The organism is Streptomyces sp. WMMB303 (assembly GCF_029351045.1).
Classification (GTDB): Bacteria; Actinomycetota; Actinomycetes; order Streptomycetales; family Streptomycetaceae; genus Streptomyces.
Window position 1 is genome coordinate 4,012,127 of record NZ_JARKIN010000001.1, and the last position, 456,809, is coordinate 4,468,935.

Annotated in this window: 396 protein-coding genes and 6 pseudogenes (1 of these 402 cut by a window edge); 193 read left to right on the top strand and 209 right to left on the bottom strand. The window is 72.9% G+C overall.

Annotated features, from left to right (window positions below):
• The first annotated feature begins 131 nt into the window (after positions 1-131).
• Both P2424_RS17860 and P2424_RS17865 read left to right on the top strand, forming a co-directional pair.
• Positions 132-725 (top strand): hypothetical protein, encoded by a 594-nt coding sequence (locus P2424_RS17860; RefSeq protein WP_276476741.1) that lies wholly within the window; start codon positions 132-134, stop codon positions 723-725.
• A gap of 415 nt (positions 726-1,140) precedes the next feature.
• Positions 1,141-1,626, top strand: a complete 486-nt coding sequence (locus P2424_RS17865) for a hypothetical protein (RefSeq protein ID WP_276476742.1) — start codon at positions 1,141-1,143, stop codon at positions 1,624-1,626.
• Positions 1,627-1,922: 296 nt separating this feature from the next.
• On the opposite strand, the gene P2424_RS17870 is transcribed toward P2424_RS17865, so the two are convergent.
• Positions 1,923-2,507, bottom strand: coding sequence for a transglycosylase SLT domain-containing protein (locus tag P2424_RS17870; protein WP_276476010.1), 585 nt, complete (start codon positions 2,505-2,507; stop codon positions 1,923-1,925).
• A 340-nt stretch (positions 2,508-2,847) separates the two neighbouring features.
• A complete protein-coding gene (locus P2424_RS17875; RefSeq protein ID WP_276476743.1) occupies positions 2,848-4,002 on the bottom strand; it encodes a galactosyldiacylglycerol synthase in 1,155 nt (384 codons plus the stop codon).
• Positions 4,003-4,554: 552 nt separating this feature from the next.
• On the opposite strand from P2424_RS17875, the gene P2424_RS17880 reads away from it, so the two are divergent.
• Genes P2424_RS17880 through P2424_RS17890 form a run of 3 tightly spaced genes read left to right on the top strand, consistent with a single transcriptional unit; the run spans position 4,555 to position 6,943 of the window.
• A complete protein-coding gene (locus P2424_RS17880; protein ID WP_276479012.1) occupies positions 4,555-5,286 on the top strand; it encodes an SDR family NAD(P)-dependent oxidoreductase in 732 nt (243 codons plus the stop codon).
• 8 nt (positions 5,287-5,294) lie between these two features.
• The gene (locus P2424_RS17885; protein ID WP_276476744.1) at positions 5,295-6,173 is read left to right on the top strand and encodes a DMT family transporter; all 879 of its coding nucleotides are present in this window, start codon (positions 5,295-5,297) and stop codon (positions 6,171-6,173) included.
• Positions 6,170-6,943, top strand: a complete 774-nt coding sequence (locus tag P2424_RS17890; RefSeq protein ID WP_276476745.1) for a polysaccharide deacetylase family protein — start codon at positions 6,170-6,172, stop codon at positions 6,941-6,943. The genes P2424_RS17885 and P2424_RS17890 overlap by 4 nt, the downstream gene beginning before the upstream one ends.
• Before the next feature lie 121 nt (positions 6,944-7,064).
• Here the strand turns inward: P2424_RS17890 and P2424_RS17895 are convergent, their stop codons facing one another.
• Positions 7,065-8,543: an FGGY-family carbohydrate kinase gene (locus P2424_RS17895; RefSeq protein WP_276476746.1), complete on the bottom strand. Its 1,479-nt coding sequence runs from the start codon at positions 8,541-8,543 to the stop codon at positions 7,065-7,067.
• Positions 8,544-8,825: 282 nt separating this feature from the next.
• Here P2424_RS17895 and P2424_RS17900 point away from each other — a divergent pair, with 282 nt between their 5' ends.
• Complete coding sequence (locus P2424_RS17900; RefSeq protein ID WP_276476747.1) at positions 8,826-9,182, top strand: hypothetical protein; 357 nt, start codon at positions 8,826-8,828, stop codon at positions 9,180-9,182.
• Between the two features lie 9 nt (positions 9,183-9,191).
• On the opposite strand, the gene P2424_RS17905 is transcribed toward P2424_RS17900, so the two are convergent.
• The 5 genes from P2424_RS17905 to P2424_RS17925 all read right to left on the bottom strand — a co-directional run bounded on the left by P2424_RS17905 (position 9,192) and on the right by P2424_RS17925 (position 12,839).
• The gene (locus tag P2424_RS17905) at positions 9,192-9,917 is read right to left on the bottom strand and encodes a type 1 glutamine amidotransferase (RefSeq protein WP_276476748.1); all 726 of its coding nucleotides are present in this window, start codon (positions 9,915-9,917) and stop codon (positions 9,192-9,194) included.
• 289 nt (positions 9,918-10,206) lie between these two features.
• Complete coding sequence (locus P2424_RS17910) at positions 10,207-10,563, bottom strand: hypothetical protein (RefSeq protein WP_276476749.1); 357 nt, start codon at positions 10,561-10,563, stop codon at positions 10,207-10,209.
• 62 nt (positions 10,564-10,625) lie between these two features.
• Complete coding sequence (locus P2424_RS17915) at positions 10,626-10,928, bottom strand: hypothetical protein (protein WP_276476750.1); 303 nt, start codon at positions 10,926-10,928, stop codon at positions 10,626-10,628.
• Positions 10,929-10,987: 59 nt separating this feature from the next.
• Positions 10,988-11,485, bottom strand: coding sequence for a MarR family transcriptional regulator (locus tag P2424_RS17920; RefSeq protein WP_276476751.1), 498 nt, complete (start codon positions 11,483-11,485; stop codon positions 10,988-10,990).
• Between the two features lie 688 nt (positions 11,486-12,173).
• On the bottom strand, positions 12,174-12,839 hold the full coding sequence (locus P2424_RS17925) for a hypothetical protein (protein WP_276476752.1): 666 nt from the start codon (positions 12,837-12,839) through the stop codon (positions 12,174-12,176).
• Positions 12,840-13,155: 316 nt separating this feature from the next.
• On the opposite strand from P2424_RS17925, the gene P2424_RS17930 reads away from it, so the two are divergent.
• Complete coding sequence (locus P2424_RS17930) at positions 13,156-13,611, top strand: cold shock domain-containing protein (protein ID WP_276476753.1); 456 nt, start codon at positions 13,156-13,158, stop codon at positions 13,609-13,611.
• Positions 13,612-13,722: 111 nt separating this feature from the next.
• Here the strand turns inward: P2424_RS17930 and P2424_RS17935 are convergent, their stop codons facing one another.
• The 3 genes from P2424_RS17935 to P2424_RS17945 form a co-directional block, all read right to left on the bottom strand.
• Positions 13,723-14,259 carry an N-acetyltransferase gene (locus tag P2424_RS17935; protein WP_276476754.1) on the bottom strand — a complete coding sequence of 179 codons (537 nt, stop codon included), beginning with the start codon at positions 14,257-14,259 and terminating at the stop codon, positions 13,723-13,725.
• A gap of 326 nt (positions 14,260-14,585) precedes the next feature.
• Positions 14,586-15,272, bottom strand: coding sequence for a LysM peptidoglycan-binding domain-containing protein (locus tag P2424_RS17940; protein ID WP_276476755.1), 687 nt, complete (start codon positions 15,270-15,272; stop codon positions 14,586-14,588).
• 167 nt (positions 15,273-15,439) lie between these two features.
• A complete protein-coding gene (locus tag P2424_RS17945; protein ID WP_276476756.1) occupies positions 15,440-16,003 on the bottom strand; it encodes a peroxiredoxin in 564 nt (187 codons plus the stop codon).
• 335 nt (positions 16,004-16,338) lie between these two features.
• Here P2424_RS17945 and P2424_RS17950 point away from each other — a divergent pair, with 335 nt between their 5' ends.
• The 6 genes from P2424_RS17950 (at position 16,339) to P2424_RS17975 (ending at position 21,968) form a co-directional block, all read left to right on the top strand.
• Positions 16,339-17,097 carry a DeoR/GlpR family DNA-binding transcription regulator gene (locus tag P2424_RS17950; RefSeq protein ID WP_276476757.1) on the top strand — a complete coding sequence of 253 codons (759 nt, stop codon included), beginning with the start codon at positions 16,339-16,341 and terminating at the stop codon, positions 17,095-17,097.
• A gap of 85 nt (positions 17,098-17,182) precedes the next feature.
• Positions 17,183-18,586 carry a sugar ABC transporter substrate-binding protein gene (locus P2424_RS17955; protein WP_276476758.1) on the top strand — a complete coding sequence of 468 codons (1,404 nt, stop codon included), beginning with the start codon at positions 17,183-17,185 and terminating at the stop codon, positions 18,584-18,586.
• A complete protein-coding gene (locus P2424_RS17960) occupies positions 18,583-19,554 on the top strand; it encodes a sugar ABC transporter permease (RefSeq protein ID WP_276476759.1) in 972 nt (323 codons plus the stop codon). The genes P2424_RS17955 and P2424_RS17960 overlap by 4 nt, the downstream gene beginning before the upstream one ends.
• On the top strand, positions 19,551-20,453 hold the full coding sequence (locus tag P2424_RS17965; protein ID WP_276476760.1) for a carbohydrate ABC transporter permease: 903 nt from the start codon (positions 19,551-19,553) through the stop codon (positions 20,451-20,453). Before P2424_RS17960 ends, P2424_RS17965 begins: the two co-directional genes overlap by 4 nt.
• Positions 20,450-21,439, top strand: coding sequence for a zinc-dependent alcohol dehydrogenase family protein (locus P2424_RS17970; RefSeq protein ID WP_276476761.1), 990 nt, complete (start codon positions 20,450-20,452; stop codon positions 21,437-21,439). The genes P2424_RS17965 and P2424_RS17970 overlap by 4 nt, the downstream gene beginning before the upstream one ends.
• 295 nt (positions 21,440-21,734) lie before the next feature.
• Positions 21,735-21,968, top strand: coding sequence for a hypothetical protein (locus tag P2424_RS17975; RefSeq protein WP_276476762.1), 234 nt, complete (start codon positions 21,735-21,737; stop codon positions 21,966-21,968).
• A gap of 520 nt (positions 21,969-22,488) precedes the next feature.
• Here P2424_RS17975 and P2424_RS17980 read toward each other — a convergent pair.
• Positions 22,489-22,941, bottom strand: a complete 453-nt coding sequence (locus P2424_RS17980) for an ANTAR domain-containing protein (RefSeq protein WP_276476763.1) — start codon at positions 22,939-22,941, stop codon at positions 22,489-22,491.
• 308 nt (positions 22,942-23,249) lie between these two features.
• Here P2424_RS17980 and P2424_RS17985 point away from each other — a divergent pair, with 308 nt between their 5' ends.
• The 5 genes from P2424_RS17985 to P2424_RS18005 all read left to right on the top strand — a co-directional run bounded on the left by P2424_RS17985 (position 23,250) and on the right by P2424_RS18005 (position 31,106).
• On the top strand, positions 23,250-24,305 hold the full coding sequence (locus P2424_RS17985) for an enoyl-CoA hydratase/isomerase family protein (protein ID WP_276476764.1): 1,056 nt from the start codon (positions 23,250-23,252) through the stop codon (positions 24,303-24,305).
• Positions 24,306-24,441: 136 nt separating this feature from the next.
• Entirely contained in the window at positions 24,442-27,201 is a 2,760-nt protein-coding gene (gene lanKC / locus P2424_RS17990; RefSeq protein ID WP_276476765.1) for a class III lanthionine synthetase LanKC, read from the top strand.
• A 36-nt stretch (positions 27,202-27,237) separates the two neighbouring features.
• On the top strand, positions 27,238-27,360 hold the full coding sequence (locus tag P2424_RS17995; protein WP_019359195.1) for a SapB/AmfS family lanthipeptide: 123 nt from the start codon (positions 27,238-27,240) through the stop codon (positions 27,358-27,360).
• 4 nt (positions 27,361-27,364) lie between these two features.
• Positions 27,365-29,194 carry an ABC transporter ATP-binding protein gene (locus P2424_RS18000; RefSeq protein ID WP_276476766.1) on the top strand — a complete coding sequence of 610 codons (1,830 nt, stop codon included), beginning with the start codon at positions 27,365-27,367 and terminating at the stop codon, positions 29,192-29,194.
• A complete protein-coding gene (locus P2424_RS18005) occupies positions 29,187-31,106 on the top strand; it encodes an ABC transporter ATP-binding protein (RefSeq protein WP_346660101.1) in 1,920 nt (639 codons plus the stop codon). The genes P2424_RS18000 and P2424_RS18005 overlap by 8 nt, the downstream gene beginning before the upstream one ends.
• Before the next feature lie 80 nt (positions 31,107-31,186).
• Here the strand turns inward: P2424_RS18005 and P2424_RS18010 are convergent, their stop codons facing one another.
• From P2424_RS18010 to P2424_RS18025, 4 genes are all read right to left on the bottom strand, one after another.
• Complete coding sequence (locus tag P2424_RS18010) at positions 31,187-31,804, bottom strand: response regulator transcription factor (protein WP_276476767.1); 618 nt, start codon at positions 31,802-31,804, stop codon at positions 31,187-31,189.
• A 263-nt stretch (positions 31,805-32,067) separates the two neighbouring features.
• Positions 32,068-32,682, bottom strand: a complete 615-nt coding sequence (locus P2424_RS18015) for a DUF5709 domain-containing protein (RefSeq protein WP_276476768.1) — start codon at positions 32,680-32,682, stop codon at positions 32,068-32,070.
• Between the two features lie 141 nt (positions 32,683-32,823).
• A complete protein-coding gene (locus P2424_RS18020; RefSeq protein WP_276476769.1) occupies positions 32,824-33,441 on the bottom strand; it encodes a DNA polymerase ligase N-terminal domain-containing protein in 618 nt (205 codons plus the stop codon).
• A 118-nt stretch (positions 33,442-33,559) separates the two neighbouring features.
• On the bottom strand, positions 33,560-34,090 hold the full coding sequence (locus P2424_RS18025) for a hypothetical protein (RefSeq protein ID WP_276476770.1): 531 nt from the start codon (positions 34,088-34,090) through the stop codon (positions 33,560-33,562).
• Between the two features lie 243 nt (positions 34,091-34,333).
• On the opposite strand from P2424_RS18025, the gene P2424_RS18030 reads away from it, so the two are divergent.
• The 6 genes from P2424_RS18030 (at position 34,334) to P2424_RS18055 (ending at position 40,863) form a co-directional block, all read left to right on the top strand.
• Positions 34,334-35,374, top strand: coding sequence for an NUDIX hydrolase (locus P2424_RS18030; protein ID WP_276476771.1), 1,041 nt, complete (start codon positions 34,334-34,336; stop codon positions 35,372-35,374).
• 194 nt (positions 35,375-35,568) lie between these two features.
• The gene (locus tag P2424_RS18035; protein ID WP_276476772.1) at positions 35,569-36,330 is read left to right on the top strand and encodes a class I SAM-dependent methyltransferase; all 762 of its coding nucleotides are present in this window, start codon (positions 35,569-35,571) and stop codon (positions 36,328-36,330) included.
• A 266-nt stretch (positions 36,331-36,596) separates the two neighbouring features.
• Positions 36,597-37,346 (top strand): MIP/aquaporin family protein, encoded by a 750-nt coding sequence (locus tag P2424_RS18040; protein ID WP_276476773.1) that lies wholly within the window; start codon positions 36,597-36,599, stop codon positions 37,344-37,346.
• 413 nt (positions 37,347-37,759) lie between these two features.
• Positions 37,760-38,656, top strand: coding sequence for a ferredoxin (locus P2424_RS18045; RefSeq protein ID WP_276476774.1), 897 nt, complete (start codon positions 37,760-37,762; stop codon positions 38,654-38,656).
• An 86-nt stretch (positions 38,657-38,742) separates the two neighbouring features.
• Positions 38,743-39,303, top strand: coding sequence for a hypothetical protein (locus tag P2424_RS18050; protein WP_276476775.1), 561 nt, complete (start codon positions 38,743-38,745; stop codon positions 39,301-39,303).
• A 177-nt stretch (positions 39,304-39,480) separates the two neighbouring features.
• Positions 39,481-40,863 carry a glutamate-cysteine ligase family protein gene (locus P2424_RS18055; protein ID WP_276476776.1) on the top strand — a complete coding sequence of 461 codons (1,383 nt, stop codon included), beginning with the start codon at positions 39,481-39,483 and terminating at the stop codon, positions 40,861-40,863.
• A 117-nt stretch (positions 40,864-40,980) separates the two neighbouring features.
• Here P2424_RS18055 and gdhA read toward each other — a convergent pair whose 3' ends face one another.
• Positions 40,981-42,333, bottom strand: coding sequence for an NADP-specific glutamate dehydrogenase (gdhA, locus tag P2424_RS18060; RefSeq protein ID WP_276479013.1), 1,353 nt, complete (start codon positions 42,331-42,333; stop codon positions 40,981-40,983).
• A gap of 691 nt (positions 42,334-43,024) precedes the next feature.
• On the opposite strand from gdhA, the gene P2424_RS18065 reads away from it, so the two are divergent.
• Both P2424_RS18065 and P2424_RS18070 read left to right on the top strand, forming a co-directional pair.
• Entirely contained in the window at positions 43,025-43,219 is a 195-nt protein-coding gene (locus P2424_RS18065) for a hypothetical protein (protein ID WP_276476777.1), read from the top strand.
• A gap of 47 nt (positions 43,220-43,266) precedes the next feature.
• Positions 43,267-44,658 (top strand): NADP-dependent succinic semialdehyde dehydrogenase, encoded by a 1,392-nt coding sequence (locus tag P2424_RS18070; RefSeq protein ID WP_276476778.1) that lies wholly within the window; start codon positions 43,267-43,269, stop codon positions 44,656-44,658.
• Between the two features lie 41 nt (positions 44,659-44,699).
• Here the strand turns inward: P2424_RS18070 and P2424_RS18075 are convergent, their stop codons facing one another.
• Positions 44,700-46,166 carry a membrane-associated oxidoreductase gene (locus P2424_RS18075; protein WP_276476779.1) on the bottom strand — a complete coding sequence of 489 codons (1,467 nt, stop codon included), beginning with the start codon at positions 46,164-46,166 and terminating at the stop codon, positions 44,700-44,702.
• A 228-nt stretch (positions 46,167-46,394) separates the two neighbouring features.
• Here P2424_RS18075 and P2424_RS18080 point away from each other — a divergent pair, with 228 nt between their 5' ends.
• Together P2424_RS18080 and P2424_RS18085 are read left to right on the top strand one after the other, a co-directional pair.
• The gene (locus P2424_RS18080; protein ID WP_276476780.1) at positions 46,395-46,763 is read left to right on the top strand and encodes a nuclear transport factor 2 family protein; all 369 of its coding nucleotides are present in this window, start codon (positions 46,395-46,397) and stop codon (positions 46,761-46,763) included.
• A gap of 29 nt (positions 46,764-46,792) precedes the next feature.
• Complete coding sequence (locus tag P2424_RS18085) at positions 46,793-47,350, top strand: 2'-5' RNA ligase family protein (RefSeq protein ID WP_276476782.1); 558 nt, start codon at positions 46,793-46,795, stop codon at positions 47,348-47,350.
• A 38-nt stretch (positions 47,351-47,388) separates the two neighbouring features.
• On the opposite strand, the gene P2424_RS18090 is transcribed toward P2424_RS18085, so the two are convergent.
• The 5 genes from P2424_RS18090 to P2424_RS18110 form a co-directional block, all read right to left on the bottom strand.
• A complete protein-coding gene (locus P2424_RS18090; protein WP_276476783.1) occupies positions 47,389-48,420 on the bottom strand; it encodes a glutathione S-transferase C-terminal domain-containing protein in 1,032 nt (343 codons plus the stop codon).
• Positions 48,421-48,646: 226 nt separating this feature from the next.
• Positions 48,647-48,913, bottom strand: a complete 267-nt coding sequence (locus P2424_RS18095; RefSeq protein ID WP_276476784.1) for a hypothetical protein — start codon at positions 48,911-48,913, stop codon at positions 48,647-48,649.
• A 162-nt stretch (positions 48,914-49,075) separates the two neighbouring features.
• A complete protein-coding gene (locus tag P2424_RS18100) occupies positions 49,076-49,870 on the bottom strand; it encodes an alpha/beta hydrolase (RefSeq protein WP_276476785.1) in 795 nt (264 codons plus the stop codon).
• A gap of 87 nt (positions 49,871-49,957) precedes the next feature.
• The gene (locus P2424_RS18105; protein WP_276476786.1) at positions 49,958-51,583 is read right to left on the bottom strand and encodes a PTS ascorbate transporter subunit IIC; all 1,626 of its coding nucleotides are present in this window, start codon (positions 51,581-51,583) and stop codon (positions 49,958-49,960) included.
• Positions 51,584-51,680: 97 nt separating this feature from the next.
• Entirely contained in the window at positions 51,681-52,451 is a 771-nt protein-coding gene (locus tag P2424_RS18110) for a PTS sugar transporter subunit IIA (protein WP_276476787.1), read from the bottom strand.
• A gap of 178 nt (positions 52,452-52,629) precedes the next feature.
• On the opposite strand from P2424_RS18110, the gene P2424_RS18115 reads away from it, so the two are divergent.
• Positions 52,630-53,790, top strand: a complete 1,161-nt coding sequence (locus tag P2424_RS18115) for a Vms1/Ankzf1 family peptidyl-tRNA hydrolase (protein WP_276476788.1) — start codon at positions 52,630-52,632, stop codon at positions 53,788-53,790.
• Between the two features lie 346 nt (positions 53,791-54,136).
• On the opposite strand, the pseudogene P2424_RS18120 reads toward P2424_RS18115, so the two are convergent.
• Both P2424_RS18120 and P2424_RS18125 read right to left on the bottom strand, forming a co-directional pair.
• Positions 54,137-55,039, bottom strand: a pseudogene (locus P2424_RS18120) (MFS transporter); the annotation flags it as partial.
• 562 nt (positions 55,040-55,601) lie between these two features.
• Positions 55,602-56,452: pseudogene (locus P2424_RS18125) on the bottom strand (DUF5937 family protein).
• A 99-nt stretch (positions 56,453-56,551) separates the two neighbouring features.
• Between P2424_RS18125 and P2424_RS18130 the strand changes: the two are divergent.
• Positions 56,552-57,874 (top strand): MFS transporter, encoded by a 1,323-nt coding sequence (locus P2424_RS18130; RefSeq protein WP_276476789.1) that lies wholly within the window; start codon positions 56,552-56,554, stop codon positions 57,872-57,874.
• Here the strand turns inward: P2424_RS18130 and P2424_RS18135 are convergent.
• Both P2424_RS18135 and P2424_RS18140 read right to left on the bottom strand, forming a co-directional pair.
• Positions 57,858-58,388: a lytic polysaccharide monooxygenase auxiliary activity family 9 protein gene (locus P2424_RS18135; RefSeq protein ID WP_276476790.1), complete on the bottom strand. Its 531-nt coding sequence runs from the start codon at positions 58,386-58,388 to the stop codon at positions 57,858-57,860. The two genes, P2424_RS18130 and P2424_RS18135, sit on opposite strands and share 17 nt — an antisense overlap.
• Before the next feature lie 71 nt (positions 58,389-58,459).
• Complete coding sequence (locus P2424_RS18140; protein ID WP_276476791.1) at positions 58,460-59,299, bottom strand: polysaccharide deacetylase family protein; 840 nt, start codon at positions 59,297-59,299, stop codon at positions 58,460-58,462.
• A gap of 180 nt (positions 59,300-59,479) precedes the next feature.
• Between P2424_RS18140 and P2424_RS18145 the strand changes: the two genes are divergently transcribed.
• Positions 59,480-60,355 carry an aminoglycoside phosphotransferase family protein gene (locus P2424_RS18145; protein WP_276476792.1) on the top strand — a complete coding sequence of 292 codons (876 nt, stop codon included), beginning with the start codon at positions 59,480-59,482 and terminating at the stop codon, positions 60,353-60,355.
• A 63-nt stretch (positions 60,356-60,418) separates the two neighbouring features.
• Here the strand turns inward: P2424_RS18145 and P2424_RS18150 are convergent, their stop codons facing one another.
• Genes P2424_RS18150 through P2424_RS18160 form a run of 3 tightly spaced genes read right to left on the bottom strand, consistent with a single transcriptional unit; the run spans position 60,419 to position 63,437 of the window.
• On the bottom strand, positions 60,419-61,903 hold the full coding sequence (locus P2424_RS18150; RefSeq protein WP_276476793.1) for an FGGY family carbohydrate kinase: 1,485 nt from the start codon (positions 61,901-61,903) through the stop codon (positions 60,419-60,421).
• A gap of 47 nt (positions 61,904-61,950) precedes the next feature.
• Positions 61,951-62,757, bottom strand: a complete 807-nt coding sequence (locus P2424_RS18155; protein ID WP_276476794.1) for a DeoR/GlpR family DNA-binding transcription regulator — start codon at positions 62,755-62,757, stop codon at positions 61,951-61,953.
• Positions 62,754-63,437, bottom strand: a complete 684-nt coding sequence (locus P2424_RS18160) for a histidine phosphatase family protein (RefSeq protein ID WP_276476795.1) — start codon at positions 63,435-63,437, stop codon at positions 62,754-62,756. The genes P2424_RS18155 and P2424_RS18160 overlap by 4 nt, the downstream gene beginning before the upstream one ends.
• Before the next feature lie 165 nt (positions 63,438-63,602).
• Here P2424_RS18160 and P2424_RS18165 point away from each other — a divergent pair, with 165 nt between their 5' ends.
• From P2424_RS18165 to P2424_RS18175, 3 genes are all read left to right on the top strand, one after another.
• Positions 63,603-65,069, top strand: coding sequence for an FGGY-family carbohydrate kinase (locus P2424_RS18165; protein WP_276476796.1), 1,467 nt, complete (start codon positions 63,603-63,605; stop codon positions 65,067-65,069).
• An 89-nt stretch (positions 65,070-65,158) separates the two neighbouring features.
• Positions 65,159-65,674 carry a methylated-DNA--[protein]-cysteine S-methyltransferase gene (locus P2424_RS18170; RefSeq protein WP_276476797.1) on the top strand — a complete coding sequence of 172 codons (516 nt, stop codon included), beginning with the start codon at positions 65,159-65,161 and terminating at the stop codon, positions 65,672-65,674.
• 72 nt (positions 65,675-65,746) lie between these two features.
• Entirely contained in the window at positions 65,747-65,866 is a 120-nt protein-coding gene (locus P2424_RS18175; RefSeq protein ID WP_019357684.1) for an LPFR motif small protein, read from the top strand.
• Here P2424_RS18175 and P2424_RS18180 read toward each other — a convergent pair.
• From P2424_RS18180 to P2424_RS18225, 10 genes are all read right to left on the bottom strand, one after another.
• Positions 65,855-66,931, bottom strand: coding sequence for an alcohol dehydrogenase catalytic domain-containing protein (locus P2424_RS18180; protein ID WP_276476798.1), 1,077 nt, complete (start codon positions 66,929-66,931; stop codon positions 65,855-65,857). The genes P2424_RS18175 and P2424_RS18180 overlap by 12 nt on opposite strands.
• Before the next feature lie 277 nt (positions 66,932-67,208).
• Entirely contained in the window at positions 67,209-67,913 is a 705-nt protein-coding gene (locus P2424_RS18185) for a methyltransferase domain-containing protein (protein WP_276476799.1), read from the bottom strand.
• Complete coding sequence (locus P2424_RS18190) at positions 67,910-68,620, bottom strand: DUF2064 domain-containing protein (RefSeq protein ID WP_276476800.1); 711 nt, start codon at positions 68,618-68,620, stop codon at positions 67,910-67,912. Before P2424_RS18190 ends, P2424_RS18185 begins: the two co-directional genes overlap by 4 nt.
• Before the next feature lie 37 nt (positions 68,621-68,657).
• On the bottom strand, positions 68,658-69,860 hold the full coding sequence (locus P2424_RS18195; protein WP_276476801.1) for a GNAT family N-acetyltransferase: 1,203 nt from the start codon (positions 69,858-69,860) through the stop codon (positions 68,658-68,660).
• 33 nt (positions 69,861-69,893) lie between these two features.
• Positions 69,894-71,066 (bottom strand): DegT/DnrJ/EryC1/StrS family aminotransferase, encoded by a 1,173-nt coding sequence (locus P2424_RS18200; RefSeq protein WP_276476802.1) that lies wholly within the window; start codon positions 71,064-71,066, stop codon positions 69,894-69,896.
• The gene (locus P2424_RS18205; protein WP_276476803.1) at positions 71,066-71,581 is read right to left on the bottom strand and encodes a cupin domain-containing protein; all 516 of its coding nucleotides are present in this window, start codon (positions 71,579-71,581) and stop codon (positions 71,066-71,068) included. The genes P2424_RS18200 and P2424_RS18205 overlap by 1 nt, the downstream gene beginning before the upstream one ends.
• Before the next feature lie 73 nt (positions 71,582-71,654).
• On the bottom strand, positions 71,655-72,578 hold the full coding sequence (locus P2424_RS18210; RefSeq protein ID WP_276476804.1) for a hypothetical protein: 924 nt from the start codon (positions 72,576-72,578) through the stop codon (positions 71,655-71,657).
• Complete coding sequence (locus P2424_RS18215; protein WP_276476805.1) at positions 72,575-73,729, bottom strand: class II D-tagatose-bisphosphate aldolase, non-catalytic subunit; 1,155 nt, start codon at positions 73,727-73,729, stop codon at positions 72,575-72,577. Before P2424_RS18215 ends, P2424_RS18210 begins: the two co-directional genes overlap by 4 nt.
• A 34-nt stretch (positions 73,730-73,763) precedes the next feature.
• Complete coding sequence (locus P2424_RS18220; protein ID WP_276476806.1) at positions 73,764-74,981, bottom strand: galactosyltransferase-related protein; 1,218 nt, start codon at positions 74,979-74,981, stop codon at positions 73,764-73,766.
• Positions 74,982-75,253: 272 nt separating this feature from the next.
• Entirely contained in the window at positions 75,254-75,934 is a 681-nt protein-coding gene (locus tag P2424_RS18225; protein ID WP_276476807.1) for a response regulator transcription factor, read from the bottom strand.
• An 872-nt stretch (positions 75,935-76,806) separates the two neighbouring features.
• On the opposite strand from P2424_RS18225, the gene P2424_RS18230 reads away from it, so the two are divergent.
• Positions 76,807-78,444: a hypothetical protein gene (locus tag P2424_RS18230; RefSeq protein ID WP_276476808.1), complete on the top strand. Its 1,638-nt coding sequence runs from the start codon at positions 76,807-76,809 to the stop codon at positions 78,442-78,444.
• A 69-nt stretch (positions 78,445-78,513) separates the two neighbouring features.
• Here P2424_RS18230 and P2424_RS18235 read toward each other — a convergent pair whose 3' ends face one another.
• The gene (locus P2424_RS18235; RefSeq protein ID WP_276476809.1) at positions 78,514-79,023 is read right to left on the bottom strand and encodes an anthrone oxygenase family protein; all 510 of its coding nucleotides are present in this window, start codon (positions 79,021-79,023) and stop codon (positions 78,514-78,516) included.
• 251 nt (positions 79,024-79,274) lie between these two features.
• On the opposite strand from P2424_RS18235, the gene P2424_RS18240 reads away from it, so the two are divergent.
• The 7 genes from P2424_RS18240 to P2424_RS18270 are packed head-to-tail and all read left to right on the top strand — an operon-like array spanning position 79,275 to position 88,063.
• On the top strand, positions 79,275-80,519 hold the full coding sequence (locus tag P2424_RS18240) for a glycosyltransferase family 4 protein (protein ID WP_276476810.1): 1,245 nt from the start codon (positions 79,275-79,277) through the stop codon (positions 80,517-80,519).
• Entirely contained in the window at positions 80,516-82,159 is a 1,644-nt protein-coding gene (locus P2424_RS18245) for an exopolysaccharide biosynthesis polyprenyl glycosylphosphotransferase (RefSeq protein ID WP_276476811.1), read from the top strand. The genes P2424_RS18240 and P2424_RS18245 overlap by 4 nt, the downstream gene beginning before the upstream one ends.
• Positions 82,156-83,592, top strand: a complete 1,437-nt coding sequence (locus P2424_RS18250) for an O-antigen ligase family protein (protein ID WP_276476812.1) — start codon at positions 82,156-82,158, stop codon at positions 83,590-83,592. Before P2424_RS18245 ends, P2424_RS18250 begins: the two co-directional genes overlap by 4 nt.
• Positions 83,593-83,624: 32 nt before the next feature.
• Positions 83,625-85,283, top strand: a complete 1,659-nt coding sequence (locus tag P2424_RS18255; RefSeq protein WP_276479014.1) for a lipid II flippase MurJ — start codon at positions 83,625-83,627, stop codon at positions 85,281-85,283.
• A complete protein-coding gene (locus P2424_RS18260) occupies positions 85,264-86,034 on the top strand; it encodes a polysaccharide deacetylase family protein (protein WP_276476813.1) in 771 nt (256 codons plus the stop codon). The genes P2424_RS18255 and P2424_RS18260 overlap by 20 nt, the downstream gene beginning before the upstream one ends.
• Positions 86,031-87,284 (top strand): glycosyltransferase, encoded by a 1,254-nt coding sequence (locus P2424_RS18265; protein WP_276476814.1) that lies wholly within the window; start codon positions 86,031-86,033, stop codon positions 87,282-87,284. The genes P2424_RS18260 and P2424_RS18265 overlap by 4 nt, the downstream gene beginning before the upstream one ends.
• A 5-nt stretch (positions 87,285-87,289) precedes the next feature.
• Positions 87,290-88,063: a hypothetical protein gene (locus P2424_RS18270; protein ID WP_276476815.1), complete on the top strand. Its 774-nt coding sequence runs from the start codon at positions 87,290-87,292 to the stop codon at positions 88,061-88,063.
• Between the two features lie 2 nt (positions 88,064-88,065).
• Here P2424_RS18270 and P2424_RS18275 read toward each other — a convergent pair whose 3' ends face one another.
• Positions 88,066-89,262, bottom strand: coding sequence for an IS110 family transposase (locus P2424_RS18275; protein ID WP_276474122.1), 1,197 nt, complete (start codon positions 89,260-89,262; stop codon positions 88,066-88,068).
• A gap of 230 nt (positions 89,263-89,492) precedes the next feature.
• On the opposite strand from P2424_RS18275, the gene P2424_RS18280 reads away from it, so the two are divergent.
• Positions 89,493-90,725 (top strand): GNAT family N-acetyltransferase, encoded by a 1,233-nt coding sequence (locus tag P2424_RS18280; protein ID WP_276476816.1) that lies wholly within the window; start codon positions 89,493-89,495, stop codon positions 90,723-90,725.
• Positions 90,726-90,768: 43 nt separating this feature from the next.
• On the opposite strand, the gene P2424_RS18285 is transcribed toward P2424_RS18280, so the two are convergent.
• Entirely contained in the window at positions 90,769-92,010 is a 1,242-nt protein-coding gene (locus P2424_RS18285; protein ID WP_276476817.1) for a glycosyl hydrolase, read from the bottom strand.
• A 135-nt stretch (positions 92,011-92,145) separates the two neighbouring features.
• On the opposite strand from P2424_RS18285, the gene P2424_RS18290 reads away from it, so the two are divergent.
• The gene (locus P2424_RS18290; protein ID WP_276476818.1) at positions 92,146-93,531 is read left to right on the top strand and encodes an ATP-grasp domain-containing protein; all 1,386 of its coding nucleotides are present in this window, start codon (positions 92,146-92,148) and stop codon (positions 93,529-93,531) included.
• Positions 93,516-94,880: an NAD(P)-binding domain-containing protein gene (locus tag P2424_RS18295; RefSeq protein ID WP_276476819.1), complete on the top strand. Its 1,365-nt coding sequence runs from the start codon at positions 93,516-93,518 to the stop codon at positions 94,878-94,880. Before P2424_RS18290 ends, P2424_RS18295 begins: the two co-directional genes overlap by 16 nt.
• 89 nt (positions 94,881-94,969) lie before the next feature.
• On the opposite strand, the gene P2424_RS18300 is transcribed toward P2424_RS18295, so the two are convergent.
• The 3 genes from P2424_RS18300 to P2424_RS18310 form a co-directional block, all read right to left on the bottom strand.
• On the bottom strand, positions 94,970-95,389 hold the full coding sequence (locus P2424_RS18300; protein ID WP_276476820.1) for a DUF2267 domain-containing protein: 420 nt from the start codon (positions 95,387-95,389) through the stop codon (positions 94,970-94,972).
• 172 nt (positions 95,390-95,561) lie between these two features.
• The gene (locus P2424_RS18305; protein ID WP_276476821.1) at positions 95,562-96,116 is read right to left on the bottom strand and encodes a sugar O-acetyltransferase; all 555 of its coding nucleotides are present in this window, start codon (positions 96,114-96,116) and stop codon (positions 95,562-95,564) included.
• 89 nt (positions 96,117-96,205) lie between these two features.
• Positions 96,206-97,213, bottom strand: coding sequence for a helix-turn-helix domain-containing protein (locus P2424_RS18310; RefSeq protein WP_276476823.1), 1,008 nt, complete (start codon positions 97,211-97,213; stop codon positions 96,206-96,208).
• A 51-nt stretch (positions 97,214-97,264) separates the two neighbouring features.
• On the opposite strand from P2424_RS18310, the gene P2424_RS18315 reads away from it, so the two are divergent.
• The gene (locus P2424_RS18315; RefSeq protein WP_276476824.1) at positions 97,265-97,660 is read left to right on the top strand and encodes a cupin domain-containing protein; all 396 of its coding nucleotides are present in this window, start codon (positions 97,265-97,267) and stop codon (positions 97,658-97,660) included.
• Positions 97,661-97,766: 106 nt separating this feature from the next.
• Here the strand turns inward: P2424_RS18315 and P2424_RS18320 are convergent, their stop codons facing one another.
• The gene (locus tag P2424_RS18320) at positions 97,767-97,952 is read right to left on the bottom strand and encodes a DUF5133 domain-containing protein (protein WP_276476825.1); all 186 of its coding nucleotides are present in this window, start codon (positions 97,950-97,952) and stop codon (positions 97,767-97,769) included.
• 253 nt (positions 97,953-98,205) lie between these two features.
• Between P2424_RS18320 and P2424_RS18325 the strand changes: the two genes are divergently transcribed.
• Positions 98,206-98,967: a VOC family protein gene (locus P2424_RS18325; protein ID WP_276479015.1), complete on the top strand. Its 762-nt coding sequence runs from the start codon at positions 98,206-98,208 to the stop codon at positions 98,965-98,967.
• A 16-nt stretch (positions 98,968-98,983) separates the two neighbouring features.
• On the opposite strand, the gene P2424_RS18330 is transcribed toward P2424_RS18325, so the two are convergent.
• The 3 genes from P2424_RS18330 to P2424_RS18340 all read right to left on the bottom strand — a co-directional run bounded on the left by P2424_RS18330 (position 98,984) and on the right by P2424_RS18340 (position 100,602).
• Entirely contained in the window at positions 98,984-99,199 is a 216-nt protein-coding gene (locus P2424_RS18330) for a DUF2180 family protein (protein ID WP_276476826.1), read from the bottom strand.
• A gap of 172 nt (positions 99,200-99,371) precedes the next feature.
• On the bottom strand, positions 99,372-100,346 hold the full coding sequence (locus P2424_RS18335) for an NAD(P)-dependent oxidoreductase (RefSeq protein WP_276476827.1): 975 nt from the start codon (positions 100,344-100,346) through the stop codon (positions 99,372-99,374).
• Between the two features lie 64 nt (positions 100,347-100,410).
• On the bottom strand, positions 100,411-100,602 hold the full coding sequence (locus P2424_RS18340) for a hypothetical protein (RefSeq protein ID WP_276476828.1): 192 nt from the start codon (positions 100,600-100,602) through the stop codon (positions 100,411-100,413).
• A 291-nt stretch (positions 100,603-100,893) separates the two neighbouring features.
• Between P2424_RS18340 and P2424_RS18345 the strand changes: the two genes are divergently transcribed.
• Entirely contained in the window at positions 100,894-101,568 is a 675-nt protein-coding gene (locus P2424_RS18345) for an AIM24 family protein (protein ID WP_276476829.1), read from the top strand.
• Between the two features lie 63 nt (positions 101,569-101,631).
• On the opposite strand, the gene P2424_RS18350 is transcribed toward P2424_RS18345, so the two are convergent.
• The gene (locus P2424_RS18350; protein ID WP_276476830.1) at positions 101,632-102,825 is read right to left on the bottom strand and encodes an FAD-dependent oxidoreductase; all 1,194 of its coding nucleotides are present in this window, start codon (positions 102,823-102,825) and stop codon (positions 101,632-101,634) included.
• Positions 102,822-103,184, bottom strand: a complete 363-nt coding sequence (locus tag P2424_RS18355) for a bifunctional 3-phenylpropionate/cinnamic acid dioxygenase ferredoxin subunit (protein WP_276476831.1) — start codon at positions 103,182-103,184, stop codon at positions 102,822-102,824. Before P2424_RS18355 ends, P2424_RS18350 begins: the two co-directional genes overlap by 4 nt.
• Positions 103,185-103,441: 257 nt before the next feature.
• Between P2424_RS18355 and P2424_RS18360 the strand changes: the two genes are divergently transcribed.
• The 7 genes from P2424_RS18360 (at position 103,442) to P2424_RS18390 (ending at position 112,676) form a co-directional block, all read left to right on the top strand.
• The gene (locus P2424_RS18360) at positions 103,442-104,245 is read left to right on the top strand and encodes an IclR family transcriptional regulator (protein ID WP_276476832.1); all 804 of its coding nucleotides are present in this window, start codon (positions 103,442-103,444) and stop codon (positions 104,243-104,245) included.
• A gap of 257 nt (positions 104,246-104,502) precedes the next feature.
• The gene (locus P2424_RS18365) at positions 104,503-105,591 is read left to right on the top strand and encodes an S-(hydroxymethyl)mycothiol dehydrogenase (protein ID WP_276476833.1); all 1,089 of its coding nucleotides are present in this window, start codon (positions 104,503-104,505) and stop codon (positions 105,589-105,591) included.
• A 95-nt stretch (positions 105,592-105,686) separates the two neighbouring features.
• Positions 105,687-108,125, top strand: coding sequence for an FAD-dependent oxidoreductase (locus P2424_RS18370; protein ID WP_276479016.1), 2,439 nt, complete (start codon positions 105,687-105,689; stop codon positions 108,123-108,125).
• A 177-nt stretch (positions 108,126-108,302) separates the two neighbouring features.
• The gene (gene solA / locus P2424_RS18375; RefSeq protein ID WP_276476834.1) at positions 108,303-109,502 is read left to right on the top strand and encodes an N-methyl-L-tryptophan oxidase; all 1,200 of its coding nucleotides are present in this window, start codon (positions 108,303-108,305) and stop codon (positions 109,500-109,502) included.
• Positions 109,499-110,620 carry an aromatic ring-hydroxylating dioxygenase subunit alpha gene (locus tag P2424_RS18380; RefSeq protein ID WP_276476835.1) on the top strand — a complete coding sequence of 374 codons (1,122 nt, stop codon included), beginning with the start codon at positions 109,499-109,501 and terminating at the stop codon, positions 110,618-110,620. Before solA ends, P2424_RS18380 begins: the two co-directional genes overlap by 4 nt.
• A 33-nt stretch (positions 110,621-110,653) precedes the next feature.
• Positions 110,654-111,343 carry an HAD family hydrolase gene (locus tag P2424_RS18385; RefSeq protein ID WP_276476836.1) on the top strand — a complete coding sequence of 230 codons (690 nt, stop codon included), beginning with the start codon at positions 110,654-110,656 and terminating at the stop codon, positions 111,341-111,343.
• Between the two features lie 130 nt (positions 111,344-111,473).
• Positions 111,474-112,676, top strand: a complete 1,203-nt coding sequence (locus tag P2424_RS18390) for an FAD-dependent monooxygenase (RefSeq protein WP_276476837.1) — start codon at positions 111,474-111,476, stop codon at positions 112,674-112,676.
• 172 nt (positions 112,677-112,848) lie between these two features.
• Here P2424_RS18390 and P2424_RS18395 read toward each other — a convergent pair.
• Positions 112,849-112,944: pseudogene (locus tag P2424_RS18395) on the bottom strand (IS982 family transposase); the annotation flags it as partial.
• A gap of 328 nt (positions 112,945-113,272) precedes the next feature.
• Between P2424_RS18395 and P2424_RS18400 the strand changes: the two are divergent.
• Positions 113,273-113,884, top strand: coding sequence for a dihydrofolate reductase family protein (locus tag P2424_RS18400; protein WP_276476838.1), 612 nt, complete (start codon positions 113,273-113,275; stop codon positions 113,882-113,884).
• A gap of 92 nt (positions 113,885-113,976) precedes the next feature.
• On the opposite strand, the gene P2424_RS18405 is transcribed toward P2424_RS18400, so the two are convergent.
• Positions 113,977-115,095, bottom strand: coding sequence for a hypothetical protein (locus P2424_RS18405; protein WP_276476839.1), 1,119 nt, complete (start codon positions 115,093-115,095; stop codon positions 113,977-113,979).
• Between the two features lie 203 nt (positions 115,096-115,298).
• Here P2424_RS18405 and P2424_RS18410 point away from each other — a divergent pair, with 203 nt between their 5' ends.
• Both P2424_RS18410 and P2424_RS18415 read left to right on the top strand, forming a co-directional pair.
• The gene (locus tag P2424_RS18410) at positions 115,299-116,258 is read left to right on the top strand and encodes an NAD-dependent epimerase/dehydratase family protein (RefSeq protein WP_276476840.1); all 960 of its coding nucleotides are present in this window, start codon (positions 115,299-115,301) and stop codon (positions 116,256-116,258) included.
• Positions 116,259-116,404: 146 nt separating this feature from the next.
• Positions 116,405-117,112: a TetR/AcrR family transcriptional regulator gene (locus tag P2424_RS18415; protein ID WP_276476841.1), complete on the top strand. Its 708-nt coding sequence runs from the start codon at positions 116,405-116,407 to the stop codon at positions 117,110-117,112.
• Positions 117,113-117,234: 122 nt separating this feature from the next.
• On the opposite strand, the gene P2424_RS18420 is transcribed toward P2424_RS18415, so the two are convergent.
• Entirely contained in the window at positions 117,235-118,035 is an 801-nt protein-coding gene (locus P2424_RS18420) for a FadR/GntR family transcriptional regulator (RefSeq protein ID WP_276476842.1), read from the bottom strand.
• A 206-nt stretch (positions 118,036-118,241) separates the two neighbouring features.
• On the opposite strand from P2424_RS18420, the gene P2424_RS18425 reads away from it, so the two are divergent.
• Genes P2424_RS18425 through P2424_RS18445 form a run of 5 tightly spaced genes read left to right on the top strand, consistent with a single transcriptional unit; the run spans position 118,242 to position 123,623 of the window.
• Positions 118,242-119,492, top strand: a complete 1,251-nt coding sequence (locus P2424_RS18425) for a M20 family metallopeptidase (protein ID WP_276476843.1) — start codon at positions 118,242-118,244, stop codon at positions 119,490-119,492.
• Entirely contained in the window at positions 119,489-120,940 is a 1,452-nt protein-coding gene (locus tag P2424_RS18430) for an aldehyde dehydrogenase family protein (RefSeq protein WP_276476844.1), read from the top strand. The genes P2424_RS18425 and P2424_RS18430 overlap by 4 nt, the downstream gene beginning before the upstream one ends.
• Positions 120,937-121,743 (top strand): SDR family oxidoreductase, encoded by an 807-nt coding sequence (locus P2424_RS18435; RefSeq protein WP_276476845.1) that lies wholly within the window; start codon positions 120,937-120,939, stop codon positions 121,741-121,743. The genes P2424_RS18430 and P2424_RS18435 overlap by 4 nt, the downstream gene beginning before the upstream one ends.
• Before the next feature lie 42 nt (positions 121,744-121,785).
• Complete coding sequence (locus P2424_RS18440) at positions 121,786-122,088, top strand: DUF3311 domain-containing protein (RefSeq protein WP_276476846.1); 303 nt, start codon at positions 121,786-121,788, stop codon at positions 122,086-122,088.
• Positions 122,085-123,623 (top strand): sodium:solute symporter family protein, encoded by a 1,539-nt coding sequence (locus P2424_RS18445; RefSeq protein WP_276476847.1) that lies wholly within the window; start codon positions 122,085-122,087, stop codon positions 123,621-123,623. The genes P2424_RS18440 and P2424_RS18445 overlap by 4 nt, the downstream gene beginning before the upstream one ends.
• Here P2424_RS18445 and P2424_RS18450 read toward each other — a convergent pair.
• Positions 123,547-124,854, bottom strand: a complete 1,308-nt coding sequence (locus P2424_RS18450) for an RNA-guided endonuclease TnpB family protein (RefSeq protein WP_276476848.1) — start codon at positions 124,852-124,854, stop codon at positions 123,547-123,549. The genes P2424_RS18445 and P2424_RS18450 overlap by 77 nt on opposite strands.
• Positions 124,855-124,877: 23 nt before the next feature.
• On the opposite strand from P2424_RS18450, the gene tnpA reads away from it, so the two are divergent.
• Both tnpA and P2424_RS18460 read left to right on the top strand, forming a co-directional pair.
• Positions 124,878-125,306 (top strand): IS200/IS605 family transposase, encoded by a 429-nt coding sequence (gene tnpA / locus P2424_RS18455; RefSeq protein WP_276476849.1) that lies wholly within the window; start codon positions 124,878-124,880, stop codon positions 125,304-125,306.
• A 119-nt stretch (positions 125,307-125,425) separates the two neighbouring features.
• Positions 125,426-127,141, top strand: coding sequence for a penicillin acylase family protein (locus tag P2424_RS18460; protein ID WP_276479017.1), 1,716 nt, complete (start codon positions 125,426-125,428; stop codon positions 127,139-127,141).
• A gap of 5 nt (positions 127,142-127,146) precedes the next feature.
• Here P2424_RS18460 and P2424_RS18465 read toward each other — a convergent pair whose 3' ends face one another.
• The 5 genes from P2424_RS18465 to P2424_RS18485 form a co-directional block, all read right to left on the bottom strand.
• Entirely contained in the window at positions 127,147-127,308 is a 162-nt protein-coding gene (locus P2424_RS18465) for a hypothetical protein (protein WP_276476850.1), read from the bottom strand.
• A 262-nt stretch (positions 127,309-127,570) separates the two neighbouring features.
• Positions 127,571-128,395: a carbohydrate ABC transporter permease gene (locus P2424_RS18470; RefSeq protein ID WP_276476851.1), complete on the bottom strand. Its 825-nt coding sequence runs from the start codon at positions 128,393-128,395 to the stop codon at positions 127,571-127,573.
• Positions 128,392-129,345, bottom strand: a complete 954-nt coding sequence (locus P2424_RS18475) for a sugar ABC transporter permease (protein ID WP_276476852.1) — start codon at positions 129,343-129,345, stop codon at positions 128,392-128,394. The genes P2424_RS18470 and P2424_RS18475 overlap by 4 nt, the downstream gene beginning before the upstream one ends.
• Positions 129,342-130,766, bottom strand: coding sequence for an extracellular solute-binding protein (locus P2424_RS18480; protein WP_276476853.1), 1,425 nt, complete (start codon positions 130,764-130,766; stop codon positions 129,342-129,344). The genes P2424_RS18475 and P2424_RS18480 overlap by 4 nt, the downstream gene beginning before the upstream one ends.
• Before the next feature lie 62 nt (positions 130,767-130,828).
• Complete coding sequence (locus tag P2424_RS18485) at positions 130,829-131,935, bottom strand: PfkB family carbohydrate kinase (RefSeq protein ID WP_276476854.1); 1,107 nt, start codon at positions 131,933-131,935, stop codon at positions 130,829-130,831.
• A 141-nt stretch (positions 131,936-132,076) separates the two neighbouring features.
• On the opposite strand from P2424_RS18485, the gene P2424_RS18490 reads away from it, so the two are divergent.
• The 3 genes from P2424_RS18490 (at position 132,077) to P2424_RS18500 (ending at position 134,867) form a co-directional block, all read left to right on the top strand.
• A complete protein-coding gene (locus tag P2424_RS18490) occupies positions 132,077-132,829 on the top strand; it encodes a DeoR/GlpR family DNA-binding transcription regulator (protein ID WP_276476855.1) in 753 nt (250 codons plus the stop codon).
• Between the two features lie 5 nt (positions 132,830-132,834).
• Positions 132,835-134,226, top strand: a complete 1,392-nt coding sequence (locus P2424_RS18495; RefSeq protein ID WP_276476856.1) for a 6-phospho-beta-glucosidase — start codon at positions 132,835-132,837, stop codon at positions 134,224-134,226.
• A gap of 200 nt (positions 134,227-134,426) precedes the next feature.
• On the top strand, positions 134,427-134,867 hold the full coding sequence (locus P2424_RS18500; protein WP_276476857.1) for a hypothetical protein: 441 nt from the start codon (positions 134,427-134,429) through the stop codon (positions 134,865-134,867).
• Between the two features lie 50 nt (positions 134,868-134,917).
• Here P2424_RS18500 and P2424_RS18505 read toward each other — a convergent pair whose 3' ends face one another.
• Positions 134,918-135,466 carry a DoxX family protein gene (locus tag P2424_RS18505; RefSeq protein ID WP_276476858.1) on the bottom strand — a complete coding sequence of 183 codons (549 nt, stop codon included), beginning with the start codon at positions 135,464-135,466 and terminating at the stop codon, positions 134,918-134,920.
• 233 nt (positions 135,467-135,699) lie between these two features.
• On the opposite strand from P2424_RS18505, the gene P2424_RS18510 reads away from it, so the two are divergent.
• Positions 135,700-136,452, top strand: a complete 753-nt coding sequence (locus P2424_RS18510) for an SDR family NAD(P)-dependent oxidoreductase (protein ID WP_276479018.1) — start codon at positions 135,700-135,702, stop codon at positions 136,450-136,452.
• An 80-nt stretch (positions 136,453-136,532) separates the two neighbouring features.
• Here P2424_RS18510 and P2424_RS18515 read toward each other — a convergent pair whose 3' ends face one another.
• Together P2424_RS18515 and P2424_RS18520 are read right to left on the bottom strand one after the other, a co-directional pair.
• The gene (locus P2424_RS18515; RefSeq protein ID WP_276476859.1) at positions 136,533-137,816 is read right to left on the bottom strand and encodes an MFS transporter; all 1,284 of its coding nucleotides are present in this window, start codon (positions 137,814-137,816) and stop codon (positions 136,533-136,535) included.
• 7 nt (positions 137,817-137,823) lie between these two features.
• Entirely contained in the window at positions 137,824-138,957 is a 1,134-nt protein-coding gene (locus P2424_RS18520; RefSeq protein WP_276476860.1) for a hypothetical protein, read from the bottom strand.
• Positions 138,958-139,145: 188 nt separating this feature from the next.
• Here P2424_RS18520 and P2424_RS18525 point away from each other — a divergent pair.
• Positions 139,146-139,388: pseudogene (locus P2424_RS18525) on the top strand (type B 50S ribosomal protein L31); the annotation flags it as partial.
• 323 nt (positions 139,389-139,711) lie between these two features.
• Here P2424_RS18525 and P2424_RS18530 read toward each other — a convergent pair.
• Positions 139,712-140,362, bottom strand: a complete 651-nt coding sequence (locus P2424_RS18530; RefSeq protein WP_276476861.1) for an NAD(P)H-binding protein — start codon at positions 140,360-140,362, stop codon at positions 139,712-139,714.
• Positions 140,363-140,514: 152 nt separating this feature from the next.
• Here P2424_RS18530 and P2424_RS18535 point away from each other — a divergent pair, with 152 nt between their 5' ends.
• Positions 140,515-141,420, top strand: a complete 906-nt coding sequence (locus tag P2424_RS18535; protein WP_276476862.1) for a helix-turn-helix transcriptional regulator — start codon at positions 140,515-140,517, stop codon at positions 141,418-141,420.
• Positions 141,421-141,423: 3 nt separating this feature from the next.
• Here P2424_RS18535 and P2424_RS18540 read toward each other — a convergent pair whose 3' ends face one another.
• Positions 141,424-144,024 (bottom strand): glycoside hydrolase family 3 C-terminal domain-containing protein, encoded by a 2,601-nt coding sequence (locus P2424_RS18540; protein WP_276476863.1) that lies wholly within the window; start codon positions 144,022-144,024, stop codon positions 141,424-141,426.
• 358 nt (positions 144,025-144,382) lie between these two features.
• On the opposite strand from P2424_RS18540, the gene P2424_RS18545 reads away from it, so the two are divergent.
• A complete protein-coding gene (locus P2424_RS18545) occupies positions 144,383-145,420 on the top strand; it encodes a cation diffusion facilitator family transporter (RefSeq protein ID WP_276476864.1) in 1,038 nt (345 codons plus the stop codon).
• A 237-nt stretch (positions 145,421-145,657) separates the two neighbouring features.
• On the opposite strand, the gene P2424_RS18550 is transcribed toward P2424_RS18545, so the two are convergent.
• From P2424_RS18550 to P2424_RS18625, 16 genes are all read right to left on the bottom strand, one after another.
• Positions 145,658-146,923, bottom strand: coding sequence for a lytic transglycosylase domain-containing protein (locus tag P2424_RS18550; RefSeq protein ID WP_276476865.1), 1,266 nt, complete (start codon positions 146,921-146,923; stop codon positions 145,658-145,660).
• A 72-nt stretch (positions 146,924-146,995) separates the two neighbouring features.
• Positions 146,996-147,976: a hypothetical protein gene (locus tag P2424_RS18555; protein WP_276476866.1), complete on the bottom strand. Its 981-nt coding sequence runs from the start codon at positions 147,974-147,976 to the stop codon at positions 146,996-146,998.
• A gap of 21 nt (positions 147,977-147,997) precedes the next feature.
• On the bottom strand, positions 147,998-148,582 hold the full coding sequence (locus P2424_RS18560; RefSeq protein WP_276476867.1) for a hypothetical protein: 585 nt from the start codon (positions 148,580-148,582) through the stop codon (positions 147,998-148,000).
• Positions 148,583-148,650: 68 nt separating this feature from the next.
• Positions 148,651-149,241 (bottom strand): hypothetical protein, encoded by a 591-nt coding sequence (locus P2424_RS18565; RefSeq protein WP_276476868.1) that lies wholly within the window; start codon positions 149,239-149,241, stop codon positions 148,651-148,653.
• 1 nt (position 149,242) lies between these two features.
• The gene (locus P2424_RS18570) at positions 149,243-149,851 is read right to left on the bottom strand and encodes a hypothetical protein (protein WP_276476869.1); all 609 of its coding nucleotides are present in this window, start codon (positions 149,849-149,851) and stop codon (positions 149,243-149,245) included.
• Positions 149,848-151,080 (bottom strand): MlaD family protein, encoded by a 1,233-nt coding sequence (locus P2424_RS18575; protein ID WP_276476870.1) that lies wholly within the window; start codon positions 151,078-151,080, stop codon positions 149,848-149,850. Before P2424_RS18575 ends, P2424_RS18570 begins: the two co-directional genes overlap by 4 nt.
• Positions 151,080-152,267 (bottom strand): MCE family protein, encoded by a 1,188-nt coding sequence (locus P2424_RS18580; protein WP_276476871.1) that lies wholly within the window; start codon positions 152,265-152,267, stop codon positions 151,080-151,082. The genes P2424_RS18575 and P2424_RS18580 overlap by 1 nt, the downstream gene beginning before the upstream one ends.
• Positions 152,264-153,427: an MCE family protein gene (locus P2424_RS18585; protein ID WP_276476872.1), complete on the bottom strand. Its 1,164-nt coding sequence runs from the start codon at positions 153,425-153,427 to the stop codon at positions 152,264-152,266. The genes P2424_RS18580 and P2424_RS18585 overlap by 4 nt, the downstream gene beginning before the upstream one ends.
• Positions 153,427-154,473 carry an MCE family protein gene (locus tag P2424_RS18590; RefSeq protein ID WP_276476873.1) on the bottom strand — a complete coding sequence of 349 codons (1,047 nt, stop codon included), beginning with the start codon at positions 154,471-154,473 and terminating at the stop codon, positions 153,427-153,429. Before P2424_RS18590 ends, P2424_RS18585 begins: the two co-directional genes overlap by 1 nt.
• Positions 154,470-155,501 carry an MCE family protein gene (locus P2424_RS18595; protein ID WP_276476874.1) on the bottom strand — a complete coding sequence of 344 codons (1,032 nt, stop codon included), beginning with the start codon at positions 155,499-155,501 and terminating at the stop codon, positions 154,470-154,472. Before P2424_RS18595 ends, P2424_RS18590 begins: the two co-directional genes overlap by 4 nt.
• Positions 155,498-156,763 (bottom strand): MCE family protein, encoded by a 1,266-nt coding sequence (locus P2424_RS18600; protein WP_276476875.1) that lies wholly within the window; start codon positions 156,761-156,763, stop codon positions 155,498-155,500. Before P2424_RS18600 ends, P2424_RS18595 begins: the two co-directional genes overlap by 4 nt.
• Positions 156,760-157,581 carry an ABC transporter permease gene (locus P2424_RS18605; protein ID WP_276476876.1) on the bottom strand — a complete coding sequence of 274 codons (822 nt, stop codon included), beginning with the start codon at positions 157,579-157,581 and terminating at the stop codon, positions 156,760-156,762. Before P2424_RS18605 ends, P2424_RS18600 begins: the two co-directional genes overlap by 4 nt.
• Positions 157,582-157,584: 3 nt before the next feature.
• Positions 157,585-158,439: an ABC transporter permease gene (locus P2424_RS18610; RefSeq protein ID WP_276476877.1), complete on the bottom strand. Its 855-nt coding sequence runs from the start codon at positions 158,437-158,439 to the stop codon at positions 157,585-157,587.
• Complete coding sequence (locus P2424_RS18615; protein WP_276476878.1) at positions 158,436-159,533, bottom strand: ATP-binding cassette domain-containing protein; 1,098 nt, start codon at positions 159,531-159,533, stop codon at positions 158,436-158,438. Before P2424_RS18615 ends, P2424_RS18610 begins: the two co-directional genes overlap by 4 nt.
• A 37-nt stretch (positions 159,534-159,570) precedes the next feature.
• Positions 159,571-161,112, bottom strand: a complete 1,542-nt coding sequence (locus P2424_RS18620) for a DUF6801 domain-containing protein (RefSeq protein WP_276476879.1) — start codon at positions 161,110-161,112, stop codon at positions 159,571-159,573.
• A 63-nt stretch (positions 161,113-161,175) separates the two neighbouring features.
• The gene (locus P2424_RS18625; RefSeq protein ID WP_276476880.1) at positions 161,176-161,793 is read right to left on the bottom strand and encodes a hypothetical protein; all 618 of its coding nucleotides are present in this window, start codon (positions 161,791-161,793) and stop codon (positions 161,176-161,178) included.
• A gap of 585 nt (positions 161,794-162,378) precedes the next feature.
• On the opposite strand from P2424_RS18625, the gene P2424_RS18630 reads away from it, so the two are divergent.
• Entirely contained in the window at positions 162,379-163,734 is a 1,356-nt protein-coding gene (locus P2424_RS18630) for a PucR family transcriptional regulator (protein ID WP_276476881.1), read from the top strand.
• Positions 163,735-163,779: 45 nt separating this feature from the next.
• On the opposite strand, the gene P2424_RS18635 is transcribed toward P2424_RS18630, so the two are convergent.
• The gene (locus P2424_RS18635; RefSeq protein ID WP_276476882.1) at positions 163,780-164,454 is read right to left on the bottom strand and encodes a hypothetical protein; all 675 of its coding nucleotides are present in this window, start codon (positions 164,452-164,454) and stop codon (positions 163,780-163,782) included.
• Positions 164,455-164,912: 458 nt separating this feature from the next.
• On the opposite strand from P2424_RS18635, the gene P2424_RS18640 reads away from it, so the two are divergent.
• Positions 164,913-166,859, top strand: a complete 1,947-nt coding sequence (locus P2424_RS18640) for an AMP-binding protein (protein WP_276476883.1) — start codon at positions 164,913-164,915, stop codon at positions 166,857-166,859.
• 138 nt (positions 166,860-166,997) lie between these two features.
• On the opposite strand, the gene P2424_RS18645 is transcribed toward P2424_RS18640, so the two are convergent.
• Together P2424_RS18645 and P2424_RS18650 are read right to left on the bottom strand one after the other, a co-directional pair.
• Positions 166,998-168,185 carry an acyl-CoA dehydrogenase family protein gene (locus tag P2424_RS18645; RefSeq protein ID WP_276476884.1) on the bottom strand — a complete coding sequence of 396 codons (1,188 nt, stop codon included), beginning with the start codon at positions 168,183-168,185 and terminating at the stop codon, positions 166,998-167,000.
• Positions 168,186-168,282: 97 nt separating this feature from the next.
• Positions 168,283-169,767, bottom strand: a complete 1,485-nt coding sequence (locus tag P2424_RS18650; RefSeq protein ID WP_276476885.1) for a 3-hydroxyacyl-CoA dehydrogenase — start codon at positions 169,765-169,767, stop codon at positions 168,283-168,285.
• Positions 169,768-169,965: 198 nt separating this feature from the next.
• On the opposite strand from P2424_RS18650, the gene P2424_RS18655 reads away from it, so the two are divergent.
• Complete coding sequence (locus P2424_RS18655) at positions 169,966-170,883, top strand: LysR family transcriptional regulator (RefSeq protein ID WP_276476886.1); 918 nt, start codon at positions 169,966-169,968, stop codon at positions 170,881-170,883.
• 68 nt (positions 170,884-170,951) lie between these two features.
• On the top strand, positions 170,952-172,184 hold the full coding sequence (locus tag P2424_RS18660) for an acetyl-CoA C-acetyltransferase (RefSeq protein WP_276476887.1): 1,233 nt from the start codon (positions 170,952-170,954) through the stop codon (positions 172,182-172,184).
• Between the two features lie 87 nt (positions 172,185-172,271).
• On the opposite strand, the gene P2424_RS18665 is transcribed toward P2424_RS18660, so the two are convergent.
• Positions 172,272-173,153 carry a helix-turn-helix transcriptional regulator gene (locus P2424_RS18665; RefSeq protein WP_276476888.1) on the bottom strand — a complete coding sequence of 294 codons (882 nt, stop codon included), beginning with the start codon at positions 173,151-173,153 and terminating at the stop codon, positions 172,272-172,274.
• A gap of 524 nt (positions 173,154-173,677) precedes the next feature.
• On the opposite strand from P2424_RS18665, the gene P2424_RS18670 reads away from it, so the two are divergent.
• On the top strand, positions 173,678-174,991 hold the full coding sequence (locus P2424_RS18670; RefSeq protein WP_276479019.1) for a glutamine synthetase family protein: 1,314 nt from the start codon (positions 173,678-173,680) through the stop codon (positions 174,989-174,991).
• On the top strand, positions 174,992-176,176 hold the full coding sequence (locus P2424_RS18675; protein ID WP_276476889.1) for an amidohydrolase family protein: 1,185 nt from the start codon (positions 174,992-174,994) through the stop codon (positions 176,174-176,176).
• A gap of 148 nt (positions 176,177-176,324) precedes the next feature.
• Here the strand turns inward: P2424_RS18675 and P2424_RS18680 are convergent, their stop codons facing one another.
• Both P2424_RS18680 and P2424_RS18685 read right to left on the bottom strand, forming a co-directional pair.
• Positions 176,325-176,840 carry a lytic polysaccharide monooxygenase auxiliary activity family 9 protein gene (locus P2424_RS18680; protein ID WP_276476890.1) on the bottom strand — a complete coding sequence of 172 codons (516 nt, stop codon included), beginning with the start codon at positions 176,838-176,840 and terminating at the stop codon, positions 176,325-176,327.
• Between the two features lie 192 nt (positions 176,841-177,032).
• Complete coding sequence (locus P2424_RS18685) at positions 177,033-178,112, bottom strand: PP2C family protein-serine/threonine phosphatase (RefSeq protein WP_276476891.1); 1,080 nt, start codon at positions 178,110-178,112, stop codon at positions 177,033-177,035.
• Positions 178,113-178,530: 418 nt separating this feature from the next.
• Between P2424_RS18685 and P2424_RS18690 the strand changes: the two genes are divergently transcribed.
• The 11 genes from P2424_RS18690 to P2424_RS18740 all read left to right on the top strand — a co-directional run bounded on the left by P2424_RS18690 (position 178,531) and on the right by P2424_RS18740 (position 190,727).
• Positions 178,531-180,279: an AMP-binding protein gene (locus P2424_RS18690; protein WP_276476892.1), complete on the top strand. Its 1,749-nt coding sequence runs from the start codon at positions 178,531-178,533 to the stop codon at positions 180,277-180,279.
• 23 nt (positions 180,280-180,302) lie between these two features.
• A complete protein-coding gene (locus P2424_RS18695; protein ID WP_276476893.1) occupies positions 180,303-181,265 on the top strand; it encodes a LuxR C-terminal-related transcriptional regulator in 963 nt (320 codons plus the stop codon).
• A 168-nt stretch (positions 181,266-181,433) separates the two neighbouring features.
• Positions 181,434-182,051 carry a helix-turn-helix transcriptional regulator gene (locus tag P2424_RS18700; protein ID WP_276476894.1) on the top strand — a complete coding sequence of 206 codons (618 nt, stop codon included), beginning with the start codon at positions 181,434-181,436 and terminating at the stop codon, positions 182,049-182,051.
• Positions 182,052-182,139: 88 nt separating this feature from the next.
• Positions 182,140-182,769 (top strand): hydrogenase maturation protease, encoded by a 630-nt coding sequence (locus tag P2424_RS18705; protein WP_276476895.1) that lies wholly within the window; start codon positions 182,140-182,142, stop codon positions 182,767-182,769.
• Positions 182,770-182,834: 65 nt separating this feature from the next.
• A complete protein-coding gene (gene hypA / locus P2424_RS18710; protein ID WP_276476896.1) occupies positions 182,835-183,215 on the top strand; it encodes a hydrogenase maturation nickel metallochaperone HypA in 381 nt (126 codons plus the stop codon).
• A 4-nt stretch (positions 183,216-183,219) separates the two neighbouring features.
• Complete coding sequence (gene hypB / locus P2424_RS18715; RefSeq protein ID WP_276476897.1) at positions 183,220-183,966, top strand: hydrogenase nickel incorporation protein HypB; 747 nt, start codon at positions 183,220-183,222, stop codon at positions 183,964-183,966.
• Positions 183,953-186,361 (top strand): carbamoyltransferase HypF, encoded by a 2,409-nt coding sequence (hypF, locus tag P2424_RS18720; protein ID WP_276476898.1) that lies wholly within the window; start codon positions 183,953-183,955, stop codon positions 186,359-186,361. The genes hypB and hypF overlap by 14 nt, the downstream gene beginning before the upstream one ends.
• Before the next feature lie 23 nt (positions 186,362-186,384).
• Complete coding sequence (locus P2424_RS18725) at positions 186,385-186,708, top strand: HypC/HybG/HupF family hydrogenase formation chaperone (protein WP_276476899.1); 324 nt, start codon at positions 186,385-186,387, stop codon at positions 186,706-186,708.
• Positions 186,705-187,832, top strand: coding sequence for a hydrogenase formation protein HypD (hypD, locus tag P2424_RS18730; RefSeq protein WP_276476900.1), 1,128 nt, complete (start codon positions 186,705-186,707; stop codon positions 187,830-187,832). Before P2424_RS18725 ends, hypD begins: the two co-directional genes overlap by 4 nt.
• Positions 187,833-187,953: 121 nt before the next feature.
• Complete coding sequence (gene hypE / locus P2424_RS18735; protein WP_276479020.1) at positions 187,954-188,943, top strand: hydrogenase expression/formation protein HypE; 990 nt, start codon at positions 187,954-187,956, stop codon at positions 188,941-188,943.
• A 101-nt stretch (positions 188,944-189,044) separates the two neighbouring features.
• Positions 189,045-190,727: an enoyl-CoA hydratase-related protein gene (locus P2424_RS18740; RefSeq protein WP_276476901.1), complete on the top strand. Its 1,683-nt coding sequence runs from the start codon at positions 189,045-189,047 to the stop codon at positions 190,725-190,727.
• A 132-nt stretch (positions 190,728-190,859) separates the two neighbouring features.
• On the opposite strand, the gene P2424_RS18745 is transcribed toward P2424_RS18740, so the two are convergent.
• From P2424_RS18745 to P2424_RS18755, 3 genes are all read right to left on the bottom strand, one after another.
• The gene (locus tag P2424_RS18745; protein ID WP_276476902.1) at positions 190,860-191,096 is read right to left on the bottom strand and encodes a chaplin; all 237 of its coding nucleotides are present in this window, start codon (positions 191,094-191,096) and stop codon (positions 190,860-190,862) included.
• Between the two features lie 199 nt (positions 191,097-191,295).
• A complete protein-coding gene (locus P2424_RS18750; protein WP_276476903.1) occupies positions 191,296-191,955 on the bottom strand; it encodes a hypothetical protein in 660 nt (219 codons plus the stop codon).
• Positions 191,952-192,836 carry an ABC transporter ATP-binding protein gene (locus P2424_RS18755; RefSeq protein WP_276479021.1) on the bottom strand — a complete coding sequence of 295 codons (885 nt, stop codon included), beginning with the start codon at positions 192,834-192,836 and terminating at the stop codon, positions 191,952-191,954. The genes P2424_RS18750 and P2424_RS18755 overlap by 4 nt, the downstream gene beginning before the upstream one ends.
• 498 nt (positions 192,837-193,334) lie before the next feature.
• On the opposite strand from P2424_RS18755, the gene P2424_RS18760 reads away from it, so the two are divergent.
• Positions 193,335-193,550 carry a hypothetical protein gene (locus tag P2424_RS18760; RefSeq protein WP_276476904.1) on the top strand — a complete coding sequence of 72 codons (216 nt, stop codon included), beginning with the start codon at positions 193,335-193,337 and terminating at the stop codon, positions 193,548-193,550.
• A gap of 113 nt (positions 193,551-193,663) precedes the next feature.
• On the opposite strand, the gene egtD is transcribed toward P2424_RS18760, so the two are convergent.
• The 4 genes from egtD to egtA are packed head-to-tail and all read right to left on the bottom strand — an operon-like array spanning position 193,664 to position 198,306.
• Positions 193,664-194,662, bottom strand: a complete 999-nt coding sequence (gene egtD / locus P2424_RS18765) for an L-histidine N(alpha)-methyltransferase (protein ID WP_276476905.1) — start codon at positions 194,660-194,662, stop codon at positions 193,664-193,666.
• Positions 194,659-195,414, bottom strand: coding sequence for an ergothioneine biosynthesis protein EgtC (egtC, locus tag P2424_RS18770; protein ID WP_276476906.1), 756 nt, complete (start codon positions 195,412-195,414; stop codon positions 194,659-194,661). Before egtC ends, egtD begins: the two co-directional genes overlap by 4 nt.
• Positions 195,415-195,454: 40 nt before the next feature.
• Entirely contained in the window at positions 195,455-196,789 is a 1,335-nt protein-coding gene (egtB, locus tag P2424_RS18775; RefSeq protein WP_276476907.1) for an ergothioneine biosynthesis protein EgtB, read from the bottom strand.
• Entirely contained in the window at positions 196,783-198,306 is a 1,524-nt protein-coding gene (egtA, locus tag P2424_RS18780; protein ID WP_276476908.1) for an ergothioneine biosynthesis glutamate--cysteine ligase EgtA, read from the bottom strand. Before egtA ends, egtB begins: the two co-directional genes overlap by 7 nt.
• Positions 198,307-199,014: 708 nt before the next feature.
• Between egtA and trxA the strand changes: the two genes are divergently transcribed.
• Entirely contained in the window at positions 199,015-199,407 is a 393-nt protein-coding gene (gene trxA, locus P2424_RS18785) for a thioredoxin (protein ID WP_276476909.1), read from the top strand.
• Between the two features lie 133 nt (positions 199,408-199,540).
• Here the strand turns inward: trxA and P2424_RS18790 are convergent, their stop codons facing one another.
• Complete coding sequence (locus tag P2424_RS18790) at positions 199,541-200,920, bottom strand: carboxypeptidase regulatory-like domain-containing protein (RefSeq protein ID WP_276476910.1); 1,380 nt, start codon at positions 200,918-200,920, stop codon at positions 199,541-199,543.
• Between the two features lie 157 nt (positions 200,921-201,077).
• On the opposite strand from P2424_RS18790, the gene P2424_RS18795 reads away from it, so the two are divergent.
• Positions 201,078-201,719: a TetR family transcriptional regulator gene (locus P2424_RS18795; protein ID WP_276476911.1), complete on the top strand. Its 642-nt coding sequence runs from the start codon at positions 201,078-201,080 to the stop codon at positions 201,717-201,719.
• Positions 201,720-201,834: 115 nt separating this feature from the next.
• On the opposite strand, the gene P2424_RS18800 is transcribed toward P2424_RS18795, so the two are convergent.
• Positions 201,835-202,902, bottom strand: coding sequence for an ATP-dependent DNA ligase (locus P2424_RS18800; RefSeq protein ID WP_276476912.1), 1,068 nt, complete (start codon positions 202,900-202,902; stop codon positions 201,835-201,837).
• Positions 202,903-203,215: 313 nt separating this feature from the next.
• On the opposite strand from P2424_RS18800, the gene P2424_RS18805 reads away from it, so the two are divergent.
• Positions 203,216-204,751, top strand: coding sequence for an ATP-dependent DNA ligase (locus P2424_RS18805; protein WP_276476913.1), 1,536 nt, complete (start codon positions 203,216-203,218; stop codon positions 204,749-204,751).
• A gap of 66 nt (positions 204,752-204,817) precedes the next feature.
• Here P2424_RS18805 and P2424_RS18810 read toward each other — a convergent pair whose 3' ends face one another.
• From P2424_RS18810 to P2424_RS18825, 4 genes are all read right to left on the bottom strand, one after another.
• The gene (locus P2424_RS18810) at positions 204,818-205,249 is read right to left on the bottom strand and encodes an HIT domain-containing protein (RefSeq protein ID WP_276476914.1); all 432 of its coding nucleotides are present in this window, start codon (positions 205,247-205,249) and stop codon (positions 204,818-204,820) included.
• Positions 205,250-205,252: 3 nt separating this feature from the next.
• Positions 205,253-206,038 (bottom strand): aldo/keto reductase, encoded by a 786-nt coding sequence (locus P2424_RS18815; protein ID WP_276479022.1) that lies wholly within the window; start codon positions 206,036-206,038, stop codon positions 205,253-205,255.
• Between the two features lie 264 nt (positions 206,039-206,302).
• The gene (locus P2424_RS18820) at positions 206,303-207,853 is read right to left on the bottom strand and encodes a cytosine permease (protein ID WP_276476915.1); all 1,551 of its coding nucleotides are present in this window, start codon (positions 207,851-207,853) and stop codon (positions 206,303-206,305) included.
• A gap of 441 nt (positions 207,854-208,294) precedes the next feature.
• Complete coding sequence (locus P2424_RS18825; protein ID WP_276476916.1) at positions 208,295-209,206, bottom strand: universal stress protein; 912 nt, start codon at positions 209,204-209,206, stop codon at positions 208,295-208,297.
• A gap of 409 nt (positions 209,207-209,615) precedes the next feature.
• Here P2424_RS18825 and P2424_RS18830 point away from each other — a divergent pair, with 409 nt between their 5' ends.
• Positions 209,616-210,284: a TetR/AcrR family transcriptional regulator gene (locus tag P2424_RS18830; protein ID WP_276476917.1), complete on the top strand. Its 669-nt coding sequence runs from the start codon at positions 209,616-209,618 to the stop codon at positions 210,282-210,284.
• Between the two features lie 230 nt (positions 210,285-210,514).
• Positions 210,515-212,692, top strand: a complete 2,178-nt coding sequence (locus P2424_RS18835) for an ATP-binding domain-containing protein (protein ID WP_276476918.1) — start codon at positions 210,515-210,517, stop codon at positions 212,690-212,692.
• Here P2424_RS18835 and P2424_RS18840 read toward each other — a convergent pair.
• Positions 212,669-212,839 (bottom strand): hypothetical protein, encoded by a 171-nt coding sequence (locus P2424_RS18840; RefSeq protein WP_276476919.1) that lies wholly within the window; start codon positions 212,837-212,839, stop codon positions 212,669-212,671. The genes P2424_RS18835 and P2424_RS18840 overlap by 24 nt on opposite strands.
• 221 nt (positions 212,840-213,060) lie before the next feature.
• Here P2424_RS18840 and P2424_RS18845 point away from each other — a divergent pair, with 221 nt between their 5' ends.
• The 6 genes and pseudogenes from P2424_RS18845 (at position 213,061) to P2424_RS18870 (ending at position 218,246) form a co-directional block, all read left to right on the top strand.
• Positions 213,061-213,297, top strand: a complete 237-nt coding sequence (locus P2424_RS18845; protein ID WP_075000833.1) for a DUF397 domain-containing protein — start codon at positions 213,061-213,063, stop codon at positions 213,295-213,297.
• A 405-nt stretch (positions 213,298-213,702) separates the two neighbouring features.
• Positions 213,703-214,605 carry a helix-turn-helix transcriptional regulator gene (locus tag P2424_RS18850; RefSeq protein WP_276476920.1) on the top strand — a complete coding sequence of 301 codons (903 nt, stop codon included), beginning with the start codon at positions 213,703-213,705 and terminating at the stop codon, positions 214,603-214,605.
• Positions 214,606-215,122: 517 nt separating this feature from the next.
• Positions 215,123-215,314 carry a hypothetical protein gene (locus P2424_RS18855; protein WP_276476921.1) on the top strand — a complete coding sequence of 64 codons (192 nt, stop codon included), beginning with the start codon at positions 215,123-215,125 and terminating at the stop codon, positions 215,312-215,314.
• A 1-nt stretch (position 215,315) separates the two neighbouring features.
• Positions 215,316-215,786 (top strand): annotated as a pseudogene (locus P2424_RS18860) (alpha/beta fold hydrolase); the annotation flags it as partial.
• Positions 215,787-216,120: 334 nt separating this feature from the next.
• Complete coding sequence (locus P2424_RS18865) at positions 216,121-216,945, top strand: SDR family oxidoreductase (protein ID WP_276479023.1); 825 nt, start codon at positions 216,121-216,123, stop codon at positions 216,943-216,945.
• A gap of 53 nt (positions 216,946-216,998) precedes the next feature.
• Positions 216,999-218,246, top strand: a complete 1,248-nt coding sequence (locus tag P2424_RS18870; RefSeq protein WP_276476922.1) for a hypothetical protein — start codon at positions 216,999-217,001, stop codon at positions 218,244-218,246.
• 130 nt (positions 218,247-218,376) lie between these two features.
• Here the strand turns inward: P2424_RS18870 and P2424_RS18875 are convergent, their stop codons facing one another.
• Positions 218,377-219,198 carry an SAM-dependent methyltransferase gene (locus P2424_RS18875; RefSeq protein ID WP_276476923.1) on the bottom strand — a complete coding sequence of 274 codons (822 nt, stop codon included), beginning with the start codon at positions 219,196-219,198 and terminating at the stop codon, positions 218,377-218,379.
• A gap of 230 nt (positions 219,199-219,428) precedes the next feature.
• Positions 219,429-219,896 carry an ATP-binding protein gene (locus tag P2424_RS18880; RefSeq protein WP_276476925.1) on the bottom strand — a complete coding sequence of 156 codons (468 nt, stop codon included), beginning with the start codon at positions 219,894-219,896 and terminating at the stop codon, positions 219,429-219,431.
• Positions 219,897-220,214: 318 nt separating this feature from the next.
• Here P2424_RS18880 and P2424_RS18885 point away from each other — a divergent pair, with 318 nt between their 5' ends.
• From P2424_RS18885 to P2424_RS18905, 5 genes are all read left to right on the top strand, one after another.
• Positions 220,215-221,072, top strand: coding sequence for a helix-turn-helix transcriptional regulator (locus tag P2424_RS18885; protein ID WP_276476926.1), 858 nt, complete (start codon positions 220,215-220,217; stop codon positions 221,070-221,072).
• Between the two features lie 3 nt (positions 221,073-221,075).
• Complete coding sequence (locus P2424_RS18890; protein ID WP_019356270.1) at positions 221,076-221,336, top strand: DUF397 domain-containing protein; 261 nt, start codon at positions 221,076-221,078, stop codon at positions 221,334-221,336.
• 43 nt (positions 221,337-221,379) lie between these two features.
• Entirely contained in the window at positions 221,380-222,204 is an 825-nt protein-coding gene (locus P2424_RS18895) for an SAM-dependent methyltransferase (RefSeq protein ID WP_276476927.1), read from the top strand.
• Positions 222,205-222,246: 42 nt separating this feature from the next.
• Entirely contained in the window at positions 222,247-223,071 is an 825-nt protein-coding gene (locus P2424_RS18900; RefSeq protein WP_276476928.1) for an SAM-dependent methyltransferase, read from the top strand.
• A gap of 126 nt (positions 223,072-223,197) precedes the next feature.
• Positions 223,198-225,027 carry an acyl-CoA dehydrogenase gene (locus P2424_RS18905; RefSeq protein WP_276476929.1) on the top strand — a complete coding sequence of 610 codons (1,830 nt, stop codon included), beginning with the start codon at positions 223,198-223,200 and terminating at the stop codon, positions 225,025-225,027.
• Between the two features lie 16 nt (positions 225,028-225,043).
• Here the strand turns inward: P2424_RS18905 and P2424_RS18910 are convergent, their stop codons facing one another.
• A complete protein-coding gene (locus tag P2424_RS18910) occupies positions 225,044-226,594 on the bottom strand; it encodes an FAD-dependent oxidoreductase (protein WP_276476930.1) in 1,551 nt (516 codons plus the stop codon).
• Between the two features lie 230 nt (positions 226,595-226,824).
• Between P2424_RS18910 and P2424_RS18915 the strand changes: the two genes are divergently transcribed.
• Positions 226,825-227,589 carry a DUF6227 family protein gene (locus P2424_RS18915; protein WP_276476931.1) on the top strand — a complete coding sequence of 255 codons (765 nt, stop codon included), beginning with the start codon at positions 226,825-226,827 and terminating at the stop codon, positions 227,587-227,589.
• 48 nt (positions 227,590-227,637) lie between these two features.
• Complete coding sequence (locus tag P2424_RS18920) at positions 227,638-228,894, top strand: transglycosylase family protein (protein ID WP_276476932.1); 1,257 nt, start codon at positions 227,638-227,640, stop codon at positions 228,892-228,894.
• 141 nt (positions 228,895-229,035) lie between these two features.
• Here the strand turns inward: P2424_RS18920 and P2424_RS18925 are convergent, their stop codons facing one another.
• Complete coding sequence (locus tag P2424_RS18925) at positions 229,036-229,431, bottom strand: metalloregulator ArsR/SmtB family transcription factor (RefSeq protein ID WP_276476933.1); 396 nt, start codon at positions 229,429-229,431, stop codon at positions 229,036-229,038.
• Between the two features lie 95 nt (positions 229,432-229,526).
• On the opposite strand from P2424_RS18925, the gene P2424_RS18930 reads away from it, so the two are divergent.
• Entirely contained in the window at positions 229,527-231,506 is a 1,980-nt protein-coding gene (locus P2424_RS18930; RefSeq protein ID WP_276476934.1) for a heavy metal translocating P-type ATPase, read from the top strand.
• A 222-nt stretch (positions 231,507-231,728) separates the two neighbouring features.
• Here the strand turns inward: P2424_RS18930 and P2424_RS18935 are convergent, their stop codons facing one another.
• A complete protein-coding gene (locus P2424_RS18935) occupies positions 231,729-233,324 on the bottom strand; it encodes an ABC transporter substrate-binding protein (protein WP_276476935.1) in 1,596 nt (531 codons plus the stop codon).
• Positions 233,325-233,560: 236 nt separating this feature from the next.
• Between P2424_RS18935 and P2424_RS18940 the strand changes: the two genes are divergently transcribed.
• Together P2424_RS18940 and P2424_RS18945 are read left to right on the top strand one after the other, a co-directional pair.
• Positions 233,561-234,382 carry an SAM-dependent methyltransferase gene (locus P2424_RS18940; RefSeq protein ID WP_276476936.1) on the top strand — a complete coding sequence of 274 codons (822 nt, stop codon included), beginning with the start codon at positions 233,561-233,563 and terminating at the stop codon, positions 234,380-234,382.
• A 92-nt stretch (positions 234,383-234,474) separates the two neighbouring features.
• A complete protein-coding gene (locus tag P2424_RS18945; protein ID WP_276479024.1) occupies positions 234,475-236,571 on the top strand; it encodes a GGDEF and EAL domain-containing protein in 2,097 nt (698 codons plus the stop codon).
• A 7-nt stretch (positions 236,572-236,578) separates the two neighbouring features.
• On the opposite strand, the gene P2424_RS18950 is transcribed toward P2424_RS18945, so the two are convergent.
• From P2424_RS18950 to P2424_RS18970, 5 genes are all read right to left on the bottom strand, one after another.
• Positions 236,579-237,529: a LysR family transcriptional regulator gene (locus P2424_RS18950; protein WP_276476937.1), complete on the bottom strand. Its 951-nt coding sequence runs from the start codon at positions 237,527-237,529 to the stop codon at positions 236,579-236,581.
• 93 nt (positions 237,530-237,622) lie between these two features.
• Positions 237,623-238,564: an alpha/beta hydrolase gene (locus P2424_RS18955; protein ID WP_276476938.1), complete on the bottom strand. Its 942-nt coding sequence runs from the start codon at positions 238,562-238,564 to the stop codon at positions 237,623-237,625.
• 58 nt (positions 238,565-238,622) lie between these two features.
• The gene (locus P2424_RS18960; RefSeq protein ID WP_276476939.1) at positions 238,623-241,814 is read right to left on the bottom strand and encodes a glycoside hydrolase family 2 TIM barrel-domain containing protein; all 3,192 of its coding nucleotides are present in this window, start codon (positions 241,812-241,814) and stop codon (positions 238,623-238,625) included.
• A 55-nt stretch (positions 241,815-241,869) separates the two neighbouring features.
• Complete coding sequence (locus P2424_RS18965) at positions 241,870-243,768, bottom strand: ATP-binding protein (protein ID WP_276476940.1); 1,899 nt, start codon at positions 243,766-243,768, stop codon at positions 241,870-241,872.
• A gap of 200 nt (positions 243,769-243,968) precedes the next feature.
• The gene (locus tag P2424_RS18970) at positions 243,969-244,634 is read right to left on the bottom strand and encodes an alpha-ketoglutarate-dependent dioxygenase AlkB (RefSeq protein WP_276476941.1); all 666 of its coding nucleotides are present in this window, start codon (positions 244,632-244,634) and stop codon (positions 243,969-243,971) included.
• A gap of 173 nt (positions 244,635-244,807) precedes the next feature.
• Here P2424_RS18970 and P2424_RS18975 point away from each other — a divergent pair, with 173 nt between their 5' ends.
• Positions 244,808-245,581, top strand: a complete 774-nt coding sequence (locus P2424_RS18975; RefSeq protein ID WP_276479025.1) for a tyrosine-protein phosphatase — start codon at positions 244,808-244,810, stop codon at positions 245,579-245,581.
• 60 nt (positions 245,582-245,641) lie between these two features.
• Here the strand turns inward: P2424_RS18975 and P2424_RS18980 are convergent, their stop codons facing one another.
• The 9 genes from P2424_RS18980 to P2424_RS19020 form a co-directional block, all read right to left on the bottom strand.
• Positions 245,642-247,024, bottom strand: a complete 1,383-nt coding sequence (locus P2424_RS18980; RefSeq protein WP_276476942.1) for an aspartate aminotransferase family protein — start codon at positions 247,022-247,024, stop codon at positions 245,642-245,644.
• A 210-nt stretch (positions 247,025-247,234) separates the two neighbouring features.
• Positions 247,235-248,257 carry an adenosyl-hopene transferase HpnH gene (gene hpnH / locus P2424_RS18985; RefSeq protein ID WP_276476943.1) on the bottom strand — a complete coding sequence of 341 codons (1,023 nt, stop codon included), beginning with the start codon at positions 248,255-248,257 and terminating at the stop codon, positions 247,235-247,237.
• A gap of 7 nt (positions 248,258-248,264) precedes the next feature.
• The gene (locus P2424_RS18990) at positions 248,265-248,930 is read right to left on the bottom strand and encodes a 1-hydroxy-2-methyl-2-butenyl 4-diphosphate reductase (RefSeq protein ID WP_276476944.1); all 666 of its coding nucleotides are present in this window, start codon (positions 248,928-248,930) and stop codon (positions 248,265-248,267) included.
• A complete protein-coding gene (shc, locus tag P2424_RS18995) occupies positions 248,930-250,930 on the bottom strand; it encodes a squalene--hopene cyclase (protein WP_276476945.1) in 2,001 nt (666 codons plus the stop codon). Before shc ends, P2424_RS18990 begins: the two co-directional genes overlap by 1 nt.
• A 51-nt stretch (positions 250,931-250,981) precedes the next feature.
• On the bottom strand, positions 250,982-252,001 hold the full coding sequence (locus tag P2424_RS19000) for a polyprenyl synthetase family protein (RefSeq protein ID WP_276479026.1): 1,020 nt from the start codon (positions 251,999-252,001) through the stop codon (positions 250,982-250,984).
• 148 nt (positions 252,002-252,149) lie between these two features.
• The gene (hpnE, locus tag P2424_RS19005; RefSeq protein WP_276476946.1) at positions 252,150-253,601 is read right to left on the bottom strand and encodes a hydroxysqualene dehydroxylase HpnE; all 1,452 of its coding nucleotides are present in this window, start codon (positions 253,599-253,601) and stop codon (positions 252,150-252,152) included.
• Positions 253,602-253,701: 100 nt separating this feature from the next.
• Positions 253,702-254,631: a presqualene diphosphate synthase HpnD gene (gene hpnD, locus P2424_RS19010; RefSeq protein ID WP_276479027.1), complete on the bottom strand. Its 930-nt coding sequence runs from the start codon at positions 254,629-254,631 to the stop codon at positions 253,702-253,704.
• 59 nt (positions 254,632-254,690) lie between these two features.
• Complete coding sequence (gene hpnC, locus P2424_RS19015) at positions 254,691-255,650, bottom strand: squalene synthase HpnC (RefSeq protein ID WP_276476947.1); 960 nt, start codon at positions 255,648-255,650, stop codon at positions 254,691-254,693.
• A gap of 340 nt (positions 255,651-255,990) precedes the next feature.
• Entirely contained in the window at positions 255,991-256,710 is a 720-nt protein-coding gene (locus P2424_RS19020) for a TetR/AcrR family transcriptional regulator (protein ID WP_276476948.1), read from the bottom strand.
• 115 nt (positions 256,711-256,825) lie between these two features.
• Here P2424_RS19020 and P2424_RS19025 point away from each other — a divergent pair, with 115 nt between their 5' ends.
• A complete protein-coding gene (locus P2424_RS19025; RefSeq protein WP_276476950.1) occupies positions 256,826-259,060 on the top strand; it encodes an MMPL family transporter in 2,235 nt (744 codons plus the stop codon).
• Positions 259,061-259,177: 117 nt separating this feature from the next.
• On the opposite strand, the gene P2424_RS19030 is transcribed toward P2424_RS19025, so the two are convergent.
• From P2424_RS19030 to P2424_RS19060, 7 genes are all read right to left on the bottom strand, one after another.
• The gene (locus P2424_RS19030; protein ID WP_276476951.1) at positions 259,178-260,017 is read right to left on the bottom strand and encodes an ABC transporter ATP-binding protein; all 840 of its coding nucleotides are present in this window, start codon (positions 260,015-260,017) and stop codon (positions 259,178-259,180) included.
• Positions 260,004-260,957, bottom strand: a complete 954-nt coding sequence (locus P2424_RS19035) for an ABC transporter permease (RefSeq protein WP_276476952.1) — start codon at positions 260,955-260,957, stop codon at positions 260,004-260,006. The genes P2424_RS19030 and P2424_RS19035 overlap by 14 nt, the downstream gene beginning before the upstream one ends.
• A gap of 65 nt (positions 260,958-261,022) precedes the next feature.
• Positions 261,023-261,895, bottom strand: coding sequence for a glycosyltransferase (locus tag P2424_RS19040; RefSeq protein WP_276479028.1), 873 nt, complete (start codon positions 261,893-261,895; stop codon positions 261,023-261,025).
• A 17-nt stretch (positions 261,896-261,912) separates the two neighbouring features.
• Positions 261,913-262,692, bottom strand: a complete 780-nt coding sequence (locus P2424_RS19045) for a CDP-alcohol phosphatidyltransferase family protein (RefSeq protein WP_276476953.1) — start codon at positions 262,690-262,692, stop codon at positions 261,913-261,915.
• Entirely contained in the window at positions 262,670-263,734 is a 1,065-nt protein-coding gene (locus P2424_RS19050) for an iron-containing alcohol dehydrogenase family protein (protein WP_019358592.1), read from the bottom strand. The genes P2424_RS19045 and P2424_RS19050 overlap by 23 nt, the downstream gene beginning before the upstream one ends.
• Positions 263,722-264,459, bottom strand: a complete 738-nt coding sequence (locus P2424_RS19055) for a phosphocholine cytidylyltransferase family protein (RefSeq protein ID WP_276476954.1) — start codon at positions 264,457-264,459, stop codon at positions 263,722-263,724. The genes P2424_RS19050 and P2424_RS19055 overlap by 13 nt, the downstream gene beginning before the upstream one ends.
• Positions 264,456-266,231 (bottom strand): DUF5941 domain-containing protein, encoded by a 1,776-nt coding sequence (locus P2424_RS19060; protein WP_276479029.1) that lies wholly within the window; start codon positions 266,229-266,231, stop codon positions 264,456-264,458. The genes P2424_RS19055 and P2424_RS19060 overlap by 4 nt, the downstream gene beginning before the upstream one ends.
• Positions 266,232-266,468: 237 nt before the next feature.
• Between P2424_RS19060 and galE the strand changes: the two genes are divergently transcribed.
• Positions 266,469-267,470 carry a UDP-glucose 4-epimerase GalE gene (galE, locus tag P2424_RS19065; protein ID WP_276476955.1) on the top strand — a complete coding sequence of 334 codons (1,002 nt, stop codon included), beginning with the start codon at positions 266,469-266,471 and terminating at the stop codon, positions 267,468-267,470.
• Positions 267,471-267,606: 136 nt separating this feature from the next.
• Complete coding sequence (idi, locus tag P2424_RS19070; RefSeq protein WP_276476956.1) at positions 267,607-268,167, top strand: isopentenyl-diphosphate Delta-isomerase; 561 nt, start codon at positions 267,607-267,609, stop codon at positions 268,165-268,167.
• Positions 268,168-268,301: 134 nt separating this feature from the next.
• On the opposite strand, the gene P2424_RS19075 is transcribed toward idi, so the two are convergent.
• Complete coding sequence (locus P2424_RS19075; protein WP_276476957.1) at positions 268,302-268,784, bottom strand: ATP-binding protein; 483 nt, start codon at positions 268,782-268,784, stop codon at positions 268,302-268,304.
• A 379-nt stretch (positions 268,785-269,163) separates the two neighbouring features.
• On the opposite strand from P2424_RS19075, the gene P2424_RS19080 reads away from it, so the two are divergent.
• The 3 genes from P2424_RS19080 (at position 269,164) to P2424_RS19090 (ending at position 273,580) form a co-directional block, all read left to right on the top strand.
• On the top strand, positions 269,164-269,973 hold the full coding sequence (locus tag P2424_RS19080; protein WP_276476958.1) for an enoyl-CoA hydratase/isomerase family protein: 810 nt from the start codon (positions 269,164-269,166) through the stop codon (positions 269,971-269,973).
• Positions 269,974-270,179: 206 nt separating this feature from the next.
• Positions 270,180-271,052, top strand: a complete 873-nt coding sequence (locus P2424_RS19085) for a hypothetical protein (protein WP_276476959.1) — start codon at positions 270,180-270,182, stop codon at positions 271,050-271,052.
• A gap of 137 nt (positions 271,053-271,189) precedes the next feature.
• Complete coding sequence (locus P2424_RS19090; protein ID WP_276476960.1) at positions 271,190-273,580, top strand: Tex family protein; 2,391 nt, start codon at positions 271,190-271,192, stop codon at positions 273,578-273,580.
• A gap of 92 nt (positions 273,581-273,672) precedes the next feature.
• On the opposite strand, the gene P2424_RS19095 is transcribed toward P2424_RS19090, so the two are convergent.
• Entirely contained in the window at positions 273,673-274,734 is a 1,062-nt protein-coding gene (locus P2424_RS19095; RefSeq protein WP_276476961.1) for a hypothetical protein, read from the bottom strand.
• 70 nt (positions 274,735-274,804) lie between these two features.
• Positions 274,805-275,494 carry a nitroreductase family protein gene (locus P2424_RS19100; protein WP_276476962.1) on the bottom strand — a complete coding sequence of 230 codons (690 nt, stop codon included), beginning with the start codon at positions 275,492-275,494 and terminating at the stop codon, positions 274,805-274,807.
• Between the two features lie 279 nt (positions 275,495-275,773).
• On the opposite strand from P2424_RS19100, the gene P2424_RS19105 reads away from it, so the two are divergent.
• The gene (locus P2424_RS19105; RefSeq protein ID WP_276476963.1) at positions 275,774-277,414 is read left to right on the top strand and encodes an ABC-F family ATP-binding cassette domain-containing protein; all 1,641 of its coding nucleotides are present in this window, start codon (positions 275,774-275,776) and stop codon (positions 277,412-277,414) included.
• Between the two features lie 9 nt (positions 277,415-277,423).
• Here P2424_RS19105 and P2424_RS19110 read toward each other — a convergent pair whose 3' ends face one another.
• Positions 277,424-278,635, bottom strand: coding sequence for an ROK family protein (locus P2424_RS19110; protein WP_276476964.1), 1,212 nt, complete (start codon positions 278,633-278,635; stop codon positions 277,424-277,426).
• 541 nt (positions 278,636-279,176) lie between these two features.
• Between P2424_RS19110 and P2424_RS19115 the strand changes: the two genes are divergently transcribed.
• The 4 genes from P2424_RS19115 to P2424_RS19130 all read left to right on the top strand — a co-directional run bounded on the left by P2424_RS19115 (position 279,177) and on the right by P2424_RS19130 (position 285,299).
• Positions 279,177-280,616, top strand: a complete 1,440-nt coding sequence (locus tag P2424_RS19115; protein WP_276479030.1) for a hypothetical protein — start codon at positions 279,177-279,179, stop codon at positions 280,614-280,616.
• Between the two features lie 4 nt (positions 280,617-280,620).
• Positions 280,621-282,678, top strand: coding sequence for a glycogen debranching N-terminal domain-containing protein (locus P2424_RS19120; protein ID WP_276476965.1), 2,058 nt, complete (start codon positions 280,621-280,623; stop codon positions 282,676-282,678).
• 32 nt (positions 282,679-282,710) lie between these two features.
• Positions 282,711-283,673: an FAD-dependent oxidoreductase gene (locus P2424_RS19125; protein ID WP_276476966.1), complete on the top strand. Its 963-nt coding sequence runs from the start codon at positions 282,711-282,713 to the stop codon at positions 283,671-283,673.
• A 147-nt stretch (positions 283,674-283,820) separates the two neighbouring features.
• Entirely contained in the window at positions 283,821-285,299 is a 1,479-nt protein-coding gene (locus tag P2424_RS19130; protein WP_276476967.1) for a M1 family metallopeptidase, read from the top strand.
• Positions 285,300-285,438: 139 nt separating this feature from the next.
• Here the strand turns inward: P2424_RS19130 and P2424_RS19135 are convergent, their stop codons facing one another.
• Positions 285,439-286,317, bottom strand: coding sequence for an oxygenase MpaB family protein (locus tag P2424_RS19135; RefSeq protein ID WP_276476968.1), 879 nt, complete (start codon positions 286,315-286,317; stop codon positions 285,439-285,441).
• 335 nt (positions 286,318-286,652) lie between these two features.
• Between P2424_RS19135 and P2424_RS19140 the strand changes: the two genes are divergently transcribed.
• The 6 genes and pseudogenes from P2424_RS19140 (at position 286,653) to P2424_RS19165 (ending at position 292,216) form a co-directional block, all read left to right on the top strand.
• Entirely contained in the window at positions 286,653-288,245 is a 1,593-nt protein-coding gene (locus tag P2424_RS19140; protein ID WP_276479031.1) for an ATP-binding protein, read from the top strand.
• Positions 288,242-288,673, top strand: coding sequence for a roadblock/LC7 domain-containing protein (locus tag P2424_RS19145; protein ID WP_276476969.1), 432 nt, complete (start codon positions 288,242-288,244; stop codon positions 288,671-288,673). The genes P2424_RS19140 and P2424_RS19145 overlap by 4 nt, the downstream gene beginning before the upstream one ends.
• Positions 288,670-289,032 (top strand): DUF742 domain-containing protein, encoded by a 363-nt coding sequence (locus P2424_RS19150; RefSeq protein WP_276476970.1) that lies wholly within the window; start codon positions 288,670-288,672, stop codon positions 289,030-289,032. The genes P2424_RS19145 and P2424_RS19150 overlap by 4 nt, the downstream gene beginning before the upstream one ends.
• Entirely contained in the window at positions 289,013-289,654 is a 642-nt protein-coding gene (locus P2424_RS19155; protein WP_276476971.1) for an ATP/GTP-binding protein, read from the top strand. Before P2424_RS19150 ends, P2424_RS19155 begins: the two co-directional genes overlap by 20 nt.
• 77 nt (positions 289,655-289,731) lie before the next feature.
• Positions 289,732-290,963 (top strand): annotated as a pseudogene (locus tag P2424_RS19160) (cytochrome P450).
• Complete coding sequence (locus P2424_RS19165) at positions 290,960-292,216, top strand: cytochrome P450 (RefSeq protein ID WP_276476972.1); 1,257 nt, start codon at positions 290,960-290,962, stop codon at positions 292,214-292,216. Before P2424_RS19160 ends, P2424_RS19165 begins: the two are co-directional and overlap by 4 nt.
• A gap of 38 nt (positions 292,217-292,254) precedes the next feature.
• On the opposite strand, the gene P2424_RS19170 is transcribed toward P2424_RS19165, so the two are convergent.
• Positions 292,255-294,072, bottom strand: coding sequence for an AMP-dependent synthetase/ligase (locus tag P2424_RS19170; protein ID WP_276476973.1), 1,818 nt, complete (start codon positions 294,070-294,072; stop codon positions 292,255-292,257).
• 256 nt (positions 294,073-294,328) lie between these two features.
• On the opposite strand from P2424_RS19170, the gene P2424_RS19175 reads away from it, so the two are divergent.
• On the top strand, positions 294,329-295,108 hold the full coding sequence (locus tag P2424_RS19175) for a MerR family transcriptional regulator (RefSeq protein ID WP_276476974.1): 780 nt from the start codon (positions 294,329-294,331) through the stop codon (positions 295,106-295,108).
• A gap of 68 nt (positions 295,109-295,176) precedes the next feature.
• Here the strand turns inward: P2424_RS19175 and P2424_RS19180 are convergent, their stop codons facing one another.
• The 4 genes from P2424_RS19180 to P2424_RS19195 form a co-directional block, all read right to left on the bottom strand.
• The gene (locus P2424_RS19180) at positions 295,177-297,372 is read right to left on the bottom strand and encodes a 3-hydroxyacyl-CoA dehydrogenase NAD-binding domain-containing protein (RefSeq protein ID WP_276476975.1); all 2,196 of its coding nucleotides are present in this window, start codon (positions 297,370-297,372) and stop codon (positions 295,177-295,179) included.
• Positions 297,373-297,450: 78 nt separating this feature from the next.
• The gene (locus tag P2424_RS19185) at positions 297,451-298,665 is read right to left on the bottom strand and encodes an acetyl-CoA C-acetyltransferase (RefSeq protein WP_276476976.1); all 1,215 of its coding nucleotides are present in this window, start codon (positions 298,663-298,665) and stop codon (positions 297,451-297,453) included.
• 68 nt (positions 298,666-298,733) lie between these two features.
• On the bottom strand, positions 298,734-299,876 hold the full coding sequence (locus P2424_RS19190) for an acyl-CoA dehydrogenase family protein (protein ID WP_276479032.1): 1,143 nt from the start codon (positions 299,874-299,876) through the stop codon (positions 298,734-298,736).
• 11 nt (positions 299,877-299,887) lie between these two features.
• On the bottom strand, positions 299,888-301,057 hold the full coding sequence (locus P2424_RS19195; RefSeq protein ID WP_276476977.1) for a CaiB/BaiF CoA-transferase family protein: 1,170 nt from the start codon (positions 301,055-301,057) through the stop codon (positions 299,888-299,890).
• 214 nt (positions 301,058-301,271) lie between these two features.
• On the opposite strand from P2424_RS19195, the gene P2424_RS19200 reads away from it, so the two are divergent.
• The 4 genes from P2424_RS19200 to P2424_RS19215 all read left to right on the top strand — a co-directional run bounded on the left by P2424_RS19200 (position 301,272) and on the right by P2424_RS19215 (position 304,798).
• Positions 301,272-301,829, top strand: a complete 558-nt coding sequence (locus P2424_RS19200) for a DUF1203 domain-containing protein (RefSeq protein WP_276476978.1) — start codon at positions 301,272-301,274, stop codon at positions 301,827-301,829.
• Positions 301,830-302,094: 265 nt separating this feature from the next.
• The gene (locus P2424_RS19205) at positions 302,095-302,988 is read left to right on the top strand and encodes a sugar isomerase (protein WP_276476979.1); all 894 of its coding nucleotides are present in this window, start codon (positions 302,095-302,097) and stop codon (positions 302,986-302,988) included.
• 147 nt (positions 302,989-303,135) lie between these two features.
• Positions 303,136-304,008, top strand: a complete 873-nt coding sequence (locus P2424_RS19210; protein WP_276476980.1) for a class II fructose-bisphosphate aldolase — start codon at positions 303,136-303,138, stop codon at positions 304,006-304,008.
• Positions 303,995-304,798: a DeoR/GlpR family DNA-binding transcription regulator gene (locus P2424_RS19215; RefSeq protein ID WP_276476981.1), complete on the top strand. Its 804-nt coding sequence runs from the start codon at positions 303,995-303,997 to the stop codon at positions 304,796-304,798. Before P2424_RS19210 ends, P2424_RS19215 begins: the two co-directional genes overlap by 14 nt.
• Before the next feature lie 106 nt (positions 304,799-304,904).
• Here P2424_RS19215 and P2424_RS19220 read toward each other — a convergent pair whose 3' ends face one another.
• Positions 304,905-305,447 (bottom strand): hypothetical protein, encoded by a 543-nt coding sequence (locus P2424_RS19220; RefSeq protein ID WP_276476982.1) that lies wholly within the window; start codon positions 305,445-305,447, stop codon positions 304,905-304,907.
• 509 nt (positions 305,448-305,956) lie between these two features.
• Here P2424_RS19220 and P2424_RS19225 point away from each other — a divergent pair.
• Positions 305,957-307,714, top strand: coding sequence for a CoA transferase (locus P2424_RS19225; RefSeq protein ID WP_276476983.1), 1,758 nt, complete (start codon positions 305,957-305,959; stop codon positions 307,712-307,714).
• A 163-nt stretch (positions 307,715-307,877) separates the two neighbouring features.
• Here P2424_RS19225 and P2424_RS19230 read toward each other — a convergent pair whose 3' ends face one another.
• Both P2424_RS19230 and P2424_RS19235 read right to left on the bottom strand, forming a co-directional pair.
• Positions 307,878-308,417 (bottom strand): hypothetical protein, encoded by a 540-nt coding sequence (locus P2424_RS19230; RefSeq protein WP_276476984.1) that lies wholly within the window; start codon positions 308,415-308,417, stop codon positions 307,878-307,880.
• Positions 308,418-308,489: 72 nt separating this feature from the next.
• Positions 308,490-309,059 (bottom strand): GH25 family lysozyme, encoded by a 570-nt coding sequence (locus P2424_RS19235; protein ID WP_276476985.1) that lies wholly within the window; start codon positions 309,057-309,059, stop codon positions 308,490-308,492.
• Between the two features lie 289 nt (positions 309,060-309,348).
• Here P2424_RS19235 and P2424_RS19240 point away from each other — a divergent pair, with 289 nt between their 5' ends.
• From P2424_RS19240 to P2424_RS19255, 4 genes are read left to right on the top strand one after another with little or no spacing between them, the layout of a single operon-like run.
• Positions 309,349-309,774, top strand: coding sequence for an OsmC family peroxiredoxin (locus P2424_RS19240; protein WP_276476986.1), 426 nt, complete (start codon positions 309,349-309,351; stop codon positions 309,772-309,774).
• Between the two features lie 51 nt (positions 309,775-309,825).
• On the top strand, positions 309,826-310,728 hold the full coding sequence (locus P2424_RS19245) for a DNA-formamidopyrimidine glycosylase family protein (protein WP_276476987.1): 903 nt from the start codon (positions 309,826-309,828) through the stop codon (positions 310,726-310,728).
• A 55-nt stretch (positions 310,729-310,783) separates the two neighbouring features.
• Positions 310,784-312,043, top strand: a complete 1,260-nt coding sequence (locus tag P2424_RS19250; protein WP_276476988.1) for a saccharopine dehydrogenase NADP-binding domain-containing protein — start codon at positions 310,784-310,786, stop codon at positions 312,041-312,043.
• Between the two features lie 18 nt (positions 312,044-312,061).
• Positions 312,062-312,484, top strand: coding sequence for a VOC family protein (locus P2424_RS19255; RefSeq protein ID WP_276476989.1), 423 nt, complete (start codon positions 312,062-312,064; stop codon positions 312,482-312,484).
• A gap of 83 nt (positions 312,485-312,567) precedes the next feature.
• Here the strand turns inward: P2424_RS19255 and P2424_RS19260 are convergent, their stop codons facing one another.
• Positions 312,568-313,020 carry a YchJ family metal-binding protein gene (locus tag P2424_RS19260; protein WP_276476990.1) on the bottom strand — a complete coding sequence of 151 codons (453 nt, stop codon included), beginning with the start codon at positions 313,018-313,020 and terminating at the stop codon, positions 312,568-312,570.
• A 121-nt stretch (positions 313,021-313,141) separates the two neighbouring features.
• On the opposite strand from P2424_RS19260, the gene P2424_RS19265 reads away from it, so the two are divergent.
• Positions 313,142-314,830 (top strand): L-lactate permease, encoded by a 1,689-nt coding sequence (locus tag P2424_RS19265; protein WP_276476991.1) that lies wholly within the window; start codon positions 313,142-313,144, stop codon positions 314,828-314,830.
• Positions 314,831-314,985: 155 nt separating this feature from the next.
• Here the strand turns inward: P2424_RS19265 and P2424_RS19270 are convergent, their stop codons facing one another.
• Complete coding sequence (locus P2424_RS19270) at positions 314,986-315,189, bottom strand: cold-shock protein (RefSeq protein ID WP_019357886.1); 204 nt, start codon at positions 315,187-315,189, stop codon at positions 314,986-314,988.
• A gap of 181 nt (positions 315,190-315,370) precedes the next feature.
• Positions 315,371-316,363 (bottom strand): multicopper oxidase domain-containing protein, encoded by a 993-nt coding sequence (locus tag P2424_RS19275; protein ID WP_276476992.1) that lies wholly within the window; start codon positions 316,361-316,363, stop codon positions 315,371-315,373.
• A 209-nt stretch (positions 316,364-316,572) separates the two neighbouring features.
• On the opposite strand from P2424_RS19275, the gene P2424_RS19280 reads away from it, so the two are divergent.
• Positions 316,573-319,062 carry a ThuA domain-containing protein gene (locus tag P2424_RS19280; protein WP_276476993.1) on the top strand — a complete coding sequence of 830 codons (2,490 nt, stop codon included), beginning with the start codon at positions 316,573-316,575 and terminating at the stop codon, positions 319,060-319,062.
• Complete coding sequence (locus P2424_RS19285; RefSeq protein ID WP_276476994.1) at positions 319,059-321,035, top strand: family 16 glycoside hydrolase; 1,977 nt, start codon at positions 319,059-319,061, stop codon at positions 321,033-321,035. The genes P2424_RS19280 and P2424_RS19285 overlap by 4 nt, the downstream gene beginning before the upstream one ends.
• Positions 321,036-321,116: 81 nt before the next feature.
• On the opposite strand, the gene P2424_RS19290 is transcribed toward P2424_RS19285, so the two are convergent.
• Positions 321,117-321,656, bottom strand: a complete 540-nt coding sequence (locus P2424_RS19290) for a TerD family protein (protein WP_276476995.1) — start codon at positions 321,654-321,656, stop codon at positions 321,117-321,119.
• Between the two features lie 86 nt (positions 321,657-321,742).
• The gene (locus P2424_RS19295) at positions 321,743-322,393 is read right to left on the bottom strand and encodes a TetR/AcrR family transcriptional regulator (protein ID WP_276476996.1); all 651 of its coding nucleotides are present in this window, start codon (positions 322,391-322,393) and stop codon (positions 321,743-321,745) included.
• Positions 322,394-322,497: 104 nt separating this feature from the next.
• Between P2424_RS19295 and P2424_RS19300 the strand changes: the two genes are divergently transcribed.
• Positions 322,498-323,856 (top strand): FAD-dependent monooxygenase, encoded by a 1,359-nt coding sequence (locus tag P2424_RS19300; protein WP_276476997.1) that lies wholly within the window; start codon positions 322,498-322,500, stop codon positions 323,854-323,856.
• Between the two features lie 158 nt (positions 323,857-324,014).
• Entirely contained in the window at positions 324,015-325,271 is a 1,257-nt protein-coding gene (locus P2424_RS19305) for a DUF1266 domain-containing protein (RefSeq protein ID WP_276476998.1), read from the top strand.
• 18 nt (positions 325,272-325,289) lie between these two features.
• Here the strand turns inward: P2424_RS19305 and P2424_RS19310 are convergent, their stop codons facing one another.
• A complete protein-coding gene (locus P2424_RS19310; RefSeq protein WP_276476999.1) occupies positions 325,290-325,697 on the bottom strand; it encodes a RidA family protein in 408 nt (135 codons plus the stop codon).
• 96 nt (positions 325,698-325,793) lie between these two features.
• The gene (locus P2424_RS19315) at positions 325,794-326,759 is read right to left on the bottom strand and encodes a TIGR03557 family F420-dependent LLM class oxidoreductase (RefSeq protein ID WP_276477000.1); all 966 of its coding nucleotides are present in this window, start codon (positions 326,757-326,759) and stop codon (positions 325,794-325,796) included.
• Between the two features lie 266 nt (positions 326,760-327,025).
• On the opposite strand from P2424_RS19315, the gene P2424_RS19320 reads away from it, so the two are divergent.
• Positions 327,026-328,216, top strand: a complete 1,191-nt coding sequence (locus P2424_RS19320) for an alcohol dehydrogenase catalytic domain-containing protein (RefSeq protein ID WP_276477001.1) — start codon at positions 327,026-327,028, stop codon at positions 328,214-328,216.
• A 123-nt stretch (positions 328,217-328,339) separates the two neighbouring features.
• Here P2424_RS19320 and paaK read toward each other — a convergent pair whose 3' ends face one another.
• The 3 genes from paaK to P2424_RS19335 all read right to left on the bottom strand — a co-directional run bounded on the left by paaK (position 328,340) and on the right by P2424_RS19335 (position 331,237).
• Positions 328,340-329,653, bottom strand: coding sequence for a phenylacetate--CoA ligase PaaK (gene paaK, locus P2424_RS19325; protein ID WP_276477002.1), 1,314 nt, complete (start codon positions 329,651-329,653; stop codon positions 328,340-328,342).
• 13 nt (positions 329,654-329,666) lie between these two features.
• A complete protein-coding gene (gene paaI, locus P2424_RS19330) occupies positions 329,667-330,041 on the bottom strand; it encodes a hydroxyphenylacetyl-CoA thioesterase PaaI (protein ID WP_276479033.1) in 375 nt (124 codons plus the stop codon).
• A 356-nt stretch (positions 330,042-330,397) separates the two neighbouring features.
• Complete coding sequence (locus tag P2424_RS19335) at positions 330,398-331,237, bottom strand: MerR family transcriptional regulator (RefSeq protein ID WP_276477003.1); 840 nt, start codon at positions 331,235-331,237, stop codon at positions 330,398-330,400.
• Positions 331,238-331,532: 295 nt separating this feature from the next.
• On the opposite strand from P2424_RS19335, the gene P2424_RS19340 reads away from it, so the two are divergent.
• The 8 genes from P2424_RS19340 (at position 331,533) to P2424_RS19375 (ending at position 342,361) form a co-directional block, all read left to right on the top strand.
• Positions 331,533-332,090: a hypothetical protein gene (locus tag P2424_RS19340; RefSeq protein WP_276477004.1), complete on the top strand. Its 558-nt coding sequence runs from the start codon at positions 331,533-331,535 to the stop codon at positions 332,088-332,090.
• A 59-nt stretch (positions 332,091-332,149) separates the two neighbouring features.
• The gene (locus tag P2424_RS19345; RefSeq protein WP_276477005.1) at positions 332,150-332,872 is read left to right on the top strand and encodes an endonuclease V; all 723 of its coding nucleotides are present in this window, start codon (positions 332,150-332,152) and stop codon (positions 332,870-332,872) included.
• 122 nt (positions 332,873-332,994) lie between these two features.
• Positions 332,995-334,905, top strand: coding sequence for a methylmalonyl-CoA mutase subunit beta (locus P2424_RS19350; RefSeq protein WP_276477006.1), 1,911 nt, complete (start codon positions 332,995-332,997; stop codon positions 334,903-334,905).
• The gene (gene scpA / locus P2424_RS19355; protein WP_276477007.1) at positions 334,902-337,196 is read left to right on the top strand and encodes a methylmalonyl-CoA mutase; all 2,295 of its coding nucleotides are present in this window, start codon (positions 334,902-334,904) and stop codon (positions 337,194-337,196) included. The genes P2424_RS19350 and scpA overlap by 4 nt, the downstream gene beginning before the upstream one ends.
• Before the next feature lie 4 nt (positions 337,197-337,200).
• Complete coding sequence (gene meaB / locus P2424_RS19360; protein ID WP_276479034.1) at positions 337,201-338,196, top strand: methylmalonyl Co-A mutase-associated GTPase MeaB; 996 nt, start codon at positions 337,201-337,203, stop codon at positions 338,194-338,196.
• Positions 338,197-338,529: 333 nt separating this feature from the next.
• Positions 338,530-339,948 (top strand): APC family permease, encoded by a 1,419-nt coding sequence (locus tag P2424_RS19365; RefSeq protein WP_276477008.1) that lies wholly within the window; start codon positions 338,530-338,532, stop codon positions 339,946-339,948.
• Positions 339,949-340,223: 275 nt separating this feature from the next.
• Complete coding sequence (locus P2424_RS19370) at positions 340,224-341,174, top strand: hypothetical protein (protein WP_276477009.1); 951 nt, start codon at positions 340,224-340,226, stop codon at positions 341,172-341,174.
• On the top strand, positions 341,171-342,361 hold the full coding sequence (locus P2424_RS19375) for a S8 family serine peptidase (RefSeq protein WP_276477010.1): 1,191 nt from the start codon (positions 341,171-341,173) through the stop codon (positions 342,359-342,361). Before P2424_RS19370 ends, P2424_RS19375 begins: the two co-directional genes overlap by 4 nt.
• A 96-nt stretch (positions 342,362-342,457) precedes the next feature.
• Here the strand turns inward: P2424_RS19375 and P2424_RS19380 are convergent, their stop codons facing one another.
• The 3 genes from P2424_RS19380 to P2424_RS19390 all read right to left on the bottom strand — a co-directional run bounded on the left by P2424_RS19380 (position 342,458) and on the right by P2424_RS19390 (position 346,380).
• Positions 342,458-343,765, bottom strand: a complete 1,308-nt coding sequence (locus tag P2424_RS19380) for a CapA family protein (RefSeq protein ID WP_276477011.1) — start codon at positions 343,763-343,765, stop codon at positions 342,458-342,460.
• Positions 343,766-344,087: 322 nt separating this feature from the next.
• Positions 344,088-345,254, bottom strand: coding sequence for a polyprenyl synthetase family protein (locus P2424_RS19385; RefSeq protein WP_276477012.1), 1,167 nt, complete (start codon positions 345,252-345,254; stop codon positions 344,088-344,090).
• A gap of 739 nt (positions 345,255-345,993) precedes the next feature.
• The gene (locus P2424_RS19390) at positions 345,994-346,380 is read right to left on the bottom strand and encodes an ATP-binding protein (RefSeq protein ID WP_276477013.1); all 387 of its coding nucleotides are present in this window, start codon (positions 346,378-346,380) and stop codon (positions 345,994-345,996) included.
• Between the two features lie 550 nt (positions 346,381-346,930).
• On the opposite strand from P2424_RS19390, the gene P2424_RS19395 reads away from it, so the two are divergent.
• The 3 genes from P2424_RS19395 (at position 346,931) to P2424_RS19405 (ending at position 349,773) form a co-directional block, all read left to right on the top strand.
• The gene (locus P2424_RS19395) at positions 346,931-347,431 is read left to right on the top strand and encodes an STAS domain-containing protein (protein ID WP_276477014.1); all 501 of its coding nucleotides are present in this window, start codon (positions 346,931-346,933) and stop codon (positions 347,429-347,431) included.
• A 106-nt stretch (positions 347,432-347,537) separates the two neighbouring features.
• Complete coding sequence (locus tag P2424_RS19400; protein WP_276477015.1) at positions 347,538-348,779, top strand: PP2C family protein-serine/threonine phosphatase; 1,242 nt, start codon at positions 347,538-347,540, stop codon at positions 348,777-348,779.
• A gap of 145 nt (positions 348,780-348,924) precedes the next feature.
• Positions 348,925-349,773 carry a metallophosphoesterase gene (locus P2424_RS19405; protein WP_276477016.1) on the top strand — a complete coding sequence of 283 codons (849 nt, stop codon included), beginning with the start codon at positions 348,925-348,927 and terminating at the stop codon, positions 349,771-349,773.
• A 24-nt stretch (positions 349,774-349,797) separates the two neighbouring features.
• On the opposite strand, the gene P2424_RS19410 is transcribed toward P2424_RS19405, so the two are convergent.
• Genes P2424_RS19410 through P2424_RS19420 form a run of 3 tightly spaced genes read right to left on the bottom strand, consistent with a single transcriptional unit; the run spans position 349,798 to position 352,795 of the window.
• Positions 349,798-351,540 (bottom strand): hypothetical protein, encoded by a 1,743-nt coding sequence (locus tag P2424_RS19410; protein ID WP_276477017.1) that lies wholly within the window; start codon positions 351,538-351,540, stop codon positions 349,798-349,800.
• Positions 351,537-352,250 (bottom strand): ABC transporter ATP-binding protein, encoded by a 714-nt coding sequence (locus P2424_RS19415; protein ID WP_276477018.1) that lies wholly within the window; start codon positions 352,248-352,250, stop codon positions 351,537-351,539. Before P2424_RS19415 ends, P2424_RS19410 begins: the two co-directional genes overlap by 4 nt.
• A 5-nt stretch (positions 352,251-352,255) precedes the next feature.
• Positions 352,256-352,795, bottom strand: coding sequence for a GNAT family N-acetyltransferase (locus tag P2424_RS19420; protein ID WP_346660102.1), 540 nt, complete (start codon positions 352,793-352,795; stop codon positions 352,256-352,258).
• Positions 352,796-353,098: 303 nt separating this feature from the next.
• Between P2424_RS19420 and P2424_RS19425 the strand changes: the two genes are divergently transcribed.
• From P2424_RS19425 to P2424_RS19455, 7 genes are all read left to right on the top strand, one after another.
• Positions 353,099-355,444: a hypothetical protein gene (locus P2424_RS19425; protein WP_276477020.1), complete on the top strand. Its 2,346-nt coding sequence runs from the start codon at positions 353,099-353,101 to the stop codon at positions 355,442-355,444.
• Positions 355,435-356,448, top strand: coding sequence for a MoxR family ATPase (locus P2424_RS19430; protein ID WP_276477021.1), 1,014 nt, complete (start codon positions 355,435-355,437; stop codon positions 356,446-356,448). The genes P2424_RS19425 and P2424_RS19430 overlap by 10 nt, the downstream gene beginning before the upstream one ends.
• Positions 356,448-357,623 (top strand): DUF58 domain-containing protein, encoded by a 1,176-nt coding sequence (locus P2424_RS19435; protein ID WP_276477022.1) that lies wholly within the window; start codon positions 356,448-356,450, stop codon positions 357,621-357,623. Before P2424_RS19430 ends, P2424_RS19435 begins: the two co-directional genes overlap by 1 nt.
• Entirely contained in the window at positions 357,620-360,166 is a 2,547-nt protein-coding gene (locus tag P2424_RS19440) for a transglutaminaseTgpA domain-containing protein (RefSeq protein ID WP_276477023.1), read from the top strand. The genes P2424_RS19435 and P2424_RS19440 overlap by 4 nt, the downstream gene beginning before the upstream one ends.
• Positions 360,163-361,728: a serine/threonine-protein kinase gene (locus P2424_RS19445; protein ID WP_276477024.1), complete on the top strand. Its 1,566-nt coding sequence runs from the start codon at positions 360,163-360,165 to the stop codon at positions 361,726-361,728. Before P2424_RS19440 ends, P2424_RS19445 begins: the two co-directional genes overlap by 4 nt.
• Positions 361,729-361,877: 149 nt before the next feature.
• The gene (locus P2424_RS19450) at positions 361,878-363,893 is read left to right on the top strand and encodes a hypothetical protein (RefSeq protein WP_276477025.1); all 2,016 of its coding nucleotides are present in this window, start codon (positions 361,878-361,880) and stop codon (positions 363,891-363,893) included.
• A 12-nt stretch (positions 363,894-363,905) separates the two neighbouring features.
• Complete coding sequence (locus P2424_RS19455) at positions 363,906-364,154, top strand: hypothetical protein (protein ID WP_276477026.1); 249 nt, start codon at positions 363,906-363,908, stop codon at positions 364,152-364,154.
• 52 nt (positions 364,155-364,206) lie between these two features.
• Here P2424_RS19455 and P2424_RS19460 read toward each other — a convergent pair whose 3' ends face one another.
• Complete coding sequence (locus P2424_RS19460) at positions 364,207-365,928, bottom strand: hypothetical protein (RefSeq protein ID WP_276477027.1); 1,722 nt, start codon at positions 365,926-365,928, stop codon at positions 364,207-364,209.
• On the bottom strand, positions 365,928-366,233 hold the full coding sequence (locus P2424_RS19465) for a hypothetical protein (RefSeq protein WP_276477028.1): 306 nt from the start codon (positions 366,231-366,233) through the stop codon (positions 365,928-365,930). Before P2424_RS19465 ends, P2424_RS19460 begins: the two co-directional genes overlap by 1 nt.
• A 250-nt stretch (positions 366,234-366,483) precedes the next feature.
• Here P2424_RS19465 and P2424_RS19470 point away from each other — a divergent pair, with 250 nt between their 5' ends.
• On the top strand, positions 366,484-370,923 hold the full coding sequence (locus P2424_RS19470; protein ID WP_276477029.1) for an FtsK/SpoIIIE domain-containing protein: 4,440 nt from the start codon (positions 366,484-366,486) through the stop codon (positions 370,921-370,923).
• Between the two features lie 173 nt (positions 370,924-371,096).
• On the opposite strand, the gene P2424_RS19475 is transcribed toward P2424_RS19470, so the two are convergent.
• The 5 genes from P2424_RS19475 to P2424_RS19495 form a co-directional block, all read right to left on the bottom strand.
• A complete protein-coding gene (locus P2424_RS19475; protein WP_019354028.1) occupies positions 371,097-371,363 on the bottom strand; it encodes a WXG100 family type VII secretion target in 267 nt (88 codons plus the stop codon).
• 266 nt (positions 371,364-371,629) lie between these two features.
• Positions 371,630-373,726, bottom strand: coding sequence for a serine/threonine-protein kinase (locus P2424_RS19480; protein WP_276477030.1), 2,097 nt, complete (start codon positions 373,724-373,726; stop codon positions 371,630-371,632).
• Positions 373,727-373,761: 35 nt separating this feature from the next.
• On the bottom strand, positions 373,762-375,930 hold the full coding sequence (locus P2424_RS19485; protein WP_276477031.1) for a PQQ-binding-like beta-propeller repeat protein: 2,169 nt from the start codon (positions 375,928-375,930) through the stop codon (positions 373,762-373,764).
• A complete protein-coding gene (locus P2424_RS19490; protein WP_276477032.1) occupies positions 375,930-378,122 on the bottom strand; it encodes a PQQ-binding-like beta-propeller repeat protein in 2,193 nt (730 codons plus the stop codon). The genes P2424_RS19485 and P2424_RS19490 overlap by 1 nt, the downstream gene beginning before the upstream one ends.
• A gap of 6 nt (positions 378,123-378,128) precedes the next feature.
• Positions 378,129-380,528 carry a PQQ-binding-like beta-propeller repeat protein gene (locus P2424_RS19495; RefSeq protein ID WP_276477033.1) on the bottom strand — a complete coding sequence of 800 codons (2,400 nt, stop codon included), beginning with the start codon at positions 380,526-380,528 and terminating at the stop codon, positions 378,129-378,131.
• A gap of 203 nt (positions 380,529-380,731) precedes the next feature.
• Here P2424_RS19495 and P2424_RS19500 point away from each other — a divergent pair, with 203 nt between their 5' ends.
• Both P2424_RS19500 and P2424_RS19505 read left to right on the top strand, forming a co-directional pair.
• Positions 380,732-381,169, top strand: coding sequence for an SPW repeat protein (locus tag P2424_RS19500; RefSeq protein ID WP_276477034.1), 438 nt, complete (start codon positions 380,732-380,734; stop codon positions 381,167-381,169).
• Between the two features lie 445 nt (positions 381,170-381,614).
• Positions 381,615-382,760 (top strand): YhjD/YihY/BrkB family envelope integrity protein, encoded by a 1,146-nt coding sequence (locus P2424_RS19505; protein WP_276477035.1) that lies wholly within the window; start codon positions 381,615-381,617, stop codon positions 382,758-382,760.
• A gap of 131 nt (positions 382,761-382,891) precedes the next feature.
• Here the strand turns inward: P2424_RS19505 and P2424_RS19510 are convergent, their stop codons facing one another.
• The 14 genes from P2424_RS19510 to P2424_RS19575 all read right to left on the bottom strand — a co-directional run bounded on the left by P2424_RS19510 (position 382,892) and on the right by P2424_RS19575 (position 395,389).
• Entirely contained in the window at positions 382,892-383,302 is a 411-nt protein-coding gene (locus P2424_RS19510) for a DUF3224 domain-containing protein (RefSeq protein WP_276477036.1), read from the bottom strand.
• 190 nt (positions 383,303-383,492) lie between these two features.
• The gene (locus P2424_RS19515; RefSeq protein ID WP_276477037.1) at positions 383,493-384,497 is read right to left on the bottom strand and encodes a MerR family transcriptional regulator; all 1,005 of its coding nucleotides are present in this window, start codon (positions 384,495-384,497) and stop codon (positions 383,493-383,495) included.
• Positions 384,484-385,170, bottom strand: a complete 687-nt coding sequence (locus P2424_RS19520; protein ID WP_276477038.1) for a HEAT repeat domain-containing protein — start codon at positions 385,168-385,170, stop codon at positions 384,484-384,486. Before P2424_RS19520 ends, P2424_RS19515 begins: the two co-directional genes overlap by 14 nt.
• Positions 385,171-385,253: 83 nt before the next feature.
• Complete coding sequence (locus P2424_RS19525) at positions 385,254-385,877, bottom strand: hypothetical protein (protein WP_276477039.1); 624 nt, start codon at positions 385,875-385,877, stop codon at positions 385,254-385,256.
• 76 nt (positions 385,878-385,953) lie between these two features.
• Positions 385,954-386,583, bottom strand: coding sequence for a class I SAM-dependent methyltransferase (locus P2424_RS19530; protein WP_276477040.1), 630 nt, complete (start codon positions 386,581-386,583; stop codon positions 385,954-385,956).
• Between the two features lie 14 nt (positions 386,584-386,597).
• Positions 386,598-387,686 carry a hypothetical protein gene (locus P2424_RS19535; protein ID WP_276477041.1) on the bottom strand — a complete coding sequence of 363 codons (1,089 nt, stop codon included), beginning with the start codon at positions 387,684-387,686 and terminating at the stop codon, positions 386,598-386,600.
• A 229-nt stretch (positions 387,687-387,915) separates the two neighbouring features.
• A complete protein-coding gene (locus P2424_RS19540) occupies positions 387,916-388,137 on the bottom strand; it encodes a hypothetical protein (RefSeq protein ID WP_276477042.1) in 222 nt (73 codons plus the stop codon).
• A gap of 10 nt (positions 388,138-388,147) precedes the next feature.
• A complete protein-coding gene (locus tag P2424_RS19545) occupies positions 388,148-388,354 on the bottom strand; it encodes a hypothetical protein (RefSeq protein WP_276477043.1) in 207 nt (68 codons plus the stop codon).
• 74 nt (positions 388,355-388,428) lie between these two features.
• Positions 388,429-389,037 (bottom strand): DUF5947 family protein, encoded by a 609-nt coding sequence (locus tag P2424_RS19550; RefSeq protein WP_276477044.1) that lies wholly within the window; start codon positions 389,035-389,037, stop codon positions 388,429-388,431.
• On the bottom strand, positions 389,034-389,579 hold the full coding sequence (locus P2424_RS19555) for a NifU family protein (RefSeq protein ID WP_276477045.1): 546 nt from the start codon (positions 389,577-389,579) through the stop codon (positions 389,034-389,036). The genes P2424_RS19550 and P2424_RS19555 overlap by 4 nt, the downstream gene beginning before the upstream one ends.
• Positions 389,572-391,386, bottom strand: coding sequence for a nickel-dependent hydrogenase large subunit (locus P2424_RS19560; protein ID WP_276477046.1), 1,815 nt, complete (start codon positions 391,384-391,386; stop codon positions 389,572-389,574). The genes P2424_RS19555 and P2424_RS19560 overlap by 8 nt, the downstream gene beginning before the upstream one ends.
• A gap of 63 nt (positions 391,387-391,449) precedes the next feature.
• Positions 391,450-392,535 carry a hydrogenase expression protein HypE gene (locus P2424_RS19565; RefSeq protein WP_276477047.1) on the bottom strand — a complete coding sequence of 362 codons (1,086 nt, stop codon included), beginning with the start codon at positions 392,533-392,535 and terminating at the stop codon, positions 391,450-391,452.
• A gap of 148 nt (positions 392,536-392,683) precedes the next feature.
• Entirely contained in the window at positions 392,684-394,297 is a 1,614-nt protein-coding gene (locus tag P2424_RS19570; RefSeq protein WP_276477048.1) for a hypothetical protein, read from the bottom strand.
• A gap of 168 nt (positions 394,298-394,465) precedes the next feature.
• Positions 394,466-395,389, bottom strand: a complete 924-nt coding sequence (locus P2424_RS19575) for a Rieske (2Fe-2S) protein (protein ID WP_276477049.1) — start codon at positions 395,387-395,389, stop codon at positions 394,466-394,468.
• Positions 395,390-395,820: 431 nt separating this feature from the next.
• Between P2424_RS19575 and P2424_RS19580 the strand changes: the two genes are divergently transcribed.
• Entirely contained in the window at positions 395,821-396,177 is a 357-nt protein-coding gene (locus P2424_RS19580) for a hypothetical protein (RefSeq protein ID WP_019353960.1), read from the top strand.
• Between the two features lie 81 nt (positions 396,178-396,258).
• Here P2424_RS19580 and P2424_RS19585 read toward each other — a convergent pair whose 3' ends face one another.
• Positions 396,259-397,092, bottom strand: coding sequence for an SAM-dependent methyltransferase (locus P2424_RS19585; protein ID WP_276477050.1), 834 nt, complete (start codon positions 397,090-397,092; stop codon positions 396,259-396,261).
• Positions 397,093-397,489: 397 nt separating this feature from the next.
• On the opposite strand from P2424_RS19585, the gene efeO reads away from it, so the two are divergent.
• From efeO to P2424_RS19605, 4 genes are all read left to right on the top strand, one after another.
• Positions 397,490-398,653, top strand: coding sequence for an iron uptake system protein EfeO (efeO, locus tag P2424_RS19590; protein ID WP_276477051.1), 1,164 nt, complete (start codon positions 397,490-397,492; stop codon positions 398,651-398,653).
• A gap of 64 nt (positions 398,654-398,717) precedes the next feature.
• Entirely contained in the window at positions 398,718-400,079 is a 1,362-nt protein-coding gene (efeB, locus tag P2424_RS19595) for an iron uptake transporter deferrochelatase/peroxidase subunit (RefSeq protein WP_276477052.1), read from the top strand.
• 64 nt (positions 400,080-400,143) lie between these two features.
• On the top strand, positions 400,144-400,980 hold the full coding sequence (gene efeU, locus P2424_RS19600) for an iron uptake transporter permease EfeU (protein WP_276477053.1): 837 nt from the start codon (positions 400,144-400,146) through the stop codon (positions 400,978-400,980).
• A gap of 50 nt (positions 400,981-401,030) precedes the next feature.
• The gene (locus P2424_RS19605; protein WP_276477054.1) at positions 401,031-401,921 is read left to right on the top strand and encodes a hypothetical protein; all 891 of its coding nucleotides are present in this window, start codon (positions 401,031-401,033) and stop codon (positions 401,919-401,921) included.
• Here P2424_RS19605 and P2424_RS31025 read toward each other — a convergent pair.
• The 4 genes from P2424_RS31025 to P2424_RS19620 all read right to left on the bottom strand — a co-directional run bounded on the left by P2424_RS31025 (position 401,876) and on the right by P2424_RS19620 (position 403,397).
• Positions 401,876-402,151, bottom strand: a complete 276-nt coding sequence (locus P2424_RS31025) for a transposase (RefSeq protein WP_346660103.1) — start codon at positions 402,149-402,151, stop codon at positions 401,876-401,878. The genes P2424_RS19605 and P2424_RS31025 overlap by 46 nt on opposite strands.
• Positions 402,152-402,244: 93 nt before the next feature.
• On the bottom strand, positions 402,245-402,619 hold the full coding sequence (locus P2424_RS19610; protein WP_276477055.1) for a hypothetical protein: 375 nt from the start codon (positions 402,617-402,619) through the stop codon (positions 402,245-402,247).
• A gap of 335 nt (positions 402,620-402,954) precedes the next feature.
• A complete protein-coding gene (locus P2424_RS19615; RefSeq protein ID WP_037785288.1) occupies positions 402,955-403,170 on the bottom strand; it encodes a hypothetical protein in 216 nt (71 codons plus the stop codon).
• Positions 403,167-403,397: a hypothetical protein gene (locus P2424_RS19620; RefSeq protein ID WP_276477056.1), complete on the bottom strand. Its 231-nt coding sequence runs from the start codon at positions 403,395-403,397 to the stop codon at positions 403,167-403,169. The genes P2424_RS19615 and P2424_RS19620 overlap by 4 nt, the downstream gene beginning before the upstream one ends.
• A gap of 118 nt (positions 403,398-403,515) precedes the next feature.
• Here P2424_RS19620 and P2424_RS19625 point away from each other — a divergent pair, with 118 nt between their 5' ends.
• The 3 genes from P2424_RS19625 (at position 403,516) to P2424_RS19635 (ending at position 405,213) form a co-directional block, all read left to right on the top strand.
• Entirely contained in the window at positions 403,516-404,355 is an 840-nt protein-coding gene (locus P2424_RS19625; RefSeq protein WP_276477057.1) for a helix-turn-helix transcriptional regulator, read from the top strand.
• Positions 404,352-404,570, top strand: coding sequence for a DUF397 domain-containing protein (locus tag P2424_RS19630; protein WP_276477058.1), 219 nt, complete (start codon positions 404,352-404,354; stop codon positions 404,568-404,570). Before P2424_RS19625 ends, P2424_RS19630 begins: the two co-directional genes overlap by 4 nt.
• A gap of 103 nt (positions 404,571-404,673) precedes the next feature.
• A complete protein-coding gene (locus P2424_RS19635; RefSeq protein WP_276477059.1) occupies positions 404,674-405,213 on the top strand; it encodes a hypothetical protein in 540 nt (179 codons plus the stop codon).
• A gap of 49 nt (positions 405,214-405,262) precedes the next feature.
• Here P2424_RS19635 and P2424_RS19640 read toward each other — a convergent pair whose 3' ends face one another.
• Both P2424_RS19640 and P2424_RS19645 read right to left on the bottom strand, forming a co-directional pair.
• On the bottom strand, positions 405,263-405,916 hold the full coding sequence (locus P2424_RS19640; RefSeq protein ID WP_346660129.1) for a response regulator transcription factor: 654 nt from the start codon (positions 405,914-405,916) through the stop codon (positions 405,263-405,265).
• Positions 405,917-405,918: 2 nt separating this feature from the next.
• Positions 405,919-407,130 (bottom strand): histidine kinase, encoded by a 1,212-nt coding sequence (locus tag P2424_RS19645; protein WP_276477061.1) that lies wholly within the window; start codon positions 407,128-407,130, stop codon positions 405,919-405,921.
• Between the two features lie 160 nt (positions 407,131-407,290).
• On the opposite strand from P2424_RS19645, the gene P2424_RS19650 reads away from it, so the two are divergent.
• The gene (locus P2424_RS19650; protein ID WP_276477062.1) at positions 407,291-407,806 is read left to right on the top strand and encodes a YceI family protein; all 516 of its coding nucleotides are present in this window, start codon (positions 407,291-407,293) and stop codon (positions 407,804-407,806) included.
• Positions 407,807-407,875: 69 nt separating this feature from the next.
• On the opposite strand, the gene P2424_RS19655 is transcribed toward P2424_RS19650, so the two are convergent.
• From P2424_RS19655 to P2424_RS19690, 8 genes are read right to left on the bottom strand one after another with little or no spacing between them, the layout of a single operon-like run.
• On the bottom strand, positions 407,876-409,288 hold the full coding sequence (locus P2424_RS19655) for an NADH-quinone oxidoreductase subunit N (protein ID WP_276477063.1): 1,413 nt from the start codon (positions 409,286-409,288) through the stop codon (positions 407,876-407,878).
• Positions 409,285-410,796 (bottom strand): NADH-quinone oxidoreductase subunit M, encoded by a 1,512-nt coding sequence (locus P2424_RS19660; protein WP_276477064.1) that lies wholly within the window; start codon positions 410,794-410,796, stop codon positions 409,285-409,287. The genes P2424_RS19655 and P2424_RS19660 overlap by 4 nt, the downstream gene beginning before the upstream one ends.
• Positions 410,797-410,803: 7 nt before the next feature.
• Entirely contained in the window at positions 410,804-412,705 is a 1,902-nt protein-coding gene (locus tag P2424_RS19665; RefSeq protein WP_276477065.1) for a proton-conducting transporter membrane subunit, read from the bottom strand.
• On the bottom strand, positions 412,702-413,007 hold the full coding sequence (locus P2424_RS19670; protein ID WP_276477066.1) for an NADH-quinone oxidoreductase subunit K: 306 nt from the start codon (positions 413,005-413,007) through the stop codon (positions 412,702-412,704). The genes P2424_RS19665 and P2424_RS19670 overlap by 4 nt, the downstream gene beginning before the upstream one ends.
• Positions 413,004-413,564 carry an NADH-quinone oxidoreductase subunit J gene (locus tag P2424_RS19675; RefSeq protein WP_276477067.1) on the bottom strand — a complete coding sequence of 187 codons (561 nt, stop codon included), beginning with the start codon at positions 413,562-413,564 and terminating at the stop codon, positions 413,004-413,006. The genes P2424_RS19670 and P2424_RS19675 overlap by 4 nt, the downstream gene beginning before the upstream one ends.
• Positions 413,565-413,620: 56 nt before the next feature.
• The gene (locus P2424_RS19680; protein ID WP_276477068.1) at positions 413,621-414,550 is read right to left on the bottom strand and encodes a complex I subunit 1 family protein; all 930 of its coding nucleotides are present in this window, start codon (positions 414,548-414,550) and stop codon (positions 413,621-413,623) included.
• Complete coding sequence (locus P2424_RS19685) at positions 414,543-415,805, bottom strand: hypothetical protein (protein ID WP_276477069.1); 1,263 nt, start codon at positions 415,803-415,805, stop codon at positions 414,543-414,545. Before P2424_RS19685 ends, P2424_RS19680 begins: the two co-directional genes overlap by 8 nt.
• Positions 415,796-416,146, bottom strand: a complete 351-nt coding sequence (locus P2424_RS19690) for an NADH-quinone oxidoreductase subunit A (protein WP_276477070.1) — start codon at positions 416,144-416,146, stop codon at positions 415,796-415,798. The genes P2424_RS19685 and P2424_RS19690 overlap by 10 nt, the downstream gene beginning before the upstream one ends.
• 292 nt (positions 416,147-416,438) lie before the next feature.
• Between P2424_RS19690 and P2424_RS19695 the strand changes: the two genes are divergently transcribed.
• Together P2424_RS19695 and P2424_RS19700 are read left to right on the top strand one after the other, a co-directional pair.
• Positions 416,439-419,054, top strand: a complete 2,616-nt coding sequence (locus tag P2424_RS19695; protein ID WP_276477071.1) for a polysaccharide lyase family 8 super-sandwich domain-containing protein — start codon at positions 416,439-416,441, stop codon at positions 419,052-419,054.
• 140 nt (positions 419,055-419,194) lie between these two features.
• Positions 419,195-419,365: a hypothetical protein gene (locus tag P2424_RS19700; RefSeq protein WP_276477072.1), complete on the top strand. Its 171-nt coding sequence runs from the start codon at positions 419,195-419,197 to the stop codon at positions 419,363-419,365.
• 601 nt (positions 419,366-419,966) lie between these two features.
• Here the strand turns inward: P2424_RS19700 and P2424_RS19705 are convergent.
• Complete coding sequence (locus tag P2424_RS19705) at positions 419,967-420,593, bottom strand: TetR/AcrR family transcriptional regulator (protein WP_276477073.1); 627 nt, start codon at positions 420,591-420,593, stop codon at positions 419,967-419,969.
• A 132-nt stretch (positions 420,594-420,725) separates the two neighbouring features.
• Between P2424_RS19705 and P2424_RS19710 the strand changes: the two genes are divergently transcribed.
• Both P2424_RS19710 and P2424_RS19715 read left to right on the top strand, forming a co-directional pair.
• Positions 420,726-422,177, top strand: a complete 1,452-nt coding sequence (locus tag P2424_RS19710) for an amidase (RefSeq protein ID WP_276477074.1) — start codon at positions 420,726-420,728, stop codon at positions 422,175-422,177.
• A 371-nt stretch (positions 422,178-422,548) separates the two neighbouring features.
• Positions 422,549-423,139, top strand: coding sequence for a DUF4232 domain-containing protein (locus P2424_RS19715; RefSeq protein ID WP_276477075.1), 591 nt, complete (start codon positions 422,549-422,551; stop codon positions 423,137-423,139).
• Positions 423,140-423,323: 184 nt separating this feature from the next.
• Here the strand turns inward: P2424_RS19715 and P2424_RS19720 are convergent, their stop codons facing one another.
• The 3 genes from P2424_RS19720 to P2424_RS19730 form a co-directional block, all read right to left on the bottom strand.
• Entirely contained in the window at positions 423,324-423,893 is a 570-nt protein-coding gene (locus P2424_RS19720; RefSeq protein ID WP_276477076.1) for a sigma-70 family RNA polymerase sigma factor, read from the bottom strand.
• 444 nt (positions 423,894-424,337) lie between these two features.
• Positions 424,338-425,321 carry a hypothetical protein gene (locus tag P2424_RS19725; RefSeq protein ID WP_276477077.1) on the bottom strand — a complete coding sequence of 328 codons (984 nt, stop codon included), beginning with the start codon at positions 425,319-425,321 and terminating at the stop codon, positions 424,338-424,340.
• A gap of 5 nt (positions 425,322-425,326) precedes the next feature.
• The gene (locus P2424_RS19730; protein WP_276477078.1) at positions 425,327-426,145 is read right to left on the bottom strand and encodes a lytic transglycosylase domain-containing protein; all 819 of its coding nucleotides are present in this window, start codon (positions 426,143-426,145) and stop codon (positions 425,327-425,329) included.
• Positions 426,146-426,386: 241 nt separating this feature from the next.
• On the opposite strand from P2424_RS19730, the gene P2424_RS19735 reads away from it, so the two are divergent.
• The 8 genes from P2424_RS19735 (at position 426,387) to P2424_RS19770 (ending at position 435,570) form a co-directional block, all read left to right on the top strand.
• Complete coding sequence (locus tag P2424_RS19735; RefSeq protein WP_276477079.1) at positions 426,387-427,343, top strand: DUF6668 family protein; 957 nt, start codon at positions 426,387-426,389, stop codon at positions 427,341-427,343.
• A complete protein-coding gene (locus tag P2424_RS19740) occupies positions 427,340-427,648 on the top strand; it encodes a hypothetical protein (RefSeq protein ID WP_276477080.1) in 309 nt (102 codons plus the stop codon). Before P2424_RS19735 ends, P2424_RS19740 begins: the two co-directional genes overlap by 4 nt.
• A 57-nt stretch (positions 427,649-427,705) precedes the next feature.
• Complete coding sequence (locus tag P2424_RS19745; protein ID WP_276477081.1) at positions 427,706-428,041, top strand: hypothetical protein; 336 nt, start codon at positions 427,706-427,708, stop codon at positions 428,039-428,041.
• Positions 428,042-428,068: 27 nt separating this feature from the next.
• Positions 428,069-428,896 carry a hypothetical protein gene (locus P2424_RS19750; RefSeq protein WP_276477082.1) on the top strand — a complete coding sequence of 276 codons (828 nt, stop codon included), beginning with the start codon at positions 428,069-428,071 and terminating at the stop codon, positions 428,894-428,896.
• A gap of 1 nt (position 428,897) precedes the next feature.
• On the top strand, positions 428,898-430,235 hold the full coding sequence (locus P2424_RS19755; RefSeq protein WP_276477083.1) for a hypothetical protein: 1,338 nt from the start codon (positions 428,898-428,900) through the stop codon (positions 430,233-430,235).
• A gap of 174 nt (positions 430,236-430,409) precedes the next feature.
• Positions 430,410-431,903: an SCO6880 family protein gene (locus tag P2424_RS19760; protein WP_276477084.1), complete on the top strand. Its 1,494-nt coding sequence runs from the start codon at positions 430,410-430,412 to the stop codon at positions 431,901-431,903.
• A 104-nt stretch (positions 431,904-432,007) separates the two neighbouring features.
• Positions 432,008-433,495, top strand: a complete 1,488-nt coding sequence (locus P2424_RS19765) for an ATP/GTP-binding protein (protein ID WP_276479035.1) — start codon at positions 432,008-432,010, stop codon at positions 433,493-433,495.
• The gene (locus P2424_RS19770) at positions 433,492-435,570 is read left to right on the top strand and encodes a TraM recognition domain-containing protein (protein WP_346660104.1); all 2,079 of its coding nucleotides are present in this window, start codon (positions 433,492-433,494) and stop codon (positions 435,568-435,570) included. The genes P2424_RS19765 and P2424_RS19770 overlap by 4 nt, the downstream gene beginning before the upstream one ends.
• A gap of 273 nt (positions 435,571-435,843) precedes the next feature.
• Here P2424_RS19770 and P2424_RS19775 read toward each other — a convergent pair whose 3' ends face one another.
• Entirely contained in the window at positions 435,844-437,343 is a 1,500-nt protein-coding gene (locus P2424_RS19775) for a hypothetical protein (protein WP_276477085.1), read from the bottom strand.
• Between the two features lie 181 nt (positions 437,344-437,524).
• On the opposite strand from P2424_RS19775, the gene P2424_RS19780 reads away from it, so the two are divergent.
• Together P2424_RS19780 and P2424_RS19785 are read left to right on the top strand one after the other, a co-directional pair.
• Positions 437,525-437,989, top strand: coding sequence for a DUF4913 domain-containing protein (locus tag P2424_RS19780; protein WP_346660105.1), 465 nt, complete (start codon positions 437,525-437,527; stop codon positions 437,987-437,989).
• 144 nt (positions 437,990-438,133) lie between these two features.
• Positions 438,134-441,022, top strand: coding sequence for a tetratricopeptide repeat protein (locus P2424_RS19785; protein ID WP_276477086.1), 2,889 nt, complete (start codon positions 438,134-438,136; stop codon positions 441,020-441,022).
• A 26-nt stretch (positions 441,023-441,048) separates the two neighbouring features.
• Here P2424_RS19785 and P2424_RS19790 read toward each other — a convergent pair whose 3' ends face one another.
• The 7 genes from P2424_RS19790 to P2424_RS19820 all read right to left on the bottom strand — a co-directional run bounded on the left by P2424_RS19790 (position 441,049) and on the right by P2424_RS19820 (position 449,041).
• On the bottom strand, positions 441,049-442,587 hold the full coding sequence (locus P2424_RS19790; protein ID WP_276477087.1) for an RICIN domain-containing protein: 1,539 nt from the start codon (positions 442,585-442,587) through the stop codon (positions 441,049-441,051).
• 275 nt (positions 442,588-442,862) lie between these two features.
• A complete protein-coding gene (locus P2424_RS19795) occupies positions 442,863-444,350 on the bottom strand; it encodes an ATP/GTP-binding protein (RefSeq protein WP_276477088.1) in 1,488 nt (495 codons plus the stop codon).
• A gap of 208 nt (positions 444,351-444,558) precedes the next feature.
• Positions 444,559-446,058 carry an SCO6880 family protein gene (locus P2424_RS19800; RefSeq protein WP_276477089.1) on the bottom strand — a complete coding sequence of 500 codons (1,500 nt, stop codon included), beginning with the start codon at positions 446,056-446,058 and terminating at the stop codon, positions 444,559-444,561.
• Entirely contained in the window at positions 446,045-447,406 is a 1,362-nt protein-coding gene (locus P2424_RS19805; protein WP_276477090.1) for a hypothetical protein, read from the bottom strand. The genes P2424_RS19800 and P2424_RS19805 overlap by 14 nt, the downstream gene beginning before the upstream one ends.
• A complete protein-coding gene (locus P2424_RS19810; RefSeq protein ID WP_276477091.1) occupies positions 447,391-448,155 on the bottom strand; it encodes a hypothetical protein in 765 nt (254 codons plus the stop codon). Before P2424_RS19810 ends, P2424_RS19805 begins: the two co-directional genes overlap by 16 nt.
• 51 nt (positions 448,156-448,206) lie before the next feature.
• Entirely contained in the window at positions 448,207-448,524 is a 318-nt protein-coding gene (locus P2424_RS19815) for a hypothetical protein (RefSeq protein WP_276477092.1), read from the bottom strand.
• Between the two features lie 13 nt (positions 448,525-448,537).
• Entirely contained in the window at positions 448,538-449,041 is a 504-nt protein-coding gene (locus P2424_RS19820; protein WP_276477093.1) for a DUF6668 family protein, read from the bottom strand.
• A gap of 246 nt (positions 449,042-449,287) precedes the next feature.
• Between P2424_RS19820 and P2424_RS19825 the strand changes: the two genes are divergently transcribed.
• The 4 genes from P2424_RS19825 to P2424_RS19840 all read left to right on the top strand — a co-directional run bounded on the left by P2424_RS19825 (position 449,288) and on the right by P2424_RS19840 (position 452,320).
• Positions 449,288-450,319 (top strand): NlpC/P60 family protein, encoded by a 1,032-nt coding sequence (locus P2424_RS19825; protein ID WP_276477094.1) that lies wholly within the window; start codon positions 449,288-449,290, stop codon positions 450,317-450,319.
• Positions 450,316-451,020: a hypothetical protein gene (locus tag P2424_RS19830; RefSeq protein WP_276477095.1), complete on the top strand. Its 705-nt coding sequence runs from the start codon at positions 450,316-450,318 to the stop codon at positions 451,018-451,020. Before P2424_RS19825 ends, P2424_RS19830 begins: the two co-directional genes overlap by 4 nt.
• 31 nt (positions 451,021-451,051) lie before the next feature.
• Entirely contained in the window at positions 451,052-451,906 is an 855-nt protein-coding gene (locus P2424_RS19835) for a hypothetical protein (protein WP_276477096.1), read from the top strand.
• Between the two features lie 228 nt (positions 451,907-452,134).
• Positions 452,135-452,320 (top strand): hypothetical protein, encoded by a 186-nt coding sequence (locus P2424_RS19840; protein WP_075000164.1) that lies wholly within the window; start codon positions 452,135-452,137, stop codon positions 452,318-452,320.
• Between the two features lie 168 nt (positions 452,321-452,488).
• On the opposite strand, the gene P2424_RS19845 is transcribed toward P2424_RS19840, so the two are convergent.
• The 4 genes from P2424_RS19845 to P2424_RS19860 all read right to left on the bottom strand — a co-directional run.
• Entirely contained in the window at positions 452,489-452,875 is a 387-nt protein-coding gene (locus P2424_RS19845; protein ID WP_276477097.1) for a VOC family protein, read from the bottom strand.
• Positions 452,876-452,885: 10 nt separating this feature from the next.
• Complete coding sequence (locus tag P2424_RS19850; RefSeq protein WP_276477098.1) at positions 452,886-453,686, bottom strand: helix-turn-helix domain-containing protein; 801 nt, start codon at positions 453,684-453,686, stop codon at positions 452,886-452,888.
• 128 nt (positions 453,687-453,814) lie between these two features.
• Positions 453,815-455,377: a glycosyl hydrolase gene (locus P2424_RS19855; RefSeq protein WP_276477099.1), complete on the bottom strand. Its 1,563-nt coding sequence runs from the start codon at positions 455,375-455,377 to the stop codon at positions 453,815-453,817.
• A gap of 137 nt (positions 455,378-455,514) precedes the next feature.
• Positions 455,515-456,809, bottom strand: partial view of an MFS transporter gene (locus P2424_RS19860; RefSeq protein WP_276477100.1) — the 3' portion only. Its footprint extends 175 nt past the window's final position; only the last 1,295 of its 1,470 coding nucleotides appear in the window; the start codon falls outside the window, past its right edge; the stop codon is at positions 455,515-455,517.

Below are 456,809 nucleotides of genomic sequence, written 5' to 3' on the forward strand. Positions count from 1 at the left end.
GGCGGCAGGGCCCTACGGCCGGCGGGAGTTCGTTCTACGGCCGGACTCCGGGTGGCAGGACACCGGAAGTATCGGCAGGGCCGACCCGGACCCTTCCCGGAACCCGGGCGCCCGGATCCAGGAGGAGCACGATGTCCGCTGAACATCCCCCGGCCGCTGTCCGTACGGCGCGGGTACGGAACACGCTCGGTGGTGGCCCGCCGGCCACGGTGCCGGGTGTCCCGGTGTGGGCACGCCGCACCGCGGCCGCCGTGGTGTGGGTCTCGCTCCCGTCCGGGCTGTGGCGGGTAGCCGCCGTGCTGGGCGTCCCGCTGGGACTCGGCCAGAGCGAGTACGACGCGATGATGGTGCCGGGGTGGGGCCTGCTGGTACTGCCGCTGCTGTCGCTGCTGCAGGAAGGGCTCGCCTGGCTGACACTCGGGCTGGTGCGACCCTGGGGAGAGGTGTGGCCCCGGTGGTTGCCCCTTCTCGGCGGGCGGCCGGTGCCCGTGTGGGCCGCGGTCGGACCCGCGACCTTCGGCGCTTTGGCGTGCGGCGTCTACGGCGTGCTGCTCCTCTGGACGACCGCGCACGCGCAGATGGACATCACCCCGTGGGGCAAGTGGCTGCTCGACCTGTGCTACGTGCCGATGGTCGCCTGGGGGCCGCTGCTGGCTGCGGTGACCGTGCATTACCACCGGCGCCGCACCCGCCCCGGGCGGCACACGAATTCCGCGCACTCCTGACGTAACCGGCCCCGCCGGCGCGAGAGGAGCGGCAGGACAGCGCGCTTCCTCCGCGGAGCTGTACGGACGCGACGCGCGCGGGTGGGGCGCTCGGCGGCGACCACGGCCGGGCCGGCAGCCGCAGGCCTGCTCACCGGCGCACCGCGGCCGAGCGCCGACTGCCGGACCATCTCCTGCGCCACGGTGACAGGACCGGGACGTCGACCGGATTCACCTGCCGCAGCCCTTCCGGCCGGGAACGCACCGGCCGGGCGGCTTCAGCATGGCCGGATCGGGAGCCGCGGGCGGTCTGCAACGGTTCGACGGCGACACGGTGAAACCGTCGCCGGGCGCACGATGGCGGCGCATCCTTGCCTGGACGCCGGGGCCGCACTCGGCCGCCGGCGGGCCCCAGGAGCCAGAAGGGAAAGAGCCGATGCCCATACCCGTGTGCTCGCTGATCATGAACGAGAACCAGAGAGTCGCTTCCGACGGCGCCTACCACGTGGTGCGCTTCCCGTTCGGCGGAGGCGAGTCCTACGACGCCGAGGGCATGCACCAGGTACGGCAACCGGACGGCTACGACGTCTCCGACTGGCGCGCCGACGACCGGTCCGGACTGATCTGGCCCGCCGTCGACGGGTGGGGCGTCGTCACCGCCATGATCCAGTGGGAGCCCGGCGACTACAGCGAGCTGCGCGACCAGGTCGTACGCGACCCGCTCGGCCTCACCGACGACCCGGTGGACACCACGGCGACGGACCATCGGCGCCCCTCCCCCGGAATGCAGTGCTTCACCAAACACCATGAGCTCTTCGTGCACCCGGACGTCCCGCTGGCCATCCGCGTCGCGCACGACGACTCCAGGTCCCGGGATCTGGTGCACGCACAGTTCAAGCTGGCGATCCACACGTCGACTTGACCCGGCCTCGAGGGGCCGGGCTTGGAGAGGGCGTCCAACTGACCGTCCGAGCGGGCTCCTCCGCCCGACACCGCACCCATGGGGTGGCAGGGACCCGTGAACTCACGCCTTGCAGGCGGGGAGTTCTCCAGCCGGGCGCAAGCCCCGCAGCGGAGCCCGACCCGTACGGCCGGACTCCCGCCCCGCCCCGCCCGGCCGGAGAGCCGGGTCGGGCGCTTCAGGATGCGAGGGGACGGGTGGGGGGTGTGTTCTTCCTGTCCGCTCCGTGGCGTGCTGTGTGTTGTCGGGTGGGTGTGTCAGTAGGCGGAGTCGACGTTGTCCATGGTGCCGTAGCGGTCGGCGGCGTAGTTGCAGGCGGCGACGATGTTGGCGACGGGGTCGGTGAGGTCGTCGGGGGTGCCCTTGACGTGGTACTGGTCGAAGGTGGGCTGGATGACCTGGAGGAGTCCCTTGGAGGGGGTGCCCTTCTTGGCGTTGACGTCCCAGTCGTTGACGGCGTGGGGGTCGCCGGCGGATTCGCGGATGATGTTGCGCTTGATGCCGTCGTAGCTGCCGGGGATGTCGTGCTTGGCCATGATGGCGCGGGCCTCGCGGATCCAGCCGTCGAGGTTGTCGGCGTACTCGCCCTTGCCGCCATCCTTGCCGTTCTCGGTGCTCTTGGTGTTCTTGGCGGCGTGGTCGGCCTGGGCGGTCAGGTGCTGGGCGGTGGCGGCGGCCTGGTGGGTGGCGGGGCCGGCCGTCTGGGTCTGGGGCTGGGCGGCGTGGGCGGTGCCGGTCAGGGCGGTGGCGGCGATTCCGGCCGCGCCCAGGGCGGTCAGGCCGCTGACGGCCAGGCGGCGGGTGGGGCGGACGGTACTCAGGGCGGTGAGAGTGGTGCGCATGAGGGGCGGGGGACCTTTCGCGGGGGGACGTGGCGCCGCGTTCCGGCGTGGGGGTGCCGGTGGTCTGGTTGCGGCGTGGGGCCCACCGTGCGGGAGGCACCCCCCACCCGGGCAAACAGGTGACCTACGACCCGTATTCGTCCTCCGTGCCGATCCGGGGCCGTGACCCCCTCACCCACCCCGATACCGGCATTTCGGACATACGAGGGTGGGTCGTAGGTGACGTGGACCCTATGGGCGGCCTCACAACCCCCACCCCCACCAGACCCCCTCACCACCACACCCGGCAACCACCCCCACACCCACCGCCACAACCCGGGAAGCCGCCAGGAGCGGCACATCACCCGGCCCGGGAGCCCGCCGTGTCCGCTCGTCGGGCCAGCCGCAGGAGTTCGTCGACCGGATCGCCGTGGAAGACGGCACGGGCCGCCGCGGCCGGCCGAGCGCGGGCCGGGCCGGGGAATGCCAGCTCATGCGCGCTGCGCGCCGGTTCGTCCGCACCGGCGACGTATCGGGAGAGCCCGGCCTGCGCCATGGCCCGCACCCCCGCCTCGGCGTGACCTGGCAGCGGACGGTGACTGATGACGGGCAGTCCCGCCGCGAGCCCCTGGGCTGCGGTCTGGCCGGCGGCGTTGTCGAGCAGCACATGGGTCGCCGCCATCAGGCCCGGCAGGTCGGTCACCCAGCCGAGCGGCAGCAGGCCGGGGTGGCGGGTCGCGCGGTGCCGCAGCCGGGTGTCGTTCCCGCACAGCAGTACCGGAACACAGCCGTGGTCCGCGAGTTGCCGCGCCGTCTCCATCAGTCTGGCGCCGACACCCCAGGCGCCCGTGGACATCAGTACGGCGGGCCGCTCGGTGGAGAGCGGGCGGGTGTGCTGCGCCGCCGCTGCCACGTGCCGGTCCAGCAGAGCCCGCCAGCGGCCGTCGCCGTCCTGGGGCCGGAAGAACTGTGCGGGCACCACCGGTCCCGTGCTCCGCGCGGGGCCTCCGAGGGCGGAACGCACCTGTGCGGCGGCGGCCTCGGTGACGCACAGGTGGAGATCGTTCCCCGGGTGCAGCCAGCCGCGGTGGACGGCGAAGTCGACCACGACGACCGCGGCGGGCACCTCCAGCGCTCCCCGGGCCCGCAACCGCCCGGTCACCTGTGCGCTCAGATGGAAGGTGGGCACGACGACATCGGGACGCCACTCCGCGACGGCCCTCAGGAGCGGGCGCTCGGCGAGTGCTGCCAGCGGTGCGCTGCTGGGGCGCGGTCCGGGCGCGGCGGCCGTGGCGAGGAAGCTCGCGTACACGGCGCCGTAGAGCTTCGGCGCGTGCCGAACGGTGCCCCGGTAGCCGGTCCGCAGCGCCCGGCCGCTGCCCGCCGGAAGCAAGCCGAGGATGTCATGTACGACAGCCGGGTGACCGCGGGCCCGCAGCCGGTGCGCCAGTTCGTGCGCGACCGCGTCGTGGCCCGCGCCCATGCTGGCACTCAGCAGCAGGAAGCGGTGCGGCATGGGGCTCCAGGGTCGTCGGCGGGCGCGGACCGGCGCGGCCCCGGACGGGTTCGGCCGGGACAGCGCGCCGGGGCTCTGCGGGCGGCTGGACACGTCCGTAGACCCTCGGCACATCCGTAGACCAGTGTGCTGTCCGCTCGACGGCGGCGGCGTAGCGACACTCAGCCGTTCCGGCCGGGCGCCGCCGTGCCCGGGCCTCCGAGCGGCCCGGTCGCCGGCCTGGGGAGCCGAACAGGTGGTTCGGCGGACCCGGGCAGGGCTCCGGGCGGATACCGAGCGCGGTTGCCAGCATGCTGGAGCCGGGGCCGGTTGTGCCCCGGTACATGTTCCCGGCCCCGTCGGGGCCCGTACTGCTCACCGGAGGCGTCCGTGTTCGACAGGCTCGGCAGATCCGACGGCCGTACGACGCTCCCGCCGCTCCGGGCCCCTTCGCTGCGGCACCGCTACCGGCGGCATCCGACCGGTCGGCTGTCGGTGCCCGCCCGCGCCCGGCGGCTCGGGCGCGCGCCGTCGGACGCGGAAGCCGAAAGCCGGGCGCACCGCCCGGTAGCCCTGGTGACCGGCGCCTCCTCGGGGATCGGCGCAGCCGTGGCCGAGGAACTCGCGGCGGACGGCGCCTGGCGACTGCTGCTCAACGGCCGGGACGGTGGACGGCTGGGGCAGGTGGCGACCCGGACCGGCGGGGTACCGCTGGCGGCGGACCTGGCCGACGCGCGGTCCCGCGCGCAGCTGGCCGAGGAGGCCCTGGTGCACAGCGGCAGGGTGGATGCGCTGGTGGCGGGCGCGGGCATCGGCTGGGCGGGGTCGTTCGCCGCGATGCCCCCGGAGGACATCGACGAGGTGCTGGCCCTGAACCTGAACGCGACGCTGCACCTGGTGCGGCTCCTGCTGCCCGGCATGGTGGACCGGCGCTGCGGGCAGGTGGTGCTGATCGGTTCCATGGCGGGCAGCGTCGGGGTGCGCGGCGAGGCGGTGTACTCGGCGACGAAGGCCGGGCTCGCCGCGTTCGCCGACAGCCTGCGCTACGAGTTGGCACCGAGCGGGGTGGGGGTCTCGATGGTGCTGCCCGGAGTGGTCGACACCCCCTTCTTCCAACGTCGCGGTGCGCCCTACCGGCGCGACCGGCCGCGGCCCGTGCCCGCGGCGCGGGTGGCCGAGGCGGTGTGCCGGGCCTTGCACACGGGCCGCCCCAACGCGTATGTGCCGTCCTGGATGGCCATGCCCGCGTGGCTGCACGGGACCGCCCCGGGGGTGTTCCGCAGCCTGGCCCAGCGCTTCGGCTAGGCGCCCGCGTGCTGTGGACAGCTCTCTCGATCCTGCTGGCGGTGCTCGCCGCGATGGGGAACGCGGCCGCTTCGGTGCTGCAGCGGCGGGCGGCTGCGGTGGAGCGGCCGGGCCCGTCCGGGCGACGGTTGTCGTGGCTGCCGGGATTGCTGCGCCGTCCCGTGTGGCTGTGGGGCGCGGGCACACTGGTGCTGTCGGCGGTGTGCCAGGCGGGTGCGTTGGCGACGGGGCCGCTGGCCGTGGTGCAGCCGGTGATGACCACGGAGTTGCTGTTCACCCTGGTGCTGGGCGGCCTGGTGTTCCGGCAGCGGCCCGGTGGGCGGGCATGGGCGGCCTTCGCGGCAATGGTGGTGGGGCTGGCGGCGTTCCTGTGGCTGGTGTGGCCCTCCGGTGGGGCGGCTTCTGTACCCTCAGGCCGCTGGATGGTGATGGCGCCGCTGGTCGTCGCGCTGGTGGCGGTGCTGGTCGTGGTGGCCTTCCGGCTGCCCTCCGCGCCCCGGGCGACCGTGCTGGGCTCGGCCACGGCCGTCCTGTTCGGGGTGACGGCCGCGCTGATGAAGGACGCCATCTCCTACCTGGCGGACGACGGACTGGTGGCTCTGCTGACGGCGTGGCAGACCTACGGGGTGGCTGTCGCGGGCGCCGCGGGGTTTCTGCTGCTGCAGATGACCCTGCACGCCGGGACGCTGGTCGCCTCGCAGCCCGCGCTCACGCTGGGGGACGCGTTCTTCAGTGTGGTGCTGGGCGCCGCCCTGTTCGACGAGCGGCTGTCGCTCGGCTGGCGGGTGCTGCCCGAACTGGCCGCACTGGCGTTGATCAGTGTGGGGAGTGTGCAACTGGCCAGGTCGCCGGCGGTGGCGGGTACCTCCGAGAAGGAGATCTGGTGAACCGGTCCCGCCTACTGTCCACGCTGGTGGCCGCCCCGGCAGCTGTCGCGGCCGCGAACATCGCGCCGGCCGCCACCTGGCTTCCGCCGGTGCGGGCCGCGCTCAGCCCGAAGCTGGACGGGCGCGGCCGGGCCGACCACATCGCGTTGACCTTCGACGACGGACCGGACACCCGGTCCACCCCGGCCTTCCTGCGGGAGCTGGACCGGCTGGAGGTGCGGGCGACATTCTTCCTCCAGGGCGCCGCCGTGCTGCGCCACCCCGCTCTCGTGCGGTCCATGGTCGCCGAGGGCCATGAGCCGGCGGTGCACTGCTGGGAGCACCAGCCGCCCTGGCTTCCCCGCCCGGTCGCCGACCGCCGTGACCTGGAGCGGGCGCTGGCGGCCGTGCGCGAGACCGCCGGGACGGAGCCGCTGTGGTACCGGCCTCCGTACGGGGTGCTCACCGCGACCCGCTGGTGGGCAGCCCGGCGGCTGGGGCTGCGGCCGGTGCTGTGGACCGCCTGGGGCCGCGACTGGCAGGCGGGCGCCGGACCGGACAGTGTGGTCACCGCGCTGCGCGCACGTCTCAGCGGCGGGGCGACCGTCCTCCTGCACGACAGCGACCGCAACAGTGCTCCCGGCTCCTGGCAGGTCACGCTTGCGGCCCTGCCCCGTCTGGTCGCGTTGTGCCGGGCTGCCTCCTGGCGTATCGGTCCGCTGGCGGAGCACGGGCCGACGGCAGGTACCGCGGGGTCGGCCGAGGTGGAGCGGTCGCCGCTCACGGACTGAGGGGACCGCGCGGCCCGCCGGGGACGCGGGCCTCGGCAGCACCGCTCGACGCGTCCGGCCACCCGCCCCCGGAACGCGGCGGACGGTACCGCGCCGAGCGACTCGGGGCCGGTGCCGCGGGTCAGCGCTCCTGAGTCGCCGCGAGAGCGTGTACCACGTCCGCCGACGCCGGATAGAGGGCGCGGTAGAGGCCGTACAACTCCTCGTACCTGCCGGTGGTTCCGGGGTGCGGAGCGACAGTCCCGCGGAGGGGGTTCCATGTGTCGGCGGAGGCGTCGGTCACCAGTTGCGCGGCGAGCAGCGCGCCGCCGTAGCAGGCGCCGATCGAGGTGGTCCGCAACTCCTGGGCTCTGCCGGTGACATCGGAGACGATCCGGGTCCACAGCCCACCCTGGGTACCGCCGCCGACGGCGACGATACGGCGGATGTCCCCGCCCGCCTGCTCGATGGCCTCGATGTTGTGCCGTACGGCGTAGGCGGTCGCCTCGAGCGCGGCGCGGTAGAGGTCGCCGCGGGTGTGGCTCAGGGTCAGGCCGACGAGGACGCCACGGGCGTGTGGGTCCATGACGGGGGTGCGCTCGCCCGCGAAGTAGGGGAGCATCAGCAGCCCGTTCGCGCCGGGAGGCGAGGCTTCGGCGAGCCGGAGCAGCTCCGCGTAGTCCGGGGTGCCGAACAGTTCCCGGAGCCAGCCGGTGACGGCACCGGAAGTGGCCGTGCCTCCGGCGAGACTGCGGGTGCCGGGCAGGGCTCCGACGGTGCTCCACAGCGCCGGGTCGGTGAGCAGGCCGGGCACGGTGTGGATGAGGAACATGGTGGTGCCGTACATCAGCATCAGGTCGCCGGGCCGGTGCGCGCCCACGCTCAGCGCCTCGGCCCAGGCGTCCACGGTGCCGGTGATGACGGGGACGCCCGGGGGCAGTCCGGTGTGGCGGGCGGCCTCGGCGGTGACGGTGCCCGCGGCCTCTCCGGACCAGCGCAGCGGAGGCAGTTCGAGCCCGGGGGCGACCCGGTCGGCCCAGCGCGTGTACCACTGGTGCGCGACGGTGTCGTAGAGCGGGGTCGTCTGGCTCGCCGTGTGGTGGTCGAGCACGTAGCTGCCGGTCAGCCTGCGGACGAGCCAGGAACTGGAGGTGTAGAACCTCCGGGCGCGCGCGTACAGCTCCGGTTCCTCGTCCGCGATCCAGGCGATCTTGGCACCGGCGGCCTGGCTGCTCAGGTCGGAGCCGCAGCGGCGCCGGATCTCCTCGGTGCCCAACTCCGCTTCGAGGCGGGCGATCTGGTCGACGGATCGGGTGTCGACGCCGTAGAGGATCGCGGGGCGGAGCGGCGCGTCGTCGGCGTCGGTGAGCAGGACGCAGGGACCCATGCCGCTGAGCCCGACGGCGATGATCCTGACGTCGGCGGCCCGCGTCAGCTCCTGGGACAGGGACGCCAGTTCATCCCACCAGACACCGGCGTCCATCTCCACCCGCCCCGGAGCGGGCCGGTCGACGGTGTGCTCGCGTACGGCCGAGGCCAGCAGCGTACCGTCCAGCCCCACCAGTGCGCCCTTGCTGCTGGACGTGCCGATGTCCACACCCAGGACTGCGTTGACCGCCATGGCGGCAGGCTTCCAGGGATCACCAGCAGGGTCAACGTATTCCCTGATCAGCGAAGCGTGACCCGGTTGGCGCGCGGTCGGCGGGTCCCCGCGCGGGCGGCCCCGCGCGGGGGCGGCGCCCCGGGGCGAGCGTGGGTCCGGCCGGGCCGGCGCCATGTCCGGGATGACGGCATCAGGCAGGTAGTTGACCAAGTGTCAAGGTATACGCAGTTTTCCGGCCGTACGGCGGGGGAGGCAGCAGGCGAACCACTCGAAGGACCGCCCTCGACCAAGGAGCACCGCATGACACCGGTCACCGTACGGCCCCGCAGGGCCGCGGCCAGGTTCGCCGCCCTCACCCTCGCCGCGCTGACGCTGCTGTCGCTGCCCTCGGCCGCCACCGTGGCTGCCGTCGGCGCCGCCACCCCGCCGGGCCTGAGCTGCCACACCGGCAGGCACCACATCGACGAGTACACCGGCTACGCCCTGTGCAGGAACAACGGCAGGGCGACGCGGACCTTCTGGGTCCATCTGGTCTGTGGCTGGAGCCCTGACATCGACGGCGAACATGTCACGCTGCGGCCGGGGCAGTCGGGCCAGTCCACCGCGCACTGCAGCAAACTGGGCAGCGGAATCGGGCGGATCGAGGTGCGTCCCTGACCCCGGCGGTCAGCCACGTCCCGGCTCTCGGTCCGCTCCCAGAACCGACGCCGCGAACCGGTGGGCCAGCTTGCGCCACACCGGAGTCGAGGTGACGGCGTCCTCGGTCGCCCGGCGGTGCAGCTCCGCGCGGTCGAGGCCGCGTTCGGCGCGGCCCGACAGGTCCCAGGTCAGGACCTGGTCGGGCGAGGCCTCCGGATGGAACTGGACGCCCCAGGCCCGCTCCCCCACCCGGAACGCCTGGTAGGGGCAGCGCTCGCTGCGCGCGAGCCAGGCGGCGCCGGGCGGCAGCGCCGTGATGGCGTCCACGTGCCGCTCGACGGCCGTCACCGGCGAGGGCAGGTCGTGGAAGAGCGGATCGCTCCGCGCCTCGGCCCGCAGGGTGAGCGGAGTGCTGCCGATCTCGGGCTCACCGTGCTCCGCCGCGACCTCTCCCCCGGCGACATGGGCCAGCATCTGCCCTCCGAGGCAGATGCCGAACAGCGGCGCACCCGTGTCGAGCGCCTCGGCCACCAGGGCGCGGGTGGGCGCCAGCCACGGGGCACGTGTGTCGTCGTCGGGCAGGAATCCGCCGCCGAGCACCACCAGGGCTCCGCCCGCGAGCCTCGAGGGGAGCGGCGCCCCCTCGTGGGCCGGGACGGTCCGGACAGCGACGCCCGCTTCGGTGAGCCAGTCGCCGAACCGTCCCGGCCCGCCCTGCGGGGTGTTCTGCACCACCCATGCTGTCGCCGCCACCGCGCCCGCCTTCCGTTCAGAATCCACACCGGCCGCCGCGTTCGGGGGTTGACCCGGGTGCCGACAGGCCCGACTTCCGCGCCATGGTGACACGGCCCGCGGGCCCGGTCACCGGCATCCTGTTCGCCGGCCGCCGGGGCGACCGCCGCGGCGGCGTGCGCGTCCGACTCCGCCGCGCCGCACGTCCGAACGCAGCACAGAGCGAGGGCCGGACAAGGTGCGTACCCTGTCCGGCCCTCGCTCTGTGCGCGGCGCTGCTGCGCGCCGCTCAGGTCGTCACCCGGGCCGTTCAGATTCGGCCACGGGTCCATCGCGTCAGGGGGCCCGCGCTGTTCCGGGCGGTCCTCCGCCCCAGCGCGAACGCTCCCGCAAGCAGGGCGAGGAGGCCGCCGGCCGTGCCGGCGGTGAGGTTCCTGCGCTCCTTGACGACAGTCGCACCGGCGGCGGCAGCCGCGCCGGCCTTGGCCCCCGCGGACACCAGTGTGTCCTTGGCGGCCTCTCCCTTCGTCCTGGGGTTCTCTTCCGCGGAGTGCGCACCCTTGCCCGTGGCGGCGTTCCGGGCGCCGGGGTCGGCTCCGTTCGCCGGCACGGTCTCGACCGCGCTCTTCGCGCTGCGTCCCTTGGAGTTCTTCACCGGGTCAGCCATACCGCTGCGGGTGACCGCGCGACGCGGTCCCAAACCGAGGGATGTGCGTCCGCTTCTGTCGGTCAGCCGCCGTACATCCCGCGGAACACCACGAAGCCGAGCACCATACCGATGACGAGCCCGGCGACGGACACCCCGATCGCGACCGGTGCGAGTCGCTCCTGTTTGGACTTGGCGACGAAGCCGCAGATCATGCCCGCTATCCCGAAGCCGGGCGGGCAGAATATGAAGGCCACGGCACCGAGCACGATCCCGACGATGCTCAGCGTGTTGGAATCGTTCGCAGGCGGCGGGCCTGGCTGGTACGGCTGATTGGGCGGTCCTGAGTACGACACTAATTCCCCCTCCAGGGTCGGTGCCGCCACCCTATGGAGTGAGAGCTGTGCTGGGTAGCCCGTGTGACACCTCTGCAACCCGGGCTTGATCAGGGTGTGGCTGGAGTGACCGGGTGCGGACAATCGGGGGAGCTGTTCGCCGCCGCGTCGGCGAATCCTCGGAGGCCGGTGAGGAGCGCCTCGCGATCCGCGGGCGGCATGGCGGCCAGGATGCCGAGCAGGGCCTCTTCGCGCCGCTCGCGCAGATCGTGCAGATGCGCCCTGCCCTGCGGGGTCAGCCGCAGCTCCAGCTCGCGTCCGCTGGTGGGGCTCGGGGAGCGCGCGACGAATCCGATCGCCTCCAGCCGGTCGCAGAGCCTGCTGACGGACGACGGCGCGGAACCCAGCGCCTCCCCCAGCGCCCGCAGGTTCATTCCCTCGTCGCGGTCGACGCAGTACATGACGCGCAGCTGAGAAGGGGACACCGGCATGCGGGCGGTCGCGTTCCTGCCCTGCTCCCAGAGCACTTCCAGCAATTCGATGAACTCGCCCGCGCGCTGTCCGGCCTGCTGGGTGCAGCCGCCGGGCAGTGAGGGATCCCCGCCCATATCAGTACCACTCCCTAACGGCGGCACGGCCAGATCGGGATCGGCTCCCCGGCCCCGCGTCGGTGCCTGCGGAGCGGTGCCGACACGGGCCAGGGGCCGGACGCGCACGCCTGGACCCGTGCTGCTCCGCTGCGCGGCGGGCAGCCTCCACCGGTCCCCTGGGGCACCCGTCGTCGGCAAGCCTCTCCCTGAGCACCCCGTATGCCCGGTCAGCCGCCATGTCATGCCCGGCACGTCCGCGCCCCGCAGCAGGTTGGGGGCCGTGCCGGCGCCGCAGTGCTGCGCCACAGCGGTCGCTGAGGCCCGAGGCCCCACAGGCCCCGGATCCGGGCTCGCCCGACACCGTTCCACCGATTTGCCCCACAGCAGGACTCGGCCCGCCGGAGAAGACCGGGGAAGAGAGACTCCATGCCAACCGTCGGGGCTCTGTCCGCGGACCGCGCCGTGGCCCTCAACACCTCGGACGCCCCGGCGGATCGGGAGGAGCGCGAGTTCGACGACCCGCCGGGCAGCGTCTGGAGGGCCTGCGTCCTGCCGTACACCGGCATCACGGACATGCCGAACCGTCTTCCGCACGGTCACCGACGCCGACGCGGCACGCCGCGCCGACTGGCTGCGGCAGACCCGGGCGCCGGCCGCCGCGCTCCTGGACCGACTGCGGATGAGCTCCCGCCGCGGGGTCGTGGCGTCAGTGCACGCCCGGCCTGGTGCCGGGCGGCTGCTGACGGTGAGCGGCGGCGAGCCCGCCGGAGATACCGGGGTGGGAGGAGCGGCCCCGTTCGGCGCCCGCGCCCGTGGCGCGGGCGTTGAGGAGCGAGTCGAAGAGGGCCCGCCCCTCCAGCAGTGCGGCGCGCAAGTCCTCGGCCTCCGCCGCGTTCGAGGCCGTCCCGCCGCCGGTCCGTCGCGCGTCGTGGAGCTTCCGGTACCCCTGGACCCGCCGGGCGTGGTGCACCGAGAGCGCGGCGAGGCGTTCCTCCAACGGCAGCCCGGCGGGGTAGCCCCGCTCTTCGGCCAAGCGCTCCAGCAGCGTCTCGGCCGCAGCGAGTGCCCGGACCGGGGAGTCGACGAAGTCCTCCTGGACGGCTCTCCACTGCGCGAGGTAGCGCTCCCGCGCGGCGGAGGAGAGAGGGAGCACCGCGAGGGAGCCGTACCGGTCGAGCCGGCCGGCCAGCTCGCGCCGCGTGGTCCGGGTGTCGCCATGTCGCCGGGCCAGGACCCGCGTGTACTCGGGGCCGAAGCGACGCTCCAGCAGCTGCGCCTCCACGGCCCTCGCCCGCCGCCGGAGGCGGACCGCGACGACGAAGGCTCCGGCCAGGATCACGACCGTACCGGCGACGAGCAGCAGGACGAACATGTGCGCCTTCTCCCCGGCCCCCGGCGGGCAGCACCCGGGAGCCGTACCGAGGGGCGGGCCGCGGAGCACGGACCCGGCACCTGCCCGGCTTCCCGGATGCCTCGCCGGTAAACCACGAACCGCGGCCGCAGGGGCCGAATGCGTTCGGCAGCAACGGAGTTGACGGCCTGCCACCTGAAGGGGACGGTGCATGCGTGGCGCAAGTATGTCCTGTTGCCCGTCGTAGCCGGTCGTCCGGGTCACGCTCGTGCTTTCCGCTCGCTAGGATCCGGGGCAGATGTCCGGGCACGGGGCCCGGGGAGTGCGGTTGGGGTGAATGGTGAATACAGTTGTCGGTCGAGTCGTCCGTTTCGACGGTGCGCGGGGGTACGGGTTCATCGCCCCGGACCACGGGGGCGAGGACGTCTTCCTGCACGCGAACGACCTGATGATGCCGGAATCGTTCGTGCACTCCGGCGTCGCGGTGGAGTTCGAGATCGAGGACGGGGACCGGGGCCTGAAGGCCTCCTCCGTCCGGCTTCTGGACCGTTCGGACGCGCCCGGGCCGGAGACCGCTTCGCCCGCCGGGGGCCGGGTCCCGCACGGTCCGGCAGCCTCCCGCGGTGAGGACGGGGAGGATCCGATGTGCGATGTGCTCGGTGTCGCCGAGTACACCAGGGCGGTGACGGAGCTGCTGCTGGAGACGGCGCCGGAACTGACCGGCGCGCAGATCCTCGACATCCGTCGGCGCCTGGTGCAGTTCGGAAAGAGCCACGGCTGGGCCGAGGACTGACCGAGGCGGGTGCGGCCGCGACGGCCCACGCCGGGTCCGGCGCGATGTTGCGGGCGGCCCCCGGAGGCGTGGCGGCACGCCTGGCACGTGCCGCCACGGGGGCCGGCGGTGTCAGATACCGAAGGCGGCGGGGTAGCCGATGACCCCGGAGGGGACCGGCCCCGCCGCCGCGTCCAGGACGAGCGCCATCATGGCCTCGTCCGGAACCTCGACGGGGGCGCGGATCCCGAACCGGGAGGCCGGAAGGAACCCGAACCGCGGGTAGTACTCCGGATGCCCGAGGACGAGCACCAGGTTCTCACCGCGGTGCCGGGCCGCCTCCAACGCGGCCCGGATCGCTGCCGTACCGGCCCCGGTGCGCTGGTGAGGGGGCAGCACCGCGCACGGGGCCAGCGCGAGCGCGGGATGTCCGTCCACGTGGCAGCGGGTGAGCAGAGCCTGCCCTACCGGGGTGCCGTCGGGCGTCTCCGCCAGCAGGGAGAGCCCCTCGAGCCACGCGGCGGGATCGGCGCGCAGCGCGTCGACTAGCCCGGCCTCCTCGGACGTCGGAAAGGCCGCGAGGAGGATCCGGCGGATCGCCGCGGCGTCGGCGGCCGAGCCGGAGCGCTCGGGTCGGGTGGTGAAAGAGCCTGCGGAAGGCTGGGACAACGGGAACACCTTCTGTACGAGGGGTCCCGGTACTGCCGGCGCAGTCGCAGGGCACCAGGCCTCCGGCCGGAAGGCGCCCCGGTGCTCAGGCCGGAACCGGAACCGGGGAGAGGGGAACTGTCCGGACACCGCGCGAAGCGGTGTTCTGCACGGCAGTCATCAGCTCAGCTCCCTCGTCCTCGTACGGCGACCCCCGGTGATCGCCGCGCGGAACGCTAGCACAACTCCGGTACGAGGCCCCCGCTGCCCGGGGAGCCCGCCCCCGGTCCGCCGTGCCGGCGCGCGGACCGGGGACGGCGGACCGGATGGGCGGTGTCCCGGGCGGGTCAGTACCAGCCGTGCGCGTTGTGGAAGGCGAGTGCCGCCTGCCAGGAGCCGTACCGCTCCTTTACATAGCGCTCGGCGCCGGCGTGCTGTTCGGCGACCGTGCCCTTGCCCCAGGGCTGGTCGGTCTGGAACAGGCCGTGGTACTTGCCGTTCTGCGCGTTGGGGTTGCCGCTGGACTCCCGGCGGATGATCTCCGCCTTGGCCGCGCTCTCCGCCGTCGAAGCGCTCGGCGCGGTGGGAGCGCTGCTCCGCGGCGCCTGCTGCTCAGGACCGGATTCGTGCTGCTCGGGAGCGGATTCGTGCTGCTCGGGGGCGGGTTGCTGGTCCTGCGGCACCGAGTCCTGCCCGGCGCTGGACCCGGTCGCGCTACCCGGAGCCGCGGGGGCCGGCCCGGGTGCGGCCTCTTCGATCGTCAGCCGCTGCCCGGGGTAGATCCGGTCGGGGTCGGGAAGCGCGTTCCGCTCCGCGAGTTCCTGCCATCTGGTGCCGTGGCTCCGGGCCACCTCGGAGAGCGTGTCGCCGGGCCGCACCTGGTAGGTGGTGGTCGTGGGGTCCTGACGCTGCGCGGCCTCCGTGTGCGTGTGCGTGTCGGATGACTGCCCCTCCTGCGCGAAGGCAGGCGCGGCCGGAACGGCGACTGCGGCAGCCGTGAGGACGCCGAAGGTGGCGATCTTGGTCTTACGCATCTGAATCAAGTCCTTACCGTCGAGCCCGGAAGCTCTCTGTTGGGGTCAGAGGAAAGCCCGTCAGGGCCGTAGCAAACTCCGTCAGATGCCGTCCGGGCCGACGATCCGTTCTGCTTTGCCGATCTTTCACCCGTCCAGAGGTACCCGGCGTCCCCGATGGGCGGTACCTAGGCGGGGTTGGCCCGGAGCCAGTCCAGAACCTGCGCGGCGTGCCGGTCAGCGGGGAAGACGGGGTGGAAGACGTGCTCGATCACACCGGCGCGGACGATCAGGGTGAGTCGCCGGTAGAACAGCCGTCCCGCCACTTCGAGAAGCGGCATCCGCAGCACTCCCGCGAGGGCCAGCACCGGGTCGGAGAGCAGCCCGAACGGCAGCCGCAGCCGCTCGGCGAGCTCGCGCTGGCAGGGACTGTCCTGACCGGAGAGGCCGAGCACGCGAGACGCCCCGGTGGTGAGCAGCTCCGCATGCCGGTCCCGGAATCCGCGCGTCTCCTGGAGACAACCCGCCGCGCCGGGGACGGAGTCCCAGCCGTCGGGCAGCTCGCGGGGGTGTGCGGCGCGGGGAAAGGCATAGAGGACGGTACGCCCGGTGCCCAGCCGGTCCAGGGCGACCAGTCGGCCTTCGATGTGCGGGAGTTCCAGGTGGGGCAGCCGCGTTCCGGGAAGGTGATCGGCGGCACCGTCGTCCTCGGGTTCGGGGAGTCCCGCGGGCAGTCGCGTCAGGTCGTCCACGTGGTGTCCTTCCCCGTGCCGGGGTGCGTGCGGTGGGGTCTCCCGGAACGCTAGCCGCGCCCGCGCTCCACGGGCCGCACGGCTCCGGGCCCGTGCGGCCCGTGGAGCGGAACGGGCACCGAACGGGCGAGTGTTCGCCTCCAACGGTCGAAACCCTCTCGAGCACGGATGCGTCGTCGCTGCTCAGCAGCGACTTCGCGGACGGCGTCGACGGGCAGAAACGGGCACGATCTTCTCCGCCGGGAGGCTGGTCGTGCCGTGCGTGGCCCGGTACAACTCTCCACACGGGCAGGAACGGGCATGTCCGTGACCGAACGGAGAGGGGCGACGGGGCCATGAGCGCGGCGGAGCGGCAGCGGCAGATCGTCGGCGCGGCGCGGCGGCTGGGCTCCGTCGAGGTGGCCGCACTGGCGGCGGAACTGGGCGTGGCCAAGGAGACGGTCCGCCGCGACCTGCGGGTGCTGGAGGAGCACGGGCTGCTGCGCCGGACCCACGGCGGGGCCTATCCGGTGGAGAGTGCCGGGTTCGAGACGACTCTGGCCTACCGCACCACTATGCACGTGCCCGAGAAGCGGCGGATCGCCTCGGCCGCTGTCGAGCTGCTCGGGGACGCGGAGACGGTCTTCGTCGACGAGGGGTTCACCCCGCAGCTGATCGCCGAGGCGCTGCCCCGGGACCGGCGGCTGACCGTGGTGACGGCCTCGCTGCCGGTGGCACGGGTGCTGGCCGAGGAGGAGTTCACCGTGCTGCTGCTCGGCGGGCGGGTACGGGGCGGCACTCTGGCCACCGTCGAGCACTGGACGACGAAGATGCTCGCCGGGTTCGTCATCGATCTGGCCTTCGTGGGGGCCAACGGGATCTCCCGCGAGCACGGACTGACCACTCCGGACCCGGCGGTCAGCGAGGTCAAGGCGCAGGCCATGCGGGCCGCGCGGCGGCGGATCTTCGCCGGTCTGCACACCAAGTTCGGCGCGGTGAGCTTCTGCCGCTTCGCGGAGGTCGCCGACTTCGAGGCGCTGGTCACCTCGGTGAACCTGCCCGCTCCGGAAGCACACCGCTACGCGTTGCGGGGGCCGCAGGTCATCAGGGTCTGATCGGGCCCGCTGCTCAGCTCTTGTACGGGCGGCGATACCGCACGCCCACGTTCGACCGGAATATCACGATTCGCCAGGAGTTCATATGCGCTGTCAGAGCAGGCCGCAGGGCCGGATACGCAGCCGACCACATCGGTCCAAGGCCCTCAGGGCAGCCACCGCCGCCGCCACGGCGAGTGCGCTGCTCGCGCTGTCCGGCTGCGCCGGTGCGGGCAGCCTCGGCTCCGGCGGCGACACGATCAACGTGCTGATGGTGAACAACCCGCAGATGCTGGAGCTGCAGAAGCTCACCGCCGAGCACTTCACCGAGGAGACCGGCATCAAGGTCAAGTTCACGGTCCTCCCGGAGAACGACGTACGGGACAAGATCAGCCAGGACTTCGCCAACCAGGCCGGTCAGTACGACGTGGCGACGCTCAGCAACTACGAGACGCCGATCTTCGCCAAGAACGACTGGCTGCGCTCACTGACCCCCTACACCCGCAAGGACAAACGCTTCGACCAACAGGACATCCTCCCTCCGGTGCGCGAGTCGCTCAGCGGCGAGGACGGCCAGGTCTACGCCGAGCCGTTCTACGGCGAATCGTCCTTCCTGATGTACCGCAAGGACGTCTTCGCACGTGAGGGCCTGAAGATGCCCGAGCACCCCACCTGGCCGCAGGTGGCGAAGCTCGCCGCGCAGGTCGACGGCGCCCAGCACGGTATGAAGGGCATCTGCCTGCGCGGGCTGCCGGGCTGGGGCGAACTCGTCGCACCACTGACGACGGTGGTGAACACCTTCGGCGGGACCTGGTTCGACAAGGACTGGAACGCCCGGCTGGACGACCCCGCCTTCCGGAAGGCGACCAAGTTCTACGTGGACCTGGTACGCAAGCACGGCGAGTCCGGAGCCTCCCAGTCCGGGTACGCGGAGTGCCTCAACAACATGACCCAGGGCAAGACCGCCATGTGGTACGACGCCACGGCCGGGGCCGGATCACTGGAGGGCGCGAAGTCCAAGGTCAAGGGCAAGATCGGCTACGTCCCGGCGCCGGTGGTCGAGACCCGCAGCTCGGGCTGGCTCTACAGCTGGGCCTGGGGGATCCAGAAGGCGAGCCGGAACCCGGACAAGGCCTGGAAGTTCATCTCCTGGGCCTCCGGCAAGGAGTACGAGAAGTTGGTCGGTGAGAAGTTCGGCTGGGCCAACGTCCCCGCGGGCAAGCGGGCCTCCACCTACGAGCTGCCGGAGTACAAGAAGGCCGCCGGCGCCTTCCACGAGGTCACCCGGGAGGCCATCACCAAGGCAAGGCCCCGCGACCCGGGTGTGCAGAAGCGGCCCACGATCGGCATCCAGTTCGTGGACATCCCCGAGTTCGCCGACCTCGGGACGAAGGTCTCGCACGAGATCAGCGCTGCCATCGCGGGCCGTCAGTCGGTGGACGAGGCGCTGCGCAAGGCCCAGAAGCTGGCACAGGAGGTCTCCGACGACTACGAGGGGCGAGGGCGATGAGCACTCCGACCACCACTGCCCCGGGCGCGCACGACCGGAAGCGTCCGCCGGCCACCCAGGCAGCCGCCGCGCCGAAGGGTCCGCCCAACCGGCTGCGCGGCTGGGTCACCCGCGCGCCGCTGCTGCCCGCCCTGGTCTTCCTGATCATCGTCACCCAGTTGCCGTTCGCGGCCACCCTGGTGGTCTCGTTCTTCGACTGGAACGCGCTCTACCCCGAGGCCCGGTCCTTCGGCGGCTTCGCGAACTACCAGGAGGTGCTCAGCGATCCCGCGCTGCGCGACTCCGTGGTGACGACCGCGGTGCTGACCGCCGTCGTCGTACTGGTCAGCCTGGTGCTCGGGCTGCTGCTGGCGCTGCTGCTCGACCGCAGCTTCCGCGGGCGCGGCGTGGTGCGCACCCTGCTGATCGCACCGTTCCTGCTGGTGCCGGTGGCCGCGGCGCTGCTGTGGAAGCACGTGCTGTACAACCCCGAGTACGGGCTCTTCAACGGTGTGCTGAGCTGGCTGTTCGGGGACGACGCACCGCAACCGGAGTGGGTGGCCGAGATGCCGCTCGGCGCCGTGGAGATGGCGCTGATCTGGCAGTGGACGCCGTTCATGATGCTGATCCTGCTCGCCGGGCTGCAGAGCCGGCCCGCCGACTCGATCGAGGCCGCCCGGATCGACGGGGCCGGGGCCTGGCAGATCTTCCGCTACCTGACGCTGCCGCACCTGCGCCGGTATCTGGAGCTGGGGGCGCTGCTGGGATCGATCTACATCGTGCAGAACTTCGACGCCGTCTTCACCATCACCTCCGGCGGGCTGGGCACCGCCAACCTGCCGTACACCATCTACCAGACCTTCTACCAGGGCCATGAGTACGGCCTCGCCTCGGCCGCCGGCGTGCTCGTCGTCATCGGCTCCCTGGTCATCGCCACCCTCGCGCTGCGGGTGGTCTCGTCCCTCTTCCGCGAGGAGGTCCGCGCATGAGCGCCCTGACCGCAGACGCACCCGAGGCGGCGTCGTCCACCGCCGGGCCGAAGGCCGGCTCCGCCCCGCCCAGAAGCATCCGCCGCAAGAACACCGCGCTGGGCCTGCTGGCCTGGGTGTGCGGGCTGCTCTTCGTGCTGCCGATCGCCTGGATGGTGCTGACCTCGCTGCACTCGGAGTCGGACGCCGCCACCAACCCGCCGTCGCTGGCCGCCCCGCTGACGCTCGACGGCTACCGCGCCTTCTTCGACGCGGGCGGCGGCGCCGGGCCCTGGCCCGCGCTCGCCAACTCGCTGATGGCCTCGGTCTTCTCCACCCTGTTCGTACTGGTACTGGCGCTGCCCGCCGCGTACGCGCTGTCGATCCGGCCGGTGCGCAAGTGGCGCGACGTGCTGTTCTTCTTCCTGTCGACGAAGATGCTGCCGATCGTCGCCGGACTGCTGCCGATCTACCTGTTCGCGAAGAACACGTCGTTCCTCGACAACATCTGGCTGCTGGTCATCCTCTACACCTCGATGAACCTGCCGATCGCGGTGTGGATGATGCAGTCCTTCCTCGCCGAGGTGCCGCCCGCGCTGATCGAGGCGGCGCAGATCGACGGGGCGCGGCTGCCGACCGTCCTCTCCCGGGTGGTGGCGCCCGTCGCCGCGCCCGGGATCGCCGCCACCGCGCTCATCTGCTTCATCTTCTCCTGGAACGAGATGCTGTTCGCGCGGGTCCTGACGGGGGTCGTGGCGCAGACCGCGCCCGTCTTCCTGACCGGTTTCATCACCAGCCAGGGCCTGTTCCTGGCCAAGGTGTGCGCCGCGTCTCTCGTGATCTCCCTGCCGGTGCTCGCCGCGGGGTTCGCCGCCCAGGACAAGCTGGTCCAGGGCCTGTCGCTAGGAGCTGTCAAATGAAGGCCGCACTCGTCGAGTCGGTGGGCAAGGTGTCCCTGACGGAGGTTCCCGACCCGACCCCGGGCCCCCGCGAGGTGGTGGTGAAGGTCGCCGCATGCGGGCTGTGCGGCACGGATCTGCACATCAAGCAGGGCGAGTTCGCCCCCTCGCTGCCCCTGGTTCCCGGTCACGAGTTCGCCGGGGAAGTGGTGGCGCTGGGCAGCGGCGTCGACGAGCTGGCCGAGGGCGACCAGGTGGCCGTCGACCCCTCCCTGTACTGCCACGAGTGCCGCTACTGCCGCCGCGGCCACAACAACCTGTGCGACCGGTGGGCCGCGATCGGCGTGTCCACGGCGGGCGGCGCCGCCGAATACGCGGTGGCACCCGTGGCCAACTGCGTGCGGCTGCCCGAGCACGTGCGGACCCAGGACGCGGCACTCATCGAGCCGCTCTCCTGCGCGGTGCGCGGCTACGACGTGCTCCAGAGCCAGCTCGGGTCCCATGTGCTGATCTACGGTTCGGGGACGATGGGGCTGATGATGCTGGAGCTGGCCAAACGGACCGGCGCGGCGAGCGTGGAGGTCCTCGACCTGAACCCCGAACGGCTGGCGACGGCCCGTGGTCTGGGCTGCAGCGGCGCGGCGGCGACCGCCGAGGAACTCGACCGGCCCGGCGGCTGGGACCTGGTGGTGGACGCGACGGGCAACGCGGCCGCCATCCAGGACGGCCTGGGCCGGGTCGCGAAGGCGGGCACCTTCCTCCAGTTCGGCGTCTCCGACTATGCGACACGGGCCACCATCGAGCCGTACCGCATCTACAACCAGGAGATCACCATCACCGGTTCGATGGCCGTCCTGCACAGCTACGAGCGGGCCGCCGAGTTGTTCGCCGGCGGAATATTGGATCCGGAGGTGTTCATCTCCGACCGGATGCCGCTGGACTCCTATCCGGAGGCGCTGGACCGGTTCGCCGAGGGCAAGGGCCGCAAGATCGTGGTGGTGCCCTGAGGCGGTGCCGCTCCAGCCCGCCCGGGGGCGTGCGGTGCGGCGTCGCGTGCGCCTCGCCCTGCGGGGCGTGCGGTGCCGACGGCCGGGTGACGGCCGTACGACCGTCGGACCGGATACCGCCGGACTCCTGTCCGGTACCGCAGGTGCGATCACCGCCTCGACGTACCAGAAGGTCGTCAGGGCGGATCGCTCCGCCGAACGCGGGGCCGCTGCCGGCGCTCGTTGCCGATCACGGATGGGCTCGTTGAGGCAGGGCATCCGGGGCATCGGGCTCCGGGGCGAGAGAGGAGGACTCGTGCCACGGAAGAGCATCGCCCTGGCGGCGGCCGCCGCGGTGAGCAGCGTGCTGTTCGCGGCGGTTCCGGCCACCGCCGTGTCCCCCGCGCAGACGCGTGCCGGTGGACCGCCCTACCCGTACGCCGACTGCGTGAAGGAGGCGAAGCGGCAGACGAAGGGCACCGACCAGGCGGCCAGGTCCCTGTGCGACAAGCTCGTGAAGAAGGGGTGGATCAAGCCGCCCCGCGCCTGATCCGGCCCACGGGCCCCGCCGGACGGTTCACACACCGTCCGGCGGGGCTCTCTCCTGTCGTGACCGGCTGCTCCGCCTCCCGCCGCGACGGCCGCAGCACCGCAGATCCACTCGCCCCGCTCCGGCACGATGCGCGCAGGGGTCCCCGCGCCGGCCGCCTGACCGGGGTGCCAGGAGGAGAGTTCCGTGACCGTCTCAGGGCCCCGGCCCGTCCCCGATCCGCGCAGCCGCCCGGGCCTGCCGGAGCAGGAGGCACGCGGTCGAGGCGCTGCGCCGTGCGCGGGAGGAGCATGCCATCAGCGGCGGCGAGCCCAGCTTCAGCCGTGCGGGTCAAACGCCGGGACAAGTCCTTCCCGCTCGCCTCCTCCGAGTTGGCCGCGGCGCTCGGGAGCGGGTCCGCCGGGGGTGAGACCGGGCTGCCGGGCCAAGGCGACGAGAGAAGCGGCCCGCCCCGTACCGCCCCGGGCGTTCCGTCAGGCCCGGCCGGCCGGGCCCGCAGCAGTGGGTCGTCCGGAACGCTTCAGCCTCCGGTCCCGTTCCGCCGGGCCGCGCGGGAGGCGCGGGCACAGGAGGCCGACACCGCGCTGCGCAGCCATTCCGGCAGCGGCTCCTGGTGGGTCGCCCGGGTCAGCAGGCGGGCGACCTCCCGGAGCTTGGTGTTGGTCCGCTGCGAGGTGTCGACGAGTACCTGCCACGCCGTCTCGGGGCCGCAGCGCCCCGAAGCCATGATCACCCCGCGCGCCTGGTCGATCACGGGACGGCTGTCCAGTGCCTGCCGGAGTTGGGCCACCTCCTCCCGGAGCCGGTGGAGCTCGGCGAGCCGGCACGCCTCCTCCGCCCGGTCGCCGGCCCCGGACTCCGCACCGGCAGTCAGGGGTTCGCGGCCGGCGGTCCGGGGCTCTTCACCAGGGGCGACGGCCCTCTCGTCAGAAGGAGGAGAATGGGAGGTGTAGAAGGCTCCCTGGTTGGTCACCCGTAGCTCCATCCGAGCCGGTTCGGCCCAGGTGCCGGCGCGGTAGCGCCCCGGATCCGGCCTAGGCGGAGCCGGGCGCGCGCCCTGCCGCCCCGTGGCGAGTGGGAGAGCGGTCCCCGTGCCCGGGGTGGCGCCACGGCGAGATTCATCGTGCCTCCGGAGACAACTGTTGTCGTGTGACACATGTCTGCCCGTCCCGGCGGGGCGGTATGCCCACCTGTGAGATAGCGAACACCGGCGCACCCGTACCGTGGCGGGACGCCCTCCCGCCCGGGAGGACCACCGCCCCGTGACAGAGGAGCGCCGCCGTGACCCCGACCGAACCGCCCGTACTGGTCGAGAGGGACGGCTGCGTCGGCCGTCTCGTGCTCAACCGCCCGCGCGCGCTCAACGCCCTCGACCGGGAGATGGTCGACCGGCTCACCGAGGCACTGGACACCTGGGAACGGGACGACACAGTCACCGCCGTCGTCCTCAGCGGCGCGGGCGAGCGGGGGCTGTGTGCGGGCGGCGACATCCGCGGGATCCACGAGGACGTACGACAAGGCGGCGGCGCGGAGTCCGCACGGTTCTGGGCGGCGGAGTACCGCCTCAACGCCCGGATCGCCCGCTACTCCAAGCCGTACGTGGCGCTCATGGACGGCGTCGTGATGGGCGGCGGTGTCGGAGTGTCCGCGCACGGCAGCGTCCGCGTCGTCACCGAGCGGTCGCGGGTCGCCATGCCGGAGACGGGCATCGGCTTCGTCCCCGACGTGGGCGGCACCTGGCTGCTGTCGCGGGCGCCGGGCGAGCTGGGCACACACCTGGCACTGACCGCCGGGGCGGTGGGTGCGGCGGATGCGCTGCTGTGCGGACTGGCGGACCACTTCGTGCCCGCGGACCGGCTCGCGGACTTCGCCGCCTCGCTGGCCCGCACTCCGGCCGCGGACGCGGTGGCGCGGTACGCGACCACCCCGCCGGAATCCGAACTGGCCGGGCACCGGCCCTGGATCGACGCCTGCTACCGCTCCGACAGCGTCCCGGAGATCCTGGCGCGGCTGCGCGACCACGGCGGGACGGCGGCCAAGGAGGCGGCCGCGGCCGTCGAGTCGAAGTCCCCGACCTCCCTCAAGGTCACCCTCGCCGCGCTGCGCCGGGCCCGCGGCCTCTCCTCGCTGGAAGCGGCCCTGGAACAGGAGTACCGCACCTCCGTCGCCGCACTCTCCTCGCCCGACTTCGCCGAGGGCGTGCGGGCGCAGATCATCGACAAGGACCGCAACCCGCGCTGGTCGCCCGCCGCACTCGACGACGTCTCCGAGGAGGAGGTGGCGCGGCACTTCGCGCCGCCGAAGAGCGGCGACCTGGGACTCGGCGTGCGATTCTGACGCTTTCTGCGGGCATATTCTGATGGCCCATGAGCTACCCGTGCGTTCCTCACGTCACGTTCGTGACAGAACTGACTACACATTCCCCTCACACATGCTGCACGCTTGATCCCGTGCTTCCGAGGGGAGGGGAACGATGGACAAGCGGTATGAGATTTTCTGTCTCGCGGACCCGTATTTCTACGAAACACCCGACCGCTTGTCGGACTCCGCGTCACGCGCCGCGACAGACGACGCGGGAAGGCGGTCCGACGAGTCGGCCGCCGACCGTTCCGCGGATCCGGGTGCATTTCCGGTAGCGTGCCGCCCCGTCCCCGCCGGCTGGCGGCAGACCCGGTCCGGCGACTGGCTGGAGCTGCGCCCGGTGGCAGGGGAATTCCCGTTGCAGGGCTGGAAGATTCACGCCTCGGCAACTCTCGACAACGCGGACGAGATCGGCACGGCGATCTGGGACCACTGCGTACCCCGCGGAATTCCCTTCAAATTCGTGCCGCACCGCACCCTCCTGTACCTGCGCAACGCCAAATACGCCGGACGCGGCACGAGCGGCAAATTCGCCACGATATACCCGGCCGACGAGAAACAACTCGAGGATATTCTGCGTGAGCTGGGCGAGAGCCTGGCGGGCCGGCCGGGGCCCTACATCCTGACCGATCTGCGCTGGCGCACCGGACCGCTGTACGTGCGGTACGGCGGCTTCGCACCGCGCTTCTGCGTCGACGGCCAGGGCAGGCTCGTACCGGCGGTGGAGGACGCGCAGGGCCGGCTCGTCCCGGACCGCAAGGACCCCGCCTTCCGGGTGCCCGAAGGGGTGACGCTGCCCGCCTTCCTCCAGCCGGAGCTGGCGGCGCGCGACGCGGCCACCGTGCGGGACCTGCCCTACCGGATCGAGCGGGCGCTGCACTTCTCCAATGGCGGCGGCGTGTACGGCGGTGTCGACACCCGGGACGGGAGCCGGGTCGTGCTCAAGGAGGCCCGGCCGCACGCCGGACTCGCCGCCGACGGCGCCGACGCGGTGGCGCGGCTGGAGCGCGAGAAGGCCGCGCTCGACCGGCTCGCCGGGCTGCCGGTGGTACCGGCCGTCCGGGACTGGTTCGAGCTGGACGGACACCGGTTCCTCGTGATGGAGGAGCTCGCGGGGCAGACTCTCAACTCCTTCTTCGCCAGACGCCATCCGCTGCTGAGCTCCGACCCCGACCCGGAAGCACTCGCCCGGCACACCGAGTGGGCGCTGCGCATGCACCGACTGGTGGAGGACGTCGTCGCGGCGGTGCACGAGCGGGGCATCGTCTTCAACGACCTGCACATGTTCAACATCATGGTGGCGCCCGACGAGCAGTCCGTCGCACTGCTGGACTTCGAGGCGGCCGCACCCGCCGAGGACGACCCGCGCCAGATCGTCGCCCACCCCGGATTCATCGCCCCGGCCGACCGCGCACGCTACGAGATCGACCGCTACGCACTGGCGTGCCTGCGGCTCGCGCTGTTCGTCCCGATGACGACACTGCTGGCAGTCGACCGCTCCAAGGCGGCGCACCTGGCCGAGATCGCCGCCGAGCAGTTCCCCGGCATCCCGCGGGAGTTCCTGGCCGAGGCCGTCGCCACCATCGAAGGCACCGGTACCGGCAGCACCCCCGCCGCACCCTTCGGCACCCGGTCCCCCGCGGCTCCCGCGCCCGAGGACTGGCCTGCGGCCCGCGACGCGATGGTGCGGGCGATCCTCGCCTCGGCCACCCCCGAGCGCGACGACCGGCTCTTCCCCGGCGACGTCGCGCAGTTCAACGACGGCGGAGGGCTCGGACTGGCGCACGGCGCCGCCGGAGTGCTGCACGCACTCGCGGAGACGGGCGCCGCCCGCTTCCCGGAGGGCGAGGAATGGCTGCTGCGGCACACCGACCCGCCGCCGCGCGGCACCCCGCTGGGGCTCTACGACGGACTGCCCGGAGTCGCCTGCGTACTGGCCCGCTTCGGCCACACCAAGCGGGCGCTGGAGCTGACCGAGCGGGTGCTGGACGAGAAGTGGCAGCGACTGGGCAGCTCACTGCACGGCGGCCTCGCCGGTCTCGGTCTCGCGCTGGAGCAGCTCGCGGACGACACCGGTGAGCGGCGGCTGCACTCGGCCGCCGTCGAAGCAGCCCGGTTGCTGGCGCGGCGGCTGGACGAACCCGACGACGGCACCCGCGGAGTCAACCGGGCCGGACTGCTGCACGGTGCCACCGGATCCGCGCTGCTGTTCCTGCGGCTGTACGAGCGGCACGGCGACCCCGCGCTGCTCGACCTGGCGGACCGCGCGCTCGCCCGCGACCTGGCGCACTGCGTCCGGGACAGCGCGGGGACCTGGCAGGTCGACGAGGGCAGCCGGGTGATGCCGTACCTGGGTGCGGGCAGCGTGGGCATCGGCATGGTGCTCGACGACTTCCTCGGCCACCGGCCGGACCACGAGGGCTTCGCGACCGCGCGGGAGGGCATCCTGCCCGCGGCACGGATGCGCTACTACGCGCAGCCCGGGCTCTTCCAGGGCCGCGCCGGGATGCTGCTGCACCTCAGCCGGACCACCGCGCCCGGTGTCACCGAAGCCGACCGGACGGCGCAGCTCACCGGACTCGGCTGGTACGGGATGACGTATCAGGAGGGACTCGCCTTCCCCGGCGACCAGATGATGCGGCTCTCGATGGACCTGGCGACGGGCACCGCGGGCTGCCTGCTCGCCACGGGTGCCGCCGTCGGCACCGGGCCCGGCGGGGTCTCGCCGAGCCTGCCGTTCCTGGCACCACCGGCGCACCGCAGCGCCACACCGCCGTCCGGAGCGGCCGCGCGCGACAACGCGCCGGCGCCCGGCGGCCCACAGACCGGCCTCCGGGGCGGGGGCCGTACCGAAGCACAACCGTCCCTGTAACACACAACCCAACACCCCGATAGGGAAGGAAACATCATGGCCCTTCTGGACCTGCAGACCATGGAGCCCGAGGAGCGCACCGGCGGCGGCGACGACAGCAGCGCCAGCCTCCTCCTGTGCGACAAGCTCAGCTCCCACAGCGCGCTTCTGTGCCTGTGACCGGGTGACTCACGCACCCAGTGCTCCCGGGCGGGGTTCTGCCCCCGCCCGGGGGCACTCCCCTGTCTCCGGGCCGCCGGCCGGCCCGGTCCGCCGCACTCCCGCGGACCGGCTGCTGCTCGCCGCGGGACGGCCGCACCTGTGGCGCACCCTGGCGCTGTTCGCCACGGCGACCGGCGCTGCGCTCGCCGCGCTCGCACTGCCCGCGGCCCTCGGCCGCACCCTCGATCTGCTGCTGGCCGGCGGGGTGGCAGACGAAGCCGAAGCGGGCCGCTGGCTCGCCTGCTGCGCAGCGCTGACCGCCGTCTCGGTGGCGTTGGACGCGGCCGACACCGTGCTGACCGGAACTCTCACCTCCCGCACCACGGCTCGGCTGCGCACCCGGCTGGCCGGCCATCTGCTCGCGATGGGACCGCACCGTGCGGGCCGCTTCAGCCACGGGGACCTGGTCACCCGCTGCACCGGAAACGCCGCCCACGCGGGCACGGCGCCCGGCAGCGTCGCCTCGGCGCTGGCCGCGCTGGTCACCCCGGTGGGTGCGCTCGCGGCCCTCGCGGTGCTCGACCTGCGGCTGGCCGCCGTCTTCGTCGCCGGCACCCCGCTGCTGGTGCTGCTGCTGCGCGCGTTCTCCCGCTCCTCGACCGACTGCGTGACCCGCTACCAGGAGGCCCAGGCGCAGCTCGCCGGTCGGCTCGTGGAGGCACTGACCGGAGCCCGCACCATCGCGGCCGGCGGTCTGCGCGAACGTGAACAGGCCCGGGTACTGGAACCGCTGGCCCGGCTGTCCGCGCACGGCCACCGGATGTGGCACGTCCAGGGCCGGGCGACCGCGCAGGCCGCCGTGCTGGTGCCGCTGCTCCAGGTCGCAGTGGTCGCGGTCGGCGGACTGCTGCTGAGCCAGGGGGCGCTGAGCGTGGGCGGTCTGGTGGCCGCCGCCCGGTACGCGGTGCTGGCGGCGGGCGTCGGAACCCTCGTCGGGCAGCTCAACGCGCTGGTACGCGGCCGTACCGCGGCACGGCGGCTGGCGGAGGTCCTGGAGGTGCCCGCCATGGCGACAGGGCATCGGGCGGCCCCGGAGCACGCCGCGGGCGGCGCACCCGGACGGCTGGAACTGCGCGGTGTGCGCGCCTCCTACGCGGGTGAGCCGGTGCTGCACGGCGTGGACCTGGAGGTGCCCGGCGGCGCCACGGTCGCGGTGGTCGGCCGGTCGGGAGCGGGCAAGTCGCTGCTGGCGGCCGTGGCCGGACGGCTCGCCGAACCGGATGCCGGGCAGGTGCTGCTGGACGGTACCGACCTGGCCGAGCTGGATCCGGCGGCCCTGCGGCAGGTCGTCGGCTTCGCCTTCGAACGCCCGGTGCTCTTCGGCTCCACGGTCGGCGACGCGCTCGCGGCCGGGATCCCCGCCGGATGCGAGGGGCGCGAGGCCCGGGTCCGCGCGGCGGCCCGCGCGGCCTGCGCCGACGGGTTCGTGCGGACCCTGCCGCACGGCTATGACACGCCCTGCGCGCAGGCCCCGCTCTCCGGCGGCGAGATCCAGCGGCTGGGGCTGGCCCGCGCGCTCGCCCAGGACAGTCGGGTGCTCGTGCTGGACGACGCCACCTCCAGCCTGGACACGGTGACCGAATGGAAGGTGACCCAGGCGCTGGCGGACGCGGGCGGCCCCGGCGGGGCACGGACCCGGCTGGTCGTCGCGCACCGCGCCTCGACCGCCGCCCGCGCGGACCTGACCGCCTGGCTGGACGGTGGCCGGATCCGTGCGCTGGCTCCGCACCGGCAACTGTGGGAACAGCCCGGCTACCGGTCCCTCTTCGGCAGCGGGAGCGACGATGACTGAGCCCGCGGCGGCACACCCCGGGGCAGCCCCGGTGGAGGCGGTCGGCACCGGGGCCGCGGCCCGGCAGGCACCGCACCGGCGAGGCCGGCACCGGGCGCCGCGCGGACTCGGACGGGCCGGGATGCGTTTCCTGCTGCGGCGCCCGCGGGTGCTGCTGGGGCTGGCAGGCTGGTCGGTGCTGGAGGCGGCGCACACCTTCGCACTGGGATTCGCCCTCGCACGGGCCCTGGACGACGGCTTCCTGGCGGACCACCCGGCCGTGGGCCTGGGATGGCTGGGCGTCGCCGCCGCCGGGCTGGTCGTGGGGGCCTGGGGCACGGCACGGGTCTACCGGCAGGTCGCGGCGCTCGCCGAACCGCTGCGGGACGAACTGGTGCGCCGCGTGGTGGGCCGCGGGCTGTACGAGGCCGTGGCCGCCGCCGGGGCTCCGGGGCGGGCCGCGGACGACGCCGCGGGTACCGGACTCGTCTCCCGGTTGACGCACCAGGTGGAGATCGCCCGGGACAGCTTCGCGGGGCTGGTGATGGTCTCGCGCTCGTTCCTGTTCACCGTGATCGGCGCGGTCTCCGGGCTCCTGGCCCTGGCGCCGGTACTGCTGCTGGTCGTCGTACCGCCTCTGGTGGCCGGGCTCGCGGTGTTCGCGGGGACGCTGGGTCCGCTCGCCCGCCGGCAGCGGGACTTCCTGGTGGCGGACGAGGAACTGGCGCGGGAGGCGGGCACGACGGTGCGGGCGCTGCGGGACGTGACCGCCTGCGGGGCCCAGGAGCCGGTGCGACGATCCGTGATGGAGAAGGTGACGGTGGAGCGACAGACCGCCGACGCGCTCGCGCACTGGGGAGTGGCCCGGGCGCTGGCGCTGGGCCTGGGCGGACGGCTGCCCGTGGTGCTGCTGCTGGTGCTCACCCCGTGGCTGCTGCGGCAGGGCGTGAGCGCCGGGGCGCTGGCCGGGGCGCTCACCTACCTCACCCAGGCGCTGCTGCCCGCGCTGCAGAGCCTGGTGCACGGCCTGGGCGGAGCCGGAGCCCGCTTCGCGGTGGTGATCGGCCGGCTGCGGGAAGGAGCACCGGACGGGCCGCCGGCCGCGGGCCCGCAGACGCCCGGCGTACCCGGGGCCCGAGCGGCGGCCGCCCCCCGCGGAGCGCGCCGCGCGGCTCCCGCGCTGGAGCTGCGGGGGGTCACCTTCGCCTACGGCCCGGCGGCCGAGCCGGTACTCGCCGGGCTCGATCTGACGGTCCCCGCGGGCGGGCGGCTGGCGGTCGTCGGCCCCAGCGGTGCGGGAAAGTCCACGCTGGCCCTGCTGGTGGCCGGAGTGCTGCGGCCGTCGGGCGGCGAGATCAGGCTGCACGGCAGACCGGCCCTGCCGCCGCTGCCGGAGGGGGCTCCGCAGCCGGCCCGCCGGCCGCCCCCAGCGGTGGAGCAGCGGGTACTCATCCCCCAGGAGTCCTACGTCTTCACCGGCAGCGTGCGGGAAAACCTGAGCTGCCTGCTGCCGGACGGCGCTGCCGTGCCGGGACCGGCGCTGCTGGACGCCGCCGAGGCGGTGGGGGCGGACGCGCTCGTGCGGCGGTTGGGCGGGATCGAGGGGCCGGTGGACCCGGCGGCGCTCTCGGCGGGTGAGCGGCAGCAGCTCGCGCTGGCCCGCTCCTATCTGTCGCCGGCCCCGCTGGTCGTCCTGGACGAGGCGGGCAGCCATCTGGACCCCGCTGCCGAGGAGGTGGCCGAGCGCGCCTTCATCCGGCGCGGCGGGGCGCTGATGGTGATCGCGCACCGGATCAGCTCGGCCCTCCGTGCCGACCGGGTGCTGGTGCTGGACGGCGAGCGTACCTGCTGCGGGACCCATGCCGAGCTGCTGGAGCGCTCCGGGCTCTACCGGGACCTGGCAGCGGGCTGGGCTCCGCCCTCGCGGGTGTGACGGCACGGCCCCTCGGGTACGGCCGGGACGGCGTTCCGCTGCGGGGCGCGGACGGCGCTCCCCGCGCTCCGCTGCTCCCGTCAGAGCCAGCCGGCTCCCTGGGAGATGCGGATGGCGTCCACCCGGTTGCGTGCGCCCGTCTTCCGCGTGATGGCGGACATGTAGTTGCGAACGGTACCGGTGGAGAGCCCCAGATGCCGGGCGATCTCGCCGACGGACGCGCCTTCGGCCGCCGCCGAGAGCACGGTCAGTTCCCGTTCGCTCAGCGGGGCTTCCGAGGCGCGTAAGAAGGTGCCGGCGAGCGCGTTGTCGACGAAGCGCTCGCCGGCGGCGACTCTTCGTATGCCGGTCACCAGTTGCTCGGGCAGCGCGTCCTTGCACACGAATCCGCGCGCTCCCACGTCCAGCGCGCGCCGCAGGGCTCCAGGGCAGTGCTGGCTCACCAGCACCAGCAGCCGCTGGGTCGCGTCGGCGGTCCGTGCGGCTCCGGTCCGGGAGTACCCCGCCAGCTCGTCCAGCGGCGACCGCTTGGTCACATCGGCGTCCACGACGCACACGTCGGCGGTCAGCGTCCGCGCCAGCCGCATCGCGTCCTTGGCGGGTGCGGCCTCGATGGCCATGTCGGGCTCCCGGCCGACCAGAGCGGCCAACGCGCAGCGGAGTATGCGGACATCGTGCACCAGCAGTACCCGGATCACTCTTGGTCCCCCCTAGATGCCGGATCGCCTCACGGATGACAGGCGCAACTCCATACATACAAGCTCATAGGAGCGAAGAGGCACACAGTTTTGGCCACACCTTGAGATCAAACGTGTGCGATGTGTTATGGGGGCGCGTTAAGGGGTGCGTTCAGCGCGCGGACGCAGGCCGTACGCCCCCTCCCCCTCCGTCTCCTGCCGCGTGCCCACCCCGGGTGCCGTCTCCGTCCGCTCCCCCCGGGGGGAGCCGCTTCTCCCCCGGCTCACATCTCGTCCTCGTCCACCGCCCGCAGAGCGCGCTCCTCGGGAGAGAGCCCCTCGCTCTCCCCCTCCTCCCGGCCATAGACGTCCTGGCGGCGGGGCGGCGCCGCCTCGAGGTCGGCGCGGAGCGCTCCCGCGAGATCGTCGGGCGGACCGGAGACCACTTTCCCCTCGGACTCCTCGGGCTCTTCCTCCGCGAGCCGCTCGTCCAGCGACTCGCCCGCACGCATCTCCGCCGGAGTGGGAGCGGCGCGCGTCACGGCGGTCGGAGTGTCGCCGGGTACCGCCTCCTGCTGCGGGTCGCTGGACCGCTGCTGCATCGGCGCTCCGTCCTGCAGGTCGGGGATGCCCTCGTCCTCGGGTTCGGCGCCCGGGTCGGCGGGGCCCGCGTGCTCCTGCTCGGCCTCGGCCTGCGGGGTCAGGAACGAGGTGTCGAACCCGCCGCCCTCGTCCCCGGCGACGCGCGGCGGAGGATCGGACTCCACGGGCGGTTGCCAGTGGCCGCGCTCCAGGCGCTCACCCGGCTCCCGGCCCGCCACGGGACCGGGCCGCAACTCGGCGGCGTCCTCGATGGTGACGTCCTCCTCCGCGGGAATGTCCCTGCCGTCTCCCGTCATGGCGGCCTCCTCTCGTGGGGGACCCACGGCGGGTACCCCCGGGGCACCGCGGCTACGCGGGGCCGTGCCCAGGACGCGCCGGAGCAGAGCCAGAGCGCAGCAGGCCGCGCCGCTGCTCGGGAAGCGCGGCCGGTGGACCGCTCACGACCGGCCGTCCTCCCGGGTCCACTCCTCGGTCGCTTCCCGGGCGACCTGCTTGAGGGTGCGGTCGCTGCGGGCCGAGCGGACGCGCCACGGGTCGGGCGTACCGCGCGCGGAGGCGTGCCGGTCGTTCTTCTTGACCAGCAGCCACGCCTCGCGCTCGCCGTCCTCCCCGCCGCGGAAGCGGGAGAGGGCCCAGTCGCCCCGCAGCTTGCCGTCGTGCGTGCGGAAGGAGATGTGCCCCTTCTCCAGCGCCTTGCCGAAGTCACTGGAGAGCGGCTCGTAGGTGCCCTCGTCCCAGACCAGGACCGGCCCGGCACCGTACTCTCCCGCCGGGATGACGCCCTCGAAGGTGCGGTACTCCAGCGGATGGTCCTCGGTGGGCATGGCCAGCCGTTTGTCGTGCGGATCCGTGGAGGGGCCCTTGGGCACCGACCAGGACTTGAGTACGCCGTCCCACTCCAGCCGGAAGTCGAAGTGCAGCCGGGTCGCGTCGTGGATCTGCACCACGTAGCGCGGCCGACCGCCGCTCTCCGACGGCCCGCCCGCCGGCTCCGCCGTCCGGTCGAAGCGCCGCTTGCCGCGGTAGGTCCGCAGCGCGTCGTCCTCGCCACTCATGCCTGGTCCTCGAATCCGTGCCGGTGCCCGCCGTGCTCCGCTTCCACCGCGGAGCGGGGCGCGCGACGCCCTGGGTTCCACTGTGGCGCGGCGGGTGCGGGGCCGCAGCCGGAACCGGTCAGCGCGGTGCGGGACCGAGCTGGGTCGCCCACGGGATGAGGGGCAGGGTGAGCGGCGGCGGATGGACGCCGCCGGGGCCGATGACGTGGTTGCCCACCCGACCGCCGAGGTGGACGAGGCGGCCGTCGTCCTCCCGGAAATGCACGGCGCCGTCCCCGCGCTGCACGGCCGCCACGGCCTCGGCCAGGAAGCCCAGCTCGCCCATGTCCAGGTCGGACCACTCGTACTCGCTCCACATGTACTGGTCCACCCAGAGCGTGGCCACGTCGTCGAAGTAGACGGCGATCATGGTGGAGGCGTTGCCCGGGCCGATCAGTACGCAGAACTCGTCGGTCACCAGCGGGGCGAGCGGATAGCCGGGCACGGCCCGCGCGGCGTCCTCGAAGATCCGCACGACGGGGTGCACGGGCCGCGGCGCGGCTTCGCGCACGCTGCCGGGGCCCTGCCGCACCCGCACGTGGGCGCGGGTGACCGTGCCGGGTGCCGCGGCCCCGCTCCCGCCCAGCTCGCCGCTCAGTTGTTCGCTCACCGTCGCGCTTCCCCTCGTCGTCCGGTACCGGTGCGGTGCGGCCCGGGGCGCCTCGTCGACCGCCTCTGCCGAATGGCCACCATATGCACCTTTTATCCGTTCAGCAGCCCGGAGACCCGATTGGCGGCACCGCGGCTGAGCCGAACGAGCGGCGTACCCAATTCCGCGGCGGGTCAGTTGACTTCACAGGAGGCCCGGGCACCGTTCCGGCCCGCCTCCGCCACCGGACACGAGGAGGGCCGCATGACGTCGACACCCCGTACGCCTGCCACCACCAGCGCACCCGCGTCCGCCCCGGCCCTCGGGGCACCCACCGCCGCGGCGGGATCCCTCCCCCAGGACGAGCTGGCCGCCTACCTCGCCGCGCACCCGGCCCCGGCCGCGGCCGTGGACGCGGTGATCCGCGACGAACGCGGCGACCTCCTGGTGGTCGACCCGGTCTACAAGGCGGACTGGGATCTGCCCGGCGGCATGGTCGACGACGAGGGCCTGGTCGACGGCCTGGTACGGGAACTCCGGGAGGAACTGCAGCCCCCCGCACTGCGCGTCGGCCGGCTGCTCGCCGTCGACAACGTGCCCGCCGCGGTCTACGGCAGGGCGCTCACCGCCTGCGTGTACGCCGTCCACCTGCCGCACCCGGTGAGCGTGCACGACCTGCGACTGCAGCGGGACGAGTTGCGGGCGGCCGCGTTCCTTCCCCCGAACGAGGCCCTGGCGAGGCTGCCCGAGCGGTTGCGGCGCCGCACGGCCGCCGCCCTCGCCGCCGAGCACGGCGCTCACACGGCGCATCTGCTGGACGGCCACCCGGCCCCCCTCGGCGAAGGAGACCGCCGCGCCCTGCTGCCCGGACCGGCGGTGGCCGCCGCGGCCCTGGTCACGGATGCTGCGGGCCGGATTCTCGTGCTCGACGCCGAGGAAGCGGGGGACGCCTGGGGCGGGGGCGCCCCCTGCCGACTGCCCGGGGCCCTGGTGACGGCGACGGAAACCCCCGCTGCAAGCGCGGCGCGGGCCCTGAACACCCATCTGGGCGATGCGGCGGGACTCACCGTGGGGCGGCTGCTGGCCGTCGACAGCACCCTGTGCCCCTCAGGCGGCCGCACCCTGCTGGCCCACCTGTTCGAAGCCCATACGCTCGTCCCACTTCACCGCACCGTCGGCCACTGGCTCACCCCCGACGACGCCGCCCGGTTTCTCCCCCCGCACGAGGCCCGCCTGTTGAGCACCGCGCCCGGCCGGACCCGCGGCGCGCCGGACCGCACGCGGGGGCTGCCGCCGCAGCGGTGAGCACGTCGGCGGCCCACCGCGCACGCCGCCGTCCGGCGCCGGGCACCCGGACCGGCGTGCGGGCCCCGGGGCCGGCCACGGTCGGGCCGGGCCACTGCGGAACCCCTGCGCGCCGAGGCCGCACGCTGCGGTGGTATCGCACGCCCCGCGCGGAACCCGGTATGAGGCGGAACAGGGACGGGCAGGATGCGTCGGTGACCTCTTTGACCCGAGCGATGTCGTTCAACACGGCGCCCGACCGCTACGCCGCTTTCCGGCCGTTCTACCCACCCGCGCTGTTCGAGCTGGTCGAGGAGCTCTCGGGGATACCCCTGGCGGGAGCCCGGATCGCCGATGTCGGGGCCGGCACCGGCATCTCCGCCACGCAGCTCGTGCAACGCGGTGCCGACGTGGTGGCGGTGGAGCCCGGCGAGGGCATGGCAGCGTGGTTCCGCAAGAGCCTGCCGGACATACCGCTGGTGCGCGGGGACGCCAACGCGCTGCCCCTCGCGGACGGGTCCCGCGACCTGGTCACCTACGCGCAGGCATGGCACTGGGCGGAGCCGCACCGGGCGGTCCCCGAGGCGATGCGCGTGCTGCGGCCGGGCGGATCGCTCGCCGTCTGGTGGAACCTCACCGCGCACGACGTGCCGTGGATCGGTGCGCAGGCGGAGCGCATCACCCGCCACACGGGCGTCTCCTCCCCGCCCCTGAACCAGGTCGGTGACCTCGGCGCGCTCCGCAGGGCCGGCCTCGACGGGCTCCGGCTGTCCCACCGCCACACCCGGTGGAGCCGCACCGTCCCGCTCGACCTCCATCTGGGAAATCTGGCCAGCCACTCGGGGTTCCTGGTCATGCCCGAGCAGGCCACCCGCGACTTCCTGGACGCCGAACGCACCCGGCTGCGCGCGCTCTTCCCGGACGAGCAGGTGGAGGAGGTCTACGTGGTCGACCTGCTGGTGGCGCGCCGCGACTGACCCGGTCGGAAGGGCGCCCGCTTCACGGCGCTCCGTCCGAATCCCGGCGCCCCGGAACGACGTCCAGTCCCCGGCGACGCGCCCGGCGAGGGGTGCGATCACGGCCGGAGACCTCCGCCCCGCCCGGCCCCGGCGCGGGAAAGCCGCGTCTCCGCAGGGAATTCTCCGTCGCCGCCCTGGAGCATCGCACTGTTGTGCCAGTAGGGTGCGCGCCCATCGCCGCCGACAGCGCGGCGTGTTGAGCCGCGACGTTGTGGAGGTAGCGGATGAGCGCGGGCTCGATCTTCTTGTGGGAGCTGCTGGGGACCGCAGTACTGGTCATGCTGGGCACCGGGGTTGTCGCCAACCACGCGCTGCGGAGAACGAACGGAAACGGCGGGGGCATACTGTTCATCAACATCGGCTGGGGGTTCGCGGTCTTCACCGGCGCCAGCGTCGCGGCGCCCAGTGGCGCGCATCTCAACCCCGCCGTCACACTCGCCCTCGCCGTCGCCGACAAGACCGACTGGTCGGATGTGCCCGTGTACATGCTGGCGCAGCTGCTGGGCGGTGTCATCGGCGCGGTACTGTGCTGGGCCACCTACAAGCTGCAGTTCGACCACCACGACGATCCGGCGGGCACGCTCGGCGTGTTCTCCACGGCGCCGACCATCCGCAACAGCTTCTGGAACGTCGTCACCGAGGTCCTGGGCACCTTCGTCCTGATCGCCTTCATCCTCTTCTCCCCGACCTTCAAGCCCGGCTCGGGTGAGGGAGGCATACCCGACTTCGGCAACTCCGCCCTCGGGTACGCCGGCGTCGCCTTCGTCGTGCTGGTGATCGGCACCTCGCTCGGCGGGCCGACCGGCTACGCCATCAACCCGGCCCGCGACCTGGGTCCGCGGCTCGCCTACGCGTTCGTGCTGCCCATAAAGGGCAAAGGCAAGGCCGACTGGGCCTACTCCTGGGTCCCCGTCGTCGGTCCGCTCCTCGGTGCCGTCCTGGCAGCCCTTCTCTACCTGGCCTATCCGGCGTAGGGCCCAACACGGTGCCGTGGCAGGAGCCTCGGCCCGGACCGTACCGGGGGCGGCCCCGCTGATACGCGCGCCACGCCCGGTGTGCCACTCCTCCGGGTGGCACCCGGGCGCTGCGGCCCGGCAGGGAGCGGTGCGGGCGCTTTGATCGGTCCGGGTGGCGGGCGGAAGCCCGCCACCCGGACCTGTCCGTCCGTGTGAACCGCTCGGGCCGCCCAAGGCGGACCGCATGTCCCGGCGCTGAGCGCACCGCCGGGCGCGGTCAGCGGCGCGAAACCGCCGCACACGGGCGGGAGGCGGAAGGTGCGCCCTTTCGCACCCGTCCGTTCCCGGGTTGTGCTGGAGGAGACGTGCCGGGAACCGCGGCACGCCCGGCGCGCCGCACCCGGCGCGCGCGCCTCCAGGAGGGAGTTCCCATGGAGACCACCGCCGAAGCCGGCCCCGCCGGCTGGTACGTCGACGAGCGCTGCACCGACTGCGACGTGGCCCGCCAGCTCGCCCCCGGACTCGTCCGCGCCGCACGGGGCCGCTCCGAGATCGTCCGGCAGCCGCGGAACCCGGACGAGACCGCACAGCTGCGGGCCGCCGCGCTGGCCTGTCACACCCGGTCGATCCGCCCGCCGGGCGGCCGGTTCGATCCGGCCGCACCCGACCCGTTCCCACTGCCGCTCGACGAGAACGTGCTGCTGTGCGGACACAACTCGCCCCGCACCGCGGGCGCCAACTCCTACCTGCTGCGGCGCCCCTCGGGGAACTGGATGATGGTCGACACCCCGCGCTTCAGCGAGCCACTCGCCCGCCGCTGGACGGCGGACCGCCGTATCACGGACGTGCTGCTCACCCACCGGGACCATGCGGCGCACGGCCGGCGCTGGGCCGACCGGCTGGCTGCCCGTCTGTGGATACACGAAGGCGACCTGGAGGCGGCCCCGGACGCCGACCGGGTGCTGCGCGGCCGGGCGCACTTCGAGGTCGGCGAGGGCGTCGTCGCCGTCCCGCTGCCGGGCCACACCCGCGGCAGCGTCCTGTATCTCGCCGACGAGCACTACTGCTTCAGCGGGGACAGCTTCTACTGGGCGCGGACCCTGGAGGACCTGGAGGTCGCGCAGAGTGTCACCTGGTACTCCATCGAGGAACTCGCCGCCTCGCTGGCCGCGGTGGCGGGCGAGCTGCGCTTCACGTGGCTGCTGCCCGGACACGGCGGGCGCAAGCGGCTGCCACCGGAGGAGATGGGGCAGCGCCTGCGACGGTTGGCGGAGCGCGCCGCCACGCTGCGGCCGCGGCCCGTCGACTTCACCGCCCTGCGGTGGTAGCGCCCGGCCCACTGTCCGGGCGCCCCGCTACGGTGGTGGCGCCCGCCGCGCCGCCCGCGGCACCCCCGCCCCCGAGGAGCCCCGCTGTGCGAGCCGCACGTCTGGTCACCGATGTCCTGCAGCCCCGCAACGCGCTGCTGGTGGGACTGACCGGGCTGGGGGTGGCCGCTGCGGGGGACTGGACGGGCGCGCCCTGGGGGCTGTTCGCGGCGGTGTGCGCGGGCCTCGTCCCGGCCTCCTACATCGAGTGGGAGCGCAAACGGGGTACCTGGGGCGACCGGCACGTGGTGGACCGCACCCAGCGGCTGCCGATCTTCGTGGTGATCCTCGGCTCCGTGGGGGTGGGCGCGCTGGTGATGGTCCTTGGGCGTGCCCCCCGCGACATTCTGGTCGCGATGGTGGCGCTGTGGGCGATGACGGTGTGCCTGCTGACCGTGAACACCACGTGGAAGATCAGCGTGGACTCGGCGGTGGCCGCGTCGGTGGTGGCGATGGCGGCCGTGGTGCACTCGCCCTGGTGGCTGCTGGCCTGCCCGCTGGTGGTGGCGGTGTGCTGGTCCCGGATCGCGCTGGAGTACCACACGGTGGCGCAGACGGCCGCCGGCGCGGCGATCGGCGCGGTCACGGCGGGCGCCTGGCTGTTGTGAGGGCGGGCGGACGCCGGGCGGGGCCGCGGGCGGCACCGGTACCGGCGGTGCTCGAACGTGGGCCGAAGGGGTCACCTGCTACGGCCGTACGCCGGGGTACCCGGTGCTCTGGACGGCGGGATGGTTGCGTTTCCTGCGTCCCGGACCGATTCGGAACGAGCCGCTTCGAGGTGCGCCATGACTCCCGCCCCCGCCCCGCCGTCCCTCTCCCGAGCGGAGCTGCGGGCGGTCTTCGCGCAGGACACCGGAGTGGGCGCGGCCGGCCGCGGCCTGGTCGGGATGGAGGTGGAGGCCGCGGCGCTGGACCCCGTCACCGGCCGCGCGGTGCCGTACGCCGGACCGGGTGGGGTGCGGGCCCTGCTGGAGCGGCTCGCCGCCGAACGGCCCGGGGCAGTGCCGCAGTACGACCGCACGGCGCTGGTGGGGGTGCGGCTGCCGGAGGGCGGCTCGGTCTCGCTGGAGCACGGAGGCGCGGTCGAGTACTCCTCCCCGCCGTGCTCCTGCGTCGCCGAGCTCGCCGAGGTGACGGACCGGGCCCTGCGCGAACTGGGCGCGGCGGCCGGACGGTTCGGCTTCGCGCTGGTGCCCGGGGCGCAGTACCCGTTCACCGCGCCCGGCGAGGTGCCCTGGGTGCCGCACTCGCGTACCCCGGTGATGCGGCGCCACTTCGAGGGGCTGGGCCCGCCCGGTTCCGCCGGGGTGCAGGTGATGTCGCTGGCCCTCTCGACGCAGGTGTCGCTCGACTACGGCGGGCCCGCGGATCTGGCGGAGAAGCTGCGGGTGCTGTCGGCGGCCTCCACTCCTGCGGCGGCCCTGTTCGTCAACGCGCCGTTGGAGGGGGGCCGTCCGTGCGGGTGGCTGTCGCGGCGCATGGACTACCTCAGCCGGACCGATCCGGCACGCACCGGGGTCGTGCCGACGCTGCTGCGCGAGGACGTGGACGTGGAGGCATTCATCGACTGGGCACTGGGCCTTCCGATGATCCACCGGGAGGCACCGGAAGGTGGCCGGTGCGCCGCGCCGCCGGAGCCGTTCGGCACGCTGCTGCGGGAGGGCTTCGGAGACGGCAGCCGGCCGGGGCCCGAGGACTGGCGGGCCCATCTGTCGCAGATCTTCTCGGACGTACGCCTGCGCGAGACTCTGGAGCTGCGCGCGGTGGACGGGCCACCCTACGGGGCGCTCTGCGCGGCACCCGCGTTCTGGACCGGGTTGTGCTATCACCCGCCGTCCCGGGCCGCGGCCTGGGAACTGCTGCGCGGGATCGGCGCGGCCGAGCACCGCGCGGCGGTCCGCGACATCGCCCGCCGCGGACCGGCCGCCCAGTTGGCCGGCCGCCCGGTACGGGAGATGGCGGCCGCGTTGCTGCGGCTGAGCGAGGCCGGCCTGCGGGCGCGGATCGACGAGGGCGCCGAGCGTCCCGAAGCCCTGGAGTTCCTGACCCCGCTGCAGGAGGTGGCCGCCTCCGGTGTCACGTTCGCGCAGCGCACTCTCGACAGGCTGCGCGAGGATCCGGCCACGTTCCCGGCACGCCACATCGCGCGGCACCGCATCCCCGGGTGAGTCGGCCCCGCAGGAGCGGGCGCCGTTCCGGAGCGCGGCGCCGCGAAGGCCGGCGGCCGCGGAACCCGGGTGCAAGCCCGCGGACCGGTCCGGGCCAGGCCGGTCCGCGGTCGGCCGCTACACCACGCCTTGATCGCGCATCGCCTCGGCGACGCGGAGGAACCCCGCAGCGTTGGCGCCCAGCATGTAGTCGTCGGGGGCGCCGAACTCCTCCGCCGCGGTGACGCAGTCGGCGTGGATCCCCCGCATCACCACGGCGAGCCGCGACTCGGCCTCCGGGAACGTCCAGGACTCGCGGGCGGCGTTCTGCCGCATCTCCAACGCGGAGGTGGCCACGCCGCCCGCGTTGGCGGCCTTGCCCGGGCCGTACCGGACACCCGCCTCGCGCAGGACCGCGACCGCGTCGGGGGTACAGGGCATGTTGGCGCCCTCGGCGACGACCTTGACCCCGTTCTTGACGAGGGCGACCGCGTGCTCCTCGCGGAGTTCGTTCTGCGTGGCGCACGGCAGGGCGACATCGCAGGGCACGTCGTAGACCGAGCCGCGGCTGCTGAACCGGGCCCCGGCGCGTGCCTCGGCGTAGGTGTCCAGCCGGCCGCGGCGCTCCAGCTTGATCTCCTTGAGCAGGTCGAGGTCGAGTCCCGCCTCGTCCACCACGTAGCCGGAGGAGTCGGAGCAGGCCACGACCTGCGCACCGAGGGCCTGGGCCTTCTCGACGGCGAAGAGGGAGACGTTGCCGGAGCCGGAGAGGACGACCCGGAGGCCGTCCAGCTCCTCGCCGCGGGTGCCGAGCATCTCCTGGACGAAGTGGACGGTGCCGTATCCGGTGGCTTCCGTGCGGGCGTAGGAGCCGCCCCAGCCGATGCCCTTGCCGGTGAGCACCCCCGCCTCGTAGCGGTTGGCCAGCCGCTTGTACTGGCCGAACAGGTAGCCGATTTCGCGGGCGCCGACGTTGATGTCGCCCGCGGGCACGTCGGTGTGCTCACCGAGGTGCCGGTGCAGCTCCGTCATGAAGGACTGGCAGAAGCGCATGACCTCGGCGTCGCTGCGCCCCTTGGGATCGAAGTCGGCGCCACCCTTGCCCGCGCCGATGCCCAGCCCGGTCAGCGCGTTCTTGAAGATCTGCTCGAAGGCGAGGAACTTCACGGTGCCCAGGGACAGCTGCGGCACGAAGCGCAGTCCGCCCTTGTACGGACCCAGCGCGCTGCTGAACTGAACCCGGTAGCCCCGGTTGACGTGCACCTCGCCCGCGTCGTCCGTCCACGGCACCCGGAAGATGACCTGCCGCTCAGGCTCCACCAACCGCTCCACCAGCTTCGCTTCCGCATACTGGGGGCACTTGCGCAGCACCGGCTCCAGGCTGTGCAGCACCTCCCGCACGGCCTGGTGGAACTCGGGCTCTCCGGGGTTCCGGCGCAGAACCTCGGCGTACACCGCTTCGACACGGCTGCTGGCATCCACGGACATCATCCTCGTCGCTCGCACGGCCGCCCGGCCCTCCGGGGCAGGCTGGTCACGAGGGTACGTTCGGCTGCCACGAGTCAGGCTCGCGAGTGGCGAGAAACACTCTCGCGAGCAGCCGGGCGCTCCGGGCTGCCCCGGGTACGCCCGGGGCGGGCCGCAGTGCGGCCCCCACAACCTCGCTCGAACTCGCGTACGTGCGGCGTCGATCGCGCGCGGGCTGCCCGGCCGCGGGGGCGGATGCCGGGTGGCCGCCCGGGTCGCGGGCGGGTGGGAGCCCTGGCGGGGCGCGCTTTCGGACGGACCTCCCGGCCGGCGGGGAGACGGCCGTACCGGAGGCGGCGGCGGACGTGTCCGGTACGGCCCGTTCCGGCGGTACCGCAGCGGCGGTAGGGGACGTCCCCGGATCGTCGAGGTCCGCCGGACACGGCCGGGCCGTCGCGGAGGACCGGCGTCCGCCCGGGTTGCGCGGGGGCCGTAGCAACACTCCGCAGAGGTGCGGACACCGGATCCGGAGCGGCGCCCGGCACGCCGCGCAGTGGCATCCGCGCGCCCTGTCGGCGGCCACCACCGGCCACTCAGCGTGGTCGGTCCGGCACCGGGAGCGCACCGTACGGCCCCGCTTGGTGCGACCCGTCGGAAGGGTGTTCCCTGGAGTGGGGATGCGCTGAATACACCTGCTCGAGGCGAGGAGCATCAGATGTCCAAGCGCCGACCGGACCAGGAAGGCAGCGAGCCCGATCAGATCCGCGGGCCGGAGGAGCGCCGGACGCACGGCGGAATGCCGGAGAAGCCGGACGACGAGGCGCTGGCCCGGCGCACGGAACAGGAACGGGTCGAGGCCGGGGTCGACGACTACGACCCCGAGGACGTGCCTCCTGCGACGGAGCCCTGAGGATCCCGCCGCCCGGTCCACGCCGGGCCCACGGCTGAGAGGTGGCCATGCCCATCGCCACGGTGAACCCCGCCGACGGCTCGACCGTCGAGACGTTCGAGCCGCTCTCCGCCGAGGAGGTGGAGCAGCGTCTCGCGGACGCGGACGCCGCCTTCCGCGGCTACCGCCTCACCACCTTCGAGGAGCGGACCCGGCTGCTGAACGCGGCCGCGGACCTGCTGGAGCGGGAGGCGGACGGCGTCGCTCGCGTCATGACGACGGAGATGGGCAAGCCGCTGGTCGCCGCCCGGGCGGAGGCCGCCAAGTGCGTCAAGGCGATGCGCTGGTACGCACGGAACGCCGAGGAGCTGCTGGCTCCCGAGTACCCGGCCCCTGAGGACGTGGCCGACTCCGGCGCGGTGCGGGCCGAGGTGCGCTACCGGCCGCTGGGGCCGGTACTGGCCGTCATGCCGTGGAACTTCCCCCTCTGGCAGGTCGTCAGGTTCGCGGCACCCGCCCTGATGGCGGGCAACGTCGGGCTGCTCAAGCACGCCTCGAACGTCCCGCAGACCGCGCTCTACCTGGGCGACCTCTTCCACCGGGCGGGCTTCGCGCGGGGCTGCTTCCAGACCCTGCTGATCTCCTCCGGCACCGTCGAGGCGGTACTGCGCGACCCGCGGGTGGTCGCCGCGACGCTGACGGGCAGCGAGGGCGCGGGGCGTGCGGTCGCCTCGGTGGCGGGCGACGAGATCAAGAAGACCGTCCTCGAACTCGGGGGCAGCGACCCCTTCATCGTGCTGCCGTCGGCCGACATCGAGGCCGCCGCGCGCACCGCGGTGACCGCGCGGGCGCAGAACAACGGGCAGTCGTGCATCGCCGCCAAGCGCTTCCTCGTCCACACCGATGTGTTCGACGCGTTCGCGGAGCGGTTCACGTCGGGCATGCTGGGACTGACCGTGGGCGACCCCATGGAGCCGGGCACGGATGTCGGCCCGCTCTCCGGCGCCCAGGGCCGCGAGGACCTGGAGGAGCTGGTCACCGACGCGCTCGCGCAGGGGGCGCAGGCACTGTGCGGGGGCCGCCGGCCGCAAGGGCTGGAGCAGGGCTTCTACTACGAACCGACCGTACTCACCGGCGTCACCGCGCAGATGCGCATCCACCGCGAGGAGACGTTCGGTCCGGTGGCGACCCTCTACCGGGTGGCGGACGTGGAGGAGGCGGTGACGCTCGCCAACGACACACCGTTCGGCCTCAGCTCGAATGTGTGGACGCAGGACGAGTGCGAAGCGGACCGCTTCGTCCAGGACCTGGAGGCGGGTGGGGTCTTCTTCAACGGGATGACCGCCTCACATCCGGCACTGCCGTTCGGCGGTGTGAAGCGCTCCGGCTACGGCCGGGAGCTGGCCGGGCACGGGATCCGCGAGTTCTGCAACGCGACGACCGTCTGGCGCGGTCCCTGACCCGGAGCGGGCCGCCGTGGCAGGGGCCGCGGACGGCGCGCTCAGTTCCGCGTCACCGCCCGGTTCACGCCGGTCACGAACGTCGTGGCCAACACCCAGCCCGCGACGACGAGCAGGTAGGCCAGCCACTGGTAGCCGCCCTCGGGCGCGTAGGACTTCTCCTGCCCGAAGTCGACAACGGGCAGCAGCAGGTCGAGTGCGTAGGCGAGCGGGTTGAACTCGGGCGCCTCGTCCGCCTTGAGCGGGCGCGGCGGATGCAACCCGTAAGTGAGCGCGCCCGCCAGCAGCAGACCGACCAGCCACCCGGCCGCCCGCATGGGGCGGAAACCGTAGCCGACGGTCGCGTCCTGCAGATGGCCCCACAGCCGTCCGTAGAGCGGTCGCGTGGCCCGGTGGCGGCGCTCCTTGGCGAGTTGCACGGTGCGTGCCGCGGCGTCGTCACCGATGTGCCGGTAGGCGGTGGCCAACTGCTCGTAGGCGAAGGGCACATAGCCGTCCGCCTCGCGGGCGAGCACCCGGAGCCGGTCGGCCGCCGGGAGGACGGGGGTGAGCGCGGTGTAGGTCAGCCCGTCCAGCTGCACCTCCGCGGGCCACACCTCGGGGCGGATGTGGAGGAGTTCGAACCGGGCCCGGCGCAGGTTGACGGTGCCCTGGACGGGCGGCGCGTCGCGGAGCCAGAACTCGGCCGCCGTGCAACTGCTGGCCCGCAGCGCGACCCCGCCCGGATTGGAGAGCCGGGCGTAGGCGAGGTTGAGCTGTCCCGGCACGGTGACCCCGCGCAGATTGACCCGGCCCTCGGCGTGCAGCCGCATGGCGTGCAGGTCGGTACCGACCGTGAGAGTCTCGGCATGGAGCGCGGTGTTGCCGCCGCCGGGGTACAGCAGCCGGGCTCCGTCGAGCCGGACGAGTCCGGCCACCGTCAGCCCGTCGAGGCGGGTCCGGCCGTGCACTGTCAGCCGCGTGGCCTGCAAGTCCTCCCCGACAGTGGCGTGGTCCAGCTTGAGGCTGCCGCTCTCGCGCTCGGCCGTCGCCGCTTCCGGCTCCCCGACGGTGGCCCGCGTGCCCAGCTCCGCGCGGTCCAGGAAGAGGGCTCCGTCGATCCGCGCTCCGGACAGGCCCACCGCGCCCGGTATCCGGCAGTCGTTGAGCCGCAGTGCGCCGGCCACCCGCAGCGTCGCCGCCCACAGCCCCGGCATCCGGCAGCCGCCCAGGGAGAGCTGCCGGAACTCGGCGCCATAGAGCACCGGTGTCTCCTCGAACACGCACTCCCGCAGCGAAACCGGGGCCCTGACCGCCCCGGAGTGCAGATTGAACTCGCCGGTGATCCGGGCGCCGCGCAGCCGCAGCGCGGGGATCTCGCCGTCCTCCCCGGGTGAGGTCAGCAGCAGGGTCCGCAGCACCCGGGCCCGTACCGACCGCTCGGCGGCCGCGGAGAGATCCACGGTCCGCCCCCGCGAAAACGCCTCCCACACCCGCCGCTCCGGCCCCGTCAGCTCGTCGATCTCCACGCGGGGGACTCTTCCCGTATGCCGGGGGTCCGTCAACCGCGTTCCGGCGCTGCGGAGTCCGCGAGCCGCCGCCCGCGGCCGGCCCGCCGGTGCGCGTGCCGCAGCGCCCCGCCTCCCCCGTCACATGACCCCGCGCGTAATCGACCGGCCGGCCCGCGCCGGGGCACAGTCGTGGCACCGCCCCGCCGGAGCACACCGGCGGTGGCACCCGGACGAGAGGACGAGACCATGAACACCTACGAAGCCGCTGTGGAACGCTACTTCGCCGCCTGGAACGCACCCGACGCGGCGAGTCTGGCCGCGGCCGTGGCCGCGGCGTGGACCGAGGCGGGCAGCTACACCGACCCGCTGGCGCAGGCAACCGGCCACCCGGAGCTGACCGCGACGATCCGGGCCGCCCAGGAGCAGTTCCCCGGCTGCACGTTCCGGCTGACCGGGGCGGTCGACGGACACCACGACATCGCCCGGTTCTCCTGGGAGCTGGTGGTCGCGGCCGACGGCTCCGCTCCGGCGGCGGGGTCCGACGTGCTCACGCTGGCCGACGACGGCCGGATCGCCTCGGTCAAGGGCTTCCTGGACCGGGTGCCCGGCGCCTGACCACCCGGGCGGCGGGCTACGGTGCCCGGATGGACACGGGGACGCAGGATTCCGGCACCGCGGGCTGGCCCGTCGCGGCCGGGACGACGGCGCTGAGCGTGCTGCTGCCGGAGGTGGACCCGCTGGTCCGCGACTGGCGCGGCCGCTACGACACGGCCGCGCGGAACGGCGGAAGCGCACATCTGACGGTGCTGTTCCCCTTTCTGCACCGCGACCGGATACGCTGCCCCCAGCGGGCGGCGCTGGCGGCGCTGTACGCCCGGCACCAGCCCTTCACGGTCACGTTCGGCCGCTGCGGATCCTTCCCCGGCGTGCTGCACCTGGTGCCCGAACCGGCCGCCCCGCTGCGCGCACTGACCGCGGCGGCAGCCGCCCGGTGGCCCTCGCATCCGCCCTACGGCGGTCTCCTCGGCGCGGTGGAGCCGCATGTCACGGTCGCCAACAGCGGCGGCCCCCGCGTGCACCGGCGGATCGCGGCGCAGCTGGCGGCACGGCTGCCGGTGACCGCACGGGTGAGCCGCGTCGAACTGGTCGTCCACGAGGAGGGCCGCTGGCATCCCTGGCTCGGCTTCCCGCTGGGCGGCTGAGCCGCCCGGGCAGCGGCCTCCCGGCGCGTGGGCGGGCCTCAGGGCCGGTGGTCCGCCGGGATCTCCTCCCCCGCCGGTACGGGGCCCGGCGGGGTGCCGTCGCCGAAGGGGCGGCCGCCGAGCTGTTCGCGGTGGTGCGGGGTCAGCCACCCGGACAGGTCCGGCCCCGCGGGCACGATCGAGGTGGGGTTGATGCCGGTGTGGACGACGTAGTAGTGCCGCTTGATGTGGTCGAAGTCGACCGTGTCGCCGAAGCCGGGCGTCTGGTACAGGTCCCGCACGTACGCCCACAGCACCGGATCCTGCTCCAGCTTGTTGCGGTTGCACTTGAAGTGGCCGTGGTAGACGGCGTCGAACCGCACGAGCGTGGTGAACAGCCTGATGTCCGCCTCGGTGAGCGTGTCGCCGACCAGATAGCGCTGGTCCCGCAGCCGCTCCGCCACCAGATCCAGCCGGCGGAAGACGTCCGTGTAGGCGGAGTCGTACTCCTGCTGCGTGGTGGCGAACCCGGCCCGGTACACGCCGTTGTTGACGTCCCGGTAGATCCCCTGGGCCACCTCGTCGATCTCCTCCCGCCGTGCCTGCGGGTAGAGGTCGGGCGCGCCCGGCCGGTGCAGCGCGCGCCACTCGGTCGCCAGGTCGAGGGTGAGCTGCTGGAAGTCGTTGGTCACCAGCTTGCCGCTGGGCACGTCCACCACGGCGGGCACGCTGACACCGCCCGGGTAGCCCGTCTCGCGCTTGTCGTACGCCTCGTGCAGGAAGCGGATTCCGAGCACGGGATCACGGCCGCCGGGGTCGAGGGTGAAGCGCCAGCTCCGGTCGTCCTGGATCGGGTCGGCGACGGCCAGCGGGAGCGCGCTCTCCAGGCCCAGCAGTCGGCGCGAGACCAGGGCGCGGCTCGCCCAGGGACACGCACGGCTGACCACGAGCCGGTAGCGGCCCGCCTCGACGGGCCAGCCGTCCCTCCCGTCGGCCGTGATCCGGTCGGCGAAGTGGCTCCTGGACCTCTTGAACGCCTTCCGGCCGTACTCGGTGTTCCCGGCGTCGCCGCCGACCGCAGCGGTAGTCATCCCGGTCTCCTTCCCGCAGTCCGTCCGGGGCAGCGGAGTCCCCGGCTTCCCGAGCGCATCCCATCACCCCGGCGGTCCCGTTGCCGAGTAGCGACGCGTGAGGAATGCGGTGCGGGGCAGGAGACGGGCTTCCCCGGCCGGGGGTCGGCGCGTCCCGGAGCGGCTCGCGGCACCCCGCCCGTCCACGCGACGTGCTCGACGTGCTCGCGACGGCGTCGGCGCCTGCTCAGCGGCCGAGCTGCCAGGGAAAGGGGAGAAGTTGGTCGGCCCGGCAGTAGACCTCGCACGCGAAGGGGAGTAAGGCCGCGGACGGGTGCAGCCGGGCGCCTTCGAGGCTGGCCAGCAGCCGGGCCGTGTGGTGGATGCATCCGGTGTGCTGCGCCCCGTTGCGGTCGATGACGGTCACGGCGGTGAGTCCGCCCTCGCACGGTGTCGGATCCGCCCGGTCCGCCGCCGCGCACCGCGGGCCGCCGTTCGCCGCCGTGCTGTCCATCCCGCACCCCCGAGTTGCTCGCCCCCGCTCACCGGTCAGCCAGTGGCTTCCCCCAACGGGAGTGGGCCATGGCCGATTTGGAATAGCCATGGACAATTCTTGACGCGCCGGACGCGGCGCGCACCGGCGCCCGGCGCAGCCCGGGGGCGCTGGGCATGGCTGTCAGGCGGCTGCGAGGAAGTCCCGCACCACCGGGGCCAGCGTCCCGGCGGGCGCATGGTGGAAGGCTCCGGACACCGTCCGGTGCTCGCCGCGGGGCAGGGCCTCCGCCACGGCACGCGCGGCGTCCTGGAGCAGCCGCGTGCTGGCGTCGCTGGAGAGGACGAGCGCGGGGACCCGCACAGCGGTCAGGACTCCGAACGGGAGGGTGGCGTCGCCGAGCATCGTGGTGTCGTAGCGGAGTGTGTGGGCGACTCTCGTCAGGCCAAACCAGGCCGGGGAGCGGCGGGCGCCCTCGACGGACTCCGGTGGCAGCCCGATGATCTCCCCCAGGAAGTACGCGACGGCGTCCGATCGCCGCTCCCGGTCGAGGAGCTCGGCGAGCCGGGCCGCCCGCGCCGGATCCTGGGGGTGTCCCACCGCGCCGGTGAAGGGCGGTTCGAAGAGCACCAGCCTGCCGGGGGCCGCCCCGGCGCCCGCTGCCGCGCCGAGCGCGATCAGAGCACCGGAGGACACGCCGTAGGCGCATGCCGCTCCCGTGCCGACTTCTCCGAGGACGGCGGCCAGGTCCTCGGCCTCCCGCGCGGGGGCGTAGGGCAGGGTGTCGCCGCTCTCGCCTCTGCCCCGGCGGTCGTAGACCACCCCGGAGAGCCCGAGGCCGGCCAGTTCACGGGCGAGCGGCAGACCCTCGTGCCGGGTGCTGAGCGCGCCACCGGTCAGGACGACGGGCGGCCCGTCCCCGAACCGCTCGAGGGCGATCTCGGTGCCGTCGGGCGAGGTGGTGAAGCGCACGGTCATGGCGGCCCTTCCTGACTGCGGTGGTGTGCTGAGACTTCTACCAGCAGCCGGTGCCCGGCGGCGGCCGGACGCGGCCCGGTTCCCCTCTCAGTCCGGCGGTGGCGGGGGCGGTGTGGGGGCGCCGGCCGGCGGAGGCAGCTTGGGCAAGCGGCGCGGTGCCGTGTCCCCCGCCGGGCCGGGCCGCGGGATCCGCGCGGCCCCGGGCGGGGCGGACTCCGTGCCGGGTGCCGCACCGCGTGCGGGTCCCGCCGTAGCCGGGGGCGGCAGCAGCGCGTCGCGGTGGGCGCCGGGGTCCCAGCCGGGCTCGACGACACGCTTCTGCACCAGGACGGCTCCGGCCAGCACCAGGGCCCCGACGGCGAGCATCAAGGCGATGCCGACCGCCGAGCCCGCCCTGCCCGCATAGCCGATGAGGGTGCCGAACCAGCCGAAGTCGGCGTCGCCGAAGGTGGTGTTCTCCTTCCCGAAGGTGCCCAGCACCTTCAACAGCACGGCGGGCAGCAGGGTGATGAGGACGCCGTTGCAGAACGCGCCCAGCGCGGCACCCCGTCTGCCGCCGGTCGCGTTCCCGTAGACACCGGCCGCGCCGCCGGTGAAGAAGTGCGGCACCAGCCCCGGAAGCACCAGCGCCAGGCCGAGGGCGGGGTTGAGCAGCCAGGCCAGCAGCCCGAGCGAGCACAGGCCGCCGGTGAAACTGGCGAGGAATCCGACGAGCACCGCGTTCTGCGCGTACGGGAAGACGATGGGCGCGTCCAGCGCGGGCACGGCACCGGGGACGACCTTGTGTGCGATCCCCTGGAAGGCGGGGACGAGTTCACCGAGGATCGTCCGGACGCCGAAGAGGATGACGGCTACCGCGATGCCGAACCGGAGGCCCTGCATCACGGCCTGCATGAAGTAGTCTCCCAGGCCGGTGGCGGCCGTCCCGCCGGCGGCGGCGAACGCCTGGAAGGCCCTCGCCTCACCCGCGTCGGCCAGGTACAGGAGCGCCATGACGAGGTGGATCAGCAGCATGGACAGCGCGGTGGCCACCATCGAGTCGCGCAGGAACCGCATTCCTTCCGGCAGCTTCATGTCCTCGGTGCTGCGGCTGCGTCCGCCGACGAGCCGGCCGACGGCACCGGCGGTGATGTAGCCGGCCGTGCCGAAGTGGCCGACGGCGATGCTGTTGTCGCGGGTGATCCGCTTGGTCCACGGGTGCGCGAAGGCGGGCATCGAGACGAGGAGGATGCCCAGCAGTGCTCCGCCGACGGTCACCACGAGCCACCCGGGCAGGCCCGCGGTCGCCAGCACCATCGTCAGCAGGGTCGCCATGAACAGCATGTGGTGGCCCGTGAGGAAGACATAGCGCAGCGGCGTGAACCGGGCCAGCAGCAGCGAGAGGGCGAATCCCGCGATCATCAGCCAGGCGACGCGGGCGCCGAACCGGTCCTGCGCGATACCGACGATCGCCTCGTTGGTCGGGATCACCCCGTGCGCCCCGGTGGCGCCCTGGATCATCTCGCCCAGCGGAGCCAGCGCGCTGACGACGAGTCCGGCTCCGGCGCTGATCAGCAGAAAGCCGAGCGTCGCCTTGACGGCCCCACCGGCGATCTGCCCTCCGGGTTTCCGCAGAGCCGTCAGACCGGCCGCCGTGATGAGACCGATGAGGTACGCGGGGACGCTCAGAATCTCGGTGCCGAGGAATGCCGCGATCGTGACCAGCCAGTCCATGGAGCCTTCCGCTGCGTGCCGTGTTCGGGCGGGTGGGGAGAGTGCCCCGCGGGCGTGCGGGAGCTGCGGGGGCGTGTGGCGGGGAAGCGGGACGCGGTCAGACGTCGTAGGTGTCGCGCAGCACGGCGTCCACCTCCTTCTCGCTGGTGAAGTCCGCGACGACCCGCACCGGGACGCCCAGGTCGCCGAGGAGCCCGGCGATCTCGCGCGAGGTGAGGACGGCTGCGGCCTCGGATGCTCTGCCCCTCGCGGAGACGGTGTCCGTGGCCTCGACGGTGACGTGCCGGTCCCAGCCCCAGCGCTCCAGCACCCGCTCCAGGGTGTTCTTGAGGAAGAGGCTGGTGCCGACCCCGTTCCCGCAGACGGTGAGGATCCGCTGCACGGCCGGCCCGCTGGGCGGCAGCTGGTCACCGCCGCTCTCGCGCGCGGCGAGCAGCCGGTGCACGGCCTGCGGGGTCGGTGCGGTGCGCAGCGCGGCCTCGGCGTCCGGATCGGCCAGCAGTCCGGCGAGGGCCGCCATGGCCGCCGTGTGGGCGCCGGAGTCCGCCGCGGCGAGGGCGACGACGAGGGTGACCGGATCGTTCGTCGGATGGCCGAAGACGACGGGGCCGGCCGGCCGCACCCACGCCAACCCGGTCCGGTGCACCGCGGGCGAGGGTCGGGCGTGTACGAGGGCGAGGCCGGGTGCGACGACGACGTAGGGCCCGTTCTCCTCGAGGTTCCCGATCATTTCTTCCGTGTACGCGTCGGTACTGACACCTTGCGTGACCAGCAGCTCCCCCGCGGCGCGGACCACCGAGCGCCAGTCGGCCGCGGCGGTGTCCAGCCGGATCGCCGCACAGGGCAGCAGTTCGCTCAGTGACGCCATGCCCCGGATACTGGCACGCCGCTCCTGTCGGCCGGCGGGCAGGCCCGGCCCCACGGGCCTGTGTCGCTGCCGGCGGCAGGGGTACCCGGCCGTCCAGCGGACGGTTCGGGCCGCCTCCGGGCAACCGGGGTCCGTGGAGCAGCGATCGCAGCGCGCCCAGGAGCACCAGGGAGGAACCATGCGCCTCGATTCCCTCGCACCTCTTCTCGACCGGAACGGACCGTGGGCCACCGTCTGCACAAGCACGGCGCAGGCCACCGAGAGCGCCGGGGACGAGCGGCGGCTGGCGGCCCGCGCCGCGGGGGACGAGCTGCTCCGGCAGGGCGCCGACTCCGCCACCGTCGAGGCCGTCACCGGGCACCTGGCCGCACTCTCCCCGCGCACCCGGCCGCAGGGCAGTGCGGTCTTCGCGGCGGACGGGGACCTGGTGCTGGACCTGCCGCTGACCGTGGCGCCGGAACGACAGCACGTCGCCTGGTCGACGCTGCCGCATCTCGCACCGCTGCCGGAACTGCTGGCCGAGAACCCCCGCTGTCTGACGGCACGCATCGACCGGACGGGGGCCGACTTCGAGCTGGTGGACGCACACGGGACGCACAGCGCGGGGCAGGCCACCGGCGAGGAGTGGCCCATCCACCGCAATTCCACCGGGGAGCTGTCGGAGAGGCACTTCCAGCTGCGGGTGGAGAACACCTGGGAGAGCAACGCCGGGCTGATCGCGGAGGCGATCGAGCGCCGCTTCCGGGAGACGGCCGCCGATGTGCTGGTGTTCAGCGGCGAGCCCCGGGAGCGGCGGGCCGTGCACGAGAAGCTGCCGGAGCGGTTGCGGGCCGGGGCCGTGGAGACCTCACACGGCGGCCGCGCGGCGGGCGCCTCCTCGGAGCTGTTGGACCGGGAGACGGCACGGGCCCGTGCGGAGTACGTCGAACGGCACACCGTCGAGGCGCTGGCCGCGCTGCGGGCCGCGCACGCGCCCGGCCCCTCTCCCGCGGGCTCGGGCACGGCCGAGACGGTGCCCTCACTGGTGGAGGCGGCACGGGAGCACCGGGTGGCGACGCTGCTCGTGCGGCCCGGGGGTCCGGACAGGGACACCGAGGTGTGGGTCGGCGACGGCGCTGACCAGGTAGGGGTGCGGCGCTCCGAGCTGCAGTATCTCGGAGCGCCTGAGCCCGCCTCCGCGCGGGCCGACGACGCGCTGCTGCGCAGTGCGCTGGCGACCGATGCGGAGGTGCTGCTCGCCGCGCCCGGGGAAGAGCTTCCGGTCGGCGGGCTGGGCGCCCTGCTGCGGTGGTCCCACGTGTCCCACGGGAGTCAGGAGGAGGAGACCGCCGCGGAGTGAACTCTGCCCGGCCGGGCAGCCGCGCGCCCGGCGGGCCGGCGCGACGCCCGGCAGCGGCGCGAGGGCGCTGCCCGCGGGCGGGCACGGGGGCGCTGGGAGCGCCCCGGCCCCATAACGCCTCCGACTTCACGCTCTTCCAGGAGGGGGCGGAGGAGGCGACCGCCCAGGGCCGGGAGCTGCGGTCCAGCCACCCCGACAGCAGGCCGAAGCAGGCACCCGCCAGAGCGAGGAGTGCGCCTAGCCAGCTCGGCGAGGTGAGTCCGAAGCCGGCTGCGATGACCACACCGCCGAGCGAGGCGCCCAGCGAGTTGGCGATGTTGAAGGCGGACTGCACGCTGGCGGAGCCGAGTTCGGGCGCGTCCCTGCCGTGGTCGAGGATGCGGGCCTGGACGCTGGGGATGGCGGCCATGCCCGCGATCCCGGTGAGGAACACGTTGACGGCGACCAGGACGGTGTTCTGCGCCGTCACCAGGAACATGCTCAGCGAGAGCGCCAGCGCGAGCAGTGCCCCGCACATCGTGCGCACGGGGCGGTCGGCGAGCCGTCCGCCGAGCATGGTGCCCACGGTCATCCCCGCTCCGGCCAGCGCCAGCAGCGCGGTGGCCGCGTTGGGGGTGTAGCCGCTGACCTCGGTCACCAGCGGCTGGATATAGGTGTAGAACGAGGAGGTGCCGGCGAAGCCGAACACCACCACGGCGAAGGCGAGCCACACCTGCGGTCTTTTGAATATGCCGAGTTCGCCGCGCACGGTTCCCCTGCCGGTCTCGCGCTGCACGGGGAGCAGCGCCGCGAGGGAGACGAACGCGAGCACGCCGATACCGGCGACCACGATGAACGTCCAGCGCCAGCCGACGGTCTGGCCGAGCAGGGTGCCCAGCGGTGAGCCGACGATATTGGCCATGGGTACGCCGACCAGCACCACGGAGAGTGCTCTGCCGCGCTTTTCGGGGGCGACGAGACCGGCCGCGACGACGGCTCCGATTCCGAAGAACACACCGTGCGGGAGCCCCGCGGTGAAACGCGCCGCCAGCAGCAGTTCATGGCTCGGGACAAGGGCTGACGCTGTGTTCCCGAAGATGAACATGCATGTCATTGCGAGCAGTATTGTCTTACGCTGGACCCGCATACCCACGACGGTGAGAAGCGGTGCTCCGATCACGACACCGAGCGAGTAGAAGGAGACGTAGCCACCGGCTTCGGAGATGCTCACTCCCATGTCGGAGGCGGCCTCGGGAAGTAGACCTATCATCACGAACTCGGCTGTGCCCGCACCGAACGTTGCAATGGCCAGGGCCAGGAGGGCAAGGGGCAACGGGGACCTCCTTGCAGGAGTGGGGTGTTGTGCTGCCCGGCTCGCCTCGGCGGGCCGTTCCTCGAAAAGAAGCGTGCCGCAACACCGGATTCACGCACACGGTTTCCGCATAAGGCTGCCCATACTAGGATTCCCGGAACTCGGTGAACTCGCCCTGAAATCACGGCAGTCGAGAACCGCAACGGCCAAGAAGCCGTCCGCACCGCACGCGTGTTTCGGCGTGTCGCCGCAGATTTCACCGACTACGGTGAGAGCAGGGAGAGTTGCGGGTGACCGGAGCGGCGGTTGTGGCTCGGGAATTCCGGATACTCGCGGGAGATTCACGCGCGGTATCGGTGACGACATTCGACCGGCAAGGATCGCGGCGGATCGCGTTGCCGGGGTGAACCGGCCGAAAATTCCGCACTCGTGAGAGGCCGGGTCACTGCCTCGGCCGCGCCGAGGAGGTGGCCGCGCGGCGCGCGGAGGCGGCGGTCACCGTCCGGCGGACCGAAGCTGCTCAGCGCAGTACGGCCGCCAGCAGGTCGGTCCCCAGCACCGTCAGATCGGACAGGTTGAGGGTGTAGCGGACGTGACGACCGTGCCGCCGGGTCGTGAGCAGGTCCGCGCGGCGCAGGACCGCGAGATGACGGGACACCTCCGGGAGGGAGAGTCCCCAGGCGTGGGCCGGCTCACCGGTGGTGTGCGGGCCGCGGGCGAGGGTGCGCAGCAGCCGCAGCCGTACCGGGTGCGCAAGCGCCTCCAGCCGTAGCGTGACCGTCTCCAGCGACACCGGCTCCGGCGGACTCGTCTCGGCCACGGGGTACTGCACCACCGGCTGCCACCCGCGCGCGTGGATCACTACCAGGTGGGGCCGGCCGAAGACGCTGGGCAGGAAGGTGACCCCGGTGCCGTGGGCGGTGGTCGCATTGTCCTGCAGCTTGTCCACGGTGATGCAGGTACCGTCCTGCGCCGGGGCCAGGGCCCGCTCACGCGCCGGTGCGTCGGCGAGCGGCGACGGCGCGGCGAAGTGGACCCGGTTGTTGCCGCACGTGGTGATGAGCGCGGCGGTCACATAGGTTTCGTCGTCGATCCGGTCCACATCGTCCAACTCCTCGGCGAGGGTGGACCGGGGACGAGCGGGAACCAGGAAGTCGGCTCGTGAGGATCGCCAGAGGAACCCCGCTTCTCTGAGCCGCTCGGCCGACTCGGGCGGGAGCCCGGCCCACACGTTCGCGGCCCAGCCGGCGTGCTGTGGATGATGCGCGGGTTCGGCCAGCACGTGCAGCATCGCGGTCAGCTCGGCCAGCGGGGAGCGGCGAACCGCAGTCCCCCGGCCGGCAGGCCGCCGATGTCGATTCTCACCGTCATCCCCGCATCATCGCCGGTCGGATGGTCGAGGACCATGCCGCTTGACGGTGTCCGTCAAGCGGCACAGTGGACTCGGCGGCCGAACGCACCGTTGACGCCATGACCACCACCGTCAAGATTCAGCCGCGCGCCCTCGTCCGTGCCTCCGGAGGCCCCGGCTATGCCGTCGCCCTGGTCGTGGACGCGCTCGGCACCGGCCTGCTCCGGCCCCTTCTGCTGCTCTACGGGGTGTCCGTGCTGAGGCTCTCCGCACCGGCCACCGGCATCGCCATGACGCTCGGCGCCGTCGTGGGTCTGGTGTGCATGCCCGCGGTCGGCCGATGGCTGGACCGGGGCGCACGCAGCACGGTCGTGGCGGCTTCGATGCTGGTGCGGGTGCTGGGCGTGGCGCTGCTGCTGGCCGCCCCGGCGGGGAACGTCTGGCTGTTCGCGACAGCCGCGCTCTTCCTCGGCATCGGCAACCAGGCATGGCCGGCCGCTCACGCCGCCCTCGTGGCCACGGTCGCCCACGGCCGGGAGCGCGACGTCGCCCTCGCGGGGGGCCGCGCCCTGCGCAACGCCGGTCTGGGCACCGGTGCCCTCCTCGCCACCGCATGCCTGGCGGGCGGCACCACCGCGTTGCAGGCGCTGGCAGCAGTCACCGGGCTCGCCTACCTCGCGGCGGCGGCCCTGGCGTGGTCGGTCCATGTGCAGGCGCATCCGGCAGCCGCCGAGGCCGAGGACGGGGGCGGCGAGCCCGCGCCCCGGATGCGCACGCTCCTGGCCGCCAACATCATCTATGTCTTCTGCCTCAACGTGCCCGAGGTCGCGCTCCCCCTTGTCCTGGTGACGCAGTTGCACGCCTCCCCGGTGTGGTCGGGCGCCATCTTCGTGGCCAACACGGTGCTGGTGGTCACCCTGCAGGTACCGGTCACCGTCCTGATGTCCCGCTTTTCCCGCCGGTCCGTGCTGGCCCTCGCCGGCGTGGTACTCACCGTGTCCTATCTCGGCTTCCTCGTGGCCACGTCGCTGGGACACGGCTGGGGCGCCCCGGCCGTCGCAGCGGTGTCCGTGGTCTGCACCCTCGGCGAGATCGGCTACGCGGGCAGCGCCACGGCGCTCGTCACCGCGCTCGCCCCGGCGCATGTCCTGGGGCGCGCCCTCGCCCGCTTCCAGCTCTCCACGGGTTTCGGCCTCGCCGTCTCCCCCGCGGCCCTGACCGCTCTCGCCCCGCACGGTCCGGCTGCTCTCTGGGGCACCCTCGCCGCCGCGACGCTCCTCTCCACCGGTGCCGTCGCCGCCGAGCGGGATCGGGAAGGGATCTCACCGGCTGCCACCGGGCCGAGCCGGGCTCGTGAGCAGGGGGAGGCGGGCACCTCCCGGCCGGGAGTGGTGGGGAGCCGTCCGGCCGGGAGGGGAGGAGGCGTCAGCCGCCGATGTTGACGTCGACGCAGGCGTAGAAGGCGTTCGCGGTGTCCGCGACGTTCCAGACCGCGAGCACCTTCTGCTTACCGGTGAAGCCCTGGAATCCGACGTGGTGGGAGACGTACTGCGGAGGCTGCGCTCCCCCGTCGTCGAACTCGGCGATCTTGGTGTTGCCGATGAAGTACTGCCAGGTGGTCGTGCGGTGCCGGGCCGTCAGCTTCCAGTTGAAGGTGGCCGAGCTGCCGACGTCGGTGACCTTCCAGCCCTTGCTGTCGTCGCGCAGTTCGGCGAAGCGCTCATTGCCGCCCGCACAGTCCTTGAGCCCCTTGGGGCCCTCGACGCTCTGCGGCTCCCACTTGATCGAGCCGCAGGAGACGGTGCCGTTGGCACACTGGGCCTGCCTGCTGGCCGGGTTGGTGATCCAGCCGTGCGCGGAGGCCGGGGTCGCGGTGAGACCGAGAACCAGTACCGGGGCGAGACCGGCACCCGCCAGGGCCGCTAACTTCCTTCTGGTACGCGATGTTCGGTGCATCTCAACTCCTTCGGTGGGGGGAGAGCACACAGTGGGGATTGGTCTAGACTTTAGCGGCTGACAGGGAACGGTCAAGCCTTCGGGAAGCTGAAGCCGTAGCCCTGGCTCTTGAGCCAGGGCAGCAGCCGGCGCAGCGCCTGGTAGGTCTCGGACCGGTCGCCGCCCCCGTCGTGGAAGAGGATGACCGCACCGTCCTCCACCTGCTCCTTGGCGTGCCGCACTATCGCGTCGGTCCCCGGGAGCTGCCAGTCCCCCGGGTCGACGATCCAGCCAAGCGGCCGCATCCCGTGCTCGGCCGCCACCCGTCGGCTGGTGGGGGTGAAGGCGCCGCCCGGCGCACGGTAGTAGTGGACAGGCGCACCTCCCGACGCCTTGTCGATCATGCGTTTCGCGTCGAGTATCTGCCGCTTCTGGTAGTCGGCCGGCTTGTGGTCCATTCCCGTGTCGTGGTCCACGGAGTGGTCGCACAACCGGTGCCCCTCCGCGACGATCCGCTTGACGAGATCGGGATGGCGCTCCGCGTTCGGGCCTATCAGGCAGAAGGTCGCCTTGATGTGGTACTGCCGCAGCAAGTCCAGCGTCCTGGGCGTCCACTCCGGATGCGGACCGTCGTCCAGGGTGAGTGAGACCGCGCGTCCGCCCTCCGCCGCGTGGTGGCTGATCGTCCGGCTGACCTTCCGCGGAGGCGCCTTGGGCTTCGCCCGCCCGGCGCCGGACCGCTTCTCCGCCGGTGCGGCGGCGTGCTCGCCCGCGCGCGCGGCACGCACGCTCTGCTCCCAGCCCGGATGCCGGCCCGCGGCGGAGGCCCCCGTGTCCGTCCCGACGAACGCCGTCAGCAGCCCGACGGCCACGGTTCCCACCGCGGCGGCCGTCGCCACGGTCGCCGGCCTGCCACCCCGCTTGCTGTGCACTTCTGCTCCCAACTGCCCGTTTTCACCGTGCTTGTCATACAGGCAGACCCCTCCGGAAGGCCGACGGTTGCAGCCGCGGAGTGAGAGATACGCCGCATTCGGCGCGGGGCTGCACGACAGCCACGCCGGGCACCCTGACAGCCTGGAGGGGAGGACCGACGAGAGCAGGGAGCACAGGCGATGGCGACCAGCGTGGCATTCACCGAGGACCTGGCGCGGGAGGTGCTGGCCGCCGCGACGGACGGCGCCGGCGGTACGGCGGAACTGCTGTCCCTCGGCGAGAACGCCGTCTTCGCACTGGACGGGACCGTCGTACGGATCGGTCGGGACGCGCAGCTGCTGTCCCGCGCCGAGCACGAGCTGCGAGTCGCCACCTGGCTGGAGAGCGAGGGAGTGCCCGCCGTCCGCGCAGCGGAGCCGGAGGCCCGCCTGGTCGGTGGGCACCCGGTCACCTTCTGGCAGCGGCTGCCCGCCGCGGTGCGCCCGGCCGGGCCCGCGGACCTGGCCGGACTGCTGCGGCTCGTGCACGCGCTGCCCGAGCCCCCGTTCACGCTGCCGCCCCGGGAACTGCTGGGCGGCGTCGAGCGCTGGCTGCGGCTGGCCGGGGACGCGGTGCCGCGCGAGGACGCGGCGTTCCTGCGGGCGCGCCGGGACGACATCCTCGCCGCACTGCCCGGACTCGTCCCCCACCTGCCGCCCGGCCCGCTGCACGGGGACGCCCTGCCCCGCAACGTCCACATCACCCCGCAGGGGCCACTGCTGGTGGACCTGGAGACGTTCTCCTCCGATCTGCGCGAGCACGATCTGGTCGTGATGACGCTCAGCCGCGACCGGTACGGGCTGCCGGCCGCGGAGTACGAGTCGTTCTGCGCCGGCTACGGCTGGGACGTGCGCGAATGGGAGGGGTGTGCGGTGCTCCGCGGGGCGCGGGAGACCGCGAGTTGCGCATGGGTCTCCCAGCACGCGCCCGGCAACCCCGCGGCCCTGAGCGAGTTCCGGCGCAGGGTGGCCTCGCTGCGCGCCTCCGACCCGGCGGTCCGCTGGCATCCGTTCTGACTCCGGGCGCGGGTCCGGGCCGCAGGGTCTTCCGCGCTCCCGGCCCGCCGGCGACGGCCGGCTCTACCGCCAGCCCCGCGCCGTCAGTTCCTCGGCGAAGCGGGCGTAGGAGTCTTCCAGGGCCGCCTTCTCCGCCGGGACCGGCTCGATCAGGCGCCCTTCTCCAGCCATCACCGCGGCGGCCTGCTCCAGCGAGGGGTGCAGGGTGCCGACGGCGGCCAGCAGCGCGGCACCGAAAGCGGTCTCCGCGCGGTCGGCCACCCGGAGCGGCAGGTCCAGCACAGTGGCGCGGATCCGGTTCCACAGCGGGCTGCGGCTGCCCCCGCCCGCCGCGTACAGCGGAGCTGTGACGGGCACCCCGAGGGCCCTGACCCGTTCCAGGGCGAGCCGTTCGAGGAAGGCCACCCCCTCCAGGTCCGCACGGTGCCTGTCGGCGTCGTCGGCGGGGGCGCCCAGCAGAAAGCCGCGCGCGGCAGCCGCCACGAACGGGAAGCGCTCGCCCTCGCGGCGGAGCGGATAGCTGACGCAGGAGGCGGGGCCGCGTGCGGCCGCCGCCTCGTCGAGCCCGGGCAGGTGTGCGGGGGTGCGGTGGGCCAGCGCCTCGCCCCCGGTGTTGGCGGCGCCGCCGGGCAGCCACCAGCCCTCCGGGTGCCGATGGCTGTAGAAGGCGCCGGCCGGATCGGTGACCAGCTCGCGGGTGACCCCCTTCAGGACGTAGGTGGTGCCCAGGACACCGACGAACTGGCCGGGGGCCACCGCGCCGGTGGCGAGCTGTCCCGCGCAGCCGTCGGTCATCCCGAGCCGTACCTCGCAGCCCGCGGGCAGCCCGGTCTCCGCGGCCGCCTCGGTGCAGACGGTGCCGGCGCAGCTGCCCGGCGGCCGGACCGGGGGCAGCCAGCTCGCCGGGATGCCGAGCGCGTCCAGGACCTCCGCCGGCCACTCGGCCGTGCGCGGGTCGTAGCCGGTCTTGAGCGCGTGGCTCCAGTCGGCGGCGACCGGCTGCCCGGTGAGGCGGCGGCCGAGCAGCTCGGGGGTGTGGAGCACCCGCGCGGCGCCCGGGAAGTCGGCCGTGTGCCGGGCGTACCAGGCGGCGCGGCCCAGTGCCGCGGTGGGTCCCACCGTGAGCCCGAGGGCCCGCCAGCGGGCGGCGCCGCTGTGCTGCGCCGCGCTGTTGAGGTCCGCGGCCCGACGGTCGTCGTACATCAGTGCGGGGCCCAGCGGCCGTCCTGCCGCGTCCGCCAGCACGAGGGTTCCGGAGGTGGCGGAGACGGCGACGGCGCGTACCTCGGCACCGCGTGCGGGCAGTGCGGCGGTGGCCCGGCGCAGCGCCTGTGCCGCGGCGGGCCACCAGCGGGTGGCGTCCTGCTCACTGCGTCCGCCCCCGTCCCGGACCGGTTGCGGCAGCGCAGCGCCGCCCTCGGCGAGCACTGCCCCGCGGGCGTTCACACAGACGACCCGGACCGCTGCGGTGGCGACGTCGATCCCGGCGACGACCGGGTCCGCCGGAGGGCCGGGGGCGGTGGCTCCAGGCGCGGCTGGGCTGTGCATGGCATCCCTTTCAGTCTTGATGTTAATTTCACATCCAAAATGTGATGTCACTGCTGGTCGCTCACCTCGGCGACCCGTACCTCGGCGTGCTCCCGCAGTTCGACCAGCAGGCCGCCGGCCACCCCGTCGTCCACCACGACGTAGTCGAAATCGGCGACCGGGCACAGCCGGTGCAGCGCCGTGCGGGCGGCCTTGGAGCGGTCCATCAGCAGCGCCGTACGCGTACCGGAGGCGAGCATGGCGCGCTTGACCAGCACCACGTCCTGCTCCTGGTGGAAGGTCATGTGCGCGTTCATCGCCGAGGTGCTGACCAGCGCCAGGTCGACCGACATCGCCTCGATGGCCTCCACACAGGGAACACCCAGGAACGCGTCGTGGGTACGGGAGTACTCGCCCCCCAGCGCGACGAGCCGCACCTCCTCGCACCCCGCGAACACCCCCAGCACGCGGCGGGCGTTGGTCAGCACGGTCAACGGGGTCCGCTCGCGCAGCAGCGCGGCCAGCGCCAGCACCGAGGTGGAGTCGTCCAGCATCACCGACATACCCGGCTCGACCAACTCGGCCGCGGCCCGCGCCACGGCCTCCTTCTCGGCCACGTGGACACCGAGCCGGTAGTCGAGGTTGCTCTCGAAGACGCTGGTGGGCAGCGCGGAGACGCCACCGCGGAAGCGCCGCAGCACGCCGCGCGCGGCCAGTGCCTCCAGGTCCCGGTGCACCGTCATCACACTGACACCCATGGCCTGGGCCAGCTCGCCGACGGGCACCGTGCCGCGCCGGACGACGTGCTCGGCGATGCGCTGCCTGCGGCGCTGCCGGGAGCGGGCGGAGCCGCCCGACGGACCCGGTCCGCTCACGGCCGCTCCTCGGCCCGCTCGTCACCGCCGGCCGCAGACGGCGGCCCGAGCGCCGCACCCGTGCCGGTGGGGACGTTCAGCGCGCGCAGCGCCGTCCACGCGCCGTCCACGTCGATCTCGGTGACGGCCGCGTTCTCCAGCCTCGGCAGCACCTGCCGGTAGCGTCCGACCGGGATGCCCAGCAGCGCGCACAGGGCGATCCGGAAGGCGGTGTTGTGCGCGACCACCAGCACCGTGCGCCCCTCGTGCGCGGCCGCCACCTCGCGCAGCGCCCCGGACACCCGGGAGGCGACAGCCGCAGGCGGCTCGGAACCGGGGAAGGCTCCGCTCTCCGCGTCCCGCTCGAAGGCACGCACCCGCTCGGGGTCGTCGGCCGCCAGTTCCGCGAGGGTGCGGCCCTCGCCCCAGCCGAAGTCGCTCTCGCGCAGCCCCTCGTGCACGGCGGGCCGCAGCCCGAGGGCCCGCGCGGCGGGCTGCGCCGTCCGCCTGGCCCGCTCCAGCGGCGAGCTGACCACGGCGCCGACCGGGTCCCGCCGGGACCGGGCGAGGACCCACCCGGCCAGCTCCTCGGCCTGCTGCCGTCCGGCGTCGGTCAGTGCGATGTCGGAGATCCCGGCGTACCGGTTCTCGGCGTGCCAGACGGTCTGGCCGTGCCGGACGAGCAGGAGCCGGGCGGTCATACATCCTCCAGGGACTTCGGAGACTTCGCGGACTTCGGGGTGAAGGGCGGGTGCGGTGCGGCGCACGGTCTCACCCTGTCGGACTTCTTCACGTGGAGCGCTATAAATATAACAAGTTTGATGTGAGGATAGTGCGAGCTACCGCAACCGGAAGGGCAAACGGCCATGACCGAAACCGCTGGGGCGATCATCGGTGTCGACATCGGCACCTCCGTCACCAAAGCCGTGGCATTCGGCCGCGACGGCACCCGCCTGCACGCCGCCGCCCGCCCCTCCACCCTGCTGCGGAGCTCCGGGGGCCGCGTCGAGCAGGACCTGGAAGAGGTGCTGAGCGGTGTCGCCGAGGTCGTCGCCGAGGTGGGCGGTGCGCTGCCGGAACCGCCCGCGGCGCTCGCTCTGACCGGACAGGGCGACGGGCTGTGGCTGCGCGACGCGCGGGGGCGGGCCGTGCGGCGGATGATCTCCTGGATGGACGGCCGCGCGGCGCCGCTCGTCGATCGCTGGCAACGGGACGGCACAGTGGCCGAGGTCTTCCGGCACACCGGCTCCGGCCTGTTCCCCGGCTGCCACGCCCCCCTGCTGGCCTGGCTGCGCGCACACGAGCCCGAGGCGCTGGAGCGTGCGGCGGTCGCCGGCTACTGCGTCGACGCGGTGGCCCAGCGGCTAACCGGCACCGTCGGGGTGGACGCCTCCGACGCCACACTGCCCTTCCTCGACCCGGTCACCCGCACCTACGCGCGCCCGGCGCTGGCCGCCTGCGGTGTCGAGGACGCGGCCGCGCTGCTGCCCGCACCCGCCGCGCCGCACACCGTACTGGCCCTCGACGACGGGGGAGCCGCGCTGCTGGGCCTGCCCGCCGGGCTGCCGGTCACCTCCGGCCCTTACGACCTGCCCGCCTGCGCCCTCGGCAGCGGGGTGCGGGAGGTGGGCGACGGCCTGCTGACGGTGGGCACGACACTGGCCTGCCAGGTCCTCACCGACCGGGTGGAGCGGGACCCGGACGGCGAACCGGCCGGGATGAGCCTGTGCACCCCGCAGCCGGACCGCTGGCTGCGGGCACTGCCCGCGATGGTCGGCACGGCCGGGATCGACTGGGCCCTGGGCATGGTCGGCGCGACCACCGGCGACCTGGAGACCCTGCTGGACAGCAGCCCCGTCGGGGCCCACGGTGTGGTGGCGCTGCCGTTCCTGTCCGAGGCGGGCGAGCGGGCACCGTTCGTCGCCCCCGCCGCGCGGGCCTCTTTCGAGGGCATGTCCCTGACGCACGGCCGGGCGGATCTGGTGCGGGCCATGTGCGAGGCGGTCGGCTACGCGGCACGGCACTGCCTGGAGACCGCGGGCCTGTCGCGAACCCCGGCCGCGTGCGGCGGCGGCACCCGCTCCCCCGGCTGGATGCGGATCTTCGCCGGGATCCTCGGCCGCCCGGTGCGGGTGCCCGCCGAGCCGGAGGTCGGAGCCAAGGGTGCCGCCCTGGTGGCCCGCAGCGCGCTGGGCGACCCGGTCGACGAGGAGCAGTGGCACGCCGGGTACCGGCTGGTGGAGCCGGACGAGGCCGACCGGGCCCGGTACGAACAGGGTTACGCGGAGTACCGTGAGCGGGTGGCGGCGGCGCGGGCCCGCTGGGCGGACTGACCCCGCAGCGACCAGAGTGATGTCGCTTTCCCGCCGGTCCCCCGGTGCGCGAGCGGCGAGACTGGAGGGGAACGCAGAAGGGACGCGCCATGCACCGCAAGCACACCGTCATCGACAGCCCCGTCGGTCCGCTGACCCTGGTCGCCACCGACGGCACCCTGTCCGCCGTCTACATGGACAAGCAGCGGCACCGTCCCGCCCAGGAGACGTTCGGCACGAGCGACCCGAGCGCCTTCGGCGGGGCGGTGGAGCAGCTGGAGGAGTACTTCGCGGGGGAACGCACGGAGTTCACGCTCTCCCACGCCGCCGAGGGGACCGGGTTCCAGCACACCGTCTGGGACGCGCTGTGCGGCATCCCCTACGGCCGGACCCTCTCCTACGGGCAGCTCGCCGAGCGGATCGGCAGGCCGGGCGCCGCGCGCGCCGTCGGGCTGGCCAACGGACGCAACCCGCTCAGCATCGTCGTGCCCTGCCACCGGGTGGTCGGCTCCACCGGGAGCCTGACCGGGTACGGCGGCGGTATCGAACGCAAGCGGCACCTGCTCGACTTCGAGCGGGGCGCCCTCGCCGCGCAGGGGGGAGGGCACCCGACGTCGCTGTGGTGAGAGGGGTTTGCTTTTCGGCGCGGCGGCCACCCGTGCCGCGACCGAGACAGCACCGCTCCTCAGGAGGCAACGATGTTCCGCGCCCTGGCCGATGTACTGCGGGCGATCGGCGGTGCCATCGCCACTGTCGTCACGCTCCCCTTCCGGGCACTGGCCCGGCTGTTCGCGGGAGCCTCCCGCTCAGCGCGCTGACCCGATCCGCGGCTGCGGACCGCCGAAGGCCAACAGGACCTTCGGCGGTCCGCTCCTGCCTTGCTCCAGGAGGGCGAAGGCCGCGCTCACCGATTCCCCGGACACCGCGGGCAGGACTTCGGCGACCAGCGGCTCCGCCTCCAGGACGCCCCGTTCGAAGAGCTCCACCGTGCGGTCGTAGTGCGCGATCCCGTGCTGGATACCGAGCACGTCCACGCCCTGCAGGGACAGTTCACCGGGGACGAAGGAGACCGGCTCCCTGGCCACCCCCACCAGCGCGACCCGTCCGCCCCGCTCCGCCATCCGCAGTGCGCCTGTGAAGGCGGCCGCGGCCCCCGACGCCTCCACGACCAGGGAGTATTCGCCCTGCGGCGCCTCGTCGGCGTGGTGGGCCGTGTCGGCTCCGCAGCGCAGGGCCAGGTCCAGGCCCGCCCGGTCCACGCCGACCGCGTCCACCCGGGCCGCCTGCCGGTGCGCGAACTGCACCGCCAGCAGCCCCATGGTGCCGGTGCCGACCACGGCCACCCGGTCGTCGAAGCGCAGCCGCGCCCGCTCGAACGCCTCCACCACCGAGACCGCCGGCTCGATCAGCGCGCCCGCCGCCTCCGGCAGCCCGGACGGCAGCGGTGTGAGCGCGTGCACGGGCACCCGAACATACTCCGCGGCGCCGCCCTGCAGCCCGTAGAGCCCCGTCTCCCGCAGCGCGGTGCACATCTGGGCGCGTCCGGCGTGGCAGCGGGCGCAGCGGCCGCAGGGCACCATCGTGCGCCCCACCACCGACGAGCCGACCGCGGGAGCGTCCGCGGGCGGTTCCCCGGCGTAGGCGGCCACCTCGCCGTGCCATTCGTGGCCGAAGACGTGCGGGAAGGTGAGGCGGCCGTCCTGGAGGAACGCCGAGGTGCCGTGCAGGATCTCCAGATCCGTGCCGCAGATCCCCGCGTGCCGCGTCCGCACCAGTACGGTGCCCGGCTCGGGCGCGGGTACCGGAACGGTGGCCAGATCGGTCCGTCCGATGCCGGTGATGCGGGCGGCACGCATCGTGCCACCGGGCCAGTTCCCCTTCAACGGGCGTCCTTTCGCGAGGGGCTCGGTGCGGGCGGCACCGCTGGTCCGCCGCTTCCGGTCACCCCTGGATCATGGCACGGCGCGGGATGGGCACCTCATCAGGGTGCACGGTCGCGGTGATGCCGGGCGCCGCCCACGCCGTGGACGGCTCGACCGGGTACGCGGCGTGCTGCTCGGCGGCCGGCCCGGCGGCGCCGCGGCTGAGCGTGTGGTTGCGACACCGAAGCGCATGCTCTCCGAGCTTCCTGCTGCGGTGGAGTGACGAGTCTCCCGGTTGCTACCCGGATGCCGGGCCCGCCCGGGGTTCGGATGCGGGGTGCTCCGCGCGGTCGCGGCGCAGCGCGGTGAACGCGCGGGCGTCCTTGGACCAGGCGTCCTCCGGCGTCCACCCGGTGGCACGAGCCGTGCGATGCAGGGCCGCGGTGCCCAGGCGGGCCCAGGGGAAGGGGGTTCCGGCGCCGCGGGCGTTCTCCATCCGCACCTGTCGCCGCTCGTCCACGTCCTCGCCGGCCACCTCCACCAGCAGCAGCCCGCCGGGGCGCACCAACTGGGCGATGCGGCGCAGCAGCAACAGGGGGTCGCCGCCGATCCCGACGTTGCCGTCGATCAGCAGCGCGGTGTCCCAGCCGCCGGATGCGGGCAGCGGATCGAAGACCGAACGCCGCAGGGCCCGTCCGCCGCGCCGCCGGGTGCGCTCGACCGCCGCGGCGTTGAGGTCGATGCCGAGCGGCGCGTGCCCGTACTCGCGCAGGGCGGCCACCAGGCGGCCCGGACCGCAGCCGATGTCGAGCACCGTGCCCCGGCAGCGGTCCAGGACGGTCAGGTCGGCGGCGTCGGCGGCCGCGCACCAACGTTCCACCTCCAGGGTGTGCGACCAGCCGTCCGGTCCGCGCAGATACAGCGGGCCGCGGCCCAGGAGGAGCGCTTCGGTGTAGGGGTCCTCGGTCCAGGAGCCGGCGTCGGCTCGTGTGCCTCCGTTCACCTCCGCGCCGCCCCCGGGGCGCGGTCCTGGTCCGCGGGTCCCGCAGGCGGTGGACCCAGCAGCCGCAGCAGCCGGGCGTGTTCGGCCGCGAACAGGCCGGCCGGGGCCTCCCCGGCCACTGTGGCCGCGTCGCCCGGCTCGTCCACGTCCCGCAGCTCCGGCAGGTCCTGGACGCGCAGCCCGGCGGCGAGCAGCCGGGCGCGCTGCGCCGCGCCGGTGGCGGCCGTGGACATGGGCACGCCGCGCAGCAGCGCGGGGTCGGGCTCGGCCAGGCCGAGCGCCCAGAAGCCGCCGTCGGCGGCGGGGCCGAACCAGGCGTCGTAGTGCTGCCAGGCGTCAGCCCGGGTGGCGGGTGCCAGCAGTTGCGGGGTGAGCTGCGGGGTGTCCATACCGACGAGCAGCGCCGGGCCGTCGCACCGGGCGAACGCGGCAGCCAGCCGTTCGTCCAGCCCGCCGCCGTCCTGCGGTACGACCTCGATGCGGTCGCCGCCCTCCTCGGGTCCCGGCAGCCAGGGGCCCGGGCTGCCGTCCAGGACCAGGATGCGGCGGCGCGCCGGGGCGGCGAGTACGGCGCGCAGGGTGTCGGTGAGCGCGGCGGCGGCGAGAGCTGCCGCGCCGTGCGGGGTGAAGGCCGGCGCGAGACGGGTCTTGACCCGGCCCGGCAGCGGCTCCTTGGCGATGACGAGCAGCGTGGTGGGCTCCGGCATCACGCGTCCTCGGTCCTGGGGCGGGGGTGCTGTCATCTCAGAAGCTCTCGGGCAGCCAGGGCGTGGGCCCGGAGACCAGCGCGTCCAGCAGGTCCAGGTCGCGCACGTCGCCCGCGGCCGTACCCAGCCGGGCCGCGTGCCGCAGCGGCAGTCCGCCCGCGTACCAGGCCGCCAGTGCGGAGGAGGGCAGCCGCACGGTTCGGGCCGAGGGGTTGCTGCCTCGCCGCACCTGCATCCGTCCCGCCTCGAAGGTGAGCGCGTACGGCTGCGTCCCGCCCTCGGGCGGTACGACCTCCAGGCCGACGGCACCGCGCGGGCCGGGCGCCCAGCCGCGGGCCCGCAGGGCGGCGGGCACGTCGAGCAGCCGCAGCATCCACGGGTACCAGCCGTCCTCGCGTACCGCGTACCGGTCGAGCAGCCACGGCAGGGGGCTGGGGCGGGGCAGTACGGAGCGGCGGAAGCGGATCTCGCGGACCTGTGGCGAGTGGGCGCCGACGGCTGCCAGCAGTGCGGGCAGCGCGTCGAGTTCGGCGTGCCACAGGTCGTGGACGACCGCGGCGACGCCCCAGGGGTGGTGCGGTTCGACGGTGACGGTCGCGTATCCGGCCAGTTCCCCGTCCGCCCCACCGGCCCCGCCTGCCCTGTCGCCACCGGGCCGGACCACACCGAGGGTCAGCGCGCCGGGGGTGGTCCGCTGCTTCCAGCCGTGCCACCAGGCGGGCCGGCGCAGTGTCCCGTTCCAGCCGGGCGCCAGTGCGTTCCGCAGCCGGGCGCAGGCGGCCTCGTCGGGCTGGACGGTCTGGAAGCGGGACCGCGGGGCGGGGAGTTCGGCGGGGTGGAGCACGTGGCTGGAGGCGACGGCGGCGGCCTCCCAGCCCCAGCGGCGGTAGAGCCCGGGTGCCGGGGTCCAGGCGCAGGCCAGCACGGCACCGTGCGCCCCGCGCAGCCGGTCGGTCCCCTCCTCGGTGACACGGCGGGCGAGTCCGGCACCGCGCTCCCAGGGAGCGACGGCCAGCCACGCCACTCCCCCGGACGGCACCGGACGGCCGCCGAAGTGCTGCTCGAAGGGGAGGAAGAGGCCGCCGCCCAGCACTTGGGGGCCGCGGACGGCCACGGCACTGACGCCGTGCGCGCGCAGCGTGGCGTGGTCGTAGGGGACCTTGCCGAAGGCGTGCCGCGTGTGGGCCAGGTAGCCCTCGAACTCGCTGTCGTCGGCGGCCGTGCGGACGCACGTCTCCATCAGTTCGGCACCTCCCTCATCCGGGTGTCTGGATCACCCGGCGGATCCGCTGCTCGTCCGGGACGCGAAGTAGCCGGTGACCGCGTCACACACCTGGCCGAGCTCCCGGGCGTCCAGATCGGGGCGGACGGGCAGACAGAGGGTCTGCCGGGAGAGTTCCTCCGCGACCGGACAGGGGTGGCGCCGGGCTGCGGGCCCGGCGAGCGCCGGCTGGTGCGGAAGAGGTGTGGGATAGCGGACGACGGCGTCCACGCCCGCTGCCGTCAGATGCGCGAGCAGGCCGTCGCGTTCGTGCTCGCTCCGGGTGCGGACCTGGAAGAGGTGGTAGACGTGCTCCCCGTCCTCGCCCGGTTCCTGGAAGCGCAGCGGGAGCCCGGCCAGCCGGCGCCGGTAGGTGGCGGCCACCTCGGCGCGGCGGGCGTTCCAGGCGTCGAGCCGGTCGAGTTTGTGCAGCAGGACGAGGGCCTGCAGGGTGTCGAGGCGGGAGTTGTAGCCGAGGATCTCGTGCCGGTTCTGCCGCGGCTGCCCGAAGTGCCGCAGCAGCCGCAGGCGTTCGGCCAGCTCCTCGTCCTGGACGCTGACGGCCCCGGCGTCCCCGGCCGCGGCCAGGTTCTTGGAGGGCGCGAAGCTCCAGCAGCCGGCCGCCGAGGCGGTGCCGACCCGTACGCCGTGGCTGCGGGCACCGATGGCCTGGGCGCAGTCCTCCAGCAGGAGGACCCCGGCGTCGCGGGCGAGCCGCCGGGCACGCGGCACGTCCGCCGCTTTGCCGAACATGTGCACGAGGATGACGGCACGGGTGCGCTCCGTGAACGCCGCGGGAAGCCGGTCGAGGTCCATCAGGAAGTCGTCTTCGCGGCAGTCCACGTACACGGGAGTGGCACCACGCCGGGCGATGGCCTGCGCGGTGGCGTGGAAGGAATTGGCGACGGTGACCACCTCGTCCCCCGGTCCGACGCCGAGCGCGTCGAGAGCGAGGACCAACGCGTCGGTACCGGAGTTGACCCCCACGGTGTGCGCGCTGCCCAGGTATCCGGCCAGCCGCTGCTCGAACTCGGCCACCTCCTCGCCCAGTACGTAGCCGCCGCGCAGCAGCAGGTCCCCGATCCGGGCCAGCAGCTCTTGCGCCCCGCCCTCGAACTGCGCGGGGTAGCGGTACTTGGGCACGGTTGCGGAAGTGGGGCCGACGGAACCGGTGGAGCCGCCCATCAGCGCCCGCCGTGCTCGTCGGCGAGGCGGCCGTCGCCGCGCCCGTAGTCGTCCTCCAGACGCACGTTGTCCGAACCGTCGTCGTAGGTGGAGACCTCCACCAGCACGATGTCGGTGACGCCTTCGACCCGGTGCACCGCTCCGGGGTCGACGTGCGCCAGGGTTCCGGCGGGCATGGGCAGCCGGAGGTTCTCCCCGTCCCGCGTCGCGCGGTAGTGCATCACCGCCTCGCCCTCCAGGATGAAGTAGCTCTCGCGTTTGTGCTCGTGGTACTGGAGGGAGGTGCGGTGGCCCGCCTTGATGCGGATGAACTTGAACCCGTACGGACCGTCCGGCTCCTCCTCGTGCAGCCAGCGCTCCTGGCCCCACAGCTTGACGACCTTCTTGGTGTCGGCGAACTCGATGACCCGCACGCCGGGGGCGACCTCGCGGGGCGGACGCGCCTCGTGCGCCCCGCTGTCGTCCTCGGGTTCGCTGATGGAGGTGAAGGGGGCTCCGGTGGCGGGGCTGGCCATGTGCGGTCCTTCCGGGAGAGGGCGCGACGGCCGGTCGGCCGGCGCGGGCGCGGGTACGGGCGGGACAGAGGGGTCAGCGTGCGGAGACGTGCAGCGGCGCGTGCAGGCCGTTGTCCCGTACGACGGGGAAGAACACCTCGGGAGGCCAGGTCAGCAGGTGCCAGACGATGCCGGCCACCGAGCGGTTGTAGGGCCAGTGCGCGGGGTCGGTCATCCCCCAGCGGGAGAACGCGCTCAGCAGCACGGGGTCGGCCGGGACCCAGGTGCCGTCCAGTGCGAACTCCACCCAGTGGTGCAGCGTGCTGAAGGGCGGCGCGATCAGGAGCCCGGCACCGTGCCGGGCCCGGATGCCGCGCCGCTCGGCCTCCCGCAGCAGCAGCCGGGTGGGGATCAGACAGTTGGCCAGCCGGGTCTCCCGGGCGAAGCCCTCGTCCTCGATGACCCCGTCGGGCAGGACGTACAGCTCCCAGTCGGCGACCAGCGAGAGCAGGTCGGAGCGGTCCTCGTCGAACACCCGGGTGTCGGAGGGCAGCCGGGCCCGCACCGCGAGCGCACCGGCCGCGGTCTCCCGCAGACTGCCCGGCTCGCTGTGTTCGGCCACCCCGGGTACCGGGACGAACGCGCACTCCCCGGCGTGGTGCCCGGCGCAGTCGGCGCGCAGTTCCAGTTCGTGACGGTGCGGCTCTCCCGCACGGGCCGCCTCCTCCAGCGCCCGCGCCTTGCGGGCCAGGGCGCGGAAGTAGGGCGAGGGCAGGTTCAGCCAGGTGCTGATGTTGTGCAGGTCGGTGCGCTCGAAGCGGCGCCGCTCCGGCGGGCCGCGGTGCGGCAGACCGTGGTCGAGCAGCGCTTCGAGCAGCGCGGGGCCGATGGCCCAGGTCTCCTGCGCGAAGGCGGCGTCCTTGGTGAAGGTGCGGTGCCGGTCCGGGACCCGCAGCACCCGGTCGACGGCCTCCTGGAGCGTGCCGGGCGCGTACACGTCGGTCACGGCCGCGCTCACAGCCCGGCCCCGCCGGTCCGCGCGGCCGGCAGCCCGCCCGCGCGCGCCACCGCGCGCAGCGCGGACTCGATCCGTTCGGCCACCGCCTCCCGGAGCACCGTCTCCAGCGGCGCTCTGCCGCGCGAGGCGAGGGCGTGCGCGGCCTCGGTGCGAATCCGCCGGCCCTCGTCGCTGCCGAAGACGTAGTGACCGGCGACGACTGCGCGCTCGACGTCGGTGGCGGTCGTGGGATCCAGCATCCACTTGCGCCACTTGCCGCTGTCGTGGGCGAGCCGCAGGAAGTCCTCCCTGGCCCGGGGCAGCGCCATCTCGTCCAGCACGCGCAGCAGGGCGCGGGTCTCGGCGACGCCGTACTCGGGTGCGACGTTGAACGCGTCCACCCCGGCGCGCAGCAGCAGTGCCGTCTCCTCCGTGGTGAGGTAGTCGCAGTTGTGCGCCTTCAGGAGGACGCCTTCCTGGTGGCAGGTGGCGGCCAGGGTGGAGACCTGACGCAGCGTCTCCTCACGCGCCGCCGGGTCGTGGAAGCGGCCCACGTTGCGCAGTTCGGCGACCTTGGTGCCGGTCTGCGCGACGACGTAGCGGGGCCGCGGCGCACCGGCCGCCTCGATGCCCTCGAGTACGAGCCGGAGGGCCGCTTTGAACTCGTCCGGATCGTTGGTGGAGACGCCCTGCGGCTCGAACCCGATCTCGTAGGCGATGTCGGCACCGCGGGCGGCGGCCTCGGCGTGGCAGCGCGCGTACAGCTCGACGAGCCGCGCGGCGGCGGTCGCCGCCGGGACGGGGCCGGTGCCGGGACGGCCCTCGGAGGTGTCGATGTGCAGCAGTCCGAACCCGGCGTCCAGGTCGGCGGTGAAGGAACGGGTGCACGAATCCAGTGCCTCGGCGGGTTCGGCGATACCGGCTTCGGCCGTGTGCATCCAGGGGCCGCCGTGGTCCCGGCACAGGAGCAGCAGCCCGTCCGGGTCGCGCTCCTGGACGTGGGCGGCGAACTCCGCGGTGGTCCAGCCCAGGTAGCCGCCGCCGAACTCGGCCGCGTCCACCTGGCGGCGGCTGGGGATGAGCATGAGCGGAGTGCGGGTGCGCCGGGCGACGGTGAGGGCCGCGTCGACGGTGCAGCGCGAGACCGGGCCGATGCCGACCACTGGTTCCATGGGTGTTTCCCCTGACTGTCGAGGGTGGCTGCGCTCAGCGCGACCGGTGGGTGGAGAACTTCGCCAGGTCGCCGATGTCGGAGTCGGGCGGCCAGGTGCACCAGGGGAAGGTCTCGTAGGCGCCGGGTCCGGTGTTCTCCGCGTCGAACCAGTCGGCGGCGCGTCCGTGGTGCAGGTGCACCAGGTGGTCGTCGCGGTACCGGTCGAGGCCGCCGTGCAGGTCGGCCCGCCAGGTGAAGTCGTTGTCGGCGCCGCCCCATCCGGCGGTGAACCGCTCGTCGTAGCCGCCGATCCGGGAGAAGAGGCTCTCCCGGAGCCAGACGCAGGCGCCGGGGGTGCGGCGCAGGAAGACCCCGCGCAGCGCGTCCCGGCGCACGGCTGCGGCTCCCTCCAGACAGCGTTCGCCGACGGCCTGGTGGCTGGAGGCGGCGTCCAGGTAGAGCATGTCCTCGAACGGCCAGTGCGCCTGGGTGCCCGGGGTGCGGAACCGTTCGACGGCCCGCGCCACGAAGCCGCGGTCGACCAGGATGTCGGCCTCGAGCACACAGATCAGCTCCGCGGGCCGGGCGCCGTGCACCACGCCTGCGTTGATCGTCCAGGAGTAGTTGAAGGGGCCGGCGTTCTCCGCGAACAGATAGGTGTCGCAGTAGGCGCCGTACAGATGATCCCAGCGCGGCCGGGAGTCCGCCTCGACCACGACCACGCGGTAGCGGTCGCGCGGATGGCTCTGGTCGTTGAGCGCATGCAGTACGGCCGCCAGGTTGCGGGTGCGCTCGCCTTCCTCGCCACGCTCCCGGAAGGGGATGACCAGCGCCGCGTCCACCTCGCCGGTGGGCCCGGCGGCGGGTCGCGCGGTGCGCAGGATCTCCGAGGCGCCGGGGGCGGCGAGTCCGGCGGGCCGCCCGGTACCGGTCTGCATCCGCAGCCGGGAGCGGGTCTCGGCTTCCCAGACGGCGACCGCCAGGTGTGCGGTGTCCCGATCCGGGGAGTCGTCGGCGAGCCTGTCGGCCAGCAGCGCGGTCAGTCCGCGGCAGGCGGCGGTGTCCGCGGGGTCGGCGACGACCGCTTCGGCGAGGACCCGGACGCGGTCGTCCGGGTGGGCGAGCACGGCGTCGGCGACCGCGCGGTGCGCGTCCTCGGACCAGTCCCAGAAGCCGGGGGCGGCCGACTGCGCGGACGGGTCGGCGGTGAGGGCGACACTGCTGACGGCGGCATCCGCGAGGACGGCGGGGTCCTGATGCCTCCAGCTCATCTGGCGGTCCTCTCGGCAAGCGGGGGTGGACGGCCGCGACCGGGGGCCGGTGGAGCCGCTTCGGTCATCCTGCGGTCCGCCGCACGCCCGCCGACAGCCCCGGACGGGCACCCGGACCGGGCCGGGCGAACGGGGGTAGCCGATCGGGTAGCCCCGGTGGTCAGGGCATCGCGGAACGCCCACTCGGGCAGGGCCGGAAGGTGCCCTGCTCCACCAGGGCCGGGGGCAGGGCGGCTCGGGCGGGGCACGGCCCGCCCGGGAGAGCCCGATGCTCAGTCGATCAGACCGAGTTTGATCGCCGTGACGACGGCGGCCGTCCGGTTGGCGGCACCCAGCTTGAGCAGCACGCTGCTCACCAGCCGCTTGACGCCGTGCTCGGAGATCCGCAGACGGCGGGCGATCTGCTTGTTGCTGAGCCCGGCCACCAGGTGGGACAGCACGTCGTACTCGCGCGCGGTCAGCCGCACCCTGCGCGCGGGCAGCAGGTGGGCCGACTCGCCCGCTTGGCTGAGCAGTCGGCGTCCCAGCCGGAGCGGCATCGGCATCTCGTCGGCCGCCAGCTGCCGCAGCGCCCGCTCCAGGGCCGCCGCGGTCAGTTCCTCGCGCAGCAGATAGCCGTCGGCGGGCAGCCGGGCGAGCGCCGAGTCGGATGCGGCGTCCGCCGGGTCGAGGAGGAGCAGGGTGCGCAGTCCCGGGTGGGTGTGGCGCAGGCGCCCGAGGGAGGCGGAGGCGTCGGTGGAGCTGGAGAGGATGAGCACGTGGAACCTGTTGCCGGTCAGGGCCTGCTCCAGCGCGGCGGGGTGGGTGAACTCCTCGGCGTGCTCCACGGATGCCAGGCCGGGCAGCATGGCCCGCAGACCGAGTCGGAGGATTTCGGCCTCGACGTGGACGGCGACCGCGAGGCGGGCCGCGGTGGGATCGCTGCTGTCCGACTTTTCCTGGATCTCGGTCATGCGTTCACCCAATCCCCGTGCGGGGGCCACTTCCGGGTGGCGGAGGTGGTCCGGTCCTGACTGCCGCGAGCGATGATCCCGCAGAGTCCCCCTCCAGGGAAGCAAGTTGACGGAGTGTCTGCTGGTGTTCGACCCCGCTGTTGTGGCGTATGTGGCCCGCCGCGCCGCAGTGCCCCCATAGCCCGGCACACGCCGGCCGACAGTCCTCAACCGCGTTGGCCCGCCGGGGAGTTCACGGACCCCCGGCTGAGGGAACGACCCGGAACAACTGACGGCCCAGGAGTGAAGCGGAAGAGCCCGCTGCATACCGGCTGCACCGTCGGGGTGGTGAGTGCGATCTCGCCCCGGAGACGGCCCCGAGCGGCTCGTTCGTGCGCCGCCCCGGGAATCGGCGAGCTCGAGGGTGCTCTCGACCGCCACCCGGACCGGCCCCGGGTCGAGCAGGCGGCCCGACTCGGCGAGCTGCGCACCGCTGGAGCGTCGAGAACCTCGGCTGTCGGCGCGCGATCACCCGGCGTACCGTCACGGTCCGCACGGACGACTCCTTCTCCTCGGGTCGGGCCGCCCGTCGCCCGGTGGCTGCTCCGCAGCCGCTTCGCGAGCCCCGGCGGGACTGCGCGGGGGCACCCGGCGGGTGCGGCATGATCCGGGACCGAGGGCTGTCGGCAGCGCCGCGGAACCCCTGCTCACCCGGAGCGTCCACACGCTCCGGGATCACGCCGCTGCGCTGCGTCGCACCCGGCGCGGTTGCCGGGCGGGCCCCGCGGGTACCACAGCTGTGCAGGCCACGTACTCCTCGGCGAGTCGTCGACCCGGCTCAGTGGACCGGCTGCCGAACCGGACGGCACCGACAGGCAGGCAAGGGGCGTGACATGACCGCACCGGACCCCGTACCCGCACCCGACCCCGCCACCGGTGCCTCCGGGCGCGCGGAGCCCGGGGCACCGTACACGGACCCGACCCTGGGCGTCCCCGTCGCCACCTCCTGGCGCGGCGAGCCCCGCAACCGGCTGGTGACCGTCGGGGACTCGCTCACCCAGGGCTTCCAGAGCTGTGCCGTCTTCCGCACCGATCTCTCGTACCCGGCGATCATCGCGCACGAGCTCGGCTGGGCCGAGCAGTTCCGCCACCCCTCCTTCGAGGGCCGCGGCGGGCTCCCGCTCAACCTCGAGATGCTGCTGCGCGATCTGGAGGACCACTGCGGTCCGGCCGTCGACTGGTGGGACGCGCCCGCGGCGCTCTTCCGGGCCCGCCGCTTCATGGACGAGGTGGAGGACTACTGGGAACGCGGCGGAGGGTGCGCTCCGGCGGCGGGCACCGCCATCAACCACAACCTGGCCGTCTTCGGCTGGGATCTGCGGGACGCGCTGGACAAGTCGGCCGACGTGTGCCGCAGGATGATCGACGCCCCGAGCGACGACCTGGTGCGCCAGCTGGTCGGCAACCCGGGCGAGCGCGCGGCGCTGCGCACCCTCCCCACCCGCCCGCCGGCCGCCGGAGCGCACACCCAGCTGAGTGCGGCGGCGGCGCTGGGCGAGCAGACCGGAGGCGCCGAGCAGGGCGCCGCGGGTGCCGGGGAGCGGGAGCCGGATCCGGAGCACGGCATCGAGACGCTGATCGTCTTTCTCGGCGCGAACAACGCGCTCTCCTCCGTCATCGAGCTGAAGGTGGCCTGGAGCGAGGAGGGCTACGACGACCTGGACGTGAAGAAGCGGTTCACGGTCTGGCGGCCGGAGCACTTCGAGGCCGAGCTGCAGCAACTGGCGCACGCGGTGGGGCGGATCCGGGCCCGGCACGTGATCTGGTGCACCGTCCCGCACGTCACGATCGCCCCGGTCGCCCGCGGCGTGCACGGGAAGCTGGAGCCCGGGTCGCGCTATTTCCCGTACTACACACGCCCCTGGATCGACGACGCCGCCTTCGACGCGGAGCGCGACCCGCATCTGACCGGTGAGCAGGCCGCCGCCGTGGATGCGGCGATCGACCAGTACAACGACGCCATGGCGGAGACCGTGCGTGCGGCGCGGCGGGCCGGGCGGGATTGGTTCCTGCTGGACGCGGCCGGCCTGCTGGACCGGCTGGCCTGCCGCCGCTACTTCGAGGACGAAGCAGCCCGGCCCGACTGGTGGAAGCCGTATCCGCTGCCCCGGGAGCTGCGCGCACTCGATCCGGTGCCCAACTCGCGGTTCCTGCTGAGCGACGGCGACCGGCGCAGCGACGGGGGGCTGTTCTCGTTGGACGGCGTCCATCCGACGACGGTCGCCTACGGGATTCTGGCCCAGGAGCTGATCGACGTGATGCGGCAGGCGGGCGTGGAGTTCCGCACCCCCTACGGCGGGCGGCCGCGCACGGAGTCGGTGCGGGTCGACTTCACGCGGCTGGTGCGCCACGACACTCTCATCAACCGCCCGCCCGCCAACGTCACCTCGGGCCTGCACGCGATCGGCTGGGCCGACGAGGCGCTGGACGTGCTGGCCCGGGCACTGCGGTTCGGCCGCGGAGGCCAGTAGGACGGTAGGAACATCCGATCGACTACGGCTCCGCCATTGCGTATATCAGGCGAAGGGTACATAGGATCATCACCTCGGTGAGCCTCCGTTCCCGTAGCGCACCAACGCCCAGGCCAGGCACCCGAAGGCGGCGGTGTTGCAGACCGTGCGGACGACGTTCCACCGGTGCCAGCCGCTCTCGAAGCGCTCCCGCAGCGCGGCCAGCCGCTCCGCGCCGTCCGGGATGCCACCGGCGTCGAGCGCGTCGTTGAGCGGCACGTTGAACGCCATGGTGACCACCAGGACCGCCACGTACAGCGCACCCGCCGCCGCGATCCACGGGACCGCGGCCCTGCTGCCGCCGCCCCACAGGTGCAGCGCCCCGGCCGCGGCGATCAGCAGCAGCGAACCGGCGAACACCAGCATGAACCAGCCGTTGAGGATGGCGGTGTTGATGCGCTGCATACCCTCCACGAAGGTCCGGTCCCCGGCCCGCCGCAGGCCCGGTGAGACCGCCACCGCGAACCCGTAGTAGAGGCCCGCGCTCAGGCCGGTGAGCAGCACGGCCCCCAGCAGTGAAACTCCCTGCAGTACACGCACGTCCGTCCCCTCTCGGCCGCGCCGGGCGGCTCTCGGCGGTGCCCGCGCCGTTCGAGCGGGCCGTGCGGCCAGTCAACCGGGGTGGCGGCCGGAGCCCCATGGCCGGAGCGCTCAGGGGGATGTGCGGACGTCGCACCCGCCACGCGTGGGATCAGTCGGTGAAAACCAGACGATATCCGGCGCGCCGCTCAGGTTCGACAGTCGGATTTTGTCAAGGTCACTCTGCTTCATCACAGGAGGCGGAGTCGTCCATGCCGGAATTGCCGACACAGCGCACCGCACCTCGCGGCGGCCCGCCGCACGAGGGGCTGACCGTCCTGCATCTCGCGCAGCCCGTCGAGGGCGGTGTCGCACGCGTCGTCGCCGACCTCGCACGGGCGCAGGTCGAAGCGGGACTGCACGTCGTCGTGGCCTGCCCCGCGGGCGGCGAACTGGCGGACGCCGCGGCGGCGGCGGGAGCCCGGACCCTGCACTGGCCGGCCGTACGAGAGCCGGGGGCCCGGATCGCGGTGGAGGTCTACACCGTACAACGGCTGTTGCGCGCCGTACGTCCCGATCTCGTGCACGCCCACAGCGCCAAGGCGGGCCTCGCCGCACGACTGGCGGTGCGCGGCCGGATGCCCACCGTCTACCAGCCGCACGCCTGGTCCTTCGAGGCCGCGACAGGACGCACCGCACACCTGGCCCGTGCCTGGGAGCGGTACGCCGCCCGGTGGTCCGACCGCGTGCTGTGCGTGAGCGAGGCGGAGCGGGCGACCGGCACGGCCGTCGGCATCGAGGCCCGGTGGGCCGTGGTGCACAACGGCGTCGACACCGCGCGCTTCACGGCGTCCGCGGCCCCGCGGACCGGACGCTGGACCGCGCCGGGCCCGGAGCCGTGGACACCGGCGCTCGCTGCGGTGGCGGAGCTGCCGCCCTCGGCGGTACTGGTGGTGTGCGTCGGGCGGTTGTGCGAACAGAAGGGCCAGCGCACTCTGTTGCGCGCCTGGCCACAGGTGGCGGCCCGGGTCCCGGACGCCCGCCTGGTGCTCGTCGGCGACGGGCCCGACCGGGAGGAACTGCGCCGAGCAGCCCCCGCCGGTGTGGTGTTCGCCGGTGCCAGCGGCGCGGTGGCCGACTGGTACGCCGCAGCCGACCTGGTCGTGCTGCCCTCGCTGTGGGAGGGCATGGCCCTGACTCCGCTGGAGGCGATGGCCTCTCGCCGGCCCGTACTGGTCAGCGACGTGGCCGGGTCCCGCGAACTGCTGCCCCCGGGACAGCAGGCCGACTGCCTGGTACCGCCCGCCGACCCGGACGCGCTCGCACAGGCGGTGGCCCGCCTCGCTCTCGCCCCCCGGCTCCGTGCGGAGCTGGCCGACGCCGCGCACGCACACGTACGCGAGCGGTTCGACATCACGACGACCACCACCGCCGTACTGGAGCTGTACCGGGACGTGCTGCGGCACCGGACGGCGACGGCAGCGGTTCCCGCCGCGGAAGGAGCGGGCAGCAGATGAGCACCGACAACACTGACGACTCCCGGAATTCACGGACCGCGACGGGACCGGGGTCGGCGACCGCCGAAGGCACCGTGGCCACCAGCCCCGTCCTCCCCCGGCCGGTGTCCGGCACCGAAGGCGAACCGGCTCCGCAGGAGGGGCGGTCGGCGCCTCTGCCGCTGCCGTCGGCCCGCGAACCCGTCGCCCTGCCGTCCACCGGCCCCGCCCGGCGCCGGCGCGTCGCCGCGCCGGCGCTGGTAGCCGCCGACCTGGCCGGGACCGTTGCCGCCGTACTCGCCTGCGCGGGCCCGCAGGCGGCGCCTGTGCTGCTGGCCCCGGTCTGCGCGAGCCTGCCGGTGCTGTGCACCCGAAGGGGCCTCTACCGGCCCGGTCTCGACCCGCAGGCACTCGACGAACTCCCCGCCGTCGGCAAGCGCGCGGCCGTGGCCTGGTGCGTCGGCGCCACGGTACTCGCGGCGTGCGACCGGACCGGGGCGCTGGGAGCGGCCGGTCTGCTCGCGGGCGTCGCCGCCAACACGGCGCTGGTGTGCGCACTCCGCGCCCTGGTCCACGGGGTGCGCCGCCGCCGCGGCCGCCGCCGCCCGCGGAGCGCCCTGGTCGTCGGGCGCGGCGAAACCGCCCGGACGGTGAGCGCGGCGCTCGCCGAGCGGCCCCGGTACGGACTGCGGCCGACGGCGCTGGTGGAGGTCGGGCCCGACGACGACGCGCCCTCGGGCGGCCCCGACGGCGGGCTGCCCGACGCCGGCCGCACGGAAGCGGCGGACGGCAACGCCGCACACCCGCCACTGCCCGTCGTCTCCACCCCCGAGGAGCTGGCGCGCGAGGTGGCGCGGAACGCCGTGCGGGACGCGGTCTTCCTGCGGTCCCCCTGGGAGGATCCGCACTCCGCGGCGCTGGCCCGCTTGCTCGGCGCCCGCGGGGTCGACGGCTGGCTGGTCCGGCCCGGTTGCGCGCTGGGGGCGCACGGCGGGCACGCGCTCTCCTGCCACCGGCGGCCCGACGAGGCGCACCTGTGGGGATTCTCCTGCCGGCGCCTGACGCTCGAGTGCCCCCGGCCGCGTACCGGTCTCCGCAAGCGGCTGCTGGACATCGCACTGGTCGCCCCCGCCCTGCTGCTGGCGGCGCCGGTGATGGCCGGCTGCGCGCTGGCGGTCCGGGTGCTGGACGGGCCGGGCGTGCTGTTCCGGCAGGAGCGCATCGGACAGGACGGACGCCCTTTCACCCTGCTGAAGTTCCGCAGCGTGCGGCCCACCGACGACCACGAGGCGGCGACGTGCTGGTCGGTCGCCGGGGACACGCGCACCAGCCCCGTCGGCCGGCTCCTGCGCCGCACGTCGCTGGACGAGTTGCCGCAGCTGTGGAACGTGCTGCGGGGCGACATGAGCCTGGTGGGGCCGCGGCCCGAGCGACCCTACTTCGTGGGCCACTTCAGCCGCCTGCACCCCGGCTACGCGCAGCGGCACCGCGCCCCGGTCGGCATCACCGGGCTGGCCCAGGTGCACGGACTGCGCGGCGACACCTCCATCGCGGACCGGGCGCGCTTCGACAATCACTACATCGAGACCTGGTCGCTGTGGCAGGACGTACGGATCATCTGCCGTACCGCGGCCTCCCTCTTCCGTCTGGAGGGCCGGTGAGCGCGGTGGCGGACAGCGCTCCGCCCGCCACCCGGGACGGGCGGAGCACGCTGAGCCGCGCCGTACGGCGCTACGGTCTGGACCGGCCGGTGGTACCGGTGCTGGTGACGGTGGGACTGCTGTGCGCACCGCCGGACACCGCGGGGCCGGGCGGCCGCAGCGGAGTGACCCCCGCCGACCTGAGCTCGGGTGTGCTGGTGGTGTGGTGCGCCATCGGGCTGCTGCGGGACCGGGTCCAGCAGCGGGCCGGGCAGCGGCTCCGGCGCCGGTCCCTGACCCCGACGGCCGCGCTGGTGCTGGGCGCGCCGACCGCGGCGTTCGCCGTGACCACGATCGCCTCGGCCGATCCCGCAGCGAGCCTGCCCGGCTTCGTGCGGTACCTGCAGCTCTTCGTCCTGGTGCCGGGTGCGGTGCTGCTGGCACTGCGCGACGCGCGGGACGCCCGGCTGCTGTGCGGCGCGGTGGTGCTGCTGGCACTCGTCGAGGGCGGGTTCGGCGTCGTCCAGGCCGCCACCGGCACCGGCGCCTCCTACCAAGGCGAAGAGGTCCGCGCCGTGGGCACCTTCGGCGCGCTGGACGTGATGGGCATGGCCACCGCCGTGGCCTACGGGCTGGTGATCGCGCTGGCGTGCGGGCTCGTGCCGGCGGCCGGCGCGCCGCGCTGGCTGCGCCCCTGCGCGCTGGGCTCGGCCGCCGTGCTGGTGCTGCCGCTGGCCCTCTCCTACAGCAGAGGTGCCTGGCTCGCGACGGTGCCGGCCTGCCTGCTGCTCCTCGCGCTGCGCGGCCTCCGCACGACCGTGTGCGCCCTCGCCGCCGTGACCGCGGTCGGCGTGCTGCTGGTCGGCGGATTCGGGGTGGCCACGCAGGAGCTGGCCCAGCGGGTCGGCAGCATCACCGAGGTCTCGGCGTCCCCGGACCGCTCGGTGACGGACCGCTACACCCTCTGGAGCGCGGCGACGGACATCTGGCAGCAGGCCCCGGCAACCGGTGTGGGACCCAAGGGCTTCCCCGCATACCGGGACACGCACGCCGCGCTGGAGCTGTCCTCGGGCAGCGACGCGGCGGGCGCCGGGGTCCCCTTCCAGCGGGAGCCGCTGCTCTCGCCGCACAACATGTATCTGCTGGTCCTGAGCGAACAGGGCCTGGTGGGCACGGTGGCGCTGCTCGGTGCCTGGGGGGCGCTGCTGGTGTGCGCGCTGCGCCGGCTGGGTGCCGCGCGCAGCCGCGGAGCCGCCTGCGGGGTACGCGACTGCGGCGCCGCGGCCACGGCGCTGCTGGTGTGGCAGAGCGTGGACTTCCTCTACGGCGACATCGGCGGCCCGTCGACGGTACTGACCGCTCTGGTACTGGGGCTGGGCACCTGGTGGGCTCTGTCGCCCGCGGCCGAGGAGCACGCGGAGAGCCGGCGAGCGGGCGGGAGCCGCGCCGTATGACCGTACCGCAACGGGAGATGCCCCAGCAGGAGATGCCGCAGTCGGACCCGCGGCCCGCGACGGCGCCCGCGGGCGAGGAGTCACCCCGGCTCGGGCGGTTCCTGGCCCGGGCGGCCGCCGTCACCGCGGGACTCACGGCAGCGGGCTCGCTGTTCGGGCTGATGCGGGACCAGGCCATCGCCCAGCTCTTCGGCGCGGACTCCGACACCGACGCGTTCCTCGTCGCCTGGACGGTGCCCGAACTGGCCGCCACCCTGCTCATCGAGGACGCCATGGCGCTCGTCCTGGTGCCCGCCTTCAGTCTCGCCCTCTCCCGCCGGGCGGCCCGTACGGAGGGAACCACGGCACAGGCCGACCCGGTGCGGACGCTGGTGGCGGCCACCCTCACCCGGCTCTCGCTGCTGCTCGCCTGCACCGCCGGGCTGCTGATGCTGGCCGCGCCGTACGTGGTGCGGGTGCTCGCACCGGGCCTGCCCGACATCGGCACCGCGGTGGACTGCCTGCGGCTGACCGCGCTGACCGTGGTCACCTTCGGCCTCGCCGGGTACTTCAGCGCCGCGCTGCGCGCGCACCGGCACTTCACGGCACCCGCCGCGATCTACCTCGCCTACAACTCCGCCACCATCGCGGTGATGTTCGCCGCGCACCGCGCCTGGGGAGTGCGGGCCGCCGCGCTGGGCGTCGCGGTGGGCGGCGCGCTGATGGTGCTCATCCAACTGCCCCCGCTGCTGCGCCGCCTGCCGCTGCGGCAGCAGCACCCGGCTCGGGGCCGCCGTGCCCGGAGCGCGGCGCGCGGCGGGCGGCCGAGCGCGCACGCGGGGACGCTCGTCGGCCTCGGGGTGCTCGCACCGGTCGTCACCTTCGCGGTGAGCCGCCAGGCGCAGGTCTTCTTCGAACGCTTCATGGCCTCCTCGCTGCCCGCGGGCGCCATCTCGCATCTCAACTACGCGCAGAAGGTGGCCCAGCTGCCGATGGTGCTCTCGCTGATGGTGTGCACGGTCACCTTCCCCGTCGTGGCCCGAGCCATGGCCGACGGCGACGCGGTGGCGGCCCGGCGGCGGGTGGAGCGGGACCTGGCGACGGCCGGGACGGTGGTGCTGCTGGGCGCCGCGTACGTGGTGGCCTGCGCACCCCAGATCATCGGTCTGCTCTTCGAACGCGGCGCCTTCGACGCGCACGACACTGCCGCGACGGCCGCGGTGATGCGGGTCTACTGCTGCGGATTGCTGGGGCACAGCATGGTCGGCGCCCTGGTGCGGCCCTTCTTCTCCGGCGGCCGTCCGCCCTGGTTCCCGGCCGCCGCGATGGGGGCCGGGCTGGCCGTGACAGTGGGCACCGGCGCTCCGCTGGCGGGCGGTTGGGGTGTCCTGGGCATCGCGGCGGCGAACGCGCTGGGCATCACCACCACCGCCGCCCTGCTGCTGCACGGGCTGGGCGCCCGGGTGGTGGCCGTCGACGTGTCCGGCGTGGCGGCCGGGCTGCTGCGGTTGCTGGTGGCCGCCGCCGCGGCGGCAGGTGCGGGCTGGACGGTGGCCGGGCTCTGCGCCACGCCCCTGGCCGGGGCGCTCGCCGGCGGGTGCGCCGTGCTGTTCGTCTTCCTCTGCGTCGGACTGCTGGTGGGGGCCCCGGAGCTGTCGTATCTGTCCACCGCCGTCAAACGGAGGTTCCCGCATGCCCGCCGACACCCGTAACCGGGCCCCCTGGCTGCTGATGTACCACTCGGTCTCCGACTGCCCCGACGATCCGTACGGCATCACCGTCTCGCCCTCGAGGCTGGAGCGGCAGTTGCGCTGGCTGCGCGACCGGGGGCTGACCGGCGTGAGCGCCGGCCGGCTGCTGCGGGCCCGTGCGGCGGGGCGGGACGCCGGGCTGGTGGGGCTCACCTTCGACGACGGCTACGCCGACTTCCTGACCGCCGCCGTGCCGCTGCTGCACCGGTACGGGTGCACGGCCACCGCGTTCGTGCTGCCGGGACGGCTGGGCGGCGACAACGCCTGGGACGAACTCGGGCCGCGCAAGGCGCTGCTGGACGCCGACGGTATCCGGAAGGCGGCCGCCGCGGGAATGGAGATCGGCTCACACGGGCTGGCCCACACCGACCTGGCCGGCGCCGACGACACGACCCTGGTGCGCGAGACGGCGCACAGCCGGACGCTGCTGGGCGAGCTCACCGGATCGGCACCCGCCGGGTTCTGCTACCCCTACGGCACGCTCGACCACCGGGCCGTCGCAGCCGTGCGCGCGGCCGGCTACAGCTACGCGTGCGGCATCGATCCGGGACCGCTGACCGGTGTGCACGCCCTGCCGCGCGCCCACGTCGGCGCCCGGGACACCTCCGTGCGGATGTATCTCAAGAAGGTGCTGCACCCACTGCGGCGCAGGCCGCTGCCCGCGGCGTCCGCCCCCGCGGAAGCCGCCCGGCGGGAGGCGGTGCGCCGATGAGGGTGCTGCACATCATCACCGGCCTGGACGTCGGCGGCGCCGAGGAGCAACTGCGGCTGCTGCTGCGCCATCTGCCGGACCATTCCGTGCGGGGCGAAGTGCTCGCCCTCACCTCGCCGGGCTCCGTCGCCGAGGGCATCCGCGCCGACGGCACCCCCGTCGCCCACCTGGGCATGGCGGGGAACCGCGATCTGGCCGCGCTGCCCCGGCTGGTGCGGCTGGTGCGCTCCGGGGGCTACGACCTGGTGCACACCCATCTGTACCGGGCCTGCGTGTACGGCAGGATCGCCGCCCGGCTGGCCGGGGTGCGCCCGGTGGTGGCGACCGAGCACTCGCTGGGTGACCGCGCGTTGGAGGGCCGCCCTCTCACCGCCGGTGTGCGCGCCCTCTATCTGGCCACCGAACGGCTCGGCACCACCACCGTGGCCGTCTCCGCGACGGTCGAGCAGCGGTTGCGCCGCTGGGGCGTTCCCACCGCCCGGCTGTGCACCGTGCCCAACGGCATCGACGCCGCACGCTTCCGCTTCGATCCCGCCGCCCGCGCCGCCGTGCGGAACGGCCTGGGGCTGGCGCCGGACGCCTTCGTGGTGGCCGGGGTGGGCCGCCTGGTGCCGGGCAAACGGTTCGACACCCTGGTGGACGCCGTGGCCGCGCTGCCCGGTGCGCATCTGCTGCTGGCCGGGGACGGCCCCGAACTCCCCGCGCTGCGCGCCCGCGCCGCGGCGCTGGGGGCGGAGGACCGGGTGCGCCTGCTGGGCGAGTGCGCGGGCGGACCCGGCACCCGGCAGGCGCCCCGCGGTACGGGACCGGACGTACCGCAGGTGCTGGCCGCGGCCGACGTGTTCGCCGCGCCGTCACCCGAGGAGTCCTTCGGGCTGGCGGCCATCGAAGCGCTCGCCGCCGGACTGCCCGTGCTCTACGCCGCGTGCCCGGCGATCGAGGACCTCCCGCCCGGGCAGGCGCCGGGGGCACACCGGTTCACCGCCTCCCCGCACGGCCCGGTGGAGGCGCTGCGCGGGTCGCTGGCGCGGCACGCGGCGGACTCCGCGCGGGCCCCGCGCCCGGCCAGGCTGCCGGTGCCGCCGGCGGTGCACCGCTACGACATCGCGCACTGCGCCGAGCGCCTGGCGCTGGTCTACCGCTCCGCGCTGGGCGCGCCCCCGGACGGCGGGACCGCACGCGTCCGCGCCCCGGGGGCGGCTTACCCGGTGCCGTCCCTCTCCCCCGAACGCCCCCTGACAACGAGGTGAGTTCCATGTCCAAGGCCGCTCCGGCAACGGCGGAGTCGTCCGCCGAGAGCACCGCGGAGACCGACGAGACGGCCGCCCCGGACGCGGGGCGCGAACGCGGCGAGGCCCGGCCCGCCGCGCGCCGCAGCCGCCGCAGGCGCCGCTCGCGGGGCCCGGGTTGGTGGCCGCTGCCGGTGTGCGTGGCACTCGGGGCGCTCGGCGGGGGCGGGTACGCGAATCTCTCGGAGCCCCGGTACGAAGCCACCAGCTATGTGCTGGTCTCCCCCGGCCCGCACGCCGAGGCGGCTTCGGCGCTGGGCTACGCGCAGGCGTACGGGAAGGTGGCCACGGACGCCTTCGTGCTCGGCGCCGCGGAGGCCGACGCGGGGCTGCCGCGCGGGGCGCTCCGCTCCCGGGTGCGGGCGGCCGCCTCGCCCGACGCGCCGATGGTGCGGATCACCGGCAGCGCGCCGCGGCCCGGCCGTGCCGCCGACTACGCGGACGCGGTGGCCCGCTCGCTGACCGGCACGGCGAAGAAGTCGGCCAAGCGGACGGGGGTGCGGCTGACGGTCGTCGCGCACGCGGCGCCTTCGGCCGGGCCCGTCTCCCCCTCGATGCCGATCGCGGTCGCGGTGGGCACGAGTGCGGGCGGACTGCTCGGCGCGCTGGTGCTGCTGGCCCGGCCGCAACGGCGCCGGGCGGCGGACGGCGCGGCCGTACCGGCGCCCGCGCCCGGCCGGGACGGCACGGCGCCCGCCGGGCGCCCGGCCGCGGAGCCGGAGGGGGCTTCCCAATGCTGATGTCAAGCCGCTGTGGTAACGGGTGGTGTCACCTGGTAACACCGTCGGTCACGAATCAGGGCCCAGAGCACGTTGACGCGGCGCCGGGCCAGAGCGAGGACTGCCTGGACGTGGCGTTTTCCTTCTGCGCGCTTCCGGTCGTAGAAGGCGCGGGAGTTGGGGTCGGACTGGATGCTGATCAGTGCGGAGGTGTAGAAGACGCGTTGCAGGCGTCGGTGGTAGCGCGTTGGCCGGTGGAGGTTGTCACTGATTTTCCCGGAGTCCCTCGGGGCCGGGGTGACTCCGGCGAAGGCCGCGAGGCGGTCCGGGGTGGGGAAGGCGTCCAGTGTGCCGCCGACGGCGGCGAGGAACTCCGCGCCGAGAGTGGCTCCGATGCCTGGCATCGAGGTGATCACTTCAGCGAGATCGTGCTCACGAAACCGGCCCTCGATGAGCTTGTCGGTCCCGGCGATCTTCTCGTTGAGGGTCATCACCTCCCCGGCCAGGGTGTGGACCATCGTGGCAATGGCGTTTTCCCCGGCGACGGCGGTGTGCTGTCGCTCGGCGGCCTCAACGACCTTCTCGGCAAGGGCCTGGGCACTGCGGACCTTCCGGTTGCGAAGCCACGTCGTGAGGCGTTTGGTGCCGGCCCGCCGGATCGCGGTGGGGGTCTGGTAGCCGCTCAGGAGCCGCAGCGGCCCGGTGTTGTCGAGGTCCAGGGCTCGCTCAAGCGCAGGGAACATGCTGTTCAGCAGGGAACGGAGCCGGTTGATGACGCGAGTCCGCTCGGCCACGAGGTCCGTGCGGCGGTCGGTCAGCAGCCTCAGTTCGACGACTGCCTCATCGTCGAGCCGGATGGGCAGCAGGTCGCGGCGCATGCGGGCCTGGTCAGCGATGACCCGGGCGTCGCGGGCGTCGGTCTTGCCCTGGCCGCGGTAGCTGTCGGTAGCCCGGTTGACCGCGACGCCGGGGATGTAGAGGAGTTCCTGGGCGTGGTTGGCCAGGAGGTTGATCAGCAGGCCCGGCTCGCCGCCGGTCATGTCCATCGCCCAGGTCACTGCCCGGCCGTCCGCGAGGCCCAGGACATCGGCGATCAGCCGCAGCAGCTCGGGCTCGTCGTTGGCCACGCGGCGCGACAGCAGCGTGCCGCCCTCAGCGTCCAGGACCAGCGTGTGGTGGTGGGTCTTGCCGCAGTCGGTCCCGGCCCATATCCGGCTCATCGCACTCCGTCAGATCGTCGGTGCAGTTCGTACCACGGACGACCTCGCCGGCATTGCTCTACACAGCGACCTTCTCGCACTTCCCAATCGGCGGCCGAGTCGTCGTGGGGAACCGGGCGGCCAAGCCTCCTGAACCATGATCGGCAGCCCGATGAAAGCCACACCCGGCTCCCCTGGGTGCCACAACCCTACGAATGGCTGGGGCAGACCCAGGAAGAAGGTAGAGCTCGATGACCTCACCGCTGCCGCCGCCCACCCGCCGCAGACTGGCCGGGCCCGTCCTCTCCCCGTGGCGCAGCGCACGGGGCGACGCCTCCGGGCAGCCACCGGTGCGGCTGACGGCGACGCTGTGCCGCGCGGAGGAGCAGTTCGCCGCGCTGACCGACGAGTGGGAGGCGCTGCGCGCCCGGAACAGGTCGGCGACGCCGTTCCAGAGCCACGTCTGGCTGTGGTCGTGGTGGCGGTCCTACGGGCGCCGCGGCAGGCTGCGGGTGGTCCTGGTGCGGGAGAACGGACGTCTGGTCGCCGCCGCCCCGCTGATGCTCGTGCACCGTCCGCTGCCGGCGCTGGTCACGCTCGGCGGCAGCATCTCCGACTACCAGGACGTGCTGCTGGACGACAGCTGCCCGCGGGCCGCCGGGGCGCTGGCCCGGGCCCTGCACTCCGCTTCCCGCAGCGCCGTGCTGGACCTGCGCGAAGTGCGGCCGGGCGGGGCCGCGGAGCGCCTGTACGCGGCCTGGCCGGGGGCCAGCCGGTGCCTGGCCGACTCCTCCTGTCTGGAGCTTCCCGGCATTCCGATGGAGGAGATGCTGCGGCGACTGGCACCCGCCAGCGCCAAGCGCACCCGGCGCAAGGTCCGCCGTATCGCCGAACTCGGTGTCGAGGCGCACGACGTGACCGGGGAGCGGGTGGCCGACGCGGTGCGCACGATGCTGCGGCTGCACGAGCGGCAGTGGCGCGGCAGGGGCGTCACACCCGAGCATCTGCGCTCCCGGTTCGGCGCGCATCTGGTGCGTGCCACGACCGCGTTGGTGGCCTGCGGGGACGCGGCGGTGACCGAGTACCGGATCGGCGGCCGGGTGGCCGCCTGCGATGTCGCCTTCACCTCGCGGGACCTGGTGTGCGGCTATCTGTACGGTGCCGATCCGACGCTGCGCGAGCAGCGGGTGGACATCGCGACGATGCTGCTGCAGCACGACGCCCACTACGCGGCCGCCAGCGGCCGGGGCACGCTGAGCATGCTGCGCGGCACCGAGCCCTACAAGTTGCGCTGGCGCCCGGTGACCGCCGTCAACCGCCGCTATCTGCTGGCCCGGCGGGAGCTGGCGCCCGCCCTGGGGCTGCTGGCCGCGCAGGCGGCGGCCCGGGAGCTGGCGGCCGGGCTGCTGCGCAGACGGCCGCTGAACGCCGTGGTCCGCGTCCTGCCGGGCCGAGTCCGCCGCGGCCTGCGGACCCGGCAGTGACGGCGTGAGCGCGGTATCGCGGTGGGCCGGGTCCGGGCGGCGGCTATCCGCCCAGGGCACGCAGCCAGTCGAGCCGCACGCAGTAGCGGCCCGGCCCCCAGCACCGGTCCCACCAGGGACGGGGGGTGGAGGGGGGCGGCACCGGGCGCGAGTGGCCCGGGGCCTGCGTCTGCCCGGACTGCCGGGGCGGCTGTGTCCCGGGGCCCAGCGCCGCCCGGTAGACGGCGGCGGAGGCGGGGTTGCGCGAACAGCGCCACACGCCGTGCGGGCAGTAGTCGCTGATGGTCTGGTAGAGCGGCTTGTACCGGTCCATCCACTCCAGCATGCGGCGGGTGTATTCGGTGTTGTCGCCGTTGCGGAACAGCCCCCATTCCGGGTAGGAGACGGGTTTGCGGTGCCGCGCCGCGAAGTCGACGTGCGCCTGGAGTCCGTACGGTTCGCGCACCTGTTCCTCGAAGCGCAGGCCGCGCGGCTGGTCGTAGGCGTCCATGCCGAGCACGTCCACCACGTCGTCGCCCGGGTAGCAGCGGGGCCAGGGAATCGCGTCCCGGCCCCGGCTGGGCGCGAAGTCGAAGCGGAACCGCTGGCCTGCCACCGCGCGCATGGCGGTCACGATGCGGCGCCAGTACGCCTTCCACGCCTTGGGGTCGGGGCCACAGCGGTGTGTGTAGGTGGTGCCGTTCATCTCCCAGCCCAGTACCAGGACGGTGTCCGCGAGGCGCTGCCGCACCAGCCGCTCGGCCAGCTTCCGGTAGTGGCTGTCGAAGTGTCCGGCCGCGCCCTCACGCAGCAGGGTGCGCACCCGCGCGTCGGACAGGCCGGCCTCGTTGCGGGCCGCCATCGGCACGTTGAGCACCAGCAGCCGGTCCGGGTCGGCGTGCCGCCAGCGGGCCCACGGCTCCAGGAAGCGAGGCGGGCCCTCGATGTCGGACCACAGGCGGCCGGGCAGGTAGGTGTGCCCGACGCGCAGCCGGGTGCCGCCCAGCCAGCGCTCCATCGCGCGGATGCGGCGCACCCCCTCGGGTCCGGAGCCCAGGAACGCACCCACCGCCGGGTCGGCGGCGGCGACCGGCGCGGAGGGAGCGGAGGGGGAGGCGGACGGGGAGGGGGAGGCCGGCCGGCTCGGGGCCGGGGATGCGGAGGGCTGCGGGCTGCGCAGCGGTCGCTCGCCCGGCTCGGTTTCCGGCCTGCCGTTCGGCAGCACGGTGCAGGAGGCCAGCAGTCCCGCGGCGAGGATCCCTCCGCACAGCACCGCTCTGATCCGCTGACGTCTGTGGCTCCGCATGGCTCCTCCTGGTCGCCTCCGGGCCGCTGTGCGCCCTCGGCCCGCGGTCCGGTCATCCGCCGGTCCCAAATCCTGATGATCCGTCAGCAGGATTCTCGCCCCGCCCGCCCACCCCACGCCTGAAGGACATGCATCATGCCGTCGTTCGCCACGGACGTCCCCGCACTGCTGCTGCGACTCGATCCGAACCCGTACCACCACGGCACCCTGGGAGCCGCCCGGTCGCTGGGGCGCGCCGGGGTGGAGGTGCACGCGCTCGTCGGCTCACGGATCGGCCCGGTGGGCCGGACCCGCTACCTGCACCGGGTGCACACACCGCGGACCGCGGCAGCCGCCGGGCCGAGGGGCGCGCCGACCGACGCCGAACTGGAAGGCGCGCTGCTGGAGGCGTCCGAGGCGATCGGCAGGCCCGTCGTGCTCGTTCCGCTGGACGACCGGGGCGCGATCGGCGCCGCCCGGCTCGCGCCCCGGCTCGCCGGACGGTACCTGCTGCCCCCGGTGGCGCCGCCGCTTCCGGCCCGGCTGGCGGACAAGGCCGAACTGTCCGCCGTCTGCGCCCGCGCCGAGGTCGCGCACCCCCCGACGATGCTGCCCGACAGTGCGCGCGAGGCAGCGCGCGCCGCCGCGGAGCTCGGGCTGCCGGCGGTGGCCAAATGGAGCCGCCCCTGGCTGCTGCCACCCGGCCTGCGCAGCACGGCGCTGGTCCGGAGCCCGGACGAGGCGGCGCGGTTGTACGAGCGGACCGCGGAGGCGGGCAGCGCCCTGCTGCTGCAGCGCAGGCTGCCGGACGCGCCGGGAGCCGACTGGTTCTTCCACGGGTACGCCGCCGAGGGCGGGCGGTTCCTGGTCGGCGGCGCCGGGCGCAAGGAGCGCTCCTGGCCGCCCCGCACCGGACTGACCGCGGTGGGCACCTGGCTGCCGTGCCCCGCCGTGGAGAAGGCCGCTGCCCGCCTCGCGGCGGCCCTGGACTACCGCGGCATCCTCGACCTCGACTTCCGGCTCGACCCGGTCACCGGCGTCCACCACCTGGTGGATTTCAACCCGCGCCCCGGTGCGCAGTTCCGGCTCTTCACCGACCACACCGGTCTGGACGTGGTCAGGGCCCAGCACCTGCATCTGACCGGGCGTGACGTGCCCGAACCGCGCGGAGGGCCGGGCCGGGTATTCGTCGTGGAGAACTACGCGCTGCTGTCCGCGCTGCTGGGCCCGCGGGCACGCGGGCGCGCACCCGCGGCTGCCTCACACGGTCCGGTCGAGCGCGCCTGGTTCGCCGCCGACGACCCGCTGCCCTTCGCCGCGATGGCGGCGGGCTGGCTGGGCCGCTGCCTGGCCAGGGGAGCGCGCCCGGACGCCCTGCGCGAGCGGTTGCGCACCGGCAACACGAGATCCGCCCCGGGGCGCGCCGCGCGCGTGGCACGCCCCACCGCGGGCCCGGCGCACCCCGCGCCCGGACCGGAAGGCCCGCAGCACACAGAGCCGACACCGTACACAGAGAGAAGGAATCCATGTACGACCTCGTAGTGGTGGGCGCCGGCCCCTACGGACTGTCCATCGCCTCACACGCGGCGGCGGCGGGACTGCGCCTGCGGGTCCTCGGCAAGCCGATGGCCTCCTGGCGGGACCACATGCCGCGCGGCATGTTCCTCAAGTCCGAGCCCGGCGCCTCCGCGCTCTCCGACCCGGAGAGCGCCCACACGCTCACCGCCTACTGCGCGGACCGCGGCATCGAGGTGGGCCACGGCCGCCCGCTGCCGCTGGACACCTTCACCGAGTACGGCACCTGGTTCGGCAACCGGGCCACACCCCCGGTCGAGGACCTGACCGTCACCCGGGTCGCTCCGCACCAGTCCGGCTTCCGGATCCGTACCGCGGAGGGTGAGCAGCTCACCACCCGGGCGGTGGCACTCGCCATCGGAGTGCTGCCGTTCGCGCACCGGCCCGCCGCGCTCCGCGGCCTGCCCGCCGACCTGGCCTCCCACAGCACCCACCACCGTGACCTGAGCCGGTTCCGGGGCCAGGACGTGACGGTGGTCGGCGCCGGGCAGGCGGCACTGGAGACCGCGGCGCTGCTCGCCGAGGAGGGCGCCGAACCACGGGTGGTGGCCCGGGCGCCCCGCCTGAACTGGAACACCCCTCCCAAGCCGCTCGACCGCAGCCGGCTGGGCGCCCTGCTCGACCCGCACAGCGCCCTGGGGACCGGCTGGCCGACCTGGGTGTGGTCGCGGCGCCCGGACGCGGTCCGGCGGCTGCCCGCCGCCCTGCGGCTGCACATCGCCCGGAACGCCCTCGGCCCGGCGGGGGCCTGGTGGCTGCGGGAACGGTTCGAGCCCGTCGTGCCGACTCTGCTGGGGCACACCATCACGGCGGCCGACCGCACGGCGGGCGGGATCCGGCGCGTGGGGAACGGCCCGGGCTCCCGGGTGCGGCTGTGGCTGAGAGCGGCGGACGGCACGGCACGGACGCTGGAGACCGACCACGTGGTGGCCGCGACCGGATTCGCCCCGGAGCTGTTCCGGCTCGGGCTGCTGGACTCCACCCTGCGGGAGACCCTGCGCCGGGTGGGGGACAGCGACGGCCCCTGGCTCGGCCACGACTTCGAGTCCTCGCACCCGGGCCTGTTCTTCGCGGGGCTGTTGACAGCACCCTCGTTCGGTCCCGCGATGCGCTTCGTGCACGGTGCCGGCTTCACGGCGCCACGTCTGGTCGCGGGCGTGTGCCGGCACGTGGCCGCGCGTCGGGCGGCGGAGGCGACCCGCGCCACCGGCGGCACCGGGCGCTCCCCGCGGGTGGCGGTGCCCCGCTCGGCCACCCGGGCACTCGCCGCCGAGGAAGCGCAGGCGCCCGGCCGGGAGGTGAAGGCGTCGAGGTGACGTACGTGCCGTTGTCGGCGTCCGGACCGGGCCGGACGTCGAGCGGCCCATCGGGTCGCGCGGGGACGAGGGGGCTACGAGGCCGTGCGTCAGTGTGCGTGGGCCGAACCGGTGCTCCCCGCGAAGAGGACCGAGGCGAGCTCGTCGTCCATCGACTGCCGGATGCGCTCGGTCAGCGCACCCTGGGTGGCCTCCCCCAGCAGCTCGACCACCGTCCTGGCCTCGTGCACGGCCTTCGGCGGCTGCGCCCCGGCCCGCCGCGCGACGCGGTCGAAGAACTCCTGCCGGGTCATCCGCACCCCGGTCTGCGGGATGTCCGGCGCGTACTCGATGCGGCGCAGGTGTTCTCCCAGCTCCGTCGGAAGCTGCGCGGCCAGATGGTCGGCCAGCGGGGCCGGAATGCGCTCGGCCAGTGTCTCCAGGGTGGCGCGGGTGCACGCCTCGGCCGCACCCCGGCTGTCGAGGTGGGCCCGCGCCTGTACCTGACCGATGAACTCGTCGTGCTGCATGGGGCTTCTCCTCACTCGAGCAGTGACTCCACCGGGCCCCTTCCAGCATGCGCGCCCCGCGTGCCGGTCGCACGTCCGGGCGCACACCTCACGCGCCCGGACGGCGACGCGGCGCGACGGAACCGGTCCGGGAGACCGTCCGCCCCGAGGCGGTACGGCCTCCCGGACCCGGCTAGAGCTCGCGTACGATCCGCGCCGGGTTGCCCACGGCCAGCACGCCGCCCGGAAGGTCCGCGGTGACGACCGCACCGGCCCCCACGACGGTGTCCGCGCCGATCGTGACGCCGGGGCAGACGATCACACCGCCCCCGAGCCACACGTTGTCACCGATCGTGATGGGCAGTCCCTTCTCCCAGCCCGCGCGGCGCCGTTCGGCATCCATTCCGTGCGTCGGGGTCAGCAGCTGCACATAGGGACCGATCTGCACGTCACGGCCGACGGCGATGGGCGCCACGTCCAGGAAGACGGCACCGAAGTTCACGAACGTGCCGGCGCCGATCGACAGCCGGCTGCCGAAGTCGCAGTGGAACGGCGGGCGGATACGGACGCCCTCGCCCAGGTCCCCGACCAGCCGCTCCAGTATCCGGCGCCGCTCCTGGGGCGGGGCGGTGCCGGACGCGTTGTAGGCCTCGCACAGCTCGGCCCGCCGCACCGTGTCGGCCAGCAGTTCCTCGTCGTCCGGGAGATACCAGTCCCCCGCCAGCATCCGCTGCTTGTTCTCACCCATGGGCACACTCTCGCAGAGCGCCCGCGAGGCGCCGCCCCGGCGGTGACCGCCCAGGGCCGCTGATCGCCCGAGGCGGGGGACGGGAGGGATCACGCCCCGGTGGCGGCCGGGAGTTCGACCCGGCCGAAGCGCCTGCGGTACGCCGAGGGGCTCAGTCCGGTCTCCCGGCGAAGCCGGGACCGCAGGTTCGCTGCGGTGCCGAGCCCGCTCTCGCGGGCGACGACCTCCAGCCGCTCCTCACCGCGCTCGATCAGCCGGCAGGCCAGCGCGACCCGCTCGCCGACTAGCCAGGCGAGCGGGGTGGTGCCGAGCTGGGCGCGGAAGCGGCGGTGCAGGGTGGCGGCGCTGACCGCTTCCCGGGCCGCCAGATCGGCCACGGTGAGGGGTGCCTCCAGCCGCTCCCGGGCCCACGCCAGCAGGGGTGCCAAGGACTCCTCCGGGGTGCGCGGCAGCGGCCGCTCGACGAACTGCCGCTGGCCGCCGTCCCGGTGCGCGGCGAAGACCAGGCGGCGGCTCACCGCGTTGGCGACCTCGGCGCCGTGGTCGCGGCGCACCACGTGCAGTCCCAGGTCCAGCGCGGCCGCGCTGCCCGCGGCGGTGAGGATGTCACCGTCGTCGACGAAGAGGACGTCCGGCTCCAGGTCCACGTCCGGGAAGCGGGCCCGGAACCGGTCCGCCCACTGCCAGTGCGCGGTGGCGCGCCGCCCGCTGAGCACACCCGCCTCGGCGAGGGTGAACGCTCCGCTGCACAGACCCAGGAGGCGGGTGCCGCGCGCGTGGGCGCGGCGGACGGCCGCCAGCACGGCCGGGCGCCGGGGCACCTCGATGTCGGGCCGGTTGGGCACGATCAGGGTGTCCGCGTGCTCGGCCGCGGCCAGGTCCGCGACGCCGGTGAGGGTGAAGAATCCGTCGCGCAGCACGGTGCGGGGCTCGGGTGAGCAGAGCGTGAAGTCGTACAGCTCCCGGCCGAGCTCGGGCCTGCGCAGTCCGAAGACCTCTGTCGCGCAGCCGAGTTCGAAGGGGTTGGAGTTCTCGTCGACGAGCACGACGACCCGGTGGAGACCCGTCGGCCGTCCGTGCGAGGAATCTTGCGGCATATGCGATTCCTAGCAGTCGCGGCGGACGACGTCACGCCCCAGGATGAAGCCATGAACAGCGACCCCATCGACCTGAACCGGGCTCTGGCCTCCTTCGACGCCCTGTGGAGCCCCCGCATCGTCACCCGCGTCAACGACTACGACGTACGCGTCGCCAAGGTCCGCGGCGAACACTTGTGGCACGCGCACGAGGACACGGACGAGTTCTTCCTCGTCCTGGACGGAGAGCTGGAGATCGGGCTGCGCGAGCCGGCCGGCGAGCGGACGGTCCGGCTCGGGACGGGGGCGGTCTTCACGGTGCCGCGCGGAGTGGAGCACAAGCCCGCCTCGCCCGGGGGCGCCGCCCTGCTGCTGTTCGAGCCCACCGGCACCTCCACCGTCGGGGACCGGCACGAGGAGGTGCCCGCACACGTCGACGCCACGACGGGACACGAACTGAGCCGGTAGCGCGCCCGCTGCGGAGGGCGGCCACGGGTGGGCCTGCGCACCGCCCGGGGTCGCCCGGCGCGGGTCGCGTCGCCCGCGGCGCGGCCCCGGCCGCGCGCCGCCCCGCTCAGGCCGCGCGGGCCCCCGCGATATGGGCCCGGGCCGCCCGCACCGCGTCGCGGATGTCGCGGGTCCCCGTGGAGACGCAGAGCGTGTACGAGACGTCGTCCAGCTCCTGCCGGTCCTCGGGCCGCCCGCGGAGGGCCTCATAGCGGCTGAGCAGCTCTCGGAGCGTGTCGGGGTGAGCGATCATGGCAACTCCTCGGGGGCGTGCTGCGGCGCGCGGCGGGGGGACACGGCTGCCGCCCGCGTCCTGCGGGCGGCGAAGGCTGTGCACAGGGCCAGTACCCGCCACCAGCCGGACAAAACACGTAAAAGCCGACATGAGGCTCTCATTCCTGTCCGCTGCCCGTTTGCCGCCGCACCTGGTGGGCACTCCGGCGTCCGGGGACGGAAGATGCCCGCCGAGGTGCGAAAGGAACCGGCAGGAGGCTTGAGCTGACGTGATGGATTCCGTACCCGGAGTACCCTGCTGGGTCAGTCTGACCGTCCGTGACCGGCAGGCCACCGAGGACTTCTACGGCTCGGTGCTGGGCTGGTCCTTCACCGACAGCTCTCTGGGCCCCGGCTTCCGCACGGCCACCCGGGACGGCGATCCGGTGGCGGGCTTCAACGAGGCGGCCGTCTCCTGGCAGCTTCCCGTCCGGTGGACGGTGTTCTTCTCCGTGGACGACGCCGACCTCGTCTGCGAGCGGGTCCGCGAGCGGGGCGCCACCGTCGCCGTCGGACCGCTGCGGGTCGGCGAGGGCCGTGCGGCCATGGCCGCCGACCCCTACGGTGCGGCGTTCGGGGTCTGGCAGGGGGACCTGCCCCGCGGCTGGGCGGTCGGTGCGGGGCACGCGCCGGCCTGGCTGGAGCTGCGCACCGGTGACGCCTTCGCCGCGGCACTCTTCTACGGTGCCGTGCTCGACTGGACGAAGAACCCCAGCCACGGGGTGAGTTACGAGGAGCAGAGCGACGAGGTGCACATCCTGGTGGACGGCGAGACCGTCGCCGGGCTTCGCGGAGGCGGCGTGGAGGCCGCTTCCGACCCCCAGGTGCGCACCCGCTGGGACGTGTACTTCCGCGCGTCCGACATCGACGCGGCGCTCGGTGCCGCGGAGCGGACGGGCGGCTCCGTGGTCTCGCCCGTCCAGCAGGCCCCGCACGGCCGGATCGCCACCGTCCGCGACCCGGACGGCGGCCTCTTCCGCCTGCTGGGCTCCTGACGTGCGGAGCCGGGCCTCAGCCCTTCTGGTTCTGCTGCAGCACGTCGTGGCAGACGAGACAGATCATCCGGCGGGAGTCGCTCGAGGACCAGACCTGGCCGACGCTCATCGAGCGGCGCACCGGCTCGGGGTCGCTGTGCAGATGGCGGTCGCACACAGCTGCCCCGCAGTCGACGCAGACCGCCAGGGCCGAGGTCTCGGTGCCCTCCTTGAAGCAGTCGTAGCAGTGCATGACGCCCCCTCTCTCTCGGAGCCGTAACGGCGGACTGTGCGCGAGTTCCCCTCCGCACGGCGCCGTACGCATCGGTACGGCCGTTCGGCTCAGCGCATGCCCCCGGCGGCGCGCGCCCGGCGAGCGGCGGTGGCGCCCACCCCGGGACGCCGGGGCGGCGTCCCGCCCGCGGTCAGTAGCCCCGCGCGAGGTGGACGGCCAGATCGGGCAGCCGCCCCGCATCCAGCGCGTGCCATGCCGCGCGGAAGTCGGTGAGGACGTCGGCGGCGGTGGTGGGCCCGGCGGAGTGGGAGGTGAGAGTGGTGCGGGGCAGCTCCCAGGCCGGGGATCCGGGCCCGACGGGCTCCTCCGGCAGGACGTCCAGCACCGCGTGCGCCACCCGGCCCTCCTCCAGTGCCCGGCCGAGCGCCTCGGTGCGCACAGTCGCACCCCGGCCCACGTTGAGGAAGGTCGCACCGTCCATGGCGCCGAAGAATCCGGAGCCCAGCAGCCCGGCCGTGGCAGGGGTGAGCGGCAGCGCGTCGATCACCCAGCGAGCCGCCCCCAGGGCCGCGGCCAGCTCCGGCGACGGCGCACCGGAGCCGTCCGGCGCACCGAGTGCGAAGACCTCGTCGAAGTCGGGCACCGGGCGGGCGGTGCGGGCCGCCCCGACGGTGCGTACCCCGCTGGGGCGCAGTGCGGCGGCGATTCCCGCACCGATCCCGCCGGTCCCGAGGACGACGGCGAGGGTGCCGTCGGCCAGTTCCGTGGGCAGCCGGTTCCAGGTGCGGGAGACGTGCTGGTCCAGGAAGGCGGGGATGTTCTGCAGTTCGGCCAGCGCCCAGGCCAGCACGTACTGGCCGATCCGCTCCCCCATCCGCCCGACCGTGCGGGTCAGCAGCGTCCCGGTCGGCCAGCCGGCGGACGCCGCCAGCAGCGTGTCGACCCCGGCGTTGGTGCTGTGCATCCACAGCAGCCGCTCGCCGGGGCCGAGTTCGGGCAGGGTGGGGCCCACATGGATCCGCGGTTCGGCGCCGGGGCCCAGCGGGCGCCGGACGAGTTCCCCGATGCCCGCGCGCACCGGCTCGGGCAGGGCGGGGTCGACGGTGACGGCGGCTCCGCCCAGTTCCCGTCCGATCCGCTGGGGGTCCACACCCTCGATCGCCATCGGTCTTCCTCTCCGTCGCCCCGGGCCCGGTTGTGCCCTCGGCCGCGATGCTACGGCCGGCCGGTCACGAGTCCGCGGCGATGTGCCAGGTCCCGACCTGGCGGTACTGCGAGTCGTAGATCTCCGAGCCGTCGCCCGGCTCCAGCGCGTAGTGGCGCAGGTTGCCGCCCCAGTACCGCAGTGCCCGGCCCAATTCGGCCACGGCTTCCCCCTCGCCGCGCATGCCGCTGATGTCCACCTGGAGTACGAACTTCATCTCGGATCTCCTCCGCTCTCCTGCCACGGGGCGCGCGCCCCCGGGAGCCGCGCCCCCTGGCACCTTCCATCGTTTCATTGAAGTGCTGATTGGGACTTGTGACGGCCCTCAAGCTCCATCGCAGGAACTGCGGAGCGGAAACCCTCAAATCATGGTTCTTCCGCGGATCAGCCGGACCGCTCCGCGGGCACGCCGGCGCAGCCGGAAGGCGGCCGGCTTCCGTGCAGGTCAGCGGAACCGCCGGCCGGGCATGTCTGGATGGAGCGGCGGATTCCGGGGGAACATGGCGCCATGCAGAGTGATCTCTTCGCGACGAAGAACATGGCGCAGCCCAGCCCGACGGCGGGGATGGAGCTGCAGAACGACAAATGCGTGAAGTACACCGTGAACGGGGAGTGCTACGCGCGGCAGGGGGCGATGGTGGCCTTCCGGGGGAATCTGAAGTTCGAGAAGAAGGGCCAGGGAGTCGGCAACTTCCTCAAGCGCCAGGTCACCGGCGAAGGGCTGGCCGTGATGTCGGTCAGCGGACAGGGCGAGGCGTGGTTCGCGCACGAGGCGGAGAACTGCTTCATCATCGACATAGCGCCCGGGGACTCGCTCACCGTCAACGGCCGCAACGTGCTGGTCTTCGACGCCGGTCTGCACTACGAGATCGGTGTGGTCAAGGGCGCGGGAATGGCCGGTGGCGGACTGTTCAACAGCATCTTCTCGGGCCAGGGCAGGCTCGGCGTCATCTGCGAGGGCACGCCGATCGTCATCCCCGTCTCCCAGCAGGCGCCGGTGTTCGTCGACACCGACGCGGTGGTGGGCTGGAGCGCCCAGCTGCAGACCTCGCTGCACCGCTCGCAGAGCTTCGGCTCGATGATCCGGGGCGGTTCGGGCGAGGCGGTGCAGTTGCGGCTGGACGGTGAGGGCTTCGTCATCGTGCGGCCCAGCGAGAAGCAGCCGGCCACCGCGGGCAACTGACGCACCCCGGCAGGAGGCGGGCGGGGCCGGTGCGCACCCCGCCCGCCCGGAGGGCGGTTCCGGTCAGACGGGGGCCAGCCCTCCCTCGCGGCTGAGCTCGCGGCGGGCCCGGGTGAAGGGGCGGGGGCGATTGGCCGCGAGCACCGCGGTGGTGGCACCGTCGCGCTCATAACGGGCGAGGAAGCTGCGGTCCTCCGGCGAGCCCTCCACCACCCGCACGGTGTCGGCCGCGCTCGTGGTGCCCGCGAGCTGGAGGCGGATGCCGTACTGGTCCGACCAGAAGTACGGTACGGCCGAGTAGGTCTCCACCGTGGTTCCGGCCAGCAGATTGCGCACCGCGACGGCGGGGGCCTCCATGGCGCTGGTCCAGTGCTCGGCCCGGTGCCCGGCGCGACGGGCCACGTCGCCCACGGCCACCACGCCCGGCACCGGAGTGGCACCGCCCGCGTCGCACACCACTCCGTCGTCCAGTACCAGCCCGGACCCCTGCAGCCAGCCGGTGGCGGGCTGGACACCGATACCGACGACGACCACGTCGGCCGGCAGGAACCTGCCGTCGGCCAGCTCCACCCAGCCGACCCGTCCGCGCCCTCCGTCGGCCGCGGCCGACCGCCCCGGCTCGGGATGCAACGCGCGCACGCCGGTCCCGGTGAGCAGGGTGACGCCGTGGTCGGTGTGCAGGTCGGCGCAGAACGCGGCCATCCGTGCCCCGAGTTGGGGCAGCAGCGGCTGCGCGGCGGCCTCGACCACGGTGACGCTGTGTCCGAGGGTGGCGCAGGAGGAGGCGACCTCCGCACCGATGAAGCCGGCTCCGATGACGACGACCCGCACCTGCCCCCGGCTCAGCTCCTCGCGGAGGGCGGCGGCGTCGTCCAGGGTGCGCAGGGTGTGCACCCCCGCCAGCGGCTCGCCCGGCAGGGTGCGCGGGACCGCGCCGGTGGCCAGCACGACCCCGTCCGTGGACAGCTTGCGGCCGTCCGCGAGGGCGACGGTACGGGAGGGCGGATCCAGGCCTTCGGCGCGGGTGCCCAGCAGCCAGTCCGCGTCCAGTTCGGCGATCTCCTCCGCGTCGGCGAGCGAGAGGCGGTCGGCGGTCAGCGCCCCGGTCAGGAACTCCTTGGAGAGCGGCGGGCGGTCGTAGGGGCGGTGGTGCTCCTCGCCCACGATCACCAGTCGGCCGTCGTAGCCCTGCGTACGCAGGGCCAACGCGGCGTGGAGTCCTGCCAGGGACGCGCCGATCACGGTGATGGTCCTCATGCGGCGCTCCCTTGTCCGGCTGCGGTGGCGTGCGGTGCGGTTGCGGGTACGGGCTGGGCGGACTCGACATGTACCCACACGGTGCCGTCCAGCACGCTCACCGGATGGGTGCGCACGGCCTTGCGGGCCGGGAGGCAGGTGGGACGGCCGGTGCGCAGGTCGAATGAAGCTGCGTGCAGTGGGCATTCGACCAGACAGCCCTCGAGCCAACCTTCGGCCAGGGACGCGTCCTGGTGGGTGCAGGTGTCGTCGATGGCGTAGAGCTCGCCGTCGGCGTTGAAGACGGCGATGGGAGGTTCGAGGTCGAGACGGACGGACTCACCTGCGGGCAGGTCCTCAAGCCGACAGACGGGTATCACTGTGATTCACCTCGCGAGCACGTTCGAGTAGACAGATTCGACCGATCCCGGTACGGCAGGTCCGGGGAGGTGCGGGGCAGACGCTTCGCTACTATCCGAGTTCCGTATCGCGCACGATGGAGCGTGATGCGCAACAGAATCCAAGCGGGGAGGCTTCACGTCAAGCACTCGCCGACGCCCTCCGGGAAGAACGGTGCGCTTCCGCGTACCGGCGCCCGGGAACCACAACCAGGCCAGCAGGCGGTGACGTTGAGCAGATGAGTGGAAAAGCGGAGGACATCGGGACCGGTAAGCAGTCCAGAGGCGCGGCTGCCTCGGTCCAGTCGGTCGACCGCGCGGTGAGCGTGCTGGAGATCCTGGCCCGGCACGGTGACGCGGGAGTGACCGAGATCGCGGAGGAGCTGGGGGTCCACAAGTCGACGGCGTTCCGGCTGCTCGGCGTCCTGGAGGCCAGGGGCCTGGTCTCCCAGGAACAGGAGCGGGGCAAGTACTACCTGGGCCCGGGCGTGCTGCGACTGGCCGGGGCCGCGGCCTCCCGCCTGGACATCTCGCAGGAGGGTGCGCCGGTCTGCCGCGAACTGGCCGAGGAGGCCGGGGAGACGGCGAACATCGCGGTGCTGGACGACGACGCGGCGGTCAACATCATGCAGGCCCGCGGCTCGTCGTCGGTTACCGCGCAGAACTGGCTGGGCAGACGCACTCCTCTGCACGCCACCTCCAGCGGCAAGGCGCTGCTGGCACACCAGCCCAAGTCGGTGCAGGAGAGCGTGCTCTCGCGCAAGCTGCCGCGACTGACGGAGTCGACCGTGGTCTCCGCGGCGGAGCTGCGCGCGGAACTGAAGGCGGTGGCCACCTCCGGTTTCGCGATGGCACGGGACGAGCTGGAGCTCGGTCTGCACGCGGTGGCGGCGCCGGTGCGCGCCCACGACGGCAAGGTGATCGGCGCGATCAGCGTCTCGGGACCGTCCTATCGACTCGAGGAGGAACAGCTCCAGGAGGTGGCCAAGCGCACCATGGCGGCGGCGCAGGACCTCTCCCGGCGGATGGGCTACGCCTACTGACCGACGGCGGGAGCGGCGGCACGGGTGGCGCCGCACCGCGCGCGAGAACGGGCAATTTCTGATGGGGCATCAGTTACAGCAGCGCCCCGACCTCCCATAACTGCGGGTCCGGCACCGGCCGGGCCCGCAGTGCGTTTTTCTGACGCCTCGTCACCAACAGCTGATCCACATCTCTTGACGGGCGAGGTTCGGCGTTCTCACTATGTCTCCCATAGCGCAACCAGTCGTGCACTACGCAACAACTGCGAGGTCTGGGAATGCCACACGAGGTCCGCGCTGTCATCGCGATGAAGAAGGACGCCCCGGTCGAGGTGCAGCCGGTCCTGGTACCGGATCCCGGCCCGGGCGAAGTCCTCGTCTCGATCCAGGCATGCGGTGTCTGCCACACCGATCTGCACTACCGGGAGGGCGCCGTCGACAGCGACGGCTTCCCCTTCCTGCTGGGCCACGAGGCCGCGGGCATCGTCGAAGCGACGGGCCCCGGCGTCACCGAACTGCGCCCCGGCGACTTCGTCGTACTCGCCTGGCGCGCACCGTGCGGAAGCTGCCGCTCCTGCCGCAAGGGGCGGCCCTGGTACTGCTTCGACTCGCGCAACGCCCGGCAGCCGATGACGCTGCTGGACGGCACTCCTCTGACCCCCGCGCTCGGTATCGGCGCGTTCGCCGACAAGACGCTGGTCGACGCGGGCCAGGCCGTCAAGGTCGACCCGGCCGCACGCCCCGAGGCAGCCGGTCTCGTCGGCTGCGGGGTGATGGCAGGCTGGGGAGCCGCCGTGCACACCGGAGGCGTGACCCACGGCGACACCGTGGCCGTCATCGGCTGCGGCGGAGTGGGCAACGCCGCCGTAGCGGCCGCCTCCCTGGCCGGGGCGCGCCGCGTCATCGCCGTCGACATCGACGACGGCAAACTGGACACCGCCACCCGGTTCGGTGCCACCCACAGCGTCAACTCGCGCGGCACCGATCCCGTCGCGGCCGTCCGCGAACTGACCGGCGGCCACGGTGCGGACCTCGTCGTCGAGGCCGTCGGCCGCCCGGAGACCTATCTGCAGGGGTTCGCCATGCGCGACCTGGCGGGTGTGCTCGTCCTGGCGGGGGTCCCCGCCCCGGACGTGACGATCGAACTCCCGTTCCAGGAACTCTTCGCGCGGGGCGGCGCCCTGGCCTCGTCCTGGTACGGGGACTGTCTGCCCAGCCGGGACTTCCCCGTCCTGATCGACCTCTATCTCAGCGGCAAACTCGACCTGGGCGCCTTCGTCACCGAGACGGTCGCGCTGGACGAGGTCGAGGTCGCCTTCGAACGGATGCAGCGCGGCAAGGTGCTGCGATCGGTGGTGGTCCTGTGAACACTCCTGCCCCGGAGCCCGCCCGCGGGTCTCCCTCCGCCCCACCCGCCCCGGCCTCCGGTCCGCAGGCCGGCTCCCGGAGCGCCCGCGTCGTCATCGTCGGTGCCGGAATCGTCGGCTGCTCGCTGGCCGACGAGTTGACGGCACGCGGCTGGCGCGACGTCACCGTGCTCGAACAGGGCCCACTGGCCTCCCCCGGCGGCTCCACCTCGCACGCGCCCGGCCTGGTGTTCCGCACCAGCCCCTCGCGGACCCTCACCCAGTACGCGCGCTACACCGTGGAGAAGTTCACCGGGCTGCGGCAGGCCGGGCGCCCCTGCTTCCTGCCGGTGGGCGGGCTGGAGGTGGCCACCACCGAGGCCCGCCGGCTGGACCTGTACCGCAAGGCCGGGCTCGCGGCCGCCTGGGGCGTGGAGGGCGAACTCGTCGGCCCCGCGCGGTGTGCCGAGCTGTTCCCGATGCTCGACCCCGACTCCGTGCTCGGCGGATTCCACACCCCCGGTGACGGGCTGGCCCGCGCCGTGGACGCCTGCCAGGCACAGATCGAGCGCGCTTCCCGGCGCGGGGCCCGCTTCCTGGAGCGGCACACGGTCACCGGCGTGGAGCGGGAAGCAGGCCGGGTCACCGGCGTCGTCACCGACCGCGGCAGCTTCCCGGCCGACCATGTGGTCTCGGCTGCCGGGTTCTGGGGCCCGGTGATCGGTGCCATGGCCGGAGTGGAGGTACCGCTGCTGCCGCTCGCGCACCAGTACGCGACCACGGCGCCGCTGCGGGAGCTGACCGGCGCCGCGACCGGTGGCGACGAGGCCGTGCGGCCGATCCTGCGCCACCAGGACCACGACCTGTACTACCGCGAGCACCTCGATCCGGCGGGCGGTGACGGCCGGGTCGGCATCGGCACCTACGCGCACCGTCCGCTGCCCGTCGACCCGTACGCGGTACTGCCCTACGACCAGGCACCCGAGATGCCCTCCTCGCTGCCCTTCACCGCGGAGGACTTCGCCCCGAGCTGGACGGAGACCGGCCGCCTGCTGCCCCGCCTGGCCGCCTCCCGGGTGGACAGGGGCTTCAACGGCGTCTTCTCCTTCACCCCGGACGGGATGCCGCTGCTGGGCGAGTCCGGTGCGGTGCGCGGTTTCTGGTTCGCCGAGGCAGTCTGGGTCACCCACTCCGCGGGCGCCGCACGCGCCGTCGCCGAGCTGATGACCGAGGGCCGCACCACGGTCGACGCCCACGAGTGCGATCCGCACCGCTTCGAGCGGGCCCAGCGCTCCCCTGCCTATGTGCGCGAGCGCGGGGAGCGCAGCTTCGTCGAGGTGTACGACGTGATCCACCCGCTCCAACCACCCGCCACGGCCCGCCCGCTGCGCACCAGCCCCTTCTATCCGCGGCAGCGGGAACTGGGCGCCCACTTCCTGGAGTCGGGCGGCTGGGAGCGCCCGCACTGGTACGAGGCCAACGCCCCGCTGGTGGAACAGCTCGGCCTGCGTCCGCCCGAGCGCGACCCGTGGTCGGCGCGGCACTGGTCACCGATCGCCGCGGCCGAGGCGAAGCTGACCCGCGAGCGGGTGGCGCTCTACGACATGACACCGCTGCGGCGGCTGGAGGTCACCGGGCCCGGCTCGCTCCCCTTCCTGCAGCGGATGACCAGCAACAACCTCAAGAAGCGCCCGGGTTCGGTCACCTACACGCTGCTGCTGGACGAGAGCGGCGGCATCCGCAGCGACCTGACCGCCGCGCGGCTGGGACCCGAACGCTGGCAGCTGGGCGCCAACACCCCGGCCGATCTGGACTGGCTCGTCCGGCACGCGCCCGACGACGTCCACATCCGGGACATCACCTCCGGCACCTGCTGCATCGGGGTGTGGGGCCCGCTCGCCCGGGAACTGGTGCAGCCGCTGACCCCCGCCGACTTCTCCCACGAGGCCTTCGGCTACTTCAAGGCACGCGAGACCTACCTGGGCGACGTCCCGGTGACGGCGCTGCGGGTGAGCTACGTGGGCGAGCTGGGCTGGGAACTGTACGCGGACGCCGATGTCGGGCTGCGGCTGTGGGACACCCTCTGGGAGGCCGGACAGCGGCTCGGCGTCGTCGCCGCGGGCCGCAGCGCCTTCAACAGCCTGCGGCTGGAGAAGGGGTACCGCGCCTGGGGTGCCGACATGACCGCCGAGCACACCCCGGAAGAGGCCGGTGTCGGCTTCGCCGTACGCCCCGCCAAGGGCGACTTCCTCGGGCGGGACGCGCTGGCCGCGCGGAGCGCACCGGAGCGGAAGCTGGTGTGCCTCACCCTGGACGATCCGGCCGCGGTCGTCATGGGCAGCGAGCCGGTCCATGTCGACGGGGTCGTCGACGGATACGTGACCAGCGCGTCGTACGGCTACAGCGTGGGGCGCTGCGTCGCCTACGCCTGGGTGCCGGCCCGCACCGCCGTGCCGGGCACCTCCGTCGCCGTCGAGTACTTCGGCGACAAGGTCGCGGCCACGGTCGCCGCCGAGCCCCTGTTCGACCCCGAGATGGCCCGGATCCGCCGCTAGCCCACGGTACCGCCCGCCCCCGCTCCTCCTCTCCGGCCCCGGTCCGCCGCTCCGCTCCCCGTTCGTCCGCGCCGCGGGCGAGGCATGCCTCGTGCCGGGTGCGGAGGCGGCGCCGGGAGGCCGGATCCCGCCCGGTGCGGGGAGCGGGCGGGACCCGGCACCCGAAGGAGACCCGCAATGCCGCATTCCCGCGATGTCATCGTCCTCGGTCTCGGCGGCATGGGCAGTGCCGCCGCCTACCACCTGGCCGCCCGCGGCCACCGCGTCCTGGGGCTGGAGCGCTTCGGCCCCGCGCACCACCGCGGCTCCAGCCACGGCGGTTCCCGCATCGTGCGGCAGTCCTACTTCGAGGACCCCGCCTACGTCCCGCTGCTGCTGCGCTCCTACGAACTGTTCGCGAAGCTGGAGCACGACACCGGCCGCAGCATCGCCACCCTGTGCGGCGGCGTGATGGTCGGCCGCCCCGAGAGCCGCACGGTCTCCGGAAGCCTGCGCTCGGCCCGGCAGTGGGACCTCCCGCACGAGATGCTGGACGCCGCCGAGGTGCGGCGCCGCTTCCCGACCCTGACACCGGCGGACGACGAGGTCGCGCTGTACGAGGCGCGCGCCGGGTTCGTCCGCCCCGAGGCGACCGTCGCGGGGCACCTCCAGCTCGCCCAGCAGGCCGGAGCCGACCTGCGGTTCGAGGAGCCGGTCACCCGCTGGGAAGTACTCCCGGGCGGCAGGGGCGTACGCGTCCATACGACGGACGACGTCTACAGCGCCGGGCACCTGGTGGTGTGCCCCGGCGCGTGGGCGCCCCGCCTGCTGGCCGGCCTCGGGGCGCACTTCACCGTCGAGCGGCAGGTCATGTACTGGTTCCGGCCGCGCGGCAGCAGCGCGCCGTTCACCCCGGAGCGGCACCCCGTCTATGTGTGGGAGGACACCCAGGGGGTGCAGATCTACGGGTTCCCCGCGCTCGAGGGCCCGGAGGGCGGGGCGAAGGCCGCGTTCTTCCGCAAGGGCTCGCCGTGCGACCCGGAGACCGTCGAGCGCACCGTGACCGAGGCGGAGAGCGCGGCCATGGCGGCGCAGTTGCGGCCCCGCCTCCCCCAGCTGCCCGGCTCCCTGCGCAAGGCCGTCACCTGCATGTACACCACCACTCCCGACGAGCATTTCGTCCTGGCCCGGCACCCGCTGCACCCGGAGGCGGTGACGGTCGCCTGCGGATTCTCCGGACACGGCTTCAAGTTCGTCCCCGTCATCGGCGAGATCGTCGCCGACCTGGCGCTCAACGGCACCACCGAGCACCCGATCACGCTGTTCGACCCGCGCAGGGAAGCCCTGCGGGCCCCGCACCGCCGCCTCGCCACTCCCGAGGGAGAGACCACGCCATGACGACCGCTGCCGGCAGCCTGCTGGCCACCCTGCCAGGGGACCGCTACACCGATCCGGAGAACTTCCGGCGCGAGCAGGAGCGCATCTTCGAGACCGCGTGGTTCTGCGCGGTCCGCTCGGCCGACCTCGACAAACCCGGCGCCTACCGCACCGTCCAGGTGGGCCGGGAGAGCGTGCTGATCACCCGGAACCGCCGGGGCGGGCTGCGGGCCTTCCTCAACGTCTGCCGGCACCGCGGGGCACGGCTGTGCACGGAGCAGGCAGGCCAGGTGCGGCGCAGCCTGCAGTGCCCGTACCACGCCTGGACTTACGATCTGGACGGTGCGCTGACGGCGGCACCCAATCTGACCCGGATGCCGGACGTGGACCGTGCCTCCTACGGGTTGCACACGGTGGAGCTGCGCGAATGGCTGGGGTACGCCTGGGTGTGCCTGGCCGCCGAGCCGCCGTCGTTCGAGGAGACGGTCGTGGACGGGGTCGCCGAGCGGCTGGGCGGCGACGAGGTGATCGGGCACTACGGCATCGACTCGCTGGCCCTGGGCCACCGCCACACCTACGACGTCGCGGCCAACTGGAAGCTGATCGTCGAGAACTTCATGGAGTGCTACCACTGCGCCACCATCCATCCGGAACTGACCGAGGTGCTCCCCGAGTTCGCCGACGGGTTCGCAGCCCAGTACTACACCGGGCACGGCCCCGCGTTCGCGGACGGGGCCGAGGGGTTCACCGTGGACGGCGGCGCCGGCTTCCCGCGGCTGCCGGGCGTACCGGACGCGCACGACCGCCGCTACTACGCGCTCACGATCCGGCCGCAGGTGTTCGTCAACCTGGTGCCCGACCATGTGATCGTGCACCGGATGTTCCCGCTGGCGCAGGACCGCACGGTCGTCGAGTGCGACTGGCTGTACGCGCCGGAGGTGGTCGCGGGCGGCGCGGACGTCTCGCACTCGGCCGAACTCTTCCACCGGGTCAATCTCCAGGACTTCGACGCCTGCGAACGCACCCAGCCCGCCATGGCCTCCCGCGCCTACCGGAAGGGCGGGGTGCTGGTCCCCAGCGAGCACCACATCGGGGACTTCCACACCTGGGTGACCGGGCAGCTCGCCGACCCCGGCTGAGTCACGGGCGGCAAGCGTGATGAGGTGGGGCGCATGGACAGCGCGCCCCACCCCTCCCCCGCCCGTGCCCTGGCCGGCGCACGGCTCGTCGTCTTCGACTGCGACGGGGTGCTGGTGGACACCGAGCGGATCGGGCCGGAGGTCGTGGCGACCATGGCGACCGAGGCGGGGTGGCCGCTGACGCCCGCCGACGTGCTGGAGAAGTTCCTGGGCACCCCCGAGCCGTACCTGCTGGCGCAGGTGCGCGCGCACGCCACCGGGCCCGTGGACGACGGCTGGCTCGTGGAGTACCGGGCCCGGGTGGCCGCCGCGTTCGAGGCGGCACCGCACACGATGCCGGGCGTCGGGGATGTGCTGGACGCGCTGGACGCGAGGGGCCTGCCGTACTGCGTGGCCAGCAGCGGCAGCCATCCTCGGATCCGCCACTCCTTGACCGCGACCGGGCTGTGGGGCCGTTTCGCGGGCCGGGTCTTCAGCGCGGACGACGTGCGCGAGGGCAAGCCCGCTCCCGACCTGTTCCGGCACGCGGCCACGGCCTGCGGCGTCCCGGCCGCGGAGTGCCTGGTGATCGAGGACAGCCCGGCGGGGGTCTGCGCGGCACGCGCGGCCGGCATGCCGGTGCTGGGCTACACGGGCGGGCCCACTCCGGCCGACTGGCTCGCGGACGCGGATGCCGGGACCGTCACCGACCTGCGGGAACTCCTGCGCACCGACCGGGTGTAGGCGTCGTGCAGGCGTGCCCGGCCGGCTGTCGGTCCGGTGTCGGAGGTCTGTCGGCCGCGGTGCGGAGGCTGGGGGTGCCCCGGAGCGCCGGGAGGAGGAACTCCCGGGCCCGGTACGGAAGGAGAACCCCATGGCATCCGACACCCCGGCGGGCAAGCGCGTCCTGATCTCCGGTGCGAGCGTGGCAGGGCCCGCGCTGGCCCACTGGCTGAACCGCTACGGCTTCCACGTCACGGTGGTCGAACGCGCTGCCGGGCTGCGCCCCGGCGGCCAGGCGATCGACGTCCGCGGGACCGCGATCGAGGTGGCCGCGCGGATGGGCGTCCTGGACGAACTGCGAGAGCACGCGACCGACCTGCGCGGCATGTCCGTGCTGGACGTGGACGGCAACGAGACGTACAGCACCACCGAGGCCACCGCCAGCGGCGGTCGGCTGGACCGCGACGACGTCGAGATCCTCCGCGACGACCTCGCCGGCATCCTGGTGCGGGCCGGTGGCCCTGGAGTCGAGTACCTCTTCGACGACTCGATAGCCGCGCTCGACGAGCGCCCGGAGGAGATCCGGGTGCGCTTCGCCGGTGGCCATGAGCGCGCTTTCGACCTCGTCGTCGGCGCCGACGGCATCCACTCGCACACCCGCTCCCTGGTCTTCGGCCCGGAGGAGCGCCACCTGCGCCCCATGGCGGGGCATCTGGGCGTCTGGACTGCCCCGAACGTCCTGGACCTGGACCGCTGGCAGCTCGCCTATCTGACCGGCGACCCGGACGCGTGGGGCTGTCTGACGATGAGCGTGCGCAAGAACGCCGAACTGCGCGTCTACGTCGGGCTGAGCGGCGTGGATCGCGCGGACCGGGAGCTGCGCGACCCGCAGGCCCAGAAGCAGCTGATCGCCGAGCGGTTCGCGCACGTGGGCTGGGAGATGCCGCGTCTGCTGGAGTACATGTGGGAGGCGCCCGACTTCCACTTCGACGGGGGCGCCCAGGTCCATCTGGACTCCTGGTCCAGGGGCCGGGTGGTGCTGCTGGGCGACGCCGGCTACTGCGGCTCGCCCGCCTCCGGGCAGGGCACCAGTATGGCGATGGTCGGCGCGTATGTGCTGGCGGGGGAGCTGAAGGCCGCGGACGGCGATCACCGCACGGCCTTCGCCGCGTACGAGCGCGAGTTGCGCGACTGGGTCACCGCCAACCAGGCGCTGGCGCACCGGTCGGCCGCGAGCGGCGAACACGGAGCCCCGCAGGAGGCGGCCGGGGCTCCGAAAGTCGCCTCCGAGGTGCTCGACCTGAGTGACGACTACTACGCCGTCACGGACGGCTTCGCGCTGCGCGACTACTGACGGCGCACCGCCGCCGGCGGCCGCCGTCGCCGGGGCGGCCGCCGGTCCCGCTCTCCGCCGGGGACGGCCCCGCCCCGGGGCCGACGTTCAGCACTCGGGCAAGGGCACCTCAGGTGCCGTGGCTCGAGGCTGCGGAGGGATCGATTCCAGGGGGTCAGTGGTCGTACGAGGTGCGCAGCGGCTTGTTGCAGCCGGGCTGCTGGGGCAGGTACGGGAACAGGTGCCGCAGGTGGGCCCGGGCATGGCGGAGCCACCTGGCCTCGGAGGAAAACCGAGCATGGCCAGCATCATCGCCGGGGTGACCGGTTCGGCGTCGGCAAGCTGCGGCACGGTTGCACGGCTGGCTGCCGTGGTACCAGGTCCGGACGTTCCTTCAGGCGATCGTCGGTCGTCACATAGAGTGCTGTCGCGCGAGGGCAAGCCAGGACGTTCGCCACAAAATGATCTTGGATGCCCTCGGTCACGTCTCCACAGACCCCCCTTGAAATTGGTCATTGGGGGATTCACCGAGGGGGCCGATGAGTTTCGGTTCGCCACGAAGTCTGAAGGGTGGGGATCGACGTCTCCCTGCCTGAGAGAGAGAAGAGTGATGCGCGATGAAGTTGGTACTTCAGGAGTTCCTTTCGCTGGACGGCGTTTCCCAGGGGCCCGGGTCCCCGGACGAGGACACCAGCGACGGGTTCACCCAGGGCGGCTGGTTCGTGCCCCACCTGGATGAAGAGTTCGACCGGCTGTCCGGCACCTGGCTCGGTGAGGCGGACGCGTTCCTCTTCGGCCGTCGTACGTACGAGAACTTCGCGCGGGACTGGCCGAAGATGACCGAGCACCCGAACGCCCGCATCCTGAACGGGCTGCCGAAATATGTGGCTTCCCAGAGCCTGACCAAGGCCGAGTGGAACCCGACGACGATTCTGTCCGGCGACGTCCCCGCCCAAGTCGCCGAACTGAAACAGCAGCCCGGCCGCGAACTGCAGATCCACGGCAGCGCCCGGCTTGGCCAGTCCCTGCTGGCCGCCGGACTGATCGACGAGTTGCGGCTCGTGATCGCCCCTGTGGTCGTGGGCAGCGGCCGACGCCTGTTCCCGGACGGCGGCGCCCCGGCCGGCCTGCGCCTCCTGAGCAACGAGACGACGCCGCACGGGCTGGCGGTCCACATCTACGAGTCGACGGGCCTTCCGGAGTACGGGACATACGGGGCCGACGCGTAGGCGCCGTACCGGACTGATCGAAACGGGGAGACCCGGCAAGCCACCCTCCGCTCGCTCACCTCGTACGACCACTGCCCCCTGGAATTGATCATCTAGAAGAGGCCGGTGCGCACGTGGTCCGAGAGGTTCTCGAGGAGCTCACGCAGCCACGGGTCTCGGACGGCCGGCAGCCGGGCCAGGGTGTGCCGGAGCACATTCGAGTCGGCTCGGAACAGGTGCCCAGGGTGTGGTGCGGGCGGGTCGAAGTCGTCACGCAGTGCGCCGACGGGCAGGGCGCCCGGAGCGGGGACGGACAGGTCCGGCCTGGGGAAGGCCATCCACAGCCACACTCCGAACGGCAGCGGCACCAGGTGCGGTGCCGGATCGGCTGAGGTCCAGGTCCTCCCCGTCTGAGGATGGGACGGAACGAGAAGGATGGAGACGTCTGGGCCGGGAGCCGGCAGTCCCGGTCCGGCCAGGTCGGCGCGCCGCGCCTGGGGACCGGTGGGCAGCAGGGCGTCGAGTGCGCGTTGGAAGACCTGCCCGACCGAGCCGGCCGGGACGATCACGGGGTGGCGCTCCGATGCCGCCAGCAGGTGGGCGAGCGCATGGCCGGCCGCCGCCTCCCACTGCGGGCTCCACAACCACGAGTAGTTCGACCAGTGGCCCACCGCCGTCCGTGATCCCCATGCGGCGATGGGCTCGAACGGGGGTGTGCCCTTCCCTTCCGCCATCAGCTCCGGCCAGGAGAGCGGCGCGGCGTCGGCGTCGACGGAAAGGCGGCGCACGGCGTTCGGTTCGAGCCACATCGCCTGCCAGAGCGAGCAGTCGTCGATGCGGGTCGCCACGGGCAGGGCGCACTCCATGCAGGTCACGTCGGGGCCGTCGGCACCGTCGAGTCCGCAGCAGTAGCCGCCTCCGCGGTTCTCCGGGATCAGCATCGTGCCGATGGCGTCGCCCGGCGCGATGACGATTGCGCCGGGCGAGCCGTCGGAGAGGGCGTACACCGGCGCGTAGACACCGCGGGCTGCCGCTTCGTCCGGATGGATCTCCTCCCACCTCCGCCACGGTGGCCCCCAGGGCTCCGGGTCCACGGCGAACGTGCCCGACTCCATGAGCACCGGGAGCTGCACCCCGTTCCCGTACTGCTGATGAGCATGGACCGGCAGCATGACCTGGGACAGCGGGATGGTCAGCCCGGCTCCACAGCCGGCACACAAGAAAACGAACAACCGTCCTCCGCCCGGAAACAGCGACATCGTCGCAGCTCGGAGACAGACCGGCCAACGTGTTTTCCACCCGCTGCGCGAGACCGAGCACCACGGCACCCACTACACCATGACTGCGATAGCCAATCAGTAGAGTTACATGCTATAACTGAAGCGTTCGCCAATCGCTCCAAGGGCTCCTCGCCCTCTGCCGAAGGGACCGCCTCATGACCGCAGCAACAGGCTCACTTCACACCGTTCTGGGGGCCGGTCCCGCGGGCACCTCCGTCGCCCTGGAACTCGCGCGCCGCGGACACGCTGTCCGGCTGGTCGACCGCGCAGGCTCCGGTGAGCCCCTGGGAGGCGCCGAACGGCTCAAGGGGGATGTCGGCACGGTGGACGGAGCGCTCGCCGCGGTCGAAGGCGCCGACGTGGTCTACCACTGCGTCAACGTCGCCTACCACCTCCAGGTCGACGTCATGCCCGGCATCCAAGGGGCGGTCCTGGGCGCGGTGGCGCGCACCGGTGCGCGCCTGGTGGTCCTGGACACGCTGTACCCCTACGGCGAGACGCACGGCGAGGTCATGACCGAGGACACCCCCTGGCGGGCCGCCTCGGCCAAGGGCCGGATGCGGGCCGCGCTGGACGAGAACTACCTGGCCGCACATGCGGAAGGCCGAGCGAAGGTCGTGCTGGGCCGCTCGGCGGACTTCGTCGGACCCCGCGTGCTGAATTCCACGCTGGGCGGGGCCGTCTTCCCGGCCGCACTCATGGACGGCGAGGTCCTGGCACTCGGTGACATCGACCTCCGGCACAGCTACACCAACATCCTCGACGTGGCCCGTGGCCTGGCCGTACTCGGCGAGAACCCCTCAGGAGACGGCCGGGTCTGGCACCTGCCCACCGCCCCCGCCCGCACGACGCGCGAGATCCTCACCGCACTGGGCGACCTGGTGGGCCGTCCGCTGCGGACCGTCACGGTGAACGAGGCGCGCCCCTTCGGGCCGTTCGACGAAACGTTCATGAATTCCTACGCCGAGATGTTCTACCAGCACACCGAGCCACAGATCATGGATTCCACCGCCTTCCAGCAGGAGTTCGATATCGAATCCACCCCGATCGAGACCACCCTGAGGGAGACACTGGCGTGGTACCGGGGCTTCCTCGCTGCCCGAGCGAAGGGCTGACCGACGAGCCCCATGCCCATTCCGCGGCCCTCACCCATCCTCGACCGGGGGAGGGCTTTGCCCTGTCTCGTCAGCGATACAGTGACGCATACACTGCGGCCCTGCGCGGTCGGCAGCAGGAAGCGGGGCATGACAGGAGGCGGGGCATGACAGTCCGTGCGAACAGCCCGCGTGCGCGGTACCGGGAGCAGACCCGCTCGGAGATCAAGGATGCGGCCGTACGACAACTCGCCGCCGGAGGCATCGAGGGCGTGGCGCTCCTACGGATCGCGAAGGAGATCGGGCTGTCCGGCCCGGCGCTCTACCGCTACTTCGCCAGCCGTGACGAACTGCTGGCGGAGCTGGTGCTCGACGCCTACGAGGGCGCGGCCGCGGCCGTCCACGCCGTGGACACCGGAGACGGCGGGCGGGCCGCCCTGCACGCCCTGACCTACGCCTACCGGGAATGGGCCGTGGCGCAGCCGCACCTGTACCTGCTCATCCAGGGCACCCCGGTGGCGGGCTTCACCGCGCCGACCGAAACCATACTGAAGGCACGCTCCGTCCTGGGTCCCTTCCTGTCCGTCTTCGCCCAGGGCCGGCCACTGGTCCGCGTGGACCCGCTCGTGGCGCAGCTTCGGACCTGGCTGCGCGAGCAGCCCGAGGTGGCGGTCTGGGTCGAGCAGTGGACGGGGCAGCCCGGCACCGGTGCCGTCGCGGATGTCGCGCTGACCGGGGCCGTGATGACCTGGCCCCAGATGCACGGCACTGTCAGCCTGGAGATCACAGGCCAGTTCACCGGCATGGGACACGACCCCGCAACCATGCTCGGGATCCAGACGGCGATCCTGGCCGACACCTTCCAACTCCCCTGACCACGGCGAAAAAGCCCTTCCCGCACCGCTCCCCCGGCACCGCAGCGGTCGGCGGGCTTGATTCGGTCGGGCGGACTGCGCAGGCCGGACCAACGCTGTCCGGCTACCCGGGCTGAGGCCCCTCAGTCCAGCGCCGCGCGCAGCCGGGCCCGGTCCTGCGGCGACATGTGCGGGCTGTAGCTGTCGAAGAGCGCCTGGCGGCCCAGGCGTGCGGCGCGGGCACCGTCCCGGCTGCCGAGGGCCTCGACGACGAGGCGGTGGTGGCGGGTCGAGTGGTGCATCCGTTCGGCGGCGCCCCCTGCGTCCCGGGCGTGCTGCAGCGTGCGCTCGATGGCGTCCACGACGGCGTCGTGGACGGCACGGGCACACAGGGCGAGCAGCGCGTTGCCGCTGGCTTCGGCGACGACCCGGTGGAACCCGGCGTCCGCCTGGCTGAAGGCGTGCGTGTCGGGCGGCGTGCCGCCGCTGCCGGCGGCCTGCGCGCAGTCGGCCATCCGGTCCACCAGTTCCGTCAGCCGCCGCAGGTCGTCGTCGGTGTGCAGCCGCGCCGCGAGACGGTAGCTCTCCGCGTCCAGCACCATCCGGAACTGGATCAGTTCGGCGGGTCCGGACAGATGGGACCGGGCGAGCCGCCCCAGGGCGTGGCTGAGGGTGTCGGGCGAGACGCCCAGCACCTCGGCGCCCAGCGGATCGCCGGGTCGGGAGCGGATCAGCCCCGCGGACTGGAGGACCCGCAGGGCTTCGCGGATGGTGGACCGGCCCACCTCGAACTGGCGCACCAGTTCGCGCTCCGCGGGCAGCCGGGAGCCGGGCGGGAGCTGCCCGGCGAGAATGCGCTCCTCGATCTGCTCGGCGACGCGCTGGTAGGCGCGCACCGGGCGCACCGGCTGGAATCCGGTCCGGCCAGGGGGATCGACCGACATCGGCACCCTTTCTCACGCTCCTGCGGGCTGGTGGCGGGCTGCTTGCGGCTGCTCGCGTTTCCCGTGTGCTGATCCTGTGCCGTCCCGGCCGCCCCCTTGACCGCAGCCGGGACACCCGAGCAGAGTACGGACGATCAACTGGTCTGACCAGTCGCCTGGTCCCCGTGGACGGGATCGGGCGGCGGGGACAGGGACTTGGAGGTTCCATGCAATCCGGTCCCGGCGAACAGCCGTGGGATTCCCTGCTCGACACCGAGGCGGCCGTCGCCTTCACCCAGGAACTGGTGCGGCTGCGCACCGTCAACTCCGAGGACGCGGAGGTCGTCGAGAGACCGGCCGCCGAACTGGTCGCCGAACTGTTCACGCGGTTCGGCTGGGAGCACACCGTCACGGAGGTGGCCCCGGGCCGCCCGAACGTGATCGCGACCGTCGAGGGCGGCGGAGGCCCGGGACCCACCCTGATGTTCGAGGGGCACACCGACGTGGTGACCGAGGGCGACCCCGCCGACTGGAGCGTGGACCCCTTTGGCGCCGAGATCCGCGACGGCCGGATGTGGGGCCGCGGTACGGCCGACATGAAGTCCGGCGTGGCGGCGATGATCTACGGGGTGCGCGCGCTCCAGCAGGCGGGCCCCTTCCCGGGCCGGGTCGTGCTGGGTGTCATGGCCGACGAGGAGGGCATGATGCTCGGCGCCAAGGCGTTCGCGGCCTCCCCGGCGGCCGGCGAGGTGGACGGCGTCATCGTCTGCGAGCCGGAAGGGTATGAGGTGTGCACCTCGGCCCGCGGCGGCATCCGGCTGCGCCTCGACCTGACGGGCGTGATGGCGCACGGTGCGATGCCGCAGGAGGGCCGCAGCCCGATCGAGGCCGGGGCCCGGATCGTGGAGGCGCTCGGCACGGTGCGGGAGTGGGCCGCTGTACGCTTCGGCAGCCATCCGCACGCCGGTTCGGTGACCGTCACGCCGACCGTGCTGCTGGGCGGCGACCCGGACCAGCTCAACGTCATCCCGGCGCACGGTGTGGTCGGCGTCGATGTGCGGACGATCCCCGGCACCGACCACGCGGAACTGATCGAGCGGGTGCGCACGACGGCGGAGCGGGCGGCGGAAGCCTTCGGCGTGACGGTGGAGCCGACCGTCGTCGACGACCGGCCCGCGGTCGAGGTATCCGAGGACCATCCCGTCGTCCGGGGGCTGGTCGCGGCGCACACCCGGGTGCACGGCAGCGCACCGGCCATCGGCGCGGTGCCCGGCACCACCGACGGCACGATCCTCACCCGCGATGCCGGGCTGCCCACCGTGGTCTACGGACCGGGCGGCAAGTGGATCGCGCACCAGAAGGACGAGTTCGTGGAGGTGCGGGAGATCGGCGAGTACGCACGCGTCTACGCCGAGGCCGCCCACCACTTTCTCACCCACCGCACCACACCCGCGCCGGAGGGGGGTGCGGCGGCGTGACGCTGTGGCAGACCAAGGAGTTCCCCGACGGGCTGCCGATCGGCGGGAGCTGGGTGGCCACCGCCGACCAGCAGGTGGTGACGTTCCCGTACGACGGAAGTCCGGTGGCACAGGCCCCGGTCGGCTCCGTGGCCCAGGCCGGGCAAGCCGTCGGGCACGCCGCCGCGCTGCGCCGCGAGGTCGCCAAGCTCCCCACCCGCACCCGCCGGGCGGTGCTCGGCCAGGTGGCAGACAGCCTCGAAGCGGTCGCACAGGGCATGGAGGACCTGCTGGTCCTGGAGACCGGCAAGCCGCGCGCCGACTGCCGTACCGAGGTGACCCGGGCGGTGGCCACCTGGCGGGCGGCGGCCGACGAGGTGGTGCACATCCACGGCGAGACGGTGCCGCTGGACGGGCTGCCGTCCGGAGACGGGATGACGGGCTTCTGGACACGGCGGCCGATCGGGGTGGTCGTCGGGATCGCCGGGTTCAACTACCCGATGATGCTGGCCACCCACAAGATCGCGCCCGCGCTGGCCGCCGGCTGCCCGGTGATCGTCAAGCCGGCACCGGCGACCCCGCTGGCCACGCTGTGGCTGGTGAACCTGGTACGTGAGCGGCTGCTGGCCGAGGGCGCCCCGGCGGGCGCCGTGCAGTCGGTCACCGGAGACGCGGCCGTGGGGCGTGCCCTCACGACGGACGAGGCCGTCGCCGCGGTCTCCTTCACCGGCTCGGCGGCCGTCGGCCACCGCATCGCGAAGGACGCGGCGCCCCGCAAGGTCGTGCTCGAACTCGGTTCCAACGCCGCGCTGGTCGTGGCGGCGGACGCCGACCTCGACGCGGCCGCCGAAGCGGTGGTGCGCGGCGGCTGCTACGCCTCCGGGCAGGCGTGCATCGCTGTCCAGCGGGTGATCGCCGAAGCACCGGTGGCGGCCGAACTGGAGCGGCGGATCGCGGCGCGGCTGGCGTCCGTGCCCGTAGGCGATCCGCGTGCGGAGGACACCCGGGTGGCCGCGCTGATCGACGAGGCCGCGACCGAACGAGTGCTGGCATGGCTGGCGGACGCGTGCGAGGCGGGTGCGCGGCTGGTCGCGGGCGGCGAGCGGGTGGGCCGCTGTCTGACTCCGGCGCTGCTGGCCGAGGTGCCGGACGGGCAGCCCGCCTGGGACGAGGAGATCTTCGGCCCCGCCGTCTGCCTGCGGTCGGTTCCCGATCTGGACGCGGCCTTCGCCGCGGTGGACGCGAGCCGCTACGGACTGCACGCCGCGGTCTTCACCCACCGCCTCGATGTCGCCTTCCGCGCGTTGGACGAGCTGGACGTCGGCGGCGTGGTGGTCAACGAGGTGCCCGGGTACCGCTGCGACGTGGCGCCCTACGGCGGCGTCAAGGACTCCGGCATCGGGCGTGAGGGCCCGCGGTTCGCGATCGAGGAGCTGACGGTGACGAAGATGGCGGTGATCAGGCCGTGAGCGCCCGCTCGGACAGCGCCGGGGGTGCCGAGGTGGACTACGGGCGGCTGTTCCGGCTCGACGGGCGGCGGGTCGCCGTGGTCGGCGGCGCGAGCGGCATCGGCCGGGAGGCGGTACGCGCCCTGGTGGCGCACGGCGCCGAGGTCGTGGTGGCCGACCGGGACGAGGCCGGCGCCGAGGCGACAGCCCGACTGGCCGGGGCCGGCGCCCGCCCGTATCCGCTCGACGTCCTGGACGAGGAGGCGCTCACCCGGGCGGCGGCCGCGTGGGGCCCGCTGGACGGGCTCGTGGTGACGGTGGGCGTCAATGTGCGCAAGCGGATCGCCGACTACACGGTGCCCGAGTTCGAGCGGGTGGTCGCGCTCAATCTGCGGGCGCACTTCTCGCTGGTGCGGGCCTGCGCTCCGGCGATGGCCGAGCGCGGCTGCGGTTCGGTCGTCTCGCTCGCCTCCATGCGGGCCTTCCAGGTGGAACCCGGCCAGGGGGTGTACGCGGCCTCCAAAGCGGGGCTCGTCCAACTGCTGCGGACGGCTGCCGCGGAGTGGGGCCCGCAAGGTGTGCGGTTCAACGCGGTGGCACCCGGCGTGGTGCGCACCCCGCTGACCGACCAGATCGCCGCCGACGCCGAGTGGTTCGACGCCTATGCGCGGGCCTCCGCGCTGCAGCGGTGGGCGCGGGCCGACGAGATCGCGGGCGCCGTGGTCTACCTGCTCTCGGACGCCGCCACGTTCGTGACCGGCAGCGTGCTGACCGTCGACGGCGGGTGGACCGCCGTCGACGGACGGTACGACCCGGCAGTGTGACCCCCATGCCGTTACCAGCCGTCCCCCGAGGAGCACCCCACGATGTCCGAGCACCACCCCGTCCCCGACGAGGACGACCCCTTCGCGGGCCTCCCCCGCACCGGAGCCAGGCGCCCGGCGCTGTGGCTGCTGCTGATCCCCGCCGTCCTCTACTGCGCCGCCCCGCTGGTGGCGAACCGCATCGAACCCCGCGTGGCGGGGCTGCCGTTCCTGCTGTTCTGGATCGTCGCGGCCACGGTGGTCAGCCCCCTGGTGATCTGGGTGGTCTCGCGGCTCGACCCCGCCTTCGCCAAGGGTGCGGCCGAGCCCCTGCCGGTCGACGACGAGGGAGGACGGTCACGATGAGCGGATCAGCCGCGATCGCCACGACGCTCTTCGGCCTCGCCATGGCCGCGACCCTGGCGATCGGCGTGCTCAGCGCCCGGGGGCGGGACAAGGGGATGGCCGAGTGGTCGGTCTCCAGCCGGGGCCTGGGCGTGTTGTTCATCTGGCTGCTGATGGCCGGCGAGACCTACACCAGCTTCTCCTTTCTCGGCACTGCCGGCTGGTCCTACTCGTTCGGTGTGCCGATCCTCTACCTGGTCGCCTATCTGACCACCGGCTTCGCCGTGGCGTACGTCGTGGGCCCGGCGCTGTGGACGTACGCCAGCCGGCACCGGCTGCTGTCCATAGCCGATATGGCCGAACACCGTTTCCGCTCCCGGCCCGTGGGGATACTGGTGGCGGTCACCGCGACCGTCTTCATCGTTCCCTACGTGCAGGTGCAGATCCAGGGCATGGGTGTGGTGGTGAACGCGATGACCTACGGCAGCGTCGATCTGCACGTCGCCGCCGTGGTCTCCTTCGTCGTCGCGGAGGCGTTCATCCTCGTCTCGGGGCTGCGCGGTTCCGCGTGGGTGAGCGTGCTCAAGGATGTGCTCGTCATCGTGGCCGTGGTCTTCCTCGCGGTGTGGGTACCGCTGCACTACCTGGACGGATACGGCGACTTCATGTCGCGGATGGTGCAGGAGAAGCCGGAGTGGCTGACGTTTCCCGGACATGCGTCGGGCGGGCTGAACGGCACCTGGTTCGTCTCCACCCTGCTGCTCAACGCGGTGACGATCTCCATCTTCCCCACCACCGTCGCCGGCTATCTCAGTGCCAAAAGCCCGAACGCGCTGCGCCGCAACGCCCTGCTGCTGCCGTGGTACCAACTGCTGCTGTTCATCCCGATGATGGTCGGCGCCGTCGCGCTGTTCGCGCTTCCCACGCTCGACAACCCGGACCTGGCGTTGTTCCGGCTGGTGACCGACTCGCTTCCGGCGCCGGTCGTCGCGGTGATCGGGGTGGCGGGGGCGCTGTCGGCCATCGTGCCGATGAGCGTGTTCATGCTGGCGATCGGCACCCTGTGCGGGCGCACCCTGCTCGGCGGCGGCAACGGCTCGGACCCGCGCAGCCGCGCCTACCGGAACCGGACTGCGGGCGGGCCGGGCGCCGCGCCGGGCGGAGCGCAGGACGTACGGATCAAGCGGCTGTCCCAGCTGGTGTGCTTCCTGGCCGGGCTCGTGGCCCTGCTGGGCGCGCTCTTCTTCCCGAACACCCTGGTGCAGTTGTCGGTCCTCTCCTACGAGGGGCTGGCTCAGCTGGTGCCGCTGGCTCTGCTCTCGCTGTTCTGGCGGCGGCTGACCGCGGCGGCGGGAGTCGCCGGCACGCTGGTGGGGCTCGGGGTGGTACTGCTGCTGTGGTGGACGGACAACGACCCGTGGCACGGGATCAACGGCGGGCTCCTGGGGCTGGCGGCCAATCTGCTGGTGGCCGCCGCCCTCACCTACGCCCGGCCGTCCGCCGCCGGGGCGGCGCCGGCGCGTCCGCGCCCGTCGCCCGAGCAGGAACCGGTTTGACATCCTCCCGGCCCTGAAGGACCGGGATTCCTACTGCCCGCGTCTGCGGGCCTCGGTGGGTTCCTGCTTCAACGCGCTGCGCCGGTACGGGTACCGGTCTTACCTGCGCTCCACAGGCCGTAACGGCCAGTCCGGCCGCCTTCGCGACGTTGACCGCCGCGTTCACGTCTCGGTCGAGGACGGCCCAGCACTCCCTGCACGTCCACTCCCGGACGTGCAGGGGCTTGGGGGCGTCCTTGACACCGCACTGCGAGCACACCTGACTGGTGGGCTCGAACCGTCCGATCCTCACGAAGGTGCGCCCGTACCGTGCGGCCTTGTACTCCAGCATGTTCACGAACGCCGACCATCCGGCGTCGTGCACGGACTTGGCCAGGCGCGTACGGGCGAGTCCCTTCACCGCCAGGTCTTCCACTGCGACCGCTTGGTTCTCGCGGATCAGCTTGGTGGAGAGCTGGTGGTGGAACTCGCGGCGCGCGTCGGCGACCCGCGCGTGAGCGCGAGCGACCTTCACTCTGGCCTTGCCCCGGTTCGCGGAGCCCTTCTGCTTGCGGGACAGGTCCCGCTGTGCCTTCTTCAGCCGCTTCTCGGCCCGGCGCAGGAAGCGCGGGCTGTCGACCTTCGTGCCGTCGGAGAGGATCGCGAAGTGCCCGAGCCCGAGGTCGATGCCGACTTCAGGCGTCGTCTCCGGCAGCACCTCAGAGGCGTCCGTCTCGACGACGAAGCTCGCGAAGTACCGGCCTGTGGCGTCCTTCAAGACCGTCACGGTGGACGGCGTGGACGGCAGGGCGCGGGACCAGCGAACGGGCACGTCGCCGACCTTCGGCAGGCGCAGCTTCCCGCCCGCCGTGATCCGCCACGACGCGTTCGCGGTGAAGCGGACGGTCTGCCGGTTGTCCTTGCGGGACTTGTACCGGGGCGGCCCCATCTTGGGGCGCTTGCCCTTGAGGCCGTCGAAGAAGTTCTTGTACGCGGTGTCCAGGTCCCGGAGGGACTGCTGGAGGATCACCGAGGACACCTCGCCGAGCCAGGCCCGCTCCGGTGTCTTCTTCGACGCGGTGAGCCGCTTGGACAGCTCGCCCGAGGAGACGAACGGCAGCCCCGCTGTGCGGGCCTCCTCTCGGACGCGCAATGCGTCGTTGAAGACGACCCGCGCACACCCGAACGCCCTCGCCAACGCCATGCGCTGACCGGCGCCCGGGTACAGGCGGAAGCTGTACCGCAGCTGCATGACCCCTACCATACCATTGGTCTATGTCACCTCGATGGGAACCAAACCCCGATATCCGCAGGGGCCGTACGGTCGTCCACAACCTGCACGCACACTTGGTGTTCGTCACGAGGTACCGGCGGGGCGCCATGGACGACGAGATGCTGACACGCTGCGAAGAGACCATGCGCAAGGTGTGCGACGACTTCGGCGCCACGCTCACCGAGTTCAACGGCGAAGCCGACCACGTGCACCTCCTCGTGCACTACCCACCGAAGACCACCCTGTCCGGACTGGTGAACTCACTCAAGGGCGTCTCTGCCCGGCGTCTGCGCGCCGAATTCACCGGCCGGGTCAACCGCGCCGTCACGCACGGACACTTCTGGTCGCCCTCATACTTCGCCGGATCGGTCGGCGGCGCACCGCTCCAGGTGGTCAAGGACTACATCGAACAACAGAAGCGGCCCGACTGAGCGGGCCGCCGCCGTGGGGCGACTCACCCCCGCCCTGAAGGACGGGGCACTCTCGCTAAGCGCCTCGGAAGGGCCTGGACCTGGATGTCATCCCCGACGACGTCCTCCGCGTCCACGACCTGGCCACCGTCCCGCCCTGGGCCACCGACACCCCGCCCCGCCAGGGCCTGGACGGCAGCAACAACTGGGTGCTGGCCCCCTCCCGCACCGCCACCGGGCGGCCGCTGCTGGCCAACGACCCGCACCGCGCCCTCGGCCTCCCCTCGCTCCGCTACCTGGCCCATCTGTCCGCGCCGGGCCTCGACGTGATCGGCGCGGGCGAACCGGCGCTGCCGGGGATCTCCATCGGGAACAACGGCAATATCGCATTCGGATTGACGATCTTCCCGATCGACCAGGAGGACCTGTACGTCTACCGCACCGACCCGGCCGACCCGCACTCCTACGCCTACGGGGACGGCTGGGAGCGGATGACATCAATGACCGAGCAGATCCCGGTCAAGGACTCCGAGCCGGTGCACACCCGGCTGTGGTTCACCCGGCACGGACCCGTCGTCCACGAACACCCCGGCAGGCAGGCGGCGTTCGCCGTACGGGCGGCCTGGCTGGGGCCCGGGACGGCACCATACCTGGGCAGCGCGAGCTATATGGGCGCCGAGAGCCCCGACGCGTTCATGGCGGCCATGCGCCGCTGGGGCGCGCCGGGCGAGAACCAGGTGTACGCGGCACCCGACGGCACGATCGGCTGGCGTCCGGCCGGCCGCGTCCCCCGGCGGCGCGGCTGGGACGGCACGCTGCCGGTACCGGGCGACGGGCGCTACGAGTGGGACGGCTTCCTGGACGCCGACGAGCTGCCCGCCGAACGCGACCCCGAACAGGGCTGGTTCGCCACCGCCAACCAGCACAATCTGCCGCCCGACTACCCGCACACCGAGCGGCCCGTCACCCACGACTGGTACGCGCCCTTTCGCCACCAGCGGTGCGCCGAGGCCCTCGCGGCACGCCACGACTGGACAGCCGCCGCCTGTGTGGAGCTCCAGACCGACTGTGTCAGCCTGCCCGCACGGCGAGTGCTGCCGCTGCTGTCCGGGCTGGAGAGCACGGACCCCCGCGTACGGACGGGTCTCGAGCTGCTGCGCGGCTGGGACGGCGCCCTGCGTGCCGAGTCAGCGGCCGCCGCTCTGTTCGAGGTGTGGTTCCGCCGACATCTGCGGCCCGCGCTGCTGCGGCGGGCACTGCGCGATCTGGTGCCGGCCGCGCGGCTGGAGGAGGCGCTGGCCCGGGTACTGCCGGTGGAGAGCGACTCGGGCGACCCGCGTGTGGAGCTGCGGCTGTTGGGTGCGCCCGATCTGGACGGCGAGCGCGCGCAGTTGCTCCTGGCGAGCCTCGCTACGGCCGTGGCGGCCGTAGCCGAGCTGCTGGGCGAGGACCCGGACCGCTGGTCCTGGGGGGATCTGCACCGGGCCGAACTCCGCCATCCGGTGGCCGGACTGCTGGCCCGGAAAGGGGTGACGGAGGCTCCCGGCTGGTGCGGCCTCGGCCCTCTCCCTCGTGGCGGGAGCGGCGACACGGTGGGTGCCGCCGCGTACCTGCCGGACTTCCGGCAGAACGCCGGGGCGAGCTTCCGGATGGTGGTGGACGTCGGTGCCTGGGACAACTCCCTCGCCATGAACTCCCCCGGCCAGTCCGGCGACCCCCGCTCACCGCACTACGCGGACCTCTTCGAGGAGTGGGCCACCGATGGGGCCTTCCCCCTTGTCTACTCGCGCCCCCGAGTGGAGGCGGAGACGGTGCAACGTCTGGTCCTCTCCCCGGCCGGCGCGGCTTTGAACTGACTGACTCAAGTGGTCCAGGAGACGGAGGTCGCTGCGCGGGGAAGTTCGGGGGCATAGCGATAGAGCATGATCGGGGGTTCGTCGGGACCCGTGACGACCCTCAACCGGTAGATGTACGGGGCCGGGCCGGTCACCTGGACGATCTCCCCGGTGCGGCCACTCTTCACGTCCCTCACGGTGTCGCCGACCTGCCACATGTCACAACCCGCCCGGAAGGCCGCGCAGTCCAGGCCGGGCGTCAGGATCGTGCTTCAGATGCAGATGCGCACCCCGCAACGCCTCCAGATCTGCGGCACTCCTGTCGTCGCATGCTCCCCGCGCCCGACTGATCATCGTCCGGAACCATTCGCAGTCCTGGCACCCGCCCCCCCACCACGTTCGTCGGTGCGGTGAATCAGTCCGCACGCTGACCGGCGGGCCACCCGCCCGTCACTCCTTCGCGGAGCCCGTCAGCATGCCCTGGATGAAGCGGCGTTGCAGCAGCAGATAGACGGCGACGACGGGCAGCGCGATCAGGGTCGCCGCGGCGGCCAGCAGCGCGGTGTCCGAGGAGTGCTGCCCCTGGAAGAAGGCGAGGCCCAGCGGCACCGTGCGGTGCGCCTCGTCGCTCACCATCACCAGGGCCATGAGGAACTCGTTCCAGGTCCACATGAACACGATGACGGTCAGCGTGGAGAAGGCGGGCCGTCCCATGGGGACCAGAACGCGGGTCAGGGTCGACCAGTGGGTGGCGCCGTCGATCCGCGCGGCTTCCAGCAGCGAGCGCGGCGTGTTGCGGAAGTAGGTCCGCATCCAGAAGACGCCGAAGGCGAGGGACTGCGCGGTCTGCGGCAGGATCAGCCCCCAGTAGGTGTCGGTCAGGCCCCAGTGCCGCAGGTCGAAGTAGAGGGGCACGATCACTGCTTCCTGCGGCAGGGTGAGCCCCACGACGAAGAGGTAGAACAGCCCGTTGGAGCCGGGGAAGCGCATGGTGCCGAAGGCGTAGGCCGCGAGGGTGGCCAGCACGGTGGTGGCGGCCACCACGGCGACGGCCACCAGGACGGAGTTGAACAGGTAGCTGCCGAAGTGGCCACGGGTCCAGGCGTCGGCGAAGTTGTGCCAGTTGAGGCCGTCCGGCAGGGCGAAACCGGTCTTCAGCGAGTCCTGGCGGGCCAGCGCCGTGGAGAGGATGCCGGCGACGGGGGTCAGCGCGATCAGTGCGAACAGCGCGAGGATGCCGTAGGTGACGCCGCGTTCGGTGCGGGAAGTGTTCATCGGCTCCGGCCCTCCACGAACCTGGTGACCACCATGGTCAACGCGAAGATCACGGCGGTGAGAGTGATGCCCATGGCCGAGGCCGAGCCGACCTCGCCGCTCTCGAAGGCGCGGCGGTAGACCTCGTAGGAGGGCACGGAGGTGGCGTTGCCCGGGCCGCCACTGGTGGTGATGTAGATCAGGTCGAAGTTGCGCAGCGCCGCCACCAGGGTGAGCGTGAGCGCGACGGCCAGCTCGGCGCGCAGCCCGGGCAGGGTGACGGTGAGGAACTCCCGTACCGGTCCGGCGCCGTCGATCCGGGCGGCCTCGTACAGCTCCCGCGGTATGCGCTGGGCCCCGGCGAGGAAGAGCACCAGGCACAGCCCGGTCTCCACCCAGGTGCCGATGGTGCCGACGGCGGGCAGTGCCCAGGTGTCGTCGCCGAGCCAGGACCGGGCCAGACCGTCCAGACCCAGCGCTCCGAGCGTGTCGTTGAGCAGCCCGTCGGGTGCCAGCACCGCACGCCAGGCGACGCCGACGACGACCATCGCCAGCACCTGCGGCAGGAACAGCACGGTGCGGAAGAAGGTCATGCCGCGGATCCGGAAGCGGGTGAGTGCGGCCGTCAGCAGCAGTCCGATGGCCACCGGGAGTGCCGCGTAGAAGAGCAGCAGCACCGCGGCGTGGGCGAAGGGGGCGCGCAGTTCGGGGTCGGTGAGCAGATCCCGGTAGTTGTCCAGCCCCGCCCAGCTCGCGCGGGTCAGCCCGTCCCAGTGCAGCAGCGACAGCCAGCCGGTCTGGGCGAGGGGCCAGAGCAGGAACACGCCGAAGACGGCGAGTGCGGGCAGGACGTAGAGGTAGCCCACGGCTCGCGGCTCGCCGGGTGCCCGGCGGCGGTAGCGGGCCGTGCGGGAGCCCGGCACCGCGGCGGCCCGCCGGGCGCCGGCCTCCCGGCCGGTGAGAGCACTCATTCTGTGTCACCGCCGTCCCCGCCGTCGGTGCGCTGCCGGGCGCGGAATTCCGCGTACTCCTGCTGCGTCCGCTCGGCGAACTCGCCGGGAGCCAGGTCGCCGCTGAGGACCCCCTGGAGGTCGGCGGAGAGCGTGTCGTAGAAGGTGGGGGTGGTGTAGTCGAGGTAGGGCACCAGCCCGTCGGCGGCGTTCAGCTTCTCCCAGCCGGCGACCATCTGGCCGTTCGGGGTGTCCGGGTCGAGCTTTCCGGCTGCTTTTCCGGGGACCACCGGCAGCACGCCCTCCTCGGTCATCACCTTCGAGGCGTGTGCATCGGTGAGGAAGTCGAGGTATGCGGCGGCGACCTGGGGATGATCGGACTTGGAGGTGATGGACCACGGCAGCCCCTCGCCCCCGGTGGTGACCGGCTGCTTCCCGGACGCCGGCGGCGGTGGCATGAAGCCGAGGTCGTCGCCCATGGGCCCGCGCAGGTCGGCCAGTTGCCAGGTGCCGGTGATCAGGAAGGCGCCCTTGCCGTCGGCGAACTGCTTGGCCGCGTCGTCGTATCCCTTGCCGTTGGCGCCCTTGGGGAAGTAGCCCTTCTTCGCCCAGTCGGCGAGGGTGCGGGCGGCCGTGCGGGTGGCGTCGGTGTCGAAGCCGCCGCCCCGTCCGAAGACCGTCTCGCGGACCGGCTCGGCGCCCCCGGCGGCCTGTCCCTGGAGGACGCCGAAGGTATGGATCGCGGGATACTTGTCGAGGTTGCCGAACTGCACCGGCAGCTCGCCGGCCTGCTTGAGCTTCGGCAGTGCGGCGGTGAGGTCCTGCCAGGTCCTCGGCGGCTCGAGGTCCGCCTTCCGGAGCACCTTCTTGTTGTAGTAGACCCCGATGTACTCGCCTTCCTGGGAGATCCCGTACAGCTGACCGGTGCCGAACCGCTTGCCGTCGGGGGCCACCCGGTTGAGGTTGAGCAGCGTCTGCGGGAAGCGGGTGTTCCAGCTGTAGAGGCCCGCGTAACCGTCCAGCGGGGTGAGCATCCCGGCGCGGGCGAAGGCGACCATGTCCGCGTAGCCCTGGTTGGCCTGGACGACGTCGGGCGGGTTGTCGCCGCTCAGGGCGAGTTTGAGGGTCTTCTTCAGATCGTTGAAGCTGCGGGCCACCCGCTTGATGGTGACGTTGGGGTACTTCTTCTCGAACTCCTTGTTGAGGCGCTCGATCTCGGCATTGGTGCCGCCCCGGGTCTGCTGGTCCCACACCGTGAGGGTGACCTTTCCGGCCTTGCCCGGGTCGGGTGTCGCGGTCACCGCGGCGCCACCGGCACCCGCCGCTCCCGATCCGTCGGTGCCGGGTACGCAGGCGGCGGCAAGCAGCAGGCCGGCCAGCGCGCCGAGGGCGGTGCGGGGCCGGCGCAGCCGTCCTCGTCCGTGGTGCCGGTGCGCGTTCATGGTCGTACGCCCTCCTTGGTGCTGCGCGCGGTTCCGGCCGCGCGGGCCCGTGCTGTTCCGGTTCACGAGCGGAAGCCGATGGTGGGGGTGGCACGCAGCAGCGGGCATTCGCCGTTGCCGCCGGGGAGCAGGTCGTCCAGGAAGGCGTAGCGCCGCATCACTTCCTGGGTCTGGCCGCCGATCCGCCGCGCGTACTGCCACCAGGCCGCGACCTCGCTCCACCCCGGTGCCGAGAGGGAGCCGCCGAAGTGCTGGACGGAGAGGGCGGCGGTCAGGTTGGCGAAGGCCAGCCGGTCGGCGAGCGGCCAGCCGGCCAGCGTCGCGGTGGTGAAGCCGGCCATGAACACGTCCCCGGCGCCGGTGGGGTCGAGCGCCTCGACGCTCAGCGCGGGCACGTCGGCGTATTCGCCGGTGGTCCCGTCGACGGCCACCGCACCGCCGGGCCCCTTGGTGACCACCGCGACGGGCACCAGTTCGGCCAGCGTGCGCACGGCCGCCTCCGGGGTGTCGGTGCGGGTGTAGTGCAGGGCCTCGGTGGCGTTGGGCAGGAACGCGTGGCACAGCGACAGGTCGGCCAGGGTGTCCGGGTCCCAGGCGCCGGTCTCGTCCCAGCCGGTGTCGGCGAAGATCAGGCTGCCCTCGGTGTGGGCCTGCCGCACCCAGTCCCCCACCCGGCCCGGTGACAGCGAGGTGACGCAGGCCCGGGACGCCGGGCGGGCGGCGACGCTGACACACGGTCTGGGCGCCTCGTGGCCGTGGCTGACCATGGTGCGTTCACCCTCGTAGGCCATGGAGACGGTGACCGGGGAGTGCCAGCCCTTGGCGCGGTGCGAGGGGGCCAGGTCGATGCCCTCGCTCTCGGAGAGCGCCTCCCAGCAGTAGTCGCCGTACATGTCGTCGCCGAAGGCCGCGGCCAGTGCGGTGCGCAGTCCGAGCCTGCGCAGCGCGGTGGCCATGTTGGCGACTCCGCCCGGGCTGGAGCCCATGCCGCCGGCCCAGGTCTCGGTGCCGCGCACGGGGGCGTGGTCGAGGCCGGTGAGGACGATGTCGAGGAAGACCGTGCCGGTGAGGAACACGTCGGTCTGCGGGCCCTCCTCCGTGCGGAGGCCGGCCAGCGGGTCCAACCAGCTCCCGGTCGGTGCCGGTTGGGCACTCCCAGTGGTACTCAAGGCCGCTCGCCCCTCTCAGCTATGGCCAAAACGCAGCGTTTACGTGACTGATTTGAGCGACACCTTGCACGCACCTTCGGCAGAATGCAATAGGTCGGTCACAGTCGCGCAAAGACACTCAGTCGCGCTAGGGTGCTGCGCATGTTGCGCGAAACCCGGCACGAGAAGCTGCTGCGGATCCTCCGCGAGGAGGGGGTACTGCCCGTCGTCGAGATCGCCCGGCGGCTCCAGGTCAGCGAGGCCACGGCACGCCGGGACGTGTCCGACCTCTCCGATTCCGGACGGCTGCGGCGGGTCTACGGCGGCGCCATCGCCCGGGAACCGGTCGAACGCCCCTTCGCGGAGGAGGAGGTGGACGACCTCCCCGCCAAGGAAGCCGTCGCCGCCCACGCCGCGGAGCTGATCAGCAACGGGGAGACGGTGCTGCTCGACATCGGCACCACCACCCTGCAGCTGGCACGGCTGCTGCACGGCCGGAAGATCACCGTGGTCACCTCCAACCTCGCGGTCTACGAGGAGCTGCGCTCCGACCCGGAGGTGACACTCGTGCTGCTCGGCGGCGAGGTGCGGCGCAACTACCGCTCGCTGGTCGGCCAGATCACCCGGGCCGCGCTCCGCGAGATCTACGCCGACCGGGTATTCCTCGGCACCAGCGGAGTACTGGCCGACGGCCGGGTACTGGACACGACCGAGATCGAGGTGCCCGTCAAACGGGCCATGCTGGGCTCGGCCCGCCAAGCGGTGCTGCTGGCCACCCCGCGCAAGTTCCCCGGCACCGGCAGCGCCCGCGTCTGCCAGGCAGGCGACATCGACATGCTGATCACCGGCCGGGAGTCCGATCCGGCCACCCTCGCCGCGTTCCGCGAGGCCGAAGTGGAGGTAGTAGAGGTATGACGGGAATGACAGCACCGCCGGACCCCACCGGCGCCGCCGGACTGCGGCTCACCGTGCTCGGCGGGGGCGGATTCCGGGTCCCGCTGGTCCACCGCGCGCTGCTGGACGACGCGCAGGACCCCGACGCGGCCGGGCGCTGCACCGAACTCGTCCTCCACGACACCGACCCCGGCCGGCTGCGCGCCATCAGCGCCGTGCTGGCCGAGCAGGCGGCCGGGCATCCCGGACCGGCACCCGCCGTACGCACCACGACCGACCTCGACGAGGCCCTGCGCGGCGCCGACTTCGTCTTCAGCGCCATCCGCGTCGGCGGTCTGGCCGGACGGGTGCGGGACGAGCAGCATCCGCTGGCCGAGGGGCTGCTGGGCCAGGAGACCGTCGGCGCGGGCGGGGTGCTCTACGGACTGCGCACGGTCCCGGTGGCCACCCACATCGCCGAACGGGTGGCCGCGCTCGCCCCGCAGGCATGGGTCATCAACTTCACCAACCCGGCGGGCATGGTCACCGAGGCGATGAGCCGGGTGCTGGGAGACCGCGTCATCGGCATCTGCGACTCCCCCGTCGGGCTCTGCCGCCGCGCCGCACGGGCCGCCGGTGCCGACCCCGACCGCGCCGACTTCGACTACGTGGGCCTCAACCATCTCGGCTGGCTGCGCCGCATCGTGGTCGACGGCACCGACCGGATGCCCGCGCTGCTGGACAACGCCCCGGCGCTGGAGTCGTTCGAGGAGGGCAAGCTCTTCGGCACCGAGTGGCTGCAGGCCCTGGGCGCGCTGCCCAACGAGTACCTGCACTACTACTACCACCACCGGGAGGCCCTCACCGCGATCCGCGCCGCGGACGCCACCCGGGGGGAGTTCCTCGCCCGGCAGCAGGAAGGCTTCTACGCCGAACTCTCCGGCGGCGGCGAGGGGGCCTTCCGGGCATGGGAGGAGACGCGCCGCGAACGCGAGGAGACCTACATGGCCGAGAGCCGCGAGGCGTCCGGCGGCTGGCAGCGCGACAGCTGCGACCTGGACGGCGGCGGCTACGACCGGGTCGCACTGGCCCTGATGCGGGCCATCTCGCGGAACAGGCGCACCACGCTGATCCTCAACGTCCGCAACCGCGGTGCCGTACCCGGCCTCGACTCCGACGCCGTGGTCGAGGTGCCGTGCCTGGTCGACTCCGGCGGTGCCCGCCCGCTGGCCACCGGACCGGTCGCCGCCGACCAGTTGGGGCTGATGCTCCAGCTCAAGGCCGTCGAGCGCGCCACCGTCGAGGCCGCGACCCGCGGCTCACACCGTGCCGCGCTGCGCGCCCTGGCCCTCCACCCGCTGGTGGACTCGGTCCACGCGGCCGAGCGCGTCCTGGAGACGGCGCGCCCGCTGGCGGCGCCGGAAGGCTCCGCGGGGTGAGCGGAGCCAGTCCCCGGGGTGGGCGAAGCGAGTCCGCGCACCGGTGAGCCGCCGACCGGGCGCGCCGGCGGTTCGGCGCGTCCCCGGGTCCTCCGCAGTCTCTCCTCTCCTGTTCCACCCACCGAACAGCTCCCGGCCCACTAGGCTCACGGCCGGGGTCCGGGGGGGGATGTTCAGCCGTCGACACAGAGGAGCAGAAGGTGCGCGGGACAGTCGCGGGAGCGACCTTAGTCATGGTGTGCGCGTTGGTGACGGGCTGCGGCGGGGGCTCGGACGACGGGGAGGCGGACAGCGGCGGCGCCTCGGCCGCGGCGGAACCGAAGCAGACGTGGGGTCCGCCGGAGACCCACCGGGTCACCCTCCGGGTGGAGGGCTCGGGATCCTCGCAGATCGGCTGGGCGGCGGGCGACAGCCACTTCGAGACCGCGACGCTGCCCTGGAAACACGAGGACCAGGTCACCCTCGAGGGAGCCGAGCTGAAGAACGGCGTGCAGCTCTATGTCACACCGCAGGCCGTCAAGGGCACCGACGGCCGTTTCGTCTTCCCGGCCTGCGTCGTGGAGGTCGACGGCAAGACCGTCGACAAGAACGCCGGCGGCGAGAGCTCACAGGGCTGCAAGTACACGCTCAAGGGCTCCTGAGGGGTCCGTCGACCGGCGGCCGGTGACCGGGGCCGCCGGTCGGCGGGCCGCTAACCGGTGCGGGCCGCGCGGCCGCGGCCCGAGGGGCAGCGCGCCACGCGTGCGGCGCCCGAGGGAGGCCGGGCCGCCGCGCGGCGGGCGTGCGCGGGGCAGTGCTGTGCCCTGTGCTTCTTGGCCCGGGCCCGCAGCGCCCGGGCGCGCGCATGATGGTCGGCATCGCTGACGACGGCCAGCAGGCCGCCCACGATGGCGGTGTTCTTTCCGAAGTGGATCCGGTGGGCGGCCCGCTGCCCGGGGTCGTCCTGCTCCCAGAACGGGTGCCCGGCCAGCGTCGTGGGCAGCAGCGAGCCGGCCAGTGCCAGCGCCGCCGTCCGCGGCACCCGTCCGGTGGCCAGCAGCGCACCCGCCACCACCTGGACCGCGGCGTTCACCCGCACCAGCGTCACGTCGTCACCCGGCAGCGGAACCTTCTCGCGCAGCCGCTCCAGGAAGGGTGCCGCCAGCTCGGCCGGCGGCCCGGGCCGGCTCAGCGTCCCCACTCCCGCGTTGACGAAGAACACGCCCAGAAGGGGGCGGGAGACCAGTTGCAGTGGCGTCATACGAGGTCCTCGGGTGCGCGGGCGGCCGGAGCGGATGGCGGGGTGCCGTCACCGCCATGGCACGCGCCCACCGGCCGGCCCGCAACCCGGAGCCCGCCGTCCGGTGCACGGCACGCCCCGGCCCCGCGGTGCCGGGCCCGCTGCCGCTCACCCGGACGGCTGCGGAGGCGGTGCGGTCCACCGCGCCGGGGCGGAGGGTGGCCGCAACGGGCACCGAGCAGGAGGTCGTGCGGATGAGCGGCGAGTTCGACGGCAGGGCCGCGCTGGTCACCGGCGCCGCCTCCGGGATCGGGTTGGCCGTGGCCCGCCGGCTCGCACGGGAGGGCGCCCGGGTCGTCGTCGCGGACCACGACGAGGACGGCGCGCAACTCGCGGCGGGCGAGCTGGAGACGACGGGAGCGACCGCCGAGGCGCTGGTCGTCGACGTCACCGACCCGGATTCCGCGCGGGAGGCGGTGCGGTTCACGACCGGAACCTTCGGCGCGCTCGATCTCGTGGTGAACAACGCGGGCGTGGGCGGTCCCTCGATGCCCACCGGCGAGTACGAGATCACCGCCTGGGACCGCGTCATCGCCACCGATCTCAGTGGAGTCTTCTACGGGCTGCGGTACCAGCTTCCGGTGATGGCCGCCGCGGGCCGCGGGGCCGTCGTCAACATGGCCTCCATCCTGGGCACCAACGGTTTCGCGGGCAGCCCCGCCTACGTGGCCGCCAAGCACGGCGTGGTGGGCCTGACCAAGACGGCGGCCCTCGAATACGCCGACAAGGGCGTGCGGATCAACGCCGTCGGGCCCGGCTTCATCGACACGCCCCTGCTCCGCGAGACGGACAACCCGATGCGGGAGCGCCTCGTCTCGCTGCATCCGCAAGGCCGCCTGGGCACCGCGGAGGAGGTCGCGGAGCTGACGGCGTTCCTGCTCTCCGACCGCGCCTCCTTCGTCCAGGGCAGCTATCACCTGGTGGACGGCGGGTACGCGGCGCAGTGACGCCACGCGTCCACCGCCCGCCGCGCTCCTCGGCTCCGCGGGGCGCCTGCGTGGGGCCGACGGGCAGGCGGTCGCGGGGTTCAGTCGGCCGGGTCGGGCGCGACGGCCGCGGCCTCCCGGGCCCGCCACAGCCAGGAACCGACCCCGGAAGCGAGCACCACGACGCAGGCGGAGAAGACCAGCCCCGCGTTGCGCAGCCCCAGCCCGGTGCTGAGCGCGCCCACCCCGACGACCGGCAGCGAGATCCCCAGATACGCGACCACGAACAGCGCCGAGATGGTGCCCCCGCGGTGCTCCTTCGGCGCCCGGCCGCTGACCGTCGCCATGGCCGATCGAAACGCCAGCCCCTGACCGATGCCCCCGGTCACCGCACCGGTCACCAGCAGCACCAGCGAACCGAGTACCAGCGAGAGCCCCACCTGCACCATGCCGACGACCAACCCCAGACAGCCCAGCGGAAGCGCCGCCGGGGCGCCGAGACGAGCGGACAGCGACTGTCCCAGGAGCGAAGCGCAGAAGACCGAGAAGACGACCGCACCGGAGACCGCCAGATTGCCGATGTGCAGGGTTCCGCTCATGAAGCCCGGCGAGACGGCGGTGAACAGCCCGAAGACGGCGAACCCCGTGAAGCAGGCCAGCGCCGCCGGAACGAACACCGGTCGCACCTGGCGCGGCACCGTCATCCCGCGCGGCCGCAGCCGGGGCCGCGGGCGGGGCGGGCGCGCGGTCTCCGGCAGCGCCAGCGTCAGCGCGCCCGCGGCGGCGAGCAGCACCAGGTGGGTGGCGAACGGCAGGGTCAGCGGGCGCGGCGCGTACTGCGCGAGAACTCCCGCCAGCAGCGGTCCGCAGCCGAGCCCACCCATGTTCGCGGCGGTCGCTGCGAAGCCCCGGCTGCCACCGGGCGCCAGTTCGAGGACGGCCGCGGTCGCGGCGCCGGAGAGGAGCCCGGCGGCGAACCCGGACAGCAGCCGCCCGCAGAACAGCAGCGGCAGCCCGCCCTCCAGCAGGAAGCACCCGGCGCTGGCCGCCGAGAGGAGCAGCGCGGCCAGCAGCACCGGCCGCCGGCCCAGCTTGTCCGAGTAGTCCCCGGCCACCAGCAGCGCGGCGATCACGCCCACCGCGTAGACGGCGAAGACGACCGTCACCATCAGTTCGCCGAAGCCCAACTCCTGCCGGTAGAGGCCGTAGAGCGGGGTCGGCAGCGTGGTGCCGGCCATGCCGACGGCGAAGACGAAGGCCGCCGCCGCGTACCGCAGCGGGCCGCGCCCGGCGGTGCCGTCCTCGGCGTCCTCGGCGGGGCCGCCCGCCGCGGTGGGGTGCGCGGCGCCGGCCGGCCCTCCGGAGCGCGCTCCCCGGCGCTCCAAGGAGCGACTACCCGGCCCAGGTGTAGCGGACCGCGCCCGCGATCCTGCCGTGCCCGGCCAGCACGTCCTCGGCCACGAAGACCACATCGGTCTCGGTGTCCAGCGCGGCCTCCACCGTCTCGTCCACGATGTCGTCGCGTACCTCCCCGGACGCGTCGCTGACCGCGTCGTCGGTGACCGACGCCAGATGACCGCCGGTCAGCCGGACCTTCTGCCGGTAGGACTCCTCGACCACCAGCAGCGCGAGCCGGCCCTCCCTCGCGGCCCGCCACACCTCGTCGATCCCCGAGACGAACTCCTTGCGTCCCTTGGCGTCGTCGAGCCGGCGGAGCGCGGTCTCGGCCCGGGTCCGCAGCAGTTCGGCGCGGGCGGGTGCGATGGCCTCCTGGACGACGGAGGCCCGCGCGTCGACGAGTCCGCCCTTGGGCACGGTGGCCAGCGCGCCGCGTGCCGTATGCGTGCCGACGTCGGCCAGTGCGCTCAGCCCGTGCTGCAATCCGGCCACCAGCAGCGGCCTGGGTTCGACCTCCAGCACCTTGGCGAGGTCGGCGTCCACGTCCCGCAGGTGCTGGAGGGCGGCCTCGTCCCGGTAGCCGGAGGTGACATCGCCGGTGCGGGAGGCGCGCTCGCGCTCGGAGAGGTCGGTCTCGTGCGCGACCGGGAATCCGAATCGGCGCTCCTCGGTGAGCTGCTCGCCCACCCCGCTCCACAGCCTGGCCCGCTCCTCGTCGAAGGTGAGCACCCAGTAGGGCCGGTTCTGCGCCCGGGCGGCGACGAGGTTGCGGGTGAGGAACGTGTGGTTGACGACGATGCGTTCGGTACCGGCACGCCGGGTCAGATGCCAGAACTGGTGCTCGCCCTGGGCCGCGAGGACGACCAGGGTGTCGAGTGTGTACACCAGATCCAGCTCGTTCTCAGCCTGTTCGAGCTGTTTGAGCACGTCGGCCCGCACCGACGCCGGCACCTGCGGGTCCGCGGAGAGCCGCCGGCCGGCCTCCGCGATGAGATTGCGCAGCCGCACCGGATCCTGCAGCTTGTCCGGCTTGGTGCGGTGGGTGGGCAGCACCAGGGTGACCGCCGGGTAGGGGCGCGGCTTCCGCAGTTCGGCGAGGACCTCGTCGGTCAGGTCGTTGGTGCGCATCGCTACCTCGTTCCGAAAGGGGAGGACGACCTCTCCCCAGCATCACGCGCGGCCCCCGGCTCCGCACCTCGGAGCCGGGGGCCGGATGGCGGGCGGCCGCCCGCGGGGGCGGCACCGGCGGGATGCCGGGCCCGCGGCGGGGACGTAGCCTGGAGAGGGCGCCCTGCACGCGGGGGAAGGAGCGGCTTGTGAAGTCAGATACCCACCCCGACTACCGCGAGGTGGTCTTCCGCGACCGGTCGGCCGGATACGCGTTCCTGACGCGTTCCACGGCCACCAGCGACACCGTGATCGAGTGGGACGACGGACGCACCTACCCGGTCGTCGACGTGGAGATCTCCTCCGAGAGCCATCCGTTCTACACCGGAAGGGCACGTGCCGTGGATTCCGAGGGACAGATCGCCAAATTCCGCCAGCGCTACGAGGGGACGACGCCGGACGAGATCCTGCACGCCGCTCCCGAGAGCGACCCCACACCCGAGGACCTGGTCCTCGCCTCCGGCCGCGACCTGTCGGAGGAGAACCTCCAGTGGGCCCGCGAACGCATCGCGGCAGAGGGCCGGGCCGCGTTGGAGCGCCGCCTGCCCTGACCGGCGGGCCGCGCTGGAGCGCCGCCTGCCCTGACCGGCACGAGCCCCGTCCTCGCTTCGGCAGGTGCTGGTGCTGCCCGAGCCCGAACGGCCGTGACGACGCTTGCCGGGGCGCCGGGCCGGTGCCCGGCGCCGGGGCGACCGCCCCGGCCCGGCGACGGCGCTCAGTCGGCGACGGTGAACCGCTCCCGCACGTGCCGCGGGTTCTCGATCTCGTCGAGGACGGCGACGGCGTAGTCCTCCATCGAGATGCGGCTGACTCCGTCGTCATCCACGACCAGGTCGTCCTTGCCGGTGCGGTACGTCCCCGAACGCTCTCCGGGCTCGATCGTCGCGGCGGGGCTGATGTTGGTCCAGCGCACGTCCTGGACGCCGCGCAGGTATGCGAGTGCGTCCCCGTGGGCGTGCATGATCTGCAGGATCGCCTCCGGGAGTCCCTCCGTGTCCCACACCCGGGAGCCGTCCGGCCTGCGCAGCGAGCCGGCACCGCCGACGAACACCAGTGGCGGCGCCCCGGCACCGAGTGCGCGCACTCCGGCGACCAGCGACTCGGCGGCCGGTTCGATGGTGGCCAGATGGCCCGGGCCGTCCTTGCCGCCTACCGCGCTGACGACGACGTCCGCGCTCCCGGCGACCGCCGCGACGGACTCGGCGGAGAGGACGTCGCCGGTGACGACCGTGACGGCCTCACCGGAGGCGACGAATGTGCCGGGATCCCGCACGACCGCGAGGACCTGGTGGCCGCGGTCGAGTGCCTCGCGCACGATCCTGCTGCCGATGTTGCCGTTGGCCCCGAAGACGGCGATTCTCGCCATGGTGGTACTCCTGTAGCGCCGAGCGGATGAGGAATGGGGGCGCCGAACGCGTGGCGCCTCGCCACCGTTCCCGCCGGGTCCCCCGCCAGGGGGACGACACCTCGAAGCTAACCGGGCGCCGGCCGCCCCGCGAGGTAGGGTCACGACCAGCCATGGTGAGAACCGGACACACGACCGCTTCCGCGTCCGCCGCGATCCCCGAGCTGCCGTACGCCCCGCCGCCGGGCGTCGCCGCCGCGGGTCTGGAAGTGCTGACGCTCTCCGAACTGCGCGCCCGCGGCGCCCGCGGGGGCCTGCGGCCGGCCGATCCGCAGCGGCCGGACTTCCACCAGCTCTTCGCCGTGGAGTCCGGGACGCTGCGGCAGTCCGTCGACTTCACCGAGCACGCCACCGGGCCCGGCGGCTGGCTGTGGGTGCGGCCCGGGCAGGTGCAGCAGTACACCGGCCTGCACGGCGCCGAAGGTGCGCTGATCCTCTTCCGGCCCGCCTTCCCCGATCCGGCGACGGCGGCGGCCGTGGGCCTGGACGAGGCAGCGGACGCGGTCGCGCGGCAGCCCCGCGACCAGAACGCCCGCGCGGTCCGGTTCGCCCTCGACCACCTGCGTTTCGAGTTCGCCGCCGAGTGGCACCCACCCGCACGGGGCACGCACGAGGACGTGCTGCGGCACCTGCTGGCGGTGCTGCTGCGGCGGCTCCTCGGCACACCCGGCGCGAACGGCACGGAGGCGCTCCCGCCGCCGGATGCCTTCCGCCGCTTCCGGGCCGCCGTCGAGGCCGACTTCGCCCGCACCCGCCGCGTCGCCGACTACGCCCGCGCCCTCGGCTACTCACCCCGCACCCTCTCCCGCGCCACCCGTGCGGCGGTCGGACTGGGGGCCAAGGAGTTCGTGGACCGCCGTGTCGTGCTGGAGGCCAAGCGCCTCCTGGCGCACACCGACCGCTCCGCCGCCCGGATCGGGACCGCTCTCGGCTTCGCCGACGCGACCAACTTCGCCAAGTTCTTCCACCAGCGCACCGGCGCCACCCCCGGAGCCTTCCGGACCTCGGTACGGAGCTGACCGCTACGGCAGCTCCAAGTCGGCCACCAGGCGGATGTCGGCCGCACTGCGGCCCGCGGCGAACCGGTAGGGGCCGGGACACGGCCGCCAGCCGGCAAGCGCGTCGTCCCAGGCCCGCACGGCGCGCTGCGGCACCTCCAGCTGCGCCTGCACCGAGTCGCCCGCCGCGGCCTCCACCACGGCGAAGGCCGCCAGCGAACGGTCCGCGCCCTCGGGGCCGAGATAGAGCTGGACGACCTCACGGCCCGGCCGGTGCCCGCTGTTGCGCACCCGCACGGTGACCCGGGCGACCGTCGCGTAGGGGTCGTCGCCGCCGGCGTCCCGGACGGTGATGTTCATCGACTCGTACTCCCACCGGGTGTAGCCGAGCCCGTGCCCGAACCAGTAGGCGGGCTCGGCACCGGCCGCACGCCAGGCGCGGTAGCCGATGCGAGGTCCCTCGGCGTACGGCAGTCGGCCGTCGCCGTCCGGAGTCACCTGGTGTACCGGCAGGTCGTCGGTCGCGTCCGGCCAGGTGGTGGGCAGCCGCCCGCCCGGCTCGGCAGCGCCCAGCAGCACCTCGGCGAGGGCTTCGCCGCCCGCCTCGCCGGGGAACCAGCACAGCAGCACCGCGGCGACCTCCTTCCGCCACGGCATCAGCACCGGCGCACCCGCGTTGACCACCGCGACGGTGCGCGGATTGGCCGCCGCGACGCTCCTGACCAGGTCGTCCTGACGACCCGGCAGGGCGAGGGTGTCCCGGTCGACGCCCTCGGTCTCGGACTCGTCCGTGGTGCCGACGCAGACCACCGCACAGTCCGCCCCGGCCGCGGCGCGGGCCGCGCGCTCGATCAGCGCCTGCTCGGGGACGGCCGGCGCGCCGTAGCCGAGTTCGAAGGAGATCAGGCCGAAGAGCCCGCCGACCCCGTAGGCGGGCACCGTGTGCAGGAGGCGTACCGGCAGCGGCGTACCGGCTTCGGCGTCCAGCAGGAAGGTGCGCTGTGGCGGGTTGAGGAACGCGGCGGCCGGGTCCTCGCTCTCGGCCTGCAGCTCGGCGTCGTAGAGCACCCGCTCTCCGGCCTCCAGGCGGAAGTGCCCGACACCGCGCACCGCGAGCCGGTGGGTACCGCCGGCCGTCGGCGTGAAGGTACCGACCAGCTCGACCCGGCCCAGATCGGCGGACGGGACTCCGCCGGGCAGATTTCCCATCCACCGCACGCTGCCGTCCCGCTGCTCCACCCGGGCCAGCTCGGCGTCGTCCAGGCCGTGCAGGACTGCGGTCAGCCGGAATCCGTCGTCGCCGCTCGCGGGGGCCAGCCGGGAGCGCGGGTCTGGTCCCGGCTCGTAGGAGACCTCCGCCCCGGACGGGAGCAGGGCGCGCAGCGCCTCCAGCGGGCTGCTGACCCGCTCGGGGAAGACCTGGGAGCTGCCGCCGCCACCGAACCGGGGCGCCCGGGCGTGCAGTCCGCTGACGGCGATCCGGCGCACGCTGCCGCCGGTGCGCCCCGCGAGGTCCAGCGGCAGCGCGGCAGCGTCGGGCCCGGCGCCCCGGCCCGGCCCCGCGGGCTCGTTGCGCAGCAGGACGCAGGACCGCACGGCGAGGTCCCGGGCGACGGCCGGGCCGTCGAGCGCCGCCGGCAGCGCGGCGGAGGGCACGGCCGGCGGCGCGCCGTCCAGGACTCCGACACGGGCGGCGAGCAGCAGGACCCGGCGGGCGAGCGCGTCCACCGCTTCCTCGGACACCCGGCCCTGCCGGACGGCGGCGACCAGGTGTTCGCCGTAGACGGTGTCGGGGCCGGGCATGGCCAGGTCGAGGCCACCGCGTACACAGCCGAGGGTGGAGCGGGCGCCGGTCCAGTCCGAGACCAGGGCCCCGTCGAAGCCCCATTCGCCGCGCAGCACGTGGTTGTTGAGCACGTCGTGCTCGCTCATCGTCACGCCGTTGACGCTGTTGTACGCCGCCATCAGCAGCCAAGGATCGGCGGTGCGCACGATGTACTCGAAAGGCTCGAGGTAGAGCTCGCGCAGAGTGCGTGCGTCCGCGCGGACATCGACGGTGTAGCGGTCGGTCTCCGCGTCGTTTGCCACGTAGTGCTTGGGCGTGGCGGCGACGCCCCCCTCCTGCAGCCCCGCGACGAGCGCGGCGCCCAGGACGCCGGTCAGTCTGGGGTCCTCCGCGTACGCCTCGAAATGCCGCCCGCTGTAGGGGGTGCGGTGCAGGTTGACGGTCGGCGCCAGTACGGCGTGCGCGCCCTTGCGGCGGGCCTCCTGAGCCAGCAGCAGTCCGGCGGCGCGGGCTGCCGCGGTGTCCCAGGTGGCGCCGATCGCGGTGGGGCACGGCAGGGCGACGCTGGGATCCTCGGGCGTCCAGCTCTCGCCCCGCACCCCCGCGGGGCCGTCCGAGAGGACGAGTCGGCCGAACCCGGCCGCCGATGGGCCGTCGTACGGGCCGACCGACCACATGTCCGTCCCGGCGAGGAGTGCCACCTTGCCCGGCAGGTCCAGTCCGGCCAGCACCGCCTCGGCCCGGGCTGCCCGCTCCCGCTCGCCCGCCGCCGGACGTCCCCCGTCACCGGGATGTGCGCCGGGACCGCGGTCAGCGTCGTACCGGGAGCTGTCGTCCATCTACGGCCCACACCGCCCATATCGCTCTTTGTCGATCGCCGGTTGCGGCCAGCTTCTCAGATCCGGCGGTGCTCGGACGCGGGAATCCGGGTGAAGTCATCACGTTGCAGGACGGGCCGCCGAGCGCCCGCAGCCCGTGGCATGCGCTCGGGTCCGGGCCGGAGCGACAACGGAATTCATGAAGAAACCGCAGTTCACAGCGGTGTTATCGGTACTGACAACGGTCACCGGTGCAGTCTTTGCAGCTACGCGACGCCATGGGTTTCACTGCTGTGGACCCGGGGGCGCGGGGGTGTCGGCCGACGGTGCCGGCAACACGGCCACGGGTAGCCGAGGAGCATCGACGGGGAGGACCGACGTGGGCACCAGGGACGAGCACGGACGCCGGAAGCCCGGCCACGGGCACGGACGGGAACCCGAGCGGGAGCACGGACCGGGGCACGATCACTCGGGGCACACGCATGGTGTCTCGGCCGGGGCCGACCGGCGCTGGCTGTCGGCGGCGCTGGCGCTGATCACCGTCTTCATCGTCGTCGAGACAGCCATCGCGGTGCTGGCGGGCTCGCTGGCCCTGCTGTCGGACGCGGCGCACATGCTGACCGACGCGTTCTCGATCGTGCTGGCACTGGTGGCGATGCGACTGTCGGCGCGACCCGCCCGTGGCGGCTTCACCTTCGGGCTCAAGCGTGCGGAGATCCTTTCGGCCCACGCGAACGGGCTGACGCTGATACTGGCCGCCCTCTGGCTGGGCTACGAGGCCGTACGCAGGCTGATCGATCCGCCCGAGGTGACCGGCTGGATGGTGCTGAGCACGGCGCTGGTGGGCATCGTGGTCAATCTGCTGGCCACCTGGTGCCTGTCCCGGGCGAACCGCTCCTCGCTCAACGTCGAGGGCGCCTACCAGCACATCCTCAACGACCTGTTCGCCTTCATCGGCACGGCCGTGGCCGGTCTCATCGTCCTGACCACCGGGTTCGCACGAGCCGACGCTCTGGCCACGCTGCTGGTCACCGTCCTGATGCTGAAGGCGGGCTGGGGACTGCTACGCGACTCCGGCCGCATCTTCCTCGAAGCCGCACCGGTCGGGCTCGACCCGGACGAGGTCGGCGCCGAGCTGGCCGCGACCGACGCGGTCACCGAGGTGCACGACCTGCACATCTGGACGATCACCTCGGGCGAGCCCGCGCTGTCGGCCCATGTCCTGGTGGAGCCCGGCGGCGACTGCCACCGTGTCCGCCGCGCCCTGGACCGGATGCTGGCCGAGCGGCACGGACTGACCCACACCACCCTGCAGATCGACCACGCGGACCGGTCGGCCGACGGCGGCGGCCGCACTCCGGCGGGGTCCGCGGCGGGCCACTGCGAGACCCCGCACGGCCCGGTGCACCTCGGCTGAGGGCGCCCGCCGGGCCGGGAAGGGCCGCCCGGCCCTGCCGGGCAGCGCCGGGCCACGCCATCGCTGAGCGGTCGTGCGCGGCCCGGCGGCCCCACGAAGCGGCGTCAGCGTGCTGGACCCGTGCCTGCGCGCTGCCTCGCGGGGCAGCACACACGCACGGGGGCGTGCGCCGGCTCGGGGTCGCGAGGAAGCACTCCGACCAACCGGCCTCCCCGCGCTTCCGTGGAGGTCCTCGGCTCAGCCGGCCTCCCCGCTCCGGCACGGGGCACCGCTGCCGGTGGGAGTCGGCGTGGGGGACGGTGACGGGGACTTCGTCGGGCCGGGCGACGGCGATCCGGAGTCCTGCGGGCAGCCCGGCGACTCGCCGGAACCACCGCCCGGAGTCCCGGAGTCGTCCGGATCGGGGGAGCCGGAAGCGGAACCGGTGGGGCGGGGGGTCGGTCCGCCGCCGGGTTCCGCACCGCCACCGCCGTCGGTGCTTCCGGATCCGGGAGTCCGGCCACCGGAGGTGGCGCCCCCGCCCTGGTCCTTGCCCTCGCCCTTGTCGCTCTTGTCCTGCTTCTTGCCTCTCTCGTCCTTCTGCTCACCCGCGCCGCCCGCGCCCGGGCTGGTGGGCAGCACCCCCTCGCGGTCCGGCACGGCGTGGGTGCCCTTGCGGTAGAAGTCGAACCAGGCGAGCACGGTGCGCAGATAGGCGCCCGAGTGGTTGTAGCTCAGGACCGCCGCGCGCAGTTGGGCGGAGCTGGTCAGGTCCCGGTCCCCGGCGCACAGGTAGCGGCCCGCGGCCAGCGCGGCGTCGTGGATGTTGTGCGGGTCCTTCCTGCCGTCGCCGTTGCCGTCCGCGCCCCAGCTCCGCCAGGTACCGGGGATGAACTGCATGGGGCCGACCGCCCGGTCGAACCGCGTGTCCCCGTCCCAGGCGCCGCCGTCGGTGTCCGTGATGCGGGCGAACCCGCCGCCGTCCAGCACCGGTCCCAGGATCGGCCTCCGGGTGGTGCCGTCGGACCGCAGATCGCCACCCCGCGCCTGACCGGACTCCACCTTCCCCAGCGCCGCCAGCAGTTCCCAGCGCAGTCCGCATCCGGGGGCCTGGGAGCGCAGCCGCCGCTCGGCGTTCCGGTAGGCGCGCAGCACGGTCGCCGGTATGCCGGATTCGGCCTCGGCCCTGGCTCGCAGGCCGGGGCTGCGGGCGGACCGGAGGCCGTCGGGGCCCGCCAGGGGCGGGAGTTCGACGTGGTAGGAACCGTCGTCGGCGGCGCCTTGTGGATACGGGGTGCCCGTGCGCACCGGCTTCCACGGTTCCCGGGCCTCCGGGGGACCGACCGCTCCGGGTGCCTGGGAGGCCGTCAGCGCGGCGACGGCCAGCGCGGCGAGCGCGGTGCCCGCCGCGCGCCGGCGCAGCCGGACGTGCCTGCCGCCGGCGGGGCGGCCCGGAGCGCTCCGGGCGCCGACGGCGGTGTGCCGGCCGCCCCGGCCGGGGCGGGTTCCCTCCTGCTGCGTCATCTGCTCGCTCTCCTCCCGGTGCGTGCCGGTCGATACGGGGCGGGACCGGTACCGGCCCGGAGCCCGGGCCGGTCAGTCGAGGGTGTCGATCGCGGTGATCCGCCACGCGCCGTCCTTGTGCACGGCGTTGACGGCGAGCATGGCGCCCGCGTAGGTGGCGTTTCCGTCGTCCGCCTTGTCCTTGGCCTTGTCCTTGGCCTTGTCCTTCGATTCGCCTTCGGACTTGCCTCCCGAACCGTCCGCGGAGCCGGCCTTCCCCGCGGTGCGGGCGCTGTGCTGGTCGGCGAAGAGGAGCACCCGCGCGCGGTCGCCCTCCAGTTCGGTGACCGCGCTGTCGGTGACCGTCGTCGTCAGGACCAGCTTCTGCGCCCGGTCCTGCGCCCGGACGCGGGCCAGCAGCGCGCGGTGCTGATCGACGGCGCGTCCGGTCAGCAGCCGGTCGGCCGCGCGCTCGTTCTTCTCCGGATGCGTGTGGTCGTAGGAGAAGAGCGCGTTGACCGCGCTGCTGACCTCGCCCTTGACCTCGCTGGTGCGGGCCGCGTCGGCAAGTGCCGAGTTGCGGGCCGAGGCGGTGTTCCGCACTTCGCGGGCCTCGCTCGCCGCCCAGCCGGCGAAGCCTCCGAAGACGAGGGTCAGCACCGCGCAGACCACCGGAAGCGTACGGGGAGCCCGCACGAGCCGCGAGAGGACAGCAGCGGGGAACCGGCCACGCGAGGTGCGCTTCCCCACCGCGACCTCGGCGACGGCCGCGGCAGCGGACGGCTCGGTCCGCGGCCTGCGCCCCGGCCGGACGGAGGCGCGGGCGGCGGGGCTGCTTCCGGCCCCGGCACCGGACGGCTTCCGGCCGGACTTCGCACCGGGGCGGGCACCGGGCTCGGCGCCCGCCCCGGAGGCGGTCCGCGCGCCGTTCCCGGCGTCGGTCTGCGCGGTCCCGGAGCCGGACTTGTGGACCGGCTGCTGTTCTTCTGCCGCGGGGGCGGAGCGCTCCGCCCCGGTGCGCGGCCGGGCCTCGAGGCGGCGTCGGCGGTTGACGAGGTGGCGGGTGGTCGACATGGGTTTCCTCCGGCTCTCCGGTCAGTCGCTCTCGTCCGGCTCGGCGGCGGTGTAGCCGACCGGCACCTGTTCGAGGGCGCTGAGCTTCCACCCCTCGCCGGTGCGGGTGAGCTCGCCCCGCATCCGGGTCTGCTTGGTGGCGGGTTTCTCGTCGGGTGCCTTGACCGTGGTGCGGACGGCGATGAGCATTCCGGCCCGTCCCGCGCGCTCGTCCAGCTCCGCCACGGCGCTGGAGAGGATGCGGGCCGAGGTGACGGTCTTGGCCTCGCGGATCTGCTTCTCGAACTCCTCGCGGCCCTTCTTGAGCTGGCCGCGCAGCTCGCCGGTGGTCGACTGCTCCCAGGAGTCCAGCCCGCTCTCCAGCTTGCGGTGGTCGAGCGTGTTGAGGTTCTGCACCGCCTGCTCGCCCGCCGCGCGCACCTCGTCGCGTGTGGCGGCGTAATCGAGCGTGTCGTCGTGCGCGGCGCCGTACCAGGAGAAGCCCGTCCAGGCCGCACAGGACAGTGCCACCACCATCAGGGCCACGGCAGCCACCCGCACCGGCCCGCCCGCCGGGGACCACCGGGTGCGCTGCCCCTCCCCATCCGCCTGTGTCGCCTCTGCCACGTCTCGCCTCTCCTTCCTCTTCCCGTTTCCCTGCTGCCGCAAGGGTGCTCCGCGATCCGCGTCCGCCCTCAGCGCGCCGTGATGCCGACGATCCGCCAGTCGCCGTGCTGCCGCCGGGCCGAGACGGAGAGCTGGGCGCCGGCGTGCGCGGGGTCGCGGCCCGCGCGGTGTGTGGTCTGGTCGAGGAAGACGAGGAGGTGGGCGCGGTCACCGTGCAACCGGGTCACCCCCACGCTCACCACGCGGGTGGCGAGGGTCAGCTTCTGCTTTCCCGCGCGCTTTCGGACCTGGCCGAACAGCGACTCGTACTGCTGCGCCGCCTTTCCCGCCAGCACCTCGTCGGCCGCCTTCTCCGTTCCCGACAGGCCCTCGGGGGTGTAGGAGAAGACGCGTGCGAGCGCGTCCTGGACCTCACCGGAGACCCTGCTGGTCGCCGCCCGGTCGGTGAGGGCCGCGTTCCGTGCGGCCGGACCGCCCGTCAGCTCGGCCGCCCGCACCAGGAATCCGGTCCCGGCGGCGAGTGCCGCCACGAGCACCAGCACCGCGCACCAGCGGGCCCGGCGCCGGGCCAGCAGGTCCGGCAGCCAGGCGGCGGCCCGGAGCGTGGATGCCCGGCGTCCTGCCCCGGCGCTCTCCCCTGTTCCACGTCTCCAGCGCATCTCAGCTCCCCTCCCCCACGGCGACCGGCGTCACCGAGGTGAGCTTCCAGCCCTGTTCCGTCCGTTCGAGCCCCGCCTGCATCCGTTTGCGGTCCGTCGCGGGGGTGCCGGAGCGGGTGGTGGTGCGGATCCGCAGCGTCGCGATGAGCGTCGCGGTACCCGCCGTGTCGTCCAGACCGGTCAGGGCCGCGTCGGTGACTTCGGCCCGGGCCGTGCTGCCGCGCTCCCGCAGGGCCTTCGCGTTCTTCTTCTCCGAACGGCGGAGCTCGTCGCGCAAGGGGCCGGTGGCGGCCCGGCGCCACTCGCGCAGATCGACCTCGATGTGCGCGGTGTCGACCGAGTTGAGGGTGGCCAGATGGGCGCGGCCTGCCGCCAGGGCCCGATCGCGGGCACGGGAGTAGGCGAGGTCGTCGTCGGTGTGCGCCCGCCAGTAGATCCACCCGGAGGACGCGCCGAAGAGCAGCGCCGCGACCAGGAGCGCGGCCAGCCAGACCGGTCCCCGCCCGGCGGGGCCGACCGGGCGGTCCGCTTCCCCGGCCGCTTCCCCGGCCGCGTCTTCAGCCGCATCCGGTCGGCGGGTGGTCTCCTCTTCGCTCACCTCGGTCGTCATCGCGCCTCCTTCAGCCCGAGCAGGCCGGCCATGTCGCGGGGCCCCGGGTCGCCCTCACCGACGGGGGCGGTGGCGGCGCCGGCGGCGTACGCATGCGGACGGGCCGGTTCGGGCAGCGGCCCCCCGGTGGGTGCGTTGGCCGAGCCGCGGACGTTCTTGCCGCTGGAGGGCGGGGAGGCACAGTGGGCACGGTCGTTGAGGGGCGGTGCCTCCCCCGTCTCCAGCCCGCTCCGGTAGGGGGTGTCGCCGTAGCCTGCCGTGCAGGGCAGCGGGTCGAAGAAGGCCAGGGCCATGCTGAAGGACGCGCCGTCGCGGGTGACGGCCGTGGATCCGGCGGCCGCCACCCGGGGCAGCTTGACGAGCAGTTCCTCCAGACCGCGCGCCCGGGTGACGGTCAGTTCGGCGGTCGTGGTGAGGTTGGCGAGCAGCACGCTGAGGCTGGGGTCGAGGTCCCGCAGCAGGCCGGTCACCTGGGTGGCGGCGCCCGGCGTCGCGGTGATGAGCCGGCGCAGGTCGGGGTCGGACTTCTTGAGCTGTCCGAGCAGTTCCTCGGCGCCGTCGGCGAAGTCGCGCAGGGCGCGGCCCTCCTCGCGCTGGGTGCGCAGCACGGTCGTCGAGTCGACGATGAGTCCGGTGGTCTCGGGCGCCGCGGCGTCGGCGGCGTCCAGGAACTCGCTGCCGGTGTCGAGCAGGACCTCCAGATCGTCGCCCCGCCCCTCGAAGGTCTCGCCCAGTTCGTCGACGACGGTGCGCAGGGAGCTGCGCGGCAGGTTGGCGACGAGGTTGTCCACGCTGGCCAGCACCTTGGTGGGAGGTGCCGGCACGGTCGTGTCGGGCTGCCGGATGACGGATCCCTCGTGCAGGAAGGGGCCCTCGCCCGTGTCGGGCCGCAGGTCGAGGTACTGCTCCCCGACCGCGGAGAGGTTGGCGACGTGCGCCGTGAGACCGGCGGGGATCCGTGGAGCCGACTTTCTGATCTTCAGTTCGGCGGAGACCCCGCTGTCGGTCAGGTCGAGGTCGCCCACCCGGCCGACGGAGACCCCGCGGTAGGTGACGTCGGCGTGCTCGTAGAGGCCACCGGTGCGGGCCAGTTCGACGCGGACGGTGAAGTAGTCGCGGAGGCCCACATACCGGCCCACGTCCGCGTAGCGCACTCCGATGACGCCGAGTACGAGCGCGGCGAGCGCCAGGAAGGCGATGTTCTTCAGGACGGTGGCGCGGGTCAGCATCAGCCCTCACTCCCGGTGGCGGTGACGGCGGGGAGCGGGAGCGGCGCCGCGCCGTCGCCCCCGGCGGCGCCCGGGTCCTGCGGGATGGGCTCCTCCTCCAGCGGTGGGGTCAGCGTGGTGCCGGGCGGCGCGGCCACGTTCAGGTACAGGTTGAGGTAGTCGCCCTTGACGCCGCGCAGCACCTCGTCGGTGAACGGGTAGGTGAACAGCACCTGGAGGGAGTCGGGCAGGTCCTGGCCGGAGTCGGCGAGGCGCCGCAGCGTGGGCGCGAGTTCCTTGAGATCGGCGACGATGTCGTCCTTGCTGCGGTCGACGGTGTCCACGGCGACCTCGGAGAGGGTGTCGAGGGAGCGCAGCATCGTCATGAGCTGGCCCCGCTGGTCCTCCAGCGTCGTCAGGCCCGGGCTGACGTCGGTCAGTACGGTGCCGATGCTCTTCTTCCGGGCGGCGAGGGTCGCCGAGAGCCGGTTGACGCCGTCCAGGGCCCGGGTGATGTCGCCCTTGTGCCGGTCGAGGTTCCCCACCAGCTTGTCGACGCGGCCGAGCACGGATCGGACCTCCTCCTCATTGCCTTCCAGGGCCTTGTTCAGTTCGGTGGTGATGGTCTTGAGCTGGTTGACGCCGCCCCCGTTGAGCAGCATCGACAGCGCGCCGAGTACCTCTTCGACCTCGGGGTTGCGGTTGGTGCGGGAGAGCGGGATGCGGGTGTCCCGGCCCGAGCCGTGCGCCGCGGCCGGTCGGGCCGCCGCGGGGGACGTGGTGTCCTTCTCCTGCGGCGGGGCGAGGAGTTGCACGTACTTCTCGCCGAGCAGGCTGGACTGCTCGATGCGCGCGTACGGCGTGCCGGGGAGCCGGACGTCTCCGTTGATCCGCATGGTGACCTCGGCCGTCCAGCCCTTCCCGGAGAGGGAGATGTCGGTGACCTTCCCGACGGTGACGTCGTTGACCTTGACCGCGGACTGCGGGACCAGGCTGAGCACGTCGCCGAACTCGGCGGTGACCTCGTAGGGGTGGTCGCCCAGATCGGCGCCGCCGGGCAGCGGCAGGTCCTCGATTCCGGTGAAGCGCGGCAGGTCGACCCCGCCGCCCAGCAGGGTGAGGCCGAGGGCCGCGGCGACGGCGGCCGCGGTGACGCCGGTGCCGACGCGTGCGGCTCGGGAGCCGCTCCTGCCGCGGACGGGGCTCATTCGCCGGCCTCCTCACCGGCGGCGTCCCGCCGTTCGCCGTCGGGGGTGCCGTAGACGGTGCCGGTCGGTGGCAGTGGCACGGCGGGCAGGGCCTCGCGCTCCTCGGGCGTGACGGGCACCAGTCCGGCGGTTCCGCCGGAGGCCGCCCCGGCGGCCGGGGTGAGGGGCCCGCCGATGCTGATCTCGTTGATGTCGGCGCGGTTGTCGAGGGTGCCCCGGCTCGGGTTGTAGGCCCGCAGGAAGTTGTCCGCGGCCAGCGGCGCGGTGTCGAGTGCCTCGGCGAGGGAGGCACGCTGCTCGACGAGGGTGCGGGTGATCGGCGCGAGTTTCTTGACGTTCTTCTTCAGATCGCCGCGGTTGTCCTTGATGAACTTCTTCACCTTGCCCAGTGCCGTGCCGAGTTGGGACAGCGCCTGGGCGAGGTTCTCCTTGTCCTCGGCGAGGAAGGTGGTGACGTCGCCCAACTGGCGTTCCGCCTGGCGCACCCGCTTGTCGTTGCGCTTGAGCATGGAGGTGAAGGACTTCAGGTAGCTGACGGTGCTGAAGAGGTCGCCGCTGTTCCCGTTGAGGGTCTTGGCGGCCTTGCCGAACTCCTCGACGGATGTGCCGAGCGCCTTCCCGTTGCCGTCCAGGTTCTCCGCGCCGACCGTGAGGAGAGCGGAGAGGGCGCCGTCGGAGTTGGCGCCTTCGGGCCCGAGCGCGTCGCTGAGTTCGGTGATGCTCGCGTACAGCTCGTCGACTTCCAGCGGTACGGAGTTGCGGCCCGAGGGCAGGACCGCGGCGTCCGCGAGCCGGGGCCCCTTCGTGTAGGCGGGGGTGAGCTGCACGTAGCGGTCGGAGACCAGGCTGGGTGCGATGACGACAGCGCGCGCGTCGGCGGGCAGCCGCACGCCCTCGTCCACGAGGAGGGTGACCTCGACCCGCTTTCCGTGCGGCTCGACCGCCTCGACCCGTCCGACGCGTACGCCCAGCACCCGCAGGTCGGAGCCCTCGTAGACGCCCACGGCCCGGTCGAACCAGGCGGTGACGCGCATGCCGTGCGAACCGCCGAGCACGGTCGCCCCGGCTGCCGCGACGCCGATCAGCAGGGTGAGGACGGTCCCCAGCACGAGTGTGCGGGCCCGCAGCGGGCGGCCGCCGGTGGTGGTCGAAGCGCGCATCAGCTCTTGCCTCCCGGTTTCGGCGGCCGGCAGTCGTTCTCGGGCGGGGTACCGGGAGGCAGGTACCGTGCGGGGACGAGGCCGCACAGATAGCTGTCGAACCAGTGGCCGTTGCCGAGGGTGTTGCCGATGAGGCGGTAGTAGGGGCCCGCGACCTTCAGCGCCGCGTCCAGCCGGTTGCGGTTCTTGTGCAGGACGTCGGTGACCCGGTCCAGGGCGCGCAGGGTGGGGCCCAGTTGCTTGTTGTTGTCGTCGACCAGTCCGGTCAGTTCGGTTCCCAGGTCGCGGGTTCCGGTGAAGAGCCGGTGGATGGCGGAGCGGCGGGCGCGGACCTCGGCCAGCAGTTGGTTGCCGTCCCGCAGCAGCGTGCTGAAGTCCGCGCGCCGCTGTTTGAGGGTGCGGGTCAGCTTCTTGCTGCCGCGCAGCAGTTGGGCGAGTTCGGTGTCCCGCGACGAGATGGTGCGGGAGAGCGCGGAGAGCCCCTTGGCGGCGCCGCGTACGTCCTCGGGGGTGTTCTCGAAGGTGTCGGAGACGGCCTGGAAGCTCTTGGCGAGTTTCTCGGAGTCGATCTCCTCGAAGGTGCGGCCCAGCCCGGTGAACGCCTGGGTGACGTCGTAGGGGGAGGTGGTACGGCTGGTGGGGATGCGCCGGGCGGGGTCCTGGCGGCCGCTGCCGAGCGGATCGAGGGCCAGGAACTTCTCCCCGAGCAGGGTGCGGATACTGATGGCGGCACGGCTGGCGTTGCCCACCCAGGTGTCCTCGACCTCGAATTCGACGGCGACTTCGGCGCCGTCGAGCACGACGGCGGAGACCTCACCGACCTTGACGCCGGCGACCCGTACCTCGTTGCCGGCCCGCAGCCCGGCCGCCTCGGTGAACTCGGCGGTGTAGGTGGTCCCGCCACCGATGAGGGGCAGGTCGTCGACGCGGTAGACGGCGGTGCCCAGCAGGGCGAGGAACAGGAACCCGACCAGGCAGACGGCGATCGGGTTGCGCTGCGACATCGGCTTGAGGCGGGGCACCCCGCGTCCCGTGCGGCCGCTCATGACCGGCACCTCGGCTGGGTGACGGCGATGCCGGTGGGTGGTTCGCTGCCGTCGGCCATGGTCAGTCCGCTCGTCCTCGCTTCGCACAGGTAGGTGTTGAACCAGGAGCCGTAGGACGCGAGCCGCGCGAGCGTCCTCATCTTCTTCGGCGAGGTGCGCAGGAACGACTCGAACTGGGGGGTCCCTTTGTCGAGTTGTTCGGAGAGCCGGCCCAACTGGCGGATGTCCTTCTTCAGCGGCGCCCGGCCGTCCTCCAGCAGTCCGGCCGTGGTGGTGGCCAGCCCGCCCATGGCGGTGACCGCGTCGCCCAGCGGTTCGCGGTCCTCGGCGAAGCCCGACACCAGGTCGCGCAGGCTGGTGATGAGCTCGTTGAAGCCCTTCTCCCTGGTGTTGACCGTCTTGAGTACCGAGTTCAGGTTCTTGATCAGGGAGCCGATGACCTTGTCGCGCCGGGCGAGCGTGGTGGTCAGTGAGCTGATGTGGCCGACCAGCGAGGTGACGGTGCCGCCCTCGCCCTGGAGGACGCTGATGATCTCTCCGGCGAGCTGGTTGGTGTCCTCGGGCGAGAGCCCCTGGAAGAGCGGCTTGAACCCGTTGAAGAGCTGGGTGAGGTCGAGCGCCGGTGTGGTGCGGCTGAGCGGAATGGTGCCGCCCGCGGCCAGGGTGCGCCCGACGATTCCGCTGCCGCGCTTCAGGTCCACGTACCGCTGCCCGACCATGTTGAGGTACTTCACCGAGGCGTGTGCCGAGGCGGGCAGGGCACGGCCTTTCTGCACGGAGAACCGCACTTCGGCGACCCGGTGGTCGACGACGCCGATCTCCTCGACCCTGCCCACCCGCACCCCGGCGATCCGTACGCTGTCGCCCTCGACCAGGCCGGTCACATCGGTGAACCGGGCACGGTAGGAGTCGGTCTCGCCCACCCCCGTGTCGGAGATGCTGAGTGCGAGCACGGCGGTGGCGAGGGAGGTCACCAGGATGAAGACGAGCGATTTGACGAGCGGCCCGGCGAGTGAGGCGCGTTTCACTTGAGTCTCACCTCCGTACCGCGCAGGGTCGGCCCGACCAGGACGCTGCTCCAGTCCGGCAGGTTCTTCGACGGCGCCAGCACCTCGTTGATGAGCTGGTTCTCCTGTGGTGAGTTGGGCATCCCGGTTCCGCCCCGGGCATCGGCGATGGTGGCGCCCTCACCGGCCGGTCCGGTGCGCTTCTCCCCGGCGGCCGTACCGTCCGCCGGGCCGAGGTAGGGGGCCGAGTAGCAGCGGGGGCCCCGCCCGGCCTCTCCGCCGTAGGCGGGGGCGTCCTCGCCTGGCCGGTAGGCGCCGCGGGAGCGGGTGACTTCCAGGTCGACGTGCAGCCCCGGGCGGTCGCTGCCCTTGCCCAGCGCCTGGTCCATCACAGGCACGAAGTTGGCGAGGGTGCGCAGCGTGCAGGGGAAGGACGGGGACCGGGCGGCCAGGATCCGCAGCGTGGGACGACTCGCTCCGGCGAGCCGGATGATGTTCTCCCGGTTCGCCCGCAGGAACCCGGTCAGTTCACGGGCGGTGCCGGTGGTGGTGCCGTATGCGGTGGCCAGGTCGTCGGCCTTCTCCACCAGGGTGCTGCTGGTGGTGGCGAAGTCGGAGAGCGCGTCGAGAATCCCGGGCGCGGTGTCGGCGTACAGGTGGCTGACCTTCACCAGTTCCTTGACGTCCTGGTTGAGGGCCGGGAGGTGGGGGTTGAGCTTCTTCAGGTAGCGGTCCAGCGCGACGAGGTTGTCCCCGAGCTCGGTGCCGCGGCCCTCCAGCGCCTGGGAGACGGCGGTGAGGGTGGCCGCGAGCTTCTGCGGCTGCACGGCGGTGAGGGTGGGCAGCAGGTGGTCCAGCACCTGCTCCAGTTCGATGGCGTTGCGGCTGCGGTCCTGCGGGACGGTGGCTCCGGCCGCGATCGGCCGGGGGGCCGGGTCCCGGGGCGGGACGAGGGCCACGTAGCGCTGTCCGAAGACGGTGGTGGGCAGCATCTGGGCGCGTACGTCGGCGGGGATGTGCGCGAGCTTGTCCGGCTGCAGCGCGACCCGCAGCCGGGCGCCCTTGCCGTCGGAGGTGATCTCCCGCACCTGCCCGACGACCACGCCGCGCAGCTTCACATCGGTGTTGACGTGCATCTCGTGGCCCGCGTGCGAGGTCTCCACGGTGATCTCGGCCGCGTCGGTGAACTGCTTGTCGTAGACGGCCACCGAGAGCCAGATCAGCAGCGCGGGGACGAGCAGCAGGGCCACCCCTGCCAGTCTGCGGCGCGGTGCGGCGCTCATCCGGCCACCTTCACGGTGGTGGTGGCGCCCCACAGGGCGAGGCTGAGGAAGAAGTCGGTGACGCTGATCAGCACGATCGCATTGCGTACCGAGCGGCCCACCGCGATGCCGACACCCGCGGGACCGCCGGTGGCGCGGTAGCCGTAGTAGCAGTGGGTGAGGATCACCATGACGCTGAAGACGAAGACCTTCAGGAAGGACAGCAATACGTCGGTCGGGGAGAGGAAGAGCCCGAAGTAGTGGTCGTAGGTGCCCGCCGACTGGCCGTTGTAGAAGACGGTGATGAACCGGGAGGAGAGGTAGGAGCTGAGCAGGCCGATGCCGTAGAGCGGGATGATGCCGACGACGCCGGCGATGATGCGGGTCGTGACGAGGTAGGGCATGGAGCGGATGCCCATGCTGTCGAGCGCGTCGATCTCCTCGTTGATGCGCATGGCGCCCAGTTGCGCGGTGAACCCGGCTCCCAGGGTGGCCGACAGCGCCAGGCCCGCGACCAGGGGGGCGATCTCCCGGGTGTTGAAGTAGGCGGAGATGAAGCCGGTGAAGGCTTCGGTGCCGATCTGGTTGAGCGCCGCATAGCCCTGCAGGCCGACCACGGTGCCGGTGAAGAGGGTCATCGCGATCATCACACCGACGGTGCCGCCGATGACGCCCAGCCCCCCACTGCCGAAGGCCACTTGGGCGAGCAGGCGCTGGACCTCCCGCAGGTACCGCGCGAGGGTCCTGGGGACCCACAACAGCGCGCGGAGGTAGAAGAGCAGCTGGTCGCCGGGTTCGTCGAGCCAGCCGAAGAGGCGTCCGGTCACGGGACGGGCCATGGCTCACGCCCCCTTCGGCGGGACGAGCTGGAGGTAGATGCCGGTGAGAACCATGTTGACGAAGAAGAGGAGGAGGAAGGTGATGACGACGGACTGGTTGACGGCGTCCCCGACGCCCTTGGGGCCGCCGCGCGGGTTGAGCCCCCGGTAGGAGGCGACGATCCCGGCGATGAAGCCGAAGACCAGGGCCTTGATCTCGCTGATGTAGAGGTCCGGCAGCTGCGCGAGCGCCGAGAAGCTGGCGAGGTAGGCGCCCGGGGTGCCGTCCTGCAGGACGACGTTGAAGAAGTAGCCGCCGAGGGTGCCGACCACCGAGACCATGCCGTTGAGCAGGACCGCCACGCAGACGGTGGCCAGGACGCGGGGCACCACCAGCCGCTGGACGGGCGAGACGCCCATCACCTCCATCGCGTCCAGCTCCTCGCGGATGGTGCGGGAGCCGAGGTCGGCGCAGATCGCCGAGCCGGCCGCTCCGGAGATCAGCAGGGCGACGATCAGCGGGCTGGCCTGCTGGATGTTGACGAGCACGCTGGCCGCGCCGGTGAAGGACTGGGCGCTGATCTGGCTGGTCAGCGAGCCGACCTGGAGGGCGATGACGGCGCCGAACGGGATCGAGACCAGTGCGGCGGGCAGAATGGTGACGCTCGCGATGAACCAGAACTGCTCGATGAACTCGCGGAACTGGAAGGGCCGTCGGAAGACCGCGCGGAGCACCGTGAGGGACAGCGCGAACAGCTTGCCGGGCTCCCGCAGGAAGCCGAGGCCGGGTACGGGGGTCCCGGCGGCGGGTGGAGTCGCGGACGGCGACTCCCCGGGTCTTTCACCGGCGGGCTGCGGAGTGTGCTCGGTCGCCGTCATGACCGCTCCTTCGGATCCGGCTCGGCCCCCGCCGGGGGCACGAGGCCGGCGGAGAGGGTCGGCGCGTGCGGATCGGCGGCGGAGTCCCGGCGTACGGTGCTGGTGCGCCGCGGCAGTGGCGCCAGGTCCTGCACCAGGTCGGCCTCGATCGCGCGGCGGGCGGCCGGCTGCAGCTCGTCGAGCAGGCCCGCCACCCGTTCCCGGCGGCGCCGCACGGCCTGCCGCTCGGGGAGCCCGGGGGTGGGTTGCAGCTGCGGGACGAGCTTCCGCGGCACGGCGTTCAGCGGTCCCGGCGCCGGCGCGTCGGCCTCCCGGGCGAGGGCGGCCGCGTCCTTCTCCTCGGACATTCCGATGGGGCCGCTCCGGCTGCCGCTGAGGAACTGTGCGACGACGGGTTCCTCGCTGGTCAGCAACACCTCCCGGGGCCCGAAGGTGACCAGGCGGCGACGGAAGAGCATCCCCATGTTGTCGGGGACGGTCGCGGCGATGTCGAGGTTGTGGGTGACGATCAGCATCGTCGCGTCGATCTGCGCGTTGAGGTCGATCAGCAGCTGCGAGGTGAAGGCGGTGCGGACGGGGTCGAGCCCGGAGTCGGGCTCGTCGCAGAGGATGATCTGCGGGTCGAGCACCAGGGCCCGGGCGAGGCCGGCGCGCTTGCGCATCCCGCCGGATATCTCGCCGGGCAGCTTGCCCTCGTCGCCGATCAGCCCCACCATCTCCAGCCGCTCCATGACGATGCGGCGGATCTCGGACTCCTTCTTCCTGGTGTGCTCGCGCAGCGGGAAGGCGATGTTGTCGAACAGGTTCATCGAGCCGAACAGCGCCCCGTCCTGGAACATCAGCCCGAACGTCTTCCGCGCCTCGTACACGTCGCGCTCCCGGCCGCGCACCATGTCGACGCCGTCGACCAGCACGCTGCCCTGCTCGGGTTCCACCAGTCCGATCAGCGACTTGAGGAAGACGGTCTTGCCCGTGCCGGAGGGTCCCAGCATGACGCTGACCTCCCCGGCCGGCAGGGTGAGCGTGATGTCCTGCCAGATGTTCTTGGTGCCGTAGGACTTGGTCAGCCCCCGGACGGCTACTTCGATGCCCATCCCCGATCCCCCTTCCGGTGCGGTCCTCTCCCCGGCGTCACTTCGGCAGCTCCGGGACCTTCGGCGGGGCGACACAGCCCAGGCCGCCGGGGCGCATCAGGCAGGGCGGTCCCTGGACCAGCTTGAGGTAGTTGCCGCCGCCGGAAAGGGAGGCGGTGAAGAGCGGATCGAGGTCCTCGCCACCGGTTCCGCAGCCGGTGAAGGGCGGGATCTCGAACTTCGCCCGCAGGATGCCGCCCTTGAGCACCTCGTACTCGGGCTGCTTGCCCTTGAGCTCCAGTTCGATGGGCCGGGAGGTGCGGCAGCGGGGCCCCACGTCCAACGGCACCCCGTTGACCTCCACGTCGTGCATCCGCAGGGTCTGGCTCAGGTAGATGGTGGTGTAGTTCGGCGAGGAGGAGCCGCGCTGCACCGTGACGATGGTCATCGGCGAGCTGGTGAACTCGATCTCGGCGGACACCGGCATGAAGTCGAAGTCCAGGAAGGTCGCCCTGGCGTCCGGCAGGTCGAGCTCGCCCAGGTGGCGCAGCTGGTTGTAGCCCGGACCGACCGCCCACTCCTTCTGGATGAGCAGGTTGGCCGTGGTGGCGCCGTCCCGCGGATCGTTGATCACCATGGCGCCCCGGAGTTTGTACACGTTGGACACGGCCACCGGAACGGCACACCAATGGATTCCTCCGATCGGACTCTCCCGTACGGGGATGCCGGGGGGAGGCTCCGGCAGCTTGGAGCGGTCCAGCTCGCCGGTGGGCCGCTCCTGTTCGCAGGGCTTGGCGGGCGGGAGCTGCGCCGCGCCGACATCGAGGCCGCTCCTGCGGCGCGCGGCGTCCTGCTCGTCCTCGGGCCGCTCGTGCGAGGCGGACGGGCCGGGCGACCCGGACGGGCCGGGTGGCGCCGAGGGGTCGGCTCCGTCGGTCGGACCGCCGATCCGTACCGTGGCCAGCAGCAGTTCCTGCCCATCGGCGGGGCGACAGCCGAGCCGTACCGGCGCGGTGGCCGGCAGCGTCGTGGCGGGCTTCTCTCCGGGCTCTCCCCCGGTGGGCTGCTCGCCGCCGGGCTTCTCCGCGGCGGGCGTGACGTCGAGCGCGAGCGCTCCGGCGGTGAAGCCGAGTTCTCCCCCGCGGGCGGCCGTCACCGGCGGCACGCTGCCGCGGTGTGCGAGGGAGAGGTCCTGCTGGGCGGGGACCGGGGTGGCGTCGGCCGCCAGCCCGTCCCATCGCGCGTCGGCCGAACTGCCCCCCTGCGCCACCTGAACGGTCAGTTCCGCCTCCGAGGTCACCGACTCGGTCCCGGCGGGCAGCAGCTTCTCCAGCGCCCGCTGCGGAAGGGTGACGTCGGCGTGGATCTCACCGATCCGAACGGGCTGCCCGGCCGTGGCCGCCTCGGGGAACCGCCCGGAGAGCTCGACCTCGATCTGCCGGGTGCCGGAGGGGAAGGCGCACGCGTAGTCGGCCGTGAGGCGCGTCCGCTGTTCCTGCGCCTGCGACCCGGCGCCGGGCAGCACCCCGGCGACCAGTGCGAGAGCCCCCACGGCTGAGGCCCGCACGGTGCGGCGGCGGGATGTCGCGCTGGGCTTCACGGGACTCCTCGGAGAGGGCAGCACCCGCCCCTTGCCGGGGCGGGTGCGGCGGACGGCGAGCGGTCAGTCGGCGGTGATCGTCTGCGCCGGGTCGGTGTCGTAGGCGGCGTTGAAGGTGGCGGAATCACCGGTGTTGATCAGCCCGAGGCAGTTGGCGCTGGTGGCCTCGAGGTTGCCGCCGTTGATCACGAGCTGGTGGGTGGAGTTGTCGAAGTAGCCGGTCACGGTGGCGTCGGCGCCGCCCGGGCCCGCGAAGGAGGCCGTGCACAGCCCGTCCGGGTCCGAGATGGAGGCGGTGATGCCCGAGATCGAGCCGACCACCCGGTCCGGGTCGGCCGAGTCGACCGATTCCGCGTTGATGCTCAGCGGGCTGGAGACGGTCACGTCGAAGCTGATCCCGGCCAGGGAGCAGCCGGAGAAGGTCAGCGAGTTGATGCTGCCGAGTCCGGCGCCGGCGTTGCCGGATCCGGTCTTCAGGCTGCCCGACGCGTCGGACGAGTCGCAGAAGAGATCGGCGTTGGGTACGGACAGGGTGGGATTGGCGGCGTTCGCCGAGAACGACCCGCCCGGTGTCACCGTCCAGGTCGCCGCGGACGTGGCGGCGGCGGAGGCGGCGGAGAATCCGAGGGCGGCGGTTGCGGCGACGGCCGCGACCGCTACTCGTCTGGTGAATTTGCGCACGTGACATTCCCTCCGTTGGATATGGGATCCTGAAGAGCTGTACTCCGCACCGGAGCGCCATTTCAGCACAGCAATTACTCATCGCACGTAGCGCTGCGCCCGCCATTTCCGTATGCCCTGCTGGGCGGCGGCAGAACAGGACGTTACGCACTGGTAATGCGGCGGTGCAATAGTTCGGTCCAAGATGCGGCAGGGCGATTTCCGGCCGCTGGTTTTCTTGTCAACAACAGAGCATGCGGGCCGTTCCGGCCGCCCTGGATTCATCAACGGGTGCGCGTTGTCGACCCCGCCCGGTGACGCGCACCGCGCACGGTGGCAGCGTGGTGACTCCCGCGTGCACCCCGCGATCTTCCGCGTTGCGAGGGGGCTGCGCCCACGCGTCGGCTGGTCTATGGTCTGCGGTGCGCGAGCGCCGAGGCCGCACCCCCACCGGCTCGGGTCACGGCCCGCGCGGCTCCGGAAGGCGGTACGCATCCCGTCGGAGCGCCCGCCGGCCGCACCGGCCGTGTGCACACCCGGACTCGTCCCCCACCTTGGCCGGTTGGCTTTCGTCCCGCTCCGAGGCCGACAGTGGAAGGTACGTCCATGGTGCAGTCAGCAGCAGCCGCTCGGGCCCGCACGCAGGCGCCGGGAGCGCTCCCCCAGGAACTGGCCTCCGTGATGTGGCCCGAACTCCCGGTCGTGGCCGAGGAGATGTTGCAGGAGATCGGCCGCGCCGTGCCCGAGTACCGGCCCCTGCTGGAGGGGTCGTACCGGACGGTGCTGCTGCACTGCGTGCGCCAGAACCTCACCAGTTTCGTCGAACTGGTCGCCGACCCGTCGGCCTCCACCGCCGAACGGGATCAACTCTGCCGGAGATTAGGCCAGTTCGAAGCACATGAGGGCCGGGGGCTGCACTGTCTCCAGTCGGCGCTGCGGATCGGGGCCCGGGTGGGGCTGCGCCGCGCGACCACGGTGGGCACCCGCCACAACCTGCCCGCTTCCCTGATCGTCGCCTTCGCCGACGCGGTGTTCGCCTACACGGACGTGATCGAGTCCCTGTGCCGCGAGGGCTATGTGGCCGCGAAGGGCGGCGGGGAGGACGTGTGGGAGTCGCAGCGGGGACGGCTGCTGCGGCTGATCCTGGCCGGAGTGGCGGATGTCGGCGGCACACGCCGCGGCTCCGACCCGGCCGCCGGTCAGCACGCCACGGCCGATCCGGGCCCCGCGCCGCCCTCCCCACTGGCCGAACTGGCCCGCCGGGTCGGCTGGCGTATCCCACAGCGGGTGACCCTGGTGGCGCTGAGCCCGGATGCCGGGCGCAACGGGTTACGGCTGCCGGGCCGGCTGGATGAGGACATCCTGGCCGAACTGGGCGACCAGCGGCCGCACCTGCTGGTGCCCGGCGAGGTCGACGGGCCGCGCACGGCCATGCTGGAGGGGGCGCTGGCGGGCCGCCGCGCGGTGCTCGGGGTGACGGTGGAGCTGGGTGACGCCGCCGACTCGCTGCGCTGGGCGCGGCAGGCGCTCTCCCTCGTGGAGTCGGGCGCCCTTCCCCAGGCGGGGCTCACCCGCTGTGAGGACCATCTGGTGACGCTGTGGCTGATGGGCGACCCGGCGCTGGCCGAGCGGCTGGCCGTACGGCAGTTGGCTCCGCTCTCCGGGCTGACCGCGGGGCAGCGGGAGCGGCTGGTCGACACATTGCGCACCTGGCTGACGACGCGGGGGACGGCGGCCCAGATGGCGGAGATCCTGCATCTGCACCCGCAGACGGTGCGCTACCGGATGCGGGCGCTCAAGCGCGTCCTGGGCACCCAGCTCGGCGACCCCGACCAGCGGTTCGCCACCGAACTGGCGTTGCGTGCCCAGCATCTGCGGCGCCGGGCGAGCGGGCGGTACCCGGGGGCCGCGCACGCGCAGGGCCGGGAGCCGGAGCTGCCCCGGGGGCACGAGGGCGGCTGACGCCCCGGGGCAGCGGCGGACTCGGATCCCGCGCGAGGCGTGGGATCAGGAGGTGGCGGGGTCGGTGGGCGCGGACGCCTGGTCCAGGGTGAGCGTGAGGGTGTTGCCGTCGCCCGGCACCATGCTGTTGATGACGGGGGTGGCCAGCAGGCAGTGCTCGAACTTGGGGATGGTGTAGGTCCCGCTCAGCTTGCCGCCCTTGAAGACGTTGAATCCGGGCTCGGAGTCCAGGTCGATGACCGCGGGGCTCTTCGTCTTGCAGTACGGCCCGACCGGGGTGGGGATGCCGCCGATCTTGAGGTGCTTCAGTCGCAGGGTGAGGTGCGAGGTGGTGCTGACCTCGCCGGTCCGCACGTCCAGCGTTCCGGTGGTGGGCTCTTCCTCGATGAATTCCGTGGTGACGGTGACCGGGATGCCCAGCGCCTTGAAGGAGCCGGGTGCGTCCGGGAGCCGGGTCTGCGCGGTGAGCGCGCCGGTGGTCATGTCCGTCGAGGTCTTCAGGGTGCCGGGGCCCAGGGCAAGGTCGCTGTCGGTGCCGGCGAGGTGGGTGGTGCCGGTGATCGGGTAGTCGAGGCGGACGGGTGCCGCGGCGGCTCCGGACTCCGCGTGCGCGGCACCGGCGGCCAGGGCCGGGGCGACACAGCCGAGGACGGCCGCGACGGCCACGGTCGCGCGGCGGGCGGCCGGGCGGCGGGGAGATGCGGACAGCGTGCGTCTCATATCAGCTCCTGAAGGTCGAGGAACGCACTTACGCGCATGGGTGGACCCCGTGGCCGACTCGGGGCGGACCACGGGGTCCGGGCCGCGGAATGCGGCCGAATATGACTCGCGAGCCATGGCGCCGACGGAATGGCGGCGCCCCGGTGGAATGGAACGTTACGAGCGGGTAACTGAGCACGCAACAGTCATTCCTTGATTTCTTTCGCGGCCTGACGGCAGGGGTCATTTCTTGTCTGTGCCGACGCAATGTCGCGTCGGTCTTCATCGGCGACTGAGCAGCGGGACGGCCCGGCGGACCGGGTCGCGGCGGCTGGGCCGCCAGGGGGTCGCGGGCCGAGTCGGTGCCCAGTGCGTCCGGGGCATTGCATTCTCCCTACGCATGAGTAAGTTGACAGTCCTGTCATCAGCGCGCACCGGCCCGGGCACCACCCCCGCACCCGCGAACAGGAGCCGAAGAGATGGGCGTCCGGAAGATCCTCACGACCGCGAAACGCCGCAGCGACCTGGCAGCCCGCGGCCCGGTCGAGGTACTCGAGGAGAGCGGCCGGATCCGGGCGGCCCGGGCCGAGGCGCTGGCCCCGCCGCCGGTCACCGGAAGCCTCGCCGACCTGCCCTTCACCAACGCCGCGGAGGAGCCCGAGGCGACCGTCATGCGCCGCAGGACCGCTGACGCCTGGCAGCCGGTGTCCGCGGCCGCCTTCGCCCGCGAGGTCTCCGATGCGGCCAAGGGGCTGGTCGCGGCGGGGCTGGAGCCCGGGGCCCGGGTGGGTGTGATGTGCCGTACCCGCTACGAGTGGTGCGTCCTGGACTTCGCCGTCTGGGCCGCCGGCGGCCAGACCGTCCCCGTGTACGCCACCTCCTCCGCCGAGCAGGTCGAGTGGATCCTGCGCGACTCGGGCGCGGCCCACCTCTTCGTGGAGACGGCCGAGCACGCCACCACGGTCGAACCCGCGCTCGCGGCACAGGAGCACCGGCCCCGGCTGTGGCGGATCGACCCGGCGGGGGACGGCCGCCCGGCGCTGGAGCAGCTCGCCGAGCTGGGCCGGGAGATCCCCGACGGCGAACTCACCCGCCGCCGCGCGGCGCTCGGCCCCGACACCGTCGCGACCCTCTGCTACACCTCGGGCACCACCGGCAGACCCAAAGGCTGCATGCTCAGCCACGGCAATCTGCACGCCGAGGCGGCCAACACCGTCGAACTGCTGCACCCGATCTTCAAGGAGGTCACCGGGCAGACCGCGGCCACCCTGCTCTTCCTGCCCCTGGCCCACATCCTCGGCCGGACCCTGCAGATCGCGTGCCTGACCGCGCGGATCGAGTTCGGACACTGGCCCAGCATCAAGCCCGCGGAACTGCGCCCCGAGATGCGCTCCTTCCGGCCGACGTTCATCGTGGGCGTGCCCTATCTCTTCGAGAAGATCCACGACACCGGCCGGGAGACGGCCGAGCGGCTGGGCAGGGGTTCCTCCTTCGAGCGTGCGGACCGGATCGCGGTGCGCTTCGGCGAGGCGGACCTGGCGCGCTTCCTGGGCACCGGAAAGGGCCCGGGGCCGGGTCTGCGGCTGGCCCGAGGCGTGTACGACCTGCTGGTCTACCGGCGGATCCGCAAGGAGTTGGGCGGCCGCCTCCGGCACGCCATCAGCGGGGGTTCCCCCCTGGACCGCCGGCTGAACCTGTTCTTCCGGGCGGCCGGTATCACCGTCTACGAGGGGTACGGGCTCACGGAGACCTCGGCGGCCGCCACCATCACCCCGCCGCTCGCCCCGCGTCCCGGGACCGTCGGCCGCCCGGTCCCCGGCACCACCGTGCGCATCGCGGACGACGGCGAGATCCTCGTCAAGGGCGGCATCGTCTTCGGCGGGTACCGCAATCGCCCCCGGGAGACCGACGAGGTGCTGGACGACGGCTGGTTCGCGACCGGCGACCTGGGGACCCTGGACGAGGACGGCTATCTGACCATCGTCGGCCGCAAGAAGGACATCCTCGTCACCAGCGGAGGCAAGAACGTCTCTCCCGCGCCGCTGGAGGACCGGCTGCGCAGCCGGCCGCCCATCGCGCAGTGCATGGTCGTCGGCGACGGCCGCCGCTACGTGGGGGCGCTGGTCACCCTCGACCCGGAAGCGGTCGCCCACTGGCTCCGGGTGCGCAAGCGGCCGTCGGGCACCCCCCTCGCCGCACTGCGGAAGGACCCCGAACTGGTCGCCGCCGTACAGCGGGCCGTGGACCACGCGAACGAAGCCGTCTCGACAGCCGAGTCGATCCGCCGGTTCCGGATCGTCGAGGGCGAGTTCACCGAGGAGAACGGCCTGCTGACCCCTTCGCTGAAGGTCAAGCGCGCGGCCGTGGCGGAAGCGTACGCCGCCGACATCGACGCCCTCTATGCCCAGGACGGCCCGGGCCGCTGACATCGGGCGCTGACCTCCCCCGCGCCCGGTGACCGCACCGACCGCCGGGTGCCGGGTGCCGGACCCGGGGGTGCCGCTCGCCGGCGGCCCGGCCCGGCGGGCCCCGGACCACCCGGGCCCGAAAGCTGCCGGCACGAGTCACGCCATGGCGTCGATCCCGGTCAACGCGCGGCCGATGAGCAGCTTCTGCACCTGGCTGGTGCCCTCGTACAGGGTGAGCACCCGGGCGTCCCGCAGGTACCTGCCCGCGGGGTACTCGTCGATGAAGCCGTAACCGCCGAAGGTCTGCAGACAATCGGCGCTGACCTGCACGGCCGTCTCGGAGGCGTGGTACTTGGCCACCGACGCCTCGGTCGCGTACTCCTTGGGCGTGGCACCCGCATCCGCCAGGTGCGCCACCTGCCGGGTCAGCAACCGGGCGGCGCGGATCGCCACCTCCGACTCGGCCAGCAGCTCCTGCACCAGTTGGAAGGAGGCGATCGGCCTGCCGAACTGCTCCCGCTCGATGGCGTAGCCGAGGGCCGCGTCCAGCGCGCCCTGCGCCAGGCCGACCGCACCGGCCGCCACCGAGATCCGCCCGCGGGAGAGCGAGCCGAGTGCGATACCCAGTCCCCTGCCGATGCCGCCCAGGCGCGCGGAGTCCGGCACCCGCACGCCCTCGTAGGAGAGTTCGGCCGTGGCCTGGCCGCGCAGGCCGAGCTTGCCGTGGATCGCGGTAGCGGTGAAGCCCGGCACGTCGGTGGGGACGAGGAACGCGGTGATGCCGTCCTCGGCGGTCCGCGCGAAGGTCAGGGCCACATCGGCGACGGTGCCGTTGGTGATGAACATCTTGGCACCGTCGATGATCCAGTCGCCGCCCGGCCCGGTACCGGCCGGGCCGCCCGTGGCCCGGCGGGCGCGGGTGCGCAGCGCCCCCGCGTCCGAGCCGGTCTCCGGCTCCGTGAGTGCGAAACAGCCGAGCGCCGTCCCGGCGGCCAGCCGCGGCAGCCACTGCTGCTTCTGCTCCTCGCTGCCGTGGGCGGCGATCGTCTTGGCGACGAGACCGAGCGAGACGGAGACGATGCCGCGGACCGAGGAGTCCCCGCGGCCCAGTTCCTCGGTCACCGCCGTGTAGCACAGCATGTCGGCCGGGACTCCGCCGTACGCCTCGGGCAGGGTGAGACCGAGGAATCCGAGTTCGCCCAGCCGCCGCGGTATCCCGGGGTCCACGGCTTCCACCCGGTCCCATTCCCGCGCGTGCGGTACCACCTCCCGGTCGACGAAGTCCCGCGCCAGCGCGCGGACATCCCGCTGTTCCTCACTCAGCCCGAAGTCCCGCTGGTCCATGCTCTCCCTCTCTGCTGCCAACTCCGGCTGCGAACCGCTCCCGCGGAGCGCCCGACCCCCCGCCGTGCCCTCTCGCAGCCGCGCCTGCCGGGGCCGGTCATTCCGGCAGATCCGGCATGGGGGTGCGCAGCGGCAGTCCCAGGTTCGCCCGGTGGGTGAGCCAGGGGGTGGGGCGGTAGCGGGGGTCGCCGGTCTCCTGCGCGAGCGCTCGGAGCAGGGACAGGGTCCGGGCCGAGCCCACGGTGTCGGCCCAGGCCAACGGCCCGTGCGGGTAGCCGAGTCCGAGAGTGACGGCGGTGTCGATGTCGTCCGGGGCGGCGATGCCGCGCTCGGCGATGCCGGTGGCGACGTTGACGATCGAGGCGAGCAGCCGCTGCGCGACCGAACCGGCGGTGTCCCGTACGACGCTCACCGCGTGCCCGTCCCGGGCCAGTACGGCCACCGCGTCCCGTACCGCCTCGCCGTCGGTCGCGGGAGTCACGGCCAGCACCCGGCGCGGAGTGCCCAGCGAGAGCGGGTCGACGCCCAGGGTGCGCTCGGCGGGCAGGCCGTCCGCGGCGACCGCGGCCGAGACCGAGGTGCCCCAGGTCGGCACCAGCACCAGCGCGTCGGCCGCGGGTTCCCGCGGCGTACCCAGCCCGGCGAGTCCGTCCCCGACCAGCCGTACTGCCCGCGCGGGGTCGCCGCCCTCGAGCCGGGGCTCGGGCAGTCCGGGCCCCGGCTCGCCCTCGCCGTAGGAGTAGAAGCCGCGCGCCGACTTGCGCCCGTACAGCCCGGCCGCGACCCGGTTGGCCGGGAGGTAGGAGGGCCGCAGCCGGTCGGCGTGCCGGAAGCCGTCCCAGACGGTGTCCATCACCGAGGCCGATACGTCCAGGCCCGTCAGATCCATGAGTTCGAACGGGCCCATCCGCAGCCCGAGCACGTCGCGGGCGATGCGGTCGATCACCGGATGCCCGGCGACGGACTCCTCCAGCAGCGCGAACGCCTCGGTCACCAGCCCGCGCCCGGCGTGGTTTACCAGGAAGCCCGGGGTGTCGGCAACGGTCACCGGATGGTGCCCGGACTCGGCGACCAGCGCCGCGAGGAACTCCGGCACGTCCTCGCGGGTGGCGGCCCCGGGCACCACCTCGACGAGCCGCATCAGCGGGACCGGGTTGAAGAAGTGCAGCCCGGCCAGTCGGCCCGGGTCGGCGAGCCGCGCACCGATCCGGGTGACGGAGAGCGAGGAGGTGTTGGTCGCGAAGACCGTCGAGGCCGGCAGCGCCCGCTCCAGGCCGGTGAACAGCTCGGTCTTGGTGTCGAGGTCTTCCAGCACCGCCTCGATCACCAGCCCCGGAGCTTCGGCGGTGCCTGCGGTGTACGGCGACTCCAGCTCGACCAGGGCGGCAGCGGCGCGGTCGGCGTCCGCGCGGCCCATCCGCCCCTTCTCGGCGGCTCGCTCCAGCATGGCGCGGACGAAGGACACCGCCTCCGGCACCGCCTGGGGCCGTGCGTCGGCCAGTTCGACGGTGTGGCCGGCCGTGACGGCCCACTGGGCGATGCCGCGCCCCATGGTGCCGGCTCCCACAATCCTGATCCGCATGAACGCTCCCTCTGCGCACCCCGCGCGGGGCCTACGCTGTCAGCGACCATTGATCTGAGTCCAATACCAAATTAGAGTCTTTTTAAGACGAGCAACAGATCAGTCGCCCCCTCGCGGGGCCGATCCGCATCCCGCCCGGAGGGCTCTCCGACGCCGCACCCCGGAATCCCCGCGGGCCCTCCCGGAAGTGAGCCCGCCGTGGAACTGCGGTACCTCGCCGCATTCGTGGCCGTGGCCGAGGAGCTGCACTTCGGCCGCGCCGCCAAGCGGCTGCACATGGCCCAGCCCCCGCTGAGCCAGCAGATCCGCCAGTTGGAGCGGGAACTGGGGGTGCAGTTGTTCGAGCGCAGTACCCGGTCGGTGCGGCTGACCGGCGCGGGCGAGTCCTTTCTGGAGCCGGTCCGCGAGGTGCTCGCCGATCTGGAGGCCGCCACCCGGGCCGCCCGGGCCGCCGGGCGCGGTGAATACGGTCGGGTGAGCGTGGGGTTCGCGGGCGCCTCCAGTCACACGGCGCTTCCCTTGCTCACCCGTGGCGTCCGCACCGCGCACCCCGGTATCGAGCTGGTGATGCAGGGGCAGAACTACGCGAACCGCGCCCTCGACCGAGTCGCCGAGGGCTCCCTCGACCTCGGCTTCGTACGGCTGCCCGTGGACCGGCCCGGCGTGGAGACCCGGGTGATCGCCGAGGAGGCGCTGGTGTGCGCCCTCGCCTCGGACCATCCGCTGGCCCGCCAGGAGCGGGTCGACGTCGCGGAGCTGGCCGGGGAACCGTTCGTCAGCTTCCCCGCCGGCGCCGGCTCCAGCCTCCGCGACGTGACGTTCCGGACCTGCGAGCGGGCGGGCCACATTCCCCGCGTCGTCCAGGAGGCCCCGGACTCGTACACGATCCTCGCGCTGGTGGCGATGGGGGTCGGGATCACCCTCACGCTCACCTCCTGCACCCACATCCAGCAGACGGGACTGGTCTACCGCCCGCTCGACGGCACGCCGGTCGTACTCCGCTCGGCGCTCGCCTGGCGGGCCGACAACCCCTCCCCGGCCCTGCGCAGCGTGCTGGAGGTGGCCCGCGAGGTGCTGCCCGCCCCGCCGCCCGCCCCCGCGGCGGGGCCGGCGTGACCGACGCCGGCACCCGAGCCGACGCCCGGGACCGCCCTTCGACCGAACCGCTCCTGGAAGGCAACCGCATGTCCGAGCGCACCGACATCGTCATCTGCGAACCCCTGCGCACCCCGATCGGCCGGTTCGGCGGAGTACTGGCCGGGCAGCGGCCCCAGTCGCTGGCGGCCCTGCTGATCTCGGAGATCCTCTCGCGTACCGGTATCGCCCCGGAACGGATCGACGAGGTGATCCTCGGGCACGCCTACCCCAGTGCGGAGGCGCCGGCGCTGGGACGGGTCGCCGCGCTCGACGCGGGGCTGCCCGCCTCGGTGACCGGCACCCAGATCGACCGGCGCTGCGGCTCGGGCCTGCAGGCGGTGCTGGACGCCGCGATGCAGATCCGGGCCGGGTTCAGCCAGGTCGTGATCGCGGGCGGAGCGGAGGTGATGAGCGCCGCACCCCACTACACCCACGAGGGGCGCTGGGGCATCAAGGGGCCGGGCCTGACCCTGCACGACTCCCTGGCCCGCGGTCGGATCACGGCGGGCGGCGCGCACCACCCGGTGCCCGGCGGCATGATCGAGACGGCCGAGAACCTGCGCCGCGAGTTCGCCATCAGCCGGGCGGACCAGGACGCGCTGGCGCTCCGCTCCCAGCAGCGCGCCGGAGCGGCCCTCGCCGAGGGCCGGTTCGCGGCGGAGACGGTGCCGGTGACCGTGCGCACCCGCAAGGGCGAGACCGAGGTCGGCACCGACGAGCACCCCCGTCCCGAGACCACCGCCGACCAGCTCGCGGCGCTGCGGCCGGTACGGCTCGCGCAGGACCCGGCGGCGACGGTGACGGCGGGCAACGCCAGCGGTCAGAACGACGCGGCGGCGGCCTGCCTGGTCACCGCCGCGGAGACCGCCGAACGGCTGGGATTGCGGCCCCTGGTCCGGCTGGTCTCCTTCGCCCGCGCCGGAGTTCCTGCCGAGACGATGGGCCTGGGGCCGGTCGGCGCCACCCGGGACGCGCTCGCCAAGGCCCGGCTCGACCTGGCCGACATCGATCTGATCGAACTGAACGAGGCGTTCGCCGCGCAGGTTCTGGCCTGCACCCGCGCCCTCGGCCTGACCGAGCGCGACCTCGAACAGCGCGTCAACGTGAACGGCTCGGGCATCTCGCTGGGCCACCCGGTCGGTGCCACGGGCGCCCGCGTCCTGACGACCCTGGCGCACGAGATGCGGCGCGGCGGCGCCCGCTACGGCCTGGAGACGATGTGCATCGGAGGCGGCCAGGGACTCACCGCGGTCTTCGAACGCGTATCGGAGGCGGGCTGAGCGGCCGCGCGGGGGCGGCCCGCTCCCGGACGGCGACGCCGAGCGAGCGCCGGGCGCCGACGGCGCGCCGGACCGTGAAGAGGCGGCCTAGCCGCGGGAGAAGGGCCTCGTCGGCGGCTCGGCGGGCTCCTCGTCCGGCAGTTCGTCGGCGATCCGCCGGAGCATGTCGCGGGTCTCGGACGGCGGCATCGAGCAGGTCACCAGGCGGTCGGTGACACGGCGGTAGGCCTCGATGTCGACATCGTCCTCGAGATAGCGGGCGCTGTGCAGCTGCTCCAGGTACACGATGTCGGGCAGTTCGCTCTCGGGCAGTCGCAGCAGCGTGACCGGGCCGCCGGCCGCCGCGTGTCCGCCCGCGCTGAAGGGCATGATCTGCACCGTGACATGCGGCAGTTCGCTCATCGCGCACAGGTGCCGCAGTTGGGCGCGCATCGTGGCCGCACCCCCGACGGGGCGGCGCAGCGCGGCCTCGTCGATGACGGCCCACACGTGGGGGGCCCGCGGGCCGTAGAGGATCTGCTGGCGGCGCATCCGCAGGTCCACCCGCCGCTGGATGCCCGCCTCGGGCTCCTCGTCGTGGATCAGTTCCACGACGGCGCGTGCGTAGCGGCTGGTCTGGAGGAGACCGGGCACGAACTGCACCTCGTAGGTGCGGATCACGCTGGCCGCCTGCTCCAGCCCCAGGTAGGTGTGCAGCCAGTGCGGGACGACGCCCTGGAAGGACTGCCACCAGCCGGGGGTGTTGGCCTGCTCGGCGAGCGCGGTCAGCACCGCGCGCTCGCTCTCGTCGCAGACGCCGTAGATCGTCAGCAGGTCCGCGATGTCGCGCAGCGCGCAGCCGGTACGGCCCTGCTCCAGGTCGCGGATCCGCTGATGGGTGACCCGGATCGCCTCCGCGGCCTCCCGCCGGGATATGTACTGCGCCTCCCGCAGCCTCCGCAGCCTGGTGCCCAGCACCAGCCTGGGCACTGCCGGGGACGCTCCGCCTCCTTCTCTCGAACTGTCCGACACGGCGTCTCTGGCGGCCGCTTCACCGCCAGTGACGTCAGTGATGCGCATACCGCTGCTCCCGTACCGTAGCCGCATGGGTCTCGCCACCTTCCAAGTTTCCCTCCCCGCTCCGATGTGGCCTCATGGGGGTACCTGCCCAACTAGCCGTGCAGTCAGGCACACCGTGTCAAGGCTTCTTGCCCCTGGCACATCCCACGGCGCCGTCTGCACGGTTTCGAAGCGGAACCGAATCGGAAGCGGTCCCGGTCCGGTGCGGCCCCGAACGAGCGGCGGCCGATCCGGTGGCCCGGCGCACGGCGCCTTGCTCTGATCGCCGGAGGCGAGTAAACGCTGCGGGCATGGGAACGACACGGCGGACGCCGGCATCCGGGGCGGCAGCGGGGACGACAGCGGACGCGGCACGGCCCGCGGACCGGCGGCCGACACCCGACCACGGGCAGGAGCGGGCCCGCGCCGCAGCCGCGCGGCTCGCCCACGCCGGAGTGCACGGCACCGCGCTCACCTGGGTCGACAACGCGGGCCTCACCCGGGTCAAGGCGGTACCGGCCGACAGGCTGGCGCAGGCGGCCGCTACCGGCGTCGGCATGTCCCCGTGTTTCGACGTCTACCTCGTCGACGACTCGATGACGGCGAGCGAGTACATCGGCGGCCCCGACGGGGATCTGCGCCTGGTGCCGGACCTGGACCGGCTCACGGTGCTCGCCGCCCAACCCGGCTGGTCATGGGCCCCGGTGGACCGCCACGAGCAGGACGGGACGCCCTACGCGGCCTGCCAGCGCGGCTTCGCCCGCCGGACGGCCGCCCGGGCGCTGGCCGAGCACGGCATCGAGCTGCGGATGGGGTTCGAGACCGAGTGGGTGGCGGTGCGCGGCCCGCTGCCGGACGCGGAGGGCGAGCCCGCGTACCCGACGGCCGGCCCCGCCTACGGCATGGCCCGGCTGGTGGAGAACGCGGACTATCTGCGCGACGTCCTGGCGGCGCTGTCCGCGCAGGGCGTGGAAGTGCTGCAGATCCATCCCGAGTACGCGGCAGGCCAGTTCGAGGTCTCGGTCGCGCCGTCGGACCCGGTGGGCGCGGCCGATCTGGCGGTACTGGTCCGGGAGACGGTGCGGGCGGTCTCGCTGCGGCACGGACTGACGGCCTCGTTCGCCCCTGTCGTGGACCCGGCCGGGGTGGGCAACGGCGGGCACCTGCATCTGAGCCTCTGGCGGGACGGGCGCAACCTGTGCGCGGACGGCGAGGGGCCGTTCGGCATGACGCGGGAGTGCGAGGCGTTCCTGTCCGGGGTGCTGCGCGAGCTGCCCGCCCTGCTCGCTCTCGGCGCCCCCTCCCCCGCCAGCTATCTGCGGCTGCGTCCGTCCCGCTGGGCGGGCGCCTTCCGGTGCTGGGGCCTGGAGAACCGGGAGGCGGCGCTCCGGTTCGTCGCGGGCCGGTCCGGGGCATCGGGCGGCGCCAACGCGGAGCTCAAGTGCGTGGACGCGGCGGCCAACCCGTATCTGCTGGTGGGAGGCGTCCTCGCGGCCGGATTGGCGGGACTGGCCGGCCTGGCGGCCGGTGGCCGGGGCACCGGGTTGCCCGCGCCGGTCTCCGGGGACCCGGCGCTGCGCGGCGACCAGCCCAGGCTGCCCGGCTCGCTCGGCGCCGTGCTGGAGCAGTTCGAGCGGTCCGCGGTACTCCGCGAAGCGCTGGGCGGTCCGCTCTTCGACGCGGTCCGCGCGGTACGGGCGGGTGAGATCGCACTGTTCGAGGGGGCGAGCGAGCGGGAGATCGCCGCCGCGACCCGGGGGAGGTACTGAATGGCTGTGCCTCCGGCGTCTCCGGAATCCGGGCCCGGGACGTTCTCCGCCTTCCCGGCACTGGTCGACCAGCACTGCCACGGAGTGCTGCGAAGCGGACCCGAACCGGACGCCTTCGGGGGCTGGCTGACGGAGGCCCGCCCCGCACCCCGCGGCACTCCCCGGTCCGGCTCTCCGCCGGAGGAGGCCGGCGTCCCGTTCAGCTGTTTCGACACCCAGCTCGGCTTCGCGGTACGACGCTGGTGCGCTCCCGTGCTCGGCCTGGATCCGCACTGCCCGCCCGAGAGCTACCTCGCGCGGCGTGCCGAACTGGGCACCGCGGAGGTGACCGGCCGCATGCTGCGGGCCAGCGGGATCACCACCTTCCTCGTCGACACCGGGCTGCCCGGCCGGCTGCTGACGCCGGGCGAACTGGCCGAGGCGGCGGCCGCCGAGGCCCATGAGATCGTCCGGCTCGAGCGGCTGGCCGAGCGGGCCGCCGATGCCGCGCGCGACACGCACAGCTTCCTGGCGGAGGTCTCGGACGCGATCCGCGAGTCGGCCCGCACCGCCCGGGGTTTCAAGTCCGTGGTCGCCTACCGCTGCGGGCTGGAGCTGGCGCCCGCTCCGCCCGGCACCTCGGAGATCTACGCGGCAGCCGACCGGTGGCTGGCGTCCCGGGTACCCGGCGGCCGGCTCTCCGACCCCGTCCTGGAGCGGCACCTGCTGTGGTCTGCCGTGCGGACGGGGCTGCCGCTGCAACTGCACACCGGCTTCGGCGACCCGGATCTGCGTCTGGACCGCTGCGATCCGCTGCTGCTGACCGACTTCATCCGCGCGGTGGCCCCCTACGGCGCCCCGCTGATCCTGTTGCACTGCTACCCCTATCAGCGCGGCGCGGGCTATCTGGCGGCCGTCTTCCCGCATGTCTACGCCGACTTCGGGCTCGCACTGAGCCATACCGGGGCCCGTGCCCGCGAGGTCCTGGCCCAGCTGCTGGAACTGACCCCGTTCGGCAAGCTCCTCTTCTCCACCGACGCCTTCGGCATCCCGGAGCTCTTCCTGGTCGGCGCCGGGCTCTTCCGGGAGGCGATGACGGAGCTGACGCGGGAGTGGGTGCGCCGGGGCGCGTGGTCGCATTCCGACGCGGAACGGGTGACCCTCATGGTCGCGGGCGGTACGGCCCGACGGCTCTACGGTCTGTGAGCGGCCGAGGCGGCAGGTCGTCCGAATCCGTTCACGTCCCGCCGGGAGGGGACACGGGCTCACCCGCCGGCGCAGGAGTCCCGGAGAGGAATCGAAGAGCTTCCCGCGGCCGCGGAACGGCGGCGGGAGGCTCCCCGTGGACGACTGCTCAGCCGATGTTCACGTCGACACAGGCGTAGAACGCGTTGGCGGTGTCGGCGACGTTCCAGACCGCCAGCACGGTCTGCCTCCCGGAGAACCCACCGAAGTCGACGTCGTGCGAGAGCTGGGAGGGCGGCTGCTCCCCGCCCTGGTCGAACTCGGCGATCTGCCGGCCGTCGATGAAGTACTGCCAGGTGGTCGTGCGGTGCGCCGCGGTCAGCGTCCAGTTGAAGGTCGCGGAGCTGCCGACGTCGGCCACGTTCCAGCCGTGGTCGTCGTCGCGCAGTTCGGCCCACTCGTCGTGGCCGCCGGCGCAGTCCTGGAGCCCCTTGGGACCTTCGACGCTCTGCGGCTCGTACTTGATGGAGCCGCACTCGACGACTCCGGCGGCACACTGCGCCTGCCTGCTGGCGGGGTCGCTGATGTAGCCGTGGGCGCTGGCGGGGGTCACGGACAGACCGAGGACGAGCAGAGGCGAGAGCCCGGCACCGACGAGCGCGGCCAGCTTCCTTTTCTTGTGCATGACAAACTCCTTCGGGCAGCGGGACCGGCGAGCCGCCGGCCGCACCCGGCGTCACCGCCGAGCGCGGCACAGGGCGCGGCGCTCCGGAACCCGGTGGGGGGTCATCCGATTGGTCTAGACTTAAGCAAGTGACCGCACACGGTCAAGACATCGGACACCACGCGGTCACAGCACCGCGGGCGACCCGCGGCCTCACGTGCCGCGGGTGAGCACCAGCAGTGCCATGTCGTCCTGCCGCCGGCCGTCCGTCCACTCCGTGACCGCCTTGACCAGCGCGTCTGCCAGTTCGTCCGCGCGGCTCAGGCCCGCTGAGCACAGCCCCCACCGGACGTCGAAGAAATCGCCCTGCGCGTTACGGGCCTCGGTGACCCCGTCGGTGACCAGCACCAGGGAATCGTTCGGCGCCAGCGGGAAGGTCTCCTCCACCGGGGCCCCGGTCGCGGAGCCGAGCCCGGTGGAGAGCGGCAGCTCCGGATGGGTGGGCTCCAGGCAGACGGCGTTGCCGTCGTGCAGCAGATAGGGCGGCGGATGCCCGCGGTTGAGCACGGTGACCGTGTCGCCGCTGGGCGGGATCTGGACGAAGAGCGCCGTGACGAACCCTTCGACGTCGTCCTCCGAACCCCGGCGGCGCTCCCCCTCCCGGTCCAGGGCGCGATCGAGCCGGTCGGCCAGCTCGTGCAGGGTCGGGGCGTGCTCGGCGGCCTCACGGAAGGCCCCGACGGCCACCGAGACAGCGGAGACGGCGGGCAGGCCCTTGCCGCGCACATCGCCGATCACGGCGCGAATGCCGAACGGCGTCTCCTGCAGGGCGTAGAGGTCGCCGCCGATCGCCGCCCCCTGCTGGGCCGCCACATAGCGGTCGGCGACCGCGAGCGGGCCCACGTCGGCGGGCGGCGCCGGCAGCACGGCCCGCTGCGCGGCCTCGGCGACCGTCAGCGCGAGGGCCAGATTGCGGCCCTGCCGGTCGACGAGCCACTTGATCCAGAGCCCCACCACACTGACGAACAGCACCGCCGCCACGTCGATGAGCAGGGCCGAACCCGCACGGCCGGCGGATCCCGCCGATCCTGCGGCCGCCAGGCCCGCCGCGAGCGCGAACAGCACACTGGTCCGGAAGGAATAGCTCAGGCCGGCCACCATCGAGGTGCAGGCCAGCAGCGGCAGCCCGTAGTACGGCTCGGGCGAGAACACGTCGGCCGCCACGCCGCCGAGCAGCAGCAGCGGCGGTGCCGCGTACGGCACTCTGCCCAGTCCATCCGCGGGCCCGCCCACCCGGCCCTCCCTGTTCCTGTCGGTCCGACGCGCGGACGGAGTCGATTCCCTGTCCCGCCGATTCTCCCATTTGCGTATATTTCTGCATCGTTTTCACGGCCGGGGACCCACGGAAGAGGACAGCGGAACCGCCGACGGCCCGGCCCGCACGGGCCACCCGGCGGCCGGATTCACCCGTTCGGCCCGCGAGCCGCACCCGCCCCCGGCAAGCGCCCCGACCCGGCACGGGTACAGGCCGCGGCACCGGGGCCGTGGTCGCGGCGGGACCGGCAGGGCACCCCTCGTCGCACTGAAGCGACTCGGGGTCAGGGCGCACCGTGCGGCCGGCGGCCGCTACCCCCGACAAGGGGTAGCGGGCCGCTCCGCGGGGCAGGTAAGTGTGACGCACGACACCCGATGGACCCCTGTGGAGGCTGCCGTGCCCGCGCCCGTACCCCACCCCGCGCACCCGGCCGCGCGCAGCTACGCCTCCGGGCCTTCGACGACCCCGCTGCTGGGCGACACCATCGGAGAGAACCTGGACCGGACCGTCGCCGCCCACGGGGAGCGGGACGCGCTGGTGGACGTCAGCAGCGGACGGCGCTGGAGCTACCGCGAGTTCGGCGCCGAGGTGGAGGCCCTCGCGCTGGGGCTGCACGAACTGGGCGTCCGCAAGGGCGACCGGGTGGGCATCTGGGCGCCCAACTGCCCCGAATGGACGCTCACGCAGTACGCGACGGCCAAGCTCGGCGCCGTCCTCGTCAACATCAACCCCGCCTACCGCGCACACGAACTGGCGTACGTGCTCGCGCGGGCGGGGATCCGCACCCTGCTGGCGGCCCGCAGTCACAAGGACTCCGACTATGCGGCGATGATCGCGCAGGTGCGCGGCGAGTGCCCGGCACTGGAGGACGTCGTCCTACTCGGCGAGGAGGGGTGGGCCGGGCTGCTGGACGACGGCCGGGCGCGCCGGCCCGAGCCAGCCCGCAACGTGCTGGACGGCATCGCGGCCACGCTCTCCGCGGACGACCCGATCAACATCCAGTACACCTCCGGCACCACCGGTTTCCCGAAGGGCGCCACCCTCTCCCACCACAACATCCTCAACAACGGCTACTTCGTCGGCGAGCTGTGCCGCTACACCGAAGCCGACCGCATCTGCCTGCCGGTGCCCTTCTACCACTGCTTCGGGATGGTGATGGGCAATCTGGCCGCCACCAGCCACGGCGCGTGCATGGTGATCCCGTCCGCCGCCTTCGAGCCGGCGGCGGCGCTGCGGGCGGTCCAGCAGGAGCGCTGCACCGCGCTGTACGGTGTGCCGACGATGTTCATCGCCGAGCTGGCCGAACCGGACTTCGACTCCTTCGACCTGACCAGCCTGCGCACCGGCATCATGGCCGGCTCACCGTGCCCGGTGGAGGTGATGAGACAGGTCATCGAGCGCATGGGGATGGCCGAGGTGTCGATCTGCTACGGCATGACGGAGACCTCGCCGGTCTCCACCCAGACCCGGGCCGACGACTCGGTCGAGCGCCGGGTGTCGACCGTGGGCCGGGTCGGACCGCACCTGGAGGTCAAGGTCGTCGACCCGGACACCGGCCGGTGCCTGCCGCGCGGCGAGCCGGGCGAACTGTGCACCCGCGGCTACTCGGTGATGCTCGGCTACTGGGAGCAGCCGCAGGAGACCGCGAAGGCCGTCGACGCCGCCCGCTGGATGCACACCGGGGACCTGGCGGTGATGGACGCGGACGGGTATGTCAGCGTCACGGGCCGGATCAAGGACATGGTCATCCGCGGCGGCGAGAACATCTATCCGCGGGAGGTCGAGGAGTTCCTGCACACCCATCCCGACGTCCTCGACGCGCAGCTCGTCGGGGTGCCCGACGAGCGCTACGGTGAGGAACTGATGGCGTGGATAAGAATGCGGGACGGCGCGGCACCGCTCTCGGCGGACGACGTCCGCGCGTTCTGCTCCGGCAGGCTCGCCCACTACAAGATTCCGCGCTACGTCCATGTGGTCGACGCGTTCCCGATGACCGTGACAGGCAAGATCCGCAAGGTCGAGATGCGCGAGCGGTCGATCGAACTGCTGGCCACGGCCCGGCATCCCGGCTCCGGAGACGGAGCCGGAGCCGGAGCCGGAGCCGGACACCGAGCCGCCCCGCAGTCGAACACCCCGTCGAATTGACCAGCGCAGCGGAGGAGTCGAGGTTGCCTTCACCCGACCGTTCCCGTTCCCACCCCCGCGCTCCCGGCGGCGCGGGGCCCTTCTCCCGCGCTCCGCTGCGGCAGGGCGACACCGACGCCTACCGGCACGCCCTCCGGCTGGCGCGGCAGCGCACCGGTGTGCGCACGGTCTTCGGCGGGGAGGTCGCCGACGGGGCGCTGCGGCTGACGGAGTTCAACGGCACCCTGACCGACTCCATGCGCGGTCTGCGGGTGGTCCCCGGCCGAGGGCTGGGCGGCTACGTCCTGACGCACCAGCGCCCCTACGCGGTCAACGACTACGTACCGGCGACCACCATCACCCACGACTACGACAGCCCCGTGCGCCGCGAGGGCATCCGCGCGATAGTGGCCGCCCCGGTCACCGTGCAGGGCGGGGTGCGTGGCGTGCTCTACGCCGCGGCCCGCGACACGGCGCCGCTGGGCGATCGCGCGACCGCGGCGCTCATGGACGCGGCGCGCCGCCTGGCGAGCGAGCTGACCGTGCGCGACGAGGTGGACCGGCGCGTCCGGCTGCTGGAGGCCGCCGCCGGAGCCCCGGCACCGGAGCCGGCCGCGCCCGGCCTCGACGCGTTGCGCGACCTGCACGCGGAGCTGCGCGGTATCGCCCAGGAGATCGAGGACACGGCGCTGCGCGACAGACTGCGCCAGGCGTGCGACCGCTTCCTGCGGGCCGGGGTCGAATCCGGCTCCGGCGACGGCCCTCCGGACGCCGACCCCGGGAGCCGGCCGGACGCCCCGGCCGCCGACCGGCCGCGGCTCTCCCCGCGCGAGCTCGACGTGCTCTCCTATGTGGCGCTGGGCTGCACCAACGCCGAAGCGGCCCAGTATCTGGGGCTGGAGGCGGAGACGGTCAAGGCCTACCTGCGCAGCGCGACCCGCAAGCTGGGCGTCCACAGCCGCCACCACGCGGTGGCGGCCGCCCGCCGGCACGGCCTGCTGCCCTGACCGCCGGGCGTTCCGACGGGCTCGGGCGCCCCGCCCGGCCCGGGTGCCCCGATCGGCCGATCCACGCGAAGCGGAGTCGTTCGTTAACCCCCACATGATCACTGCACAACGACACACCCTCCCGGCCCTGGAGACCCCGCCGCAGCACCGAGCAGAGGCGGGCGCACGATGAGCAAGCGGCAGAAGGGACGCAAGCACCGCACGGTCAACCGCACTCCACGCCCGGTCGGTCCCGCCGTCCGGGCGAGGTCCGTCCGGGCGACAGCAGCGGACCGGACAGGGGCGGACAAGACAGTCCCCGACCGGACAGCGGCAGCCGGGACGGCAGCGGCGCACGGCCCGGCCGGCCGCGCCGAAGCTCCGGCGGCCCGGCCCCTGCCCGCACCCGGCGGCACCCCGCGCGGCACCCCCGAGACCACGCCGGAGAAAGGACCGGGGAAGCCGGAGCAGGGGCCGGAGAGCGCTCCGCAGCCGGCGGCCGGCTCCGAGGCGGCGGAAGAGCTCTTCCGCACCCCCGCCCGCGACGGAGGGCTCGGGCAGAGCGCGGGCCGTACGTGGGAACGGGTGCGGGCCGCGGGCGCGTCGGGCACGACAGTCGAGGAGCTGTCCGCCAGCGTGGGATACCAGGAACGCACCGTGCTCAAGCACCTGCTGGGACTGGCCGAGCACGGGCTCGCCGAGCAGCACGGCCCCGGCCGCTGGCGCCCGGTCACCGAGGGCGCAGCGGAGGCGGGCGACGGGCGGCACGGCACACCGGACCGGTCCCGGGTGCCGCAGGGCGCCTGAGGTTCCCGGGCCCGTTCCCTTCCACCCCTCCCACGCGGTCCGGTGCGGCGCAGGGGCCGTGCCGGACCACCCCACCCGCGGAGTCCGTATGACCGAACCGACCGGCCGCACCCTCGTCGCGGGGATCGGCAACATCTTCCTGGGTGACGACGGCTTCGGCGTCGAGGTCGTACAGCGGCTGGCCCGGCGCCCGCTGCCCGGCGATGTGGAAGTCCTCGACATCGGCGTACGCGGCGTGCACCTGGCCTACCAGGTGCTGGACGGCTGCGACACGCTGATCCTGGTGGACGCCGTGCACCGCGGGGGCGCCCCCGGGACGGTGCGGCTGATCGAGGTGGCCGAGGAGGACCGGTCCTGCCCGGCCGGGGTGCCGGCCGTCGACGGGCACCACATGTCTCCGGACGCCGTCCTCGCCCTGCTGGAGACCCTGCGGGAAGGTACCGGAGGCAGCGCGCCCCGACGGGTGTTCCTCGTCGGCTGCGAGCCCGCGGACCTGGCGGAGGGCATCGGGCTGAGCACCCCGGTGGCCGCCGCCGTGGACGAGGCGGTGACGGTGGTGGAGCGGCTGCTGGCGGACGGGCCCGCCCCCGTGCCCCCGGAGGCCCCGGCTCCGGCCGACCGCCCCGCGGCGGCCGGGCAGCCGGGATCGGCAGAGCGGGCACAAGCCGCCGAACGGCGGACGGCCGCCCGGGAAAGCGGCGTGGCGGCCCGGGGGTGACCGGCGGTGCCCCCTGTAATGGTGCGGGCCGCAGCCTGGTCCGTACCGCGCAGGGGAAGTGACCGATGCACGAGATGTCCATCGCCATGGCAGTGGTCTGCCAGGTCGAGGAGGCAGCGCGCACCCACGGCGCCGCGGGCGTCGAGACGGTGACCCTGCAGGTGGGCGAACTCGCCGGGGTCGTCCCCGACGCACTGCGCTTCTCCTTCGCGCTCGCCTGCGAGGGCACCGTCCTGTCCGGCGCCGAGTTGGTGACCGACCAGGTGGCGGGACGCGCCCGGTGCACGTGCTGCGCACGGGAGTGGGATACGGGGCTGCCCCCGCGGTTGGGCTGCCCGCGGTGCGCGGACTCGCGCACCGAGCTGCTGTCCGGCCGTGAGCTACAGATCGCCACCGTGCGGTGGGCCGAGGACCCGCAGCGCACCCGAGCCCTTGAGGAGCTGTGAAGCCATGTGCCGTGTCTCCGATCTGCGACAGGCCGTGCTGGAGCGCAACGACACCCGCGCCGAACGGCTGCGCGCCGAACTGGCCGCGCGCGGCACAACCGTCGTCAACCTGCTCTCCAGCCCGGGCAGCGGCAAGACCGCGCTGCTGGAGACCGAGCTGCGGCTGGCGCGGGAGCGGGGCGTCGCGGCGGCGGCCCTGACCGCGGACCTGGCCACCGAGAACGACGCCCGACGGCTCGCCCGGTCCGGGGTGCCGGTCAAGCAGGTGCTGACCGACGGCCTGTGCCATCTGGAGGCCGACATGCTCGCCGGGCATCTGACCGGGTGGCTGCCCGAGGCCACCAGGCTGCTGTTCGTCGAGAACGTGGGCAACCTGGTCTGTCCCGCCTCCTACGACCTCGGCGAGTCGCTGCGTGTGGTGCTCGCCTCGGTCACCGAGGGCGAGGACAAGCCGCTGAAGTACCCCACCGCCTTCGGGCTCGCGCAGCTCGTGGTCGTCACCAAACAGGACCTGGCGCAGGCCGCCGGCTTCGACCGGGAGGCGTTCCTGGCCAACGTCCGGCAGGTCAATCCGGGCGTGGAGGTCCTCGACACCTCGGTGCGCGACGGGCTGAACCTCGGTGTGCTGCTGGAGCGCGCGCTGGCGGTGGGGGCCGGAGCCGCCGCGCACCGGCCGGTGATGGCCCACCCCGCCGGACACGCGCACAGGCCGCACACGCACGACGGACCGCACGCCCATGTCGGAGGCTGACCTCTCCGGGGCCGAGCGCAGCCGCGTGCTGGTCCGCGGCGTGGTCCAGGGCGTGGGCTTCCGCCCGCACGTGTACGCGCTCGCCGGCCGACTGGGGCTCTCCGGCCACGTCACCAACACGGGCGAGGGAGTGGTGGCCGAGGTGGAGGGCGCCGGGGAGGCGGTCGCCGCCTTCCGGGAGCGGATCGGGGCCGAGGCTCCGCCGCTTGCCGTGATCGAGTCGGTCAGCCACCAGCCGCTGCCCCCCGCGGGCGGGTCCGGCTTCCGCATCCTCGCCTCCCGCCCGGCCGCGGGGCGCCGCACTCTGGTGGCCCCGGACACCGCGACCTGCGACGCCTGCCTGCGCGAGATGACCGACCCGGCGGACCGCCGCTACCGGCACCCGTTCATCACCTGCACGGACTGCGGACCGCGCTTCACCATCGTCACCGGGCTGCCCTACGACCGTGCCAACACCACGATGGCGCGGTTCCCGATGTGCGAGCGCTGCGCGCGCGAATACCGGGATCCGGGCGACCGGCGCTTCCACGCGCAGCCCGTCGCCTGCCACGACTGCGGGCCCCGCGTCCGCCTGCTGGGGCCCGCCACCGCGGCGTCGGGCCCGGCCGAAATCCCCGGCGAGCCGGTGGCCGCGGCCCGGCGGCTGCTGGCCGAGGGCGCGGTCGTCGCGGTGAAGGGCCTGGGCGGCTACCACCTGGCCTGCGACGCGGCCGACGAGCGGGCGGTGGCGCTGCTGCGCCGCCGCAAGGCCCGCGGGGACAAGCCGTTCGCACTGCTGGCCCGCGAGGTGACCGACGTCGAACACCTCGCCCACATCGGCCCGGTCGAGCGGGCGCTGCTCACCGGCAGCCGCCGCCCCATCGTGCTGCTGCGCCGCCGCACCGACGCGGCGGCGGCCGGTCCGGCTCCCGCTCCCTCGGTCGCACCCGGCAGCCCCGACCTGGGGGTGCTGCTGGCCTACACCCCGCTGCACCACCTGCTCCTGGGCCTGCCCGGGGACCCGCCCGGACCGCGGCTGCTGGTCCTGACCAGCGGCAACCTCGGTGGGGAGCCGATCGCCACCGGCGAGGAGGAGGCTGTTGAGCGGCTGGCGCACCTCGCCGACGCCTTTCTGACCCACGACCGGCCCATCCATGTGCCCTGCGAGGACTCGGTGGTGCGGGTGTGCGGCGGCGAGGAGTTGCCGGTGCGCCGCTCCCGCGGGTACGCGCCGCTGCCGCTGACCTTGCCGGTGCCGGTCCGGCCGGCACTCGCGGTCGGCGGCGACCTGAAGAACACCTGCTGCCTCGGCACGGGCCGGCAGGCCTGGCTCTCCGCGCACGTAGGGGACATGGACGACCTCGCGACGCTGCGCGCGTTCGCCCGCGCCGAGCAGCAGCTCGAGGACATCACCGGCGTCGCACCCCAGGTGCTGGCCGCCGACCGCCACCCCGGGTACCGGTCGACGGGGTGGGCCGAGCGGAACACTGCGGGCCGCCCGCTGCGCCGCGTCCAGCACCACCACGCCCATGTGGCCTCCGCGCTGGCCGAGCACGGGCTGGACGGCTCCTCACCGGTCCTGGGCGTCGCCTTCGACGGCACCGGGTACGGCGACGACGGCGCCGTGTGGGGTGGCGAGTTCCTCCTGGCCGACTACGACGGATTCATCCGGTACGCACATCTGCGGTACGCGCCGCTGCCCGGCGGCGACGCGGCGATCCGGCACCCCTCCAGGACGGCCCTGGCCCACCTGTGGGCCGCCGGGCTGTCCTGGGACGCCGCGCTGCCACCCACCGCGGCCTGCACGGACACCGAGCGGCGAGTGCTGGAGCGGCAGTTGGAGCAGAACCTGGGCTGTGTGCCGACCTCCAGCATGGGACGGCTCTTCGACGCGGTGTCCTCGCTGGCCGGGGTGTGCCAGCGGGCCGGATACGAGGCGCAGGCGGCGATCGAGCTGGAGGCGGCCGCGGCGGCCTGCCCGGAGCGGGATCCGGGGGGCTACGACTTCCCGCTGCGCCCGGCCGCGGCGGACCCGGGCGACGGCACCGGCGAGCCGCCCCGGCTCGCCGATCCGACGCCGCTGCTGGCGGCCGTGGTCGAGGACTTGCGGACGGGGGTACCGCGGGAGGTGATCGCCGCGCGGTTCCACACGGCTGTCGCCGCACTGGTCCGGCGCACCTGCGCGGCGGCACGCGAGCGGTACGGGGTGGAGACCGTGGCCCTGACCGGGGGGGTGTTCGCCAACGCGGTGCTCTCCCGCACCTGCGCCGGCGCGCTGCGCGCCGACGGATTCACGGTGCTGCGGCACCGGCTCGTCCCGCCCGGGGACGGCGGGCTGGCACTGGGCCAGCTCGTGGTCGCGGCCCGCGCGGCCGAGGCACATACCCCGCCGCTGACCGGTTGCGCGGCGCACTGACCACCGTCGAACGAGGAGAGGCCATGTGTCTGGCGGTACCCGGAAAGGTTTTGCGGATCGAGGAGCGGGACGGCACCCGGATGGCGTCCGTCGACTTCGGCGGAGTGGTCAAGGAGGTGTGCCTGGAGTACGTGCCGGATCTGCGGGTCGGTGAGTACACGATCGTCCACGTCGGCTTCGCACTGCAGCGGCTGGACGAGGACTCGGCGCGCAGGACCCTCGAGCTGTTCGAGAATCTCGGACTGCTGGAGGAGGAGTTCGGCGATCCGTGGCGGGCAGCGGAGGCGGAGCAGCGCGCCGACGGCGTCCCGCAGCCCGGCGACGCGCCGCGGGAGGTGCGGCTGTGAAGTACATCGAGGAGTTCCAGGACCCGGAGCTGGCCGGGAAGCTGCTGGACGACATCCACGCGACCGTCACCCGGCCCTGGGCGCTGATGGAGGTGTGCGGCGGGCAGACGCACTCCATCATCCGGCACGGTATCGACCAGTTGCTGCCCGAGGAGCTCGAGCTGATCCACGGGCCCGGCTGCCCGGTGTGCGTGACCCCGCTCGAACTGATCGACAAGGCACTGGAGATCGCCTCCCGGCCCGGGGTGATCTTCTGCTCGTTCGGCGACATGCTGCGGGTGCCGGGCACCGGCCGGGACCTGTTCCAGGTCCGCGCGGAGGGTGGCGACGTGCGCGTCGTCTACTCACCGCTGGACGCGCTCGCGCTGGCTCGCGAGAACCCGGACCGCGAGGTGGTCTTCTTCGGCATCGGCTTCGAGACGACGGCCCCGCCCAACGCCATGGCCGTGCATCTGGCGGCGCGGGAGGGGCTGCGCAACTTCAGTCTGCTCGTCTCCCACGTACGGGTACCGCCCGCGATCGAGGCCATCATGAACGCGCCGCACTGCCGGGTGCGTGCGTTCCTGGCGGCCGGGCACGTGTGCAGCGTCATGGGCACCGAGGAGTACCCGGAGCTGGCCGAGCGCCATCGGGTGCCGATCGTCGTCACCGGTTTCGAACCGCTGGACATCCTGGAGGGCGTCCGCCGGGCGGTACGGCAACTCGAGGCGGGTCGGGCGACGGTGGAGAACGCCTACCAGCGGGCCGTCGTGCCGCAGGGAAACCCGGCGGCGCGGGCCATGCTGGCCGAGGTGTTCACGACGACCGACCGCGGCTGGCGCGGCATCGGCGTCATCCCGGACAGCGGCTGGCGGCTGGCGCCGCGCTTCGAGGAATTCGACGCGGAGCACCGGTTCAGCGTGGAGGGCATCACCACCCGGGAGCCGGCCGCCTGCCGCAGCGGCGAGGTGCTGCAGGGGCTGCTGAAGCCGCACGAGTGCGAGGCATTCGGCACCACCTGCACCCCGCGTACCCCGCTGGGCGCCACGATGGTCTCCAGCGAGGGTGCCTGCGCCGCCTACTACCTCTACCGCCGGCTCGGCGGGACCACGACCGCACCCCTGGAGGCGAGCACCGTTGACTAGCATCGAGGCCGTCGGACAGACGGCCCCCGGGGACCCCGGGGCCCCCGCCGGCGACCGCGCCGCGCCGGACCCGTCCGGCTGGACGTGCCCGGCGCCGCTGCGCGGCCACGAGCGGATCGTGATGGGCCACGGCGGGGGCGGAGCGCTCTCGGCGGAGTTGGTGGAGCAGATCTTCGCGCCCGCGTTCGGCGGTCCCGCGCTCTCGGCGCTCGCCGACTCCGCGGCGCTGGAGGTCGGCGGTGCCCGGCTGGCGTTCTCCACCGACTCCTTCGTGGTGCGGCCGCTGTTCTTCCCCGGCGGCAGCATCGGCGACCTGGCCGTCAACGGCACGGTCAACGATCTGGCGATGAGCGGCGCCCGGCCCGCCTACCTCTCCTGCGGGTTCATCCTGGAGGAGGGGGTGGAGCTCGGCCTGGTGGCACGGATCGCCGGGGCGCTGGGAGCGGCGGCCCGGACGGCCGGTGTCGAGGTGGCCACCGGGGACACCAAGGTCGTGGAGGCGGGGCGCGGCGACGGCGTCTATCTCAACACCGCCGGTATCGGACTGATCCCGGACGGGGTGGACATCCGCCCGCAGCGGGCGGCACCCGGCGACGTGGTCATCGTCAGCGGCGCGGTCGGAGAGCACGGGGTCGCGGTGCTGAGCCGGCGTGCGGGGCTGGAGTTCGAGGTCGGCATCGAGAGCGACTGCGCGGCTCTGCACACCCTGGTGGCGGACATGCTGGCGATCACCTCCGAGCTGCACGTCCTCCGCGACCCGACCCGCGGCGGCGTCGCCGCGGCGCTCAACGAGATCGCGGCGGCCGCCTCGGTCGGCGTCGTCCTGAGGGAGCGGGCGGTGCCGGTGCCCGAACAGGTCGCCGCCGCCTGCTCGATGCTGGGCCTGGACCCGCTGTACGTGGCGAACGAGGGCAAGCTGCTGGCGTTCGTGCCCCGCGCGGAGGCGGACGCGGTGCTCGCCGCGATGCGCGCGCATCCGCTGGGAGCGCAGGCTGCCGTGATCGGCGAGTGTGTCGAGGACCATCCCGGGATGGTCGTCGCCCGCACCGGACTGGGCGGCACCCGGGTCGTCGATCAGCCCCTGGGCGAACAACTCCCGCGTATCTGCTGAGCCGTGTCCGCTCAGCCCCGCCGTGCTCGGCGGATCCGTCCGGACGGATCCGCCGGGCCGGACCCCGAAGCACCCCAACGAGCCATCACCAGGAGGTCGTGGTGCGGATCCTGCTCATCGCGAGCGCCTTCAACAGTCTGACCCAGCGTGTTCAGGCCGAGCTGCGGGACGCCCGCCACACCGTCGCGACCGAGGTGGTCGGCGACGGCGACGACGTGCGGCGCGCGGTGGACCGGCACAGCCCCGAGCTGGTGGTCGCGCCGATGCTGCGCACCGCGGTGCCCGCGGACGTGTGGTCGCGGCTCACCTGCCTGATCGTGCATCCGGGCCCGCCGGGAGACCGCGGGCCCTCCTCACTGGACCGGGCGGTCCACGCGGGCCGCACCCGCTGGGGGGTGACGGTGCTGCAGGCCGAGGCGGAACTGGACGCGGGCCCCGTCTGGGCCTCGGCGGAGTGCACCCTGCCGGAGGGGATCAGCAAGAGTGACCTGTACCGGGGGGAGGTGGCCGACGCGGCGCTCGAGGCGCTCAGGAGCGCGGTGGCCCGGTTCGCCTCCGGCAGCCACCGTCCACGCCCCCAGGACGGGATCGAGCCGTCGGCGAGTCCGCGGATGCGCCAGGCCGAGCGGCGGATCGACTGGCAGACCTTCCGGACGCTCGACGTGCTGCGCACCCTGCGGGCCGCCGACTCGCAGCCCGGCGTGCTGGACGAACTGCTGGGCGCGGAGTGGTTCCTGCACGGCGGACACGCCGAGGACCAGCTGTACGGGACACCCGGCGAGATCCTCGCCACCCGCGCCGGCGCGATCTGCCGCGCGACGGTCGACGGCGCGGTGTGGATTCCGCAGCTGCGGCCGCGCCGCGCCGCGGGCAGGCCGCGGGCCTTCCGGCTGCCCGCGACTCTGGCGCTGGGCGAGCGGCTGCCGGACGTACCGGAGCGCCCGGCGCCCTTGGAGCTCGCGCCCGAACGGCACACCCACACCGAGATCCGATACCGGGAACGGAACGGCGTCGGGTTCGTCCGCTTCTCCTTCCCCGGCGGGGCGATGAGCACGGTGCAGTGCCGCCGGCTGCTCGCCGCCTACCGGTACGCGTGCACCCGACCGACGCGGGTGGTGGTGCTGGGCGGCACCCGGGACTTCTTCTCCAACGGTATCCATCTGGGGGTCATCGAGGCCGCCTCCGATCCGGCCGCGGAGGGCTGGGCCAACATCCAGGCCCTCGACGACGTGGTGGAGGCGGTACTGACCACCACCGACCGGCTGGTCGTCGCCGCGCTGGGCGGCAACGCGGCGGCCGGGGGCGCGATGCTGGCCGCCGCGGCCGACGAGGTGTGGTGCAGGGCGGGAGCGGTGCTCAACCCGCACTACCGGCTCATGGGCCTGCCCGGGTCGGAGTTCTGGACGTACACGCTGCCGCGCCGCGTCGGGCCGGAGATCACCGAGGCGCTGATGCGGGACGCCGAACCGATGAGCGCCGCCACGGCGCGCCGGATCGGACTGGTGGACCGGGTGCTGCCGACCTCGCCGAGCGGATTCGCGCCCCGGGTGGCGGAGTTGGCGGCGGCGCTGGCCGAGGACCCGGCCACGCACCAGCGGCTGGCGGTCAAGAAGAGCAACCGCGCGCGGGACGAGGCGACCGAGCCGCTGGCCGCCTACCGCGACCGGGAGCTGGCAGCGATGCACCGGGTGTTGTTCGATCCGGCGGCCCCGCACCACGCGCTGCGCCGGGCCTTCCTGCGCAAGGAGCCCCCGCCCGGCGCCGTTCCGGGGCTGCGCGAGTAGCGCTTCCGCGCCGGTCCGCGCCCTGCGCCACCGCACACAGGAACGCCCCGCCGTCGGCGGGGCGTTCCTGTGTGCTGCCGAGGACCCGCGCGGGAACGGGAAGGCCCCGGCCGCGCGTCGGACGGTACCGCGTCAGTCGCTGACGCAGGCGTTGCCGAAGGCGGGGTTGAGCAGCGCGATGATGTCGACGGTGTTGCCGCACAGTTGGACCGGAATGTGCACCGGGATCTGCACGACGTTGCCGGACAGCACTCCCGGCGACTTCGCCGCGCCGCCCTGGGCGCCCGCGTCGGCGGACGCGGCCGTGGCCCCGCCGAGCACGGCGGTGGCGGCGAGACCGAAGGCGACAACCGCGGTACGGATGCGCATGGTGATCCTCCCTGTGTTCGATGTGCCGGACGCGGACAAGAGTGCACCCGGGTATGAACCGGGCATTCCGTCGCCACGCCCACGGAACGGGCGCCCACTCGATCAGACGAGCTCGCGGACCAACGGCGCACCACCGCCTTCGCCATGGGCCCGGCAGCGGACGACCCGCCCTCGGTGACAGCGTGCCGCCACCCCAGGGTCACCCCCTGCGGACGGCGACGAAGTGGGTGAGCGCGGCGGCCGCGACGAGGAGCACGGCCGCGAGCGCGAGCATGCCGCCCGCCGGGGCCAGCAGCCCCGCCGGGTCGGGGGTCGTCGACATCAGGGTGAACAGCCGGTTGACCGGCGGCATCCCCTTGGAGAGGAGGGCGAGCATCACCAGCGCGACAGCGCTCACCAGCGCGTACCCCTGCCGCGCGAAGACCGCCCGGGAGCACAGCACCCCGATCGCGGTGCCGACGAGCGCACAGGTGAGCTGGGCTTCCAATCCCAGCACCAGACCCCTCAGGGTCACGTCGTAGCGACCCAGCCACAGCGGGAGGACCAGTCCGACGACCATCAGCGCCCCGCAGCTCAGCAGTGCGGTGCCGATCGACGCGAGGAGGACTTTGAGCGGGCGGCCACCGGAGGCGACGACGACGATCGCCCGCTGCGCCGGCTCGTCCAGGCTCATCAGCGCGACGCTCAGCCACGTCGAGCAGATGAACAGCGCACCGGCGGACGACGCGTAGGCGAAAGACAGCGCGCCACTGCCGTTGACGGTCAGTACGCCCAGCAGGCCCGCGAACAGGAGCAGCGGGGCGACATAGCGCTGGGTGTGCAGCACGGAGGCGAACGTGTAGCGGATCAGGGCGATCACCGGGCGCCTCCCCGCACGGCCGCGTCCGGCTCCCCGGAACCGGACGCGCCGCCTGTCACCCGTGCCACGGACCAGCCGTGCCGCAGTGCGGTGAGCAACAGCGCGTCGACGGCCTCGCCGGCCACTCGCACCGTGATCTCCGAGGCCCCACGGCGCACCGCCAGCACACCCGCCAATTCCTCCCAGACCAGATACCGGGGCGTGCCGCGCCCCGGGTATCCGGTCAGCACCACTTCGCAGGCAGGCCGGGGGTCGTTCGGGGCGGATTCCGGCCCGCGCAGCGAGACGCGTCCGTCCCCGAGGGCGTAGGTCCGCGTGGCGCGGGCTCGCGTCACCGACTCCCGGTGATCGGTGAAGAGCACCGTGCCGCCGCCGTCGGCGACCTCCGCGATGATGTCGGCGACGACCGCGTGGGCGGCCGCGTCCAGCCCCGACCACGGCTCGTCGAGGACGAGCAGCCCGGGCTCCACCAGCAGCGCCTGGGCCAGCGCGACCTTCCGCGCGTTGCCCTTCGACAGCTCGCGCAGCGGGGCCTGTTCCCCGCCCACCAGGGCCAGCCTCTCCAGCAGTTCGTACGCGCGCGAGGAGGCCACCTGGGTGGGCAGCCCGCGCACCCGGCCCAGATGCGTCGGGTAGCCGACTGCCGACATCCGCTCGCCGGGAGAGAACCGGTCGGGCACATACCCCACGACCGCCGGCCGCGCCGCCACCCGGCCGCGTGTCGGCCGGGTCAGGCCCACGACGATGCGCAGCAGGGTGGACTTGCCCGAGCCGTTTCCGCCGGTGAGCGCTGCGATCTCTCCCGCGGGGACGGCCACTTCGATGTCGCGAAGAAGCCAACCGCCACGGCCGTAGCGCTTGCTCACCGCGTGCAGGTGCAACAACTGGGCTCCTCCGTCCGGTCCGGCGGCGCCGGATGTGCCTCCGGGGCCTCCGGACTCCGCCGCAGCGGTCCGCTTCGCGACGTCCCCGCGCGGCCGGGCCCCTCGCCCCGCCCCGAACCGCCTCGTCGGTATGACGGATCGGATTCTCCGCTGCCGCGGTACCTCCGCGCCACCGGGAGCGCTCATTCTCCCGGCGCGGGGCAGACGAGTCCGGTACGTCGCGTGACCCGGCCGTCCCCCGTCACCGGGAGTCCGGTGGCGGGGGCGGCTGCCGTGCACGGCTTCGGCGGCCCCGGCCTCAGAAGTGGGCCGCCTCGGAGGTGTGCCGCCTCAGAGGTGTTTCCCGGGCGCGGCCCGCGCGGATCAGCGGCCACGGCGGCACCCTGAGCCATTCGGGTCGGTTATGCCGTGTCTTTCATATATTGCGCTGTAATGCCCGGATGCGTGGCGACGATGGACCGGTACTTGTTCTTTCGGACCTTCTCGGAGGCTTTCATGCGCACGCGCACCCTCACGCGCTCCCTCGCCGTCGGCCTGGCCACCTTCGGCCTGGCCGCTGCCGGCACCGCCTCGGCGGTGGCCGGGGGCCACGGGCACAACTGGGTTCACAAGGAGATCCACTGCAAGAAGGTCCACGTCAACATCTCGGACGACGACCACATCGTCAGCAACTCCGTGGGCTTCGTCTTCGGCCCGATGCAGAACGACTGACGGCTGAAGGCCGGTCCGCAGCAGACCGGTCGCACCCGTGACGGCGTGGAGAGGCCCACCCGCGAACCTCCAAGGACCGGGCCCCTCCACGCCTTTCGTCGTGCCCGGCCCGCTCAGCCGGCGGCGTGCCGCACGCGCGCGTCCGGCTCCGGCACGGCGAGGCTGAGCGCGAAGCGGTCCCCGGAATCGGTCCACCACTGGCACAGCCGCATCCCGGCAGCGGCCAGCTCGGCACGGATGGACGCCCGGCGGAACTTCGCCGAGATCTCGGTCCGCAACTCCTCCCCCGACCGGAAGTCGACGCTCAGGTCGACGGCGGGGAGCTTGGCGCTCAGCGCCCTGCGGGCCCGCAGCCTCATCTCGATCCACTCGTTCTCGCCGTCCCAGGCGGCCACGTGGGTGAAGTCTTCGGGGTCGAAGTCAGCGCCCAGTTCGCGGTTGAGGACGTGCAGGACGTTCTTGTTGAACTGTGCGGTGACCCCCTCCGCGTCGTCGTAGGCGGCGACGAGTACGGCGGGGTCCTTGACCAGGTCGGTCCCCAGCAGCAGGGCGTCTTGCGGCCCGAGCCGGGACCGCAGGGAGGCCAGGAAGCGGGCCCGGTCGGCGGGCAGCAGATTGCCGATCGTGCCGCCGAGGAAGGCGACGACCTTCGGCTCCGGGCACTCGGGCAGCGGCAGCTCCTGCTGGAAGTCCGCGACCAGCGCGTGCACGGCCACCCCGGGGTGGTCGGCGAGCAGCGCGTGTCCGGCCTCGGCCAGCGCGGACTCGCTGACGTCGACGGGCACATAGGTCAGCGGGGCGCCGAGCGCGGTCAGCAGCAGCCGGGTCTTGTACGAGGAGCCGGAGCCGAGTTCGACCAGTGTGCGGGCCCCGGTGAGTTCCGCGATCCGCGGTGCCGCGTCCCGCAGGATCCCGGCCTCGGCGCGGGTGGGGTAGTAGGCGGACAGCTTGGTGATCTGCTCGAAGAGCTCGCTGCCCCGGGCGTCGTAGAACCACTTGGGCGGCAGGCTCTTCGGGGTGCGGGTGAGCCCGTGGGTGACATCCGCCGCCAACGCGGCCGCGGTCGCGTTCGCGGGCAGGGTACGGGTGAGGGTGAACCGGGACGGGGTCACGCGCGGAACTCCTTCAGGGCGGTCAGCTCGATGCCGCCCGGGTCGCCGGTGAGCAGATGGGTGTCGGGAACCGGCCGCCATCCCGGATCCGCGTCGTGCGGTTCGGAGGCGACGGTGAGGGACGTACCGGGCTCCAGCAGATACCAGAGGGTGTCGCCGGAGGCGGTTGCGGCCAGGGTACGGCCGTCGGTCAGCAGGAAGTTGAGCCGCGAGCCGGGCGCCGCGTCGGCGAGTTCGACCGCGGTCGCGGCCAGCGCGGCGCCGGACCCCGTGCCCGCCCGCAGCCGGTGCCCGACCAGTGCCCAGGCCAGCGCCGAGTCGCAGCGGGCCTCCAGGCCCAGCAGCTCCTCCGGCGGCAGCCCGGCAGCCAGCGGCGCCAGGGAGGCGGGCCAGCCGGTCAGCGCGCCGTTGTGACTGAAGAGCCACGGCCCGGCGGCGTAGGGAGCGGCGGCCGCCTCTCCCGCGGCGCAGCCGCTGGTCGCGTCGCGTACGGCGGCGAGCAGCGCGCGGGTGCGCACCACCCGGCACAGGTCGGGGAAGAAGCCGTCCGCCCAGATCGGCCCGGATCTGCGGTAGCGGGCCGGCACCGGGTCACCGTCGGCGTACCAGCCCACGCCGAAGCCGTCGGCGTTGACGGTGCCGTGCTCCTGGCGGCGTGGTGCCCACGACTGGCGGTGCAGTGAGTACGGCGGCGCCAGCAGCAGCTCACCCACCGTGCGGGCGGGGCCCAGGTGGGCCAGGTGCCGGCACATCAGCGGTGCTCCGGGGTGCGGGCCGGCGGGTCGGCGGCGCTCACGTCGTCTCCTCCGGCGCCGGGGTGCGGGCGGTGCGGAACCCGGCGAAGATCTGCCGGCGCACCGGATGGTCCCAGTTGCGGAACGTCGCGCGCGCCACCACCGGGTCGGTGCCGAAGCACCCGCCGCGCAGCACCTTGTAGCCGGGACCGAAGAAGACCTCCGAGTACTCCCGGTACGGGAACGCGGTGAAGCCCGGGTAGGGGGCGAAGTCGCTGGAGGTCCACTCCCAGACGTCGCCCATGAGCTGCCGCACCCCGAGCGGGGAGGCTCCCCGGGGGCAGGCGCCGACCGGCGCCGGGCCCAGGTGCCGCTGCCCCAGGTTCGCGCGGTCGGCCCCGGGCTCCCCCTCGCCCCAGGGGAAGCGCAGGTCGCCGCCGGTGCGCGGGTCGTGGCGGGCCGCCTTCTCCCATTCGGCCTCGGTGGGCAGCCGCCGCCCCGCCCAGCGGGCGTAGGCGTCGGCCTCGTACCAGCTGACGTGCATCACGGGCTCCGCTTCCGGCACGGGTTCGCGAATCCCGAAGCGGCGCCGCCACCAGCCGCCGTGCTCCCGCTTCCAGAACAGCGGCGCCCGCAGCCCGTTGCGCCGTACGTGGTCCCAGCCCGCCGCCGACCACCAGCGCGGGTCGGCGTAGCCGCCGTCCTCGACGAACCGGAGGTAGGCGGCGTTGCTGACCGGAACGGTGTCGATGCAGAAGGCCGGTACCTCCCGGCGGTGCGCGGGCCGTTCGTTGTCCAGCGCCCAGGGATCGTCATCGGTCCCCATGGTGAACGCTCCTGCCGGCACCAGCACTTCGCTGCGGAGCGGGCCGGAACCGTCGGGAGGGGCGGGCGGCGGCGGTGCGCTCAGCGCGGCCGGGCCGCGCCGGAGCTGGTGGGTGATGAGCATGGTCTCGGCGTGCTGCTGCTCATGCTGGGCGATCATGCCGAACGCGAAGCCGTCCGCCTCCAGCGGGCGCCCGGCCAGTTCCGCGCGCTCCAGCACCCGGAACGCGTGCCCGCGCACCGTGGCCAGGTACGAGCGGGCCTCGTCCGGCGGCAGCAAAGGCAGCGCGGGGCGCTCGGCGCGCGGGTGCTCGAACGCGTCGTAGAGCGAGTCGATCTCGGGCCGCAGCGGCGCCTCTCCGCCCACGGCACGGAGCAGCCACTGCTCCTCCTGGTTGCCGATGTGCGCCATGTCCCATACCAGCGGGGACATCAGCGGCGAGTGCTGGGCGGTCAGTTCGGCGTCCTCGACGCAGTCGGAGAGCGCCAGGGTGCGGGTGCGGGCCCGGGTGAGGGCGTCGTGGGCGCGGGCGCGCAGCGCGGCGCGCTCCTGATCGGCGGTCACCATGGTTCTCCCTGCCGGCGGGGGGCGGTCTCGGAGGTGTCGGACCGGTGGCGGGTGTGCGCACGGTCGTCGGTGCCCGTACGTCGCTCGGTGCACACACGGTCGTCGCTGCCCGCACGGTCGTCGGCGGGGCAGCGGCCGGGGCCGATGTAGCGGGCTTCGAAGTCCGCCACCGCGGCCCGCACCCGCCGCCCCGCACCGAGTCGGGGCAGTGCCCGGCGGGCGAGGCCGAAGCAGTCGCGGGCCGCGGCGTGCAGTTCGGGGTCGGCCAGTCCCGCCCTGGCCGCGCGTTCCCACAGCGCGTTGCGGGGCGCCGGCCCCCCGGCCGTGAGCTCGGCCAGCGGCTTGACCACCCGGTAGGCGCTCTCGCTCGCCTCCGCGTCGTCGAACAGGGCCGTGGTCACCGCGAGCGGGACGATCCAGCCGTCCGGGCCCGGCTGCGCGTCGATCATCCGCAGCTCCAGATGGCCCCGGGGGCGCACGGGGGGAAAGAGGGTGGTCAGGTGGTAGACGAGGTCGTCGAGCAGAGGCGGACGGAGGGCGCCGGGACCCGTTCCGGGGCGGCTGCCGCGCCGGATCCACTGACGGAACGTCATCCCGTCCGCCGGGACCGTCCACGGGCCCTGCGCGGAGCGGACGCAGAGCAGCGGCGCGTCCAGCACGTACCGCGCCCAGGCCTGCCGGGGACTGTGTCCGCCCGCGGGCGGGGCGAGGTTGCGGTATCCGTCGAGCGCGGCCCAGACGCCCTGCCGCGCGGAGCGCCACCCGGCCCAGGGCCCCTCGTCGGCCGGGGAGTTGGCGAACGCCGCCGTGAGCACGGCACCCAGCAGGTGCGCGAGCAGCCAGCGGCGGCCCATCCCGAACGGTCCCGGCTCGGCCGTACCGGCGTCCAGGCAGACCTGCACGGACGCGGTGGAGCACATCATCGTCCGACCGGCGGGGCCGGTGCGGTCGAAGTACGCCTCCATGGCGCGATACCGCCGGTCCTCCAGCAGCCGGAGCGGGGGGTGGGGGTCGAGTCCCCGGCCCACCAGCGCGATGCCGTGCCGGTGCAGCCGGGCCCGGGCGGCGGTCAGGTCCGCCGAGACCGCGCGGACACAGGCGGCAAGTGAGGGCGCGGGCCGGGAACTGAATTCCAGCTGCCCACCGGGCTCGACGGAGATCGCCGAGGAGAGCGGCGCCTCGCGCAGCGCGGTGGCGGCGGCGCGGAGGGCGGTTGCCCCGACCCGGGCGGCCGGCCGGTTCGGCGGCTCGGCCTGCGGGGGCCGACGGGGGTGCGGGGGCTGCGGTGCCCCGGACCGGTGGGGGGGTGCGGGGCTCTCGGCCCCGGGTGGTGGGGGGTGCGGCGGGCGGGGCCCGGGGGCGCTGCCGGAAGCGGGCGCCAGCGGGCGGACGAGCCATTCGAGTTCGACCCCGACCCGGCGCGGCGGCCCGGTCTTGAAGCAGATGCCGTGTACGTAGGCGAGCGCCGCCGCCTCACTGAGCGGTTCGCCCAGGTACGCCTGCCTGTCGCCGGTCATCCGCCACCCCTCGTCACGCCGATGGTCTGCGAGGCGGAACGCGAACTGCCCGCCTCCATCAGAGCCGGTCCCCATTCCCGTCCGGGGAAACACCTGCGCGACCGCCCCACCGCACGAATCCGGCCGGGCCGCAACCGGTCGTGCCCGCGCCGCCGGCGGTGCCGGACGCCGACGGAGTGCGAGGGTGCGGGGTCCGGCAGTACCCGCGGCACCGAGTCCCCTGCCGGTGCACAGAGTTGGCGGAAACTCCCGCTCCCGGGGCACCGCTCCAGCGGCCCCGCGGCGGGCCGACCGCGGGCTGGTCCGTCGGGGCGTCCGACGCGGTGCCATAGGTCCCTCCGGGGCCGGGGCATCCCGCCGGGAGCGGATTCTCCGGTGCGTGGGCCGGCCGGCTGCGGACCGGTCCGCAGCCGGCCGGGCCCGGTCGGCCTCCGGTCGCCGGGCGGGTGCCCGTGCCGCTCCGCCGCGCATATGCCGTAGCACTCTCCGCAGACGCTGCGATGTCGCCGACTCCCACGGGAACCTTGCCGATCCGCGGGCGCCGCCGGAGAAATACCCGCCGGTCACACACCCGGCCGCGCCACAACCGGCCGGGGTGTGGTGCGATGGCGGTGCCGGAAACGGTCTCGGGGAATGTGGACCCCGGCACAGACCGTTGTCCGGTGCCAGGGCGCGGCCCGCCCTGATGCCCCCACCGCAGGAGACAGCATGAGCACCATCGAGCTGACCAAGGAAAACTTCGAGGAGACGGTCTCCGGGAACGACTTCGTCCTGATCGACTTCTGGGCGTCCTGGTGCGGCCCGTGCCGAAGCTTCGCACCGGTCTACGAGGCCGCCGCGGAACGGCACTCCGACCTGACGTTCGCCAAGGTGGACACGGAGGCACAGCAGGAGATCGCCGCCGCCTTCGAGGTGCAGTCGATCCCGACTCTCGCGATCATCCGGGACCGCACCCTGGTGTTCTCGCAGCCCGGCGCGCTGCCCGAGGCCGCGCTGGAGGATCTGATCGGCCAGGCCCGTGAGCTGGACATGGAAGAGGTGCGGCGTGCCGCCGAGGCCGAGGCCCAGGCCGCGGAGGGCGGGGAGCGCCCCGGCGCCTGAGCCACCGACGCGACAGCATGTGAGGACGGCCGCCCGGCGATCGCCGGGCGGCCGTCCTCGTCCGATTCGGAGCACCCGGCCGCTCACCGCCCGCGGGACGGTGGGTCCCGGGGGCGGTGAGCGGCGGGGAGTGTCAGGCGGGCACGTGCCGGGCGGCCAGCCGGACGTCGTGGCGGACCGGGTGGCCGTCGCGGACGCGTAGCCGGGCGACGGCGGCGAGCCGGTCGGGGCTGCTGGCGATGACGTTCACGTACTGGTCGGCGAGGCCGGCCGCCGCGTACTCACCGCACCCGTCGGTGATCGCGCGCACCAGTTCCCTGCCGTGGGCTCCGGTGACCGTGATGGCGACGCCGGCCAGCGGCCGCCCACCCTCGTCGGTGACCTGCCCGGTCAGCCCGGGGTCCGGCAGGCCCAGCCGGTGGTGGTGCGGGGCGACGGCGCTGGGCTGCGGCAGTTCGAAGGCCGGGTCCTCGACCGGCGGCTCGGTGGGCTCCTCCTCGGCGGCCTCCCGCGCCTCCTTGCGGGCCGCGCGGCGCTCCTTCCACGCGCCGAGGGCGATGAGGGCGGACCCGGCGGCGACCCATGCGCAGATGACCAGGGTGTGCGGCCAGACGTCCTTCCCGTCGAAGTAGAACAGCCCGCGGAGCGCCTCGATCAGGTTGCCCATCGGCATGACCGGGTGCAGGGCCCGGAAGAAGCCGGGCACCATCTGGACGGGGATCGCGCCGCCGCTGGAGGGCATGCTGAGCAGGACGAACAGGCCCATCGCCACGCCGGGGAAGAACTGCTTGCAGAACGGGACGAGCCCGTAGGAGGTGAGGGCGACGGCCTGGGTCATCAGGAAGACCAGCGGCACGGCGAGGGGGTCGTTCGGTATCACGTCCATGGAGCGCGCCACGAGGAAGGCGGCGACGCTCTCCACCACTCCGATGGACACCAGGGTGAGGACCTTCTTGCCGCGCCCCAGGACGGTGGCGCGCAGCAACATCATGACGCTGATGTAGGACGGGATGGTGCAGGCGAGGACGAGGTAGAAGAGTCCGGTGCCCATGCCGTCGCCGGGTGCGGTGGGGGCCGCCTCGTGGACCTGCAGCGTGCCGCCGCTGTGCTGCGCCACGCCGGTGAAGGTCTTCTGGAGGACTGCTTCGAGCGAGTAGCCGTCCGCCTTGGCGACGTAGAGCCGGGGGTGCTCGGCGTCGGGGACGAAGCCCGCCGTGGCCGCCCGGTCGGTGACCGCGTCGTGTGCTGCCTGCGCGTCGGCGACCTGGTGGACGTCGAACGCTCCGGGGCTCTGCTGTTCGAGGGCCTGTCCGAGCTGGTGGGCCGTCGGCCCGGCGACGGCCACGTCCACGTGGTGCGGCACCGGGTTGTGGAAGGGCAGCAGGTAGCAGACGAGGAAGCCGGTGAAGAAGAACGCCGGGAACCAGAGCGTCTCCGCCAGGGTGCGTACGGTCGCGCCGAGCGCCGAAGGGCTGCCGCCCGTGCGCTCCGGGTCCGCCTTGTGTTCCGCCATGGACAGGGTCCGCCTCCTCGGTGCGTACGGCGCGGGAAAATAAGTGGCATGGCCAATGATTAGAGAGGCTAACAGAAAGCTGCAGTGCTGCAAAAATGCACTACTGTAGAAAGCGCCGCAGCACGGACAGTGACCGGAATCAGCACGGGGAGCACAGATGGCCGCCCAGTCCGCCGGAGCAGACGCCCGAGGGCTCCGGGAACGCAAGAAGCTGGAGACCCGCTCGGCACTGCGCGCCACAGCGGTGCGGATGTACCTCGAGCGCGGGCCGGCAGCCGTCACCGTGCAGGACATCTGCGAGGCCGCGGGAGTCTCGCAGCGCACCTTCTTCAACTACTTCGAGACCAAGGACGACGCGGTCTTCGACTGGGACCGCCGGCTGGCCCGGCAGCTCGCGGAACTGCTCACCGCCCGCCCCGCGGGCGAGCCCCCGCTGGAGGCCGTGCACCGGACACTCCGCACCGCCCTTCCGGCCCTGGTCGCCGACGCCGGCTGGCGGGAGCGCCGACGGCTGCTGGGCAGGTATCCGGAGCTGGTCCCCAAACTGCTGCACAGCAACAGCCATCTGGCGGAGGCTCTGGCCGAGGCGGTCGCCGAGCGCACCGGACTGCCGCCGGACGCCCTCTACCCCCGCCTGCTGGCCGGCGCCGGACTGACGGTGCTGCGCTCCTCGATCCGGGCCTGGGACCCGGAGTCCTCGGCCGAGGACCTGCTGGCCGTGCTCGACTCCTGCTTCGCCTCGCTGGCCGCCGGACTCCCGTGCCCCGAGGGCGACGACCCGGTGCGCTCGGCGCGCTGACGCACCGCCGCGCCCGCGGACGCGAGGCCCCGGCACACCCCTTCCCGACGCCGGCCGATGCCGCCTCGCGGCCGGAGGACCGGCCGCCGGAGCGACCGAGAAGCGGCCCCGGGTGTCAGCGGCCGCCCAGCGCCGCCTCCAGGTCGTAGTGCACCGGCTGCTCCAGTTGCTCGTACGTGCACGAGCGCGGCTCGCGGTCCGGGCGCCAGCGGCGGAAGAGCACCGTGTGCCGGAAGCGCTCGCCCTCCATGTGGTCGTAGGCCACCTCGCACACCCGCTCGGGTCGCAGCGGCACCCAGGAGGAGTCCTTGCCGCCGCTCCACCTGCTGGGCGCGCCCGGCATCCTGCCCTCCTGCTGTGCTTCCTCCTCCGCCCAACGAGCCCACGGGTGCTCCTCCGGGCGGTCCGTCCGCAGCGGAGCCAGCTCCCGCATCAGCTCGCGCCTGCGCACCGCCGGGAACGAGGAGGAGGCACCGACGTACTGGAGCACGCCCGAGACGTCGTGCAGACCGAGCAGCAGGGACCCGAGCGCCTCGGGGCCGCTCTTGTGGGGGCGCAGTCCCGCCAGCACGCAGTCGGCCGTGCGCTCGTGTTTGACCTTGAGCATCACCCGCTCCCCCGGCCGGTAGGGCAGATCCGTCCGTTTGGCCACCACGCCGTCGAGTCCGGCGCCCTCGTACTGCGCGAACCACTCTCGCGCCACCGCGCTGTCGTGGGTCACCGGCGCCAGGTGCAGCGGCGGGCGGCACCCCTCCAGCGCGGACTCCAGCATCCGGCGGCGCTCGGAGAGGGACTCGGCCATGGCGTCGGTGTCGCCCAGGGCCAGCAGGTCGAAGGCGACGTAGGAGACGGGCGTCCGCTCGGCGAGCAGCCGCACCCGGGAGGCGGCCGGGTGGATGCGCTGCTGGAGCGCCTCGAAATCCAGCCGCCCGCCCACCGGCAGGACGATCTCGCCGTCCAGCACGCAGCGCTCCTGCAGCCGCTCCCGCAGCACCGCGACGAGTTCGGGGAAGTAGCGGACCAGGGACTTGCCGGTCCGGCTGAGCAGCTCGACCTCCTCGCCGTCCCGGAAGACCAGGCAGCGGAAGCCGTCCCACTTGGCCTCGTACTGCATGCCCTCCGGGACGGCGGACACGGCCTTGGCGAGCATCGGGCGTACCGGAGGCATGACAGGCAGTCGCATACCTCCGACTGTGCGGACCGGTGTCGGTTCCCGCGCGCCAGGTGATCCTTCCCGGTGAGCGCCGCGCGGGTGCCGGTGAACACACCGCGCCCGCACAGCGCCGGTGAACGCCCCGGTACGGAACCGAGCCGCCACACCCCGCCGGGCACGCGCACACCCGCGGCTCCGCTCGGCGGCCGGGCGGCCGGGCCTCGCCGTAACGGCGCCGGCTGCGGGTCCCGCACGGGTCCCCGCGGCTAGCCTGGAGGCCCGCAGTACCGTCTCCGGCCGGATCCTCCACGGCCCTCGTCCGGCCCTTCTCGCGAGGTGTGCCATGTGGCTCTCAGACATCGCGCGGACCTCCGCGCGGATCACCCGGGCGGCGGGCCGCAACGAGAAGGTGACGCTGCTCGCGGAACTGTTCGGACGGACCGAGCCGTCCGAGGCGCCCCTCGTCGTCACCTACCTCGCGGGGCGCCTTCCGCAGCGCCGTACCGGCATCGGATGGCGCACCCTGCGCGAACCGCCGCCGCCCGCGGCCGAGGCGTCGCTGACCATCACGGCCGCACACACCGCCTTCGACCGGATCGCACAGGTCAGCGGGAAAGGCGCACAGGCCGAGCGCAAACGGCTGCTCGACGGGTTGCTGGCCGCGGCCACGGAGGAGGAGCAGCAGTTCCTCGTCCGGCTGGTCGGCGGCGAACTGCGGCAGGGTGCGCTGGACGCGTTCGCGGTGGAGGGGCTGGCCGCGGCCGCGGGCGCCGATCCGGGAGCGGTGCGGCGCGCGGTGATGCTCGGCGGCTCGCTCGGCGCGGTCGCCCGGGCGCTGCTGACCGAGGGCCCGGAGGCGCTGACCCGGTTCACGCTGGAGGTCGGCAGGCCGGTGCTGCCGATGCTGGCGCAGTCCGCGAAGGACGTCGAGGAGGCGCTGGGCCGGCTCGGGCCGTGCGCGGTCGAGGAGAAGCTGGACGGCATCCGGGTGCAGGTGCACAAGGACGGCGGCGTCGTCCGCGTCTACACCCGGACGCTGGAGGAGATCACCGACCGGCTGCCGGAGGCCGCCGAGGCGGCACGCAGGATCGACGCCGCGCAGGCGGTCCTCGACGGCGAGGTGATCGCCCTGCGCCCGGACGGTTGGCCGCACCCCTTCCAGGACGTGTCCGGGCGGGTCGCCTCCCGGCTGGACGTCCCCGGGGCCAGCAGTGAACTGCCGCTGCACCCGGTCTTCTTCGACGTGCTGCTCCTGGACGGCCGGGACCTGCTCGACCAGCCGGCCATACAGCGGCACGCGGCACTGGCCCGGGTGCTGCCGGAGGAGCTGCGGGTGCGACGGCTGCCGGTGCCCGATCCGGCCTCGCCGCAATCGCGTGCCGCCGCGCGCGGATTCGCCGAGGAGGTGCTGGCACGGGGGCACGAGGGAGTGGTCGTCAAGGCGCTCGATGCGGGGTACTCCGCCGGGCGGCGCGGGGCCTCCTGGCTGAAGGTGAAGCCGGTGCACACCCTCGATCTGGTGGTGCTCGGTGCCGAGTGGGGGCACGGGCGGCGCACCGGCCTGCTGTCGAATCTGCATCTGGGGGCGCGTCGTCCGGACGGCGGCTTCGCGATGCTCGGCAAGACCTTCAAGGGCCTGACCGACACACTGCTGGCCTGGCAGACCGGGCGGCTGCGGGAGCTGGCCGTCCGGGAGGAGTCCTGGGGGGTACTGGTGGCGCCCGAACTGGTGGTCGAGATCGCCTTCGACGGTGTGCAGCGCTCGACCCGCTATCCGGAGGGCGTCACGCTGCGGTTCGCCCGGGTGGTGGGCTACCGGGAGGACAAACGCCCGGAGGAGGCCGACACGGTCGGGGCGGTCACGGCGCTGCTGCGCTGAGCGGTCCTTCCCCACCGAGCGGACACGGACCCCGGCACCGGCACCGGCACCGGCACCGGCACCGGGTCACAACTCCGCACGGACGCGTGCGGCCACGCGCCGGGCCTCGGACTCGTCGGGGTAGCTGCCGCGCGGCCAGAAGAACCCGCGCAACCCGTCCTTGCGCCTGCGCGGCACGACGTGCATGTGCAGGTGCGGCACCGACTGGCTGACCCGGTTGTTCCCCGCGACGAACGAGCCCTCGGCCTCCATGGCCCGCTCCACCGCGCCGGTGACGCGGCGCACGGCACCGAAATAGGGGCCGACCGACTCCTCGGGCAGGTCGGTCAGCGTCTCCACATGGCTGCGCGGCACCACCAGGGTGTGGCCGGGAAAGAGCGGACGCCGGTCGAGGAAGGCGACCACGGCACCGTCCTCGTGGACGCGGAAGGCGGGCAGTTCGCCGTCGACGATCCGGCAGAAGACGCACCCGCTGCCGTCGGCGGGGTCGGCGGACACGCGTCAGTCCATCGTGCGGGGGTCGGGGCCGACACGGGTGCCGGTCTCCAGCCGCTGGATCTCGCGCAGATCCTCCCCGTCCAGTTCGAAGTCGAAGACGTCGATGTTCTCCTTGATCCGCGAGGGGGTGACGGACTTCGGGATGACGACGTTGCCGAGCTGGATGTGCCAGCGCAGGACCACCTGGGCCGGCGTCTTGCCGTGCTTGGCGGCGGCCCGGCGGACGGCGGGGTCGTCCAGGACGCCGTTGCCGCGGCCCAGTGGGGACCATGCCTCGGTGGCGATCCGCTGCTCCGCGCCGAAGCGGCGCAGCTCCGGCTGCTGGAGCCGGGGGTGCAGCTCGATCTGGTTGACCGCGGGGGCGACTCCCGTCTCGTCCAGGAGCCGCTGGAGGTGGTCGGTCTCGAAGTTGGAGACGCCGACGGCGCGTGCCCGGCCGCTGTCGTGGATCTCGGCCAGCGCCCGCCAGGTCTGCACGTAGCGGTCCCGGGCGGGCGCGGGCCAGTGGATGAGGTACAGGTCGACGTAGTCGAGCCCCAGCCGCTCCAGCGAGTCGTCGAAGGCGCGCAGCGCGGTGTCATGGCCCTGGTCGGTGTTCCAGAGCTTGGTCGTGACGAACAGTTCCTCGCGGGGGATGCCGGACTCGCGGAGCGCCTTGCCGGTGCCGCCCTCGTTCCCGTAGAGGGCGGCGGTGTCCACGCTGCGGTATCCGGCCTCCAGCGCGGTGGAGACGGTGTCCGTCGCCTCGTCGTCCGGCACCTGGTACACGCCGAACCCGAGCTGCGGCATCTCCGTTCCGCTGTTCAGCAGGAGGGTGGGGACCGTGGGGACCTGGGTGCTGCTCACTGTGGACCTCGGCTTCCTCGGAGAGGGCTTCGCGGGCGGCGGTCGGGTGCCGCCCCGGATCGGGGTTTCCGCTCCGGCCCGCTCCATTCACGCATACCGCACCGGGCTCGCGGGGCTTCCCGCGCCCCGCGAGCCCGGTGCCGCGCCGTCCGGGTCCCGGTGTGCTCGGACCGCCCGGCGCCGGGCGCGGACCGCCCGGCGCCGAGTTCAGTCCCGGCGCGTCCCGGCGGTCGCCTCCTGCGTGCGGGGTGCGGGGACCGGCGCGGGGTCCGCGCCCTCGCGGGGCACGGGCAGCACCGCGTAGAGCACCGCGGCCAGCAGGGCGGTGGCGGCCCAGCCGAGCCCGTTCTCGCCGATCCAGGTGGAGACGAGGGGCCCGGTGAACCAGTCACATTTGGTGAAGCCCAGGCCCAGCAGCAACGCGACCCCCCAGGCCGTCATGGCCTGCCAGCAGTAGCCGCCGACATACCAGTAGCGGCTGCTGCGCGAGGTGTCGAGCAGCCCGGCGGGGTCGTAGCGGACGGTCCGGTTGCGGCGCCGCAGCATGTCGACCCCGTAGACGCCGACCCAGGCGGAGAAGGAGACGGCGAGCAGCGACAGGAAGGAGATGAACGAGCCGTAGAAGCTCTTGGCCACCAGCATCAGCAGCAGCCCGCCGGCCAGGCTGATACCCGCGTTGATGCTCACGGCCCAGGCGCGCGGCAGCTTCACGCCCATCGTCTGCGCGGTGAAGCCGGCCGAGTACATCGAGAGGCTGTTGATCAGCACCATCCCGATGAGCGCGATGATCAGGTACGGCACGGCCAGCCACATCGGCAGCGCCTCGCCGAGGAAGGAGACGGGGTCGTCGGTCTTGGCCAGTGCCGGGTCCTTGACCGACATCACGCCGCCCATCAGCACCATCGGAACCAGCACCAGCAGGGCGCCGGAGAGGGTGGTGCCGAAGATCTTCCGTCCTTCGGCGCTGTGCGGCAGGTACCGGGCGAAGTCGGGTCCCGTGGGGATCCAGCTGATCCCCCCGGCCGCGATGGTGCCGATCCCCGCGATGAACATGGCGGTGCCCCCGGCGGGCCGGGAGAAGACCGCTCCCCAGTCCATGGTGGTGACCAGGTAGCCCAGGACCAGCACCGTGAAGAGCCCGAAGAGGTAGGTCGACCAGGTGTTGCAGAGGTTGAGGACCTTGCGGCCCATACCGCTGACCACGAAGGTCACCCCGACGAACAGCAGCAGTGTGACGGCGATCAGCGGGGTGCTGCTGCGGACACCGAAGAGCAGGCGGAGCACCGTGAGGACAGCGTAGGCGCCGGTGACCGCGTTGATGGTCTCCCAGCCGAAACGGGCCACCCACAGGATCATGCCCGGGAAGTAGTTGCCCCGGACGCCGAAGGTGGCCCTGGAGAGCATGGCCCCCGGTGCGCCGCCCCACTTGCCGGAGACGGACAGCAGTCCGACCAGGCCGAAGGAGATGCCGCCCGCGATGGCGGCCGCGAGCAGGACCTGCCAGAAGTTGAGGCCGTTGAAGACCACCAGGCCGGCGCCCATGGTCAGCAGCAGGACACTGATGTTGGCGGCCACCCAGGTGGGGAAGAGTTCGCGGACCCGGCCGCTCCGCTCGTGGTCGGGGACGGGCTCGATGCCGCGGCTCTCGACGGTCTCGTCGAGCGCGCCGGTCGTCTCGGCGGCGGCCGGGGAAGCGGATGCTGAGGAGGGCGCCGAGGCGGCGCCGTCGGCGCCGGTGACGCCGGGGGAGACTGCCATGGGTGGGGCTCCGTGCGTGATTCTCTGGTGCGACGTGCGTCATTGCAGAGTCCTGACCAGGACTGGGAAGGGACTCTACGCGCGTTGCACGGGGCCCTCCATCGTACAGAGTGCCACGATCGACCCCTTTGACCTCGGGTGATCCTCCAACGGACCCGGGATCGCGGATCCGGCTCCGGCTCACCCGTCCGAGCGGCCCCGGCGCCGGAGCGGACGCACGGGGCAGAGTTCCGCGGCCCGTCCACGGCGGGGCCGGGCGCGGGCCGCCGCGCGGCCGGCGTCCGGGGCGCGGACCACCGCGCGGCGGCGGGATCCGCCACGCAAGGGGCCGGGCTTCGCTGCCGGGAGTGCGGGACATCACACACCCGGGTCGGACAGTCGTGCGGCGCCTCCGGGGACGGAGCCTCCGGAGGCGCCGACAACGGTCGCGGCGTCACAGCGTCACGGCACGGGCACCAGTACCACCGAGCACTTGGCGTGGTGCAGCACCGCGTGCACCACCGGGCCCACCTGGAGGCTGAGGCGCCGGGCCTGGCGCCGCACCCCCAGCACGACCACGTCCGCGCCCTCGCTCAGCTTGATCAGATGCTCGGCCGGCTGCCCCTGGTGCTGCTCGGCGCTCAGCGGCACCTGGGAGTACCGCTTCCGGAACGGCCGGAGAGTGTCCGCCACGAACTGCTCGGCACGCTTGGTCTCCGTGGAGGGCTCCTGCGGAGACAGCCGCAGGGCCACCCCGGGCAGCATCGGATAGATCCAGCAGTGCGCCACCCGCACCGCCGAACCGGACCGCTGTGCCGCCTGGAGACCGTACTCCACCGGCTGCGTCGCACTCTCCGACTTCACTCCCACGACCACGTCGCCGGGGGCCGAGCCGGGCTCGGGGAGAGCGCCGCGCACGACCATCAACGGCCCCGCGGCGTGCGCGGCCAGGCGCAGGCTGACGGAACCGAGCAGCAGCCCGCGGAAGCCGCCGTGCCCGCGGGTCCCCACGACGGTCAGCTCCGCGGTACGGCTGCGGCCCACCAGGGCGTCGGCCGCGGCTTCACTCACGCCGGTCGCCACGACCGTGAGCCCCGGTACGCGCTCGCGGGCCCGCTCTGCTGCGCTGTCGGCGACCTCGCGGGTCGCCTGGCGCATCCGCTCCCGGTCGGCCTCCGTCTCGGGGTAGGCACCGCGCCGCGCGGACACCCCTCCGCAGAGCACCTCCAGTTCGGCGCCCCGCCGTTCGGCCTCGTCGGCAGCCCGGTCCAGCGCGCGCAGCGAGTGCGGGGAACCGTCGACCCCGACCACGACACGGCCGACTCCGTCGGCGGGCGCGGATATTCCTGCGGGGCGCTCGTTGCTCTCCGACATGTCCGTCCTCTCCTCGCGTCCTCGCCTCGATGCGTGGGTACCCCGCCAGTGTGGTGCACACGGGACGGATGCGGTAGAAGCTTCGGCAACCGGTCGTACCCGCCTTCCGGCGCCCGCCCGGGCCTCCGCCCTGGCCTGCCTCGGAACCGGCTTGTGTGCGGCGGCAGTTGGGTCCGCGACCCGCGCTCCGGCGAGTCGGCACCGGCTTCCGGAACGCTCCCCTCCGCCGGCCCTCTTCGGCGTTCCGACTCCGCTCCTCTCCACCGCTCCGGCCCGCCGCCGGGCGGTTCCCGCCGGCACGGCTGCCGCCCGCGGCTCCACCCCTCCGCGGCGGACCGCAGCCACCTGCACCCAGCCACAACCAGGATACAAATTTAACTCAGTTACATTTTCCTGATACGGTCGCCCCATGAGCGAGAACGGCACCGGACTGCGCGCACGCAAGCGACAACGCACCTACCGGGCGATCTCCGACGCGGCCGTCTCCCTCTTCCTGGAGAAGGGCTTCGACACCGTCTCGGTGTCCGAGATCGCCGAGGCCGCCGAGGTCTCCAAACCGACCCTCTTCCGCCACTTCCCCACCAAGGAGGACATGGCGCTGCACCGCTTCGCCGACCACGAGGACGAAGCCGCACGCGTGGTGGCGGGGCGCCCGGCCCGGGAGTCGCCGCTCACCGCGCTGGAGAACCACTTCCTGGCAGGGCTCCGAGCCCGCGACCCGGTCACCGGACTGTGCGACGAGCCGGAGGTGCTCGCCTTCCACCGGCTGCTCTACGGCACACCCGAACTGGTCGCACGGCTGCACTCCTACACCGCGCGGTCCGAAGAAGCGCTGGCGGACGCGCTGGCGACAGGCGCAGACGATCCGGCCGACGGCGCCGCGGACGCGGGCGCCACACCCGGACTGACGGCGCGGCTGGCGGCCGGGCAGCTCGTGACGTCCCAGCGCGTGCTCGCGACCGCCAACTGGCGGCGCATCGCGGGCGGCGCGAGCGCGGACAGCGTCTCCGCGGTGGCCCAGGAGGACGCCCGCCGCGCCTTCGCACTGCTGCGCACCGGGCTGACGCCGTTCGCCTGACCCGGGCGGAGCGGCGGGCCACACCGGCGGCGGGTTCATACCGGCACAGGAAACGCGCCCGCACCGGCACCCGCCACCGCCGGCGGGCCCGCCCGCCGAAGCCGTAGCTACGGGCCGCCGCACCGCGTGGCACGCCGAGCACAACCCGAGCACCGGACACCGAGCAGCACGGACGACACCACGACCGAGCCCGATCGGGCAGCAGATCGGGCAGTGAGGAGCACCGCACCATGCCGGGGCAAGACACCACGGAGGAGAACCCGCTCCGGGCCGAACTGGCCGCCGAGCGCGCCTATACCGATCTGTGCCGCGCCGCGCTCGGCACCGCGGACGCCGCCGCCCGGGACCGGGTCCGAGAGGGCGCCGGAGTACTGACCGGGCAGCACTCCGGCGAGGCGGCCGCGGAGGGCGTGGCGGGTGACGGGGCGAGCGCGGAGGCGCTGGGCCGCCATCTGCGCAGCCGGGCCGCGGAACTGCGCAGGGAACCGGACGGGCCGCCGTTCTTCGGACGGCTCGACTTCCTCGACACGGGGAGCGGCGGCGAGGAGGCCGGCGAGCACCGCGGGCAGCGCTACTACATCGGCCGGCGGCGCGTCAGCGAACACCCTTCGGCACCCCCGCTGGTGCTGGACTGGCGCGCCCCGGTCTCCCGGGCCTTCTACCAGGCGACCGCCGCGCACCCGCGGGGAGTGGGCTCCCGGCGCCGGTTCGGCTGGGCGCCGGAGGGCACCGGCACCGCAGCGGATCTGACCGGGCTGGAGGACGAACGGCTCACGGACCCGCTGCCAGAGGGCGCCGGCGAGGAGCCCCGGCCCCCGGACGCGGTGGCCGGACCCGCCCTCGCCTCCCGGATCGTCGCCGGAGAGATCGAACGTCCGCGGGTCGGGCCGATGCGCGACATCGTCGCCACCATCCAGCCCGAGCAGGACGACCTGGTGCGCTCGGGCCCCGACAGTTCGATGTGCGTCCAGGGTGCGCCGGGCACGGGGAAGACCGCGGTCGGGCTGCACCGTGCCGCGTATCTGCTCTACACCCATCCCCGGCGGATCGAGCGCGGCGGCATGCTCGTCGTCGGCCCCAACCCGGCTTTCCTGGCCTACATCTCGGCCGTGCTGCCCGCGCTCGGCGAGGGCGGGGTACGCCAGTGCACCGTGCGGGACCTGCTGCCGGGGCTCCCGGTGCGGGCCGAGGACCCCCCGCGGGTGGTGGAGTTGAAGCACAGCGCCCGGATGGCCGAGGTGCTGCGACGGGCCCTCCTCGGGCGGGTACGACTGCCGGACAGCCCGCTGGCGGTACCGGACGGCTCCTACCGCTGGCGGCTGGACGAGTCCGAACTGCGTGCGCTCGTCGAGGAGACACTGGCACAGCAGCCGCCCTATGAGGTGGGGAGGGAGCGGGTGCGGGCCCGTACGGCGGCGCTGCTGCGGGAGCAGGCCGAGCGCCGTGCCGGGCCGCCCGGCGGCGCCTGGCTGCGGCGGATGGGCCGGACCAGGGCGCTCACCGGGTTCCTCGACGCGGTGTGGCCCCGGACCAAGCCGGAGGAGGTCGTCGCCGGGTTGCTGGGCGACGCGGAAGCGCTGGCCCGGGCCGCCGACGGGCTGCTGGGCGCGGAGGAGCAGCGGGTGCTGCTGTGGCAGGGGCGCCGCCCGCGGTCGCCGCGCACGGCCCACTGGTCGGAGGCGGATCTGCTGCTGCTGGACGAGGCGGCGGGACTGATCGCACATCCCGAGGAGAGTTTCCGGCACGTGGTGGTGGACGAGGCACAGGACCTCTCCCCCATGCAGTGCCGCGTCCTGGCACGCCGGAGCCGTTTCGGTTCCCTGACCGTACTGGGCGACCTGGCGCAGGGAACGACGCCCTGGGCGGCGCGCGACTGGCCGGGGCAGTTGGCGCATCTGGGCGCGCCCGGAGCGGCTGTCACTGCGCTGACCACCGGCTTCCGGGTGCCGTCCGAACTGCTCAGGCCGGCCAACCGGCTGCTGGAAGCGCTGGAGGTGTCGGTACCGCCCGCCCGTTCGCTGCGCACCGGGGGCGAACTGCGTACGGTCCGGGTGGCGACGGCTGCCGAGCTGGTCCGAGCCGTGCCGGAGCGGGTCGCCGCGGCTCTGGCGCGCGAGGGCTCGGTCGGGGTGATCACGTCCGGGGCGCGGGCCGCATCTGTGCGCGCGGCGCTGGAGGCGGCGGGGATCACGACCGGCGCACCGGGAGGAGAGCCACGGCGGGTCGCGGTGGTGGAGGCGGAACTCGCCAAGGGCCTGGAGTACGACCATGTGGTGCTGGTGGAACCGGCCGAACTGGCGGGCCGCGGCCTGCTGGGGCTACGGCACCTCTACGTCGCGCTGACCCGCGCGGTGTCCCGGCTGGAGATCGTGCACGCCGCCGGACTACCGGAAGCTCTGCGGGACTGATCGGGCGGGGGCGGCCAGGTCGCGGAGCCAGTCCGGCTGATCGGCGATCTCCAGCAGGAGGAGCAGCCGGGTGAGCGGATGGTCGCAGCCTGGACCGTCGCCCGCCGGGCCGTCAGGGGTGGTGGATTCAGCGCCTGGTGTGGTCACGGAGGCTCCTGTGGACGGACGGAAGATCATGAACTCCATTGTCCGGTGGCGGAGTTGAGCCCATGGAGAACACGGGCTCGGGTATGACGGGCATTGTCGAGGATCCGCACTTACTTCTGCAAGTACATCTGCAATTACATCTGTAAGCACGCCCAGTTGTGAGACGCTTCCGGACGTCGCAACCGCCACGGGGGACGCAAGTGACGTAGGGAGAGTCGTACATGCAGATCGAGAACGGCATCGAGGCCACGAAGATCGAGGGTGCCGCCTGGCGCAAGAGCCGCCGCAGCAACCCGAACGGCAACTGCGTGGAGGTGGCAGCGCTTCCCGGACAGGGAGTCGCCGTCCGCAACTCCCGGTTCCCCTCCGGACCCGCCCTGGTCTACACCCCCGCCGAGATCGCGGCATTCGTCCAGGGCGCCAAGGACGGCGACTTCGACGACCTGCTGGACGCCTAGGTCCTTCCGCCCGGACCGGGGATCGGGACCGGGCGCGTGCGCACCGGGCCCGGCGGGGTCGGCATCCTCCGCATCCGCGGACCCCGCCCCGGACCGGGCCCGCGACGACCGACCGCCGAGCCGCCGCCCACGACTGACCGCCGATCACAACCGAACAGCACCACGGACACCGCCGCCACACGACACGGACGTGTGGCGGCGGTTCGCCTCCGATGACGCCGCCACACCGGAACGCCGGCACCCGGCCCGCCGGCTGCGGCACACGGAGTGCCTCCGCCCGCCCGCAGCGGGTCCCCGCCACCGGGCCGTCAAATCCGGCCGTACAACCTGTATGGCTGTACGCTCAGTCGGAGGAATGGGACACTGAGCATCCGAGCAGTCACTCAGGGAAGCTAGGCGGGCGCGATGGAGGCACAGCCGCGACGCGAGACGTCGCCCGGACGCATCCTGGACCACCCCAGGGGCGGACCGACGATCCTGCGTATCGTCCTGGGCACCCAACTGCGGCGGCTGCGCGAGGAGCAGGGCATCTCCCGGGAGGCCGCGGGGGAGGCGATCCGCGGTTCGCACGCCAAGATCAGCCGCCTGGAGCTGGGGCGGGTCGGCTGCAAGGAGCGGGACGTCGCCGACCTGCTCACGCTGTACGAGGTGTGGGACCAGCAGCAGCGCGAGGAGTATCTGGAGCTGGCCCGGCAGGCCGGCTCACCGGGCTGGTGGCAGAAGTACAGCGACGTGATGTCTCCGTGGTTCGACCGGCTGCTCGGCCTGGAGGAGGCCGCGTCCGTCATCCGCGCCTACGAGGTGCAGTTCGTACCCGGACTCCTGCAGACCCGCGACTACGCCCGCGAGGTCATCCGGCTCGGCCACCCCCGCGACGACAGCCGGCGCAGCGAGCGCCGTATCGAGCTGCGCATGGAACGCCAGTCGATCCTCGACCAGCCGCACTCCCCTCGGCTGTGGGCCGTGATGGACGAGGCCGCGCTGCGCCGCCCGCTGGGGACCCGCGAGGTGATGCGCGCCCAGCTCGAGCACCTCATCGACGTCGCCCAGCGGCCCAACGTCACGCTGCAGATCGCCCCGTTCAGCATGGGCGGACTCGCCGCCGCGGGCGGCCCGGTCACGATCCTGCGCTTCCTGGAGCCCGATCTCCCGGACATCGTCTACCTCGAACAGCTCACCTCGTCGCTCTACCTGGAGAAGCGGGACGAGGTGGAGGGCTACCTGGTGGTCATGGACCGACTGTGCGCGATGGCCGAACCCCCGAACCGAACCGTGGCGTTCCTGGAGAAGCTGCTGAGCGAGTACTGACCGGGCTCCGCACCGCCGCTCCGTACCGGGACATCCCTCGAAGTGCGGCACGCTGCCCCTCGCGCGTCGCGTGACGCGGCGGGCGGGCCCGACCGCCGCGACCAGTTTCGCGACCCCGCCCCCACCGCCTGACCCCGCACGACGCGGCGGCCAGGTGCTTGGCGATCGCGGCACTCCGCGGGCGCGCCCTCGGCTGACTCGGAGGTGGGGAGCCACTCCAGCCGCTTCACGCCCGGACCGCCGAGCCCGCCGCCTCGGCCACTCGCCGACGCCCGGGCCGTGGCCCTGGGCGACCGACGGGGGCAGGCAGGCCGCCAGCGTCCAGAAGCGAGCGTGGACGGCGATCCCGGCGCCCTGGGCGCTCCCGGAACTGCCCCGCCCGACCCGCGAGGGATGATTTCGCGCCGTATGCGGCAGGCGGCGTCGCGCGGACGCTGCCCGGCCACATGATCCCCGCCCACCCTTCATCGGGCTGACCGAGCGGGACCCGGGGTGGCGGATCGAAGCCCCGTTCACCGTGGTCGTCGCCGAGGACGACAAGGGCCTGGCGCACGCCGCCGAGGAATACCGGTGCTGGGAGCGGGTGGCGCGGGAGGTGGACTTCCACCGGCTCGGCTCCGGCGGCCACTACTTCGTCCGGGGCAACCCCGCCGGAACGGCCGAACTGATCGAGCGGGCATGGGTGTCCGCGGCCGAGAGGGAGGACTGAGATGCCGGTTCCCGTGCCCGGACCGATCCCCGTGCTGTGCTTCCCGTTCGCGGGAGCGGGGGCGTCCGCCTTCCGCCGCTGCCAGGAGTACGGCAGCGACACCGTACGGATCTGCCCGGTGCAACTGCCGGGCCGTGAGGAGCGGTTCGGAGAATCGCTCCACACCGACGTCGCGGCGGCGGCGGACGGGCTGCTGCCCGAGATCCTGGATCAGCTCGCCGGGGAACCGTACGTGGCGCTGTTCGGGCACAGTATCGGAGCCGTGCTGGCCTACGAGACGGCTCACCGGATCGCGGCACTGGGCCACCCCGAGGTGGTCAAGCTGTTCGTGAGCGGCTCCCCCGGGCCGTGGAAACGGCGCCGGATCCGCGCCACGGGGCTGTCCGACGCACTGTTCCTGGAGCGGGTGCGGGAGTTCGCCGGATACACCCATCCGGCCCTCGAGCATCCGGAGCTGCGGGAGATGCTGCTGCCGCCGCTGCGTGCGGACGTCGAGATGCACGAGAACTACCTGGCTCCCTCTGAGAAGCCGCTGGCGATCCCGGTCGTCTCGGTCCGCGGCGCGGAGGACGAACTGGTCTCCCCCGCGCGGAGGCGGTCGAGTGGGAATCGGCCACCACCGCGGGCTGCCGGCAGGTCGAACTGCCGGGCGGGCACATGTATCTGGTGGACGAGCCCGCCGCTCTGGTGCGGCTGCTCGACGCGGAGCTCTCCTGGCAGGGGGTGGCACGGGGAACGGGGTACTCGTCGCTCCTCCGCCCGCCCCGGCGGCCGCTGTCGGAGCCGGGGACACGACTGCCGGGCAGCTGGCGGGCAAGACGGCGGTCATCACGGGTGCGGCCCGCGGCATCGGACGGGCCTGCGCGCTGGCGTACGCCCGTGCCGGAGCGGAACTGCTCCTCACCGACATCGGCCACGACCTGACGGGAGTGCCCTACCCGCTGGGCAACGCGGACCAGTTGGCGCACACCGCGCGGCTGTGCCAGGAGCTGTCCCCGGCCGCCACCGTGGTCAGCGCCGAGGCGGACGTACGCGACCTGGACGCCGTACGGGAAGTCGTGGACGGGGCACTGGACCGGTTCGGCCGGATCGACATCCTGCTCAACAACGCCGGCATCGCGGCGCCGTCGGGCAAGACGGTGCAGGACATCACGCCTTCCGAGTGGGAGCTGATGCTGGACGTCGACGTCTCGGGGGCCTGGCGGATGATCCGCGCCGCGGGCCCCGCGATGGCCGCGCAGCGGTCGGGCAGCGTCATCAACGTCTCCTCGACGGCCGGGCTGGTGGGCTACCGGCACTTCGCCGGGTACGTCACCGCGAAGCATGCGCTGATCGGGCTGACCAAGTCCGCGGCGCTGGACTTCGCCCCGTTCGGGGTCCGGGTGAACGCGCTGTGCCCCGGCTCGGTACGGGACGACGGCGCCGCGGAGGGCCGGATGCTCAGCGAGATCGCCCGCTCGCTGGAGGTGCCGGTGGCCGAGCACGAGGAGACCTTCGTGGCCGCGCAGCCGATGAACCGCCTGATCGAGCCCGAGGACGTGGCGGGGACCGCGCTGTGGCTCGGCTCCGACGGCTCCCGGCAGGTGACGGGTTCCACCGTCACCGTCGACGGCGGGTTCACCAGCCGATGAGCGGCGGCACAGGTCACCTCGGGCAGCACAGCGACAGCGGGGAGAGAAGGACGATGGACGACACAGGCCGGCTGTGCCAGGCGCTCGCCGTACGCCTGCACGCGGACGCCGGCACCGGGCCGACGGAGCGCGCGCCGGCCCGCGCGGCGGGCGGGGTGCGGCTGTGGGTGCAGGACGTGCCCGGCGGCGCGGATACGGAGATCGCGGCGGTACGGCGGGAGCGCGAACTCTCCCGGCCCGCCGACCCGCGCACCGGGCCGGGGCTGCGGGCGGTGCTGCTGCGGTACGCGGACGGGGCGGCGGACCTGGTCGTGGTCGCCCACCGGGCGGTGCTGGCCCAACCCTGCGACCTGGCCCGGGCCCTGCTGGGCGAGGAGGTGGACTTGGCGGTCCCGGCCGGCGATGCGGCAGCCGAACGGGAGGCGCGCCTGCGGTCGGCGCTGCGGGACCTCGACCGCCGCCCGGTACCGGAGTGGGGCCTGGGCGAGGCCGGGGCCCCGACCGTGGGGCACCGCCGCTTCACCGTCCCGGCCCGCGGGCGGGCGGCGGACCCGGTCTCGCTGCGGGCGGCGCTCGGGCTGGTCCTCGCCCGCTGCACCGGGACCTCCGAGGTGGGGGTGGGGGTGGACGCGGAGCAGCGGGTGGTCTTCTCCGCGACGCCGGGCCGGACCGTGGCGGAGGGCCGGATGACGCCCGGGTTCGTGGCCCGCAAGGAGTGCGGGTTCGCGCCCTGCTTCGAGGAGGTCGGCCATCTGGTCGACGGCCGCGACCCGCTGCAGGACGACGCGGACGTGCTGGAGGTGGTGGCACGGGCGCACGCCGCTGTCGGATTCTGCACCGGGTGGACCCATACCGAGCTGCGACTGACTGCCGAGGGCCCGAAGGTGGTCGAGATCAACGCCCGGATCGGCGGTGACCGCATCCCTGATCTCGGGCGGCTGGCGCTGGGCACCGACGCGGCGCTGGCGGCCGCTCGACTGGCCTGCGGCGCGGAGCCGCCCGGTCTCCGTCCCGGCCCCCGGCGAGCGGCGGGAGTCCGGTTCCGCTATCCGGAGGAGGACTGCCTGGCCCGCGCGGTGCGGGTGGACATGGCGGCGCTGCCACCGGAGGTGACCGAGGCACGAGCGATCGCCCTGCCGGGGCAGGAGCTGCGGCTGCCGCCGCACGGCGCGGTCGCGGGCCGGTACGGGCTGGTCACCGCCGTCGCGGAGTCGGCCCAGGAGTGCCGTGCCGCCCTGGAGAAGGGTGCGGAGGCGGTACGGCTGGAGGTGCTCCGCCCGCTGGGGCCGCCGCGCGGCTGACACGGGTAGCGGACCACTGCTGCCGGCCCGGGTCCGGAGAGGGCAGTGAAGCCGGGTCGGCAGGACGGCCGCTCATCAGCCACGGGGCTCATCCGGTGTTCCGCGCTCGGCGGCCGGAGTCGGCGCGGGGCTACGGCTTTCGCGCCACGCCGCCGAACTCGAACCAGGTCTCGTCCTCCAACTGGCGTGCGCACAGGTCGGAGTCGGGCCGCCAGTCGTTGACCTCGACCAGGCCGGGTTCCAGCACGTCGAGACCGGCGAAGTACGCCTCGACGTCGTGCGGTTCGCGGACCCGGCCCCACTGGCCGTTGGTGCTGCGGTCCATGAACCCGGTGACGAAGTCGCGGGTCTCCCGGTCGTGGCTGACGAGTTGGTTGAGGACGACGAAGCTGCCGGAGGGCACGCGCTCCAGGGCACGGCGCACCACGGCGGCGGGGTCGGAGTGGTCGGGGATGCAGTGCATCACCGAGACGAAGAGCAGCGCCACCGGCCGGGAGAGGTCGATCAGGCGCTTCACCTCGGGGCTGTCGAAGATCGCATCGGTGTCGCGCAGGTCGGCCTGGATCACCGCGGTGTCGGCGTTCTCCTCCAGCAGCGCCCGGCCGTGGGCGAGCACGATGGGGTCGTTGTCCACATAGACCGCGCGGGCTCCGGGGGCCGCGCGCTGGGCGACCTGATGGACGTTGTCCTGGGTGGGCAGCCCGGAACCGTGGTCGAGGAACTGGCGGATGCCGTACTCGCCCACCAGGATGCGCACGACCCGCTGCAGGAAGCGGCGGTTGTTGCGGGCGAGGTGGCGGGTGCGCGGCACCTTCTCGTCCAGCACCGCGACGGCTTCCCGGTCCACGGCGTAGTTGTCCTTGCCGCCGAGGTAGTGGTCGTACATCCGGGCCACACTCGGGATGTTGATGTCCACCGCGTGCTGCCCGGCTCCGGTCGTCTCGTCCCGCATACGCGCCCCAGTGTGTTCACCGGCACACCGCGCACCGACCGCGCGGGCACCTGCCCTGGCGGGAAGCATGTCACGCCGGTGCGGTCCGGACCAACGTCAAGTGACCTCAGCCCAGCGGAATTTGACCAGGTGACCGGGACAGAACGGGAGGAGCCGGGAGGGTCGCGGCACCCCGGGAGGGTCGCGACGCGGGGGCCGCCGTTCCCGCACCGGGGGCGCCACCGGAGGCCCTACAGCACGCCGTCGGCGGTACCCAGTTCGGCCCACACCACGCGGCCGCACCGGCCGCCGTGCGCGGAGACGCCCCAGCGCTGCGCGAGGGCGCCGACGAGCTGCAGTCCCCGGCCGTTCACCTCTTCGGGGGCCGCGCTGCGCGGCTGCGGCGCACAGTGCTGGGTGCCCTCGTCGGTGACCTCTATCCGCAGACGTTCGTCGTCCAGGTGGATGCGGCACGCTATCCGGACGGTGTCCGTGTGCAGGACGGCGTTGGTGACGAACTCGGAGATCACCAGTTGCGCCGTGTGGGCGAGCTCCTCGGGAAAGCCCCAGTGCTGCAGCTTCCCGCGGAGCCGGGCGCGGGCGCGGGCGACCGACGAGGTGTGAGCGGGGAGCTCGAATCCCTCCTGGCGCGCCACCTCGGCCGGCGCGGCCGACGGTGCGGGCAGGGGGAGCTGCGTGAGGGGATACGAGGAGGCCACGGGGGAACGCCTTCCGTCTACCTGTGAGGGGAGGGGACGGCTACCGGGGAGCAGTCCGCGCCGGGCGCGAGCGGGCCCGCGCAGGCATCGGCCGGACGGGCCGCCGCGGGCCACTCCGGCGGCAGCGGTGCTGTGCGGCTCCGGTGCCGCAGTCTCATGAGCTGGGTCACGCTCTTCACTATGCCCAGCTTCTTTCACAGATGGCAAGAGGAGTTCTGCAATTCGCAGAATCGCATGGGCAGTATGGCTGCTGCACACCAGCCATGGCACACTGCTTGACGCCAGGGTCCGCCAGGGGAGGCAGTCAGGGAGGCAGTAGTGGCCGAGGCTCGTTCCGCGCCGACTGTGGGGCAGATAGTGCTCGGCCTACGCCTTCGCGACCTCCGCGAGCGTGCCGGACACTCCTTCACCGACGCCGCGTACGCGCTCAGTGTCAACACCACGACGGTGCGTCGCATGGAGAAGGCCGAGGTGGGCCTCAAGCCGCCCTACGTGGAGAAGCTGCTGCGGATGTACGGCCTCTCCGACGAGGAGACGGCCTCGTTCCTGGCCCTGGTGGACGAGGCGAACCGGCCCGGCTGGTGGCACAGCTTCCGTGATGTGCTGCCGCCCTGGTTCAGCCTCTACGTGAGCCTGGAGGGCGAGGCCAGCCTCATCAGGGCGTACGAGCCGCACTGCGTACCGGGACTGCTCCAGACGGAGGAGTACGCGCGAGCCCTGCTGCGCACCGGATTCCCCTCCGCCGAGGAGGACGAGCTGGACCGCCGGGTGCAGTTGCGCATGGGCCGCCAGCGGCTCCTCCAGGACCCCGAGGCGCCGGTGCTGTGGGCCGTGCTGGACGAGCAGGTGCTGCGCCGCCACGTGGGCTCACCCTCCGTGATGCGGGGCCAGATCGACCGGCTGATCGAGCTGTCCCGGCAGCAGAACATCACGCTGCAGATCATCCCGTTCACCGCGGGTGCCCACCCCGGCATGTTCGGGCCCTTCCAGCTCTTCCGGTTCGAGATTCCGGAGCTCCCGGACATCGTCTACACCGAGAGCCTGACAGGCGCCACGTACCTGGACGAGCGTCCGGACACCGCTGCCTACCTGGAGGTGCTGGACCGCATGGGCGCGCAGGCCGCGCCAGTACCACACACCGAGGCTGTACTCGGTGAGATCCGCAAGGAGTTCTGAACCATGGGTCATTCCGGCCACCCCCCACACATATACAACGGCATGCCCGCGAAACACCTCGGCACCGAGGGCTGGCAGAAGCCGTGGAGCGGCACCAACGGCGGCAGCTGCGTCGAGGCGATGAAGCTCGGCGACGGCCGGGTGGCTCTGCGGCAGTCGACCGACCCGGAAGGTCCGGCGCTGATCTACACCACCCACGAGTTCGAGACCTTCCTCAGGGGCGCCAAGCAGGGCGTTGCCGACTTCCTGCTGGCATCCGACTGACCGCACCGCCATCACCCCGGAACCCGGAGAACGGAGAGGCCGCATGACCGCAGAGGGCAACCCTCCCGGCATAGACACCACCAAGCCCCACTCGGCCCGGATGTACGACTACTACCTCGGCGGCAAGACCCACTACGAGGTGGACGTCCAGGCGGCCGAGGCGGTCATCGCGACCGTTCCGTTCGCCGGTGCGATGGCCCGCGCCAACCGCGACTTCATGATCCGCGCGACCCGCTGGGTGGCCTCCGAGGCCGGCGTACGGCAGTTCCTGGACATCGGCAGCGGCATCCCCACCGAGCCCAACCTCCACCAGGTGGCCCAGTCGGTCGCCCCCGAGGCACGGGTCGTCTACACCGACAGCGATCCCATCGTGCTGCAGTACGCGCAGGCGCTGCTGCACAGCACACCCGAGGGCCGCACCACCTACCTGCAGGCCGACGCGGCCAAGCCGGAGTCCATCGCCGACTCCGACGAACTGCACGCCACGCTCGACCTGAGCAGCCCGGTGGCCCTCTCGGTCAACGCGCTCTTCCACTTCGTCCCGGACGAGTGGGGGCCCTACGAGATCCTCACCGGGCTGCTGGACAGGCTGCCCTCCGGCAGCTACCTGTGTCTCTCGCACGCCACCGCGGACATCGACGACCCGGCCCTGGCCGCACTGGGCCGCGAGGTCGAGGAGATCTACGCCAAGGGTGGCACCGCACTCCGACTGCGGGACCGCAGCGAGGTCGGCAGGTTCTTCGAGGGGCTCGAACTGGTCGAGCCGGGCATCGTGATGGCGCACGACTGGCGCCCGGAGCCCGGCCGGACGGAGGAGCTCGAAGAAGGACAGCCCAGCATGCTCGCGGGCCTGGCCCGCAAACCCTGAACCACGAGGCACCACGACAGGCACTACTGAGGGGGAGACCGCATGTCCGAGCAGGACGGACCACCGCCGGTCGACACGGCCATACCGCACTCCGCGCGGATGTACGACTACTACCTCGGGGGGAAGACCCACTACGAGGCGGATGTGCGGGCGGCCGAGGCGGTGGTCGCCAAGCTGCCGGAGATCGTCACGGCGGCGCGCACCAATCGCGACTTCATGATCCGCGTCACCCGCACCCTGGCGGCGGAGTACGGCGTGCGGCAGTTCCTGGACATCGGCAGCGGCATCCCGACCGAACCCAACCTCCACCAGGTGGCCCAGTCGGTCGCCCCCGACGCACGGGTCGTCTACACCGACAACGATCCGATCGTGCTGCAGTACGCGCAGGCGCTGCTGCACAGCACACCCGAGGGCCGCACCACCTATCTGCACGCGGACGCGACCCGGCCGGAGACCGTGCTGGACTCGCCCGAGCTGGGCCAGACCCTCGACCTGGACCGCCCGGTGGCCGTCTCGGTGAACGCGCTCGTCCACTTCATCCCGGACGAACGGGCACCGGAGGGAATGCTGCGCACGCTGCTCGACCGGCTCGCTCCGGGCAGTTTCCTGTCGCTGAGCCACGGGATCGCCGATGTGCCCGACCGGGAGGGCTCCGAGCGGATCGACCACGTGGTCGACATCTACCGGCGCAGCGGCACGGTGCTCGTGCCCCGGAGCCGGGAGCAGGTCGCCCGGTTCTTCGACGGATGGGAGCTGCTGGACCCGGGGCTGACCATGACGCATCTGTGGCGCCCCGACAACGGCCCCGACGGCGGGCTGCCCAAGGGCACCTTGACCCTGTACGCGGGGGTGGGCCGCAAGCGGTGAGCGTGCAGGCACGGAGCCGGAGGCGTTGACAGGTCCGGCCATCGACGTGACCATAAGCAAGCGCTTAGAAACTGAGCACCGCACGTCACTGCCGCCTGCTCACCGCCTCCGGGATCGGACCGCCCCATGCCCTCACCCTCGCTGCTGCTCTCCCGCCGCGACCTGGACTTCCAGCTCCACGACTGGCTGGACGTCGAGGCGCTGACCCGGCGGGCCCGCTACGCCGAGCACTCCCGCGAGACCTTCGACGACGCCCTGGAGCTGAGCGAGCGGATCGCCACCCGGCACTTCGCCCCGCACAACAAGAAGAACGACCAGGAGGAGCCCTGGTTCGACGGCGAGCGGGTGCACACCGTCGAAGAGGCCTCCGAGGCGCTCGGAGTGTTCGCCGAGTCCGGGCTGCTGGCGGCGGCCATGGACGAGGAGTTCGGCGGCATGGGCATGCCGCACACGATCGCCACCGCGTGCTTCTCCTACTTCCAGGCGGCCAACGTCGGCACCTCCGCCTACCCGTTCCTCACCCTGGGCAACGCGCGCCTGCTGTGCGCCCACGGAACCCGCGAGCAGATCGACACCTATGTACGGCCGATGCTCGAAGGGCGCTACTTCGGCACCATGTGCCTGTCCGAACCGCAGGCCGGCTCCTCCCTCGCGGACGTCACCACCCGCGCCGAGCCGCAGCCGGACGGCACCTACCGGCTCTTCGGCACCAAGATGTGGATCTCCGGCGGCGACCACGAGCTGTCCGAGAACATCGTCCACCTGGTGCTCGCCCGGGTGCCCGGCGGGCCGGCGGGCGTCAAGGGGCTGTCCCTGTTCATCGTCCCCAAGTACCTGGCCGCGCCGGACGGCGGCCCGGGAGAGCGCAACGACGTGGTGCCGGCCGGGCTCAACCACAAGATGGGCTACCGGGGCACCACCAACACGCTGCTCAACTTCGGCGAGGGCGCCCGCCACCGGCCCGGCGGGGAGCCGGGAGCCGTCGGGCACCTGGTGGGCGAGGAGCACCGCGGGCTGGCGTACATGTTCCACATGATGAACGGCGCCCGCATCGGTGTCGGCGCGGGCGCGATGGCGCTGGGATACACCGGCTATCTCAAGTCCCTCGCCTACGCGCGCGAGCGGCCGCAGGGGCGCGCGCTCGCGGCGAGCGGCAAGGACGCGGCGGCCCCGCAGGTTCCGATCGTGCAGCACCCGGACGTGCGGCGGATGCTGCTGGCGCAGAAGTCCTATGTGGAGGGCGCGCTGGGGCTGCTCCTGTACTGCTCCATGCTGGTGGACGAGCAGCGCTCGGCCCCGGTCGAGGAGGACCGGGGCCGCGCCGAACTGCTGCTGGACGTCCTGACGCCGATCGCGAAGAGCTGGCCCTCGCAGTGGTGCCTGGAGGCCAACAGCCTGGCCATCCAGGTGCACGGCGGCTACGGCTACACCCGCGAGTACGACGTCGAGCAGCACTACCGCGACAACCGCCTCAACCCCATCCACGAGGGCACGCACGGCATCCAGGGCCTCGATCTGCTGGGCCGCAAGGTGGTGCAGCACGGCGGCGCCGGACTGCACGCGCTGGACGGTGCGGTGCGGGAGACGCTGCGGCGTGCCGAGGCGGCCGGGGGCGAGGCAGCCGTGCTGGCCGGGACGCTGAGCGGCTACTGGGAGCGGGCCATCGGCGTGACGGCCCGGCTGTGGGAGAGCGGCGACCCGAGGACGGCGCTGGCCAACTCCTCGGTCTATCTGGAGGCAGTCGGGCACGTGGTGGTGGCGTGGATCTGGCTGGGCCAGTTCCTGGCCACGCTGTCCGCCGACCGCGCGGACGCGGGAGCCGAGGCGTTCCTGCGCGGCAAGCAGCAGGCGGCCCGGTACTTCTTCCGCGCCGAACTGCCCCGAACCGGCCCGCAGTTCGACCTGCTGGCCGCGCTGGACACCGTCGCGGCCGACACCGATCCCGACTGGCTCTGAGCCCGGCCGGCGCGGCTCAGCCCTCACCCAGGTCGCGCCGGTCCAGGGGCCGGGTGGCCGGGCCCTGGAGCACGGTGCCGTCCGTGGCGAACCGCGAGCCGTGGCAGGGACACTCCCAGGCGGTCTCGGCGTCGTTGAACCGGACCAGGCAGCCCAGGTGCGGGCAGCGCGGCGAGAGGACACGCAGTTCGCCCTCGGTCGTCCGGTGCACCGCGCAGCGCCGCCCGCGCACCCGCACGATGGCGCCGTCGCCCGGCAGGATCTCGTCCACCGAGTCGACATGGCTGGGGCGCAGCCGGTCGGCGACGAACCGCCGGGCGACCGCCGACTGCAGGCGCAGCAGCGCGGGTGCCTCGCCGGCCCGCAGCCGCACCGGGTCGTAGAGCTGCGCCCACGGCGGCAGCGGCTCGCCGGTGAGCTGGGCGGCGAGCAACTGCCCGGCCAGCACCCCCGAACTCATCCCCCAGCCGCCGAAGCCCGCGGCGACATAGGTGTGCCGGGTCCCGGCGTGGAGTCGCCCGATGTACGGCACCCGGTCGGTGGTCTCGTTGTCCTGGGTGGCCCAGCGGTGGGCGAGCCGGGCGCTGGGGAATCGCTCGTAGGTCCAGGCGGCCAGCCGTTCGTAGCGGGCGCCGACGGAGCCGGTGCCGGGTGTCCCGGGGGCGAACGTCTCCCCCGTGACGATCAGCAGCCGCCGTCCGTCGCCGAACGGGTAGGGCGCGGTGCGCACCGAACGGCTGCCCCGTTCCGGGGAGACGTAGGTGCCGCCCGGGTCTTCTTCTTCGGGCAGCAGCGCGGAGATGACCAGTTCCCGGCGGGGTTGCAGCCGGGAGAACATCAGCGCCCGGTCGAAGACCGGATAGTGGGTGGCCACCACCACGTCCCGCGCACGCACCTCTCCCCCGTTCTCGGCCCGCAGCAGGCAGGGCTCCCCCTCGTCGAGCGCCACGACGCGGGTGCGCTCGAACAGCAGGCCGCCGTGCAGCCGGATGTCGTCGGCCAGCGCCAGCAGATACTTGCGCGGGTGGAACTGCGCCTGGTCCTCGACCCGGACGGCGGCCCGTACCCGGAAGGGCAGTCCGGTGTCGGTGACGAAGGAGGCGTCCAGCCCGGCCTCGGCGGCCGCCTCCGCCTCGGCCCGTACCTCGTCCACGTGCTCGGCCGACTCCACGTACAGGTGCGCCGGGACACGCTCCAGTTCGCAGTCGACGCCCAACCGCGCGGCGACGGCGGCCAGCCGGTCGACAGCGCCCTGCTGCGAGAGCGCGTAGTGCCGCGCGTCCTCGGCGCCGCGGTCGGCGCGGAGCCGGCTGTAGGTCAGTCCGTGCAGCGCGGAGAGCTTGGCCGTGGTGTGCCCGGTGACCCCGGCCGCCAGCCGGTCCGACTCCAGCACGGCGACGCTGCGCCCGGCGCGGGCCAGCTCCCAGGCCACCGAGAGGCCGGCGATACCGCTGCCCACCACGGCCGCGTCCACCTCGATCCGGCTGTCGGGCGGCAGTTGGGGGCGGACCTCCCCCGCCGCCGAGAGCATCCAGTAGGACTCGTATCCGACGGGCAGTGTGGTCACCGCCGCCTCCCTTCGGCCCCCGGGGTCGTCCTCCCTGTGGTTCCCGCTGGTACGCCGCTCACCCCCACCGGCCACCCGCATATCACCTGGATTCGGCCGAAAAAGCGCTTCCCTGCGAGGTTTCGCACAGCGAAATTCCGCCAACTCCTCCCGCACGGTGCGGTGACAGCGCTACGGTGTGTGCGCGCGGGGACGGTCGGTTGTTTGCTGCACGCCGGGAGGGTTCCGCGATGAGCGACAAAGGGCACCGGACGCCTGCTCACCACCTCGAAGAGCTGCTGGCCCGCGCCCAGAACCCGTTCGACGTCCGCGACACGGTCCTGGACCGACTACGCAGCGCTGTGATGTGCCAGGTGGAGTTGTACGGCTGGCGGCACCGCAACGTCCCGGCGCCCGCTCTGCGGTGCAGCAGTTTCCGCCATGTCTTCCTGCTCGCCGACGGCAGCAGCGTGCTGCTGTGGGAACTGCGCTACGACAGCCCGGACGGCGCGGGCGAACTGCACGAGGTGTACGACGACACGGAAGCGCTGCGCCGTGCCGAGCGCCGGGCGCACCGCCGGATGGGCGAGAAGGGCGAACCGGACCGCCCGGGCCGGACGGCCGCGGTGTTCGACTTCCTGCCCGGGGCCCCGGGCACGGCCTGCCCGCGGCGCGAGTACTCCGAGGGCGACTCGGCCGACCACGCCCGCAGGCTGCTGCGCCGGGCCGAGAACCAGGACCGGCCGGGCGAGGAGACGCTGCGGCTGCTCTCCTCCGCGCTGGGCCACCACATCCTGCATGTTCCCGGGCCCCGCGTACGGGCCGGGGACTGCCAGGTGTGGTGCTCGGTCTACGAGCACGCCTTCCTGCTCGCCGACGGCAGCGAGATCAGCCTCTACGAGCTGGAGCACAACATGACGGGCAGCGGCCGGCTGGCGTGCGAGGTGTACCCGGACGAGTCCGTGGCCGGCCAGGCAGCACACCGCCTCGCCCGGGAGCGGGGCTTGGACCTGTAGATCCCGGCCACGGTCGCCCGTGGACCGCCGAGCATCGGAGGAACGGCCATGTCCGCTCACGGACGCCACCGCCGCCATCAGCCACGCGCCGTCTCCCGCGTCTCGTTACGGGTGACGGCCGGCGGGGCGGGGATCGCACTGCCCCTGGTCGGGGCGCAGGCCGCGGACGCCGCGGCAAGGGATGTGTGGGAGAAGGTGGCCGCGTGCGAGAGCAGCGGCAACTGGAACACCGCCACCGGCAACGGCTATTACGGAGGCCTCCAGTTCTCCAGCAGCACCTGGGAGGCGTACGGCGGTACCGCCTACGCCGCCGGGGCCGACCAGGCCACCAAGGACCAGCAGATCGCGGTCGCCGAGAAGGTGCTCGAAGGCCAGGGCCCCGGCGCCTGGCCCACCTGCGGGCCGCGCGCGGGCCTCGTACGCGGCGACGCGGCTCCGGCCGCCGCCCGGGACGACTCCGGGGGGCAGGCGGATGCGGCCGGCCCGGCGCGCGCCGAGCAGGCCGCGCAGGCCAAGGCGGACCGGGCCAGAGCCGAGCGCGGCAAGAAGCTGACGACCTACCAGGTGGTGGGCGGCGACACGCTCTCCGGGATCGCCCAGGAGAACGAGGTGGCGGGCGGCTGGCACACCCTGTACGAGAGCAACCGCTCCACCATCGGCGACGACCCCGACCTGATCCTGCCCGGCCAGCGGCTGAGCCTGACCGGCAGTCCGCGGCGTACCGAGCGCCCGCCCTCCCGGGCCCGCGGCTCCGAGGACGCTGCCGCGCCGAAGGCACCGCGGCAGCGGGCCGAGAAGCGGTCCGCTGCGAAGAAGAAGCAGCAGCCCCCGGAGAAGCACCCACGCAAGGACACCCGGGAGCAGGTGGCGAAGCAGGCCCCCGCACACCGGGACTCACCCTCCGCCACCGCACCCGTCTCCGGCGTGGCCCCCAGCACCGCCTACCGTGCGACGGGCGGCAGTTGGTCCTCGGGGCACCACACCGGGGTCGACTTCCCCGTCGGCACCGGCACCAGCGTCGAGGCGGTCACCAGCGGCACGGTCGTCTCGGCGGGCTGGGGCGGCGCCTACGGATACCAGGTGGTGCTCCGGCACCGGGACGGCAAGTACAGCCAGTACGGCCATCTCTCCGCCATCTCGGTGCGCTCCGGACAGGCGGTGCGCACCGGGCAGCGGCTCGGCCGCTCCGGCGCGACGGGCAACGCGACCGGTCCGCACCTGCACTTCGAGGTCCGTACCGGACCCGGCTACGGCAGCGACATCAATCCGCTGGCGTATCTGCGGGGGCGCGGGGTGCGGATCTGATCTCCTCGTCCTCCCGCCCGCCGGGGGCCGCGGCCGGCTCGACGGTGCGGTCGCTCTGACCGGCGACAGCCGAGCCCTGCTCGAACCGCAACTGCGGTATGACGCAGATCCGCCCGACGTCGGCCGTGACGTCTCGGCCCCTCAGCGAGCGCGGCTAGGGGCGACCGCGGGCTCGGTGACGGCAGGGCTGTCATGGACACCCAGGCGCAGGTGTTCGACGTGGAAGAGGGCCTGGTCGAGGAGTTCGGCGACGTGGTTGTCGTACAGGGCGTAAACGATGGACCGCCCGTGGCGCTCCCCGGCGACGAGTCCGAGGTTGCGCAGCAGGCGCAGCTGGTGGGAGCAGGCGGAGGCTTCCATACCGACCGCTTCGGCCAGATCGCTCACCGAGCAGGGGCCTTCCTGCAGGCGGGCCAGGATGTACAGGCGGGACGGGGTGGCCAGGGCCTGGAGGGTGGCGGCGACGTCGGCGGTGCCGACCGCGTCGAGTCGCTCGCGAGTGGTGGCGTTGCTGCTGGTGCCGGTTCCGTGACCCATGACTCCCATCATACCGACTACACATGAAGACCTGTTCAAATATTCCTGTACGGTGGTGCCGTCCCCCCGGTTCACCCGTGAAGGGTTGCTTTGTCATGTCTTCTGTCCTGGATCAGCGGCCGGCGCCGCCCCCCGACGTGCAGCGTCAGGCGGCTCCACGCCGACGAACGCGGCTGCCGGCGCTTCCCGAGGTCCGCTGGGCATTCGCGGCCCTGGCGCTGTTCCTCCTCGCTCTGCCCGCATATCTGCTGGGCGGCCCGGCGTGGCTGTGGGGCACCTTGTTCGCCGCCACCTACATCACCGGCGGATGGGAGCCCGGATGGGAGGGCTGTAAGGCCCTCAAGGACAAGACCCTGGACGTGGACCTGCTGATGGTCGTCGCGGCGCTCGGCGCCGCGGCGATCGGCCAGGCCCTCGACGGTGCGCTGCTGATCGTCATCTTCGCCACTTCCGGCGCCCTGGAAGCCGTCGCGACCGCGCGGACCGCCGACTCGGTGCGCGGACTGCTCGACCTCGCTCCCGACACCGCAACCCGCCTGCTGCCCGGCGAAGCCGAGGAAAGCGTCGACGCCCGGACCCTCTCGGTCGGCGACACCATCCTGGTCCGCCCCGGTGAGCGGGTCGGCGCCGACGGCCAGGTGATCGACGGCACCAGCGACGTCGACCAGGCCACCATCACCGGCGAACCGCTCCCCATCGCCAAGCAGGCGGGCGACGAGGTGTTCGCCGGCACCGTCAACGGCGCTGGGGCCCTGCGCGTGCGCGTCCAGCGGGACCCGTCGGACTCGGTGATCGCCCGGATCGTGAAGATGGTCGAGGAAGCCTCCGCGACCAAGGCCCCCACCCAGCTGTTCATCGAGAAGATCGAGCAGCGCTATTCGATCGGCATGGTCCTGGCGACCCTCGCCGTCTTCCTCGTCCCGCTCGCACTCGGCGACGAGCCGCGCTCGGCGCTGCTGCGGGCGATGACGTTCATGATCGTCGCCTCTCCGTGCGCCGTGGTGCTCTCCACGATGCCGCCGCTGCTGTCCGCTGTCGCCAACGCGGGCCGGCGCGGCGTGCTCGCCAAGTCCGCCGTCGTCATGGAGCGCCTCGGCCAGGTCGACATGGTGGCCCTGGACAAGACCGGCACCCTCACCGAGGGCACGCCCCGCGTCACCGATGTCCGCCCCCTTCCCGGGACCGGCTTGGACGAGGGCGCGCTGCTCACCATGGCGGCAGCGGCCGAGCACCCGAGCGAGCATCCCTTGGCCCGTGCGGTAGTCGACGCCGCCCGCACGGCGGGCCTCACCATGCCCGGGGCCGCCGACTTCACCTCCGCCCCCGGCCTGGGCGTCACCGCCACGGTCGACGGGCACACGGTCCAGATCGGCTCCCCCTCCCGCCTGTTCACCGGCACCGCCGCCCGAACGCCGTACGAGGGAACGGTGGCTGAGCTGGAGAAGGCCGGGCGCACCGCCGTCGCCGTCCTGCGGAACGGCCAGTTGGTGGGGGTCCTCGGCATCGCCGACCGGCCGCGGCCGGATGCGAGGGCGACCGTGGCCGCGCTCTCCGAACTGACCGGCCGCACCCCGGTTCTCCTGACCGGTGACAACGAACATGCCGCGAGGCGTCTGGCCGCCGAGGTCGGCATCACCCATGTCCTCGCCGGGCTGCTCCCGCAGGACAAGGTCGCCGCGGTCGAGGAGTGGGAGGCGGAAGGGCGCCGGGTGCTGGTGGTCGGTGACGGCGTCAACGACGCCCCCGCCCTGGCCGCCGCGCACTCCGGAATCGCGATGGGCAAGGCCGGCTCCGACCTCGCGCTGGAGACGGCCGACGCTGTCGTCGTACGCGACGAGCTCGCCGCCATCCCCTCGATCGTGCGGCTCTCGCGCACCGCACGCCGCCTGGTCATCCAGAACCTGGCCATCGCCGGGACGTTCATCGCCGCCCTCGTCACCTGGGACCTGATCGGCACCCTGCCCCTGCCGCTCGGTGTCGCCGGCCACGAGGGCTCCACCGTCATCGTCGGCCTCAACGGTCTGCGCCTGCTGCGCGAAGCCGCCTGGCCCCGCCTGACCAAGGACGCCTCGTGAGCAGACGCACCCGCCGGGCACCGCCCGCGGCCGGGGTCGGCGCGCAGTCGGTCGAGCGTCTCCTGCGCGGCGCTGAGTCCGGCCGCGCCCGCGTACTTCTGCACGGAGGCGAACGGGGAGGCGGCAGTGCGAAGACCCCGAACGTCACCGCCGCCGGCACCGGCACGTCGGCCGGCAGCCGCCGTGCCACCAGGCGCGCAGTCCCGGGTGTGACTGCGCCGCTCACTCCTCCGGCTGCCAGTCCTGCAGGTCCCACCAGGGTCCGGCGCCGATGGCGTGGTCGTGCGACTCGACCTGGGTGGTCAGCCCGCGCCACTCGTCGTCGATGACGTAGACGTGGTCGATGTGGGTGAGGAAGGTGTAGCCGGGGTCCTTCTCCAACGCACGCTGAACCTTGTCGTAGGCGGTCTTGCGCACTTCGGGGTCGCGGCTGCGGCGGGCGGTGTCGAGCTGCTCGTCGACGGTCTTGTCGTGGTAGTGGGCGAGATTGTTCCAGCCGTCGCCGGCCTGCGACGAGTGCAGCGTGGGGTAGAGGTCGAAGTCGGGATCCGCGGGGAAGCCGTTGCCCGTCAGCAGGGCGTCGTGGTCGAGCCGGGGGCGGACGACCTCGCGGCTGCCGGCCCGGACGGTGACGTCGATTCCGGCCTTCTCGGCGTCGGCGGCGTAGGCGAGGGCGAGGTCCTGGCGCAGTTTCTCCCCGGAGAAGTACCAGAGGGTGAAGGCGGCGCGCCTGCCGTGCTTCGTGCGGATGCCGTCCCTGCCCGGCTTCCAGCCCGCGTCGTCCAGCAGTTTCCGGGCCCGGGGCAGGTCACGCGCCCGCCGGGTCCCCTCGGCGAACCAGGGGCTGTCGGTGGGCAGCGGACCGTAGGCGGGCCTGCCCGCGCCGTTGAGGACGGAGTCGACCATGGCCTTGCGGTCGACGGCGAGGTCGAGGGCGCGGCGGACGGCTCTGTCCTTGGTGACGGGATTGCCGCTGGGGAGGGTGACGGCACGGTAGTCGGCGGTCTTGGCGCTGAAGGTGCGCCTGTCCTCGTCCTTCTCGAAGGTCTCGGCGAGGTCGGGCGGGAGGACGGCGCCGTCCAGGTCGCCGGAGCGCAGTCGGGTGGCCCGTACGTCGTCGTCCTCGATGACGGCCACGGTGAACCGCTCGACCTTCGGCTTGCCGCCCCAGTAGTGCGGGTTCGCCTTGAAGCTGAGCTTCTCGCCCTTGCGCCAGCGGGTGAGGATGTAGGGGCCGGTGCCCACCGGCTCGGTGTTGTACGACCCGGTGTTGACGTCGGTGCGCGAGGCCACCGCCCGGGAGGCGATGGGCAGCACGGTGCGCTCGGCGAACGCCGCGTACGGGTAGGACAGCCGGAAGACGACCCGGTGCTTCCCCTCGGCGGTGACGTTCTTGACCGCGTCCAGCTCGCTCTTGGAGGGGTTGTTGGTCCTCTCGTCGAGAATCGTCTCGTAGGTGTAGACGACGTCCTCGGCGGTGAAGGGCTTGCCGTCGCTGAAGGTGACGCCCTTGCGCAGGTCGTAGGTGTAGGTGCGGCCGTCCTTGCTCACCTGCGGCAGCCGGGTGGCGAGTGCGGGCCGCAGGTTCATCTTGGCGTCGTGGGTCAGCAGCCCGTCGAATATCTTCGAGTTGCCCTCCTTGCCGTAGCCGAGCAGGGGGCTGAGGGTCTCCGGCTCCTGGGCGACGCCGACCGTGAGCGTGTCGGTGCCGCCGCCCGAACCGTCACCGCCGCCGGGCGCGGAGCAGGCCGCGGCCCCCACGAGGACCACCGCGGCGGTCGCCGCAGCGGTGGCTGTCCGTACCGTCCGGGCAGACATCCGTGGCACACTCCCTGTTCGATGTCGGCAGTTTTTGCAAACCTTTCGCAATTGGGTGCGATTAAATCACGGCGGCATGGTGCGCTATGCCCCGATACCTCCCGACGGGGCGCTCGGCGCCCGGGCAAGATCCAGCCCCAGTAACGCTGTTTCCTTCCACGCGCCGCTTCTCGGTCAGTAGCCTCGTGGGCCCGACCGGAACTCCCCGGTGAACAAAGCGAGCTGGAGACCCTTCGATGGAACGTCCCGCCTGGGCCCCGCAGGGCATCGATCTCACCGTGCCGAGCGTGTCGCGGATGTACGACTACTACCTGGGCGGTTCGCACAACTTCGAGGTCGACCGGGAGACGGCCCGGCAGGCGATCAGGGCATGGCCGGGACTGCCCAAGATCATGCAGGCGAACCGGGCGTTCATGCGCCGCGCCATCCGCTTCGCCGTCCGGGAGGGGATCACCCAGTTCCTCGACATCGGTTCGGGCATCCCGACCTTCGGCAACGTCCATGAGGTGGCCCACGCGCTGGACCGCGGGGCGCGCACCGTCTACGTCGACAACGACCCGGTGGCCGTCGCGCACAGCCGCGCCGTGCTGGGAGACGACAGCAGAGTGGGCATCGTCTCGGCGGACTTCCGCTCCCCCCAGGACATCATCGAGAGCCCCGAGGTGGAAGAGCTGCTGGAGCTGGACGAGCCGGTGGTGGTGATGCTCGTCGCACTGCTGCACTTCGTCGAGGACCGCGACGAGCCGCGCAAGTGCGTGGCGGAACTGGCCCGCCACCTGGCGCCGGGCAGTCTGCTGGTGATCTCCCACGGGTCCGGTGAGGGCGGCCCCGTGCGGGACGGCGGCGCCGCCCTCCGTGAGGTGTACAGCACCGCGAACGCCCCGCTCGTGACCCGGTCCAAGAACGAGATCGCGCAGTTCTTCGAGGAGTTCGAGCTCGTGGAACCGGGCCTGGTCGCGCTGCCGCACTGGCGCCCCGACAGCCCGCAGGAGCTGGAGGACCCGGTCGTGCTGGGCGGGTTCGCCGGAGTGGGCCGCAAGGTGGGACTCGCCGAGTGACTTCTCAAGGCGGTCCCGGAGAACACCAGGGGCACACCCGGCCGGCGTCCGGTCCGGCGGAGGACGGCACCGACCAGGGAGGCGAGGACGGGCTGCGCCGCTTCGCGCGGATCTGGAGCCGGACGGTCTACCCGGCCACCCAGACCTCCCTCACCCGGGCCGAACTGGAGGACTTCCTGCACCCGTTGGCCGTGCGGCTGGGCGAGGCACTGCACACCTTCCCGTTCAGCCCCGCGCCGGGCCGGGAGGTCGGCGAAGTGCTGGTGAACCAGGCGCACTGCACCAGTCCCGACGCACTGCCGCACATCCTCGGGGTGATCGAGTCCTACCTCGTCCTCTACGCGGGCACCCCGCGCGGCCTGGGCGTGGACGAGGCACGGTCGCGCTGCGCACGCCTCCAGCACGCCCTCGCGGCCGGGTTCACGCTCGCGGTGCGGGAGCGGACCCTGGCCGAGCAGGAAGCCCTCTCCCGCGCCGCGCTGGCCGCGCAGACCGCGGTCGAGGAGGCCTTGCACGCGTCCGAGACCCGGTTCCGGGCCGTCTTCAAGGACGCCACCCTCGGCATCGGGATCGCCGACATGAACGGCCGGCTGCGCGACGCCAACGGCGCCCTGGCCCGGATGTTCGGGCACTCCGAGGAGGAGATGCGGCGCCGCAACATCAACGACTGGGTGCACCCCGACGACGCCCCCGACGTGTGGCGGCTGCACCGCGAGCTGGCCGCCGGGCGGCGCGACCACTTCCGGGTGGAGAAGCCCTACCAGCGCCCCGACGGCACCGTGCTGTGGACCAATCTGACGGTCTCCCTGCTGCGGGACGCCGACGGCGAACCCCGCTACCAACTCGCCCTCATGGAGGACATCACCGAGCGCCGGCTGCTCCATCTGCGGCTCCGCTACGAGGCCACCCACGACGAGCTGACCGGGCTGCCGAACCGCACCCTGTTCGCCGAGCGGCTGGACCGCATCCTGACACCCGGCAACGGGGTCGCCCGGTTCGGACTGTGCTATCTGGACATCGACGGCTTCAAGACGGTCAACGACAGTCTGGGGCACGCCGTGGGCGACCAGCTCCTCGTCGCGGTCGGGGAACGCCTCCAGTCCTGCACGACCGCCCCCGCGCACCTCGTGGCCCGGATCGGGGGCGACGAGTTCGCCGTGCTGATGTCCGACCCGCAGGGCGCGGAGGAGATCACCGGCATGGCACGGGCCCTGCTCGCCGCGCTGGCCACCCCCGTCTCGCTGGACGGGCGGGAGCTGTCGGTCCGGGCCAGCATCGGCATCGTGGAGGGTGCCGCCGGAGTGCTCGAACCCGCCGAGGTGCTGCGCAGCGCCGACATCACCATGTACCGGGCCAAGGACGCGGGCGGCAACCGCTACGAGCTGGCCGACCCGGACTCCGAGGCGCGGGCGATAGACCGGCACAGCCTCACCAACCGGCTGCCCGCGGCGCTGGAGCGGGACGAGTTCTTCCTGGAGTACCAGCCGCTGATCCGGATGAGCGACGGCCGGGTGGACGGCGCCGAGGCGCTGGTGCGCTGGAAGCACCCGGTGCACGGGAGGCTCGGCCCGGACCGGTTCATCCCGCTGGCCGAACACACGGGGCTGATCGTGCCGTTGGGCCGCTGGGTGCTGGAGCAGGCCGTCGCGCAGAGCTGCGCCTGGGCGGGCGGGCAGCCGCTGCGGGTCAACGTCAACCTCTCCCCGCGCCAGCTCCACCATCCGGATCTGGTGCCGGACACCGTCGCGGTGCTGGAGTCCGCGGGCGTGGCGCCCTCGTCGCTTTGCCTGGAAGTCACCGAGAGCGCCCTGATCAGTGCGGACGAGGACGAGCTCAAACCACTGTGGCAGCTCGCCGAGCTGGGCGTCGACATCGCGCTGGACGACTTCGGCACCGGCTACTCCAACCTCGCCAACCTGCGCAGGCTCCCCGCCACCACCCTCAAGCTGGACCGTTCCTTCACCCAGGGCCTCCAGCGGCACCCGGCCGACCCGGTGGACCTCACCTTCGTGGAGGGCATCGTCTCGCTGGCGCACGCACTCGGGCTGGCCGTGACAGTCGAGGGGGTGGAGACCGAGAGCCAGGCCGATCAACTGCGCGACCTGGGCTGCGACACGGCACAGGGCTGGTACTACGCGCGTCCGTCCTCACCGGGCGAGTTCGCCAAGGACTGGGTGCCGACCGGGTGAGGCCCGCTCAGGCCCCGGACCGCGGCGGCTGCCGCGCCGCCCAGGAGGGCAGCCAGACCGCCTCGGGGAGCCCCGGCAGGCCCTCCAGGTGGGTGAGGATGCCGCGCAGGCCCGGATGCGGCTCCGTCGCGGGCAGCAGGAGCGAGATCGGGTAGGCGAGGGCCGGCTCCGCCACGGGAATGCGGCGCAGGTCGTGGCCCGCGGGCCAGAGATACCGGTCGCGTGCCCCGACGAGCGTGGCCACCTCGGCCGAGTCCGCGAGGACGTCCAGGAGGACCTCGTCCCCGAAGTGCGGGCCCGCCGCGTCGATGCGCAGATCGAAGTCGGCCGCCAGCTGATCGTAGAACTCCCCCCACTCGCTGCGGGGTGCGATACCGGGCACCCAGATCCGGTGCCCGCGCAACTGCTGCGGCGACAGCCGCCGCGCGGAGGCGAGCGGGTGCGCCGGGCCGACCAGGAGTTCCAGTGGGGAGTGGAACGCGGGGGTCATCCGCACCTCGGGCGGCAGCACGGCCGGATAGGTGACGGTGCGGAACGAGGCGTCGATCTCCCCGGCGGCGACGGCGGCGACCGCCGCGCGGGGGTCGGCGGCTCTCAGCGTCACCACGTCGAGTTCGGCCCCGGGGTGCGAGCGCCAGTAGTCGTGCAGCACGACGGCCTGCGCGCTGCGCAGGCCGAGAACGTCGATCCGCAGGGCGCGGGAGCCCGGCCTGACCGCGCTCACGCCCCGCTCGGCGCCTGCGACGATGCCCCTCGCGTGCGGGAGGAACGCCTGCCCGTCGAGCGAGAGCGCGACTCCCCGGGGAGTACGCGAGAACAGCCGTACTCCCAGTTCGCGCTCCAGCGCTGCGATCCGTTTGGAGACCGCCTGCTGGGTGACGCCCAGCTCGTCGGCCGTGTGCCGGAACTGTCCGAGCTCGGCCGCCCGGACGAATGCTCGCAATGCCTCGGTGTCCACCGCTGCACCCTAGAGGCAGACAACCGATCGTTGTGGCGCGCCGCGGAACGGTTGTCCGCCCGCGCCTCCCGCACAGGAACCTCCGGGCAGACCCTAGGCGCCGGGGGCCGCGTCCAGCCGGCGGTCGAACCAGGCCAGCAGGTCGGCCTCGACCTCGTTCCGGTTGGTCTCGTTGAGGATCTCGTGCCGGGCGCCCGGGTAGGCGCGCCAGCCCAGATCGCGCGTACCGCGGTGGCGGAAGTCCTCCAGCAGCTCGTGGACGAGCGTCAGCCCCTGATGGCAGGGGTCCTGGTCGCCGACGGCGATATGGACCGGCAGCTCGCGCGGGATCCGGGCGAACTGCTCCGGATCGTTGATCTTGCGGGAGCCGCGCACCCAGTCCAGGGACAGCCCCGCGCCGAAGGGGAAGCCGCAGCGCTCGTCCCCGACGTAGACCTCGACCTCGTCCGGGTCGCGGGAGAGCCACTCGAAGCCCGTGCGGTGTGTGAAGGGGTCGTTGAAGGAGCCGAAGAGCAGCGTGGTGAAGTCCGACGGGGCGTTCCTGCCCTCCTCGGCGACCTGCCGTTCCAGCCGCCGCACGGCCGCCTCGGGATCGCAGCCGGGCAGCGAGCGGAACGTACCGGAGAGCACCAGCCCGGAGAGGCCGCCGCCGTATTCCTGTGCGTAGTCGCGGGCGAGCTGCGAGCCCATGCTGTGGCCCAGCAGGAACAGCGGGGCACCGGCGGGCAGCCGGGCCCGGGCCCGGTCGCCGACCTCCTTGAGATCGGCGACCGTGGACCGCCAGCCCTCCGCGCCCGCCGCTCCGTAGCCGCCGGTGCCGGCGGCCGTGCGGCCGTGACCCCGGTGGTCCGAGGCCACCACCGCGTAGCCGCTCGCAGTCAGCCGGCGCGCGAACCGTTCGTAGCGCAGCGCGTGTTCGGCGGCACCGTGCGCGATCTGGACCAGCGCGCGCACCTCGCCCTCCGGCCACCAGGTGTAGCTCGCCACCGGCGTCCCGTCCGCCGCGGCCGTGACCTCGTCCCGCCGTTCCGCCACGCTCGGCCCCTTTCCACCCGGACGTCCGCCGGGCCCTCGTCGCGCACCGGCGCGCGGGTCACCGCACCGCGCGCAGGCGGTAACCGTAGCGGTAGGTGCGATCCGCGTGAAGAAGGTACTTCTCCAGCGGCGGGGCTCCCCACGAGTCGTTGCCGCCGACCCCCATCTGCCGGTGGTTGACTCCGAGCACGGTCTCCTTCCCGGGGGCGAGTTCGTAGGGGTGGCCCGGACCGTCCAGGTCGGCCGGGGTGTACCGGAGGGCGCTGAGTTCCAGATAGTCTCCGTCCTCGGTGGTGACCCGCAGACCGGCCCTGTGTTTTCCGGTCAGCTCACCCCAGCGCACACCGGTGACGTTGCCGCACTCCTGCGGGCGTACGTACGGCGTGTACCGGTCCGCCACCTCGGAGCGGTAGCGGCCCACGGGAGCACCGGTCGCGCGGTCCCGGTAGTTCTCGTGCGGTCCGCGGCCGTACCAGCCGAAGGTGGAGAGCTCCCCGGGGAGGGTGAACAGCGCCCCGACCAGCGGCAGGTCGGGCAGTCCTGAGCCGGGCTCCAGGGTGTGCGCCACCCGCACCTCCCCGTCGCCGCGCACGGTGAGGACGGTGGTGTGGGCGCTGCTCGCGGGCGAGGTCGGCAGGGTGCTGCGGACCTCGACGGCGATCTGCGAGCGGCTGTCCCGGGTGACCTGCACGCTGTCGGTGGTGCGGCGGGCGCCCGCCTCCTTCCATGTCCCGGCCGTCTTCTGGAACCCGCGGCCGCGGTCGTTGTCGGTGGGCGCGCGCCAGAAGTTGGGCACCGGGCCTTCCGTGAGCAGCACCACGCCCCGGTGCCGGAAGTCGGTCAGGGTGCCGCGGTCCTTGTCGAGGGTGAGGGAGAAGTCCCGGCCGGTGACGGTGACCTGCTCGCCGGTCTCCTCGTACTCGACGGGCGGCAGTCCGGTCTCCCGCGGCTGGGCGGCGGCCTTCTGCCACTCGGTGAGGGGGAACTGCGCGCCCGCGACCTCGTGCCCGGCCTCGGCCCAGGGGCTGCGCCGCCGCAGCACGAGGGAGAGGTTCAGCCAGTACTCGGCGCCCGGTACCGGGCGGGAGGGGCGCTCGAGGGGCAGCCGGAGGGTGCTCGTCGCACCGGGCCCGGTACGGGGCGGCCGTACGGTGCCGTGCCCGGTGCGCTCGCCGTCGCGGGTGACCTCCCAGCGCAGTTCGTAGGCGTCCAATCCGGTGAACGTGTACTTGTTGGCGATCCCGACCTCGCCCCGCGCGGCCTTCCCACCGGAGAAGGCGACCCGCTGGTAGACCCGTTTGACCTCGGCCATCGCGGGGTTGACCCGGCGGTCGGAGCGGACGACGCCGTTGCAGCAGAAGTTGCCGTCGCTCGGATAGCCGGAGACCCAGTCGCCGCCGTAGGACTGGTAGCTGCGCGAGGGATCGCCGGGCACCGGCTTCCGGATGGTCTGGTCCACCCAGTCCCAGATGAACCCGCCGTGCAGGTTGGGGTACTTCTCGAAGAGGTCCCAGTACTCCTGGAGATTGCCGGTGCTGTTGCCCATGGAGTGGGCGTACTCGCACAGCATGAACGGCTTGGTGTCGCCCGACCTGCCGTACTCCTCGACCTCGTCGGGTTTGGCGTACATGCGGCTCTCGACATCGGCGACGGAACTCATGCCCTCGTAGTGCACGGGCCGGGTCGGGTCGCGCCGGTGGAACCAGTCGGCCATGGTGCGGAAGTTCTCGCCGCTGCCCGCCTCGTTGCCGAGCGACCACAGCACCACGCACGGGTGGTTCTTGTCCCGTTCGACCATGCTGCGGGCCCGGTCCAGGCACGCCTCGGTCCACTCCGGGAGGGAGCCGGGCACGGAGTCGCGGACCCCGTGGGTCTCCAGGTTGGTCTCGCCGATGACGTAGAGACCGTACTCGTCGCAGAGCTCCAGCCAGCGGGGCGAGTCGGGGTAGTGCGAGGTGCGGACGGCGTTGATGTTGTGCTGCTTCATCAGTTCGATGTCGCGCAGCATGGTCTCCTCCGGCACCGCCTGGCCGTGCACGGGATCCGTCTCGTGCCGGTTGGTGCCGGCGAAGAGCAGCGGACGGCCGTTGAGGTGCAGTCTCCCGGGCCCGAACGTCAGCTCGCGGAATCCGAAGCGCACCCGCTGCACCTCGCTGCGGTCGCCGCCCTGATCCCGCACGGTCAGTACCAGCGTGTAGAGGCTGGGGCTCTCCGCCGACCACAACCGGGGCGCCCGCACCGTGCCGGTCAGCTCCAGGTCGGCGATGCCGCCCGCCGGGGGCTGGGCGCTGCCTTTGAGGGGGCCGGTCCGCACCCGGTGGCCGTCCGCGTCGTAGAGGACCCCGGAGACGGTGTACTTCCCGGCCGTGCCGCCGGTGGTGTCGCGTATCCGGGCGCGGACCGTGAGCTCGGCGCTGTTGCGCGCGTCGTCGAGTGCGGTGCGGACCTCGGCGTCGTGGAGGTGGACGCGGGGCACCGAGTACAGGTACACGTCGCGGAAGATCCCGGACAGGTCGATCATGTCCTGGTCCTCCAGCCAACTGCCGTCGGACCAGCGGTAGACCTGCACGGCCAGGGTGTTCTCGCCGTCCTGGAGTTGCTCGCCGATGTCGAACTCGGCCGGGGTGTAGCTGTCCTCGCTGTAGCCGACCCGCTTGCCGTTCACCCAGACGAAGAAGGCCGACTTCACCCCCTGGAAGGACAGGAGGGTGCGCCTGCCGTGCCAGCCGCGGGGCACCCGGAAGGTCCGCCGGTAGGAGCCGACCGGGTTGAACTTCGCCGGGACGTCGGGGGGTTCCGGCTGCTCGTAGCCCGTCCACGGGTACTTGATGTTCAGGTAGACCGGCTCCCGGTAGCCGTGCATCTCCCAGTTGGACGGGACGGGCAACCGGTCCCAGCCCCTGTCGTCGAAGTCGGTGCGGTGGAACCCCTCCGGGCGCTTCTCCGGGTTCTCGCACCAGTGGAAGCGCCAGTCGCCGTTCAGCGACCGGTGGTACGGGGAGTCTCCGGGCGTGCCCCTGAGGGCGGATGTGCGGTCGCGGTAGGGGATGAGGGTCGCGCGCGCCGGTTCGCGGTTCACCTGGAAGACGGTGGGGTCGGCGTCCCACTCCCGCCCGACTTCCCGCCCGGTCGGTTCGGCCCGCCCCGCGGCGGCGAAGGCCGCCTTCTGTTCCTGGAAGGCGGCCCAGCCCGCCAGAGTGCCACCGGTCGTTGCGAGAAAGCTCCGTCGTGCCCATGGCTTCGGATTCATGACTCACAAGACACCACAGAGCGACATCCCTATCAACGCTTTCGCACAACTTCTTTCATTCACGAGGTGCCCGGGCCGCCCCTCCCTGTTCGCTCTCCCGGTCGGCGGGATCGCCCTCGTCCCGGGGCCGGACCGCGGGGTCGCGCTCGGCGGCGGTGCGCTCCTGCCCGTCGCGCCGGGGCAGCGGGTGGCGCCCCGGCGCGCCCTGGGCGTCCCCAGGGTCCTCGGCCGGTGCGGACGGCGCGAAGGGCAGCGGCGTGGCGGGCCCGCGTTCCGTGCCGCGTGCCCGGGCCCGCGGCCGCGGATCCGCGGTGTCACGCGTGCCGGTCGGCGCGTCGGCCCCGGCCCCTTCCGGGTCGGCGGTGGGCCGCACCCCCGGCGCGCGGGCGGCGACGTCGGCCGGGGCCGGAACAGTCGCCGGCGCCGGGGTCGGTGGCGCGGCGGGCCGACCGCGGGTGCCCGTGCCGGAACGCGCTCCCCGGGCCGGGCTCCCGGGCCCGGCAGCCGAGTCCGCCCCCGGCCCCGGTTCCGACCGCCGCGTGCCCGCTCCCGGCCCGGCGGCGGCCCCCCGAGCGGCGCCCGCGACCGGCCCGCGCCGCCGGCCGGGACCCGTGGGCGCTGCGGTTCGGCCGGATGCGCTCTCCGGAGGGGCGCCGGGGGCGGGTTCGCCGGTGCGGCCCAGCAGACGCTGCGGCAGGACGGCGACGGCCTGCACCCCGCCGTAGATGTTGTTCTGCAGCCGGACGACGATGCCGTGCCGCCGGGCCAGGGCGGCGACGACGTAGAGGCCGATGCGGCCGTCCCGCACCAGTTCGGTGGCGTCGGTCCGGCCGGGCTCGGCGAGCACCGCGTTGAGGCGCTGCTGTGCGGCGGGGTCCATGCCCGGCCCCCGGTCCTCGACCTCGACCGCGAGTCCGGCGGCGACACGCTGGGTGCGCACCAGCACGTGGGCCTCCGGCGGGGAGAAGACCGTGGCGTTCTCGATGAGTTCGGCCAGCAGGTGGACGACGTCCGCGACGGCCTGTCCGTGCACCGTGCCCTCGATCGGAGGCACCAACTGCACCCTCGTGTAGTGCTCGACCTCGGCGACGGCGGAGCGGAGTGCCTCGGAGAGGGAGACGGGGCGGGTCCACCGGCGGTGCGCCGTCGCGCCGCCGAGTACCGCCAGGTTCTCCGCGTGCCGCCGGGTGCGGGTGGCGACGTGGTCGACGCGGAAGACGCCTTTGAGCAGGTCGGGGTCCTCGATCTGGTTCTCCAGCCGGTCGATGAGCTCGATCTCCCGGTGCACCAGGGACTGGAGCCGGCGGGCGAGTCCGACGAAGACCTCGGTCCGCTCCTCGCCGCCGTCGCGCGCCTCCGCCGTCAGCACGACCGCCTCGACGAGGGCGGACTCCGCGGCGCACTGGGCGAGTGCCGCCTCGTGGCCGAGCAGGTCCAGCGCGTCGCCGACGGGTTCGGCCTCCGGGGCCCGGGTGCGGGTCACCGGGCGCTCGCCGTGCCGCAGCGCCCAGAGCATCGAGCGGAGTTCGGCCTGCCCCCGCACCAGGTTCCGCCGCAGCGCCGCGCAGCGTGCGGCGCTGCCGCGCGCCTCGGCCTCGGCCAGCAGCCAGGCGGAGCCCAGGGCGGCACCGGCGAGCAGTGCAGCGAGCACCAGCAGGGTCCACAGCCCGGCGCCGATCGGTTCGGCTCCCTCGCGGGCTCCCAGCACACAGCCGACGACAAGGGTTCCGGTGACCGCTACCGCCCCCGAGGGCAGCAGCGCGAGCCGGACCAGGCGCCGCCGTACGGCGGCGTCCCCCACGTTCTCCCGGGCCCGGGTCTGCGCCCGCGGCCTGCCGTGCCGCCGCCGTGCGGGGACGTTTGTGCCGCGCGGCGCGGCCGGTGGGACCGCGGGCGAAGCGGAAGCGGATACTCCCCTTCCATTCAGGGTCGCGTAGCTCAGGGATTCGGCCATGGGTTCCTCGGCAGAGTTGAGGCAGGTGAGAAGTCGAACAGACAGCGCGGGACAGTCGGGAGAAAGGTGTCGGCGCCGTGGTCACGCTAGCCCCGGGGATCGGCTCCCCCTGGCCCGTACAAGAGATTCGCCAGGGTTCGCCAGCTCCCAACGAGTGAACCCACCTGGCTTTCGCTTGACAGGGCGTCCACGTCAGCCGGTCAGTACGCCCTGACGGTGACGTTCACCCGCCCCCGCAGGCCCAGTCCGGGCGGCGCGGACCCCGGCTCGGTGCGGGGAACCCCGTGGTAGGCCCGGCGCGCCGGGCCGCCGAAGACGAACGCGTCGCCGCTGCGGAGCAGCACGTCCCGCCAGGGCCGACCGCGCCCCTCGGTGTTCCCGAAGCGGAAGACGCAGGAGTCCCCCAGACTGAAGGAGACGACGGGCGCCTCGGAGGGCTCGTCACTGTCCCGGTGCATGCCCATCCGCGCACCGGCGCCGTAGAAGTTCACCAGCGCCACGTCGTACCGGACGGTGCACGGCCCCGGGCCGTACCGCGGTTCCCCGGCCGCCTCGGCAGCCGCGTCCACCGCGGCCCTGGCCCACTCCCCCAGCCAGCCGGGGAACGGCTTGACGGGCTCCCCGCCGCCGTCCACCACCGTCGGCGCGTACCCGTACGGGTACCAGTGCCGCCCCAGGCTCAGCTGGCGCACCGACATCTCACCGCCGCCCGGCATCCGCACGGTCCGCAGCCCCGCGGGCGGCAGCGCCCAGTCCCGGCACGCGGCCAGCAGGTCCCGCTGGGCACTCTCCGCCAGCCGCCCGGGCAGCAGGACGGCGCCCGCGGCGACCTCCTCCGCGGGCCGGGGGAACAGCTCCGCACTCACCCGGACCACCCTACGGCGCCGGCGGTCACCTGCCCGCGGTGTGTGAGCGGGCGGGAGACAGCCGTCGGGCAGATCACTGCGCAGGGACTGATCGCCTCAGGAATCCATGCCGTATGGTCGGACGACAGGACTCGGAGGCGAGGAGCGCGCGCGTGAGTGTGGATTCCACCGGGATGGTACTGACCGGGGTGCGGAACTTCCGGGACGTCGGCGGGCTGCCGACGGCCGACGGGCGCCGGGTGCGCAGCGGCGTACTCTTCCGCAGCGGACACCTGGCACACGCGACGCCCGAGGACGCCACCGCGCTGGGCGCACTCGCGCTGCACACCGTCTTCGACTTCCGCAACTCCGCCGACCGGGCGCTCGACGGCCCCGACATCGAGCTGCCGGGCGTGCGCAACGTCAGTCTGCCGCTCTCCGACCCGGCCGACGGAGCCGAGTTCTGGCGACTGGTGCGGGACGGCGAGCTCGACCAACTCCAGACGATCCTCGGCGACGGTCTCGCCGTCCGGCGGATGACCGACTCCTACCGCACCATGATCCGCGAGCGGACGGCCGAGCACAGCCGGATCCTGCACGCGCTCGCCGAGGACAGCCTGCCCGCGCTGCTGCACTGCGCCGCGGGCAAGGACCGGGCGGGCCTCTCGATCGCCATCGCCCTGCTGGCGCTCGGCGTCGACCGGGACGCCGTGGAGGAGGACTACCTGCAGTCCAACCACCCGCACCGGCGCTACCGGATCCACCGCAGCGGCAAGTCCCGGGCGGGGATGTCCCCGGAGGTCCTGGAACTGCTCGCGCCGCTCTTCGAGGCCCGGGCCGGCTACCTCCACGCGGCGTTCGCCGCCATCGACGAGACCTGGGGCGGCGTGGACGCCTATCTGGCCGAGGGGCTGCGACTCTCCGAGGCGACCCGCACCCGGCTCAAGTCGCGTCTGCTGGAGCCCTGAGGCCGGGCCGTCCCCGCGGAACCGCCGCAGCGCCGCTGGGCGGATACGGCCGGGCACCCGTCAGCGGTTGGCCACCGCCTGCCTGATCAGGGTGCGCCCGAAGTCCCACATGAGTCCGCCGCCACGGTGCGCGTCGTCCATGACCTGGGTGAAGGCGGCCACGAAGCGGTCCACCTCGGCTTCCCCGACCACCAGCGGCGGGATCAACTTGATCACTTCCAGATGGTCCCCGGAGACCTGCGTGAGGATCCGGTGCTTCTGCAGCAGCGGAACGACCACCATCTGCGCGAACAGCCCCTTGCGCGCCGCCTGGAGCATCGTCCAGCGACTCCGCAGCTTCAGTGACCTGGGCCTGCCGAACTCGATGCCGATCATCAGACCCCGGCCGCGCACCTCGTGCAGCAGCTCGTACTCGTCCACCAGCGCCGCGAGCCGGGAGCGGAGCAGATCCCCCGTGCGGCGGGCGTTCTCGGTGAGCCGCTCGTCGTCCATGACGGCGAGGGTGGCCAGCCCGGCCGCCATGGCCTGGGCATTGGACCCGAAGCTGGCGGAGTGCACCAGCACCCGGTCCATGGACGAGTAGACCTTCTTGAAGATCCACTCCTTGCCGAGGGTCGCGCCGACCGGGACGTAGCCGCCCGAGAGCGACTTCGCCACGCACACCAGGTCGGGATCGACGTCCGGCTCGTGCTGGTAGGCGAAGAAGTCGCCGGTGCGGCCCAGCCCGGTCTGCACCTCGTCCGCGATGAGCAGCGCCCCGTGCCGGTGCAGCAACTCCCGCGCGGCACGCAGATAGCCCGGCGGCGCCGCGTGCACGCCCTTGCCCTGGACGGGCTCCACGACCAGCGCGGCCACGTCCTTCTTCCGCAGCTCGCGCTCCAGCGCGGCCGTGTCGCCCAGCGGGACGGGGGTGTCGGGCAGCAGCGGTGCGAATCCGTCGCGGAAGCCGTCCTCACCGTTGACGGACAGCGAACCGGTGGTCAGGCCGTGGAAGGCGTGGTCGCAGTACAGCACCCTGGGTCTGCCGGTGGCGTACCGGGCGAACTTGAGCGCCGTCTCCACGGCCTCGGTACCGCTGTTGCCGAAGAAGACCCGGTCGAGTCCGGGAGCGCGGGCCAGCAGCTGCTCGGCCAGCAGCCCCGGCAGCGGCTGGCAGTCGAAGCGGGTGAGGTCGGCGAGCTGCGCGTCCAGGACGTCGTGCAGCGCCCGCCGTACGACCGGATGATGCCGCCCCACGCCCATGACGCCGAAGCCGGCCAGCATGTCGAGGTACGCGTTGTCCTCGGCGTCGTAGAAGTAGGCGCCCTCGGCGCGGTCATAGACCTTGTCGAAGCCGATGGTGTGCAGCATGCGCGGAAGCTGGTGATTGAGGTGGCGCATGTGCAGTTCGTAGCGCTCGCCGCTCCGTTCGGCCAGCAGCTTTGTCAGGTCGAAGCCGGTCACGCCGTACTCCCCTCACCCGTGCGGGCCGCACCCGCGTGCGCGGCGCCCCGCCGATGGCTCTCCCGTTCCCGCCCCCCGCCCCGGGTCTGCTCCCCGTGCGGCAGGCCGGCGGACTCCGGCAACGACATGTCGGCCCCCTGCTCTGACGATCGGTCCCGTGGCCCGCCCCTCGGCCCGGTGAGCCGGGCGAGGGGCGGCGCCCGGCGGTGCCTACCCCGCCTTGCTGCTCGCCGCCTCGCGGGCGGCACGCAGCGACTCCTTGAGGGAGCCCATGGTGGCCAGCACGGCGGTCGGCTCGTATCCGCAGTGCGCCATGCAGTTCGCACACCGGGGGTCCTTGCCGCGCCCGTACTTCTCCCAGTCGGTCTCCTCGACCAGCTCCCGGTAGGTGGCCACATAGCCGTCGCTCATCAGGTAGCAGGGCCGCTGCCAGCCGAAGAGGGAGTAGTTGGGGATGGCCCAGGCCGTGCAGTCGAAGTCGGCCTTGCCCTCCAGGAAGTCGAGGAAGAGCGGACTGTGGTTGAGCCGCCACCGGTCCCTGTTGCCCTGCGCGAACGCCTTCTTGAACAGCTCCCTGGTCTGCTCGACACCCAGGAAGTGCTCCTGGTCGGGCGCCTTCTCATAGGCGTAGGCGGGCGAGACCATCATCTCGTCCACCTGCAGCTCGTCGTTGAGGTAGTTCAGCACCTCGACGACGGTCTGCGGAGTGTCGGTGTTGAAGAACGTGGAGTTGGTGGTGACCCGGAATCCGCGGCGCTTGGCCTCCTTCATCGCGGCCACCGCCTCGTCGAACACGCCCTCCTTGGCGACGGATTCGTCGTGCCGCTCCCGCAGCCCGTCGATGTGCACGGCGAACGCGAAATAGGGCGAGGGCGTGAACTCGTCCATCTTCTTGCGCAGCAGCATGGCGTTGGTGCAGAGGAAGACATACTTGCGCCGGGCCACCAGCTGCCGCACGATCTCCCCGATCTGCGGGTGCATCAGCGGCTCGCCGCCCGCGATGGAGACCATCGGCGCCCCGGACTCCAGCACCGCCCCCACCGCCTGGGCCACCGGCATCCGCTGCTTGAGCACTCCGGCGGGGTGCTGGATCTTCCCGCATCCCTCGCACTTGAGGTTGCACGCGAAGAGCGGTTCCAGCTCCACGATGAGCGGGAATCTCTCCCGCCTGCGGAGCTTCTGCTGGAAGAGATACGTCCCGATACGGAGCGTCTGGCGGAGCGGCATGGCCATTTCTGGCTCACCTCCAGGGGAGCAGCAGGGATCGGTGCCATTCGAGAAAGGCGGGCAGGACTCCGCGAAGCACGCGGAATGCCGATATTCCACCCCGCAGTGTCCCGATGCGGATCAGCTCATGGCCGGGAGCGTCCACCACCACCCGTACGGCCGCAACCGGACGCCGGGCCGTGCCCGCCGCAGCGGTGTCCAGAGCCGCGGCGGACTCCATGTCCGCCGCGATGGCTCCGGTCTCGTGCAGGACCGCCCTGGCCCGGCCCCGCACCACATGGTCGGTTCCCACCAGCGGGCCCACATGGACGGTTCCGTACCGGGCCGCGGCGGCGGCCAGCAGTTCGGTCCCGGTGCACGGCGTGTGGCCCCGGGCGTCCCGGGTCTGCGCCGCCACCACCAGGTCGCCCGGACGCATCCCGGGCGCGAGCCCGGCGCAGAAGCCGGTGGCCAGCACCGCGGTGGCGCCGGGCACGGTCTCCCGGGCGAGCGCCCCGGCCAGGGCGCGCCGCGCGGCCTGCGCGCCCATGCCGCTGCGCACGAGCCGCACGTCCCCGGCTCCGGGTCCCCCGTCCGGCTCTTGGCCGCCCGGATGCTCCAGGCCCCGGCGCAGCGCGAGGTGCTCGATGCCGAGCGCACACGTCAGCAGCAGTGGGCCCGGGGCCGCCGGGCTCTCCATCAGGCTCCCCGCCGCACGGCCCGCTCCAGGCCGTCACCGTGCAGATAGCGACCCAGTGCCGTGAGCGGAAAGACCATCCGGTAGAGGTGGTAGTTGATCGAGAAGTCCCAGGGGAATCCGGTTCCGGTGAAGTACGGCTCGTCCCAGTAGCCGTCCTCGCGCTGGGTGCCGGCCAGCCAGTCGATGCCGCGTTCGACGGTGTCGCTCTCCCGCTCCCCCGCGGCCAGCAGCGACATCAGCGCCCATCCGGTCTGCGAGGCCGTGGAGGTGCCGGTGCCGCTCCATCCCGGGTCGATGTAGGAGCGCAGGTCCTCGCCCCAGCCGCCGTCGGTGTTCTGCACGCGCTTCAGCCAGTCGACGGCGCGCCGCACGGCGGGGTGTGAGGTGGGAAGACCGGCGGCGATCAGAGCCGGGACGGCCGAGCCGGTGCCGTAGAGGTAGTTGACTCCCCAGCGGCCGAACCAGGAGCCGTCGGCCTCCTGCTCCGCCAGCAGCCAGGAGACGGCCCTGCGGGTCCGCGGATCGTCCTGCCGGCCCTCGGCGGCCAGCATCTCGACCACGTGCGCTGTCACATCGGCCGACGGCGGGTCGATGACCTCGCCGAAGTCGCAGAACGGCAGCCGGTTGGGGAACCTGCTGGTGTTGTCGACGTCGAAGGCGCCCCACGCGCCGTTGCCGGACTGCATGCCCAGGCTCCAGCACACGGCGCGACCGATGGCGCGTTCGACCCGCTCGGGGTCGGGGTGCCGGATGCGGCGCAGCGCGAGTGCGACCTCGGCGGTGTCGTCGGTGTCGGGGTAGTTGTCGTTGTGGAACTCGAACGCCCAGCCGCCGGATGTCAGCCGGGGGCGGCGCACCGACCAGTCGCCGGGGCGGACGACCTGCTCGCCCAGCATCCAGTCGGCTGCCTTGACCAGCGCCGGATGGTCGCGGGGCAGTCCGGCGTCCGCCAGCGCGATGGCGGCCAGACAGGTGTCCCAGACCGGGGACTGGCACGCCTCCACCATCCGGGTCCGCTCGTCGGTCCAGACGGCGAAGCGGTCCAGCGACTCCAGTCCGGCCCGCATCACGGGGTGGTCGAGGTCGTAGCCGAGCAGCCGCAGTGCGATCAGCGAGTAGACGGCGGGCGGCTGGATACCGCCCCAGCAGCCGTCGTTCTCCTGACGCTCGATGATCCAGCGCGAGGCGTCCTTGAGCGCCGCCCGGCGCAGTCGACGGGGCGCCACCCTGCGGTAGGCGTGCAGGACCCGGTCGATGCGCTGGAACGCGCCGTCCCAACTGTTCGGCGGCGCCATCGGGGCGTGCGGCAGCGGGTGGGCCGGGTCCCGGTGCAACTCATCCAGGTCGAAGGGGGCGGGGCGCACGGGGCGGAAGGCGGAGACGACGGTGAGGGGCACGATGGTCTGCCGGGCCCAGCAGCCGAAGTCGTAGATGTTGAGCGGGACCCACTTGGGGAGGTAGATGATCTCGGGTGGCAGCTCCGGCAGGTCCTCCCAGCGCCACCAGCCGAACAGCGCCAGCCAGATCCGGGTGAAGACCCTGGCCTTGGCCACCCCGCCGTGTGCGCGCACCCACTCCGCCGCGCGGACCATGTGGGGGGCCTCGGGGTGGTCACCGGCCAGCTTGAGCGCGACGTACCCCTCGACGGTGGTGGACAGGTCACCCGGTCCGCCGTGGAAGGTGGACCAGGCCCCGTCCGCGTGCTGCCGGGAGCGGATGAACCGGGCGGCTGCCGTGTAGGTCCTGTCGTCGCCGATGCCGAGGAACTCGCGCAGCAGCAGGTCCTCGGCATCCATGGTGACGTTGGTCTCCAGGTCCCCCTTCCACCATCCGGCCTCGTCCTGGCGGGCGAGCAGATGGTCCACTGCGCGGGCCGCGGCGCGCTCGGCCGCCGCGGTGGCGCCGCCGCTCCGGGCGGGGTCAAGGACAGCGGAGTCGCGCCTGTGCTGCTTCGTTCCGGAGACGCCGGGTCCAGCGGGGCCGTCCGTCGTGGCTGTCATCCCTTCTCCTTCCGAAGTGTCCGAGTGCTCGGAGCTGCGGGAGCGGGCGGCTCACCCCCGCCGTACGACGACGAAGTCGGCGAGCGCGGCGAACTGGTCGCGCACCCTGCCGGGCATCGCCACCGAATCCAGTGCCGCAAGCGCCGTGGCGTGCTGGCGCTGAGCCTCCTGGGCGGTCCACTCGCGCCCGCCGGCCTCCTCGATCAGCGCGGCGCGCTCGGCGAACTCCGCCTCGTGGAAGTCCTCGAATTCCGCCTGGCTCTTCTTCGCGTCCTCGGCCATCAGCTTCGCGAGGCGCGCCGCGGCGGGCCCGTCGGCGCCGAGCGCGGCGGCCACCGGCAGCGACTTCTTGCGCTGCCGCAGGTCGCTCCAGGTCTGCTTGCCGGTGGCCTGCGGGTCGCCCCAGATGCCGAGCAGGTCGTCGACGGCCTGGAAGGCGAGGCCGAGGTGGTGGCCGTAGGCCTCCATCGCGTCCGCCGTACGGTCGTCGGCGCCGCCGAGGACCGCGCCGATGGAGGCCGCGCAGGCCAGCAGCGCACCGGTCTTGTTGCCCTCCATCTCCAGGCACTCCTGCACCGTCACCCGGTCGCGGTGCTCGTAGGAGATGTCCTGCGCCTGCCCGTCGATGAGCTTCCGGGTCGCCATCGTCAGGCGCCGCGTTGCGCGCCCGGCCTCCGGGGTGCCCAGCTCCAGCAGTATCTCCCCGGCCAGCGCGAACAGCGCGTCACCGACCAGGATGGCCTGTGCGGGTCCGTGCACCTTCCAGACGGTGTCGCGGTGACGGCGCTGCTCGTCGCCGTCCATCAGGTCGTCGTGCAGCAGGGAGAAGTTGTGCACCAGCTCGACGGCGACCGCGCCGGGCAGGCCGGTCTCCGGCGCGCCGCCGGTGACCTCGGCGGACAGCAGGGCCAGGGCCGGACGTACCGCCTTGCCTCCCCCGGAGTCGGAGGGGCGGCCCTCGGCGTCGATCCAGCCGAAGTGGTAGGCGGCGACGGCGTCCATCGGCGGGGCGAGCCGCTCGACTGCCGCACGCAGCTCCGGGGTGGCGAGTGTCCGCCCCCGCTCGAGCATCGCGCTCACGTCCCCGGGCCCGGCCTCTTCTCCCTGCACGCGCTCGTTCACGAGTTGTCGGTTCGGCGGGGTCACAGGGTCTCCTCTGTGCGGTGCTGTCGTGCTGGCTGTACGGATCCGGCCGGCCGGGCCGGCCGGATCTGCTGCGTCAGTGGTGCTCATGGGCCCTTCCTTCGGTGCCGGGGACCGGTTCCGCGCTGTGCGGGCGGCCCAGTGAGGCAAGGGCCTCGTGCGCGGCGTTCGCTCCACTGCGTACCGCGCTCTCCATGGTCGCGGGCCAGCCCGTGGCGGTCCACGCGCCGGCGAGGAGGATGCCCGGGGCCAGGGTGCGCGCCGGCGGGCGCAGCCGCCCCACGCCGGGCACGGGGTCGAAGGTGGCGGTGCGCTCCCGGGTGACGAAGAAGTCCCGTACTCCGGCTCCCGCGGCCGCCGGCAACAGCCGCTCCAGTTCCGGGAGGTACCGCTCGCGGAGCGCGGCGACCGGCAGGTCGATCTCCCCCTGCGCGACCGACTGGGAGAGCGCGAGGTACTGGCCGCCGCCGGTGAGCCCGGAGGCGGCGGTACGGTCGAAGACCCACTGGACCGGGGTGCCGAGCGCGGCGAAGAACGGCCTGCGCAGCACCGTACGGTCGTAGACCACGTGGACGTTGAGAATCGGCGCGGTCCCGATGTCCAGCAGTCGCCCGGGGTCGGCGAGTGCCCCGGCCGGCAGCAGCCGGTAGGCCTCACGCTGGGGCACGGCGAACACCACCGTGCCCGCGGTCAGCTCCGATGCTCCGCTGCCGCCCCGGTCCACGGTGATCCGCCAGCCGCCGTCCTCGGTGGGGGCGGGGTCGACGGCGCGCGCCCGGGTGCGCAGTAGGGTGCGCACGCCTGCCGCCTCCAGGGCCGCGCGCGCCTGGTCGTCGTGGATGTCACCGAGCGGCACGTGCGCCCAGCCGATGTCGGCGGCGCCGGATTCGGAGAGCAGGCCGGTGCGGAAGACCTTCGCCGCGAGCCCCAGCGACGCCTGCGGCGCGCGGGCGTTGAGGGTGGCGGTACCCACCAGGTCCCAGAGCGCCTCGACGGCACGCGCGGACTGGCCGTGCCGGTGCAGCCAGGTGCCGAAGTCGACGGCGTCCAGGGCGGGGTCCTCCGGGTCGAGTCCCTTGAGGGCGAGTGCCGCACGGGCGACCGCCCCGCGTTCGGCGGCCGAGAGGTGCCGGTACCCGGCCAGGCTCGCGCCCAGGTGCAGCGGAACGGGCAGCGCTGCGCGGCGCAGCCGTGCGAGCCGCGGCCGGGTCCCGCCGACGTCGAGGACCGGCACGTCCAGCCGGTCCTGCAGCGGGGCCAGCCCGCCGGCCCCGACCCGGTCCAGGAACCAGCGGTAGGCGGTGCAGCAGCGCAGGTAGACGTGCTGGCCGTTGTCGACCGTCAGCGGCCCGGCGGGGGAGTCGCGCCGGAAGGAGAAGGCGAGTCCGCCCAGCCGGGGCCGGGTCTCCACCAGGGTGGTCTCCACTCCGGCCTCGACGAGCCGCAGCGCGGCCGTCATCCCGGCGAGGCCGCCGCCGAGGACCACCGCACGCCGCGCGGCACCGGACCGCAGCTCGTCCGCGGTCATGGACGCTCCTCCCCCGGGCGCGGCACACTGGGCACGGCCCGCATCCGCTGGGACGCCCCACCGGGGCCGGGGGTTGTCCGGCGCCCCGGGCCCAGCGGCATCAGGCGGTCCACCGGGACGTCCGGCGGGAGACCAGTCGGGCGTCGAAGCCGGACAGGCCGCGTACCGCCACGTACGCCTTCTCGTGCCCCGGCAGCGAGACGCGCCCGCGCAGCACGGCGGCGGGGTCCGCCGCGATGCGGTCCAGCAGGCGGTGGTAGATCCCGGCCATGGCCGCGACGCAGGCGCCCGAGCGCCGGTCGAGCATCGGCAGCAGCCGGTAGCCCTCGGCGAACAGCGCGCGTGCACGCCGTACCTCGAAGTGGACCAGCCCGGTGAAGTCGGCACCGGGCGGCACCGTGTCGGTGGTAAATCCGGTGGTACAGCCAAATTTCTCGAGATCCTCCGCCGGCAGGTACGTGCGTCCGCCCTCGGCGTCTTCCCGTACGTCGCGGAGAATATTGGTCAGCTGGAGGGCGAGCCCCAGGGTGTCGGCGTACTCGGAGGCGCGGGCGGATTCGCGTGCGCCGGGGACGGTTCCGAAGACGCCGAGCGAGAGCCGTCCGATGGCGCCCGCCACACAGCGGCAGTAGGCCCTCAGGTCGTCCCAGGTCTCGTAGGAGGCGCCCCGGACGTCCATCAGGACGCCGTCGATCAGTTCGTCGAGCGCGTCGAGGGGGATCGGGAACCGCCTGGCTGCGTGGCTGAGCGCGACGGCGACCGGGTCGGTGTCGTCCCGGGCGATCCCCTGGTCCCTGATCCGCGCGAGCAGCTCCCGGGTCCCCTCCAGGCGCTGCTGTTTGGCCTCCGGGGAGAGGTCGCCGTCGCCGATGTCGTCGACCCGCCGGGAGAAGGCGTACAGCGCCGACATTGCCTGCCGTTCGGCCGCCGGGAGCAGCCGGATGCCGTAGGCGAAGTTGCGGGCCTGCTGTCCGGTGACGGCCTCGCAGTAGCGGTAGGCGGCGATCACCTGCGGGTGGAGGTGCTGCACCGGCCCGGCCGGGGCCGGGTCCGCTCCGGTGGTCCTCGCGTTCGTTCCCACCGTTCCGGTCACCCCTCTCCTCGCAGGCTCGCCCAGGACTCGCGCAGGACGCCGGCGGTACCGGCCCGGGGAGCCCCTGCCAGTACGTCGTAGCGCGCGGAGCGCAGCGCGGCGGCCGCCGCGCGCCCGCCGCCGGTGAAGCCCGCGAGCAGCAGCCGGAGCCTGCCGCGCACGCTGCGCACCAGCGGCGTGCCCTCGTCCAACAGGTCCAGGGCCCGCTCGGTCTCGTAGGCGATCAGGGCACGCACGGAGGCGTTCGCGGTCGGGGCCGCGAGGTCGGCCTCGGTGACCCGGAAGCGGGCCATGTCCTCGGCCGGGAGGTAGATCCGGTCGCGGGCCAGGTCCTCGGCGACGTCCTGGAGGTGCTCGATGAGCTGGAGTCCGGTGCAGACCGCGTCCGAGTGGCGCACCCGTTCGGGTGTCGTGGTGCCGGTGAGGGCGAGGACGAGGCGGCCCACCGGGTTGGCGGACAGCTCGCAGTAGCCGAGCAGCTCGCCGTAGGTGCTGTAGCGGCGGACCTTCTGGTCCTGCCTGTTGGCCTCGATCAGGGCGAGGAACGGCTCGGGGGTCAGGCCGTGGCGCCGGACGGTGGGCACCAGGGCGCGCAGCAGTGGGTGGCCCGGCCCCGGGGCACGGGAGCGGCTGCGGTCCGCGGGCCGCGCGTGCGCCGTCGTCCCGCCCCAGGGCATGCCGTCGAACACCCGGTGCACGTCGGCCTCGAAGGCGTCGAGCATGGCGAGCGCGTCGTCGGCCCGTTCGGGTGCCAGGCCGAGCGAGGAGGCGTGTGCGGGCGCGGCGGCGCCCAGGTCGCCGTCGCCGATGTCGTCGACGAGGCGCGCGTACCCGTAGACGGCCATCAGGTCGTTCCGCCAGGCGCGGGGCAGGAAGCGGGGCGCCACCGGGAAGTTCTCCGCTTCGGCCTTGGAGAGCACCGCGCTCGCGTGCGCGTCCTCCTCCGGGGTCACCACGTGCTGCCCATGGCCATTGCCGTCACATCTCCGTTTCTACACCGCTGCACCAGAAGATCCTATTTCGGACACGCCGCACGCGCTGGCCTGCGGAAGCGGCCGTCGGTACAGGTGGGCCGATGCTCCGTTCGCCGGACTTACCGCGCATCAGCACCGAAACAGCTTACGCCGTACATCGACCATGCGTGCGAGGGGTGACGGCGCGCGGACGGGCTCCGGGCTGCCGCCGGGGCAGGCCCGGCCTGGAGCGGAGGATGCGGGCGCAGCCGCACGTGGCCGCGGCACCGGCCCGGCTCCGGAGGCCGGGCAGTCCGCCGTGCGGCTGCGGCACGGCCACCCTTCAGGAGGCGGCCAGTCCGGCGAGGATGTCGTACAGCACCCGGTCGATGACGTAGCCGGACTCCTCCTCGGTGAGGGTGTCCAGGGGGCCGTCGAGAAAGAGCATGGCCGTGCCGTGGACCATGGCCCAGGCACTCAGCTCGGCACCGGGCCGGCGGTCGGGGGTGATCAGGCCGACCGCGACCGCCTCGTCCAGGGTCTCGGTGAGCATGTCGAACGAGCGGGTGTCCCAGCCCGACGCACTGCCGGTCTCGACGACGGAGCCGTCCTCGGTGATGCCGACCTCGCCCAGGGCCTTGCGACAGAAGGCCGTACGGAAGAGGCCGGGCTCCTGTCTGGCGAAGCGGATGTAGCCGCGGCCCAGTGCCATCATCCGCTGCCTGGTGCCCTCCTGCCCCTCGCCGTGCGTCTCGCGCCCGCCCGCCTCCATGCAGGCGACCAGGCGCTGCTGGCCGTAGTCCTTGACCGCGCCCAGCAGGTCCCCGTGGCTGTCGAAGTGCCGGTAGGCGGCGGTGGCCGAGACGCCGACCTTGCGGGCGGCCGCGCGCAGCACCACGGCGTCCGGACCACCCTCGCCCGCCAGTTCGATGGCGGCCTGGATCAGCGCGTTACGCAGGTCCCCGTGGTGGTACCGGTCCTTGCCGCGGCCGCCCGCCGCCCTGCCGGATACCGCGGGGCCGCCCTTTGTTCCTCCGCCCGCCGCTTCGGTGTTCGCTCGCATACTCCCATCCTGCCCGATGTTGACAGGAATAACATTCCTGGCATCCTCTATGTTGACGCCGTGAACATCTCTGCGGCGCCGACTTCCTCTTCCACTGCGCTCCCCGGGGGACGACGTGCTCGACCGCATAGCAGACCTGACCTACCGCAGAGCACGGACCGTGCTCCTGCTCGCCCTGCCGGCCGTGGTGGCCCTGGCCGCCGTCGGCTTCGGCGCCTTCGGCAAACTCCAGGGCGGCGGATTCGACGACCCCGACTCGCCCTCCTCGCGCGCCGCCGCGCTGATCGACGAGAAGTTCCACGGCGAGGACAACCTGGTCCTCCTCGTCCGCGCCAAGGGCGGCGACCTCGACGCGCCCGCCGCCGAGCAGGCGGGCCGGAAGCTGACCCGCGGACTGCGCGACGAGCCCGGCGTCTCGCAGGTGGCCTCCTACTGGGCACCCGGCGGGGCGGCGCTCACCTCCCGCGACGGCGCACAGGCCCTGGTCCTCGCGCACATGGACGAGAACGACACCGAGCGGATCACCGAGGTGACCGAAGCGTGGAGCGGCGACCGCGGCGCGGTCACGGTCCGCGCGGGCGGCGGGGCCGCCCTGAACGAGCAGGTCAATGCGCAGGTCTCCGAGGACCTCGCGCTGGCCGAGGGGATCGCCGTACCCGTGACCCTGGTCCTGCTCATCCTCGCCTTCGGCAGCGTCGTCGCAGCGCTGCTGCCGCTGGCCATCGGACTGGTGGCGATCCTGGGCACGTTCGCGGAGCTGTACGTCCTCGGCAGCGTCACGGACGTCTCGGTCTTCGCGGTCAACCTCACCACCGCACTCGGACTCGGCCTGGGCATCGACTACGGGCTGCTGCTCGTCAGCCGCTTCCGCGAGCGGCTCGGTGCCGGTGACGACACGGCGCAGGCACTTCGCACCACCGTCCGCACGGCGGGGCGTACCGTGCTCTTCTCCGCCTCGACCGTCGTGGCGGCCCTCGCCGCCCTGCTGCTCTTCCCGCCGTTCTTCCTGCGCTCCTTCGCCTACGCGGGCATCGGAGTGGTGGCGATCGCCGCGATCGCCGCGCTGTTCCTGGTCCCGGCGCTGCTGGCGGTGCTCGGGCACCGCGTGAACAACGGGCGGCTGCCGTGGGCGGACGCGGTACGCAAGCCGGAGGCTCCGCTGTGGGGCCGGATGGCCCGCACCGTGATGCGGCGGCCGGCGCTGACCGCACTGCCGGTGCTGGCCGTGCTGCTGCTGGCCGCGAGCCCGCTGCTGGGCGCCACCTTCGGTACGCCGGACACTCGGGTGCTGCCCGAGAGCGCGGAGAGCCGCCAGGTCTCCACAGCCCTGCAGCAGGACTTCGCGGGCAACGACGCGGCGGGCATCTCGGTGGTCACCCGGGGCCGCGCCGACGCGCAGGCCGTGGACGCGTATGCCGCACGCCTCTCCCGGCTGGAGGGCGTCACCCGCGTCCAGGCGGCGACGGGCACCTACGCACAGGGCCGCGCGGTGCGCGGTCCCGGACAGGCGGGCCCCGCCTTCGCGCAGGACGGCGTCCACCGGCTGTCCGTCACCTCGCGCCTGACCCCGGCCTCGGGACCTGCGCAGGACCTGGTGCGGGAGATCCGCGGAACGGCCGGGCCGGGCGGCACGGAGACGCTGGTGGGTGGCCAGGACGCACAGCTGATCGACTCCAAGGCCGCCATCGCCGACAAGCTGCCCGCCGCCGTGGCCTGGGTGATCGGCTCCACCTTCGTCCTGCTGTTCCTGTTCACCGGCAGTGTCCTGCAGCCGTTGCGCGCCCTGCTGCTCAACGCGGTCAGCCTGACCGCCTCGATCGGGGCGATGGTGTGGATCTTCCAGGACGGCCACCTCTCCTCGCTGCTGGGCTTCACCGCGATGCCGATGGACACCTCCATGACGGTGCTGATGTTCTGCATCGTCTTCGGCCTCTCCATGGACTACGAGGTCTTCGTCACCAGCCGCATCAAGGAACTGCACGATGCCGGCGCCGACCACCGCGAGGCGGTGACCGGCGGCCTCTCGCGCACCGGGCGGATCGTGACCATGGCGGCGGGGCTGCTGGCGGTCAGCTTCTTCGCCTTCGCCACCAGCAAGGTCTCCTTCATCCAGATGTTCGGCCTCGGCAGCGGCCTGGCCATCCTGATCGACGCGGTCGCGGTGCGCGGCGTGCTGGTGCCCGCCGCGATGCGGCTGCTGGGGCGCTCGGCCTGGTACGCGCCGGGCCCGCTGCGGCGGCTGCACGCCAAGGTGGGCCTGAGCGAGGCCGCGGACGAGCCCGAAGCGGCCGTACCGCACCACGAGGAGCCCGGCGGGCGGCAGCCGGAGCCGACCCGCACCGGGGGGTGACCCGCGGCTGAGCACAGCGCAGCGGCAGCCCCCGTACCCGGTAGGCACCGGGTACGGGGGCCGCTGCTGCGGGAGCCGGCGCCCGGCGGGGCGGAGGCCCGCCGGGCAGTGCTCCGCCTACTTGCTGGTGAACTTCTCGTACTCCTTGAGGACCTCTTCGGTGGGGCCGTCGAGCAGCAGTTCGCCCTTCTCCAGCCACAGCACCCGCTCGCACGTGTCGCGGATGGACTTGTTGTTGTGGCTGACGAGGAAGACCGTGCCGGCGTCCTTGCGCAGCTCACGGATACGGGCCTCGGAGCGCTTCTGGAACCTCTTGTCGCCGGTGGCCAGCGCCTCGTCGATCATGAGGACGTCGTGGTTCTTGGCCGCCGCGATGGAGAAGCGCAGCCGCGCGGCCATGCCGGAGGAGTAGGTCCGCATCGGGAGGGTGATGAAGTCGCCCTTCTCATTGATCCCGGAGAAGTCGACGATGCCCTGGTAGCGGCGGTGGATCTCCTCCCGCGACATCCCCATCGCCAGGCCGCCGAGGACGACGTTCCGCTCCCCGGTCAGGTCGTTCATCATGGCCGCGTTGACCCCCAGCAGCGAGGGCTGGCCGTCGGTGTAGACCTTGCCGCTCTCCGCGGGCAGCAGCCCCGCGATGGCCTTGAGCAGCGTGGACTTGCCCGAGCCGTTGGAGCCGATGAGGCCGATGGCCTGGCCCCGGTAGGCGGTGAAGCTGACGCCCCGCACCGCGTGCACCTCGCGCATCCCACCGCCCGGCTTGCGGCGCACGATGCGGTTGAGGGCCGCGGTGGCGCTGCCCTTCCCCTTGGAGCCGCCGTAGACGCGGTAGACGATGTGCAGGTCCTCGGCGATGACGGTCGGCACCCAGGGGCCGGGCGTCTGCTCCGCCTCGACCTCGGTCTTGGTGTCGACGGATGCTCCGCTCTGCTCGGTCTGCTCAGCCACGGCCATAACGCTCCTCCGCCTTCCAGAAGAAAACAAATCCACCGATGCCCGCTACCACTGCCCAGCCCAGCGCGAGCGCCCAGACGTGTGGCGGCAGCTGAGCTCCGGGGTACTCCTCGATGAAGGCGAACCGCATCAGGTCCATGTAGACGGCGGCCGGGTTGGCCTGCAGCAGATCGGTCAGCCAGAGCGGGGCGTCGGCCCGCTTGTCCAGCATGTACTTGAGCGGGAACATCACTCCGGACGCGTACATCCACGTCCGGGTGATGAAGGGCATGAGCTGCGCGAGGTCGGGGGTCTTGCTGCCGAGCCGGGCCAGGACGAGCGCGAGACCGGTATTGAAGACGAACTGGAAGGCCAGCGTCGGAATGATCAGCAGCCAGGACAACCGTGGCAGCTCACCGAACCCGATCAGGATGACGACCAGCACGATCATCGAGTACAGGAGCTGCTGCAGCTGCTGCAGCGCCACCGAGATCGGCAGCGCGGCGCGCGGGAAGTGCAGCGCGCGCACCAGCCCGAGGTTCGAGGAGATCGCCCGCACTCCGTTGAGCACCGAGGTCTGGGTGAAGGTGAAGACGAACACCCCGGTGATCAGGAACGGGACGTAGTTCTCCTTGCCGCCCGGGGTGCCGTCCCGGCCCCCCAGCAGCACGCCGAAGATGAAGTAGTAGACGGCCGCGTTCAGCAGCGGCGTGGCGACCTGCCACAACTGGCCCAGCTTCGCCTGGCTGTACTGTGCCGTCAGCTTCGCCCGGGAGAAGGCGAGAATGAAGTGCCGCCGTGCCCAGAGCTGCCGTACGTAGTCGGGCAGCGAAGGGCGCGCTCCGCTGACCGACAGCCCGTACTTGGCCGCGAGTTCGGCCGGAGCCAGCCGGTCGTCCAGAGACGGCGGAGGCAGTACGCCGACCGACTTGTCGGCACTGTCGTGGGTTTTCTCGCTCACGTTGGAAACTTTCGTCCTCACACTGCGCAAGTGGATCCGGGGCTGATACTCGCAGGAAGAGCTTGTCAGATCACGGGTGGGCGTCCCAGCCGCGTCAGACGCCATACCGTACGCCACCGCATCGGCCTGCGGCTGCCCGCGGGTGTGGTCCAGCCCTCCTTGAATCCGCCCAGCCAGGCGCGCAGCGCGGGCATGGAGGGGCGGCGGGCGAGCGTCAGCAGCAGCCATACGGTCAGGTACACGGGGACCAGCAGCGCGGGCAGGTTGCGGCGCGCGAGCCAGACGCGGTTACGGGCCACCATCCGGTGGTAGACCGCGTGCCTGCTGGGGGCCGTGGTCGGGTGGTGCAGCACCATGTCGGCGCGGTACTCGATGCCCCAGCCGGCGTCCAGGGCGCGCCAAGCCAGGTCGGTCTCCTCGTGGGCGTAGAAGAACTCGTCCGGCAGTCCGCCGACTTCCGCCAGCACCCGGGTGCGCACGGCGTTGGCGCCGCCCAGGAAGGTGGTGACCTTGGAGGAGCGCAGCGGGTCGGAGGCGCGCAGCCGGGGCACGTGCCGGCGCTGGGTGACGCCGGTGTCCGGGTCGGCGATGCGGAAGGTGATGATGCCCAGTCCCGGGTCGGCCTCGAACGCCTCGCGCACCAGTTCGGCCGTGTCGGTGGAGGGCAGCAGCCCGTCGTCGTCCAGGAAGAGCAGCGCGTCCACCTCGCCACCCGACGACCCGAAAGCCTCGATACCGACATTCCGCCCACCGGGGATGCCGAGATTTTCCGGAAGCTCGACCTTCCGTACACCGTCCGGCAGCGCGGGCAACGGAGCACCGTTACCCACCACGACGACCTCGACCGGTTCGCCCTCCTGATCGGCGACCGACCGCAGCAGCGCGCGCAGCTCCTCGGGACGGTTGCCCATCGTGAGCACGACGGCACCCAGACGCATCGCCTTCCCGCCCCCCGTCACTTCAGCCTGCTCGAGGCCAGGATGGACACCAGGTGCAGCAGCGTCTGGAGCACCGCGATGGCGGCGAGGACCGCGACACCGAGCCGGGTGAAGAACAGGTCACCCCGGATCTGGTCCACGATCGCGACCACCAGGATCAGCAGCGACGCCTCGATCCCCAGCACCAGCCGGTGGAACTTGAGCGCGGCCGCCGCCCGGCGCGCCAGCGCGAGCCCCGAGGAGCGCGGCTCGGCGGCCGACTCCTGGACCGGCGGCAGCCCGCCCTGATGCCGGGCGACCCCGACCAGGTCGGACTCCGCCTTGATCAGGATGGCGCCGAGCGCGGCCAGCGTGCCCAGGAAGGCCCACAGCCAGTCGATCCGGCCGCCGCCCCACAGGTCGGCGGCACGCAACCCGAAACCGACCAGCACCGCGGCGTCGCACAGATAGGCACCGACCCGGTCCAGGTACACCCCGCCCAGCGAGAACTGCTGCTTCCAGCGGGCCACCTCCCCGTCGACGCAGTCCAGCAGCAGGTAGAGCTGGACCATCACCACGCCCAGGACCGCGCCGGCGACGCCCGGGACCAGCAGGGCGGGCAGCGCCAGCACCCCGGCGAGGGTCATCACGTAGGTGAGCTGGTTGGGGGTGATCCGGGTGTTCACCAGGTGCCGGTCGATGCGCAGCGAGAGCTCGCGCATGTAGAGCCGGCCCGCCCAGTGCTCGCCGCTCCGCCGGTCCTTCACCCCGGCGGGGTGAACGACCGGCCGGAGCTCAGCTACCGATGGTTTGTGCATAGTCCGCGTACGCGTCCCTGATCTGGTCGGTGGACAGGTCGAGGTGTTCCAGGATCGTGTACCGCCCGGGGCGGGTCTGCGGCGCGTACGCGACGGCCTCGACGAACTCGTCGGGGTCGAAGCCGATGTCGGCGGGCAGCACCGGCAGCTCGTGCCGCCGCAGCACCTCGACCATCAGCTTGGCCGTGTCCTTGTCCCCGCGCAGGTAGGTCGCGAAGGCCGCACCCAGGCCGCACTGCTCACCGTGCGGGGCGGCCCGCCGCGGGTACAGCAGATCGAAGGCGTGGTTGATCTCGTGGCAGGCGCCGGAAGCGGGGCGGCTGTCCCCGGCGACCGACATCGAGATGCCGGTGAGCACCAGGCCCTCGGCCAGCACCTGGAGGAAACCGTCGTCGCTGACGTCCCCCGGGTGGTGCAGGATCGCCTCGCCGGCCTGCCGGGCCATGGCCGCGGCCAGTCCGTCGATGTCCTCACCGCGGACCTCGTGCCCCAGCTCCCAGTCCTTGACGGCCGAGATGTTGGAGATGACGTCGCCGATACCGGAGCGGATGTAGCGCTCGGGTGCCTCACGGATCACGTCGAGGTCGATGACGACGGCGATCGGGTTGGGCACCCCGTAGGAGCCGCGGCCCGCGTCGTTGTCGAGGGTGGCGACCGGGGAGCACAGGCCGTCGTGCGACAGGTTGGTCGCGACCGCCACCAGCGGCAGCCCGATGCGGGCCGCCGCGTACTTCGCGCAGTCGATGATCTTGCCGCCGCCGAGCCCGACGACCGCGTCGTAGCGGCCGGAGGACTTCATGGCGTCGGCCAGCTCGACCGCGTCGTCGATGGTGCCGCCGCCCACCTCGTACCAGGAGGCGTTCGGCAGCAGCGGGGCGAACCTCTCGCGCAGCGCGGCCCCGGAGCCGCCGCTGATGGCGAAGGCGAGCTTCCCGTTGGTGGAGATCCGCTGATCGGCCAACAGGCCCGCCAGGTCGTCCAGTGCGCCGCGGCTGATGTCCACGACGACCGGCGACGGAATGAGGCGGGTCAGTACTGGCATGCGATCTCCCGGCCCTTGGCGAGGTCGTCGTGGTTGTCGATCTCGACCCACTTGACGTCGCCGATCGGGGCGATGTCGACCTTGAAGCCGCGGTTGACCAGCTCCTGGTAGCCGTCCTCGTAGTAGAGCTGCGGGTCGCGCTCGAAGGTGGCCTTCAGCGCGTCGGCCAGCTCGGCGCCCGCCTCCGGCTCGATCAGGGTGAGGCCGATGTACTCACCGGTGGCCTCGGCGGGGTCCATCAGCTTGGTGATGCGCTGGACGCCCTTCGCCGGGTCGACGACGACCTTCATCTCCTCGTCGGCCAGGTCCTTGACCGTGTCCAGGGCGAGGATGATCCTCTTCCCGTCGCCGCGCGCCTCCAGCAGCGTCTTCTCGACGGAGACGGGGTGCACGGTGTCGCCGTTGGCGAGCAGCACGCCCTCCTTGAAGACCTCACGGGCGCAGTAGAGGGAGTAGGCGTTGTTCCACTCCTCGGCCTTGTCGTTGTCGATCAGGCGGAGCGTGACGCCGTGCTTGGCCTCCAGCTCGGCCTGCCGCTCGTAGACGGCCTCCTTGCGGTAGCCCACCACGACCGCGACGTCGGTGAGACCGACCTGGGCGAAGTTGGCCAGGGCGATGTCGAGCACGGTGGTGTCGCCGTCCACGGGCACCAGGGCCTTGGGCAGGGTGTCGGTGTAGGGGCGCAGACGCCGTCCGGCGCCGGCAGCCAGCACGAGGCCGATCATGCGGGTTCTCCTGTTTCGTCGTGTACTGCGGGTGCTTGCGACGACACCCAGAATCGGATGCTCTCGACGAGCACCACGGCCGCGATGACCACGGCGAGCGTGGCCAGCGCGAAGGTGAAACCTTGGGTGCGACCGCCGTCGCCGAGCTGGAGGGCCGCGGCGACGGTGACCAGCAGGGTCCGTCCCTCGTGCCCCCCGACCGCCCGCACCAGCCAGTGCGGTGGCGCTCCGGTGCCACCGCGGATGCGGTACACCGTGTCGTAGTGATGGTAGGCGAGAGCCGCCACCAGCCCGAACGCCGCGGGGAGCGTGCGGTCGGTGTCGGCGCGGGCGGCGAGCACCAGGATCGTGCCGTATTCCGCGATACGGAAAACTGGGGGGAGCAGCCAGTCCAGCGGGCCCTTGAGCCGCCGGGCGAGGGCGACCCCCGCGCACAGCGCGTAGCAGGCCGCGGCCGCCACCGGCCAGACGCTGCCCAGCGGCGCGGCCCACGCGGTGGCGAGGATCACCGCGGCGCCCAGGAGTGCGACGGCCGGCACTCCGAGCCGGGGCAGCGGCAGCACCCGCAGCAGCCGGCCGGAGAGCTCGGCGAGCGGACCGCTGTCGGTGAGCGCGCGCACTCCCTCGGCCGCGCGGTCGGTGCGGGCCCTGCGGTGCAGGGAGCGCAGCAGCCGGCCCGAGGTGGTGTAGCAGGCGGCGAGCGTGCCCGCGACCAACAGCACGACGAAGGTGATGCGGGGCGTGGTCGTCGCGGTCAGCACGGCGATGAGGGCCCACCGCTCCCCGATGGGCAGCACGATCATCCGCCGGGCCCACACGGTCCAGCCCGCGCTGTCCAGCCTGCTGGAGAGCGCCGCGGTCCGGCTGGTGTTGCCCGTGACGTCGTGGCCGGCCTCGTTGAAGGAGAAGTCGACCGTGTGCCGCGCGGTCATCAGCAGCATGGCCCCGAGCGCCAGGGCCCACACGTCGTCGCCGCCGCGCGCGGCGCCGAGAGCCAGGCCCGCGTAGTACGCGTACTCCTTGGCCCGGTCGAAGGTGGCGTCCAGCCAGGCCCCGAGCGTGGAGTACTGCAGGTCGTAGCGGGCGAGCTGGCCGTCCGTCGCGTCCAGGACGAACGAGGCGATGAGCAGCACTCCGGCCGCCACGAAGCCCCAGCGCTCCCCGCCGGCGGCGCACCCGGCGGCGATCAGCGCGGTGATCAGCGAGGCCGTGGTGACCTGGTTGGGAGTCAGCCCGCGGCGGGCGCACCAGCGCGCCAGGTAGCGCGAGTACGGGCTGATGCAGAAGGTGGTGAAGAAGCCGTCGCGGGACTTGACCGCGGAACGCAGCCGGACCGCCTCGCCGTCGACCGCGGCGACGGCCCCTTCGGCCTCGGCGCGGGCCGCGTCGTCGGCGGGCACGGTCGCCACGAGCGTGCCCAGTTCGGGCCGGTGCACCTGGACTCCGGCCGCCTCCAGCGCCTCGGTCGCCGCCTGCGGTCCGCCACCCGGGTCCCGGGGCAGCGCGTGCCGCGCCTCGGGGCCGACGGCGAGCACTCCGGGCAGGGCCCCCGCCGCGAAGCGCGGGTCCCGCAGGGCCAGCCGCAGCGCGTGGGTGTGGCCGACGAAGCGGGGGTCGATCAGGGCGACCCGCTCGTCCGCGGCGGTCGCGGCCAGTTCCGTGCCGACTGCGGTCGGACCGGAGGCCGCGCGCACCTCGAAGCCGAGCGAGCGCAGGTCGGCCTCGAGCGACGATCCGGCAACCGGCGGACCGGTGAGGATGGCGGTCGACAGAACGAACTCACTCCTTGGAAGCTGGCAGGCCCGCGCGGGAAAGGGACAACCGGGGCAGCGGGCAGCGTGCGCCGTCACCCGGGAGGGGTCGGCGGCACGTCGGCAGAGAGTATCGGATCGCCGGGGGGAGCCTTCACCGAGCGTTCATCGCCCCGGTGTTGTCCGGCGGGCGCCCGCGCGCCCCCAGCATGGTGGATCATGGGTTCCCGCCACAACCGGGGCCGATAGGGTTCGGGCATGACGTGGTTGATCACAGGCGGTGCGGGCTACATCGGCGCGCACGTCGCACGGGCCCTGACGGCCGCCGGTGAGCGAGTCGTCGCACTGGACGACCTGTCCACCGGGCTGGCCGAGCGGCTGCCCGCCGAGGTGCCGCTGGTGCGCGGCTCGGTACTGGACCGTCGGCTGCTGGACCGGGTCCTGGCCGAGCACGGTGTGCGCGGTGTGATCCATCTCGCGGCCAGGAAGCAGGTGGGCGAGTCGGTCGAGCAGCCGCTCACCTACTACGAGGAGAATCTGCACGGCCTCGTCACGCTGCTGGGCGCCGTGGTCGAGGCGGGGGTGCGCGGCTTCGTCTTCTCCTCCTCCGCGGCCGTCTACGGGATGCCGGACGTGGACCTGGTCACCGAGCAGACCCCCACGGTGCCGATGAACCCCTACGGCGAGACCAAGCTGGCCGGCGAGTGGCTGGTGCGGGCGACGGGACGGGCCCACGGGCTGTCGACCGCCTGCCTGCGCTACTTCAACGTCGCCGGGGCCGCGCAGCCCGAACTCTCCGACACCGGTGTCTTCAACATCGTCCCGATGTTCTTCGACGCGCTGACCCGCCAGGAACCGCCCCGGATCTTCGGCGACGACTATCCGACCCCGGACGGCACCTGTGTGCGGGACTACATCCATGTGCAGGATCTGGCCGAGGCCCATGTCGCAGCGGCGCGTGCGACGGCGGGTGACGGCCCGCGGGGCGGGGACGGCGATCTGACACTGAACGTCGGCACCGGCTCGGGGGTCTCGGTGCGGGAGATGGCCGATCTCGTCGCCGAGGTCACCGGCGGACGGGGTCCGGCGCCCCGGGTGGTGCCGCGCCGCCCCGGTGACCCGGCGCGGGTGGTGGCCTCGGCGGAGCGGATCCGCGAGGAACTGGGCTGGGAGCCCCGCCACGGGGTGCGCGAGATGGTCGTCTCGGCGTGGGAGGGCTGGCTGCTGCGCCACCCGGAGGCACATCCGACGACGACCTGACGGTCAGATCGTCACCGATCAGCATTGATGGGCATAAACGCGCACGTTGCAGTCACTGTCCCGCAGAATGCGGAATTACCGCGTCGACTGCGGCACACTGGACCCGCTGCCCACCGGCCCACCCCGAAGGATCACCATGGCGAACAGCTCAGCCGCCCCGATCATGCTCGAACTGGTAGACGAGGACGGGACGACGATCGGCACCGCGGAGAAGCTCTCCGCCCATGTGGCCCCCGGGCGGCTGCACCGCGCCTTCTCCGTCTTCCTCTTCGACGAGGAGGGCCGGCTGCTGCTCCAGCGGCGGGCACTGGGCAAGTACCACTCCCCCGGCGTGTGGTCCAACACCTGCTGCGGGCACCCCTATCCCGGCGAGCCGCCGTTCGCCGCCGCCGCCCGGCGGGTCGGCGAGGAGCTGGGAGTGGCGCCCGCGCTGCTGCGGGAGGCGGGTACCGTCCGCTACAACCACCCGGACCCCGCGTCGGGACTGGTGGAGCAGGAGTTCAACCACCTGTTCGTCGGACTGCTGCGGGAGGAGCCCCGGCCGGATCCGGCGGAGATCTCCGAAACGGCTTTCGTGACGTGGGACGAGTTGGAGAAGCGGCACGCCGTCGACACCTTCTCCACCTGGTTCATGACCGTGCTGGACGCGGCGCGTCCGGCGATCCGCGTGGTGACGGGCGGCGCCGGGGGGTGGTGACCCGGCGCGCCGGGCCGCACGGCCCGGCCACGAGAGATCCGGCGCCCGGACCGCCGCGAGCCGCGGCCCGCCGACCGGCCGTGGCGGAGTCCCCGGCGGGAGACCCGGCCCGCGGCCGCCGCACGGCGGTCTCCTCAGCGGGAGCCGGGCTCCCCGGCGTCCGCCGCCGAGGGGCGCAGCGGCAGAGCGGCCCAGATGACCTTGCCACCGGCGTCCGTCTGCTCCACGTCGCAGCGGCCGCCCGCCTCCGCGGTGAGTGCCTTGACCAGCAGCAGGCCGCGCCCGCCCGTGTGCTCCCGGAACGGCTCGGCCGCCAGCGCCTTGGGCCGGTAGGGATGGCCGTCCTCCACCGCCAGCCGGAGCCATCCGCCGCCCAGTGCGACCTCGACGGTGATCTCGGGCGAGAGCAGCGCCGCGTGCTGCACGGCATTGGTGACCAGCTCCGAGAGGATCAGCAGCGCGCCCTGGAGCACGTCCTCCGGTACCGGGGCCGGCCGGCGCTCCAGCAGCTCGCGCACAGCATGCCGCAGCCCGGGCACCGAGGGCGCGGTCGTCGGCGCCGTGAACCGCCAGCTCCCCTCCCCAGACGGTCCGGAGACGCCGAGGCGTCCGGACACCGACGGGGTCCCGCGGACACATCCGAGGGTCCCGGGCTCGGCCGGGCGCGGCCGCGGGGGCAGCACGGCGGCAGCCGCGGGCACCGCCCCCGCCGCAGCACCGCGTACCGCGCTCAGGGGGCCGAGCGCCTCCCCGGCTCGTGGAGCCTCGTCGACAACTCCGGACAGCTGCCCGCCGCGGCTCTCCATCTCCGCACCCACTCTCCTGCTCGGTACCTGGTGTACTTGCAGATGTACTTGCATTGCATGGTGGTACCGCGCGGTGCAGACCTGAGCGGGTGACCGTAACTTGGCATGTATCGATGGCATTTGACAGAAGACTTACGCCGCTTGGCACCTCGGCGATAGAACCTGACGCTTCCTGGATACGATCGCGCTCATGGAGCCGACCCTGCGCACCGCCCACGAAGAGGGCGTCGCGACCGTCACCATCGACCGCCCGGCCAAGCGCAACGCGATGACCCCCGCCATGTGGCGCGGGCTGCCCGAACTGCTGGCCGAACTCGCAGCCGACCCGGACGTACGGGTCCTGGTGCTGACCGGAGCGCAGCGCACCTTCTGCGCGGGAGCGGACATCGGCGCCCTGCAGGACGCGGCCCGCGCCGGAGACCCCGAGGCGGGACGGCCGGAGAGCGACGGACCCGGCGGCGCGGCCCGGGAGCAGCAGACACTCGCCGTCGCCGCGGAGGAGGCACTGGCCGCCTTCCCCAAGCCCACACTGGCGGCCGTGCACGGGCACTGCGTCGGCGGCGGCTGCCAGCTCGCCGCCGCCTGCGACCTGCGGTTCGCCGCGCACGACGCGCTCTTCGGCATCACCCCGGCCAAGCTGGGCATCGTCTATCCGGCCTCCTCGACCGAGCGCCTGGTGCGCCTGGTGGGACCGGCCACCGCCAAGTTCCTGCTCTACTCGGGGGAGCTGATCGACGCGGAGCGGGCGCTGCGCACCGGGCTGGTGGACGAGGTGCACCACGGGGAGGCACTCGACAAAAGAGTCGCCGAGTTCGCCCGGACCCTCACCGCACGCTCCGCGCTGACCCAGGCGGCCGCCAAGGACTTCGCGGACAGGCGCACCGGCCCCGACCGGGTCGAACACTGGCAGCGCGAGGCGGCGGCAGGCGGGGACGCGGCCGAGGGCGTGGCCGCCTTCCTGGAGCGGCGCGCTCCGCGCTTCGGCGCCCCGCGGCGCTGAAGCGGGACCGGCGCCGCACCGGACCGCCGCGGGCGACAGCGCCGCAACCGGGCACCCGGGACCGCGCAGGGTACGCCGCGCCGCCGGCCGGCCCGGCACCCGGGGCCCCGGCCCGCCGGGTGCGGCGTCCGAACGGCACCCGGTGGATCCGGAGCCGCCGGTTCCCCGCCCTTCAAGTCACCCGTACCGACCGGTAGCGTACGGGCATGACGCCACTTCCCGCACGCGCCGGGCGGCGCTGCCACAACGCCCTGAACGCCCTGCACTCCGCGCTCTACTTCTCACCCGCGCTGGGGAAGGAACTCTCGCCCTACGGCATCGACGACCCGCGCGCGATCAACCTGTCCTCGCGTTCCGCGCCGCTGGGCGCGGTGGGCGCGGGCGCCGTGACAGCCACCTTCTACAACTACAGCCACGCGCTGGTCGCGAACTTCGTGCCCGCGGTGTGGGACGCCGCCTCCCCCGAGACGGTGCTGGCCGCACGGCTGCGCGCGGCCGACACGATGCTGCGGCATCTGCTGGGCGAGGAAGCCGTCCGCTCGGCGGAGATGACCGAGGCCGCCCGGCTGGCGCTGCGCGCCACCGAGGGATGCACCCGCTCGGGACGCCCGCTGCACGCCGCCAACGCGGACCTTCCGGTCCCCCCGATCGACCACTCGCCGCACCTGGCGCTGTGGCACGCGGCGACGCTGCTGCGCGAGCACCGCGGGGACGGGCACATCGCCGCACTGCAGAACGCCGAACTCGACGCGCTGGAAGCGCTGGTCAGCCACACCGCCAGCGGACACGGGATGAACCCCGCGTGGGTGATGAGCACTCGCGGCTACAACGAGCAGGACTGGACCGCCGCGCAGCAGCGGCTGACCGGACGCGGGCTGCTGGACGGCGACGGCGAGCTGACCGAGCGGGGCGCCGAGCTGCGCAAGCACCTCGAGGAGGAGACCGACCGGCTGGACCGCCGCCCCTACGAACTGCTGGGCGCCGAGGGCGTGGCCCGGCTGACCGAGCTGGCGGGCGGGTTCACACACACCGCGATCGAGGCGGGCGCATTCCCCGCCGACCTGCTCGGCAAGGGCTGAAGCACGGCGTCGCGGCGCGGGCGGCGCCCGCCCGCGGGGCCCGCCGTCCCGCCCGCCTGCACGGGCCTGTCGGACACGCCTGCCACAATGCATGCCTACCGGGGGACAACAGCACCGAGAAGGCGGAACGAACCATCGTGACGACGACGATCGAAGGCAGGATCGCCGAGGAACTCGGCGTACGCGAGCGGCAGGTCCGCGCCGCAGTCGAGCTGCTCGACGGCGGGTCGACCGTGCCGTTCATCGCGCGCTACCGCAAGGAAGCGACCGAGATGCTCGACGACGCGCAGTTGCGCTCCCTGGAGGAGCGGCTGCGCTATCTGCGGGAGCTGGAGGAGCGGCGCGCGTCGATCCTGGAGTCCGTGCGCGGCCAGGGAAAGCTCACCGACGAGCTCGCGGAGCAGATCCGGGCCGCCGACTCCAAAGCGCGCCTGGAGGACATCTACCTGCCCTACAAGCCCAAGCGGCGCACCAAGGCGCAGATCGCCCGGGAGGCGGGCCTCGAACCGCTCGCCGAGGGGCTGCTCGCGGACCCGTCCGTGGAGCCGCCGGCCGCTGCCGCCGCCTTCGTCGACGCCGACAAGGGCGTCGCGGACACCGCCGCGGCCCTGGAGGGTGCGCGCGCCATCCTCGCCGAGCGCTTCAGTGAGGACGCCGACCTGATCGGCGAGCTGCGCGAGCGCATGTGGGAGCGGGGCCGGCTGGCCGCCCGGGTCCGGGAGGGCAAGGAGGAAGAGGGCGCGAAGTTCGCCGACTACTTCGACTTCTCCGAGAGCTTCACCGAGCTGCCCTCGCACCGGATCCTGGCGCTGCTGCGGGCCGAGAAGGAGGAGGTGCTCGACCTCACGATGGAGCCCGAGCCGGCCGACGCGGCCGGAGCGGAGCAGGAGGGCCCGAGCTCCTACGAGCGTTCGGTCGCACACCGCTTCGGGGTGCGCGACGAGGGTCGGCCGGCGGACCCGTGGCTGGCCGAGACGGTGCGCTGGGCGTGGCGTACCGGGATCCAGGTGCACCTGGGCATCGATCTGCGCACCCGGCTGCGGGCTGCGGCGGAGGACGAGGCGGTGCGGGTCTTCGCGACCAACCTGCGCGATCTGCTGCTGGCCGCTCCCGCGGGGACTCGTGCCACCCTCGGCCTGGACCCGGGGCTGCGGACGGGCGTGAAGGTGGCCGTGATCGACGCGACGGGCAAGGTCGCCGCCACGGACACGGTCTATCCGCACGCACCGCAGAAGCAGTGGAACGAGGCGCTGGCGAAGCTGGCCGCGCTCGCCGAGGCACACCAGGTGGAGCTGGTCGCGATCGGGAACGGCACGGCCTCCCGCGAGACGGACAAGCTGGCCGGTGAGCTGGTCGCCGCGAAGCCGGAGTTGAAGCTGACGAAGGTGATGGTCTCGGAGGCGGGTGCCTCGGTCTACTCCGCCTCGGCCTACGCTTCGCAGGAGCTGCCCGAGCTGGATGTGTCGCTGCGCGGCGCGGTCTCCATCGCCCGGCGCCTGCAGGATCCGCTGGCCGAACTGGTGAAGATCGACCCGAAGTCCATCGGCGTGGGCCAGTACCAGCACGACCTCTCCGAGGTGAAGCTGTCGCGCTCGCTGGATGCCGTGGTGGAGGACTGCGTGAACGGCGTCGGAGTGGACGTCAACACGGCTTCCGCTCCGCTGCTCTCCCGGGTGTCGGGAATCGGCTCGGTGCTGGCGGAGAACATCGTGGCGCACCGGGACGCGCACGGCCCGTTCAAGGGCCGCCAGGAGCTCAAGGACGTCTCCCGGCTCGGCCCCAAGGCGTTCGAGCAGTGCGCGGGCTTCCTGCGCATCCGCGGCGGCGACCCGCTGGACGCCTCCGCCGTGCACCCGGAGGCCTACCCGGTGGTCCGCGGAATGGTCGCCAGAGCGGGCACCGACGTGCCGTCGCTGATCGGCAACGCGAAGGCGTTGCGGGCGCTCGACCCGCAGGAGTTCGTGGACGGCTCGTTCGGGCTGCCCACCGTCACCGACATCCTGCGCGAGCTGGAGAAGCCGGGCCGCGACCCGCGGCCCGCGTTCCGCACCGCGAGCTTCAAGGAGGGGGTCGAGAAGCTCGGCGACCTCTCCGCCGGCATGGTGCTGGAGGGTGTGGTCACCAACGTCGCGGCGTTCGGCGCCTTCGTGGACATCGGTGTGCACCAGGACGGCCTGGTGCATGTCTCGGCGATGTCGAAGACGTTCGTGAAGGACCCGCGGGACGTGGTCAAGCCCGGCGACATCGTCCGGGTGCGGGTGCTGGAGATCGACGAGGCGCGGAAACGGATCTCGCTCACCCTGCGGCTGGATGACGAGCCCGGGACGGGCGGGGGCGGAGGTGCGCGGCGCGGTGGCCGGGACCGGCGCCGCGACGGCTCCGGCAAGGCCCCCGCGGGTGCCCCGCGGCAGCGGCAGAGTGCGCCCAAGGGCGGCTCCGGTGGCAAGCGCCGGGGCCAGGGTGCGCCGGCTCCGGCGCCGAACAACAGCGAGATGGCCGAGGCACTCCGCCGCGCGGGCCTGGCCTGACCTGACCTGTCCGGTGCCCCGTGCTCCCGCAGGTGCGGCGGGAGCACGGGCGCTCCGGCGGGCGGCGGGCACCCCACCGGAGCGGGCGCGGCTCAGGTGCCGGTGCCGGGCATGCGGCCGTTCCGGTCGGAGTCGGCGGCGGCGTCCGTCATCTCGTATTCGGTGCCGAGGAGCTTGGGTCGGCCCTTGCTGGGCAGGTAGGCACTGGAGAGGTGCAGCCAGTTCACGAAGAAGGAGGGCGCCGAGGTGTCGCCCACGTAGACCTTCATCGAGTCGGACGGGTGGATGGTGGCTGTCACCTGCGTGCCCCGGTCGTGTTCGCGGACCTCGGTGCTGAAGACGGCGAACACACCGCCGTCCTCGGTGCGGAGCGCGTGGAACTTCTCGTGTGTCGGCTCGCCACGGTTGAAGACCGCCTCGCCGTGCGGGTTGAGCAGCTTGTTCTGTCGCCCGGGGATCTTGCGGAGCGATTCGGTGGTCTTCGAGGTGCGGAACCCGTCCCGGGTGGAGCCCTGCTCGGTGTAAAGGTCGAGCAGTTCGTCGGACAGTGCGTCGGGGGAAAGCGCCCCGGCCTTCTTCGCCGTGTCCGAGACGGGCTCGACGAACCCCTTCTCGTCCTTGGCGAGCCGCGGCAGCCAGGTGGATTCGCTGTAGCTGCCGGCGACCATCTTCCAGTCGCCGCCCTGCTTCTCCATGATCAGGATGCCCGGGTACTTGCCCTTCTTCTCCCCCGCGTTCTTGGAGTACGCCACCATGGCGAACCAGTCGGCGGTCCCCTTGCGGGGCAGGTAGAACTTCCGGTCGACGTAGTGGAACGGCTTGCGGTAGTCGGCCCGTTCCGCTGCCGTCCAGTTCTTCTGCATCTTGTAGGTGGCCTTGCTCTGCTCGAGGACCGCTCCGCCCTCCACCGTGGAGAGCAGCCGGGGATCGGAGTTCTTGTTGGCCTTGTTGTTCACCTTCTCGTAGTGGTCGACGAGCTTGTCGGCCTGCGCCCGGGTGACGACGCCGACCGCGGGCTTGTGCTCTTCCTTGTCCGCCGGCTCGGCCGAGGATGCTGCCGAATCCGTCCCGGAACCGCCGCCGCACCCCGCCACCATGAGGATCAGAGTGCTCGCGCAGGCCATGCCCGAGATCCCCCGTACCGCATTCTTCATCGCACGCTCCCGTTGTCACTGTTGTGCGCTGGGAGTATGTCGGGTCAACTGCCCCTCGGCGGCGGGGTACTCACAACCGCACCAGCACCTCGTCCAACTGCTTGCGCTCCAGGTCCGGGACCCGGGCGCCGGGGGCCGGATAGCCGACGGGGATGACGTAGCCGCCGCGCTCCTCGGGCGGGCGGTCGCAGATCTCGTTGAGGAAGCGCATCGGGCTGGGTGTGTGGGTGAGCGTGGCCAGCCCCGCCTGGTGGAGGGAGGCGAGCAGGAAGCCGACGGCGATACCGACCGACTCCTTGGTGTAGTAGGGGCGCGGGGTGTGCGGTCCCTTGTGCACCTCGAAGACGACGAGGACGGCGGGCGCGGTCTCCAGGAACGGCTTGTGCTCGTCGGTTCCGAGCGGGGCGAGCGCCTCGAGCCATTCGTCCGAGGCGCGGCGCCCGTAGAAGGCGCGCTCCTCCTCCTCGGCGGCGGCGCGCAGCCGCCGCTTGCGCTCGGGGTCGGTGAGGACGACGAACCGCCAGGGCTGGACGTGTGCCCCACTGGGTGCGGTGGCGGCGGTGCGGACCGCCCACTCGAGGACTCCGTCGGGCACCGGGCGGTCGTCGAAGTCGCGGACGGTGCGGCGGCGCGCCATGACCTCGTGGAAGGACCTGGCACGCTCCTCCGCCTGCGGGGCGGGGACGTCCAGCGGCCGGAGCGGAACCGTGGGAAGCCGGCTCGGATCGGAAGCGGGGCTGGACTCACTGGTACGGACCATGCCCGCAGCACAGCACATCGCGACGCGCGGAAAAAGGCTTGCGGCACCGGAAGCGGGAACGTAACGTCTTCGGCGGTTCTGTTGCCGCTGTGAGGAGAGGCCGTTGCGTATCTGAGGTCTGAGACACCGTGTGCCCTGTCTGTGTGCCACGAGTGCGACCTCGGAAGCGAGTCGGCCGACTGCTGCCCCTCTCCTCTTCTGATCCCCGTCCCGGCGTAGCCGTCCGGGCCCGGTGTCTCCGTGTTGCTCATCCCACCGCGATGCGTCCTGGAGGCCCCTGTGACCACTTCCGCACCTTCCCTCAGCTGCTCCCGGCTGACCTTCTCCTGGCCGGACGGCACCCGGCTGCTGACCGATTTCGACCTGTCCGTCGGCCCCGGCCGCACCGGCCTGATCGGACTCAACGGCACCGGGAAGTCCACCTTGCTGCGGCTGCTGGCAGGCGAGCTGCGGCCGGACGCGGGAAGCGTCACGGTCCGGGGCGAGGTGGGCTATCTGCCGCAGAACCTCACCCTGGACACCTCCCTGCGGGTGGACGAGGCGCTGGGGGTCGCCCGCACCCGGGCCGCGCTGCACGCCATCGAGGCGGGAGACGTGAGCGAGGAGCAGTTCACCGCCGTCGGCGACGACTGGGACGTGGAGGAGCGTGCCCGCGTGACGCTGGACCATCTCGGCCTCAGTCACATCGGGCTCGACCACACCATCGGTGAGATGTCCGGCGGCGAGTCGGTACTGCTGCGGCTGGCCGCTCTGCTGCTGGCCCGGCCGGACGTACTGCTGCTGGACGAGCCGACCAACAACCTCGACCGGACGGCCCGCCGCCGGCTGCACGAGGCGGTCTCCTCGTTCCGGGGCGTGCTCGTCGTGGTCAGCCACGACCGCGAACTGCTGGCGCTGGTCGACCGGATCGCCGACCTGCGCGGCGGTGAGGTGACCTGGTACGGCGGCGATCTGGAGGCGTACGAGGCGGCGGTTTCCGCCGAACAACAGGCGGCCGAGCGGATGGTGCGCGCGGCCGAGACCGATGTGCGCCGCCAGCGGCGGGAGCTGGCCGAGGCGCGGATGAAGCTGGCCCGGCGGGCGCAGTACGGCAGCAGGCAGGCCGCTGCCGGGAGCGAACCGAAGATCCTGCTGGGCGCCCGCAAGCGTCAGGCGCAGGAGACGGCGGGAAGGCACCGCCTGCTGCACGAGCAGCGGCTGGACGAGGCGCGTCAGCAGTTGGAGGAGGCGTCCGAGCGGGTGCGGGACGACTCGGTGATCCGGGTCGACCTGCCCTCGACCGCGGTGCCGCGCGGACGGCGGGTCCTCGAGATGCGGGAGGTGGAGCTGCGGCACGGCCCCCGGATCGACCTCGATGTGCACGGGCCGGACCGGATCGCGCTCGTCGGCCCGAACGGTGCGGGCAAGACGACGCTGCTGCGGACCCTGGCCGGGCAGCTCCCGGCCGCCGCGGGTGAGGTGCACACGCATGTGCCGCTGCGCTATCTGCCGCAGCGGCTGACCGTGCTCGACGACCGGCTCTCCGTCGTGGAGAACGTCGCCCACTCGGCCCCGCAGGCCACCAACCAGCAGATCCGCGCCCGACTCGCCCGGTTCCTGCTGCGCGGCAAGCGGGCCGACCGTGCGGTGGGCACGCTCTCGGGCGGCGAGCGATTCCGGGCCGCGCTGGCCGCCGTCCTGCTGGCCGATCCGGCGCCCCAGTTGCTGATGCTGGACGAGCCGACCAACAACCTGGACGAGTCCAGCGTGCGGCAGTTGCGGGAGGCGCTGACGGCGTACGAGGGCGCCCTGCTGATCGCCAGCCACGATCTGCCGTTCCTGCGGGAGCTGAGTATCACCCGCTGGCTGGGGCTGCGGGACGGCACGCTGCTGGAGGCCGCTCCACAGGAACTCGGTCTCCTCCCCGCGGGGGACGACTGACCGGCGGTCTCATCCGGCGAGGGCGGCCAGCCGGGCGTCGGCGCGGGCGGGGGCGTAGCGGTCCTCGACGACCAGCGCCGCGGCACCGCTCAGGCCCGCGCGCTCACCCAGCCGGGAGGTGACCACGTTCAGGTGCGCGGTCGTACGGGGCATGGCGCGCTGGTAGAGCAGTTCCCGTACGCCGGTCACGAACGGGGTGCTCGCCAGGTCACCGGCGATCATCAGCACCCCGGGGTTGAGCAGGGTGACCACCGTGACCAGCACCTCCCCCACCAGCCGTCCGGCGTCCCGGGCCAGCCGCACCGCCTCCGGCCGGCCGGCGGCGAGGTGGTGGCGGACGCCGGAGCCGGAGGTGGTGGGCACGCCGGCGGCGGTGAGCTGTTGGGCCAGGGCCCGGCCGCTGGCGACGGCGGCGAGGCAGCCGTGGTTGCCGCACATGCACAGCGCCTCGGGAAAGTCGTGCAGCCGGATGTGCCCGATGTCGCCTGCGCCACCGTCCGTCCCTCGGTAGGGCTGCCCGTCGACGACGACGCCGGCACCGATCCCGGTGGCGACCTTGACCAGCAGGAAGGCCGCGCAGTCGGGGTAGCCGGCGCGCTGTTCGGCGTAGGCCATGAGGTTGGCGTCGTTGTCGACGAGGACGGCCGGAGGCGCCTCGGACCGCACGTGCGCGGCGTAGGCGGCCCGCATCCGGTCGGGCAGCGGGCAGCCGTCCCAGCCGGGCATGATCGGCGGCTGGACGACCATTCCGGAGGCGACGTCGACCGGGCCGGGTACCGACAGGCCGATGCCGCAGACGCGGGCCGGGTCCGTGCCGTGCTCGGCCAACAGCCCGGCGAACCACTGCGCCAGCCGGTCGAGCACCGTCTCGGGGCCGTCGCCGACGAGCATCGTGCCGGATGTATGGGCCAGCACGTTCCCGGCGAGGTCGAGCAGGCCGGCGGTGGCGTGCCGGGTACCGAGGTCGGCTGCGAGGACCACGGCATGCCCGGAGTCGAACTCCAGCCGCGTCGAGGGCCGCCCCCCGGTGGAGCCGGGCTCGGGCGCCGGCTCGCCCTCCCGCAGCCAGCCCGCGGCGAAGAGCTGGTCGAGCCGGTGGCCGACGGTGGATCTGGACAGCCCGGTGACCTGCTGCAGGGCGCCGCGGGTGGTGGCCCGGCCGTCCCGGATGAGCCGCAGCAGGTGGCCCGCGCTCGACTGGTTGCCGGTGGTGCCGGTCATGCTCTCCTCAGCTCTCGTCCGCATCACCGGCCCGCGGTCAGCGGCGGCCCGGTGGCGGGAACGGCAGGACGACGGGGACGGTCGGGTACCACCGCATCCTGCCATCAGCGCCGCTCAGCGGCCCCGACTCCTGGTTCCGTCGGCGAGTGACGCATCTCATCGTCAGTTATGCCTGTTCACAAGACGTAACTGCGAGGTATCTTCGACGAAACTCACGGGACCCCCGCGGCGCACGCCGTGGCAGCGGCGAAGGCAGGAGCGCGCGGGGCCCGACTACCGGACGTATGCCCTGTAGGCGGCGGCCGAGAGAACGCGAAGGGCGGAGCATGGTCAGGACGGCCTGCCGGGAGCGAACGCTGCCGGGCGACGAGCGGGAGGTGCTTCCCGGCCGGCGGAGGACGCCGGGCGGACGCACCCCGGCAGGCGACGCCCGGCCCGGCGGGGTGGCGCGGTGACCCCTCCACTGCCGTCGGCCGGTGTCGGCCCCGCCGCTGCACACCCCCGCACCACCGCCCCGCCGCCGCACCCGCACCACCGCGGACTGCGCCGCTCCGCCTACCGGGTACTGCTCGCCAACCGGGCCGGCACCTCCACCGTGCCCTCCCGTGAGCTCTATCCGCACCAGTGGAGCTGGGACTCGGCGTTCATCGCCATCGGGCTGCGCCACCTCTCCCCGGTACGGGCGCAGCAGGAGTTGGAGACGCTGCTGTCGGCGCAGTGGGGTGACGGCCGCGTCCCACACATCGTCTTCAATCCCGCGGTACCGCTCGACGCCTACTTCCCCGGCCCCGACTTCTGGCGCTCCTCCTCGGCGGGCACCGCCGCCGGGGCGCCGCACACGGTCGAGACCTCCGGTGTGGTGCAGCCGCCCGTGCACGCACTGGCCGCCTGGCTGGTGCACCACGCCGACCCGCACGCCTCGGCCCGGCGGGCCTTCCTGGCCCGGGTGTACCCGCGGCTCGCGGCCTGGCACCGCTACCTCGCCGAGCACCGGGACCTGGGCGGCGGCGGGCTGGCCGCCTCGGTGCACCCCTGGGAACCGGGTATGGACAACAGCCCGTGCTGGGACGGGCCGCTGGCACGGATCGAACCGGCGGACCCGGCGTCGTTCCGCCGCGCCGACCTCGCGCACGGCTCGGCGGGAGACCGGCCCACCGACCTGGACTACGGACGCTATGTCCGGCTGGCCGCCGAGTACCGGGAGCACGGCTACCGCGACACGGCAGCCGCCCACCCCTTCGCCGTGGAGGACCCGGGGTTCAACGCCCTGCTCATCGCCTCCGACTACGCACTGGCCCGGATCGCGGAGGAGCTGCACGGCGACGCCGCGCTCCACCGCGGGCGCGCCGCGTCCCGCACCGAGGCGCTGGTGCGGCGCCTGTGGTCGCCCCGGACCGGACAGTTCCACTGCCGCGACCTGCGGGCCGGGGCGGCTTCGGGCGGCGACGGCCACGGCGGCGCGCTGCTGCCCGAGCGCAGCGCAGCGGGCCTGCTGCCGCTGGTGGCGCCCGAACTGCCCCGGCCGCTGGTCGAGACGCTGCTGAGCACCGCCGAGGGTGACCACTTCGGCCTGGGCACCCGGGTGAGGCTGCTGCCCAGCTACGATCTGCGCGGCGCCGGCTTCGACCGGAACCGCTACTGGCGGGGTCCGGCCTGGTTCAACGTCAACTGGCTGCTGGAGCGCGGGCTCCGGGAGCACGGCGAGCACACGTGGGCCGAGGTGCTGCGCGCAGAGGTGCTGCACGCCGCGGCGGCCAGCGGTTTCGCGGAATACCTCGACCCGTACACCGGGCAGGGGCACGGCGCCCGGGACTTCAGCTGGACGGCCGCACTCGCCCTGGACCTGCTCGAGCGGGGCGCGGAGACCGCAGCGGCCGCGGACGACGCGAGTGCCGAGGGCACCGCCCCGGGACCGGGCGTCGCTGCCTCCGCGCCCGTACCCGCCCCGTCGCCGGTGCCCCCGTCCGAGAAGGGACCGTGACCGCATGACGGCGGCGATCGAGCACCGGCTGCTCGTGCACGACGGGACCTTCGCGGTGCTGACGGCTTCCGGGGACATCGCCGGGCCCATGGGGACGCTGCCGGCGGACGGGCTCTTCCGCCGGGACACCCGCCATCTGAGCCGCTGGCAGCTGACGCTGGACGGCGCCGCCCCCACCGTGCTGGTGCCGGCGCGGGACGACGGCGACCGCCTTCCGTCCGCCGCGGCGGACGGACTCGCCGAACCGGACGGCAGCACCGGTCACGGCGCGGTCGTCCTCACCCCGCACGGGACCCGCGAGGCCCCGCCCGCCTGCACGGTCTTCCGCGAGCAGGCCGTGGTGGACGGTGCGTTGACCGAGCGGATACGCGTGGTCAGCAACCAGGGTACGGCGGCCCCGATACGGGTGAGCCTGACCGTGGACGCCGACTTCGCCGACCAGAGGGAACTGCGCACGCCACGGCGGGAGTTCACCAGGCCGCACAGTGCGCGGAGCACCGTCGCCCGCCCGGACGGCGTCGAGTTCCACTACCGGCGGGGCATGAGCTGGCACACCCGCACGGTCGTCACCGCCGATCCCGCGCCCTGCGAGACGGCCGACGCGGAAGACCCCGAGGGCACTCCGGGCGGGCCCGACCGGACGGCCCGCAGGCTGAGCTGGCTCCTGGAACCGGCCCCGCACGCGGCGGTCGAGCTGCGGCTGTGCGTACGGACACTGCCGCACGGTTCTCCGGACGCGGCAGTCCCCGGCCCGGCCGAGGCGCCGGACCCGGCCACTGTGCGGTCCGAACTGGCGGCCGCACGGCATACGTTCGCCACCGCCGAGCCCCGCCCCGGCCTCCGCACCGGTCGGCCGGATCTGGCCCGCGCCTGCGAACAGGGCCTCGCGGACCTGGCCGGACTCTGCGTCACCGTCCCCGGATCGGACGGCGCCGCGCTGCGCGTGCCGGGTGCCGGAGCGCCCTGGTATCTGACTCTGTTCGGCCGGGACTCGCTCCTGACGTCCTTCTTCACGCTGCCCTACCGGCCGCTGCTCGCCGAGGCCACGCTGCTCGCGCTGGCGGCCACCCAGGACGGCGAGGCGGAACCGGGGCGGATCGCCGAGCCGGGGAAGATCCTCCACGAGCTGCGGCACGGTGAGCTGACCGCCTTCGGGCAGCTGCCGCACGAGCGCTCCTACGGCTCCGTCGACGCCACCCCGCTCTTCCTCGTCCTCCTCGGGGCCTACGCGGAGCAGCGGGGGGCCGCGGGAGTGCGGCTCGCCCGCCGTCTGGAGCCGCAGGCGCGGGCCGCGGTGCGGTGGATGTTCGACCGGGGCGGACTGACGGACCTGGGCTATCTGGCCTGCCGGGCGGGCGAGGTGGGAGGGGGCGACCGGAGCTGGAAGGACTCGCCCGGCGCGATCTGCGCGGCCGACGGCGCCCTGCCGACCGGCACCGTGCTGGTGGCCGAGGTGCAGGGCTACGCGTACGACGCGCTGTGCCGCACCGCCGAGCTCGCCCGTACGGTCTGGGCCGACCCGGGCTACGCGGGCACGCTGGAGCGGACCGCAGCGGGGCTGCGGGAGCGCTTCGGCGCCGACTTCTGGCTGCCCGAGCGCGGCTTCCCGCCGCTCGCGCTGGAGGAGTCGGGCCGGAAGCTGGATGCGCTCGCCTCCGACGCGGGGCATCTGCTCTGGTCGGGCATCCTGGGGCAGCGCCGGGGTGAGACGGTGGGGCGGCGGCTGCTGGAACCGGACTTCTTCTCCGGGTGGGGGGTGCGCACCCTCGCCGCCGGGCAGGCCGCCTACCATCCGCTCTCCTGTCACCGCGGCGGTGTCCAGCCGCAGGACAACGCGCTGATCGCGCTCGGTCTGGCCCGCTACAGCCTGCGGGCCGAGGCGGCCCGCCTCGCGGACGGGCTGCTGGCCGCCGCCGGGCGGAGCGGCGACCGGTTGCCGCAGGTGCTGGCCGGCTACCCCCGTGGGGACGTTCCGGAGCCGGTGCCCTCTCCGCACGGAGGTGTGCCGCGCGCCTGGGCGGCGGCCGCTCCGCTGGCCCTGCTGACGGCGCTGAGCCGGTGACTGCCCGGTGTCCGGCACCGTAGTGTCGCGGCATGACCGAGGTGACGGGGACGGCAGCGGGCAGCGCACGGCGGACCGGGGGCGTGGTCGTCCTCGGCGGCGGAGTCATCGGGCTGACCACGGCGGTGGTCCTGGCAGAGCGCGGAACGGACGTGCGCGTGTGGAGTCCGCGCCCGCCGGACGGGACGACCTCGGCGGTGGCCGGCGGCCTGATCTGGCCGTACCGGATCGCACCGGAGCGGCAGGCCCTGGACTGGGCGGTCCGCTCCTTCCGGCACTTCTCCTGGCTCGCCGAGCAGCCGCCGGCCACCGGGGTGCGGCTGGTACGCGGGCGCATGCCGGGCAGTACGCCGCCCGCGGAGTGGAGTGCGCTGACCGGTACGCCGCCGCGCGCGCCGCTGGTCGACATGCGGAGCTATCTGGGCTATCTGAGGGGCCGTCTGGAGGCCGCGGGCGCACGCTGGGAGCAGCGCGCGGCCGGTTCACTGACCGAGGCGGCGGGCGAAGCGGCCACGGTGGTGAACTGCAGCGGGCTCGGAGCCCGCGAACTGGTACCGGACCCAGAGATGCGAGCGGTACGCGGCCAGCTCCTCGTCGTGGCGAACCCGGGTGTCGAGGAGTGGTACGTCGCCGCGGGTGACGGCGCCCGGGAGACGACGTACCTCCTGCCGCAGCCCTACGGTCTGGTGCTCGGCGGGACGGCCGAGGACGGCGTCGAGGAGCGGGAGCCGGATTCGGCGACGGCTGCGGCGATCGTACGCCGGTGTGCCGCGGTCCATCCGGAGGTGGCGGAGGCCAGGGTGCTCGAACACCGGGTGGGGCTGCGGCCGTTCCGGCCCCGGGTCCGGCTGGCGGCGGAGCGGATTCCCGACGGGCGGGGAGGCACCGCGCTGTGCGTGCACAACTATGGGCACGGCGGCGCGGGCGTCACCGTCTCGTGGGGGTGCGCGGTGGACGCCGCCCGGCTGGTGGGAACGCCCCAAGCGCGCGGATGACATACCCGCGCCGGAGCGGTGGGCCGCCGCCGAACGGTGTTCCTGGGCGCGGCCGGATGACGCTGGTTGCTGTGGACATGCAATGTGACACGGGAGTACACACGTTCCGGAAGAAGTGATCCCTGTCGCAGATGAGTTGGAGGACTCGTGCGCCACAGATTGATCGTCCCGGGTGCGGCAGCGGCGGCCCTGCTGCTGCTCGCGGCCCCGGCCTCGGCGGCCGAACCGACTCCGGGAGCACCGGGCGCGGGCGACCCCTACTACCCGGACTACGGGAACGGCGGCTACGACGTCTCCCACTACGACCTTCGGCTCACCTACCGGCCGGAGACGGACGAACTGGCGGGCACCGCCACCCTGCTGGCCACCGCCGAGCAGGAGCTGTCCCGCTTCAACCTGGACTTCGCGCTGGACGTCACCGAGGTGCGGGTGAACGGGAAAAGGGCCCGCTTCGGCACCTCCGGGGCGCACGAACTGCGCATCACCCCGGCCGAGCCGCTCGCCGAGGGCGAGAAGGCGACCGTCGTCGTGCGCTACCACGGGACGCCCTCTGAGGTGAAGGTGGACGGCTTCACCTCCTGGCACCGCACTCCGGACGGCGGGGTCGCGGCCAACGAGCCCGAGTCCGCCTGGTGGTGGTTCCCCAGCAACGACCACCCCACCGACAAGGCCGGCTACGACGTCAGCGTCGCCGTACCCGAAGGCACCCAGGCCCTCAGCAACGGCACCCTCCAGTCGCAGCGCACCCGGGCCGGCTGGACACGCTTCAACTGGCGCTCCCGCGCCCCGCAGGCCACCTATCTGGCCACTCTGGCGGTCGGCAGGTTCGACATCACGACATCCGAGACCGACTCCGGGCTGCCCGTCATCAACGCCTACAGCGAAGATCTGGGCGAGCACGAGGGCGCGGCACGGGCCAGCGTGGAGCGGACCGCCGAACTGACCGAGTGGCTGGAGGGGTACTTCGGCAGCTACCCGTTCGACGCGCTGGGCGGCTATGTGCCCAACACCGACACGACCTTCGCACTGGAGACCCAGACCCGCCCCTTCTACAGCCCCGACGACTTCGCGGACGGCTCCAACACCTCCGTGGTCGTGCACGAGATGGCCCACCAGTGGTACGGGGACAGCGTCTCGGTGGAGGGCTGGAAGGACATCTGGCTCAACGAGGGGTTCGCGCGGTACGCGCAGTGGCTGTGGTCCGAGGACCAGGGCGAGGGCACCGCACAGGAGTTGGCCGACTACGCGTACGCCTCGCATCCGGCCGACGACGCGTTCTGGAAGGTCGCGCCGGGCGACCCCGGTCCTGACAACCAGTTCCACCGGGCGGTCTACGACCGCGGCGCCATGGCCCTGCAGGCACTGCGCAACAGGATCGGCGACAAGGACTTCTTCGCCTTGCTGAAGGGGTGGCCGAAGGCGCACCGGGGCGGGAACGCCGAGGTGGGAGACTTCGTCGCCTACGCGGAGAAGGTGTCCGGCAAGCCGCTGGCCGGGCTCTTCGACACCTGGCTGTACCAGCCTTCGAAGCCTGCCGCGCACGCGTCGGCCTTCACCACCGGCCGCACCCCGGAGCGCCCCCGCTCCTGGAAGCAGATCCACACCGGGGACCACCCGCGCCGCTGACCCGGCGCGTTCCGCCGGTGCTCCGCGCGGCCGGTCCCCGACGGAGCGCCCGGCCCTCCCGCCCGCGCCGGCGCGGGCGGGAGGGCCGGGCTCCGCCCTGACCGGGCCGTCCCTCGACCGGGCCGCCCCCGGCACGAGGTCAGCGGCGCTCCGCGCGGGCGCGGCGGGCGTAGGGCAGGTAGCGGAGGCGTTCCGGGAGGAGCGGGAGGGTATGGGCGAGCACCCGGCCGAGGCGGCGCAGCCGCCGCTCCTGACGCGAGGTCCAGGGCAGTCCCAGGACCTGGCGTGCCTCGGGCGGCATCAGCCCCACGGTCAGGAAGCGGCGGAGCCGGGCGAACCCGGGAACGACCAGCGGCCACAGCGCACGGACGGCCCACCGTACGGGCCGCGGCCCCCAGGGCGGCGGCGGGACGTCGGTGTTCAGCGAGGTCAGCTCGCGGACCACCCGGGTGGGTTCGATCTCCTCGGCCAGCATCCGGTGCCAGTAGGGCCAGAACTCCTCGCGCGTCTGCGGCATGTCCCGCTCGTGGATGCCCAGCACCCGGCCGACCCGGAGCCACTCGGCGTACAGCTGCCGCTCCTCGGCGTCGGTGTAGGGACGGCGGCCGAGGTAGCGCTGCGCGTGCCGGTAGGTGGGGAAGCCGGTGGCGTGCACCCACGCGTAGTAGGCGGGAGTCAGCGCATGGTAGCGACGGCCGTGCGCGTCGACGCCCTGGATGTGTTTGTGCAGCTCACGCAGTCTGCGCCCTTCCGCAAGACCCTCCTCACCGCCGTAGACCCACAGCAGGAAGCTGCCCACCGAGCGTTCCCCGCGGCCCCAGGGGTCGGTACGGAAGACGGAGTACTCGTCCACTCCGGCGCCGACGGCGGGGTGGGCGACCTGCAGGGTGAGCGCGGCGGGCAGCATCAGGAGCTGGCGGACCTCACCGACCACGTCCCACAGGATGCCGTCCGGGGGCGGAGGCTCCGGTCCGGCGCGCACTGACTGTCGTCCTTCGCTCGTATGCACGCTTCTCATGATGCCTCCGAGGCCCGCATGATGCTCTGTGGCACCGGTTCCGGCGCGGCGCGCGGAGGCGCGGAACGCGGGTGCGACGGACGGTACGGCGGAGCGGAACCGGTCGCGGATCTTCCGCCGCAGAACGCCCCAGTGTTACCTACTGATCACTAACTGACTTATATTGGTGCTCCGTTGATCGGAGGGCTGCGGCTCAGCTCTCGCCTCTGCCCGGTTCCGTTCCCCAGGACCTGATTGATGACCTCCCCCGAGAAACCACCGCCTCCGGCCTCCGGCACGGAGGGAACGGCTGTCGGCCGGTCCGGGCCGAGCGCGGGGCCGCCAAGGGCACGGCACTGGCGCTGCTGGTCACCGTCGCGGTCGTCGGCGCCGCCTGCCTGATCACCGTCCAGACCTGCGCCGACTCCGCGCGTACCGCGGTCGCCTGGGGTACCGGCGCGGCGGGGACGGTGCTGTGCGCGGCGGTCGTGGTCGCGGTGCACGCCCGGCTCACCAGCCGCGCGCTGCGCGCTCAGGTGGCCGCCGCTCAGGCCGGGGCCGCCGAACGGGACGCGGCCGAAGCCCGCTTCGCGGACACGACGGTCCCCGGGGTCGTGGAGCGGCTGCGCCACGGCGCCTCGGCCGAGACCGCGCTGGCCGAGGCGCCCCCGGTGGACTCCGAGACACAGCGCCGGGTGCTGGCGGCCCTGACCCACGAGGTCCACCGGGGCGAGACCCTGCGTGCGGCGGCGATGTCAGCGTGTGCCAACGCCGCCGGCCGGGTGCAGGCACTGGCCACCGGCATGGCCGCCGACCTGCGGGAGATGGAGCACCGGCACGCGGACGAGGACGTGCTGGGCGACCTGCTGCACCTCGACCACCGGAACGCGCAGACGGGCTGGATCACCGACTCGCTCGCCGTTCTGACCGGCGCGCGGTCCGGCCGCCGCTGGGCCAAGCCGATCGTGATGGAGTCCGTGCTGCGCGGCGCGATGGGCCGGATCAGCGGCCACCAGCGGGTGCGGCTGCACTCCACGAGCGAGGCCGCAGTCGCGGGCCACGCGGCCGAGGGAGTCATGCACGCGCTGGCCGAACTGACGGACAACGCGGCGAACTTCTCGCCGCCCACCTCCGAAGTGCACGTCTATGTCGAGGAGGTGGCCGCGGGGATCGTCATCACCGTGGAGGACGGCGGCCTGGTGATGGGCGACGTCGCACTCCGCCGCGCCGAGCAGGCCGTCTCCGGCGAGCAGGGCGACCTGAGCGCGCTCTCCGGCACCCGGCTCGGACTGGCCGTGGTCGGACGGCTGGCGCGCAAGCACGGTCTGCAGGTCTCCTTCCGGCCCTCAGCGCACGGCGGCACGGGCGTACTCCTGCGCGTCCCGCGCGAGTTGGTGACCGAACCGCGCCACGAGGAGCGCAGCCCGGTGTCAGCCCCGGCCGCCACGGTCCCGCCCGCGCCCCGCGCGGAGCGGAACTCCCGGCAGCGCCCCGCCCGGCCGGCACCCCGGCCGGAGGGCGGCACGACAGCAGTCCACTCCCGGCAGCCGGAACCGGCCGGCCCCGACGCGCAACGCTCCCCGGGCCACGGCCGGCAGGAGGACACCGCCCGGGCGACTCCGGAACCGCCGCCCCAGGAGTTCGGCGAGAGCGGACTGCCCAAGCGGCGGCGCGGGCAGACTTTGGCCGCCGTCGCCCGTGCCTCGGCCACCTCCTCGCGGCTCTCGGAATCCGCCCCCGACACGGAGCGACGGGACCCGGCCGCCGCCGATCGGACCGCGGACGGCCCCGCCGCGGCCCGTGGCACCAGACGGCCCTCCGGCGCCCGGTTCGGCGACTTCCGCCGGGCCGTCCAGGGTGCCGGCACCGAAGACACCGGTCGGCGCTCCCGGCCGTCCGACTCCTCCCCCACCCGCTCCTCTTCCCTCTCGGAGGACGACACCGAATGATCACTGACAGCAAGCTCGACTGGCTGCTGGAAAGCCTCCTGGAGCGCACACCGGGCGCCCGGCACGCCCTCGTACTCTCCCGCGACGGACTCAAGCTGTGCCGCACTCCGGAGCTCTCCGTCGACCAGGCCGACCAGCTCGCGGCCATCTCGGCCGGTATCCAGAGCCTGTCGCACGGTGCCTCCGTCGAATTCGGCGACGGCCGCGGCGGGGTGCGGCAGGCGATGGCCGAGTTCTACGGCGGCATCCTGTTCGTCGTGGAGGCGGGCGACGGCGCCCATCTGGCGGTGGTCGCCGAGGAGGACTCCGATGTCGGACTCATCGGCCACAACATGAACGAACTGATCGAACAGCTCAGCGAATACCTCAGTGCTCCGCCGCGCCTGCCGGACGAGGAGGACCACGGCCGCGGAGGCGGAGACGTATGAACCGGCCGGGCCGGGACGAGGACCCGGACCGGCTCTACACCGTGACCGGCGGGCGCAGCCGCTCGGCGGCCGGAGCCGAGACCTTCGACCTGGTGACGCTCGTGGTCGGCGAGAGCGCCCCGGTGCGCGGCATGCAGTCGGAGCACGCCGCGATCCTGCGCATCTGCCGCTTCCCCACGGCGGTCGTGGAGCTGGCCGCCGATCTGGCCCTGCCGGTGAGTGTCGTCCGCATCCTGCTGGGCGACCTCCTCGCCCAGGGGAGGATCACCGCACGCCATCCGCGGCGCGCCCGCACCTCCGACGCACTGCCCGACCCCGAGATTCTGAAGCAGGTGCTCGTTGGACTCCGCAATCTCTGAAGCGAACCCGGCGCCGGCAGCGGGCGCCGAGGCCCGTCCGCCGCTGCTCAGCACCGCGGCCCAGGGGCTGAAGATCGTGGTCGTCGGCGGCTTCGGCGTGGGCAAGACCACCATGGTGCGAGCCGTCAGCGACATCCGGCCGCTGAACACCGAGGAGACGATGACCCGCGCCGGGGAGGGCGTCGACGACCTCTCCGCCGTACAGGGCAAGACGACCACCACGATCGCCTTCGACTTCGGCCGCATCAGCCTGGACGACGAGACGGTGCTCTACCTGTTCGGAGCGCCGGGGCAGGAGCGGTTCTGGTTCCTGTGGGACCGCCTCTTCGCCGGCACCCTGGGCGCCGTCGTCCTGGTGGACACCCGGCGGCTGGAGGACTCCTGGTACGCCATCGACCGGCTGGAGGCGCACGGCACCCCGTTCGTCGTCGCGCGGAACGACTTCGGCGGCCCCCCGCACACGACGGCGCAGGTGCGCGGAGCCCTCGACCTGCCCGCCGGGATCCCGCTCCTCGACTGCGACGCACGGTCCCGCGAGTCCAGCAAGAACGTGCTGCTCGCTCTCGTGAACCACCTCTACGACCTGTCCACCGCGCGTTCCGCCCCGGAGAACACCCCGTGACACCGCCCCAGCCCCCCGGCGCCGCCTCCGCGCCCCCGCCCGGCTGTCCCGCCCATCCGGACTCCGGCGCCGTCCCGCTGCTGGGGCAGCGCTCCCAGAACGACGACCGGGCGCGGCTCTACCGCGAGATGTACGAGCAGCACGGGCCCCTCGCCCCGGTCCTGCTGCCGGGGGATGTCCCCTGCTGGCTGGTGCTCGGCTACCGTGAACTGCACCGGGTCACCTCGGAACCGACCCTCTTCAGCCGGGACTCGGGGCTGTGGGACCAGTGGCCGAACATTCCCCCGGACTGGCCGCTGCTGCCGATGGTCGGCAAGCAGCCGTCCATCCTCTACACCGTCGGCGAACGGCACCGGCGCCGCGCGGCTCTGGTCGGCGACGCGCTGGCCGCGGTCGACCCCTTCGAACTGCGCAACCACGCCGAGCGGTTCGCCGGCCGGCTGATCGACGGCATCTGCGGACGCGGCTCGGCCGACCTGATCGCCGAGTACGCCAAGGTACTGCCCGCGCTGGTGCTCGCCCAGCTCTACGGCTTCTCCGACGAGGCCGGTGCCGAACTGGTGCCCAGCATCAACGCGCTGGTCGACGGCGGCCCGGACGCGCTGCGCGGCCCGGACGCGCTGCGCGGCCGGGACCGCGTGCAGGCGGCCATGCACACCCTGCTGGCCGCCCGGCGCGCCGCACCGGGCGCCGGGGTCGCCTCCCGGATGCTGCGCCACGACCACGCGCCCGAGTTCACCTTCGAGGAGATCCTCGAGGACATGGTGGTGAACATCGTGGCGGGCCACCAGCCGACCGCGGACTGGATCGGCAACTCCCTGCGGCTGATGCTCGCCGACGAGCGGTTCGCCGCCTCGCTCTCCGGCGGCCGGCACAGCGTCGCCGAGGCCATGAACGAGGTGCTGTGGGAGGACACCCCCACCCAGAACATCGCGGGCCGCTGGACGACCCGCGACACCCGGCTGGCCGGTCGGGACATCCCGGCGGGCGATCTGCTGATGCTCAGCTTCGCCGCCGCCAACGGGGACCCCCGGATCCGCCCCGACCGCACCGTCTTCACCGGCGGCAACAGCGCGTTCCTCTCCTTCGGGCACGGCGAGCACCGCTGCCCCCATCCGGCACAGGACCTCGCCGAGGGCATCGCGCGCACCGGGATCGAGGTGCTGCTGGACCGGCTGCCGGACCTGGATCTGGCGGTCAGCCCGCAGGCCCTGGTCTGGCGTGCTTCGCCTTTCCTGCGCGGGCTGGCCGCGCTGCCGGCCACCGCTTCACCCCGACTCCCACCAGCGCCGCAGGAGGCCATGGATGACTTCGTGTCCCGTCACCGGAACCGGTTCGGACACGGCCGCCGACCCGGTGATCGTGCTCGACCCGCTGGTCGGCGACCTGTCCGGCGAGGGCGCCAGGCTGCGTGCCGCGGGACCGCTGGCTCCCGTCGAGCTGCCCGGCGGGGTGCGGGTGTGGGCGGTCACCCGGCACGCGGAGGCCCGCAAGCTGTTGACGGACAGCAGGCTGGTGAAGAACATCGACCACTGGGCCGCCTACCGGCGCGGGGAGATCCCGCCGACCTGGCCGCTGATCGGGCTGGCGGACCCGGGCCCCAGCATGCTCACCTTCGACGGCCCCGAGCACCGCAGGCTGCGCGCGCTGACCGCGCAGGCCCTCACCCCGCGCCGGGTGGAGGCGCTGCGGCCCCGTATCGAGGAGATCACCCGCACGCTGCTGGACGGCCTGGAGGCGGCGGCCGACGCGGAGGGCCGGGTCGATCTCAAGTCCGCCTTCGCCTACCCGCTGCCGATGGCGGTGATCGGCGACCTGCTGGGCATCGACACCACGCGGATCCCGCGGCTGCGCACCCTGTTCGACGGCTTCTTCAGCAGCGTCACCCCGGCCGAGGAGGTCCCGGCCATCATCGCCGAGCTGGGTTCGCTCTTCGGCGCCGAGGTCGCCCGGAAGCGCGAGTCGCCCGGTGACGATCTGACCAGTGCCCTGCTGGCGGCCGCGGAGGGAGGCGACTCGCTCAGCGACGAGGAGGTGGTCGCCACCGTCCAGGTGCTGATCACCGCGGGGCACGAGACCACGATCAGCCTGCTGGTGAGCGCGGTACGGGCGCTGCTCACCCGTCCCGGACAGCTCGCCCTGCTCCGGTCGGGCGAAGTGAGCTGGGAGGCCGCCGTCGAGGAGACGCTGCGCTGGGACGCGCCGACCACGCATGTGCTGATCCGCTTCGCCACCGAGGACCTGGAGGTCGGCGGCACCGCGGTGGCGCGGGGCGATGCGGTGATCATCTCCTACGGCGCCATCGGACGGGACGAGGAGCAGCACGGACCGGACGCGGAGCGGTTCGACATCACCCGTGCGCCCACCCGTCACCTCTCCTTCGGGCACGGGCCCCATGTCTGCCCCGGGGCGCCGCTGTCCCGGCTGGAGGCGCTCGTCGCCCTGCCCGCCCTCTTCGACCGCTTCCCCGCGCTGCGGCTGGCCGTCGACCCGGCGGAGCTGCGCAACAAGCCTGCGATCACCCAGAACGAGCTCCACGAACTGCCGGTACGGCTACGCTGAAACCGGCTGCGCGGAGAGGCACGCCACATGGCGGATTCTCACACACGATCTTCGTACAACCCGTCGATGACCTGCCGGAATCGGTCGCGTACGACCTGCCGCCGCAGCTTGAGCGAGGGGGTCAGCTCCCCGGTCTGCGGGGTCCACTCCCGCTCCAGCAGGTGGTAGCGCTTGACCTGTTCGGTGCGGTTGAGCCGGGCGTTGGCGGCGGCCACGGCACGGTCGATCTCGGCGCGGACGGCGGGGAGTGCGGCCGCCCGGCCCGGAGGCACCTCGACACCGGTGCGGGCCGCCCAGGCGGGGAGCGCCTCGGTGTCCAGGACCAGGAGCGCGACCAGATACGACCGGCCGTCCCCGTGCACCATCGCCTGGCCCACCAGCGGATGCTCTTTGAGCGCGTTCTCCACCAGGGTCGGGGAGACGTTCTTGCCCGTCGAGGTGACGATCATCTCCTTCTTGCGATCGGTCAGCCACAGGAAGCCGTCCTCATCGAGGCGCCCGATGTCCCCGGTGGCGAACCAGCCGTCCGCGCCGGTGCCGGGCCGGACCGAACCGTCGGCGCGTAGGTAGCCCGCGAAGAGGGTGCTGCCGCGCACCATGATCTCGCCGTCCGCGGCGGTGCGGACCTCCGTGCCGACCAGGGGTCGGCCCACCGAGCCGACGCGGAAGGCCGCGGGCCCGTTGAGGGTGAGCGCTCCGGTGGTCTCCGTCAGCCCCCAGGCGTCCATGATCACCACTCCCAGGCCCGCCCAGAAGTCCTGCAGATCCGGCGGCAGTGGGGCGGAGGCGCTGGCCGTCCAGACCAGCCGGTCGAACCCCACCGCCGCCAGCAGCGGCCGCAGGACCTCGTGCTGGGCCTTCTCGTAGGCCGCCGCCAACTGCGGGTCGGGGGCGTGGCCTCGCTCGCGGCAGCGCACCTGGGCGCGGGCCACCCGTGCCGCGTCCTGAACGGCGGCCCGCCGCTCCGCGGGCAGCGCCTCCAGCGCCGCGCGGACGGCCGCGGCCAGCTTCTCCCACACCCGCGGCACCCCGAAGAACTGTGCCGGTCGCAGTTCCCGTACCAGGGCGGCGACCCGGCCGGGATCGGGGCACAGGTGGACATGCCCGGCGCGCAGCACCGGCAGGTAGATGCCGAGCATCCGCTCGGCGATGTGCGCGAAGGGCAGGTAGCAGATGTGGTCGACGTGGTCGGGCAGTTCGGCGATCCCGTCGAGTGCGATGCCGTTGAGGAGCACGTTCCGGTGGTTGATCACCACGCCCTTGGGGTCGCCGGTGGTGCCGGAGGTGTAGACGACGGTCACCGGGTCGTCGGGGCGCACCCTGCGCCAGGCGCGTTCGAAGGCGGCGGAGTCGTACCGCTGCCGCAGGGTGCTCCAGGCGGTGTGCGGGCCGGCGGCGTCCGTGTCGGCCACCACGAGCCGGAACCGTCCGGGACCCTGCTGCGCGCAGGCCGGCAGCTGTTCCCAGCGGGCCCGCTCCTCAGCTCCGCCGACGACGGCCAGCCGGGCCCGGGAGTGCCGGACGACATGGGCGATCTGCTCGGGCGAGGCGGTGCCGTAGACGGAGACGGGCACCGCGCCCAGATGAACCAGGGCCAGGTCGGTGAGCCAGTGCTCGGAGCGGTTGCCCATCATCAGCAGGACGTGCTCGCCGCGCGTGACGCCCAGCGCGTCGAGTCCGGCTGCTGTCTCGGCGACCCGCCGGCGGACCTCGGCCCAGCTGAGCGTGGTGCGTCCGCCCTCCCCGGTGGCCCAGGAGAGCGCCGGGAGGTCCCCGTGGTCGCGCTCGTTGCGTAATAACAGGTCGGGAACGGTCAGTTCGGACGCGTCGCCGGGAAGTCGCAGGATCGTCGTCATGGCGCCTCCGGAGGTGAGGTGGCCGATGAGTGGTGCCGATCGCGGCGGCGGGAGGGGGCTCGCGCCACCGGCAGGCAGTACGCCCCCGCCGTCCTGCCGCGAGCCTAGCGCGGCGTCCCGGCCGCGTCGACGGGGCCGGGGAGAGCGGAGCGGTACACCCGGCGAGGTTTCACATGAGTGGTGAGACAGCAATACTGTTGAACACGATCGGTACGCACGGCACCCCGGTGGTGCCGCGGTGAGAGGGGCGCGGCAGATGGAGCGGCAGAACGGGACGACGGGCGAGCCCCTCGACCAGCTCACCGTCGACCAGCTCGCGGCGCGGGCGGGCGTGACGGTGCGCACGCTCCGCTTCTACAGCACCCGCGGCCTGCTGCCGCCGCCCACCATCGGTCCCCGCCGGGTGGGCCGCTACGGCCCCGAGCACCTCTCCCGGCTGGCGCTCATCGAGGAGCTCCAGCACCAGGGCATGACCCTGGCTGCGATCGAACGCTATCTGCAACGGCTCCCCGACGACATCAGCGCCCACGATCTGGCCATCCACCGCGCGGTCGTGGCCTCCTGGCTGCCGGACACCGTGGACGAGACGACGCGTTCCCAACTGGAGGGCCGGGTCGGGCGGGAGCTGACCGACGACGACCTCGAGCGCCTCGCGGCGATGAGCGTGCTGGCCCGTACGGACGACCCGGACGTCTTCCGCGTCGATCCCGCGCTCGTGCAGCTCGGGGTGCGGCTGTTGGACGTGCCGATCTCGCAGGAGGCCATCCTGGCCGCGCGCTCGGTGATGCTGGAGCACGCCCGCTCCGCCGCGCGGGAACTGAGCCGGCTCTTCAAGCAGGAGGTGTGGGACCCCTACCGGGAGCTGGAGCCGGACCCCGAACGGCTGGAGCGGATGAAGTCGCTGTCCGCGCACATGCAGCCGATGGTGGTGCAGGCCCTGGTGACGGCCTTCCAGCGGTCCATGAAGGAGGAGCTGCGGGAGGTCTTCCCGCTGGAGAGCGTCCCGCGCACGGCCGCCGGCCCCGCCCCCGAGTGACCCGGCAGTCCGGGCGGCCGGAGCCGCCCGGCTGCCCGGGCCGGTCGGGGGCGGCCGGTCCGGCCGGATCAGTCGCCGGCCGGCCGGTCGGCGAAGGTCTCCCCCCGCTCGGCCTTCTGAGCCAGCAGTGCGGGGACCGCGAACCGCTCGCCGTAGCGCTCGCCCAGTTCCCGGGCGCGAGTCACGAAGCCGGCCGGTCCGCCCTCGTATCCGTTGATGTACTGGATCACGCCGCCCGTCCAGGCCGGGAAGCCGATGCCCATGATGGATCCGATGTTGGCGTCGGCGACGGTGGTGAGCACGCCTTCCTCGAACAGCCGCACAGTGTCCAGTGCCTCGGAGAAGAGCATGCGCTCCTTCATGTCCTCGAGGGGGATCCCGGGATCCCCCTCGGCGGCGAAGTGCTCCCGCAGTCCCGGCCACAGCCCGGCCCGCTTGCCGTTCTCGTCGTAGTCGTAGAAGCCCGCACCGCCGCTGCGGCCGGTGCGGCCGAACTCCTCGACCATCCGGTCGAGTACGGCGTCGGCCGGGTGGACGGGCAGTTCCCCGCCCTCGGCCCGCAGCGCCTGCCGGGTCTCGTCCCGGATCCGGCGCGGCAGGGTGAGGGTGAGTTCGTCCATCAGGGAGAGCACCTTGGCCGGGTAGCCCGCCTGCGCGGCGGCCTGCTCCACCGTGGCCGGGTCGACGCCCTCGGCCAGCAGGGCGACGCCCTCATTGATGAAGTGGCCGATGACTCGCGAGGTGAAGAAGCCGCGCGAGTCGTTGACCACGATCGGGGTCTTGCGGATCCGCCGTACGAGGTCGAACGCGCGGGCCAGCGCCTCGTCCCCGGTCTCGCGCCCCTTGATGATCTCGACCAGCGGCATCTTGTCCACCGGGGAGAAGAAGTGCAGCCCGATGAAGTCCGCGCGGCGCTCGACGCCTTCGGCGAGCGAGGTGATCGGCAGCGTGGAGGTGTTCGAGCACAGCAGCGCGTCCGGCGCGACGAGGTGCTCGATCTCCTGGAACACCTTGTGCTTGAGCGCGGGATCCTCGAACACCGCCTCGATCACGACGTCGCAGCCCGCCACCGCCTGCGGATCCGCGGTGGGGGTGATCCGTGCCAGCAGCGCGTCGCGGTCGGCCTCGGTGGTCTTCCCGCGGGAGAGCGCCTTCTCCAGCAGCCCCGCCGAGTACGCCTTGCCCTTCTCGGCCGCCTCCACGGTGACGTCCTTGAGCACGACCTCGATGCCCGCCCTCGCGCACGAGTACGCGATTCCGGCGCCCATCATCCCCGCACCCAGCACGGCCACCTTGGCCACCTCGCGCTCGGCGATCCCCTGGGGCCTGCTGCGGCCCGCGTTGACGGCCTGGAGGTCGAAGAAGAACGCCTGGATCATATTGGTGGAGATCTGTCCGCAGGCCAGCTCCACGAAATAGCGGGCCTCGATGACCTGCGCGGTCTCGAAGTCCACCTGGGCGCCCTCGACGGCGGCCGCGAGGATGTTGCGCTGAGCCGGATAGGGCGCGCCGCCGGTCTGCTTCTTGAGGTTGGCGGGGAAGGCCGGCAGATTCTCCGCGAACTTCGGATGCGCGGGCGTCCCGCCGGGGATCCGGTACCCCTTGACGTCCCAGGGCTGCTGTGCGGCCGGGTTGGCCTCGATGAAGGCGCGGGCGGCGGCCAGCATCTCCTCCGGTGTCCCGACCACCTCGTGGACCAGGCCGACCTCCTTGGCCTTGGCAGGACGGTACTGCTGGCCCTGGAGCAGCACGTTCAGCAGCGCGTCGGTGATGCCCAGCAGCCGCACCGCACGCGTGACGCCGCCGCCCGCCGGGAGCAGCCCCAGCGTGGCCTCCGGGCAGCCGATCCTCGAGCCGCGGGCATCGAGGGCGACCCGGTGGTGGCAGGCCAGCGCGATCTCCAGGCCGCCGCCGAGCGCCGCGCCGTTGAGGGCGGCCACGACCGGGATGCCCAGGGTCTCGATTCGGCGCAGGTCTCGCTTGATGCGCATGCCGTTGTCGAAGACCTCCTGCGCGTTCTCGGGCCGCGCCCGGATGAGCAGCCGCAGGTCGCCGCCGGCGAAGAAGGTCTTCTTGGCGGAGGTCATGATGACGCCCCGCACGCTCTCCCGTTCGGCCTCGAGCCGGTCGGCGACCGCGGTGAGGGACGTCTGGAAGGCCGCGTTCATGGTGTTCGCGGACTGGTCCGGGTCGTCGAAGGTCAGTGTGACGATCCCGGTGCTGTCCTGGTCCCAGCGGATGGTGGTGGAGGTGGATTCGGGCATGGTTCGGACTCCCTGAGCGGACGGTGCGGCCCCCCGGCGTCGGCGCGGGGGGAAGGATCGGGCGGGCGGCGGCCGCGGCTACAGCCGCTCGACCACGGTGGCGACCCCCATTCCGCCTCCCACGCACAACGTCACCAGCCCGTACCGCTGGTCCGTGCGCTCCAGTTCGTCGATGCACGTCCCGAGCAGCATCGCGCCGGTGGCCCCCAGCGGGTGTCCCATGGCGATGGCGCCGCCGTTGACGTTCACCTTCTCCAAGGGGAGCCCCATGTCCTTGGCGAACCGCAGCACCACCGCGGCGAACGCCTCGTTCATCTCGGCGACCGCGATGTCCTCCACCGACAACCCCGCTTTGGCCAGGGCCTTGCGGCAGGCAGGGGCCGGCCCGGTCAGCATGATGGTGGGGTCGGCTCCGGAGACGGCGGCCGAGACGATCCGCGCCCGGGGACGCAGCCCGTAACGCTCCCCGACCTCCTGGTTGCCGACCGCGACCAGGGCCGAACCATCGACCATGCCGGAGGAGTTGCCCGCGTGGTGCACGTGGTCGATCGCTTCGACCGCGTGGTACTTCTGCAGCGCGACGGCGTCGAATCCGCCCATCTCCCCGATGGCGGCGAACGACGGCTTGAGGCCCGCGAGGGTGTCGGCGGTGGTGCCGGGGCGGATGTGCTCGTCGTGGTCGAGGACGGTGAGTCCGTTGCGGTCCCGTACCGGCACCACCGAGCGGGCGAACCGGCCGTCCTTCCAGGCGTGCGCGGCCAGCTCCTGGGAGCGGGCGGCATACTCGTCCACGTCCCGGCGGCTGAAGCCCTCCAGGGTGGCGATCAGGTCCGCGCCGACGCCCTGGGGTACGAAGCCGGTCTCGAAGCTGGTCAGCGGGTCGTTGAACCAGGCGCCGCCGTCCGAGCCCATCTTCACCCGGGACATGGACTCCACCCCGCCGGCCAGGACGAGGTCCTCCCAGCCGGAGCGGACCTTGGCGGCAGCCATGTTGACCGCTTCCAGACCGGAGGCGCAGAAGCGGTTCTCCTGGACCCCGGCGACGGTGTCGGGCAGCCCCGCGGCGATGGCGGCGATCTTGGCGATGTCCGAGCCCTGGTCGCCGACCGGGCTGACGACGCCGAGCACGATGTCGTCGACCGCCTGCGGGTCCAGGTCGGGCATGCGGCGGCGCAGCTCGTCGATGAGGCCGACGACCAGGTCGACGGGCTTGGTGCCGTGCAGGGCGCCGTCGGCCTTGCCGCGGCCGCGCGGGGTGCGGATTGCCTCGTACACGAACGCTTCTGAGCTCACGAGGGGTGCCTTTCGTACGGGGGCGGAGGGGAGCCGCGCGGAGGCGGCCGGGCGGGTCCGGCGCGGAGTCAGTTCAGCAGCGACCGTCCGATGATCTCCTTCATGATCTCGGTGGTCCCGCCGTAGATGGTCTGGATGCGGCCGTCGGTGAAGGCTTTGGCGACCGGATACTCGGTCATGTACCCGTAGCCGCCGTGCAGTTGCAGGCAGCGGTCGGCGGCGCGTTTCTGCAGTTCGGTGGCCCACCACTTCGCCATGGAGGCGTGCACCGCGTCCAGCCGGCCCGCGGCGTGGTCCTCGATGCAGCGGTCCAGGAAGGCCCGGGTGACGGCGCACTCGGTGGCCAGCTCGGCGATCTCGAAGCGGATGTGCTGCAGCTTGGCCAGCGGCCGGCCGAACGCGGTGCGCTCCTTGACGTACGCGGTGGTCAGCTCCAGCAGATGCTCGGCGGCGGCGATGCCCGCGACGGCGATGGCCATCCGCTCCTGCGCCAGGTTGGTCATCAGGTGCAGGAAGGCGCCGTTGAGCTCCCCGAGCAGGTTCTCCTTGGGGACGCGCACATCGGTGAAGAACAGCTCGGCGGTGTCCTGCGCCTTCTGCCCGATCTTGTCCAGGTTGCGGCCGCGCTCGAAGCCCTCGGCACCGCGCTCGACGACGAGCAGGCTCAGCCCGTGCGCGCCGCCCTCGGGCGTGGTCCGGGCCACGACGACGACCAGGTCGGCGAGGATGCCATTGGAGATGAACGTCTTCGAGCCGTTCAGCAGCCAGTGGTCGCCCCGGTCCTGGGCCGTGGTGCGGATGCCCTGCAGATCGGAGCCCGCGCCGGGCTCGGTCATGGCGATGGCGGTGATGGTCTCGCCGGTGCAGAAGCCGGGCAGCCAGCGGCGCTTCTGCTCCGGGGTCGCCAGCCCGGTGAGGTAGGGGCCGACGATGTCGTTGTGCAGCCCGACCGCCAGGCCGGGCGCGCCCGCACGGGTGAACTCCTCGGCGAGTACCGCGGCGTAGCGGAAGTCCGGCTCTCCCCCGCCGCCGTACTCCTCGGGCACCGCGAGTCCGAGCAGCCCCTGCCGGCCGGCGGCCCGCCACACGTCCCGGGAGACGACGCCGTCCTGCTCCCACTGCGCGTAGTGCGGCGTCACCTCCCTGGCCAGGAAGGTGCGTACGGTCTGCCGGAAGGCTTCGTGTTCCGCGGTGAAGATCTGCCGCTGCATCTGCTGCTGCTTCATGCCTCTCCTCCACCCGCCGCTGCGGGTGCGGTCAGGGCCGGAACGCCCCAGTCGCGGGCCACCTGCGCGGTGTGCGCACCGGGCCGGGCCGGCGCGGAGGCGACGCGGGTGGGTGTCGCGGAGAACCGGGGGGCGGGCGCGGGCTGGGTGATGCCGGAGTGCTCCAGATAGGTGCCGCGGGCGGCCAGATGCGGATGGGACGGCGCCTCGGTCAGCGAGAGCACCGGGGCCACACAGGCGTCGCTGTCCTCGAAGACCTCCGTCCACTCCGCGCGGGTACGGGAGGCGAACCGGGCGGCGATCAGCTCCCGCAGCCGTGCCCACGCGGCGAGGTCCTCGCGGGGCGGTGCCTCCTCGGCGATTCCGAGGAGGTGGGTGAACTCCGCGTAGAACGCGGGCTCCAGCGCTCCGACGGCCATGAAGCCGCCGTCGGCGGTGGCATAGGTGCCGTAGAAGGGGCAGCCGCCGTCCAGCAGGTTCGCGGCGCGGCGGTCCTGCCAGCCGCCCGCGGCGAGCAGACCCTGGATCATCGCCGTGAGGTGACTGGTTCCGTCCACGATCGCCGCGTCCACCACCTGTCCGGCGCCCTGCGGGCCGCGCGCGTGGTGCAGCGCGGCCAGGACGCCGACGACGAGGTAGAGGGAGCCTCCCGCGTAGTCGCCCAGCAGGTTGGCCGGCGCGACCGGCGGCCCCTCGGCGGGTCCGGTCATCCCGAGGACCCCGGTGACGGCGATGTAGCCGAGGTCGTGCCCGGCCCGCGGAGCCAGCGGCCCCTCCTGCCCCCAGCCGGTCATCCGTCCGTAGACCAGGCGCGGGTTGCGGGCGAGGCAGACGTCCGGTCCGACACCGAGGCGTTCGGCGACTCCGGGCCGGAACCCCTCCACGAGCACGTCGGCGCGCTCGATCAGGGAGAGCGCGGCGGCGGCTCCGGCCTGCTGTTTGAGGTCCAGCAGCACGGAGCGCTTGTTGCGGTTGGTGACGTCGTACTCGGGCGCGACCCCGAGGGCACCGCCCCCCGGCCGGTCCACGCGGACGACGTCGGCCCCGAGGTCGGCCAGCGTCATGGCGGCGAACGGCCCCGGCCCGATCCCGGCCAGTTCGACCACCCGCACTCCGGCCAGCGGGCCCCGGCCGGCGGCTCGCTCGCGTTCCTCCGCTGCTGCCATCGGGCCCCCAGCACTGTGACACAACTGATGTAACACCGATGATGCTATGGACCGCACCGGCAATCCACAAGCCCCGCCGAGCCACTGAACCGCCCGGAGCCGCAGCGTCGGGCAATGCCTCCAGCGAGCACCTCGTGCCGCGCACCGGGCACCGGCCGAGCGCCACGGCCGATTCCCGCCAGCAGCCGGGTGCGCGCGAACGCAGCCTGGACGCATGGACACCAGAGCAGGACGCACGCGAGCGAGCCGCCGGACGGCACGCACGGGATACGAGGTCCGGGCGATCCCGCCCGGAACGCTGCAGGAACTGCGCGCACGCGACGACGCGGGCGCTCCGCCGCGCACAGTGGTGGACGAGGAGGGCGGCAACCCGCTCCGCTGCTGCCTGGAGCGGAGCAGACCGGGCGAGACTCTCGCGCTCGTCTCCTACGCGCCACTGCGCCGCTGGGCACGCGAGACGAACGCCGACCCGGGCGCGTACGACGAGGTCGGGCCGGTCTTCATCCATCCGCACGACTGCGGCGGCTGGGCGGGCGCCGCGGACGGCGGCTTCCCGGAAGCCATGCGCGGCGAACGCCGCACACTGCGCGCCTACTCGGCGCAGGGGAACATCCTCGGTGGCCTGCTGCTCGACCGTACCCGGCAGGGAGCGCCGACCGTGGAGGAGGGACTGGAGCAGCTCTACGCCGACCCGCTCGTGGCGGCGGTGCACGTGCGCGCGGTGGAGTTCGGCTGCTTCCAGGTGGAGACGCGGAGGTGCGGCACGGAGTGAGCGGCGGGGAGCCGGACCGGCATTCCGGACTCCGCGCTCCGACACCCGTCGCTCCGGCACTCCGCACTCGCCGGCCCCGGGCCGCCGCCCGGGTCTCGGCGGAAGTGCCCGGATCCCGGCTTCCGCCTCCGGAGGACCCGCCCGGTCACCCGGGAGTGGGATGGACAGTCGAGCGGGCACTGCGTAAAGTTGCAGAAAAGTCAGAGTTTTCACGCAGCTTCACGCATCGGCCGGGAGGGATCCAGGCCAGGAGGGGGTCCCGCACATGGGCGAGTCGGCATACATGGAGCAGGAGCTGTCCAGCCAGCCGGAGACCTGGCGGGCAGCGGCGGAGATCGGTTCCGGTGACACCCCCCTTCCGGCTGCGGGGGCCCGGATCGCGGTGATCGGCTGCGGCACCTCGTGGTTCATGGCGCAGTCGTACGCTTCGCTGCGCGAGGCGGCCGGCCTGGGGGTGACAGACGCCTTCGCCGCCTCGGAGTCCTTCCTCGGCGCGGCCCGGGGGTACGACGCGGTGGTCGCCCTCACCCGCTCCGGCACCACGACGGAGGTCCTGCGTGTACTGGACGCGGTGCGCGGCCGGATCCCCACCGTGACGGTGCTGGGCGACCCGGACACTCCGGCGACGGCGCTGTCGGACGAGACGGTCGCGCTGTCGTTCGCGGACGAGAAGTCCGTGGTGCAGACCCGTTTCGCCACCTCGGCGCTGGCGTTGCTGCGGGCCCACCTGGGCGAGGATCTGGCGGGTCCGGTCGCCGACGCCGAGGAGGCTCTCACCTGCCCGGTGGAGCAGGAGTGGCTGGATGCCGAGCAGTTCACCTTCCTCGGCCGGGGCTGGACCTTCGGTCTGGCCAACGAGGCGGCCCTCAAGATGCGGGAGGCGTCCCAGAGCTGGACGGAGTCCTACCCCGCCATGGAGTACCGGCACGGGCCGATAGCCATCGCCGCGCCCGGACGGGTCACCTGGCTCTTCGGCCAGGCGCCGGAAGGGCTGGAGAGCGAAGTGGTCGCGACGGGTGCCCGGTTCGTGTGCCACGGCCGGGATCCGCTCGCGGACCTGGTTCTCGTCCACCGGGTCGCGCTGGAACGGGCCCGGGTGCGGGGACTCGACCCGGACAACCCGCGCAGCCTCACCCGCTCGGTGATGCTGGAGGGCTGATCCGGCGGCGAGCGCCGGGATGGGCCGGGTGCGGGCGCGTCTTCCGCCTGTACCCAGGTCTCCGACGCCCGTCCAGCCCCGGCCCGCGCGGGGCGCCGACCGACGCATCCCCACCCCAGCCCGCTCCACCCGCACCAGGAGTCCCCGATGCCTCTTGTTCCCACCGCCTCGATCCTCGCCGCCGCCCGGGCGAGGGGTACCGGTGCGGCCGCGTTCAACGTCATCCATCTGGAGACCGCCGAAGCGCTGGTGGCGGCCGCCGACGAGACCGGCCTGCCGCTCATCCTGCAGATCAGTGAGAACTGTGTGCGCTACCACGGCAGTATGCTGCCGATCACCCGCGCCGCCCTCGCGCTCGCGGAGGCCGCGCGGACCGATGTCTCGGTACACCTGGACCACATCACCGAGCCGGATCTGATCCGCCAGGGTGTCGCGGCCGGAGTCGGCTCGGTGATGATCGACGCCTCCACGTTGCCGTACACGCAGAACGTGGCGACCACCGCGCAGCTGACCTCCTGGTGCCACGAGCGGGAGGTCTTCGTCGAGGCGGAGCTGGGCGAGGTGGGCGGCAAGGACGGGGTGCACGCGCCGGGAGTGCGAACCGATCCCGAAGAGGCGCTCGCGTTCGTCGCGGCCACCGGAGTGGACGCGCTGGCGGTCGCGGTGGGCTCCTCCCACGCCATGCGGGAACGCACCGCGAAGCTGGATCTGGAGTTGATCGCCCGGCTGCGGGAGAAACTGGCGGTCCCGCTGGTGCTGCACGGTTCCTCGGGTGTTCCCGACGAAGAGCTGCGGGCGGCCATCGGCGCGGGGATGACCAAGATCAATATATCGACGCATCTCGTCTCGGTCTTCACCGGGCGCGTGCGTAAGGTGCTGGAGACCGACCCCGCGCTGATCGACTCGCGCAAGTATGTAGCCCCGGCACGGGAGGCGGTCCGGAGCGAGGCGGCACGGCTTCTGCACGTACTCGGGGACACGGGGCGGATGAAGGAGAAGACCTCAGGTGAAGCGCCATGAGCGGATGAACGCGCTGCTCGAACTGCTGGGCGAGCGCGGCAGCATGGAAGTCGAGGAGGCCGCCACCACACTGGAGGTCTCCGCGGCGACGATGCGGCGCGACATGGACGCGCTGGCCGAGCAGCAGTTGCTCACCCGCACCAGAGGCGGCGCGGTGCTCAGCGCGGTCACCTACGATCTGCCGATCCGCTACAAGCGCGGACACCACGTGGGGACGAAGCAGTCACTGGCCCGGGCCGCCGCTGCGATGGTGGAGCGCGGCGACGTCGTCGGGCTGAGCGGCGGTACGACGACCACGGAGATCGCCCGCTCCCTGGCCACCCGCCCCGACCTGGCCGAGTCGGGTCCGCAGCAGCATCTGACGATCGTCACGAACGCCCTGAACATCGCCTACGAGCTGGCAGTGCGGCCGCAGATCAAGACCGTGCTGACGGGGGGTGTGGCGCACTCCCGCACCTTCGAGCTGACCGGCCCCTACAGCGAACTGGTCCTGGACGAACTCACGGTCGACATCGCCTTCATCGGCGCCAACGGCATGGATCCCGCGGAGGGGGCGACCGTGCACGACGAGTCGGAGGGGCGCATCAACGGGCTGATGGCCCGCCGCGCCGAGCAGGCCGTGGTGGTCACCGACTCCTCGAAGGTCGGCGTGCGCTGCTTCGCCAGGATCGGCGGCCCCGGGATCTTCCACACCTTCCTCACCGACAGCGGGATCCCGGACTCCGCGCGCCGCGAGTTCGAGGAGCGGGGCCTGCGCACAGTGGTGGCGGAGCCGGATCCGGAGGATTGACGAGGGGGTGACCTGGTCCGCTCGGTCCAGGCAATGACCAAAGGGACCAGATGCCCCAGGCCCCGGGGGTCCGGGGGTCCGGCTGGCGGTCTGCACCGCCGTTCGCCTACCGATCCGTGGAGCGGTAGGCGGAGGTACAACTCCTACAAGCAGAGGTGAAGTACGCGTTCGCCGCAGGGAGGAACATCAGAATCACCGCGGTGAGAACTGCCAGTACATGAAGGGTGCGGCTCGCGGCGAAGGCGAGGTCCAGCGCGCCGATGTCGGAGAGCAGCGCTCCGACCGACGCTCCGTCGGCGAGGCGCCGGAGGGGCTCGGTCACCATCGACGCCGTTCCTCCGATGCCCAGACCGAGAGCGAGGGCGAGGCGGGCCCAGCCGTGTCCACGGCGCATGCATACGGCGCACCACCATGCAGAGGTGAAGACGGTCAGCCGGATGGTGAGACCCACCCCGATCTCGCCTGCCGAACCCGAACCGTCGGCGGCCGTCTCGCCGACGGCGAGCACCGTCTCGAACACCCCGGCGGCCACCGCGATCATCCACAGTGCGAAGGCACGCCGGACGGGTGCGGGCGCCGGAACCGATGTCGCCGGAGCGGACGGGAGGACGGTACCGGGCACGGCGGTGGAGATGCTCGGCGAGTTCATGGGGTCTGCCTCTCCGAGTGCGTCCGGGTCGGCGGCGAGCGGTGGGACTGCGGCCCTGGGTGGTGCTCTGCCTCTGGAGCGCCACCAGCGATGCTCCAACTCCCGGTGCACAACGGCACGCCGCCTACCCCGTGCGGCACCGTGCATCTGACGCCACCCTGCCGAAGGGTGCTCGGTCGCCCCGGGCGGCGGAACCGGAACCCGTGACGGGAGGCCGGCGTGTACGAGGCGCAAGAACGGGGTGACACCGTAGTGACGCGCTGTCAGCAGCACCGTGAGAGGGGCACCGCTATCTCTCTCCCCCCGGAGTGCACGCGTCCACGGAGCCGGACAAGCCTGCCACTCTCGCCGCCGCACCGGAGCGGTGCTCACCCGACTGCCCCCACCAGCAGCACAGACCGTATCCGCCTGATCGTCCCCACCCGTCTCGGATCCGGTGCTGTTCGACTGACGCCGGTGGACCGCCTTCCGCCCTGCCGTCACCCGCTCTCGCGCCCTCGAGTGCCAAAATGTTCGTTATGGATCAGTTTTCTGCGGCTGATAGGCCACCAGAGGCTCGGGACGTGGCCGCCCGCGACTCCGTCGGCACATCGAAGTTCGACACCGAGTTCGTGCCCGGCGAGTTCGAGCGCGACAGCACCCCCGGCGGAGCAGCCCGCTCCACGGGTCCGGCGGCAGCCACCGCCGCCGAGGAGGAACCCCGGGGGCCCGAGGGCACGGCCGCCGCCGGGCGCGCCGTCCCCCAGTCGGGTACGGCACAGGCCTGGGCCGCGCTCGGCGGGGATCCGGCGCTGCTGGCCCGCGCCGGCCGAGAACGCCGCCCGGGCCTGCTGCCGTCCGCGCTGCCCGTCCAGGAACTCGCCTCGGCCGCGGTGACGGCCTGCTCGCTGGCAGCGGCCGAGTTCTCGTGTGTACGGGCCCGCAGCGCGCTGCTGCCCCCCGTCCGGGTGGACGACGGTGCCGTGGCCGCCGCCTTCCGGAGCGACCGGCTGGTGCGGATCGACGGCAGAGCACCGGTCACCTTCGCTCCGCTGTCACGCTTCTGGCGCACCGCGGACGGCTGGGTGCGCACCCACGCCAACTACCCGCACCACCGCGCTCGGCTGCTGTCGGCGCTGGGCATGCCGGACCACGGCCCGGCGGACGACGAGGCGGCGGCGGGCCGGATCGCCACCGAGCTGGCGGGGCGTCAGGCCCGGGACGTGGAGGAGGCGGTGTACGGCGAAGGGGGCGTGGCCATCGCCGCCCGCACCCCCGAGGAGTGGGCGGCCCATCCGCAGCGCGCAGCGGTCGCGCCCACGCCGCTGGTCGCACTCAGCAGGCTGGACGGGGCACCGACCCTGCCACTGGAGGGGCCACCGGGCCCGGGAGGACTGCGCGGTCTGCGGGTGCTGGACCTCACCCGCGTGCTGGCGGGCCCGGTCGCCACCCGCACACTCGCGCTCCTCGGCGCGGACGTGCTGCGGATCGACGCGCCGGAACGGCCGGAGTTCCTGGACACCCATGCGGACACCGACCTGGGCAAGCGCTCGACGCTGCTCGACCTCTCCAGTAGGGCCGGGCAGGCCGCCTTCGAGGAGTTGCTGGCGTCGGCGCATGTGGTGGTGACCGGATACCGGCCGGGTGCGCTGGACCGGTTCGGGCTGGCCCCCGAGTCCCTGATGGACCGTCGGCCCGGCCTCGTGGTGGGCCAGCTCAGCGCGTGGGGCGCTACCGGGCCGTGGCAGCGCAGGCGCGGCTTCGACAGCCTGGTGCAGGCCGCGACCGGTATCGGCTTCCTGGAGGCGGCGGGTGCCGCCGGCCGAGCGGCCGCGGGCGCCGGGTCGGCGGGTCTGGCACCGGGCGCACTGCCCGTCCAGGCTCTCGACCACGGTACCGGGTACCTGCTGGCCGCGGGGCTGCTCCGGGCCCTCACCGAACAGCGCACCGGTGCCGCCGGATCCCGGCTGGTACGGCTCTCCCTCGCCCGCACCGCACACTGGCTGCTGCATGACCTGCCCGCTGATCCGGGCGGAGCGGCACGCGAGGCATCCGGGGCCGAGCGTCCGGCGCCCGACGACACGCCCTGGCTGACGACGGCGGACAGTCCGCTGGGGCGGTTGCGCTACGCGCTCTCCCCGGTCGGCTTCGGCCCGGCGGACTCCGCAGGGTCCGCGGCGACCGGCTCCGGGGGCGGGGAGGACCCGCTCGACGCCGCGCGCAGCCCCCGCGACTGGGCACGGGTGACCGGCCAGGCCGGCGGTGACCCGGCAGCGTGGCTGTCCTGAAGCCGGCCCCGGGGCTGCCAGGGAGCCGCCCCAGGGCTGCGCCGAGATCGGCGGCACGGCCAATCCGGCGTCCGCCGCGCCATCGGGGCTGCGCCGCCCCGCCGTACCGTCCGCCGCCGTGCGGGCCGCCTGGGGCGCGCACCGCAGCGGGCCGGTCCGCGGGTCAGGGACTGCCGGACGCGCCGAGCAGCCACTCGCCGAAGACGACGAGGACGAAGCCGAGGCCGAGGACCGCCGTGGCCACTCGGGTGCGGCCCCGGCGGCTGAGCACGATGGCGGTGCCGGAGAGGATCAGTGCGAGGCCGTAGAAGCCGACGGTGAGCACCGAGGGCGCCGAACGCAGCCGGACGGCCAGCGCGACGGCCACCGCGAGCATGACGACAGCCGAGAGGGCTATGCGTATGCGCCGCGCCTGGCGCGGCGTCAGCGCCGGCCGTTCCACCGTGGTTCCCTCCGGCTCTCCGGGCTCGTGCGCCTCCGGTGGCCCGTCCCGCCGCGCCTCACCTGCCGGACCGGTGGGCGAGGACCCCCCGTCCTGCTCGGTCGCGGCAGGGCCCTCGGTCGCGGGCCGTTCCCCGGACCCGGGGTCGGCACTCGCAAGGTCGCGGTCGTCGGCGCGATCGCGGCCCTCGGCAGGGGCTCGGTCTTCGGTGCGGACGCGGGCTGAGGGGGAGGGAGAGGAGGGGGAATTGGCTTCCGACATGCACGGGAGCGTATCCCTCCCGGCTACCGGGTGGGACCCTCGGCCCACGGCCGTGCCCGCCGCGCGGATGCCTCACTGCTCGTCCGGGGCATCCTTGGTGCCGCCCGCCCAGGCGCGCAGCGCGTCACGGCTGTCGAACTCGCCGAGGTTGGTGTCGATCGGATCACTGGTGTACTGGTGGAAGCGCCAGCGGTGCTTGACGCCGGGGGCGCCCGGTTTGCCGTTGTAGTGCGCGATCCAGAGGCCGTCGCCCGCGAACGAGGTCTTGTCGCGATTCAGCCAGAAGTCGACGTTGCAGTACAGCAGGACCTTGTGTCCGGACGTCTTGTCCTGCACGTACTTGATCCACTCGTCCTTCTCGTCGTTGCCGACCGCGGAGTCCTCCCAGTCGAGCGCCAGCATGTCGCCGGCGACGAGGTCGATCTTCGAGAGGAAGTAGTCGGCCTGGGCCTTCATACTGCCCGGCCTGACGAAGTGGTAGAAGCCGGTGACCAGTCCGGCGTCCCGACCGGTCCGGCGCTGCTCGACCCACTTGGGGTTGGTGTAGGACGTCCCCTCGGTGAGCTTGATGAAGACGAACTCGACCCCCCGGGTGCTGTAGTCCTCGGGCTGGTACGAAGCGACATCGATCCCTTTGATCATAACTGTGCGCCACCCACTCTCTCTTCGCTCTTTTCACTCTGCGCACGCCGCTGATTACTCTTCGATACCCGCTGAGCGTCACACCGTACCCCGTGCAGTCCCGTCTCCTGCCGGCAGTCGCCGCACGCGCTCCGCCATCCCCGCGCCCGGCGCGTCATGGAGTGCGGCGCGCGTGACAAGGGCGCACGATCGGGTACTGCGACACTTGCCCGCGGGTACCGCTCCGGCCGCCCAGCGGCCGCGGCCACCCGCCCTGCGCACGGCGAAAACGATACGGAGAGAGAGCATCATGGCCACCACACGTACCGCTCACACCGTCTGGAACGGGAACCTCACCGAAGGGTCGGGCACCGTCAGCCTCGACTCCTCCGGTATCGGCCAGTACCCGGTCTCCTGGGCATCGCGCGCGGAGGAGCCCGGCGGCAGGACCAGCCCCGAGGAACTCATCGCCGCCGCGCACTCCAGTTGCTTCTCGATGGCGCTCTCCAACGGCCTCAACAGCGCGGGCACCCCGCCCACCACGCTCACCACGAAGGCGGCCGTCGACTTCCAGCCGGGCACGGGCATCACGGGGATCCATCTGACCGTGCGGGGCGAGGTGCCCGGCATCGATCAGGCCGCGTTCGCGGCCGCGGCGGCGGAAGCCGCCCGGAACTGCCCCGTCAGCCAGGCACTGCAGGCCACTCCGATCACCCACGAGGCCGAACTGGCCTGAACCGCCCCACCCACCGCGCGGCCCCGCCCCGCCCTCCGGAGACGAGGAACCATGCCGGAACTCCCCGAAGTCGAGGCTCTGCGGCACTTCCTGGCCGAGCGGCTGACCGGGCGCACCGTCCGGCGTGTGCTGCCGGTCGCGATCAGTGTGCTCAAGACCTACGATCCGCCGCTGGACGCGCTGGAGGGCCGGGCCTTCACCGGCGTCGCCCGGCACGGCAAGTTCCTCGACCTGGTGCTGGGCGGGACGCCCGAAGAGGGGCGCACGCCGGACGGGGAGGGCCTGCACCTGATCGTCCATCTCGCCAGGGCCGGGTGGCTGCGGTGGCAGGACTCACTGCCCGCCGCTCCGCCCCGCCCGGGCAAGGGGCCGCTCGCACTGCGGGTGGTGCTGGCGGGCGAGCCGACCGAGGGGTTCGACCTCACCGAGGCGGGCACCCACAAGCGGCTCGCCGTGTACCTGGTACGGGACCCAGGCCGGGTGCCGGGAATCGCACGGCTCGGGCCCGACCCGCTCGACCCCTCCTTCGACCGCGCGGCCCTCGCCGCTCTGCTCAGCGGGCAGCGGCACCGCGTCAAGGGCCTGTTGCGGGATCAGTCGGTGGTCTCCGGCATCGGGAACGCCTATTCGGACGAGATCCTGCACGCGGCGAGGATGTCACCGTTCCGGCTCGCCGCCGATCTCTCCGAAGAGGAGATCGGCTTCCTGCACACGGCACTGCGGGAGGTCCTCACCGCTGCCGTCGAGCGGGCCCGGGGGCTGTCGGCCGCCGATCTGAAGGCGGGCAAGCGCCTCGGGCTGCGGGTGCACGGCCGCGCGGGCGAGCCGTGCCCGGTGTGCGGGGACACCCTGCGTTCGGTCTCCTTCAGCGACTCCGCACTGGAGTACTGCCCCACCTGCCAGACCGGCGGTAAGCCCCTTGCGGACCGGCGGCTGTCGCGTCTGCTGAAATGAGGGCGGCATCAGCACTACCCGTCGGTAAGGGCTCATGGGGCCCGGAGAGGTTGCTGTGGACGCTGAAGAGACCGGAGCCGCGGCGGAGAAGACCGCCGCACCGGAACGCCAGGCAAGGGAGTTCGACGTCGTCCTGTTCGGGGCGACCGGCTTCGTCGGCGAACTGACCGCGCGATACCTGGCGGCCAACGCGCCCGGGGGCTGCCGCTGGGCGCTGGCCGGGCGCAGCGAACGGAAGTTGAAGGAACTGCGCGAGCGGCTGGCCGCCGCGTACCCGGACGCGGGCGAGGTGCCGCTGATCACCGCGGATGCCGACGACCCGCACGCGGCGGCCGACCTCGCGGAACGCTCCCGGGTGGTGGCGAGCACGGTCGGGCCCTATCTGCGGTACGGCATCCGCCTGGTGGCCGCGTGCGCCGACGCGGGGACGGACTACCTCGACCTCTCGGGCGAGCCGGAGTTCGTGGATCTGATGTACCTGCGGCACCACTCCCGGGCACGGCGGACGGGGGCCCGGCTCGTGCACGCCTGCGGGTTCGACTCGGTACCGCACGACCTGGGTGCCCACTTCACCGTGCAGCAGCTGCCGGAGGGGGTACCGCTGAGCGTCGACGGCTTCGTCCGTTCCAACGCGGCCATCTCCGGCGGCACGTTCGCCAGCGCGCTGCTGTCCTTCTCGCGCGCCGACCGGATGGCCCGGACCGCCAAGGCCCGCAGGGCCGCCGATCCGCGCCCGGCGGACCGTTCGGTCCGGACGCCCACGGGCCGGGTGCGGCACGAGGACGAGCTGGGGCTGTGGGCCGTGCCGCTGCCGACCATCGACGGGCAGATCGTGGGGCGTTCGGCGGCCGCGCTGGAGCGCTACGGCCCGCAGTTCACCTACCGCCATTACGCGGGTGTCCGGCGGCTGCCGGTCGCGCTGGGCGGGATCGCGGGCGCGGGCGGCCTGTTCGCCGCGGCGCAGCTGCCGCCGCTGCGACGGTTCCTGACCTCCAGGCTTGTCCCGGGTGAGGGGCCGGACGAGCGCCGCCGGGCACGGAGCTGGTTCTCGGTGCGCTTCCTGGGCCGGGGCGGCGGACGCCGGGTGGTCACCGAGGTCGCGGGCGGCGACCCCGGCTACGACGAGACGGCCAAGATGTTCGCGGAGGCGGCGCTCTGCCTCGCCCACGACGACCTGCCGCCCACCTCGGGCCAGGTGACGACCGCCGTCGCGATGGGCGAGGCGCTGACCGCCCGGCTGATCCGCGCCGGAGTGGAGTTCCGGGTCCTGGAGGACTCCGAGGACACCGAGTCCGCCGCGAACGCACCGCACTGAACTGCCCGGGAGGCTTCCATGCGAGTCAAGGATTTCGACCACCTCGTGCTCAAGGTGGCGGATGTCGAGCGGGCGCTGGCGTTCTACTGCGGGCCGCTGGGCCTGGAACCGGTCCGGGTCGAGGAGTGGCGGGCGGGTGCGGTCCCGTTCCCGTCGGTGCGGGTCAGCCCGGTCACGATCATCGATCTGCTCGACCGGTCCGGGGAGGCCGCCGTGGGCGGCGGGGACGGGACGAACGTCGACCACATCTGCCTGGTCGTCGAGCCGCTGGACTGGCGGGCGGTGCTCGACTCGGGCGAGTTCCAGGTGCTGGAGGGCCCGGTCAGCCGCTTCGGCGCCCGGGGCACGGCGCAGTCGATCTACGTGCGGGGTCCGGACGGCAACACGGTCGAGCTGCGCTGGTACCCGCAGGACGAGGAGGGTGCCGAGGGGCAGGGCTGAGCCCGGGGCCCACGGCGGGCCGGGGGGTCTCCTCGGCGCCCCGGCCCCCGGGCAGGCGCGCGGGCCCGCGGCACCGTCCGGGTTCAGTCCACGGCACCGTCCAGATAGCGCCAGGCGCCGTCCACCCGGACGAACCGGCTGCGCTCCTGCTGGCTTCCGGGAGTGCCGTCCGCCCCCCGGTGGTGGGCGCGGAAGGAGACCGTCCCCTCCTGGTGGAAGGCGCTGCCGCCGGAGGTGGCGAGGATCTCCAGACCCGTCCAGCGCGGCGCGCCGGACAGGTCGAGGTGCGCGGGACGGGTGTCCGGGTGCCAGGTGAGCAGCAGATAGCCGATGTCCGCCAGGGCGAAGGCGGCGTAGCGGGAGCGCATCAGCTCCTCCGCGGTGGCGGGCACCGTCTCGTCGCGGTGGAAGCGGCCGCAGCACTCCGCGTAGCGGGCTGCTCCGCAGGGGCAGGCGGTGGGCGCGTGGCGGCCGGGACCCGAGCGGTCGGTGGCGGCCGCGCGGTGTGCTGGACGGGCGGGTTTGCGTCGGGGCATGTGTTCATCATGCCGGACCTCTGGACAGCGGGCTGTTCCGGAACCAACCTTGCGGAACGATCAGTTCGACACGGTTGGTCCGCGGTCCCGGAACGCATACGTGCGAGGGCGAAGGTGAGAGATGTACCGGCCCGATCTCTCCCCCGTGGCCGACAGCCTCGCGCTGTCCGCACTGGTGGGAGCGTTGCCCCTGCTCATCCTGTTCGCCCTGCTGGGCGGCCTGCGGCTGAAGGCCCACTGGTCGGGGCCGGCCGCGCTGGGCGTGTCGCTGGTGGTGGCCGTGTGGGCCTACGGCATGCCGGTGCACCTGGCGCTGCTCGCCGGCACCGAGGGTGCCGCCTTCGGGCTGTTCCCGATCATGTGGATCGTGCTGGCCGCCCTGTGGGTGCACCAGCTCACTGTCACCAGCGGCCGGTTCACGGATCTGCGCCGCGCGTTCAACCTGGTCAGTGACGATCCGCGGATCCAGGCGCTCATCATCGCGTTCTGCTTCGGCGCGCTGCTGGAGGCGCTGGCCGGGTTCGGCGCGCCGGTGGCGATCACCGGTGTGATGCTGATGGCACTGGGCTTCTCGCCGGTGCGGGCCGCCGTCACGGTGCTGGTGGCCAACACCGCGCCGGTGGCGTTCGGGGCGATCGGGACGCCGATCATCACGGCGGGTTCCCTCACCGGCATCGACCCCGCTGACATCGGGGCCTATGTCGGCCGCCAGACACCGCTGCTGGCGCTGTTCGTGCCCCTGCTGCTGGTGGCGCTGGTGGACGGGGTGCGGGGTGTGCGGCAGACCTGGCCGGCCGCCCTGGTGTGCGGAGGCGCGTTCGCCGTGGCGCAGTTCGCGAGCTCCAACTACCTCTCGGTGGAGCTGACGGACATCGTCGCCGCGCTGGTGGCGCTCGGAGCCGTGGTCGGCTTCCTCCGCTTCTGGCGTCCTGCCGAGGGCGCACGGGTCCGGGAGGACCTGCGGTCGGCAGCCGCCCGCGAGCACCGCGAAGCGGGCGGCGGCGAGCAGCCACCCGGCGCCGCGGGATCCCATGGCACGGCGGAGCAGCCCGACGAGGAGCTGTCTGCGGCCCGGATCGGGCTCGCCTTCCTGCCCTACCTCGTCGTCATCGCGGTCTTCTCCGTCGCCAAGCTGTGGGACCCCGTCGAGACGTTCCTCGCGGACAGCGATGTGCGGGTGCCGTGGCCGGGGCTGGACGGGGAGGTGCTGACGGCCTCCGGCCAGCAGTCCTCGGCCACCGTCCATGTCTTCCCCTGGCTCTCCTCGCCCGGCTCGCTGCTCGTGTTGTGCGGGGTGCTGGTGGCCGCCGTGCACCGGGTGCGGCCACGGGACGCGGTACGCGAGTTCGTCCGGACGGTGGTGACGCTGCGCTGGGCGCTGCTCACGGTGGGGTCGGTGCTGGCCCTGGCGTATGTGATGAACCTCTCCGGCCAGACGATCACCATCGGCACCTGGATCGCGGGCGCGGGCGCCGCCTTCGCGTTCCTCTCACCGCTGCTGGGCTGGCTGGGTACGGCCGTGACGGGCTCGGACACCTCGGCCAACGCCTTGTTCGCCACGCTGCAGCAGACCGCGGCCGACCGGGCGGGACTGGATCCGACGCTGCTGGTGGCCGCGAACACCTCCGGCGGCGTGGTCGGCAAGATGATCAGCCCGCAGAATCTGACGATCGCGGCGACCGCCGTGGGGCTGCTCGGCAAGGAGGCGGTCCTCTTCCGCAAGGTCGTGGCCTGGAGCCTGCTGCTTCTGCTGGCGGTCTGCCTGCTGGTGCTGCTCCAGTCCGGCGTCGGGGCCTGGCTGCTGCCCTGACGCGGCACGGCCGGCGCCGCGGGGTCCGGCGATGCGGTGCCGCCCCCTCGGGGGCCGGAACCAGCGCGCTGGTCCGCACCCGAGGGGCCACAAAAGCGGCGCAGGGCCCGCACCTCGTCGGTGCGGGCCCTGCGCCCATCCTGCGCGGCAGGGTGTCAGGCGGGGGTGATGTTCTCCGCCTGGGGGCCCTTCTGGCCCTGGGTGACGTCGAAGTTCACCTTCTGGCCTTCCTGGAGCTCACGGAAGCCCTGGGCGTTGATGTTCGAGTAGTGCGCGAAGACGTCGGCGCCGCCGCCGTCCTGCTCGATGAACCCGAAGCCCTTTTCCGAGTTGAACCACTTCACGGTGCCGGATGCCATGTTCTTCTCCTTCAGGGTGGCTGGGAGTCGCACACCTCGTGCGCTCCGCGTCGCCGCAATGACCCCCATCCAGAGAAGCTCCGGAAAACAGAACGCGCCCGAGCCACAAAGCTCAGGCGCGCACACGTATGGGTACCAAAACTGCAACGTCTTCACAGTACCACGGCCGGGGTCGGCGCCGTCACCCGTGACCCTCGTGACCGGGCACGGTGCCGTCGGGTTTGGCGACGAGCAGCAGCCCCGCCATCCCCATGTCGGAGTGACTCTGGACGTGGCAGTGGTACATCCACGCGCCCGCTCCGGATCCCTCCCCGGCCAGGATCTGGAAGCCGAAGGAGTCCCCGGGGCCGGTGATCCTGTTGTCGATGACCGGGGTGGTGTCGTCCGGGCCCGCCAGCATGCCGGTGCGGTTGTCGGCCCAGCGGTGGGCGTGCATGTGGAAGGTGTGGTAGTACTCACCGTGCGTGATCATGATGATCTCGACGCGGTCGCCCACGGTGGCCTCGAAGTCGGGCCCCTCGTCGAGGTTGTTGATGGTCATGTCGTTGAAGACGATGGTGAACTGCCGGTCCGGGTCGGGCAGGATGTCGCCCTCGCGGCGCACGACGACCGGGCCGTAGAGGCCGTTGCGGATCCCTCCCGTGCCGTGGTCGGTACCGACGACGTGGTCGTGGTAGTGCCAGTAGCCGGCGCTGCCGGGGCGCCAGGTGCCGTCCTTGCGGCGGCCGGGGGCGTGGGTGCGCCAGGTGTAGGTGCGCTTGCCGCCCGGCTCGACGTGGCTCTTGTTCATCCTGGTGCCGTCGCTGGCGATGTCGTAGTCCACGCCGTGCGGGTGGAGGCTGGCCGCGACGTCCATGGTGTTCTCGAACTCGACGTGCAGGGTGTCGCCCTCGATCAGTTCGATCAGCGGTCCGGGAACGGTGGCCTTCCCCTTCTCCAGGCCGTAGCCCATCCTGCCGTCGGGGAGCTTCTCCACGTACATCTTCATCCGCCGGGTCGCACCGCCCTTGCCCGCGCGGCGGATGGCTGCGGAGCGGGCCGGTGCCGCCTGCGCCGAGGGGGCGGCCGCCGTCAGCGCGCTCCCGCCGACCGCGGCGACCGTGCCCGAGGCCAGCAGACCTCTGCTGAAGGAGCGGCGGGTGTGGGTGCTGGAGTTTCGGGTTTCTCGGGTCATCGCTCTCGATCTCCCCCGGGGGCGTGTGGCCAATGGAGTGCTGAACGGTGCGCCGCGCGATGCGAGTTGCAGGGGACGGTAGCGCCGGAGACAGTGTTTATCCACACCCAGGACAAAGTTCGTCGAATTGCGGTCATAGCCCTTGGCGAACCGCCGAAAGAGGTCTAGCTTCTGCCACGTTTCGGTGACAGAAGAGGGGTGGATCACGCATGCGGCTCCAACCGCACCCAAAACGGGCGAGACCCCGACGCAGGAGGATCGCCGCGCTGCTGGCCGGCGCGCTCGCCGCCGGGCTGCTCGGCGCCCCCGCACTGGCGGCACCACCGCCGGGAGCGCCCGCGCCCAAGCTGGCGCTGCCGAGTCCGCCGGGCGGTGAGGACGTCCGGGTCCTGGTGTTCCACGGCGCGACGGGCGAGGAGTCCCCCACCGTCGACGCCGCGATCGAGGCCATCGAGAAGATCGGACAGCAGGGCCCGGCCCAGGAGCACTTCACCATCCGCGCGACCGACGACCCGGCGATCTTCACCAAGCCGCGGCTCGGCCGCTTCAACGCCGTGGTCTTCCTGACCGGCGACGGCGACGTGCTCGACCCGGCACAGGAGGCCGGCCTGGAGAGCTTCATGGAGGCGGGCGGCGGCTTCCTCGGCGTCCACGACGCCGCGCGTGCCGAGCCGTACTCGGAGTGGTTCACCGGCCTGATCGGTGCCCGTCCGGCCGAGCACAGCCCGGCGAAGGTGCAGCGGGCCACCGTGGAGGTCGGCGACCGGCAGCACCCGGCGACCAAGGATCTGCCCGTCGAGTGGACACGTCCCGACCGGTGGCTCAACTGGCGGGAGAATCCCTCCGGAAAGGTGCACACCGTCGCGCGGCTGCGCACCACCACCTACGACGGCGGCGCGGACGCCGGCGGCTGGGACCACCCGGTCTCCTGGTGCCGCGACTACGACGGCGGACGCTCCTTCTACACGTCCATGGGCGGGACCGCTGCCGGCTTCGCGGAGACCGACTTCCGCACTCATCTGCGGGGTGCCCTGATGTGGACGACGCGGCTGGCCCGCGCCGACTGCCAGGCGGCCATCTCCGCCAACTACGAGGCGAAGCGGCTCACCGAGCCCAACCAGCCCGGGCAGTCCGACCAGATCGGCGAGCCGCACGGCGTGGTCACCGCGAAGGACGGCCGGGTCTTCTACATCGGACGCGGCGGCGGCGACGCCTCCCAGCCGGTGGTCACCGACTGGGACGACCCCGACATCGGCAAGGGCAAGGGCCAGGTGCACATCTGGGACCCGAAGACGGAACAGGTCACCCTGGCCGGCGAACTGACGGTCTTCGGCAACAAGGGCGGCGGCGGCGAACTGGTCAAGAACGAGGAGGGGCTGCTCGGCATCGAACTGGACCCGGACTTCGCCCGCAACGGCTGGGTCTATCTGCACTACACGCCGCACAGCGAGATCAACCGCGACACACACATGGCGAAGCGGCGCGTCTCCCGGTTCACACTGGACCAGGAGACCGACAGGCTGGACCTGGGTTCGGAGAAGGTGCTGCTCGAGTGGCCGGTGCAGATCCACAGCTGCTGCCACGCGGGCGGCGGCATGGCCTGGGACTCCGAGGACAACCTCTACATCGCCACGGGTGACAACAACTCCTCGCAGTACAGCGACGGCTACTCGGGGAACAATCCGGAGCCGGACTTCAAGGGCGTCTCGTTCGCCGACGCGCGCCGTACGGCGGGTAACACCAACAATCTCAACGGCAAGATCCTGCGCATCCACCCCGAGGACGACGGCACCTACACCCTCCCCGAGGACAACCTGTTCACCGGTGAGGAGACCGACGAGGGCGGCGGCAAGACCCGGGGCGAGATCTATGTGATGGGGGTCCGCAATCCGGCGCGGATCGCCGTCGACAAAGAGACCGACACGCTCTACGCGGGCTGGGTCGGCCCGGACGCGCAGACCCCGAGCCCGACCTGGGGCCCGGCCAAGTACGACACCTTCGCCAGGATCACCAGTGCGGGCAACCAGGGCTGGCCGTACTGCATGGGCAACGAGCAGCCCTACCGGGACCGCAACCTGCCCGACCCGAGCAAGCCGCTGGGCTGGTACGACTGCGACCATCTGAAGAACGAGTCGCCCAACAACGACGGTCTGGTCAACATCCCGCCGGCCCGCGGGAACAACATCTGGTATTCGCCGCAGGGCGGCGGGCCGGACTTCCCCCGCGACGAGAACGGCATCCCCAGCTATCAGGAGGACGAGCAGCAGCTCACCCTTCCCTGGCTGAAGGGCGGCGGCCAGGCGGCGATGAACGGACCGCTCTACCGGTTCGACGCGGACAACCCGGCGGAGGGAAAGTGGCCCTCGTACTGGGACGGCAAGTGGTTCGTGGGCGACTTCTACGACGGCGACCAGCCGCGGCACGCGCTGGTGATGCCGAGGGGCGACACCGTGGGCGCGCAGCCCGACCACGCCGAGAGCCTGGACGGCATCGTCCCCGTCGGTGAGGGCGGCATCCGCAACCTCATGGACTGGAAGTTCGGACCCGACGGTGCGCTGTACGTCCTCGACTACGGGCGCGGGTTCTTCACCTCCGACGACAAGTCCGCGCTGTGGCGCGTGACGTACAAGGGCGGCGAGCCGACACCGAGCCCGGAGGACATGGCCGAGCCGGCGCTGCGGAAGGAGACGGTCCGATGAGGGTGAGCGTGCGAGCGGGGCACCGCGGGAGACGCGAGCGGCACCGGTTGGTGACGGCCCTGCTGGGTGCCCTGGTGATGGTGCTCGGCCTGACCTCCGGTACGGCGTGGGGGCAGGGAACTGCTCTGAAGGGAGCCGGGGGCACGGGCCGGAGCGGCCCGGCCGCCGACGCGCAGGTGCTGACCTGGACGGCGAACGACGACATGACGAAGTACGCCTCGGCGCCCTCGACCGCGGTGGCGGGCAAGGCGACGGTCGTCTTCGAGAACAGCGAGGCCACCGGCAACACCACCGGTATGTCGCACACCCTCACCTTCGTCACCTCCGACCCGGACTACAACCAGGACGTGGACCTCAACATCCTGGCCTCGCCCAACGACTCGGAGGGCGGGAAGCACACGGTGGAGGTCACCCTGACTCCGGGGACCTACAAGTACCACTGCACCATCCCCGGGCATCAGCAGATGACCGGAACGCTGGTGGTGACCGGGGACGATCCGGGTGAGGACAGCACGCCGCCCGAGACCTCCGCCGCGGTCGACGGCGACAGGGACGAGGACGGCGCCTACCTGGGCAGTGCGACGGTCACGGTCACGGCCTCGGACCCGGACTCGGGGGTCGAGAGCATCGAGTACGCCCTCGACGGCGGCGCCTTCCAGCCCTACACGGCACCGGTGACGGTGGCCGAAGCGGGCGAGCACACCGTCCGCTACCGGGCCGAGGACAAGGCCGGGAACGCGGCGGAGGAGAAGTCGGTCGACTTCACCGTCGTCGAACCACCGGACGAGGACACCACGCCGCCCACCGCCCAGGGCAGCGCCGAGGGCAGCAAGAACTCGGACGGCCACTTCATCGGCCGGGCGACGGTCACCGTGACGGCCGCGGACGACAGGTCCGGGGTCGAGAGGATCGAGTACTCGCTGGACGGCGCCCCCTACGTCGAGTACGCCGAGCCGCTGGTCCTCGACCGGGCCGGATACCACGCGGTCACCTACCGCGCGGCCGACAAGGCGGGCAACGTCTCGGAGCCGCAGCGGCTGTCGTTCCGGATCGTGGCGGGCGGCGGGGTCCCCGCGCCGGCCTGCCCGGAGTACGACGAGCGGGAGACGGTGATCGTCGGCACCGTGGACACCGGGGTGCCCAACCGCATGACGAAGCGTCGCTGCACCGTCAACGAGCTGATCGAGGACGAGAAGGAGTGGACGTCCCAGGCGCTGTTCCTCAAGCACGTGCGCGGGGTCACCGAGGAGCTGGTCGGGGAGGGCGTCCTCGTGCCCCGCGAGCGGAAGCTGATCAACCGGGCGGCCAAGCGCTCCGGGATCGGCACACCGGGTCAGGAGACCGGCTACCGCGACCTGTTCGACGGCAGCGAGGAGTCCTTCGCCGACTGGGAGCAGGTCGGTGGCGGAAAGTTCGGACTCAACGAGGACGGCAGCATGACCAGCGACAGCTCGGTCGAGGGCATGGGCATGCTGTGGTACCCGAAGCGCAAGTACGGGGACTTCTCGCTGAAGCTCCAGTTCCGTGACGACGCGCCGGGGGACGGCCGGGCCAACAGCGGGGTCTTCGCCCGCTTCCCTGACGTACACGACCACCCGGAGGAGTCGCGGCCGGAGTGGGTGGCCATCAAGTACGGCCACGAGCTGCAGATCCTGGACCGCCCCGACGGTGACATGTACAAGACCGGCTCCGTCTACGGATTCGACCGCGTCGGCCTGGCGGGCGCGGGCGTCACCCCCAAGGGCACCTGGAACGACTACGAGGTCCGGGTGGTCGGCCAGCACTACGAGATCTACCGCAACGGCACGCTGATCAACGAGTTCGACAACAACCGCGGCCAGGTCTTCGAACCGCCGCGCTCCGACGACCCGGGTACCGACGGGCGGCGCTACGCCTCGGGCTACGTGGGCCTCCAGGTCCACAGCACGGCGGACGTGGTCTCGTACCGGAACGTACGGATCAAGGAGTTGTAGCAGCAGCAGCGCGACGGCCGGAGCACGAGCGGCCGGCCGGGCGGGCGGTGCCGGGGCTTCCGGTGCCGCCCGCCCTTGCTGTCAGGAGCCGCGCTGTTCGGGGATGCCCATCCGGGAGGCGAACTCCTCGGGGGCGCCTTCGTAGCCGCGCAGCACCGGCGTGTGGTGCCACTCCCCCGTCCCGCCGCGGGCGAACTCGGCGACGGTGGCCGCGGTCGCGTCCGGAACACCGGAGAAGTCGTCCTCCGCCAGTTCCTCGTAGCCCTCCTTGACCTGTACGGCCGTGTTGGGGACCTGCGCGAACGTCTTGTGCCCCTCGCCCTGCTGGATGGCGACACCCACCACGACCCGCACGTACTCCTCGGAGAGCCGCTCCAGTTCGAGGGTGAGCACCTCGTCGGAACCGAAGCCCTGGCCGGTCTTGCTGTCCCGGTTCAGGATGATGGTGCCGTCCGGGGAGCGGCTGTCGAAGTGCACGAGATAGGCGGGCTCACCGTAGGGGGCGTCGGCGGTGTAGGTGGCGGCCACTATGTCGAGGTCGTGCTCGGGCTCACCCAGCGGACTGGGGTCCCACTTGAGGGTGACCTCCACCTTGTCGAGCCCTTTGTTGAGACTGCTCATCCTGCCCCCTCCTCGTGTGCGGCGCGCGCGCCGCAACCGACCGGATCTGCACGGCAGTTCCATCCTGCCACGCCGGGCGGGAACCCTCAGGGGCGCGTCCGGGTGAGACGGGAGCGCTCCAGGCCGGTCCACACGGCGTCCACCGCGGCCGAGACGACTCGTGCACGGGGGACCTCGGGCCTGTCGAGCCACCACAGGGCGAGTCCCTGGAGCACGCTGCGGCACACCTCCCAGGCCAGCTCGGCCTCGACGCGCACGTGGTCGTCGGGTGCCCCGTCGAGGGGGATGCCGACCAGCCGGGCGAAGAAGGGGAGCAGGGCCTCGCGGCTGCCGTCGACGACGGCACGGTGATCGGCGCGTACCTCCTCGTCCCCGGTGGTGTCGCGGAAGAGCATGCGCCAGGCGTAGGGGTGGGTCTCGATGTAGCCGAACCAGGCGTCGAAGGCGCGCGTCACCTCCTCGGTGCCCAGTTCGTCGGCGCCGCCGGGGACGGGCAGCCGCTCGCGCCACAGCTCGCGGAGCTCGGCGAAGTGCCGCTCCAGCAGATGGCGGTGGAGTTCCCGCTTGGAGGGGAAGTGGTCGTAGACCACGGGGACCGAGACGCCGGAGCGCCGGGCGATCTCGTCCATGGCGGCCCGCTGGTAGCCGTGTGCGGCGAAGACCTCGGTGGCGGCCTCCTCGATGACGGTGCGGCGCTGCTGGGCGCTCATCCGCTTGCGGGGGTGCGCTGTTGACAACCTAGCGTTCCTTAGGTTTAACTCGGGGCCGATAACCTAGCAGATACTAGGTTACTGGCAGGCTATGGCCTGCCGGGCACTCCGACAAGGGGGCGGCGGCAGCGATGAGCAGCGACGGCGAACGGTATGACGTGATCGTGGTCGGCGCACGGTGCGCGGGGGCACCGCTGGCGGCGCTACTGGCCCGGCAGGGGTTCGGGGTGTGCCTGGTCGAGAAGGCGGAGCCGGGCGGCGACACGCCCTCGACCCACATCTTCGAGGCGGACGCGCTGGCCTTCCTGGCGGACCTCGGCGTCCTGGAAGAACTGCGGGCCACCGGCGCCCCGCTGATCGCGCGGGCCGACGCCCGCGTGGGCGACCTGCGCTGGCCCGCCACCTGGCCGGTACGCCCCGGCGACCCGGGCGGAGTGATGTCGGTGCGCCGCTTCCGGCTCGACCCCGTGCTCCTCGACGCGGCCCACGCTGCGGGGGCCGAAGTGGCCACCGGGACAGCGGTCACCGGCCTGGTCCGCGACGAGGACGGCAGGGTGGCGGGCGTGCGGGTCTCCCCGGCCACGGGGGGCGGGGAGACCCGAGGCGGCACGGCACGCGAACGGGTGCTGCGGGCCCGGCTGGTGGTGGGCGCCGACGGCCGGTCCTCCACCGTCGCGCGGCTGGCCGGCGCCCGCTCCTACCACGTGACACCCAACCAGTTCGCCCTCTTCTGGGGCTACTTCGCCGGATCGGCGACCGGTACGGAACCGACCTTCGTCTTCCACCGCTGGGCCGACCGCGTCGTGCTCGGCTGCCCCACCGACGACGGGCTCTACCAGGTGCAGGTGGGCGTGGACCCGGCATGGCTGCCCGCGTTCCGCGCCGGGCTGCCCGGCAGCCTGCTGGAGTACGCGCGGGCCGCCGAGCCCGTCGCCGAGGCGCTGGCCGGTGCCCGACCGGTGGGCGAGCCGCGCGGGACGACGCACTGGAAGGGCTACTTCCGCGAACCGGCCGGGCCCGGCTGGGTGCTGGTCGGGGACGCGGGCCACTTCAAGGACCCCACCGCCGGACGCGGAATCGGCGACGCCTTCCTCCAGGCCGGCGAACTGGCGCGGACCGTGGCCGAACACCTCGCGCGGAGCACGGGAGAGCTGGACGCGGCGCTGCACCGCTGGGGGGCATGGCGGGACGCCGAGTTCGTGGAACCGTACTGGTTCGCGGCCGACATCGGCAGCCTGGCACCGCTGCCCGCCGTACTGCCCGAAGTGCTGCGGGGGATGCGGCGCGCGGGGACGGCCGACAGCCTCTTCGAACTGGTCAACCACCGGGCGAAGCCGACCGACCTCCTCACCGGCCCGCGGCTGCTCGGCGCGGTGGGCCGGCTGCTCGCCCGGGGCCGAGTGGGCGTTCTGCGGGAGGTGGCCCACCTGGCCGCCGACGACCGGCGGCGGCGGGCGCTGGCCCGCACTCCCCGGTACGAGGCGGCGTGAGCACGGCACCCTGCCGGCCCGGCCGCCGCCGCACGCTCCCGGAGCCGCCTGTACCTCCCCGCGGGCCCGGCCGGACCACCGGGAGCGGTAGCGTGACCGTTCGATCATGACCAGCGGTCCCGGCGCGGGAGTCGGTGGACCGGGAACGGGGCACGAGGGTGTACGCGGTAGGCGAGCAGGACGATCACGACGACATCTTCCCGATCGTCGAGCACGAGGGCGAGGAGCACTGGGAGGCCCCGGGCGATCTGGAGCGGCGGCTGTACAAGTTGCACGAGGTCGACGAGAGCTACACCTACCTGCGCACCCTCGCCGAGAACGGCGTCTACCACCCCATGCCGATCGAGCAGACCGTCCGCGACCCCGCCGCACGGCGACCGGTCACCAGTGAGATCACCGGCTCGGACGGCGTCACCCGCACCGTCGCCCAGGTCTACACCGACGGCCTGCTGCCGCGACCGCACCCGTATGTCGTCTTCGAGTTCATCACGCTGGGCACCCTCGCCGACATTCTGCCGCCCGAGGTCGAGGTACTCGTCGTCAACGGCGCGACGCCCTGCCAGGAGCTGTTCCGGGTGGACGAGGAGGAGCGGGAGGTCTGGTCGGAGCTGCACGAGGAACTGTTCGATCCGCACGCGCTCACCGGCCGCCTCGTCACCCGGCGGACCGGAGCCCCGGAGTCCGGCCCCCTGCTGCACGGGTTGGCGTGCGGTGCGCATCTGTGCTTCGGCAACGGCGACCCCTGGAACACCCTGGACTGGCACGGCGCCGGCTACAGCAACGAGGTCGAACGACTGGCGGAGTCATGGGGGATCGAGAGCCGGGAGGACTGGCTGGAGACCGAGCAACGACTGCTGGAGTGCGAGGTCAGCCCCTGGTACTGGGACTTCGTGCTCGGCGCCCGCCTCGCGCTGGAGAAGGAGCACCACGGCCGGGGCCCGGTGGACGCCGGACAGTGGCGGGACTGCGTGGAGGCGACGCTGCGCCGAGCCGTCGAGGCGCCCGAGGGCCCGGACTTCGACGCCTTCCTGGCGGACCTGCGGGGGATGGTGGGCAAGGTCCTGCGGTACGAGGCGCGCTTCCGCGCCGACGGGCTGATCGGCCCGGACGAGGTGATCCGCACCGTCGCCGCCTGGGACCTGGGCCGGGCCTCGAAGATGGCCCGCTGGGGGCGGGGGGCCCGCTACGCGACCCGCGCCGAGATGTACGACGCGATCGAGCGGGTCAGCACGGGCGTGCGCAGTACCTACCGGTCCTGGGCGGAGTTCTCGGCGGCCTATGTGATGGGCCGTTGTCTGCACTTCGACGAGGAGCGGTTCGGTAGCTGGTACACCGACGTGCTGGAGGCGCACCGGGCGCTGCTGCGGGCGCCGCGCAGCCCCTGGCGGACGGTGCCGTTCCGGCTTCCGGAATGACCGTGCCGGGTCGCCGGGTCATTCCCGGACCGCCGCCACCGCCTCGATCTCGACCAACTGGTCGGAATACCCGAGCACGGTGACCCCCAGCAGTGTGCTGGGCACGTCGTGGTCGCCCACGGCGTCGCGGTACACCTCCCAGGCCGCCACCAGATCGGCCTGGCTGCCGGAGGCCACCAGGACCCGGGTGCTGATCAGATCCCGCAGGTCGGCACCCGCCTCGTGCAGCGCGGTGCGCAGGTTCTCGACCGCGCGCGCAGCCTGACCCGCGTAATCGCCGACGGGGGTGACGGTGCCGTCGTCCGCCAGCGGGCAGGCTCCCGCGAGGAAGATCAGGCGCGCGTCGGGCGGCGCCGCCGCCGCGTACGCGTACTCGGCCACGTCGGAAAGGCTCCGGGAGCGGATCAGGGTCACGGCTCGGGCCACGGGTGTTCCCTTCGGCAGGTGCGGCAGGTGTCCCCGTACTCCAGCGCAGTGCGCAGCACCGCGCAACCGGTTTCCGCGCCGCCCGGAAGGCGGCGTTCAGCCTGCCGCGAGCTGCTTGAGGCGGCCGAGCAACTCCGCGTCGCAGAAGTCGAGGAAGCCCCGGGGGTCCGGTCCGGCGTTCATCAGGACCAGGCGGTCGAAACCGGCCTCCAGGAAGGGTCCGGCCACCTCCAGGCAGCGCTGCGGATCGTTGCCGCAGGCGAACCGCTGCCGGATGTCCTCCTCGCGGATCTGCGCGGTGGCGGCCTCGAAGTTGACCGGGTTGGGGAGTTCGCTCATCACTTTCCAGCCGGTCAGCGCCCAGCGGAAGGAGGCGAGCGCGGCCCGGGCGCCCTCGCTCTCGCTCTCCGCCCAGGCCAGCGGAACCTCGGCGTAGCCGGGGCCGATGCCACCTGCCTCCCGGTAGTGGCGCACGATCTCGGGCTTCTCCTCGGTGGCGAACAAGGCGTCGCCGAGCTCGGCCGCGATCCGGCAGGACGCGGGTCCGCTGGCGGCCACGGCGAGCAGCGGTGGCTCAGCGGGCAGGTCGAAGATGCGCGCGTCCTCCAGCCGGAGGTATCTGCCCTCGTAGGAGCGGTAACCGCCCTGCCACAGCAGGCGGATGATCTCCAGCGCCTCGCGGAACCGGGTGTGCCGCTCGGCCACGGAGGGCCAGCCGGTACCGGTCACATGTTCGTTCAGGCGCTCTCCGGAGCCGACGCCGAGCACGAAGCGGCCCTCGGAGACGAGTGCCATCGTCGCGGCTGCCTGAGCGACGACGGCGGGGTGGTAGCGCATGCTGGGGCAGGTGACGCCGGTGACGAGCTCGATCCGCTCCGTCCTGGCGGCGACGGCACCGAGCACGCTCCAGGTGAAGGCGGAGTGCCCCTGGTCGTCCAGCCACGGATGGTAGTGATCGCTCATCTCCACGAAGTCGAACCCGGCGGCCTCGGCGGCGATCGCCTGGCGGATCAGTTCCTGGGGGCCGTACTGCTCGGTGGCGAGCTTGTAGCCGATCTGCATCTGCCCTGCTCCTCGGTCGCTCCCCCCTCGGTGTGTCCGCTTCCTCCCGCACGTTCCCACCGTTCCGCGCCGGGCGCGGGGTGTGACACGGCTGAGGCGGGGAACCGCCGCGTATCGGCATTCCCCGTCCGGTGGAGACCAGCCCTGAACACCTTTCCGGACCTGTCGGTGCTGGTGACAGGGGTTCGACGGGGCCCGGCAGCGCCGGCCCGGCGGTGAAAAAGGTGCTGGTGCCGGTCGGTACCCGAGACGTCCTGGAGGAATCGATGAGGGCTCTGACCTACCACGGCAGGCGCGATGTGAGTGTGGACACCGTGCCTGATCCGGAGATCACCGAACCGGACGACATCGTCGTACAGATCACCACGAGCGGTATCTGCGGGTCCGATCTGCACCTGTACGAGGTTCTCGGGCCGTTCATGGGCGAGGGTGACGTCCTCGGGCACGAGCCGATGGGAGTGGTCGTGGAGGTCGGCCCGGAGGTGGCCGCGGTCGCACCCGGCGACCGGGTGGTGGTGCCGTTCAACGTCAGCTGCGGCACCTGCTGGATGTGCCGACAGGGCCTCCACTCGCAGTGCGAGACCACTCAGGTACACGACTATCACAGCGGGGCCGCCCTGTTCGGCTTCAGCAAGCTCTACGGCCAGGTGCCGGGAGGCCAGGCCGAGTTCCTGCGCGTCCCGTTCGGCAATCATCTGCCGGTGAAGGTGCCGGACGGCCCCCCGGACGAACGCTTCGTGTACCTGTCGGACGTGCTGCCCACGGCCTGGCAGGCGGTGTCCTACGCGGACATCCCCCGGGGCGGCAGCGTCACCGTACTGGGCCTGGGGCCGATCGGGGACATGGCGACGCGCATCGCACAGCATCAGGGTGCCGAACTGGTGATCGGTGTGGACCTGGTGCCCGAACGGCTGGAGCGCGCCCGCGCACACGGGGTCCATACCCTGGACCTGCGCGAGCACCACGACCTCGGCGCAGCCGTGCGGGAACTGACGCAGGGACGGGGTACGGACGCGGCCATCGACGCCGTCGGCATGGAGGCGCACGGCGCACCCGTGGCCAGGGCCGCGCACCAGGCCGTCGGGCTGCTGCCGGAGTCCCTGGGCGCCAGGATGATGCACCGCGCCGGGGTCGACCGGCTGACCGCGTTGAACGCGGCGTTCGACGTCGTACGGCGCGGCGGCACCGTCTCCGTCGTGGGCCTCTACGGCGGCGCCGTCGACCCGCTGCCGATGCTGAAACTGTTCGACAAGCAGATCCAGCTGCGGATGGGCCAGGCGAACGTGCGCCACTGGGTGGACGAGATCCTCCCGCTGCTGACGGACGAGGACCCCCTGGGCGTGGACCACTTCGCCACGCATTCCCTCCCGCTGGAGAAGGCTCCGGAGGCGTACGGCACCTTCCAGCGCAAGGAGGACGGCATGGTCAAGACGCTGCTGAAGCCTTCGGCGATGTGAGGCCGGGGGCCGGGGGCCGGCGCCCTCGCGCCTCGCGGACACGAACCGCTGCTCCAGGCGGGTCCGGTGACGCCCACGGCCGTGCTGCCGCGGCGCCCGATCCGCGGGACCACTCGCGGACCGTTATGCCGGAGCCGTGCTGCCCGCTTCGGCGCGCAGGTCCCGGATCCGGCGGAACTTCCCGACGGAGCGCTCGATGGTCTCCGGGTCGACCACACGGGCCTCCACCGCCACCCCGATGCCGTCCTTGACGCGGCGTACGAGCGCGGCCTCCGCCGCGGCGCGGTCGGCCGGGGTGGCCGCGGGCCGGGCCTCCACCAGCACGCTGAGGTGGTCCAGCCGCCCCTGCCGGGTGAGCTGGAGCTGGAAGTGCGGGGCCACGCCGGGGAGGTCCAGCACGATCTCCTCGATCTGGCTGGGGAAGACGTTGACCCCCCGCAGGATGATCATGTCGTCGCTGCGGCCGGTGATCTTCTCGATGCGGCGGAACGCGGGGCGCGCCGTGCCGGGCAGCAGCCGGGTCAGATCCCGGGTGCGGTAGCGGATGACCGGCAGTGCCTCCTTCGTCAGCGTCGTCAGCACGAGTTCTCCCGGCTCCCCGGAGGGCCGCGGCTCCTCCCCCAGCGGGTCGACGACCTCCGGGTAGATGTGGTCCTCCCACAGATGGAGGCCGTCCTTGGTCTCCACGCACTCCTGGGCGACACCCGGCCCCATCACCTCCGAGAGCCCGTAGATGTCGACCGCGTGCAGGTCGAACCGCTCCTCGATCTCCCGCCGCATCGCCTCCGTCCACGGCTCGGCGCCGAAGATGCCCACACGCAGCGAGGTGCCCCGCGGGTCGATGCCCTGGCGCTCGAACTCGTCCAGCAGCGTGAGCATGTAGGTGGGCGTGACCATGATGATCTCGGGCCGGAAGTCCTGGATGAGCTGCACCTGCCGTGCCGTCATCCCGCCCGAGGCAGGGATGACGGTGCACCCGGCGCGCTCGGCACCATAATGCGCCCCCAGACCGCCCGTGAACAGCCCGTACCCGTAGGAGACATGCACCTTGTGCCCCGGTCGGCCGCCCGCCGCCCGGATGCAGCGGGCCACCAGGTCGGCCCAGGTGTCGAGATCCCGCTCGGTGTACCCGACCACGGTCGGACGGCCCGTCGAACCGCTGGAGGCGTGGATACGCCGCACCTCATCCATCGGCACGCCGAACATGCCGAACGGATACGTGTCACGCAGATCGGACTTCGTGGTGAAGGGAAACTTCGCCAGGTCCTCCAAGGTGCGGCAGTCCGCGGGCCGCACACCGGCCTCGTCGAACTTCTTCCGGTACAGCTCCACATCCTGGTAGGCGTGGAGCAGGGTGGACTTGAGGCGCTCCAATTGCACCTGCCGCAGTTCCTCCGTGCCCAGCCGCTCCCCGGCGTCCAGCAGTTCGTCCGTCATCGCTGCTCCCCGTTCACTTCACAGGCGTGGTGGTGCGGCTGCGCCCTCTGAACTCCGCGACCACCTGCTCACCGCGCAGCACGGTCACGTCGTAGAGGCCGCTGCGGCCGTAGCGGGTGCGCTCCCGGGCGACGGCCAGCAGTTCGTCGCCCTCCCAGGCGGGCGCCACGAAGGTGATGTCCGCGCCGGCCGCCACGGTCACCGGGCCGTGGCTGTTGCACGCGCAGGCGAAGGCGGTGTCGGCGAGCAGGAAAAGGTGGCCGCCGTGCGCGGTGCCGTGCCCGTTGACCATGTCGCCGGTCACCCGCATCCGCACGGTGGCGGAACCCGCGCCGGCCTCCACCAGTTCGATCCCGAGGGCGCTGGAGGCCCGATCGGCGCCGAGCATCGCCTCCACGGGCCCGCTCTCCGCCCCCGCACCCTTCCCCACCTGCTACCTCCCGCCTCGGACCGGACACCGACCGAACATTCGGTGTGCCCAGTAATCCAGTGCGGGGCACGGACTGTCAAGAGAGCCGGCAGCTGGAGGAGTCCCGCGTCCTGGAGCGGGGCTCCGGCTGAGGCGACCACGCGCCCGGGCCGACCACGTGTCCCGCGGGCTACGGCGCGCGCACCAGCGCGGCGGCGGCCAGGACGAGCAGCCGCAGCCCGATCACCGGCGGCAAGAGCACCCGCGCCGGCGTGTGCCGTACGCCGTCCCGCTCCGGCCACTTCCCGGGGCGGGTCCGGCCTGCCGGAGGTGTGTCAGCCCTCGTGCGCGGGAGCTCCCGCTTCTCGGGAGCCGCCGCCTCCCGTTCGGTCCGGCCCGCTCGCGGAAGGGTCCACGGCCAGGGGCCCGGCTGTGGCGGCCGGGTCGCCGGAGGCGTGGTCGCGCAGGTACGCGTGCAGCAGTCCGGCGCCCTCCAGCATGGTTGCCGTGCGGGCGGTCAGCTCCGCGTCGCGGCGGGCGAGCGCGGCCCGCAGCTCTCCCGTGCCGCCGGTCTCGCGCAGGCTGTCCAGGACGGTGCGGATCTGCGGCAGCGGGTAGCGGCTCTGCCGGAGCAGGACGATCAGACGGGCGTCGCGGATCTCCGCGGGGCCGAATGCCCGGTAGCCGGTGCCCGGTTCGCGGTGCGGGGTCAGCAGCCCGGCCGCTTCCCACACTCGCAGCGTGGAGGGGCGCAGACCGAGCTGGTGTGCCAGTTCGCCGATGCGCAGCACTCCGCGGATCGGTGTCGCCTCCTCGGGCGCCCGCTCCGCCGTGGCCGTCAGCGCCTCGCTCGCCACCCGGAGCGAACGGCGCTGCTCGTGGAGCGTGGCATGGCACTCGTTCACCAGCTCCAGCGCGGCCGGTACGTCGCCCTCGTGTACGGCGCGCAGCATGCTCCGGGCCGGGCCGGGGCCGTAGCCCTTCGCCAGTCCGCGGAAGGTGAGGAGTGCGGCGCGGTGGCGCGGGGTGAAGACCCGGTAGCCGGAGCCGGTGCGCGAGGCGGGTGGCAGGACGCCCGCCGCCTCGTAGTTGCGCACCTGCTGCGTGGAGATCCCGGCGACACGCGCGAGATCCACCGAGCGCAGGACCCGGTCCGACCGCGCTTCGGCCCCCATGCGGCGCTCCCTCCTGGCGCGGATCGGTGGGAGGTGCAGGCTACGCGCTGCCGCGGCGTCCCGCTCGCCGTCCCGCGTGCGGCAGCTCCCGGGCCCGGAGTCCGGCGCGCAGCTCCCCGATCGCCCGCACCGGCCGTCCGGGCTCGCTGCGCGCGGCGAGGACGGGGCCCACGTCACCCGGAAGGAGGGTTTGCTGGGGCGCGTTGCGGCGTCGTCGCTCCGCCGGTATCCGGGGCGGCGGACGATGCGGTCACCGAGTCCCTCCGGGGCAGCGCCCGACAAGAAGAGGTGTCCCATGTTCCGTTCCGCCTCCACCGCCTCCACCACCGTCCGCAGGGGCCGTTCCCGGTGCCGTGGCGCCGGAGTCCTCGCGCTGTGCGCCTCCGGTGCCGCGGTTCTGGCGCTGGTCGCGCCGAGCGCCTGGGCGGCGCCGTCCGGACCGGGCGCGCAGGCGGCCTCGGCGCGCCCCACCCCGCAGGTGTACGAGCCCCCGGCCGGCACGCAGGCCGGCAGCGGGCACACCGCGGAGCGGCGCCACACCGGCCCGGAGATCCACCGCTTCCTGACCTGGTTCTACGGGACGCACGGCCCCGATCGCCGGCAGCGGGAGCATTTCGTCTCCGACCTCCTCAAGCGGAAGCAGGCGCGGCACCCCGACCGCGACGTCATCCTGTGTGCGCAGAACACGCCGCGGAACATCGAGGTCGGCCCGGTGACGACCGCGCAGTCGGCGGGGTTCGGCTGGGCCCCGGTGACCGCCTACTGGGCGGACGGGACGGCGAGCACCTCGACCGCCTACGTCGCGCTGGACTCGCATCCGATCGAACTGCACGATGTCGTCTGCGCGCAGTGACGCGCGGTTGCTGCACCACCGCGCGCACCGGAGAACAGCGGGACGAACGGGAGCGTGACGTGGGGACGGTCGGGGCGGAAGCGCACCACGGGGTGACGGCGGTGCCGGAGGGGTGGCCGACCACCGAAGCCGAGGCGGTGGCGGCGCAGAAGCGGCTGCGCGAGGCGGCCGACCCGGTAGGCCCCGGCCCCGGTCCGGACGAGGTGCGGACGGTCGCCGGGGTCGACGTCGCCTACGCCGACGACGGAGGCCTGGTCGCGGCGGCCGTCGTGCTGGACGCGGCGACGCTGGCCGTGCTGGATGAATCGGTGCACGTGGGACACACCTCCTTCCCGTACGTCCCGGGGCTGCTGGCGTTCCGCGAACTGCCGTCGGTCGCCGCCGCGCTGGGCGGGCTGGCCCGGTACCCGCGGCCGGATGCAGTGGTGTGCGACGGCTACGGCGTCGCACACCCCCGGCGCGCGGGGCTCGCCGTGCATCTGGGAGTGCTGACAGGCCTCCCCTGCTTCGGGGTGGCCAAGACGCCGTTCGTCTTCGAGCACGAGCCCCCGGCGCGGGAGCGGGGAGCGTGGTCGTCGCTGACCATGGACGGCGAGCGGGTCGGCCGCGCGCTGCGCACCCAGGACGGGGTCAAGCCGGTGTTCGTCTCCGTGGGCAGCGGCATCAGCCTGGACAACGCCTGCGCCCTCGTCCTCCGACTGGCCCCCGCGTACCGCCAGCCGGAGACGACACGCCGGGCCGACCGACTCGCCCGGCGGGAACTCGCCGCACGGACCGGATGAGTGGGCGGGATCCATGGCACGCCCGGCAAACCGTGCGAAGGCAGGCCGCCCGCGGCGGGAGAGTGCAAGGTCACACCCGCGGGTTGCTGCTACTCGCCGGTCACCTCACCTAATCTGCGGCCATGACGGTCCCGCCTGAAGAAGGGCTCTCCCTCGCGCAGGACTTCCCGGACGCCACATACGAGCAGTGGCAGCAGCTCGTCTCCGGGGTTCTGCGCAAGACGGGAGCGACGGTCCCGGACGCCTCCGAGCCCGAGTCCGCCCTCACCACCACGCTCACCGACGGCATCGACGTACGCCCCCTGTACACGAGGGAATCCACGGGGGAAGTCACGGGAGAGGTGCGGGGCGGCCCGCGGGGGTTCCCCGGGTTCGCACCCTTCACCAGGGGATCCCGCGCCGAGGGCAACGCCGCGCACGGCTGGGACGTGCGGCAGCGGCACACGCGTGCCGACGCCACGGGGACCCGCGAGGCGGTGCTGGGCGACCTGGAGAACGGTGTCACCTCCGTCTGGCTGACGGTGGGCGAGGGCGGGCTGCCGATCGAGGATCTGGAGCGTGCCCTGGAGGGCGTCTATCTCGACCTGGCGCCGGTGGTACTGGAGCCGGGCGCCGACTTCGGACGGGCGGCCGCCGAACTGCGGCGGCTGCGCGGGCGGCTGACGGGCGGTGCGGAGCCCGCCGCCGGAAGCCTGCTGGGAGCCGATCCGCTGGGGTACGCGGCACGCACCGGAGCGCACGAGGCGGTACCTGAGCTGCGCCGCGAGGCTGCGGCGCTGGCGGAGGAGTGCGGGCGGCGCGATCCGGGGCTGGGCACCTACGCGGTGGACACGCTGCCGTACCACGAGGCGGGTGGCACTCCCGCACGGGAACTGGGCTGCGCCCTGGCGACCGGAGTGGCCTATCTGCGGGACATGACGGCTGCCGGGATGTCGGTGGAGGCGGCCTGCCGGCAGTTGGAGTTCCGGTACGCCGCGACGGCGGACCAGTTCACCAGCATGGCGGCGCTGCGTGCGGCACGCCGACTCTGGTCGCGTGTCGTACAGGCGTGCGGTGCCCCCTCCCGTGCGGGCGCCCAGCGGCAGCACGCGGTGACCTCGGCGGTGATGATGACCCGTCGCGACCCGTGGGTGAACATGCTCCGTACGACAGTGGCGACGCTGGCGGCCGGGGCCGGGGGCGCGGACGCCGTCACCGTGCTGCCGTTCGACGACGCGCTCGGCCTGCCGGACGGGTTCGCCCGCCGGATCGCCCGCAACACCTCCACCATCCTGCTGGAGGAGTCTCATCTGGCGGGGGTGATCGACCCGGCGGGCGGCTCCTGGTATGTGGAGGCGCTCACCGACGAGTTGGCCCGCGCCGCCTGGGCCTGGTTCCAGGAGATCGAAGGTGCGGGCGGCATGGCGGCCGCGCTGCGCGACGGGCTGGTCGAGGCGCGGCTGCGCGAGGGCTGGACGGAACGCGGCCGGGCGCTGGCGCACCGGAGCGAACCGATCACCGGCGTCAGCGAGTTCCCGCTGCTGGACGAGCGGCCCGTGGAGCGGGAACCGGCGCCCGAGCGGCCCCGCGGCGGGCTGCCGAGGGTGCGCCGGGACGACCGGTTCGAGGCGCTGCGGGCCCGCTCGGACGCGCACCTGGCGGCGACCGGTGTTCGCCCGAAACTGTTCCTGGCGGCGCTGGGCCCGGCAGCCGTGCACACCGCACGGGTCTCGTTCGCCGCCAACCTCGCCCGCGCCGGGGGCATCGAGCCGGTGCACGACCCGGTGACGGTGGACGCACGGAACGCGGGCGCGGCCTTCGAGGGCAGCGGCGCCTCGGTGGCCTGCCTGTGCTCCAGCGACACGCTCTACGCCGAGCAGGCGGCGGACGTGGCCGCCGCGCTCCGGGCGGCGGGTGCCACCCGGGTGCTGCTGGCGGGCCGACCCGGGGAAGCCGAGTCCGCCGATTTCGGCGTCGACGGGTTCGTCCACGCGGGCGGCGATGCCGTCGCCCTCCTCACCTCCCTTCTCGACTGCATGGAGGTCGACGCATGAGCCGCCGGACGACAGGGCCTCACACGGAACCGGCGAGCCCGGTGCCCGACTTCACGACCGTCGGACTGGAGGGCCCGGAGCCCTCCGAGGGCACCGCCGGGCAGTGGCGCGAGGCGGTCGCGGAGCGGACCGGGCGCGAGGTCCCGGAGCTGGACTGGAACACGCCCGAGGGCATCGCGGTCAAGCCGCTCTACACGGACGAGGACCTGCGGGGGCTCGACTTCCTGGAGACCTATCCGGGGATCGCCCCGTATCTGCGGGGCCCGTATCCGACGATGTACGTCAACCAGCCCTGGACCATCCGCCAGTACGCGGGCTTCTCCACCGCGGAGGAGTCCAACGCCTTCTACCGGCGCAATCTGGCGGCCGGGCAGAAGGGGCTGTCCGTCGCGTTCGACCTGCCCACCCACCGGGGCTACGACAGCGACCACCCGCGGGTGACGGGCGATGTCGGGATGGCGGGCGTGGCGATCGACTCGCTCTACGACATGCGGCAGCTCTTCGACGGCATTCCGCTGGACCGGATGACGGTGTCGATGACGATGAACGGCGCGGTGCTGCCGGTGCTGGCGCTCTACATCGTCGCGGCCGAGGAGCAGGGTGTACCGCCGGAGAAGCTGGCGGGGACCATCCAGAACGACATCCTCAAGGAGTTCATGGTCCGCAACACCTACATCTATCCGCCGCAGCCCTCCATGCGGATCATCTCCGACATCTTCGCGTACACCTCGCAGAAGATGCCGCGCTACAACTCCATCTCCATCTCCGGCTACCACATCCAGGAGGCCGGGGCGACGGCGGATCTGGAGCTGGCCTACACCCTGGCGGACGGAGTGGAGTACCTGCGGGCCGGGATGGCGGCGGGGATGGACGTGGACGCGTTCGCACCGCGGCTGTCCTTCTTCTGGGCGATCGGCATGAACTTCTTCATGGAGGTCGCCAAGCTGCGCGCGGCGCGGCTGCTGTGGGCGAAGCTGGTGTCGCGGTTCGGCCCGCAGAACCCCAAGTCGCTCTCGCTGCGCACCCACTCGCAGACCTCGGGCTGGTCGCTGACTGCGCAGGACGTGTTCAACAACGTCACCCGTACCTGTGTCGAGGCGATGGCAGCGACCCAGGGGCACACCCAGTCGCTGCACACCAATGCGCTGGACGAGGCGCTGGCGCTGCCGACGGACTTCTCCGCGCGGATCGCCCGCAACACGCAGCTCCTGCTGCAGCAGGAGTCGGGCACCTGCCGGGTGATCGACCCGTGGGGCGGCAGCGCCTACGTGGAGCGGCTCACCCACGACCTGGCGCGCCGGGCCTGGCAGCACATCGAGGAGGTCGAGGCCGCGGGCGGGATGGCCGAGGCCATCGACGCGGGCATCCCCAAGCTGCGCGTCGAGGAGGCGGCGGCGCGCACCCAGGCCCGGATCGACTCCGGCCGGCAGCCGGTGATCGGGGTCAACAAGTACCGGGCGGTCGACGACGAGCAGATCGACGTGCTGAAGGTCGACAACTCGGCGGTGCGGGCCCAGCAGGTCGAGAAGCTGCGGCGGCTGCGCGCCGAACGGGACGAGGCGGCCTGCGGAGCGGCCCTGGAGGCGCTCACCCGGGCCGCAGGAGCCGCTTCGGGACCGGGCCTGGAGAACAACCTGCTGGCGCTCGCGGTGGACGCGGCGCGGGCCATGGCCACCGTCGGGGAGATCTCGGACGCGTTGGAGAAGGTGTACGGGCGGCACGCGGGCCAGATCCGTACGATTTCCGGTGTGTACCGCGAGGAGGCCGGAGTGTCGTCGTCCCTGACCCGCACCCGCGAACTGGTGGACGCCTTCGAGGAGGCGGAGGGCCGCAGGCCGCGGCTGCTGGTGGCCAAGATGGGGCAGGACGGCCACGACCGCGGGCAGAAGGTGATCGCCACCGCCTTCGCCGACCTGGGGTTCGACGTCGACGTCGGCCCGCTGTTCCAGACTCCGGCGGAGGTGGCGCGGCAGGCGGTCGAGGCGGACGCGCACATCGTGGGCGTCTCCTCGCTGGCGGCCGGTCACCTCACCCTGGTCCCGGCGCTGCGCGAGGAGCTCGCCGCGGCGGGCCGGGACGACATCATGATCGTCGTCGGCGGGGTGATCCCGCCCGCCGACGTGGAGGCGCTGCACCGGGCGGGCGCGACGGCCGTCTTCCCGCCCGGCACGGTCATCCCGGACGCGGCCTACGACCTGGTACGCAAGCTGGCCGCGGAGCTGGGCCACCCCGCGGGACCGGGCGGCGCGGAGGGACCGGACCGGGAGGCCGCCGAGGGCCGTGAGGGCTGAGCGGGTGCCCCGGGCGATCGACATCGACAGCTACGCCGAGGGCGTGCTGGCGGGCTCCCGCGCGTACATCGCCCGTGCGATCACGCTGGTGGAGTCGCGCCGGGCCGACCACCGGGAGCTGGCCCAGCAGTTGCTGACGGTGCTGTTGCCGCACGCGGGCGGCGCCCGGCGGGTGGGGATCAGCGGGGTGCCCGGGGTCGGCAAGTCGACCTTCATCGATGCGCTGGGCACGCTGCTGACCGAGCGCGGCCACCGGGTGGCGGTGCTGGCGGTGGACCCCTCCTCCACCCGCACGGGCGGCTCCATCCTGGGCGACAAGACCCGGATGGAACGTCTCGCCGTCAACCCCGACGCCTTCGTACGCCCCTCCCCCACCGCGGGGACGCTGGGCGGGGTCGCCAAGGCCACCCGCGAGACGATGCTGGTGATGGAGGCCGCCGGCTACGACGTCGTACTGGTGGAGACGGTCGGCGTCGGCCAGTCGGAGGCGACCGTCGCGCAGATGGTCGACTCCTTTCTGCTGCTGTCCCTGGCCCGCACCGGCGATCAGCTCCAGGGCATCAAGAAGGGCGTCCTGGAGATCGCCGACGTGCTGGCCGTCAACAAGGCGGACGGCCCGCACGAGCGGGACGCCCGCTCGGCGGCCCGTGAGCTGGCGGGTGCGCTGCGGCTGATGCGGGCGTCCGACGCGGCGTGGACCGCGCCGGTCCTCACCTGCAGCGGCCGCGAGGGCACCGGTCTGGCCGAGGTGTGGGACCGGCTGGAGCGGCACCGCGCGGTGCTGGAGTCGACCGGGGAGCTGGCCGCCAAGCGCCGCGACCAGCAGGTCGAGTGGGTGTGGTCGATGGTCCGCGACGATCTGCTCAGCCGTCTCGAACAGCACCCGGAGGTGCGGCGGCTGGCACCGCTGCTGGAGGAGCAGGTCCGCGAGGGCGGGCTGACCGCGACGCTGGCGGCTCAGCGGATCGTGCAGGCGTTCGGCCTGCCGCGGGCTGACTGACCAGCTCCGGTCTCCGGTTTCCGGCGGGCCGCATCGTGAGACGGGGCAGGCTGCGCGGGGGCGTGGGGCGAGAGAATTCGAGAATCGTCGCTGCGATTTCCTTGGGCGCCGGAATCAACCGCGCAGAGCGCGTTCAGCAACCGTAAAGAACCCCAGAAGGCCGCGCGGGCAACGGATTCCGTCGACTGGAGCTCTTGACTCCGGTTCGCCGCAGGGGCTTGTATGCGGCGACCGGGCCGCGTTCCGGCACCCGCACATTCCGCACCGCCGCTCGGTGCGCCACCGGAGGGGATACCGCACCCCGCCCAGCACGCACGGTACGAACGGAACAGCATGACCGACACGCGCGAAGCAGCCAGCAGGCCACGGCTCACCCGCTCCATCGGCGTCGTGGGCGGCACGCTGCTCACCCTCTCCTGCCTGACCCCGGCCTCGTCCCTCTTCGTGATCGTGCCGGACTCGTTCGGCACGCTGGGCACCGGGACCGCGCTCGCCCTCACCGTCGCCGCTCTGCTGTGCGTCGGCGTCGCCCTCACCTACTCCGAGCTGGGCACCCTGATCCCCAGCTCGGGCGGCGAGTACGCGATGGTCGGCACCCTGCTGGGCAGGCTGGCGGGCTGGCTGGTGTTCGTCCTGTCGCTGACCGTCGTCATGATCGTGCCGCCGATCATCGCGCTGGGCACCGCCGACTACCTCGCCCCCCTCGTGCACCTCGATCCGCGGTTCGCCGCGGCCGCCGTGATGCTGCTGTCCACCGCCATGGGTCTGCTGGACCTGCGGGCCAACGCCTGGATCACCGGCGTCTTCCTCGCCCTGGAGGTGGTGGGCGCCGCCGTCGTCGCCGTACTGGGCTTCACCCACACCCGGCGCTCCGCCTCGGTACTGGTGCACCCGGTCATGGACGGCGGGCACGGCCATACGGCACCGGTCACGGCCGGGCTGATCGTCGCCGGGCTCGCCACCGCGCTCTTCATCCTGCAGGGCTTCTCGACCGCCGTGTATCTGGCCGAGGAGATGGAGAACCCGCGGCGCACCGTGGCCCGCACCGTGCTGTGGACTCTCGCCCTCGGGTTCACGGTGGTCATCGTCCCGGTCGTCGCGATCACCCTGGGCGCACCGGATCTGCGGGCCCTCGCCGCCGGCGACATCGCGGGCATGGTCCGGGGCTGGAGCAACTCGGCCGTCGGAACGTTCATCAGCCTGTGCATCGCGCTGGCGATCATCAACGCCGCCATCGTCATGGTCATCCAGAACTCGCGGGTGGTCTTCGCCTCAGCGCGGGACTCCGCCTGGCCCGCGCCGGTCAACCGCGCCTTCTCCCGGCTCGGCAAGCGCTTCGGCTCCCCCTGGGTGGCCACACTCGTGGTCGGCGTACCCGGCGCGCTCCTGTGCTTCGTCGACCTGGACCTGTTGAGCGAGGTCACCGGCGTCGCGGTGGCAGGCATGTACGTCTTCGTCGCGCTCGGCGCCCTCGCGGCCCGACGCGCGGAGTTCAAGCACCGGGCCGCCTGGCGCATGCCGCTGTGGCCGGTGCTCCCCGCGCTGCTGATGGCGGTACTGCTGTGGGTCCTGTTCCGGCAGAGCCCGGAGAGCCTCGCCGTCACCGGCGGCATCGTCCTCGTCGCGGTCGCCTACTGGGCGCTCTATCTGCGCCCGCGCCGGCAGACCCGCTGGGTCATCGCCGTCCCCGAGGACGGGCAGGCTCCGGCGGCCCGCGAGGACAGCGCCGCCGAGACGCTCCAGCCGGTCTGAGGTGACGGGGCGCGCCGCCGCAGCGGACGTTCCGGTGCGATCCGTACGATCCACGCCGCACCCGCCCCGCGTCTCCGGCCTGGTATGTCCTGAACTGTTCTGACCTGCAGTTCTGTGACACAGACGAGACCGGAGACAGAGCTTCCGGTCCGGGATCGGCCGATAGGGTCTGCTACGCAAACGCGGGGGCACGCACGTTAAGCATCAAGCGCAGGCGTCTCCCCCCGCCGCTCTGCACCCACGCTCAGGGGTGCCGATCGCCGAGGAGGGGAGCCATGTCCTACCCGAGCCCACCCGAGCCCCCAGGCAGCGCCGGGGGCTACGGGCGGCAGCCGGGCCCGCCGCCCGCGATGCCGCCCTGTCCGCCGCCCGACCCGCCCGGCCCGCCCGGCATGCCTCCGGGCCCGGGTGGCCCCTCCCCGCAGGGGGTGCCGGGACCGCAGCCGGGCATGCCGCTGCCGCCACCCAAGAAGAACACCGGTCGCACCTGCCTCACCGCGTTCCTCGGCGTTGTCGGCGCCCTGGCACTCCTCGCAGGCGGCGCACTGGCGGCGCACACCGTCTCCAACGCGCAGCAGGACATCCCCAACCGCACCGGCTACGGACCGGCCATGTGGCGCAACCAACCGGTGGACAAGCTCTTCCCCAAGGCACTGGGGCCGAAGGCGGACGCCCAGTCCGGAGCGGACGATCCGAAGAGCGCCGAGTGGCACCGGCTGGGCATATCCGAGAAGACCGGCTGTGCCGACGCGCTGACCGGGGCGCTGGCGGCGGAGGCGGAGAAGCGTGGCTGCAAGGCGGTACTGCGCGCCACATACGCCGACCCGACGGGCAACTTCGTCGCCACCGTGGCCCTGATCGTGCTGCCCGAGGTCGAGGACCCCGAGGAGGGAATAGGCACTTTCTTCGACGCGGAGCGCGACAAGGACACCGAGAGCCACGGAGTCAAAGCGCTCCGGGTGCCCGACACAGTGGCCGCCGGCTGGAAGGACTCCCGGCGCAACGGTTCGGACGGAATGCAGGCCACCGGCCTGCATCTGCCCTACGCCGTCGCGGCCTCGGCCGGATCGGCGGACGGCCGCAAGGCGGGCCGGCTGCCCGGGCAGTGGGGCCGCACCGAACACGACGCCAAGTCGGACCGGATGCCCTGGCGGGAAGGGGCCGAGACCCTCGCCCACGACCTGGACGTGCACCTCGGTGACCTGCTGATGGAGGAGACGTCATGACGCGTCGACGGATCGGCACCGCGGTCGCCGCTGCCGGGCTGAGCGCGCTGCTGTGCGCGGTCACCGCAGCCCCCGCCCGGGCCGACACCCCCACCAGTTGGGAAGCGGAGGCGCTCGGACTGTCCTCGGCCCAGCGTGCCTCGCAGGGCGACGGCGTGAAGGTGGCCGTACTGGACAGCGGCGTCGAGAAGGACCACCCGGCCCTGGCCGGCAAGGTCACCACGGGGCCCGACTTCCTCAAGGACGGGCTGCAGCCCGGCGATCCGCGCTGGGGAGGCCACGGCACGGCCATGGCCTCCGACGTGCTCAAGGTCGCCCCCAAAGCGGACATCCTGTCGGTGCGGGTGATCGACGACAAGAAGGAGCACGACCTCGACGAATGGAAGACCGGCCCCAGCCCGGTCGCGCAGGGCATCACCTACGCGGTCGACCACGGCGCCGACGTCATCTCCATGTCGCTGGGCGGCGACACCTTCGGGGCCTCCTTCGACGAGGAGGAGACCAAGGCACTGGCGCACGCCGCCTACAAGGGGGTGACCGTGGTGGCCTCGGCGGGCAACGACGGCGACATCCTCAACGAGTCGTCCTACCCGGCCGGCTACCCGGGGGTGATCGCGGTGGCCGCTGTCGCGCAGGGCGGCAGCCGGGCCGAGTTCTCCACGGTCCGGACGTACAACAGTGTCGCGGCACCCGGTGTGGGCATCGTCAGCGCGAAGAACACCGGCGGCTACGCGCCCGTCAACGGCACCTCGCCCGCGGCGGCCCTCACCTCCGGTGTGGTGGCACTGATGCTCGGCAAGGACCACAAGCTCAAACCCTCCCAGGTCCGGGCCATCCTGACCGACACGGCCGACCACCCGCCGGGCGGCTACGACCCGAGAGTGGGCCACGGGATGATCGACGCGGCCGCGGCGGTACGCGCCGCGGCCGATCCGCCCGCCGACGGCGCGGCCGCCACCGCGTACAAGGGCAAGAAGTTCCTGACCACGCGGACCGACGTGAAGCCCACCCAGCACCCGCCGATGGAGACGGCGCCGCTGGCCATCGGCTCCTCGGTGGCGGGCGTCGGCCTGCTGATGGTCATCGGTGCCGTGGTGATCAGCCGGACGGGCCGGCGCCGTACCGCCGCGGCAGGACCGCCAGGCCCGCCGGGCACGGCAGGCCCCGGGGGCTTCCCCGGCCGGTAGCCGCCCGGACGGCACGTGGGGCGCGGCGCCGCCTGGCGCCGCGCCCCACCCGTCGCGGTGGCCAGACCGGGGCGTTCCAGGAGCCTGGCCGCGCAGTCAGGGGACCATGCGCAGCCCGTCCTTCTCTGCGCCCCGGCTGAAGACCGCCTCGCGGATGGACGCGTACGCCTCGTCCTGCGCCGGGTCGCCCGCGCTCCGGCTGGCCTTCGAGGCGAGGTTGACGAGGGTGTGGCGGGGCGAGGTCTTCATCATGAACGGGGTGAACTGGGCCTTCTCGACGGTCCAGGCGGCCGCGCCCCGGTCGTCCTCGGGGGGCACGAAGCGGAAGCGCGCTGCGGTGCCCATGCTGCCGCGTGGGTCGTTCATCTTGCCGGCGATCTGGTCGCCCATGCCGTAGACGACCCACGTCCCGTTGACCTTCTCGTACGCCTGGGGGACGTGGGCGTGGGTGCCCAGGATGAGGTCGATGTCCCGCCGTCCGCCGGAGCGCGCGGCCGTCAGCTTCTTGGCCAGGGAGCGCTGGAGTTCGTCGGGCTCCTGTTGCCACTCGGTGCCCCAGTGCATGCTGGCCACCACCACGTCGGCGCCCGCACGGCGTGCCGCCCGGGCGTCCCGGATGATCCGCTCGGGGTCGATGAGGTTGACGAGCCACGGCTTGTTCTCCGGCAGGGAGATGCCGTTGGTGCCGTATGTGTAGGAGAGCTGCGCCACCTTCGCACCGCCCGCCCGCAGCATGGTGGGGCGACGGCGCTCCCCGGCCGAGCGCGCCGACCCCGCGTGCCGGAGACCGACGCTGTCCATGGCCTCGAGGGTGCGGTTCACCCCGTCCGCGCTGTCGTCCAGGGTGTGATTGGAGCCGGTCGAACAGGAGTCGTAGCCCGCGTCCTTGACGGAGCGGGCGAGCTGCGGCGGCGTCTGGAAGAGCGGGTAGCCGGTGAAGGGGCCGCCGTCGGGGCCGTAGATGGTCTCCATGTGGCAGATCGCCAGATCGGCCCTGTCGGCCAGGGGTTTCGCGGCCGCGAGCATCCGGCCGAAGTCGTACCCCGAGCCGTCCGCGTCCGCCCGCGCCTGCCGGATGAGCGAGTCGTGGACGAGCAGGTCCCCGGTGGCGAACAGCGAGAACCCGCGTGCGGCCTGTCCGCCCCGCGCCTGCTCCGCCTGCTCTCCGCTGCCGTGACCGGCCGCCCCCCCGTCCCGTCCGGTGCCCCCTCCGGTCTGCCCGCATCCTGCGGCGCCGCCGAGCAGGGCTGCGAGGGCGAGCGCCGCCGTGGTCCGGTGGCGGGCGCCACGCGGCCAGGGGCGGCGGGGGGCGGTGCGCGGCCGGAGCCGGCGGGTGACGGCACGAAGGCGGGGATGGCGGGCATGGCGGGGAGCGCGGTCGGGAGCGGGGTGGGCAGCGGGCATGAGCTCTCCTCCATGACGAGAAAGTCATATAAGTCGTATTAACTGACTTCTCCACTCGTCCCCCCTCCCGCGCAGCGACACCGCTCCTGCCGCCGAACGGCCCACAAGATCCACCCGGCCACTTGTTCGATGCAGTCGGTGATGTTCCGCGCCGACGAGGCGCACCACCCTGACCGCCGTCGAGCACCGCATGGCACGCGCCGCGGGGCGGTACCTCGAGCTCTGCGCGGCGCTGTCATGATCCTGACATTGCGCCTGCACCGGTGGCGCGCCTTCGCTCACCCGCGCCCGCGGGTTCCCCCGGCCGCGACCGCGGCCCGGTTCAGGCGCGGGTGACCGTGTGCCGGAAGAGCGCACGCAGTGCCGCGTGCGAGGCGGCCGGCAGCGACGCCTTGTCCAACTGCGCGTATGCCTCCGCCAGTTGCCAGGCGGAGATCTCGTGCGCGGCGGCGCGTCCGCCCGCGGTCTCGATGAGGTCGGCCAGCTCGTCCGGGGGCGGCGGACAGGCAGGGCCGCCGCCCAGCGACCGGGCCAGAGTGCGGGCGGCCGGGTTGACCGCACGCAGCGCGGTGATCAGCGGAAGGCTCGGGCCGCCCTCGCGTAAGCCGCTCATGACCGGTCGGCCGCTCAGCGCGGTACCCGACCAGAGATCTTCGATGTCGCGCTCCGCCTGTGCGGCCACCCCCAGATGGTGGCCGGCCCGCGTCAGCGCCTCGACGACCCGCTCCTCCGCGCCGGCCAGCAGCGCCCCCGCCGCCAGTGCGCACTCCAGGAGTGAGCTGGTGCGGGCCGCAGCGACCGCCGCGTACTCCGGCACGCTGATCCCCTCCGGGGCCCGGTGGCGCAGCGCCAGTTCGGCCGAGCGACCGCTGATCAGCCGTGACGTCGTCCGGGACAGCAACCTCAGTACGGCGGCCCGCTCCTCCCCCACCGCCTCGCCGTCCTCCGGTATCTCCGCTTCGGCGGCCGCGTCCCGGACCGCGGACAGCTGCGTCCCCGCGGCCGCCCGCATGCCGTCCGGCTCCCCGGACGTCAGCAGGCAGCGGGTGGCGGCGCCCAGCAGCGCGTCCCCGGCCAGCACCGCCCAACCGGTGCCGTAGACGGCCCATACCGCTGAGCGGCCCCGCCGCAGCGCTTCCCCGTCCATGACGTCGTCGTGCAGCACGGCCCAGTTGTGGACCAGTTCCACGGCCGCGGCCCCCGGCAGCGCCGCGGCCGTGGAGGTCTCCGGCGCTCCGCCGTTCCGTTCCGGCTCGCCCGCGCCCGCCGCGTGCAGGGCGAGCGCCGCGTGCGGATACGGGCCCGGGGTGACGCCGTAGGTGGGACTGCCGTCCGGCCTGGTCCAGCCGAAGTGGTAGCCGCAGACGCGCCGCAGCTCGGGTTGGAGGGCCGCGACGGCCTCCCTGAGTACGGGTTCGGTCCGCTCGTGTGCGTACGCCAGCAGGGAGGGTGCGGCGGCGGGGACGTCAGAGAGGTCGTGAGTCGTCATACCGGAGCGGCTTCTCCTTTCTCCGGCCCAGGCGCGCCATGCAGCGCGAAGCGTTTAGGAATGGTGCGCTCTCAGTAGTCGGCTTTCCCACCCTCCGCTCCGGTGACTCCCACTCGACAGGCCCGGCGGGAAGCACGCGGGGGCGCAAGGGGCGGCAGGGCGCGACAGGGGAGGCACGACACGACACGGGGCGGCAGAGCGGAGCGAGGCCGGTGCGCGCGCCGGGCGGGGAGGCGCGCACCCGGTGCGTCCGGCACGCGTGCGCCTCACCCGAGCGAAGGGGGCGGGCGCGGAATCCGATCGAGGCGGCGACGCGCCCCTCGCCGGAGCAGGCACGGGAAGTGCGGGCTCGGCGGTGCGGGCCCCGCCAGGCTCTTGGGCGGGGTCTGCGCTGCGGCACCGGCGTCCCGCGCCGCCGGGCGTGCGGAACGTCCCGCCCCGGGCACGCGCCCTCTCCTTCCCCGGCGTGCGAGACAGGGACTACGGATGCACCGGGCGCGCCGACGACAGGACTCGGGGAGGCCGCCGATGCGCGGAGTGTGCCGTTCGGCGTCACCGCGACCGGGGGCGACCCAGGGCGACCCCGCATTCGCGGTTCAATACGGCTGCGCTGCCGCACCGCTCGATTTCCCGGATCCCGGACCGGCTCCGCGGGCCACTCATTTCTCTTCACCGCCGGCGCGGGAACACGCCTTTCCGAGAGCGGAGTTGACCGTCTTCCGCCGCATCCGGCGCACCGCTACAACGGGATATTCGCACAGATGATCTTTCCGGCGTCCGGGTGCAGCCGAATGGTGAGATCACGGGCCAGACGGCAGACGATGGGCCAGCCGAAACCGCCGCCTTCCGCCTCGGTGAAATCCTGCGGACTGCGGTCCCGGGGAAGCACCGGACTGGAATCGGCGACTTCGACCGTGACGAAGTCCTGCTCGGCGCTCAACCGGAAGTCCCGGACCCCCCGACCGTGCCGGAGCGCGTTGGTCACCAGCTCGGACACGACCAACAGGACGGTCTCCACGGCGTCGGACGAGGGCGGCGGCGAGACCGTGGCCAGGAAATTCCGCGTGACCCGGCGCGCCTGGAAACTGCTGCGCAAATACCGCGTCCGCGTTGTGTCCGCTGTCACACCCTCATCGTCCCGGAGGGCCGTTACCTGTTCCATGCCTGTCTCCCGTCTCCGCGGGTGTTGCCGCCGAAAGCAGCCCGACCCGCGAATGTGGGGGTCTTTCCTCTGCCAACGGGGTACCGCGCTCCGCGTGAATACCCGTCGCCGCCGAACGGTCCCCCATGTGAACGCTCGAACGGCTGCAGGGTCAGTTACCCGGGGCCTTCGTCTTCATGCATCATCCGGTGCGAAGAGCGCGGACGAGGAAAGGTCGGACCCTTACGGAAGACCGTCGGCGATCTTTTCACCGGAAGGAGCTCCGCCGGAGCCGGCCGCTCTCGCCGCGGGTTACCAGGGGAAACGGCCGAGCTCTCGCCCGAAGCGGCTCGCCAGCCCGGTGGCAACACGTACGATCACTGGTGCAGAAGAGGCACTGGCGGGTGAGAGGTGCGGGCAGGTGAGAGGCGCTGGAAGCCTCGCGGAACACCGGCTTTGGAATACTCGGAAGCAGCGGATCCGCGCCCGGGCGGACGCGCAGAGCACCGGCTCCGTGCCGGGGGACGGAGGCCGATTGAGGTCGCGGGAGAACGACCGTCTGGCCATCACGCCGCTGACCGTCAAGGACGAGTGCGCGGTGCTCCGCTTCAGCGGCGAACTTGACCGGGGGTCCGAAGAGTTCTACCTGGACCGCATCGGTGCCGTGCTCACCAGCGGCTACCGCCATCTGGTGCTGGACGTCACCGCCCTGGTGTTCTGCGACTCGCGGGGGCTCAACTGCCTGCTCGCGCTGCGCTGGCTGCTGCAGCGCCGGGAGGGCAGCCTGCTGCTGGCCTGCGTGGGGCGGCGGCTCGCCGCGGTGCTCGCGCTGACCGGAAGCACCGAGATGCTGCCGGTGTTCTCCAGCGTCAGCGAGGCTCTCCGCTCCCTCCCCGCCGGCCAGCGCCCGGACTGGCCTCCCACCGGCGGCGTGGGCCCGGAGATTCCGCTGCACAGCCCGGAGCCGCTGGAGACCTCCTGGCAGAAGGACCACAACCCGCACTTCCCGCGGGACCCCGAGGGCAGGGACTCCTGACCCGGGGTGCCTCCCGCGCGGTGTCGCGGCGGGCAGCGGGCCGTACACGGGTGAGGATGGAGGGTCGCACAGCAGACCTCGCAGCATCGCACCCTAGGAACGGGCCATGGAGCAGCAGCAGGCCGCACCGCGGCCGCAGCAGTCCCCCGATCAGGCGCAGCGTGTCCAGGAGCATCCGCAGCCCAAAGCGCTCTCCACCTCGGCCTTCCTGGCCTGGGTCCTCGGTCTCACCCTGCTGGTCTTCGGGCTCAGCTTTCTGGCCGGTTCCGAGACCCGCCTGGTCGGTCTGCTGATCTTCCTGCCCGCCATCGCGGCGAGCGTGGGAACCGTACGGCAGACCCAGGCCGCCTCCGCCTGGGCCACGGCGGGCGGAGCCATCTCGGTGGCCCGCAATCCCGGCTACCACCTGGATGACGCCATCACGCTCGTCCTCACCCTGCTGTTCGCCGTGCTGGCGGTCTTCGGTGCGCGCTGGCGGATCGCACGGGACACCGAGCTGCTGCGGCTGCGCTCGACCGCCGCCGTCCTCCAGCAGCACATCCTGCACCCGCTGCCCGAGCTCACGTCCCAGGTGCGAGTGGACGGGGTCTTCGAGCCGCTGCAGGAGGACAAGCTGTTCGGCGGCGACATCTACGACGTGGCCGACACGCCCTTCGGCACCCGGGTGCTGATCGGCGACGTGCAGGGCAAGGGGCTCTCCGCGGTGGGCGTGGCGTTCGCCGTGCTGGGCGGGTTCCGGGAGGCCGCGCACCGCGAGCCGACGCTGACCGGACTGGTCGGCGCCCTGGAGACCTCCGTGGTCCGGCACAATGCCTACGCGCGCCACTCGGGTGAGCCCGAGCGGTTCGTGACGGCCCTGGTCGTCTCGGTCGACCCGTTGGACCGGGGGACGGCACAGGTGGTCAACTGCGGCCATCTGACACCGTTCCTGGTCCGGGACTCGTCGCCGCCCGACACCGTGCGGCTCGGTGCGACGGGCGTACCGCTGGGGCTGGCGTCGCTGGTGCGCGAGGAGCGCTCCGCTGCGGGTGTCTGCTTCCCGCCGGACTCGACCATGCTGCTGTACACCGACGGGCTGTCCGAGGCCCGGGACGGGCACGGTGCCTTCTATCCGCTGGCCGAGCGGCTCGCCGCCCTGGTAGGGCCCGCGGGGGCCGCCGACGCGCCCGGCGCAAGGCTGGCCCGCGCGCTGCGCGACGACGTGCGCGCGTTCTCCCACCCCTACCAGCAGGACGACCTCGCCGTCCTCACCCTGCGCCGGATCTCCCCGGCCGACCACGCCCGAGCGGCCTCGCCCGGTATCGCCGGCGCCGGGCCGAACCCCCGCGAAGACCCCCCGGAGGGGTGAGGCGCCGGAGCCCCGACGTGCCGTCGCCCGCCGCCCGTTGCCGTCCCGTTCGCAGCGCTCGTCGGCGGCGGACGTTATCGTCGGTGCGAACGGAGCGGTGACAGCGCCGCGGCGCTGCGCCCAGGGGGACACGGAGGGGAGCCGCATGACATCCGGCCGGGGTCGGCTGCTGGCAGTCAGCGATCTGCACGTGGGGATGACGGCCAACAAGCCCGTCACCGAGTCGCTGCGCCCGCACGACGACGAGGACTGGCTGATCGTCGCCGGAGACGTGGCCGAGCGGTTCGACGAGGTGGAGTGGGCGCTGCGGCTGCTCGCCGGCCGGTTCGCCCGCGTGGTGTGGACGCCGGGCAACCACGAGCTGTGGACTCCGCACGGCGATTCCGTGCAGTCCAGGGGCACCGAACGGTACGCGCAACTGGTCGAGATGTGCCGGGCGGTGGGCGTACTGACGCCTGAGGACCCCTATCCGCGCTGGGCCGGGCCGGAGGGCGAGGTGGTGGTCGCGCCGGTCTTCCAGTTGTACGACTACACGTTCCGTGCCCCGGGGACGCACACCAAGGAGGAGTCGCTGGCGGCCGCCCACGCCTCCGGCGTCGTCTGCACGGACGAGTACCTGCTGCACCCGGACCCGTATCCGGCCGTCGACGACTGGTGCCGGGACCGGGTGGCCGCGACGGAGAAGCGGCTGGACGCCCTCGACCCCGGCACCCCGCTGGTCCTGGTCAGCCACTGGCCGCTGGTGCGGGAGCCGACGGACGTGATGTGGTATCCGGAGTTCGCACAGTGGTGCGGCACGGAGCTGACGGCCGACTGGCACACCCGCTACAACGTGGCGGCCGCCGTCTACGGCCACCTCCACATCCCCCGGACCACCCGGCACGACGGGGTCCGCTTCGAGGAGGTCTCCATCGGCTACCCCCGGGAGTGGCGCCGCCGAGGGCATCCGCGCGGGCTGCTGCGACAGATCCTGCCCGCCCCCGAGGGGGACTGAGCGACCCGCTCAGGACCCCCCCGCTCAGGACGCCGCGCGGCGCAGCTTCTTGGCGCCTCGCGCCGCGGCGAACAGCAGGGCACATGTGAGGCCGACCGCGGTGACCACCGGGCGCACCGAGTCCAGCGCCTGCGCCTCCGGGCCGAGGACGCCGCTCGATGCGAGCCCGGCGGTCAGTGGGGCGACCGCCGCCAGGAACGGTGCCGCGTACCAGAAGAGGAAGACGAAGACACTGGCGTCCCCGGCGGGCGTCACCAACCCCAGGGAGAGCAGCTCGGTCCGGATCGGGCCGCGCACCGCGGCCAGCACCGCGGCGGCGGCGAACGGCGGGGCGCACAACGGCATCAGCAGCAGCGCCCACCCGCCGCCCTGTAGCGCGAACGGGACCGCCGCAGCGAGGGCGAGCACCCCGCCGGCCACCGCAGGCACGATCGAGTGCTGCAGCATCAGGCTGCTGAGGGGGAACGGCGACCAGGAGGAGCGCCGGGTGTCGTCCGCCTCCAGCCGCGCGGTCTCCGCGAGCCGTCCCACCGCGAACCAGCCGAGTGTCAGCGCCATGGCGAGCGCGGCGATGCGCCCGGCGCCCGCCGACGCCACCGCGAGCCCCGCAGCACCTGCCGCCGCCGCGGTCCACAGCGCGGCGCTCACCACCCGCCCGGGAGCGCGCAGCAGGGCCACCGCGTCCCGCCGCACGACCGCGAACCGGGGCGAGCGCGGCAGGGGCAGCCGCCGCAGGTTGCCGGAGGCGCCGTCCGCGAGGGCTTCGTCGACGGCGAGCCTGGCCGCCCGCAGTTCGGCCGACCACAGCACGGAGGCGACGGTGGCCGCGGTGGCGGCGCGGGCCCGCAGCCGCCGGGTGGGGAGCGCGCCGACCGACCGGAGGGCATGGCCGAGGGCCGCGCCCGTACCGGCGGTCAGCAGCGCGAGCGCCCAGGGCCACCCGGAGGTGTGCACGCCCGCCGCGTGCAGGACCGGTTGCGCGGCCCAGCCCCAGGGGCCGGACCACAGTTCGACCGTCTCCAGGAGGGCCCATCGGCTGCCCCGCGCGGCGCACACCGCCTGCAGGACGAGCAGGAGCAGCAGCACCACGGCGTACGGGCTCAGCGCCCGCGCCCGGCGGGCCGCACCGTCGTCACGCTCCACCCGGAGGGCGAGCGCGCAGGCCAGCAGCGGCAGGCAGACCCCGCCGGGCAGGCACAGCGCCAGTGCGGGCCCGAGTTCGGCGAGTCCGCTCAGCCGCAGCAGCACGGCACCGCCGATCGCGCACAGCGCTCCCCCGGCGGCCGTCAGGGCGACGGAGAGCCGGAACGCGGGCAGCAGCACCCGGCTGCGGCGCACCGGCTGGGTCAGCAGCCAGTCCAGGTCGCAGCGGGGCACGAGCACCGGGCCGCGCCACAGCGCGTCCCGTACGGCGAGCAGCGCGAGGGCGCAGGCCAGCAGCACCAGCACGGCGGGCAGGGCGCTGCGCACCGCCTCAGCGGTGGCGTCCTGCGCGGCGAGACCTCCCAGTCGCTGGACCAGGCGGTACCCCAGGGTGCCGCCGTACCCGAGGGCCATCAGCAGCACGGCGTAGCCGGTGACGGCCAGGTCGCGGTTGCGCCGGTTGCGGTGGGCCCGGCGCTTGCCGCGCAGCAGGCCCAGGGTTTCGGGCGTCCGGTCGTCGGCGGCCGTCCACTCAGCGCCGGTGGAGCCGTCGCCGGGGCCGGGGCCGTCGCCGTCGCCGGGGCCGCGCGGCTCCGGCCGGTCGCGCGGGGTGAGGGTGCTCATCGGGTCACGCCGCCGGAGCGCGCCGCATCCGTCCCGTCCAGCAGGTCGGGGCCGCCCTCGGCGACGACTCTGCCGTCCTCGAGGACGATCACGCGGTCGGCCACGGCGCGGACGAGTTCGGCCTGGTGGGTGGCGAGCAGCACCGCGACGCCGTCGTCCGTCTCGCCGCGCAGCAGTGCGCCCAGGCGGGTGCGGGATGCCGGGTCCAGGCGCTGCTCGGGCTCGTCCAGGACGAGCAGGTCCCGCGGGCGGACGAGCGCGGCGGCCAGGTGCAGTGCCTGGGTCTGGCCGGACGAGAGCGCGGAGGGAAGCTGGTCGGCGTGGTCGCTGAGCCGCCGGTCGGCCAGCACCTGGTCGATCCACGGGTGCGGGTCGGCGACTCCGTGCGCCACGGCGACCAGTTCCAGGTGGTCGCGGACGGTCAGGTCCGGATAGCAGGCGACGGTGTCCCCCGTGACGGCCACCCTTGCGCGCACCTGCGGATCGTCCTCGTCGACCGGTGCGCCGTCGAACAGGGCGCTGCCGGTGGTCGGCCGGTCCCGTCCGCAGGCGAGGCGCAGCAGGGTGGACTTGCCCGACCCGTTGTGGCCGAACAGTGCAGTGCAGGTTCCCGCACGCACCTCCAGGTCGAGCGGGTGCAGGGCCTGCCGCTCGCCGTAGCGGCGGCTCACCCCCGACAGCCGCAGCAGCGGCCCGTCCGCCGCGGGCACCGCTGTCACCGGGCCGGGGGGCCGGGCAGGCTGCCGGGCCGGTGTCGCTGATGGACGGTGACGCGGTGGCCCAGGAAGGTGTCCTCGCGTCCGGGCGTGAAGCCCAACCGCCGGGCGACCTTGCGGGAAGCGGTGTTGTCGTGCGCGATCATGGCGGTGAGGTAGGGGACGTCCAACGTCTCCAGCCCCCACTCCACCACGGCCCGGGCGGCCTCGGTGGCGAATCCGCGGCCCCAGCAGGACCGCCGGAACGTCCATCCGGCCTCCACCTCGTCGAAGACCTCCCAGTGGTTGAGGCCGCAGCGGCCGACAAGCGCACCGGTCTCCTTCGACTCGACCGCGCACAGCCCGTGGCCGCGCTCGGACCACTGGCGCTGGATGCCGGCGAGCCGTTCGCGGGCCTGTTCGCGGGTGAACGCGGGGACGAATCGGGTGACTTCGGGGTCGCTGTGCAGCTCCACGAAGAAGTCCAGATGCTCCGCCGTCAGCGGGCGCAGCAGCAGCCGCTCCGTCTCCAGAACGGGTCCTCCGGCACTTTCGTGCACGGTGAAAGCGTGTTCGGTCAACCCCATGGGTGGTCATGTTCTCAAACCTTCGTCCGCCGAGCCATTCGGGCCGACCGTCCGGGGTGCCCGGCCTTGCCGGACCGTCGGGGCGGCCCTCGGCCCGGACGGCGCCGCCGCCGCGCGGGGAAGGTGACGGCCGGTGCGGCGATGGCTGGGTGGCGGAGACGTCATACTCCTGTCACAGCCCGCTGCCGGATGCTGACCGTGCGCCCCGCCGGTTGGTTAACCTGCACAGAGCGGCACACCACGCGGAGTGGGTGCGGGTGACGGGGGGAGGATGCGATGCCGGATGCTCGGGGGAGCTCCGAAGAGGACCGTACGCCGGGACTTCGTCCGCGTCGGCTGGTCGAGGAGGCGGAGCGGCCCGGCGAGCCGCGCGGACCCGGTGGATTCGCCGCGCTCCGCAGCCGGTGCAGGGGCCTGGCGGCCGCCGCGTGGGCGGCTGTGCGCCCCGACCGCCGCCGGACGACCGGCTACATCGCACTGTGCTCGGTGGGTGCGCTGGTCGGCACGTCCGTCGTGGTCGGTACGGGCTCGGCCGGAGCGGTCCCCGACCTGGCCGACATCGGCGCCTGGCTGACCAGTTCGCGCACGGGTGAGGCGGCACACGCCAACGGCCTCACCGGAGACGTGGACGGCAAGGTGAAGCTGCCCGGCATGGGCGACCATCCGGTCTCGATCTCGCAGGACGGCAAGACGGTGCTGGTGCTGGACGAGAAGACCGGCAAGCTCGTCCGCATCGACCCCTCGCAGCTCACCGTCGAGCAGTCAGCGCGCTACGGCGCGGGGCTGCAACTGGTCTCCGGCGGCCGGTACGCGTATCTGGTGGACCCGGTCAAGGCGCGAGTGCAGCGCATCGATCCGGTGCGCACCACCCCGGTCGGCGCCCCGGTGGATCTGGGCAAGGGGCCGCTGGGCGAAGCGGTGGCCGATCCGAAGGGCACACTGTGGGTGCCGGTACCCGGCAAGGGAGAGGTCGTACCGTTCCCGCACGGCAAGAAGGCGCCCGGGATCAAGGTTGCGGGCAGGAGCAGCAAGGCCGCCACCTTGCTGATGTCCCTCGCGGACGGCCGCCCCGTGGTGACGGACACCAGGGGCGGGACGGTCACGCTGCTCGAACGCACCGGGCGCGGTATGCGGTTCAAGCTGCCCGGCACCTTCGCCGAGGAGCCGTCCGGTTCGGTGCTGGTCCCCTCGTCGACCGCCGGTGACGTGGTACCGGTGCTGGCCCGCAAGTCGGGCCGGATGGCACTCGTCAACACCCGTACGGGTTCGCTGCTGACCGCGTCCCTGGGCTCCTCGGACCATCAGTACGGCACGCCGCAGGTGCTCGGCTCGAAGGTGTACGTGCCCGACCGGAGCAACGGGACGCTGAAGGTGTACGACACCGAGGCAGCGGCGATCACCGAGCCGGTCAAGGTCACCGGCAAGCCGGGGAAGCTGAACCTGTTCGTCCGGGACGGGCTGCTGTGGGTGAACGACGCGGACAATGCGACCGCCGTGGTCATCAACTCCTCCGGACACGTCAACCGGGTGCACAAGTACGAGACCGAAGCACCCTCCGCACGCAAGCCGAAGGAGGACGAGGGCAACGACGGCGGCGGCAGCCGCGATCCGGCTCCCGATCCCGACGTGCCCGACCCAGGGCCCGAGAACCCGGCGCGGCCGGACCGGGACCGCACCCCCTCGAAGCCGGACACCTCGGAGAAGCCGGACCGGCCCGACGACAGCGATCCGGACGAGAAGCCCGACCCCGAGGAGCCGGAGGACGAGTCCCCCGAGCGGCAGCCGCCCGGCATCCCGCAGGTGGAGTCCGGACCGGGCACGATGCGGGTCTCCTTCGCCCCTTCCTCGGGTGTGAAGCCGACCAGATACGGGCTCCTGGGCGCCCCGGACGGTTCCGAGTTGAAGCCCCGCAAGGTCGGCCCCGGCGGCCCGTTCACCTTCGAGGTGAAGGGCGGCTCCTGCGACAAGCAGTACCGCTTCACCGTGGTGGCCGAGTTCCGCGGCGGGGAGATCATCGCCAAGTCGGGCCGCTCCGCCCCCGCCCGGCCGTGCGTGGCGCCCGGCCAACCGCGGAACGTGCAGGCTGACTTCGGGCCGGCCGGCCATCACATCAAGCTGCACTGGGATGCGCCCGCGAACGCCGGGAATGGCACCACCTACGCCGTCACCGGCGACGCCGGCCCCGACCGGGACGGTACGTCGAGCAACACCGCCGCTCTGCTGCAGTATCTGAAGAACTTCAAGACCTATACGCCGACGATCACGGCCAAGAACGCGGCCGGGTCCGGCGGCAGCGTCGTCAAACGGGTGGACCTGTCGAATACGAAGACCATCCGGGTCGCCCACAACGTCGACGACGGGGACGACGTCGGTGTCCGCAGCGAGCCCAGCACCACCAGCGGCACCCGCCGGGGCAGCATTCCGGCCGGTCAGACACCAAAGCTGAAGGTGATCTGCCAGACCAGGGGCACCATGGAGACGCACGACACCTACAAGTGGAAGAGCGACATCTGGGACCGCATCGAATGGAAGGGCGGGACCGCCTACATCAGCGACCTGTGGGTCGGAACCAGCAAGCACACAGAAGGAAAGCCTTCCCCGGAGGTCTGGTCGTGCGACTAGAACACCCTCAACCGCCCGCTACCGGACCTGATTCCGCGCCCTCCCAGGAGTCCGTCGCGCTGCTCGCACAGTGCTTCCACGCCCTCGGCGACAACATCGAACGGGTCGTCAAGGGCAAACGCGAGACCGTCGAACTGGCGCTGGTGTGCCTGTTCTCGGAGGGGCATCTGCTGATCGAGGACGTGCCGGGCACCGGCAAGACCACGCTGGCGCGGTGTCTGGCCGCCTCGCTGGACGCCGACTGGCACCGGGTGCAGTTCACGCCCGACCTGCTGCCCTCGGACATCACCGGCGTGACCGTCTACCGGCAGAACACCGGTGCGTTCGAGTTCCTGCCGGGCCCGGTCTTCGCGAACATCGTGCTCGGCGACGAGATCAACCGGGCCTCCCCCAAGACGCAGTCCGCGCTGCTCGAGGTGATGGAGGAGCGGCAGGTCACCGCGGACGGCAGCACCCATCCGGTGCCTCGCCCGTTCATGGTGATCGCCACCCAGAACCCGGTGGACATGGGCGGCACCTATCCGCTGCCGGAGGCGCAGCTCGACCGGTTCCTGATGCAGGTGACGCTCGGCTACCCGGACCACGCCTCGGAGGTCGCGGTGCTGTCCGGTGCGGCCGAGCAGTCGGGCGTCGAGCAGTTGCCCACCATCGCCACGGGCCGGCACATCGCCGAGTTCGTCCAGCTCGCCCGGCGGATCCAGGTGGCGCCGCGGCTGTACGACTACCTGGTGCGGGTCGTCGCGGCCACCCGGGAGCTGCCCGAGGTGCGGCTGGGTGCCAGCCCACGCGGCTCGGTGGCGCTGCTGCGCGCCGTACGGGTGCGGGCCGCCTCGCAGGGGCGCACCTACGCGCTGCCCGAGGACGTCAAAGCGCTGGCGCGACCGGTGCTGGCGCACCGGCTGATCCTCACGCCGGAGGCGGAGTTGAGCGGCCGGAGCGGCGCCGACGTGATCGCCGAGGCGCTGGCCACGGTTCCGGTACCGCAGTCGGGGGCTGCGGGCTGATGCTGTCGCCGACGGGTTGGGGGGCGCTGGTCGGCGGTGCGGGGCTCGTGGGGGCCGGGTACGGGTTCGGCTATCCGGAAGCCGCGGTCCTGGGGGTCGGCTGTCTGCTCGCGGTGGCCGTGGCGCTGGTCCGGACGGGGCGCTCGCCGCGGCTGGCGGTCCGCCGCCGGGTCACTCCGCGGAAGGTGGCGCGCGGGGACCGTGCGGACGGCTCGGTCACCCTCTCGAGTATCGGGCGCCGCATCCGGCGTGGGCTGGAGGTCGTCGACCGGTGCGGTGAGCTGCCGCTCGTCTTGCGGGTGCCGCCGCTCGCGGCGGGCGCGGAGCACACCGTGCGGTACCCGCTGCCCACCGAGCGGCGCGGCCGGATCGCGCTGGGTCCGCTGCGGCTGGAGCGGACGGATCCGCTCGGGCTCGCCCGCCGGGTGCGGGTGTTCGGGCCCGGTGAGGGCGGTACGGACACCCTGCTGGTCCGGCCGCGGGTGTGTCTGCTGCCCGTGCTGCCTTCGGGGACGGCGCACCATGTCGAGGGGCCGACCTCGGACACCGCGGACGAGGGGTCGCTGACCTTTCACGCTCTGCGCGAGTACGTGCTCGGCGACGATCTGCGGCGGGTGCACTGGCGGTCCACGGCCCGCACCGGAACGCTGATGGTCAAGCACCTGGTGGACGTCTCGCTGCCGCACACCACGCTCGTCCTCGACACCCGTGCGGCCGCCTACCGCAGCGAGGACGACTTCGAACTGGCCGTGGACAGCGCCGCCTCGGTGGCCTTCGCCGCGGCCCGCTCCAACTTCCCCGTCGAGGTCCTGAGCGAGACCGGGACGGTGCTGCGGACGGACGGTGCGGGCGGCAACGACGCGGAAGCGCTGCTGGACCGGCTCGCGCTGGTGCGCCGCTCCGAACGGGCCTCGGCGGCGGGCGCCTTCGACTCTCTGGAGCAGGCACGGCGCCGCGGCTCGCTCACCGTCATCACCGGTACGGGTGATGCCACCGGGCTGAGCGCGCTGGAACGGGTACGGCGCCGGTTCGACCGTACGGTGGTGCTGCGCACCGGCGGCGGGACCGAGGACGGTCCGCACGAGCCGCCCGCCCTCGGCAGCGATGTTCCGCAGCTTCGGGTGACCGCGCTGGACTCCCTGTTGGCCGCCTGGCGCAGGGAGGCCGTGCGATGAGCCCCGCCTCCTCCCCGCGTGCCGCCACGCTGCCGGGCGTGCGGCCGACGGGAGCCACAGGGCACGACGGCCCGTCCTGGGCGCCGCCGCGTCCGACGGCTCCGGGCGCGTCCGGGCCGGACCCGGCGGTGTCCGCGCCGGAGGGCGGATTGGTCGGCGGCGGGTCCGGGGACGGGTCCGGGGGCGCACAGCTGACGTCGGCGCGGCCCGCGCCGCGCCGGATCCCCCTGCACCGCCGCCTGTGGTCCCTGCTGCCGGTCGCCGTACTGCTGGCCGGTGCGGGCCTGGGCTTTCACCGGGTGTTCCCGGTGGGGCCGCTGCTGCCCGTGCTGATGGTCGCCGTGCCGGTGCCGATGGCGGTCTCGGCCGGACTCTTCCTGGCCCAGGCCCGGCGGGGGCGGCCGGTACCGCTGTGGCCGTCGCTGGTGCTGGGGGCCGTGGCGTGGCTGGTGACGGTGCGCGTGACCCTGTTCCGGGACGCGGCGGGCGGGCTCGCCTCGGGCGGTGCCGTGGGCGAGATCTGGTCGGCGCTGCTGGACGCACCGCACGCGGTCCTGACCACGATCCTGCCCGCGCCGACCGGCTCCGGCTTCCTGGTGCTGCCGCACGCGGTGCTGTGGTCGGCTTCGCTCGCCGCCACGGAGCTGGCGCTGCGGACCCGTGCACCGCTGCTGCCCGCACTGCCGCCGGTGCTGGCGTTCGGCGTCCCGCTGGTGCTGGGCACCTCCGGGCCGGGCTCGAACACGCTCACCGCGGCGGGCCTGGTGGCCGGCGCGGGGCTGCTGGTGCTGCTGCGATCGTCGGTGGCCCGACGCGGCATGCTCCGCGCCCTCAGCGCCGGGCTGCCGGTCGTCGCGGTGCTGGCGCTGGCCGCGGCGCTGCTGGGCCCCCGGCTGCCGGGGCTCTCCTCGCACGAACCGTACGATCTGCGCCGGCAGGTGCGGCCACCGACCGTGCACCCGCAGTCCACCAGCCCGCTCGACCAGGTCGGCGCCTGGCTACAGCACCCGGAGACGCGGCTGTTCAGAGCCCGGACCACGGCGGCGGACCACAATTGGCGGCTCGCCGTGCTGGACCGCTACGACGGCGTGAAATGGACCTCCGCCGCCGAACTGACCCGCTCCGGCGGCCGGGTGCCCTCGCGGCCGGGCACCGGCCCGGGCGGCCGGGAACGGGTGGAGCAGCGGGTGACCATCCAGAACCTGCCCGGCATCTGGCTGCCCGCCGCGGACCGGCCCACCTCGGTGAAGATCACCCACAGGAGCGAGGGCGACGCCCCCGGGACCGTGGGGCAAGGCACAGACCGCACCGACGGCGCGGAGCGGCAGCTCGCGGTCGATCCGGCCAGCGGCGTGTTCGCGTCGGGCGAAGGCGGCAGCGCAGGCACCCGGGTCAACCGCGGCCTGTCGTACACTGCGGTCTCGCAGGCGCCGGTCTTCGACGCCAAGCGGCTCCAGTACGCGGCAGTGCCGGACAGCGCGGCGCACACCGCCGCCACCTCGCTGCCCCGCACTGATGCGGCCGGCAAGCCGATCAAGGCGGTCGAGACGTTCACCGAGCTGGCGGCCGAAGCCACGGCAGGCAGCAGCTACCCGTACCAGCAGGCGCACCGGCTCGCCGGCTGGCTGCGCGAGCACTACCGCTACGACCCCACCTCGCTCCCCGGGCACGCCTACCGCAACCTCGAGTTCTTCCTCACGACCGGCAAGCACGGCACTTCGGAGCAGTTCGCGGCGTCGTTCGCGGTGCTGGCGCGGACGCTGGGCCTGCCGACGCGGGTCGCGGTGGGCTTCCGCGCGGACGGCGCCGGCACCCGGAGCGGGGGCGAGAACGGCACCACCCAGATCACCGGGCGCGACGCGCTGGCGTGGCCGGAGGTGCGGTTCGAGGGCGTCGGCTGGGTGCCGTTCTATCCGACCCCGGGGCAGACGTCGAAGGACGGTTCGTCCGTCCCGCCGGCCGGGCAGCCCGAGGAGCGCGAGAAGACCGACCGGGCCATCACGAAGCAACCGCCCCCCTCCGCGGCCCCCGACCGGCAGGACGACGGCGAACAGCACGACCGCGCCGCACCGGCCGGCGGCGGCGGACCGCCCGTGTGGGTGTACGCCGCGGTGGCGGTCGTGCTGCTGCTCCTGGCGTACTGCGGCGGTGCGGCCTGGGCCCCCTACCGGGTCCGCCGTCGGCGCCGCCGCGCCCGCGACCCCGGTCAGCGGGTGCTCGGCGCGTGGCAGCAGATCGTCGACCGGCTCACCGAGGTCGGGCTGCCGGCGACCGCGGCGCACACCGCGACCGAGGTGGCGGCCTTCGGCGTCACGCGGATCGGCGGCAGCGGCAGCGAACAACTGCCGGCGCTGGCCCGGCTGGTGAACGAGGTCGGCTACGGGGGCCGGACACCCGACGAGGCGGCCGCCGAGGCCGCCTGGCGGCACTGCGACGCGATCGAGAGCGTCGTCGCGCGGACGGTACCGCGCCGGGAGCGGGTCAGACGGGCACTGCGGCCCAGCACGCTGCTACGTCACAGCAGATCAGGAGCACGCCAGTGAACACCACCCCGAGCCGTGACAACGCCAAGGCTCTCGGTGCGCCCGCGCACCCCGCCGCGGCTGCCGCCCCGGAGGGGGCCGCGCCCGCCGGTGTGTCCGGCGCAGGTGCACCTGTCGCCGCCGCTGCGCCCGCCGGCGTGCCCGCCCTGCCCGACGGATACCAGCCGCAGCGCCTCCTCGCGACGGGCGCGCGCAGCACCGTCGTACTGTGCCGGGAGGCGGCCGGCGGCCGGGAGGTGGCCGTCCGGGTGCTGACGCCGCGGGTGACGGACGCACGCCGGCGCCTCGCGGCTCACTCCGAACTGCTGGCGGCGGGCGCCGCGGCCCGGCACCCGTGCGCGGTCACCGTCGCCGACGCCGGAGCGACCGGCGCGGAACAGCTCTACGTGGTGGAGGAGTTCTGCCCCGGCGGCTCGGCCCGCAGCCGGCTCGCCGCCTCCGGAGCGTTCCCGGTCGAGGACGTCCTGGTGATCGGCGTGCGGCTGGCACTCGCGCTGCACTCCGCACACCGCCGCGGCGTACTGCACCTGGATGTGCGTCCGGCGAGCATCCTCTTCGACGCCCAGGGTGCCCCGCTGCTGGCCGGGCACGCGCTCGGCCGGGTGCTGCAGCGGGCCGCACCTTCGGTGGGGGCGGTCTTCGATCCGGCGTACGCGGCGCGGGAGCTGTTCGGCTGGGAGGCTCCCGGTCCCGCCGCCGACGTGTACGCGCTGGGCGCGACGCTGTACGCGCTGCTCGCGGGTGAGCCCGCGCGCGCCGACGCTGTGCGCCGGGGCGGTTCGGCCGTGTACGAGGCGGTGCTGGCGGGCGGACTGCCCCGGCTGCCGCGCGGCGACGTGCCCGAACCGCTGCACGCGCTGCTGGACCGGATGACGGCCCCGCACGCGGAGGGGCGGCCGCCGCTGACGGAGGTGCACCGCGTCCTGCGGACGCTGCTGCCCCTCTCGTGCGCCGCGCGGGTGCCGGATCTGCAGCCCGAGGCCGAGCCCGAGGCTCCGCTGCCGGGCTGGGACCCGGCCGACGACGCGCTGACCCAGCCGCCGCCGGAGACCGACGACGATCCCGACGCGCCGGAGGCCGTCGCGCGCCGCCGCCGCACCCGCAACCGGGTTCTCGCGGCGTGCGGGGCCGTGGTGCTGGTGGGCGGGGCCGGGCTGGCCCTGTTCCTGGTGCGGGCCGCGGACGAGGCCGGGCCGGCCGACGCGAAGGAGCCGCCGAAGAAGGCCACCGAGTCGGCGCACCCGCTGCCCAAGGGGCAGGTGCCGGACTTCCAGGCCCAGGAGGTGAAGGTGACCCGGGTCGGGCGGCAGGTCCAGGTCGTGTGGAGCAAGCCGAAGAAACCGCAGCCGGTGTACGGCTACGCCATCACGGCCCAGTCCGCCGACGGGGAGACGGTGAAGGTGAAGAACACCGACGCGGACGAGCCGAGCGTCGTCTTCTCCTCCCCGCCGGTGCAGCCCGGCTCCTGTTACGTGGTCACCTCACTGGTGCAGACCGCCGATGGCAGCGTGGGGCTGGCCTCGGCCGAGTCGGTCTGCGACCGGGGAGAACAACGCGGTTGAGCGGGTATCCACTCTGCACGGGCGCCTCGCAGTGCCGGACGACATCCGCTTCGCGCAGCGGAGCGGCAACACCGTACTGATCGGCTGCACGGGTGGGACGAGCGCTGGCCGGGCGCCCGACGCCCGGTCGCCAGGGGGGAGCAAGCGAGATGGGTGAGTTCACCGGGGTCGACCCGCTTCGGCTGCGCAAACTGGCCGACGCGTTGCAAGGGCTGGCCGACGCGCTCGACAGGGAAGGAAGCGTCATCCGCGACCTGTTCGGCAAGTGGGAGGGGACGATCAGCCAGAGCGTGCTGCGGCAGCAGACCACCCAGGTCGGGGACGACGCACGGAGTATGTCCCTGCGGGCTGACCTGGCCTACAGCTACTTTCTCCAGCCCGCGTTCAGGGATCCGAACAACCCTCGCCCGAGCTGGGCGAACATCCAGTGGGATGTCTCCGAGATCGACACCAGGAGGGAGGGGCAACTGGAGGCTCGCGCGCTGCTGGCGACGCTCGACAACCCGGATGATCCAGGTGCGCGTACCAGGATTCGGCTCCTCTCCCGGTCGCTGGCCGACCACGCGGGCGACCCGGCTTTTCTCCAGGCGTTCATGAACGCCGGGGGTCTGGATGCCTCGGTGCGCGCGGCCCGGTTTCTGCACAACCAGGACGGCACGCACGGCAAGAACGTGCTCTCCCAGGAGTCGCAGCAGATCCTCGCAGGATTCGGGCAGGCGGTGCAGTCCGCGACCAGCCTGGCGCAGCAGGGGAAGATCCAGCTCCCTACCGACTATATGAAGAAGCTGACGAGTCCGCCGGACGGTGACATGTGGTCCGTCGGCATGCTCTTCCAGTACGGTCCCGAGGGCGGCAGATGGGACCCGAAGGTGCTGTCCACCGTGGGCGGGGCGATGCTGGACTGGCGCTCGAAGCAGCAGATGCGGCCGCACTATTCGGCGCCCGGCATCGTGGGCACCGGCTACGTTCCCGGCGGCTACGTCGAGTCGGACAACCCCTGGTACCACAGCCTGGGCCTGGAGGTCTCGTACCTCACGGTGGGCGGGGAGGACGCGGCCACCCGCATTCAGGGAATCGCCGCCAACGACCCCTCGGTCATCCTCATGCAGCGTGTCAGCGAGAATCCGGACGCGTCCCGCCTGCTGCTGACCGGACCCGACGGCGCGAAGCACGCCAAGGTACTGGTCGACGACACGTGGCACACCCCGGGCCCGCAGTCGTTCGACGAGGCGCGATGGCCGGCCGCCGTCATCACCGCCGCCACCACGGACCGGAAAGGCCATCGGAACCTCTCGGCGGAGGCGGCTGCCAATGTGATCAACGCGGGCGCGGCCGAGTACGGCGCCGAGAAGGGCAAGAGCGAGTACGAGACGTCGCAATACCCGGTCCCGAGCCACATCACTCACGCCCTGGCGCAGGTCTTCGCCACATATGTGCCCGACTTCGCGCAGTCGCACGGCATGCCGAAGGATCAGGCAGCCGCCCCGGCGACCGGAGCGAACAGCAACGGCATGCTGATCGTCGGCCATCAGACGGCACTCGATTTCATCAGCATGATCGCGCAGAACCACGGCGACGCGGGACACCTGGTCAATTCGGTCAATGCGCAGATTTCCCTGACGGCAGCGGAGGGTATGGGCAGCCCGGAGGCGACGACGTATCTGAACAACCTGGCCGAGTTGCAGGGCGTCGTGACCGCCGGTGCCCACCAGACGGGTCTGGAGGCGAAGAAGCTCCAGGACGAGGCGAACAAGAAGACTGTGCTGTGGGTCGACTCCGTCGGGGGCGCCATCACGGCCGTCCCGGGGCTGCCGATCGAGGGGGAATGGGTGCAGACGGCGATCGCAGCAGGTCTGCCCGCGGTGAAGGAGAGCTTCTCCACCGACAACGCGCAGAAGTACCAGGAAGAAGCCGGGCCGAAGTTCTACGACGACCAGTCCTCCATGCGGCTGCCCCTCCTTCAGGGTCTGGTCGCCAGCGGAAAGATCAAGCCCCCCGAGGGACATCCGGAATGGGCGAACGGACGGATCGACCTGGAGAACGCGAGCGACCTCACGGACTTCAACAGCTGGTGGCAGCAGGTCGCGCGGCAGCAGGGCGGCATGCTGGACACATTCGACGACGGCATGCGGGACGCTTTCGAGCGCGGGAACACCGCCAACTGAAAGGGGAGAGGCATGGGCCGGCAGGAAGCCGATCTCTGCAGACAGGACATGGCGAAGATCGAGTCCGCGGTGGGAAACGTCCGCGCCGCGCTGAAGGCGGTGACCGACCTCATGGGCTCCGACACCTGGGCGGGTACCGCGGCCGACAAGTGGGCCGGCGACTTCGACGGCCGGATGAGCTCGCTCAACTACCTCTTCAACTCCTACCCGGCAGAGGAGCAACGGCTGATCACCAGAGCCGGGGAGGAGAAGCCGAAATAGCGCCGGCGTCGGAGGAGTCAGAGCAGACGCGGCACCCCGCGCACGTGACGGTTCACTTGATCGGTACGAAGGTGCGTTCGCCGGTCTTCGGGTCCGGCGCGCCGAGGTACTGCCGGCCGATGACGTGGTCCTCCTTGTTGCCCGCCGTCGCCTCGAAGCCGAAGGGGATGCCTTCGATCGTCACCTTGCCGCCCACCTTCAGTTCGGAGGCGTTCCCCTCGTAGGAGACCGCGCTGACCTGTCCCCGCCGGTGTGCCAGTCTGGTGAACAGATCCGCGTCGGGTGCAGGCGGACCGGCCGGGACGCCGGGATTCGCCAGGGCGGCGACGGGTGGTGTCCGCGTCCATTCCCGGGCGGCGGCCTGCTCCTCGGGGGCCGCGCCGATCGGCACGTTGACCGTCACCACCTGGGCTCGGGTCCGCCCTGTCTTGTAGGAGCCGGAAGCCCCGAGGACCTTGCCGTCGATCTCGCCGCCGAACGAGCCGTTGAGCTTCCCCTCCACCGTCCGGATCACACGGACGGCGGTGATGTTGGTGTCGGGATCCGGATTGTTTTTGTCCCGCACCACCTGGATCGTTCCGTTGAGGACCATTCCGGTGTCGGCCTTCAACCCTTTGCCCCGGGTGACCGTGCCTTCGACGATGAAGTCGCGGCTCTCGGTGACCGAGGGGCGCCGCTCGTTGATGGTGCTGTTGATCGTGGAGACGTTGCTGCTGAACTTGATGCCGAGGGTCGTCGGCGCCGAACCGATCTCGGTTTGCGTCTCGACGCCCACTGTGGAGATCTTCAGTCTGGGCTCGGGCAGCCGCTCGAGGACCTCGGCGAGGCGCAGGGAAGCAAAGCCCATGGGGTTCATGTCGGGGGTCTTCTCCTGCATCCGCAGCAAGAACGCCTCCCTGATGTCGTCCTGGAGCTTGTCCGCCTCGGCCTTGCTCTTGAACACCCAGGTGTCGCCGTACTCGAACTTCACCCCGGTGCTGAGTGACAGCCCTTCTCCTTTGACCTTCACCCCGGCCTGACCGTTGTCGATCATGGTGACGCGGTAGGTGCCGTCGTTCATCTGCTCGGTGCGGAAGGCGAAGCCTTCACCGAGCTCGAAGATGCCGATGGTCAGTTTGGTGCTGCCCGCACTCTCCTGGCTGGACGTCCTGTAGGGCACCACCTTGAAGTAGGCCAGTTGACGGGCCTGCTGCAGCACATCCGGCGGAAGACCCTTGAGGGTCTCCAGCACCTCGGGCTTGAGATACAGGTACTGCTCACGCTGTGCCGGTGTCAGGCCCGCCCACCACTTGGCGACCGCCTCCTCCCCGGCATCAGGTTTCGGTGTGGCGTCGAGGTCGACCAGCGCATTCAGCAGCTTGCCCGCGTCCAGGGCCGCCGTCGAAGGGGCGGCCCGGACAACCTGCTCCAGCCGGTCGCACCGGGCACGGATGTCGGCCGCGGTCTGCCGCAGGAACGGGTCGAGGGAGCCGGGCATCGGCCCCGCGGCCAGCGCTCCGGCTGACATCGAGGGCGGGAGGAGCTCAACCGGGAAGTCGGTCGGTGCGGAGACCTGCGGCAGCGGCAGCGGCACCCCGCCGGGCAGTTGAAGAGTGCTGAGCACCGGATCGAGCTCCGGGCTCGTGCTCACGCTCTGCGGCGCGACATCAGCGGCAGCGGCCTGCAGGATCTGGTTCAGCCGACGGTGCATCGGCGCCATGGAGCCGGCCACCTGGTCCAGATGGACCGCCAGTTCACGTACCCGGGCCGGGTCGAAGCCCTGGAACTCCCCCATCAGCTGCCTCCCGTACCGACGACGGCGGCAGCCTCCTGCTCGAGCAGGCCGGCTTGGTGCTCCCAGCCCTGCGCACTGCCGCGCAGCCCGTCGGCCATGCCCTCCAGCGAACTCTGACGGCTGCGCACGGCTCCGGTGACGCGTTCGGCGTACGGACCGCGCCACACGCCGTCGGCAGTCGCCTTGGCCACAGCCGTGGCCAAGGTGGACCCCAGCGAATCCGCCAGCGTGCGGGCCTCCGCCGCGTGCTGCCGTAGCCGACCGGCGCGTGCCCGGGCCTGCTCCGGTGTTTCTCCTGGTCTCATCGTCGGCATGGTTCCCCCCGTTTCCTGTCCCGGCCGACGTCTGTCGGCGGTGCTGCCTCCCCGCACGGGACACCTCTCCAGCAGCCGGGCCAGGTTTCGATCCTAGGACGAACTGCGCTGGCTGAGCACGCTGTTGCATGATTGCTACGCAGTGCAGAGCGCATCGGTGCAAGGACCGACGAGTCTGGGACGCGGACGCACGCGCACCGGCCCGCGGAGCGGGCACCGGCCGACCACGGGGGGGGCTCCGATGGAACTGCGGCTTACCGCTGCCGATGCCGCGCGCGGACGGCGGGCTGATCTGCTGGTGGACGTCGAGCCCGACGCCGCGATCGGGGCCCTCGCACAGGAGGTCGCCCGGCAACTGGGCACCGTCGCACCGGGCGGCCGCCCGGACGGGGGCACGGGCGGGGGCACGGACGGGGGCACGGGCAAGGGCGCGCCCACCCTGTACGTCAACGGCTGCCCTCTCGATCCGGCCGTCCCGGTGTCCGGCTCCCCCGTCCGGGACGGCGCCACGGTCTCGGTGGGTGCGCCCGGCGCGTGCCCCGGCCCCGAAGCCCAGGGCACCGTGGAGATCCGGGTGGTGGGCGGTCCCGACGCAGGCCGTGTGTACCGGCTGGGGCCGGGCGTGGCCGTCGTCGGCAGCGGCCCCGAGGCATGGGTACGGCCGGACGACAGCACGCTGCCCAGCACCGCCTTCGAAATCGACGTGGCCCTCGACGGCTCGGTGACCGTCACACCGGCGTTCGGCAGCAGCGTCACCATGGACGGCAGCGAGCTACAGGAGAGCGGAACCTGGCGCCGGCGCGGCGTCGTCGCGGCCGGGCACTCCCTGTTCGAGCTGCGCGAGCCCGCCTTCCCGGACGCCGCGCTCAAGCCCTCGCAGGACGGAACGGGGCTCGACTTCAACCGCCCGCCGCGGATCAAACCGTCGGCCCGCAGAACCCAGTTCCAGCTGCCGTCCCGGCCCAAGCAGTCGGAGACGCGGCCGCTGCCCTGGGCGGTGGCCCTGGCGCCGCTGCTGGCCGCCGTCGCGATGGTGGTGCTGCTGGGCAGCGCCATCTACCTGATCATGGCGGTGCTGACCCCGGTCACCCTGGTCGCCAACCACTTCTACGACCGGCGGCACGGCCGCAGTTCGCACCGGCGCAAGAAGCGCGAGTACGAACAGCACAAGGTCTCCATCGAATACCAGGCACGCCGGGCGATGGCCGAGGAGACGGCGGCGCGGCGGTTGGCCTGCCCCGATCCGGCGGAGCTGTACGTCGCGGCCACCGGCCCCGGGCAACGGCTGTGGGAGCGGCGGCTGGAGGACGACGACTACGGCGTGCTGCGGATCGGCACCGGCGCGCTGCCCTCGGAAGTGGAGGTCAGCGACCCCAACCAGCAGGAGCACCGGCGTACGGAGCCGCGGACGCTGGCCGAGGTGCCGGTCTCGGTGCCGCTGCGGACCCACGGCATCCTCGGTGTCGCGGGCCGCGGCGAACTGCCCCGCGCGGTGGGTCGCTGGCTGGTGGCCCAGGCGTCGGTGCTGCACAGCCCGGCGGACCTCACCGTCTGTGTGCTGACCGACCCGTCGGGCCGGGAGAGCTGGGAGTGGGTGCGGTGGCTGCCGCACGCCAGGGGCCGCGAGGGCCACGGCGCGGTGGCGCTGCTGGGTACCGAGACGGAGAGCGTGGCCCGCCGGATCAGCGAGCTGCTGACCCTGCTCGGCGCCCGCCAGGAAGCGGCCGGCGAGCGGCAACCGGGCGGTGACGACCAGTGGCGCGGGCCGTCCGTGCTGGTCGTCCTCGACGGCTCGCGCAGACTGCGTGCACTGCCCGGACTGACCCAGCTGCTCCGCGAGGGCCCCCGCTTCGGCATCCATCTGGTGTGCCTGGACGCGGACCGCGGGCTGCTGCCCGAGGAGTGCCGGGCGCTGGTCGAGGAGGACCACTTCGGGCTGCTGCAGGTGTCGCAATTCGGCGGGGACCCGGTGCAGTCGGTGCGGCCGGACTGCGTACCGCCCGCCTGGTGCGCGTCGGTGGCCCGCGCCATGGCACCGGTCCGCGACGTGAGTGAGAAGGAGAGCGGCGCGCTGCCGGACGCCTGCCGGCTGCTGGATCTGCTGGAGCTGGAGCCGCCGTCCGCCGCAGCGATCTCGGCGCGCTGGGCGGCGGGGGGCCGCTCGACCGCCGCCGTGGTGGGTGCCTCCTTCGACGGCCCGTTCACCATCGACCTGGTGCGCGACGGTCCGCACGGGCTGGTCGCGGGCACCACCGGGTCCGGCAAGTCGGAGCTGCTGCAGACGCTGGTGGCCTCGCTGGCGGTGGCCAACCGGCCGGACGCGATGAACTTCGTGCTGGTCGACTACAAGGGCGGTGCCGCCTTCAAGGGCTGCGAGCAGCTGCCGCACACCGTCGGCATGGTCACCGACCTCGACTCCCATCTGGTCAAGCGGGCGCTGGTCTCGCTGGAGGCGGAGGTGAGCCGCCGCGAGCGGATCCTGGACCCGGTGGGTGCCAAGGACATCGAGGCGTACGAGCGGGCCGCCCGCCGGGACCCTGCGCTGGCTCCGCTGCCCCGGTTGCTGATCGTCGTCGACGAGTTCGCCTCGATGGCCAGGGAACTGCCGGACTTCGTCACCGGGCTGGTCAACATCGCCCAGCGCGGCCGCTCCCTGGGCATCCACCTCATCCTGGCCACCCAGCGGCCCGGGGGCGTGGTCTCGCCCGAGATCCGCGCCAACACCAACCTGCGGATCGCGCTGCGGGTGACGGACAACTCCGAGAGCCAGGACGTCATCGACGCGCCCGACTCCGCAGCCATCTCCAAGAACACCCCGGGCCGGGCGCTGGTGCGGCTGGGAGCCTCCTCGCTGCTGCCGTTCCAGTCGGGCCGCGTCGGCGGGCGCCGGCCGCAGACAGCCGCCGAGCGCACCGTCGAGCCGTGGGCGGCGCGGGTGGAGTGGGCGGATCTGGGCCTGCCCGCTCCCGCCCGGCCGGAAGCGCCGGGCCGCTCCGATGACGATCCGCTCACCGATCTGGCGCTGCTGGTCGAGGCCGTCCGCGGAAGCGCCGTGGCGCTCGACTGCCAGGAGCCGTACCGGCCCTGGCTGGAACCGCTCTCCGAGTTGGTGACGGTGGCGGAGGCGCCCCGTCCGGCCACCGGTCGCCGCGGCGACATCGCGCCCGTCGTGTTCGGGGTCACCGACGTACCGGCCCGGCAGGCCCGCGAAGCGCTGGCACTGGACCTGGTCGACGGCGACCATCTGCTGCTGGTCGGCGGGCCGCGCTCGGGCCGTTCGACAGCTCTGCGGACCATCGCCGCGGCCCTCGCCGACAGCGCCTCCCCTGCCGAGGTGCACCTGTACGGCGTGGACTGCGGCTCCAACACCCTCGTCCCGCTCTCCGTACTGCCGCACTGCGGCGCCGTCGTCACCCGGGACCAGACCGACAGGCTCACCCGGCTGCTGGCCAGGCTCCAGGCGGAGCTCGTCCGCCGCCAGCAGATCCTGGCGCGGGCGGGTGCCGCGAACGTCGCGGAACAGCGCGCGTCCGCCTCCTCCCCCGAGGAGCGGCTGCCGTGGCTGGTGCTGCTGCTGGACAACTGGGAGAGCTATACGGCGGCCTTCGAGTCCTACGACTACGGCAAGCTCGTCGACGGGATGACCCAACTGTTCCGCGAAGGCCCCTCGGTGGGTCTGCGGGTGGTGATGTCAGCGGGCCGTGGCGGGCTGTCCGGCCCCGTCTCCGCGGCGTTCGGCGACCGGCTCGTGCTGCGGCTGGCCGACCCCAACGACTATTCCACGGCCGGAATGACGCCTCGGGACGTGCCCTCCCAGCTGCCGCCGGGCCGCTGCCTGCGGCCCGGCGACGACGGGGTGCGGGAGAGCCAGCTCGCCCTGCTGGACCGCGACCCCTCGGGCCGGGCCCAGGTGGCGGCCGTCCGGCGGATCGCCGAGCGCGCCGCGGTCGAGCACGGCGATCCGCCGCGCGCGCTGCGTCCCATGCGGGTGGACGCGCTCCCGGGCCGGGCAACCGCCACCGCGGCCTGGGCGCTGGATCCCGAGTTCACGCCGCCGTCCCCGCTGTGGACGCTGGTGGGGGTGGGCGGCGACGAGCTGGCCCCGACGGGGGTGGACCTCGCACAGGAGGGTCCGGGGTTCGTCATCGCCGGACCGCCCAAGTCGGGCCGCTCCACGTCCGTGTGCACGGCGGCACGTTCGCTGCTGCGCTCCGGTCTGCCGCTCGTCCTCGTCACCCCCAAGCGCTCACCGCTGCGCGAACTCGCGGACGAGCGGCGGGTACTGGGCGTGGTCCAGGAGATGACGGACGCCGCGCCGCTCCAGGAGCTGCTGGAGCGCGCCGCGGCCGGGGGCCGGTACGCGGTGGTCGTGGACGACGCCGAGCTCGTCCACGACACCCCGCTGGACTCCGTGCTGGAGGGAGTGGTGCGCAGCGGGGTCGACGGCGGCCACGGCCTGGTAGCCGCCGGCACCACGGACGCGCTGACCTCGCAGTATCGAGGCTTCGTGAAGGAGGCCCGGCGGGCCCGCAGCGGCCTGCTGCTCTCGCCGCAGAACAACGCGGAGGGCGAGCTGTTCTCCGTACGGCTGCCCCGTGCTGCGGCATCCGGGGTACTGGGGCGCGGGCTGCTGGTGCGCAGCGGCGAGCTGACGGCCGTACAGGCGGTCGTCGACGAGTGAAGGCGACGGGGAGCGGGCGCGGCCCCGGGCAGGCGCTGCTCGGGGCCGCGCCGAGGGTGTGCGGGCCCACGGCCGGCTCCGGGCGGACCGCACACGCACGGCGGGCCGCAGCCTGGTCGGCTGCGGCCCGCCGGTGCCCGAACAGCTTCGCGGAGCCGGGGCCCCGCCGCGGCTCAGTTGGTGGCGTGGTCGATGTTGTCCGCGTTGGTCCGCGCGGCGCGCCCCGCTTCCCGCAGCGTCTCCACGAACTTGTCGAACGTCGGCTTCAGGCTCTCCCACTCACCGCGGAACTGCTGCGCCTTGCCACCGGTCCAGTAGCTACCGCTGTCGTTGCAGGCCGACTGCAGCCTGGTGATCAGCCCCTGCAGCTGGGTCGCGTCGCCGTCGAACTTCCCCGCGAGCTCCCGCAGCCGCTCAAGGTCGGCGCCGTTCATTCCCATCTGGAACCCCTCCCCGTCTTCCGGCTTCGACGTGGTCCGACTTCGGCACGTCTCGAAGCACGGTAGCGCAATCGCGCGCCGTAGCGGTCCGGTTCGTGTCACAGCCCCTCGACGACCGTGTAGCCCCGGCGACCGTTGAGTGCCGGCGCGTGTGAATCCCCGCAACAGGGCCGCCCCGCAGACCAGTTGTTCTTCTCCCGGCGGCACGTCAGGCATCGGCCCCCGTCCGCCGGGCTCGTCGGAGGCAGAGGTCCGGGCCGCCAGGGTCAGAAGACCGGCATGGCGGTCACGGTGCCGCCTTGCAGCAGGAAGACGCGGTTTCCCGCGGAGGCGGTCTGCCAGGGACCGGCGGCGCCCTGTACGAAGGTCCACGCCTGTGCGCCGTTGCGGGTGTCCACCGCGGCGATGCCGTCGGCGCCGTCTTCGTACAGGGGGAGCCAGGCCGTGTGCCGCTGGAGCGTCGGCGGTTCGGGCGGGAGCGCCGTGGTGTTGAGGGTCACCGTCCACTTCGCTGCGCCGTCCGCTGTACCGCGGGCTTCCAAGTCCGTCTCGTTCGACGCGTACAGCACCTTGCCCCGGAGTGCGGGGGCGCCCCACCCGCCGTCGCCGCCGGCGGGCTCGGCCCACTTCACGGAGCCGTCGGAGAGGGCGAGCGCGGTGAGCCGATCGCCGCCGAGGTAGACAGTGCTGCCACCGATCGCGGGGACGAGAGCGGTGCCGTCCTCGCTCTGCTTGCGCGGACCCCAGACGGTGCGGCCGCTCGCGGTGTCGACCCCGGCGACCTTGCCATCCGTGCCGTGCACGACCAGCCGTCCGCGCCCCACCGCGGCTCGGGCCCCACGCTCGTCCGTGGAGCCGACGGGGAGCGGCACCGTCCACAGCGCCTTGCGCGAGGTGAGGCTCACCGCGCGCAGCCTGCCGCTCCCGGTGACGAGGTAGACGGCCGTCGCGTCGGCCGCCAGCAGCGTCGCGACGCCGGTGTCAGCCGACCAGCGCTGGCTGCCCTCCGCCTCCGGGTCGAGCCCGACGACCTCGCCCGCTTCCCCGACGCCCAGCATGGTGGGCCGCTCCTCGGCCGAGACGAGCAGTCGGGCTGATCCGGCTGCCACCGAGCTCCCGGTCTTCCAGCGCCGGCGGCCGTTGCGGACGTCGTAGGCGTGCAGTCCCCCGCCCTTCCCCGCAACGACCACCACATCCGCTACGGGCAGCGGATCCGGGCCCTCTTCGGCGGCGACCGCGAACGGCCCCCAGAGCGGGTCGGGCGGCTTCCCGCTCTCGTACCCGGACAGCGGCTCGGCATCCCATCGGTGCGGCCCCTCCACCTCCCCTTCGCCGTCCTCGTCACCGCCGAGCCAGTACCAGGCGCCCGCGCCCCCCGCGGCCAGCAGGGCTCCGCCGCTCGCGAGCGCGGTGAGCAGCCGGCGCCGCGAGGGCTTCCCGGCAGGCAGCCCGCCGGAGGCGGCCGGCTCGTCGGCGGGCAGGGCTGTCAGCCGGCGCGCTGTACGTTCCCGCTCGGCGATGTCCTCGCCGAGAGCCCCCTCCCGCCACGCCCGGTCCGCGCCCCGGGGAGGTGCCAGGGCACGGGCCAACCGGTCGGGCGCCGGACGCCGTCCGGCCGCCTTGTCCAGGCAGGCCCCGACCAGCGGCTGCAGGCCGGGCGGCAGCGTGCCCAGCCGGGGCTGTCCGTGGACCACTTCGTACTGGACCGCCGCCACATGCTCCCCGGTGAAGGCGCGTTCGCCCGTCGCCGCCCATGTCAGCACCGCACCGAGCGCGAACACGTCGGCGGCCGGGCCGACGCGCTGCCCCAGCACCTGCTCGGGCGGCCCGTACCCGGGCGTGACCGGCACCTGCCCCGTGGTGGTGAGGGTGAGCCCGTGCTCCGGCCGGGCGATCCCGAAGTCGATGACGCGGGGCCCCTCGGCGGTCAGCACGATGTTCGACGGCTTCAGGTCCCGGTGCACCAGGCCCGCGGCGTGGATCTCGTGCAGCGTCCGGCCCAGCGCCGCACCGAGCGCCCGCACCGCGGCTTCCCGGAGCGGTCCGTGCCGCTCCACGGACTCGTCCACGGTGGGCCCGGCGAGGAACTCGGTGGCGATCCAGGGGCGCCCGCCCTCGGTCTGCGCCCCCAGCACCCGCGCCACGCCGCCGCTGCGGACCGCGCTCGCGGCCTGCGCCTCCCGGACGAAGCGCTGCGCCATCGCGGCGTCGTGCGCCAGCTCGGGCCGCAGCACCTTCAGCGCGGCCGGCTTCCCCGCGGTGTCCCGCCCCAGATACACCTTCCCCATCCCCCCGGCGCCGAGCACCCCGACCAGACGGTAGGGGCCGAGACGGAGGGGGTCACCGGTGCCGAGGGGGTGCATTGCGTGCTCCACATTCGGTTCGTTGCACGAGCCGGTCAGTTCAAGGGCAGGCCGAGGACCCGGCTGCCGAGGGCGACGACGAGTTGCCGCGAACGCCGGTGGGCGAGCAGCGAGGGGGTGGCTTCGCCCCCCTTTCCGGCAAGGGTCCAGCTCACCTTCCGTTCATTGCAGTCCATCGCGGTGACCGGAGCAGGTCCGTCGGACGGGAAGTACACGTACCGGTTACCTACGACGGGCACGGCATCGGGAGAAATGCGGGACGCGACCTGCGTTTTGATCTCCCACCTCAGTTGCCCGCTCCTGACATCCAGAGCGACAACGCCGTTGCCGCTCTCCAGCGAGTACACGGTTCCCCCCACGGAGACCGGAGCACCGTACTCCACCGTGCCTGAAGAGTCGGTACTGTGCTTCCTCCCCTTGCCGAAGCGCCACATCGTCCTGCCGTCCGCCACGCGCACGGCGTGAATCTCGTGGAGGTTCAGATAGACATTTCCGTGTCGGTCGACACCGGAGCATGAAACTTCGCGCCCGTAGGCGAGCGAGAACTTCTTCTCCCAGACTCTCTTGCCGGTCGCTGCCTCGACTGCCCACACCTTCTGCTCGGAGGAGCTGGCGAGGACGATCAGCCGGTCGGCCGTCGCCAAGGCTGCTGTGTCATTGGCGATCTTCCCCCGCCAGCGGGTCCTGCCCGTGTCCGCGTCCAGCGCGGCACAACGGCGCTCGTCGTGAGCCTCCTCGGCCCGTACCAGCACAATGCCCCGGTGAGCGGCGAGTATGGCAGCGCTGTCCGGGCCTGACCCGCCCATGAGATCGCGCACATCGGCCACGGGATCGCCGAACCCGTCTTCATCTGCATCCCATGTGCGCAACTGCGCTGCGGAGCCTTGCAGTCCGTAGAGCCGTCCGCCTCCGAGGACCGCAGACCACACGTCCTTCTGGGCGGCGATCGTCTCCCCTGCGGCGGAGAGCAGGAAGAGGCTTCCGCCGGCGCCCATCACACACACGCGTGCGCCGACTCCCAACAAGCTGCTCACGCCAGGGCTTGACAGGTCCCGTTCCCAGCGAGGCTCCGGAGCGGACATGTGTTCAGCCGCAGGCGGGGCGGGTTCCGCGAAGTCCTTCGCCGGATTCTCCCTCGCCCGGGCCCAGGCCCAGGCTCCTCCGGCCGCAGCGACCGCAGCTAAGCCGCCGCCAGCAATGGTGAGTGCCTGGCGGCGCGTACGGACAACGTTCTTCGGAACCGCAGCCTCTTCTGCGGACAAGTTCGCCGGAGAGGCCGGACGTGAGGCATGGATCTCCCAGACCGCTGTGCTGCGTCGAAGGATGTCGGCGTGGACAGCATCGGGCAACGAGTCGGTGTACTCATCGTGATCCTCCGGTCCGTGTCCGCCATCTGAACCGTGTCGCAGCAGAGCGGCCAGCCGGGTGGTTCCAGGGCGCTGCTCAGGGTCCTTGGCCAGGCAGTGGGCCAGAACGGAAACCAGCCCAGCCGGTACCTCGGAGAGGTCCGGTTCGCTGTAGCGGACACGATAGAGCAGATCCGCAGCCTGGCCGGTGCCAAACGGTCCATGGCCGGTGCAGGCGAAGACCAGGACACCAGCCAGTGCGAAAACATCCCCGTCGGGCGTGTGTTCCTGACCAGTCGCCTGCTCCGGTGACATGAAGGCAGGAGTGCCCGCAGCCGACCCGGTGCGGGTCAGTCGATCGTCGCCGGACGCCCGTGCGATGCCGAAGTCGATGACCTTCGGTCCGGTGGCGGTGAGCAGAATGTTCGAAGGCTTCAGATCGCGGTGAACCACGTCCGAGGCATGGAGTTGAGCGAGGGAGCCGCACAGCCGAGTTCCCAGCGCACGGACCGCATTCTCGGGCAGCGGCCCGCACACCGCGACGGCATCGTCAAGCGGCGGCCCCAGGACGTACTCGGTCGCCAGCCACGGAGTCTCGGCAAGCGGATCAGCATCGAAGACCTGCGCCCCATGGTGGCCGCCGATGATGCGGGCCGCGTCCGTCTCCAACCGGAAGCGGGTGCGGAACTGCAGTTCTGTGGCCAGGTCTGGGTGCATCGTCTTGAGGGCGACGAGTCGACCACGAGGGGATCGGCCGAGATAGACAGTCCCCATTCCGCCACTGCCGAGGCGGGCGATGAGTCGGTAGCTGCCGAGCTGTTCAGGGTCCTCATGGGTCAATGAAGAGATCATCGCCATCAGTCCACCGGAAGCGCGTAGAGGCTGTCGTCCGTGGTGACCAGTACGACACCCGTGGCGCTGGCCACCGGCACGCCCGGGCGCCCGGCCACTGCGCTGTGCGCCATGGCGAGCCGCCATCTCGGGGCGCCGTCCCGAGTGTCGAAAGCCTCGGTTTCCAGGGGACTGGACCTGAACAGCGTGCGGCCCGATGCGCTGAGCATCATCCCGGAGACGACGAACGGCTTCTTCTCACCCGCGCTCTGCTTCCAGTGCCAGTGCTGCTTCCCCTGCCGGGCGTCCACGGCGTAGATCGTCGAGTCGGCGTTGCCGACGTACAGCGTCCCCCGCCCCACGGCCGAGCCGGAGCAGGCGGCATCGCTCACCGGCAGTCTCCATCGTTCCCTCCCGTCGGGTGGGTTCAGACCTCGCACACTGCCCCCGCCTGCGACCACGAGCAGGTCTTCCCCCATCGGTAGAGCAAGCCAGCCGGCACCCTTCCCGACCCCCTCGTAGGTCCGGCGCCACTTCCTCCGGCCGCTGCGCAGGTCGAGTGCGAGGTACGCCAGATCGCCCTTGCTTGACCCCTTCACACCTGTGTTGGCCAAGAGCAGCGTAGAGCCCGACAGCGCCGGTCCCGCCGCTCCTCCGCCGGGAAGCACGAAGTAGTCTCCGAACCCATCAGGTACAGGTGTCCGCCACAGCTCTTTGCGGTCCCGGATCCGGTAGGCGACAGCCGAGAACTTCTCTTCGCCGATGATCCTCCTGTCAGCAGCCATGAAGAACAGCACACCGTTCCGGCTGCCCAGCACCATGGCCATGGACAGATGCCCATGGCCGTTTCCGGTATATCTCCGCTCGTGCCATTTGACCACTCCGGTACGCGTCGAGACGAGACTGAACCGGCCGTCACCATCCGCGGAAGTGAGGAGCCACCCTTCGCCCATGTCGAGGAGCCGCGAGGACGCGATGTCCTCCCGCTCCCACAGTTTCCTGCCGGTGCGGACGTCGAAGGCGACCAACCCATCGGCACCGGCGCCGGCTCCGGAAATGACGGTGCTGTCATCCACGACGGCCAACGCACTCGGCTCGATGACCGAGCTCTTCCGACGCCACAACGGCGCAGGGGCCACCCCGCGCGGTATCCGGTCCATGTCGGGACGCTCCTGGTCCCGGGCGGACCGCCATCCGAGAGCTCCTCCCGCACCGACGACGAGCCCCGCCGCAGCCGGTAGAGCCGCCGTGAGTACAAGCCGGCGAGACGAGTACCGCGACCGGGGGCCGACTGTTCGAGGGGGGCGAGCCGGGGTGGGCTGTTCCGACCGGCCCGTAGAACTGCCCGACCCAGGGTGCGCGAAGGCTCGCGCAGCCTGCTCGTCCAGCGCCACTGCAACCGGCTTCGGCAGCGTGAAGCCCGACCCGGACGTCAGGGAACGGAATTCACGGAGCACTTCTCCCGCATCCGGCCGGCGGGCCGGATCTGCTGCGAGACACCGATGCGCGACCTCGCTGAGTGTCACGAACGAGTCGCCCCCCATCCAGTCTTGTCCCTCGGGCATGGCGCGCAGGAGAACTGACGCCAGCGCATGGACATCACCCGCCGGCAGCGGGCGGCCGCCGGTCCGCTGTTCCGGCGGCAGACTTGCCTCGTCGACTCCCGGCACACTCCGTCGGTCGGCCCCCTCCACTGCGGCGGCTCGTACCAGTCCGTAGCCGGTGAGGACCGGGCCGGTCCGGGTCAAGAGCACCGACCGAGTGGAGATGCCCGCGTACACCAGGCCACGAGTGTGGGCGCTCCACAGCGCCTCGGCCAACGCCGTCGCCAAACTGCCCACCAGAACTTCCTCAAGGGGACCGCCGTTCACCGACAGGGCGGTGTCCAGAGGCAGAGCGGGGCCGCAGTCGTAGGATATCCACGGTTTCAGCGACCCGGCCGGCGAGACTCGCGCGATCGTCGCATCCCATCGCCCGGCGAGCCGTTGGGAATTCTTCGCTTCCGCCCAGAAGCGCTGCCGGTATGCGGAGTCGGCACACCACCGTTCTTCGGGCGCGATCACAATCGTGGGGAGGCCGTCCGACGCAAGGGCGAGCCATCGGCATATGCCGTCGGATTCGGTGTCGAGCCTTTCGACGAGGGAGTATCCGCCCAGTATCTGAGGACTCGTCGACGGGGTCGGGGCGTCGGCCGGTATCGGATCCGTGGGGGGCGGCATGTCGCTTCAATCCCTGCTGACCGGAAGCGCGTAGGCGCTGCCCCCGCTGAGGACCAGCACGTGTGTGTCGCCGAGTGCCACGCGACGAGGCCGCAGAACTCGGCCCGATCCGGTCGGCAGATCGGTGAAGCGCCACAGCAGAACGCCCCGAGCCGTGTCGAAAGCGGCCACCTCGGCGTCGTCAGCGGTGAGCAGCAGGCGACCGTCGGGTGTGACAGCCGCCCGCGGGGGCTTGCGGTGGGGAGCCGGTTCGCGGAGAGAGCTTCGAGAGCTCCATGTGACATCCCCGGTTTCGCCCTCGACTCGGTACACGGTGCAGCCGGTGTCCGCGACGTACACCGTGCCCCGCCGCGAGATGGGGGTGCCGAAGGCCGGCTGTTTGCCCCCGACCTCCTCTGCTTCGACCATCCACTGCTCCTTGGCGGCGGACTTCCGCAGCCCGAACCCGCGCAGTGTGCCCTTCTCAGTGGCCACCAGCGTGGCTGGGGTGGCGATCGTGCTGAGCCGGCTCGCCTTGACAGTCTCGTACGTCCGCGACCAGGTGCGGTCGCCGGTCTTCCGGTCGAAGGCAGTGACGCGCTGTGCTCCGCCCTTCGCCCCAGTCACCACCACGAGGGCGTCCGCGAGCAGGTGGCAATCCTGGTATCCGGCGAGGAGTGGGCTGGTCCAGCGCTCGCGCTCCGCCCGAATGTCGTAGGCGACGACGGTACGGCGGTCGACCGAGCCTTGGTTTCCCACGACGAGCCAGACGACCGTTCCCTGTGCGGCGAGGACTGCCTCGCAGGGGCTCGGACCACCCTTTCGGTAGCGCTCCGAGCGCCATCGGATCTCGCCGTCACGGGGGTCGAGCACGAGCAGGTCCTCGGAGCCGGCGAGGAGGATCAGACCGTTGTGGAGGGGCCATGCCCGGCCGGAGGGAGAGGTGTCCGTATGGCGCCAGATCTCCTCCCCGGTGCGTATGTCGATGCCGGTGGCGGCTGTCCCGTCGGCCAGGAGGGCGACCTTGTCCTGCCACAGCAGGGGGCTGAACTTCCTGGCCGGCTCGGTGAAGTCGTAGCGCCACCGCGGAGTGGGCGGTGCGCCCTTGAGTCGTTTGCGGGACGGGTGTTCGCGCTCCAGCTGTTCCGCCGGGGAGAGGACGGGAGGTTTCTGGTCGGTCACCGCCCAGGTGAAGGAGCCGCCGACGGCGACGCCCGCGGCGCCGGCTCCTGCGGCGGTGAGGAGGGAGCGACGGGACGGCGCCCGGGGGCGCCTTGTGGTGGTGGCGGCTGCCGGGTCTCGGGGGGCGGGGGGCGGGGGCGAGCCGTCGGCCGGTGCGGCGCCGTCCGCCTGGGTCGGGACAGGGGCGGAAGCGGGTGCAGGAGACGGGTCCTCGTCGGTCTCGGCCGCGAGGACGGCTGCCGTCTGCACGGCGAGGGCCGCGCTCACTCTCTTCGGCAGCCACCCCGGTACCAGGAGACCGGCCGCGCGGCTGGCGCCGTTGTCCAGTTGCGTGTCCCGGCCCGGCGCGGGGCCACCGTCCGGCACCGTGCTGCCGGGGCCGCCGCGCGACTGTGAGCCTCCGGGCCGCGCCGGTTCGACCGTTCGCGGAGAGTGGCCCTCTGCCTCGACGTTCGCGCCCGTGCCGCAGCGAGGCAGCCGCCGGAGGAACTCGGCCGCCGACGGACGATCGGACGGGTCGGCCGCCAGGCAGGCGCGGAGGAGGGCGGTCAGCTCAGCAGGGTCGGGGACACTCGGTTCCGCCGCCGTTCCGATCGCGCTCAGCCGTCCCGTCACCGCGTAGCGGAGGACGGCAGCCAGCGCGTACACGTCCCCCGGCGGGCGGGGGCGTCCGCCGGTGATCTGCTCCGGGGCGAGAAAGGGGTGCGCGGTGCGGGGTTCGCCGTCTGGAGCGGAGACCCGGGCCGCGCCGTAGCCTCCGAGGCGGGGTCCCTCACCGGTCAGCAGGACCGCATCAGCCGTGATCCCCGCATGGGCCCGCCCGGCAGCGTGCAGGTGCTCGAGCGCCTCGCCGAGCGCGGTGCCCACGGCGAGCACGGTGCGGAGCGGCAACGGCCCGCAGGTCTCGACAACTGTCGGCAGGGGCAGGGCGGGACGGTACGGCGCCGCGTTCCAGGGCGGCACCGAGGGTTCGGCCGGCCCGCTCACTTCGCTGACCGGCAGCAGCCAGGGGGTATCGGCGGTGATCTGCTGGGCGGCCAGGGCCTCGGCCCGGAACCGGTGCAGGGAGGCGGCGTCGGCGGTCCGGGCACGCACGGTCGAGATGAGAACCGTCCGATCGCCGTCGGCGGAGCGGCCGAGGAAGCGACGCGAGGTGGGGCGGACTTCGCTCCCCGCGCGGTCCAGCCGGCCGAGGACTCCGTACGGTCCCAGCCGCCGTGGATCGTCCTGGCGCAGCCGTTCCATGCCCTCCCCTATGCATGACGGAGAGGAGCAGCCTACGTCAACGTGATCCCCCGGCCACACAGCGCACTCAGGGGTGACTGATGAGCCCGGATATGATATAAATCACACTGGATGGGGTGATTTACCCCGTTTGCTGGTCACTCAAGAGGAGTGGTGGACGGTTTGGCCGTTCACCGAAGGCACTCCAAGGAAGGAGGAGGACCATGGCAGTGCCTACTACCGGCAGCACCATCGAGCACCACCCTGACCTCGTGGAGATGCGGGCCCGGTACGAGAAGGCCGGATCCACTCCGGCCGCGCAGATCGTCGAAGGGCTGGCTTTTCTCTCCGGCCTCTACATCGCGATCTCACCGTGGGTGGTCGGTTTCAACGGGACGACGACCCTGGCGGCGAGCAACCTCATCGTGGGGCTGGCGTTCGCGGTGCTGGCCTTCGGGTTCGGTTCCGCTTACGAGCGGACGCATCTGCTGGGCTGGACCGCGCCACTGCTCGGAGCCTGGGTGATCATCTCGCAGTGGGTGATCAACGGCGCTCCGGACACGGCGCAGATCGTGGTCAACAATGTGGTCGCGGGAGGTGTGGCAGCACTCTGCGGATTCGCGATCATGGGGTTGGCCCTCATGGGCAGGCGGAAGACGTGAAGCCCGCCGGCTGATCCGCGGACAGCAGAAACAGACACGACGCGCAGTATCTGATGCGCGTCCGGAACGGGCGGAGCGGCCCCAGCGAGGCTGCGCCGCCCGTCTCGTGGTTCCGGGCCCGCCCGGCGGTGACTCCGGCCGCCCCCCTCGTGGGGGCCTCCCCGGCACTCCGTACCACCGTCGGCTGCCGAACCGTTCTCCCGCTCCCCCGCCGGACGCTCCCCCGCCGGATGTTCCCGCACCGCCGGATGGCTCTCCGGAACGTGCGCACCCGTGCGGGCTGAGATTGGCTGGGACGGCGAGAGCGGACCGGTACCGGCGCCGGGCGGGGTCCACGCCCCGGCAGCACGGACCCCCGCACCTGGTTCCCCGTGCGGGCGAGACCCCCGGAGCATCAGTCGGGCGCACGGGCAGACGGGCAGGTCGAGGAGGCGTCCGACGGGCCATGGGGATGGGCACGGCGCAGCGGATCGACGCCTTCCAGCAGCGGCACCGCTGGGCCGGTCTGCCGCTGGCCGTCGTCTACAAGGTCTTCGACGACCAGGCCCTCTATCTCGTCGCGCTCCTCACGTACTACGCCTTCCTGTCGATCTTCCCCGTGCTGCTGCTGTTCGTCTCCGGGCTCGGCTTCTTCCTGGAGGACAACCCGGAGCTCCAGCGGCAGCTGCTGAACTCGGTGCTCGGGGAGTTCCCGGTGCTCGGGGAGCAGCTCAGGGGGCGGATCCACGCCTTCCGCAGCAACGGCATCGCTCTCGCCATCGGCATCCTCGGCAGCCTGTACGGGAGTCTGGGTGCGGCTCAGGCCGCGCAGTACAGCCTCAACAAGATCTGGGCCGTCCCGCGCTACCAGCGGCACGATCCCTTCAGGTCGCGGCTGAAGGGGATGCTCTTCCTGATGACGGTGGCCTGCGGGCTGTCCGTGACGCTGCTGCTGTCGCTGGCGGCCTCGGAGTCCAAGGCGTTCGGGACCGACCTGGGCACCGGGCTGCGCGCGACGATCACGCTGGTGGCGGTGGCCGTGAACGCCGGTCTGCTGCTGGCCACCTACAGCTTCCTCACCCACCATCGGGTGGCGCTGCGCAGGCTGTGGGCGGAGGCGCTGGGTGCCGCCTGCGCATGGCAGGTGCTGCAGTGGGCCGGCGGGTACTACGCCACCAATGTGCTGCGTGGCGCGAGCGCGACCTACGGGATGTTCGGCATCGTGCTCGGTCTGCTGGGCTGGATATACCTGGGTGCGCTGATCTTCATGGTGGCGGCCGAGGTGAGCGTGGTGCGGGCCCACCGGCTGTGGCCCCGGAGTCTGCTGACCCCGTTCACCGACCGGGTGTGGCTGAACTGGGCCGACCGCCGGGCGTACACCTCCTACGCGACGACGGAGACCTTCAAGGGCTTCGAGACCGTCACCGTCGAGTTCCACCAGCGACCGCCGCCGGGCACCCGCGCGGCGGCGGACTCCCCGGACGACCCGTTGGGCGCGGACCCGGCCGCGGCACCCTCGCCGGACGCGGACCCGGCACAGCGGCACCGGCCCCCGGAGGGTCCGGCAGGGAACGAGCCCCCGGACGCGCCCCCGGGGCCGCCGAACCGCTGAAGGCTGTCCCGATACTGCGGGCCTTACGGCCTGGGGCAGTCCGCAACGGCGTCACTGAGGCTCGCGCGTCTGCCACGGCGCCCTCACGGTGACTGCGCTCCGGCCGGCGGCTCTGCCCGTGACCTGCCGGACTACTGGCCGAGGTGGTACTCGAACCAGATCCGATGTGTGCCGTCCGGGTCGATCGCGATGCCTCCGGTTCCGGTGATCCCGGCCAGCTCGCCCGTCCCGCTGCCCGGGACGATGACGACGAAGAACTCCCCCTGCCTGGTTCCGCCCGACATCGTCGCGGAGTGGGCGAAGTTGAAGCTGCCCGCCCGGCCGTGCAACGACCCCTCGAAGGACTCCATGGCGAGGTAGGTGCCCGTGCTGCTGGACTGGTCGAACGCCGAGGTGAACACGGTCGCCGACCGCCCGACGGTCTCTCCTTCGAACTGCTTGCTCATCGTGGCGACGCCGACGGGCACCGCGGTCTCGATCTCCGGGCCCGGCACCGGAGCGGGCGTGAAGTCGAGGACATCGAATGTTCCTGAAGCTCGCATCCCCGGAGCGTAAGGGGCACCACTGACATCGACGGCGGCGGAGCGCGCCGGGGCGCCTCCGGGACCGGCAGCGCCGGGCGAGCAGCGCCCGTGACAGCGGGGCGGCGAGTCCGCCCCGTGCCGAAGCAGGGCCTCGACCGGGTTTGGGCCTCCGGGCCTCCGGAGCTCAGGGACTCCGGGAAGTGAGCCCTCAGCGTGCCTCGCGGAGGTGCAGAAGATACCCGGCGGTCAGCGCCACCGCCCGGTCCTCGTCGTGGGACAGCTCCTCGAGGGCGCGGGATGCCGTCGCCCCCGGAATGCCCGCCAGGGCTTGGGTCAGGCGTCCCCGAGCGTCCGCTTCGATCGTCTCGTGGGTGAGGCGGTCGACGAGCCCGGCCGCGATCCGGTCGGCCGTGGCGGTGTCGCTCGCCAGCTCGCTCAGTACGTCGGCTGCATCGGTGTCGTTCGTTCCCGCCACGATCATGTCGACGAGTGTGGGCACCGCTTCGGCCGCCCCGCGTGGTCCAAGCGCCAGGGCCGCGTGGTTGCGGACTCCGGGGTCGGGGTCCGCGAGAGCGTCCCGCAGGTGCGCGTTCGCCGCGCCACCGGGCAGCTCGGCGAGGGCCTGGACGGCGCGCTTGCGCACTCCGGCCACCGGTGAGCCGAGACCGTCGGCCAGCAGATCCGGGTCTCCGCCGCCCGAGTGCGCCAGCGCCCAGCGAAGGGCGCCGGCGACATTCGGGTCCGTCTCGTGCAACACGGCCTCGACCAGGGCTTCCACCGGCACGGGCAGCCCGCGGGCCGAGGAGAGGGCCGCGCGCTGGCGGTCGTCGGCGTGCTGGGATCCCAGCGCTCGGAGGAGGGCGACGACCCGGAGGACGTCCTCCCAGCCGGTGGGGTCCGCGGCGTCGATCCGGCGGAGCCGCGTGAGCAGTTCGGTCTCGGCCGCGATGCGGTCGCGTGTCCGGCTGATGAGGTCGGTGACGAGGGCCGAGGGCGTGAACCCCGGGTCGTCGAGCGCGCGCCCGATCTGCCGCAGCGAAAGGCCCAGTGACCGCAGGCTCTCGATGTGGAAGATCCGCCGGACGTCCTGCGCCGAGTACTCCCGGTAGCCGGAGCCCGTGCGGCCCGACGGCCGGACGAGGCCGAGCGATTCGTAGTGCCGCAGCATGCGGGCGCTCACTCCGGACCGGTCGGCCACCTCACCGATCAGCACGGTCCTCCTCGTCCCTCTCCAGGGCCCCGGCGAGGGCCACGATGCGGTTGGCCTCCTCGATCGCGGGCCCGAATCCGGCGTCCGGGTCGTGCAGCAGCCGCTGGGTGACGAGCGCGTGCGCGCGCACGCCCGGGTCCGCCCTCATCGCCTCCTCCAGGGCCGGCACGATCGCTTCCCCCAGTGCGACCAGTGCCTGGCTGAGACTCAGCTGCGTCTCCCGCGCACCGCGCCCGAGCTGCGTCACCAGTGTCGCGGCCAGGGCGGACTCGTCGCCTCCCGGCACGAGTACGACCGCGGCCCGCCAGGCGCTTCGCGCCACCTCGTCGTCGGCGTCGGACAGCAGTGCCGGTGTGATCGCGGGCCATGCCTGCCGGTCTCCGATCTTGGACAGGGTGTGCAGTGCCTGACTTCGTGCCTGGGCACGCTCCGAGCGGACTTCCCGGAGCAGCCCGGGGAGGGTCAGGGACGCCGGGTGGCGGGTGAGCGCCCAGGTCAGCATGTCGCGGACGAAGAACTCGGGCTCGATCGCGCAGCGTTCGAGAAGCTTGTCGACGAAGCTCGGGTCGGGTGCCGTTCCGGCTGCCAGCGCGGTGCGCAGTCGTACCGACGAACGCCTGTCCTCCAGTCCCCGGAGCATTCGTACCGCGTCCCTGTCCTGTCCCACCGTGGTCATCGGACCACCTCCTCGGGAAGCAGTGAAGACCTTGTCACCGTGTCAAGGGCAACCGGGGTCGGCGGCTGCGGCTCCGCCCTCCGTCAGCGGCCGCTCAGCGGAGACGCCCACATCGGGTCATGCCGGGGTCGCCTCACGAGGTGGGCGAGCAGTCCTTCCGCGGCGAGCAAAGCACCGTCTGGCGGCGCACCGACTGCGGCCAGGGCGGCGACAAGCCGGGCCGATGCCGTCTTCGGCACGCCCAGATCGTCGAGGAGGGGGAGCAGCAGAAGAAAGCGGACGGCCGTGTCCCGGACGCCTTCGGCCGCAAGGGACGGGTTGTCGGCGATCCGGATCAGTTCGCGCCAGGTCAGCCCAGGGCCCGAGAAGTCTCCGTCCCGACCGGCGATCTGTTCGACGTGGCTTCCGCCCGGATGGACGAGGAGGTAGTCGACGCCATGGTCGCCGTCCAGGTTGCGGTAGACCACCACGGCTCCGGGACCGTCTTCTGCCGGCAGCCGGAACACCGGCCATCGTTCGGGATCGAAGAGGGTTTCGGACAGGGCGTCGGCATCGGCGCCGTCCTCACCGAACCACTCCGGAACCGGGCGCTCGGCCGTCCTCCCGTCGCTGCACATCGCCAGGAGGTGGTTCGACCAGAAGCCCGGACGGGTCGCCAGTGACTCTCCCGGCACCAACGGGCCGCCGTCGTATCCGTCGATCAGCACCTCTCGATGGTGTCACCCGCCACTGACACGGCCCGGTCCGGGATCGGCGGGGGCCCGCCCGGTGGCGGGACGGTCCTCAGCCGCGGCGGGCCAGCAGGTGGGCGTCGAGGAATCCCCGTTCGGAGGCGGGGTCGTGGAGCAGCCGGGCGAACGGGATGAACCCGGCCCGGGTCAGCAGGGCGGCGAAGCGGTCGGCCGGCCAACTGTAGGCGGGTGTGACCTTGTGGTCGAAGCGGTCCGGCTCGGGCCCGTCGGTGGCGAAGAACGAGGCCAGGAACAGGCCCCCTGGCGCAAGGACTCGGGCCTGCTCGGCGAGCAGCGCGGGCAGTTCCCCGGGCGGAGTGTGGATCATCGAGTAGTGGGCCAGGACGCCGCCGAGCGCGCCGTCCGCGACCGGCAGGTCCTCCATCCGCGCTTCGTCGAACCGCAGCGCCGGATGGGCCCGCCGGGCATGGTCGACCATGGCCGGGGACAGATCGTACCCGAGGACGTCCAGGCCCAGGTCGTGCAGCATGGCCGTGAGATGTCCCGGCCCGCACCCGACGTCGGCGGCCCGCGGGTTCCCCGTTCCGCGCACCAGTTCGGCGAAGGTGCCGATCATGTTCCGCGCGAAGGGCTGCGTCTCCAACCGGTCGGCGAACAGCGACGCGTACAGCTCGACGACCCCGTCATAGGCCGCCCTGGTCTCGTCCTGGTGATCTGCCACGGGGAGGAAGTCAATCACCCGCCGTCCGCGGCCGCTCCCCCGCCACCGGCATCGTACGCGCGTCGACCGGCAGTGCCATGCTGCACGGCTTCGGGGCCGGTCGGCAGGTCCGCATCCCGTACGAGCGGGCCGCCACAGCCAACGCGCACCCGTACCCGGCGAACGCGACCATGCCGATCCAGGTCACCACGAGTGCGTCGTGCGAGGAGTGGAAATCGCCGCTCCGCATCGTCACGACACCCATCGTGGCCAGAGCCGCGTAGCCGAGGCCGAGCACGCCGTACGGAACCAGCGTGGCGGCCCCGATCAGGGCCGGGGTCAGCGGGAGCCAGCGCAGGACGCGACGCCCCCGCAGGAACAGCGTCCAGCGCGGGGAAGACCTGGCCCCAGGGGCGGACCAGACCCCACAGCAGAAGGACACCGAGTGCGGCCAGCAGCATGGTGCCGTCCAGGCCCCGGGACTCCAGGGCGAGCCAGGTCCCCGAGGCGCCGTTGCGCTCGGAGAGTGCGCGCATCTCGGCGCCGGACCTGCCGGCGAAGGTGCCGCCGAGGGCCCAGATCTGCTTCATCGCCACATACGGGAGGAAGGCCGCCGTGCCGACCCAGGCGGTGTGCCGAACCGGCCGGGGCGCGGTGGAGGACACCGGGGCGGCGGACGCGACCGGCGCGGGTCGGCCGGCGCGGGCGGTGGCCGCGAGCAGGAACGCACCGGCCGCCGCCGGCGCATGGTGCGCAGCGGCGGCCCGGCTGTCCACTCCCTGGCCGAACACCAGTGAGAGCACATCCATCAGCAGGCCGAACGCGGCGAGACCGGCCAGGCCGAACGCGGTCCACAGCAACGTCAGCAGTGCGCGCCGCGGTCCGTACTTCGAGACCGCCGCACAGGTCAGCGCTGCCAGTGTCCCCAGTGTCAGGACGGCCCAGCCCGACGCGGAAGCGCCCGGTGAGCCGGAACGGAGGAGCGGCGTCCGGGTCAGCGCACAGACCAGTCCGAATCCGGCGTACGCGGTCGCCCAGCACAGCGCGGCCCGGTCCGTTCGTCGGGGCCCTCGCGACCCCCGGGCGCGCCCGGACTCTTTCGCCATCCGCGGTTCAGTGGTCATGTTCCGAACGTCGCATCGGGATGCCGGCCCGGCGTCGGCCACTGGAACGAAGCCCCTCCCCCTCCCGGTGGAGCGCACCGGAGACTCAGGTATGCCCGGCAGGGGGCGCCCTCTCCGCCGGACAGGGGCGCAGTCCGGCAAGACGGCTCCCGGGCGGGGCGGCAGCCGGTGCGGCGGCTCGCTCGCCGCGCGGGCCCGCTCACCCGGCGGTCCGCTCACCCCGGCCCGTTCACTGCGGAGGCCGGGCTCCGGAGGTGAAGCCGATCATGCGCCAGATCCGGACCTCGCGCACCAGGCCCGGGAATTCGCGGATCAGCATCGCCAGGACGACGGTTCCGAGTACCGCGACCTGGCCGAGCAGTACCCGCTTGGCCGTGCACGGGCCGGAGCGGGACCGCCGGCTGCGCGCGGTGGCGCACCGTGATGTCTGGGACGTGGGACGTCGCTGCATGTGCCGCTCCTCAGCCGGGCGAGATGTTGGGCATGATCTTCATGATGGCGTTGTGCTTCTTCCCCTGGACGCCGGTGGACCGCCTCGCGTCCGCTGTGCCGTCCTCGTGGTGGCCCGGCTGGCGGTCGCCGGGGCCTTCGTTGCCCTGGCGGATACCCCGGACGTGGGTGGGGGTGTCGGGTTCGACGTGCGGTTGTCCGACGCGGATACGTCCCATGGCGTCCTCCTTGCCTCGGTTGTGCCGGTCCCGTCGCCGCCGTGCGCGGGCCGGGTGCTCGGTGTGACGCGCGGTCACTCCCGCTGTTCGGTCAGCTCGGCGAAGAACCGGTCGATCTCGGGCCACACCCGGCTGCCGCCGCTCAGTCCCCGCCACTCCCGACGGACGACCGCCACCATCCGGAAGCAGTCGTCGATCGGGACGATCCAGTGCTGCTCCCGTCCCTGGACGGTGTTGACGAGCAGCGCCTCCACGTCGACGGCCAGATCTTCCAGCGCGGGGCAGCTTGCGACGGCCCCGCGCCACGCCTCGGGGTCGAGTTCCCACCGGGTCGCCCCCGCGGGGCTGGGGTAGTGCGCGCATACGCTCCCGTCCGCGCGGGGGACGAAGAAGGCCAGCCCGACCGGGACGCCGAGCGCCGCGGTCGACACCGGCTCCAGCCGGGTGCGCCGGTGCGGGATCAGCCGGTAGTGCCCCTCGCTGGCGGCTTCCCTGACGAAGAGCACCGAGCACGGCCGGCAGGCGCACAGCACCTGCTCCGCGGCGGTGTCCAGCAGGTGCCGGTGGTCGCCGGGGGCGGGGGCGCCGCACAGGTCGCAGCGCTCCACGTCCGGCCGGACGGCGGACCCGGTGGCCGGGTTCGCGGCGTCGCGGATGACGCGGGCGAGGGCCCCGGGGGTCATGCCGTCCCCGCGGCGGGTGCGGTGGCGGGCAGCAGGGTCTCCAGCGGTACGAACGCGGCTGCCGGCTCGTCCGGTACCCGGCGGACGTCAAGGAGTTCGGGCGCGGCGGCCAGCAGCGCGTCGCGTACGGCTTCCTCTGCGCCGGATGCGGAGCCGCCGCACCCCTTGGTGGTGAGCCGGACGGCGGCGACGCCCTCGTCGATGCCCAGCAGTTCGAGGGTGGCGCCGCGGGGGCGCAGTGCTTCCGCGGCGTGTTCGACGGCGGTGGCGACGCGCTGTTCGACGGGGTCCGGGTGGAGCCGGTGCAGCACCAGGAGGTGGTCGAGGAGCTGGTCGCCGGTCAGCTGTTCGGCCAGTCCGGGACCGGCGAGGTCGCGGATCCTGGACAGCGCCTCGCCGTAGATCTCCGTGAGTCCGCGCACGGCGGCGAGGGCGGCGTCGGCGGCCGGCCCGGCGACCGACTCCACGCGTTCGAGGAGTTCGTCCAGGTGGGCCAGCCGCTGTTCGACGTCCTCGTCGGTCAGCCGGACGGTGTCAGCCATGGCCGGCTCCGGTCCCGTTGCTCGCGCCGAACATCGGTGAGTGCGTCTGCTGGAGTTCTTTGCCCTTGCCGAGGTACATGTGCACGCCGCAGGGCAGGCAGGGGTCGAAGCTGCGGACGGTGCGCATGATGTCGATGCCCTTGAAGTCGTCCGGGCCGTTCTCCTCGAAGATCGGCTGGCCCTGCACCGCGTCCTCGTAGGGGCCGGGGTTGCCGTAGATGTCGCGGGGGCTGGCGTTCCAGGGGGTGGGCGGATAGGGGTGGTAGTTGGCGATCTTCTTGTCCTTGATCACCAGGTGGTGGGACAGGACGCCGCGCACCGCCTCGTGGAATCCGCAGCCGATCCCCTCCTCCGGCAGCTCGTAGTCGTTGAAGATCTTGGTGTCGCCGGCCCGCACCAGATCCAGTGCCTGCTCCGCGAACTGCAGCGCCATGGCCGCCGAGTAGGCGACGAAGTAGGGGCGGGCCCGGTCGCGCTCAAGGGTGTTGGACCACTTCGGGATCTCCCACTCGAACGTCATCTCGGGCAGCTTCTCGCTCTTGGGCAGCGAGATGCGCACACTGCGCCCGGTCGCCTTGATGTAGGGCGTCTCCACCAGCCCGTTGAGCGCCGTGGACCAGAGCCTGGCCAGCGGGCCGCCGCCGGTGTCCAACGGCAGATGCTGCCCGCTGGCGCTGTCGTACCAGCGGGGGCTCATCACCCAGCTGTAGTTGCCCTCGAAGTCGCGCTTCTGCGGCGCGGGGACGGTCGTCTGGTTCCACGGGTGGCGCATGTCGACGGGGTTGCCGAGCGGGTCGCGGGTGACGAACGGCTCCTCGTTGACCCAGTCCTCGTAGTACGAGCTGCCGAGCAGGATCCGCATGCCCAGGTTGATGTCGACGAGGTTGTTGGTGACCAGTTCCCCGTCGACGATGATGCCGGGGGTGACGAACATCTTCTTGCCCCAGGCGTTCATGTTCTCGTAGCGGTAGTCGCAGACCTGGGGGTCCTGCCAGGCGCCCCAGCAGCCGAGCATGATCCGGCGCCGGCCCACCTCCTCGTAGCCGGGCAGCGCCTCGTAGAAGAAGTCGAAGACGTCGTCGTTCATGCTGACGGACTTCTTGACGAAGTCGAGGGTGCGCATCAGGCGGGAGAGGTAGTCGGTGAAGGTGGTGGGCGAGGGCATCGTCCCCACCCCGCCCGGATACAGCGTGGAGGGGTGCACATGGCGCCCCTCCATGAGGCAGAACATCTCCCGGGTGATCCGGCTGACCTGTAGCGCCTCCTTGTAGACGGCGCCTTCGAAGGGGTTGAAGGCGCGCATGAGGTCGGCGATGGTGCGGTAGCCGTGGACGTGGGCGTGGGGCGCCTCGGTCCGCTCGGCCTTGGCGAGCACACCGGGATTGGTGGCCTTGACCATGGCCTCGCAGAAGTCCACGAAGACCAGGTTGTCCTGGAAGATGGTGTGGTCGAAGAGGTATTCCGCGGCCTCGCCGAGGTTGGTGATGTGCTCGGCCAGCGGCGGGGGTTTGACACCGTAGGCCATCTGCTGCGCGTAGTTGGAGCAGGTGGTGTGGTTGTCGCCGCAGATCCCGCAGATGCGGCTGGTGATGAATCCGGCGTCCCGCGGGTCCTTGCCCCGCATGAACACCGAGTAGCCCCGGAACAGCGACGAGGTGCTGCGGCATTCGGTCACCTCGCGGTTGGCGAAGTCGACCTTCGTATAGATGCCGAGGTTGCCGATGATCCGGGTGATCGGGTCCCAGGACATGTCCACGACCTGCGGGGTCTTGCGCCCCGCAGCGGCCCGGTCAGCGGTTGCCGTCATATCAGTCCTTACCTGGTCACCGGGCCGGGGCCCGTCGTGGTCTGTCTGCTGCCGTGCAGGGGGTCAGGAGCGCCAGTGCGGGTCGTACCCGCTGGTCAGCGCCGGTTCGTTGTGGCGCCACTTGGGCTCCTGGTTCACGGCGAAGTTGGTGATGCCGCGCATCCGCCGGATGAACGCGCCGTAGGGCCGGATCAGGGTCGCGGAGAGGCTCCCGCCGGTGGGCTCGTCCATGAACGGCATGAAGGCGTCGGGGAAGCCCGGCATGGTGCAGCCGATGCAGATGCCGCCCACGTTCGGGCAGCCGCCGATCCCCGCCATCCAGCCGCGCTTGGGCACGTTGCAGTTCACCACGGGGCCCCAGCAGCCCACCTTGACCTGGCACTTGGGCGAGTTGTAGTCCTTGGCGAAGTCGCCCTGCTCGTAGTACGCGGCCCGGTCGCAGCCCTCGTGCACGGTCTTGCCGAACAGCCACTGGGGCCGCAGCTTGTCGTCCAGCGGGGGCGGCGGTGCGGCGCCGGCCGCGTGGTAGAGCACCCAGGTCAGGGTCTCCATGAAGTTCTCCGGCTGGATGGGGCAGCCCGGCAGGTTCACGATCGGCAGCCCGGCCTGCGAGGTGTAGTCCCAGCCGAGGTAGTCGGCCAGTCCCATGGAGCCGGTGGGGTTGCCCGCCATCGCGTGGATGCCGCCGTAGGTGGCGCAGGTGCCGACCGCCATCACGGCCCAGGCGTGCGGGGTGAGGTGGTCGAGCCACCAGTTGAGGGTGAGCGGTTCGCCGGTGTCCTCGTCGTTGCCGAACGAGGTCCAGTAGCCGTCACCCTCGATGATGTTCTGGTTGGGGATCGACCCCTCGATGACGAGGATGAACGGGTTCTGCGACGCGCCGCGCGCCGCGGCCCGGAAAGGGGCGAGGAACTCCTCGCCGCCGAGGGTGGGCGAGAGCACCTTGTTGTAGAGGTTGATCTTGGGGAGCCCGGGGATGAGGCCCTGGACGACGTCCTCGATGGCGGGCTGGTCGGCCGCCGTCATCGACACCGTGTCGCCGTCGCAGCTCATGCCCTCCGAGATCCACAGGATGTCGATCTCGCCGATGCCGCCGCGCCCGTCGGCGGGGTGCTCGCTCGTGTGCCTGGTGCCGCTCGCTGTGGTCATCTCCTCGGCCTCCCTTGCAACCGGTCCCGCATGCGGTCGTGGACGGTGGCCGCCGGCGGCGGCCCGGGACGTGCGGGCCCGGCGGCGCGGTGGCCGCCGGAACGCCGGTCAGCGCCCGCGTGGTCGTGCTCGGGCACGTGGACGGGGTTCATCCGGCCTCTCCCCCCGGCGGCGACCCGGCCCGCGGCCGCGCCTCCCGGTGGCCCTCGCTCAGCGGCCGCACCTCGTCCGGACGGAAGTAGTGGTAGCGGCCGTACCAGTCGTGCAGTTCCGCGGCCGGATCGTCGTCCAGCGTGACGGCGAGGTGCACGCTGCCGTCCACGTCGTGGAAGACGCCCGCGACGTGTGCGGTGCGATCCGCCAGGAACATGTCGTGTGCGTCGGCGCCCCGGCGGCGCGGGCGCAGCCGGACCCGGTGACCGCTTCGCACCGGCACACCGTCGACCAGCACGCTGTCCGTGGTCGGCGACACACCCTCGTCCCCGCTCTCCTGCCACCAGGGCACCGGCCCGGGAGGCGCCGTCGCGGGCTCGGCGGCGGACTCCGGCACGGCGGCGGGCTCCAGGGAGCGGATGGCGCCGTGCAGCCCTGCGAGGACCTCTTCGGGCATGTTCTCGACCTGGTCGAGGATGGCGGCGGCGCGCGGGTCGGTGGCCCGCGCCTCCCGCTTCTCCTCGTCGGTGAGCAGGAAGGTGCGCAGCGAGAGGATCTCGTCGATCTCCGACGCGTCGTGCAGGTCGCCGGGGCTCTCCGGGGCGATCCGGGGATGGTCGTCGAGCAGGATCGGTGAGGAGAACATCATCGACCGCACGTGCTCGTCCCCGGCGAGCACCGGGAAAGTGAACTCGTTCCGGCAGTCGGCGGCGTAGGGCCGGGCCCGGGCGGGCGGGTCGATCAGGGAGTGGAACTCCAGGCCGTCGCCGCCGAGCAGCGTGTGGGTGGCGAGCAGCGCGCTGCGCAGCGCCGCCTCGCGCGGCGCCGAGGCGGGGACGGTGCCGTCGGTGTTCTCGGTGCGGACGGTCAGCCGCAGCGGCCCGGCCGGGCCGCCGGGCCGTTCGGCCCGCAGGGTGGTGCGGGCCCGCACCGGAAGGCGGCGGCGTTCGGTGCGGGCGGCCGGACCGCTGCGGGTGGCGAGCGGGGCCGTGTCCGTGCCACCGGGGGCGCCGACCGGGTAGGAGCGCTGACCGGCCAGCAGGGCGGCGACGGGCACTTCGATGTCGGCCTCGCGCGGTACCGCCTCCTCGAAGGAGAGGTGCAACTCGCCGTCCACGTCCAGGGCTTCGACCGGCTCCCAGGCGCCGTCCGGGCCGGTGCGCCGTTGCACGCTCTTGTACTGGGCCTGGAGATAGCGCACCCGGACGCGGAGGACCGCGTCGGGCGCCGCGTCGCAGAGGCAGTGCGTCTGCTGGTACCAGGACTCGGCGGCTCCGGAGACGCCGGGCTGCCCGCTGCCGTGCACCTCGGCCCAGGCACGCGGGGCCAGGACGCCGAACTGCCAGCGCACCCGGTTCTTCGGGGAGCTGCGGCGGTACGGATAGAGCAGGTATCCCTCGTAGCAGATGGCGTCCGCGACGGCGCGTACCTGCGCGAAGCCGTCACGGGATCCGTCGCCCGGGCCTCTGCCGCAGCCCGTGCCGGCGTCCGCGGCCGTGTCAGCGTCTGCGGACGACGCAGGAGCACCGCACGTCGTCTGCGCCGGATCGTCCACCCTCGCGCCTCCCGGTCCACCGGCGCCCGCGGCGCCCTTCACACCGACGTCCATATTTGCACCATTTATTCTTTTCGGCGCATTTTGCTGCTCCCGGTGTGGCGCGGGAGACACCCGGATGGCCACCGAGGTACCGCCGCGGAGGCACGGAGAGGGCGGGGCCACACCCTCCGCCGCGTCACCCGCCCGGGGGTGGGCCTCACGAGGCAGGGCAGGGCGGAGTCACGACTGCCGGAGGCGGACTTCCAGCACCCCGTCGTCCCCCACGCGCGTCTCGAAACCGGGCTGGGGCGCGGTGGCCGGGCCGCCGACGTTCCAGCCGTCGGAGAGCCGGAAGGTACTGCCGTGCCACGGGCAGGTCACGCACCCGTCGGCCACCGTCCCCTCCGACAGCGGTCCGGACTCGTGGCTGCACCGGTTCGCCAGTACCCGCACCGCCCCGGAGTGCTCGCGGTGCACCAGCAGCTCGACCTCGCCCAGCGAGGCACTCGCCGACTGTCCGACGGGGAAGGCGTCCACCTTCCCCACCCGGTGCCAGCCCGGCCCCACCAGGTAGGGCACCGGTTCGGCCTTGTTGGCTCCCGCCGCCTGCCGGTAGGCCAGGTGCCCACCGATCATGGCGCCGGTACCGGCAGCGGTCAGCCCGCCGAAGCCCAGCAGCCGCCCCCTGCACTCCCGGCCGCGCAGCCGCGCCACGAGCGAGGCCGTGTACAGGCCCAGGGCCGCGCTGGTGGCCAGCCCGTGCACCAGGCCGGTGCGAAGCTGCGGCTGGTGCAACCGGGACCAGTCGGTGGTGCCCGTGGCCGCCGCCGGGAGCGCGGTGAGCACCCCGACACCCACCAGCACCCGGGCGGCACGACGGGTGCCGGGCAGCAGATCCAGCAGCCCGGCCGACATCCACGCACCCATCGGCAGCTGCACCAGCGCCGGATGCAGCGGATGCCCCAGCCATCGGCCGTGCAGCACGTCCCGCGCCCGACCGCTCAGTGGCATCTTCCGGACGGCCGCTCGGAGCGCGCCGACCGCCGGATCGAGGGCGCGGAGCCTGCCCAGCGCGTCGAGCGGCGCAGCGAGAGGCAACCGCCCCGAGCCGTTCTCGACCGCGCGGAGCAGGCGGGGGCGCTGTCGGATTCCCTTGCTGAACACGTCGGACGACATAACGCTCCGGTTGCCACCCGCACCGGTGGACAAACGGTCAGCGCCGCGCACCACCCGGTCGGCCGCCGGTCCGGCACCGTCCGGCCGCCGCCCACCGGTGGCCGGCGGCCGGATGACGGTCGACCGTCGCAGGTTCGGGCGCCACGGACGGGCGGTCGCGGATGCGGGCATTCGCGATCCCGAACCCCGCAGCATTCCCGCGGCCCGGCGCCCGGTGGCGGCCACCACGCCCTCCGGCAGGAGCCGTCCGGCCGCAGCCCGCACGGGCTTCCCAGGGCGGCTCAACTGGCGTGCGAGACGGACAGGTTCACTCCGGCGGCCACTGGCGTACCGCCAGGTTCCCGTCGCACCCGGAAGCCCCGCGAACCAATTCGGCCGTCTCGCTGACGGCTCCATCCCCCCTCGCTACTGTGAACGGCATGGACCACAGGGACGCCGACCCCGCTGATGCCTGGCCGCTCCCTCCCGTGTGGATGTGGGGGTGCGAGAAGTGCACCGAGCTGTACAAGGCGATGAAGCACGCCCTCGACGTGACCAACGCAGCACGCGAGGAGTACGGGCCGACCTTCGACTGCGACCCGTTCGACACCGTCCTCACCAGCCAGATCCGTCTTGCGGAGCACCTGGCGACCGAGCACACGGACGACATCCCCGCCTCGTACCCGGAGTGCGCCAAGTGCACCTCTCCGGAGATGGTCCATCTGCCCCACCGCTTCGTGCTGGAGCACCGCGCCCGCCATCTGTTCGCGCCGCCGAGCGTCGTCGACCTGCTGTGAGGCCCGGTCCGGGAGTCGATCGCCTCCCGGACCGGCACGGCTCCGGCGGCGTCACCGGGCCACGCCCTCGCGGCACCGCTCCTACTCCGTCGGCTTGAGCCCCACCCCTGCCCAGCAGCCGACCTCCTCGGGGCTGATCGACCCCACCGGACGGCGGATGCCGTCCAACCTGTCGACCAGTTCCGGGTGCCAGTCGCAGGTGGCGACGATGCCCGGCTCGACGAGCGGGAAGTCATTCGCGGTGAAGAACTCGCGTACCTCTTCCCTGTCGCGGAACCGCAGGGTGATGCCTTGCGCCCGGTAGATCTCCAACACCTTGCGGAGGCTGATGTCGAGTTCGTCGGTGCCGTGCGAGAGGATCAGGGCACTGCCGGGAGCGAGCCGGTCCACGAGAGTGCGGACGATCCCCTGCGGGTCGTCCTCGTCGGCGATGAAGTGCAGCAGCGCGACGAGCGAGAGGGCGACCGGCTGGTCGAAGTCCAGCGTGGCGTTCGCGTGGTCGAGGATGCGCTTGGGATCACGCGCGTCGGCTTCGATGTAGTCCGTGGCGCCCTCGGACGTGCCGTTCATCAGGGCACGGGCGTAGGTGAGGACGATGGGGTCGTTGTCGGCGTAGACGACGCGGCATCCCGGGGCTTCCTGCTGCGCGACCTGGTGCAGGTTGGGGGCGCTGGGGATGCCGGTGCCGATGTCCAGGAACTGCCGGATGCCCTGTTCACGCGCCAGGTAGCGGACGGCACGGTGCATGAACTCGCGGTTCTCGCGCGCCGCCGTCAGAGCGTTCGGGAACGCGGCCACCGACTGCGCCGCGGCCTCCCGGTCCGGACCGTAATTGGTCTTGCCTCCGAGGAAATAGTCGTACATCCGGGCCGAGTGGGCCTTGGCTCCGGTCGTCTCGGGCATCTGGTGGCTCATGCGCGGCGGCTCCAGGACAGGGGTGTGATGGCGGACATCGGCCTGCTGACGTGCGGCTCGATCGGACAACTACTGTCGTACAGAAGGGGTTTGAAATCCAGAGAGCCTCTATGACGAGGTGATCACGGAGGACCGCCGAAGGCCGTCCGACCGCCCACGCCGGACCCGGACCGCCCAGCGCGCCGCCCCCGGACCGACCACCGCCTGGCGGCCACCGACCCCGGTCAGACCGCCCCCGGGACGGGGAGGGCAGCCGGGAGGGCAGGTGCGCAGCCCGGACAGTGAACCCGGTCACCGGAGGCTTCGCTCGCTGGACCCCGGGGTAAGGTCCGGCTAAGTTAGGCCCGCCTCACCTAGGAGGCGCCGCTCGCACCACTCGTCCCCAGCTGGAGTCCGTATGCGCCCCGTCCGCCTCTGTGCCGTCAGTGCCGCCCTGGCCGCGATATCCGTCGCCGCCGTCAGCGGGTGCGCCGAGAAGGCGGACGCCGGTGGCGAGGGTGCCATCGAGGTGACCGCCACCGACGACTCCTGTGAGGTGTCCCGCAAGACCTTCCCCGCCGGTCATGTCCAGCTCGCGGTGGAGAACAAGGGCTCCAAGGTCACCGAGGTCTACGTGCTGTACCCGGACGGCCGGATCGTCACCGAGCGGGAGAACATCGGCGCGGGCACGAAGGCCAAGGTCACCGCCGAGATCAAGGCGGGCGACTACGAGATCGCGTGCAAGCCCGGCATGAAGGGCGACGGTATCCGGCAGAAGGTCGAGGCGACCGGCGGCGGCAAGCCCGCCAAGCGCGACCCGAAGCTCGACGCGGCCGTCTCCGCCTACCGGGACTACGTGCTGGAGCAGGCGGAGCTGACCCTGCCCAAGGCCGAGAAGTTCGCGGAAGCCGTCAAGGCCGGTGACCTGGAGAAGGCGAAGAAGCTCTACGCGCCCTCCCGCATCGGCTGGGAGCGCACCGAGCCGGTCGCGGAGTCCTTCGGCACCATCGACCCGAAGGTCGACCTGCGCGAGGACGGCCTGGAGGACGGGCAGGACCCGGAGAAGGACTGGACGGGCTGGCACCGCCTGGAGAAGTCGCTGTGGAAGAACGAGAAGATCACCGCGACCGACAAGAAGCTGGCCGACCAGCTGATCAAGGACCTCACCACCTGGCAGAAGAAGGTCGGCAAGGCGGAGATCACCCCCACCTCCATGGCCAACGGCGCCAAGGAGCTCCTCGACGAGGTCGCCACCGGCAAGGTCACCGGTGAGGAGGAGCGCTACAGCCACACCGACCTGGTCGACTTCAAGGCCAACGTGGAGGGCGCCCACAAGTCCTACGAGCTGCTCAAGCCGGTCGCGAAGAAGAACGACGCCGCCCTGGTCAAGGAGCTCGACACACAGTTCGCCGCCATCGACGAGCTGCTGGACAAGTACCGCCAGGACGACGGCGAGGACCCGGACGAGTACGCGTTCACCTCCTACGACAAGGTCGGCAAGGACGAGCGCAAGAAGCTCTCGGACGGCGTGAACGCGCTGGCGGAGCCGCTCTCGAAGCTGGCCGCGGCCGTCGTCAAGTGATCACGAGCAATCGGCCACCGGCCCGCCGAGGCAACCGGACGGTGGAAGCACGAGGAGCGCGACCGTGACAGCGGAGGAAGACAGCACCGGCACCGGGCGGACCCCCGTTCCGGGCCGCCGAGCCGACCAGGCGGCGGCCGTCGAGCCGGGCCCGGAGGCGCGCCCCCAGGACACGCGTGCCGAGACCGGCGGCGCCCGGTCCTCCGTCGGGCGGCGCGCGCTGCTCGGCTGGGGCGGCGCCGGGCTGGCCCTGGGCGCCGTGGCGGCCGGCGGAACGGCCACCGCGCTGCACAACGACGAGGCGGACGCCGCTTCCGCCTCCGCCGGACAGGCGGTGCCCTTCCACGGCACCCACCAGGCCGGGATCTCCACTGCCGTGCCGGACCGGCTGCACTTCGCCGCCTTCGACGTGACGACCGAGGACCGGGAGGAGCTGATCCAGCTCCTCAAGGACTGGACCACGGCAGCCGCCCGGATGACGGCGGGCCACGCGGTCGGCGACGGCGCGTTCGGCCCGGTCCCCGAGTCGCCGCCGGACGACACGGGCGAGGCGGCTGGACTCAAGCCCTCCCGGCTGACCCTGACCGTCGGCTTCGGCCCCTCCCTCTTCGACAAGGACCGGTTCGGGCTGGCGGAACAGCGCCCCGAGGCGCTCGTCGAGCTGCCCGCCTTCCCCGGCGACAAGCTGGAGAAAGCGCGCAGCGGCGGCGACCTGTGCGTCCAGGCCTGTGCGGACGACCCGCAGGTGGCGGTGCACGCGATCCGCAACCTGGCCCGCATCGCCTTCGGCAAGGCCGCCATCCGCTGGTCGCAGCTCGGGTTCGGCAAGACCTCCTCCACCACGCCGGACGCGCAGACCCCGCGCAACATGTTCGGCTTCAAGGACGGCACCCGGAACGTCTCGGGCAGCGACAAGAAAGCGCTGGACGAGCACGTGTGGGTGGCGGAGAAGGACGGCCCGGCGTGGCTGGCCGACGGCTCCTACCTGGTGGCCCGGCGGATCCGGATGCACATCGAGACCTGGGACCGCACCTCGCTCAAGGAGCAGGAGGACATCTTCGGCCGGGACAAGCGCGAGGGCGCGCCCGTCGGCAAGGCCAAGGAGCACGACGAGCCGTTCCTCAAAGCGATGCTGCCCACCTCGCACGTCCGCCTCGCGCACCCCGACGCGCACAACGGGGCCCGCATCCTGCGCCGCGGCTACTCCTTCACCGACGGCACGGACGGGCTCGGGCGGCTGGACGCGGGGCTGTTCTTCCTGGCCTACCAGCGGGACGTGCGCCGCGGCTTCATCCCGATCCAGCGCAGCCTGGCGCGGCACGACGCGCTCAACGAGTACATCCAGCACGTCGGCTCGGCGGTCTTCGCCGTCCCGCCGGGCGTTCGCGACAAGGACGACTGGTGGGGACGCGAGCTGTTCTCGTGAGTTGTTCTCATGAGCAGGCGATCCGGCCGACGGCGGTGTCAGCGAAGGTGGAGGAAGGTCCGGCATGCTCGGTAACTATCTGATCGGCCTGCGCGAGGGTCTGGAGGCCAGCCTGGTCGTCTGCATCCTCGTGGCCTACCTGGTCAAGACCGGGCGGCGGGACGCGCTGCGGCCGGTCTGGCTGGGTATCGCCGCGGCCTGCGCGATTTCTCTCGGCTTCGGCGCCGCTCTGGAGTTCGGCTCCCAGGAGCTGACGTTCGAGGCCCAGGAAGCCCTCGGCGGCTCGCTGTCCATCCTGGCCGTCGGGCTGGTCACCTGGATGGTCTTCTGGATGCGCCGCACCGCCCGGCACCTGAAGAGCGAGCTGCACGGCAAGCTGGATGCCGCCCTCCAGATGGGCACCGGGGCACTGGTGGCCACCGCGCTGCTGGCGGTGGGCCGCGAGGGGCTGGAGACGGCCCTGTTCGTCTGGGCCTCGGTCCGGGCCAGCGGCGAGGGCAGCGCGACGCCCCTGGCCGGCGTCCTGCTCGGTCTCGCCACCGCCGTCGTCCTCGGCTGGCTCTTCTACCGCGGCGCCCTGCGGATCAACCTCGCCCGCTTCTTCACCTGGACCGGCGCCATGCTGGTCGTCGTCGCCGCCGGGGTACTGGCCTACGGCGTCCACGACCTCCAGGAGGCCCGCTTCCTCGGCGGCCTGAGCACCAAGGCGTTCGACATCAGCTCCGCCGTCCCGCCGGACAGCTGGTACGGCACGCTCCTGAAGGGCGTCTTCAACTTCCAGCCCGACCCCACCGTCCTCCAGCTGGTCGTCTGGCTGCTGTACCTGGGCGTGACGATGACGTTCTTCCTCGCCCCGCGGCGCGACGCTTCCGCGCGGAAGCCGTCGCCGACGGCCGCCTAGCATGTCCGCGGATGCCAAACCTGTCCGGTGGTTCAGGCAGGGGAGGCCGGGTGACGCCGCGAGTCCGGGTGGGTGTTGCACTGGACGCTGTCGGGTCCTTCCTGGTGACCAGTTTGAACGACCGGGCGCGTTGGCGGCGTGAGCAGTCCGTGCGCTGGGATGAGCGGCGCCTGGACGCCTACGGCGCGTACCTCCACGTGGTCGAAGAGCTTGCGGGCCGCTGTCAGAGCATCGCTGCGGGCCGAGGACTGGTGACCGGCCCCGCACCGCTGGAGCTCACCGCCGAGGTGCTCGACGAGCTCAGCGCGGCTGAAGCCCGCAGTTCGGCGCTGGGAGAGACCGGCGAATCGCTGGGCGATGCCGACACGAACACCGCGTCCAAAACGCTGAACCACTGCCTGTGGCGGCTGGAGCACCTGGCGCGGGGCGTGCCCACGGAAGAAGAGGCTCAAGGTCATGCGGTGATGTTCCATGGCGGACCCGGTCGGACCAGTCGTTCAGATGGCGTTGAAGCCTCGGGCGGCATCATAGATGTCGGTTTCCACGACGTAGATGACACGCGTGGTCACGATGAAGTGGACCATGGCTCCATCCAGCCAGCTGGAGCGCGTGAGGTCGTCGTTCGTGAAGGCGAGGTGGGTGGAGGGGCCGTATGGGTCATCGGTGACCCGATCGACGAGGTATTTCAGCGTGCGGCGATCACCGGGCGGGAGGTAGTCGCGGAGCCTGGCCGCTCGTTCGGTGAACTCAACACGGCGCTTCATGATGGCCTGATTGTAGGTCGAAGCGCACGATGCGGTCATCGGATTTTTCGGGCGAGGATGGGGAGAGGGAAGCCGGACGGGCCGACTTCCTGCACGGTGGTGTTCGTCAGACGCATCTTCGAAAATGCTGCTCACAGCCACTCGCTGATGGCTGCGACCAGCACGGCCGCTTCGTAGCGGATGTCGAGCTTGTCGTATCTCGTGGCCACCGCACGGTGACGCTTGAGACGGTTGACGCCGCACTCGGCGGCGTGACGCTTTCGGTGGTCGGCCCTGTCGAACTTCAGCGGCCGGCCCCCGTGGGAGCCTCGTTTCTGGCGGTTCCGTGCCTGGTCGGCCTGGTCAGGAGTGGTGCAGCGGAAACCCCCGCGGCGTAGGTAGGCACGGTTCGTGCGGGAGGCGTACACCGTGTCCGCCCGCGCACCATCGGGATCGCGGTGCGCGGGAGGGAGTTTCAGAGTCAGGACACCAGACGCATGAGACAGGGCGTCCCCGGCGGATCAGGTCACGTCCTCACAAGGGTTGTAGTCCTTCTTCTTGGAACAGGACTCGTACCGCTTGGCGTACTTCTTGACGGCCGACTCGAACACGTCCCCGGAGGAGACGATCGTCCACTGCTGCTTCTGCACGCCGAAGGTACGGTCGAGCTTCAGCCCGGTTCGGTCCTGGGAGAGAGTTCCCTTGACGGACCCATAGTCGGTCAGACCGTCGAACTCGAACATGGTGGCGGTGCCGAGGCCGTTGAAGTCGGTCTTCGTCCGGACCTCACGGCCCGAGCCGTCGAAGTGGATCAGCGTGTACTTCCCGACCACCTGGCCCCCCGCCGGGTAGACCTTGAACGCCAGCATGGCGTGCAGTTCGCCCTCCGCGGTCATGGCGACATACTTGCGGGTCCGGGACTCAGGTGCGGCGCTCGGGGACTCCGACCCCTCGTGGCCGCCTGCCGAACTCGCGGTCGCGTCGCCGGGGGTCAAGCCCGTCGAATTGCCTGACTCGCCGTCCCCGCAGCCCACGAGCACGGCCGACAGCAGCAGCGCGACCGTGCAGCCCAGTAATGCCGTTTCCAGCGGGCGTCCGCATCCCCAACACGTCAACTCCCCGTTCCTGTAGGCCGGTCCGCCCTCCGCCGAGCCCTCGGCGCGGCGCCCCGGAAGGAGTCAGAATTCCCCCTCCAGGGGCGCAGTGCAAGGCCATCCCCACAGCTGCGGCGCTACAGCCCCCAGCGGTGGTTGGCCGTCGCCAGTTTCACCGACATCACCTCGGCGCGGCTCGCCGACCGCAGGTCGTCGGGATCGGCGTGCCACGCGGGACCGCCGGGCCGCACGAGACGCACCGAGCCGTCCTCGCCGACCGAGTGGACGATGCCCGCCGTGCGCCGGGCCAGGTCGCTGACGACCTCGCCCGGCCGCCACTCGCCTCGGCTCAACGCGGCTTTCCGCCCAGCGCCGCGGCCAGCTTCTCGGCCGTCGCCAGGTTGCAGCCGCCCAGTTCGAGCAGCGGGCCGCGCAGCGACCTGTCCGCGCAGGAAGCCAGATCCACGCGAAGGGACGGCAGCATGATGCCCGCCTCCGCGAGCGCGGCCCGCAGCCGCTCGTGGGTGCCCTCCGCCTCGCGGAGCTTGATCAGCGTCGGGGTACGTCGGCGATCTGCCATGGAACTGCGCCTTTCTCAGGGGACTTTCACTTTCCGTGCCCCTACCGTGACGCTCCGGACATAGCCTTGTGGAGAGCGATCGCTGTGCACCTGTGCTTGTCAAGAGGCGGAGAACGGAATGACGGCAGAGCGCCGGAACGACACGGACCCCAAAGCCGACCCGAAGGTGTCGACCCTCGCCTACTTCGGCACCGAGTTGCGGATCAGGAGAGAAGAGGCCGAACTGAGCCAGGCCGAACTGGGCCGCCGCACCTTCTGCACCCACTCGTACGTCTCCCGGATCGAGTCCGCCAGCCGCGTCCCGAGCGAGGAGTTCGCCCAGCGCTGTGACGAGGTCCTGTGCACGAGTGGATTGTTCGCCCGGCTGTGGCCCGTGGTCATCGAGCACGCCTACCCGGACTGGTTCCGCCCGTTCGTGGACCTGGAGAAGGAAGCCGTCAGCATCTGGAACTTCGAGAACCAGGTGGTTCCGGGGCTGTTGCAGACCGAGGAATACGTCCGCGCGGTGTTCGACGGCGGAAGGCTCCCTCACGCACGGGAGCTGATCGCTGCTCGCCTCACCCGCCAGCACATCTTGGAAGAGGAGTCACCGCCGGAGATCTGGGCGGTACTCGATGAGAGCATCCTGCGGCGGCCGATCGGCGGAGCCGAGGTCATGCGGCGCCAACTGGAGCACCTCCTCGCATGCGCGGCCGATCCCCGCGTCGTACTCCAGGTGCTGCCGTTCACCGCAGGCGCTCACGCCGGGCTCAACGGGGCTTTCGCAGGGCTGACGATGAAGAAGGAAGTCGGACCCGACGTGGTGTACATGGACGGCATCGTGCGCGGCCAGGTATATGCCCGTCAGGTGGAGGTCGGGGCCGCCCGGCGAGCCTATGATCTCCTGATGGCCGACGCCCTGTCCCCAAGAGCTTCCGTCGATCTGATGGCGGCAACGGCAAAGGAACTTACCCAATGACAAGCGCGAGTAGCCTCCCCTGCACGGCATGGCGCACAAGCAGCTACAGCGGTAACAACGGCGGCAACTGCCTCGAAGTCGCCGTCGACCACCCCGGCCCTGCCCTCCCCGTCCGGGACTCCAAGAACCCCGCCGGCCCCGCACTCCTCATCCCCACCCCCGCCTGGCAGGCGTTCGTCAGCCAGGTGCGGGCAGGCGGGTTCGGCCGGGTCTGAGGCGCAGATCATCGAACCGAAGACGTCACCCGCCGCAGACGCGGTCGTCATACGTACCGGCCGCCGCAACCTTCGCAAGGGCGGCGCCGCCTCGGCCGCGCTCATGGCGATCGGGATCGGCGGCATGCTTCTCGTCGTCACGCGCGATGCGAATCCGGTGAACGCGTACGGGGCGGGAATCGTCGTGCTGCTGCTCTTCGGAAGCTTCGGTGCCCTGACCTTCCGCAGCGTGTGGAAGGGCCGCCACACCGTGGTCAGCGTGGACGCGGCAGGGGTGTGGCTCTCCGACGCGAACGGGCAGAACGTGATCCCCTGGCAGGCTCTCGCCGGGGTCAGCCTGTGGTCGAGCCCGATGGGACGCGGTGGGATGATCCACTCGTTGGAACTGTGTCCGGAGGGCGCCATCGACCGCGACGATCCCGTTCTGCGGCGGCTGATCCGTGACGAGGAGCCGCTGCGCCCCGGGCTGCCCCGGCTGCGATACCGCGTTCCGCTCACGTTCGGCACCCACCATGAGGTGGTGGCCGCGGTCCGCCGGTTCGCTCCTCGGCTCTGGTCCGGCGAGTCGGAGCGGCCACCAGGGCATATCGGTCGGCCGGACACCGAGGGCCTGCGCCGCCGCGCCGGAGGCCGGGCCCGCTGAGAGCCCGTGTGACTCCGGCTCGACAGCGGGTCCGCCCCTCCTTCACGCACTATTCCGTTTCGACGAGGCCCGCGTCGTGGGCGATCAGGCCCGCCTGGGTGCGGTTGACGCATCCCAGCTTGTCCAGCGTCCGGGAGACATAGCCCTTGATGGTGGCCTCGGACAGGTGGAGACGGGCCCCGATCCGCGCGTTGGACAACCCCTCGCCGAGGCCGGAGAGCACCTCCGTCTCCCGTTCGGTCAGTGAACCGACCAGCTCCCGCGCACGGTCGCCGACCGCGTCCCGGTCGGTGGAGGCGGCGACGAGGCGGCGGGCGGCGGCGGCCGAGAGCACCGTGTGTCCCTCGGCCGCCACGCGCACCAGTCCCACCAGTTCCTCCGGTGGCGTGGACTTGATCAGGAATCCGGACGCGCCCGCCCGCAGAGACCGCAGCACGTACTGATCCGCGTCGAAAGTCGTCAGCACCACCACGGGGGGCGGCTCGGGCAGGCGCATGATCCGCTCGATCGCCGCCAGGCCACCCATTCCGGGCATGCGCAGGTCCATGAGGACGATGTCCGGCCGTGCCCGGACGACTGCCTCGACTCCGGCCGCTCCGTCGTGGGCCTCCTCGGCCACCTCGATGTCGCCGGACGAGCCGAGGATCGTGCGCAGAAAGCTGCACACCATCGGTTCGTCGTCCACGACCACTGCTCTGATCACCATCACACCGCCGGTTCCGCAGTCGGTACGTATGCGGGGAGTACAGCCTCGACGCCGAATCCGCCGTCCTCCGAGCGTCCGGCACGCAGGGTGCCGTCCACCAGCTCTATGCGCTGCCGCAGATGAGCGATGCCCAGGCCCGAGCCGGTGCCGGCCAGCATGCTGCTCGGACGGCCGGCCGGCGGACCGTTGCGGATCGTGAGCCGGACCCGGGACCGGCCGTACTCGATCCGTACCGCCACCCGCGCGCCGGGCGCGTGCTTGCACACGTTGGTCAGCGCCTCCCGAACGATCCGGTAGCAGGTGCGCCCGACCACCGGAGAGACCAGTTCCGGGTCTCCCACCTCCGTGAACTCCGTCGGTACCCCCACCGCGTCGGACTCCTGGGCGAGCATCCGGAGGCCCTCCACCGACGGTGTCCGGTCGCCTTCCGGAGCGCTGCGCAGGATGCCCACCAGATCCCGGAGCTCCTCCAGCGCCTGACAGCTGCCCGCACGCAGGTCCTCGGCCGCCTTCGCAGTCGCCTCGTCCCGCGCCGTCATCCGCAGCGCACCCGCTTGGAGAGCCATCAGACTCACCCGGTGGGTGACCACGTCGTGCATCTCCCCCGCCAGCCGGGCGCGCTCCTCGGTCCGTGCCTGCTCGGCCAGCAGGTGCCGCTCCCGCTCGGCCCGCTCGGCACGCTCGGTCAGGGCCGTCACCAGTCGACGGCGGGCGTCGAAGTACAGGCCCAGCAGCGGTCCGACGGTGGTGCGCAGAACCCCGATCATGATGACCGTGAAGGACGGTTCCCAGGGCCGCGCGACGACGGCAGCCAGCAGGGCGAGCGCGACATAGGCGCTCCGGCGGCTGCTGCGGCCCTGCCGGTAGAACAGCGGCCCGAACGCGGCGACCACCGTCGCGAAGGGCGCCCACAGCTTGGCGCCGGGCTCGGGGGTCAGCACCCCGACCGGCGAGATCAGCAAGGTCACCAGGAGCGTGAATCCACCCAGGACGGCGACGATGGTGAAGGGAGCCAGCCGACGGGCCGCCAGCGAAGCGCAGGCCGTCGCCTGCACACCGAGCAGCACCCAGGCGAGTGTGTCCGGACGGGCCGGCCACCAGGAGGCGCCCGCCAGTGTCACCGACGTGTCGAGCAGCACGAAGAAGGCCGCCAGGGCCGCATCGGCCGCGAGCCAATGGCGTCTTCGCCTCGGCTCGTCATCAGTGCGCACGCAGTGCGACATTCCACTCACGCTCCGCCGGTTCGGTGTGCGACGAACACCGACAGCCTACGAAAGTCGCACGGGTCGTCGGCGCGGGCATCCGTTCGTCGGTCCCGGAACCGACGCCCTGGTCTGCCGTGCCGCCTCCGGGTTGCCGTGGAATCGAGGCATGCAGGCGAAACAGAACGACGCAGCAGCCACGCCGAGGCTGGGCCGCTACCGGATCGACACCGACGCCTCGGCCCTCGCATTCAGCAGCAGGCACCTGTTCGGGCTGATGCCGGTGCACGGAACCTTCCGGGTCCGGTCCGGGACGGTGGAGATCGCGGAACCGCTCACCGAGTCCACGATCCAGGTGGACATCGACGCGGCGAGCTTCCACACGGGCGACGCGCGGCGGGACAAGGACGTCCGCTCGGCGCACTTCCTCGACACCGCCAGGTATCCCGTCATGGCGTTCGTCTCCGCGAGTGCGGACGCGACGGGTGTCACCGGCGTGCTCACCGTGTGCGGGATCACCCGGCCCGTGGCCCTCTCGATCCAGGACTCCGAGGTGGCCCCGGACTCTTTCACCGTCCGGGCCACGACTCGGATCGACCGGACCGAGTTCGGTGTGACGCGGGCCCGCGGGATGGCCGGGCGCCACCTCGACCTCACTTTGAAGATCAAGTGCGTGCACGTCTGAGGGGTCGCCGCCTGTCAGGTCCGCCGCAGGACACACACGCGCCGGGGCGCGGTCACCGGCGCACCCGGCTCAGCCCAGCAGCGGCCCCGTGGTGAGCGGCAGGACCGCGCCGCCGGCCAACCCGAGGAGCAGTGAGCCGGTGCCCGCCACGTAGGCGGTGCCGACTGTCACCCGGCCGGTGACCGCGTGCTGTTGGGCAGAACCCGACCGGAACACCGGGGCGAGCCAGCGCAGGTAGTAGAAGAGCGAGGCGACGGTGTTGGCGACGGCGAGCGCCGCGAGCCAGGGCCGGCCGCCGTCCACGGCCGCGGTGAAGATCTCCAGTTTGCCGAGGAAGACGCCGGTCGGCGGGGTGCCCACCAGGCCCAGCAGGCAGACGAGCAGGACGGCGGCGAGTCCTGGCCGCTGTCCGGCCAGCCCGCGGTAGTCGTCCAGGGAGCGTGCCTGCGGGAGAGCGGTGACGACGGCGAACGCGCCGAGATTGGTGAGCGCGTAGGCGGCCAGGTAGAGCAGCAGGGCGCGTTGTGCGAGGTCGGTGCGGGTGGCGACGGAGAGGGCCATCAGCAGGTAGCCGATCTGGCTGATGGTGGAGTAGGCGAGCAGCCGCTTGGTGTCGGTCTGGAAGAACGCGGCGAGGTTGCCCCAGGTCATGGAGGCGGCGGCGAGGACGGCGAGCAGCAGCGGCCAGTCGATTCCGGTGCCGGGCAGGGCCTGGTGTAGCAGGCGGTATCCGGCGATCAGCGCACCGATCTTGGGCAGGGTGGTGACGTAGGCGGCGACCGGTGGGGCGGCTCCCTCGGTGACGTCGGGTACCCAGAAGTGGGCGGGTACCGCACCGGCCTTGAACAGCAGCCCGGCCAGTACGGCGACCAGGCCGGCGGCGACCAGCGCGGGGTCGGCGCCGGGGAGCCCATCGCGCAGGGTGCGGTAGCCGGTGGCGCCGGCGGCGGCGTACAGCAGCGTGACTCCGGCGAGCATGACGGTGCCCAGCAGCGCTCCGAGCAGGTAGTACTTCAGGGCGGCTTCGGTGCCGGGGGCGTCCTTGGCGAACGCGGCGAGCGCGTAGGCGGGGACACTGGCGAGCAGATAGCCGGCGAACAGTGTCAGCAGGTCGTCGGCGCCGATCAGGACGAGGGTGCCGGTGCCGGTGAGCAGCAGCAGGACGTAGTACTCGCTCTCCCGCTTGTGGCCGCGCAGCGACTCCGCGGACATCGCGACGACGAGCAGCAGCGCCATCAGGACGGTCAGCCGTCCGGCGTTCGTCGGCGCGTCGACGGCGAAGGTGGTGTCGAAGACGGTCTGTTCCCGGCCGGTGGCCATGGTGTGGCCGGTGGCGACGATGCCGGCCAGGCACGCGGTGGCGGCCAGTGCCGCCACGGCCCACTGCCGGTTGCGGGGCAGCCAGCTGCCGGCGAGCAGGCCGCAGACGGCTGCCGCGGCGAGGAACGTTTCGGGGAGGAGTGCGGCGACGTTCTCGTTCACCGTGCCACCAGTTCCGTCACGGAGCGTCCGGCCGGTTCGACCACGTCCAGCAGGAACCGCGGAAGCACGCCGATGACCAGCGCGAGGGCCAGCAGCGGATAGGTTGCGGCGGCCTCCCGGGTGCGGAGGTCGGCGAGGCCGGACAGGGGGATTCCGGCGGGCAGCCGGGGTGGGCCGAGGAAGAGGGAGCGCAGGGCGCGCAGGAACAGCGCCGCGCTCAGCAGGATGCCCAGCAGCGCGACGCCGGTCGCGGCAGCCTGGGAGGCCAGGCTGCCGGTGAAGATCTGGAACTCGGCGATGAATCCGGAGAAGCCGGGGATGCCGAGGCTGGCGAACGCGGCGATCCCGGTGGCGGCGGCGAAGCGGGGGGTGTGCGCGGCCAGCCCCGAGTAGGCGTCGAGCGCGTAGGTGCCGCCCCGGTCGTACAGCACTCCGGTGAGCAGGAACAGGGCGCCGGTCAGCAGGCCGTGGCTGACCATCTGGACGACGGCTCCGGTGACGGCCAGGGAGCGGGCCTGGGCGTCGCTTCCGGCGAGTGATCCGGCGGCGCCGATCGCCAGCACGACGTAGCCCATGTGGTTGACGGAGGTGTAGGCGATCATGCGTTTGAGGTCGGTCTGGGCCAGGGCCACCAGTGCGCCGTAGACGACGGAGACCACGCCGACGACGACGAACACCGGCGCGTACTGCCGCCAACTGCCGGGCAGCAGCGGCATGGCGATGCGCACGAACCCGTAGGTGCCCATCTTCAGCAGGACTCCGGCGAGGATCGCGGAGCCCGCGGCGGGCGCTTCGGTGTGGGCGGGCGGCAGCCAGGTGTGCAGCGGCACGGTGGGCGTCTTGACGGCGAGCCCGGCACCGACGGCCAGCAGTACCAGGCCCGCGTACAGGCCCTGGCCCGCCAGCGGGTTGCTGCGGGTCAGTTCCACGAGGTCGAAGGTGTGCGGGTCGGCGGCCAGGTACAGGCCGATGAAGCCGAGCAGCAGGGCGAGCGAGCCGACGAAGGTGTAGAGGAAGAACTTCAGCGCCGCCGCGCGGGCGCGCTCGCCGTGGCCCCAGCCCGCGATGACGAAGTACATGCCGACGATGGACAGGTCGAAGAAGACGAAGAACAGGATCAGGTCGAGCGCCACGAACAGGCCGACGCTGACCGTCTGCAGGAACAGGAACAGGCAGGCCAGCGCCCGCACCCTGCGGGTCTCGCGCAGCATGTGGACGGCGGCGGCCAGGAAGAGGACGCAGACCATCGCGATCAGCGGCAGGGACAGCCCGTCCACGCCGACGTGGTAGCTCACCCCGGCGCCGGGCATCCAGCGCGCCCGCTGCTCGTACTGCAGTCCGCCGTGCGGGTCGAACCGGACCCAGACGGCGACGACCAGGGCCAGGTCCGCGGCGGCGGTGGCGATCCACACCCAGGAGCAGACCCGGTCCGGCACCCGGACGGCGCGCGGCAGCAGGGCCAGTACCGCGCAGGCCAGCAAGGGGAGGAAGGTGACGACGGTCAGCACGAGTGGATTACCTCACCAACAGCACGAGCAGGGTCAGCGCCGCGAAGCCGACGACGGCTTGGGCGTAGTACTGGTGCAGCAGCCCGGTCTGCGGGCGCCGGGCCCAGGAGCCGAGCCGGCGGGCCCCGGCGGCGACCGCGCTCACGGCGGCGTCCAGTCCGCCGTCGTCGGTCCGGCGGGCCAGCCGCGCGAGGGCCAGGCCGCCGCGCCCGAGTTGCCGTACGGCGCCGTCCACCACCCGGTCGTCGAAGGTGGCCAGCGACCGGGCCAGTGCCATGACGGGCCGTACGAGGAGTACATGTGCGGCGCGGTCCAGTCCCAGCCAGCGCTCGGCCCAGCGCACGCCGGGGGGCGGGCGGGAGGCCGCACGCCCGGAGCGGGCGACATGCGGCAGCCATGTCCAGGCGGCGCCCGCGGCGCCGAGGGCGACCGCTGCGGAGACGACGGCTTCCCAGGGGTGGAGCGGGGGCCGGTCCCCGGTGCCGAGCAGGGCGCTGAGCCAGTCGGCGGGACCGGGCAGTACCAACACCCCCAGGACGGCACCGGCGCAGGCGAGCGCCCACAGCGGCAGCAGCGCGGAGCGGGCGGGACGTTGCCGGTGGCCGGGCCGTTCGACGGCGTACCCGGCGTCGCTCGCGTTCGGTTCGCGGGGCAGCGGGCGGGTGACGTACCAGAGCGCCTTGACGCTGTAGACCGCCGCGAGGGCGCTCGCGGCCAGGGCGATCGCATAGAGAGCGGGGTCGTCGGCGCGGGCGGCGCCGAGCACCTGGTCCTTGGCCGCCCACAGGGACAGCGGCGGCAGCCCGGCCAGCGCCAGCGCGCCCGCCGCGAAGGCGGCACCCACCGACGGCCACCGGCGGGCGGCGCCCCGGAGCGCGGTCAGCTGCCGGGTGCGGAGCGCGGTCAGCCAGATTCCGGCGGCCAGGAACAGTCCGGACTTCACGGCGGCGTGTGCGACCAGTTGCACGGTGCCCGCGGCCACTCCCCCGCTGCCCGCCGCGAGCACCATGAAGCCCACCTGCGCCGACGTGGAGGCGGCCAGCAGTTGTTTGACGTCACGCTGGGCGACGGCGACCGCGCCCAGCAGGAGTGCGGTGAGCGCACCGCTCCAGGCGACCAGTGGTCCCGCCCAGTGGGTCGCGGTCAGCAGCGGGGGCAGCCGCAGCAGCAGGTAGGCGCCGGCGGCGACCATGGTGGCCGAGTGCAGCAGCGCGGAGACCGGACTGGGGCCCTCCATCGCCCGCGACAGCCAGAAGGAGAAGGGCAGTTGCGCGGACTTGCCCAGCGCCGCGAGGACGACACCGGCACCGGTCAGGTGCAGCCAGACCCCGTCGGCCTGCGGCAGCGCGTCCAGCCGCAGGGAGCCGACACCGCCGGCCATGGCGGCACCCGCGGCCAGATACAGGCCCAGGTCCGCTGCCCGGGTGGTCAGGAACGCGGTGTCCGCGGCGCGCGCCCGGCCCGGCTGCCGCCACCGGTAGCCGATCAGGGCCCAACTCGCGGCGCCCATCACCTCCCAGGCCATCAACAGCAGGGCCAGCGTGGTCGCGGTGACGGTGACGAGCATCGCGGCGGCGAACAGCAGCAGCAGTCCGAAGTAGCGCCCCCGGTTCTCGTCCGGGCCCGCCTCCCGGACGGAGAAGACCAGCACGGCGGTGGTGACCGCGGCGACGGTGACGACCATGACCGCCGAGAGTCCGTCCACCCGCAGTCCGGCCCGGATCCCGGCGAACAGCGGGGCGCTCGCCTGGGGCCGGGCGACCGCCGCGACGACGGCCAGCGCCAGTGTCGCGGCCCCCACGGCCGGTGCGGCCACCGGGGCGCAGGCGTTGCAGCGGCGTCCGCCGAGACAGAGCAGGGTTCCGGCGCCGAGGGGGAGGGCGAGCAGCGCCCACAGCAGTGCGCTCATCCCTTCAGGTCCCCCGCCATGTCGGTCATGTCGACCTGGCGGGCGCGGTAGATCGCCGTCGTCACGGCGAAGCCCATGGCCATCTCGACCGCCATCGCGACCACCGCGGCGACGATGACGACCTGCCCGTCGGCACCGGCGGGGGCGAGGAAGTGCCAGAACGCGGCGGCGGCGACGATGATGCCGCCGACCATCAGCTCGATCCCCATCATGATCATGACGATGGACTGCTGGGACAGCGCCCCGAACAGCCCGACGCTGAACAGGCCGGCCGCGAGTACGCAGACGAGTTCGAAGGTCACCGTCCCACTCCTCCCCCGACCGGGTCCCGGGGCGTACGCCGGTCGAGTGCGTCGCCGAAGCGGTCGTAGCGGCCCCGCCGGGTGGCCAGCACGGTGGCGCCGACCATCGTGGCCAGCAGCACGAAACCGAGCACGATCATGGTCAGCATCTGTCCGCCCATCAGCGCCCTGCCGACCTGCACGGTGGTGTCCGGCGGCGGTCCGCCCCGCCGGTCGGGCCAGGGCACCAGGAAGACGGCGGCGACGAGCGCGGCGAACACCGCGGCGCTGAGGGCCAGCGAGCCGCGCTTGTTGTGCAGCATCGACATCGGCATCAGGCCCGCCGGGTTCATCATGTAGGCGATCATGAAGACGGCCATCACCACCATCTCCATGATCATCATCAGTACGGTCACCACGCCGAGGTAGGGCAGTCCGAGCAGCGCCACCTCGCCGCCCACGCAGCACAGCGAGAGCAGCAGCGCGAAGGTGGCCCGCGCCATCGAGTCGCAGCGGAAGACCAGCACACCGCCGGCCAGGGCGAGCACGCCCAGCACCGCCGGCAGTACGGATTCCACGTCGTCTCTCCTCCTTCGGTCGGCCGTCGGCGGGCTGCCGACGGGTTCGCGGCAGTTCAGCGTCCGAGTACCAGCAGCGCGGGCACGAGGACCTGCACAAGGGTCAGCGGGACCAGAACGACCCAGGCGAACTCCACGTACCGGTCGGCCCGCACCACCGGCATCCGGCGCAGCACCCACACCAGTACGGCGAGCACCGCGAGGGTCTTGAGCGACGACCAGGCCCAGCCGGGCAGTCCGGGCCCCGACCCGCCACCGAGGAACAGCGGCACGGCCATCGCCGCGCCGGAGGTCAGCCACAGCCACCGGCCCGCCTCCAGCAGCAGCCGGTCGACTCCCGAGGTCTCCCCCAGCACACCCGCGGCGATGTCCTCGCCCGCCGGGTGGCGGAACGGCCCCAGAAAGCTGAACGCCAGCACGCCCGCCAGGTAGACGGCGAACGCGACCGGCATCCACACCGCGAACCACAGGCCGTGCTGGGCCTGCGCGATGTCGCCCACCCGCAGCGACTCGGCCGCCGTCGCAGCGGAGAGGAGGGCGAACATCAGCGGCAGTTCGTAGGCCAGCCCCTGGGCGACGAAGCGGTAGCCGCCGATCAACGAGAACGCCGCGTTCGGACCCCAACCGGCCAGCCACAGCCCGCCCCAGGTGACCACCTCCATCGCGTTGAACCACACGACTCCCACGGACAGATCGGCAACCGCCGTCCCGCCGAACGGAATCACCAGGGCGGACAGCACCGCCGCCACGGGTACGGACACCACTCCCAGCCGCCACAGCAGCCGGTCCGCGGCCGGCAGCCGCCGGGGCTGCGCGGCCAGCAGCCGGGGCACCTCCAACAGGGGACGCAGCGCCGTCCGGACGGTCGTCGGGCGCCCCGCGTCCCGTGCGGCCAGCAGCGCGTCCCCGGCGACCGCCAGCACCGCCCCGGCCAGCAGCAGCGCGGGCGCGGCCAGCAGGGACCACCAGGCTGCGGTCTCAGTCACCCGCGCCCACCTCCCCCGAAACCGCGGCCAGTTCGTCCGGGTCCGGGTCCAGGCTGGCCACGACCAGGCGTGCCGCCGCCAGTTCGGCTCCCTCCAGCAGCCCCGGCAGCACCCGCACCAGCGCCGCCGACGGCCACGGACCGTCCGGCGCACCGCCGCCCCGCGGGCCCTCCTCGGCCGGGTCCAGCGGACTTCGGTCCGCCAGCCGGTCCACGTCCCGCACCAGGGCCGCCAGCCAGGTCCGGTAGCGGGCGGGGACGTCCCCGTCGGCCCGCGCGGCGGGCCCGGTCATCCCGGCGTCCTGCGCCGCCCCAGCGGTCAGCACCCCCGCGCCGCGGGTCAGCCAGTGCAGCGTCCGGGAGCGGCCGACCCGGCGCGCGAACCGCCGCACGCCCGGCCGCAACTCCGCGCTGGACGCGCCGTCGAGCAGGTCGTCCCGCAGCCGCCGGGCCGTGGTCGCCGCCCCCGTCCATCCGGCGACCGCCAGCAGCCGCCCGAGGCTGTCCGCGTGGGCGGCGGCCCGCCGCCGCGCCCCCTCGCCCGCGTCGACGCGTTCCCCGGCAATGGCCCGGGCCCAGGGCTCTCCCCAGAACGGCGGGCCGACGCCGCCTCCTACGGGCGGCCACTCGACCTCCAGACGCTGCACCACATCGCCCTGCAGGGTGAGGCGGGCCGTCAGCGCGTCCGGCCAGTCGGCGAGGAACGGGCCCAGCGGCACATGCAGTTGGTCGAGCAGCAGCCCGTCCCGGTCCTCGCCCTGCCCGGCCATCGGCAGCCCCCAGGGCGACTCGGAGTCACCGTGGCCGCCGTGCCCGCCATGCCCGCCGTGGCCGCCGCCACTGTCCTCATCGTCGCCGTCATGCTCGTCCCGCCCGTCGCCGAATTCCGCGTCGGGCCCGCCGCCCACGGGGTTCTCGTGCCGGTGGCCCGCGTGCTGTCGTCCGGGCGACGCGGCGAGTTCGGCGCGGCAGCGGGCCAGCACCTCGGGAAGGGCGCCGGGGGTGTCCGCGCAAGCCCGGGAACGCGGTGCGGGAAGGCTCTGCCACAGCCGGTCGATCGCCGGGCGCAACCCGCGGCACTCGGGGCCCGCGACCAACAGGATGTCGGCCTCCGCGGGCGTACGGGCCCGCGGCAGGTCCTGGAGCCGGAGTTGGCGCTCGGCGGCCAGCCGGGTCGCGGTACCGCCCGGCGTCGACACCAGCAGGACGTGCGGCCGGGCGGCGGCGGCCCGCAGCGGAAGGGCCGTCAGGTCCATCGCAGCGCGCCTTCCCGCCAGGCGTACACGACACCCGCGACGAGCACGGCGAGGAAGACGAACATCTCCGTCACCGCGCTCGCCCCCACCGCGGAGACGACCCGTGTCCACGGATACATGAACACCATTTCCATGTCGAAGGCGAGGAAGAGCATCGTGACCGTGTACCAGCGGACGTGGAAGCGGCTGACCGCGTGCTCGCTCGGTGCCAGGCCCGAGTTGAACGGCCCGGCGGGCAGCGGGTCGGCGGGGCCGCGCAGCGCACGGGCGGACGCGTAGAGGACACCGACTCCCAGCAGGGCGACCCCCAGCAGCGCCACCGCGGCGGTGAGACCGCTCATCGGGCCCGTGCCCCGGATGTGCGCCGTACCTGCCGAACTGCCATGGCTGTCGCTCCCTTCCGTGCCGCGCCGTTCCGCGTCGCCGGGTCCGTGTACCCCTGGGGGGCATCTTCATGCGGCGTGATCCGCTGTCGGCTTCGAGGGTGCCCGTTGCGGGCCCGGCTTCCTGGCATGCCACGCCAGCGCGGGCCGGCTCCGATCCGGGATGCGCGAGGTGTTGTCGGGGCACCCGGCGGCTGTTTCACTGCGTGATGCCTGCGCCACGCCGCTCCGGCTCCCCCAGGGAGGCCCCATGGAGATCCCCCGTCGACATGTGCTCTCGCTGCTGTCCGCCGCGGGGCTGGCAGCGGTGCTCCCACCACCGGAAGCACTCGCCGCCAACGCCGTCCGGCCCGGTGCACACGGCGCGCCGGACGGCGGCACCGAGGTGGGAACCGAACGGCTGCTGGGCAACGCGCGCGCGATCCTGGCCGGCACGGCGGAGTCCAACGCGCGACCCGAGACGGCGGCAAAGCTGGCGGCGGTCACCGAGGCGGCGCGCGACCATCTCGCCGACATGGCAGCCGCGGGCGACGGAGAGCTGTTCCGCGGCCTGCCGCTCGGCAGCAGCGACAGCCATCTCAACACGTCCTTCAGGAAGCTGTACGAGATCGCCCTGGCCTCCCGCAGCCCGGGCGTCCCGCCCGGCGGCCCGCCGAACGACGCGGCCACCCGGAGCCGGGTGCTGGAGGGCCTCGTCCTGCTCCACGAGCGCTACTACGGCGACCAGTCGCAGGGCTATTACGGCAACTGGTTCACCTGGGAGATCGGCATCTCCACCAGCGTCACCGCCACCCTGGTCCTGCTCGCCGAGGACGCCGCCGCGCAGCAACCCGGGCTGCTCGGCCGCTACATCGCCTCCATGGACGCCTATCTGCGCCACGGCAAGGACGGCGACGTCGATCTCGACTCACGGTTCCACACCGGCGCCAACCTCGCCGACATCACCACCAACCGCATCCTGCAGGGGGCCCTGCTGGACGACGGGGCCCGGATCGGCAAGGCGCTGGAGGACCAGCTCACCGTCTACGCGACAGTGGACCCCTACCGGCTCCGGCACGGCGTGACCGACGGGCACTACGCGGACGGGTCGTTCATCCAGCACGCGTCCGTCGCCTACACCGGGTCGTACGGAAAGGGATTGCTGGCCCGTGCCGTGCAGACCCTCGGGTTCCTGGAAGGTACGGGGTACGCGCGCACCGAGGCACTGGTGCCGGTGGTCCACCGATGGGTGACCGACGGCTTCGCACCGGTCGTCTTCGAAGGCTGGATGATGGAGATCGTCAAGGGCCGGGCCGTCTCCCGCACCGGCGGCGGCTACGCCGACTGCGCCGCTGTCGCGGAAGCCGTCACCGATCTGACGGCGTACGCGGACGGCGCACGGTCCACCGCACTCAAGAGCTATGTGAAGTACCTGCAGACGGTGTCGGCGGCGCCGCCCGACCCGGCCCGCTTCGCCTCCCCGCTCACCGTGGTGCGCCACGCCGCCATCCTGGCGGACGGTTCGGTACCGGCCGAGGACCTGAATCCCGCGGCGCGCTGCACCGCCTTCGACGCGATGGACCGCACGGTGCACCGCCGCCCCGGCCACGCGTTCGCGCTCGCCCGCAGTTCGGAGCGGATCAGCAAGTACGAGTACATGAGCGGCGAGAACCTGATGCCCTGGTTCCAGGGGGACGGCGCCTACTACCTCTACCTGGCCGGGGAGGACCAGCGGCAGGCGTTCGGAGTCGACTACTACACCACCGTCCCGCCCACCGAACTGGCGGGCGTCACCGCCCCGGAGGAGCACCGCAGGACCGTACCGGAGCTGTACGGGAAGCCGTACTACGACAACCCGGACCACCCGCTGCATTTCACGCCCTCGTCCGAGTCGCAGAACACCTACGTGTACTTCCCGCGCGGCACCGCCCGCCACTCGGGCGGCGCCGTGCTGGACGCCTGCGGAGCCGCCGGGATGGTCCAGTCCGACGACGTCGCCTACGCCGAACGCGACCGGCTGCCGGACGACTTCACGGTGTACCGGAACGCGACCGCCACCAAGTCGTGGTTCATGCTGGACGACGAGATCGTGGTGCTGGCCGCCGGGGTCGGTGACCGGGCCGGACGCGCGGTCACCACGACCGTGGACGCCCGCATCGCACCTCCCGGGCATGTGCTGCGGATCAGCGGGGAGGACCGGGACGGCGACCGGCGGGCGACCGCCACGGGCACCGCACCGCTGCGCTGGCTGCGGTACGCGGACGAGACGCGCCGGACGGCCGTCGGATACGCGTTCCTCGACTCGCCCGGCGCGGAGCCCCACCCGGTCACCGTCGGACTCGAGACCGTCACCCGCAGCCACCGCGTCGTCCGCACCTCGAACCCGGACACCCCCGTCACCCGGCAACTCTTCCGCGCCGGCTTCCGCCAGGAGGCGGGTACCGCACCGCGCGCGCTGGCCTACGCGCTCGTGCCGCACGCCTCCGAGCACACGCTGCGCCGGTACGGGACCCACGGCAGCCCGCTGTCCGTGCTCGCCAACACCACCCGCCTCCAGGCGGTGCGGCACTCCGGCCTCGGCCTGCTCGCCGTGAACTGCTTCGCCCGCGGGCCGCAGAAGGTCGCCGGGCTGCGCCTCGACGGTCCGGCCTCCGTGCTCGTCCACCGGGAGCATCGCCGCGGGCAGCGGCACCACCGGGAGGTGACCGTCGCCGCCTCCGATCCCACGATGCACCGCGACCGGCTGACGCTGCTGCTGCCCGGCCGGCGGTTGCGTCCGGCCTCCCCCGCGCCGGACGTCGATGTTCACCCTGTCCGCGGCGGCACCCTCCTCGTCGTCCGCACACGGCACGCCTACGGCCGCACCTTCACGGTCACCCTGCGCTGAGCGGTCCCGGCGGACCGTCCGGCCAGGACCGTTCCGCCGCCCTACGGCGCCGGGTGCACCCGAAGCCGGCTGGGTACCCGGGGGCAGGCGGGCCGTGCGCGGTGGCCGCGGCCCGGGTGCCGAGTGAGAGGAGTGACTCGATGAGTGACCAGACCCCGATGCCCTCGCAGGCCGAGGGCGAGCGCGACAGCGGTTTCGCGGAGATGCGTTCCCTCTCGCCCGCCGAGCGGCGCAAGGCGGAGCACCCCGACTGCCCGCGGACCACTCCCTCGCAGGCCGAGGGCGAGCGCGAGGAGGAGCCGGACCGGTGACGGCCGGCCGGTCGGCCGCACCTCCCGGCTCCGGTCGGCAGTGCCGTTCGCTTCGGCCGGGCACGTCACCGGCGTACACATCCCGCCTCGGGACGAAATAGAGAGACGTTTCTTCACCGCCGCACAGCAGCACTTCTCGTGGATTTCGCCGCGCCCGGCGGTCGATTATCCGCTGGTCGCATTCCTGCTTTGTTCGGCTTCCCCCACCGTTCGGAATCCGCGCCGCGGGCGGCGGACATTCCGCTCCCCAGGACGACCGCGGGGATGCGCCCCCTGCCCAGGTCATGCGCCCCCGACGCATCCGCTCCGCCTCCTCGGGGGGTTATTCGCCGCTCCCCTTGCGGGCGCTGCCCCCGTGCGCACTGAATAGAAATCCGCTGAAGCACGCGGAAGGGCGGATGCTTCAGCGGAGCGCTCTCCGAAAAGCACGACAGAATGACGACACACCACCCCACAGAAAGGCGGACCCTCGGAGCGCGCACACCCGGCTGTTGGCCCGGCCGGGAGCCTTCCGGGCACCAGGTGCCCCCGGCCCGCTCGCACCGGACGGCCGGGGGCACCGCCCCGTGCTCTCGGTACCGGGGGCACGGATTCGAGGCTGTCAGCCGACGGCCGGCGGGGATGCGTCAAGAGGGGAGCGGTGCCGATCCACGATCCCCTCGACGATTCTCATCAGGCGGTCCCCCGTCCGATCGATGCTTCCGTTCTGCGTGCTGACCTGCGCGCCTTCGAGTACGAAGGTGATCTCGGCTGCGGCCTGCTCGGGGTCGGGCAGCCCGGCCTCGGCGCACAGGCCCACCAGCCTGCGGGCCTGGAGGGCCTTGTGCTCCTCGATCACTTGCCGCGCGGGATGAGAGCGGTCGGGCAGTTCGGCCAGGGAGTTGATGAACGGGCAGCCCCGGTGCGAGATGGCCGGCAATCCTTCGGCGATGAAGCGGGCCAAGCCCATGATCTGCTCCCTGGGCCGGCCGGGGTATTCCATCTGGACCCGGTCGAAGGCCGCCTGGTAGTCGGCGGCGACGATCCGCATCCACTCCGCGACCAGCGCGTCCTTGGTCTCGAAGTGCCGGTAGATCGCCATTTTGGTGGTCGCGGCCTTCTCGGCGATCGCCTGGACGCTCACCCGCCGGATTCCCTCGCTCTGGAAGAGCTCTTCCGCCGCGTCGAGGATGCGCTCGCGGGGCGGCAGTTTCGCCACCCGGCTCGGCCTGCCGGCGGTCGATGCCATGGCTGCTCCGTGACGTCCGCTCGGGTGCGGGGCCTCTTGCCTCATCGCTCCTACGGTACCACTTCGTTCCATGCGATACCGTTTAGTATCGTCAGAGACTCAACGGTATCGCCCTTTCCGCTAGGAGTAAAAGTGAGAGTCGCCGAGTACGTGAACTATGACGCGGTCGGACTCGCGGAGCTGGTGGCCGAAGGGGAGGTGACCACCGCCGAACTGCAAGCAGCCGCGCTCGAGGCCACGCAGGCGGTCGATCCGCAGATCAACGCCGTCGTGGAGACCTGGCCGGCCGACGGCGAGCCCAAGCCCGGCAGCACACCGCTGGCCGGGGTTCCCTTCCTGATCAAAGACATCGGAGCGGCCATGGCCGGGCGGCGCATGGAGCTGGGCAGCCGCCTTGCGGCCGGCCACGTCGCACGCGCCGACTCCTTCCTCATGCTGCGCTTGCGTCGCGCCGGACTGGTGACGTTCGGGCGTACCGCGACATCGGAGATGGCCTACAGCATCACGACAGAACCAGTGCTGTACGGCGCGACCCGTAACCCATGGAACCTGGAGCGGAGCGCGGGCGGATCCAGCGGGGGCGCGGGCGCGGCCGTAGCTGCCGGGGTCATACCGCTTGCCCACGGCACCGACGCCGCCGGCTCGCTCCGTGTCCCCGCCGCCTACAACGGCCTCTTCGGGCTGAAGCCCACCCGCGGCCGGGTCTCCATGGGCCCCGACTTCGACGAGCTCTTCAGCGGCCTGGCCGTGCCCGGCAGCGTCAGCCGCACGGTCCGCGACAGTGCGGCCCTGCTCGACCAGATCAGCGGCCCGGAACCGGGTGATCCCTACTTCGCCCAGCAGCCGTCCCGGCCGTACACGGAGGAGGTCACCCGCCACCCGGGCCGACTGCGGATCGGTGTCCTCAGCCAGGCATGGGGCGGGCGCCGCACCACCGCACCGGTGACCGACGCCCTCTCTCGTACCGCGGGTCTGCTCGAATCCCTCGGCCACCAGGTGGCGGAGGCCGAGGTCGACCTCGGGGCCGGCTGGGAGGAGTACGTCCTGGCCAACGCCCATCTGTTCACGGCGCACCTCGCGGCCACGATCGACGAACTGGCTGCCGCCTTCGGCCGGCCCATCGATTCCTCCACCCTCGAACCGGCGACCCTCGCCGGCTACCACTACGGGCAGCGGGTCAGCGGCGCCCAGTTCGTCGCCGCTCTCTCGGTCCGAAACCGTGTCTCCCGCAGCCTGGCCCGGTACTTCGACACCTACGACATCGTGCTCACCCCGACCGTGCCGGAGCTTCCCACGCCCCTGGGCGCCTATACCGCGAGGGCGCAGACGCTGGACGGCCTCGGCTGGATCGACACCGTCTTCGACCGCTCTCCGTTCACCATGCCTTTCAACATGGCGGGCACGCCCGCCATGTCCGCGCCACTGACGACCGACGCGGAATCGGGGCTTCCGATCGGTATGCAGTTCGCCACCGGATACGGCCTCGAAAGCCGCCTCTTCCGCCTCGCCGGCCAACTGGAACAGGCAAGCCCGTGGTCGGGCCGAATCCCCACGGTGTGGGCAGGTAATCGCACGGGCCGCTGAGAAGCGCCCGCCCCACTACGGCCCCTATGTCGAACAGTTCGAGGCCACCTCCTCGGCTCCCGGCCGAGCCGGCGGCGGCCGGACGCCCCTGGTGCACGTCGCCACATGTAGATCCGAGCGATCAAGGCTTCAATCATCCCGTTGCATCTTTGACGCGCCTCCCGGTCACACCCTCCCGGGCTTGCGGCTTGCGGCTTGCGGCTTGCGGCTTGCGGCTTGCGGCTTGCGGCTTGCGGCTTGCGGCGACTTCACCGCGGACGTGACCTGAGTCACATGACACGTCGAACCATCCGGTGAACTTTTCGCGGAGTGAGCGCATCACATCTTCCGTAAACCGCACATGCACCCCGATTGAGAGGGGAATACCCGACATGACTGAGCAGCGCCGCAGCAGCATGGCACGCGGACGGGCGGCGAAGCGGTTCGGTGCCGCGAGCCTGGCCGTCGCAGCCGCCGCGGGACTCGGCCTCGCCGGTGCGGGAGCGGCCCAGGCGCTCGGCAACCAGGCGCTCGGCGGTCAGGCCGCGAGCAGCGTACCCACTTGCAACACCTCGGGGCTGACCGCTTCCTTCGGGCAGAAGCTCGGCGGCGGGATGAACCACGAAGGGGTCGTCCTCAAGCTGAAGAACACCAGCGGTCACACCTGCAACCTGCGTGGATACCCTGGCCTCGGCCTGGAGGACTCCGGCCACCGGACGCTGAGCTCATCCGTGCACTGGGGCGACTCCTGGTACGCGAAGGACCCCGGCAAGAAGACCATCGCACTGAAGGACGGCGCGAGCGTGGCGGCCGTGATCTCCTGGACGCACGCCAACACCGGGACGTCCGACGCCAGGGACGCGGCGTACCTCCAGGTGACGCCGCCGGCCAACACCACGCACAAGACGCTGAAGTTCCCCTCCTGGGTGGACAACGGCCGACTGGAGGTCACCGCGCTCGCCACCGATGTACACGTCGGCTGAGCACGTTCCGGAACTGCCCGCACGAGGCGCTGTCCCACACCGGACAGCGCCTCGGCGTGCGGAAGGGCCCGCCTCTCGGCGGCTCCCCCTCCGGGGCCCGCCCGGCCGTGCGGCACCGGCTCCGCGCCCGGCGCCGCACGGCGGGCTCGGGGACGGATCTCCCCGGCACCCCGTCCACCGGCGGCTACTTGGCCGAGGCGGCGGGCTTCTCCGCCACCGGTCCGGGAACGTCCAGGGCCAGCCGCAGCTTCCGCACCGCGTGGTAGAGACGCGACTTCACCGTGCCCGGGGGTATGCCGAGCACACGGGAGACCTCACGGGTCGACCTGCCGGTGTAGTACGTCTCGTACAGCACCTCGCGATGCGCGTGCGACAACGTCCGGAACGCCTCCACCAGGACCAGCGAGGAGAGCACTTGGTCGACATCGTCGGCCTCGGAGAGCACGTCCTCCAACCAGGCGGCGCCGTCCACCTCCTTGGGGCGCGCCCGGCGCAGCCGGTAGTCGTCGATGACGAGATTGCGCGCCACCTTGAACAGCCACGGACGCAGTTCCTGCCCCGAGCCGACGAGTTGCTGATTGCGCCAGCAGCGCAACAGCGTCTCCTGGACGACATCCTCGGCCCGCTGCACGTCACCACCGAGCAACTGGAGCACATAGCCCTGTAACGGCCGTGCGTGCTGCTCGTAGAGCGAGCGCATCGCCCGCTCCTGGGCGCTGGCCGCGCCCTCAGACCCCAAGACGATCCAACTCACGGTTCCAACCCCTCGCATCATGCCGCCGACGACGGCGGACCGGCCCCGGGACCCGCGCAGCGGTCCCCTCGCGAGGCAGAGAGTCGCGAGGGAAGGTCCACATGCCGTTGACGGCCGTTCACCCTTTCGTGAAATGCGCACAGCGCATTACAAAATGGACGTAGACAGCCTTTTCCCGCTAAACAAGTTTCTTCCGTGCTTTACGAGGGATTAGATGCTCACCCTGCGGCAGAAGTTCACGACAGATCGGAGGGATTGCGTGACGCCGGTCACATACGTCGGCGGCGAGGCCGCCCATCAAGAGCGGCCCTCGCCGTCAATCGAATATTGATGTTGCTGGTCAGCAGCCTCCTCTCCGGCCGGTGTGAGCTACGTCGCTGCCGGATCCGCCGGCTTCTGTGGTGCTGAAGAGGTGTCAGACCTCGGATACCGGGCGTCGGACCGTCAGGACGACCTGCCTGCGGGGTCGGCCAACGCGTCCATCCGCAGCCGCACATGACGCGGCAGCGTCGTGTCGTGCGCCACCGGTCCGTCCTCTGCCGCGAGCAGCGACCACGCGTCGAGCAGCGCCTGACCGCGCGTCAGCACCTTTTTCGGATCCGCGAGCAGATACCAGTTCCCGACCGCGCGCCGCAGATACCCGTAGGCACGGTGGTCGCCCTGCTGGTGGCAGATCCGGGCGAGGTCGAGATAGACCTCCGTCGCCTTCCCGTAGTTGCCGCCCTGGCGGGCCACGAACGCCTCCAGATCACGCGCCTCCAGGGCGTAGGGGTGCTCCTCGCCGTAGCTGCGCACCGCGTGCTCCCGCAGCCGGAACGCGAGCACCATCGCGCGCTGCGCCTCGCCTTCCGCCGCGGCCCGGTTGATATGGGCCACCGCCTCGGCCAGCTCACCGGGAACCGTCGGGCCGGCGGGTTCGGCGGCCGACTCGGCGGACTCGGCCGCCGGTTCGGCTGCACCGGGCTCCGGCTCGGACACGCCGGGCTCCGGCTCGGGCACATCCGTCGCGGCGGCCGGTGGCGTGGGCGCCTCGGACGTGAGCTCCACCGGCCCGCCGGGGCCGGGCGCCCCGGACAGCTCCGGACCGGTCGCGGGCGGCTCCCCCGCGGTCGCCTCCGCCTGCGACTCCACCAGTCGGCTCGATCCGTCCGGGGCGACCAGGATGTGGGTCGCGTACCCGCCCTCCCGCAGATCGAGAATGGTCGCCTCAACAGGCTCGCCGCGTTCCTGGGCTGCGCGGTGCAGCGCATCGAGGACCGCGACGTGCACTTCTTCCCCACTCGACACCGGCAGGCGGTCCCCGTTCAGCGCCACACTGCCGTTGCGGGCGATGAGGGCCTCGAAGCGGCCCTCGAGGAGCGGCGGAGCGGTGTGGCCGCCCGATTCCGGGCGGTGGCCGTGCGCCCGGCCGTCGGGGGTGTCGAGCATGCGGCTCACTCTCCGCTCTGATCGGGGTCGGATGACGGGGACTCGGAGGCGTCCGGCACGTCGTAGTCGGGGAACTCGGAGGGCGCGACCGAGCCGCCGATTCCCTCGAACCGGGGAAAGAGGGACCGGACGGTGATGACGTAGCTCTGGGCCTTGCTGTTCTCCGGGACACCGCCGGCCTCCTGGACGGCCTCCAGTCCCACTTCGTAGGCCGCGAGTGTCAGGTCCAGGACGCTCTCGTCCTCCGGGGCCCTTCCGCTCTCGACGATCGGCTTGACGCTCTTGGCGAGCGAGCACATGTAGCGGCCCTGAGCCATGATCGAGTCCTCCGGGTCGGTCGCCGAGGTCTCGTCGTTGTCGTCCTCGTCCTCGCCGAACTCGTCGAACTTGTCCGGCGGGAGCTGTGAGATGCCCTTCTCGCCGTGCGGTCCGAGCATGTCCTTGTTGAACGACGACTCGTGCTCGATCTGGGCCGCGATGACCACCGGGCCGATGGCGTCGCAGATGCCGCCGGCGTCCTGGATGACGTCGGCCAGGTCCTCGGGGACGGTCTTCTCGTCCAGTTCGCCCTTCCCGTCGCCCTGCACCGACTCGGCCACCGCGTCGGAGTCGACGTCCGCCCCGGGGTTGTCGGCTCCGCTGCCGCCACCGCCGAAGAGCAGGATGAGCGCGATGATCGGGGCGAAGAGAACGCCCAGCCCGCCGAAGATGATCAGCAGGACCACGATGCCCGCCGCCGCGGGAGGCAGCATCAGGCAGCCGCAGCCCGTTCCGGCCAGGCCGACCATGGCCGCTTTCCCGGACGCCCCGCCGCTCTCGCTCACCGGCTGCCTCCTCCCTCCGTACCGCTTCCGCCACCGATCGCCACCGGACTGTCAAGAACGGTGAACCACTTTTGCCGAAGTCCCGTTGTGGCTCTCCGACGGAGCACAACGCGCTCGCACTTCGGAACGGGAACGAGGACGAATCAGTTCAATTCGTCTTCAACATCCACCACTCCGACCACCACAGGTCCGCGGCAGCCCGCAGGAGCCATCAGTCGCACGAGAGGAGGCTGGACACGCGATGAGCGTCCCCCCACCGGCGTCCGCCGGGCAGCCGCCCGCCGGGCCCCACATGTGGGTACGCGGACCGACCGCGCCCCAGCCCGAACAGGAAGCAGCACCGGAGCGAGCCGAGCCCTCGGCCTCGCACCCCGAGGCGGCCCCGCCGGCCGCCCCGGCACCGGATCCGGCCGCGGCGGTCACCGCGCCGCTCGACCCGGTGCGCCCCGCCGCACCCCAGCCCGACCCGGCGGCGGCAGCCGCATCCCAGGCGAGCCCTGCGCGCACCCCCCGGCCGCAACCGGCTGGCACGCCGGCGCCCCGGCCCGATCCGGCACCCGTGCCCGGGGCGGCTCACCCTCCCGGGACCGGCCCGCAGCCCGGTCAGACGGGTGTGGCCGCCCCGGCCCCGCAGTGGCAGCCGCAACCCGCGGTGCCGACAGCCCCGGAGCCCGCCGAGCGGCGCCCCGCACCGCGCGCGACCCCGCACCCGGCCCTCGGCCGGGCGGCGGTCCCCGGTGCCGCGGCCCCCGGCGGCGGTGCCGTCAGTTGGGTCGGCGCGCACGGCGGTGCGGGCACGAGCACACTCGCGGAACTGGCCGGCGGCAGCGACCTGGAGCGCCGCCTGCCCGATCCGGCGCAGGGCGAGCCCGGGCGGGTGCTGCTGGTGGCACGCACCCACGCGTCGGGGCTGCGGGCGGCCTCCCGTGCGCTGGAGGCGCTGCACTCCGGGCGGCACCCGGCGGGCGTCGAACTGCTCGCGGTGGTGCTGGTCGCCGACGCGCCCGGACGCCTCCCCCTCCACCTCATGCAGCGGATCCGCGTACTGCGCTCGGTGGCCGACGTGCACCGGGTCCCTTGGATTCCGGCGTGGCGGGGGGACAAGCGCTCGGGTGCGCTGCCCAAATCCGTACGCGCGCTCGCCGAGTTGGCGGGGGGCGCGGCCCAGCGCCCCGGAAGACGAGAGAAGAAGCGATGAGCGTACTGACCCGGCTGCTGGACGACGAGCCGCCTTTCGACCCGGAGACGGTGCCGCCCTACAGCCCGACCGGCAAGACAGCCGCGAACGCGGACGCGCTGCTCAACTGGCTCGCCTGGGGTGCCTCGGTGGCCGGCGTACTCGGTCTGATCATCGTCGGCACCCAGCTCTCGCTCCAGTTGCGCCGCGGAGACATGGGCGAGGGCGCGAGCTATTTCCGAGGGCTCTTCATCGTGCTCGTCGCCTCGGTCGTCGCCACCACCGCCGGTCCGATCGTCGAGTGGTTCGGCCCGTACAACACCTGATCCGTCGGGTTCCCCCCGACCGTCCCCTGTCAGCAGACAAAGACAAAAGGAATCCCCATGAAGATGTCGATGGTCTACTACTACCTGGCCGAGGCAGGCGTTCCGCAGCCGGAGCGGGAAGTTCCCGACGGACTCGGTGGCAAGATCAACCAGATGCTCGGCATGGCCGCGTGGGTCGGCACCGCCGCCGGAGTCCTGGGCATCGTGATCACCGGCGCGATGATGGGCATCTCCCTCAAGCGCGGTGAGAGCTCCGAACACATGAGCAGGCTGGGCATGGTGCTGGCCGGCTGCTGCCTCATCGCGGCCGCGGGCCCCTTCGCGAGCTGGCTCTTCGACAGCGGCGACGGCGGGGGCGACGCCGCCGGGTTCCTCATCCGCGGCGGCAACTGAGCGATGCTCGGCCGGGAACGGAACGAGGTGGCGGACGACGCCCCCTTCTGGAAGCAGCGCAGTTGGGTCTATTCGGCCGTGTTCCTGGGGACCGCGCTCGTATTGGCGACCTTCTCCTACCTCACGGGGGCGGACAACGGCCGAGCTGACGCCGCAACACCCGCGCCCAAGGCGGTGAAAGGCCCCCTCTCCCCGGGTGCCGAAGGCGACGACCCGCTGCCTCCGGGCGAGCGACCGCACGGGTGCCGCACCAAGGACCAGGACATGAAGGACGCAGACGAAGAGGGACAGCAGACGAAGAAGGAGGAGCCGGGTGCGGAGAAGAAGCCCGGCAGCGGCCTGAGCAAGGCCCGGCCGACCGCCGCACCGAAGGACGTGGTGTGGAAGAACCTGGACGGCATGCATGTGCCGACCTCCGCGTCGGTCGGCCCCACTCGGTTCGACGGACCGGTGTGGTGGTGCTACGCCCACACGCCCATGGGGGCCGTCATGGCGGCACACGGGATTCTCACGCACATGGGCACCGAGGACTGGCGCACGGTCGCGGAGCAGCAGATCGTGCCCGGCGACGGCCGCGACACGTTCATCTCCCAGCGCTCCGGCCTCGGCCGGCCGAACCTCGACGACGAGGACGCCGGAGTGTATTCGGGGTTCCTCGTCGGCTCGTACACACGGGACAAGGTTCAGGTCCGGCTGCTCATCAAGGGCGCCGGCGGAGGGCTGGGGGCGACGACGGTCACCATGCGGTGGAGCGGCGGCGACTGGAAGGTCGAGCCGCAGTCCGACGGCACTCTCTTCTCCGCTTCGGAATCCACCGTCAGCAGCGGCGGATTCGTCAGGTGGGGGGCTGCCTGAGATGGCTGACGTCTGCAGTGGTTCCGGAAACCCGCTGCTCGACGCTCTGGTGGGCTTCTTCAAGTTCCTGGGCGACCCGGTCGGCACCATCATGCGGGGCATCGGCGACCTCGTCATGCTGGGCGCCCTGGGCGCGTTCAAGTCGCTGACGAAGAACATCCCCACCTTCCTGCCGAGTGCCTCGAACCCGGTCCAGGGCCAGTTGCACTGGCTCGTCGTCTATACAGCCATCGGATCATTGCTCTTCGCGTGCATCCGGATGGCGGCCGAACGCCGCGGCGAGGCGGGGCAGACCGCGCTGCGGGGCATGCTGCGCCTCATCGTGGTGGCGGGCGGCGGGACGGCTGTCGTGGGCGCCGCCGCCGCGGTGGGCGACGGCTTCGCCTCGCATCTGTACACCACCGCCATGAAGACGCAGATGAAGTCGATGGCGTGCGGTTCCTCGAAGGGCATCCCCGCATTCCTGTATGTGATCCTCGCTTTCCTGCTGCTCATCGCGGCCATCATCCACGGGATCCTGCTCTACATCCGGCTCGCGGTGATGATCGTGCTGTTCGGCACGCTGCCGCTGGCGGCCGCGGCTTCCATGAGCGACTGGGGCGGCGGCTGGTGGCGCAAGCACATCGGCTGGATGATCGCCTGGTTGCTCTACAAACCCGCGGCCGGTCTCGTCATCTTCGCGGGAACGGAGCTCCTCACCGGGAACGCGCCCGTGAATGACTCCAGTGACAAGGTCCACATCAAGATCGCCGGTATCTGCGTGATGTTGCTGTCGGCCATCGCCCTGCCCGCGCTGCTGAAGCTGATCGTGCCCGCCACGGCAGCACTCGGCGGTGGCAGCGCCTTCTCCGGTGCCGCGTCCGCCGCCGGCGGCGGCATCGCCACCGGCGCGAAGTCGATCGCCACCGCCGGGCTCTCCGGCGGGGGCGGCGGTGGCGGCGGCTCCAACTCCGGTTCCAGCAGCCGGTCCGGCCCCTCGGGCGCCTCCGGGCCCGGCGGGCAGTCCGGATCCGGAGGGCAGTCCGGGCCGGGGGGCAGAGCCGGGCCCGCCGCGCTGGCCAAGACCGGCGGCGGAGGCGGCGGAGGCTCCGGCGGAGGGGACGGCACAAGCCCCTCCGGCAGCAGGAACTCCCGCGGCGGAGGCTCCGGCGGAGGCGGCAGCGGTGGACCCGGCGGCGGAAGCGGCGGGGGCCCGAGCGGGGCCATCAGCCGCGGCGCCGGGGCGGCGGGTGTCGCGCTGGCGGCCGGCGAGGCCGCCAAGGGCATCGCCAAGGGCACCGGGCAGCTGTTCACCGGCGCGGTGAACGACTCCAACCCCGATCTCGGCCACAACAAGTAGGGCCCACCCGGCCGGGTGCCGCCGGACCTCCGGGACCGGCGGCACCCGGACCGCCGCGGACCTTCGGACCCGCCACGTCACCGGCGCCGGAGGACTCCCGGGGCGCGGCCGAATCCGGCGGGCCCGGCGGGCGGGCCCGGGCGGAATCCAGAGGGACACGGAAGGAAGCAACGCATGTCAACCCAAGCCGCGTCGAGCCCGACGTACGGGAACTGGCGCAGGCCGAGACGACCGGGACTCGGGCCCTTCGGCATGCTCGGTACCGCGGGGGTCTTCGGCGGACTCATCGTCACCCTGCTGGCGTCGCTGATCTCGCTGGCGGCAGCGGTCGTCATCCTGGTGCCGCTGGCCATCGTGCTCGTACCGCTGATCATCCGGACCCAGGACGGGCGTAACGCCTACCAGTTGCTCGCGCTGCGGATCGGTTGGATGCGGCGCAAGTCCAAGGGGTCCACGACCTATGTGTCGGGGCCGCTGTCGCGCCGCCAGGAAGGCCGCTTCCAGCCTCCCGGCCTGCTGGGCCGGATGCAGATGCACGAGGGCCGGGACGCCTACGACCGGGACTTCGGTGTGCTCTTCCACCGCAGCCGGAACTTCTACACCATCGTCCTGGGCTGCGACCCCGACGGCGGTTCCCTGGTGGACCCGGACCAGGTGGACACCTGGGTGGCCTCGTGGGGCGGCTGGCTCTCCCGGTTGTCGCACGAGACGGGACTGCGCGGCGCCTCGGTCATCGTCGAGACGGCCCCGGACTCGGGCACCCGGCTCGCGAACGAGGTGCTGCCCCGGCTCGCTCCCGACGCCCCGGCCGCCGCGCGGGCCGTGATGGAGGAGGTCGTCTCGTCGTATCCGCAGGCGTCCTCCGAGATGCACACCTACATCACCCTCACCTACGGTCTCCCGCCCGGGCAGAAGCTCAAGCACGACGAGCTGATCACCGATCTGGCCACCCGCATCCCCGGCCTGCTCTCCGGACTGGTCGGCGCGGGCGGCGGCGTCGCCTATCCGCTGTCGGCCGAGCGGATCGCCGAGGTGGTACGGGTCGCCTACGACCCGGCCGTCGCGGGCGAAGTCCTCGACATCCGGGCCCAGCACGGCGGGACCGGGCTGGACTGGGAGGACGCGGGCCCCTCGGCCTGCGTCGAGAACGTCGCCTCCTATCAGCACGACTCCGGGGTCTCCCGCACCTGGATGCTCACCCTGGCCCCGCGCGGCACCGTGCGGGCCAACGTGCTCCGCGGCCTGCTGGAGCCCTCCCCCGGAACCCGCCGCAAGCGGGTGGCACTGCTCTACCGTCCCATCGACCCGGCGACCTCGGCGCGGATCGTGGAAGCCGACCGGCGTGCCGCCCAGTTCATGGCCACCTCCGGTCGCGGGATGGTGCAGGCGCGCGCGGCCACCGAGGTACGCGCGACGGAGCAGACGGCCCAGGAGGAGGCGACGGGCGCGGGCCTGGTGGAGTTCTCGCTGATGCTCACCGCCACCGTCGACGACGAGGAGGACCTGGCCGACGTGAGCGCGACCATGCGCAACCTGCAGGGCGCGGCGCGGCTGTCGATGCGCCCGGCGGACCGGATGCAGGCAGCGGCCTTCAGCTGCACCCTGCCCACCGGAATCCTGCCGTGGGAACTCACCCTGGTGCCGCGCGACCTGCGGGAGGCGCTGTGAGTCCGCGCGGCGGCCGGCAGCGGCCCAAGCAGAAGGCGCCCCGCCGGGAACCCATAGCACCCTCCCGCGGCTGGCCGGGGCCCGGCGGCGGGCAGGTCGGCGGGATGGACCCGCCCACCATGTGGCGGGCCACGACGGTGCAGGCGTGCGGGCTGTGGCCGTTCGCAGCAGGCTCGGGCGCGCCGATGACGGGCGTCCCGCTGGGGCAGCACCTGCACACGGGCGCGACGGTGTGCGGCGACCCGCTCTCCTGGTTCACCCGGGCGCGCTACATCTCCAACCCGTCGCTCTTCATGCTCGGGATGCCGGGCCTGGGGAAGTCGACACTGGTCAACCGGATGCTGATCGGCCTGTCCGCGACCGGCGTGGTACCGCTGGTGCTGGGCGACCTCAAGCCCGACTACGCGGACACGGTACGGGCCCTGGGCGGTCAGGTGATCTCCATCGGCCGGGGCACCGGCGGCATCAACCTGCTGGACCCCGGCGCCATGGGTGCCGTAGCCGCCCGGATCGGCGGCAAGGCCGGGCAGGCGCTGATGGCCGAGGCGCACGGCCGGGTGCTGAACATGGTCGCCGCGCTGATCATTATCGTGCGCGGGCGGCCGATGGACGACCACGAGCAGGCCGTCCTCTCGGCCGTGCTGCACCATCTGCGCGAGCGGACGCGCCCGGGACAGGCCCCGCTGCTGCCGGACGTGCTGAAGGTGCTCAGCGAGGGCCCGGACCGGGTGCGCGCGGTGACGCTGGACCGTGGGGACGAGGCCCGCTACCGGGACGCGGTCGACCCGCTGCACCGCTCGCTGCTGGGCATCCTCGACGGTCCGCTGGGCGACACCTTCGCCTCGGAGACCTCTACCCGGGTGGATCTGCACGCCCCCGCGGTGTGCATCGACATCTCCCGGATCGGTGAGGCCGACACCCAGTTGACCGCGGCGGCGATGCTCGCCGCCTGGTCGGACGGGCTCGGATCGGTGGCCGCGTCCCACGCGCTGGCCGACGAGGGGCTCACCTCCCGGCGCTGGTTCTTCACCGTGCTGGACGAGCTGTGGCGGCCGCTGCGTGCGGCGTCCGGCATCGTCGACCGGATCGACGCGCTCACCCGCCTCAACCGGACCCTCGGCATGGGCGACGCCAAGATCACCCACACGCTCAAGGACGCCGAGTCGCTCGGCACCGACGCGGACCGGGCCAAGGCCCGTGGCTTCGTCGAGCGCGCGGGCATGGTCGTCTGCGCGGGTCTGCCGCGGGCGGAGATGGAGGAGCTGGGCAAGATCGTCGGGCTGTCCCAGCGGGAGATCGAACTGGTCTCCTCCTGGTCCTCGCCCCCGGGCTGGGCCGTGACCGGGGACCGCGAGGAGCCGCCCGGCCGCGGCCGCTTCCTGATCAAGGTGGGCGGCCGTCCCGGTCTCCCGATCAAGGTCGGGATCACCGAGACGGAGAGCCGACTGCACGACACCAACGTCCGCTGGGTGCAGAACGACGCCCCGGCCGAACAGCCCGCTCCGGGCACCGGCGTCGAACAGCGGCCCGCGGCAGCGCCGGATCCGGCGGCCGGACCGGCGGCTCCGGAATCGGACAGGAGGATCGCATGAATCCGAGCCCGCGCGCGGCAGGGGCCATGCACAGCCGGGACCTGTGGCCCTGGGCCATCGTGGGCGTGATGGTGCTCGCCCTGACGACATCCGCCGGGGTGTGGCTCGGCGGCACGCTCGGGGCCGCGCTCAACGGTGCCGGCTGGCACGCTCCGGCGTTCTCCGTCACGCTGCCGGCCACACTGCTCACCAAAGGCTCCGGAGCGCTGTGGCCGCAGGCGTCACCCGTCGCCGTGTACTGCGGGATCGTGCTGGTCTTCGGGGTGGCCACGGCCGCGGTCGTCGTCCCCGTGTGGCGGCTGATCAACCGCTCGCGGTCCCGGACCAAGGGGCTGGCCGGACGGCGGGAGCTGGCCGCGATGCTGCCCGCCGGGATCGAGAAACGCGCCCGGGAACTGCGGCCCTCGCTCAAGAACGAAGCCGAACTGCACCCGGACCAGACCGGCAACCTGCTCGGCGATCTGGACCCGGACGGACCCGAGTTGCGCTCCTCCTTCGAGGACGTGGAACTGGACCTGATGGCGCCGCGGGCCGGCAAGTCCACCGGCATCGCGGTACCCAGGGTGCTGCGTGCCAACGGCGCGGTGCTGCTGACCTCCAACAAGTCCGACGTCTACGCGGTCACCCGGGCGGCACGCGAACGCACCGGAACCGTCTGGACATTCGACCCGCAGGGCATCGCGCACAGCCCGCGAGCCATGTGGTGGAACATCCTGGCCGACTGCCACACCATCGAGGGCGCCCGACGGCTGGCCGGGCACTTCGTCGCGTCCGTCAACGACGACGCCGCCAAGAAGGACTTCTGGATCTCGGCCGCCCAGAACACCCTCACCGCGCTGTTCCTCGCCGCGGCCCGCGGCGGCGCAGCCGTCACCGACCTGCTCGGCTGGCTCGCCGACCCCGCCGACCGCACCCCCGTCGACCTGCTGCGCGACGCCGACATGATCGCCATGGCCGAGCAGCTCCAGGGCACGGTGCGCGGCGCCGTCGAGACCCGGGACGGCATCTACGAGACCGCACGGCAGTGTGTGGCCTGCCTGCTCGACCCCGAGATCGCCGCCTGGGTGCAGCCCGACCCGATGCTGCCCGAGTTCCGCCCGCACGAGCACGTGCTGGGCCGCGACACCCTCTACCTGCTCTCCAAGGACGGCGGTGGCTCTGCCGCGGGCGTCATCGCCGGACTCGCGGACGCCACCCTGCGCGCCGGAGTGATCGCGGCCGAGCGGATGGGTGGCCGGCTCGACCCGCCGATGACGGCCGTGCTGGACGAGGCCGCCAACGTCTGCCGCATCTCCGACCTGCCCGACCTCTACAGCCACCTGGGCTCTCGCGGCATCAACGTCGTCACCCTGCTGCAGAGTTACCGGCAGGGCTCCCGGGTGTGGGGCGAGGCGGGCATGGACGCGCTGTGGAGCGCCGCCACGGTCAAGCTCCTGGGCGCGGGTCTCGACGACGCCGACTTCGTGGACAAGGTCTCCAAACTCGTCGGCCAGCAGGACGTGAAGACCGCGTCGTACTCGCGCAGCAAAGAGGGCGGCTCCCACTCGGTCTCCTACCGCTTGGACCCGATCCTCCCTCCGGACAAGATCCGTGCCCTCCCCAAGGGCACGGCCCTGCTGCTGGCGACAGGCATCCGCCCGGCGCTCATCCGACTGCGTCCCTGGTTCAAGGAGCCGGGCGCCGGAGCCGTCTCCGCCGAGGCCAAGGCCGAGGCCGAGGCGATCACCCAGCGGGCGGCCCGGGCCTGGGCGGGTAGCGGGCCGGGCGGAGCCGCGCCCGCCCAGGCGAGCGTCGGGGTCGAGCACAGCACCGACGACGAAAACACATACGACGACGATCCGTACCCGTCGGACATCAGCCGTCCTCCGCTTCCCTCACCCTGGGGAGGGCCGGTGGGCTCCGAGGACGACGTGGACGTCGGGGAAGCAGTGCTTCTCGAGAAGGACCCCCGCATCGAGGACGTGGACCGCACGGAGAGCACGGGGTTCGTCGGGCCGGAGGCGCCCGCGGGCAGCGGCCCGCCCCACGGCCTGCCCGACGACGCGTTCAGGTGGACCCGCGAAGCGACGACGTGACCTGTCGGCGCCGCACCTCGGCAGGCCGGAGTCGCGCCCCCGGCCTGCCGGAGCCGGAGCGGTGCGCACACCGGCAACGGCGACGATCCCAGCACCCGGGAACCGGCACCAGCCGCCCGCCCTGGTACTCCGAATCCGGCCGGTGGCAGTACCCCGGCACGGGGCGGCAACGTTCGCCGAAGGGGCGGGGCGGCGGCAGATGAGCCGCCGCAGCCCGCTGACTGCCCCCTCCGACCGGCCACCCACACGGTGAAGCCCCGCCCGGGTCGCTCCCTAACGGCCCCGCGACTGGCTCCGCTTCGGTGTCCCGGACTGCTGCACAGCGGGAGCACGGTACGGCGAAGATGGCGAGGAGACCGGGGTGCCCGTTCCCCGCGCGTCGCCACCGGGATGGTGGTGTGCGAGCGACTGGTTGGCCACGGCGAGGCTGAAGCTGGGCGAGACGGTTCGCGACACCGGACTCACGGTCGGGCTGACGGCCGGACCGACGGAGCTCGGAGCGGGACTCGGCGTCCTCCCGGGGCCGGCCGCGGACGGGGAATCCGGAACGGTCGGAGCGGAACTTGTGCTCGGGCCGGGCGCGTCCAGCGGAATCTTGGGCGGCGGGATGGGCAGCTTGGGCGGTACGGGCGGCCCCGTCCGGCGCACCGCGGTGTTCGCCCCGTCGGGGGCCACGGTCCGGGGGACCGCCCGGCCGGCGGCGCTCTCGGTGCGGGGGCCCGGCGCCTGCCGGGCAGCAGCATTGCGGGGTGGCGCCGTCGGGTTCTGGCCGGGGTGGTGCGGCAGTTGCGGCAGCCGCGGGGGTGCGGCCATACGAGCCCCCGGGGCCGCAGCCGGGCCCGGCTCGGCCGCACGGGCACCGATGTCGCCCTGCTGCGCCTTCCTTGGGGCTGTGAGCCGGGAGAACCAGGACCGTCCGGACCGCGGTGCCTCGGTGTTCCTCGCCTGCGAGCGGGCAGCCTCAGCGAGTGAGACGTTGAAGGGCAGCAGATCACGGCTCGCGGCCACCTGATACCGGGTCTTGTCGTCGATGAGCTTCGAGACCGCCGTCCGGACGGCCGCCTGCTGCTCGGGACGGAGATTCCCGTACTGCTCGAGGGCCGAGGCGGCGCTCTGCGGCCGCTCCTTCGTCAGGCGCCGTCGGCCGTCGTGCTGCTGCGGAGAGGGGGAGGTCCCCCAACCCTGGGGAGGCACCGGATAGCCGGGCCCCTGCGGTGCGAAGCCGGGCGGCCGGGCGAAGGGAGAGGTCTGGGTGAAGCCGCGTCCCTGCGCGAAGTCCGGCGGCTGCTGGAATCCGGGCGTCTGCGCGAAGCCCTGTGCTGCCGGAGGCTGCCGCATGCCGGGGCCCTCGGGGGCCCACTGATGCCCCTGCTCGTACGGGGACTGCCGGGCCTCGTTCCATGGCGCCTGATAGTGCTCCTGGTTCTGCGTCGGAGGGGGCTGTTCGACGTACGGCCCTCCCCCGCCCGCATCCGGCGCCGGGCCACGCCGGTAGCGCAGCACGCGGAGCCAGATGTCGCGCAGCACGCGCAGCAGTTCGTCCGCGACATCGTCCGCGTCGTCCGCTGCCCGACCCACCGAACCCGGGGGCGGCGGTGGGCCCGCCGAACGCTGTACCGCCGGTCCCGGCACCGGCCCCGGTGCCCGCCCCCAGGCGGGAGGCGCGGTGGGGTCGTACTGCCGGGCCCGCATGCTGGCCCGCAGTTCCTCGTCGAGCAACTGCCGCGCCAACCGCTCGGGCCGGAGACGGCGTGGACCGGTCGGCTCAGGCATGGGGGCGTCCTCCGCGTCTTCGGCACTGACTGCTCGACGACATCACGGATCCGCTCGGCGTTCGGTTCAGCGGTCCGGCAGAAGCCGGCTGCTTCGAGTGAACCGGGCGCGGCCGCGGCACGTGGTGTTCCCGAAGGCGCTGCCGGAGCCGACCGTGACCGCAGGAGCAGGAGTGCCGGGAATGTCCATGGACGACGAGACCTTGAGCCACGCCAGGGACGGCGAGGGAAGCGAGGTGGGTCGGCCGGGCGGTACCGGGGAGAAGCCCGCCACACCCCGGTTCATCCTCTACAAGGACGGGCCGGAGTACCGGATGGAGTTCCAGCGGCTGACCCAGTGGACGCACCACGTTCTGCTTCCCGTCTACGGCCGGGAGATCACCTCCACCGCTCCCTGGTGCTCGCGCTGGTGGGAACATCCCGAAGCGGTCGCCCAGCTCCACGGCCTGTGGCTGGCCTGGGCCGCACTGACCGGTCCGGACGCGGACATGACCGGTCCCGCGTCGTGGCACCGGGACTTCCTGGGCCCGGTGATGAGCAGCCTGCGGGATCCATCGGGCCCGTTCGCGGGCTGCAAGCCCGGGGACCACCGCGCCAAGCAGCCCCCGCCCGTCGAGCCGCTGTTTCCGCCACCGCACGCTGCCTGAAAGCGCACCCTCGCCTCCGGCTCCGGCCGGTCCCTCCGGGTAAGATCTCGAACACGTCACGTTCCGAAGTCCGGGCGGGAACCTCTCGGTGAGAAATGCAACGCGGTACTTCCGGATCGTTTGGGCCTCGGTAGAGTCGAACTCGTGAACGTGAGCCATACGACCTCCCTGCGCGTCGCTGTATTAGGACCGGTCCGAGCCTGGTGCGGGGAGCGGGAGGTGGCCCTCGGGTCACCTCAGCAGCGGGCCGTGTTCGCCACGCTGCTGCTGCGCCGTGGACGGCCCGCCACCGTGGGCGAGTTGGTCGACGCCATCTGGGGCGAGGAACCGCCGTCGGGCGCGGTCACCGTGCTGCGTACCTACGTGTCGCGGCTGCGCAAGGTGCTGGAGCCGGGCCGGAAGCCCGGGCAAGCGCCGCAGGTGATCGTCTCCGCCGCGGACGGCTATCTCGTCCGGGTGGCTCAGGACGCCTTCGATCTCGGCGTGTTCGAGCGACGCGTGGCCGAGGCGAGGAAGCTGCGCACCGGCGGTTCCCTGGGTGCCGCCGACGAGTTGCTGCGAGCGGCCCTGGACCTGTGGGACGGCCGACCGCTTGCCGGAGTCCCCGGCCCGCTGGCCGTCGCCGAGCGCTACCGGCTCGACGAGCAGTGGCTGAGCACCTGCGAGACCCATCTGGACCTCGGTCTGGAGCTCGGGCGCCATGAGGAAGTGGCCGCCAGGCTCTCGGCGCTGACGGCGGGGAACCCACTGCGCGAACGGCTCTACGAACTGCTCATGCTGGCGCTGTACCGGTCCGGACGGCAGGCCGAGGCGCTGGCGGCGTACGGCGAGATCCGCGGGACGCTCATCTCGGAGCTGGGCGTCGAGCCGGGGGCCGCCCTGGTGGATCTGCACACTCGGATGCTGTCCGCCGATCCGTCGCTGCGCGCGCCTGCGCCTGCGCGCTCCTCCGACGGCACAGCGGCGTCGGACCCCCAGCCGCCGAAGGCCACGGCATGTCCGGCGCAACTCCCCGCCGACCTGCCTGTCTTCACCGGCAGGGAGAGCGAACTGGCCCAGACCCACAGCCTGCTGCCCGCCGACGGCGGGCATCCGAACGCGGTGGTGATCAGCGCGATCGGCGGCATGGCGGGGGTGGGGAAGACCACCCTGGCGGTGCACTGGGCGCACGAGATCGCCCACCGGTTCCCCGACGGCCAGCTCTACGTCAACCTGCGGGGGTTCGACGCGACCGGCTCGGCGATGCATCCGGACGAGGCCACCCACGGGTTCCTCGACGCGCTGGGCGTGCCTCCGGGGCAGATACCCGAACGCCCCGACGGGCGCACGGCGCTGTTCCGCGGTCTGCTCGCCGACCGGCGGGTCCTGCTGCTGCTGGACAACGCCCGGGACACCGAACAGGTGCGGCCCCTGCTGCCCACCGGCCCCGGCTGTCTGGCCGTCATCACCAGCCGCAACCAGCTCACCGGTCTGATCGCCAACGACGGAGCCCATCCGCTGACCCTGGATCCCCTCCCGCTCGCCGACGCCCGCGACTTCCTGGCCCGGCGGATCGGTACGGCCCGGATGGCCGCGGAGCCGGAGGCCGCGGACGAGATCATCGCCTGCTGCGGGCGGCTTCCCCTGGCGCTGGCCATCGTCGCCGCGCGCGCCGCAACCCACCCCAGCTTTCCGCTGTACGCGGTCGCCGAGGAGCTGCGGGACAACCACGGCAGCCTCGACGCGTTCGCCGGCGGCGACATCAGCACCGACGTGCGCGCGGTGTTCTCGTGGTCGTACCACGCGCTGTCGGCCCCGGCCGCCCGGCTGTTCCAGTTGCTGGCGGCCGCGCCCGGCCCGGACATCTCCGCGCCCGCCACCGCCGCCCTGGCGGGCCTGGACCTGCGCGAGACCCGCGGACTGCTCACCGAACTCACGCACGCCCATCTGCTGACCGAACACTTCCCCGGTCGCTACGCCTTCCACGACCTGCTGCGGATCTACGCCCACGAGCAGGCCGACTGCGAGGAGGCGGCGCCCGAGAGTCAGCAGGCGGTCGAGCGGATCCTCTCCTGGTATCTGCACGCCTCCGCCGCGGCCTCCCGGTTCATCACGCCGAACCGGCCGCGCGTTCCGCTGCTGCCGCTGCCCGAAGGCTGTGTCGCCCCCCGGTTCACCACCTACGACCAGGCGCTGAAGTGGTGCTCGGCCGAACGCCCCAACCTGATAGCGGCGATCAAACAGGCCGCCACCGGCGGACACTCCGCCGTCGCCTGGCGGCTGACGGCCGTCCTGTGGGGCTTCTTCTACCTGCGCAGCCATACCAACGACTGGCTCTCCTGCAACAGGGTGAGCCTCTCGGCGGCGCGCCGGGACGGGGACCGGAAGGGCGCCGCAGAAGCGCTCACCGGGGTGGCCAACGCGCTGACCAACGCGGGCAGACTGGACGAGGCCATCGACCACTATCATCAGGCGCTGGCCGCCTGGCAGTTGCTCGGCGACGAGAGCGGAGCCTCGCGGATCACCGGCAACCTCGGCGACGTCTGCCTGCGGGCCGGCCGGATCGAGGAGGCCCTGACCCACCTGCACAAGGCGCTGGAGACCTACCAGACGCTGGGGCACGGCTGGGGCGAGGGCATCTGCCTGAACAATCTGGGTGAGGCCCATCTGCGGCTCGGCCGGCTCGACGAGGCGGGCACCTACCTGGAGCAGGCGCTGGAGGTGCAACGCGCCACGGACAACACCTGGGTGGAGGGTATCTCGCTGGACTTCCTGGGCACGGTCCATCACCGCCTCCAGCGCCACGAGGCGGCCATCGAGCACTACCAGCACGCACTCGCCAAGCACCAGGCGGTCGGCAACCGGTGGGGCGAGGCGCAGACCATCGACCACCTCGGCGACGTCCATCTGGCCACCGGTGCGCCGGAGGCCGCACGCGAGCACTGGAGCCGCGCCCTGGCGCTGCTGGAGGAGTTCAATCATCGCGACGCCGCCGGAATCCGCGAGAAGCTCGGGGCGCTGGAGAGCGAGCCCGACAGCGCACCGCAGAGCTGATCCTGCGGTCGCCGCCGGCCGCGGCCTCACGGCTTCTTGAAGCGCCACTGGTGGTCGTCGGCGTCGTCGCAACCGAAGATCAACAGCCGGGCGTTCGTCTTCTCTCCGGAGCCCGCCACGTCGAGACACTGGTTGCCACTCTCGTGGTTGCGGATCCAGTACGTCCCGTTGGAGCGCTTGTCGAGCCACCAGAGCTGGTTGTCGTTCTTGGGACGGCAGTGGTATTCGGTCACCGGGGACCTGGCCGCCTTGGGCCCGAAACCTGCCAGATCCAGGCACAGGTCGTCCTTGACGTTCCGGATCAGGTAGAGGTCGGCCTTGCCGGGACCGCCGTCCTTCACCTTCCGGTCCAGCTTCCACCGCTGGTTGCCGCCGCGGGCCCCGGCCGTCGTGTCGCAGTCGCCCTGCTGGACCCGGCCGTCCGGCTCGCCCTTGCCGGTACCGGGCACATCCAGGCAGCCGCCGGTCTTCCGGTTCACGACCATGGTCACCCCGTGCGGGATACGGCTGCGGTCCGGCGCCTTCCTGACGTGGTCGCCCCTGCCGGAGTCCTTCTCGTCGGAGGAGTCGGAGCCCTTCTCGTCGTCCTCGGAGCCCTCGTCGCCGGACTTCTCGGGCTTCGAGTCCGCCGACTTCGGCTTGTCCTTCCCCTCGCCCTTGTCGTCGTCCTTGTCCTCGGGCGAGGGGGACCCGGACGGGGAACCGCTGGGATAGGGCGGGCGCGAGGGGTGCACCGACCCGCCGGGGCCGCGGTCCGGCTCCTCCTTCGGATCCTCGACCCGGATCTTCCCGTCCGCCCTGTTGTCGCCGCCCCCGCTGCTGGCACCGGCCAGCGCCAGCGGTGTGGTGACCAGCGCCGCCACCGCGACGGCCACGCCACCGACCACCCAGGGCTTCTTGAGCAGGCTGCTGGGCACGAACTCCACGTCCGAACCGCGCGTCGAGCCACCCGCGGCCTTCCCGGAGCCGGGCGAACGCCCCGGGAGGGAGGGGCGCCGAAGGGACGGCATGGACGGGCGCGGGATCGAGGGCCGCGGGATCGACGGCATCGCGGTACGTGACCGGGCCGCGGCCTCCGCCGGTTGCGGCTGTCCGACGGGCACGGCCGCGGCGCTCCCGGCGGTTGTCGGTGCGACGTTCTCGGCAGCCGGCTGCGGGGCGGCCGGCTTCTCCTCCGCAGCGGGCTCGGCCGGGGCCGCCGCCCCCGCTCCGGCCGGGGCCGCGGGGCCGGCTTCCGCGACGTCGGCGGCACCGGCTCCGGGAGCACCGCCCTCCGCGGCGTCCTGGCCCACGAGTCGGCTGGAGCCGTCGGGACCGACCTCGACGCGCACCGCGTAGCCCGTCGCCGGGTTGGAGATGGCCGCGGTGACCGGGTCGTCCCGAAGCTGCGCGTACCCGTGCAGGGTGTCCAGGATCGCGGTGTCCAGCGGCTGGTCCCCGAGCACCGGGACCGGCTCGCCGTCGATCGACGCGGCGCCCTCGCCGGTGATGACGACATCGAAGGGGGCGGGCTCGGACTGCCCCGGCGGCACGCCCGGCGGCCGCGCTTCTCCGTCCTCGCTCATGTGGCACCACTTCCTGACGACTCGGCTTGCGACGAACGAACTCCCGGATGAACACGGCCCCCTGGGCGGATCGGTTCAACCATGGCACCGGCAGCCGTCAGCCCTGCCCGCCCCGTCTCCGGACCGGGCCCGGGGCGCCGAACGGGGAGCGCGCCCCGGGCCCGACTCGGGCGGAGACCCGGGTGGGGGCCCGGCCTCCGCCTCTGTTCACGGATCGGCGGGCGAAACGGTTCACCGGCGGGGCGGGCGCCTCCCCCCACGGTCCGGTGCACGGCTCAGGCCGTCTTGTTCCAGCGCTTGTTGGTGTTGTTGACCTCCAGTTCCCCGGCGGTCAGGTCCACATGGACGGGGATACCGGGGCGGCTGCCGACCTTGACGAGGAAGTTGCCGAGGCCGGGCGGGTCGGCCTGCCGGCTGCGGGAGCTGTCCCAGGCCGGCGGCGTGGACCAGTCGACCAGCAGCCGCTTCTCCACCTCGGTGAGCTCCACCACCTGCGCCAGTTGCGGCATCTCGGCCGGGGGCAGCCCGGCGCAGACGACCATCCCCGCGCGCTCGACGAAGCCCTTCGCCTTGATGCGGTCCTCCTCGGTGGGCAGTGCGAGCAGGTCGCCGATGGTGTGGGTGACCATGGCGAGACCCACGCCGCGCTGCCGGTCCAGGCGGGTGAGGGCGTTGACCCGGTCGACCAGTCCGCGGCCCGCCTGCAGCACCCGCCACAGCTCGTCCATCACCAGGAAGTGGTTGCGCTGCGGCTCCAGTCCGGCGTCCGCGAGCGCGTGCGCCGTGGAGACCGCGCCGAACCCGTAGGACCAGCAGGACAGCAGCGCGGCGGCCTGGAGCAGGGTTTCGCTGTCGTCGATGTTGCTGACGTCGAAACACACCGGCCGGTCGAGCTTCATCGGCTCGGTGGTCGGACGGGCGAACGAGTCGCCCAGCAGGCCGTCTCCCAGCAGCGCGATCAGCGACGCCTCCAGGTTCTCGGTGATGTCCCGGTAGCGGGTGATGTCGCCGCGGTCCAGGGCGACGGCCCGCACCGACTCCGGGGCCTCCTTGATGACCTGCACCAGGTCCGCGAGGACCGGTGTCCGGCCGGAGCCGTGCCGGTCGTCGAGCACGTCCAGGGCCGCGGCCAGCACGGTCTCCTCACGGTCGCTCGGCGGCTCCGAGCGCAGGATGGTCACCAGCGCGGACACCATGTGCAGCCGGCGGCTGTGGGTGGCGGCCAGCAGTTGCCTGCGCGCGTCCCCGGTGAGCCGGGCGGCCGCCGCCGTGGACTCCCCCGGGTCGAGGACGTTGAGGTGTCCGCGTCCCCGGCCCAGGCTGATGACCTGCCCGCCGATCGCCCGGATGAGGTCGACGTAGTCCGGCTTGAGGTCGCCGAAGATGAGCGGATGGACACCGTAGCCGGACAGGCCGAGCGCCATCCGCCGCACCACGGTGGACTTGCCGAGTCCGGGGCGGCCCAGGACGAACATCGACGGGTTGGCCAGCAGGCCGGTGCGCATGAACCAGCTCACCGGGTCGCAGCAGACCGTGGCCCCCGAGTCCAGGTCACGGCCGAGCGGCACCCCCACCATCGGGGTCCCCGCTCCGGCCCCGAACGGCCACAGGCCACAGACCTGGACGGAGGTGCCGCGCCATTCGGGTGCGGGGTCGACGTATCCGACCATGCCACCGCCCCGGCCGGGCCAGCCCCGCGCGGTGGCCCGCGGCAAGCCCGTGTCGGCCGTACGTGCCCGGGTCTTCTCGGCCTTACGTGCCATCAGATCCTCCTGTGCTGTGTGACCGCGTCCGGGGGCTCGCGCCGACCCCCGATCCGCGGGTACGTGGTGGCTGAGCGCGCGGCCGCCGGCGCCCCTGGCGGAGGGGGCGCGGCTCCCGTGCCGCGAGACTCGGGCAAGCGGCGCCGGGAGCGGGGGCGCAGCCCGGTGCCGGGTCGGCGGAAAGCACCGGACGCCATGGTGGTCCGCGTTACATCGCGTCCCGTACGGTCTGCGGCAGCGCTGTGTGCAGCGGCAGCACCAGGCCCAGCGGCAGCGCGGCGGCGAAGGCCGCGGCCTGCGAACCGTAGGCGGGCCGGACCGCGATGCGGGCGGCCGGCGCCAGATTGTCCACCGCCGCGGTGGCCCGGGGCAGGTCCTCGGCGGAGTCGACGGTCGCGGTGATCAGCAGACCGAACTGGATCACCCCATGCCCCTGGGCCTGCTCCTCGGCCGCCTTCCGGGCCGCCACCACCTCCGCGTCGTCGCTCGCCCGGCCGATCGGCTGCTGCTGCGCGGTGAACAGCGCGTTCTTGTAGTCCTGCTGGACGACGCGGGCGCCCTCGGCACGGCTGTGCGGACGGTAGAGCAGCGTGACGCGCTTGCGGGCGATGTCGCGGCTGGGCTGCACCAGCCCGGTCAGCACGTTGGAGAACACCTCGCCCTGCGGGGCCTCGGTCATGGCCCAGGTGATGCTGTGCACCCCGTCGTGCCGGTAGTGGTCCCACTCCTCCTGCGCGGCGGTGGGACCCGCCTCGTCCCAGGTGAGCCCGGTGCCGCCGGCGGCGCGCGCCTCCTCGACCAGCTGCGCGACGGTCGGGTCGTAGGCGACCCGCACGGCCTCGGCGAGTTCGGTCGCCGTCATCGGGACGGCCGTGCCCGCGCCGGTCATGGACAGTCCGGCGGTCAGTCCCGGCAGCCGCGTCCCGATGTGCACCGCCATCTCCTCGACGTTGCGGCGCGGCGCACCGGCGCGTGCCGCGCCCGAGTAGGTCAGCGCGATCCGGGTGCTGATCTGCGCCGAACCGCTGGGATAGGCGGCGACCACGTCGCGCAGCATCTCCCGCGCCAGGTCGGGCGCGTCGTCGACAGCGTTGGCTCCGATCTCCTGCTGAAGCCGGACGCCGGGGTCGGGCGCGGTCTCCACGGTGACGCTGGCGGCCACGAGCCCCGGTTCGGTGCCCAGTGCCGAGAGCCACTGGCCCCAGTGGGCCACCCAGGTGTCGACCTGACGTTCGTCGACCAGCGCCGCACCGTCCGCGTCGCAGGAGACGACCACCGTGTGGTGGTTGGTCGCCGGCACGGTGATGACGGCGAAGGGGCGTCCGTAGCCGTCCTGCGCCTCGCTCAGGGACGACTGCGCGGCCAGTCCCGGCAGTCGGCAGGTGCCACCGCCTGCCCGGCCCAGCGGACCGGACCGGTAGAGGTTGCCTCCGGAGGAGGTGTTGCGCCACCAGGCGAGCCGCACCGCGCCCCGCTGCATCAGCGTGCGGCCGTGCCGGTCCCGCACCGCCAGGGGCGCCATCGCCAGCGCCAGCACGACGGCCAGGGCCAGCGCGACCCACACGGAGACCAGTGTGCTGAGGACGACGGCGATCAGGCCGCCGAACAGCAGCATGGTCGCCCCCAGCGACAGGCCCCGCAGTCCGGAGGCGCGCGGCTTGCGGAAGTTGCCGTAAGTGCGCGGGCCGGTTCCTTCAGTCACTGCCATGGGGTTCCCCCTGTTGGTCGTCGCGGTGTCGGTGGGTGGCCGCCGAGAGCGCGGAGGAGAGCGTCTCCTTGACAGCCGTGGTGCCGTCCGGGTCGGCGGGATCGCCCGGTGCGGTCTGCTCCACCTCTCCGGGGCGGTCGAGCAGGGCCGCCGGACGCGACCGGCCCGCGCGCTGGTCGGCGGCGGAGTGTTCGGAACCCGGCGTCGCCTGCGTCCCGCCCGCACCCTGTGCGGGCCGGCGGCCGCTGGCGGCGTGCCCAGGACTGCTGCGGGCGCCGGTGGCGTCCCCGCGCTCCCGGGTCACGGTGGCACCCGAGACCGACCGTCCGGCCGCCGGGCCGCGCAATTGCGGTACGGCCAGCGCGCCGCCGGCCACGACCCGGCCGCCGCCGGAGCCGGAGGACGAGCCGCCGCCGAGGCCCGCGGTCGTCGCCTGTACCGCGGGAGCCGCGAGGCGGAGCAGCGCGGGGAGGGTGCAGCAGGCCAGCACGAGCAGCACGACGCCCGAGACCATGGAGATGATCTCGTTGCCCTCCCCCTTCGGCTCGGTGCCCGCCATGGAGAACGCGGCCGCGTACACGACCGCCGCGGTGGGTTTGTAGAGCACGAAGGCCAGCAGCCAGCCGACGGACTTGCGGAACCAGGCCCGCCCGGACGGGGTGGAGCTGGCCGCGGCGGACAGCGGGAGCGTGCCGGTGAGGATCACCAGCAGCGCCACCCGGGCGATCATGAGGGCGATCTGCACCAGACCGGCCCCGATCACCAGCAGGGACATGATCAGCACGAGGAAGGAGGAGTCCGTACCGCCCAGCGCGAGCATGGCCGAGACGCGGTCGTCGAACTCGTCCACGCACTGCTGGACCGGCTCCCCGGCGGCGCTGATCTGCTCGCAGCCGGTCGACCTGTCGATGATCCAGACGCTGAACTTGTCCCCCGCCATGGTCAGCAGGTTGACCGCCGCCACCCCGGCCGAGGAGACGACGATCAGGTTGAGCAGCCCTCGCACGGCCTGCCTTCCGGGCTCGCCGCGCCGCTGCCAGGCGATGTGCCCGGCCGCGACGACCAGGCACAGCACGGCGGTGAAGGAGGTGAACCACAGGGTGGAGCCGCGCAGGAACGCCGCGGGTCCGCTGTCGTAGCTCAGCAGAGGGCTGTCGATGTCCGTCCACGCGCTGCCGAGTGCCTTGACGGTGTCCGCGGCCGCCTGGGCTGCGCTGTCGACGATGTTGTCGAACGCGCTGTCGCCGAGGTCCTTCGGACCCGTGCCCTCCCCTTCGCCCACGCAGTACCCGCCGACCGTGGGGCGCACCCAGCCGTAGTCGCAGCCCGCCATCACACACCGCCCCATTCGACGTATCCGGCCAGGGAGTCGACCGGGGCGGGCGCCGGCGGATCGGCCGGGTACTCCAGTTTCCAGTCGCCGTCCCGCCACCGCACGGTGGTGGCGGCAGCCTGCATCCGGCCGTCCTGGAACCGCCACACGGTGCGGATCACGGCGGTGCTGCCGGTGTAGCTGACGAAGTCGAACCCGGCGATCTGTCCCTGGGCCGCGCCCTCCTGCTCCCGCGGGTCCGCCGTGCGTTCAGAGGCGGCGCGGGCCTTCAGGTAGGACTCCCGGCCCGCACCGACGGTCTGCGCGCGGGTGACGCTCTGCCAGTCGTCGGCGGCCAGATAGCGGACACTGATCTGGCTGGTCGCCAGCAGCGCGCCGAGCGGGGTGTGCGCGTAGCAGCGCGCCACGTCCTTCTCGACCACGGCCGGGCCCGCGGCCTTCGACCAGGGGAGCGCGACGGACTGGAACAGCTTCCAGTCCACGCCCTCCGGCGGGGCGGTGGGGACCTTCTCGCCCGTGTCCTTGAGCCCGGGGCAGTCACCGCGGTCCGCAGCGGCGGACGGCGGTGGCTGCCCGGTCCGGGCAGCCGCGCCCGGTGCCGGTGAGGACGCGGAGGAGCTGCCCTCGGGCCCGTCGGAGGAGACGAGGACCGCCACTCCGATGACGGCGACGAAGCCGATGAACGCCACCGCGAGGACGAAGCCGTTCCGCAGCCAGGGGCTGCGCGAGTCGTCGTGCCCCTCGCGGTTGCCGGGCTCTGCCATGTCCCTTCCCATCCCTGTGATCCGCATCTGCGCGCTGTCCGTGGCGGCCCGTCAGACGAGGGCGCCGACGATGCCGGAGGCGGAACCCACCAGCAGGCACGCACCGAGCACATAGCCGAGCCCCTTGGCGTGCTCGCGGCCCCCGCCCCGGGAGTGGTCCAGGGCCATCCGGGCCGCGACTCCGAAGATTCCCGCGACGCAGAGCGCCGTGACGGTCCAGGCCACCCACTTGAGGACCGTCAGCAGTCCGTCGGCTCCGGGCGGCGCCGCGCCGCCGCCGACATCCGGAGGGCCGGAGGGCACCGACCCGGCGGCGATCCGGGTGAGCTCCTGTGAGGCGGCCGAGGCGGCCGCCAGCAGAGTGGACATGCGGGATTCCCCTTCAGGCGGGTCGGGTGAGTCGGGTCAGATCGCGTGCCAAGGGCGCGCATTCCTTGGGGAGATGGGTCAGCGCCGACTCTCCGAGCCGCCACTGCTCCACCCACGGGATCTCCCACAGCCGGGGCACGGCACCGGAGACGAGGTACAGCAGGTCGCGCAGGGCCTTGGGGCGGCGTCCGGGGGCGTCGGCGACGACGACCAGGCCCAGTAGTTCGACTCCGGTCACAAGTTGTGACGCCCACTGCTGGGCGGCGCTCTGCACGGCCTTCAGGCCGCCCGCGTCGGAGCGCGCCACGAGGACGACCGGTTGCGGCGTCCCGGCCGCAGGCCAGGCGCGGCCCGCGTCCCGGCCGCCGGGTACCGCCTGCTCCAGGGTGCTGACCCCGGCGCCCCCGTGGACGCCCAGCCACCACCAACCGTGCCCGGTGTCCTGTCGCTTCGGGGCGACGGGCAGCATGCGGTCCGGCCAGGGCACGCCGCCCTGGGGCGCGGTCGGGCCCGTCACCGGTGTCGGAGCGTCCTGAACCGATCGCCGCGGCTCCCCGTTGTTGCCCCCCGAAGGGTGGGCCGGAGTCGTCGGAGAAAGCCAGGGGTTGGAAGCCGGCACTTCCCCGGCCATGGCCTCTCCCTTCGGCGGCGTTCTCGACGCCGCGCTCGAACTCATGAGTGGTCACGTGGTTCCACGTGCTGGATTTCGGACTGCGGACCCTCATACGGACTTTCGCCGGAACTGGTTCAAGAGGGGGTGCGGATGCCCGCAACCGCGTTGAGGGTGGCCGGGGGTGTCGCAGCCGGCCTGCTCGCCATGCTGGTCGGGCTGTCCGTCGTGGCGGCCGCCGAGGAGGAGGAAGCCGGCGCTCCGGTCGGGCTGGTGACCACGCTCGACTCCCGGAGCGTCCCGCCGGAGTACGTGGAATGGGTGGAGCGCGCCGGACGCGAGTGCGCCGAGGTGAGCGCCCCGTTGATCGCCGCACAGATCGAAGCCGAGTCGGGCTGGAACGCCGGCGCGAAGAGCGGCGCCGGGGCGCAGGGGCTGAGCCAGTTCCTGCCCGGCACCTGGAAGACCTGGGGGGTGGACGCCGCAGGCAGGGACGGGAGTTCCGAACCGGACGGGACCGCTGATCCGTTCACCCCCGGCGACGCCATCATGACCCAGGCCCGCTACGACTGCTGGCTCGCGGGGAAGGTGGAGCCGCTGGGCAGGGGCGGGGACCTGACGAGGCTGATCCTCGCCGCCTACAACGCGGGACCGGGCGCGGTCCAGGAGTTCGGCGGGCTGCCGCCGTATCCGGAGACGCAGAGCTACGTCACGAGGATCATCACGGCGATGACCGGCTACTCCGGCGACATGGCGGACGAGGAGGGCGGTCCGTTCGGCGACCGCGTGGTGGCCTACGCCAAGAAGTGGTTGGGCACCCCGTACGCGTGGGGCGGCGGCGGCCCGGAGGGCCCGAGCCGGGGCTTCGCGCAGGGGGCGAACACGGTCGGGTTCGACTGCTCCAGCCTGGTGCAGGCAGCCGTCTACCACGCCAGCGGCGGCCGGACGCTGCTCCCTCGCACCTCGCAGGCCCAGGTCACCGTGGGCAAGCCCGTGGACCGCGACGCGCTGCGGCCGGGCGACGTGATCGGGTTCGACCTGCACGGCAGCTTCGACCACATCGGCATCTACGTGGGAAACGGGCAGTTCATCCACGCGCCGAAGACCGGCGACGTGGTGAAGATCAGCCGGCTCGGTGACAGCTACTACACCAGCAGGCCCCAGAAGGTGAGAAGGTTCGGATGACAGCACTTGGTCGGCGCGCCGGGACCGCGGCGGCGGTACTCACGCTCACACTCGCCGCCACCCTGGCCGGATGCGGCTCCGACGACGAGGGCGCCGCCGCGTCCGAGGGCGCCACGCGGCAGCCGGGCGCGGGGGCTTCGCCCTCGGCGTCGCCCTCGACCTCGCCCTCGGCAACGTCCGCCACGGACGGAGGCGACTCGCACCCGCCCTCCCCCGGCAGTTCGACGGAGGCGGGGATGAAGAAGCGGGGCACCCCCAAGGGCGGCGTCCCCAAACCCGGGGACGTGGACGGGAGAGACGCCGACGAGGTCGCCGAGGGAACGCTCACCGCGATGTGGACGCACGACACCACCGTCGACGACGGGCCCGGGGACGCGGCCCGGCGGGCCGCGGACGCCGGCTGGCTGACCCGCTCGTACGCGCGGCAGCTCGCCGACCACCGCGGCGGCTCGGCACCCGGTGCCCAGTGGCGGCGGTGGGCGGACCACCGGGCCTACACCACCGTCGCGTCGGAGCGGACCGAGGACGCGGCGAAGCCGACGGACACCGACACCGTGGCCTGGCGGCAGCTGACCGTCACCACCACCCCGCACGGGCGCGACGGCTGGACGCGGAAGCCGGCCTCCGTGGTGGCCTACGTGCACCTCGTCCGGAAGTCCGCCGACGCGGTCTGGCGGGTCGCCGACGTCACCGTGCGCTAGCACCGGGGAATCTCACCAGAAAGGGAACTCCATGCCCACCACCTACGAGCCCGCCGAGGTACCCGGCTGGCCGGCCTACGCCTTCGTCGTGCAGGCCGACGGCCGCGTGACCGTCTCCGGTCCGCTCCTGCCGGGGTCCGAACACCCCACTCGGGCGTCGGCCGTGGACGTGGTGGCCGGAGCGGCCGCGGGGCTCGGACGGCCGGTGCGGGCCCAGGCCACCGAACGGGACGGCACCGTGTGGCACCTGGTGATCTCACCGGACGGAGCGGTCGGCGAGCTGTCCGTCGGCGCCCGGCAGGGCAAGGCGTCCAAGAAGCGCGCCGCGCCCTCTCGCGCCCGCCGTCCGGACCCCGGTCAGGCGCAGCCGGCACCGGAGTCGGCCGGCGCCGCGCCCGACGCGGGAGCGACCACCCCCGAAGCCCTCTCCGAGGCCGTCGCCCGCCTGGACGCGTACGCGGCGGCGGGCCGCGCGGACGAGGCCGAGACCCTGGCCGCCCAGCTCGACGAGCACGCCGCGAACGCGCTCGGCCTGTCCCACCCCGAAGCGCTGCTGGTACGGGAGACGCGGGCACGGATCACCCGCCAGGCCGGAGACGCCGTCGGCGGAGTGCTGCTGTACCGGGACGTCGCCGAACGCTGGCACTACCGGGGTGACCACGAGCAGGCCGAGGCGGTCGCGGACCGCGCCCAGGCGCTGTGGCTGGAGATCGCCGACCTGGCGACGGCGGTCGCGGCCGGGGTCTCGGTGGTGCGCATGCGCAACCAGATCCCCGGGGAGGGAGGCGGCGCGTTCGCGGCCGCGGTGGAGCACCAGGCACGGCTCGAAGCCGCCCGGGACGCGGCCGCGGGCGCCGCCGCACCGCGCCGCGCGGCGGCGCGGTAGCGGGGAGTTCGCAGTCGGCCCGGCCCCGGTGCGGACATCGGTACCGCGGGGCGGTACCGAGGAGCGGTGGGCGTTCAGGCCGGGGCGGGTCTGCCGACGCGGGACCGAGGTGGTGGCGGGCTCGGCGCCCGGGGCGTCGGCGTGCGAGACTCTCGCCCGGGCCGGAGGGCCGAAGTGCCGTTGCTCCCCGAGTCCGCGAACCGCACCGCCCCCCGAGGAAGCGACCACATGAGCGAGACCGACCGGCGTGAACGCTATGCGACAGCGCTGTACCGCACCCTCGGGTACAGCGCCGAGCGGCACCCGTGGGCGGGTCTTTCCGCGGCGCGGCGCGCGGTCTGGTACACCCGGGCCGAGGCCGCCATGGCCGTCGCGGACGAGGAGATCGCGGAAGCGCTGCGCACCGCGGACTGAGCCGCAGCAGCGCCGCGGCGCAGGCCACCGCCCGGCGGGCCGCGCGGCCCGCCGAACCCCCGCGCCGGTGGAGAGGCGCGCGGAGGCACACGTGGCTCAACGCGGGCGGATGCGTGGGCGGAGCCGGAGCCCGCGGCGCGACGGCCGTGCTCCGCCGGGCCTGAGCGCCTACCGCAGGGCGCCGCTGATCACCCACAGGTGCCCGAAGGGGTCGCGCACCCGGCCCTGTCGCTTGCCGTAGGGGCGGTTCTCGACGGGGATCACCAGTTCACCCCCCAGCCGCACCATACGATCCGCCGTGGCGTCCGGATCGGGCACGTGGACCGTGAGGAGGACGGGTGAACCTCCCAGCGAAGCGGGATCGTGCCATCCCCAGTCCGGAACGCTCTGCGCCAGCGCGAGGGTCGTGGACCCCACGGTGAGTTCGGCGTGGTGCACGACACCGTCGTCACCGGCCACCCGGGTGGTCAGGACGGCGCCCAGGGCCTCGGTGCAGAAGTCGATCGCCGCGTCCGCGTCGGACACGAGCAGCTTGGGCATCAGTTCGTCGGTCATGCCTCGATGATCACGGAGAGGTGAGCCGGCGGCCTTGTAGATTCCGGCCCTCTTCCGCGAGCCACCCGGTCGGAGTCGTCCGCATGAGGTCCTTGAAGTCACGGACGAGGTGGCTCTGGTCGTGGTGGCCGCTCTCGGCGGCGACCCGCGCCCAGGAGTCGGCTCCGGCACGGGCCCGGTCGAGGGCCGCGGCCAGCCGCGCGACCCGGGCGGCGAATTTCGGGCCGATGCCGAGCGCACCGTGCATCACCTGCCGCAGCCGGCGCGGACTGAGGTGGACCTGTCGGGCCAGTTCGTCGACGGAGATCCGCCCCTCGCAGGCCTCGATGATCCACAGGGCCGCGTGCGCTTCCCGGCATACCTCGAGCCGGTACGCCCGGTCCAGCTGCCGGAGGAGACGCTCGCGCATGAGGGCCTCCCGCCGGGCGGCGGGCCGGGCCGCGAGTTCCTCACCCAGCCGGTGCGCCCACGGCAGCAGCACGTCGGCCCCCACCCCGCCCGCGTCCATCTCACGGGGCGGCACCGACGTCAGCCGGTGCAGGGCCGAGGGTGCCAGGTCCACGTACACCGTCGGCTGGTGGGGCCGCAGCACGAGCTCCGGGGTGCCGGCGCCGGGCCGCATCAGTCCGGCGACGACCGCCTGCAACTGCCGGACCTGCCCGTCGTACCGCACCTCCATCGGGGCGCCCAGGCTGACGACGAGCCGTCCACGCAGCGCGGGCAGGGCCCGGTGCAGGCGGGGAGGACCCACGTGCTCGCTCGCGGCGACCACACCGATCCCCGCCTCGCGAGCGGCCTGACGCAGTTCCACTCCCCCATTGTCGCACCGCACGGCGGAACCGGACCGGACCGACGGGCGCACCGGGGGCCCGGCAGCCGTCGGCCCGCCGTGCCCTGCGGGCGCGACGGGCCGACGGGGACGTCAGCTCCGGTGGCGGGTCAGCCCGCGGACCGGAAGGCCTTTCCGCCGGCGTTCGCGGTGGGGCCGTTGTAGAGACCGGTCGGGCTGGTCTCGGTGTTGAGGGCGAACCAGGCGTACCGCTTCACGAAGTCCAGTTTCTCCAGCTTTTCGGTGGAGGACTTGATGAAGGCGGTCTGCTGCTGTTCGTTCGGGTAGCGGGGAGTGCCCTGGGTGAAGTCGATGAGTGCGTACTCGGTCACCCAGACGGGCTTCTTGTACCGGTCGTGGACGCGCTTGACGTAGTCGGCCAACTGGTCGGCCGCGGCGGGCCCGAAGTCGGAGCCGTACCAGTGCACGGGGATGAAGTCGACCCGCAGCCCGCGCTTCTCGGCCCCCTTCATGAACCGGTCCAGCCAGCCGCCCGCCTTGTCGGCTCCGGTGGCGACGGCCGGGGCCCCCATCCGCAGGCCGGTCTTCTGCAGCCGGGGCCACAGATCCAGTGCCTGCTCGGGTGTCATATTGGCCTGCGAGGCCGAGTCGGGCTCGTTGAAGGCCAGCAGGTTCCTGCCCTCCTTCGCGGCGCTGTTCAGCTCGGCGTCGGTGACCGATCCGGGGCCCCAGATAGTCGGGACGAATTCGGCACCCTCGGGCTTGTCGACCCCCGCGCTGGAGGAGGCCCAGTTGTGGTACCAGTGGGCGCCGGAGTCCTTGAGCGCCTGGGAGGCGCCGCCGACGGGGTTGAGCGCCACGCCCTTGCCCTTTCCGGGGGCGGCGTCGTCGTGCCGGGGCTGGTCCTTGTCGCCCGGGCGCTGAGGGGCGGTGCGGGGCTTCTCGGTGCCGCCCCGGCCGTGGAAGGTGACGGTCAGGCCCTTGCAGTGGCTGCACTGGCGCACGACCTGGTTACCGCTCTCCGTGTCGTGCTTGGACCATGCGTAGGCGGTGGGGCACTGCTTGGTGAGCGCCTCGCTGTAGGCGGTCTTCGCGTCGCGGTTCGGGTTGACGCACACCAGCGGCTTGCCCGACTTCCCGTCCTTGGTGAGGTTCTCGGGCGGGCAGTGGGACAGCAGGTCGGTGGGGCAGCCCACCGCGGCGCACTCCCCACCGTTCTCGGGCGGGGTCACCCCGTCGGGGGTGATGGTGACCGCCGCCGAGACGGCGTTGACGTAGCTGACGTTGTACCAGGGTGCCGAGGAGTCGGCCGGATCGAAGTTGAACTCGGCCAGGCTGGTGGGCTGTTCACCCGTGGTGCAGTGGTCGGCGTAGGGCCCGCAGTCGCCCACGGCGCAGTGGAAGGTACTGCCCTCCTCGCCGCTGCAGCCCTGGCGGGCGAAGAACTTGCCGCGCCAGTGACCGGCCGAGGAGTGCTCGGGGATGGTGACGGTGGCGGACTGCCCGGGGTCCAGGACCGGCAGCCCGATGAGCGGCTGGGAGCCGTCGGCGTTGACCCCGGCTCCGACCCAGATGCGTTCCGCTGTCCGGTTCCGCAGGGTGACGGTGTGTTCCGAGCCGGACGCCGACGCTCCGGTGATGCGGTCCTTGCCTTCGGAAGGGCCGCGCAGCTCCGCTGCGGTGACGGCCGACACACCGGCGACGACCAGCAACAGGGCGAGTAGAAGGGGTTTGAACGATCGCAGTGATCGCAGTGATGTCAGTGGTCTCGCGCGCACAACACGCCTCTCGGGTCACCTCTCGGGTCAATTCGTCTGCGTACGCACGACGGATGCGCGCAGCGGACGGTTCACCGGCGGTCCGCAGCCGCCCGGGCGTCCGCGGTCGCCACCCGGCCCAGCGAACGGTCGAGTGCGGTCAGCAGGAGGTGGAGCGCACCGGCGCCGAGCATCACCCAGCCGAGCCGGTGCATGCCCGCGGTGTCGGCGCGCTGCCCGAAGGACGCGGCGGCCGCGGAGGAGGCGACCATCGAACCGATGTAGGCGAAGGTACGCAGCAGCCCGGCCGAGGACGCGGTGCGCTCGGGGTCGGCCTGGAAGTAGACGGAGTTCTGCAGGGCGAGGTTGTTCAGCCCCTGCGGGACGCCGAAGATCAGGGCTACCAGCACCAGCGTCCACAGTGCGCTCCGCCCGGTGAGCGTCAGCAGCACCGCACTGGCGGCGAGCTGCCCCAGCGCACCGACCACCAGCTTCCCCCGGACCCCGGCACGCCGTCCCGCGACGACGGCCACACCGATCGCCAGCAGGAACATGGGCATCTGCACCAGCCCGGCGTGGAAGGGCGTCAGTCCGTAGCCCTCCTCCGTCCACTGGCTGAAGCCGTAGAGAAAGGAGTAGGAGACCGTGTAGGCCAGCAGCGCCCGCCCGAACGTGGCCAGCAGCGGGGTGTTCCCGCCGAGCACCCGCAGGTCGATGAAGGGAACGGCGGTGCGCAACTCCCGTACTGCGAAGCCGGCCCCTGCCAAGGCGGCGATGACCAGCAGATACCAGTCGCGCAGGTGCAGGTTCATCAGGAACAGCAGCAGGGAGGTGAGCGTCGCGGCGAACAGGGCCATGCCGGGGAGGTCCAGCCGGGTGGCCGGACGCTCGCGGGGCGGGGTTCCGCTGTCCGCCCCGGGCCCGTTCTTTCCCGCCCCGGGCCGCGGCTCGCCCGTTGCGGACCGGGTTCGGGCCGGTTCCGTGGGCCGCGGCAGTCGGCGCAGGCCCAGCAGCACCGCCGCGACGGACAGCGGCACGTTCAGCGCGAAGGTGGCGCGCCAGCCGCCCGCCGCGATCAGCAGACCGCCCAGCAGCGGGCCCACGACGGCGACGGTCTGATTGGCGACCGCCAGTGCTGTCAGCACCCCGCGGGGGCTGTCCCGGCCGGTGCGTTCCGCCTCGCTGCGCACCAGGGCCATCGCGGAGGGATAGCCCGCGCAGGTGCCGAAACCGAGCAGGACCCGGGCACCGATCAGCACCCCCAGGTTCGGTGCCGCGGTGCCGACCACGCCGGCGACCCCGACCAGAGCAGTGCTGAGGAGGAAGAGCCGGCGCGGGCCGAAGAGGTCGATGAGCCGCCCCACGACCGGCTGCCCGAGCGCGGTGG

Bases quoted from the DNA above. Each gene is read 5' to 3' on its own strand.
- P2424_RS17860 (WP_276476741.1), top strand. From the start codon at position 132: ATGTCCGCTGAACATCCCCCGGCCGCTGTCCGTACGGCGCGGGTACGG.
- P2424_RS17865 (WP_276476742.1), top strand. From the start codon at position 1,141: ATGCCCATACCCGTGTGCTCGCTGATCATGAACGAGAACCAGAGAGTC.
- P2424_RS17870 (WP_276476010.1), bottom strand. From the start codon at position 2,507: ATGCGCACCACTCTCACCGCCCTGAGTACCGTCCGCCCCACCCGCCGC.
- P2424_RS17875 (WP_276476743.1), bottom strand. From the start codon at position 4,002: ATGCCGCACCGCTTCCTGCTGCTGAGTGCCAGCATGGGCGCGGGCCAC.
- P2424_RS17895 (WP_276476746.1), bottom strand. From the start codon at position 8,543: ATGGCGGTCAACGCAGTCCTGGGTGTGGACATCGGCACGTCCAGCAGC.
- P2424_RS17900 (WP_276476747.1), top strand. From the start codon at position 8,826: ATGACACCGGTCACCGTACGGCCCCGCAGGGCCGCGGCCAGGTTCGCC.
- P2424_RS17910 (WP_276476749.1), bottom strand. From the start codon at position 10,563: ATGGCTGACCCGGTGAAGAACTCCAAGGGACGCAGCGCGAAGAGCGCG.
- P2424_RS17920 (WP_276476751.1), bottom strand. From the start codon at position 11,485: ATGGGCGGGGATCCCTCACTGCCCGGCGGCTGCACCCAGCAGGCCGGA.
- P2424_RS17925 (WP_276476752.1), bottom strand. From the start codon at position 12,839: ATGTTCGTCCTGCTGCTCGTCGCCGGTACGGTCGTGATCCTGGCCGGA.
- P2424_RS17930 (WP_276476753.1), top strand. From the start codon at position 13,156: ATGGTGAATACAGTTGTCGGTCGAGTCGTCCGTTTCGACGGTGCGCGG.
- P2424_RS17940 (WP_276476755.1), bottom strand. From the start codon at position 15,272: ATGCGTAAGACCAAGATCGCCACCTTCGGCGTCCTCACGGCTGCCGCA.
- P2424_RS17950 (WP_276476757.1), top strand. From the start codon at position 16,339: ATGAGCGCGGCGGAGCGGCAGCGGCAGATCGTCGGCGCGGCGCGGCGG.
- P2424_RS17955 (WP_276476758.1), top strand. From the start codon at position 17,183: ATGCGCTGTCAGAGCAGGCCGCAGGGCCGGATACGCAGCCGACCACAT.
- P2424_RS17960 (WP_276476759.1), top strand. From the start codon at position 18,583: ATGAGCACTCCGACCACCACTGCCCCGGGCGCGCACGACCGGAAGCGT.
- P2424_RS17965 (WP_276476760.1), top strand. From the start codon at position 19,551: ATGAGCGCCCTGACCGCAGACGCACCCGAGGCGGCGTCGTCCACCGCC.
- P2424_RS17970 (WP_276476761.1), top strand. From the start codon at position 20,450: ATGAAGGCCGCACTCGTCGAGTCGGTGGGCAAGGTGTCCCTGACGGAG.
- lanKC (WP_276476765.1), top strand. From the start codon at position 24,442: ATGGACAAGCGGTATGAGATTTTCTGTCTCGCGGACCCGTATTTCTAC.
- P2424_RS17995 (WP_019359195.1), top strand. From the start codon at position 27,238: ATGGCCCTTCTGGACCTGCAGACCATGGAGCCCGAGGAGCGCACCGGC.
- P2424_RS18005 (WP_346660101.1), top strand. From the start codon at position 29,187: ATGACTGAGCCCGCGGCGGCACACCCCGGGGCAGCCCCGGTGGAGGCG.
- P2424_RS18015 (WP_276476768.1), bottom strand. From the start codon at position 32,682: ATGACGGGAGACGGCAGGGACATTCCCGCGGAGGAGGACGTCACCATC.
- P2424_RS18020 (WP_276476769.1), bottom strand. From the start codon at position 33,441: ATGAGTGGCGAGGACGACGCGCTGCGGACCTACCGCGGCAAGCGGCGC.
- P2424_RS18030 (WP_276476771.1), top strand. From the start codon at position 34,334: ATGACGTCGACACCCCGTACGCCTGCCACCACCAGCGCACCCGCGTCC.
- P2424_RS18040 (WP_276476773.1), top strand. From the start codon at position 36,597: ATGAGCGCGGGCTCGATCTTCTTGTGGGAGCTGCTGGGGACCGCAGTA.
- P2424_RS18045 (WP_276476774.1), top strand. From the start codon at position 37,760: ATGGAGACCACCGCCGAAGCCGGCCCCGCCGGCTGGTACGTCGACGAG.
- P2424_RS18055 (WP_276476776.1), top strand. From the start codon at position 39,481: ATGACTCCCGCCCCCGCCCCGCCGTCCCTCTCCCGAGCGGAGCTGCGG.
- gdhA (WP_276479013.1), bottom strand. From the start codon at position 42,333: ATGATGTCCGTGGATGCCAGCAGCCGTGTCGAAGCGGTGTACGCCGAG.
- P2424_RS18065 (WP_276476777.1), top strand. From the start codon at position 43,025: ATGTCCAAGCGCCGACCGGACCAGGAAGGCAGCGAGCCCGATCAGATC.
- P2424_RS18070 (WP_276476778.1), top strand. From the start codon at position 43,267: ATGCCCATCGCCACGGTGAACCCCGCCGACGGCTCGACCGTCGAGACG.
- P2424_RS18080 (WP_276476780.1), top strand. From the start codon at position 46,395: ATGAACACCTACGAAGCCGCTGTGGAACGCTACTTCGCCGCCTGGAAC.
- P2424_RS18085 (WP_276476782.1), top strand. From the start codon at position 46,793: ATGGACACGGGGACGCAGGATTCCGGCACCGCGGGCTGGCCCGTCGCG.
- P2424_RS18090 (WP_276476783.1), bottom strand. From the start codon at position 48,420: ATGACTACCGCTGCGGTCGGCGGCGACGCCGGGAACACCGAGTACGGC.
- P2424_RS18095 (WP_276476784.1), bottom strand. From the start codon at position 48,913: ATGGACAGCACGGCGGCGAACGGCGGCCCGCGGTGCGCGGCGGCGGAC.
- P2424_RS18100 (WP_276476785.1), bottom strand. From the start codon at position 49,870: ATGACCGTGCGCTTCACCACCTCGCCCGACGGCACCGAGATCGCCCTC.
- P2424_RS18105 (WP_276476786.1), bottom strand. From the start codon at position 51,583: ATGGACTGGCTGGTCACGATCGCGGCATTCCTCGGCACCGAGATTCTG.
- P2424_RS18110 (WP_276476787.1), bottom strand. From the start codon at position 52,451: ATGGCGTCACTGAGCGAACTGCTGCCCTGTGCGGCGATCCGGCTGGAC.
- P2424_RS18115 (WP_276476788.1), top strand. From the start codon at position 52,630: ATGCGCCTCGATTCCCTCGCACCTCTTCTCGACCGGAACGGACCGTGG.
- P2424_RS18130 (WP_276476789.1), top strand. From the start codon at position 56,552: ATGACCACCACCGTCAAGATTCAGCCGCGCGCCCTCGTCCGTGCCTCC.
- P2424_RS18135 (WP_276476790.1), bottom strand. From the start codon at position 58,388: ATGCACCGAACATCGCGTACCAGAAGGAAGTTAGCGGCCCTGGCGGGT.
- P2424_RS18145 (WP_276476792.1), top strand. From the start codon at position 59,480: ATGGCGACCAGCGTGGCATTCACCGAGGACCTGGCGCGGGAGGTGCTG.
- P2424_RS18150 (WP_276476793.1), bottom strand. From the start codon at position 61,903: ATGCACAGCCCAGCCGCGCCTGGAGCCACCGCCCCCGGCCCTCCGGCG.
- P2424_RS18160 (WP_276476795.1), bottom strand. From the start codon at position 63,437: ATGACCGCCCGGCTCCTGCTCGTCCGGCACGGCCAGACCGTCTGGCAC.
- P2424_RS18165 (WP_276476796.1), top strand. From the start codon at position 63,603: ATGACCGAAACCGCTGGGGCGATCATCGGTGTCGACATCGGCACCTCC.
- P2424_RS18170 (WP_276476797.1), top strand. From the start codon at position 65,159: ATGCACCGCAAGCACACCGTCATCGACAGCCCCGTCGGTCCGCTGACC.
- P2424_RS18175 (WP_019357684.1), top strand. From the start codon at position 65,747: ATGTTCCGCGCCCTGGCCGATGTACTGCGGGCGATCGGCGGTGCCATC.
- P2424_RS18190 (WP_276476800.1), bottom strand. From the start codon at position 68,620: ATGCCGGAGCCCACCACGCTGCTCGTCATCGCCAAGGAGCCGCTGCCG.
- P2424_RS18195 (WP_276476801.1), bottom strand. From the start codon at position 69,860: ATGGAGACGTGCGTCCGCACGGCCGCCGACGACAGCGAGTTCGAGGGC.
- P2424_RS18200 (WP_276476802.1), bottom strand. From the start codon at position 71,066: ATGGGCGGCTCCACCGGTTCCGTCGGCCCCACTTCCGCAACCGTGCCC.
- P2424_RS18205 (WP_276476803.1), bottom strand. From the start codon at position 71,581: ATGGCCAGCCCCGCCACCGGAGCCCCCTTCACCTCCATCAGCGAACCC.
- P2424_RS18215 (WP_276476805.1), bottom strand. From the start codon at position 73,729: ATGGAACCAGTGGTCGGCATCGGCCCGGTCTCGCGCTGCACCGTCGAC.
- P2424_RS18220 (WP_276476806.1), bottom strand. From the start codon at position 74,981: ATGAGCTGGAGGCATCAGGACCCCGCCGTCCTCGCGGATGCCGCCGTC.
- P2424_RS18225 (WP_276476807.1), bottom strand. From the start codon at position 75,934: ATGACCGAGATCCAGGAAAAGTCGGACAGCAGCGATCCCACCGCGGCC.
- P2424_RS18230 (WP_276476808.1), top strand. From the start codon at position 76,807: ATGACCGCACCGGACCCCGTACCCGCACCCGACCCCGCCACCGGTGCC.
- P2424_RS18240 (WP_276476810.1), top strand. From the start codon at position 79,275: ATGCCGGAATTGCCGACACAGCGCACCGCACCTCGCGGCGGCCCGCCG.
- P2424_RS18245 (WP_276476811.1), top strand. From the start codon at position 80,516: ATGAGCACCGACAACACTGACGACTCCCGGAATTCACGGACCGCGACG.
- P2424_RS18255 (WP_276479014.1), top strand. From the start codon at position 83,625: ATGCCGCAGTCGGACCCGCGGCCCGCGACGGCGCCCGCGGGCGAGGAG.
- P2424_RS18260 (WP_276476813.1), top strand. From the start codon at position 85,264: ATGCCCGCCGACACCCGTAACCGGGCCCCCTGGCTGCTGATGTACCAC.
- P2424_RS18265 (WP_276476814.1), top strand. From the start codon at position 86,031: ATGAGGGTGCTGCACATCATCACCGGCCTGGACGTCGGCGGCGCCGAG.
- P2424_RS18270 (WP_276476815.1), top strand. From the start codon at position 87,290: ATGTCCAAGGCCGCTCCGGCAACGGCGGAGTCGTCCGCCGAGAGCACC.
- P2424_RS18275 (WP_276474122.1), bottom strand. From the start codon at position 89,262: ATGAGCCGGATATGGGCCGGGACCGACTGCGGCAAGACCCACCACCAC.
- P2424_RS18280 (WP_276476816.1), top strand. From the start codon at position 89,493: ATGACCTCACCGCTGCCGCCGCCCACCCGCCGCAGACTGGCCGGGCCC.
- P2424_RS18285 (WP_276476817.1), bottom strand. From the start codon at position 92,010: ATGCGGAGCCACAGACGTCAGCGGATCAGAGCGGTGCTGTGCGGAGGG.
- P2424_RS18290 (WP_276476818.1), top strand. From the start codon at position 92,146: ATGCCGTCGTTCGCCACGGACGTCCCCGCACTGCTGCTGCGACTCGAT.
- P2424_RS18295 (WP_276476819.1), top strand. From the start codon at position 93,516: ATGTACGACCTCGTAGTGGTGGGCGCCGGCCCCTACGGACTGTCCATC.
- P2424_RS18300 (WP_276476820.1), bottom strand. From the start codon at position 95,389: ATGCAGCACGACGAGTTCATCGGTCAGGTACAGGCGCGGGCCCACCTC.
- P2424_RS18305 (WP_276476821.1), bottom strand. From the start codon at position 96,116: ATGGGTGAGAACAAGCAGCGGATGCTGGCGGGGGACTGGTATCTCCCG.
- P2424_RS18310 (WP_276476823.1), bottom strand. From the start codon at position 97,213: ATGCCGCAAGATTCCTCGCACGGACGGCCGACGGGTCTCCACCGGGTC.
- P2424_RS18315 (WP_276476824.1), top strand. From the start codon at position 97,265: ATGAACAGCGACCCCATCGACCTGAACCGGGCTCTGGCCTCCTTCGAC.
- P2424_RS18320 (WP_276476825.1), bottom strand. From the start codon at position 97,952: ATGATCGCTCACCCCGACACGCTCCGAGAGCTGCTCAGCCGCTATGAG.
- P2424_RS18325 (WP_276479015.1), top strand. From the start codon at position 98,206: ATGGATTCCGTACCCGGAGTACCCTGCTGGGTCAGTCTGACCGTCCGT.
- P2424_RS18330 (WP_276476826.1), bottom strand. From the start codon at position 99,199: ATGCACTGCTACGACTGCTTCAAGGAGGGCACCGAGACCTCGGCCCTG.
- P2424_RS18335 (WP_276476827.1), bottom strand. From the start codon at position 100,346: ATGGCGATCGAGGGTGTGGACCCCCAGCGGATCGGACGGGAACTGGGC.
- P2424_RS18340 (WP_276476828.1), bottom strand. From the start codon at position 100,602: ATGAAGTTCGTACTCCAGGTGGACATCAGCGGCATGCGCGGCGAGGGG.
- P2424_RS18345 (WP_276476829.1), top strand. From the start codon at position 100,894: ATGCAGAGTGATCTCTTCGCGACGAAGAACATGGCGCAGCCCAGCCCG.
- P2424_RS18350 (WP_276476830.1), bottom strand. From the start codon at position 102,825: ATGAGGACCATCACCGTGATCGGCGCGTCCCTGGCAGGACTCCACGCC.
- P2424_RS18360 (WP_276476832.1), top strand. From the start codon at position 103,442: ATGAGTGGAAAAGCGGAGGACATCGGGACCGGTAAGCAGTCCAGAGGC.
- P2424_RS18365 (WP_276476833.1), top strand. From the start codon at position 104,503: ATGCCACACGAGGTCCGCGCTGTCATCGCGATGAAGAAGGACGCCCCG.
- solA (WP_276476834.1), top strand. From the start codon at position 108,303: ATGCCGCATTCCCGCGATGTCATCGTCCTCGGTCTCGGCGGCATGGGC.
- P2424_RS18380 (WP_276476835.1), top strand. From the start codon at position 109,499: ATGACGACCGCTGCCGGCAGCCTGCTGGCCACCCTGCCAGGGGACCGC.
- P2424_RS18385 (WP_276476836.1), top strand. From the start codon at position 110,654: ATGGACAGCGCGCCCCACCCCTCCCCCGCCCGTGCCCTGGCCGGCGCA.
- P2424_RS18390 (WP_276476837.1), top strand. From the start codon at position 111,474: ATGGCATCCGACACCCCGGCGGGCAAGCGCGTCCTGATCTCCGGTGCG.
- P2424_RS18400 (WP_276476838.1), top strand. From the start codon at position 113,273: ATGAAGTTGGTACTTCAGGAGTTCCTTTCGCTGGACGGCGTTTCCCAG.
- P2424_RS18410 (WP_276476840.1), top strand. From the start codon at position 115,299: ATGACCGCAGCAACAGGCTCACTTCACACCGTTCTGGGGGCCGGTCCC.
- P2424_RS18415 (WP_276476841.1), top strand. From the start codon at position 116,405: ATGACAGTCCGTGCGAACAGCCCGCGTGCGCGGTACCGGGAGCAGACC.
- P2424_RS18420 (WP_276476842.1), bottom strand. From the start codon at position 118,035: ATGTCGGTCGATCCCCCTGGCCGGACCGGATTCCAGCCGGTGCGCCCG.
- P2424_RS18425 (WP_276476843.1), top strand. From the start codon at position 118,242: ATGCAATCCGGTCCCGGCGAACAGCCGTGGGATTCCCTGCTCGACACC.
- P2424_RS18440 (WP_276476846.1), top strand. From the start codon at position 121,786: ATGTCCGAGCACCACCCCGTCCCCGACGAGGACGACCCCTTCGCGGGC.
- P2424_RS18445 (WP_276476847.1), top strand. From the start codon at position 122,085: ATGAGCGGATCAGCCGCGATCGCCACGACGCTCTTCGGCCTCGCCATG.
- P2424_RS18450 (WP_276476848.1), bottom strand. From the start codon at position 124,854: ATGCAGCTGCGGTACAGCTTCCGCCTGTACCCGGGCGCCGGTCAGCGC.
- tnpA (WP_276476849.1), top strand. From the start codon at position 124,878: ATGTCACCTCGATGGGAACCAAACCCCGATATCCGCAGGGGCCGTACG.
- P2424_RS18470 (WP_276476851.1), bottom strand. From the start codon at position 128,395: ATGAACACTTCCCGCACCGAACGCGGCGTCACCTACGGCATCCTCGCG.
- P2424_RS18475 (WP_276476852.1), bottom strand. From the start codon at position 129,345: ATGAGTGCTCTCACCGGCCGGGAGGCCGGCGCCCGGCGGGCCGCCGCG.
- P2424_RS18480 (WP_276476853.1), bottom strand. From the start codon at position 130,766: ATGAACGCGCACCGGCACCACGGACGAGGACGGCTGCGCCGGCCCCGC.
- P2424_RS18490 (WP_276476855.1), top strand. From the start codon at position 132,077: ATGTTGCGCGAAACCCGGCACGAGAAGCTGCTGCGGATCCTCCGCGAG.
- P2424_RS18495 (WP_276476856.1), top strand. From the start codon at position 132,835: ATGACAGCACCGCCGGACCCCACCGGCGCCGCCGGACTGCGGCTCACC.
- P2424_RS18505 (WP_276476858.1), bottom strand. From the start codon at position 135,466: ATGACGCCACTGCAACTGGTCTCCCGCCCCCTTCTGGGCGTGTTCTTC.
- P2424_RS18510 (WP_276479018.1), top strand. From the start codon at position 135,700: ATGAGCGGCGAGTTCGACGGCAGGGCCGCGCTGGTCACCGGCGCCGCC.
- P2424_RS18520 (WP_276476860.1), bottom strand. From the start codon at position 138,957: ATGCGCACCAACGACCTGACCGACGAGGTCCTCGCCGAACTGCGGAAG.
- P2424_RS18530 (WP_276476861.1), bottom strand. From the start codon at position 140,362: ATGGCGAGAATCGCCGTCTTCGGGGCCAACGGCAACATCGGCAGCAGG.
- P2424_RS18535 (WP_276476862.1), top strand. From the start codon at position 140,515: ATGGTGAGAACCGGACACACGACCGCTTCCGCGTCCGCCGCGATCCCC.
- P2424_RS18540 (WP_276476863.1), bottom strand. From the start codon at position 144,024: ATGGACGACAGCTCCCGGTACGACGCTGACCGCGGTCCCGGCGCACAT.
- P2424_RS18550 (WP_276476865.1), bottom strand. From the start codon at position 146,923: ATGACGCAGCAGGAGGGAACCCGCCCCGGCCGGGGCGGCCGGCACACC.
- P2424_RS18555 (WP_276476866.1), bottom strand. From the start codon at position 147,976: ATGTCGACCACCCGCCACCTCGTCAACCGCCGACGCCGCCTCGAGGCC.
- P2424_RS18565 (WP_276476868.1), bottom strand. From the start codon at position 149,241: ATGCGCTGGAGACGTGGAACAGGGGAGAGCGCCGGGGCAGGACGCCGG.
- P2424_RS18570 (WP_276476869.1), bottom strand. From the start codon at position 149,851: ATGACGACCGAGGTGAGCGAAGAGGAGACCACCCGCCGACCGGATGCG.
- P2424_RS18575 (WP_276476870.1), bottom strand. From the start codon at position 151,080: ATGCTGACCCGCGCCACCGTCCTGAAGAACATCGCCTTCCTGGCGCTC.
- P2424_RS18580 (WP_276476871.1), bottom strand. From the start codon at position 152,267: ATGAGCCCCGTCCGCGGCAGGAGCGGCTCCCGAGCCGCACGCGTCGGC.
- P2424_RS18585 (WP_276476872.1), bottom strand. From the start codon at position 153,427: ATGCGCGCTTCGACCACCACCGGCGGCCGCCCGCTGCGGGCCCGCACA.
- P2424_RS18590 (WP_276476873.1), bottom strand. From the start codon at position 154,473: ATGAGCGGCCGCACGGGACGCGGGGTGCCCCGCCTCAAGCCGATGTCG.
- P2424_RS18600 (WP_276476875.1), bottom strand. From the start codon at position 156,763: ATGAGCGCCGCACCGCGCCGCAGACTGGCAGGGGTGGCCCTGCTGCTC.
- P2424_RS18605 (WP_276476876.1), bottom strand. From the start codon at position 157,581: ATGGCCCGTCCCGTGACCGGACGCCTCTTCGGCTGGCTCGACGAACCC.
- P2424_RS18610 (WP_276476877.1), bottom strand. From the start codon at position 158,439: ATGACGGCGACCGAGCACACTCCGCAGCCCGCCGGTGAAAGACCCGGG.
- P2424_RS18615 (WP_276476878.1), bottom strand. From the start codon at position 159,533: ATGGGCATCGAAGTAGCCGTCCGGGGGCTGACCAAGTCCTACGGCACC.
- P2424_RS18630 (WP_276476881.1), top strand. From the start codon at position 162,379: ATGGTGCAGTCAGCAGCAGCCGCTCGGGCCCGCACGCAGGCGCCGGGA.
- P2424_RS18635 (WP_276476882.1), bottom strand. From the start codon at position 164,454: ATGAGACGCACGCTGTCCGCATCTCCCCGCCGCCCGGCCGCCCGCCGC.
- P2424_RS18640 (WP_276476883.1), top strand. From the start codon at position 164,913: ATGGGCGTCCGGAAGATCCTCACGACCGCGAAACGCCGCAGCGACCTG.
- P2424_RS18645 (WP_276476884.1), bottom strand. From the start codon at position 168,185: ATGGACCAGCGGGACTTCGGGCTGAGTGAGGAACAGCGGGATGTCCGC.
- P2424_RS18650 (WP_276476885.1), bottom strand. From the start codon at position 169,767: ATGCGGATCAGGATTGTGGGAGCCGGCACCATGGGGCGCGGCATCGCC.
- P2424_RS18660 (WP_276476887.1), top strand. From the start codon at position 170,952: ATGTCCGAGCGCACCGACATCGTCATCTGCGAACCCCTGCGCACCCCG.
- P2424_RS18675 (WP_276476889.1), top strand. From the start codon at position 174,992: ATGGCTGTGCCTCCGGCGTCTCCGGAATCCGGGCCCGGGACGTTCTCC.
- P2424_RS18680 (WP_276476890.1), bottom strand. From the start codon at position 176,840: ATGCACAAGAAAAGGAAGCTGGCCGCGCTCGTCGGTGCCGGGCTCTCG.
- P2424_RS18700 (WP_276476894.1), top strand. From the start codon at position 181,434: ATGAGCAAGCGGCAGAAGGGACGCAAGCACCGCACGGTCAACCGCACT.
- P2424_RS18705 (WP_276476895.1), top strand. From the start codon at position 182,140: ATGACCGAACCGACCGGCCGCACCCTCGTCGCGGGGATCGGCAACATC.
- hypA (WP_276476896.1), top strand. From the start codon at position 182,835: ATGCACGAGATGTCCATCGCCATGGCAGTGGTCTGCCAGGTCGAGGAG.
- hypB (WP_276476897.1), top strand. From the start codon at position 183,220: ATGTGCCGTGTCTCCGATCTGCGACAGGCCGTGCTGGAGCGCAACGAC.
- hypF (WP_276476898.1), top strand. From the start codon at position 183,953: ATGTCGGAGGCTGACCTCTCCGGGGCCGAGCGCAGCCGCGTGCTGGTC.
- P2424_RS18725 (WP_276476899.1), top strand. From the start codon at position 186,385: ATGTGTCTGGCGGTACCCGGAAAGGTTTTGCGGATCGAGGAGCGGGAC.
- hypE (WP_276479020.1), top strand. From the start codon at position 187,954: ATGGGCCACGGCGGGGGCGGAGCGCTCTCGGCGGAGTTGGTGGAGCAG.
- P2424_RS18745 (WP_276476902.1), bottom strand. From the start codon at position 191,096: ATGCGCATCCGTACCGCGGTTGTCGCCTTCGGTCTCGCCGCCACCGCC.
- P2424_RS18760 (WP_276476904.1), top strand. From the start codon at position 193,335: ATGCGCACGCGCACCCTCACGCGCTCCCTCGCCGTCGGCCTGGCCACC.
- egtC (WP_276476906.1), bottom strand. From the start codon at position 195,414: ATGTGCCGGCACCTGGCCCACCTGGGCCCCGCCCGCACGGTGGGTGAG.
- egtB (WP_276476907.1), bottom strand. From the start codon at position 196,789: ATGGTGACCGCCGATCAGGAGCGCGCCGCGCTGCGCGCCCGCGCCCAC.
- egtA (WP_276476908.1), bottom strand. From the start codon at position 198,306: ATGACCGGCGACAGGCAGGCGTACCTGGGCGAACCGCTCAGTGAGGCG.
- trxA (WP_276476909.1), top strand. From the start codon at position 199,015: ATGAGCACCATCGAGCTGACCAAGGAAAACTTCGAGGAGACGGTCTCC.
- P2424_RS18790 (WP_276476910.1), bottom strand. From the start codon at position 200,920: ATGGCGGAACACAAGGCGGACCCGGAGCGCACGGGCGGCAGCCCTTCG.
- P2424_RS18795 (WP_276476911.1), top strand. From the start codon at position 201,078: ATGGCCGCCCAGTCCGCCGGAGCAGACGCCCGAGGGCTCCGGGAACGC.
- P2424_RS18800 (WP_276476912.1), bottom strand. From the start codon at position 202,902: ATGCGACTGCCTGTCATGCCTCCGGTACGCCCGATGCTCGCCAAGGCC.
- P2424_RS18805 (WP_276476913.1), top strand. From the start codon at position 203,216: ATGTGGCTCTCAGACATCGCGCGGACCTCCGCGCGGATCACCCGGGCG.
- P2424_RS18815 (WP_276479022.1), bottom strand. From the start codon at position 206,038: ATGCCGCAGCTCGGGTTCGGCGTGTACCAGGTGCCGGACGACGAGGCG.
- P2424_RS18820 (WP_276476915.1), bottom strand. From the start codon at position 207,853: ATGGCAGTCTCCCCCGGCGTCACCGGCGCCGACGGCGCCGCCTCGGCG.
- P2424_RS18825 (WP_276476916.1), bottom strand. From the start codon at position 209,206: ATGTCGGAGAGCAACGAGCGCCCCGCAGGAATATCCGCGCCCGCCGAC.
- P2424_RS18830 (WP_276476917.1), top strand. From the start codon at position 209,616: ATGAGCGAGAACGGCACCGGACTGCGCGCACGCAAGCGACAACGCACC.
- P2424_RS18835 (WP_276476918.1), top strand. From the start codon at position 210,515: ATGCCGGGGCAAGACACCACGGAGGAGAACCCGCTCCGGGCCGAACTG.
- P2424_RS18845 (WP_075000833.1), top strand. From the start codon at position 213,061: ATGCAGATCGAGAACGGCATCGAGGCCACGAAGATCGAGGGTGCCGCC.
- P2424_RS18850 (WP_276476920.1), top strand. From the start codon at position 213,703: ATGGAGGCACAGCCGCGACGCGAGACGTCGCCCGGACGCATCCTGGAC.
- P2424_RS18870 (WP_276476922.1), top strand. From the start codon at position 216,999: ATGGACGACACAGGCCGGCTGTGCCAGGCGCTCGCCGTACGCCTGCAC.
- P2424_RS18875 (WP_276476923.1), bottom strand. From the start codon at position 219,198: ATGCGGGACGAGACGACCGGAGCCGGGCAGCACGCGGTGGACATCAAC.
- P2424_RS18890 (WP_019356270.1), top strand. From the start codon at position 221,076: ATGGGTCATTCCGGCCACCCCCCACACATATACAACGGCATGCCCGCG.
- P2424_RS18895 (WP_276476927.1), top strand. From the start codon at position 221,380: ATGACCGCAGAGGGCAACCCTCCCGGCATAGACACCACCAAGCCCCAC.
- P2424_RS18900 (WP_276476928.1), top strand. From the start codon at position 222,247: ATGTCCGAGCAGGACGGACCACCGCCGGTCGACACGGCCATACCGCAC.
- P2424_RS18905 (WP_276476929.1), top strand. From the start codon at position 223,198: ATGCCCTCACCCTCGCTGCTGCTCTCCCGCCGCGACCTGGACTTCCAG.
- P2424_RS18915 (WP_276476931.1), top strand. From the start codon at position 226,825: ATGAGCGACAAAGGGCACCGGACGCCTGCTCACCACCTCGAAGAGCTG.
- P2424_RS18920 (WP_276476932.1), top strand. From the start codon at position 227,638: ATGTCCGCTCACGGACGCCACCGCCGCCATCAGCCACGCGCCGTCTCC.
- P2424_RS18925 (WP_276476933.1), bottom strand. From the start codon at position 229,431: ATGGGTCACGGAACCGGCACCAGCAGCAACGCCACCACTCGCGAGCGA.
- P2424_RS18930 (WP_276476934.1), top strand. From the start codon at position 229,527: ATGTCTTCTGTCCTGGATCAGCGGCCGGCGCCGCCCCCCGACGTGCAG.
- P2424_RS18935 (WP_276476935.1), bottom strand. From the start codon at position 233,324: ATGTCTGCCCGGACGGTACGGACAGCCACCGCTGCGGCGACCGCCGCG.
- P2424_RS18940 (WP_276476936.1), top strand. From the start codon at position 233,561: ATGGAACGTCCCGCCTGGGCCCCGCAGGGCATCGATCTCACCGTGCCG.
- P2424_RS18960 (WP_276476939.1), bottom strand. From the start codon at position 241,814: ATGAATCCGAAGCCATGGGCACGACGGAGCTTTCTCGCAACGACCGGT.
- P2424_RS18965 (WP_276476940.1), bottom strand. From the start codon at position 243,768: ATGGCCGAATCCCTGAGCTACGCGACCCTGAATGGAAGGGGAGTATCC.
- P2424_RS18975 (WP_276479025.1), top strand. From the start codon at position 244,808: ATGGTACTGACCGGGGTGCGGAACTTCCGGGACGTCGGCGGGCTGCCG.
- hpnH (WP_276476943.1), bottom strand. From the start codon at position 248,257: ATGGCCATGCCGCTCCGCCAGACGCTCCGTATCGGGACGTATCTCTTC.
- P2424_RS18990 (WP_276476944.1), bottom strand. From the start codon at position 248,930: ATGGAGAGCCCGGCGGCCCCGGGCCCACTGCTGCTGACGTGTGCGCTC.
- shc (WP_276476945.1), bottom strand. From the start codon at position 250,930: ATGACAGCCACGACGGACGGCCCCGCTGGACCCGGCGTCTCCGGAACG.
- P2424_RS19000 (WP_276479026.1), bottom strand. From the start codon at position 252,001: ATGCTCGAGCGGGGGCGGACACTCGCCACCCCGGAGCTGCGTGCGGCA.
- hpnE (WP_276476946.1), bottom strand. From the start codon at position 253,601: ATGACCGCGGACGAGCTGCGGTCCGGTGCCGCGCGGCGTGCGGTGGTC.
- P2424_RS19020 (WP_276476948.1), bottom strand. From the start codon at position 256,710: ATGCGAGCGAACACCGAAGCGGCGGGCGGAGGAACAAAGGGCGGCCCC.
- P2424_RS19030 (WP_276476951.1), bottom strand. From the start codon at position 260,017: ATGGCCGTGGCTGAGCAGACCGAGCAGAGCGGAGCATCCGTCGACACC.
- P2424_RS19040 (WP_276479028.1), bottom strand. From the start codon at position 261,895: ATGCGTCTGGGTGCCGTCGTGCTCACGATGGGCAACCGTCCCGAGGAG.
- P2424_RS19045 (WP_276476953.1), bottom strand. From the start codon at position 262,692: ATGCACAAACCATCGGTAGCTGAGCTCCGGCCGGTCGTTCACCCCGCC.
- P2424_RS19050 (WP_019358592.1), bottom strand. From the start codon at position 263,734: ATGCCAGTACTGACCCGCCTCATTCCGTCGCCGGTCGTCGTGGACATC.
- P2424_RS19055 (WP_276476954.1), bottom strand. From the start codon at position 264,459: ATGATCGGCCTCGTGCTGGCTGCCGGCGCCGGACGGCGTCTGCGCCCC.
- galE (WP_276476955.1), top strand. From the start codon at position 266,469: ATGACGTGGTTGATCACAGGCGGTGCGGGCTACATCGGCGCGCACGTC.
- idi (WP_276476956.1), top strand. From the start codon at position 267,607: ATGGCGAACAGCTCAGCCGCCCCGATCATGCTCGAACTGGTAGACGAG.
- P2424_RS19080 (WP_276476958.1), top strand. From the start codon at position 269,164: ATGGAGCCGACCCTGCGCACCGCCCACGAAGAGGGCGTCGCGACCGTC.
- P2424_RS19085 (WP_276476959.1), top strand. From the start codon at position 270,180: ATGACGCCACTTCCCGCACGCGCCGGGCGGCGCTGCCACAACGCCCTG.
- P2424_RS19095 (WP_276476961.1), bottom strand. From the start codon at position 274,734: ATGAAGAATGCGGTACGGGGGATCTCGGGCATGGCCTGCGCGAGCACT.
- P2424_RS19100 (WP_276476962.1), bottom strand. From the start codon at position 275,494: ATGGTCCGTACCAGTGAGTCCAGCCCCGCTTCCGATCCGAGCCGGCTT.
- P2424_RS19110 (WP_276476964.1), bottom strand. From the start codon at position 278,635: ATGACCGGCACCACCGGCAACCAGTCGAGCGCGGGCCACCTGCTGCGG.
- P2424_RS19120 (WP_276476965.1), top strand. From the start codon at position 280,621: ATGACGGCGGCGATCGAGCACCGGCTGCTCGTGCACGACGGGACCTTC.
- P2424_RS19125 (WP_276476966.1), top strand. From the start codon at position 282,711: ATGACCGAGGTGACGGGGACGGCAGCGGGCAGCGCACGGCGGACCGGG.
- P2424_RS19135 (WP_276476968.1), bottom strand. From the start codon at position 286,317: ATGAGAAGCGTGCATACGAGCGAAGGACGACAGTCAGTGCGCGCCGGA.
- P2424_RS19145 (WP_276476969.1), top strand. From the start codon at position 288,242: ATGATCACTGACAGCAAGCTCGACTGGCTGCTGGAAAGCCTCCTGGAG.
- P2424_RS19150 (WP_276476970.1), top strand. From the start codon at position 288,670: ATGAACCGGCCGGGCCGGGACGAGGACCCGGACCGGCTCTACACCGTG.
- P2424_RS19165 (WP_276476972.1), top strand. From the start codon at position 290,960: ATGACTTCGTGTCCCGTCACCGGAACCGGTTCGGACACGGCCGCCGAC.
- P2424_RS19170 (WP_276476973.1), bottom strand. From the start codon at position 294,072: ATGACGACGATCCTGCGACTTCCCGGCGACGCGTCCGAACTGACCGTT.
- P2424_RS19175 (WP_276476974.1), top strand. From the start codon at position 294,329: ATGGAGCGGCAGAACGGGACGACGGGCGAGCCCCTCGACCAGCTCACC.
- P2424_RS19180 (WP_276476975.1), bottom strand. From the start codon at position 297,372: ATGCCCGAATCCACCTCCACCACCATCCGCTGGGACCAGGACAGCACC.
- P2424_RS19190 (WP_276479032.1), bottom strand. From the start codon at position 299,876: ATGCAGCGGCAGATCTTCACCGCGGAACACGAAGCCTTCCGGCAGACC.
- P2424_RS19195 (WP_276476977.1), bottom strand. From the start codon at position 301,057: ATGGCAGCAGCGGAGGAACGCGAGCGAGCCGCCGGCCGGGGCCCGCTG.
- P2424_RS19200 (WP_276476978.1), top strand. From the start codon at position 301,272: ATGGACACCAGAGCAGGACGCACGCGAGCGAGCCGCCGGACGGCACGC.
- P2424_RS19205 (WP_276476979.1), top strand. From the start codon at position 302,095: ATGGGCGAGTCGGCATACATGGAGCAGGAGCTGTCCAGCCAGCCGGAG.
- P2424_RS19210 (WP_276476980.1), top strand. From the start codon at position 303,136: ATGCCTCTTGTTCCCACCGCCTCGATCCTCGCCGCCGCCCGGGCGAGG.
- P2424_RS19220 (WP_276476982.1), bottom strand. From the start codon at position 305,447: ATGAACTCGCCGAGCATCTCCACCGCCGTGCCCGGTACCGTCCTCCCG.
- P2424_RS19225 (WP_276476983.1), top strand. From the start codon at position 305,957: ATGTTCGTTATGGATCAGTTTTCTGCGGCTGATAGGCCACCAGAGGCT.
- P2424_RS19230 (WP_276476984.1), bottom strand. From the start codon at position 308,417: ATGTCGGAAGCCAATTCCCCCTCCTCTCCCTCCCCCTCAGCCCGCGTC.
- P2424_RS19235 (WP_276476985.1), bottom strand. From the start codon at position 309,059: ATGATCAAAGGGATCGATGTCGCTTCGTACCAGCCCGAGGACTACAGC.
- P2424_RS19240 (WP_276476986.1), top strand. From the start codon at position 309,349: ATGGCCACCACACGTACCGCTCACACCGTCTGGAACGGGAACCTCACC.
- P2424_RS19245 (WP_276476987.1), top strand. From the start codon at position 309,826: ATGCCGGAACTCCCCGAAGTCGAGGCTCTGCGGCACTTCCTGGCCGAG.
- P2424_RS19255 (WP_276476989.1), top strand. From the start codon at position 312,062: ATGCGAGTCAAGGATTTCGACCACCTCGTGCTCAAGGTGGCGGATGTC.
- P2424_RS19260 (WP_276476990.1), bottom strand. From the start codon at position 313,020: ATGCCCCGACGCAAACCCGCCCGTCCAGCACACCGCGCGGCCGCCACC.
- P2424_RS19265 (WP_276476991.1), top strand. From the start codon at position 313,142: ATGTACCGGCCCGATCTCTCCCCCGTGGCCGACAGCCTCGCGCTGTCC.
- P2424_RS19270 (WP_019357886.1), bottom strand. From the start codon at position 315,189: ATGGCATCCGGCACCGTGAAGTGGTTCAACTCGGAAAAGGGCTTCGGG.
- P2424_RS19275 (WP_276476992.1), bottom strand. From the start codon at position 316,363: ATGACCCGAGAAACCCGAAACTCCAGCACCCACACCCGCCGCTCCTTC.
- P2424_RS19280 (WP_276476993.1), top strand. From the start codon at position 316,573: ATGCGGCTCCAACCGCACCCAAAACGGGCGAGACCCCGACGCAGGAGG.
- P2424_RS19285 (WP_276476994.1), top strand. From the start codon at position 319,059: ATGAGGGTGAGCGTGCGAGCGGGGCACCGCGGGAGACGCGAGCGGCAC.
- P2424_RS19290 (WP_276476995.1), bottom strand. From the start codon at position 321,656: ATGAGCAGTCTCAACAAAGGGCTCGACAAGGTGGAGGTCACCCTCAAG.
- P2424_RS19300 (WP_276476997.1), top strand. From the start codon at position 322,498: ATGAGCAGCGACGGCGAACGGTATGACGTGATCGTGGTCGGCGCACGG.
- P2424_RS19315 (WP_276477000.1), bottom strand. From the start codon at position 326,759: ATGCAGATCGGCTACAAGCTCGCCACCGAGCAGTACGGCCCCCAGGAA.
- P2424_RS19320 (WP_276477001.1), top strand. From the start codon at position 327,026: ATGAGGGCTCTGACCTACCACGGCAGGCGCGATGTGAGTGTGGACACC.
- paaK (WP_276477002.1), bottom strand. From the start codon at position 329,653: ATGACGGACGAACTGCTGGACGCCGGGGAGCGGCTGGGCACGGAGGAA.
- paaI (WP_276479033.1), bottom strand. From the start codon at position 330,041: ATGCTCGGCGCCGATCGGGCCTCCAGCGCCCTCGGGATCGAACTGGTG.
- P2424_RS19335 (WP_276477003.1), bottom strand. From the start codon at position 331,237: ATGGGGGCCGAAGCGCGGTCGGACCGGGTCCTGCGCTCGGTGGATCTC.
- P2424_RS19340 (WP_276477004.1), top strand. From the start codon at position 331,533: ATGTTCCGTTCCGCCTCCACCGCCTCCACCACCGTCCGCAGGGGCCGT.
- P2424_RS19350 (WP_276477006.1), top strand. From the start codon at position 332,995: ATGACGGTCCCGCCTGAAGAAGGGCTCTCCCTCGCGCAGGACTTCCCG.
- scpA (WP_276477007.1), top strand. From the start codon at position 334,902: ATGAGCCGCCGGACGACAGGGCCTCACACGGAACCGGCGAGCCCGGTG.
- P2424_RS19365 (WP_276477008.1), top strand. From the start codon at position 338,530: ATGACCGACACGCGCGAAGCAGCCAGCAGGCCACGGCTCACCCGCTCC.
- P2424_RS19370 (WP_276477009.1), top strand. From the start codon at position 340,224: ATGTCCTACCCGAGCCCACCCGAGCCCCCAGGCAGCGCCGGGGGCTAC.
- P2424_RS19375 (WP_276477010.1), top strand. From the start codon at position 341,171: ATGACGCGTCGACGGATCGGCACCGCGGTCGCCGCTGCCGGGCTGAGC.
- P2424_RS19380 (WP_276477011.1), bottom strand. From the start codon at position 343,765: ATGCCCGCTGCCCACCCCGCTCCCGACCGCGCTCCCCGCCATGCCCGC.
- P2424_RS19385 (WP_276477012.1), bottom strand. From the start codon at position 345,254: ATGACGACTCACGACCTCTCTGACGTCCCCGCCGCCGCACCCTCCCTG.
- P2424_RS19400 (WP_276477015.1), top strand. From the start codon at position 347,538: ATGGAGCAGCAGCAGGCCGCACCGCGGCCGCAGCAGTCCCCCGATCAG.
- P2424_RS19405 (WP_276477016.1), top strand. From the start codon at position 348,925: ATGACATCCGGCCGGGGTCGGCTGCTGGCAGTCAGCGATCTGCACGTG.
- P2424_RS19410 (WP_276477017.1), bottom strand. From the start codon at position 351,540: ATGAGCACCCTCACCCCGCGCGACCGGCCGGAGCCGCGCGGCCCCGGC.
- P2424_RS19425 (WP_276477020.1), top strand. From the start codon at position 353,099: ATGCCGGATGCTCGGGGGAGCTCCGAAGAGGACCGTACGCCGGGACTT.
- P2424_RS19435 (WP_276477022.1), top strand. From the start codon at position 356,448: ATGCTGTCGCCGACGGGTTGGGGGGCGCTGGTCGGCGGTGCGGGGCTC.
- P2424_RS19440 (WP_276477023.1), top strand. From the start codon at position 357,620: ATGAGCCCCGCCTCCTCCCCGCGTGCCGCCACGCTGCCGGGCGTGCGG.
- P2424_RS19450 (WP_276477025.1), top strand. From the start codon at position 361,878: ATGGGTGAGTTCACCGGGGTCGACCCGCTTCGGCTGCGCAAACTGGCC.
- P2424_RS19455 (WP_276477026.1), top strand. From the start codon at position 363,906: ATGGGCCGGCAGGAAGCCGATCTCTGCAGACAGGACATGGCGAAGATC.
- P2424_RS19460 (WP_276477027.1), bottom strand. From the start codon at position 365,928: ATGGGGGAGTTCCAGGGCTTCGACCCGGCCCGGGTACGTGAACTGGCG.
- P2424_RS19465 (WP_276477028.1), bottom strand. From the start codon at position 366,233: ATGAGACCAGGAGAAACACCGGAGCAGGCCCGGGCACGCGCCGGTCGG.
- P2424_RS19470 (WP_276477029.1), top strand. From the start codon at position 366,484: ATGGAACTGCGGCTTACCGCTGCCGATGCCGCGCGCGGACGGCGGGCT.
- P2424_RS19475 (WP_019354028.1), bottom strand. From the start codon at position 371,363: ATGGGAATGAACGGCGCCGACCTTGAGCGGCTGCGGGAGCTCGCGGGG.
- P2424_RS19480 (WP_276477030.1), bottom strand. From the start codon at position 373,726: ATGCACCCCCTCGGCACCGGTGACCCCCTCCGTCTCGGCCCCTACCGT.
- P2424_RS19485 (WP_276477031.1), bottom strand. From the start codon at position 375,930: ATGGCGATGATCTCTTCATTGACCCATGAGGACCCTGAACAGCTCGGC.
- P2424_RS19490 (WP_276477032.1), bottom strand. From the start codon at position 378,122: ATGCCGCCCCCCACGGATCCGATACCGGCCGACGCCCCGACCCCGTCG.
- P2424_RS19495 (WP_276477033.1), bottom strand. From the start codon at position 380,528: ATGGAACGGCTGCGCCAGGACGATCCACGGCGGCTGGGACCGTACGGA.
- P2424_RS19500 (WP_276477034.1), top strand. From the start codon at position 380,732: ATGGCAGTGCCTACTACCGGCAGCACCATCGAGCACCACCCTGACCTC.
- P2424_RS19505 (WP_276477035.1), top strand. From the start codon at position 381,615: ATGGGGATGGGCACGGCGCAGCGGATCGACGCCTTCCAGCAGCGGCAC.
- P2424_RS19510 (WP_276477036.1), bottom strand. From the start codon at position 383,302: ATGCGAGCTTCAGGAACATTCGATGTCCTCGACTTCACGCCCGCTCCG.
- P2424_RS19520 (WP_276477038.1), bottom strand. From the start codon at position 385,170: ATGACCACGGTGGGACAGGACAGGGACGCGGTACGAATGCTCCGGGGA.
- P2424_RS19535 (WP_276477041.1), bottom strand. From the start codon at position 387,686: ATGACCACTGAACCGCGGATGGCGAAAGAGTCCGGGCGCGCCCGGGGG.
- P2424_RS19540 (WP_276477042.1), bottom strand. From the start codon at position 388,137: ATGCAGCGACGTCCCACGTCCCAGACATCACGGTGCGCCACCGCGCGC.
- P2424_RS19545 (WP_276477043.1), bottom strand. From the start codon at position 388,354: ATGGGACGTATCCGCGTCGGACAACCGCACGTCGAACCCGACACCCCC.
- P2424_RS19550 (WP_276477044.1), bottom strand. From the start codon at position 389,037: ATGACCCCCGGGGCCCTCGCCCGCGTCATCCGCGACGCCGCGAACCCG.
- P2424_RS19555 (WP_276477045.1), bottom strand. From the start codon at position 389,579: ATGGCTGACACCGTCCGGCTGACCGACGAGGACGTCGAACAGCGGCTG.
- P2424_RS19560 (WP_276477046.1), bottom strand. From the start codon at position 391,386: ATGACGGCAACCGCTGACCGGGCCGCTGCGGGGCGCAAGACCCCGCAG.
- P2424_RS19565 (WP_276477047.1), bottom strand. From the start codon at position 392,535: ATGACCACAGCGAGCGGCACCAGGCACACGAGCGAGCACCCCGCCGAC.
- P2424_RS19570 (WP_276477048.1), bottom strand. From the start codon at position 394,297: ATGGACGTCGGTGTGAAGGGCGCCGCGGGCGCCGGTGGACCGGGAGGC.
- P2424_RS19580 (WP_019353960.1), top strand. From the start codon at position 395,821: ATGGACCACAGGGACGCCGACCCCGCTGATGCCTGGCCGCTCCCTCCC.
- P2424_RS19585 (WP_276477050.1), bottom strand. From the start codon at position 397,092: ATGAGCCACCAGATGCCCGAGACGACCGGAGCCAAGGCCCACTCGGCC.
- efeO (WP_276477051.1), top strand. From the start codon at position 397,490: ATGCGCCCCGTCCGCCTCTGTGCCGTCAGTGCCGCCCTGGCCGCGATA.
- efeU (WP_276477053.1), top strand. From the start codon at position 400,144: ATGCTCGGTAACTATCTGATCGGCCTGCGCGAGGGTCTGGAGGCCAGC.
- P2424_RS19610 (WP_276477055.1), bottom strand. From the start codon at position 402,619: ATGACCGCGGAGGGCGAACTGCACGCCATGCTGGCGTTCAAGGTCTAC.
- P2424_RS19620 (WP_276477056.1), bottom strand. From the start codon at position 403,397: ATGGCAGATCGCCGACGTACCCCGACGCTGATCAAGCTCCGCGAGGCG.
- P2424_RS19625 (WP_276477057.1), top strand. From the start codon at position 403,516: ATGACGGCAGAGCGCCGGAACGACACGGACCCCAAAGCCGACCCGAAG.
- P2424_RS19630 (WP_276477058.1), top strand. From the start codon at position 404,352: ATGACAAGCGCGAGTAGCCTCCCCTGCACGGCATGGCGCACAAGCAGC.
- P2424_RS19635 (WP_276477059.1), top strand. From the start codon at position 404,674: ATGGCGATCGGGATCGGCGGCATGCTTCTCGTCGTCACGCGCGATGCG.
- P2424_RS19650 (WP_276477062.1), top strand. From the start codon at position 407,291: ATGCAGGCGAAACAGAACGACGCAGCAGCCACGCCGAGGCTGGGCCGC.
- P2424_RS19665 (WP_276477065.1), bottom strand. From the start codon at position 412,705: ATGAGCGCACTGCTGTGGGCGCTGCTCGCCCTCCCCCTCGGCGCCGGA.
- P2424_RS19685 (WP_276477069.1), bottom strand. From the start codon at position 415,805: ATGGACCTGACGGCCCTTCCGCTGCGGGCCGCCGCCGCCCGGCCGCAC.
- P2424_RS19690 (WP_276477070.1), bottom strand. From the start codon at position 416,146: ATGAGCGGTCTCACCGCCGCGGTGGCGCTGCTGGGGGTCGCCCTGCTG.
- P2424_RS19695 (WP_276477071.1), top strand. From the start codon at position 416,439: ATGGAGATCCCCCGTCGACATGTGCTCTCGCTGCTGTCCGCCGCGGGG.
- P2424_RS19700 (WP_276477072.1), top strand. From the start codon at position 419,195: ATGAGTGACCAGACCCCGATGCCCTCGCAGGCCGAGGGCGAGCGCGAC.
- P2424_RS19705 (WP_276477073.1), bottom strand. From the start codon at position 420,593: ATGGCATCGACCGCCGGCAGGCCGAGCCGGGTGGCGAAACTGCCGCCC.
- P2424_RS19715 (WP_276477075.1), top strand. From the start codon at position 422,549: ATGACTGAGCAGCGCCGCAGCAGCATGGCACGCGGACGGGCGGCGAAG.
- P2424_RS19725 (WP_276477077.1), bottom strand. From the start codon at position 425,321: ATGCTCGACACCCCCGACGGCCGGGCGCACGGCCACCGCCCGGAATCG.
- P2424_RS19735 (WP_276477079.1), top strand. From the start codon at position 426,387: ATGAGCGTCCCCCCACCGGCGTCCGCCGGGCAGCCGCCCGCCGGGCCC.
- P2424_RS19740 (WP_276477080.1), top strand. From the start codon at position 427,340: ATGAGCGTACTGACCCGGCTGCTGGACGACGAGCCGCCTTTCGACCCG.
- P2424_RS19745 (WP_276477081.1), top strand. From the start codon at position 427,706: ATGAAGATGTCGATGGTCTACTACTACCTGGCCGAGGCAGGCGTTCCG.
- P2424_RS19755 (WP_276477083.1), top strand. From the start codon at position 428,898: ATGGCTGACGTCTGCAGTGGTTCCGGAAACCCGCTGCTCGACGCTCTG.
- P2424_RS19760 (WP_276477084.1), top strand. From the start codon at position 430,410: ATGTCAACCCAAGCCGCGTCGAGCCCGACGTACGGGAACTGGCGCAGG.
- P2424_RS19765 (WP_276479035.1), top strand. From the start codon at position 432,008: ATGGACCCGCCCACCATGTGGCGGGCCACGACGGTGCAGGCGTGCGGG.
- P2424_RS19770 (WP_346660104.1), top strand. From the start codon at position 433,492: ATGAATCCGAGCCCGCGCGCGGCAGGGGCCATGCACAGCCGGGACCTG.
- P2424_RS19775 (WP_276477085.1), bottom strand. From the start codon at position 437,343: ATGCCTGAGCCGACCGGTCCACGCCGTCTCCGGCCCGAGCGGTTGGCG.
- P2424_RS19780 (WP_346660105.1), top strand. From the start codon at position 437,525: ATGTCCATGGACGACGAGACCTTGAGCCACGCCAGGGACGGCGAGGGA.
- P2424_RS19790 (WP_276477087.1), bottom strand. From the start codon at position 442,587: ATGAGCGAGGACGGAGAAGCGCGGCCGCCGGGCGTGCCGCCGGGGCAG.
- P2424_RS19795 (WP_276477088.1), bottom strand. From the start codon at position 444,350: ATGGCACGTAAGGCCGAGAAGACCCGGGCACGTACGGCCGACACGGGC.
- P2424_RS19800 (WP_276477089.1), bottom strand. From the start codon at position 446,058: ATGGCAGTGACTGAAGGAACCGGCCCGCGCACTTACGGCAACTTCCGC.
- P2424_RS19805 (WP_276477090.1), bottom strand. From the start codon at position 447,406: ATGGGGCGGTGTGTGATGGCGGGCTGCGACTACGGCTGGGTGCGCCCC.
- P2424_RS19810 (WP_276477091.1), bottom strand. From the start codon at position 448,155: ATGGCAGAGCCCGGCAACCGCGAGGGGCACGACGACTCGCGCAGCCCC.
- P2424_RS19815 (WP_276477092.1), bottom strand. From the start codon at position 448,524: ATGTCCACTCTGCTGGCGGCCGCCTCGGCCGCCTCACAGGAGCTCACC.
- P2424_RS19825 (WP_276477094.1), top strand. From the start codon at position 449,288: ATGCCCGCAACCGCGTTGAGGGTGGCCGGGGGTGTCGCAGCCGGCCTG.
- P2424_RS19830 (WP_276477095.1), top strand. From the start codon at position 450,316: ATGACAGCACTTGGTCGGCGCGCCGGGACCGCGGCGGCGGTACTCACG.
- P2424_RS19835 (WP_276477096.1), top strand. From the start codon at position 451,052: ATGCCCACCACCTACGAGCCCGCCGAGGTACCCGGCTGGCCGGCCTAC.
- P2424_RS19840 (WP_075000164.1), top strand. From the start codon at position 452,135: ATGAGCGAGACCGACCGGCGTGAACGCTATGCGACAGCGCTGTACCGC.
- P2424_RS19845 (WP_276477097.1), bottom strand. From the start codon at position 452,875: ATGACCGACGAACTGATGCCCAAGCTGCTCGTGTCCGACGCGGACGCG.